The organism is Brevibacterium oceani, from assembly GCF_013623835.1.
GTDB lineage: Bacteria > Actinomycetota > Actinomycetes > Actinomycetales > Brevibacteriaceae > Brevibacterium > Brevibacterium oceani.
Genome location: NZ_JABKDE010000004.1, coordinates 57,672 through 519,044, shown reverse-complemented (window position 1 = coordinate 519,044; position 461,373 = coordinate 57,672). Strand labels below are relative to the sequence as shown.

Below are 461,373 nucleotides of genomic sequence, written 5' to 3'. Positions count from 1 at the left end.
CAGATCCTAACGTGAAAACACAAGGATCGGTGCCGAACCGGCCGAGTTGGACTCAACTGGATGAGGAGCTGCGACATGGATGACGACAATTTCGCACGCGAACAGCGGGCTTATCAGATGGCCCGCACATCGGGCCTGCTGGCCGGTGCCATCGCGGCCTTCATCGCCTTCTGTGCCTTCGAACTGGCCGGTGCCGAGATCTCCGAGACCGCAACATGGATGTTCGCTCTCGCCCTGATGACGGCATCGGGCACATTCACGGCCGTCTACTTCGTCGGCAAGGCCTCATTGAAGAAGCAGTCGCTGACGACCTGATCGGCGCGAGCCGATCGGCCTCTCCCCTCAGGCGGCCGACGGAGGCACAGGCGTGACTCCGAAGGGCGCCAACCCGGACGCTCCCCCATCCTCGGCGGTGAGCACCCACACTCCCCCGTCGTGGCGAGCCACGCTGTGCTCCCAATGGCTCGCGCGTGAGCCGTCGGCGGTCACGACGGTCCAGTCGTCGGATAAGGTCACGGTCTCGGAACTGCCGTTGGTGAGCATGGGCTCGATCGCCAGGCACATCCCCGGACGGATCTTCGGTCCGTTCGACCTGGCCCGGTAGTTGAGCACATCGGGAGCCATATGCATGGCGGTGCCGATGCCGTGACCGGTGAACTCTTCGACGAGTCCGAGCTGCGGGTGCGCCTCGGTGACGTAGTCGTCGATGGCGTCCCCGATGTCGCTGACCTTCATTCCGGTGGCAAAGGCGGCGATTCCTGCCCACATGGCCGCCTCGGTGGCTGCGGACAGGTCCCGGTCGGCGGTCGTACCCGCCTCATCGCCGCCGACGATCATCGTGAACGCGGAGTCCCCGTGGAATCCCTCGACGATCGCGCCGCCGTCGATGGAGACGAGATCGCCGGTCCGAAGCACCTTCGAACCGGGGATGCCGTGGACGATCTCTTCGTTCACGGAGATGCACACGACAGCGGGAAATCCCTGGTAGCCCTTGAAATTCGACTGAGCCCCGGCCGCGTCGATGACGGCCTCGGCAGCGGCATCCACCTCGGCGGTGGTGGCTCCGGGAACAGCCGCGGACCGGGCAGCTGACAGCACTCGGAGTGTCAGCTGCCCGGCCCGATCCATGAGCTGGAGCTCCGCAGGAGACTTCAGCTCGATCCGTGGTCCGAAGATCATCGAATGGCGGAGAGGATGCGCTCAGTGATGGCGTCGACCTCGCCGAGGCCGTCGACCTGGCGCAGCAGTCCGCGGTCCCGATAGATATCGGTCAGGGGCTGCGTCTGCTCCGCATAGACGTCGAGGCGGTGACGGATGACGTCTTCGCTATCGTCGCTGCGACCTTCTGTCTGAGCGCGGGCGAGCAGACGGGCGACGACCTCGTCGGTATCGGCGGTGAGTTCGACGACGTGCTCGATCGCTTTGTCCTCTGTGGCGAGGATCCGGTCGAGTTCGTCGACCTGGGCGCTGGTGCGCGGGTATCCGTCGAGGAGGAAGCCCTCTGCCGCGTCTGCCTGGGACAGACGGTCGGCCACCATCGAGTTCGTGACCTCGTCGGGCACGTATTCGCCGGCATCCATGTAGCGCTTGGCCAGCTTGCCGAGCTCCGTCTCACCCTTGACGTTCGCGCGGAAGATGTCTCCGGTCGAGATGGCGGGAACACCGAGTGCCTCGGACAGGCGTGCGGCCTGTGTTCCCTTGCCGGCGCCGGGAGGGCCGATCAGAATGATGCGTGAACTCATAAGGTGTCCTTCCAATGGTTGTCCGCTGAACGTCAGCGTCCGGTCGTGATCAGCGCAGCAGTCCCTCATAGTGTCGCTGCTGCATCTGCGCGTCGATCTGCTTGACGGTCTCGAGTCCGACACCCACGACGATGAGCAGCGAGGTGCCGCCGAACGGGAAGTTCTGGTTGGCGTTGATGAGCACCAGAGCGATCAGCGGGATCAGAGCGACGAAGGCCAGGTAGAGCGAGCCGGGGAAGTTGATGCGGCTGAGCACGAAGCTCAGGTAGTCGGCGGTCGGTCGTCCCGCGCGGATGCCGGGAATGAAGCCGCCGTACTTCTTCATGTTGTCCGCGACCTCTTCGGGGTTGAAGGTGATCGCGACGTAGAAGTAGGCGAAGAAGATCGTCAGCAGCGCGTAGATGGTGATGTAGAGAGGATGGTCGCCCCGGGTCAGGTACGTGTTGATCCACTCGACCGCCTTCGACTCCGGGTCGAAGAACTGCGAGACGAGGCTCGGCAGGTAGAGGACCGAAGAGGCGAAGATGACCGGGATGACGCCGGCCATGTTCACCTTGATCGGAATGTAGGTCGAGGTGCCACCGAACATGCGACGGCCCACCATGCGCTTGGCGTACTGCACCGGGATTCGCCGCTGCGACTGTTCGACGAAGACGACGAGGGCGACGAGGACGAGACCGACGGCGAGGACGATGAGGAAGATGTCCACGCCCTGCTCGCGGAAGATCGCACCGAGCGAGGATGGGAAGGCCGCGGCAACCGAGGTGAAGATCAGCAGCGACATGCCGTTGCCGACACCGTGCTCGGTGATCTGCTCGCCCAGCCACATGATGAGGCCGGTGCCAGCGGTGAGGGTGACCACGAGGACCGCGATCCCCCACCAGGTGTCGTTGGCGATGAGGTCCTGGCAGCCTTCGACCTGTCCGAACAGCGCGCCGGAGCGGACAGTGGCGACGAGCGTCGTTGCGTTGAGGATCGCGAGACCGATGGTGAGGTAGCGCGTGTACTGGGTGAGCTTGGCCTGACCGGAGGCACCTTCCTTGTGCAGCGACTCGAAGCGCGGGATGACCACGCGCAGCAGCTGCACGATGATGCTCGCAGTGATGTAGGGCATGATGCCGAGGGCGAAGATCGACAGCTGCAGCAGAGCGCCGCCGCTGAAGAGGTTGATCATCGCGAATCCGCCCTCATTGAGCTGAGGCGAAGCCACGCACTGCTGCACTTGCTTGTAGTCGATGCCCGGGGAGGGAATGAACGAGCCGAGTCGGAAGATGACAAGAATGCCCAGGGTGAAGAGGAGCTTCTTCCTCAAGTCGGGCGTTCTGAAAGCCCTCCGGATTGCGCCGATCAAGCGTCCTCCTCGTTGGCGGATGAAAAGTCAGAGTCGTGGTCGCGACCTGGCGAATGGGAACAAATACCTGCAAAAGACTACCAGGATATGAGCGTCAGGCCGAAACCGACGACGGGTGGACGAAGGGTGCGCAGAGGGCTGTGCGTGGGCATGTGAGACGCCTGTGACGGTGCCTATGACGATGTCTGTGCCCCGCCTCGGTGCCGCTGCCGGAGCTGGCATGCAGAAGGGGGCGGTCACCTTTCGGTGACCGCCCCCTTGACCCGTTGCCCGGGACCCGCGCAGCGGGACCCGATCAGGCTACGGTGGTGCTTCCGCCTGCAGCAGTGATCTTCTCGGCTGCGGAGCCGGAGAACTTGTCTGCAGTGATGTTCAGGGCCACGGTGATCTCACCGGTACCGAGAACCTTGACGGGCTGCTTCGGACGCACAGCACCCTTGGCCACGAGGTCGGCGACGGTGACGTCTCCGCCCTCGGGGAACAGTGCCGACAGCTTGTCGAGATTGACAACCTGGAACGTCACCTTGGCGGGGTTCTTGAAACCACGCAGCTTCGGCAGACGCATGTGCATCGGGGTCTGGCCGCCCTCGAAGCCGGCAGGAACCTGGTAGCGGGCCTTCGTGCCCTTGGTTCCGCGACCGGCGGTCTTGCCCTTCGAACCCTCACCGCGACCCACGCGGGTCTTCGCGGTCTTGGCTCCCGGGGCCGGACGGAGATCGTGCAGCTTCAGCGAGTCGTTGTTCGACATATCAATCGACCTCTTCCACAGTCACGAGGTGACGCACGGTATTGATCATTCCCCGGATTTCGGGGCGATCTTCCTGCACCACGACGTCGTTGATCCGCTTGAGACCGAGCGAACGCAGCGTGTCGCGCTGGTTCTGACGGCCACCGATGGCGGACTTGCGCTGAGTAACCTTGAGCTTTGCCATCAGGACTTCGCCCCACTTTCAGCAGCTGCTCGCAGCAATGCGTGCGGAGCGACCTCGTCGACGGGGAGGCCACGGCGAGCCGCAACTTCCTCGGGACGTTCGAGGTTCTTCAGCGCAGTGATCGCAGCGTGCACGATGTTGATTGCGTTCGACGAACCCAGCGACTTCGACAGGATGTCCTGGACACCTGCGGCGTCGAGGACCGCACGGACGGGTCCGCCGGCGATGACACCGGTGCCGGGAGCAGCCGGACGCAGCAGGACGACTCCTGCGGCTTCCTCGCCCTGGACCGGGTGCGGGATGGTCTTCTGGATGCGCGGGACGCGGAAGAAGTTCTTCTTCGCCTCCTCGACACCCTTGGCGATGGCGGCAGGAACTTCCTTCGCCTTGCCGTATCCCATGCCGACCATGCCGTCGCCGTCTCCGACCACGACGAGAGCCGTGAACGAGAAACGACGTCCGCCCTTGACGACCTTGGACACGCGGTTGATCGTCACGACATGTTCGATGAACTGGTTCTTGTCGTCACGGTCATTGCGACCGCCGCGTCCACGGCCTTCACCGCGTCCACGACCCTGGCCGCCCTGTCCACCCTGGCCGCGGCCGCGGGAGGAACGGTCACCGCTGTTGTCATTGCGGGTCTCAGCAGTCGCCTGCTGATCCTTGTTCTCTTCAGTGCTCATAGGGCCAATCCTCCTTCACGGGCACCTTCGGCGATTGCCTGCACACGGCCGTGGTAGGCGTTGCCTCCACGGTCGAAGACGACGGCTTCGATACCGGCGTCCTTGGCGCGCTGGGCCACCAGCTCGCCCACCTTGCGGGCCTTGCCGGTCTTGTCGCCTTCGAATGTCCGCAGGTCGGCTTCCATAGTGGAGGCCGAGACCAGGGTCTTGCCGACGGTGTCGTCGATGACCTGGACGAAGACGTGGCGCGTGGAACGAGTCACTGAGAGGCGAGGGCGCTCGGCCGTTCCATTCACCTGCTTGCGCAGACGAACGTGACGACGCTTGCGGGCAGCAGCCCTGCCCTTGCCGTAGCTTTCCTTCTTGCCAAAGGCCATCTTTACTTACCAGCCTTTCCGACCTTGCGACGGACGTTTTCGCCGGCGTAGCGCACGCCCTTGCCCTTGTAGGGTTCAGGCTTGCGCAGCTTCCGGATGTTGGCAGCGGTCTCGCCGACCAGCTGCTTGTCGATTCCGTGGACAGCGACCTTCGTCTGGCCGTCGACGCTGAAGGAGATTCCCTCCGGCGGCTCGACGACGATGGGGTGGCTGTAGCCGAGGGCGAACTCGAGGTTCGATCCCTTGGCCAGGACACGGTAACCGGTTCCGACGATCTCGAGGCCCTTCGAGTAGCCTTCGGTCACACCGACGATCATGTTGTTGATGAGCGTGCGGGACAGTCCGTGCAGCGAACGCGATTCGCGCTCTTCGTCCGGACGGGCCACGGTGATGACACCGTCGTCGAGCGATACGGTGATCGGATCGGCGATGGTGACGGACAGCTCGCCCTTCGGTCCCTTGACGGCGACGTTCTGGCCGTCGACGTTGACCTCGACGCCGCTGGGAACGGAGATCGGGTTCTTGCCAATACGTGACATCTTCTTCTCTCCTTCCTTACCAGACGTAGGCGAGGACTTCCCCACCCACACCCTTCTTGGCGGCCTGTCGGTCCGTCAGGAGACCTGACGAAGTCGACAGAATGGCGATGCCGAGGCCACCGAGAACCTTGGGCAGGTTCGTGGACTTCGCGTAGACGCGCAGTCCCGGCTTCGACACACGGCGCAGACCGGCGATGGAACGTTCCCGGTTGGGTCCGAACTTGAGGTCCAGCATGAGGGTCTTTCCGACCTCGGCGTCTTCGACGCTCCAGTCGGTGATGTAACCCTCGGCCTTCAGGATCTCGGCGATGTTCGACTTGAGCTTCGAGAACGGCATGCTGACGTCCTCGTGGTAAGCCGAGTTGGCGTTGCGCAGACGCGTAAGCATGTCTGCGACTGGATCAGTCATTGTCATTTGGGCACTTGCCCTTCCTCGTTACGGTTTCCGCCCACATGTGCGTGCTTGGACCTGCAACGTAGAGATTATTTTGTCTTGAACGGGAACCCGAGGTGACGCAGCAGTGCACGTCCCTCATCGTCGGTCGTCGCCGTGGTCACCACGGTGATGTCCATGCCGCGGACACGGTCGATCTTGTCCTGATCGATCTCGTGGAACATCGACTGCTCGGTGAGACCGAAGGTGTAGTTGCCGTTTCCGTCGAACTGGCGGTCCGAGAGTCCGCGGAAGTCGCGGATACGCGGCAGAGCCAGGGTGATGACGCGGTCGATGAACTCCCACATCCGGGCTCCGCGCATGGTCACGTGGGCACCGATGGGCTGACCCTCGCGCAGCTTGAACTGAGCGATGGACTTGCGAGCCCGGGTCACGACCGGCTTCTGACCGGTGATCAGAGTGAGGTCGTTGATGGCACCTTCGATGAGCTTGGAGTCACGCGCGGCGTCACCCACACCCATGTTCACGACGACCTTGGTCAGTCCGGGAACCTGCATGGGGTTGGCGTAGCCGAATTCATCCTGCAGCTTCGCAACGATCTCTTCGCGGTAAACCTGCTTGAGACGCGGTGCGGGACGGCTGGTGGTTGTTTCCGTCATCAGATCTCCTCCCCGGTGCGACGCGAGTAGCGAACCCGAACGGTCTTGGTGCGACCGTCACGCTCGACGCTCTCCTCGCGGTATCCGACGCGGGTGGGCTTGTTGTCCTTGGGGTCAACGAGCGCCACGTTGGACACGTGGATGGGGGCTTCGTGAGTCTCACGGCCGCCGGCGGTGCCGCCGGCCTGAGTCTGCGTAGCCTTCTTGTGCTTGATCACGCGGTTGACGCCCTCAACGAGGACGCGGTTGCGTTCGGGGTAGACGGCAAGGACCTTGCCCTGCTTCCCGCGATCGCCGCCGCGTGAGGCCCGAGCGCCTGCGATCACCTGGACGAGGTCGCCCTTCTTGATCTTGAGCTTGTTCGCCATGTTCACAACACCTCCGGTGCCAGGGAGACGATCTTCATGAACTTCTTGTCGCGGAGTTCGCGTCCCACGGGTCCGAAGATACGGGTTCCGCGCGGCTCCCCTTCGTTCTTGAGGATGACAGCTGCATTCTCGTCGAACTTGATGTAGGAGCCGTCGGGACGACGGCGTTCCTTGGCGGTGCGGACGATGACGGCCTTGACCACATCGCCCTTCTTCACGTTTCCGCCGGGGATTGCGTCCTTGACGGTTGCCACGATGGTGTCACCGATCGAGGCGTAGCGCCGACCGGAGCCACCCAGGATCCTGATGGCCAGGATCTGCTTGGCGCCAGTGTTGTCGGCGACTTTGAGTCGCGACTCTTGCTGAATCACTATTTTCTCCTGTCGTCGCGCTGGTTCTCACACGCATGCATGAGCCTTGCGGAACGGATTCATTGACATTTCACCCCGTTCCCGGTAGCCGCCCGCGGCCTGCATCAGGCCGCGGGCGGGACCGGGTGGGAGGGGCGGCGTTGGCTACTTGGCGCGCTCGATGATCTCGGCGAGCCGCCAACGCTTCGCGGCCGAAAGGGGCCGCGTCTCGGCCACGAGGACGAAATCGCCGATTCCGGCGGTGTTCTCCTCATCGTGGACCTTGTACTTGACCGACTTGCGCATGACCTTGCCGTAGAGGCGGTGCTTCATGCGCTCCTCGACCTCGACGACGATGGTCTTGTCCATCTTGTCGGATACAACGTAGCCACGTGCGGTCTTGCGGGTGTTGCGCTCCGCAGCATTGGCCTCAGTGTTCGTGGTCTCCGCCATCACTTGCCCTCTTCCTTAGCATCAGCGGGGTTCGGCCGGATGTCCAGCTCCCGCTCGTTGAGCACGGTGTAGATACGAGCGATGTCGCGACGCACGGCCTTGAGGCGACCGTGGCTCTCCAGCTGACCGGTGGCCGACTGGAAACGCAGGTTGAACAGCTCGGCCTTGGCCTTCTTGAGCTCTTCGAGCAGACGCTCGTTGTCGAAACCGTCCAGTGCGTCGATGGAAAGGTTCTTCGAACCGATTGCCATTCTCACTCACCACCTTCGCGGGCCACGATGCGGGCCTTCAGCGGAAGCTTGTGGATCGCCAGGCGCAGGGCCTCACGAGCAACTTCCTCGGACACACCGGCGAGTTCGAACATAACCCGACCCGGCTTGACATTGGCAACCCACCACTCGGGCGAACCCTTACCGGAACCCATGCGGGTCTCGGCAGGCTTCTTCGTCAGGGGGTTGTCGGGGTAGATGTTGATCCACACCTTGCCGCCGCGCTTGATGTAGCGGGTCATGGCAATACGTGCGGCCTCGATCTGCCGGTTGGTGACGTAGGCGGGCTCGAGAGCCTGGATGCCGTAGTCACCGAAGGACACCGTCGTGCCTCCCTTGGCGGCGCCGCCCCGACGGGGGTGGTGCTGCTTGCGGAATTTCACTCGACGAGGGATCAACATGTCTCAGCCCTCCGATCCGGCCTCAGCCGCGGGGGCTTCGGCGTTGTTCTCTGTGGTACGGGCCTGGTCGCCGCGGCGCGGAGCGCCTTCCTGACCACGTCCGCGGCCGCCACGTCCGCGCCCACGGCCACGCGGGCCACGAGCAGCAGGAGCCTTGGCCTGCTCGGCGGCAAGCTCCTTGTCGGTCATGTCGCCCTTGTAGATCCACACCTTGACGCCGATGCGTCCGAAGGTGGTGTGGGCTTCGTGGAAACCGAAATCGATGTTCGCACGCAGGGTGTGCAGGGGCACACGTCCTTCGCGGTAGAACTCGGAACGGCTCATCTCAGCACCGCCGAGGCGGCCCGAGCACTGCACGCGGATGCCCTTGGCACCTGCACGCTGAGCGCTCTGGATCGCCTTGCGCATCGCGCGGCGGAAGGCCACGCGGCTGGCGAGCTGCTCGGCAACACCCTGCGCGACGAGCTGTGCGTCGACCTCGGGGTTCTTCACCTCAAGGATGTTGAGCTGAATCTGCTTGCCGGTGAGCTTCTCGAGCTGACCGCGGATGCGATCGGCTTCGGCTCCGCGACGTCCGATGACGATGCCCGGACGAGCGGTGTGGATGTCGACACGGACACGGTCACGCGTGCGCTCGATGTTGATCTTCGAGATGCCGGCCCGTTCGAGGCCGGTGTTCATCATCTGGCGGATCTTGACATCTTCGAGCACGTAGTCCTTGTAGCGCTGCCCCGGCTTGGTCGAGTCAGCGAACCACTTCGACTTGTGGTCCGTGGTGATTCCGAGTCGGAATCCGTTCGGATTGATCTTCTGGCCCATTAGCGGTTCCCCTTCCGGCTCTTGCGCTGAGGCAGGTCGTCACCGCTGGCCAGGACCACGGTCACGTGGCTGGTGCGCTTCTCAATGCGAAACGCACGACCCTGGGCACGCGGACGGAACCGCTTCATGGTCGGCCCCTCGTCCACGAATGCTTCGGAGATGACCAGTTCGTTCTCGTCGAACGCAACGCCTTCCTCGTCGGCCCGGACACGCGCATTGGCGATGCCGGAGGCCACGAGCTTGTAAATCGGATCTGATGCCGACTGTTCTGCAAACTTCAACACTGCAAGTGCTTCGGTCGCCTGCTGACCACGAATGAGGTCGACGACGCGCCGAGCCTTGCGAGGCGTAACGCGCAGGTAACGCGCCTTAGCCTTGGCTTCCATCGCTTCCTTCTCTCTTATCTAGGATCGTAAGGGTGCCCCGCCTCAGCGGCGGCGACCCTTGCGATCGTCCTTTTCGTGGCCACGGAACGTCCGTGTCGGTGCGAACTCGCCGAGCTTGTGTCCGACCATCGACTCAGTGATGAAGACGGGGACATGCTTGCGTCCGTCATGTACTGCGATGGTGTGTCCCAGGAAGTCCGGGATGATCATCGAGCGACGAGACCAGGTTTTGATGACATTTTTGGTGTTCTTCTCGTTCTGACGAGCGACCTTCTGGTACAGGTGTTCGTCGACGAAAGGACCCTTTTTGAGGCTACGAGGCATAAGTCAGTACTCCAATCAGCGCTTCTTGCCGGTCCGGCGACGGCGCACGATGTACTTGTCGCTCTCTTTGTTCGGCCGGCGTGTGCGGCCCTCTGGCTGACCCCACGGGCTGACCGGGTGACGACCACCCGAAGTACGGCCCTCGCCACCGCCGTGCGGGTGGTCGATCGGGTTCATCACGACACCGCGGACGGTCGGGCGCTTGCCCTTCCAACGCATGCGGCCTGCCTTGCCCCAGCTGATGTTCGACTGCTCGGCGTTGCCGACCTCGCCGACGGTTGCACGGCAGCGCGCGTCGACGTTGCGGATCTCGCCCGAAGGCATCCGCAGCTGCGCGAACCGACCGTACTTGGCCACCAGCTGCACGGAGGATCCGGCGGAGCGGGCGATCTTGGCACCGCCGCCGGGACGCATCTCGACAGCGTGCACAACGGTACCGACTGGGATGTTGCGCAGGGCAAGGTTGTTGCCCGGCTTGATGTCTGCACCCGGTCCGGCCTCGACCTGCGCACCCTGCTTGAGGTTGTGCGGGGCGATGATGTAGCGCTTCTCTCCGTCTGCGTAGTGCAGCAGAGCGATGCGAGCCGTGCGGTTCGGGTCATATTCGATGTGCGCGACCTTCGCCGGAACGCCATCTTTGTCATGGCGGCGGAAGTCGATGACACGGTACTGACGCTTGTGACCGCCACCCTGGTGGCGAGTGGTCACGCGTCCCTGACTGTTGCGTCCGCCGCGCTTGGGCAGCGGGCGCAGAAGCGACTTCTCCGGTGTAGACCGGGTCACTTCGACGAAGTCGGCGACCGACGAGCCACGGCGGCCCGGGGTCGTCGGCTTGTGCTTACGGATTCCCATGAGTCTTTTCCTTCTTTGACGAAGGATCGCTTAGAGCGATCCACCGAAGATGTCGATCGATCCGTCCTTGAGGGCGACGATGGCACGCTTGGTGTCCTTGCGCTTCCCCCAACCGGTGCGGGTGCGTCGGCGCTTGCCCTGACGGTTCAGGGTGTTGACCTTGGCGACCTGCACATCGAAGATCGATTCAATGGCGTGCTTGATCTCGGTTTTGTTCGAGTTCTGATCGACGAGGAAGGTGTATTTGCCCTCGTCCATCAGGCTGTAGGTCTTCTCCGAGACGACCGGAGCGACGATGATGTCGCGCGGGTCCTTGAAGTTCAGACTCATGATGCGTCCTCCGATTTGCGGTTGCCGCTCAGGAACGACTGCAGAGCTGCCTCGGTGAACACGATGTCATCGGCGAGCAGCACATCGTAGGTGTTGAGCTGATCGGAGGTGAGCACGTGGACGTGGGGCAGGTTGCGCACGCTCAGGTAGGTGAGCTCGTCGTCGCGGTCGAGCACCACGAGGGTGTTCTTGCGGTCGGACAGGCCGGCCAGTGCGGCCTTCGCCTGCTTGGTCGACGGCGTGTCGCCGGTGACCAGGTTCTTCATCACGAAGACCTGATCCAGACGTGCACGATCAGACAGAGCACCGCGCAGAGCAGCGGCCTTCATCTTCTTGGGGGTCCGCTGCGAGTAGTCGCGCGGGACCGGTCCGTGCACGATTCCGCCGCCGTTGTACTGGGGAGCGCGGATCGAACCCTGACGGGCGTTGCCGGTTCCCTTCTGGCGGTAGGGCTTGCGACCGCCGCCGCGAACCTCGGAGCGGGTCTTCGTCTTGTGCGTACCCTGACGGGCCGCAGCCAGCTGCGCAACGACGACCTGGTGGATCAGCGGCACGTTGGCGGGCACGCCGAAGATCTCGGCGGGCAGGTCAACGGAACCGGCCTTGGCACCGGCGGCGTCGATGACGTCGACTGTCTTGACATCAGTCATTTCGTTCAGGCCTCCTTCACGGCCGAGCGAACGAGGACGACTCCACCCTTGGGGCCGGGAACGGCGCCCTTGATGAGCAGGAAGTTGTTCTCGCTGTCCACGGCGTGGATCGTGAGGTTCTGGGTCGTGTGCTTGACAGCGCCCATACGGCCGGCCATGCGCATGCCCTTGAACACGCGGCCCGGGGTCGCGGCTCCGCCGATCGACCCTGGCTTGCGGTGGTTGCGGTGCTGACCGTGGGAGGCACCGACACCGGAGAAGCCGTGACGCTTCATAACACCCGCGGTTCCCTTACCCTTGGTCTTCGCGGTCACATCGACCTTGATTCCGGCGTCGAACGTGTCGACTCCGAGTTCCTGGCCGAGCGCGTAGTCAGCAGCGTCTGCAGTGCGCAGCTCGACGAGGTGACGGCGCGGGGTCACGCCGGCCTTCTCGAAGTGGCCTGCGGTCGGCTTGTTGACCTTGCGAGGATCGATCTCGCCGAACGCGATCTGCACAGCGGGGTAACCATCGGTTTCCTCGTTGCGGATCTGCGTGACGACATTGTTTCCGGTGGCCACAACGGTCACCGGCACGAGGTTGTTCTGCTCATCCCAGACCTGGGTCATGCCCAGCTTGGTTCCCAGAAGGCCCTTGACCTTGCGGGTGGTCGGGAGAGCGGATGAACGAGTGTTCGCCATTGCTGCCTCCCTTAGAGCTTGATCTCGATGTTGACGTCGTCGGCGAGGTCGAGTCGCATGAGCGAATCGACGGCCTTCGGCGTCGGATCGACGATGTCGATCAGACGCTTGTGCGTGCGCATTTCGAAATGCTCACGGCTGTCTTTGTACTTGTGCGGCGAACGGATGACGCAGTACACGTTCTTCTCCGTCGGCAACGGCACGGGGCCCACAACAGTCGCGCCAGCGCGAGTGACGGTGTCCACGATCTTGCGTGCGGCACTGTCGATCACAGCGTGGTCGTACGACTTGAGCCGGATGCGGATCTTCTGTCCCGCCATGGCGTCGTCTCTTTCTTCAGTAACTTCCGGCCATCAACCTGCAGGGCATCTGGGATGTCTGCGGTCTGTGCCGGCTGACCATGACCGACCCCCGAGGTCGGGCGTGTCGGCTGATCCTGGCGGAGAAATTCTCACTTCTCACCTGAACGCCGACGGCGCTTCTACTCATTGGCTGCTCGGTCCGAACCCGCTTGATGCAGATTCATCGATCCGATAGTGTTCCGGGCTGTTCGCGGTATCGCTACCGCAGTGCAGGGGTCAACGCCCAAAACGCAACTTCACCATCTTGTCATATAGCACTTCACGCGCGCAATTCCAGGACTGTCTCCTGTGAGCGATCTCTCAGACCCACGCGCAGGCGCCACTCCCCCGGACATCGCGCGGCACACCTCCCCTGATTCTCATGTCACTGTCTATTGAAAATGCACGCGTGCTGATTTTCATCACCCCGCGTGCATTTTCAATAGACAGTGGGCGCGCCAGCCTCCGGCAGGCATACCTCCGGGCGGGCACCTCCCCGAAATACACCGAGGGCCGCAACCCTCGAAAGGATTGCGGCCCTCGGTTCTGGTACTCAGTGAGTCAGATCAGGCAACGATCTTGGTGACTCGACCGGCGCCGACGGTGCGGCCGCCCTCGCGGATAGCGAAGCGGAGGCCGTCCTCCATGGCGATCGGCTGGATGAGCTCGACCGACATGTCGGTGTTGTCGCCGGGCATGACCATCTCGGTGCCCTCGGGCAGCGTGATGACGCCGGTGACGTCCGTGGTCCGGAAGTAGAACTGCGGACGGTAGTTCGAGTAGAACGGGTTGTGACGTCCGCCCTCGTCCTTGCTCAGGATGTAGACCTGGGCTTCGAACTTGGTGTGCGGGGTGATCGAACCCGGCTTCACGATGACCTGACCGCGCTCCACGTCTTCGCGCTTGGTGCCGCGAAGAAGCAGACCGACGTTCTCACCTGCACGGGCATCCGGCAGGGTCTTGCGGAACATCTCGATGGCGGTGACGGTCGTCTTGGACGACTTCTCCTTGATGCCGACAATCTCGATTTCGTCGTTCGGCAGCAGGACGCCGCGCTCGACACGACCGGTGACGACGGTTCCACGACCGGTGATCGTGAAGACGTCCTCGACGGGCATGAGGAACGGCTTGTCGACATCGCGCTCCGGCTCCGGAACGTTGTCGTCGACGGCGGCCATGAGTTCCTGGACGCTCTTGACCCACTTCTCGTCGCCTTCGAGGGCCTTGAGAGCGGACACCTGGACGACGGGAGCGTTGTCGCCGTCGAACTCCTGGCTCGAGAGCAGGTCGCGGACCTCGAATTCGACGAGCTCGAGGAGCTCTTCGTCTTCGACCATGTCGGACTTGTTCAGAGCCACGACGATGTAGGGGACGCCGACCTGACGAGCGAGCAGCACGTGCTCACGGGTCTGAGGCATCGGACCATCGGTGGCGGCAACGACGAGGATGGCGCCGTCCATCTGTGCAGCACCGGTGATCATGTTCTTCACGTAGTCGGCGTGACCCGGGGCATCGACGTGAGCGTAGTGACGCTTCTCCGTCTGGTACTCAACGTGCGAGACGTTGATGGTGATGCCGCGCTCCTTCTCCTCAGGTGCGTTGTCCACCTGGTCGAAGGCGCGAGCCTCGTTGAGATCCGGGTACTGATCCGCCAGGACCTTGGTGATCGCGGCGGTCAGGGTGGTCTTTCCGTGGTCAACGTGGCCGATGGTGCCGATGTTGACGTGCGGCTTAGTCCGTTCGAAACTAGCCTTTGCCACTGGGTTCCTCCTCGTGGTTGTCAAAAGATATGCGGTACATATCTTAGACCTTCTGTTGGTTATCTTTCATTCCGGTGAACATGTTCTTGATCACCGGGGCGACCGGATTCCGGAGATTACTCTCCGCCGCGCACCTTCTGGATGATCTCCTCGGCAACAGCCTTCGGGACCTCCGCATAGCTGGAGAAAGTCATCGAGTACACCGCACGGCCCTGGGTCTTCGACCGCAGATCACCGATGTAACCGAACATCTCCGACAGCGGGACCACAGCCTTGACGACCTTCACACCGGAAGCATCGTCCATCGACTGAATCTGGCCACGCCGGGAATTCAGGTCGCCGATGACGTCACCCATGTATTCCTCAGGGGTGCGCACCTCGACGTCCATGACCGGTTCGAGAAGAACCGGGTTCGCCTTCCTGACGGCCTCCTTGAGGACCATCGATCCGGCGATCTTGAATGCCATCTCCGAAGAGTCGACATCGTGGTAGGCACCGTCGACCAGTGTGGCCTTGATGCCGACCAGCGGGTAGCCGGCGAGGACACCGAGCTGCATGGCGTCCTGGATGCCGGCGTCGACGCTCGGAATGTACTCGCGCGGAACGCGTCCGCCGGTGATGGCATTCTCGAACTCATAAATCGTATCGCCTTCGACCTCGAGGGGTTCGAAGGTGACCTGGACCTTCGCGAACTGTCCCGATCCACCCGTCTGCTTCTTGTGGGTGTAGTCGTACTTCTCGACAGTGCGGCGAATGGTCTCGCGGTAGGCAACCTGCGGCTTGCCCACGTTCGCCTCGACCTTGAACTCGCGACGCATGCGGTCGACGAGGATGTCGAGGTGGAGTTCGCCCATGCCGCGGATGACGGTCTGACCGGTCTCCGCGTCGAGCTCGACCTGGTAGGTCGGGTCCTCCTTGACGAACTTCTGGATGGCCGAGGACAGCTTCTCCTGGTCGCTCTTCGTCTTCGGCTCGATGGCCACGGAGATCACAGGCTCCGGGAAGGTCATCGATTCCAGCGCAATCGGGTTGGCAGGATCGCAGAGGGTGTCACCGGTGGTGGTGTCCTTGAGACCGATGAAGGCGTAGATGTGGCCGGCGAAGGCCTCTTCCACCGGGTTCTCCTTGTTGGAGTGCATCTGGAAGAGCTTGCCGACGCGTTCCTTCTTGCCCGAGGTGGTGTTGAGCACCTGCTCACCGGACTTGACCTGGCCGGAGTAGACACGCACGTAGGTGAGCGCACCGAAGAACGGGTGCGATGCGACCTTGAACGCGAGAGCCGAGAACGGCTCGTCCTTGGCAGGCTTGCGGGTGAGCTCCTCTTCCTCGTTGCTCGGGTTGTGCCCGATCATCGGGGGAACGTCGAGCGGCGAGGGCAGGTAGTCGATGACCGCGTCGAGCATGGGCTGGACGCCCTTGTTCTTGTACGCGGAACCGCACATCACCGGGAAGGCCTCGGACTTGATGACGAGTTCGCGGATGCCCGACTTGATCTCGGCCACCGTGAGCTCTTCGCCGTCGAGGTACTTCTCCATGAGCGCCTCCGTGCTCTCGGCGACGTCTTCGACGAGCTGCGCACGGTACTCTTCGGCCTTGGCCTGCAGATCCGCGGGGATCTCGACCTCGGTCATGTCCTGACCCATCTTCGACTCGTCGGGCCAGGTGTAGGCCTTCATCTCGAGCAGGTCGACGACACCGGCGAATTCGCTCTCAGCGCCGATCGGCAGCTGGATGACCAGCGGCTTGGCACCGAGGCGGTCCTTGATGGTCTGCACGGTGAAGTAGAAGTCAGCACCGAGCTTGTCCATCTTGTTGACGAAGCAGACGCGCGGGACGTCGTACTTGTCGGCCTGACGCCAGACCGTCTCCGACTGCGGCTCCACGCCCTCCTTGCCGTCGAACACTGCGACGGCGCCGTCGAGGACGCGCAGCGAGCGCTCGACCTCGACGGTGAAGTCGACGTGGCCGGGGGTGTCGATGATGTTGATCTGGTTGTCGTGCCAGTAGCAGGTCGTCGCGGCCGACGTGATCGTGATGCCGCGTTCCTTCTCCTGGTCCATCCAGTCCATCGTGCCGGCGCCGTCGTGGGTCTCGCCCATCTTGTAGTTCACACCGGTGTAGAAGAGGATGCGTTCGGTCGTAGTGGTCTTACCGGCATCGATATGGGCCATGATGCCGATGTTGCGGACCTTGTTCAGGTCGGTGAGCACGTCAAGTGCCACGGTGTCTCTCTCTCAATCGATGATCTGATCGACTCCCCCAAACTGCCGGCCGGCAGATGTCGCGGACGATGTCCGCCGACCGAACAGCAGGGAAGACGATTACCAGCGGTAGTGGGCGAAGGCCTTGTTGGACTCGGCCATCTTGTGAGTGTCCTCGCGGCGCTTGACTGCGGCGCCGAGGCCGTTGCCGGCATCGAGGATCTCATTCATGAGTCGTTCGGTCATGGTCTTCTCACGACGCTGACGGGCGTAGCCCACCAGCCAGCGGAGGGCCAGGGTGGTCGAACGAGTCGGGCGAACATCCACCGGCACCTGGTAGGTCGCTCCGCCGACGCGGCGGGAGCGGACCTCGAGGGACGGACGAATGTTGTCGAGAGCCTTCTTCAGGTTGACAACGGGGTCGTTGCCGTTCTTCTCGCGGGTGCCTTCGAGGGCACCGTAGACGATCCGCTCTGCGGTCGAGCGCTTGCCGTCGAGCAGGATCTTGTTGATCAGCTGCGTGACGAGCGGTGAGCTGAAGACCGGGTCAACGACGATCGGTCGCTTGGGTGCAGGACCTTTGCGTGGCATTACTTCTTCTCCCTCTTCGCACCGTACTTGCTGCGGGCCTGCTGACGGCCCTTGACGCCCTGGGTGTCGAGCGAACCGCGGACGATCCGGTAGCGAACACCGGGCAGATCCTTGACGCGGCCACCGCGCACGAGCACGATCGAGTGCTCCTGCAGGTTGTGTCCCTCGCCCGGGATGTAGGCGGTCACCTCGATCTGGCTCGAAAGCTTGACACGAGCGACCTTGCGAAGAGCCGAGTTCGGCTTCTTGGGGGTAGTGGTGTACACACGGGTGCACACTCCGCGACGCTGCGGGCTGCCCTTGAGGGCAGGAGCGTCGGATCCTGCTGATTTCACATGCCGTCCCTTGCGGACGAGCTGCTGGATTGTCGGCACTAAGCGTTCTCCATTTGCTTCTCGATAGACCTAATTCCCAATTCCGGCCACGACCGTGGTCGCGTCTGTGAACCGTGGGACATATCCGACTGAACATCGGGTGAAGCTCGGCTCCCGATGCCAGTAACCGCGCGGTCTCTCATACCCTGCGCTCGGGTGTGTCGCGTGGACACGTCCCGACAGAGCCGATTTTCCGGCGGCCCGCATCGTCAAATTCTCACAGGGGTCCGAGCTTCACAGAATGCCCGGCAGGATCATCCGACGACGCAGATAACACAATCAGTCGCTTAACAGAATATCTCTCTTGCGCGCGTCTGGTCAAAATCGCCGGCGAACAACCCTACCCCATCGAGCGCACTCACCCACACGCTCGACCGAACACACGCCCGCCCTCGCGGTCCGCAGCGGATTCCACCTCGGCGATCACCTGGGCGAACTTGGCCGCACCCACCCCGGGGGCCGCCTCGGCGGAGGTCATCGCTCTTTCCTTGACTGATTCAAAAGAAGCAGGCATCCTTAAGGTGTGAACGGGACGAATCATGGACATGCAGAGGATCCTGCCGCAGCCCTGCGGCAGACCTCTCTGCGTGTGACGAAACAGCGGGTTGCCGTGCTCGAGGCCGTGCGGGATCATCCTCACGCGGACACCGAGTCCGTCATCCGCTCCGTCCGCGGGTCGTTGCCGACGGTCTCTCATCAGGCCGTCTACGACTCGCTCCACACTCTCACCGAGGTCGGGCTGCTGCGCTGCATCCAGCCGTCGGGCTCGGTGGCCCGGTATGAGCGGCGAATCGGGGACAACCATCACCACCTCGTCTGTCGGTCCTGCGGTCTCATCGTCGATGTCGACTGCACGGTCGGGCACGCACCGTGTCTGGTTCCCTCTCATGATGCCGGCTTCCGCGTCGAGGCGGCCGAGGTGACCTTCTGGGGCCTGTGCCCCGACTGCGCGGACTCCGGTTCCGCAGCGGACACCGACCGCCTTGCCTCGTCCGTGTGAGACCAGTGCTTCGTTCATGCCCATCCCTCTCCTCGCGGTGAGACACCTGTGTCCTCTCTGCGAGGTCAGCCTTCGTCGTCAAACGGGTCACTGAAGTCGACCCGACTGTGAAAGGAACACGATGACCGACACGACCACCGGCGGCTGCCCAGTCGTCCACACGAGCTCGGAGCCGACGCAGGCTTCGGACTCGGACAACCTGGTCAACCCCACCCAGGGCGATTCCAACGCCCAGTGGTGGCCCAACCGTCTCAACCTCAAGATCCTCGCGAAGGGTCAGCCGGCGCGCGATCCCATGGATCCCGAATTCGACTACGACGCCGAATTCAACAGCCTCGACTACTACCAGCTCAAGGCCGACATCGAAGAGCTGCAGAAGACCAACTCCGACTGGTGGTCGGCGGATTTCGGGCACTACGGCCCCTTCATGATCCGCATGGCCTGGCACTCGGCCGGCACGTACCGCGTGCAGGACGGTCGCGGCGGCGGCGGTGAGGGGCAGCAGCGCTTCGCTCCGCTGAACTCCTGGCCGGACAACGTCTCGCTCGACAAGGCCCGCCGTCTGCTGTGGCCGGTGAAGAAGAAGTACGGCAAGAAGATCTCCTGGGCCGACCTCTTCATCCTCGCCGGAAACGTCGCCCTCGAATCGATGGGCTTCAAGACCTTCGGCTTCGCCGGCGGACGCAAGGACGTCTGGGAGCCCGACAATGACGTGTACTGGGGCTCGGAGACCGAATGGCTCGGCACCGACAAGCGCTACGTCGGCAACCGCGAGCTGCAGAAGCCGCTGGCCGCGACGACCATGGGACTCATCTACGTCAACCCGGAGGGCCCCGAGGGCGAGCCGGACCCGCTCAAGGCCGCGATCGACATCCGCGAGACCTTCGGTCGGATGGCGATGAACGACGAGGAGACCGTCGCCCTCATCGCCGGCGGACACACCTTCGGCAAGACCCACGGCGCCGGACCCGAATCGCACAAGGGCTCCGATCCCGAGGCCGCACCGCTCGAGGAGCAGGGGCTCGGCTGGAAGTCCGACTTCGGCACCGGACAGGGCAATGACTCGATCGGTTCGGGCATCGAGGTCACCTGGACCTATCACCCGACCCGGTGGGACAACGAGTTCTTCCACATCCTCTTCGCCTACGAGTGGGAGGTCTTCGAGAATGAAGGCGGACACCTGCAATGGCGTCCGAAGGACGGCGGCGGCGACGACATGGTGCCGATGGCCCAGGGCGACGGACGCCGCGAGCCGCGCATGCTCACCACCGACCTGTCCCTGCGCTTCGACCCGATCTACGAGAAGATCTCCCGGAAGTTCAAGGACGATCAGAAGGCCTTCGAAGACGCCTTCGCTCGTGCGTGGTTCAAGCTCACCCACCGTGACATGGGACCGGCCACCCGCTACCTCGGCCCCGAGGTTCCCACCGAGGAGCTCATCTGGCAGGATCCGGTCCCGGCCGGCACCCAGCTCGACGATGCACAGCTTGACGCCGTGAAGGCCGCGGTCCGGGACTCCGGGCTCACCGTCTCCCAGCTGGTCTCGACCACCTGGGCGGCCGCGTCCTCGCACCGCGTCTCCGACATGCGCGGCGGCGTCAACGGCGGTCGCCTTCGTCTCGAACCGCAGCGCAGCTGGGAGGCCAATGAGCCGACCAAGCTCGCCGAGGTGCTTCCGGTGCTCGAGGGCATCGCCGAGGCGACCGGTGCTTCCTTCGCCGATGTGGTCGCCATCGCCGGTGCCGTCGGCATCGAGACCGCTGCGGCTGCCGCCGGTCACGCGATCACCGTGCCCGTGTCCACGGGTCGCGGCGACGCGACCCAGGAGCAGACCGACGTCGAGTCGTTCAACTACCTGGAGCCGACTCACGACGGTTTCCGCAACTACCTCACCGAGGGTCTGCCGCTCAAGGCCGAATACCTGCTGCTCGACAAGGCCAGCCTGCTCGGTCTCACTCCTCCGGAGCTCACCGTCCTCATCGGCGGTCTGCGCGTGCTCGGTGCGAACTTCGAGGACTCCGACCTCGGCGTGTTCACCGACCGTCCCGGCGAGCTGACGAACGACTTCTTCGTCAACCTCCTCGAGCTCGGCAATATCTGGAAGCCGATTGGTGACTCGGAGACGGCGAACGTCTACGAGTGCTTCTCCCCCGAGGGTGAGAAGCTGTGGTCCGGCAGCCGCGTCGACCTGCTCTTCGGTGCGAACTCCGAACTGCGGGCCATCGCCGAGGTCTACGGCTCCGATGATGCCGGCGAGAAGTTCGTCGCCGACTTCGTCAAGGCCTGGACCAAGGTCGTCGAGGCCGATCGATTCGATCTCCACCGCTGAACCGCATGATGATCTCTGAGAGCTGAGAGGCTCTCGGGTTCACAGGTCCACAGGTTCACAGCACGATGCCCCCACCGATTGCGGTGGGGGCATCGTCGTATTCGCGAGGCACGTGAGGACGGCGACCATCTGGTGGGAACAGCACCGACCTCACGTCACCGCGGTCCTTCCGCGTGCAGGAAGTTCACTCGTCCCGGTTGAGGACGGCGAATCCGGTGAAGATCTGCTCGAAGTGGGTGACTGCGACGTTGTCGACCGTCGTGTCACCGCTGCTCGCCGAGGTGGTGTCTGCGGTCGAATCCGACCCGTCGGAGTCCGAGCCGGAGCCGGTGTCCGAGTTTGTGCCGGAGTCCGAGCCGGTGCCGTCTTGTGCGGTGTCGTCGGTTCCGGCTCCGTTCGAATTCGTCCCGTCCGACGAGCTTCCGTCCGACGAGCTTCCGTTCGAGCCGGACCCGTTCTGATTCCCCGGCATGCCGTTGGATTGGCCACCGGGCATGCCGCCGCCGTCCGACTGACCGCCCGGCATGCCTCCGCCGTCCTGTTGCCCGCCGTTCTGTTGCCCGCCCATTCCGCCGGGCCCGTTCTGGCCCCCGGGGCCCTGGCTCGTCCCCGAATCGTTCGACGCGATAGCCGCCGAGGCACCGATCGCTCCCCCGGCGAGTCCGCCGACGACGAACAGTGCCGAACCGGCCAGCACCGCGGGGACCAGTGGGACGCGGCGCTTCTGCTTACGCGGGCCCGCGGTACTTCCGAAGTGTGCGGTCTGGGCAGGCACACCATAAGGATTCACCCAGGGCCGCGATCCTGCCGAGCCGTCGGAGCGTGGATCGGGCGCGGACCGGGAGACGCGGTCGGAATTCCGGGTGCCGGTCTCGCCGGGGTTCTGGTCAGCGTTCCGTCCGGCATTTTGGCCAGCATTTTGGCCGGCATTCTGGTCAGGGTGCTGATTCGGGTTCTGGCCAGAGTTCTGGTCGGCGTTCTGATTCGGGTTGGGACTCTGGTCGGGGTTCTGGTTCTCGGTCATGGAATCTCCTCTGGTTATCGGTGATTCCACTTTCGGACCCCGCGCTGTAGCCCTTCCCAGTCGTACCTGTGGTCAGCCTGTGCGATTCGGGTCAGCCTGTGCGATTCGGCTCAGGCGGCGGGCAGTCGCAGTTCGAAAGTCGTTCCTGCGTCCGAGCTCGACATCGCGATGCTGCCGTGCATGAGGTCGACGAGGCCGGCTGCGATCGCGAGCCCCAGCCCCGAGGATCCGCCCTCGGCTCCGTCCTGCCGTGCCCGTGAGGGATCCCCCCGGACGAAGCGATCGAAGACCCTGTCCCGGATCTTAGGCGGAATGCCCTGCCCGTCGTCACTGATGCGGATCGCCACGACGTCGCTGGGCAGCTGCCCCGAGACCGGCTTGTGCGCCGCCTGCGCCTCGATGTGCACTCTGGTGCCCGGAGGGGTGTGCACGCAGGCGTTCGTGAGCACGATCGACACGACCCGGCGCACCTGGTCGACCTCGCCGCGCACTTCGAGAGCCTCGGGCGGGACGTCGAGTGAGATCGAATGATCGGGGTTGACGACATGGGCGTCCTCGACGAGCTCGATGAGCAGGGACGAGACGTCGACGGTGTCCTCACTCGTCGGCTGGCGGCCTGCTTCGAGACGCGCAAGGAGCAGGAGGTCATCGACCAAGGAGGACATCCGCATCGCTCCGGAATCGATCCTGGCCAAGGAGGTGGCCACCTCGGCGGGCAGATCGTCGCGGTACGGGCGGGTGAGGTCGGCCCAGCCGCGTATCGTCGCGATCGGGGTGCGCAGCTCATGGGAGGCGTCGGCGACGAACCGGCGCATCTGCTCCGTGCCCCGATAGCGCTCCTCGAGGGCGGAACCGACATGGTCGAGCATCCGGTTGACCGAGGCACCCACGTCGCCGACCTCCGTGCCCGGCACCGCGAGGTCGGCGGGGACCCTGAGCGCAAGCTCGGGTTCGCCGGCGCTGAGTTCGAGGTCGGTGACCTCCCGCGCGGTGCGGGCGACCTCCCGCAGATCGCGCAGCTGCCGGTGGATGATCACGGCCATGAGTGCGGCCGTGGCGATGACGCCGATGAGGACGACGAACGCAGTCGTCCAGGCGGTGCGTTCGAGCGCACCGTCGACGCTGCCCTGGGGAACCCCGTACACAGTGGTGGTTCCGCCGTCGTCGAAGGCCACGACACGGTAGGCGCCGAATCCGGGCACTCGCACGGACTCGTGAGCGGAAGCGCTGCCGCCGGAGGCACTGCTGTCGGACGCGCCCCTGCCGGGTTCGACGTCGAGCAGGGCATCGATCGCCGCCGCGGACAGGGCCCGCGGGCGGCTCAGCCCCGCTTCGGCGATGAGCCCCTCTCCCCCGTCGCCGGAGTCGACGACGACGAGAGCACCGTCGCCGACGCCGGGCTGGAAGAGATAGCGCAGAGCCGAATCGACCGCCGCCGACGATCCGTCACCCCCACCCGAGGTTCCCGGATTCCCGGTCGCCCCGGGTCCCGAGCCGGGACCGTCGCCCGAACGCGCATGCGACGTCATCGACGTCAGCTGTGCGTCGAGGTCGGACATGAGCGAGCCGCGCACGCTCAACCAGGAGGCGGTTCCGATCCCGGCCCCGACGAGCAGGAGGACGAGGCCGGCGAGGACGATGAGCCTCGTCTGCAGCCGCCATCGACGCAGGGTCACTGCTCCGCCCGCAGGATGTATCCGGCTCCGCGCTTGGTGTGGAAGAGATTCGGCAGGTCCGGGAACGGAGAGTCGATCTTCTTCCGCAGGTAGGAGACGTAGAGTTCGACGATGTTGCCGTTGCCCCCGAAGTCGTAGTCCCACACCCGGTCGAGGATCTGGGCCTTTGAGAGCACCGCCCGCGGGTTGCGCATGAACAGCAGCAGCACCTCGTATTCGCGAGCGGTGAGTTCAATCGGCTGACCGGCGCGGGTGACCTCATGGGAGCGCTCGTCGAGTTCGAGGTCGCCCACGCGCAGAACATCGTCCTCGTCGACCGGGCCGGCCGAGGCTCCACGGCGCAGGCGCACCTCGATGCGGGCGATGACCTCATCGAGGTTGAACGGCTTCGTCACGTAGTCGTCCCCGCCCAACCGCAGGCCCGTCAGCCGGTCGTCGACCTCGTCGCGGGCGGAGAGGAAGACGACCGGGGTGTCGATTCCCTCCCCGCGGATCTTCTCGATCACGGCGAACCCGTCGAGGTCGGGCAGCATGACGTCGAGGACGATGGCGTCGAAGCGTTCGCTCCTGGCCAGCGCCACGGCCTCACGGCCGGTGCCGACCCCTTCGGCTTCCCATCCCCTGACTTGGCAGGCCATGACGAGGAGCTCGGAGAGGTTCGCTTCGTCGTCGACGATGAGGATGCGCGCCGGCGGATTCGCTGTCGGGTTCATAGGTCGATTATCCCCTCATCCGGCGCTGAGATCGTAGAGCGAAACGGAGTCGACGGTGGTCGCCTCGTAGTTCGCCTCGACCCAGGCCGCGATCTGAGACGAGGACGAATCCGAGTCGCCGCCGCCGGGACCCTGGCCGCTCGAGCCCGATCCGATGTAGTAGTGGATCTTGCCCTCGGCCACGAGCTGTTTGAACTCTGCGAGGCTCGGCGAGGGATCGGTGCCGTTGAACCCGCCGATCGCCATGACGGGCTCGCCCAGCGCGAGCTGGTATCCCGCGGCCTGGTTCGCCCCGGTCGCCGCAGCCACCCACGTGTAGTCCGAGGCGTCCTGTTCGAGCAGATCAGTGAGCTCGTCCGAGGGTTCCGAGCCGTTGAGCAGACCGCCCATTCCGCCTCCTCCGCCGCCGGGAGCTCCCCCACCGGGGCCACCGGTGCCGGTCTCCGACTTGCCTGCCCCACCGGTCGTTCCGGTGGTTCCTCCGCCGGTGCCGCCGGTGGGGGCTCCGCCGTCGGCACCACCGTCGCGGGCTCCTCCCCCGCCGGGCATTCCTCCGCCGCCGGGTCCGCCGCCCATGCCCGAGCTCGTACCGGCGATCGTCACGATCGATCCCTGCGTCGTGCCGGCGATCGTGCGCACGGCCAGCTGAGCCGGAATCGCAGCGCTGCCGAGGACGGCCAGTGCCACGAGCACCGAGGCGAGCGCCGCACCGAATCTGCGATGCGCGGTGGCGATGAGGGCCAATGCACCGAGTATCGAGACGATGAGCACCGCCCAGCGCAGGATGCCGGGGATCCCGGTCATATCGGAGCTGAGGATGAACTGCCATGCTCCGGTCAGGGCCCACGCGATCGCCAGCAGCAGTCGTGGAAGGAATCCGGACCGCTCGAGCAGCACGGCGATGCCGAGGCCGATGACGACCGCGATCGCGGGAATGAGTGCGACCGTGTAGTACTCGTGGACGATTCCGTTCATATTCGACAGTACGAGCCAGGTGATGACGAGCCAGGCACCCCACATGAGCAGGCCCGCGCCGAGGCTGCCCCTTCCGGAGGAGTCGGCCTTGCCGGAGGAGCCAGCCGTCCCTGAGGTTCCGGACGCGGGCACCGCGCGGTCACCGCCCGTGACGGTGGGGACACCGCGACGGCGGGCCGCCTCGGCGTGGATGAGAAGGGCGATCGTGACGACGAGGAGGAACAGGGCGGTGGGCAGGAACCACGACACCTGCTGGCCGAAGCTGCCGGTGAACAGGCGGGTGATGCCTGTTTCGCCCCATCCGCCGCCTTGGCCTCCGCCTCCTCCGCCGACGGATCCCGTCTCATTGCCGGTGAGGCGTCCGAAGCCGTTGTAGCCGAAGGTGAGTTCGAGGAACGAGTTCGACTGAGAGCCGCCGACGTAGGGCCTCGAGTCGGCCGGCGTGAGTTCGACGAGGGCGATCCACCAGCCGGCGCTGACGATCATCGATCCGAGCGGGACGAGCAGCCACAGCAGGCGGCGCGGCCAGGAGGTGCGGGCGAAGAGCACCCACGCCAGGGCGAGGCCGGGAACGATGAGCAGAACCTGGAACTGCTTGGTCAGGAATCCGAGGCCAAGGCAGACTCCGGCGAGGACGAGCCAGCCGGCGATGCGGCGTGCGGACCGGCGCCGTTCGGATTCGGTGAGGATGCGGAGTGCATGCTGCGTCGCGACGACCGCGCCGATCATCAGGGTCACGAGCAGGGCGTCCGGGTTGTTGAACCGGAACATCAGCGCCACCACCGGGGACACGGCGACGATCCCGCCGGCCCCCAGTGCCGCAGCCTTCTCGAGGCCTGATCCGACGTGGGACCGCAGGCTCAGCCGCACTGAATGGACGATGAGCAGCACGCTCACTCCGGCCAGGAGGACCTGGGGCAGAAGCATCGAGAACGACGAGAACCCGAAGACGCGGGCGCTCAGGGCCATCAGCCACAGGGCGGCCGGGGGTTTGTCGACGGTGATCGCGTTCGCCGAGTCGAGGGATCCGAAGAGGAACGCCTCCCAGTTCTCCGAGCCGGCCTGCACGGCCGCCGCGTAGAAGGAGTTCGCCCAGCCGTTGGCGCTGAGGTTGGCGAGGAAGGCGGCGATCGTGCCGAGGGTCAGCATGGTCAGCAGCGCCGGGTACCAGTGCCTGCGCATGCCACGGGTACTGGCAGGATTGGTGTGAGACTCAGACATGGTCGATGTCCTTCCCGTCGTTGTGGGTCCGATCGACTGCGGTCGCCGAGGCGGGGTGGGAGCGGCCGTGAGAGCCGCGGGCGAAGACCCAGGTGCGCATGAGCACGAAGCGGACCACGGTGGCGGCGAGGTTCGCCAGCGTCAGCACCGCGAGCGTGCCGACGCTCGCCCACGGCCCGGTGAACCCGTCGGCGACAGCCAACCCCGCCGAAGTGAAGGCCAGGCACAGTCCGAAGGCCGCCAAGCCTTTGAGCTGGGAGGTCAGTCGGTGGTGTGGAGATCGCACCCCGAAGGTGTGACCGCGGTTGAGTGCGGTGTTCGCGATCGTCGACAGGAGCAGTGCGATGATGTTCGCCGCGGAGTCCGAGACGAACTGGACCCCGAGGAGGAACAGCACGGCGTAGAGCACGGTGCTGATGATTCCGACGTCGATGAAGTGGAGGATCTGCGCACCGGTGTTCGGTGCGGGGACCTCGTGCTGAACCCGGGTCCGTCCGCCTGTGCGCAGTCGGACGATGCCTTTGATGTCCTTCCACGCCGTGTTGATCACGTCGACGGACGAATCGGGGTCGTCCGTCCAGTCCGTGCCGAACTCATGGATGCGGAGGCCGGCCCACTCTGCGCGAGCGAGCAGCTCCGTGTCGAAGAACCACTCGGTGTCCTCGACCTGAGGCAGCAGTTCCTTCGCCGCCCGCGCCGACAGTGCTTTGAACCCGCACTGAGCATCGCTGAATCCGACGCCGAGGCTGACCTTGAGCAGACGGTTGTAGCAGCGGGAGATGATCTCGCGCTTGATGCCGCGATCGACCGCGAGTCCCGGCTGCAGGCGGGAGGCGATGGCGACATCGGCCAGGCCTGACCGGATGACCTCGACCATCGGGTCGAGGACGCGGATGTCCGTGGCGAGGTCGACGTCCGTATAGGCGACGACGTCGGCCGTCGATGCCTGCCACACGCGGCTCAGGGCACGGCCGCGCCCCTTCTGCTCGAGGCGGACGTATTCGACCTGCGCATGTCTGGCCGCGAGTGTCGAGGCGATGTCGGGGGTGGCATCGGTGCTCGCGTTGTCGGCGATGATGATCGTGACCTCAGTGCCGAGGGAGGGCTCGACGGCGAGGAGGGTCTCGATCGAGGCGGCCAGCGAGGCCTCCTCGTTGTACACCGGGACGACGAGGTCGACGGTGGTGGTCGGGCGGGTGGCCGTGTCTGCTGTCTGCGTCTGCGACTGCTGCCAGGCGCTGCTCTCATCTCTCATGGACTCCACATTCCAGGGGTCGGATAGGCCCAGCATTGGTCGAACCTGTGGCCCTGCTGTGGAGTCCTCACCACGTCAGTCCGCCCTGCTGCCACGTGTGAATACCGCTACACTGGGCACCATGGCCGACGACGACACCCCTCCTCCCCAGCGGCGCATCCGCGCCTCCGACCAGGACCGCGATGATGTCCTGTCCGTGATCACCGAGGCTGTGACGAACGGTCGCCTCGATCCCGAGGAGACGACGCAGCGGCAGGATGAGGCCATCGGTGCGAAGTTCCTCGACGAGCTCATCCCGCTCATCGACGATCTTCCCGAAGGCGACAGCCTCCACCGCAAGCTCGCCCGTCAGACCGGGCAGGCTCCCGGACCCGCAGGTCCGGGATCGGAGCTGGCTCGGCGCGGACCGACCGAACTCTCCCCCGCTGCGGAACCTGGGTCGGCCACACCGATGAACTCCGTGGCCATCATGTCCGGGCGCCAGCTCGACGTCCCGCCCGGCACCGCCGAGGTCACCACCTACGCCCTGATGGGCGGGGACGACATCGACCTGTGCGACGTCATGGGCCCCGGGGTGACGGTCGAACTGAACTCGTATGCGATGTGGGCCGGCAACGACGTCTACGTGCCGCCGGGAGTGCGCATCCGCGACGAGACCATCAACATCATGGGCGGCAACGACATCCATGGGCCCGCGCAGGGTGACGGTTCGAACGGAACCGTCATCCTCAAGGGCGTCTCACTCATGGCCGGGCACGATGTCCGGCTCGCCAAAGGCTATCGAGCAAAGGATCAGGGTCAGCTGGAATGAAGATCGGTGTACTCACCTCGGGCGGCGACTGCCCGGGCCTCAACGCTGTCATCCGCGGCATCGTCCGCAAGGGCATCCGCGCCTACGACGCCGAGTTCGTCGGCATCCGCGACGGCTGGCGAGGCCTCCTCGAGGACGACATGTTCGACATGACGATGCTCGATGTGCGAGGCCTGTCCGGACGCGGCGGCACCATCCTCGGCACCTCACGCACCCACCCCTACGAGGACGGCGGACCCGAGCGGATGCGCGAGGTCATGGCCGCCCACGGCATCGACTCTCTCATCGCCATCGGCGGCGAAGGCACCCTGGCAGGGGCCTCCCGACTCGTTCGTGAAGAGGGCATCCACATCGTCGGAGTGCCCAAGACCATCGACAACGACCTCGGCAACACCGACTACACCTTCGGATTCGACACCGCCCAGTCCATCGCCACCGAGGCCATCGACCGACTGCGCACCACGGCCGAATCCCACCACCGGTGCATGGTCATCGAAGTCATGGGACGCAACGTCGGCTGGATCGCGCTGCATGCCGGGATGGCCGCCGGCGCCCACGCGATCCTCATGCCGGAGTTCCCCGTCTCCTTCGATCAGATCTCCGCATGGGTCCGCTCGGCCCGGGACCGCGGACGTGCCCCCATCGTCGTCGTCGCCGAAGGATTCATCCCCGAAGGATTCGACTCCCAGGTCGCCGACCATGGGGTCGACAACAAGGGGCGGGTCCGCCTCGGCGGGATTGCGAACTACCTGGCCCCGAAGATCGAGGAGATCACCGGGATCGAATCCCGAGCGACGATCCTCGGCCACCTGCAACGAGGCGGCTCCCCCACCGCCTACGACAGGGTCCTGTCGACCCGGCTGGGGATGGCAGCCGCCGATCTCGCCCAGCACGGCCATTGGGGCAAGATGGCCAGTCTCAAGGGCACCGACATCGTCTCGGTCGAGATGTCTTCGGCCGTCGACAGCCTCAAGTCGGTGCCGCTGCACCGCTGGGAAGAAGCACAGGTCCTCTTCGGCTAGGACAAGCCCCACCGAGACAACGGCGGAGCACCGAGACACCTGTGCACACACAGTGATCTCGGCGCTCCGCCGTTGTCTCGACGTCCCGAACCCGGTTCCGTACAGAAGGGGCACCCACCATGCGGTGGGTGCCCCTAGTGCAGTCAGCTCTTCAGCCGCTCAGCCTCAGCTGAACGCGCCGTAGTCGTAATCCTCCAGCGGGATGGCAGAGCCGGAATCGGCTCCGATGCCCGCGTAGAAGTCGCCGTAGCTGTTGGTGAACATCTCGGCCTTGGCCTCTTCGGTCGGCTCCACCACGAGGTTGCGGTGCGACTGCAGGCCGGTGCCTGCAGGGATGAGCTTACCGAGGATGACGTTCTCCTTCAGCCCCATGAGCGTATCCGACTTGCCTTCCATCGCCGCCTCGGTGAGGACGCGGGTGGTCTCCTGGAAGGATGCGGCCGACAGCCACGACTCGGTGGCCAGCGAGGCCTTCGTGATGCCCATCAGCTCGTCACGAGCCGATGCGGGCTGGCCGCCTTCGGCGACCACACGACGGTTCTCCGCCTGGTAGCGGCCGCGGTCGACGAGCTCGCCGGGCAGCAGGTTCGTGTCGCCGGACTCGATCACGGTCACGCGACGCAGCATCTGCCGCACGATGACCTCGATGTGCTTGTCGTGGATGCCCACACCCTGCGACCGGTAGACCTTCTGGACCTCCTCGACGAGGAAGCGCTCGGCTTCACGGCGACCGCGGATGCGCAGCACCTGCTTCGGATCGACAGCACCGACGATGAGCTGCTCACCGGCCTTGACGTGCTGTCCGTCCTCGACCATCAGGCGGGCACGCTTGGAGACCGCGTGCTCGATCTCCTCGCTGCCGTCGTCCGGGGTGATGATGACGAAGCGCGTCTTGCGGCTGTCGTCGATCTTCGCCCGGCCGGTCGCCTCGGCGATGGGGGCGAAGCCCTTCGGGGTACGAGCCTCGAAGAGCTCGGTCACACGCGGCAGACCCTGCGTGATGTCACCGGTCGACGCTGCGGCACCACCGGTGTGGAAGGTACGCATCGTCAGCTGGGTGCCGGGCTCGCCGATCGACTGGGCCGCGACGGTGCCGATGGCCTCGCCGATGTCGACGAGCTTGCCGGTCGCCATCGAGCGACCGTAGTGCTCGGCGGAGATCTGCGCATCGGAATCCGCGGTCAGCACCGAGTGGACCTTGAGCTCCTCGATGCCGGCGGCCACGAGGGTGTCCACGGTTGCGGCGGTGACATCGGACTTCGCCGGGACGATGACATTGCCATCGGCGTCGGTGACGTCGTTGACGGTGAGTCGACCGTACACGCTCGTCTCGGCGTACTCGTGCGGCACGAGGTTGCCCTCGTGATCGCGTTCGGCCACCGGCAGGGTGATGCCCTTGTTCGAACCGGCGTCCGCGGTGCGGATGATGACGTCCTGGGACACGTCGACGAGTCGACGGGTCAGGTAACCGGAGTCAGCGGTACGCAGAGCGGTGTCGGCCAGGCCCTTACGAGCACCGTGTGAGGCGATGAAGTACTCGAGCACCGCCAGGCCCTCACGGTAGTTCGACACGATCGGACGCGGGATGATCTCACCCTTCGGGTTCGTCACCAGTCCACGCATACCGGCCAGCTGGCGGACCTGCATCCAGTTACCGGAGGCACCGGACTCGACCAGGCGCAGCACCGAGTTCTGCTCGGGGAAGTTCGTGCGCATGACCTGGTCGACCTTCTCGGTCGTCTCGGTCCACAGTTTGACGAGCTCGTTGCGGCGCTCGTCGTCGGTGAGCGCACCGAGTTCGTACTGCTGCTGCACCTTCGTGTCGATGGCCTCTGCCTCGGCGAGGATCTCCGTCTTCGCCTCGGGCGAGACGACATCCGACATCGCGACGGTGATGCCCGAACGCGTGGCCCAGTAGAAGCCCCCGGACTTGAAGTTGTCCAGCGTGTGGGCAACCTCGACCTTCGGGTACTCCTCGGCGAGGTGGTTGACGATCCGGCTCAGAGCCTTCTTGTCGATCGTCGAGTTCACGAACGAGTAGTCGGCAGGCAGGTACTCGTTGAACGTCGCGCGACCCAAGGTCGTGGCCACGTCCAGCGGATCACCGGCCGTCCAGCCCTCGGGTACGTCGATGTCGACACCGGGAACAACGTTCTCCAGGCGGATCGTGATCGGCGAGCCGAGGTCGAGCTCTCCGCGGTCGAAGGCCATGAGGGCCTCGCCCATTCCGGAGAATGCGCGTCCTTCGCCGGGGAGACCCTTGCGCTCGGAGGTGAGGTGGTAGAGACCGATGATCATGTCCTGCGAAGGCATGGTCACGGGCTTGCCGTCCGAGGGCTTGAGGATGTTGTTGGCCGAGAGCATGAGGATGCGGGCCTCGGCCTGCGCCTCGGGGCTCAGCGGCAGGTGAACGGCCATCTGGTCACCGTCGAAGTCGGCGTTGAACGCCGAGCACACGAGCGGGTGCAGCTGGATGGCCTTACCCTCGATGAGCTGAGGCTCGAACGCCTGGATGCCCAGACGGTGCAGGGTCGGTGCACGGTTGAGCAGCACGGGGTGTTCGGTGATGACCTCTTCGAGGACGTCCCACACCTGCGGGTGCTGACGTTCGACCATGCGCTTGGCGGACTTGATGTTCTGCGCGTGGTTGAGATCGACCAGGCGCTTCATCACGAACGGCTTGAACAGTTCGAGGGCCATGGTCTTGGGCAGACCGCACTGGTGCAGGTGCAGCTGCGGACCGACGACGATGACCGAACGGCCCGAGTAGTCCACACGCTTGCCGAGCAGGTTCTGACGGAACCGGCCCTGCTTGCCCTTGAGCATGTCCGACAGCGACTTGAGCGGGCGGTTGCCCGGTCCGGTCACCGGACGTCCGCGACGACCGTTGTCGAACAGCGAATCCACGGCTTCCTGCAGCATCCGCTTCTCGTTGTTGACGATGATCTCGGGAGCACCGAGGTCGAGCAGGCGCTTGAGGCGGTTGTTGCGGTTGATCACGCGACGGTAGAGGTCGTTGAGATCCGAGGTCGCAAAGCGACCGCCGTCGAGCTGAACCATCGGACGCAGCTCAGGCGGAATCACCGGAACGACGTCGAGGACCATGCCCTCGGGGTTGTTGTCGGTGGTCAGGAACGCGTTGACGACCTTGAGGCGCTTGAGCGCGCGAGTCTTGCGCTGGCCCTTGCCGGTGGCGATGAGCTCACGCAGCTTCTCGGCTTCGCCCTCGAGGTCGAAGTCGAGCAGGCGCTTCTGGATCGCCTCGGCACCCATGGCACCGGTGAAGTAGAGACCGAAGCGGTGGAACATCTCGCGGTAGAGGCTCTCGTCACCTTCGAGGTCGTTGACCTTGAGGTTCTTGAAGCGGTCCCACACCTGCTCGATACGGTCGACCTCACGGTCGGCGTTCTTGCGCAGCTTATCCATTTCCTTCTCGGCGGTGTCACGCAGCTTCTTCTTGGCCTGGGCGGTGCCGCCCTCGGCCTCGAGCGCTGCGAGATCCTCTTCGAGCTTCTTGGCACGACGGTCGATGTCGGCGTCACGGCGGGTGCCGATCTGCTGCTTTTCGATGTCGATCTTGTTCTGCAGGCTGGGCAGATCGCGGTGACGGGAGTCCTCGTCGACCGAGGTGATCATGTAGGCGGCGAAGTAGATGACCTTCTCGAGGTCCTTCGGAGCCAGATCCAGCAGGTATCCCAGACGGGAGGGAACACCCTTGAAGTACCAGATGTGGGTCACGGGAGCGGCGAGCTCGATGTGGCCCATGCGCTCACGGCGCACCTTGGCACGGGTCACCTCGACGCCGCAGCGTTCGCAGATGATGCCCTTGAAGCGGACGCGTTTGTACTTTCCGCAGGCGCACTCCCAGTCGCGGGTGGGTCCGAAGATCTTCTCGCAGAAGAGTCCGTCCTTCTCCGGCTTCAGGGTGCGGTAGTTGATGGTCTCAGGCTTTTTCACCTCACCGTGTGACCAGCCGCGGATGTTCTCCGCGGTGGCAAGACCGATGCGCAGTTCATCAAAGAAATTGACGTCAGGCACGTAAATCCTCTTTCCTGGCGATGAACGAATCGTTCATCAAAAAGTTGTGTCGGTTGAAGTGGAAGTCCTCAGACTTCTTCTACGGTCTGTGCTTCGCGGCGGGAGAGGTCGATGCCGAGCTCTTCGGCGGCACGGTAGACCTCGTCCTCCGACTCGCCCATCTCGACCTGGCCGCCGTCGGAAGAGAGAACTTCGACGTTGAGGCACAGGGACTGCATCTCCTTGATGAGGACCTTGAACGATTCGGGGATTCCCGGATCGGGCAGGTTCTCGCCCTTGACGATGGCTTCGTAGACCTTCACACGGCCTGGGATGTCATCGGACTTGATCGTCAGAAGCTCCTGCAGAGTGTAGGCGGCGCCGTAGGCCTCGAGGGCCCAGACTTCCATCTCACCGAAGCGCTGACCACCGAACTGCGCCTTACCACCCAGCGGCTGCTGAGTGATCATCGAGTACGGCCCGGTCGAACGTGCGTGGATCTTGTCGTCGACGAGGTGGTGGAGCTTGAGCATGTACATGTAGCCGACGGAGATCGGGTACGGGAACGGCTCACCGGAGCGGCCGTCGAACAGCTGCGCCTTGCCCGAATTGTCGATGAGGCGGTCCCCATCGCGGTTCGGGGTCGTCGAATCCAGCAGTCCGCGCAGCTCCTGCTCGTGCGCACCGTCGAAGACCGGGGTGGCCAGGTTCGTGCCGGCCTCGGCTTCGCGAGCGGCCTGCGGCAGCTCGGCGGCCCACTCGGGGTTGCCCTCGATCTTCCAGCCCTGCTTCGAGATCCACCCGAGGTGGATTTCGAAGACCTGACCGATGTTCATACGACGCGGCACGCCGTGCGGGTTGAGGATGACGTCGACGGGGGTTCCGTCGGCGAGGAACGGCATGTCCTCGACCGGCAGGATCGTCGAGATGACGCCCTTGTTGCCGTGACGGCCGGCCATCTTGTCGCCGATGGTGATCTTGCGGCGCTGAGCCACGTAGACGCGGACCATCTGGTTGACGCCGGGCGAGAGCTCGTCGTCGTCCTCACGGTCGAAGACGCGGACACCGATGACGGTGCCGATCTCGCCGTGGGGAACGCGCAGCGAGGTGTCGCGGACCTCACGGGACTTCTCACCGAAGATCGCACGGAGCAGACGCTCCTCCGGGGTCAGCTCGGTCTCACCCTTCGGGGTGACCTTGCCGACGAGGATGTCGCCGTCGGTGACCTCGGCGCCGATGCGGATGATGCCGCGGTCGTCGAGGTCGGCCAGTGCGTCGGGCGAGATGTTCGGGATGTCCCGCGTGATCTCCTCGGCGCCGAGCTTCGTGTCGCGAGCATCGACTTCATGCTCCTCGATGTGGATCGAGGAGAGCACATCGTCCTGAACGAGGCGCTGGGAGAGGATGATCGCATCCTCGTAGTTGTAGCCTTCCCAGGACATGAACGCCACGAGGAGGTTCTTGCCCAGAGCCATCTCACCGTTCTCGGTGGACGGTCCGTCGGCGAGGACGGCGCCGGTCTCGACGCGGTCTCCCTCGTCGACGAGGATGCGCTGGTTGTACGAGGTGCCGTGGTTCGAACGCTTGAACTTCGAAGCCTTGTAGGTCAGCTGCGTTCCGTCGTCGGCGAGGACGGTGACGTAGTCGGCAGAGACCTCGGTGACGACACCGGACTTCTCAGCGACGATGACGTCACCGGCGTCGACGGCGGCACGGTATTCCATGCCGGTGCCCACGACGGGAGACTCGGCCATCACCAGCGGCACGGCCTGACGCTGCATGTTCGCACCCATGAGGGCGCGGTTGGCGTCGTCGTGCTCGAGGAACGGAATCAGAGCCGAAGCCACAGACACCATCTGACGTGCTGAGACGTCCATGAAGTCGATCTGGTCGTACTGGACCAGCTCGGCCTCACCGCCGCCGCCCTTCGGACGGGCCAGGACCTCGACCTCGGCGAAGCGCTGCTCGTCGGTCAGCGGCGCGTTGGCCTGCGCGATGTTGAACTCGAGCTCGTCATCGGCGGTCAGGTACTGCGTCTGGTCGGTCACCACTCCGTCGATGACCTTGCGGTACGGGGTCTCGATGAAGCCGAACGGGTTGATGCGCGCATAGGAGGCCAACGAACCGATGAGGCCGATGTTCGGACCCTCAGGGGTCTCGATCGGGCACATGCGGCCGTAGTGCGAGGGGTGCACGTCACGGACTTCCATGGCGGCGCGGTCGCGGGAGAGACCGCCCGGCCCCAGAGCCGAGAGGCGACGCTTGTGGGTCAGACCCGCCAGCGGGTTGTTCTGATCCATGAACTGCGAGAGCTGCGAAGTGCCGAAGAACTCCTTGATCGCAGCCACCACGGGGCGGATGTTGATCAGGGTCTGCGGGGTGATCGCCTCGACGTCCTGGGTGGTCATGCGCTCACGCACGACGCGCTCCATGCGGGACAGACCCGTGCGGATCTGGTTCTCGATGAGCTCACCGACGGCGCGGATGCGACGGTTGCCGAAGTGGTCGATGTCGTCGAGCTTGACGGACAGGTCGACCTCTTCGCCGTCGCGCGTGCCCTTGGCAGTCTCCACACCGGCGTGCAGGGAGACGAGGTAGCGGATGGTGGCCACGATGTCCTCGGTGGAGAGCACCGAATCGGACAGCGGTGCTTCGACGCCGAGCTTGCGGTTGACCTTGTAGCGGCCGACCTTCGCCAGGTCGTAGCGCTTCGGGTTGAAGTACAGGTTGTTGAGCAGGTTGCGGGCGGCCTCGGCGGTCGCCGGCTCTGCCGGGCGCAGCTTCTTGTAGATGTCGAGCAGCGCTTCATCCTGCGTGTTGACGGTGTCCTTGGCCATCGTCTCGCGGATGGATTCGAACTCGCCGAACTCCTCGAGGATCTTCGCTTCGGTCCAGCCGAGGGCCTTGAGCAGAACGGTCACGGACTGCTTGCGCTTGCGGTCGAGGCGGACGCCGACCTGATCGCGCTTGTCGACCTCGAACTCGAGCCAGGCACCACGGGAGGGGATGATCTTCGCGGAGAAGATGTCCTTGTCCGTGGTCTTGTCGACGCTGGATTCGAAGTAGGCGCCGGGCGAACGGACGAGCTGCGAGACGACGACGCGCTCGGTGCCGTTGACGATGAACGTGCCCTTGTCGGTCATGAGCGGGAAGTCACCCATGAACACGGTCTGGCTCTTGATCTCGCCCGTGTTGTTGTTCATGAACTCGGCGGTGACGTAGAGCGGTGCCGAGTAGGTCATGTCGCGCTCTTTGCACTCGTCGATCGAGTACTTGGGAGCTTCGAACCGATGCTCGCGGAACGACAGCGACATGGATCCGCCGAAGTCTTCGATCGGCGAGATCTCTTCGAAGATGTCCTCGAGTCCCGAGGTCGTCGCGACGGAGTCATCTCCGATCTCAATGGCCTCGGCGACGCGGTCCTGCCACGCCTCCGATCCGATCAGCCAGTCGAAGCTGTCCGTCTGCAGACCGAGCAGATCGGGAACCTCGAGAGGTTCGCGAATCTTCGCGAAGGAAATTCTCTTGGGGGGATTAGCGGTCCTGGTGTTGTCGTTGGCGGCGGCCAATTGGTTCCTTCCGAGTGCTTCACCATCTGATACTTCGTCTGCCCACTCGTCTTCGCTTCGCCGAGCCGAAGGTGTGTCGGATTTCGACTCCCGGCATCGACGTGGTTCACTTGAGTGGAAATGACGTGCCCCCCGCTATATGAAGGCACACCACAGGCAGAACGATGCAAATATCAAGCTTATAGCATCTGGTCAAGTCTCGCAAGATCGTGTCAGTCAAGGATCTTCTTCCACAGACCGACCCAGCCCACGGCCGCGAATCCCGCTCGATCGTTGATCGCGAGCATCCACGAATTCTCTGCCGCATTCCAGGTGTAGACGCGCTCGATCGGCGAATCCCGACGGAGCGCGGCATGGTTGGCGATCTTCAGCCTCGCCCCGAGTCCGTGCCCGCGATGTTCGCTCCTGACGAGGGTGGCGCCCTGATAGGCCACATTCGGCCGCCCCGCATAGCTGACCACCTCGGTGAAGCCCACCCCCTCACCGTCGAGCAGCGCCAACGCCGTCTGAGTCCGCCCACCCGCGAACTCGCGATCGGCTTCGAGCGCGCGCACACGGTCTCCGTCCCACTTCGACTCGTCATAGAGTTCGGCGGCGCCGGGAACATCGGTCGACATCTTCTGCCGCAGCAGCGCGATCGCCTCGACGTGCTCGACCGGGGTCGGTCCCGCCCACGTGCGGATGGTGTAGTCGTCACCGGCCGCTGTACCGTCGGGTGCCTCGGAGGTCGTCTCGTCGCCGGTCGCAGAGCTCATCTCAGGCACGGGCACACCTGCTTCGCCTTCGATCGCAGCGCCCTGGATGCGGGCGGCCGAGCATCGCTCGATCTGCTGGAGGCGGTACCCGCTGTGCAGTGCGAAGGCGACCTCGCCGTGGTCGGCGGGCAGGCTCCCGGTGCCGGCGGCAGCGGCGATCCGAGGCCGGCGAGGGTCGGCGGAGAAGTCCAGTGCGGGCATCTCGCACCACGCGTTCATCCTCGTCCTGCCGTCCTCTCTCAGTTGCGTCTCCATAACCGTGAGCAGCTGGGTGCCCAGACCGTGACGCCGCGCCTCGGGCAGGACACCGGTGTAGACATCGGCGACGTCGGTGTTGTCGCTCAGGCTGAGATAGGCACCGGACTTGGCGACGAGGCGGCCTTCGATGCGCCCCAGCCAGATCTCGTGGGAGGTGAAGGCGTCACTGCGCACGAGTTTGCCGCGCACCGACCCGGGCAGCGGATCGAAGTCGGAGCCGAACCCGAGGGCGCGATTGATCGCCCGGTCGAATTCGACGATCTCGGCCAGCAGCTCGTCGACTTCAGGATCGGCGAGATCACCGGCCCGTATCCGTGTGATCTCCATGCGTGCACTCCGCAACTTCCGCGTCTCCGAGGCATCTGCGCCCCCTCGGGCTGACAGCCGATGACAGACATTCTAGACTCCGACCATGACGCGAGTGAATGTCCTCACCTTCTCCCCCGCCGAGGTCAACTGCGGGATCATCGCCGGCCGTGATCGCATCCTCCTCGTCGATGCCGGACCCGGCCCCACGGCCGCGGCACGCATGGTGGACAGTGCGGGCCGCCTCGGCGAGGAGATCGACGGCGGCGGGCAGGAACTCGACCTCGTGATCACCCACGATCATTGGGATCATTTCTTCGGCGCCGCCCCCGCCGTCGCCGCGGGGGTGAGCACCGTCCACGCATCCTCAGCGTTCTCCGCCGATCAGGAGGCCACCTCGTGGATCGCTCTCGACGCGGTGCGCGGCGGTGAGGCGCCGGCGGACTATCGCAGCGAGCTGCCGAGCGATCCGGCCGAACTCGTCGTCGACGTCTCCCCCGTCGACGGCGACGACGGAGCGATGGGCCATCTCGATCTCGGCGGCTGCCCGGTCGAATTCCACGTCCTCGGCGGGCATTCCACCGCCGATCTCGTCGTCCGTCTGCCGGAGCTCGGGATCGTCTTCACCGGCGACCTCGTCGAGGAAGCCGACCCGCCTCAGGCGGGCGCCGATTCCTCACTGAGCGAGTGGGCCGCCAGCCTGCGGATCCTGCTGTCCTTCACCGAGGCGAAAGTCCTCGTCCCCGGTCACGGAGTTCCGGTCGATCGGGACTTCGTGGCCCGGCAGCTCGACGATATCGAGGGGCTGAGAGCCGATCAGGGCGACACCGAGGTGGCCCTGCCCGCCCGGGCCATGCCCGGTGATCCGGACCGCGCGGTTCCCCGGGAGATACGACTCGCCTGAGACCCGTCCCGGGCACGGGCGTCGGCCGTCGGGTGCCGGGGTCAGTCCAGGTCTGAGCGATGCCGGTGCAGCTCGCTGACGAGGTCGCCGCCGATCGCCCCGAAGAGCGTGTCGGACCATACGCTCGCAACCTCGACATAGGGCCGGTCCCCGTCATAGATCCACTGCAGTTCTCTGCGGCCCCGCAGATCATCGAGGCAGGCCTGGCACACGGGCACGCGCACGGTGCGGCCGGCCTCGGCGTCGGCGATGACCCGCTCGGCGGCTGCGGCCTCACCGTGGAGCGGATTGATCGTGCACAGGCTCTGCGCCAGAACGCCCCCGTTGCCGGCTCGGGCACCGCGGGACCCGAGCCCTCGTCGGGACCCGAGCTTCGCCTCGGCGATCTCCCGTCCTGCCTGCCGCAACAGGACCATCGCTCCGGCGAGATCGATGCGCTCTGCCTCCTCATCGTCGACGATTCGGCGGGCGATCCGGTAGGCATCGAGCCCGCGTTCGACGCGAGCGGAGTCAGCGGCGGCAAGGCTGCGGGTCTGCAGGTCCTCGATCTCGGCGGCGAGCTGCAGGGTCTCGGAATCGATGGTCTCGCGCAGGGATCGGCGCTGCAAGGTATCGACGCGGTCGAGCAGCCGCCCGGGAAGCTGGAACTGCTGCTGGGTCCGGCGGGCAAGCACGCGCCGACGACGGCTGCGGAAGAACCAGACCCCGGCGATGACGACCGCGAGGACAAACACCGCGACACCGAGGAACAGGCTGGCGAACGAACCCGAACCGTCGACGGTCGTCACTTCGCTCGACTGCCCCTCCTGCACGGTCGACGTGTCACCGTTCGGGGCGGACTGGGGATCGGCGTAGAGGTCGAGCAGCGTATTCAGCTTCGTCGTCGACGGCGAACTCACGTTCCAGTCGCTGCGGGCGATCGTCAGCTGCTCCATGACCTGCATCTGCAGTTCGTGCTGGTCCTCGAAATGGATGTCGACGGCGATGTCGGAGCCTCCGTTGATCATGACGTACGACCCCTGACCGCCGTGGTGGACCTTGATCTGTTCGAGCAGGTCGGTATCGACGTGGTCCGTGTCGACGGCGATGACGTAGACGTCGAAATCGGCCTTCTGCGCGGTCGCCTCGGCTTTGTCGATCAGTGTCGGGTTGAGATCTCCGGCCACGGAATCCTCGACGTAGAAGGGATCGGTCTGCAGCGCCTCGGCGATCTGCTGTGCATCGATGCTCACGACTTCGTCTCTCCCCTCTTCACTCTTCTCCAGATCAGCATTCCCGCGGCGCCGACTGCCCCGCCGACGATGATGCCGAAGACGATGCCGGCCGCGGTGGAGCCGTACCCGTAGCGGAGGTCCCGCGGATCATTCGTCCGCTCTTCGGCGGCGACGATCGGATTCCCCTCACGGTCGAGGGACCGCGAGTATGCGTCCTCTGGGGGCACCGCCTCGGCGGCGGCGAGTGCACGCACATAGGCAAGCGCCTCGGTCGAGGCATTGTCGTCGATATCGGTCGCCGGCCTCTCATCGAGCTTGCGGACGGCACCCTTGTCACCGATTCCTTCGACGGTGTTGCCGATGACGAGCACTGTCGCCCGGTCGTCGGGCAGCTCCGCTGCGATCCGTGCCGCGAGGATGTCACCGTCTCCGTCGGCGTCATCGAGGTCGGAGGTCGAGAGGAATGCCACATAGATCGGGATGTCGAGGGCGTCGAGCTCGGAGCGGATGGCGTCGAGGTCGGCATCGTCGACGTCGAAGGCCTGATAGCCGTCGATGTGGATCGGGTCGGCGGCGAAGGAGTCGACGATCGCTTCGTACCGGGAACGGTCGTAGTCGGCGTCGTGTCGACCTTCGATGCGGTCGGTGTAGATCGAGTCGACGGAGATTTCGTCGCTCTCCTCAGCGGCGATGCGCGCACCCCGTGCCTCGTCGAACTTCGAGACGCTGAACATCGTCGCCGCAATGCTCACGAGCGCGAGGATGACTAGCGCGATTCCCCATTCCCACCATCTCGTGCTCAGCACCTTCATCGTCGCCCCCTGCTCATATTCGTTCTGAGGGTGTGCGCAGTGGGTGGGACGTCCGTGGTCGAAGTGTCCGGACATCCCGACTCGAGGAGCACGTCTTCGAGTGGTTGGAAGCTGCCGAAACCGGAATGGGCATAAGCGTCGTCGCGGAGATAGTAGGGCACGGGCCGTTTCGATCCCGGGCGCTTGGGCACCATGAGCCGAGCAGGTTCGTGCCCGGCCTCGACCTCGGTGCGACAGTCGGCACACAGGTCCACCGTGAGGTTCGTCCCCTGCTGGCGGAGGACGAATTCTTCGATGCCTTTCGTGTGGTGAGGGAACAGGAAGCAGAAGCCGGGCGGTTCGGTGCGCGTCCGCTGCCGCGAACGCAGTTGTGCGCGGACCCAACGATCGGTGCTGATCAGGGTGTTGACAGCGTGACGGTGGGCGAAGTCGGGACTGTCCGCCCAATCCGGGTGGTTGTCGATGAGGAGGGTGAGCGCATCCTGGACTCGTCGACCGCGGTCGTAGACGTCCCAGATTTCGGTGACCGCCTCGGCGGGTTCGGGAAGGGGTTCGAGTACCGCGTCGGCACGATCGGTCAGGGCCCGGGAGCGGACGAGTTCCGGCTGGGTCGTCAGCGCGGTCTTCCAGGAATACCGTTCGCGTCGGCGCATCAGCCAGGCGCCCAGGCCGAGGGCGGTCACAGCGACAGCGCCGAAGACGAGAGCGTCGGGGTTGCCGAGGGTGAGTCCGGTGGCGGAGATGTAGTCTTCGTGACGGTCGCCGGTCTCGCGGGTGTCGAAGTCGGGAGCGGCTGGGGCGTCGGTGCCCTCTGCAGCGGCGACGAGGGTCTTCAGCTGGTGCGGCACGGCCAGCTCGACGGGCAGGAAATCGTCGCTGGCCGATCGGGTGAGCTGTCGGGATTCCGGCGGGATCGCCGGCCCATTGTCATCGACGAGGTAGGCCTGCGTCTTCGCGCCGCCGCCGGCTTGGGAGAAGAGGACGAGCGTCTGTTCCGCGCCGCGTTCCTCATGCATCGTGTAGGCGAGGTCCGAGGAGAATCGCATCCAGTCGTCATCGGAGCCGATCGGAACCTCCGAGACGATGGCGATGAAATGGGGCAGACCGGTCTGCGCGGTCTCCGCTGAAGCTCGTTCGATCGCGCTCACCTGGCGGTCGGTGAGGCCGGGGGCGATGATCTCATCGATATAGATTCGATCCCCGGCCCAGGCGTCGAGGATTCTCGATCGCAGCTCCTGCAGCGCCGAGGCGGCGGTCGTCTTCTCTGTCACAGTTCAAGGATATGGTGCCGACGGCGGCTTCTCCGACTGTGTGCGTACCGGATCTGCAACACCGGCTCGATGTTCGTGACGGTTCGCCGCTGACGACGGCGCGACCTCCATGACGGTTCGACACTCAAGAGATGCGAAGAACCCCACAGTGCAGGACTGTGGGGTTCTTCGTCGTCAGGCGGCGATCGATGATGCCGCCTGCGGAATCACTTGAGGGTGACGGTGGCGCCGGCAGCCTCGAGGGTTTCCTTGGCCTTCTCGGCGTCTTCCTTCGAAGCGCCTTCGAGGACGGCCTTGGGGGCTCCGTCGACGAGGTCCTTGGCTTCCTTGAGTCCGAGGGAGGTGAGTCCGCGAACTTCCTTGATGACGGGAACCTTCTTCTCGCCGGCCGATTCGAGGATGACGTCGAATTCGGTCTGCTCTTCGGCGGGAGCGGCGTCTCCGCCACCGGCTGCGGGAGCGGCGGCAACGGCGGCCGGGGCGGCAGCCTCAACGTCGAATTCCTCTTCGAACTTCTTGACGAACTCGGAGAGTTCGATGAGGGTGAGCTCCTTGAAAGCTTCGATGAGCTCGTCGGTGGTGAGCTTAGCCATGGTGGCTAGTCCTTCCTGTTTTGGTCACCTCAGGTGACCGGGTTTGGTTGGGGGTGATGCTCAGGCGTCGGAAGCAGGAGCGTCGTCCTGCTTCTCGCGGAGGGCATCGACAGTGCGCGCGGCCTTGACCAGCGGAGCGGTGAAGAGGTAAGCCGCCTGGTGGAGGCTTGCCTTCATGGCACCTGCTGCCTTTGCAAGCAGCACTTCGCGGGATTCGAGGTCGGCGAGCTGGTTGACCTGCTCGGGGCTGAGTGCGGCTCCATCGAAGTAGCCGCCCTTCACCACAAGCTTGTCGTTCGCCTTGGCAAAGTTACGCAGAGCCTTGGCAGCCTCGGGGGGTTCGCCGTTGACGAACGCGATCGCGGTGGGCCCGTTGAGGTGCTCATCGAGACCGGTGATCCCGGCTTCCTTGGCTGCAATCTTGGTCAGCGTGTTCTTTACCACGGCGTAGCTGACGTTCTCACCGAGAGAAACGCGCAGTTCTTTCATCTGCGCGACGGTGAGACCGCGGTACTCGGTCAGCAACACAGCGTCGGAGTTCTCAAACTGCTGTTTGATCTCCTCGACTGCGGCTGCCTTGTCTGGCCTCGCCATGGTGTTCCTTTCATAAGTCGTCCGGTCTTCCCCGACAACGCAAAAAGCGCTCCACGCAGGAAGGCGTGAAACGCTTGATCGATGAGAGCGTGGCACTCATCGAGAAGAATCTCGAGCTCACCTGCGCGGGTCACTCACTGGGAGTCTTCGTCTGCGGGCATCGAGATTCGATGGCGAATTCCGATGGATCCACAGAGACCGACGGTCTTGGGTGGTTTGAGTCTATCGAAACTCCCCGCAACAAGTCCAATCCGCCCATTTGCTACCTGACGGCGGCCCAGCACCCTCGCGCGAGGTTGCTGGGCCGCCGTCGGGTAGTTCTGGGATGCGGTGGTCGGTTGCGGTCAGTATTCGATGACGACGCGGCCGTCGATCTTGCCGTGCTCCATCTCGTCGAAGATCGCATTGATGTCCTCAAGCGGACGCTTCGAGAACGTCGGGTGGATCTTGCCGGCGGCGTAGAACTCGAGCGCTTCGACCATGTCCTGGCGGGTGCCGACGATCGATCCGCGGATCGTCAGTCCCTTGAGAACGATGTCGAAGATCGGAGCCGGGAAATCACCGGGCGGCAGTCCGTTGAAGACGATGGTGCCGCCTCGGCGGGTCATGCCGATCGCCTGCCCGAACGCCGCCGGGTGCACGGCGGTGACAAGGACGCCGTGGGATCCGCCGATCTTCTCCTGGATGATCTCGGCCGGGTCCTCGGCGAAGGCGTTGACGGTGATCTCCGCGCCGTGCTTCTTCGCCAGGGCGAGCTTGTCGTCGGCGACGTCGACGGCGACGACGCGCATGCCCATCGCAACGGCATACTGCACGGCGATATGGCCGAGTCCGCCGATTCCGGAGATGACGACCCACTGTCCCGGCTGCACCTCGGTGCGCTTGAGGCCCTTGTACACGGTGACGCCGGCGCAGAGGACCGGGGCGATCTCATAGGGGTCGGCGCCGTCGGGGATCGCGGCGGCGAACTTCGTGTCGACGAGCATGTACTCGCCGAACGATCCGTCGACACCATAACCGCCGTTGACCTGGGATTCACACAGCGTCTCCCAGCCCTGGCGGCAGTGCTCGCACGTTCCGCAGGCCGTCCACAGCCAGGCGTTGCCGACCATCTGTCCAACCTTGACATCGGTGACGCCCTCGCCTACCTTCTCAACGGTGCCGACACCTTCGTGCCCGGGGATGAGCGGGACCTTCGGTTTGACCGGCCAGTCACCGTGGGCGGCGTGCAGATCGGTGTGGCAGACTCCCGAGGCGATGAGTTTGACGAGGGCCTGACCTGGGCCGGGTTCCGGGATCGCGTTGTCTCCGACAGTGAGGTCCTTGCCGAAGTCCTCGACGACTGCTGCTTTCATTCCTGACATCATTCGCTCCTTTGAGACGATGGTGGATTTCGTGATCACACGGGGTTTGAGAATGTGGCCGACACACCCGACGGCGGCCCAGCAACGTGGCGCCAGGTAGCTGGGCCGCCGTCGGGTAGCAATTGGGTCAGAAGAAGCCCTGAGCGTTGTCGGAGTAGCTGACGAGCAGGTTCTTCGTCTGCTGGTAGTGGTCGAGCATCATCAGGTGGTTCTCACGTCCGATGCCCGAGGCTTTGTACCCGCCGAAGGCCGCGTGGGCCGGGTAGGCGTGGTAGTTGTTCACCCACACACGCCCCGCCTGGATGTCCCGGCCGGCACGGTAGGCGGTGTTTCCATTGCGGGTCCAGACTCCGGCGCCGAGGCCGTAGAGCGTGTCATTGGCCGTGGCCAGAGCATCGTCGTAGCCGGAGAATGTCGCCACCGAGACGACAGGGCCGAAGATCTCCTCCTGGAAGATGCGCATCGTGTTCGAGCCCTTGAAGATCGTCGGCTGCACGTAGAAGCCCCCGGCAAGATCACCGTCGAGCTCGGCCTTCGCTCCGCCGGTGAGCACCTCGGCACCTTCCTGACGGCCGATGTCGAGGTAGGACATGATCTTCTCGAACTGGTCGTTCGAGGCCTGTGCGCCCATCATCGTGTCGGTGTCGAGCGGGTTGCCCTGGACGATCTTCTGGGTCCTGGCCACGACCTTCTCGAGGAAGGGGTCGGCGATCGAGTCCTGAATGAGTGCGCGGGACGGGCAGGTGCAGACCTCACCCTGGTTGAGGGCGAACATCGTGAAGCCCTCCTGGGCCTTGTCCGCGAACGCATCGTCCCGATCCAGCACATCTTCGAAGAAGATGTTCGGGGACTTGCCGCCGAGTTCCAAGGTCACCGGGATGATGTTCTGTGAGGCGTACTGCATGATCAGACGGCCCGTGGTCGTCTCACCCGTGAACGCGATCTTCGAGATCCGCTTGTTCGACGCCAGCGGCTTGCCGGCCTCGAGACCGAAACCGTTGACGACGTTGAGCACACCTTCGGGCAGCAGATCAGCGATGAGCTCGACGAGGACGAGGATCGAAGCCGGGGTCTGTTCGGCGGGCTTGAGGACGATTGCGTTGCCTGCGGCCAGCGCCGGGGCGATTTTCCACACGCCCATGAGGATCGGGAAGTTCCACGGGATGATCTGTCCCACGACGCCCAGGGGCTCGTGGAAGTGATAGGCCACGGTATCCTCGTCGATCTGTGACAGTCCGCCCTCCTGCGCACGGATGGCGCCGGCGAAGTAGCGGAAGTGGTCGACGGCCAGAGGCAGATCGGCATTGAGCGGCTCGCGGATCGCCTTCCCGTTGTCCCAGGTCTCGGCGACGGCGATCATCTCGAGGTTCTCCTCGATGCGATCGGCGATCTTGTTGAGGATGTTCGCGCGCTCGGCCACCGAGGTCTTTCCCCAGGACGGAGCTGCCTTGTGTGCCGCGTCGAGGGCGAGTTCGATGTCCTCGGCGGTGCTGGCCGGAATCTCGGTGAACACCTGACCGGTGACCGGGCTGGGATTCTCAAAGTAGTTCCCATTGACCGGGGGCACCCACTGTCCGCCGATGAAGTTCTCGTAGCGGGGCTTGAAGGTGACGAGCGATCCGTCCTGACCTGGCTGTGCGTAGACAGTCATTGCAACTCCTTTGATGCGTCTGCTTTCACCGGATGATCTCCGTGTGACCACGACGCTACAGAGGGCAACGTTGCATGTGCGTTGCATCACATGCTGCAGGGCCCGTTGGGGTTCAGCAGCCGAGTGCCTCCAGCCGCACAACGGCGGCGTTGCGCTCCGCCGCCTCGGGTGGGGCCAGACGCAGCACGGCCATCAGCACCTCGGCGTCATCGCGGAAGTCGGGCAGGCTCGCATAACGCCACAGCTGCTGCCAGGTGCCGTCCTGAAGCAGAGTCTCGCGCACGAGCGCATCGACCTCATCACCGATCTCACGCACCCCCGGGGCATCGGAGTCAGGCAGAACGGGTCCGCGGTAGTGCCCCAGGGCAGTGTCGACATCCCCGCGAGCCAGAGCCGCACAGGTGCGGTCGAGGTCGGAATCGAGGTCGCCGAGCAGTCGGTACGGACGCGCATCGATCCGCAACCCACCGAGGCCGTCGATGGCCTTCCGCAGTCGAGTGATCTCGGCGCGGACGGTGACTTCGCTGCCGCCGACCGGCCACAGCCGATCGACGAGACCTGAGCCGCTGATCCCGTCGGGGAAACGATGGAGAAGCAGCAGGATCTCAGCATGACGACCTGTCAGCGAGACCTTTGCCCCCTCCGGAGCCTGCAGGGTGGGGGCCGAACCGAAGACGCTGAGCTCGCTGCGGACCTCCTCGGCGCCGGAGCGATCCATGTGTTTCGGCCGATACAGCTGGGAGAGTTCGGCTCCGGCCGCCTTCGCCGTCGAGGCGAGCAGCGGCAACACGATCGATGACACCGCGTCGTCTCCCCCGGTGACGTCGATGATGCCGATGACCTGCCCGGTCAGCGGATGCGTCACGGGAACGGCGCTGCAGCTCCAGGAGTGGACGTCCGGGGCGAAGTGCTCGGCCTGACTGATCTGCACCGGTGACCCCGATCGCAGCGCCAGGCCCGGCGCCGAGGTGCCCATGACCTCCTCCGACCAGTCCGTTCCCGCCAGGAACCCCATGGCTTCGGCTCGATCACGAACAGCACGTTCCCCTTCGACCCACAGCAGGCGGCCCTGCTCGTCCCCGAGGGCGGCGAGCAGCCCGGCGTCTTTCGCCGGTTCGATGAGGTGCGAACGCAGCAGAGGCATGATCGAGTGGAATGGGTGACGGCGCCTGACCTCGGCGAGCTGGTCGGTTTCGTAGGCCACACGCACCCGTGCACCTGCGGGGTCGTGCAGGCGATCGATTGAGCGGTTCCATGATTCCAACACCGAAGAGCGCACTCCGCCGGGTCGCGAATCGCTGCCGTCCACCGAAGCTCCAAGACGCGACGAGGACGGTTGCAGTCGGTCGTGTGCCAGGCGCACGGTGGCCTGATAGTCGTCCTCGAGCAGCAGCGTCGAATGCATGGCTGACGGTCCACCTCCATCGGCGGTGTCGGAAAAAGAGCCTCGATTGTTCATAATCTAACCGCGAACCATCCCCCGAGCAAGACCAGTCTGACCCCCAAGACGCTCCCTTTTGCTACCTGACGGCGGCCCCGCAACCTCGCGCGAGGTTGCTGGGCCGCCGTCAGGTAGCAAAAGGGAAGGGCGGGGAGTGATCTCTCACTCCCCGCCCTTCCCTCGAGGCGACGCCTGTCTGCGTATCAGCAGATCACACGCGCAGTGCCGAGGCGTCGACCGGAACGGCGGGGCCGTTCGAGGTCGTCACGGTGGCCTTGCTGATGTAGCGGCCCTTCGACGAAGCCGGCTTCAGACGCAGGACCTCTTCGATCGCGGCGTCGAAGTTCTCCTGCAGAGCGTTCTCGGAGAAGGAGACCTTTCCGATGATGAAGTGCAGGTTCGAGTGCTTGTCGACGCGGAATTCGATCTTTCCGCCCTTGATGTCCGACACGGCCTTGGCGACGTCCATGGTCACAGTACCGGTCTTCGGGTTCGGCATCAGTCCGCGGGGACCGAGCACCTTACCGAGTCGACCGACCTTGCCCATCATGTCGGGGGTCGCAACGGCGGCATCGAAGTCGGTGAACCCATCGGCCACCTTCTCCAGCAGGTCATCGGAGCCGACGTAGTCAGCACCTGCTTCGCGGGCAGCTTCTGCACGGTCGCCGGCAGCGAACACCAGGACCCGGGCGGTCTTACCGGTACCATGCGGAAGGTTGACGGTGCCGCGCACCATCTGGTCCGCCTTGCGGGGATCGACCCCGAGGCGGAGGGCGACCTCGACGGTGGCGTCGTACTTCGCCACGGTGGTCTCCTTGGCCAGGGCGATCGCCTGACCCGGTTCATAGTTCACATCTGCGGCGATCTTCTCAGCCGCGGCCTGGTAGGCCTTCGAACGCTTTGCCATCTGCTTTACTCCTTGCAGTCGTGGTGTGGGCTGCGTGGGCCCTGCCACTGTGTGGGGTGAGGTCTCAGACCTCGATGTCGGTGGTGATGCCCATGGAACGCGCGGTTCCGGCAACGATGCGGTCGGCCTGATCCAGGGTGTTGGCGTTCAGGTCGGGCATCTTCGTGGTGGCGATCTCACGCACCTGATCGGCGCTCAGGTGAGCGACCTTGACGGTGTGCGGCGTAGCCGAACCCGACTTCACTCCGGCGGCCTTCTTGATGAGTTCCGCGGCCGGCGGGGTCTTGAGAACGAAGGTGAACGAACGGTCTTCGTACACGGTGATCTCAACGGGGACGATGTTTCCGCGCTGGGATTCTGTGGCGGCGTTGTAAGCCTTGCAGAATTCCATGATGTTGACGCCGTGCTGGGCAAGCGCCGGACCGATCGGAGGAGCCGGGTTAGCGGCACCTGCCTGGATCTGGAGCTTGACGAGGCCGGCTACCTTTTTCTTGGGAGGCATGTACGGTCCTTAATCTTGGAGTTTCGATGTGCCAGACAGATACGGCACATCGTCCGATGACGGCCTCGGATGCAGGCCGCAATCAAACCACACCAGTATTCCATGCGCGCGGGCTCGTGAGCAAATGCTCGTGAGCCACCTCACCCGGCCCACCGTCGGTTCAAGCGCAGGCTCGGATATCGACCTGAGGAAGGCTCGAAATCCGGGCGCAGCCTTGAACGGGGGAATACCGTCGCCGAGGCGGCTTCCCAGACAACAGCGGAGGGGCCCGGATTCCTCCGGGCCCCTCCGCTGCCGATCGCGAATGCGATCAGTTGATCAGTGCAGCATCACAGCTTCGACACCTGGTCGAAGCCGAGTTCGACGGGAACATCGCGTTCGAAGATCGAGAGCAGAACGGTGAGCTTCTGCGACTCCGGGCGGATCTCCTGGATGGTGGCGGGGTGGCCCTCGAACGAACCCTCCTTGACGAGGACGGACTCGCCGACTTCGAACTCCACCTCGGTGACCGGAGCCGACTTCGCAGCCGCCTCGGCGGCCGGGCCCTCGGCAGCGGCGGCTTCGGCCTGACGCTCCTCGAAGATCGGGGCGAGCATCGAGAAGACCTCATCGATGGACAGCGGGGTCGGATCGTAGGCGTTGCCGACGAACCCGGTCACACCCGGGGTGTGGCGGACCGCGCCCCAGGACTCATCGGTCAGCTCCATGCGGACGAGCACGTAGCCGGGGATGCGGACACGACGGACCTGCTTGCGCTGTCCGTTCTTGATCTCGACGACGTCTTCCATCGGAACCTGGGCCTCGAAGATGAACTCTTCGAGGTTGAGGCTCACGGTGCGGTTCTCGAGATTCTGCTTCACCCGGTTCTCGTAGCCGGCGTAGGAGTGGATGACGTACCAGTCACCTTCCTGCATGCGCAGTTCGGACTTGAACTCCTCGGCAGGGTCGAGCTCATCGCCGGCCTCCGCAGGCGAATCGCCTTCAGCCGCGTCGCCCTCGGCGACGCTGTCGTCGGCACCGGTCGCTGCGTCAGAATCCTCGGCGGCGGCCTCATCTGCAGAGTCAGCGGTTTCGTCGGTCGACTCTGCGGTGTCCGCAACGGTCTCGACGTCCGCATCATCGGCCACGACAGCCTCGGCGTCGGCGGACGGAGTTTCGGTTTCGGGCACCACAGCGGCACCCGACTCCTCGGGGGTGACGTCCTGGGTCTCAGGGGTCTCCTGCTCAGGTGAATTGGTATCCGACACCGATCAATTCCTCGCTTCGCGTGTTGTGATTCCCGTTTGGGAGTGAAGATTCAGCTTTAAGTGTGCCACTGGGAAGAGCGTGTCACCACAGAGGCCAGAGCGGCGTTCCGCCGAAGACGAAACCGACGAGCTTGCCGAACACCAGGTCGAGGACCGTGACGAGGAGCATCATGAACAGGATGAAGCCCAGCACCACCAGGGTGTAGTTGACCAGCTGCTTCCGCGTCGGGGTGACGACCTTCTTCAGCTCCGCCACAACCTCGCGGAAGAACTGCAGGATTCGTCCGAAGAATCCGAGCTTCTTGGGACTGGAGGCACTGCTGGGTGCGCTGCCAGTCTTCTTTGCCGGTGTGTCGCTCACACATCCTCACTCGGTCGGTTTCAGTCAGGGCTTCACAATTGTTCGTGCCAGTCGAGGACGGCGCCTAGCCGATGAGACTTCGGCAGAGTCAACTGCGCAGGGGTGACAGGACTCGAACCTGCAACCTACGGTTTTGGAGACCGTTGCGCTACCAATTGCGCCACACCCCTTCGATCAGACGACCGAACCTTGACGATCCGGTTGGTGTCCAACCACGAGAAACGAGCATACCGTGCCCGACCGCCGTTCGTCGAACCGGCGGCGCGACCGGGTCCGTGAGCGTGTCGGCGCTCACTCATTCGCCTGCCTCGTCCTCCGGAGGCTGGGCCGCCAGCGGCAGGGGTGCGGGGAAGCGCGCCCACGGGTCGATGATGATTTTCTGGTCGGGCGTGACCGTGATGATCTGCACGTCGATCGGGCGTTTTGTGGCGTTGTCGACGCGGATGATGCTCAGCTCAGCGTTCATCTTCAGCGGTCCCGGGGTCAGCGCATTCGCAAGCGCCCCGCCGGTCGTCGAACTGAGGTAGCGGACTCCCGATCCGAATGTCTCGGGACCGATCCGGCGGTGCCAGTGTCCGCTGAGGGCGTAGTCGACGCAGCCGGTGCGCAGGGACGGCGCACCGACCGCGGCATCGTGGATGAGCATGATGTCGAAGTCCGCGTCGCAGGCTTCCTCGGCCAATCGCTTCGCGTACTGGTCGGCGGTGAGATCGGTCTCGAGCTGCGGTCCGGAGCCGAAGACGGTGCGCCTGGGATCCGCTGCGCCGAAGAAGGTCACCCCGGCCATCTCCTCGCTCGAATCCTCGAGGACCTTCCACCCGCGCGTCTTCGCATGTCCGGTCGTCTCCATCGAGTCGTGGTTGCCTTTGACCATCATGCGCGGCAGCTTCTCCGGCAGTTCGTCGTCGAGGACGTCGAGGCAGTAGTTCTCCGCCGAGGTGCCCGTCATGGTGATATCGCCGCCGTCGATATAGGCATCGGCCCCGCTCATCTCGGCCACGGCTCCGACGACTCGGGCCATGCCGATGTTGCAGTGGATGTCGGATCCGAAGACGAACGTCGACACGCCGTCATTCGAATCATCGTCCTGGCCGCCGATCCCCGCAGGCGGGACCATCCCGCGGTCGTTCCAGTTGCCCGTGATCGGCCGTTGGTTCCACTGCGACCTCAGCGTGGTCAGCACCCGGTCGTAGAAGGCGTCATTGTCGTCGGCGAAGTCCTTCACCGCGGCGAACGCGGTGTCGATGATCCCGCCGAGGCGGCCGGTGACCTGCGCGCCTGCCAGCGGGGTGCCGTCGAAGGCCGGGTCCGGTGCGATGGGCTTCGGTCTCTGGGCCACGACGGTGCCGAGACCGGCGAGGACGAGCGCGACCACGACGGTGATGCCGATGAGCTCCTTGCCCGCGACGGCGCGCACGACGGTCTCCAGGCGCTGGGGGCCGAGCACGGCGGCAAGGCCGACCAGCCCACCGGTGATGAGACAGACGGCCAAGGCCCAACGGATGAGGATCTCCTGTAGGAGTCCGGCGACGACCTGATCGACCTGCGCCTGCGGGGCCGAGAACAGTGCCGCATAGGAGGCGACGTCTCCGCCGAGCGCGTCGACGGCTCCCCCGCCGGTCTCGCCACTCCCACCGTCGTCAACCCGATCCGGGTCCGCTGCCGGCCGGTCGTCGTCCCGGTCCTCTCCGGACACGGGGATCTCCCCGATGTCGACGTGCAGTCCGAGCCCGAGTGGAATGTAGTCCTCGGCCGGCACGAGGAGCGTGCCCAAGGGACCGAAGTCGACGGTCAGCCGGGAGTCAGCGGTGATCCGGTACTGCGCCTCATGTGGGCCGAAGGTGAGATCGGCCCGGGAGGTGAACACCGCCCACGGCAACGTCAGGAGAGCGACCGCCGCGAGGGCGATGAGGAGGCCGATGGTTCTGCGACGTGGTGACACTCCCCCAGTCTAAGGAAGTGCTCAGTTCGACAGGGAACAGCCCACGAAGGTCGGTTCCGGTTCGAGGGTGATGGCGAAGGCGTCCTCGACACCGGAGACGATGGTGCGTGCAAGATCGATCACGTCGACCGTCCTCGCGTGTCCCCGGTTCGTCAGCGCCAGAGTGTGCTTGCTCGACAGCGCCGCATTCCCCTCGCCGATGCTGAAGCCCTTGGTAAAGCCGGCGTGTTCGATCAGCCAGGCCGCGCTGGTCTTGGTCTTCCCCTCGATCTTCGCCCCGCTGAGCGGATCGGTCACCGGGTACCGTGGAGCCTCGGCCGGCAGCGCGGCGGCGTCGTCGACGATGGGGTTGGTGAAGAAGGATCCTGCCGACCACGAGTCGTGGTCGGCTGGGTCGATGACCATCCCTTTGGACCGGCGCAGCGCGATGACGTTCTCGCGCACGCGTGCGGCCGGGACGCGGGTGCCGATCTCGACGTCGAGCGTGGACGCGAGTTGGGCGTAGCGGACCGGCAGCGACTCTTCGCTGTGCTGGAGGTCGAAGGTCACCGAGAGCACGACGAACTGGGGGCTTCCCGTCGCGATCTGCGCACGCTTGAGCGCCGAGGTGCGGTAGCCGAATTCGAGTTCGACGGCGCTGAGGCGACGGACCTGGCCGACGACGCGGTCGAAGACTTCGACGGAGGTGATGAGTTCGCCGACCTCGGTGCCGTAGGCGCCGACGTTCTGGATCGGCGTCGCCCCGACGGAGCCGGGGATGCCGGAGAGGGCCTCGAGCCCGGAGAGACCGAGGTCGAGCGTGTGGGCGACGAATTCGTCCCAGTTCTCCCCCGCCTCGGCGGTCACCTGGGTGTCGGTGGTCGAGGTCTCGACGGTGCTCACTCCGGTGGTGCGCACGACGCACACGGTGCCGTCGAATCCTTCGTCGGCGATGAGCAGGTTCGACCCGCCCCCGATGAAGAGCACATCGGAGGCGTCCTCAGCCTCTGGCCCCAGCTGGTGGGCTGCGCAGAAGTCGAGAAGCTCAGCGCGGGTCTCGGCCACCTTCACCTGCTGGGCTGGGCCGCCGAGACGGAAGGTCGTGAATGTCGACAGGTCCTCACTCACGGCAGCGGTCACCTGGAGATCCGCACCTGGGTCCGGCTGAGGACATCGGTCTCGCCGGTCTTCACGGTGACGTCGATGCGGGCGGTGCCCACGGCGGCGTCGACCGCTCCGACGGTGGCGGTGAGCGCCAGCGACGTCGTCGGGGTCGCTGGTGTTCCGGACTCGGCATCAGGGACGAGGACGGGAGCGGAGAATCGGGTCCGGTAGTCGCTGATCGCGCCGGGATCGCCGAGCCATTCGACGATCGGAGCGATGACCGCGGCCATCGAGAGCATGCCGTGGGCGATGACGCCGTCGAGGCCGACCTCCCGGGCGAAGCGCTCGTTCCAGTGGATCGGATTGTGGTCGCCCGAGGCTGCCGCGTAGTCGATCAGGGAGGCACGCGAGAGGGGGATCTCGGCTTCGACGACGGTGTCTCCGATGGTCAGCTGGGAGAAGTCGATGGGGCTCATTCTCCGTCTCCTCTCACGACGATGGTCGAAGTCACGGTGACGACCGGCTGCTCGGCGGCGTCGGTGAGTTCGGTGCGGGTGGTGATCATGGCGTTGTCGCCTGCGGCGCGGACTCCGTCGACGTGGGTCACGGCCGACAGCACGTCGCCGGCGACGATGGGGCGGGTGAAGGAGAACTGCTCGGAGCCGTGGACGACCTTCGAGAAGTCGATGCCCGATTCGGGGTCGGTGATGTAGGCGGCCTCGGACTTCTGCGCGATGATCACGGCGAAGGTGGTCGGGGCGACGACGTCGCGATAGCCCAGCGCGGTGGCCGCCTCGGCGTCGAAATGGTAGTCGGCCTTCGCCCCGGTGGCGAGCGCGAACTCCGCGATCGCCTCCCGTGAGACCTCGTAGGGCTGAGGCAGGGCGAACGAGGCTCCCTGCTTCTCGGTATTCACCGGCATATCCGCTCTCTTTTCCGCTGTGGTCAGTATCGTTCCCAGCCTAAGGCACGGCCCCGATGCGATGCCCACCGGTGAAGAATTGACCGGTCGTTCGTGTCCGGTTCACACAATTCCTGCACCATCGGGCTCAAGACTTCAAAACTGGTATATGTTGTCCACATCACATTTGCTAAGGAGTAGTGCGATGACGAATGAACCCCGAAGTGCAGGCCCTGCGAGCCCCGATCTGCAGGAGGCGAAACCCGCGCCCGCGGCTCGCGAGGATGCCCCTGCCGAGGTCGAAGTGGCCGTCGCCACCGATGCGGCATACACCGGCGAAGAGGCCGAGCGTGTGCAGATCAGACGTCCTCTGCGCAACGTCTCCGAGGTGCGCCACTTCTTCCGGACGAATCAGACCCCGATCTTCTTCGTCGGCGCCACCCCGTTCAACCTGCTCGGCATCGACCGGTGGGTGCGCAACTTCTCCTACGTCACCTACTACGACGGGTGGGACGGCGCGCACCCGCGAGTATTCTCACCGCGGTACAAACCGTATGTGGAGTTCGATTCGGGTGAGGCCATCAACAATTGGCTTCTGCTCAATGCCGAGGTGCGGGCGCATATGACGCGCAATGTCCCCCACGGTGAGCGGGTGAAGGTGGCGATGGTGTTCTTCGATGAGGAGACGGAGAGGATCTGCCGGGAGCTCGGTTACGATCTCATCCTGCCCTCGGCCGCGCTGCGCAATCAGCTGGATTCGAAGATCGAGACGACGAAGCTCGGCAATGAGGCCGGAGCATTCTCCGTACCCAATGTGCTCACCACCGCCGATACGTACGCCGAACTGGGTGAGCGGGCCGCCGAGGCCGGGCTCGGTGACGATCTGGTCGTACAGACCCCGTACGGAGATTCGGGGAAGACGACGTTCTTCATCTCCGAGGCTGCCGATTGGGAGACGCACAAGGATGACATCATCGGCGAGCAGCTGAAGGTGATGAAGCGGATCAACAACACCCCGGTCGCCGTCGAGGCGGTCATCACCTCAAGCGGCGTCGTCGTCGGCCCGTATCTGACCGAACTCGCCGGCTTCGCGGAGCTCACCCCGTACAAGGGAGGCTGGTGCGGCAATGAGATGAAGCCCGATGTCCTCAACGCCGAGCAGCGGGCGCAGACCCGTGAGCTCGTGCGAAAGATGGGTGAGGGTCTGCGCCGACGCGGCTACCGAGGTTTCTTCGAGGTCGATGTCCTCGTCGATCTCGACAACGACGACTGCTACCTCGGTGAGCTCAATCCGCGCATTTCAGGGGCATCGGCGATCACGAACGTCACCGCAGGCGCCTATGCCGATGTGCCGCTGTTCCTGTTCCATCTGCTCGAATACCTCGATGTCGAGTTCGATCTCGACGTCAATGAGATCAACGAGCGGTGGGAGGAGCTCTCCGGCGCCGACGAGTGGAGCCAGATGATCATCAAGGAGACGGCTCCGATCACCGAGTACATCACGCATTCGCCGCTGACGGGTCAGTACTATCTCGACCAGTACGGGACGCTGACGTACAAGCGCGCTGCGCTCGACTGGCACCCGCTGCAGAACGGCAGCGAGGTGTTCTTCCTGCGCATCTTCGGCGCCGGGGACTACCGGTGGAAGGGTGCCGACCTCGGCGTGCTGGTGACGAAGAATCCGCTGCAGACCAATGTCGGCGGGCCCGATGCGCTGAGCATCAGGGCCAAGCATTTCATCGATTCGATCCGTGCGATGTACGCCGGGGTCCCGGTCGTGGCCGAGGATCCGGCTCCCGCCCTCGGCGGTCCGGGAGCCAAGGGCGACTGAGTCCGGGCCCGGTCGTGGGCCGGCCCAGACCCCGATAGCAGTGCACGATGGCACTGCACGATGGCACTGCCTATCACACGGTAGGTGGGGCCGCCTCGGTGATACTCTCATCACGACCCGAGGCGGTTCTGCACTGCCTCCCGCGCGGCCGATCCGCGCGGGCGTGACCGACCAGAGAACACGAGGTGAAGCGTGACCGAACCGTCACCGGAGCAGACTGTGCCCACTCCCCCGGCCGAGGCGGTCGCACCCGCCGATCCGTCGGCGGGGATCGACCGCGACAATTGGCAGGATCCCGGCAATGTCCGATGGTCGTTTCAGAACGTCATGCAGGTGCTGCCGACGACGCCGATCTCGCGTGGGACCGGCCCGGTGGCCGAACTGCCGGTCGATCTGCAGGACCTCGGTGAGGTCGAGATCCCGGCGACGGAGTTCTCGGAGGCGCGCAGCGTCCGCAGCGTCATCGAATCGACCGACACGGATGCGTGGATGCTGTTGCACAAAGGAACCGTGCTCACCGAGGAGTACTTCGGTGCGATGACGCCCGGCACCGAACATCTGCTGATGTCGGTGTCGAAGTCCCTCGTCGGCACCGTCGCCGGTGTGCTGGTGGGTTCGAGCGACCTCGACCCGAACCGTCTGATCACCGACTATGTGCCCGAACTCGCAGACTCCGGCTATGCCGGGGCCACGGTGAGGCATATCCTCGACATGCGCTCGGGCATCCGCTTCTCCGAGGACTATCTCGACCCGAAGTCCGAGGTCAGGCAGATCGAGGAGTCGATTGGCTGGTCCGAGGCGAAGCGGGAGAGCCCGGGCATCGGAATGTACGAGTTCCTCACCACGCTCGAGGCGAAGTCCGCGCACGGAGGGGTCTTCGAATACCGCTCGTGCGAGACGGATGTGCTCGGCTGGGTGTGCGAGAAGATCGCCGGCGAATCCATGCAGACGCTCATGTCACGGGTGCTGTGGTCGCGGATCGGCGCGGAGCAGGATGCGCTCATCGCCACCGACCAGTACGGGGTCGGAATGTTCGACGGCGGCATCAACACCACGCTGCGCGATCTGGCCCGCTTCGGCTACGTCTACGCCAACCGCGGCCAGTCGCTGACCGGCCAGCAGGTCGCCCCGACGACATGGATCGGCGATACCCTGACGACCACCGAGGATGTTCGGCAGGCCTTCGCCGACGGACCCGGGGACAATCGGATGCCCGGCGGGGCGTATCACAACCAGTTCTGGTTCCCCTTCCCCGATTCGCACGCCTTCCTCGCCCTGGGCATCCACGGCCAGATGATCTACATCAACCCCGGGGCGAACCTCGTCGGGGTCAAGCTCTCCAGCTGGGGCCTGCCGCAGGACGCCGCGAAGCTCTTCCCGACGATCCGGGCGTTCGAAGCGCTCGCCAAGGCCGTCAACTCGCCTGCCGCAGAGTAACCGGGAACCGGCGGTCGGCACGGGCGCGAACCTGTGTTCGATCCGCCACATGTGTCCCCAGATCCGCACACGGCCCGACATTCGTGGGCAGTGGGCCATGGCAGAATCGTGGTGTATCGACAACGTTTGTGATCGCAGAAGTGCGAAGGAGTAAGACGATGACACCGGTTCGCCACTCAAATTGGATGCCCCGCCTGATGACTGTGGCAGCGGGCACCGCCCTGGCCCTGTCGCTTTCGGCCTGCGGTGGGGGTGACAAGCCCGCCGAGGGGCAGAAGTCGGAAGCCGCTCAGGCCACCGAGGACTCTTCGGACGGCGGTGGATTCGGCGGAGGTGCCGCGACCACGCCCGCGGCTTCAGAGCCCGCCGAGGCTGAGCCGACCGACACGAAATCGACCGATCCGTTTGCCGACGCCGCCAGAACGACGAACTGGGCCAGTGACGATGGCATGAAGTTCGACAAGAAGGGCAACGGCACGGTGCCGGCCAGATCCATCGAAGCCGACCTCGTCGACCTGTTCGAGAACAAGGTCGGCATGAAGGTCAAGAAGGCCGAATGTGCCGACGATATGGAGCTCAAGGAGTGGTACGGCTTCGAGAGCTGTGATGTCACGGTCAAGGACAAGGATCGGGTCAAGGGTGAGTGGACGTACTACGGGACCGTGAAGATCGTCGATCACAAGGACAAGATGGTCAAGTACGAGCTCGTGTTCCCTGGCATCGATCAGAAGGACTTCGACTTCAAGGACTGATCACCGAGGCTGCCCATCCGCACCCTCCTCGTCGCCCGCACGGCTCTCGGTCGTGGGGGCGACGAATCGTCTCCGGGGGTGTCCGGACGAACCGGTGATGACGTATCGGCCGGCCGCCTCGGCGATGGATTCCTCTGAGTCCGAGACACGAGCCGTCTTCTCCTCCGCGGTCGGAGTTGTCGGTTCCGGCTCGGTCAGAGCCTCGCGGACGATCCGGCGCGGATCGTACTGACGGGGATCGAGTGCCTGCCAGTCTTCGACACCCATCGAGTCGACGGCCCGGGTCCGAGCACTGTCGATCTGCGCCCGGAGCAGGCGAACCGCTTCGCCGAGCTTGTGCGCATAGGCGGGCAGCCGGCGCGGGCCGATGACGATCGCGGCGATGATGCCGATGAGGACGAACTTCTCGAAGCTCAGGCCGAACACGTCCGGCTCCCTTCCGTGGTCGAGGTCGGATCTGCAGTCGAGCTCGGATCTATGGTCGAGCTCGGAGCCGTAGTGACGGTTCCTTCTGTGGTCGAGGACCGTGATCGGTCGATCCGCGGCGCCTCGCGCCGTGACCGATCGATCGGCGAGGAATCGTCGTAACCGCGCGACCGGTCGTGCACCCAGGCGATGGCGAGCGCCGCGAGGAAGAGCAGGGCCATCGGGGCGGCGACGAAGAACATCGAGAGCACATCGGCGGCGGGGGTGACCAGGGCTGCGAAGACGACGATTCCGACGATGCTCACCCGCCACGCCTTCGCGATCGTCCGCGCCGGCAGCACTCCGATGAAGTTGAGGACGACGAGGAACACCGGGAGGACGAAAGCGATGCCGGTGGCGATGACGATCTTGAACACGAAGTCGAAATAGTACGACGCCTGCAGGATCGTGCTGTCCTCGGATGAGGCGAACGAGGTGAGCACTTCGACCATCCGCGGGAAGACGTAGAGGCCGGTGAGGCAGCCGGCGACGAAGAGGGGAAGTGCCGCGCCGAGGAAGCCGAACGTGTACTTCTTCTCCTTCGCCGTCAGCCCTGGGGTGAGGAACCCGAAGATCTCCCCCAGCCACACCGGGCTGGAGAGGATGATGCCTGAGTACACGGCGATGCGCAGCTGGAGGTCGAAGGCGCCGGTGACGCTGTCGTAGTTGAGCGAGGCGCTGCGGGAAGCGGCGAGCTCGGTGATCGGTGCACGGAGGACATCCATGACCAGGTCCGAGGTGAGATAGCCGATGACGGTGCCGATGAGGAGCGCCACCGCCGCGCGCACCGCCCGTTTCCGGGCCTCCCGCAGGTGCGCGGACAGCGGCATCTTCTCGGCGGTGGCGGTGCTCATGAGCGGGCTCGAACGGCCGATGCGTCGGCGGAGTCACCGAGGTTGGGATCAACGTTCGGCTCGACGCTCGCCTCGGCGGAGGTGCGGATCGGAGTCCCGGGCGGAGTGCCGGCCACCGGATCCGTGACGATCGGGTCGGTCACCGCCTCGTGGCCCTGAGAGGAGGAGTCGTTCTTGCGCGTCTCGGTCGTCTCGTCCTTGAGGATGCGCACGGACTGTCCGAGGCTCTTGGCGAGTGCGGGCAGCTTGGCGGCCCCGAAGACGAGGATGATGATGGCGAGGATGACGAGGGCGTGCCAGCCCGTGAGGTTGTGCAACATGATGTTCTCTCTTTCAGATCTGCGTGTAGGGGTGGATCACTCTTCGGTGTCTTCGGAGCTCTCCTGATCCGGAGAAGTACCGCCGGGCGCTTCCCCGTCGGGAGGCGTCTGGCCTTCTCCGCCCTCTGGAGGTGTGCCGCCGTCTTGTCCTTCGGGGGCCTCGCCACCACCGCCACCACCACCGGTGTTCGACTCGGTTGAGGTGTCAATGGCTACGTTGAGGCTGGCAACGTATCCGGAGTCGACGTCCCCGCTGAGGGTTGCCATCTGGTTCACGCCGGAGTCGTCACCGAAGACGTTGTCATCGTCGAGCGTGACTCCCGAGAGGTTCTTGGCCGAACCGTCGTAGGCATCAAGAGCGTAGACGTCATTGCAGGCCTCTTCCGGGAGGGCCATCTGCGACGTGCAGATGCAGTTTTCGGAGTCGGTGATCGAATCGACGTCCGGATAGACCTCGAAATGGATGTGGGGCCAGCGACCGGTGTAGCAGCCGGGGAAGATCGAGATGAAGGTGACTTCACCGTTTTCGTCTGCGACTTGCACTCCGCGTAGCCAGGTATCGTCCTCGACTCCTTCGGAGTACATCGAGTACAGTCCTTGGGCGTCACATTGCCAGGCATAGACCGCAGCCCCTTCGAAGGCTTTGTTGTCGTTGACCATGTCGGTGACCTTGAGTGTGAAGTTCAGTGCCACACCCTCGACCGCGTCTCCTCCGTCGAGGTTCGTCCGGATGTCCTGTCGAACGATTCCTGACTCCTCGAGGATGTCTGGTCCGTTTGTTCCATCGGCCGGGTAGGGCCCATTGGTCTCGTCCGGGATCTCGGTGACATCGGAGCTCGTGGTCGATCCCGATTCGCTCGACGAGTTCGACGATCCGCATGCGGCAAGAGCCACAGTCCCGACGCCGGCACCGACGAGACCGATCACGCCGCGACGGCTGAAGAGAGTGCGGATGTCGAAGGAGACGCCCTGGTCGACGACCTCGTCTTCGGGACGGTCGAGGACGCGACCTTCGTAGGTCGGTCCGTTCTCGGTCTGCTCCGGTTCGGGTACGCGAGCCATGTTGTGTCCTTCCATTGATGATGTGATGACACCATCGTGCGGATCGGCTCTGGCCCGAGGCTGTGGCGTTCCTATGTTGGCGCTGAGGATGCTCAGGCGGGTGGTGTTCCGTCCCACCAGTCGAGGACCCGCCGGGCCTGCAGCGTCACCCATTTCGAGGGTTCACCCGGCGGCACATCGACGTGGAACCACACATCACCGTCGAGGCGGTGGTCCTGATTCCAGGTGCCGTCAGCGGATCGTCGTGTGCGGATCAACTCCACAGCCTCCGCCATCCGCGGATCCGGTGCGAGACCGTCGATCAACCGCGCCTCGCGGAAATGATCGAGTGCCGGAAGGATGCCGTAGAACCACCGCCGGGGATGGAACAGCGCCAGGGCACGACCGTCGAAGGGTTCACCGGTGCCTCGGCGGCGGAACAGGTCACGGGAGAGGAGGTACTCCTCTCCCCCTGCCCTCGCGTGCTGAACGCGGGCCCTGTCTCCGGTGACCTTCTCATAATCGAGGAGGGCGACGAGAGCGTTGAGGGTGGAGTGGAAGGACGCAACCTCCGACCCTTCGACCCATTCGCAGTTCCACCCGCCGTCGGGCAGCTGATGGTCGAGGAACCAGTCGACGAGGCCGTCGACGTCGGCACCCAGCCACAGGCCGTTCGACAGCGTCCACGAATTGATGCACACGTCGACCTCGCCGCCCCAGTAGGGCAGATCCTCGTATTCCCATCGTGCCGACTGAAGCTTCTCCGCCGTTCCCTCCAGCGCCGAGGCGGCCACTCCCCATTCGCGCAGATCCTTGAGCGCCCACGTCGTCGCAGTCCAAGGCTGCGGTCGGTCATCGTCGAAGGCGAAGTCCGCAGGGAAGAACGCTCCGCCGGCCCATTGTCCGTCGGCGTCCTGACGGGCGAGCAGGTCGGCCCCGAATCCCTCGAGGACGACTCTCGCTCGGGTGGCCTGCCAGGTCGCCTCGTCGGCGCCGAGCAGGTCGCGTTCGACCTGCCATCTCAGCGCCGGATCGGAGTCAAGCAGCCAGTCTGACAGTTGTGTATCGATCATCGTTGATCCCCCACCCTGGTCGAACGGTTCCTTCGAGGATAGGTGCCGAGGCGGCCCTTGACTACGTTTCGAACACAGGGTCTTCCATGGCGATCTGTGCGCTCTTCGCCGTCGGCGGAAGGATGAGCGCTCCGCTCAGTCGCGCAGTGACCGCTCCCAGGCCAGGGTCGCCAGCGCCGCTGCCTGGTCGGGGAGGTGAGCATCATCGAACTGGACTTCCGGCGAGTGATTCGTCGCAGCGGTCGCCGGATCGATGCCTTCCGGTGACACGAAGAAGAAGACAAAGGCTCCCGGCACCTGTTCGAGCACGTACGAGAAGTCTTCGGATCCCATGACCGGGTTCGGTGCTTCGACGACGCGTTCGGCGCCGAAGCGTTCGGTCAGGGTCGTCAGCGCGAACTCGGCTTCGTGACCGTCGTTGATCGTCACTGGGTACTGTTCGTTCCAGACCACCTCGGCGGTGCAGCCGTGGGCGGCGGCAATCGACTCGGCCAGTCGGGTCGCACGTTCCGGGAACTTCCGCGTCGTCTCCGCAGAGAGCGTGCGCACCGAAGCGCCGAGCTTCGCCGAGGCGGGAATGACGTTGACGGCGTCTCCTGCCTCCAACTGAGTCACCTCGGCGACGATGGGGTCGAAGACGCTGAACGATCCCGTGATCATCGAATACAGCGCCTGCCCGAACTCGAGAATCGGACGGACGGGGTCGACGGAGTCCTCCGGTCGAGAGCTGTGACCGCCCTTGCCGTGCATCGTCACATGCAGAGTGTTCGCTCCGGCCATGACCGTGCCCGGTCGGGTGACGAACGTTCCCGGCGCTCCGGGGGCGACGTGGATCGCGTAGGCCGCATCGGGAGTCTGGCCGATGGCTTCGAACATCCCCTCGTCGAGCATGATCTTCGCTCCGCCCATACCTTCCTCTCCTGGCTGGAACATGAAGGCCACGGTCCCGCGCAGCTCGGCCTGATGGGCGGCGAGCAGCTTCGCGGCACCGACCAGTCCGGAGACATGGAGGTCGTGTCCGCAGGCGTGCATGTTGCCGTTGGCCGAGGCGAAGTCGAGTCCGGTGCTCTCGACCACAGGGAGGGCATCCATGTCCCCGCGCAGCAGAACCGTTGGTCCGGGTCGTTCTCCGCGCAGGACCGCGACGATCGAACTGAGGTCTTTGCCGAGGGTGATGTCGAGCGGCAGTCCCTCGAGGGCTGCGAGGATCCGCTTCTGCGTGTACGGCAGTTCGAGCCCGATCTCAGGGTTGCGGTGGAGGTCGCGGCGCAGTTCGCGCAGTTCTGTGCTCAGGCTCGCGGACTCTGCGGTGAAGTCGATCGTCATGGTGGTGTCCTTCTGTCGTTGGTGTTCGTCGACCGAGTCGGTCGCGGAGGTTGTACGTGCCGTCCGAGCGACGGCGTTCATGGTGTCGGGAACAGCATCTCGACGAGGTGGCCGAGCATCACCCTATCTGCGAGAGACAGGGGTATGCCGAGTCCTGTGAGCTGCGGTGGAAGGTCGGGTGCACTCGCGTCCTCGTCGACGCCCGCGTCGGGGTCGGGTATCGGAGGCAGCGAACTGGCCAGATCCGGGTTCGGCCTGCGCAGATGATGATCGGTGTGCGACTGGAAGAGCTCGCCGACCGACAGAACAAGATCTTCTCCTCTCGGGCACGTCGTTCCCGAGGCTGTCGGTCGTGCGCCGGACCCGACTAATTGCAGCGACAACGGCAGACCCAGTGAGTCGAAGCCCATCGGGACGGCGAGTGCCGGATTTCCGGTGGCGCAGAAGGCCGCGGTCAGGTTCCAGTCGTCCTGAGGGGTTCCGCCTTTGAACACGTAGGGCGGTGCGGACGACGGCCACGTCGGCAGCGCCAGGACGGCACCCCTGTCGAGGAGACTCTCGAGTCGCCCGCGCAGCTCTGCGGCTGAACGAAGTGCCGCAGCGTAGGCTCTGTCGGACACCAGTGCACCGGCGAGCGCGAGGCGACGGAAGGACCGACCGTAGTCGTTCCAGTGCGAGACCAGCCGCTCACGGTGGACGTCGTACATCTCGCGGAGCATGATCGTCAGAGTCGCCGTAATGAGGTCGTCGAGGTAGGGCAGGTCCGCTGATCCGACGTCGAGTCCCAGCGTCCAGCGTGTACGCAGCCCGTCGTCGAAGGCGGCGGCCACCTCGGCGGAGATCCGCGGTGAGCCGATGACGTGCCTCGGAACGAGCACCCGTGTCGGCAGTTCCCGCGGTGAAGACCCGACAGGCACTCCGCGCATCACTTCGAGCAGCAGACGGCAGTCCTCGGCGCTTCTGGCCATCGGACCGACGATGTCGAGGCTCGGGGCCGCGGGCATGATGCCCTTCATCGGCAGCGAGCCGGCCGTCGGCCGCAGTCCCGTGACTCCGCAGTAGGCGGCGGGTATTCGGCAGCTGCCGGAGGTGTCGGTACCCAGTCCGGCCGAGATGATTCCGAGACTGATCGCGATCGCGGTTCCGCAGCTCGATCCCCCAGGCCAACGGGTCAGATCCCAAGGGTTGCGGGGAAGCGGGAATCCGAGCGCAGGATCCGGCCGGCCGGCAGCGTGTTCGACCATCGTCGTCGTACACGCAATCACTCCCCCGGCCTCACGCAGTCGGGCGACGACCTCGGCGTCACGGCCTCGGTGGAAATCTCGATCGAAGACTCGACTCTGGGAGCTCGGGACCGCCTCGGCGACGGCGATGTTCGCTTTGATCCCCAGCGGCATACCGGAGAGAGGTCCGCTGCTGTCCCCGCACGGGTCGATCGCCGATTCGTCGAAGCGTTCGAGGATGGCGCCGAATCTGTCGTTCACTGTGCCAGCAGAGGCCGGACGGGTGCCGAGTCGAACCACGCTGCTGTGTCCTTGACCACTGCACCGCCTTGCACAACGGCCTTGACGTTGTCCGGTGTCGCCTGCGGAGTGATGTCCTCGAGCGGGTCGAAGTCAATGATGATGAGGTCCGCGAGCTTGCCCTCTTCCAGGGTTCCCAGATCGGAGTCGAGGCGGAGCAGTTCGGCGGCGTTCTTCGTTCCTGCGACGATCGCCTGCATCGGGCTCAATCCGAGCTCGACCGCGTGGACGGGCTCGCGCAGGTTCTCACCGTGCGGGCACACCCCGGAGTCGGTGCCGAGCGCGACCTTGACCCCGGCCGCCAGTGCGGCGGCGACGCGTTCACGGGCAATGGCCGACCACTTCACCTTCTTCTCGTACAGGTAGCCGGGAACCGCTGCCGGGTCGGGGACGCGCAGGGCGCTGCTGAGAGTCGGGACGAGGAAGGTGCCGTGCTCGAGCATCAGCTCGATGCCCTCGTCGTCGATGCCGTAGCCGTGTTCGACCGACCTCACTCCGCCGCGGATGGCGGCTTTGATGCCTTCGGCGCCCTGCGCATGTGCGGCGACCGGCTGGCCGGCACGTTTTGCGGTTTCGGCGACGATGAGCCGCACGTGTTCTTCGGGGACACCGATGTCGTCTGGTGTGTCAGAAGGACTGGACACTCCTCCGGTCGTGCAGACCTTGATGACGTCGGCAGCGCCGCGAATGAGGAGGCGGATCGTCCGCCGCACATCGTCGTCGGTGTCGATGATCGGATTGACCGGCATGTGCATCGGCACTGCACGCCCGTTGGGCATCGTGAAATCCGTGTGCCCACCGGTCGGTGACAGTGGTGCGAGTGCGAGATGGGTGCGCGGGCCCTGGATGAGTCCGGCCGCGATCGCGTCGCGGTAGCCGCGGTCGATTCCGCCGAGGTCGCGGGCTGTGGTCACTCCTGCCATGAGCGTCTTCCGGGCGTTGAGCGCTGACCTGAAGGTGCGTTCCGACTCGAAGCGGGCCGCGTCGGCGGGCTGGTCCTCGATCGACATGCCCAAGTGGACATGGGCGTCGATGAACCCGGGCAGAATTGTTCTGCCTTCCAGCGCAACGAGCGTGGCGTCGGCTGGAGCGGTCTCACGTGCCGGTCCCGCATAGGTCACGCGGCCATCCCTGACCTCGACCTCGGCATCGGTGATCGGAGCTTTGCCGGTGCCGTCGATGAGGGTGGCTCCGCGCAGCAACAGGTGATCTGCGCCGGGAATGGTGGAGGGAAGCTGTGCAGTGGACATGGGGTTCCTTTCGCGGTGGGCAATGGGCAGATCGGTCAGGGACCGACGGGATCTGATGGCTCTTCAGACGCCTTCGCGCGTCTGGTCTGCCGCGGTGTCGGTGGCGGAGGCGGGTCCCTCCGTGTTGTTCTCGGGACGGATCAGCGCGAGAAGCACCGGGCAGAGACCGGTAGTTGCGGCGCAGATCACCCAGATGGAGATGTATCCTCCTACGCTGGAGGCTCCGGCCTCGGGAATGACGAACATCCCGAGGATGAGCGCGAACACGGCTCCGGCCAGTGCGCCGCCGAGTGTCTTCACGGAGTTGTACACACCGGTGGCGATACCTGTCTCGTCGGCGGGCGAGGCCTCGGTGGTCGCGGCGGGAAGGCCGCCGAGCAGGAGCCCGGATCCGAAGCCGGCGAGCGCGATGCCGATGACGACCAGCGGCAGCGAACCATGGCCGACGATGAGGAGCAGCTGGGAGATCGCCACGGTCGCCGAACCGAGAACGAGAACACCTTTGAGCGAGATGCCTTTTGCGATGTAGGCGTAGACCGCGGCACCGACTGCGGCGAGGAGCATGTTCGTGCCATTGGTCAGGGAGATGGTTCCGGCACTGAGGTCGAATCCATATCCGACCACCTCAGGTCGGCCCGCAAGGAAGGTCGTCGTGATGCTCTGAGTTCCGAAGAGCACCATTCCGAAGAGGAACGAGGTGACATACACGGGCCAGAGTCGGTTCGAGGTGAGTACACGCAGATTGAGCGCGGGAGTACTGGTGCGCAGCTCCCACCAGACGAAGACGCCGATGAGGACGATCGCAACGGCGATGAAAGCGAAGCCGAGGCCCGCCTGGGAGGTGACGGCCTTGATGCCCGTCAGAAGTGCCGGCATGAAGAGAGCCAGCAGGATGAAGCCGAGCCAGTCGATGACCGGTGCGGTCCTCGAGGTCGATTCCGGGACGAGGGTGAAGACGAAGACGGTCGAGACGGCGACCATCACCACCGGAACCATGAGCTGCCCAGCTGTGGACGACAGCAGGGAGGAGAACAGTCCGGCTGCGAGTGATCCGATCAGGGCTCCGATCGTCAGTGCGGAGATGAGCATGCCGATCGCGCGACGCGCCGTCTCGCCTTGGATCTGATTATGCACGATCGCCAGTTCCAGCGGCAGCCAGACGGCAATCGGTCCGGTCAGCACCCGGCCCAGCAGGACCAGCGGATAGCTGGGGGCGAGTGCGACGAGCACGGTGCCGATGAGAACGGTGACGATGCCGATACGCAGGATGCGCCGGTGTCCGAAGATGTCGCCCAGTTTCGAGAGGATCGGGACACAGACGCCCGCCGTGAGTGTCTGCACGGTGATGAACCAAGCGATCGAAGCGTCGGAGACGCCGAGGTGGTCGCGCACGGAGTCGAGCAGTGGCAGGTAGTAGCCCTGCAGGAATCCACTGGAGAATTCGACGAAGACGAGAAAGCCGACGACGGCGAGGATTCTCTTGTTCGATCTGGTGTCGAGTGTCGGATCGGGGATGGTCATTGAGGTCCTTTCACGGGGTATCGGGTCGGTGCGGCGACGACCTCGTCGCAACAGCACCGGATCTCATCAGCCGGTCGTCGACGAGCGGTCGACGAGCGGTCGACGAGCGAACACACGAGACTGCGGTAGGTGTCCCTGAGCGCGGCATCGTCGGTGCGACTGGCGTCGGGCTTGAGAGTGATGCGGAAGAGGGTGAAACCGGCGAGAGTGTCGATGATGAGGTCGTGATCGAGTTCGTCACTCATCTGGCCGCGGTCGACGGCCCTGGAGAGGATCTCTCGTCCCATGGCATGGCGATCCTTCATGAATGACTCCGAGATGATCGGAATGACGTCCATGTTGAACATAGCCAACAGCAATCCGTTGTTCTTCGCGTCGTCCTTCGACCGGCGAAAATTCTCAAGATTCTGCCACGCGTGCTCGACGAGGTCGTCCACCACGTCACCGGTGTCCGGCAGTTCACCGAGTGTGAGTCCATCGACGAGGGCCGCCGCGACGAGTTCGGGTTTCGTCGGCCACCGTCGGTAGATCGTCGTCTTGCCGCACCCCACGGCCGAGGCGATCTTCTCGATGTTGAGATTCACGAATCCGTGTTCCTCGAGCTGAGATCGCACGGCCGCGAGAACACGTCGGGTCAGAACATCATCGAGGGGCCGACCCTTCATTGTGCTCTCGGTCATATTCAGAGCATTGCATACGTCACATCTATTACGCAACACAACGTATCGTTTCGTAATTCGTCCCGTGAAACCGAAGATGTGCACATGGGCCTCAAGGCGGCCGAAGGTGTGCGTACTGGCCGCAAAGGAGCATCAAAGCGCGCTGACTGCGCAGCCGAAGACGAGACGAGGCCACCCAGAACTCGGTCACTCCCCAGGGCGCCGGGCACGGACACCCGGTACCTGTCGATCAAGCAGCAGCGCGCCTGACGACCCGCGCACCATTCGATATGCGCGCGCCCGCTTGATCGAGGTCGGAGTCCGGTTCTTGGGCATGAAAATAGCCCCTCACCGAGATCGAATCTCAGGTGAGGGGCCTGTCGGTAGCGGGAGGGGGACTCGATCCCCCGACCTCACGATTATGAGTCGTGCGCTCTAACCAGCTGAGCTACCCCGCCCCAGCGCCGCATTTGAGGCGGCACGAGAGCCCCGAAAGGGAATCGAACCCTTGACCTTCTCCTTACCATGGAGATGCTCTGCCGACTGAGCTATCGGGGCAACAGGTAAGAATTTACACGGGTTTGCGCGGCCGGGGCAAATCGGGATTCGGTGACCTCACTCACAAGCACCGAAATCGGCAGGATCGGTCGGCGACGATGCCCACATCACCCGTTGCCGCGCAGTACATCCGCCCTACTTCACCCGGTCGAATCGTCCCGCCAGGAACCCCTGCAGGCGGCCCGGATGATTGGTGATGATCCCATCGACCTCAGCATCGAGGAGTTCCCGCCATTCGTTCATCTCATCCGCGGTCCAGACGAACACGCCGAGGTCGTTGTCCCGGATCTCCGTGACCACGGACTTTCGCACCGAGAATCCCTTGTACGACGGGTTGATCGCCACCGCTCCGAGCTCGCGGGCGACCTCGATGTCCTCGGGCTTGGGCACCATCCGCAGCAGGAAGCGGGCGACCATCGGAAGCATGTCACGGCAGGTCTCCAACGTGACGGTGTTGAAGGACTGCACCACCATCCGATCCGCGATTCCTGTCTCGACGACCAGTTCGGAGATTCTGGCCACCGCACCCGATGACCACTCCCCCTTGAGTTCGAGGAGGAGTTCACCACCTCGGTGCTGGATCGAACGCATCACTGCCGACAGGGTCGGAACACGCACACCGGTGAACCCGGGCCCCATCCACGACCCGGCATCGACGAAGGAGAGCTCCTCGGCGGTGAGGTTGACGACCGGCCCTTTGCGATTCGTCGTCCGGTCGAGATCGGGGTCGTGGAGGATCACCGGCACCCCGTCGGCACTCGTCGAGGTGTCGACCTCGATGAAGTCGACCCCGAGCGCACGGGCGGCATCGACAGCGGCGAGGCTGTTCTCCGGCACCACCGCCGAATAGCCTCGGTGAGCGATCACCAGGGGTCGACTGCCCGAACCAGGGCGTTCGACCATGCCGCGTTCGTGGAGGAACTGCATGAAACTCATGCCTCCACCCTATGCCCTGACCTCGATGAGCGCCGCCCCGATGGGAGGGGTCGGGTCCCACCTATCAGGAAATCTCACCGAAACCTCCAAGCACGGCTCCTGGCGTAGTATCTTGTGATCCGGTTCACTTTCCAAATTTAAGGACCATCCATGGAAGCCATCTTCGCCGCCGCCATCGTTCTCGCCTTCATCGCCCTGGGCGAATTGATCTCGATCTGGTCGAAAGCCCGCATACCCAGCCTGCTCGTGGCGATGCTCGGCATCTTCGTCTTCGCGAAGATCGGCATCGTCCCCGACTCCGTCGTCGACGACTCGATGCTCGTGCAGATCTACACGATCCTCGTCGCCCCGCTGCTGTTCCATATGGGCACGCTCATCCCGCTGCGCGTGATGCTCAAACAGTGGCGCTCGGTGATCATCGCGGTGTCCGGCATGCTCGTGGCCGTCCTGCTCATCCTCGCGGTCGTCGCCCCGCTCTTCGGATTCGAGACCTTCGTCGCCGGTTCCGGCCCACTGGCCGGAGGCATCGTCGCCACCAGCCTGACGACCGAGGGGCTGACGGCCCACGGAGCCGCCTCGTCGATCATCGTGCTCCCGGCACTCGTGCTCATGCTCCAGTCCCTGCCGTCGATGCCGATGACGAACTTCCTGCTCCGCCGGTACGCCACGAAGCTGCGCGACAGCGGCGAACTCAACGATCTCGCCGCCGCTCACCATGAAGACGAGGCCGAGGCCGCGCAGAAGAAGAAGCTCATCACCCTGCCGTCCTTCCTCATCGACAACCAGCTGTTCATGCTCTTCCTCATCCTCGTCGGCGGATCGATCGCCACCCTCATCGAGATCCCCACGCACATCCCATCCTCGATCGTCGCTCTCCTCCTCGGTATTCTCGCCACAGCGATCGGCCTCTCACCGGATAAGGCGATGGAGAGGTCGAACTCGTTCGGCATCGCCATGGCCGGCGTCATCGCCATCGTCATGGCCCCGCTCGTCACCGCCTCGGTGCAGGACGTCATCAACGCCTTCCTGCCGACCATCTCGATCCTCATCGTCGGCGGCGCCGGCATCGTCATCGGCGGTTTCGTCGCCACGAAGCTGCTGCGGTGGAAGGCACCGCTGGGCATGTCGGTGGCGCTGACGGCAATGTACGGCTTCCCCGCCGACTATCTGCTCACCAACGAGGTGGCCCGTTCCATCGCCCGTGACGACGAGGAGAAGGAAGCCCTGCTCAACGTCATGCTTCCGCCGATGCTCGTCGGCGGCTTCACCTCGGTGTCGGCCGGATCCGTCGTCATCGCCAGCGTCCTCGTGAGCCTGCTGTGAGCGCGGCGCACAGCGGCACCCGGGACCTCCTCGCCGAGGGCGGAGCCCTGCTGTCTGAACTCCAGGATCTGCGGCGTGCACTCCACACGATGCCGGAGATCGGCCTCGACCTGCCCCGGACCCAGGCTGCCGTCCTCGAGGCCCTGGCCGGTCTCGATCTCGAGGTGACCACGGGCGAGAGCACCACCTCGGTGGTCGCCGTCCTGCGCGGCTCGCATCCGAACAGGCCCGTCGATGCTCCCGCCGTGCTCCTGCGCGGAGACATGGACGCGCTGCCCGTGGCGGAGGAGACGGACGAGCCGTTCGCCTCGACGAACGGAAACATGCACGCCTGCGGCCACGACCTGCACACCGCAGGTCTCGTCGGAGCCGCACGGCTCCTCCACAGCCACCGGCATGAGCTGGCCGGGGATGTCGTCTTCATGTTCCAGCCCGGGGAGGAGGGTTACAACGGCGCGTCGGTGATGATCGACGAAGGTGTGCTCGATTCCACCGGTACGCGGGCGATCGCCGCGTTCGGAGTCCACGTGCTTCCGCGCGCTCGCGGGGTCGTCGCGACCCGCCCCGGAACTCTGCAGGCGGGTTCGAACACGCTGCGGGTGACCATCCACGGACGCGGCGGACACGGGTCTCAGCCGCAGACCGCCGTCGACCCGGTGCCGGCTCTGGCCGAACTCGTCACGGCGCTGCAGAACATGGTCAGCCGCCGCATCGACGTCTTCGACCCCATCGCGATGTCGGTGACCCAGTTGCGCGCCTCGGACGCGATCAACGTCATCCCCGCCTCGGCGAGCCTGGGGGCGACCGTCCGCACGCTCTCCGACGAATCCCTCGACATCGTCCGCACCCGGTCGAAGCAGCTCGCCGACGGCATCGCCGCGGCCCACGGCTGCACCGCCGAGGTGGATTTCGACGTCCAATACCCCGTCACCGTCAACGACATCGACGAGACCGGGTGGGCGGTCGACGAACTCCGGGGCCTCCTCGGCGAGGACCGGGTGGACCTTCTGGAGCAGCCGATCATGCCGAGTGAGGACTTCTCGTTCGTCCTCCGCGAGGTGCCGGGCACGTATCTCATGCTCGGGGCCGAGCGCACGGACGTTCCCGCCGACCGACAGGGCAACAACCACTCCCCCTTCGTCATCTTCGACGATTCGGTGCTCGGCGATCAGGCGGCTCTCCTGGCACACCTTGCTATCGAGAGACTGGCGCAGGAGTCGCTGACGTCGTAGCGCCGAGGCGGTGGCCGCGGTCATGTGCCTCACGTCGCGGTCGCCTACCGGAAGCTCCCTCTCACCCTCACATCGAACCATCCGTCACCGCCTCACCTGCGGAAGAAGTGCCACCACCGCCGAGGTGACCCACCGGACCCAGCGTCACCGTCGGCCGCTCCCGGGCTACCGTCCGTCGCTTCCGGGCCACCGTCCGTGGGCGGTCGGCCTCTCAAGGGCGGGGCAACCTCGGCGCCGTCGGTCTTCGTGGTTCGGAGGCTGCGTCGCAGCCGCCACGCGCTGACTTCCTTCTCCACGTCTCGCGGAGGGGTGAAGACGGGCGGGCCCTCGCGCAGATCCATCACCGCTTCGCGGACACGGGCGTTGAACCCTGCGAGGTAGTCGCGAACGTCGGATTCGCTGGTGAAGGCGTCGATGGTGTCTTCGAGGACGGCGTTCTCCTTGCGCAGTTGGAATGCGGCAGGAGCGACGCCGTTGACGCCTTCGTTGTCCATCTTCTGCTTGATCCACCAGTCGGGATCGGAGGACCCGTGCAGGCCGGTCAGCGGCTTGCCGAGGCCGGGCAGATCGTCGAAATCTCCGCGCTTGATGGCCTTGTCGAGGGCGGATTCGACCACGGCGTTGCGGTCCTCGAGCGAATTCAGACGCCGAGGCGACCCTTCGTCAGTCGGTTCCTCACTCATCGTCTCGCCTCTCCTCACACCCGCGCACCGCGCGATGTCCCTCAACGCTAGGGGTCCGGTTCGGTCGTGGCAACCGCGGGCCGCGAGAATCCTGGGCTCCGCAACCGTGCTCAACACAACTGTCCGTCGAATGTGCATACGTCCCTGCATTTGTGCGCAACGCCCGCATTTCCGATGCACAGTCGCGAATGTCCGCGGCTGAAGAGAGCCTGGAGCAAGCACGGGGTACAAGAGAAGCTCCGTGACCGATCGGTCACGGAGCTTCTCCGTTCTGCGTGGCAGATATAGGATTCGAACCTATGAAGGCAATGCCGGCTGATTTACAGTCAGCTCCCTTTGGCCGCTCGGGCAATCTGCCGCAGTCAGCGCTCGATGAGCACCTGAAAAGAATACAAGGATCGGGACCGAATCACCAACTCGATTGACGCACATCACATCCGGGGCCCTCCACTAGACTTGCGGTGAGAGTCCCGCCCGCCGAGCCCGGGCACGATGCCCACGAGAACTAGGAGCACCCATGGCCAGCGAATCCTCATTCGACGTCGTCAGCAAGGTCGACCGCCAGGAGGCAGACAACGCGCTGAACCAAGCGGCGAAGGAGATCAACTCCCGCTACGACTTCCGCGGCACCGACGCCTCGATCGCCTGGAGCGGCGAGGCCGTGCAGATGAAGGCCAACAGCGAAGACCGGGTCAAGGCCATCCTCGATGTCTTCCAGTCGAAGCTGGTCAAGCGCGGCATCTCGTTGAAGTCCCTCGAGGACGGCGACCCCTACCCCTCGGGCAAGGAGTACCGCATCGACGCCTCGATCAAGGAGGGTATCGACAAGGACAACGCGAAGAAGATCTCGAAGATCATCCGCGACGAGGGCCCCAAGGGCGTCAAGGCGCAGATCCAGGGCGACGAGCTGCGCGTGAGCTCGAAGAAGCGCGATGACCTGCAGGAGGTCATCTCCCTGCTCAAGAGTCAGGACCTCGACGTCGACCTTCAGTTCACGAACTACCGCTGAGGCCGGCGCCGCTCATTCACTTCGCACTCTCTCGGCGACATCGAGCAGCTCGGCCGTGACGGTCGAGTTCATCTGTTCATCGTCGATGTGGGGCGAACCGTCGCCTTTCTGCGCACCGTAGTCGCCGAAGCTCGAATGGCTGGCTCCCTGAATCTCGATCATCGTCGCCGAGGCGGGGAGCTTCTCACGAGCGTCCGCGACTTTCTGCGGTGTGGAGAGTCCGTCCTCGCTGCCGGAGAGGCTGAGCACCGGAAGCTGATCGCCGGAGAGATCGGCGGCGCAATAGGAGCCGAAGAGCACCAGCGCGTCGGCTTCGTCGGCGGCGGAGCAGGCACGGACCCCGCCCATGGAATGCCCGCCGACCATCCACGACTCGGTCCCAGGCGAATAGTCCGTGAAGGTGGACAGACCGCGCGGGTCGACGATGGCCAGGCGCAGCCACGGTCTGACGATGACGACCGCGGCAGAGCCTTCGGCCACGATCCCGCTCAGACGCCGAGCGTAGGCTTCAGCGTCGACCTTCGCTCCGGGGTAGAAGACGAGACCGATAGATGTCCTCGTCTCCTCGGCCGGGCGCAGCACGACAGCGTCCGCATGCTCTTCGACGGTGATCGTCGGGTCGGTGAGAACGGATTCCCAGGCCCCCGCTTCGGCGTGCATCACTCCCGATTTCGCCCAGATCGCCAGCGTGAGAACGGCGAGGACACAGAGCGCCAGTACACCGGCCAGCACTCGGAGCGCCCAGCGGCGTACTGCTCGAATGGAAGTCACCCATGGAGTCTACGCGTGAGATTCCACGGGCACTCCCCCATACCCCAACCGGCCCCCGGCTGCTCGACTATGACGAACTGAGTCGCCTTCTGACCGAACCGTACGTTCCTTGACCCTCACGTGACGGGCTGTGACGCCGATCATCGGCTCGGCTCGCACGCATCCGCCGCCGCTGTGAGGATGGCGGCATGTCCACCACACTGACCACGCCGCGGATCTCCGCCTCGGCTCCGGCTTCCGCGATCGAATCGCAGCCGGCAGCCCGGCACCGCCTGCGCCGGGCACTGTCCTTCGAGGTCATCCCACCCCGGTCCGAGAAGCAGGCCACACGTCTGCCCGAGCTGTTGGCCTTCCTCGACTCGCTGAGCCCCGACTACCTCGCCGTGACCTCCTCGGCCAACAGCGGCTGGCTGCAGGGCACCGCGGACTTCATCGCCGACATCACCGCCACCACCTCCCTACGGCCACTGGCTCATCTGGCCTGCACGGCCGGCACCGAGGCGGAGCTGCTGCCCTGGATCGACCACCTCCTCGGCGTCGGAGTCCGTGGATTCCTCGCCATCCGCGGCGATCTTCCCGCCGGAGAATCGCACCTGCCGCCCGGACATCTCGCCCACGCCGATGCCCTCGTCCAGCTTCTGCGCACCGTCGAGACCGACAACGTCGCTCGGCTGGCCGCCGGACGTCTCGGCATCGGCGTCGCCGCCTATCCTTCCGGGCACCCCGAGTCCACGGGGCCGGAAGAGGACCTCGACGTACTGGCAGCCAAACAGCGCAACGGCGCCGACTTCGCGATCACGCAGCTCTTCTTCGACCCGAACGCCTATGCCAGGCTGCGCCGTCGCGCCGAGCATGCCGGCATCACCATTCCGATGATCCCCGGCATCCTGCCGATCACCGATCTCAAGCGACTGCACACGATGGGGCGCCTCTCCGGACTCCCCGTCCCCGACCGCCTCATCGCCCGCTTCGATCATGTCGGAGATGCCGCCGCCGCTCGACGCATCGGGCTCGCGATCACCGCCGAGCACACCGCCGCGATCCTCGACCAGGGAGCCGACGGCCTCCACTTCTACACCTTCAACGACCTGACTACCACCGAAGAGCTGCTCACCGCACTCGATGGCAAAGGAGTATCCGTGTCCTCATTCCCACCCCCGCCGCCACCTCGGCGGTGGCCGCCGACGACCGACAGCGAAACCACAACACAGAAGGAAGCACATTCATGACCACCGAATTCCCACAGGCAACGATCACCGGCTACCCGCGCATCGGACCGCGACGCGAACAGAAGAAGGCCCTCGAATCCTATTGGTCCGGCCGCATCGACGCCGCTGAATTCGCCCAGGCCGTGCACACCCTGCGCATCGACACCTACCATCGGCTGCATGCGCTCGGTCTCACCGAGGACTACGCGATCCCCGTGTCCTACAGTCACTACGATCACGTCCTCGACACCGCACTGAGCGTCGGTCTCATCCCCTCAGAGACGACCGGCACCGATTTCGACCTCGACGAATACTTCGCCCTCGCCCGCGGAACCGATCAGCGTTCCCCACTCGAGATGACGAAATGGTTCGACACAAACTACCACTACCTCGTGCCCGAACTCGAGGACTCGACGACGTTCAGGGCCCACCCGCAGCATCTGCTCTCCCTCGTCTCCGAAGCCAGGACCGCCGGCCACCTCGTCCGTCCCGTACTCGTCGGGCCGGTCACCCTGCTCACCCTGGCGAAGACAGCGCCGGGCACCACCACCTCGCCGCTGGATCGGCTCGAGGAACTCACGGCCGTCTACCTCGACGTCATCTCCATCCTCGCCGCCGCCGGCGTCGAGTGGGTCCAGCTCGATGAGCCGGCGCTGGTCACCGACGTCCCCGGCCTCTCCGATGAGCAGCTCGCCGAGGCGGCCGGTCGTGCCTATGCCGTCCTGTCCGGGGCGAGCACGCATCCGAAGATCTTCGTCACCGCCCCGTACGGGACCCTGCGGTCCGGACTCTCGGCACTGGCGACCTCGGGCATCGATGCCCTCGGCGTCGACATCTCCGCGGCCACCCGCAGCATCGACCCGGGGTACCTCGACCGCGTGGCCGCCGAGGTGCCCGAGTCGACCCACCTTGTCGCCGGCATCGTCGACGGACGCAACGTGTGGGCAGCTGACCTGGAAGAGAGCCTCGGCGTGCTCACCGGTCTGGGACGCGAATCGCTGAGCGTCTCGACCTCGACCTCCCTCCTCCACGTGCCCTACACCGTGGCCAACGAGTCCGCCCTCCCGGTCGACGTCGCCTCCTGGCTGTCCTTCGCCGAGGAGAAGGTCACCGAGATCGAAGCACTGTCGACCGCCCTGTCCTCCGGGGCCGAGGCCCGCACCGAGGCATTCAACCGTTCGGATCGTGCCCGCCGCACCCGGGCCGAGTCGGCGCGGGTCCACAACGCCGAGGTGGCTGCCCGCACCGCAGCCCTGGCCGATGATGACGGCTTCCGCACCGACTATGCGACGAGGCGGGAGGCACAGGCCGCCCTTGAGATCCCGTCTCTGCCGACGACGACCATCGGATCGTTCCCGCAGACGGCCGAGGTGCGTCGGGCGCGTGCCGATCATCGGGCGTCGCGGATCGATGACACCGCGTACGAAGCGGCGATGAAGGCGGAGATCGATCGGGTCGTGGCGCTGCAGGAGGACCTCGGACTCGATGTCATCGTCCACGGCGAGCCCGAACGCAATGATATGGTCCAGTACTTCGCAGAGAACCTCGACGGGTTCGCTACCACGGACAACGGCTGGGTGCAGTCCTACGGCTCGCGCTGCACCCGGCCGCCGATCCTCTTCGGTGATGTCTCTCGGCCGGCGCCGATCACCGTCGAGTGGTCGACGTACACCGCGACGCAGACCCGGCGACTCGTCAAGGGCATGCTCACCGGCCCGGTGACGATCCTCGCATGGTCCTTCGTCCGCGATGACGTGTCCTTGGCCGAATCGGCCGATCAGATCGCCCTGGCGCTCTCGGACGAGGTCGCCGACCTCGAAGCGGCCGGCATCGGCATCGTCCAGGTCGATGAGCCGGCCCTGCGAGAGCTCCTGCCGCTGCGGGAGGCCGACCGGGCGGCGTACCTCGACTGGTCGGTCCGCTCGTTCCGACTCGTCAATTCCCGAGTCGCTGCAGGAACGCAGATCCACACCCATCTGTGCTATTCGGAGTTCGGGGAGATCATCGACGCGATCAACGCCCTCGACGCCGATGTCACGAGCATCGAGGCGGCCCGGTCACGGATGGAGGTGCTCGACGACATCGCCGATTTCGACTTCGTGCGCGGGATCGGGCCCGGCGTCTACGACATCCATTCGCCGAGGGTGCCTTCGGTACCCGAGCTCACCGAGCTCATCGATGCCGCATTGGCGAAGGTTCCGGCCGAGCGGCTGTGGATCAACCCCGACTGCGGGCTCAAGACCCGCGGCTACTCAGAGGTCCGCGCCTCGCTGGCCAACCTCGTCGCCGCCCGTGATGCCGTCCTCTCGCGGAAGACGGAAACGGTCACGGTCTGATTCGGACGAAGAGTGAGGCAGCACTCGGCGCCGGGACGAAGGACGAGCCCCCGCGCCGTGAGGAGAGGCAACGCCGCTGAGCCGGGCGGGAGGACGAACCTCCCGCCCGGCTGTCGTCTCAGCCTCGGGGCAGTTCGAGGGGAATGTAGTACAGGCCTTTCGAGTCCTCCTCCACACTGACTCGCAGGCGATCGTCGACGGCGATGAAGTCGTTGACCTTGATGGTGCCCTTGACCTCGCTGAGTTTGCGCACGGCGAAGGCCGGGATGAGGCCCTGGCGGCCCGAACCGTCGACCGCCAGTGCGTATTTGGGTCCGGTGGCCCGCACTCTGACGTCGATGGCGCTCTGCTGCTCGCGCAGCGCCACGGGGTCGAGTTCGTGTTCGGGGTCGGTCAGCACGGTGAGCTCGACGGCCAGGGTGTCGGCCATGTCATCGACCGTGGCCAGCATGTTCGCCATCGCCCGGGCGAATTCCCCGTGCAGCTTGCTCGGCTTCATCGCCGCACCCGGTTTGTACATGTCCTCATGGGTCAGTTCGCTCCAGGCATCCTGGAGTCGGGTCTTGACCTGGATTTCGGCGAAGACCGGCTGCCCCTGGTCAGAGGGGATGCGGAGAATGACGTGGCAGGCTCGGTAGCCGCTCGCCTTCGGAGGATTCGTGTAGTCCCGCGACTCGATGAGGTCGAAGGAGCCGAGCTGTTCGGGGTCGCGCAGGGCCGCGAACATCATCTTCTGATCGCGCGGGGACTTGCACAGCACCTTGACGCCGACGATGTCGCGGATCTGGTCCTCGACATCGTCGGTGTCGCGGACCTCCAGCAGCGGATCCTCATCGAACTTCTCGGTCAGCTTGGCCAGGGTCCTCGCGGCGTCCTTGATCCGATGCCCGTCGACGTCGAGGCGGGAGATGTCCTTGTCCTTGAGCAGGCCCTTCTGCTGTTCTTTGAGCCAATGCTTGATCCGCACGGCCGCCGTCTGCCAGGCGTCGAGGCGTTCGACATAGGCGCGTTCGACGACCGTTCTCAGCTCCGATTCTTGGCTCACGGGGCCTCCCTGCCTGTTTTCGGCGCGCACACCGGTGCGCAGTGGACGTTTCCGACTCTACGCGTCGGGACCATCCCACACCGGCAACGACTCGTCACCCCGGTGCACCGGGTGGAGATGACGCTGCCGGTGCCGGATGGCGGTCGGAGTGTAGGACGTGCCGCCCCCGGTGCGGTGTGACGGAAACGGTGCGGGATGGCCCGGACTGCCCGAAAACCCGGTGGCGGACACAGCGACCGGTGGCGGACGCAGTGACCGGTGGCTGACACAGCGACCGATGACGGACGCAGTGACCGGTGGCGAACGCAGCGACAGAATCAGTGACCGGAGGCAGACTGGCCGACTGACTCGGAGGTGACATGTCCGCGTGCCTCAATGAGCATCGCCTCGCGGGTGGCGAGCTTGATCCGTTCGCGGCCCTCGGCCTCGCCGGCGGCCTTCTCGGCGGCCTCTACGCGGTGGTAGCCCTCCCAGTCGACGTAGTCGATGCCCTTGGACTCGAGGAGGTCGACGATCGCCGACTCGTCGGGGTACACCGGTTCGGTGAGCGCCCCGGCCTCACGGTCGGCGAAGACATGTCCGATCGTCTCGAGCGCATCACCCTTCGTGTGGCCGATGAGCCCGACGGGTCCGCGCTTGATCCACCCGGTGGCGTAGACGCCCTGGACGACATCGGCCCCGGCGGCCTGTGTCTGATCGTCGGCGTCGACGACCCGCCCCTCGTGGTTGGGGATCACTCGTCTGCGGTCATCGAAGGGCAGCTGCGGCAGCTGCGTGCCGGCATAGCCGACCGCGCGGTAGACCGCGTCGAGCTCCCAGTCGTGGAAGGCTCCGGTCCCGTTGACTCCGCCGGACCCGTCGAGCTCCATGCGCTCGGTGCGCAGACCGGTCACCCGGTCCTCGCCGAGGATGGCCACCGGTGCGTGGAGGAAGTGCAGGTGGAGGCGACGCTTCGCTCCCGTCTCCTCACGCATCGTGAAGTCAGTGAGGGTCTTCGCCACCTGCTTGACCTGATTGCTCGACTCGATGGCCTCCATGGAGCCCTCGTCGAACTCGAAGTCTTCGGGGTAGACGATGATGTCGACGTCCTTGACATGTCCGAGCTCCCGCAGCTCCAATGGGGTGAACTTCGCCTGCGCCGGCCCGCGACGGCCGAACACGTGGACGTCGGTGACCTGCGAGGACTTCAGGCCCTCGTAGACGTGATCGGGGATCTCCGTGGTGTGCATGTCATCAGCCTGCTTCGCCAGCACACGCGCCACGTCGAGGGCGACATTGCCGTTGCCGATGACCGCGACCCGCTCGGCATCCAGCGGCCAGGTCTGGCCTACGTCGGGATGGGAGTCGTACCAGTTGACGAAGTCCGCGGCCCCATAGGAGCCGGGCAGATCGATGCCGGGCAGATCGAGGGCGGCATCGACGAAGCAGCCGGTGGAGAAGATGACGGCGTCATAGCGGTCGGTGAGCTCTTCGAGATGGAGGTCGACGCCGTATTCGACGTTCGTGAACAGCCGGATGTCACCACGGTCGAGGACCTTGATGAGCGCGTTGATGATGCCCTTGATCCGCGGATGGTCGGGGGCAACTCCGTAGCGGACGAGGCCGAAGGGAGTCGGCAGACGATCGAAGAGATCGATACTCAGATCGAAGTCGCGTTCGGCCTTCGCCATGAGATCAGCAGCGTAGATCCCGGCAGGACCGGCGCCTACGATTGCCACCCGGAAGGGACGAGTCATTCTCACACCTCTCTAGTCAGTCGACCCCGAGTCTATCGCCAATGTAGGCAATCCTTACAACGACGTGACCAAACTCGCACTCCACCCTCGGCCCATACCAGCTGTCGGAACGACTCGCGAGAAGTCTGGGAGTTCCCTAGACTCACTCTGTGATCGCCTCTGCACCTGATGAGTCCGCGTTCCGGCGCGTCGGACTGGGATATGGAACCTCTGCCTACATCATCTGGGGGCTCATCCCCCTCCTCTTCGCTGCGGCCGCCCCGACCGGCGCGTTCGAGATCGTCGCCCATCGCATCATCTGGTCGCTGATCTTCTGCGCCGTCCTCCTCTTCTTCGCCAGGGGCTTCGTCCGCACATGGAAGATCGTGCGCTCGGGACGGACATTCGGCCTGCTCGCACTGGCGTCAGTCCTCATCGCGATCAACTGGACGACGTACGTCTACGGGATCGAGTCCGGCCACCTCGTCGAGATCTCTCTGGGGTACTACCTCAATCCGCTCATCTCGATCGGCCTCGGCGTGATCCTGCTCAAGGAGAAGCTGCGCCCACTCCAGTGGGCCGCGGTGGGCGTCGGTGCCGTCGCCGTCATCGTCGTCGGACTCGGCCTCGGCCGATTCCCCTACCTCGCCCTCACCGTCGCACTCTCCTTCGGCCTCTACGGCCTCGTGAAGAACAAGGTCGGCGGGACCGTCGGTGCACTCGAGGGCATGACGGTCGAGACCGCCGTGCTCACCATCCCGAGTATCGGCTTCCTGCTCTACCTCGCTTCCCAGGGTGTCGGCACCTTCACCGGCTTCGGTGCATGGCACGTGGTCATCCTCCTGGCCACCGGCCCCCTCACGGCAATTCCCCTCATCCTCTTCGGTGCCGCCGCGCGCAGGATCCCCCTGTCGTGGGTGGGCATGCTGCAGTACATAGCCCCGACGATGCAGTTCATCCTCGGTGTCGCCGTCTTCGGTGAGACGATGTCGACGACGAGGTGGATCGGCTTCCTCATCATCTGGATCGCCGTCATCCTGCTGTGCACAGACATGATCCGCCAGTCGCGCAGGCATCCTCGCATCGGCTGAGGCACCGGCCGACGGTCGACCGCGCCAGCGGGCATCGAATCCGACCGGGGCGCGCCCCGGCTCGGTCCGCCGAAACCGCAGCCAACCTCGCCGAGGCGGCCGACACCGACCGTGGATCAGCTCAGCACCGCCAGCACTCCTCCGGCGAGCATCGCGACCACCGCTACGGCGGCACCCATCGCCGCGGTCGTCTTCCATCCCATCGCCTTGCCGACCATGACCATCGACGGAATGCTCAGGGCCGGCAGGGCGATGAGCAGGACACCGGTGACGCCGGCACCGACCCCCAGCGGCAGGAAGGTGAGGATGATCGGGATCTCTCCCCCGGTCGGGATGACGAGCAGCGTCGCCACGATCGCCGCCACGAGCACCGCGCCGGCACCCAGCTGCGCTTCGAGTCCGTAGACTCCGGTCAGCCACGGAGCGAGCAGCCCGACGAGGAAGACGAGTGCGAGGTGCTCGGGCACGAGGATGAGTGTGAACCGGCCCAGCGACCGAAGGTAGCGCACGGGCAGGGAGGGCAGCCTCGGCGAGGTGGGGCTCGGGTCGGGCGCAGCCTCGGCGCCTCCCGTGATCCACCGTCCGATGAGCGCGCTGGCGCCGACGGCGATGAGGAGGGCGAAGACGATGCGCACGGCCACGTACTGCCAGGGCAGGACGAGGGCCAAGAAGATGAGCACGGCCGGATTGAGCAGCGGATTGCCGACCCAGTACGCCAGCGCCGCGGATCGTCTCACCCCGGTGTCGCGCAGACCCGCGGCGACGGGTGCCGCACAGCAGGTGCACATCATGCTCGGCGTGGACAGGGCGGCTCCGACGAGGGCCTGGCCCGTGTGGCTGCGACGGTTGAGCAGCCGGGCCAGCCAACCGCGAGGCACGAGGGCATCGATGGCCGCGGCGACGAGCAGTGCCACGAGCAGCGCCTTCCACACGGCGGTGAAGTACACGAGCGTGAAGTCCCAGGCCCCGGCGAACGAGATCGTGTCGCCGGCCGCGTCGAAGAGCGGGCCTCCGTCCCACATCGAGGTCTGGCTCATCGTCCGGGCCTTATCCCAGTAGGGCAGCCATTTCGACCAGCTCAGCCCCACCACGAGGACTGCGACGAGGACGCCCAGGCCGATCCAATCGGCGGGAGCCAGTCGTCGTGAGGAGTGTGAGGGCACCGGTGCCGTGGGGCTGGTCATCGCTGTTCGTCCTTGCTTCGGCCGCGGTGATGCGGAACGGAGAATTCAGCCAGAGAAGTTCAGGAGGTGCGGGCGACGACGGAGTCGGCGAACGCGAACAGGGAGTCTTTCACCTGTCCTGCCGGCAGCGGTGCGAGGGCGACCTTCGCCTCATCGGCCCAGCGCAGAGCCTCGGCGCGGGCACGTTCGGTCACGGGGTGCGCGGCCAGGGCGGCCCGAGCGGTCTCCAAGGCGACGTCGGAGCTCAAATCCTCATCGAGGAGGCGCACCACCTCTGCGGCGGAATCATCACCGTCGGCGGCAGCGGCCCGCACGTAGAGCACGGGCAGGGTCGGAACGCGTTCGCGCAGGTCCGTGCCCGGGGTCTTGCCGGACTCGGAGCTCGTCGTGGTGAGGTCGATGATGTCGTCGGCGAGCTGGAAGGCCACGCCCACACGCTCACCGAAGGTGCGCACGGGCTCGGCCAGCGCCGGATCCGCGCCGGAGAACATGACCCCGAACTGCGCCGAAGTGGCGATGAGCGAGCCCGTCTTGTCCGCGAGCACCTGGATGTAGTGATCAATGACGTCGGCGCCCTCGGGCGGTCCGGCGAATTCGTTGAGCTGACCGAGGACGAGGCGTTCGAAGGTCTCGGCCTGGATGCGCACGGCCTCGGGACCGAGCTTCGCCGTCACCCCGGAGGCCTTTGAGAATAGCAGGTCGCCGGTGAGGATGGCCACCGAGTTGCCCCACACCTCGTGGGCGGCCGGTGCCCCGCGGCGCACGGGAGCGTCATCCATGACGTCGTCGTGGTAGAGCGAGGCGAGGTGGATGAGCTCGACGGCCACGGCCGCGTCGATGATGTCCTCGGTGTCGGCCTGACCCAGGCGGGCGGTGAGCAGCACGAGGTTCGGGCGGGCGCGTTTGCCGCCGGCGGCCAGCAGATGCTTCGAGGTCTCGTCGGGCAGCCGACGCATCTGCGCGGTCACCTCATAGAGCCTGGCCTCGACGGCGTCCAACTGAGTCGAGATCTCCGCCGCGAGCTGGGCGTCGTCACCGGTGAAGGTGGCCTGAGAGGCTGGGTGGCTCATGTCCTCGTCATTCGTCGTAGTCGGTGTCTGTCCTCGCCCGAGTGCTCAGCCGTTGCTGGTGGCCGGGACGATTCGGGTCAGGGCGTCGATCACCCTGTCGATGAGATCGGCGTGGGAGACCTTCGGGTCGCGGTAGAGGTTCGCCAACAATTTGACGACGAACTCCATCACAACGTCAACACCCATACCGTACTTGATTCCGAACTGCATGAGCGCAGGGTGGCCGATGATCGAGGCGAAAACCCGTCCGAGGGTGAAGTAGCCGCCCAGGGAGTTCCCGAGCAGTTCGGGGTATTCGGCCAGTCGTGCACGCAGCACGTGCTGCGGGTAGCGGGAGTAGGTGGAGATCACCTCGGCGGCGATGCGCGCCGATTCCAGCGCGTAGTCGATGCCCTCCCCGTTGAACGGGTTGACCATTCCGCCGGAGTCGCCGACGAGCAGCAGCCCGCGGTGGAAGTGAGGGGTGCGGTTGAACGCCATCGGCAGGGCCGCGGACTTGATCGGTCCCAGCTCGGTAGTCTCATCGATGCCCCATTCGTGGCCCATGTCCGCAATCCACTGCCCCATCACCGAGCGCAGGTCGACGGATCTGAACTGCGGCGAGGAGTCGAGCAGGCCGGCGCCGATGTTCACGGTGCCGTCGCCGAGAGGGAAGATCCACCCGTATCCGGGCAGGGTCTCGGATTCGCCGTTCGCGTTGCTCGAGCGCATCTCGACCCAGGACTCGATGTAGTCGTCGGCGTGCCGAGGTGTCGTGTGATACGAGCGGGCGGCGATGCCCATGGGGCGGTCGTCGCGCTTCTCCAGGCCCATGGCCACGGCCAGGCGGGAGGAGACTCCGTCGGCGGCGATGACGATGGGGGCGCGGAAGTGGGCTTCGGGTCCGACACGGCGACCGCGGTGGTCGGTGCCCGAGGCGTGCACCCCGCGGATCCATCCGTCCTCGCCGATGTCCGGGGAGATCGCCTTGACCTGTTCGAAGAGGCGGGCACCGCTGCGTTGGGCATGCCGGGCGAAGGCTTCGTCCATGCTCATGCGGGGGCGGGTCAGTCCGTAGTTCGGGGTGCCGTCGATGTCGGGCCAGTCGAGTTCGAGGCGGTGGCCGCCTCCGATGAGTCGCAGTCCCCGGTTCGGGTGCCAGCCGTCGGATGCCTCGAGCTCCATGCCGAGGAACCCGGCTTCCTTGACTGCGCGTGGGGTCAGGGCGTCGCCGCAGATCTTGTCGCGGGGGAAGCCTGACTTCTCGAGGATGATCACCTCGTGTCCGGCCTGGGCGAGGTAGGCGCCGATCGCCGATCCGGCCGGGCCGGCACCGACGATGACGACCTCGGCGTCGAACTCGTTCACGGTTTGAGAGCGTGATGGACGGCGACGATTCCGCCGGTGAGGTTGCGGTACTTCACCTGGTCGAACCCGGCGTCGAGGATCTGGTGGGCGAACGCGTCCTGGTTCGGCCAGGCGCGGATCGACTCGGCCAGGTAGACGTAGGCCTCGGGGTTCGAGGACACGGCGCGGGCAACGGCGGGCAGTGCCCGCATGAGGTATTCCTTGTACACGAGGCTGAAGGCGTCGAGGGTCGGGGTGGAGAACTCGCAGATGACGAGCCGTCCGCCGGGTTTGAGCACACGCAGCATCTCGGCAAGGGCCGTGTCGACGTCGTGGACGTTGCGGATGCCGAAGGAGATCGTGACGACGTCGAAGCTGTCGTCGGAGAAGGGCAGATCCATCGCATCGGCGTAGATGAAGTCGATCTGCGGGTGACGACGGCGGCCTTCGGAGAGCATGCCCGACGAGATGTCCCCGGCGACCACCTCGGCGCCGTGATGGGTGAACGTCATCGACGAGGTGCCGGTTCCCGCCGCCAGATCGAGCACGCGTTCGCCGGGTCCGGCGGCCACGGAATGGGCGACGGTGCGCCGCCAGGTGCGGGCGAGACCGAAGGTGAGGACGTCGTTCGTGAGGTCGTAGCGGGAGGCGACATCATCGAACATCGAGGCGACGTCGTCGGGCTGCTTGTCCAGCTGGGCACGATTCATGCTCTCATTGTCTCAACACCACCGCGCAGACGGCGAATCCGGATCCCCGCTCTCACGCGGGCGCGGATGTGGAGATAGCCACATTCGCCGTTCCCACCATCACCGAGGCGGCGGATCGACAGCGGGTCCTCGTCTAGAATCGAAGCGACATGACTACGACATACGGCACCTCCGACATCCTCGCCGCTCCCCCGCGTCTGAACGTAGCCTCCCGCTTCGTCGACGACGTCGATCCGGGTCCGGGCTTCCCGTTCGAGTCCGGTCTGCCGACCACTGTCGAGCAGACCCTCGAGCTGCTCCCGACGACGGCGTTCTCGTGCTGGGTCCGCGACACCTCCGGGCTGATCGGCTTCGGACGGACGATGCGCATCAGCGCGCGCGGTCCCGAACGGTTCACCGAACTCTCGCGTGCCTGGTCGGCGATCGCCGAGGCGGCCAGTGTCGAGGACGAGGTCGACCTGCTCGGGTCGGGTCTGATGTGCTTCGCCACGGTCGCGTATTCCGGGGAGTCGAGCGTCGACTCGATCCTCCACATCCCCGAATTCGTGCTCGGCCGCCGCGGGGGCCGCGTATGGCTGACATCGATCACGACGTCCGACGAGCATCCCGTGCCGCCGGTGCTCCACCCCGAACCGCTGCGCCGCATCGAGTCGGCGACGTCCGAGCCGGGTGAACTCGATCCGAGCAGGTGGGCGCGGCTGGTCGAACAGGTTTCGGCGATGCTCACCCCCATCGACACCACCGCCGAGGTGGACGCGTTCACCGACGATCCGACGCTGCGCAAGATCGTCCTCGCCCGCGACGAGGTGGTCACCACCGAGAACGACATCGACGTGCGTGCCGTGCTCGGGGCGCTCAACCGCAGCTATCCGAGCTGCTGGACCTTCGACGTCGCCGGGCTGATCGGGTCGACCCCGGAGCTGCTCATCGGGGTCGAGAACGGTCGGGTGACCTCCCGCGTCCTCGCCGGTACTTATCGGGTGGAGAAGAACCCGATGGAGGAGATGCCGCAGGCGAGGAAGCTGCTGAGCGCACACAAGGACAGCACCGAACACGCTTTCGCCATCGCGTCGCTGCAGCGCAGCCTGGGTTCGGTCGCCGAGGACGTCACCGTCGATGAGCGCCCGCACCTGCTGCCGTTGGCCAATGTCATCCATTCGGCTTCGGATGCGCAGGCGACGCTGGCGGCAGGCTCCGACCTCAACGCCCTCGACATCGCCGCCGCCGTCCACCCCACCGCAGCAGTTGGCGGGTACCCGCAGGCGAGCGCCGTCGCCCACGTCGATGAACTCGAACCGCTCGACCGCGGCCGCTATTCTGGCCCCGTCGGGTGGATGGACGGGCGGGGCAACGGCCAGTTCGGCATCGCCCTGCGCTGTGGTCAGCTTGAGGACCGCAACCGGATCCGCCTCTACGCCGGTGCCGGGATCATGCCCGATTCGGATCCCGCCACCGAGGTGGCCGAGACGAATGCGAAGTTCGCCCCGATGCGTCGGGCGCTGGGTCTGGACTGAAGGTCCGGGTCAGACCAACCGGGCTGCCTCCCCGGCCACTCTGCCTCCCCGGCCACTCTGCCCGCCCGGGCCGCTCACACCATCTCGGCGCTCACACCGCCTGGGCCGCTCACTCACCGGTTCGGTTGAAGAACGCGTCCTGCACGGCGTGTTCTTCGAGGCAAACGATCAGTGAGCCGGATCAGCGCGGGATGGCGACCTCGATGATGCGGCGACTTCCGGCAACGCCGGTGCCGGAGACGTCAGCAGCGTTCGCACCGGAGGCGTCGGCGCTGCCTTCACCGGCGAAGGCGCGTTCGAACGCTGCCGCGCTCGTCACCTGCGCATAGTCCCACCCGTATCCTGCAGCGAGGTCGGCGAATCCGCGGCCGTGCGGGACGGTGAAGTACCGCTCCAGATATCCTGCGAGGTGGTCCTGGGAGTGTTCGAGTCCGGAGAAGATCGCTCCCCCGTCGTCGTTGAGCACCACGATCGTCACGTCGCCGATGGCCTCGGCGCTGGGGGTGAGCAGCCCGCCGATGTCGTGGAGCATCGCGATGTCCCCGATGAGCAGAACGACCGGCTCACCCAACCCGAGGGACAGCCCCGTGGCAGTGGAGACGAGTCCGTCGATGCCCGCCAGTCCCCGCGAGGCATGGATGCGGGCACGGATGTCGGCGGCATCGCTGAGATAGCGCACCGAGTTCGAACTCGCGACGAAGAGTGTGGTGTCCTGCCCGGCGAGGTATTCGGTGATCGCGCGTGCAGTCGACTGGAAATCCCCCGCCGAGGCGGCGCCTGCAGACCCGGTCGACTCCGCGTGCGAGGACCTGGTCGACTCCGCTGCCGCGGAACGTTCGTTCCGAGCGGCTGCGACAAAGCCCTCCCCCGCATCGATCCAGTCACGCACCCACACAGCGCCCGCAGCGGCATCGCCGTCTGCGACATCGGTCTTGACTGTGTCATCCGCGATAGTCGCTTCGTCCGCAACGATCGCCCCGCCCGTCACGGTCACCTCGTCCGTCACGGTCAGGGTCAGCGCATCGATATCGTCGGGCACGCGCTGCACGGTCACCCTTTCGTCGGCGAGCAGCGCGGCCACGGGTCGTGTCAGCGTCGGCTTGCCGTGGACGATGACTGTCCGGATCGCATCCCGCAGGTCTGTCCGCTCGTCGAGGACCCGCGCGTGGGAGGGCACGAAAGTCGAGGACTCTTCTGTTGCCCGCGCCAGCGGACTCGAGGGTTCGGCGAGCACCGGCAAGTGGTGAGCGGCGGCGAGCGAACGCAGCGATTCGGCCGGGTGACCACCCGCGTCGCCGGCGACGATGACGGTGCCGGAGGTGATCGTCACGGTGGCTCCGGAGCGTGCTCCCTCCGCCGGCCCGGCTTGGGCGACCCTCTCGGACGGTGCGGCGGTCATGGCCTGCCCGACTGTCGTCGCCGAAGGCTCGGACTCGGCCATCCCCTCGACCTCATCGGTCCACGTCCTCAGTTCGTCCGGGGTCGGAACCAGCGGGGTGTCGAACTGCACGTTGAACTGGACCGGTCCGGCCACCTCGGCGCCGGTTCCGCCGACCTGACCCACCGACACCGACACCGCAGTGGTCACCGCGCAATCAACGATCTCCGCGTCCTCACCTGCGGCAGTGTCAAAGCGGGCGCGGACATCGCTGAGCACTTGGGACTGATCGTCGATGGTCTGGTTGGCGCCGGTCGCCCGCAGTCGGGCGGGTCGGTCGGCGCTGAGCACAAGCAACGGCAGATGCCCGTAGGAAGCCTCGAGGACGGCAGGGTGAAGATTGGCCACGGCCGATCCGGAGGTCGTCACGACCGCCACGGCAGACTGCCGTTCGCGCGCACGCAGGCCGCGGGCCAGGCCGAGGGCGAGGAACCCGGCGTCGCGCTCGTCGATGCGCACATGCGTGCGGAGCAGCCCCGCCTCGTTCAGCGGTGCCAGGGCGTAGACCAAGGGAGCGGACCGGGAACCGGGGGCGATGACCACATCGGTCACCCGCGATCGGACCAGGCTCCGGGCTATCTGCTGCGCCACCGCGCTCGAATTCGACATCACCTGATATTCAACCACTTGCCCACCTGCGGTTCATCTCGACCCTCTAGCCTCGAGAAATGCGCCGCTCGTTGATCATCGCGATGGGAGCACGTGCCATCCGCACGCTGACCGCGGCTCGCGCACAGCGCGGACGGTACCCTGCCCTCGAACAGAACAGTGCCTTCCTCGGGCCCGAACCCCGCGGCAAGGATGCCCAGACGTGGCATATCCGTGACAAACGCAAACTCTCGCCGAGGCTGCGCGAATTCTTCATCTACTCCCCCGCACTCGGCCGCACCGTCGGTGTCCGCGTGCTCCTGCCCGGCATCCCCGCCGAGGTCAGCCCCGTCATTCACCTCTTCCACGGCGGCGGAGACGACTTCCGTTCGTGGACGGACTTCGGATCCGCCGAGGAGCTCACGCTCGAGACCCCCTACCTCGTCGTCATGCCCGACGGTGGGGCGGGGACCTATTCCCGGTTGGCGGTCGGCAGCGAGGTCCACGACTGGCCGCGCTTCCACACCGAGGAGATCCCCGCCTTTCTCAAAGCGAACTTCTCCGTCGATTGGGCACCGGCCAACCAGCTGCTCGCGGGACTGTCGATGGGCGGATACGGGACGATGAAATACGCCGCCTGGCACCCGGACCGCTTCGGCGCCGCGGCCGCGTTCTCCTCACCCCTGGACCCACTGTCGACGGTGCCGGCCTTCGATATCATCGCGATGCGCGAAGGGGCGAGATCGATGACGCTCTTCGGCGACCCGGTGGCCGACCGCAGCGAATGGCTGGCGAACTCCCCGTACGCGCTGGCCGAGAACCTCTTCGGCCTCGACCTGTGGTTCAGCGCCGGGTCCGGCAGCCTCGAGGAGTCGAAGGACCGCGATCTGCTCGAGTCGATGATCAACAGCCAGGGTGAGCGCTTCTCCGCCCGCCTCAACGGACTGGGCATCCGGCACTCGTGGTTTCCCCGCACCAGCGGTCTGCACAACTGGAGCAGCTGGGAGCGCGAGCTCGGCGCGTGGCTGACAACGCTGGGTCGCCGCCGGAACTATGCGAGTTCGGACCGTCGAGGGCCCGGCGTCGCCGACGGCAGTGAGTTCTCTTATCTCACCGGGCATGCCCTCTTCGACATCCACGGCTGGAGGGTGGAGATCTCCCGGCGTCGGGCTCAGATCGTGCGCTTCGACGCCGTCAGCGCCGCCGGCTTCTCCCTGTCCGGGACGGGCAGCTTCCGGGTGCGCACCCCGGGCCTGTTCGAGCCCAAGCGCCGCTATGACATCACGGTCTCCGGACCCAGCGGCGACAATGCCTATCAGCAGCGGGCGGACAAGAAGGGGCGACTGACTTTCACGGGGCGACTGGCCGCGGCCATGCACGACCCGATCATCCCCGGCAGACGCACTCAGCACTTCACCACGCTGGGACAGGATGAGGTGACGACGGTCCGAATCGCCTCGGCGCCGGTCGATGCGGACACGGGTGTGGGCGCGGACGGCGACCATGCCTCAGCGGTCGATGTTTCAGATCCGGCACAGCCTGAGTCCGCGGATGACGTGCTGGGCGCATATATTGAGAGCGGTCGTGATGCTGCGGCCGCCGATTCTCCTACGGAACGCTGACTCGAGAGGTCTATCATGAAACGCATACTCCCAGCCATCGCGCTCATCGCCGGTCTGACCCTTGTGGGCTGCTCGGGCGGCCAAGACGGCGGCGACAAGGCGCAGGAAGACGGCGGCGGCGCTGCGGCTCAGACCGAGGAGGCACCGCAGGCGACTCAGCTCGACGAGGCGCAGCTGAAGAAGATCCTCGAATCCACCGATGCGGACGGCCTGTCGTTCAAGACCATCGACACCACCGCGGCCTCCGGCAGCCAAGCTCTCAAGGCGCTCGAACAGGCCGAGTACGAACCCAGCGAGTGCAAGGACCTGTCGATGGCGGCGCTCAACGCCGCGAAGGCCAGTGACACCACCACGGTCACCGGTGTCTCGAGCGACAACACCATGTCCGTCGGACTCGTCAGCCTCGCCGACGATGAAGCCGCAGCGTCTCAGCTGAAGACCTCGAGCGCGGTGACGGAGAAGTGCAGCGACGTGAGCATCAAGTCCCAGGGCATCGAGATGAAGATGAAGTTCGAGTCCTTCGACGCCACCGTCTCAGGTGCCGACGAAACGGTCGGGGTCAAGGCGACGATCGATGCCGGCGGTCAGACGGTCCTCAACACGAGTTCCATCTCCGCTCGTGTCGGCAACAACGTCGTCACCGCGGCCAATGTCGCTGACATCGACGAGTCGACCGTGTCGACGACCGCCGAGACCTTCGTCGACGCCGTCAAGAACGCCGGCTGAGTTCGGGCCAGCTCGGTCGAGACCAGGCCCGGCTGGGTCGAGGTCGGCTCAGCTGAGTTCGAGTCCGGCTCAGCCGGGTTCGGGCTCGCGTCGCAGAAGCGACCAGCATTGCTGGAGTCGCTCTGCCCACCAGTCGTATCGCCCCGGATCCACCGCCAGCGTCTGCAGGCGGTCAGGGTCCGGGGCGATGCGCGTGACAGGGACGTATCCGTCGACCGGCCGCATCCCGGCGTTCGGGTTCGTGACGTCGTCGGCGAAGAGACGCACGGTGCCCAGTCCGCAGGCCGGATCATCACCGAGGAGTCTGCGACTGATCTCGGTGCGGGGCAGTCCGGCGGCCAGTGTCGCACCTGCGGCCAGACCGACTGATGATTCGAGCGCCGAGGACACCACGGCCGGCAGGCCGCAGTCGTCGATGACTGCACGTGCTGATCCGATGCCGCCCAGCGGCTGGACCTTGACGATGATGACCTCGGCAGCACCGAGTTCGGCCACCCGCAGCGGGTCCTCGGCTTTGCGAATGGATTCGTCGGCGGCGAGCACGACCGGCAGTCTGCGACGGTCGAGTTCGGCACGGAGCCGCGCCATGTCCTCGACCGCCGCGACGGGCTGTTCGAAGTACTGGAGACCGAAGTCGGCGAACTGCGCCGAGGCGGTCAGCGCCTCATCGAGCGAATAGCCGGCGTTGGCATCGAGGCGCAGAGTGGCCTGCGGGAAGAGTCGGCGGAACTCGCGCAGTCGTTCGAGGTCCTCAGCCAGAGAATCGAGTCCATGCTCGGCGACCTTGGCTTTGACGGTGCCGACGCGGCCGTAGCGGGCGAGGATGGTTTCGACCTCGCCGGGCGAACAGGCCGGCAGCGTGCCGTTGACCGCCACTTTTTCACGGTGCGGTTCGGCCGCCTCGGCGGGCGCTGATTCCGTGTCCGCCGAGCAGGCGTCCACCGACCGGACGGACGAGGCCGGGTGAAGACCGGTCGGCGACGTGATGAGGCCGGCGAATTCGAGGGCGGCCTGCAGCCAGCGGCTCGCCTCCTCGGTGCGGTATTCGACGAACGGGGAGAACTCGGCCCAGCCGGCGGGACCGGAGAAGAGCGCGACTTCGCGTTCGGTGATGCTGCGGAACCGGGTGACCATGGGCAGCCGCAGCACATGCAGATCGTCGATGACCTCGTCGAACCGTTCGGGGAGATCGGAGAGAGTGCACGCGTGGTCGGCCATGCCCTCAGACTATCCCTCGTCGTTGGGGCACGACAGCGTGCAGGGGCCGGTACCAGCCTGTGCTCAGAAACGCCGGTCCGAGCCTTGCGTTCAGAGGTCCTCGCTCTCAGAGGCCCTGCAGGAACGCATGCACCCGCGATCGCACCAGCCCGGCAGCATCGGCGTCGAACGCTTCGAGCGAGGAATCCGTGAAGAGATGCGCGTTGCCGGGGTAGACGAACAATTCGGCCGAGGGCGTCGATTCGGCGAGCTCACGTGCTGCCGTCAGATCCTCGTCGAAGAACTCGTCGCCGTCCATCCCGTGGATCTGTACCGGGAGCCCGTCGGGCCACGACTGCCCGAATTCGGAGACCGGGGCGCACGAATGCAGGAACAGGGCACCTCGGGCACCCGGTCGGGTCTGGGCCAGCTGCTGGGCGGTCATCACTCCGTAGGAGAAGCCTGCATAGACGAGCTCGGGCCCCAACCAATCGGCTGCTGCCAGGCCCTTGTCGCGGAGCGCATCGAAGCCGATCTCCTGGGCAAAGGCGAGGCCGTCGTCGATCGAGGCGAAGGTCTGTCCGTCGAACAGGTCGGGGGTGTGCACGGTGTGGCCCTGCTGCCGCAGATCCTCGGCGAAGGCGCTGACCCCGTCGGTGAGGCCCTGGATATGGTGATAGAGCAGAACTTCGGCCATCTTCAGTCTCCCATTGACTGTTATTTCGGTGCGCTCGTGGTTCCGGTCCGCCTCAATGATGTTCGACTCTAGACCTGCGTTGCCTGCCGCACAAGGTGCACAGGGCCAAGCGCTAGGCTGGGGACCATGACGGTTTCAGCAATCTTCGATCCTTCCCTGTGGCGTGAGGTCTCCGGTTTCGACTTCACCGACATCACCTACCATCGTGCGATCGACCCGGCGACCGGCAGCGACCTCGGTTGCGTGCGGATCGCCTTCGACCGCCCCGAGGTCCGCAATGCCTTCCGCCCGCACACCGTCGACGAGCTCTACCGCGCCCTCGACCATGCTCGCCAGACCTCCGACGTCGGAGCGGTCCTGCTCACCGGCAACGGTCCGAGCGAGAAGGACGGCGGCTGGGCATTCTGCTCCGGTGGAGACCAGCGGATCCGCGGTCGTTCCGGCTACCAGTATGCCTCGGGCGAGACTCGTGAAAGCGTCGATCCGGCTCAGGCCGGACGCCTCCACATCCTCGAGGTCCAGCGACTGATCCGGACTATGCCCAAGGTCGTCATCGCCGTCGTCCCCGGCTGGGCTGCCGGCGGCGGCCACAGTCTCCACGTCGTGTGCGATATGACCATCGCCTCCCGCGAACACGCGAAGTTCAAGCAGACCGATGCCGACGTCGGCTCCTATGACGCCGGCTACGGTTCGGCGTACCTGGCGAAGATGGTCGGGCAGAAGAAGGCCCGCGAGATCTTCTTCCTCGGCCGCACGTATTCGGCCCAGGAGATGGCCGACATGGGTGCCGTCAACGAGGTCGTCGACCACGCCGAACTCGAAACCGCCGCTTTGACCATGGCGCGTGAGATCCTCGGCAAGTCCCCGAACGCGCAGCGGATGCTCAAGTTCGCCTTCAACCTCGTCGACGACGGCCTCATGGGCCAGCAGGTCTTCGCCGGTGAGGCCACGCGTCTGGGCTATATGACCGACGAAGCCGTCGAGGGCCGCGATGCCTTCCTGGAAAAGCGCGATCCCGACTGGTCGCCCTTCCCCTGGTACTACTGACGGCTCGGTCTCAGATCACCGTGGACACCCGCGAACTGCGCACCGATGAGCTGCCCGAGGCCATCGACCGGGCTCTCGACGGACGCTCGATCCTCATCCTGCCGTCCTCCCGGACGGGCACCGTCACCGAGGCGGCTCCCCGTTCGTGGACGGGCCCGGGCCCCTGCCCGGCCCTCATCCTCCACACCTCCGGGTCGACGGGGACGGCGAAGGCCGTGGCGCTCTCCCCCGAAGCCCTGACCGCCTCGGCGCAGGCGACCGAGGACTCTCTGTCCGGGCCCGGTGATTGGCACATGTGCCTGCCGGTCAACCACATCGCCGGGTTCCAGGTGGAGCTGCGCGCCCGCCTGGCAGGGCGCCCACCGGTGCGGGCCACCTCGGCGAGGTTCTCCCCCATATCTTTCGCCTCAGCGGTCGACGAGCTGCTGGAACGGGCGGGCGAACGCCCGACGTACACGTCTCTCGTGCCCACCCAGCTCCACCGGATCCTCGAAGACGATCATGCGACCGACCTCGCGGCAAGCATCTCGCACATCCTCCTCGGCGGGTCGGCGATCTCACCGGCCCTGCTCGAACGCGCGGATGCCGCGGGACTGTCGATCGTGCGCACTTATGGGATGAGCGAGACCGCCGGCGGCTGCGTGTACGACGGTGTGCCCTTCGACGGGGTCGAGGTCACCATCACCGAGGCGGGAACGATCGACCTGACCGGCCCCGTCGTCGCCGACGGCTACGTCGAGATCTCGCCCGACGGCACCATCGCACCGGCGGAGTCGATGGCGCTGACCGTCGACGATGCCGGTCGGCGGATCATGCACACGAGCGATCTCGGCCGCCTCGATCACGGGGTGCTCACGGTCCTCGGTCGGGTCGATGACATCATCATCTCCGGCGGGACGAATGTCTCCCCGCACGCTCTGGAGACGGGTCTGCTCCCGCGCTGGCAGAAGGAGGGCATCGCCGAGGTGCTCGTGACGTGGGTGCCCGACGAGGAGTGGGGCAGACAGATCGTCGCGCTGGTCAGGTTCGCCGGCAGGGACGCCGCGGAGGCCGGGTCGGGGCTCGACGGTCGCTCCCCTCGCGAACTGGCTCGGCATCTCAACGGCCTCGATCATGGGATGGAGGGGCACCTGCTGCCGCACCTCGTGTTTCCCGTCGACGAGATCCCGAATCGGTCGATCGGCAAACCCGACCGTCGGGCCGCCGCCGAGCTTGCCGCGCGCCTTGCGGCGGACTGCGCCGAATACCCTTGCCGGTGAACAATCGGTAATATGAGACGGTTCGACGACATAAGAGGAAGGTGACCTGGGACTATGGCTGATGCCGCCCAGTGGATTTCGGGAGCTCGACTGCGAACTCTCCCCCTGGCTCTCGCACCCGTCCTCATCGGCACCGGCGCCGCGATCGGGTCGCTCGGCGGGTTCACCGCCTTCATCCTCGACGACATCTCGGGCGGGGACGACCACGTCAGCCTTGGACAGATCCTGTTCCGCGGGTTTCTCGCCCTGCTCGTCTCCCTCTGTCTGCAGATCGGTTCGAACTACGCCAACGACTACTCCGACGGCATTCGCGGCACTGACGACGAACGCGTCGGGCCGGTGCGTCTGACAGCGACCGGCCTCGCCGAGGCGCGCGAGGTCAAACGTGCCGCATTCCTGTTCTTCGGCATCGCCGGGGTCGTCGGGATCGTGCTCATCCTCGTCTCTCAGGCCTGGTGGTTCCTCATCGTCGGGGCCGCCGCGGTGGCCGCAGCATGGTTGTACACCGGCGGGAAGAAGCCCTACGGGTACATGGGCCTGGGTGAGGTGTTCGTCTTCGTCTTCTTCGGACTCGTGGCCACCCTGGGAACGATGTGGATGCAGGTCGGGCACCTCAGCCTCAGCGGCTGGGCCGGTGCCGTGGCGATCGGTTCGCTTGCGTCCGCCGTGCTCATGGTCAACAACCTCCGCGACATCCCCACCGACATCGAGGCCGGCAAGATCACGCTCGCGGTGCGTCTGGGCGACAATTCCGCCCGCATCGCCTATGCGGTGCTCGTGCTGCTGCCGTTCGCGCTCCTGGCCCTGGCCATCCTCGACGGGCATCCGGCAGCGGCGTTGGCGATCCTCGCCCTGGTGCCGGCGCTCAACCCGCTCAAGACGGTGCTCAGCGGTACGACGGGACCCGGGCTCATCCCGCCGATCAAATCGACCGGCCTGACCGGCCTGGCATTCGCTGCACTGATGGGGCTCGGCCTGGCGCTCTGAGCCCGTGGGTTTTGCGCCAGTGGGTTCTGAGCCAGTGCGTTCTGAGTCTCAGCTCTGATTGGCAGGGCACTGAGCGTGTCAGCTCTGGGCGGCAGACGGCCGGGGTCTATTTCTCTCGGCCGTTGCCGTCGGAGAGGTTCTCTTCGTCGGCAATCCGCTTCTCGTCGGCTGCGTGTTCCTCTTCGGTGAGGCGCTCTTCTTCGGTGAGGCGATCGTCGACGATCTGGTCCTCAGCCGCTTCGTCGGCACTCTTGCGCTTGGGTTTGGAAGCACGAGCGGCAAGACGGGCCTCGATGTCAGTGGCCACTCGAGCGCGCATGTTCCCGAGGAACAGGTAGCTCAGCAGCGCGCCGATGACGATGGCCGCGACCGCCATCAGCAGGTTGAGCCCGAGGAACGGGAAGAGGATGAGTCCGACGCCGACGATGATGCCGAGTCGAGCGAGAGTGTAGAGCCAGAAGGTGCGCATTGAGCCTATTTTAGCCCTCCATCGTGATCGTCTCGTCACCGACTGCCTGAGTCGGTGTTCAGGATCGTGGACTATCCTTGGTGCATGGCTCGTTTTCTCATTGCCGCGATCGTCCTAGCGGCAGCGGTGACACTGTATGGACTCTTCGATTGCCTGTTGCGCGATCGGGGTCTGATTCGAGTCCTGCCCAAACCCGCATGGGCCCTCATCATCCTTTTCATCCCGGTCCTCGGATTCGTCCTCTGGTTCCTCTTCGGTCGTGGCTCCGAAGCCAAACCGTCGGCGGCGCAGCGTCCCCGCGGGCAGGTCGCCCCGGATGATGACGATGACTACCTGCGACAGGTCGACCGGGACGTCAAGCTCGGCAAGCACGCTCCCCCGGCACATGAGAACGATGAGCCGAAGACCGAGAGCGATGACGCCTCCGAGTCCGACGATGACGACGATTCTGCAGCGGACTCTTCGGCAGACACCGATGATCGCGGTACCAAGGGCGAAGGCCGCGGCCGCTCCAACTGAGTCCCGTCGCATCGACCTCGTCGCATCGACGCCATCCGGCAGTTACAAGTTCGGCCCCATCTGCGCCGAGCAGCCCACGTTGAGAACTGGGCTGTCCAGCCTCAAGTGGGCCGAAAAGCCACCCTCGAGAGGCTGCAAAGGCCTCTCACAGGTCGTTCAAGGCGAAGCGCATCTGTGGAGCCGTGCAACGATCGACTACCGCGCTCGGGCTTGAACGAGGCTGTTCTCGCCGCACTCCGGCCTGAACGACATGTCGTGTCCGCCCAAGCGCCGGCACGAAGACGCCCCTCACCCGACTGGCGGTTTCTAGGGGCGTTTCGCCGCCGTCGGGTAGACGTCAGTCGAGGCCGGAGTAGGAATGCAGGCCGTTGAAGTAGACGTTGACGACGGTGAAGTTGAAGATCACCGAGGCGATGCCGATGATGTTGAGCACCGCAACCTTCGTCTTGCTCCAGCCGCGGGTCGCGCGAGCGTGCAGGTAGGCGGCGTAGATGACCCACACGACGAAGGTCCAGATCTCCTTGGTGTCCCAGCCCCAATAGCGGCTCCAGGCCACCTCGGCCCAGATCGCACCCGCGATGAGGGTGAAGGTCCAGGTGATGAAGCCGACGGCCGCGATCGTGTAGGAGGAGCGCTCGAGGTCGTCGCTCGCAGGCAGACGGTGCATGAACCGCAGCCACTTCGGGTTCTTCGTCTCGTAGACGCTCTTGAGGATCTGGAACACCGCGAGGATCGCTGAGATGTAGAGCAGCGACGTCGAGAGGATCGCGATCGGCACGTGGATGGCGATCCAGTACGAGTCCAGGGCCGGGATGAGCTTGGCTGCCGGGGTGTAGAACACGGTGATCGCCAGGCCCAGGCACAGCAGCACTCCCCCGGACACGAACGTGCCCAGGTAGCGCACGTCCTTCTTCGTCAGCACCACGAGGTAGACGATGACGGTGATCGTCGTCGCCGTGAGCACGTACTCCATCATGTTGCCCCACGGCACACGGGACACGGACAGGGCGCGGGTGAGCACGGCGGAGGCGTGCAGCAGGACGGCGAGCACCAGCAGCGATGTGCCGATGCGGGCTCCGCGTCGTCTGTTCCCGCGGCTCTTCTCCACCGGTGCTTCCGACTCATCATCGCCGGGCCGGTCGAGGACAGCAGTGGTCGCGGTCTTCCGGTTCGTCCGCCGCACAGCACTCGCCTTCGCGGGGCTGGCGACCTCTGTCTTGGCTGTCTTGAGTTCGCGCGATCCGAACAGGTCGAACGCATAGAAGATCATCGCGAAGGCATAGACGATCATCGCCGAGATGATCAGCTGGTTCGACCACATTGCGAGGTCAGTGTTGACGTCCATTCATCCTCCGCACCGTCAGGTGCTCTCATATCGCTCATTGTCGGCGTGCCCGTGTCCGAGCCCGCCGCCCTGTCGGGTGCGGTCTGAAACTCCGACACTCCGCGGCTATTCTACTCCGCGTAGTACCAGAGTCTCATCTTTCGACGTCGCCCTCGTCCTGACCCTCAGCGGGGTCGGGGTCGCGCAGGTCCTTCACGAGGTCGGAAACGGCGCGCCCGACCATCGGATCCTCACCGCGGGCGAGGGCGGCCACCTCGGCGTTCCCGTCCTTGATCCTCACCCACACGCGGCGGCGGGGAATGAACAGCGACAGCCCCAGGCCGGCGAGCACGAGGATCGCACTGATGAGCATGAGCGCCTGCGTCGGATCCTGCGAGATGTCGACGGCGATGTACTTCTTCACTCCGTCGAAGGTCACGGATCCGCCGCCGGGCAGGTCCTGAGTCTCACCCTCGGCGAGCTGGATGATCAGCGGATTGCCCGAGTCATCGGTCATTTCGGTCATCTTATCGGCATCGAGGGAGTACACCGACTGCGGGACTCCGTCGTCGAGGCCGAGGTCGCCGGTGTAACCGCTCATCACGAGGTAGGGGTTGCGCAGCTCGGCGAAGCTCGAGACGAGCTCGCCCTTGTCGTTCTGCGTTGCGGTCGGCAGGAAGACCCCGACGAAGCCCATCTGTGTGCCGGCCGAATCCGGGACCTTGATGACGCCCTCCGAGGTGTAGCCCCCGTCGCCGCCGTCGGGGATGAAGACCTGCGGCCCGGACTGGACGACGTTGCCCTGAGCGTCACGGACGGTCACCTCGGGGGCGTAGCCGTTGCCCGTGAGGTAGACGCCGACGCCGTTGATGCGCACGGGCTTGTTGACCTCGAGTGTGTGCGATTCGGTCTTGCCCTCGGAGTTCGTCGTGACCTTCGCATCGAAGCTGCGCGGCTGCCCGAACTGATTGCCCGCCGCCTGATCGTCGAAGCTCGAGGAGAAGCTGTCGAGCTTGAGCCGGAAGTCCGGCAGGTTGTCCGCATCGTAGTAGGACCCGGGGGTGAAGGAATCGTAGGAGACCAGGGAGTTCGAGAACGTCTCCCCCTCGACGAGGATGCGCTGACCTTCGTAGCCGAAGAGCGAACCGATAGCCATCGTCAGGGTGGCCATGAGCAGGGCGACGTGGAAGACGAGGTTGCCCGTCTCCCGCAGATATCCGCGCTCGGCCGCCACATGGTCATCCCGCCGATTGATCCGGTACCCGGACTTCTTCAGCCGGGCCTCGGCACGGTCGAGGAAGACCTGGTCGGCGTCCTCTCGAGTGTCGGCCTCCCCCGTAGCCGAGGTGAAGGCGGCGTAGCCGGGCATCCGGCCCAGCCGCCTCGGCGCCTTGGGAGGGGCCGAGCGCATCGCCTTCCAGTGCTGTTTCGTCCGCGGGATGATGCAGCCGACGAGTGAGATCATCAGCAGCAGGTAGATGGCGGAGAACCACACGGATGAGTAGACGTCGAACATCTGGATGGTGTCGAGGAACGTACCCCACGCACCGTTGTTCTCCAGGAACGTGTTCACCCGTCCCGGGTCCTGGATGCGCTGAGGCAGGAGGGAGCCGGGGATCGCTGCGAGCGCGAGGACGAGCAGCAGGATGAGCGCCACGCGCATCGTCGTCAGCTGCGTCCACGCCCACCGGCACATGCCGAAGAAGCCCAGCTGAGGTTGCGTCACCTGAGGCTTCTGGCTCGCCGACTTCGTCTTCTCCGCCACTAGATCACCACTTCGAATCCATTGATCAGACCTTGCAGAGAGGTCATCCACATATTCCATACGCCGCTGGCCATGAGCACACCGAGGATGATCAGCATGATGCCTCCGGCGCGCACGATCGCGGTCTGGTGTCTGCGCACCCATTCGAGTCGTCCCGCGCCCTTGTGGATCGCCACCGCCAGGATGATGAACGGGATTCCCAGTCCCAGGCAGTAGACGAATGCGAGCAGGGCGCCGCGCCAGATCATGCCGTCGCCGCCGAAGCTCACCGACATGCTCAGCACCGCCGACAGCGTCGGTCCCACACACGGCGCCCAGCCGAGCGCGAAGGTGGCACCGAGGACCGGTGCACCCCACAGACCCGCCTTCGGCCGCGCTCGGATCCGATGTTCGTTCTGCAGCAGACCGAACCCGCCCATGAACACGAAACCGGCGATGATGACGACGACGCCGAGGATGCGCATGATCACCGACTGCCATTGCGAGAACAGCGCCCCGAGGGCGGAAAAGCTGGTCCCCAGCAGCACGAAGACGATTGTGAAGCCGAGGACGAAGAGGCTGATGCCCACGACGACCCGCCATGTCTGCTTGTCGCGCAGCGAGGTTCCCGAGAGCCCGGTGACGTATCCGACGTAGCCGGGGACGAGCGGGAGCACGCACGGTGAGACGAAGGAGACGAGTCCTGCCAGTGCTGCGGCACCGGCGGCCAGCAGCAGCGGGCCGGAGAGAACCGTCTGGGCGAATTCCGCCCCGAGCCCGCTCACTCCGCCAGCACGTCCTCGACGAGTCCCTTGAGCGTCGAAGCGTCGACCTCGCCGACGACTCGGGCAGCGGCCCGGCCCTTCGCATCGAGCACGACCGTCGACGGGGTCGCCTGCGGGGGCAGGACACCGGAGAGGAGGGAGACCATCTCTCCGCTCGAGTCGAGCATGTTCGGGTACGGGACCTGGTAGTTGTTGATGAATGCGTTCGCCGCGGCGGCCTGATCTCGGACGTTGACGCCGATGAACTGCGCCTTGTCGCCGAATCCGTCGGCTACGGACTTGAGATCCGGTGCCTCCTTCCGGCACGGCGGGCAGGCCGCGTACCAGAGGTTGATGACCACGGGGGTCGGGCGCAGATCGGCCAGGGACATCGTCTTCCCTTCGAGGGTCTCGAAGCTCAGATCCAAGGGCTCACCGCGCTTGTCGACGGCCACCTGCGAGACGACTCCCGAACCGGAGACGTAGCCCTGGTCGGATCCGGCCTGATCGGCCAGTTCGTCGTTCTCACTGCAGGCGCTGACCAGAACGGCTGTGCCGGCGGCGAGGGCCGAGGCGAACAGGGTGCGGCGGTTCAGTGGGCTGCGGCCGAAACTCATGCTCCTGCCACCGGGGTTCCGGGCTGCAGATCGGCACAGATGCTCTCATAACTCACGGACACCAGTGTGGACGAGTCGAATGTGAAACTGGTGATAGAAGCCAGGTCACATTCGCGTCGGCGGGGGTCGTGGAAGAGGGAACGCCCCTCCCCCGACAGCCGCGTCATCCAGATCGGCAGCTGGTGAGAGACGATGACGCCTTCGGCCTCGGGACCGTGGCCGTCGAGCTTCGCACGCAGGCTGGCCATTGCCGCGCGCATGCGCAGCACGATCTGCTTGTACGGTTCGCCCCACGACGGGGTCAGCGGGTTGTACAGACGCAGCAGGTTCTTCGGTTCGGCCAGGCGCCGGGCGTCGACCTTCTGACCTTCGAACGAGTTCGCCGCTTCGATGACCCGGTCGTCGGTGAATACCGGCAGATCGAGGGTGCTCGCCAGCGGGGCGATCGTCTGTTGGGTCCGCAGCAGCGGGGAGGCGACGAGTTCGACCGGGGTCGTCGCCGCGGCGTCGAAGTGCTCGGCGACCCGAGCGGCCATCTCATGACCGCGCTCGGTCAGTCCGAAGTGCGGCAGGCGGCCGTAGAGGATCTTCTCCGGGTTGTCGACCTCACCGTGCCTGACCAGATGGATCGTGGTCATGCCTGTCCTTTCCCGGACTCCGGCACGGCGGCCGCGGCCTTCGCCGCCGCCGGCAGTGCGGAGATGATCCGATCGAGGATCTCATCGGTGTGGGCGTAGGAGAGGAACCAGGCTTCGAAGGCACTCGGCGGCATGTGGATGCCCTGATCGAGCATGGCGTTGAAGAACGCGGTGTAGCGGTCGACGTTCTGCGCGCGTGCCTCGTCGTAGTTCGTCACGGCACCATCGGTGAAGAACACGGAGAACATCGAGTTCGCGGACTGGATGACGTGGGCAACACCTTCGGCTTCGAGCGCTGAGGCGACGGCCGGGCGCAGAATGTCCGCGGCGCGGCCGATGTGCGAGTAGACATCGAGTTCGGTCGTGAGCTTGAGTGTGGCGAGTCCGGCGGCGGTGGCCACGGGGTTCCCCGACAGGGTTCCCGCCTGGTAGACGGGTCCGGCCGGTGCCAGATGCGCCATGATCTCGGCGCGACCGCCGAAGGCCGCCGCGGGGAATCCGCCGCCCATGACCTTGCCGAAGGTGAACAGGTCGGCCGGTCCTTCGGGGTAGCCGAGGGCCTGCGATTCGTAGCCGTACCAGCCGGCCGCGGAGACGCGGAAGCCGGTCATCACCTCGTCGCTGATCATCAGCGCACCGTGGGCCTTCGTCAGCCGACGGATGGTGTTGGTGAAGCCGTCGACCGGGGGCACGATGCCCATGTTGCCGGGGCTGGCCTCGGTGATCACGCAGGCGATGTCCTCGCCGTGTTCGGCGAAGACGGCTTCGAGTCCTGCGGCGTCGTTGTAGCCGACGACGATGGTGTCCTGGGCCTGCGCGCCCGTGACTCCCGGGGTGTCGGGCAGGGAGAAGGTGGCCAGGCCGGATCCGGCCTGGGCGAGCAGGGAGTCGACGTGGCCGTGGTAGCAGCCGGCGAACTTCACGACCTTGGACCGTCCTGTGTAGCCGCGGGCAAGACGGATCGCGGACATCGTCGCCTCGGTGCCCGAGGACACGAGCCGCACCTGCTCGACGGGGTCGACGCGGGAGACGATCTCCTCGGCGAGTTCGACCTCACCGGTCGACGGTGTGCCGAAGGAGAAGCCCTTGACCGCGGCCTCCTGCACGGCGGCGACGACCTCGGGGCGGGAATGACCCATGATCATCGGCCCCCACGAGCCGATGAGGTCGATGTAGTCGTTGCCGTCGGCATCGCGCAGCCACGCACCCGTGGCCTCGGTGATGAAGCGGGGCGTGCCGCCGACGGCCTTGAACGCCCGCACCGGGGAGTTGACTCCGCCGGGGATGACCGCCTCGGCACGGGTGAAGAGTGCTGCTGACTGGTCGGTGACGTGAGCGTTCGTCTCTGCTGTCGTCATGGGGTCTCCTCTGAATCGTCGCGGGTCGTTGTCGTCGCGGGATCGTGCTCGGGTGCGGGGCGCCTTAAGTGCCGTCGATGTCGCGCATATGATCGTAGACCTTCGTGAAGATGCGACCCAAGGTCGCCATCTCCTCGGGTTCGAGCAGGTCGACGAGGTGGGTCCGCACACCTCTGACATGGTCGGGTGCTGCGGCCTGGAGCAGCTGCCATCCGGCCTCGGTCATCACGCAGTTCACGCCGCGTCCGTCCTCGGGGATGGCGGAGCGTTCGAGCAGTCCGCGCTTCTCCATCCGTGCCACGCTGTGGGTCAGTCGGGACCGGGACATCGTGGTGTCTGTGGCCAGCAGGGCCATGCGCATGGTCCGGTCCTCGTGCTCGGACAGACGCACGAGGATCTCGTATTCGGGCAGGCCGATGCCGTGCGTGTCGCGCAGCTCCTTGTCGAGTTCGGCTGCGAGCAGCTGCGAGCCGTTGAGGTAGCTGCGCCACGACTTCTGGTCGACCGCGCTCAGCCAGCGGGGTTCGGTCATCACCGGCCCCCGGCTGTGTGGTTCTCGGCGGACTGGTTCCCGGTGAGGGTGCCTGCGGCTGCGGCTCGGAGGCGCTGGGCGACCTCGGTGGCCCAGTAGGTGAGGATCGCATCGGAGCCGGCGCGTTTGAAGGCGACGAGGGACTCCTCGATCGCCCGTTCCCGGTCGATGGCGCCAGCCTGAGCGGCGAACTCGATCATCGCGTACTCGCCGGAGACCTGATAGGTCCACACGGGCACGATGGACTCGGCTGCCACCTCGGCGAGGACGTCGAGGTAGGGCAGCCCGGGTTTGACCATGACGACGTCAGCGCCTTCGGCGAGGTCGAGGCCGAGTTCCCGCAGTGCCTCGCGGCCGTTCGCGGGATCCTGCTGGTAGGTCTTCCGGTCCCCCTGGAGTTCGGAGTCGACTGCTTCGCGGAAGGGCCCATAGAAGGCTGAGGCGTACTTCGCGGTGTAGCCCATGACGACGGTGTCGGTGAAGCCGGCGGCGTCGAGGGCCTCGCGGCAGTAGGCGACCTGCCCGTCCATCATGCCGGAGAGTCCGAGCACCTGTGCGCCCGCGCGAGCCTGGGCCAGTGCCATCGAGGCGTAGCGGTCGAGCGTGGCATCGTTGTCGACTCCCCCGGCGGAGTCGAGGACCCCGCAGTGACCGTGGGAGGTGAATTCGTCGAGGCAGAGATCGGCCATGACGACCGTGTCCTCGCCGAGGTCGTCGGCCAGGAGCCGCAGCGCGCGGTTGAGGATGCCCTCGGGGTCATCGGCCTGGGAGCCGATCTCGTCCCTGTGCTCGGGAATGCCGAAGAGCATGAGCCCTCCGACCCCGGCGGCGACGGCCTCTCGGGCGGCGGCCAGCAGCGAGTCAAGGGTGTGCTGGACGACGCCTGGCATCCCCGTCAGCGGCACGGGCTCGGTCAATCCCTCTTTGACGAACATCGGCAGGATGAGGTCGGCCGGGTGCAGCCGCACCTCGGAGACGAGCCGGCGCAGGGCGGCGGTCGAGCGGAGACGACGGGGGCGAACGGTTCCGGGAACCAGTGTCATGTCAGGCCTTCCTTCTGCGGCGTTTCTGGCTCGGACGCTGCGGGGAGATTCCGGCGTCCACGTCAGCGGCCCGCTGGGTGAGTGCGTATTCGACGAGTCCGTCGATGAGCGAGGTGAGGTTGGCTTCCTCGGCGAGGACGTCGACACGCAGTCCGTGCTCGGCCGCGGTGTTCGCGGTGGCCGGGCCGATGCAGCAGATCACCGAGGTGGCTGCGGGCTTGCCGGCGATGCCGACGAGGTTGCGCACCGTCGACGAGGAGGTGAAGAGGAACGCATCGAAGTCGCCGGCCTTGATCGACTCGCGGATCGGTGCCGGCGGCGGGGAGGCCCGGACTGTGCGGTAGGCGGTGACGTCGTCGGGGTCCCAGCCCTTCTCCAACAGGCCGGAGACGAGCACCTCGGTGGCGATGTCGGCCCGGGGCAGCAGGACGGTGTTCATCGGGTCGATGTCGTCGACGAAGTCCGGCCAGGCTGCGGCCAGCCCGCGGGCGGAGTGTTCGCCGTCGGGGACGAGGTCGGGGGTGATGCCCCAGTCGATCAGTGCCGCAGCCGTGCGGCCGCCGACGGCCGCGACCTTGACTCCGGCCATCGACCTCGAGTCGAGCCCGAAGTCCTCGAACCACATGCGCACGGCGCGGACCGCGTTGACCGAGGTGAAGCCGACCCATTCGTAGGAACCGTCGACGAGGCCGCGGATGGCCTTCTCCATCTGCGTCGGAGTGCGTGGGGGCTGGACGGCGATCGTGGGCACGACGGTGCCGACGGCACCGAGCTCGGCCAGTGCCTCGGCGGTGGAGGTTCCCTGTTCCTTGGTCCGTGGGATGAGCACCTGCCAGCCGAAGAGCGGTTTGGATTCGAACCAGCTGAGTTCGCCTCGCGACTCGACTCCCTGTCCCATGATCACCACCATACGATCCGAACCTGTCTGCGCCATGGACAGCGCCTGTTTCAGGGTCGTCTCCACGCTCGTCTGCTCGATCGTGGAGATCCCCCAGCCCAGCAGCACCTTCGTGTCCTCGTCCCAGCCGTCGGCGAGCAGGGCGCTGATGGCCTGCTCGTGAGCGGCGGCGGTGCCCGTGAGCACATGGGAGGTGTTGCGGTGGCGGGAGACGTCGACATGGGTCTGGGGTCCTGCCTCGATGAAGCGCACGGACCGGACCCGGCTCGTCGTCAGGGCGGTGCCTGTGTAGGCGGCAGTCGACGCGGACAACCCGACTCCGGGGACGATCTCGACCTCGACGTCGGCCTTGCGGCACACGGCCGCCTCGGCGGTGGTGTTCGTGAAGATCAGACCATCGTCGGAACACAGCCGCACGACGGTGTTGTCGGGGCGGGCCAGGTCGGCGAGCTTGCGACCGCGGGTCGACGCGGCGGCACCGAGGTCGGCGGCGTCGATGAGCTTCGCGGCCTGAGGCACGTAGGCGGTGACGATCTCCGAATGGACATCGGCATCATAGACGACGGTCTCGGCGGTGGCGAGGATCTCGGCTCCGCGCATGGTCATCAGGCCCGATTCTCCGGGTCCGCTGCCGATGAAGACCACCCGAGGAGCGGCCGGCAGAAGTCGGCGCGGTTGGACCTGACCGCTCAGAGGTGTGCTGTTCATCCCTGCTCCTGTGCCTTGACGGGGGTAAGGTGATCGGCGCTGGCGGCCGGGTCGATGCCGAGCCGATCGAGGAGGTCTTCGGCCGCGGCGGTGCCGAGTTCATCGGCGACGCGGGCGAGTTCCTTCGCGGTGACGCTCAGCTGCTGGGCCGTGTCGGTCGACCAGTCGGCGTCGGGGACGACGGGCAGGTGGGTGCTCTGCCGGGTGCGGGCCAGGTGCCCGTCATCATCGGCCATCACGGCGTCGACGACGAACCGGTCGCCGTCGATCTTCGCCAGTGCCCCGATGGGTGCCGAACATCCAGCCTCGGCGCGGGAGAGGATGGCGCGTTCGCAGGTCACGGCCAGGTCCGTGGACTGGTCGTGGAGACGCATGAGGGCGGCGCGCACCTCGGCGTCGGCGTTGAGGATGTCCTCGGAACCGGCGTGCGAGCTGTCGGCGCTGCGGGTCTCCACTGCCAGGGCTCCCTGGCCGGGCGCCGGCAGCATGACGTCGAAGTCGAGGATGTCGGTGGCCTCGGCCAGGCGGCCGATGCGGCGGACCCCGGCGGCGGCGAGCACGACGGCGTCGAGGCGGCCGTCGCGGACGTGCCCGATGCGGGTGTCGACGTTGCCGCGCACACCCCTGACCTCGATGTCCGGACGAGCGGCCTGCAGCTGCACGGCCCGCCTGGGCGAACCGGTGCCGATGACCGACCCGGCGGGCAGTTCGGCCAGGCTCAGACCGTCACGGCCGATGAGCACATCGGCGGGGTCGACGCGGGGTGGAATGGCCGCCATCTGGATGCCGGCCTCGGGAGTGGTGGGCAGGTCCTTGAGCGAGTGGACGGCGAGGTCGATCTTGCCCTGGTGCAGTGCCTGGCGGACGGCGGAGACGAAGACTCCGGTGCCGCCGAAGCCGGCGAGCGGGGACATGTTGACGTCGCCTTCGGTGACGACCTCGACGATCTCGACGCGCCACCCGGTCAGGGCGGCGAGTTGGTGGGCGATCGCCGTGGACTGGGACCGGGCCAGCTGGGACCGGCGGGTGCCCAGGCGCACGGTGCGTCCGCTGAAGTGTTCGGGTTCGACGATGTCGAGGGTGTGGTCGGCCACGGGACGGATGCCGTCGGCCTCGACGTGGTGGGCGCTGGCGGCCTTCGCGACCTTCGTCTCCGCGGGTGTCATCGCATGGGCGACCTTGTTCACGGGCAGGTCGAAGAGCTGCATGAGCGCCTGCGCATAGTCGACCTCGGATTCGCTCACGGCCAGTTCCTTGACCTTCACGGTCGGGGTGTGGATGAGCTTCTCGGCCACGCGGTGAAGGGACTTGCGGATCTCGGCGAAGGACTTCTCGTCGACGTTGGCGCCGAGCTTCTTCTCCAACCGCTCGGTCTCGGTGGCGAGCACGTCCTTGGCGTGGGAGCGCAGCGCGGTCACGGTCGGAGCCACGGCGCGCTCCTTGTTGCCGGTGGCGATGTTCTCCAGCTCAGCGGAGATGATCGCACGAACCTCTTCGACGGTGTGCACGACCTTCGCATCGCGTTCCTTGTCGGAGCCTCTGAGCAGGTCTCGGATCTCGCCGAGGCCGAACAGGGCGACGTGTTCGAACTCGCGGACGCTGGGGTCGATGTCGTGCGGCAGCGCGAGGTCGATGAACGCCTTGTTCGCCGCGCCCTTCGGGTTCTGGGACAGACCGGCGACGATGTCGTCACGGGTGACGACGACACCGCGCGCACCGGTGCACGAGACGATGAGGTCGGCGTCGGCGATCTCCTCGGCCATCACACGGGGGTTGAGTTCGCGGGCGCGTCCGCCCACCTCGGCGACGAGGCGTTCGGCCTTGTCCACCGTGCGGTTGAGCACGGTGATGCGGCCCACGCCCTCTCTGTGGAGTCCCGAGACGACGAGACCGGACATGGCACCGGCCCCGATGACCAGGGTGCTGGCCGCCCGCAGGGAGCCGATGTGCGCCGCCGATGCTTCGAGCGCCGCGCCGAAGAGCGACCGGGCGACCTCGCCGAGGTCGGTCTCCGAATGGGCGCGCTTGCCCACCCGCAGCGCCTGCTGGAGGGCATGGGAGAGTTCGGAGGTCAGCGCTTTGTCCGTCTGCGAATCGGTGAACGACGAGCGCAGCTGGCCGAGGATCTGGGCCTCACCGATCGCCATCGAATCGAGTCCGCAGGCGACCTTGAGCAGATGCTCCATGGCCTGATGGTCGTAGTGGGCATAGAAGTGCCCGGCGATGTCGGACCATTCCTTGTCGATCGAGGACACCAGGGCGTTGCCCAGGTCGGCCAGTCCCCCGTGGAAGGCGGTGACGTCGGCGATGAGCTCGAGGCGGTTGCACGTCGAGAGCACGGCGAGGCCGTCGACGTTCTCACCGGCCAGGGCGTCCCTGCGCAGGGATCCGACCTCGCCGGCACCGAAGGCCATCCGATCGAGCATGTCGATGGGAGCCGACTGATGCGAAATGCCGAGAACCAAGAGAGTCAATTCCTGTGCTCCTCAAAACCAGGGTTGAGCGGTGCCGTGTCCAGCGCCGAATAGTATGCGAGTACTTGCAGCTCACTGGCCAGATCGACTTGGTGGACACGCACGCTGTCCGGTGCGTCGAGCACGGTGGGTGAGAAGTTGAGAATGCCGCGCACTCCCGCCTCGACGGCGGTGCGGCCAGCGGCCGGCGCCGCAGCGGCGGGAACGGCCATGACCACGAGGTCGATGTGTTCGGGCCAGCTGGTCAGTTCGTCGATAGAGGAGACCATCAGCGATCCGATGGTGGTGCCGATCTTTTCCTCGTCGATGTCGAACACGGCAGTCAGCCGCAGGCCGCGCCGACGGAACCCGGCATAGTCGGCGAGCGCGGAGCCGAGACGACCGGCCCCGATGATGGCGACGCTGCGGTCGCGATCGAGGCCGAGGAAGCTGCGCAGCGTCGCTGACAGTTCCGGGCAGGAGTAGCCGACCCCGCGAGTGCCCGACCGCCCCAGCTGGGAGAGGTCTTTGCGCAGGATCGACGGGGACACACCGCTGCGCGCGGCGAGGTCCTCCGATGACACGGTCTCCTGACCGGTCGCGGCGATGGTCTCGACGGTCTGCAGGTAGATCGGGAGTCGGGAGATCACGCGTTCGGGTACGTCCTTGCGAACGACACCCTCAATCCTGTTGGCGGACAGAATCTCGCCCACGAATCCGCCTCACTCCTTCAATCGATCTCATGCGCCCAGAGCGCTCAGGGCCCTGGACAGCCGATCCTTCTCGACTCTGTGAAAACTGTGCTGGCGCCCGTTGAGGAGCACGACGGGAACATCCCAGCCGTACTGTCCGGCCAGGTCCTCGTCGGTGTCGATGTCAATCTCTCTCACGTCCACATCTCTGCCGGCCGCCACCTCGGTGACGGTTTCGCGCGCGAGCGCGCAGAGGTGGCAGTCGACGCGCGTGAGGAAGGTCAGTTCGACCATGGCTCACTCCTCATCGGGTGCAACAAACCCCGCCGAGAAATCACTCGAGCGGGGGCGTAGGACCGTTGGGTCTTACTTCTTGTTGCGACGCTGGTGACGTGTCTTGCGAAGCTGCTTGCGGTGCTTCTTCTTCGACATACGCTTGCGGCGCTTCTTGATGACTGAGCCCACGCGGGTACCCCTTGTGCTTGTCGGTGGAGGGTGAACATCACGTGCCCACCCATTGAACTAACCGTGCAATTCTATCGCTTGGCCGCCTGCTTTCCCAAAACTGTGTCGAGATCCACAGCGGTTCGACCGGTCATCCGCGCAGGCTCGCGGGTCAGTCGAAGTACGGGTCGAGGGCGAAGAACGGGAAGAGGTTCTTCCGGGTGCCCATCACAGCCCGGTCGAGCTCGGCCTCCGGGTCGAATCCCTTCGACCACGGTTCGAACTCACCGTCGAATCCGTCGGTCATCGACAGCGGCGCCTCGCGCCCGGTCTTCGTCTGCGCGTAGTCGGCCCACCGGCCGGGGATCCTCGTTGCCGGGTCGATGTCGCGGCCCGCGGAGATGGCCAGCAGGTTCGTCCAGGCCCGCGGCACGACATCGATGATCGCGTAGCCGCCGCCTCCGACGGACAGCCACTTCCCGTCGGCATGGTCCTCGGCCAGACGGCGGACCCGCTCGGCGGCGATGCGCATCGCGTCCACGCTCAGTCGCATGTGCGTGAGCGGGTCCTCGCGGTGGCCGTCGCAGCCGTGCTGGGAGACGATGACCTGCGGTTCGAAGGCCGCGACGACCGGCGGGACCGTGGCGTCGAAGGCCCGCAGCCAGTCCGCGTCGCCGGTGCGCGGAGGCAGGGCGACATTCATCGCCGAGGCGGCCGCCTTCAGTCCCCCGATCTCGGCGGGGAACCCGGTGCCGGGGAAGAGGTACTTCCCCGATTCGTGGATCGAGATCGTGAGCACCCGCGGGTCGTCCCAGAAGAACTTCTCCACTCCGTCGCCGTGGTGGGCGTCGAGGTCGAGATAGACGATGCGCTCCATGCCGGAGTCGAGGAATTCGGTGATCGCCCCCGCTGCGTCGTTGTACACGCAGAAGCCGCTGGCTCGGTCCGGCATCGCATGGTGCATTCCGCCGCAGAAGTTCACAGCGCGCCTGTAGCCGCCGGAGATGATCGCATTCGCCGCCTCGATGCTGCCTTGGAACAGCAGCGCCGAGGCGGTGTGCATATTCTCGAACCCGGGCACATCCTCGGTGCCGATCCCGTACCTGTGCGCATCCTGCTCGTTCAGGCCCTCTGCGGTCCCTGCCTGCCGGACGGCGGCGATGTAGTCGGGGTCGTGGAGCCGGGCGAGCTTGGCTTCGCCGATCTCGCCGATCGGGTGCACGTGGACATTATCGGCGTCGAAGAGGTCGAAGTCCATGGCGAGCTTCGCCGTGAGGTCGAGCCTGAGCGGGTGCATGGGGTGGCTGGGGCCGAAGTTGTAACCGGTCACCGCGTCGTCCCATGCGACATACACATCATTTTCGGCCATGGGCACCATGCTATATGGCGCACCTCACTTGCACCGATTCCGGGGCGGGCGGATCTACCATGGTGCTTGTGCCCAAGAATTCCACACAGCGCCTCGACCGGCTGCTGCGACCCGGCAGGTGGGTTCGCGACTTCGTCGACGACCTCGCCGTCGCCTCCCCCGCCCGGTTGGCGATCGGTTCGTTCGTCGGGGTCGTCGCGTGCTTCGCGATCCTGCTGATGCTGCCGGCGAGCATGCGTCATCCGGGTTCGGTGGACCTGGCCACGCACATCGCGAACTCCGTGTTCGTCGCCGTTTCGGCCGTCTGCGTCACGGGTCTGACACCGGTGGTCACTGAGGAGTACTGGTCGGACTTCGGAATCTCCGTCATCACCGCCGGCATCCAAGTCGGCGGACTCGGGATCCTCACCCTCGCCTCGGTGCTGGGGATGGCGGTCTCACGCCGGCTGGGAGTCCGGCAGCGCCTCATCGCCCAGCAGGCCACCTCGGCGCTCAATCTGGGTCAGGTCGGCACCCTCCTCAAGACGGTCGTCATCACCATCGTCACCGCCGAGGCGATCCTCGCGCTGCTGATGTTCCCGCGCTTCCTCATCCGGGGGGAATCGCTCGGCGATGCCACCTGGTATTCGGTCTTCTACTCGATTTCGGCGTTCAACAACGCCGGCTTCACCATCCATCCCGGCGGCGGGGCGTACTTCGCCTCGGATCCCTGGATCCTGTCCCTGCTGATGTTGGGAGTCTTCGTCGGTGCGCTGGGCTTCCCGGTCGTGCTCATGATCGCGATGTTCTGGAATCGGCCGTCGAAATGGGATCTGCACACGAAGCTGACCCTGACGACCACGACGACGGTGCTCGCGATCGGGCTGCTGCTGTTGGCGCTCTTCGAGTCGGCGAATCCGGCGACCCTCGGCGACAAGAACGCCGGTCACACGTTCGTCGAGGTCCTATTCATGGCCGTGATGCCGCGGTCGGGCGGATTCTCGACGATGGAGATCGCGGACATGAGCCAGGCCTCACACCTGCTCATGGACCTGATGATGTTCATCGGCGGCGGGTCGTCGTCGACGGCCGGAGGCATCAAGGTCACCACGGTGGCGGTGCTCGTCCTGGCGGCCTTCGCCGAGGCCAGGGGCCTGCAGGACGTGCATGTGTTCGGTCGGCGGCTGACTGCCTCGACGATCAAGCTCTCGATCTCGATCCTGCTCACCGGTGCCCTCATCGTCTTCGTCGGCACACTCGCGATGCTCCAGATCAGTGCGGAGCCGCTCGATCGGGTGCTGTTCGAGGTGATCTCGGCCTTCGGCACGGTCGGTCTGAGTTCCGGGGTGTCGGCGGCCGCGCCGAATTCGGGGCTGTACGTGCTGTCGGTGATCATGCTCATCGGCCGACTCGGTACGATTACACTTGCGGCGGCGCTGTCCATGCAGGACTCCGCCCGCCTGTACCGCTATCCCGAGGAAAGGCCCGTCGTTGGCTAACGAACACACCTCCATCCTGGTCGTCGGTCTCGGACGCTTCGGATCCTCGACGGCGGCCACGCTGGCCAAACTGGGCCGCGAGGTGATGGCGATCGAGCACAATCCGGAGCTCGTCAAGGACTGGAGCGGCAAGCTCACCCACGTCGTCGAGGCGGATTCGACGAACATCGACGCGCTGCGGCAGGTCGGAGCCGGAGACTTCTCGACCGCGGTGGTCGGGATCGGCACCTCGATCGAGGACAGTGTGCTCACCACGGCCAATCTCGTTGACCTCGGTGTCGGGCAGGTGTGGGCGAAGGCGATCTCGCCCGCGCATGGCAAGATCCTCCACCGCATCGGCGCCCACCACGTCCTCTACCCCGAATCGGATGCGGGTCGGCGCGTGGCTCACCTGGTCAGCTCGCGGATGATGGAGTACATCGAGTTCGACGAGGGGCATTTTGCTGTGGTCAAGATGCGCCCGCCGCGGGAGATCCAGGGCTTCACTCTCAGCGAGTCCGGCGTCCGCGACAAGTACGGTGTGACGATCGTGGGCATCAAGAGTCCCGGCCGCGACTTCACCTACGCCGACCCCACGACGCGGGTCGGCAAGCAGGACCTCCTCATAGTCGCCGGCCACGTCGAACTGCTGGGACGCTTCGCCGGCCGCCCGTAAGGTTGGGCGACTGCTCGTGCGGGGCTCGGCGGGGCCGGTTCGGGCAGAGCGGATTCGGGCACAAAGAGAGCGGGCGACGGGAATCGAACCCGCGTCATCGGCTTGGGAAGCCGAAGCTTTACCATTAAGCTACGCCCGCATGTCGCCACTATCCAGTCGGCAAACGCCCAGGTGAAACCCGGCGCGTTCCCGCCGTGTGCAGCGACTCGGACCAGTCTACAGCCTTGCTGCGGTTTCGCATCCGTCCGAACTTCCCGGAGGTATTGCGATGAGGCCTCGGGCCGCCGACCCGTCCGAAGCCGCACGCTCTGCCCAGCCCCGTTCGCCACGAGGGGTCTGATTTCTGCCTCAAGGCGCTCATCGGCAGCGAGTGTCCATTGAAAGTGCTGGCGTAGTGCATACATTCACTACGCGTGCACTTCGACTAGACAGTTGCTCAAGCATGGGCGTCTGTGGCGACTCGATCGGTCACCCGACCACCGCGGGCTGGCCACTACCTGGTCATCCGTGGCCCACTGGAGTCGCTGTTTTCGAGGATTTCGTACGTCTGCGCGACACATATGCCCGCAGTTGAGGCGCCTGACGAAAGAGCTTGGTCAACGTCTCTTCCAGATTTGTCACCTCGCTGAAGTTCAAACGGACTATGCGATACCCCAAATCGAGAAGACGATTGTATTGCTTGGCTTCCTTCTGCATGAGTCGGAATCCGTCGTCCGCATATTTCGTGACTCCGTCGATGAAGACAATCGTCTTCGACTCCTCATGTGCGAAGTCGACCCGAGCAATGACCCTGTTTCCGTCCGAGATACTCACCTGCTGTCTGAACCCGTTCAACTTCAGCTGCTTGAGGGTGTAGACGAATCGGCTCTCCGCATAGCTCTCGGACAGAGCACCGACCGCCGATAGGAGTCGTTCAGCACGACGCCTCCCCTTGGCTAGGCGATTGAGCACTGGCACGAACTCTTCCGCGATTCGCTGTTCGGCCATCATCATCGTGTCGGGTGGGTATCCGAAGCGAGCCGCCTCATCTGCTGCGGCAACTGAGCCGAACACTGATGTCCTCAGACACGATTCGAGGGCGGCGAATCCTTCCGCTTCACCGAGCTGGCCGATGAGGTCGAAGGCCGTACGTATCGGCGTCGTCAGGGTCATCTTGCCGATGCGCACGACGTCTTCGCCTGGGATCGAAATCTGCGATCTCTTGATGTCGCTGCTGGTGCCTCGCACGCTTGGATGCGCGATGTGCACCTTGCCTCGCGGGGGCCGATAGAGCGGAAGCTCGTGAATATATGCGGCGGAGGCCGACCAGACGACGTCGTCGACGCGATAGTAGGGATACGACGATGCACGCAGCTTCTCAATGGTGTCGAGAAGCGTGAATTGCTCTCTGCCCGTGTGTTCGTCGGTCTGCTCGATCACCTGAGCAAGCCACGATTCGTCCGTGATGAAGGCGGCTATCGCCGCGTGGCGTGGGTGAGAACACCGCCTGATGATCGAATACATCCCGCTGGTGAGCCTCAGCAGGCAGCAGCCGATCGCATCCTTGATGGTTCGGCTCAGCACTCCGTGGGCGTTGAGTTCGCAGGTACGGACGACGTTGTACATGCGGCAAATCTCTCCTTGTCGCCGTCATCGGCACAAGGACAGGCCGCCTACCTGTGGATACTCGTGTCGGATCCACAGGGCTCGGACGCTCGAGTCGGCCGACCGTCCACAACGTTCGGCGACCGACTGAAGCACAGAGCGAGTCACCATCTCCCTAAGGAAACCGGCCCTGCGCTGACTCCTCGGCATCCGCGTCGACGAAAACGGTACGTCGACCGGAGATGGCATTGCAGGCAGCCTCGTTGATTCGTCCACAACTGTACGGTCGAAGTGCAGGCGTAGTGCATACATTCAGGCCGCGTGCACGTTCGATAGACAGTCATTGGTTCAAGCGCTGATTTCGCGCTGGAGAGTCCCCTGCACACCACGAGGGAGCGGCCGAAGCCGCCCCCTCGTACGATGCCGACGAATCCGTGCCGACGAGCCCGTCCCGGCGGAGACCAAGACCCAGCGTAGTGAGAACTCGATCCCCGCCAGGCTTACCACACGGTCGGGTCACGGACGAATCAGTGCTCGACGGCCTCCTCGGCGCCGAACCCGGTGTGGGCGCGGACGTCCATCTCGGCGGCGAGCTCGGGGCTCTCCACCGTCCGGTCGGTGATCGAGGCGATCCACCCGAGGACGAAGCCGAGCGGGATCGAGATGATTCCCGGGTTCGACAGGGGGAAGATCGCGAAGTCGGCACCCGGGATCATCGCGGTCTCGGAGCCGGAGACGACCGGCGAGAACGCGATGAGCACCATCGCCGAGATCAGCCCGCCGTAGATCGACCACACAGCACCGCGGGTGGTGAAGCGCTTCCAGAACAGCGAGTAGACGATCGTCGGCAGGTTCGCACTCGCCGCCACCGCGAAGGCCAGGGCGACGAGGAACGCGATGTTCTGCCCCTGCACGCCGATGCCGCCGATGATCGCCACGGCACCGATGACGATGACCGTCCGGCGGGCGATCTTGACCTCCGCCTCGGAGTCTTCGACCTTGCCTTTCTTGATGACGTTCGCGTAGATGTCGTGGGCGAACGAGGCCGCGGCAGTGATCGCCAGCCCTGCGACGACCGCGAGGATCGTCGCGAAGGCGACCGCGGAGATGAAGCCCATGAGGATCGGCCCGCCGAGGCGGAGCGCCAGCAGCGGTGCCGCCGAGTTCACTCCCCCCGGTGCCGCAGCGATCTCATCGGCTCCCACGAGGGCCGCCGCGCCGTAGCCGAGCACGAGAGTGAAGAGGTAGAACGCACCGATGAGCCAGATCGCCCACACCACGGACCGGCGCGCCTCCTTGGCCGTGGGCACCGTGTAGAAGCGCATGAGCACGTGCGGCAGTCCCGCGGTGCCCAGAACGAGCGCCAATGCCAGGGAGATGAAGTCGAGCGGGTTCTCCCCGTACTGCAGGCCGGGATTGAGGACTCCCTCGCCGACTCCTTCGGCTGCGTTGTCGACCGCGGACGCCAGCAGAGTCGAGAGATTGAAGCCGTTGAGCGCGAGCACCCAGATGGTCATCGCAAAGGCGCCTGCGATGAGCAGGATCGCCTTGACGATCTGCACCCAGGTGGTGCCCTTCATCCCACCGACGAGGACGTAGATGATCATCAGCGCGCCGACGACGGCGATGACGAGCGACTGGCCGACCTTGCCGTCGATGCCCATGAGCAGGGACACGAGGCCGCCGGCTCCGGCCATCTGCGCAAGCAGGTAGAAGAAACAGACCGCCAAGGTCGACAGCGCCGCGGCCATTCGCACGGGGCGCTGCTTGAGGCGGAACGAGAGCACATCGGCCATCGTGAACTTGCCCGTGTTGCGCATGAGTTCGGCGACGATGAGCAGGGCGACGAGCCATGCGACGAGGAAGCCGATCGAATAGAGGAAACCGTCGTAGCCGTTGACGGCGATCGCACCGCAGATGCCGAGGAACGATGCCGCCGAGAGGTAGTCTCCGGAGATCGCGAAGCCGTTCTGCGGTCCGGTGAAGGACCTTCCGCCGGCGTAGTAGTCGGATGCGGACTTGTTGTTGCGGCTGGCCCGCAGGACGATGAACATCGTCACCGCCACGAAGGCGGCGAAGATCGTGATGTTGAGGACGGGGTTGTTCTCGACCTCGGTCGTGGCAGCGCTGAGGAAGTCCACTCCCGAGGCGACGATGTCACTGATTGCCGGTGCGCTCATGAGGGACGTCCCTCCGATTCGGCCTGCAGACGCTCACGGATCGCTTCCGCCGGCGGGTCGAGCTTCCTATTGGCGAACGAGACGTAGAACATCGTGATCGCGAACGTCGTGACGAACTGCAGCAGTCCGAAGACGAGCCCGATGTTGATCTCCCCAACGACCTTAGTGGACATGAAGTCGTGGGCATACGTGCTGAGGATGACGTAGAGGAAGTACCAGACGAGGAAGGCGATGGACAGCGGTATCACCACCGAGAACCTCTTGCGTTTGAGAGCTTTGAACTCAGGGCTCTCCTCCTCGGCGAGGAAGTCAACCCCGGTGTTGACAGAGTCAGTCATTCTTTCTCCTTTGAATGGACAGAACTTCAGTGTCCTGAATCACATGACCCAAAGGTAACGTTCAGCATGCGCTAGGGAATACCACCGAAAGTTGGTAGCTTGTTCACATGAATGCGAACGCCAGGAAAACGCGGGCACTCAGGGCCGAGACCCGCCGCCTGTTCGTCGAGGCCGTCGATTCGCTGCATCGAGGCGGCACGGGCGACGTCATCTTCGGAGGCACGGTCGATGAGGGCTCAGTGGCCGTCGAGGCCGTGGCCGGTGCCGGTCAGGATCTGCTCTCCTCTCTCATCGTCTCCACCGGACGAGGGCTCGGCGGTCGAGCGATGACCGAAGGAACGCCCCAGCTGACCCGCGACTACGAGGTCGACCCCTATATCACCCATCACTACGACGAGGAGGTGCTCGGAGAGGGCATCCGCGTCCTCGTCGCCGTCCCCACGCTGCGCGGCGGAGAGGTCACGGGGATGGTCTACTGCGGGCATCGCTCGGACTACGATGCCGCGGCCCCGCAGACGGGAGATCTCGTCCGACGCGTACGGCAGCTCTCGGTCGACCTCGCCCGGCTCGATCACCGGCGGGTGGCCCGAGAAGACGGCCGCGGCAACGGCGAACAGCTCTATTCCGACCTCGACGCCTCGGGCAGGGAGGCTCTTCGCCATACGTATGCGGAGCTGCGGGCGATCCGTGCGAGCATCCTCGACGATGAGGCCAGGGAGAGGCTCAGCGGAGTCGAGAACCGGCTGGCCGACATCCTCTCCGGGCACAATCCCGAGAACTGTCCGTCGCCGGTCCCAGCCGTGCGTCTGTCCCCACGGGAGACCGATATCCTCTCCCACGTGGCGCTGGGCTGGTCGAATGCCCGCATCGCCGAAGCCCTGAGCCTGCGTGAGTCGACGGTGAAGTCCTATCTCAACACCGCCATGGTCAAGCTATCGGCGCGGACCCGCCACGAGGCCGTGTCCATCGCCCGATCCTCGAACGTCCTCCCCTGACCGACCCATGGTCAGGGACAACGGCACTCAGCCGCTGATGACTCTCAGCCGTTGATGACCTCGGAATTCTCCCGCTCCATCTCCAGGGAACGGTCCGCTGCCGCCTGCGCGGCCGCCTCGGCGATATCGAAGATCCCGGCATCGATGAACTCCTGGAGTCCGGCCAAGGTCGTTCCGCCCTTGCTGCTCACGGCCTTGCGCTGAGCGGCCGGGTCGGGTTTGCGGGTGAGCAGGCGTCCAGCACCGTCGGCGGTGGCCACGACCATCTGTCGGGCTGCGTCCTCGCTCAGTCCCTGCTTGACGCCGGCGGCGATCATCGCCTCGGCCAGGAGGAAGAAGTACGCGACGCCGGACCCGGAGATCCCGGTCATCGCGGGGATCTGGGATTCGTCGAGATCGACGACGAGCCCGGCCCCGGAGAGCAGGGACCGCAGGGTTTCGACGCTGTCGGCGGCCACCTCGGCGTCGGGGGCCAGGGCGATGACTCCGTGGCCGATCGAGCTCGGCGTATTGGGCATGATGCGCACGATCGGGTTCTGCGGGGCGAGCTGTGCGAGGTCAGCGGAGGCGACCCCCGCGGCCATGGAAACGAGCACCGTGGTCGGCTCGAGGGCGGGGGCGAGAGCGCGCAGCGCATCGGCCATCATCCACGGTTTGACGCCGAGGAAGACGAAGTCGGCGCCGGTCGCGGCCGTGGCATTGGCGTCTGCGTCCTCCTCCACCGAGGTGACCGTCGCCTGGGGCATCTCACCAGCCAGGCGCTTCGCCGAGGCGGCCGAATTCGTCGTCGCTCGGACTGTGATGTTCTCGTCGGCGCTGAGGATTCCCTGGATCAGCGCGGTGCCCATGTTTCCGGTTCCGATGGAGGCGATCGTGGTCAAATCTGGCCAGCCTTTCGTCGTGGTGGTGTGATTACGGTGCGATGTCGCTGTGGTCGGCAGTCTGGAGACGAAGGCCGGACGGAGGAGGTCATCGCCTCCGATCGCCCCGGCCTTCGAGATGAGGCTCAGTCGGGGCTGGTGTCGGCGGAAGTCGCGGACCGGCCCTCCGAAGTGCGGGTGTGGCTGCGGGCGTTGCGCCGTGGAGCGCGGTCGCCCAGTCCGAGGTGTTCGCGGGCGAAGGCGATCGAGTCGGCGAGCATCTTCTCGCGTGTCGACTGTCTGCGGACGAATCGGGTGTTGACCTCGACGACGACGTCGCCGGCCCAGTTGTGTTTTGCGAGGTACTGCAGGGTCTCGGCCACGGGCATGGTGCCGACACCGGGCACGAGATGTTCGTCCTTGAGGGAGCCGGCGCCGTCGGTGAGGTGGACGTGGCGGAGTCGGTCGAATACCTCGGCGACGGTTTCGAGTGCGTTCATGCCAGCCGTCGAAGCGTGGGAGAAGTCGAAGGTGAGGTCGTCGTAGTCTTCGTCCAGCGGATTCCAGTCGGGGTAGTAGACGAGGATCTCGCGGAGTCCGGCTCTCCAGGGGTACATATTCTCGACGGCCAGTCGCACTCCGGTCTCCTGCGAGACCTGCCGCACGCCGTCGACGAAACCGAGCGCGTACTCGCCCTGCCAGCGGAAGGGCGGATGGAGGACGACGGTTTCGGCGCCGACTTCCTTGGCGAGATTCGCGGTGATGCGCAGCTTCTCCCAATGGTCTTTGTGCAGTACGCGCGGGAGGAACAGCAGGGTCGGGGCATGGAGCGAGATCACGTCGAGACCGGTGTCGGCAGCGAGTCCGTTGATGAGGTCGACGTCGCGGGTCTCCGCGTTGTGGGTGACCATGATCTCGACGCCGTCGTAGCCGTGTTTGGCAGCTTGGACGAAGGTCTCCTCCACCGTCATCGGTGACACGGAGGAGCTGGAGAGGCCGAGGCGGATTCGGTGGTCGGAGACGTGATGGGCATCGTGTTCGTAGACTTCGTGGCTGTCGAAGTACTGCCGGTGGCGCTTCGAATTCGAGCGCGCAGAATTCTTGGTGGTCAGCACCTTCCGCTGGGACTTCGACTTCTTGCTCATCACATCCAGTTTAACGCGGCCCCCGCCCCTCCTTGCTACCTGACGGCGGCCCAGCAACCTTGCGCGTGGTTGCTGGGCCGCCGTCAGGTAGTAATTGTCAGCCGTAGAGTTCTTCTGTGTCCTCGTCGACCCAATCCTTCGAACGTTCGACCGCCTTGTTCCACAGGCGGTACAGGCGGTCGATCCTCTCATCGTCCATCGACGGGTTCCAGCGCTCGTCCTCGCGCCAATTGTTGCGCACGTCCTCTTCGCCGTTCCAGAACTTCACGGCGATGCCGGCCGCATAGGCCGCACCCAGTGCCGTGGTCTCGACGACCTCTGGCCGGATGACGGGCACGCCGAGGAGGTCGGCCTGGAACTGCATGAGTGTCTCGTTGGCGACCATGCCGCCGTCGACCTTGAGCTCGGTGAGTTCGACGCCGGAGTCGAGGTTCATCGCGTCGAGGACCTCGCGCGACTGGAACGCCACGGACTCGAGGGCCGCCCGCGCGATGTGGTTCTTGTTCACGTATCGGGTCAGGCCCACGATCACACCCCGGGCGTCGGACTCCCAGTGGGGTGCGAAGAGACCGGAGAACGCCGGCACGATATAGCAGCCTCCGTTGTCGTCGACCTGCTTGGCCAGGGTCTCGACCTCAGGAGCATCGTTGATGATCCCGAAATTGTCGCGCAGCCACTGCACGAGCGAACCGGTCACGGCCACCGAACCCTCGAGTGCGTAGACGGCCTCGTCCTCACCGATCTTGTAGGCCACGGTCGTGAGCAGGCCGTTCTTGCTCGCCACCGGTTCGTTGCCGGTGTTGATGAGCATGAAGTTGCCGGTGCCGTAGGTGTTCTTCGCCTGCCCCTTCTCGAAGCAGGCCTGCCCGAAGGTCGCCGCCTGCTGATCTCCGAGGATGCCGCAGATCGGAGTGTCGATGATCAAGCCATTCTTCGCCCCGTAGCCGTAGATCTCGGAGCAGGACTTGATCTCCGGCAGCATCTCCACCGGGATGCCCATGTCCGCGGCGATGTCGGCATTCCAGTCGAGGGTGTCGATGTTCATCAGCATCGTGCGTGAGGCGTTCGTGACGTCGGTGACGTGGATTCCGCCGTTGGTGCCTCCGGTGAGGTTCCAGATCACCCAGGTGTCCATGGTGCCGAAGAGGAGGTCTCCGGCCGCGGCTGCTTCCTTGACCCCGTCGACGTTGTCGAAGATCCATTTGGCCTTCGGGCCTGCGAAGTACGTGGCCAAAGGCAGCCCCACCCGGTCCTTGTACTTGTCCGGGCCGTCGTCTCCGGCGAGTTCGTCACAGACCTTCTGGGTCCGTGCGTCCTGCCACACGATTGCGTTGTAGACGGGCTCCCCGGTGTTCTTGTTCCAGATCACCGTGGTCTCACGCTGGTTCGTGATGCCCACGCCCTCGAGCTGGTGCCGGTTGATGTTCGCCCGAGCCAGCGCCTGCCCGATCGCTTCGTTGGTGTTCTTGATGATCTCGGCCGGATCGTGTTCGACCCAGCCGGCGCGGGGGAAGATCTGTTCGTGTTCGAGCTGACCGGAGGACACGATCTGTCCGTCATGGTCGAAGACGATCGCCCGCGACGAGGTGGTGCCCTGGTCGATGGCGAGGATGAACTTTTCCTGACTCATTCTGACTCCTGTGTCGATGTGCTTGGACGTGATCGTACTCAGATGAAGACCCGGGAGGCCAGGCCGGCGATGATCCCTCCGGCCAGGGGGCCGAACACCGGAACCCAGGAATACGCCCAATCGGAGCCGCCCTTGTTCGGGATCGGCAGCAGTGCGTGGACGATGCGGGGTCCGAGGTCACGGGCCGGGTTGATGGAGTAGCCGGTGGGGCCGCCCAGCGAGGCGCCGACAGCAACGACGATGAGGGCCACGGCCAGCGGGCCGAGCTTGTCCGGTGTCCCGCCGAAGACGAGGATGACGAAGACGAGCACGAAGGTCGCGATGATCTCGGTGATGAAGTTCCAGCCGTAGGAGCGGATCTCCGGACCGGTGGAGAACGTGCCGAGGATGTTCCCCGCGTCCTTCTCCTCGTCGTAGTGCTTCTTGTACACGGCCCAAGCCAACAGCGCACCGATCATTGCGCCGATCATCTCCGCCGCGAGGTAGGCGATGGTGTTGCCGAAGGTGACGGCGATGCCCGGAGCGTACTCATCAGCCCCACTCGTCAGGATCCCGATGGTCACCGCCGGGTTGAGATGCGCTCCGGTCTTATAAGCGACGAAGACGCCGGCGAAGACCGCGAGGCCCCAGCCGAAGGAGATCAGCAGCCAACCGCCGCCGTTGCCTTTGGTCTTGCCGAGCACGACGTTGGCGACGACGCCGACGCCGAGCAGGATGAGCATCGCCGTACCGGCGATCTCGTAGAGAAAGATGGTGCCCATATCTCACAAACTCCTCATTGTTCGTGTGTTCTCACTCGCCACTGTCGGCACTGACAGACGGTGACGCTGGTGCGGATGCACCCGGGTGTTCCGGTGTCGCAGGTGGTGCGGTGGTGCGGATGGTACAGGTACTGATGGTGCGCGTACAGATCGTGCAGTATCGCGGGAGGTGCGGGTGCCGGGACAGCGATCGATTCGCTGCCCCGGCACCCGAATCGGCTTATGCCGGGGCCTCCCCCACCAAAGCCGCCGCCGAGGCGTCGTCCTCCGTTCCCTCGGCCGCGACCTGAGCCTCGACGTGAGCCTGGAAGTCCGCGACCTCGGCAGCCTCCCGCTCGGCGTCCCATCCGAGGACCGGGGCGACGATAGCGGCGACCGCCTCGGCGGCATCCCTCCCCCGGTCCCGGGTCTCGTAGTTCAGCCGCATCCGACGCTCGAGGACATCACCGAGGTGGACGGCCCCCTCGGCGGCCGCAGCGTAGTGCGCTTCGACGCGCAGATAGCGTTCGGCGCCGGGCAGGGGCTGACCGAGCTCGGGATCGTCATCGACGAGGTCGAGCAGGTCTTCGATCAGTGTGCCGTAGCGGCGGATGAGACGCTTGACGCGCGCCTCGTCCCATCCGTACTTCTCGGCGATCCCGGCCAGTCCGCGGCGCAGGGCACCGACACCCTGGGCACCGAGCAGCGGCACGGATTCGGTCAGCGACCGACGGTCCTTCGCATCGTCTCCGAGGACGAAGTCGACGGCGTCCTCGGCCATCACCCGGTAGGTGGTGAACTTTCCGCCGGCGATCGCCGCCAGGCCCGGTTCGACCTCCATCACCGTGTGTTCGCGCGAGACCTTCGTCGAGGCCTGACCCTCCTTGACCACCGGCTGGAGCAGGGGCCGCAGACCGGAGTAGACGCCGATGACGTCGTCGCGGGTGAGCTTGTCGGCGAGGATCGCGTTCGCGTGCTCGAGCAGGTAGTCGATGTCCTTCGACGTCGCCACCGGGGCATCGACGTCCTCGGTCCACGGGGTGTCCGTGGTGCCGATGACCCAGTACCCCTCCCACGGGATGACGAAGAGGACGGACTTCTCCGTCTTCGAGATGATGCCTGTGTCCGGGTCGGCCTTGATCTTGTCCTGGTCGACGGTGATGTGCACGCCCTTGGAGGCCAGCACCTTGAGTCCGGCATCGGCCTTCGCCAGGTCCTGCTGCTCTTCGGTCCAGACACCGCCGGCGAGAATGGTGCGGCGGGCGTGGACGTCGAATTCGTCTCCGGTCAGCTCGTCCCGGGCACGCACCCCTGACACCTGGTCACCATCATGGAGGTAGCCGATGACGGAGACGTGGTTGGCAGCGGCGGCACCGTATCCGACGGCCGACCGGATGAGGGTCATGACGAAGCGGGCGTCGTCGACCTTCGCGTCGTAGTATTCGAGCGCACCCACGGCCGCGTCGTCGGCCAGGCCCGGGAAGTGCGAGCTCAGCGCCTTCTTGCTCAGGTGACGGTGCATCGGCACGGCACGTTTGCGACCGGGCCGGGTGGCCATCGTGTCATAGAGGAGCACACCGGATCCGATGAAGGCCCGATCGATGAGGCGATGTTCGAAGGGGAACACGAAGGCGACGGGTTCGACGAGGTGGGGCGCCGTGTGCTGGAGCAGCAGGTCGCGTTCCTTCAGCGCCTCGGCAACGAGTTTGAAGTCGAGCATTTCGAGGTAGCGCAGACCTCCGTGCATGAGCTTCGACGACCGTGAGGAGGTGCCCGAGGCCCAGTCCTTCGCGTCGACGACGCCGACCTTGAGTCCGCGAGTGGCCGCGTCGAAGGCGGATCCTGCCCCTGTCACACCTCCTCCGACGACGAAGACGTCCAGGGGTTCGGCTGCGCTGGTCTTCTTCAGGGTCTCCAGCGCCTGTTCGCGCAGTTGTGGGGACAGCTCGCCATTTCGCATCGGCAGTTCTGTGCTTTCTTTCAGACGTTCGGGGTCACGTCGGCATCGTCACCTGCAGTTGGTGACCACAGGATTCGGTGCGGCGAATACTCACAAGCTAGCAGGCGAACCTTAATCGCGATACTGACCGGTTCTGATCGGTGCTGATTTCGTGTTCCTGCAGATGCTCAATCGCAGGCACAATTCCCGCACCCGCAGGTGCTCAAGCGAGGAGGCAACCCCGATGCCCGCAGGTCTTCAGTCGAGCGCTGCGACCTGCTCGACGCGCATCGCCGAGGACTGCTCCGAGGAGTCCAACAGGTCGAGTTTGCGCATGATGATGCCCTCGCGCAGCGCCCAGGGTGAGATGTTCATAACACTGATGTCGAAGATCGTGAAGGCCGCCTCGGCAACGATGGCTCCGGCGAGCACCTGTCCTGCGCGGGCCTCGGAGACTCCGGGCAGGGTCGCCCGCTCCTCCGGAGTGCGCGAGGCCAGGGTATCGATGATCCCTGAGAGGTCGCGTCGGAAGAGTTTGCGCGGCGCGTAGATCCCGTCCCCGCTCGGCGCGGCACCGGCGATGCGGGCCAGGGAACGGAAGGTCTTCGAGGAGCCGACGACTTGGTCGGGTGCACCCACCCGGTTGATCTTGCCGGCGATCTTGCCGATCTGGGCGCGAGCATGTTTGCGCAGATTGTGGAGGTTCTCGGCCGAGGGGATGGGGTCGGGCAGGAAGTCCGCATACGTCCGTCCTGCCCCTAGCGGAACAGACACCGCCGCCTGCGGGTACTCGTCCTGACCGGCAGCGATCTCCAAGGATCCGCCGCCGATGTCGAGCAGCAGGATCTTCCCCGCCGACCACCCGAACCAACGCCTGGCCGCGAGGAAGGTCACGCGGGCTTCGTCCTTGCCCGACATCACGTTGAGCGTCACGCCAAGCTGGGAATTGATCGAATCGATGAGCTCTGCGCCGTTGGGGGCGTCGCGCACCGCCGAGGTGGCGAACGCGAGGATCTGCTCGGCACCCTGATCCTCGGCGATCTCAACGGCGTCGGCGATGAATTGGTGGAGGCGCTGCTGCCCCTCCGTGCCGATCATTCCGTCCTCGCAGAGGTACTCGGCAAGGCGCAGCACCTCCTTATGCGAGGTGGCCGGCAGGGGCGGGGCTCCGACGTGAGCGTCGACGACGAGGAGGTGGACGCTGTTGGAGCCGATATCGAGGACAGCAAGACGCATTCGCTCAGTTTATCCCGTCAGCGGACTCCATCGCCTCAGCCCTGCCAGGCGGATTTGGCGAAGCCGAAAGCGGGCGGTCGCTTGGCGAAGAAGGCCTCCTGACCGCGTGCGATCTCCGCCCGGTAGGCGGCATCGAGCCATTCGGGCGGGGCCCCGTCGGCAGTGCCGCCGGCATCGTCGGCACCATCACCGGCCGCGGTATCGGCGGAGACATCCAGACCCGCCGAGGTGGCCCCGCCGGGGGCGTGTCCGCCCAGGATCGCTGTGGCCCCGATCTGGCTGAGCCGGGACAGACCGGCGATCCGCTCCCCCAGCGCCTGTGCCGCCTCGGCCGGGGTGCCGGAGACCTCGTGGAAGAAGCCGAGTCGCTCCATCGTTTCGAATCCCATGATCGAGGCGGTGATCAGCAGGTAGCGGGCCCACGCGTCCCCGAGGACTCGTGCCAGCCGCTGGGTCGGTCCGGGCGGGTAGACGAGCCCGAGCTTCGCTGCGGTGACGCCGAAGACTGATCCGGGGGCGGCGATGCGGATGTCGCAGGCCGCGGCGATCTCCGTGCCTCCGCCCACGCAGTTGCCCTCGATGGCCGCGATCGTCGGAGTCCTCGCATCGGCCACGGCCGCCTCGGCGGTGGAATTGAGCTCCCAGAAGTCTGCGATCGGCACGTCGAGGTCGGCGATGTCCGATCCCGCGGAGAAGTGTCCGCCGGCCCCGGTGATGACGAGCGCCCCGATCGAATCGTCGGCATCGACTGAGGCGATGATCTCCGGCAGAGCACGCCACATCGCACGCGAGATCGCATTGCGCTTGTCGGTCCGGTTGATGACGAGGGTTCCGACTCCACCGGTGAAGGTGAAGTCGAAACCCTCGAGATCGACCGGACGGTACAGACCGTCAGGTTCCATATTCAGATTGCCTTTCGAACGTGTCAGCTGCGGGCGTCGGGAACCTCGCGCTGGTCCTCACCGTCATAGGCGCTCAGGGGCCGGATGAGGGCGTTGTTGGCCTGCTGCTCGAAGATGTGTGCTGTCCATCCCGTGATGCGGGCCATGACGAAGATCGGAGTGAACTGCTCGGTGTCGAAGCCCATCAGGTGGTAGGCCGGACCCGAGGGGTAGTCGAGGTTCGGGTAGATGCCCTTGCGCCCGACGAAGTCCTCCTCGAAGGCGTTGTAGAGGTCAAGCAGATCGGTCGCGCCCTTGACCTCGACCATGTCTTCGAAGGCCTTGCGCATGGTCGGCACCCGCGAGTCACCGTTCTTGTACACGCGGTGGCCGAAGCCCATGATCTTCGCCTTCTTGGCCAAAGCGTCGTCGATCCATGCCGATGCCTTGTCGGCGGTGCCGACCTCTTCGAGCATCGCCATGACGGCCTCGTTGGCACCGCCGTGCAGGGGTCCCTTGAGCGCCCCGACGGCACCGGCGACGGCCGAATACAGGTCGGAGGTCGTCGAGGTGATGACGCGGCCGGTGAAGGTGGAGGCGTTGAAGGAGTGCTCGGCGTAGAGGATCATCGACACGTCGAAGCAGCGCACGACCTCCTCGGCGGGAACCTCGTCGAAGACCATCTTGAAGAAGTTCGCGGCGTAGCCGAGGTCCTTCGTCGGGGCGATGGGATCGAGGCCGTGACGGCGACGGTGGTCGATGGCCACGATCGTCGGCAGCTGCGCGTAGAGACGCTCCGCTTTGGCGAGGTTCGCCTCGGCACCCTCGACGTCGGCTTCGGGATCGACGGCGCCGAGGTAGGCCACCGCCGTCTGCACGACGTGCATAGGGTGGCAGTCCTTGGGCAGGTCGAGGATGAGCTGGACGAGCTTGTCGTCGACCTCGCGCTGGGCGTGCTCACGGGACTTGAACTCCTCGAGCTGCGCCTCGGTCGGCAGTTCGCCGTTCCAGATGAGGTAGGCGACGTCCTCGAAGCTGCGCTTGGCGGCAAGTTCTTGGACGGGGTAGCCGCGGTAGGTCAGCGAGTTGGTCTCCTGGACCACTTTGGACACGGCCGTGGTGTCGACGACGACGCCGGCGAGGCCCTTTTTGATTTCTTCGGTCACTGGTGACCCTCCTGTGAGAAGTTGAATACTGCGGCGTCGAACTCGTTGTACGCCGAGTAGTCGATGGTGTCGTACAGGTCCGCACGGGTCTGCATACCGTCGAGCAGGTCCACCTGAGTGCCCTTGTCCCGAATGGTCTGCAGGCCCGATTTGATCGCACCCATGGCGATGCGCAGAGTCGTGACCGGGTAGATCACGAGCTTGACTCCGACATTCGCCAACTGTTCGGTGGTGAACAGTTCGCTCTTTCCGAATTCCGTCATGTTCGCCAGGATCGGCACATCGACGGCCGAGGCGAACTTCTCGAACTCGCCGAGGTCGCGCATAGCCTCGGGGAAGATCATGTCCGCACCAGCATCGATGTAGGCCTTCGCCCGGTCGATCGCTGCGTCGAGTCCCTCACCGGCACGGGAGTCCGTGCGGGCGCAGATGACGAAGTTCTCATCCCGGCGCCCCTTGACGGCCGCGGCGATGCGCTTGTTCATCTCGGCCGCGGTCACGACCTCCTTGCCGTCGAGGTGGCCACAGCGCTTCGGGTTGACCTGGTCTTCCAAGTGCATGCCCGAGATGCCGGCGTCCTCGAACTCCTGGACGGTGCGGGCCACGTTCATGGCCTCGCCCCAGCCGGTGTCGGCGTCGATGAAGGTCGGCAGGTTCGTCACGCGAGCGATGTTGCGTCCGTGATCGGCCACCTCGGTGAGCGTGGTCAGTCCGATGTCGGGCAGACCCATGGCCGCGGAGAACGCTCCGCCGGAGATGTAGACGCCTTCGAACCCGGTCTGCTCGATGAGCTGCGCGTTGATCGGGTTGATGGCGCCGGGGAACTGGACGATGTCGTCGCCGGCCAGCAGCTCGCGGAACTTCGCGCGACGCTCGGCGGGTGTTGCCTGTGCGCCCAGCATCAGAAGATGCCCTTCGATCCGCTGTGCTCGAGTCCGTCGACTGTGAAGGACAGTTCGGCCACACCCTTGGCGTCGAGGTTCTCGAGGTTCTCGGCGAGGTCGATGAAGCGGTTCTGCTCGGACTCGGAGACGATGCCCTCGGCCAGGGTCCTGAACTTCTCGATGTAGTTCGCGCGGGCGAAGGGACGGGCACCGAAGGGGTGCGCGTCGGCCACGGCGATTTCGTCGGTCAGCGTCGAGCCGTCCTCGAATTCGATCTCCACACGGCCGCCGAAGGCCTTCTCATTCGGGTCGATCGAGTGGTAGCGGCGAGTCCACTCGGGATCCTCGGTGGTCTCGATCTTGTGCCACAGCTCGACGGTGTCGGGTCGGGCGGCACGCTCGGGAGCGTACGAGTGCTCGTGGTGCCAGCCCTGATCCTGCATGGCCACGGCGAAGATGTACATGATCGAGTGGTCGAGCGTCTCACGGCTGGCCCTCGGATCCATCTTCTGCGGATCGTTGGCACCGGTGCCGATGACGTTGTGGGTGTGGTGCGAGGTGTGGATGACGATGCGCTTGATCTTCGACAGATCCTCGATCTCACCGCCGAGTCTGCGGGCGAGGTCGATGAGTGCCTGCGCCTGGTACTCGGCCGAGTGCTCCTTGGTGTAGGTGTCGAGGATAGCGCGCTTGGCCTCCCCCTGACCCGGCAGCGGGATGGTGTAGCGGGCCTCGGGACCGGAGAGGATCCAGGCGATGAAGCCGTCCTCACCTTCGTAGATCGGGTTCGGTGCGCCCTCTCCGCGCATCGCCCGGTCGACGGCCTCGACGGCCATCTTGCCGGCGAAGGCAGGAGCGTGGGCCTTCCAGGACGAGATCTCGCCCTTGCGCGACTGGCGGGTCGCGGTCGTCACGTGCAGGGCCTGCTGGATGGCCTGGAAGGTGACCTCGGTGGGCAGGTGCAGCATGGCGCCGATGCCGGCAGCGGCCGAGGGGCCGAGGTGGGCGACGTGATCGATCTTGTGCTCGTGCAGGCACATGCCCTTGACCAGGTCGACCTGGATCTCATAGCCCGTGGCCACACCGTTGATGAGGTCCTTGCCCGAGATGCCCTTGTGCTGGGCGACGGCGAGGACCGGAGGGATGTTGTCGCCGGGGTGGGAGTATTCGGCGGCGAGGAACGTGTCATGGAAGTCGAGCTCGCGCACGGCGACGCCGTTGGCCCAGGCCGCCCATTCCGGGGAGAAGCGATCGGTCAGCGGCAGACCGAAGATGGCAGCACCCGGGGTGAAAGGGTGGGTCTGCGCCTGCTCGCGGGCGTGCATCGGGGCTGAACGACGCACCGAGGCGGCTGCGACGGACGCGTTGTCGATGACCCGGTTGATCACCATCTCGGTGACATCGGCGTCCACGGGAGTCGGATCGGAGGCGACTTCTGCGATCTTCCAGGCGAGCTGATCAACGCGCGCCAGGTTCTCTGAGCTCTTATGAGTGCGGACTTCATGATTGATCATGGATACCCCTTCATAGTCCTTGACCGGTTCTGGTCGGAAAGTGCTGACACAACTGTAGGCCACGTCACGTGGGCGGGTCCCTGCCGGTCGGAAATTTATCTCGACATCAAGATATTTTACCCGACGTGTGCGCTGGTTCACCAACATGGGTCGTGCGGCACTTCTGCCCGCGCCCACGATGTGGGACGATGACTGCATGACTCGCACTGCCCTGGACTTCGACGAGAACTGGTTCGACGACGAGGAGTTCGCCCGCGTGCGCAGACGCATGCCGATCCCCTATGTCAATGCGATTCCCGTGCGGGTGGGCGAATCGGGCAACGTCGAGCGCATCGGCCTGCTGCTGCGCAGCCTCGACGACGGGACGCTCGGCAGGGAGGTCGTCGGTGGACGCATCCGCTTCCACGAGACGATCCGCTCGGCTCTCATGCGTCACGCGGAGAACGACCTCGGCCCGATGGCGCTGCCGGTCATCCCGCCGGCGATCTCGCCGTTCCACATCGCCGAGTACTTCCCCACCGAAGGCTCGTCCCTGCTGCACGATCCGAGGCAGCACGCGATCTCCATGTGCTTCATCCTCGAGGTCCGCGGCGAATGCACACCGCGCGCCGATGCGCTCAGCCTTGACTGGCTGACCCCCGAGGAGACCCTGCGCGCCGACATCACGAGCGAGCTGTGCTACGGCCAGGAGTTCATCCTCAAGGCCGCACTCACCCATCTCGGCTTCCCGATCTGAGACGCAGGGTTCCACCTCCACAGTTTTTTCTACAATGCGTAGAATTGCGTTGGTAGACTGGAGGTGACGCGGACGATACCGCATGTCGGGGCCGTCGTCGGCGTTCAGGGTTGGCCAGGCCCCGATCGAGAGGTTTGCGATGTCTCCCCAGTCCCGCCAGACCGAAGCGCGTCCCACCGAAACACATCCGGGCGAAGCCCGTCCGAGCGAGTCCGGACTCAACCGCGAGCTCGGGGTCCTCGTCGGATTCGACGGCTCCGAACTCGCTGCCCAGGCCGTCCGCGTCGGCGCCGCCGAAGCACACCGCCGGTCCATCCCACTGACCATCGTCACCGCGTATGCGCTGCCGACGATGATCTATCCGAACATGGCCTCCATCCCCAGCGAACCCGAAGACGAGCGAGCGAAGAGGGCTGCGGAGGAGATCCTCGCCGAGGCGGTCGAACTCGTCCGTGATCACCCGGGTGAGAAGAGCTTCCGCACGGCTCCCGGCGATGCTGCCGGGGTGCTCGTCACGCTCAGCTCGTCGGCCGAGATCGCCGTCGTCGGCGCGCGCGGTCGCGGCGGCTTCATGGGGCGCGTCCTCGGTTCGGTGTCCACCGCCCTTCCCGCGCATGCACACTGCCCGACCATCGTCGTCCCGCACCACGCCACGGCCATCGATGCTGCCGACGGGCCCGTGGTCGTCGCCGTCGACGGCTCGGACACCGGGCGGGTCGCGATGGTCACCGCAGCCGCAGAGGCTGCCGTCCGTGGGGCCGCCCTCGAGGTCGTCGCAGTGCTGCCCGCGGGAGAGGAATGGCTCTACTGGTACCCCGAGCTCGAACTCAGCTCGGAGGTCACGGGACGGCGACAGAGGGAAGTCGCGGCCGGGCTGGAGAAGGAGGCGGCCGGCCTCGGTGAGCAGTTCCCGGACCTGCCGGTGACCACCTCGGTGCCGGTGGGCGATCCCAAAGAGGTACTCGCCTCTGCCAGCGGACGCGCACAATTGCTTGTCCTGGGCACTCGCGGTCGCGGTCGCATCAAGAGCGCACTGCTCGGTTCGGTCTCGCGCGGAGTCCTCGATCACGCCGAGGGGCCGGTGATGGTGGTTCCCAGCTGATCGAGAGTCGGCACCTCCGCTTGGGCGCTCCCCTGTTGTACAGTGGTGGCTACGACAGGGGAGCGCCGTCAGGGGCGCTGAGAGTGCAGAAGATGCTGCAGACCCTCGAACCTGATGCGGTTAGCACCGCCGAAGGAAGTCGAGACTCTTCACCCCTCCTTGCATGAGGAGGCGCAATGCCGAAAACCACCACGCCCGAATCCACGACGTCCACGGCGCCGGTCCACACACTGGCCCCGAAGACGAAGTCGTGGCGGGTCGTCGACTACGTCACCACCGCCGTGCTCGGCATCGCCGTCGGGTTGGTGTTCTGGGTGCTGGCGCTGAGCTGGAAAGTCCTCGAGCTCGCATTCCAGGCGTTCCCGCCTTCGATCGGCCTCATCGCCGGACTGTGGGTCCTCGCCGGTCCTCTGGCCGGGGCGATCATCCGCAAACCCGGCGCCGCACTGCTGTGCGAGCTCATCGCCGCCATCGTCGAGGCCGTCCTCGGCTCCCACTTCGGAGCCACCGTGCTGCTGTCGGGATTCCTGCAGGGCCTCGGCGCCGAACTCGTCTTCGCCGCCTTCGGCTACAAGCGGTTCACCCTGTGGGTCACCTCGCTGTCGGGGGTGCTGGCGGCGGCGTTCATGGCGGTGAGCGAGAACATCATGTACAACGCCGAATGGCAGTTCGGCTTCCAGGCCGCCTACGCGGTGTGCGCGATCGTCTCCGGTCTCGTCATCTCCGGCATCGGTGCCTGGTACGCCTATCGGGCGATCGCGAAGACCGGGGCGCTGAGTTCGTTCGCCTCCGGCCGTCTGCGCTGATGGCGCTGCCGATCACGGCGCGCGGATATTCGTGGACGCATGCCGACCGTGACGCTCCCGCTGTCGGTCCCCTCGATGTCGACATTCCCGCTGGTTCGACGGTGCTGCTCCTCGGACCGTCCGGAGCCGGGAAGACGACCCTGCTCCACGCGATCGCCGGGGTCCTGCCGAGCGAATCCGGTGAGGCCACGGGCGAACTCCTCATCGGCGGCCGTTCCACTGACCCTCGCCGAGGCGACACCGGGCTCGTGCTCCAGGATCCCGATTCTCAGGTGATCTTCTCCCGGGTGGGCGACGATGTCGCGTTCGGGATGGAGAACCTCGGCGTTCCTGTCGACGACATCGAGGCTCGGATTCCGGCCTCGCTGTCGGCCCTCGGCCTCGACCTCCGTGAGGATCATCCCACCGCGGCCCTGTCCGGCGGGCAGAAGCAGCGCCTCGCCCTGGCCGGCATCCATGCGATGTCGCCCGAGGTCATCGTCCTCGACGAACCGACGGCGAACATCGATCCGGACTCCGCCCCGGGCGTGAGGGATGCGATCCTCGCCGTCAGGGCCGCCACCTCGGCGACGATGATCGTCGTCGAACACCGCGTCGGACTGTGGCTCGAGCATGTCGACACTGTCATCGTCCTCGGGCGCGAGGGCGTGGTGGCGCAGGGGGCACCCGGCGAGGTCTTCGGGGATCCGGAGCTCGCCGAGGTGCTGCGCGAGTGCGGTATCTGGGTGCCCGAGGATCCCGAGGCCGCTGAGTTGCGCAGCGCCGGTAGGGCGCCCCGCCCCGACTCCCCTGCTCACTCGGTTTCCGAATCCGGGCCAGATGCGGGCGTGCGGAACGACGCACAGACGGGCCCACGGATGCAGGGCGAGGTGCTGCTGAGGGCGCGCAGCCTCGGCGTGGCCCGACCGGGAGCGAGCGCGCCGGCGGCCACGGGCATCGATTTCGACATCCGCACCGGCGGGGCCATCGGAATCGTCGGCCCCAACGGGGCGGGGAAGTCGACGACCGCGCTCACGCTTGCCGGCCTCATCCCTGAGTTCACCGGTGAGGTCCTCGCCGAGGCGGGGCTGCGGGATGGGGCGAAGCATGCCCGCCCGTACCGGTGGCCCTCCGCCTTCCTTGCTCCGCGGATCGGGATGGTCTTCCAGGAGCCCGCGCATCAGTTCCTCACCGCGAGCGTGGCCGCCGAACTCGCGCTCGGACCCAGGCTGGCCGGTTGGTCGACCGAGTCCGTCGAGTCCCGGGTGGCCGAACTGCTCGAGGTCCTCGGCCTCGGCGACCTCGCCGAAGCGCATCCGCAGAGCCTCTCCGGTGGGGAGAAGCGTCGGCTCTCGGTCGCGGCGATGCTCGCTCCTCGACCGGCAGTTCTCATCGTCGACGAACCGACCTTCGGCCAGGACGCGCTGACCTGGGCAGGCCTCGTCGAACTCTTCCTCGACGCGCTTGCCGGTGGGTCTGCGGTGGTCGCGGTCAGCCACGATCACGGTTTTCTCGACGCGATCGGAGCCCGCCGGTTCGCCCTCGGTGGGTCCGAGGGGGCACCTGCGGGGGCGTCGGCCGATCGGTCTGCTCGTCGGCCCGACGCGCACGACGAGGTGCGAGGTGAGCGCGTTGAGTGACAGAAACGCCACCGCCGAGGCGGCCGCCCCTGTCCACGATCCCGGTCAGCTCATTCCCGTGGTGAGGTCGACGGCGCTGGTGCGGTGCAATCCGCTGACGAAGATCGCCGTGGCTCTCGTGCTCATGATCGGGGCGTTGCTGAGCATCGATCTCGTCTCTGCCGGTGTCGTCCTCGCGTTCACGTTCCTCGGTCTTCCCGCTTCGGGGCTCGACCTGCGGGCAGCGCTGCGGCGGCTGTGGTTCCTGCCTGCCGGTGCTCTGCTCGCGGCGTGGGGCACGGCGATCCTCGCGGAGAAGACCGGTGCCGTCGTCGTCGACCTCGGTCCGATCCTCATGACGACCGGGTCGTTGGAGGCGGCCGCGGCGATCTTCGTCCGTGCTCTGGCCTTGGCGACTCCGCTCATCGTGCTCGCCTCGACGATCGATCCGCGCGATCTTGCCGATGCTCTCATCCAGCACGTGCGGCTGCCCGAGGTCGTCGTCATCTCCGTGCTCGCTGCCGGCCGGCTGCTCGGTCTGCTCGTCAGCGAGTGGCAGGTGCTGTCGATGGCCAGACGGGCCCGCGGCGTCGCCGGTGGGTCACTGGCCAGGCGCACAGCAAGCCTGTTCGGCGGTGTGTTCGTCCTCCTCGTCGTGTCCATCCGGCGGGCGACGACGCTGGCGATGGCGATGGAGGGCCGAGCGTTCGGACGCCCAGGCAGGATGTGGCGCAGGCGTTCGACGTTCGGCGCCCGTGATCTCGTGGTCGTGGCCTCGGCGGTGGCCGTGTGCGTGCTCGCGATCGTCTCCGCTCACGCTCTGGGCACGTGGAATCCGATCATCGGCAGCAACTGACAGGACCGGGCAGGCGCGGACCTCGGACATGCTCAGATATCAGGCACGCTCAGATCCGCTAGAGGAAGCCCTTGAGGAAGACCCGCCAGTCCTCGAGCGCTTCGGGACTCGGCAGCTTCGAGGCGGTGATGACGACGAGTGACTTGTCTTCGGACTTCGTTTCGGCCGCGATCTCGATCTTCGTTCCTTCATCGAGGTTCGTTCTCCAGAATGAGCGCTTCGCCGTCTCCGAGGTGCGGGGCTCAGCCTTGAGCGCGACCCCGTTGAGGGTGCCGTCGACGTGGGAGGCGAGCGCGGCGACGAGGTCGCTGCGTTGACCGGCGATCGTGCGGGACACGGCGACGTCGAATGTGCCGTCGGCTCGCTGCCCGGGTACGCGCCTGCCGATCTCCTGTTCATAGGCCACGACCGCACCTTGGACCCACCAGCCGTGTTTGTCGACGACGCCCTCGAACTGCGGGTAGAGGGCATCGGCGAGTTCCTTATGGCTCGCCGATGCCCCACCTGCATCCTCGAGGCGCTGTCGTGTCGTGGCCCACGGTTCGCCGAACGCTTTCTCGATGGACTCGATGTTCACTGCCTTCGTCGCCATGGCAGAAGTCTATTCGCTCGGATGACCGCGGTCGACGGATCAGACGATCTTCAGTTCGCCCATCTCGTCCCAGCCTTCGCCGTCGATCTTGCGGGAGATGATCTTCGGGGTCGAGACCAGGTGCGGGCGCATGGCCTCGAGGCCGGCGGCGAAGTGGTCGCTATTGACGTGCGGCTCGGCGCCTTCATCGGTGAATGCCTCGACGAGGACGTACTCATTCGGGTTCTCCAGGCTCTTCGACCATTCGAACCACAGGTTGCCCGGTTCGGCACGGGTCGCCTCGGTGAAGGCGCGCACCGCCGCGGGGAACTGCTCGACGCTTTCGGGCTTCACGTCATACTTCACGACGATGAAGATCATGATGGATTCTCCTCAGCTCAGTGATGGATCATTCGACTTCAGCCTAATCCGAGCCGCTGCCCGCTTCGAACGTACGACGCCAGCTCACAGCCGCTGGGCGATGAGCACGAGGAAGTCACTGCCCGGCTCGAACGGGTGGAGCTCCCAAGTGGAGAACTTCTGGTCGATGAACATGCCGGTGGACTTGATGTCCTCGGCGAAGTCGTCGAAGTCGTAGCCGCGTCCGGCACCGAATCCGGAGACGAGACGTCCCCCGTGTCTGAGCGTGGATTTGAGGTTGCCCAGGGTCTGTCGGCGAGAGGCGGGGTCGAGGAAGGAGAGGACATTGCCCGCACAGAATGCCACGTCGATCTCGTTGATCCCGGCCGCGGCGAAGTCGAACTCGGCAAGATCGCCGGTGTGCCATTCACCGCTCGGGAAGTCCTCCTCGGCGACGGAGATGAGGAATTCGTCGAGGTCGACACCGTAGACGGTATGGCCCTCGTCGATGAGCAGGCCGCCTGCCCGACCGGTCCCACAGCCGGCGTCGAGGATGCGGGCACCGCGCGGTGCCATCGCATTGACGAAGCGGGCCTCTCCCCCGATGTCGTGACCAGCGGCAACGCGTTTGCGCCACATCTGCGCGTAGTTCGCCGAATGTTCGGGGTTTGCCCTGCGTACCTGGTTCCACTTGTGATCGAAGCTCATGTCCTCATACTAGGACGAGATCATCCGCAGTCGAGCAGGCGTTCATGCGAAGACGTCCGCGACCACCTCGGCGACGGCTCGCACCGGTTCGCTCGGGTCCGGGGAGGTCAGGACGATGATCTCTCGGCCGCCCGCCTCGGCGACGGGATGGAGGTCGACATCACGCCCGCCCAAGGACATCATGATCGGCGTCGCCAGCGTCAGCCCCAGCCCGGTCCCGGCCAGGGCGAGCGCGACCGCGGTGTCGGTGACGATGTGCGTCTCCTTCGCATTGATCCCCATCGCCGAGGTCGCCAGGCGCATCGCTCGGCCGAAGAGCTCCTCGGCCGGTGGGAGGATCCAGTCGGCCTCGGCGAGATCGGCCGCGGACGGGCGGGGACGACCGGCGGGCACGACGATGCCGAAGTCCTCCGCGGCCACGGCCTGCCAGCGCAGCCCCCGCATCGGCGGCAGCGGCACGGCCGGATAATTGATCCCGATGCCGAGGTCGATGACGCCGTCGATGACCGACGCGGACATCGTCTCGACGTCGATCTCTCGGGCCCGCACCTCGATGTCGGGGTGGCGCCGTTTGAGCCTGGCCACCACCTGCGGCAGCGCCGTCATCGATGCCGAGCCGAAGACGCCGAGCGTGACGATGGCTTCGCTCCGGAAGTCGCGTCCGAGCATCGCCATCTCCGCCTGCTGCTGTGCGGCGAGGATGTTGCGTGCTCGCGGCAGCAGTGTGCGTCCGGCCTCGGCGAGGACGAGTCCGCGGCCCCGACGCACGAACAGGTCGGAGTCGACGACCTTGCGCAGGGCGGTGATGTGCTGCGACACGGCTCCGACGCTGTAGCCGAGGTGGTCGGCAGCACGCGTCATGGAGCCGAGTTCGGCCACGGAGACGAACGTGCGCAGCTGTCCGAGTGTCCAGGTCATGGAGGCATCGTATCTATCTTTAGGAATGCTGAACAGAGCGTTCACAAACTCTCCCTTGTCCTTAACTGTGAGCACCAGCACAATGGAGACACGTCACAGTTCGCCGACACCGCTGTCGGCATCCTCCGCGGCCGTGGCGGCCGTTGATGGTCGCCGCAGCAGCAGAAAGCGAGGTGCCTCATGGAAACCCCGTCAACCCCGAGCACTGCCGAAGACACATTCCCCACCACCGCCTCGGTCGTCATCATCGGTGCCGGCGTGATGGGTGCGTCCATCGCCTTTCACCTGGCCGAGCGCGGCATCGAGGATATCGTCATCGTCGAACGCGACTCCCCTGGCTCCGGCTCGACGTCGAAGGCCGCCGGCGGAGTGCGCTGCCAGTTCTCCGATGAGGTCAACATCGCCTTAGCCGCCCGCGGGCTCGAGGTTCTCTCGACCTTCGAGGGCGACTTCGGCATCGACATCGGCCTCGTGCGCAACGGCTACCTCTTCCTCCTCGATTCCGACGAATCCGCCGAAGCGTTCGCCGCCAATGTCGCTCTGCAGCAGCGGATGGGGCTCGATTCACGGATGCTCACCGTCGCCGAGGTCGCCGAACTGGCCCCGTATGTGAATACCGATGGCCTCGTGGCCGGGGCTTTCAACCCCGGTGACGGTCACTGCACCCCCGAGGCCGTCGTGTCCGGATACATCAGCGCCGCCCGTCGGCTCGGTGTGCGGGTGCTCAAGTCCTGCGAGGTCACCGGGTTCGAGACCGGGGAAAACACCAGGAGTGGGGATAGCACCGATCGGCGGGTCACCTCGGTGATCACCGACCGCGGCACCATCGCCTGCTCGCAGGTCGTGGCCGCGGCCGGGGCCTGGTCCGGACTCATCGGCGAACTGGCCGGAGTCGACCTTCCCGTCCGACCGCTTCGGCGGGAGATCATGGTCTCCGAACCCGTCGACTTCGACACGACGCGGATGCCCTTCACCATCGACTTCACGACCAGCTACTACGTCCATCCGGAAGGCTCCGGACTGCTCTTCGGCTGTCCCGATGAGGCAGACGACTGGTCCTTCAACGACAAACGGGATCCGAACTGGCTGGCCACCCTGGCCGAACACATCGAGGCCCGTACCCCGGAACTCGGTGATGTGGAGGCGAAGCGCGGCTGGGCCGGTCTGTACGAGATGACTCCGGACCACAATGCGCTCATCGGCGAGGCCGAGGAACTGCCCGGGTTCTTCTACGCCTGCGGCTTCTCCGGTCACGGCTTCCTCATGGGCCCGGCCGTCGGGGAGGTCGTCGCCGACCTCATGACCGGCCGCGAACCCTTCGTCGATGTGAGCCCGATGGACAAGCGCCGCTTCGCGACCACCGGTCTGCGCAAGGAGCTCAACGTGGTCTGACCCGCACGCACTCACCCTCGCCAACCCGACGCCCCACCAACACGACAGATCACCACCGACCGGCCGAACAGCCGATCCGCACAACAGACGACGAAAGGATCACCATGACCGCACTGCCCACCGACCAGACCATCACCGACCTCCTCACCGAGGGACTCAGCGCGTGCGGGGTCAGCGCTGACGCGCTCAAGGAATCGGCCGCCTCGGCCAACCTTCCTGCCCGCTCCCCCATCACCGGACAGGACCTCGGCACGATCGCCGCGGACACTCCGGATTCCGCAGCGGACAAGATCGCCGCCGCACAACAGGCCTTCGAGGCCTGGCGCGACGTGCCGGCCCCCGTGCGCGGTCAGCTGGTCCAGCGCTGGGGTCAACTGCTCGGCGAGCACAAGGAGGAGCTGGCGAAGATCATCACCGTCGAGGCCGGCAAGACTCCATCGGAGGCCGCGGGCGAGGTGCAGGAGATGATCGATATCTGCGAGTTCGCGCTCGGTCAGTCACGGCAGTTGTGGGGCAAGACGATGCCCAGTGAACGTCCTGGTCACCGGCTGATGGAGACGTGGCATCCGCTCGGCGTCGTCGGGGTGATCTCGGCGTTCAACTTCCCCGTGGCCGTGTATTCGTGGAACACCGCGCTGGCGCTCGTCGCCGGTGACGCGGTGGTGTGGAAGCCATCGGAGAACGCGGTGCTCGCCGCTCTCGGGGCGCAGTCCCTGCTCGCCCGGGCCGCCGCCGAGGTGGGGGCACCGGAGAATCTCGCGCCTGTCCTCATCGGGGGTCGGGACATCGGTGACGTCATGGTCCGCGATGGGCGCGTGGCTTTGGTCTCGGCGACCGGTTCCGTGCGGATGGGCCGCGAGGTCGGACCGGTCGTGGCCGCACGGTTCGGGCGGATCCTGCTCGAACTCGGCGGCAACAATGCCGCGATCGTGACTCCGAGCGCGGACATCGATCTGGCCCTGCGCGGTGTGGTCTTCGCGGCCGCCGGCACCGCCGGTCAGAGGTGCACGACGCTGCGGCGGCTCATCGTGCACGAGTCAATCGCCGATGACTTCGTCGACAAGGTCGTCGCGGCCTACCGGACGCTGAGCATCGGGTCGCCGACCGATGACGGCGTGCTCGTGGGACCGCTCATCAACGAGGGATCGTACGAGGCGATGCAGTCAGCACTCAAGCAGGCCGAGTCCGAGGGTGGCAAGGTGCGGTGCGGCGGCGGACGCGTGCTGGCCGATGAGCGGCCGGACGCGCACTACGTCGAACCGGCAGTGGTGCGCATGCCCGGGCAGACGGCGGTGATGAAGGACGAGACCTTCGCTCCGATCCTCTACGTCGTGACCTATTCGGACCTCGACGAGGCGCTCGAGATCCACAACGACGTGCCGCAGGGACTGTCCTCGGCGATCTTCACCTCGGAGCTGGCTGAGTCCGAGAGGTTCCTGGCCCGATCGGACTGCGGCATTGCCAACGTCAACATCGGCACCTCAGGGGCGGAGATCGGCGGAGCCTTCGGTGGAGAGAAGGAGACCGGCGGTGGTCGTGAGTCGGGCACCGATTCGTGGAAGGCCTACATGCGGCAGGCCACGAACACGATCAACTACTCGGGCGAGCTGCCGCTGGCCCAGGGCGTCGAGTTCCTCTGAGGAAGCGGTTTCCGCATCTTCTCCCTCCTCGTTCAAGGGTGAGCACGTCTATCGATCCGTGCACCTATCGAAAATTGCGCCAACTCTTGAACGAGCGTTGGGAGCCTCTGACCGGCTCCCGCGAACCCCGGCCGAGCGCGCGTCTGTCTGGTTCGTCACGCACAGGCCCCTGACCACAGCGTCAGCGGCGACAGCAACTAGAATCGACAGTGAATCGCGCGCAGTGGACACCCCGCGCACCGCAGAAACAGCGCGCACCCGTGCACTCCCGCACGCCGCAGAAGCCCCGCGCACCGTCGAAGGAGAACCCCTGTGATCGAGCTGAAGACACCCGCCGAGATCGACAAGATGGCGGTGACCGGCCGTTTCGTCGCCAAGACTCTGGCCGAACTGTCTGAGATCGCGGAACCCGGCATGGACATCATGCACCTGGAGAAGCGTGCCCGAAAGCTCATCGAGGACGCCGGAGCCAAGTCCTGCTATTGGGACTACGCCCCGTCTTTCGGCGAAGGCCCGTTCCGCAACGTCATCTGCCTGTCGGTCAATGACGGAGTCCTCCACGGCAAACCGCACAGCTATGTCCTCAAGGACGGCGACCTGCTCACGCTCGACTTCGCCGTGTCCATCGACGGCTGGGTCGCCGACGCGGCACGTTCCGTCGTCGTCGGAAACGGCAGCGACGAGGACCAGCGACTCATCGACTCCACCTGGAACGGGCTGGAGGCCGGCATCAACGCCGCCCAGGCCGGGAACCGCCTCGGCGACATTTCGAAGGCCATCGGAGACGTTGCCGACGAACAGCGCATCCCGGTCAACCTCGACTTCGGCGGCCACGGACTCGGCCACACGATGCACGAGGATCCGCACGTGGCCAATCGCGGCAAGGGCGGTCGTGGGCTCGTCCTCAAGCCGGGCCTGACTCTGGCCATCGAGCCCTGGTGGTCCTTCACCTCGAAGAAGCTCACCGTCGACAAGGACGGCTGGACCCTGCGCCTGGCCGACGGATCGAACGGCGCACATTCGGAAAACACCATCGCCATCACCGAGGACGGGCCCCGAATCCTCACCACGCTCGACTGAGCAGGCTTCCGCACCCCCGTCCGAAAGGGCATCCGACGATGCGATCGTCGGGTGCCCTTTCGCATTTCCGCTCCTCGTGTCAGCTCCTCGTGCCAGAATTGCGGTATGTCATTCACCTGCACCGAATGCGGCTATTCGACCGTCAAATGGCTCGGGCGCTGCCCCGAATGCCAGGCTTGGGGCACCCTCGAGGAGAAGGGCGCGAACGCTTCGAAGGTGAAGACCAAGGTCAAGAAGTCCTCGGGCGCGAAATCGATCAATGAAGTCGACTCCTCCCAAGCCCAGGCACGGTCGACCTTCGTCAGTGAGTTCGACAGGGTGCTCGGCGGCGGAATCGTACCCGGTGCCGTCGTCCTCCTCTCCGGCGAACCGGGCGTGGGCAAATCGACGCTGCTGCTCGATGTTGCCGCCCGCATCGCGAAGTTCGGCACCAAGGTCCTCTACGTCACCGGTGAGGAATCCGCCGGTCAGGTCCGACTCCGTGCCGAGAGGATCAACGCCCTCGAAGACTCGCTGCTGCTCGCTGCGGAAACCGATCTCGGTTCGGTGCTGGGCATGATCGAGGCCGAGGCGCCGGAACTGCTCATCGTCGATTCCATCCAGACGCTCGCATCCTCAGAGGTCGAAGGAGTCCCCGGCGGCGTCACCCAGGTCCGGGAGGTCGCCGCGGCACTCATCAGGGAAGCCAAGGCCAAGTCCCTGCCCACAGTGCTCGTCGGCCACATCACGAAGGACGGCACGATCGCCGGTCCCCGCCTCCTCGAGCACCTCGTCGACGTAGTGTGCACCTTCGAAGGCGAGAAGCATTCACGTCTGCGCATGCTCAGGGCAGTCAAGAACCGCTTCGGACCCACCGACGACGTCGGCTGCTTCGACATGGAGGAGAACGGGATCAAGAGCCTCGAAGACCCGTCAGGACTCTTCCTCTCCCGCAGCGGATCGAATCCGCCGGGAACCTGCCTGACCGTCACTCAGGAAGGCAAGCGTCCTCTGCTCGTCGAAGTGCAGTCGCTCATCACCGAGTCCTCCGGGGGTCAGTCACGGCGATCCGTCTCCGGTGTCGACTCCTCGCGAGTGGCGATGATGTTGGCCGTGCTCAGTCAGAACATCCCTGGTGTCCAGTTGGCGAAGTCCGATGTCTTCGCCGCCACCGTCGGCGGGGCGAAGCTGTCCGAACCGGCCAGCGATCTGGCGATCTGCCTGTCCCTGGCATCGGCAGCGCTGGGCAGGCCGTTGTGGACGAAGTTCGTCGGCATCGGCGAGATCAGCCTGTCCGGTGAGGTCCGCAACGTCCCCAACCTCGGGCAGCGTCTCAACGAGGCCAGACGCTTAGGGATCACACATGCCATCGTCGCCAAGGAAGCCATGCGCAATGTCCCGGCACCGGACAATATGAAGATCAAGGAATGCGAGCACATCGCCGAAGCGGTGCAGGTTCTGCTCAAGACCTCCTGATTCGGGCGCCGGGTGCAGGGCCGGGCGCAGGCCATGTGCGAGAAAGTTCGGGACTTTCCCGCCTGAATGGAGCATCCTGGAGGTATGACCACGACAGTCTTTCCGGCGCTGAGGACCTCGGATGCGAACGCCACGATCGCTCTGCTGCTCACGCTCGGGTTCACTGAGCGTCTGATCGTCCGCAACGAATCGGACCCGGCGGTCGTCGACCATGGCGAATTCGCGCTCGGCGACACGGGCGGAATCATGATCGGCTCCGTCCGCAATGACGGATCGGCGCTCGACGCCGTGGGCGGCAGTTCGATCTATGTCGTCGTCGATACCGAACGTGAAGTCGACCGCCTCTACCAGGAGATCGTCGACATGGGACACGCCATCGTCAGACCAGTGGCGACGCAGGAGCACGGCGGCCGCGAATTCGACTTCCGCGACCACGACGGAAATTCGTGGGGAGTCGGGTCCTACCGCGGAGCGTGAGGTTCACCCCTCACCGTCATCGGACGTCTCGTCCGCACCCGACTTCTTGTCCTCGTCGGCTTTCTTCTTGTCCTCGTCGGCCTTCTTCTCGTCGGCCTCTTTCTTCTCTTTCGCCTTCTCGGCGGCGCTCTTCTCGAGTTCGAACTTCGCCGGCTTGCTCTGCTTGTCATCGAGTTTGACGACGAGTTCGTAGTCCCCGGACGCGAAGTCCTTGTTCGTCTTGTTGCAGTTCTTGTCGACCTGGATCCGATTCCACTTGAGCTTCGCGGTCTTCTCCGACTGCGGCGCGAACTCGGTCGAGACCTCTGCGTTCTCATCCTTCGATGCAGCACAGTACTTCGACGACCAGACCACGTCGCCGTCCTTCTTGACGATGAATTCCTGCTTCTTCGTACCGACCTCGATGAGGCAGGTCGCGTCATGGTCGTTCGCGATGACCATCCCGAACTCGGGTTCGTCGCCGTCCTTGACTGATTCCGGGTCGACCTTCGCCTTGAGCGAGATCTTGCCCTCGGGACACTTCCCGCTCGCAGCCTTCTCATCCGGCACAGGCGCCGCCGTCGTCGTCTCCTGTTCTGATGGTTCGGCCGTGACTTCGCCGTCGTCTCCCCCGCTGCTGCCGATCGCTTTGACGATGCCGACGATGCCCAACACCAGCAGTCCGAGGACGACGAGACTGAACACCGCCAGCGTGATGCGGCGTCTGCGGTACACGTGGGCAGGCAGCTTCCCGCTAGACTGACGGGGCTGGCCAGCAGCTCGCTGCGGCTGCGAACCACGATTGGAAGGAGTCATCGCTTTGAGCCTAGGCAATTGCGAATGAGCATCCAAATGACACACCGAGTCACTCCCGAATCGACTTCGTCAGCGCCGGATTCGTCCTTCCCCGAGGTTGCCGAACCGGTACTCAGACGTGTGCAGTCCACGATCATCTCCTGGTTCGAATCGGCCGCCCGAGACCTCCCGTGGAGGCACCCCGAGACCAGCGCCTGGGCCGTCCTCGTCAGCGAGATCATGTCGCAGCAGACCCCGGTGTCACGAGTCGAACCGCGCTGGCGAGAGTGGATGTCGGTCTGGCCGACACCGGCCGACCTTGCTGCGGCCCCCACCGCCGAGGTGCTCCAGCGCTGGGACCGCCTGGGCTATCCGCGGCGGGCGCTGAGACTTCAGGAAGCCGCACGCGTCATCGCCGAGCAGAAGGACAACACCGTTCCCGACACCGCCGAGGAGCTCGAGGAGCTGCCGGGGATCGGATCCTACACGGCGGCCGCCGTCGCCTCCTTCGCCCACGGTCGTAGAACGACCGTTCTGGACACGAACGTGCGGCGCGTCCTCATCCGCCTCTTCGGCGGACGGGAACGCCCCACCACCTCGCCGAGCCGGAACGAGACTGCCTGGGCTTCCGGATTCGTCCCCGAGCACGACCATGTGCAATGGAACGCAGGCGTGATGGAGTTCGGGGCACTCGTGTGCACGGCGCGCAATCCCGACTGCGCCGCCTGTCCGCTTCAGGACATCTGCATGTGGAATCAGTTGGGCAGGCCAGCCTCGGCGACGAAGCCGAAGACTCAGAAGTGGGCGGGCACCGACCGGCAGCTGCGCGGGGCGATCATGGATGTGCTCAAGACCGGTCACGCCGCCGGTGCGGATCAGTCGGGCGTCGACATCGATCTGTTCACGACCTCGGTGACCGCGCTCGACCCGGATCTCCTCGACTCGCTCGATGAGCCGACGGCAGCAGCGTTGGCTCGCGTGCGCGAGCTGAGCACCGACGCGGAGAGGATCTCCCGCCTCATCGGCGACCTCATCACCGATGGTCTGGCGCAGAAGGACGACCGCGCGCTGACATTGCCGGGATGAGTCAGAGGTACTTGATCATCCGCGAATTGCCCAAGGTGTTCGGCTTGACCCGGGCCAGGTCGAGGAACTCCGCCACACCTTCGTCGGTGGAGTGGAGGAGTTCGACGTAGACCTCGGGAGAGACGGGGATGCCCTTGATCGGTTCGAAGCCGAGGGAGCCGAAGAACCCGGTTTCGAAGGTCAGGCAGAAGACCCGGTCGACGCCGATCTCACGGGCATCGGTCAGCAGCTGGCGGATGATCGCCTTGCCCACTCCCCTGCCCCGATAGTCGGGAGAGGTCGCAACCGTGCGTGCCTCGGCGAGGTCGGACCAGATGATGTGCAGGGCTCCGCATCCGGCCAGGATCTCGGAGCCGTCGGGCCGAGGATCGACAACCAGCCAGAACTCCTGCAGCGATTCGAAATAGGTCACCGTATCCTTGGCCAGCAGGATCCGTTCGGACGCCAGTGGAGCTACGAGTGCTTCGATGCCCTTGACGTCGCCCGTCCTGGCGCGACGCAGATACAGACCGCTGGGGAGTTCATGCTTGTGATGATGGTCTGTGGAGATCTGTTCGTGATCGAAGCCGGCGCCTGAAGAGCTCATGTCCTCATTCAACACCATCCGCCGACGCACGGGCGAAAGTCCGACTACCCTGCAGAGCCGAAACAACCGACTCTGCCGCGGACACGAAAGAGTCTGACTCCCTCGCGGACACGAAGGAGCCCGGGGCGACGGCCTCTGCCGTCTCCCCGGGCTCCTTTCGACTCAGTCGATCAGGCGGAGGTCTCCGACGATCCGCCGGAGCTTGACGAACCCGCGCCCGCGAGTTCGTTCTCCTCACCCTGATCGGGTGTGAGGCTCTCGGTCTCGGTGCCTTCGAAGGTGAACTCCGCGTCCTTGCCTTCGCCCTTGACGTCGACCTTGATGGTCTGCCCGCGGCCGATCTCCTTGAACAGGATCTTCTCGGACAGGGTGTCCTCGATCTCGAGCTGGATGGTCCGACGCAGAGGTCGGGCACCCAGGACGGGATCGTAGCCGCGTTCGGCGAGCAGGGTCTTCGCCTCGTCCGAGACCTCGACCTTCATGCCCTGATCGGCAAGACGGGTGTCGAGGCGTTCGAGGAAGAGGTCGACGATCTTGATGATCTCTTCCTTGCTCAGCTGCGGGAACACGATCGTGTCATCGACACGGTTGAGGAACTCGGGGCGGAAGTGCTGCTTGAGCTCTTCGTTGACCCGCTGTTTCATCCGGTCATAGTTCGTCTTCGTATCACCCTCGACCTGGAATCCGAGCTGGAGTCCGCTCGAGACGTCGCGCGTACCGAGGTTGGTCGTCATGATGATGATCGTGTTCTTGAAGTCGACCTCACGGCCCTGGGAGTCGGTGAGACGACCGTCTTCGAGGATCTGCAGCAGCGAGTTGAAGATATCCGAGTGGGCCTTCTCCACCTCGTCGAAGAGGACGACGGAGAACGGTTTGCGACGCACCTTCTCCGTGAGCTGACCGCCCTCTTCGTAGCCGACGTATCCCGGAGGCGAACCGAACAGCCGCGACACGGTGTGCTTCTCGGAGTACTCCGACATATCGAGGCTGATGAGCGAGTCCTCGTCACCGAAGAGGAACTCGGCCAGAGCCTTGGCCAGCTCGGTCTTGCCCACGCCGGTGGGACCGGCGAAGATGAACGATCCGGACGGCCGCTTCGGGTCCTTGAGACCGGCTCGGGTGCGACGGATCGCCCGCGAGATCGACTTCACCGCATCGTTCTGACCGATGACGCGCTTGTGCAGCTCGTCTTCCATCCGCAGCAGACGCGAGGACTCTTCCTCGGTGAGCTTGAAGATCGGGATGCCGGTGGCAGAGGCGAGCACCTCGGCGATGAGATCGGCGTCGACGACCTTCGAGGTGTCGGTGCCGGACTTGCGCCAGGCTTCGGTCTGCTCTTCCTTCTCCTTGACCAGCTTCATCTCGGAATCGCGCTCAGAGGCGGCGAGTTCGAAGTCCTGCGCGTCGATCGCGGCCTCCTTGCGGTGCCGAGCCTCGAGGATCTTCTCCTCCAGGTCACGCACCTCCTGAGGTACGGACAGACGTGAGATGCGCAGTTTGGCACCGGCTTCGTCGATGAGGTCGATCGCCTTGTCCGGCAGGTACCGGTCGTTGATGTAGCGATCGGACATGTTCACCGCCGCCGCGAGGGCACCGTCGGTGACGGTGACCTTGTGGTGCGCTTCGTACTTGTCGCGCAGACCCTTGAGGATCTCGATCGAATGCGCCAGCGACGGCTCGGGAACCTGGATCGGCTGGAAACGACGCTCGAGGGCGGCATCCTTCTCGATGTGCTTGCGGTACTCGTCGAGAGTGGTCGCACCGATGGTCTGCAGCTCTCCGCGAGCCAGCATGGGCTTGAGGATCGATGCGGCATCGATTGCGCCTTCGGCGGCACCCGCCCCGACGAGGGTGTGGATCTCGTCGATGAAGAGGATGATGTCGCCGCGGGTGCGGATCTCCTTGAGCACCTTCTTCAGGCGTTCCTCGAAATCACCGCGGTAGCGCGAGCCGGCGACCAGCGAACCGAGGTCGAGTGTGTAGAGCTGCTTGTCCGTGAGGATCTCTGGCACATCGCCGTTGACGATGGCCTGAGCCAGCCCCTCGACCACAGCCGTCTTGCCGACACCGGGTTCGCCGATGAGCACAGGGTTGTTCTTGGTCCGGCGCGAGAGGACTTGCATCACGCGCTGCATCTGCTCATGTCGTCCGATGACCGGGTCGAGCTTCGCCTCGCGGGCCGCTGCGGTGAGGTTGGTGCCGAACTGGTCGAGCACGAGCGAACCCGACGGAGCTCCCTCTTCGCGCCCGCCCGCGGAAACAGGTTCCTTGCCCTGGTAGCCGGAGAGCAGCTTGATGACTTCCTGGCGGACCCGTCCGAGGTCGGCTCCGAGCTTGACGAGCACCTGAGCAGCGACTCCTTCACCCTCACGGATGAGGCCGAGCAGGATGTGTTCGGTGCCGATGTAGCTGTGGCCCAGCTGCAGGGCCTCACGCAGGCTGAGTTCGAGGACTTTCTTCGCCCGTGGTGTGAAGGGGATGTGGCCGCTGGGGGCCTGCTGTCCCTGGCCGATGATCTCCTGGACCTGGTCCCGCACCTGTTCGAGGGAGATGTCCATGCCCTCGAGAGCCTTTGCCGCCAGGCCCTCACCCTCATGGATGAGGCCGAGCAGAATGTGCTCGGTTCCGATGTAGTTGTGTTTGAGAAGTTTCGCTTCTTCCTGCGCGAGCACCACGACGCGTCGTGCTCGGTCGGTGAACCGCTCGAACATATTCATCCTCCTCGGTCTTCTGATTCTTCTGAGCCTAACGACCATCGGCGCGGTTCTATTGCACGTTTCGCCATGAGCCGAAACCGTTTGGCTGTGGGCGAAATTCCCTAGACTCGAGGGATATGCAATCTGGTCAGAAGGGCCGTTTCTATGCCCGCCGATCGTTCGACAATCCGGGAATACGCTCTCGATCACGGTCTCGACCTCGTTGCCGAGTCCATCATGATCAACGAACTCGGCCTCGATTTCCAGCTCGCCATCGGCGAGGCCGTCGACGGCCGATCCTGGGTGCTCCGGATACCTCGCGCCCGGACGTCGCCGCCCGCGCCGCCGTCGAGGGGCGTTTCCTGAGGAATATCGCACCGCAGCTGAGCATCGCAGTCCCTGACTGGCAGATTCACACAGAGGAACTCATCGCCTACCCGCTTCTGCCGGGCACTCCCGGGTTGACGCTCGGCGATGACGGGCAGCCGCGGTGGCATGTCGATGTCGAGTCCCCCGAATACGCCGAATCGCTCGGTGGTGTGCTCGCCGAGCTGCACACCGTCGATCCGGATGCCGTTCGGGGCTCGGGCATCCCGATCCTCTCCCCCGCCGAGGTGCGGCAGCGCAAGCGCGATGACGTCGCACGAGTCGACGCCGAGTTCGACGTGGCGCCGAGCCTGCGTCGGAGATGGAGAGAGTGGCTCGACGACGACAGCTTCTGGCCGACGTTCACGGCTGTCACCCACGGCGAGGTGTATCCGGCTCATCAGCTCATGGATGGCCCGATCAACGTGGGCATCCTCGACTGGACGACCGCTGCCGTCAGCGATCCGGCACGGGACTTCGTGTTCCACCGCGCCAGCGTCTCTGCGGCTGCCTTCGAGATGACGATCGCGCGGTATGTCGAAGCAGGCGGTCGCGTCTGGCCGAGGTTCGCCGAACACTGCGATGAGCTCTACTCCGCCACGCCCGTGGAATTGGGACTCTTGGCACTGCAGACCGGCGAGCCGGAGCATCTGCAGGCTGCACGGACCCAGCTGAATGAACCCGCGTAGCGGCTCCGCCTGGATATCGGATATCCGCGTCGTTCATGCACCACAGGCTCCCTTGATGCGGCCCGGAATTCGCTGTCGTATTTGACTGCCCCTTCGCCCTCATGTCTTTCAAATTCTTAATTCCTGGCAATTGGCTGAGTTTGCGTATCCGCGAGGTTCTGCCCACGTACCTTGCCGTGGAACCCGCGGAATGCTCGTGATCTCAACACGAAAAAGTCCTGAGGGACCAGCGATGGAATTCGCTGGTCCCTCAGGACTGTCTTCGGAGTTCGCGGCTGCGAGCCGAGCCTCTTATTTCTCCGCGGCCTCGTAGGCCTCGACGATCTCAAGAGGAATCCGGCCGCGGTCACCGAGCTGGTAACCGTTGTTCTGGGCCCATTCGCGGATCTTGGCGGTGTCCCGCTTCGGGCCGGCGGGGCCGCCGCGACGGGCACGACCGCCGGTATTGGCTACGCGACGTGCTTTGGCGATGAATGGGGCGAAAGTCTCACGAAGCTTATCGGCATTCTCTGTTGAGAGCTCGAGTTCGTACGTTGCCTGGTCCAAGCTGAAGCGCACGGTTTCTGCCGCTTCGGTTCCGTCGAAATCATCCGTGAGAACGAGGCGCATTTCCCTTGCCATGTTCACTCTTTTCGTAATCAGAGGTTTTTGTCGCATTCATCCTAACATCTGATTCCGAATTGTTGTCGACTTCGTTAGCGTCAATCTCCGAATAGTATTTATCGACCTGTTCGCGCTCATTGCGATCGGCGCGGAGGATGTTCCTAATCACATACCAGAACAGCAGTCCGACGCAGATCGAGGGAAGCAGCGCTTTGAGGATTTCCATCATGTCGATCAGCCCTCCTCGACTGTGTCCTCGTGAGAAGCCGCCAAGGGCTTCGTGAATGGGAAGAGAATGGTTTCGCGGATTCCCAATCCGGTCAGCGCCATGAGCAGACGGTCGAGGCCCATACCCATGCCTCCGGTCGGCGGCATTCCGTGCTCCATCGCCATGAGGAAGTCCTCGTCGAGGCCCATGGCCTCATCGTCGCCGCGGGCGGCGTCGGCGGCCTGGGCTTCGAAGCGCTGACGCTGGATGACCGGGTCGACGAGCTCGGAGTAGCCGGTGGCCAGTTCGAATCCGCGCACGTAGAGGTCCCACTTCTCCACGACGCCCTTCTTCTCCCGGTGCTCGCGCACCAGCGGTGAGGTGTCGACGGGGAAGTCGGTGACGAAGGTCGGCTCCCACAGCCTGTCCTGGTAGAAGTGCTCCCACAGCTCCTCGACGTACTTGCCGTGCGAGCGGAACACTCCGTTGAGATCGACGTCGTGATCCGCTGCGATCGCATCGAGCACGTCGAGCCCTGTCTCGGGGGTGACTTCGACGCCGGACTCCTCTGACAGCGATTCGTACATGCTCACAACCGCCCAGTCGCCGCCGAAATCGTACTCCGAGCCGTCGTCGAGGGTGACGACGAGCGAACCGGTGGCGTTCTGCGCCGCGTTCTGGATCAGCGTCTTCGTCAGGTCCGCGATCGAATGGTAGTCGCCGTAGGACTGGTAGGCCTCGAGCATCGCGAACTCCGGGGAATGAGTGGAGTCAGCGCCCTCGTTGCGGAAGTTGCGGTTGATCTCGAAGACGTTCTCGATGCCGCCGACGATGGCCCTCTTGAGGAACAGCTCGGGCGCGATGCGCAGATACATGTCGATGTCGTAGGCGTTCATGTGCGTCTTGAAGGGACGCGCCGAGGCACCGCCGTGCATGGTCTGCAGCATCGGGGTCTCGATCTCGACGAAGTCCTGCTCGGCGAAGGTCTCCCGCAGCGAGGACATCACCTTCGCGCGGGTGAGCATCGTCTCGCGAGCCTGTTCGCGGGTGATGAGGTCGAGGTAGCGCTGGCGCACGCGGGTGTCCTCGGCGAGTTCGGTGTGCAGGCCCGGCAGCGGGCGCAGCGCCTTCGAGGCCAGCGTCCAGGCGTCGGCGAGCACCGAGAGCTCGCCGCGCTTGGACTTGATGACACGACCGTGCAGGAACAGGAAGTCGCCGAGGTCGACATCGGTCTTGAAGTCATCGAGGCGCTCCTGACCGACCTCACGCAGCGAGAGCATTCCCTGCAGGCGGGTGCCGTCGCCGGACTGGAGGGTGACGAAGCACAGCTTGCCGGTCGTACGGACGAAGACGACACGACCGATGACGCCGACGATGTCCTCGGTCTCGTCTCCGGCCTCGAGCCAGTCATGGGCGGCGTGGACCTCTGCCAGCGTATGGGTGCGCGGCACCTCGACAGGGTAGGCCTCGGTTCCGTCGTCGAGGAGACGCTGACGCTTTTCCTTTCGGATCCGGATCTGCTCCGGATCGAGATGCTCGGGTGAAAGGTCTGCGTTCTCAGTGGTCTTCGACTCGGTATTCGCCATGCTTCAAGGCTACCGTGCACCCGCCGCACGGGGGAATTCGGATGCCCTCGCTCACACCCGCCGGAATCGGTCGAGCAGCACCGCTGGGGTCGACTCAGGACTCGAGCAGGGCCTGATCGAGGACGCCGAGGATCTCCTGCGCGGCCGCTTCGGTGATGCGTCCCATCGCCAGCGCCTTCGCCGTCGTCGACCGCGCCAGTGCGATGTAGCTGTTGCGGGCCGCAGGGTTCGACCGACTCAGGCTGTATTCGCTCAGCGCCGCCAGGTGCGCCTCGACCGTGCCGACGTCACCGCGGCTGACGGGCCCCGTCAGCGCCTTCGCGCCGCTCTGCAGGGTGTTCGCGGTGCTCGCGTCGATGAGGGCGTGGAGCACGTGAGACGGATCCTCGACCCCCGCCTCGGCGAGCATCTCCATCGCTTCGGCGATGATCGTGATCGAATGGTTCGACGCATGCGTGATGGCCGCGTGGTAGAGCGGGCGGTCGGCCTCGGCGATCGCGATCGGTTCGGCGCCGAGTTCGACCACGAGTGCCTCCCCCACCGGTCGGATCGGCGCGGCGGCCGTGACGGCGATCGTCGCCTGCCGCAGCCGGGTGAGGTCGACGTCGGTGCCCGTGAACGTCAGGGACGGGTGCAGGGCGATGGGCAGGGCGCCGAGGCGGGTCCCGGCTTCGAGCACATCCGTTCCGTACCTGCCCGAGCAGTGGATGAGGATCTGCCCGGAATGGATCCGACCGAGGTTCGCCAACCCCGTGGCCAGGGGCGCGATCTCATCGTCCGGTACGGCCAGCAGCACGAGTTCGGCGCGTTCTGTGATGGCGTCGGGATCGAGGATCGGCACACCGGGCAGCATGTCCGCGGCGCGTTCGCGACTGGCCGCCGAGGTGGCGCTGACTCCGATGATCGCGTGGCCTGCCTGCCGCCAGGCTGCTCCGATGCTGGCTCCGACCCGACCGCAGCCGATGACTCCGATGCCCAGCCGTGGAGCCTCGTCCTGACTCATCGTTCATCCTCTCTGCCGCCCGGGGCGGTCTTGGCCGCGGCGTCGAAGCGCTGACGAGCGATGCGGGTGCGTTCGGCGTGTTCGATGAAGAACCGCTTGGCGTCCTCATCGCTCTGGTGGGTCACGGTCGGGTGGATGGGCCCGGCGGTCGAGTGCACCGACACCGTGCCGAGTCCGCGGGCGCGCATGAGCGGGCCCTGGTGGTATCGCAGGGACTGCACGCGCACATGCGGGACGAAGTCGACGCGGCGGTCGAGTGCGCCGAGGCGCAGGACGAGCAGCGAACCGGTCAGCGCGTAGGCCCGCCGCCTCCACACCAGCGGGTCGAGGATCCGGGAGGAGCGGGGTTGGCCGTGGAAGAGGGCTTCGGCGTCGGCCGCCTGCGGATGCGTGGACTTGCGGTCGTACATCGCCGAGCGGACGAGGGTGTCGGCGGCGACCCCCTCAGGCAGCTGCGGGTCGGGCAGTGCGAGGCCGACCATGAGCAGGGCCTGGTCGACATCGCCGACGGGCAGCAGCAGGTTCGAGTCCTTGTCGCTGCTGTCGCTGGCGATGTTGTATTCGGCCTGCCACCATCCGGCCCACCGCCACAGCAGCGGCTGGTGCAGGCAGACCGCTTGGATCCGATCGAGGGGGATGACCTTGCGGGAGGTGGAGAACAGTCCGTGGTTGACCGCGAGCCCGGATTCGCCGAGGCGGACGACGAAGTTCGCGTTGTCGAGGTTCTTCCGGAACACGGAGAAGGCCGCGAAGACACCGGGCAGGACACCGACGAGGATCGGGATGAAGGCTTCCTTGATCCCGAGCGCCAGCATCACGATGGCGGCGGTGATGACGGCCAGCACGACGATGACGGAGATGAGGGTTTCGGTCTTGAGCAGCGAGGCGACGACGACGCGGTGGACGGGCACCCGGATGATCTCACCCTCCTCCCCGATGCTCGGCGCGAGGTGGTACGGGGCGAGCAGATCGCCGAGGCTGCCTTCGGCTTCGGACGAGACGCCGTCGGCCATGGCACCGAGTCGTTTGGTCAGGCGCACACCGAGGCTGTCGTCGCCGCGTTCGGGAACGGACCGGTCGACGCCCGACTCCGGTTCGTCTCCGAGGCCGCCGGCTGCCGGTGCGACTGGCGTCCCGGGCGTCTCGGCCGTCGGGCTCGCAGCCGCCGGTCCCCTCGCCGCCTGCGCAGAGGCCGCAGACCCGCCCTCCGGAGCGGGGGCGTGCGTGTGGGCTTCCGCACCCTGCTGCTTCTTCGTCCTGACGGTGCGCAGGAGTTCGTCGCGCAGTTCTTCGGCGCGCTTCTTCGACAGGTACTTCAGGGAGATGTTCGAGTCGGTGCCGCCGGCGACGTCGAAGACGAGTTCGGCCATGCCGAGCATCCGCGGCAGCAGCTTCTGCTGCAGGTCGATCGACTGCACCCGGTCCAGGCGAGCCTTGCGCAGCTTCTTCGACAGCAGTCCACGCCGGTAGTAGATCGCCTCGTCATCGACGCGGTATCCCATCACCCTCCACGCCAACCAGCTGAAGAAGGCGGTGAGCAGGAGGATGAGGATGATTCCGCCGACGACTGCGAGGATCACGAGCGGATGCGTACGCAGCCAGCCGGCGAAGGTGAGGTCGACGGACTTTCCGTTGGCCAGGTCCTCGACGGCCGACTGGAAGAAGTTCTGCAGGCTGTACGCAGCGGCGATGACGATGCCGACGAGGACGCCGATGCTCTCGAGGATCGGCGTCAGCGGATGGACACGATGCCAGACTTCGGGGGCGGCCGCCTCGGCGACGGCACCCCCGGTTCCCGCATCCGCTGAGGCACGGGTCTGCTCTGCTGAGGCACGGGTCTCCTCGGTGGGCTTCGGTTCCTCGCTCATCGTCACAGTCCCGCCAGGTTGGCCTGGCCGAGTCCGGCGAGGCTGTCGCGCAGCCGGTCGGCCTCGGCGCGGGGCAGTCCGGGGATCGTCGCATCCGTGGCCGCCGAGGCGGTGTGGAGTTTGACGGTGGCCAGGCCGAACATGCGGTCGATGGGGCCGGCGTCGACATCGACGAACTGGAGGCGACCGTAGGGCACGACGGTGGCCTTGTGGAACATGATGCCGCGGCGGATGAGCAGGTCGTCCTCGCGTTCGGCGTAGCCGATGGCCCGCGCCTGACGGAGGATGATGATGGTGGAGATGATCCCGTAGACGAGGATGGCCGCCCAGATGAGGTGGAGCCAAGGCACATCGGCGGTGAAGATGATGGCGAAGACCAGGGCGACGATGAGCATCGGGATGAGCAGGGTCAGTGAGGCGAGGACCTCTTTGAGGCCGTACTTCGGGCTGACGCGGTTGAAGGGCACATCGGCTCCGATGGAGAACGAGAGGTCACGGTTCATGCTGTTTCAGCTCCAGGCGGGTCTTGGGGCGGGATCTCGCAGAATCCCTCGACGATGATGCCGACGATCATGAGTGCCGCGGCGGAGATCATCGCGACAAGCATACCTGCCGCGAGGTCGTTGCGGATGCCCGGGGCCGACAGGAAGTAGTAGCCCGCGTTGCCGAGGTACCAGCCGGCCAGGCCCGCCCCGGTCAGGGCGCTGGCCTTGGCCATGACGGCGACCCGGGCGGCTTGGAGCGGGTCGATCTCCTTGGTCCGGTCCCCGTCGTTCCACTTCTTGATCGGCCAGCCGAGGACGAGCAGGACTGCGGCGAGGACGAGCATGCCGATGATCGCGAACCACGGCAGGCCGGGCAGTGCGAAGCCCTGGCTTTCGAGCACCACGTCGACCACGATCGCGAGCACCGTGCCGATCACGGCCCAGACGGCGAGGGTGGACGAGGAGGTTCTCTGCATGGAATCCAGTCTCTCAGATCGCGGTCGGTCTCGGTCAGGTGATCCGGGTGACTTCTTGGTCGTCGAGGTCGTCGAGCAGCTCGCCGATCGGGCGTCTGCCCTGCGGGGTCAGCACGGTCACACCTGCGTCGAGCTCGGCCCAGGGGGCGAGCACGAAGGCCCGTTCATGGGCGCGCGGGTGCGGCAGCGTGAGACGATCCGTGTCGCTGACCAGTTCGTCGTCGCCCGCGCCGAAGCGGATGAGGTCGATGTCGAGTGTGCGCGGCCCCCAGCGCAGCTCCCGGGTGCGCCCGCAGGCGACTTCGATGCCCTGGGCGACCGCCAGCAGCTCGGCGGCGTTCAGGGTGGTGTTGACGATGAGCCCGAGGTTGAGGAAGTCGTTCTGGTCGACCCCTCCCCAGGGCGCCGTCCGATAGAGCGAGGAGCGTTTCTCGACGCTGATCTCAGGGTGCCGCTCGAGCGCCTCGACGGCCTGGTCGAGGGTGTCGCGGGCATCACCGAGGTTGGCCCCGAGGTTGAGGTGGGCCTCGCTGCGTCCGGCCGACCGATCAGTTCCGTTCGCTGCTGCGCGGCGGCGTTCGACACTGACGCTGACGTCGTTGAAGGTCCGTCGGATCGGTGCGGAGGGTTTGTGGACGACGACCTCGACGTGATCGCACAGGTTCAGGCAGTGATCCGCGATGGTCTCGGCCAGGGTCTCGATGAGGTCGAAGGTGGTGTTCTCGACGATGCCGGCGACGTCTTCGGCGAGTTCGCCGTAGTGGATGGTCTCGGTGAGGTCGTCGGTCGCCGCCGCCCGGGCCACGGAGGTGTGCAGGGTGACGTCGATGACGAAGTCCTGGCCTTCGCGCTTCTCGAATTCGAAGACGCCGTGGTTGCCGTGGACGCGCAGTCCGCGCAGCTCGATCCGGTCCGGCGCCGTGGCTGCCGCACTCTCGCTCATACCGCTCCCCCGCTCTGCGCCGGCCCGGCAGAACCGTCAGTCCCGGCTGAACCGCCGGTCCCGACGTGCGCCGGGGCGTGGTCGACGACGGCGTCGACGACTCGGCAGGCGATCGCCGAGGTGGCCGGATCGTGGACGCGGACCGCCCAGGCGCCGGCCTGTGCGGAGATGGCCGAGATCGTGGCCGTCGCCTGATCCTTGGCCGCCTGTTCGGCGAGCTTCGGGTCCTCAGGGCTGATGAGGCTGGAGATGAAGCGTTTGCGGCTGGCGGCGACGAGGAGTCGGTGGTCGAGGACGGAGAACGCGTCGAGGGCGGCGAGGATCTGCCAGTTGTGTTCGGCGTTCTTCGAGAATCCGAGCCCTGGGTCGACGATGATGTTCGCAGGGTCGACCCCGACGGCGATGGCTTCGTCGATGCGGGCGCGCAGCTCGTCGATCACCTCGGCGACGACATCGTCGTAGTGGAAGGTCGCTGATGCCTGATCGAGGTAGCCGCGCCAGTGCATGAGCACGACGGGTGCGGCGGACTCGGCGGCGAGCGCGAGCATGCTGGGGTCGGACTGACCGGCGGAGACGTCGTTGATGATGTGGGCACCGGCGGACAGGGAGTCCCGGGCGACGCGGGCGCGCATCGTGTCGACGCTGATCACAGCGCCGGCGGCGGCGAGTTCACGGACGACGGGGATGACGCGACGCAGCTCTTCGTCTTCGTCGACGCGCACGGAGCCGGGCCTCGTCGACTCCCCTCCGACGTCGATGATGTCGGCGCCGGCGGCCATGAGTTCGAGCCCGTGGGCGACCGCCTTCTCGTGATCGAACCAGAGTCCTCCGTCGGAGAACGAGTCCGGGGTGACATTGAGGACGCCCATGATCTTCGTGCGTTCGCGCCGTCCGGGAACGTGCATCGCTGCCTCCTGCTTCGCAGACATGTCCATCGTCGGTTCTCTCACGTCCGAGTCTCTAGCGGCCGAGGATCAGGCTCATCGCTTCGGCGCGGGAGGCGCTTTCGCGCAGCTGCCCGCGCACGGCCGAGGTGATCGTCGAGGCTCCGGGCTTGCGGACCCCGCGCATCGTCATGCACAGGTGCTCGGCTTCGACGACGACGATGACGCCCTGAGGTTCGAGGTGTTCGACGAGGGCGTCGGCGATCTGCGAGGTCAGGCGCTCCTGAACCTGCGGACGGCGGGCGTAGATCTCGACGAGGCGGGCGAGCTTCGACAGGCCGGTGACCTTGCCCTGCTTGCTGGGAATGTAGCCGATGTGGGCGACGCCGTGGAAGGGCACGAGGTGGTGTTCGCACGTCGAGTACAGGTCGATGTCGCGGACGAGCACGAGCTCTTCGTGGCTGATGTCGAAAGTGACGCCGAGGACCTCGGAGGGCTCGCGGTGGAGTCCGGCGAAGATCTCCTCATACGCCCGCGCGACACGGCCAGGGGTCTCGACGAGTCCTTCCCGGTCGGGGTCCTCGCCGACGGCGATGAGGATCTCACGTACGGCAGCGGCGATTCGGCCCTGGTCGACCTTGTTCTCGTGCCCTGCCGGAGGCTCGCCGAGACCGGCGACTGCCCCTTCGATGTCGGCCATCAGATGCTGTTCCCTCTGTCATCGTTCGGGTTCTGGGATCCCTGTGTGCCCGGATCGTTCGGGTTCTGGGGTCCCGGCGGATTGTGCGGCACGTTCGGTCCGCTCACACCCGAAGGTCCGGCGCCGGGGATGTCGGTCGTGTCCACCTCGGCGTCGGTCGAACCCTCACCTGAGGTCCGGCCGTTCTGCGGGGCGGGCGGATCGATGGGTCCGCGTTCGGACACCGGGCGGTCGTCGTGGGCCAGCCACACGTCGCGGACGGGGCGCTTGACGACGGCGGCGAAGATCGCCTCGAGAGCCGCCTGGTCGAGGGTCTCGCGTTCGAGCAGCTGGTAGGCGAGATTGTCGAGGACGTCGCGGTTGTGCGTCAGCGCCCAGTAGGCGTCGGCGTGGGCGGAGTCGATGAGTCCGCGGACCTCGACATCGATCGAGGACAAGGTCGAGTCGCCGTATTCGTCGCCGCCGCCGTAACCGCGTCCGGCGAAGGGCTCGGACTGATCGTCGCCGATCTTGACCATGCCCAGCTTCTCGCTCATGCCGTACTGGGTGACCATCTTCCGGGCGATGTTCGTCGCCTTCTCGATGTCATTGCTCGCTCCGGTCGTCGGATCGTGGAAGACGATCTCCTCGGCCACGCGTCCGCCCATCGCGTAGGCGAGCTGGTCGAGCAGCTCGTTGCGGGTGGTGGAGTACTTGTCCTCGCTCGGCAGCACCATAGTGTAGCCCAAAGCCCGACCGCGCGGGAGGATCGTGACCTTCGTGACCGGGTCGGTCTGGTTCATGGCCGCGGCCACCAGAGCGTGTCCGCCCTCGTGGTAGGCGGTGACGAGGCGTTCCTTGTCGTTCATCAGACGGGTCCGCTTCTGCGGGCCGGCGATGACCCGGTCGATGGCTTCGTCGAGGATCCGGTTGTCGATGACCTTCGCACCTTCGCGGGCGGTGAGCAGGGCCGCCTCGTTGAGGACGTTGGCGAGATCCGCGCCGGAGAACCCGGGGGTGCGCTTGGCCACCTGGCCGAGGTCGACCTCGTCGGCCAGCGGCTTGTCGGCGGCGTGGACCTCGAGGATGTGCTGGCGGCCCTTCATATCCGGGGCTTCGACGGGGATCTGCCGGTCGAAGCGGCCGGGACGCAGCAGCGCCGGGTCGAGGACGTCGGGACGGTTCGTCGCGGCGATGAGGATGACGTTGGTCTTGACGTCGAAGCCGTCCATCTCGACGAGGAGCTGGTTGAGCGTCTGCTCCCGCTCATCGTGACCGCCGCCCATGCCGGCGCCGCGCTGGCGGCCGACGGCGTCGATCTCGTCGATGAAGATGATGCACGGGGCGTTGGACTTCGCCTGTTCGAAGAGGTCGCGGACGCGCGAGGCACCGACGCCGACGTACATCTCGACGAAGTCCGAACCGGAGATCGAGTAGAACGGCACACCGGCCTCACCGGCGACGGCCTTCGCCAGCAGGGTCTTACCGGTGCCGGGCTGGCCGTAGAGGAGCACGCCCTTGGGGATCTTCGCGCCGACGGCCTTGAACTTCTCGGGTTCGGCGAGGAACTCCTTGATCTCTTCGAGTTCTTCGAGGGCTTCGTCCACGCCGGCGACGTCCTTGAATGTGACGTCCGGGTTCTCCTTGTTGACGAGCTTGGCCTTCGATTTGCCGAAGCTCATCATCTTCCCGCCCGACATCTGGGAGATGAGGAACCAGAAGACGATGAAGATGATGACGAACGGGATGAGGGTGCCCAGCAGCGACATCAGCCAGGACTGTTTGGGCACCTCGTCGGTGAACCCCTTGTCCGGCTTCGCGGTGTCGACGGCCTTGACGACCTGGTCGCCGCGCTGTTCGATGTAGAAGAACTGGACCTTCTTGCCGAAGTCCTTGCCGTCGACCTTGTAGTCGTCCTTGAGGGTGAGGTCGACGCGCTGATCCTTGTCGACGATCTTCGCCTGTTCGACCTTGTCGTCTCCCAGCAGCTCCAGACCCTGTTCTGTGTCGATCTGGCTGAAACCGGTCTGGCTGAAGAGCAGAGCGCCGATCGAGACCACGAGCAGCGCCATGACGATCCAGACCAGTGGGCCCCTCGTCGCCTTGTTCAGCAGCGGGCGACGTTTCTTCGACTCGGCCATAAGTCCTCTCAGGAAAAAGATGTGGGCAACCGTTTCAGGCTACCTAGGCTGCCTGGGAACATCCCCCACAGCCTAGTACTTCGCACCGGCACAGCCCGAATCGACGGGCCCTGCGATGCCGATGCACCGCGACCGCGAGTCACCGCGATGCCGACGCACCGCGATGACAGTGCACCGGCATAGCCCGAATCCGAGCGGATCTATTCCGCCGCGGACAGTGGGAGACAGGCCGGTTCGCCGCGAGCGTAAAACAGACTCAGCTGTAGACGTGCTGAGCCAGCGTCGCCACGAAGGGCACGTTGCGGTACTTCTCGGCATAGTCGAGGCCGTAGCCGATGACGAATTCGTTGGGCACGTCGAAGCCGACGTACTTGACGTCGATGTCGACCTTGACGGCCTCGGGCTTGCGCAGCATCGTGCAGATCTCCACGGTCGCGGCACCGCGGGTGCGCAGGTTCTGGACCAGCCAGGACAGGGTCAGACCGGAGTCGATGATGTCCTCGACGATGAGGACGTGACGATCAGTGAGGTCGGTGTCGAGGTCCTTGAGGATGCGCACGACGCCGGAGGACTTCGTCCCCGATCCGTAGGAGGACACGGCCATCCAGTCCATCGTCACCGGTGAGTGCAGGGCGCGGGCGAGGTCGGCCATGACCATGACGGCACCCTTGAGCACGCCGACGAGGAGGATGTCCTTGTCTCTGTAGTCGTCATCGATGGCGGCTGCCAGTTCAACGAGTCGTGCGGCTATCTGCTCTTCCGAGACGAGTACTTTGTCGATGTCATTGCCGAGATCGTTGATGTCCACGAGTGTCGATTCTCCTCAGATGGGGTCCTGGTGCTTCCATTATGGGTCAGTCTCTCGCCCCTGTGCCACCGGGACCGCCGTGTGGTTCGAGTTCGTCGTCGACGCTGCCGGGCCCCGCCGAGGCCCAGCCGGTGATTCCCATGAGAGCGGAGACTGCGACCATGAACATCAGCGGCACGCTCCAGCCTCCGCTCCAGCCGAGCAGACCGCCGACCACCAGCGGTCCGACCGCGGCGAGGACGTAGCCGGTCGACTGCACGAACGCCGAGGTGGAGGCCGTGACGGACACGTTCCTGGTCCGAGAGGTGATGAGGGCGAGCGCTGCGGGGAACGCGAATCCTCCATAGGCGAGGAAGACCGCCCACAGCGCGGGCAGGGTATCGGGAGCCAGCAGCAGGCCGAGGTAGCCGGCGACGGCGCTGACGGCGAAGGAGACGAGGAAGGCGCGCGGGGCGATGTTGCGGACGATGATCTGCGGGGCGAGGAATCCGCCGGGCAGCCCGCCGAAGCTGACGATGGTGAGCATGATCCCGGCGAGGAACGGGTCGAGGCCGGCGTCGCGGTAGATCTGCGGGACCCAGCCGAACTGGACGTAGGCGTTGGCCGATTGGAGCCCGAAGAACATCGCCATGTACCGGGCCTTCGGAGAGGTGAAGACGGATCGCCGAGGCGGCGCGTCCTGCGACTCCTCACCCGCCTCGGTGCGCTTCCGCCCTGGGTCGGGGACGGAGCCCAGCAGCCTCAGGGCGGTCCAGGTGATGAGGGCCGAGGCAGGGATGAGAAGCCAGAAGCCGAGGCCGAAGCGCCAGCTGCCGAATGCCTCGACGATGGGGGCGGTGAACAGCGAGGGCAGCATCGAGCCGAGCCCGAGGGAGACGGTGAAGGTCGTGGCTCCGAGCGTGGGCCGGTGCGGGAATCGGGTCTTGACGTAGACGGGCAGGATGACGTTGCCGATCGACATCCCGGCCAGCGCGAGGACCGTGAGCAGAGCGAAGAACGTCCATTCGCCGACGACCGCGCGCAGCCCGACGCCGAGGACGATGAGGGAGCAGCTGAGCGCCAGGCTCGCAAACAGCCCGAGCCTCTTCAGCAGGGGTACGGCGATGATGCCGCAGATCGCGAAGACGAGGCCGGGCAGGGCCGTGAGCAGACCAGTCTGCCATTCCGCGAGCGAGAACCCGTCGCTGACCTCGGCGAGCACGGGTCCCAGCGACGAGGCGGCCGGTCGCAGAGAGGCGGCGATGAGGACGAGGCAGGCCAGTGCCAGCACATCGAGTCCGCGCGAGCGGCGGAACCCGAGCTCGGGCGAAGTCGTCATGAGCTCATCCTTTCAGACGCCTGTCATCGTTAGGCGGCGGGGACCGCGACAGGCCCACGCCGCCTCCGATGGTATACCGTTTTCTCGGCTTAGGCTGAACCCATGACGACTGTGAAGAATGTGCGACTGTTTCCGCGTGTGCCCGAGGCCCCGGCGGTCGATGTCGAGATCTCAGAAGGCCGGTTCTCCGGCTTCTCCCCTGCCGCCGGTGCTCCGACCGCGGGGGCCGACTCGGCAGACCAGCACAGCTTGGGACCTGATTCGGTCACCGGCCCCGAGGTCATCGACGGGGCGGGGCGGATCCTGCTGCCCAGCCTCGGCGATGTCCATGCGCACCTGGATTCGAATCGGATGGGTCAGACCTTCCGGCCGCACACCGCCGACGGCACCCTGCACGGATACATCATGAACGATCGGGAGAACTGGCGGTCCGGGGAACGCAGCGTCGCCGCCCAGGCCGCCTACGCGATCGAGACGATCATCGCTTCGGGTGGGACCCGCATCCGCTCGCACGCCCAGGTTGATGCCGACTGCGGGCTCGAGCGGTTCCACGGGGTCAAGGAGGCTCTGGCTGCGCATGCCGATGTCCTCGACTTCCAGATCGTGGCGTTCCCGCAGGCCGGGATCGTTGCCGAGCAGGGTGTGCGGGAGCTGCTCGATGCGGCACTGTCCGAGGGCGCCGATCTCGTCGGGGGTCTCGATCCGCTGCTGTACGACCGGGATCCGGTCTCCCACCTTGACGTCGTCTTCGATCTGGCCGAGAAGCACGGCAAGGGCATCGACATCCATCTCCACGAGGCGGGGACGGCGGGGCTGTTCTCGCTCGAGGAGATCGCGGCCCGCACCCGGGCGGCGGGCATGGACGGGCAGGTCACGGTCTCTCATGCCTTTGCGCTGAATACGAACCCGGAGTCCGAGGTCGGACGGATCCTCGATGTCCTCGCCGATGCCGGAGTGTCCCTGACGACGGTGGCACCGGCCAAGGGGGCGCTGCCGCAGGCGCTGATCGCTGAGCGTTCCATCGCCCTCGGCCTCGGTGAGGACGGTCAGCGCGACTACTGGGGTCCCTACGGTGATGGTGACCTGCTGCGCCGGACCTGGCAGCTGGCGTTCACGAACGGCTTCCGGCGTGATGCCGATATCGAAGGCTGCCTCGACATCGCCTCCCGCGGAGGTGCCCGGGTGATGGCCGGAGCCCGCCCGGACGGTACGGAGCTGCTCGATGACGACCGCTTCGGTCTGGCTCCAGGCGCCCCGGCCGACTTCGTTCTCCTCGATGCCGACACGGTGACCTCGGCGATCATGGACTGCCCGACGGAACGCGACGTGTTCAAGGCGGGAAGGCTCATCGCCTCGGGTGGGCGGCTGCTCGACGGAACCCGGCTGAGCTGATCACGCCCGGCCGGTCACGGTCGGTGACGAGCCGCCCGGGCCGGTCGGTGACGAGCCGCCCGGGCCGGTCGGTGTCAGCCGGGACCGGTCAGGTGTCCGTGCGCGCCTTGGCCGCCGCCTGGAACACGATCAGGCCGCGATCGATGACGACCTCGGTATCGCCGGGCAGCGACAGTCGGCCGCGGTTCCGGCTGCGGATGAGGGTCATCAGTTCGGCCACCCGGGCGGCGCCGAGGTTCTGCGCACTCACCCCGAGGGAGAGCACCCAATCGCGGACGACGCGGCCGAGCACCGCGTCGTCGAGGGCTGTGAAGGAGTCCACCGGCACCGAGGCGACGCCGAGGAATCGTGCCCCCGCCTCTTCCGCGCGGTCGTCGAGGAAATCCGCATCGGCGCGACACAGGTCGGCGGTGCGGGCGAGGTTCGCGGTGATCGGCTGTCCGAGGTCGGTCTCGAGACCGGCGAGCAGTCGCCGGGTGCGGACCCGGGCGAAGGAATCGTCGTCGTTCATCGGGTCGTTCCAGACCTCGATGCCCTGTGCCGAGCAGGAGGATTCGGTCTGCTCCCGGTCGAGGCCGAGCAGGGGGCGCAGCACTCGGCCGGTGCGCGGGCTCATCCCGGCCAGGGAGCGGGTTCCCGAACCGCGCATGAGTCCGAGGAGCACGGTCTCGGCCTGGTCGCTGCGGGTGTGGGCGGTGAGAATCCATTCGGCGTCGGCGTCGATCCGTGCGTCGTCGAGCGCGGTGTAGCGGGCGTCGCGGGCGGCGGCTTCGAGCCCTTCCTGTCCGGCGGTGATGGTCACGGTGCGGATCTCGGCGGGCACCCCCCAGGACTCAGCGGCGGCGACGACACGGCGGGCCACCTCGGCGGACCGGGACTGGAGTCCGTGGTCGACGGTCACGGCCCGGGCGCAGACCTCCCCGCGCCGGTGCAGGAAGGCGGCCGCGTGGAGCAGCGCCATCGAATCCGCTCCCCCGGACACCGCGACGATGGCACTCGGGACGGCACCAGAACCCGACCTCGCGGTGCCCGCCTCACCAGCGTTCGGGCCTGCGCCGACGGCGTCAGCCTCGGCCAGCCCGGCCCGCACGGCGTTGCGGACGGCTCCGCTGGCCGGGTCGAGGGTCGGCCGCCTCGGCGAAGGGGAATCAGCCATGGACACGGTCGAGCCAGAGCTGCGGCTGATGGATCTCGTTCGTCGACGGCAGATTCGCAGGTTCGGCGTAGATGCGGGAGAAGCCCTTCTGCCCGACCTCGCGGCGCACGGCCCGGACGAACTTCGCGCCGTCGCGGTATTGGGCGAGTTTGAGATCCATGCCCAGCAGATTCGACAGGAACCCGCCCTGTCCGGCGTCCCGGCGGGCCTCGAACTTCCGCCGCAGGCGACGCACGCTGGGGATCGCCCCGGCCCCGACCTCGTCCATGACGACGTCGGCATGCCCTTCGAGGAGGGAGAGGATCGCGGTGGCCTCGTCGAGGGCGGCGCGCATGTCATCGTCGCGGATGAGGTCGACGAGGCTGGCCTCACCCTTGACGATGCGTCCGAGTGTCGCGAAGAGGTCGACGATTCCGCCGACGCCGGGCATCGTCACCCGTGTGGACACTACCCCGGAGAGGAGGGTGCGCATGTGGTCGCGCAGCCATGGAGCGGTCGCGAACTGGACCTGGTGGGTGGCTTCGTGGAGGGCCACCCACATGCGGAAGTCGCGCGGGTCCACCCCCATCGCCTCCTCGGCGACGAGCACGGCAGGGGCGACGAACATCAGCCTGCCGGTCTCGACGGCGAAGGGGTCGAACTGTCCGAGCACCCGCGTCGAGAGCAGGGACAGGACACCCGCGACCTCGACGGCTGCCCCCTTGGCGGTGGCCGGGGTCACCGGCGCCAGCAGGGCCGCATCGTCGACCACGCCGTTGATCGACTGGGCGTTGGCCTTGACCCAGCTGACCTGGTCGAGGACGAGCACGGTGCCGGCGGCCAAGCGGGTGCGCACCGCATCGGCGTGGTCGGCCTCGAGCAGGAACGAGTCGAGGACGAGGTCCTGGGCGGTGAGCGCGTTGTCCTTCATCCCGGTCACGAGCGCATCGAGATCGTCTGAGTCGGGGACCTTCTTCGCGGCGACGAGCTCACGGGCGGTGCGGGCGGCGAACTTCTCATCGACGATCATCGGCAGCCGCAATCCGCAAGGGAGGTGACGATGTCGTCCACGGTCGTTCTGGCTTCCAAAATCTTGTCCTTGTCCACGTCGTCGATCTGGATGGAGAACACGAGGTAGCGGCCCTCGGCGTCGAGCACGCCTCCGGCCAGTGAGGTCACGGTTGAGAGCGTGCCGGTCTTCGCGTGCACGATCCCCGAGGCGTTCTTCTCATCGAGGAACCGATCGTGCAGGGTGCCGGTCAGCCCGCCGACGGGGAAGTAGCTGATGAGGCCGGCGAGGGAATCATCGGCGACGACCGAGGCCTGCAGGACGGTGGTGAGATCGTGCGGGGCGATCCGGTTGTCATAGGACAGCCCCGAGGTGTCCACGAGGTCCGTGCGACCGAGGTCGACGGTCTCGCCGAGTGCGGAGAGCACCGCCTTCGGCCCTTCGGTGAGGCTGCCGTCCTGGCCCTCGGCGATGGCGACTTCGTTGCCGAGCACCTCGGCGACGACGTTGTCGCTGTGGACGAGGGCGTACTGAACGATCTCGGAGATCGTCGCCGACTCCACCCGGGCGAGTTCGGCGCCGTTGGTGTTGTCGGTGCCGTCGGCGTTGTCGGTGCCGTTCGCACCGCCAGCGAAGTCGCCTCCGGAGTCGCTTGCGGAATCCTTGTCCCCGCCGCCGTCCCCGCCGGTCACGTCGATGCCGGCCTTCTTCAGTTCCTTCGCGAATGCGGCGAGCGCATCCTTGGCCGGGTGTTCGCTGCGGGCGCGCCATTCGCGGTCCTTCGACCCGATGTAGCCGGTGTCGATCATGAGCGGTTGGATGGGGGTGATGACTCCCTTGGCGATGTCCGCCCGCTCCCACCCGGAGGCGAAGTCCTCGCCCGTGTAGCGGCTCGTGTCCAGGTTCAGCGTCACCTCGGCGACGTCGTCGTCCTTGAGTGCCGCAGCGGTGTCCTCGGCCAGAGTCCGCAGCCCGCCGTGTCCGTTGACCGAGGCCGGATCGGAGTCGCCGGCCGAGAGCAGCGGGTCGCCTCCCCCGGTCAGGGTCAGGGTGTTCGTGGACTCGTCGAAGTTCGTCGTCGTGGCCAGGCGGGTCTGCCCGCCGATGGATTTCAGTGCCGCGGCCGCGGTGAACACCTTCGTCACCGAGGCGGGTGTGCGCGGCGTCGTCTCGTCCTTCGCGTACAGCACGTCATCGGAAAGCCCGTCGCGGACCTCGAGGCCGAATCCCTTGACCTTCGAATCTTTGAGGATGGCGTCGACCGTCTTCGCAACCGTCGTCGGCACGGGGGCGGAGTCGTCCACCGCCGAGGCGGGGGCGGGCACGTCCTTCGCCTCCGCCTGCGGAGTGGGAACGGTCTGGACCTCGATCTGCGGAGCCGTGGTGAGGAAACCGGGCAGGTCGGGGACGAGGTCGTAGGCGTCGACGGCGGCGTACCCGCCGAGGATGAGGACGAGGACTCCCGCGGTAATGCCCGCGGCCTTGCCCCGCCTGCGTCGGCGTGTCCGCTGCGTGCGTTCTGCGCGTGGGGATTCGGGGTCCGTCGACTTCGGCGCCTCCGGCTCATCGGGGCTGTCGTTCAAACGCGTTCTCATTCCTCGGCGACCGCGATCCGGCCGCCGTCGGTGGACGTGACGGGGACTTGTACCATCTATTCTAGTGATGCACCCCAACCGTGAAGGAGCACTATGGAACTGTTGGCCACAATCGAGATCCCCCGCGGATCCCGCAACAAGTACGAGGTCGATCACGAGACCGGTCGGGTGAAGCTCGACCGCTACCTCTACACCTCGATGCAGTACCCCGCCGACTACGGCTTCATCGAAGACACCCTCGGCAACGACGGCGACCCGCTCGACGTGCTCGTGCTGCTGCCCGAGCCCCTGTTCCCTGGTGTGCTCGTCGACGTCCGCCCCATCGGCATGTTCCAGATGGAGGACGAGGCCGGCGGCGATGACAAGGTCCTCGCCGTGCCCGCCGGTGACCCCCGCTGGGACTCGTACACCGACATCTCGGACGTCGACAAGTTCACCCTCGACTCGATCGAGCACTTCTTCTCCCGGTACAAGGATCTCGAGCCCGGCAAGTACGTCAAGGGTTCGAGCTGGGTCGGCCGCGAGGCCGCCGAGGCCGAGGTCAACGCCTCGATCGAACGCTTCAAGGCAGAGGGCCACTGAGCCTGCGCGACTGATGCATCCGGCCGACGGACAATCCGGCGACCGAGTGACGATGCCCCCGCCCGTTTCGGGTGGGGGCATCGTCGTCTCTGCGGACGACATCGTCGACTCAGACCGGCATTTCGTCGACTGCAGCGACGATGGCATCGGGGCGATCGAGCATGACGAGGTGCCCGGAATCGTCGAGCATTGTCGGCTCGTGTAAGCCCAGATGGACTGCGAGCAGACGGAGGTGCCGCCGTGAGGGTCCGGGCTGGGCGAAGATCGCCGAAGTGGGAGCCGTGACCGCGCCCGTCCTGGTCCTCAGTGCGCGCAGCTGCGCTCCCTGAAGCCGGTAGCTCAGCCACTCAGCGAGAGCCGACCGCAGCACCTCGGGCCGGGCGTAGGGGTCGCGGAAGATGTCGGGGTCCAGCCGGCCCGGGGAGACCATCTGCTCACGGAAACCGCGGTGCGCGGCTCGTGCTGCGAGGCGGCGCAGCCGTGCGTGTTCGAGCAGCGACAGCGTCGCATTCAGTCCGCGGGCCCGGGCCAGGCGGGCGGCTGTCCCGGGATCTCGGTAGTCCTCGAGTGAGGGGTCGACGAGCACGAGGCCGACCACGAGGTCCGGGCGCAGTCGGGCGAGCGCTTCGGCGCGGAAGGCCGCCATCGAATGGGCGACGAGGACTGCCGGCCGGCCTCGACCCGGCCCGTCGATGACCCGCTGGACCGCCGCGACCTCGGACGTGAGGTCGGGCATGCGCCCGTCCCAGGCGGTGCCCGCGAAGCCCGGTCGGTCGATCGCGAGGATCTCCCGGTCGGGCAGCGCTTCGATGACCGGCAGCCATCCGGCTGCGGGCAGGGCACATCCGTTGAGCAGCAGCACCGGTGGCCGCCCACCGTTCGCGCTGCCGCGGAAGGCGGCGCCTTCGGCCCCCTGCCCGGGACTGTCCCCGGGCCGGAGGTAGTGGGTGAAGCCATCGACTGCCTCGACGGCGCAGTGCCGCAGCGGATCGACCGGCTCCGGCGGGTTCGCACGGGTGTTCATCGATCTCTGTCCTCTCCGCGCCGGGACACGGCGACAGGTTCAGCTGCAGGCATCCCGTCGCGGAGCATGAGACTCAGGCGCGCAGCCCACAGGGACACGAGAAGGACCTGGATCGCTTGGACGTATCCCTCCCCCGTCCCAACCGTCGTCTCGACGACCCAGGAGCCGAGTGTGAGGACGAGCACGATCCCGCCGAGCGTGAGGTATCGGCGAGGTCGTCCGCTGCCCCAGGCGGCGCAGACGAAACTCGCGAGGAAGCCGAGGCTCACCATCGTCGAGGTCAGGGTGTGGAGGGTGAAGCCGGGTCCCGAAGGCGCCTGTGGAAAGAGCAGTCGGCAGCTGGCATCGAGCGTCGGAGCGCAGGGCATATGGACGATCGTGTCGGCGAGGGTTCCGAGTCCCGCTGTGGCCACTGCGAGCGCCAACCACGGTGAGGCGCGCCCGAAACGTCGTCCCCAGCGGCGGCTGCCGAGGACCGCGACCGCGATGAAGAGCACACCCGCGAGGATGTCTCCGGAGCGGAAGAGCCAGTGATAGGGCTGACCTGCGGCGGCGAGCTCGGAGAGGTAGCCCGACAGCGAGGCAGGATGCGGGTTGACGAACGCGAACAGCCACGAGTTGTAGCAGACGACGATGACGACGGCCGCGACCAGCGGCCAGTGCGGGCGGACACTCGATGCCTCCGACACCTCAGTATCCCTTCGGTTTAGCCAGCGGGAACGTGATCGTCGACCGGATCGACTGGTTCGTCAGCAGCATGACCAGCCGGTCCAGTCCCATGCCCATGCCTCCGGCCGGAGGCATCCCGTGTTCGAGGGCGAGGAGGAAGTCCTCGTCGAGAGCCATCGCCTCCGGGTCGCCGCCGGCGGCCTCGAGGGACTGGGCGGTCAGGCGCTGGCGTTGGATGACGGGATCGACGAGTTCGGAATAGGCGGTGGCGAGCTCGGAGCCGAAGATGATGAGGTCCCATTTCTCGGCCAGCATCGGATCCCTTCGATGCTGACGGGTCAGCGGCGAGGTCTCGGCCGGGAAGTCGGTGTAGAAGGTCGGGGCGATGGTACGGGCCTCCGCGACCTCCTCGTAGATCTCCTGGAGCAGGGTGCCCCAGCCCCAGCGCGGTCGCGGGTCGATCCCCACGGCGCGGGCGTGGGCGCGCATGGTCTCAAGATCCGTCGCCGTGGTCACCTCGACGCCGAGGCGCTCGGAGACGGCCTCGGTCAGCGAAATCGTCATCCACTCCTCGGCGAGGTCGATCTCGTGGACGACCCCGTCGACTGTTCCGCGGATGACCGTGGTGCCCAGGGCCGCCTCGGCGGCGGAGATGACGAGGCTGCGGGTCAGCGTACGCATCGTCGCGTAGTCACCGCCGGCCTGGTAGGCCTCGAGCATCGAGAACTCCGGGTTGTGAGTGGCGTCGACGCCTTCGTTGCGGAAGTTGCGGCCGATCTCGAAGACCCGCTCGAAACCGCCGACGAGAAGCCGTTTGAGGTAGAGCTCGGGGGAGATGCGCAGGAAGAGGTCGAGGTGGTAGGCGTTGATATGGGTGTGGAACGGCCGGGCGTTGGCTCCCCCGTGGACGGTCTGGAGGATCGGGGTCTCGACCTCGAGGAAGTCACGGTCCTGCAGGGTCTCACGGACGGCCCGGACGGCTCGGGCCCGCGAGATCATGGTCGACCGCGACGAGAGATCGAGTGTGAAGTCGAGGTAGCGTCTGCGGATCTTCGTCTCGGGATCTCGGATGCCCTCGCGCGGACTCGGCCACGGGCGCAGCGACTTCGCCGCCATCGACCAGGACGTGACGAGAACACAGGCGGTCCCGTTGCGTGACGTTCCCGGGGTTCCTGTGACATCGATGCGGTCGCCTCGGGCGACCCACCGGCGCAGGTGCCGGAAGGATTCGGAATCGAGTGCGCGGCGTTCGACGAGCAGCTGGACGTCGCGGCCCTCACCGCGCAGATCGACGAAGACCACTCCTCCATGGTCGCGGACCGCGAGGACACGTCCGCTCACCGTCTCTCCCCTGGCCTCGGCGGGATAGGGCTCGGCACCGGAGTCGAGCATCGCTTCGCGCACCTGAAGACGGTGCCTGACCTGCGCAGGCACGCGTGGAGCGGAGGCGACAGGTGCCGCGACAGGTGCGGCGGGAAGGAGGTCGGCCGCCTCGGCGGCGGTGTAGATCGGTTGGCTCTCGGCACGAGTGCCGAGCATGGACGGCGCGGTGAGGAAGCCCTCGGCGATGCTCACGGCCAGGCCGATGCGGGCGAGATCCGAACTGTCGGAGTAGCAGAGCATCCGCGGCACCCATTCGGGATGGTACTTCTCGTTCGAACGGTAGAGGGATTCGAGCTGCCAGAACCGGGAGGCGAAGAGGAGGATGTTGCGCCACAGCTTCTTGATCGGACCTGCTCCGAGTTCCTTCCCCTGTTCGAAGGCGGAGCGGAAGACGGCGAAGTTGAGCGACGCCGAGGCGATCCCGAGCTCCGGGGCCTCCTCCATGAGGCCGGCGACCATGAACTCGGTGACGCCGTTCTCCGCCAGGGGATGACGGCGCATGAGATCGAGCGAAACTCCATGCGTGCCCCAGGGAACGAAGCTGAGCAGACCCGCGGTGGAGCGGGCGTGCGGGGCCTCGCTGTCGGGGAAGAGTGCTTCGACGACGAGGCATTGGCCGTCGGCGCCGTCGCCGAAGCGCCCCAGCGCCATGGAGAAACCCCGTTCGGTGTCCCCTTCGCGCCAGTCATCGGCGAATCGGGCCAGGGCTCTCAGTTCGGTCTGCGGGATCTCGACCTGGCGGCGGATGCGCAGGGCGTAGCCCTGAGCCCGGAGTTTGGCCACAGAGCGGTGGACCCCTGGCAGTGTCTGGAGGGAGAAGTCATGGCTGTGGAGCACCGCTTCGTCTCCGACGAGGAGGACCTTGAGGCCGGCTGTGTGATAGGCCTGCGCTCCCTGCCGGGAGGCTGCGAGCACGGCCGGAACCCAACCGTATGACTGGGCGTGGGAGACGAAGGCGCGTGCCGCGTCATTCCATTGGGAGTGCGGACCGATCGGGTCTCCGGCGACGAGGCAGACACCCTTCTCCACACGATAGGTCACGGCGCAGTCACCGGTGAAGAGCGCTGAACGGTCACGGCGAGTGGCGAAGTAGCCGAGGGAGTCTGAGGCTTCGGAGGACAGCAGCCGGCGAATCGTCCGCTCTTCGTCGAAACCGATGCGTTCGGCATGGCGCTGCGAGCGCAGCAGCGTCCAGAAGGCGACGATGATGGTCGCTCCCGAGCAGAATCCGAACAGAGTGAGCATCCAGCTCGATTCGGTTTCCGTGGCCAGACCGAAGAGCTCGGCGAGGATCTGCCGGGCGTGGATGAGCGTGAGACCGCCCATGAAGTACTGAAGAGCGAGCACGAGGACGCTCGAGAGGACGAGGCCGATGATGAGGACGGTGATCGACTTGAGGAAACCGCGTGGCTGGGTCTTGGCGGTGTAGTGCCGACGGTGTCGGAGCAGCTCGATGAGAGTGACCACCGGCAGGATCGAGCCGGTGGCGAAGTCCCAGGTCAGCAGCTTCGGGTCGTACATCGCGTAGAGCAGCGCGATGAGGGCGATGACGACGATGATGAGCACGATGAGGATGAGGAAGTTCCACCATGCGGCGCGTTTGCGGATCGCCAGTGCGGCAGCGAGCATGATGAGGATCACCGAGGACACGAAGTCGACCGGAGCCATCGGCACCACCCATGTCCACAGCCAGGTGAAGCCCGTGTCTACCCAGCTGCCTTCCGGCACCACGAGGTAGGCGAGCATGAGCAGCGCGAGACCAGTGAGCAGGCGGGGCAGCCACCGAACGAAGGCAGGGGACGACGTCGACGGCGAGACCGGGGAGGTAGTCGGCGGAGTCGCGGAGGGAGCTGCGGTTCGATTCGGGCTGCGGTTGGTGGGGACCATGTGCGGATTGTGCCATGGGCACCTGATCTCGACCTTCAGATTCTCGACCCCTCGGACCGGTGAGACTTAGGTCACCCTAAGGAGCGGTGTGAGCCAGGTTATGCCATCGTCGAGTCATGAAACTCGATCATGTGTCATACGCCAGTGAACCTGACGGCTATCGTGCAACGGCCGAGCGGATCTCGGAGAAGCTCGGAGTGGTTCCCTACGACGGCGGTGTGCATCCTCGATTCGGCACCAGAAATCTCATCTTCCCCCTCGCGAACGGCCACTACCTCGAAGTCGTCGAAGCCTTGGAGCACCCGGCCGCTCTCTCCACCCCGTTCGGCCAGGCCGTGCGCGCTCGTTCCGAGCTCGGCGGCGGCTGGATGGGCTGGTGCGTCTCGGTCGATGATCTCGCCGAAGTCGAAGCCCGCCTCGAGCGCAAGGCCGTCGACGGCAACCGCACACCGGAGTCCGGTCTGGAACTCAGGTGGCTGCAGATCGGAGTCAAGGGGCTCATCGCCGATCCCCAGCTCCCGTTCTTCATCAAGTGGTCCGCCGATTCCTCTCAGCATCCGTCGACCTACAAGACCAACAGCGAAGTCGCCATCGACACCCTGCAGATCGCCGGGGATCGTGACCGTCTGCGCGACTGGCTGGGCACCGAGGATGCCAAGCCGATCCCGGAGATCCACATCGACTGGTCCGCGCCCCATGGGACGCCGGGCATCATGTCTGTGAGCTTCGAGACGAAGAACGGTCCCACCACCATCTGAGGCCCGACTCTCTTCAGCGCCGAGACAACGCCGGAGCGCCGAAACCCCTGTGTGCGCACAGTGGTCTCGGCGCTCCGGCGTTGTCTCGATCTCCGTGAGCCGCCTCGGCGGGACTCAGTCGCCGCTGATCTCCTCTTCCGGCGCGGCCTCCGCCTCGGCACCAGCGCCGTTCTTGCGGCGCAGATGAGCTGCCGTGGCCATCGCGCCGCCGACGGCGAGCAGCCCGGCGCCGCCGCCGAGCAGCGGCAGAGTGCTGTCCGTGCCCGTCCAGGGCAGGTCTCCGCCGTCAGCACCCGACCCTCCGGAGCCGGAGCCGCCCGAGCTGGAACTCCCGGACCCCGAGCCGCTGCCTCCGGAACCTGAGCCCCCGGTCCCTGTCCCTCCGTCGGCAGCGGCGCTGGACGCGACGCCCGCGGCGGCTGCGTCCTTCGCTCCGTCCTGCGACCCGGCGGTCGAGCCGGAGCTGTCGGCGTCCGTTCCGGTTGTGTTCCCGCTGGAGTCGGCGTTCTCACCGCCGCCATTGGCATCGTCGCCGTCGGAGCCGCCGCCGGAGTCTCCTCCGTCGGCGTCGGCGTCTTGGTCCTTCGGAGGTTCCGTCGGGTCGGGAGCCGAACCGCCGTCGCCCTTGATCACCTGGACGACGGTCGGTCGCGGCAGGGCGGCCACGCCGGTGTCGACATCGGTCGCGTCCACGTAGTCGGGGAACTGCGAGTGCTGATCGGACCATTCACCGTCCTCACCCGGGTGCTGGACGGCGACGAAGGCCGAATCGTACTCATCGTGGACGAGCGGGCCGCAGACTTCGGCCTCACGAGGCACGGACAGGAACTGTTCGACGCGTCCGCGGTCATCGCCGTCGATGGTGACCTTGAACAGGCCGTCGCAGTAGCCGATGCCGTCGGGGGCACCGTCGGTGGAGATCCACAGGTTCCCGGCGGTGTCGAAGGCGACATTGTCGGGGCAGGAGATCGGTGAGACCTGGTCGGCCGGGAAGCCCGAGAAGTAGGTGGCGTCACCCTGCTTCGGGTCGCCGCAGACGATGAGCAGCGTCCAGTCGAACTCGACTCCGGTGTGGTCGCCGGAGCGTTCGGTGATCTCGACGATATGCCCGTCGCGGTTCTCGGTGCGCGGGTTGGCTTCGTCGGCGCCGGCCTTGCCGTCGGTGCCGCGATCGGAGTTGTTCGTGCAGGCGACGTAGATCCGACCGTTGACCGGGTTCGGTTCGACGTCTTCGCAGCGGTCCATCTTCGTCGGCCCCACCTTGTCCGCGGCCAGACGGGTGTTGACGAGGACCTCCTCGACGGAGAAGCCGGAGACCCGCGACTTGCCGTCCTTGATCAGCGGCAGCCACTGGCCGCTGCCGTCGAATTCGCCGTCGGAGGGCACGTCTCCGCTGCCGTCGATCTCGGCCTTCGGCGAGTTGCCGGTGAACTTCGCGACATAGAGATCACCCGCAGTCAGCAGGGTCTTGTCGTGCTCGCGATCGCCCTCGACATAGGTGTCCTTCGACACGAATTTGTACAGGTAGTCGAACTTCTCGTCATCGCCCATGTACGCCACCGCATGGCCCGAATCGGAGATCGTGATGTTCGCACCTTCGTGCTTGAATCGGCCCATGTTCGTGTGCTTGACCGGGGTGGAGTTCGGGTCCCAGGGGTCGACCTCGACGATCCAGCCGAAGCGGTTCGTCTCGTTGCCGTAGCCGGCATTGTTCGTGTCGAAGCGGTCGACGTCTGATTCCCATCCGTTGGCCGATTCCTCATTGCTCAGCCCGTAGCGCTTGTCCGCCGCCGAGGTGCCCGGAGATCTGAAATACGAGTTGAAGTTCTCCTCCCCGGAGACCAGGGTTCCCCACGGGGTGAGTCCTCCCGAACAGTTGCCCAGCGTGCCCTGCACCTTGTCGCCGCCGGGATAGTCCTTCGTCCGCAGCAGGTCGGATCCTGCCGCAGGACCGGTGAATGCGTATTCGGTGTCGATGAGGAAACGACGGTTCCTCCGCCCGTTGACGTCGACCTTCCACGCGGACTTCTCGTCCTTGCGCATGAGTTCCGCCACGGTCAGTCCGTGGGCTTCGCGGCTGATCGCCCGCTGGTCCGCCGGGTCCATGTCGGTGGGGTACATGATGGCGTCGTTCGTGTACTCCTGGTTCGAAAACAGCAGGGCCCGGTTCGGGTCGCCGTCGTCGACCTGGATCGAGAGGAAGTCGTTGTTGTAGCCGAACTGTCGACGCTGGGATTCGGGGCTCTGGTTCTCCGGATCGAATTTCGGCGAGTCGGGGAACAGCGGGTCGCCCCAGCGCACGATCGGATGCCACGAATACCCTTCGGGGACGATGAACTCGTCGATCTCGTGCTGGACCGGGTCGATGGCGTCGAAGGCGAGGGTGCCAGCGGTGGCGGCCGCCGCGCTGCGGGCGGTCGGGCTCGGGGCCGAGGTCACGGCGATCGCGAGAGCTCCGGCGGCTGAGGCGCCGAGGACCGCACGGCGGCTGAGCTTCGCACCGACGATGTCGCGGAAGTACCCGTTCGACGAGGTGTTGCAGGTGGCCTTGAGGCAGGCATTGTCGCATTTCAGGGCGCAGGTCACGGGACTGCGTTTGCCTCGCACGTGGTCGGCCATCGGCAGCAGGGTTCTCATCGGGTCTCTCCTCGTCTCGGGTTGTTCCACCCGGCGCCTGCAGCGAATGAGGCTCGACGCCGGTCGGCTCACCCGATCGACCCTCCCACCGGCACTTGTCCCGGACCCTACCCGGCAATGAACGCAGGGTGAATGCCCGCGCGGTCAGCCGAAGTCGACGAGACTGAGGACCCCTGGGGCGAGGAATCCGACCGCATCGATGATGAAGTGCGCCCACACCAACGGCATCAGTCGGCCCTTGCGCAGGAAATACCAGCCGAAGATGAGGCCCATGGCGACGTTGCCGAGGAACGGGCCGATGCCCTGGTAGAGGTGGTAGCTCGCGCGGAAGAGTGCGAGACCGATGATGATCGTCCACGGCCCATACCCCAGCTGGCGCAGCCGCTGCGCTCCGAAGCCGAAGATGAGCACCTCTTCGAGGATGCCGTTCTTCGCGGCGGCGAGGATGAGCACCGGGATGGTCCACCAATGGTCGCCGAGGTTGGCCGGCTGCACCTCGGCGGTGATCCCGAGTGCCCTGCCGCCCGCGTACACGCCCAGCGTGCCGATGCCGATGATGAGGAAGATGAGGGTCCCGTGCCCGAGGTCTCTCGCACGGTGCCCGTCGACGCCGAGACGCGCGCTCAGGCGGGGCTGATCGCGGTCACGGGTGAGCAGGTAGAGAGCCAGCAGCACCGGCACGAGGGTGAACGCGATGTCGAGGAGCTGGTAGACGAGGTCGAATCCGGGACGCGGTGACAGTGAGGTGTTCAGCTTCGCCTGGGCCTCGCCGATCGGGCCGCGAGTGACGATGTCGGCCAGCCGCACGATCGCGTAGATCGCGGACTGGCCCAGCGACAGGGCGGCAACGAGTCCGAGCTCGAACCACAGGCGCTTCTTCTCCTGCGGTCCGAGCTCGGTCGTCATGGACTCAACTGTAACCGGGTCGGCTCAGTGTTTGGGTTCGCTGCCCCCGTCAGTGTCGCGGGGCGGCGAGCTGCGCAGCGTGAAGTCGGTGTCCGACTCGGGCCCAGTGGCCGACGAGCTCTCGGAGGGTCGCTCGGTCGCAGCCGCCTCGGCGGATCCGTCCGACCTCACCGAGGTGGCCGTGCCCGTGGATCCGGTCGCCGTCGCCGTGGAGGCCGTCCCATCGGACCCGACACCGGATCGTGCAGCGCCGGACCGGACACTCGATGGGCTCTCCGTGGCCCGCGCTTCGGCGGCGTCGAGGACCTCTCCGCGGGCCATGTTCTTCACGTGCTTCTTCTCTGCCCGGCGCTCCTTGACCCCTTCGAGCAGGAGGTAGAGCACGGGCACGAGGATGAGCGTGAGCAGCGTCGAGCTGACGAGCCCGCCGATGACGACGATCGCCAGCGGCTTCGAGATGAACACTCCCCCGCCGGTCAGGCCCAGGGCCATCGGCAGCAGCGCGAAGATCGTCGCCGCCGCGGTCATGAGGATCGGGCGGTAACGCAGCCTGGCGCCGTGGACGACGGCGGTGCGCAGATCGACACCGCGCAGTCGGAAGTGGTTGATCAGGTCGATGAGCACGATCGCGTTCGTGACCACGATGCCGATGAGCATGAGCAGACCGATCATCGACGTCAGCCCCAGCGGGGTGTCGGTGATGAGCGAGAGCGCAATCGATCCGGTGGCCGCGAACGGGATCGAGACCAGCAGGATCAGCGGCTGCAGCAGCGACTTGAACGTGGCGACCATGATGACGAAGACGATGAGGATCGCCGCGAGCATCGCCAGTCCCAGCTGCGAGAACGCTTCGTTCTGCTCCTGGGTAGCACCGCCGGTGTCGACGGACACCGAATCGGGCAGGTCCACCTCGTCGAGGGCGGACTGCACGTCGGTCGACACCGCACCGAGGTCATCGCCTTCCGGAGTCACCGACACGGTGGTCGAGCGCTGCGAATCCGTGTGGCGGATCGTCGGGGCGGTCTTGACCTCCTTGACGTCGGCGACGTCGTCGAGCTTGATGAACCGCGGCTCCGAGGTCACGGGCGCACCGGCGTTCGGGTCACCGGCTGCACCGGCACCCCCGGCTGCGCCCGCGCCACCGGCAGCACCGCCGCCGGCCGCACCTGCGTCGCCTCCGCCAGCGCCACCGCCAGCGCTACCGGCTGCGCCGGCGTCACCAGCCGCACCGCCCGCGCCGACGGCCGCACCTGCGTCCCCGGTCGCACCGCCTGCTCCGCCGGCTCCTCCGGCTGCACCCGCACCACCCGCGGCAGCAGTCTCCTTCGGTTTGCCGGGAATCTTGAGATCCCGCAGCTTCTTCACGGTGTCGGCATTGCGGTCGAAGAGCAGCACCGAATGGGAGACATCGTCGATGACGACCTCGCCGATCTGCTGACCGTGCATGGCACGCTGAACGTACTGGCCGATGGCGGCCTCGGTGAGGTTCTCCTCGGCGGCCTTCTTGTGATCGACCTTGACCTCGATGACGGGCTGGACCGCCTCGATGTCGCTCGTCACCGACTGTGTACCGGAGACGCCGTCGAGTTTGTCGGTGACCGTCTTCGTCGCGTCCTCGAGCTCCTTCGGATCCGAGGCTGTGAGGGTGACATCGATCGTCTGCGCACCGGGGGTCGAGCTCTGGCTCGCCACCTCGACGTCGCCGGCGCCCTCGAGGTCGTCGAACTGCTTCTGCAGGTTGGCCGAGATCGACTGCGCCGAGACTCCGGACTTCGTGTTGACGATGTAGGTGCCGGTGAGCGAGGAGTCGTCGGTGAACCCGAAGGTCGTCCCGCCCAGCGACAGCTGATAGTTCTCGACATCGGACTCGTCGGCGAGGATGTCCTCGACCTTCTCCGCCTGCTTCGAGGCCTCATCGAGATCCGTTCCGGGATCGAAGGTCTGCGAGACCTGCAGGGAATCCTGTCCGGTGTCACCGAACAGTTCGGTCTTCAGCTGCGGGATCATCGCACCTGTACCGGCCAGCACGAGCACGGCGATGAGGATCATGACGATCGGATGCTTCGTCGAGAACGCGATCGCCGGCATATATGTCTTCTGCAGACGGGTCACCGGCGAATGCATTCCGGCGAGTTCGTCGACGGCTTCCGTCTCATCCTCCGACTCGCCGTAGCGCGGACCGTCGGCGGCCACTCCCGCCGTACGGGCTCCCCCGGCACCGGTGCCCACAGCACGAACGCCGTCGCGACCCGTCGTGTCTTCGGCCTCGGCACCGGCGGCGACGATGTCGCGTCTCTTCTCCGCCTTCTTCGCGGTCTTCTTCTCCGACCTCCACGTCGAGAGCATCGACCTGCGGTTGGCTCGGATCTCCTTCTTCTCAGCACGGGTGAGCTTGACCTTGGCCTCACGCTGCCTCAGGAACCAGTAGGCGAGGACCGGGACGATCGTCAGCGCCACGAACAGCGAGGACAGCAGCGCGATCGTCGCGGTCAGGGCGAAGGGTCGGAACATCTCTCCGGTCTGCCCGGTGACGAACGCCAGCGGCAGGAACACCGCCACCGTCGTCAGGGTCGATGCGGTGATCGCACCGGCTACCTCGGATACGGCGGCGAGGATATTGGAGAACTTGTCGCCTCCCGAGGCGTGTCTGCGTCTGATCGCCTCGATGACGACGATGGAGTCGTCGACGACGCGGCCGACGGAGATCGTCAGCGCCCCGAGGGTGAGCATGTTGAGCGTCTCTCCACCCATCCACAGGCCGACGAGCGCAATGAGGAGGGACAGCGGAATCGAGATCGCTGTGATGATCGTCGCGCGCACCGAGAGCAGGAAGACGAGGATGACGAGCACGGCGAAGAGCAGACCGAGCCCGCCTTCGTTGAGCAGATCGTGGATGGACTGTTCGATGAAGGGCGCCTGGTCGAATGCGGAGACGAATTCCGTGTTGTCCCCGACCATCTTCTCCAGCTCGGGCAGCTTGTCGGCCACCGCGTGCGAGACGTCGACGGTGTTCGCGTCGGATTCCTTCATCACCGACACCGACAGCGACGGCTGTCCGTTGGTGCGGGAGATCGACTCGATGGGTTCATCGACGAGCTTGACGTCGGCGACGTCCGAGAGAGTGATCGGGTCGTCCTTGCCGCTGATGACGAGGTCCTTGATCGCGTCGACCGAGCGGATTCGGGTGCCGACCTCGACCGGGGCGGATCCGTCGTCTCCCTTGAGTTCACCCGCCGAGGTGGGAACGCCGTTGGACTGGAGGATTCCGGCCACCTCGTCGAGGTTCGCACCCTCGTCCTCGAGATCGTCGCGGCGGATATTGATCTCGACCTGCTTCGTCTTCGCACCGGAGATCTGGACCTGGGAGACGCCGTCGATCTTCTTCAGCTCGGGTTCGACGATGTCGTCGAGGTTCGCGGCGAGTTTGTCCTCGTCGGCATCGGAGGTCACCGACAGCGCAAGCACCGGGATATCGTCGGTGCCCATCATCATGACATTGGGTTCGACCCCGTCGGGCAGGGACGGCTGCACCTGGGACACGGCCCGCTGCAGGGCCTTGACGATATCGTCCGAGTCGTCGCCGTACTTCGTGCTCACCGTGATCTGCGCGCTGCCCGCCGAGGACGTCGAGGTCATATCCTCGACCTCGGGCAAAGCGGTCAGCGCGCCTTCGAGCGGGTCGACGACCTCGGATTCGACCGCCTCGGGGGTGGCTCCCTCGTAGGAGGCGGTGACCGTGGCCTGGGGATTCTCCAGAGAGGGGAACAGTTCTTGCTTGAGAGCTCCGGCCCCGATGACACCGAAGATGACGGCGACGACGGAGATGAGCGCGATGAGCGCCCGGTTCTTCAGGCTCAGGCGGGTCAGGAAACTCACACGGGGACTTTCTCTTCGGGGCACATGGCGGCAGAGACACCGCCAGGCCCATCCTAGTGAGTGTCCCGTCAACGCGACATGAGGATAACCTGAATTCGCAGAATCCGACCCGCCGGCAGCAGGTCGCTTCGATCACCAGCTTGGTCCCTGCACCGAGCTGGTGCAGGTTCACCGAGCCGAAGCGTGAGCGCGGGGCGTCATCCAGCCGATTTCACTGCTCGGGGCCGGGTCTCGCGGCCGAAGAGCCACAGTCCCGCGGCGATGATGCCGAGGACGCCGGTGAGCAGGAACGCCCACGAGTAGTCGAAGTGGTCGACGACGGCTCCGGCGATGACGGGACCGAGGATGGCGCCGCCGTCGAGTGCCATCTGGTAGCGGGCGAGCACCCGTCCGCCCTTCCGGTCGCGGCCGATGACGTCGGCGACGGTGGCCTGCTGGGCGGGATTGGCCAGCCCGGAGCCGATGCCGGCGATGACGGAGAAGACGAAGAACAGCCAGATGGCGTCGGTGAACGCCAGGGCCGCGGTGGTCACTCCGAGGACGAACAGACCCCATTGGATGAAGGGCTTGCGGCCGACAGTGTCCGCGAAGCGTCCGACGACGGTCACGGCCGAGGCATTGCCGATGGCGAACATCGTCAGCGCCAGACCCGCGACGGCGGTATCGGCCTTGAGGGCCTGGATCGCGAACAGCGGGTAGATCGCCACGCGGATGCCCATCGCCGACCAGCCTTGGACGAAGGCGGAGATGAGCGCCGAGCGGTAGGCGGAGTCCTTCCAGGCTTCGCGGAAGGACATGACTTCCTGCTGCTTCTCGTTCTTCTCCGCCTCCAGACGGGCGCGTCCGGACTTCGTCGAGGATCCGAAGGACGCGGTCGAGGCGAGGAAGATCCGCACGACGACGGCGGCGACCAGGAGGCCGACGGCGTAGATGATGAAGGGGATGCGCATCCCCCACCCGGCCATAGCACCGCCGAGCACGGGGCCGGCGATGTTGCCGACGAGGAACGCGGTGGCGTACGTCGACGACGCCTTCGCGCGGGCATCGACGGGTGCGAGGCGGACGATGAGCGCCATCGCGGAGACGCTGAACATCGTCGATCCGATGCCGCCGAGGCCGCGGAAGATCAGCAGCTGCCAGTAATCCTGGGCGAAGGCCACGGCCGCCGTGGAGGCGGCGACGATGAGGAGACCGGTGATATAGATGCGGCGTTCGCCGAAGGCATCGACGAGGCGGCCCGATGAGGGAGAGAAGACGAACCGGAAGAACGCGAAGGAGGAGACGACGATGGTCGCTGCGGTGACCCCGAAGTCGAAGCTCGCCGCGAACTGCGGGAGGACGGGGGCGATGATTCCGTAGCCGAGTGCGACGATGAACGCCGCGGCGACGAGGACGTAGATCTCCTTCGGCAGACGCCGAGTTTCCGCCTGCGCGGCAGCATCCGCCGAGCCGGCGTCGCCGGGTGGGGTCACGGCCGCCTCGTCGTGGGTGCCGTCGTTCTCGTGCGCGGTCACAGGGTGTCGAGGAACTGTTCGGGCTTCGGCAGCGGTCGGGTGCTCGTGGCCAGACGTTGACGGTACCGTTCGGGCACGGCACCGATGTAGAACCAGCCCATGAGGAGTTCGTTCTCCTCCAGCCGGTGGAGGTCGCGCACGGGCTGCGCGTTCGTCAGGGTGCCCGAGCGCCACATCACTCCCCAACCGGCCTGCCACAGGGCGAGTTCGAGGAGGTTCCCGGCACCGGCGGCGGTGGCGTGCTGCTCCCATTCGGGAACCTTGTCGTGCTCGACGGGTGAGGCGACGAGGGCGAGGAGGAGTTCGGCCCGCAGGGGTTTCGTGTTGGTCTCACCAGGTTTACGGACCACTCCGGCGGCTTCGTCGAGGGCGGCGCCGAGGCGAATCCGGTTATCGCCGCGGAGGATGAGGAAGCGCCACGGACGCAGTCCCTTGTGGTCGGCGACCGAGGAGACCGCGCGGATGATCTCGAGCAGGTCGGAGTCGTTCGGGGTCTCCGGTTCGACCTTCGAGATCGACCGGCGGGTGCTCATGGCGTAGAGGACGGGATCGGCGACGATGTCGATCGACGCCGGAACCGAGTAGTCCGGACCGCGGCGAGGCGGCTCGCTCCCAGCGGGGCGCTCGTTCCCAACGGCCGCCTCGGCGGATTGCGGCTTCGCCGAGTCTGCGACGGGACGGGCGTTCTTCATGTCCTCGGCGGCGAGATTCTTGGCCCACGGGCCGGTGTTGCCGTCGAGGAAATGGGCGCGGACACGATCCTTCGTCACCTGACAGGCGTCTTCCTCCTTGCCGCCGGCTTTTCGGCACTTTTTGGACTTGTGCTTTTTGTCCTTGTGCTTCTTGTCCTTCTTATCGCCGCCCATCAGCTCAGCCAATCGGCGAATTCGGTGCGGGCGCGGCGCAGCTTCGGATCGATGATGACACGGCAGTAGCCGTTGTCGGGGTTCGCAGTGTAGAAGTCCTGGTGGACAGCCTCGGCGGGATAGAACGTACCGAGGGGTTCGAGCGTGGTCACGATCGGTGAGTCGAAGAGGGTCTGCGCGGATTCGACGGCGGCGGCGAAGCAGGCCTTCTCCTCTTCGTTGCGGTAGAACATCGCGGACCGGTACTGGGTGCCGACGTCGTAACCCTGCCGGTTGAGGCTCGTGGGGTCGTGCCCGGTGAAGAAGAGTCCGAGGATGATCTCTTCGGGCACGATCTCGGCGTCGAAGGTCACCTGCAGTGCTTCGGCATGACCGGTGGTCCCGGAGCAGACTTCCCGATATCCGGGGTTGTCGGTGTGGCCACCTGTGTATCCGGAGATGACTTCGGTGACTCCGGTGGTCCGCTGGTAGACGGCGTCGAGGCACCAGAAGCAGCCGGCACCGAGGGTGAGAGTACGCAGATCGCTCATAACTCGTATAACGATGACGGATTCAAGTTATTCCCGCAACGAGGTGGCCCCACCCACCCGGCGAAGCTCACATCACCATGCCGCTGGGCAGGGAGAAGCCGAGTTCGGCTGCGGCCTTCTGCGTCGAGGGCTGATGCCAGAACTTCGCCACCGAGGTATTCGTCGCCAAGGAACGCATCTCGGCCTTGTCGAGGAACAGCACCCCGGACAGGTGGTCGGTCTCATGGGCGACGATGCGGGCGGACCAGCCGGTGACCACCTCGGCGATGGGGGCACCCTGGAGGTCGGTGCCGGTGAGTTCGATCTCGCGAGGACGAGCGACGACGGCCTGGTAGCCGGGAATCGACAGGCAGCCTTCATAGAAGGCGACGTCATCCGCACTTGCCCGGGAATAGGCGGCGTTGAGGACGACGCGCAACGGCATGGGCTCGCGCTGCCGCACCGCGGCGACCTCGGGGTCGCGGGCGCCGGGGTCCTCGGCGACGAACATCGACAGGCTCACCCCCACCTGCGGTCCGGCCAGGCCGACTCCGGGGGCGGCGAGCATGGTCGCGCGCATCACCTCGGCGAGCTTCTCAAGCTCCGCATCGTCGACCTGTCCGTCGAAGGGTCGGGTCTCGGCGCGCAGCACCGGGTCTCCGGCCTCGACGATGGGTGCGGTCCCATCCCCCGACTCGGCGGCGGTGAGGACAGCGCGGATCTGGGCGGCGATGGTCGCGTCGGCCTCGTGCAACTTCGAAGTCCCTCCGTGGTTCAGTTCGCGCGGGCGACGATGAGTTCGGCGTGCTTGAGCAGTGGTGCGTCGATCATCTTGCCCTCAAACGCGAAGGCGCCCTTCTCGGTCTTCGCGAGTTCGAGCACGGACTTCGCCCAGGTCAGCTGTTCGTCGCTGGGGCGGAAGGCGTCGCGGATGACGGGGACGTGGTTGGGGTGGATCGAGACCTTGCCGGAGAACCCGGACTGCACGGCGTCCTCGGCCTCGAGCGCGAGTCCTTCGAGGTTCGGGATGTCGGCCCAGATCGAGTCGAGGGCGAACTTGCCGTGGGCGCGGGCGGCGAGCAGGGTCTGGCTGCGCACGTGCTTGGCGACGTCGCGGTAGTCGCCGTCGGCATTGCGTGAGGACCCTCCGCCGAGGTCGGCGATGAGGTCCTCGGATCCCCACATGAGGGCGTAGGCATTGGGTGCGGCGGCGATCTCGGCGACGTTGAGGGCACCCAGTCCGGTCTCGATGAGGGCGATGACCTGGTAGCCGGCGAGGATCGTCAGGTCGGACGCGCGCTGCGACTTCGGCAGCATCACGGCCGTGTAGTCGGTCTTCGCGAGCATTGTGAGATCCTCGCCGAGGTGCTCTGAGTCCCTGGCATTGACACGCACGACGGTGCGAGCAGGGTCGAGCGGGTAGTCGATGATCGCCTCGCGGGCGGTGTCTTTGTCCGCGTCGTTGACCGCGTCCTCGAGGTCGAGGATGACGATGTCGGAGCGTTCGGCGGCTTTCGTGTACCGGTCGGGACGATCGCCGGGGCAGAAGAGCCAGGCGGGTTTGAACTCGAGGGCCATGGGAGTACTCACTTTCCTGATTCGGGCCGGTCGTCCGCGGCGGCCGTCGCGTCGTTCGCAGCCGCGATCGCGTCGTTCGTCGCCGCCGTCGCGTCTTTAGCGTGGCTCGAGTCGAACATCATGGTCTGGCGCACGGCCTTGGCCACGAGGGTGCCGTGCTGGTTGTAGCCGCGGTGTTCGAGGGTGACGATGCCCTGACCGGGGCGGGACTTCGAGTTGCGCTTGTCGAGGATCGTCGTCTCCGCGTAGAGGGTGTCGCCGTGGAACAGGGGCGCCGGGAAGCTGACCTCGGAGAAGCCGAGGTTGCCGACGATCGTACCCTGGGTCAGCTGAGTGACCGAGAGTCCGATGAGCGTGGCCAGGGTGAACATCGAGTTCACGAGCCGCTGGCCGAAGGGTTCGGTCTCGGCGAAGGCCGCGTCGAGGTGGAGGGCCTGGGTATTCATGGTCACGGCCGTGAACCACGTGTTGTCCGCCTCGGTGATGGTGCGTCCCGGCGCGTGCTTGTAGGTCGCGCCGACTTCCATCTCATCCAGCCACAGACCTCGTTGTTCGATGACCTTCTCACCCATGTGTCACTCCTCACTCGTCGTACTGTGAGCTTATCGTCTGGCGTGGTCACCGAGGTAGCCGGGGGCGGTCTTCGTGTCGGGTAGCCTCGGGTTCACTATGGCCCTCACCCGCACGCTCTACGTCGTCACCCACCCCGAGTCCCGCCACCATGTCGAGGGCCGCGTGGGCGGATGGTTCGACTCGCCCCTGACCGAGCGCGGACGGTCCCAAGCCCGGTCCATCGCCACCGAGCTCCGCAGACGGATCCCGGCCGATGCCTCGGCGGAGGTGGTCACCTCCGATCTGGCCCGGACCCGGTCGACCGCCGAGGTGGTCGCCGAGGCCCTCGGCACCCGCGCCCAGGTGGCGGCGGGCCTGCGGGAGAAGTCGTACGGGATCGCGGAGGGCCGGGAGCAGTCCTGGCTCGACGAGCGTTTCGTCTTTCCGCCGAAGCCCGAAGATGTGGCGGGCAGCGAGCACATGCTCGATCATCAGGCTCGCCTCGATCACGACGAAGGCATCGAGGGTGCTGAGACGAGGCGCGAGCTCGGCACTCGGGTCTATGCGGCGATGGATGAGATCCTCGCGCGCCCCGCGACTCATCAGGTCGTCGTCACTCACGGGTTCGCGCATACCTTCGTCATCGGTCGGTGGCTCGAGGTGCCGCTCGACGCGATGGGGTGGGCGGCGTTCGCGGCTCGCTCGGGCTGCATCACGGAGCTGACCGAGGATGCCGCGTTCGGCAATCGCACTCTGCGCAGGCTGGCAGACGTGGGCCACCTCGGCGAAAGCTGAACCGGGCTGCTTCGATCAGAACTGAGCCGGGCCACCTCGGCGATTACTGAGGTGACCCGGCACCAGGTCAGGGATACAGCCAAACGGTCAGCCGATGATCTCGGCGTCGAAGACGTTGAACGCGGAGTTCCAGCCGTCGTAGGCGCTGGCGTCGGATCCGGAGTCGTTGGGGAGTCCGACGACGGTGAAGGTCATCCGCGTGGTGGCGGGGTCGATTTCGTCGAGGATGACGCTGACGAGCGGGGCGTCGTCGATGGCATCGGGGCTGCCCCACGTGAAGTCGAGTCGGCGCGGTTCCTCGATGCGGCGGTAGCGCCCGGCTGTCGGGAACTCCTGCCCGGTGTCGGGGATGCGCATCGTGTAGGTGTATTCGCCGCCGACGCGGAGGTCGACGGTGACGGATTCGCGCGGGGTGATCAGGGTTTCGGGGTGAAACCACCGGGCCATGGTGTCCGGGTTCGTCCACGCATCCCAGACCTGGGCACGGGGTGCGGCGAAGTCCCTGACGATGGTGAAGCTCGGCTGGTCGGTGGCCTCGGTGCTGGTGTTGGTGGTGTTCATGATGGTTCTCCTCCTTGAGTCGATCATGGTTCTGTTCAGTTCGTGCGCTGGTCCTCAGGGTGGCGGGCGGACTTCGGAGCATCCTCGGCGAGGATGTCATCGAGGTTGTCGAAGCGCTGCTGCCATTCCTCGTGTGCCGCCAGCAGCCACTCGGTGGCGCCCGAGAGCTTGTCGGCATTGAGCGAGACGATGCGTCTCTGCGCGCTCTTCGACCGGGTGATGAGCCCGGCGACTTCGAGCACCTTGAGGTGCTGTGAGACGGCGGGTCGGCTGATCGGCAGCGGCTCCGCCAGGTCACCGGAGCTCAGATCACCGGCGCGGAGACGCTCGATGATCGCCCGCCGTGTCGGATCGGCAAGAGCGCCGAAGACCAGATCCAAATTCATTGAAGTCCTTCCTTAATTAAGTAGCCCCTACAATACAGTTCATAGCTCCGGTGTCAAGGGTCGATGACGATGAATTCGCCATTCGGCTCCCCCACGGACACGGCGGGTTCGGCTCCCGGGTCCGCATCGGCGGCCGGGCCGACTAGGCTGGGGGTGTGCCGCTTCGGCCCACCCGCTGACTCGAGGAGAGACATGGATCGCGATTCCATCGAATGCTGGCTGACCGATATGGACGGCGTCCTGGTCAAGGAGAGCAATCCCTTGCCCGGCGCCGCCGAGCTGCTCGCCCAGTGGCGGCAGGCTGACATCCCCTACCTGGTGCTGACGAACAACTCGATCTACACCGCCCGTGACCTCTCGGCGCGACTGCGGTCGAACGGTCTCGACGTTCCCGAGTCGAACATCTGGACCTCGGCGATGGCGACCGCCGATTTCCTCTCCAACCAGGTCGAGCACGGCACGGCCTACGTCGTCGGCGAGGCGGGCCTGACCACGGCCATCCACGAGGCCGGGTTCGTCATGACCGAGAAGGATCCCGAATTCGTCGTCGTCGGTGAGACGCACTCCTACTCGTTCGAAGCGATCACCAAAGCCATCCGACTCATCGAGGGTGGGGCGCGCTTCATAGTCACGAACCCGGATGCCACCGGCCCGAGCCCCGAGGGCATTCTGCCTGCCACCGGTGCGATCGCAGCGCTGATCACGAAGGCCACGAACCGTGAGCCCTATGTCGTCGGCAAACCGAACCCGATGATGTTCCGCTCGGCGCTGAACAAGATCGGTGCGCACTCGATGAGCACTGCGATGATCGGCGACCGCATGGACACCGACATCATCGCCGGGATGGAGGCGGGGATGCACACCGTGCTCGTCCTCTCCGGGATCTCGACCGCCGAGGATGTCCGCGCCTTCCCGTTCCGACCGAACGAGATCGTCGCCGGCGTCCACGAACTCCTTGATGTCCCGCTCGAGCAGCAGAGCGATCTCGGCCCCGACGTCACCGGTTCCGCCTGAGCCTCGATTTCCCGTCTGCATCCGATCCGTCGGCCGCGGAGGCGATGCACCCAAAAATTTAGGTCACTATCGGATACTTCTGACCGCGGAAAAGAATCCGATAGTGACCTGAATTTTTGGCGAAAGTGTCCGATAGTGACCACAAGTCCGCGCCAGGAAGTGCGGGGACCGCTCACTGCAGGGCGGAGGTCAGCCTCATCGCGGATTCGAGGTAGCGGCGGATGAGCGGTCGCTTCTCCCACTCCTCGAGAGTGAGTTCGTGGCTGGCTTCCTGGTAGTCGGAGATGACCCCGTCGATGTCACCGACGAGATCCCCGCCGGTCGTGAGCAGGCTGATCTCGTAGTTGAGGCCGAAGGAGCGCATGTCCATGTTCGATGACCCCATCACCGCGTATCGGTCGTCGACGACGAAGCACTTCGTGTGGAGCACCTGCGGTTTGGGGTATTGGAAGATCCGCACCCCGGCTTCGAGCAGGGACCGGTAGTACGAGGACTGTGCGTAGTCGACCATGAACTGGTCGGCCTGTTCGCTGACGTAGAGTTCGACGTCGACGCCGCGCCGGGCGGCAGTGCTCACCGCAGCCAGCAGCGATTCGTCGGGCACGAAGTACGGGCTGACGATGGCCAGGCGCTCCTGCGCCAGATACATCAGCGAGGTGAAGACCTTGAGGTTGGGTTCGGTGGTGAATCCGGGCCCGGAGGGCACGAGCTGCATCGCGCTCGTCTGCCCACCGACCTCGGGCTCGACCTCATCGCCTTCATAGGGTCGGATGCCCAAGGAATCCCCGCACTCGGTGTACCAGTCGGTGGCGAACACCGCCTCGACGGTGGCGACGATCGGACCACTGAGCTCGACCATGATGTCGTGCCAGTGCCGGCCGATCGTCACGTTCTTCTTCTTGAGGTAGCTCGAGTCGATCATGTTCTGCGAACCCATCATCGCCTTCCTCCCGTCGACGACGAGGAGTTTGCGGTGATTGCGCAGGTCGATGCGCCGCAGCTTCCCGCGCCACGGGATGAACGGGAGCATGAGGTGCCATTCCATGCCGGCCCGGCTCAGGCGTTTGCCGAGGCGGTGGAAACCGGGGTACTTGCGGGAGCCGATGTGGTCGAAGAGGACCTTGACCTTGACTCCGCGCGCGCTTGCTCGCTCGAGCGCTTGGAAGAAGACATCGGTCGTGGCATCCCAGGCCATGATGTAGATCTCGACGTGGGCGTATTCCTCGGCCGAGTCGACGAGTTCGGCCATCCGAGCGATGCTCGCCTCGTAGTCGGAGATCACGCCGTGACTGTCACCGGTGACCATCGGCAGCGCGGTCAGCGCCCGCCCCAGCTGGGCGACGGAGACGAACTCCCGTGGTGCGCCCAGGGAGGGAGGCACATCGGGTAAGTCATCGGCGCCTTCGTGCATGAGCTCATTGGCCTGGGCCTGGATTCTCGCCCGCCGCTGATTGATGTATGGGCTGCCGAGCATGAGGAAGAGCGGGATGCCGACGATCGGCACGAAGAGGATGAGCAGCAGCCATGCCGATGACGATGAGGGGCGACGGTTCTCCGGGACCACACCGATCGCAACGATCTTCGCGATGTACTCGAGGACGATCCAGCTGATGGACAGCACGGACGGAATCGAGCCCAGCTCGAAATCGAAATTCAGCCGCATGTCCCCCGCTCCTGCTCGTCCGTGGTCGCCGGCGGTCATCTGCCGGTCCGCTCACCCCACCTTAGCGGGTGCCGCATGGCGTAGTTCGGCACGCACCGAGGTTCGCCGCACGCCGGAGTTCGGAACACGCGGGTCCTGCATACGGCACCGCCCGCCGTCTCCTGATTCGGATGACGGCGGGCGGATGTGTGAGGGTCCCCGCGCCGAGGCGGCCCCGCGCACCGGATCGCCTGCCCGGCTCAGCGGGTGTGCCCCCTCAGATGGCCGGACTCAGATCCCGAGTTCGCGGGCGATGAGCATGAGCTGGACCTCGGTGGTTCCCTCCCCGACCTCGAGGATCTTCGAGTCCCGGTAGTGGCGGGCGACGAGGTATTCGTTCATGAAGCCGTAGCCGCCGTGGATCTGTGTGGCGTCGCGGGCGTTGTCCATGGCCGCCTCACCGGCGATCATCTTCGCGATCGCCGCTTCCTTCTTGAACGGCAGTCCGGCGAGCATCCTCGAGGCGGCGAGGTAGTACGCCGAGCGGGCGGCGACGACGCGAGCCTCCATGCGGGCGATCTTGAACGAGATGCCCTGGAAGTCGGCGATGGGGTGGCCGAAGGCCTGCCGTTCCTTCGCGTACTTCACCGACTCGTCCACGCAGCCCTGAGCGGCACCGACGGAGAGTGCACCGACGGCGATGCGGCCCTCGTCGAGGATGCGCAGGAAGTTCGCGTAGCCGCGCCCGCGTTCGCCGAGCAGGTTCTCTTCGGGCACCTGCACATTGTCGAAGCTCAGCGGGTGCGTGTCCGAGGAGTTCCAGCCGACCTTGTCATAAGCCGGTTCGGCGGTGAAGCCGGGAGTGCCGGTGGGGATCATGATCGTCGAGATCTCGGGGACCTCGCGACCGGACTTCGAGGTCCGGGTTCCGGTCACGGCGGTGGCGGTGACGAGTCGGGTGATGTCGGTGCCCGAGTTCGTGATGAAGCACTTGGAGCCGTTGATCGTCCACGTGCCGTTCTCGAGCGTGGCCTTCGTCTTCGTCCCGCCGGCATCGGAGCCGGCTTCGGGTTCGGTCAGCCCGAAGGCGGCCAGACCGGAGGCGTCGGTGAGCTTGGGCAGCCATTCATTCTTCTGTTCCTCGGTGCCGAACCGGTAGATCGGCATCGCACCGAGCGAGGCTCCCGCCTCGAGCGTGATCGCCAGGGACTGGTTGACCCGGGCGATCTCCTCGATGGCCAGGCACAGGGCGAAGTAGTCCCCGCCCATGCCGCCGTACTCCTCGTCGAAGGGCAGTCCGAACAGGCCCATCTGCCCCATCTTCGCGACGAGGTCGTAGGGGAATTCGTGCTTGGCATCGAGCTCGGCGCTGACGGGAGCGACCTCCTCGTCGGCGAACTTCGCGACTCCCTGGCGCAGATCTTCGTATTCTTCGGGAAGCATCCCCGGAACAAAGGTTTCCATTGTCTCTTCTCCCGCTTGTGGCGTGGTTGTCGGTGCAGTCGTGTTGCTGATGTGTCAGTTGGCTGGTTGCGAGGTCGCGGCAGATTCCTCGGCAGCGGCCCCTTCGGCCGCTCCTTCGTCGACGACTGTGGCGAGCACTTCGTCGAGTCCGACCTGCCCGCCCGGCACGGCGGTGACGGTGACGATTCCGGCCGCCGGTGCGGTGAGCACATGTTCCATCTTCATCGCCTCGACGACGACGAGCGGATCGCCTTGCTCGACCCGGTCTCCGGTTTCGACCTTGACGGCGACGACGGAGCCGGGCATCGGGGCAAGCACCTCAGCGCCCTCGAGTCCGGGCGTGAGCGAGGAGTCGGCCAGCGGTCGGGTGAAGACGTGGACGCCTTCATGTGTGCTCACCCAGATACTGCGATCACCGGAGTCGGAGAAGATCCGCGCCGTGTGCTGGATCCCGTCGATGGCGACGTGCCATACGTCGTCCTCGTCGATAGTCACGGAGTCTGCCCGTGCGATCACCTCGACTCCGGGTGCGAACTCGGTTGTCGGTGCCGGACCGAATTCGACTTCGGCAGCGTCGTCGACGGTGATCTCGCCGGCTCCGACGAAGTCGAGGCGCACGGTGGGTTGGAAATCGGGGCGAGATGCCCGGAAGGCTGTCGGCCTCCCCCACGCCGAGGCGGTCCCGCCGACTGCGTCCGCTTGGTCCCGAGCCGTGACGGCCCCGGTGATCTGTGTTCCTGCACGGCCGAGTGTCTCGAAAACCGCTGTCGCGGCGAGCTGAGCATGGGTGTCGGTGGCCGGGTGCACCAGCTGCTCCTCATCGAGATTGTCGATGATCGAGGTGTCGAGGTCACCGGACACGACCTCGGGCAGGGCGAGCAGGGTGCGGAGGAAGTCGATGTTCGTCACGATCCCCGGCACCGCCGAGGCGGCGAGCGCACCATCGAGGCGGGCGATGGCCTGGGCCCGGTCGTCGGCGTGGACGATGAGCTTGGCGATCATCGGGTCGTAGTCGGAGACGATCCGCTGCCCGGCATCCAGGCCGGCATCGACGCGGATTCCCTCACCTTCGGGGAAGACGACGTCGAGGGCGCGCCCACCGGTGGGCAGGAACCCGCGCGAGGGATCCTCGGCGTAGATGCGAGCCTCGATCGAGTGCCCGGTCAAGGTGATGTCATCCTGGGTCAGCGGCAGTTCCTCACCGGCACCGACGCGCAGCTGGAGTTCGACGAGATCGACTCCGGTGACCTCCTCGGTGACGGGGTGTTCGACCTGCAGGCGAGTGTTCATCTCCATGAAGAAGAACTCGTCGGGACGGTCGGCGCCGACGATGAACTCCACGGTGCCGGCACCAACGTAGCCCACGGACTTCGCAGTCTCGCAGGCCGCCTGCCCGATCCGGGCCCGGGTCGCCTCATCGAGCAGGGCCGAGGGAGCCTCCTCGATGACCTTCTGGTGACGGCGCTGCAGAGAGCATTCCCGTTCGCCGAAGTGGATGACATTGCCATGCGAATCGGCCATGATCTGGACCTCGATGTGCCGCGGGGTGGCGACGAGGCGTTCGAGGAAGAGTGTGTCGTCACCGAAGGAGCTCGCGGCCTCCCGGCGGGCGGTCTCCAGTGCCGAAGGAAGTTCGGCGGCATCGAACACGGCGTGCATGCCCTTGCCGCCGCCACCGGCCGAGGGCTTGATGAGGACGGGGAAGCCGATGTCGCTCGAGGCGGCGATGAGGTCGTCGTCGCTCATGTCGGCATCCTTCGTGCCGGGCACGAGCGGGACTCCGCGGGAGGACACGGCCTGCTTGGCGGTGATCTTGTCACCCATGGTCCTGATCGCGTCGGGACCCGGCCCGAGGAAGACGATTCCGGCGGCGTCGCAGGCGGCGGAGAAGTCGGCATTCTCGGACAGGAATCCGTAGCCGGGGTGGATGGCCTCGGCACCGGTCGCCTCGGCGGCGGCAATGACCTTGTCGATGCGCAGATACGATTCGGACGCTGCGGCCGGGCCGAGGTGAACGGCGGCGTCGGCGGCTTTGACGTGCGCGGCCTGGGCGTCGGCGTCGGAGTAGACGGACACGGTGCGGATGCCGAGCCTGCGGCAGGTGCGGATGACGCGCAGGGCGATCTCTCCGCGATTGGCGATGAGTACGGTTTTGAACATTGGTCTGCTCACATTCTGAAGACGCCGTAGCCGCTGGCACCCAGCGGGCGTTCCATCGGTCCGAAGCGGGCGAGTTCGAGGGCCATGGCCAGCACCTGCCGGGTGTCGCCGGGTTCGATGATGCCGTCGTCCCACAGCCGGGCGGTCGAGTAGTAGGGGTTGCCCTGGGTTTCGTACTGGTCGCGGACGGGCTGTTTGAACTCGTCTTCGGCCTCGGCGGACCAGGTCTGTCCGCGTCCCTCGATCTGGTCGCGCTTGACGGTTGAGAGGACGCTGGCGGCCTGTTCGCCGCCCATCACGGAGATGCGGGCGTTGGGCCACATCCACAGGAACCTGGGCGAATAGGCGCGGCCGCACATCGAATAGTTGCCGGCACCGAAGGAGCCGCCGATGACGACGGTGAACTTCGGCACTCGGGCGGTGGCGACGGCGTTAACCATCTTCGCTCCGTGCTTGGCGATGCCGCCGGCCTCGTAGTCGCGGCCGACCATGAACCCGGAGATGTTCTGGAGGAAGATGAGCGGGGTGCTGCGCTGGTCGCAGAGTTCGATGAAGTGGGCGCCTTTGACGGCGGACTCGCCGAAGAGGATGCCGTTGTTCGCGACGATCCCCACCGGGTGCCCGTCGAGGTGGGCGAAGCCGGTGACGAGGCTCGTGCCGTATTCGGCCTTGAACTCGTGGAACTCGGAACCGTCGACGAGGCGGGCGATGACCTCGCGTACGTCATACGGGGTGCGGGAGTCCACGGGCACGACCGAGGTCAGTTCGGCCGGGGCATGGGCCGGTTCCCGGGAGTCGACGACGTCCCAGTTGGCCGCCCCCTTGGGCCCGAGCGTGGAGACGATGTCGCGCATGATCTCGAGTGCGTGGGAGTCGTTCGCAGCCAGATGGTCGGTGACTCCGGAGACGCGTGAGTGCAGTGCTCCGCCGCCGAGCTCTTCGGCGGTGACTTCCTCGCCGGTGGCGGCCTTGACCAGGGGTGGGCCGCCGAGGAAGATCGTGCCCTGTTCGGAGACGATGATCGATTCGTCGGCCATCGCCGGGACGTAGGCTCCGCCGGCGGTGCAGGAGCCGAGGACGGCGGCCAGCTGCGGGATGCCTGCGGCCGACAGGGTGGCCTGGTTGTAGAAGATCCGGCCGAAGTGTTCGCGGTCGGGGAAGACGTCGTCTTGGTTGGGCAAGTTCGCACCACCCGAGTCGACGAGGTAGATGCACGGAAGGTTGTTCTCCTTCGCCACTTCCTGGGCCCGCAGGTGCTTCTTCACCGTCACCGGGTAGTAGGTGCCGCCCTTGACGGTCGCGTCATTGGCGACGATGACGCATTCGCGTCCGGCAACCCGGCCGATTCCGGTGATGATGCCGGCCCCGGGGCTCGCGTCCTCGTACATGCCGTTGGCCGCGAGCGGTGAGAGTTCGAGGAAGGGCGTGCCCGGGTCGAGCAGATGCTCGACACGGTCGCGCGGCAGCAGTTTGCCGCGGTCGACGTGACGCTGTCTGGACTTCTCCGATCCGCCGCGGGCAGTGACCTGCACGCGCTCCCGGAGTTCGGCGATGAGCTCGGCATGGGCGTCGGCGTTGACCTGCCCCGTTGCCGGACTGACCGCAGTTCCCACTGCTCTCATTCCCACCCTCATTTCAGTTAATAGTTCTTAACTGACTGCTATGATACTGCTCACAGGCGAAAGTGACAATGCGCGAGCCCTGCTGCACACGGATCACCGGACACAGGCTCAGAGCGAGGGAAGGAAGTCGGACATGTCGACCGACGACACGGTCAAGCCGACGGCACGCGCGGCCGCCAAGGCGGCCAGGCGTGAGCAGCTGTTGGCCGTGGCGAAGAACCTCTATGCCCGGCACGGATTCCACGGCGTCCGCCTCGATGACCTGGGCAAAGGCGCGGGGATCTCGGCACCGGCGGTCTACCGGCACTTCTCATCGAAGGAAGCCGTGCTCGAAGAGCTGCTCGTCGGGATCTCGGAGTATCTGCACACCGGCGGTGGCGAGATCGTCGCCTCCGCCGATCTCCCCGCACAGCCCGGTTCGGATACCGGCACCGAGGCGGCCGCCACGGCTCATACGGACGCGCAGTCGGTGCTGCGCCGCCTCATCGACTTCCATGTCGACTTCGCGATGAGCGAGCCCGAGCTCATCCGCATCCAGGACCGCGACCTCGCGGCTCTGCCCGATGAGTCGCGCCGGACGGTGCGCCGGCTGCAGCGCTCCTATGTCAGTCGGTGGGCCGAGGTCGTCGCGCAGTCCCAGCCGGAGTGGACCCTGGAGGCCGCGACGGTGCGCGTCCACGCGGTGTTCGGGATGATGAATTCGACCCCGTACCAGGCCCGACGCTCAAGCGCCGAGGTGGTCGGGGTCGAATTGCGCGCCGCCGCAGCCGCGGCGCTGGGCATTGACTGAGGCTCACGCCTCAGGGGACGATGACGAGCTTTCCGCGGGTGTGTCCTTCGGCGTTGTCGCGGAAGGCCTGCGGCACTTCGTCGAGGCCGTAGGTTCCGGCCACCTCGACGGTGACCCGGCCTTCGTCGACGAGCTGGCCGAGTCGGGCGGTCTCCGATCCGTCGGGGCGGACCCAGATGTAGCGGCCACTATGCTCGGTCACACCCGGATCGGCGACCGAGGCGTGAGCTCCGCCCTCGGCGAGAACGGCCAGAGTCGTCTCGAGCTGTTCGCCGACGAAGTCGACGACTCCGTCGACCTTGCCGCCGGCCGCCTCGAGGATGCGCTCGACCACGCCGTCGCCGTAGGTGACAGGATCAGCGCCGAGTTCCCGCAGATAATCGTGGTTGCGTTCGGACGCGGTGCCGATGACGCGGGCACCGTAGGCGACGGCGATCTGCACGGCGAAGCTGCCCACTCCCCCGGCCGCACCGTGGACGAGGACGGTCTTCCCGTCGATCTCACCGAGCGACTCGAGAGTGCGCAGGGCGGTTCCGCCGGCCAGCGGCAGTCCGCCGGCCTGTTCCCAGCTCAGGCTCTTCGGCTTGCGCGCCACGGCACGGACGGGGACGGCGACCTTCTCGGCGAACGTGCCGGTGGAGAGCACGTCCTTGCGCGCGTAGGCGACGACCTCGTCGCCGATGGAGAATTCGGGGGTGTCGAAACCGAGGCCGACGACGACGCCGGCGACGTCCCAGCCGGGTGTGACCGGGAACTGGGTCGGCATGAAGGCATCGAGGTGACCGCCGACGAGCTTCCAATCCACCGGGTTGACCCCGGCGGCCCTGACCTCGATGAGCACAGATGCCGGGGGAAGTTTGGGATCGGGCAGGTCCCTGACGGTGATGTCGTCGAAGTTCTCGGTGTAGGCGTCGTAGACGGCGGCGCGCATAGCAATGGCCTTCCGGTAGCTGTCAGTGCGGCTGAACTCAGCGTCAGCGTGACTGGACAACGCCGGAAGGCCATCAGGCTATTCCTGCGAAGAAGCTGGGGTTACCAGGCTCTCATTCGTAGGTCTCGCCGGTCTTCGCGCGCTCGACGAGCGAGGCCGGCGGGGTGAAGCGATCTCCGTAGGTCGCGGCGAGTTCCTTCGCCCGCGCGACGAACCCGGACAGGCCGCCCTCGTACTGGTTGACGTACTGGAGCACACCACCCGTCCAGGCCGGGAAGCCGATGCCGAAGATCGAACCGATGTTCGCATCCGGCACCGAGGTGAGCACACCCTCGTCGAGGCACTTGATCGTCTCGATCGCCTCGGCGAAGAGCATCCGTTCCTGCAGGTCGGCGAAGGGTTCGGTCGTCGACCCGGATTCGAAGTGCTCTCGCACACCGGACCACAGTTTCGTCCGCTTGCCGTTCTCGTCGTAGTCGTAGAAGCCCGCACCGTCCTTGCGCCCGGTCCGACCCTGCTCGACCATCCAGTCGACGACGGCCTCGGAGGGGTGCGCCTCCCAGGTGCCGCCCTCGGCCTCGACGGCCGTCCGGGTCTCCTGACGGATCTTCTGCGACAGCGTGAGCGTGAGCTCATCGGTCAGCTGCAGCGCACCGGTCGGGTAACCGGCCTGGAGGGCCGCCTGCTCCACCGTCGCCGGCTCCACACCCTCACCGACGGCGGCGACCGCCTCGGCGATGAAGGTGCCGATGACACGGGAGGTGAAGAATCCGCGGGAGTCGGTGACGACGATCGGGGTCTTCTTGATCTGCTGGACGAGGTCGAACGTCCGGGCCAGGGTCTCATCCGAGGTGTTCGCTCCGCGGATGATCTCGACCAGGGGCATCTTGTCGGCCGGTGAGAAGAAGTGGATGCCGATGAAGTCGGCGTCGCGGTCGACGCCCTTCGCCAACTGAGTGATCGGCAGCGTCGAAGTGTTCGATCCGAGGACCGCATCGGGTTCGACGATGCTTTCGATCTCGCCGAACACCTTGTGCTTGACGGACACGGACTCGAAGACCGCTTCGATGACGAAGTCGACGCCGGCAAGGTCCTCGGCCGAGGCGCTCGGAGTGATCCGATCGAGCACGGCCTGCGACTTCTCTTCGGTCGTCTTGCCCTTCGACAGCGCGGATTCCTCACGCTTGGCGGCGTAGGCCTTGCCCTTCTCGGCGGCGGCGAGCTCGACGTCCTTGAGCACGACCTCGATGCCGGCCTTCGCCGCGGTGTAGGCGATGGCCGCACCCATCATGCCGGCGCCGAGCACGCCGAGCTTCTTCACCTGTCGGGGCTCGTATCCGTCGGGGCGTGAGCCGCCGGAGTTGATGTGGCCGAGGTCGAAGAAGAAGGCCTTGATCATGCTCTTCGCCACCGGGGTGTGGGTGAGGTGGACGAAGTAGCGGGATTCGACGCTGAGCGCGGTGTCGATGTCGACCTGGGCGCCTTCGACGGCGGCGGCGAGGACCGCACGCGGGGCCGGCATCGGTGCACCCTTGGTCTGTCGGCGCAGCAGGGCGGGCATGGCCGGGAGCATCGCGCCGAGCTTCGGCGATGAGGGTGACCCGCCGGGGATCCTGAAGCCCTCGGTGTCCCAGGGCTGGGCCGCTTCGGGGTTGTCCTTGATCCATGCCTTCGCCTGAGTCTCGAGTTCGGCGGTCGGGGCGAGTTCGTCGACGAGGCCGAGCTTCTGAGCATCGGCGGCCTTGAACTTCGTCGAGGGCAGGATGACCTTCTGCAGTGCGGTCTGGAGACCGAGCAGACGGACCGTGCGGGCGACTCCGCCTCCTCCGGGCAGGAGTCCCAGGGAGACTTCGGGGAAGCCGAAGCGGGCCGCGGGGTTGTCGTCGGCCGCGATCCGGTGGTGGGCGGCCAGGGCGATTTCGAGTCCGCCGCCGAGAGCCGCGCCGCCGAGGGCGGCGACGACGGGACGACCGAGTGTCTCGAGGCGGCGCAGGACGGCCTTGACGCCTTCGACCGCGGCGAATTCCTCGTCGGACTTCGCGGGGTCGGCGGCGCGGATCTTGTTGAGGTTGCCGCCGGCGAAGAAGGTCTTCTTCGCCGAGGTGAGCACGACGCCGGTGATGTCCTCGACGTTGGCTTCGAGCCACTCCACGGTCGCCTCCATGGCGGCCGAGTAGTAGTCGTTCATGGTGTTGACCTTGGCGCCCGGTTCGTCGATGACGACGGTGACGATGCCGTCGGCATCGGTCTCGTGGCTGTATGCGGTGGCTGTCGTTGTCGTCATGTCAGACCCTTTCGATGATCGTCGCGATGCCCATGCCTGCACCGATGCACAGGGTGACGAGTCCGCGCTTGAGGTCGCGGCGTTCGAGTTCGTCGAGGACGGTGCCCAGAATCATGGCACCGGTGGCGCCCAGCGGGTGGCCCATGGCGATCGCCCCGCCGTTGACGTTGACCTTCTCGTGCGGGATGTCGAGGTCCTTCATCCACTTGAGCACGACGGCTGCGAAGGCTTCGTTGAGCTCGAAGAGGTCGATGTCGTCGACGGTCAGTCCGGCCTTGTCGAGGGCCTTCTGCGTCGCCGGTGTGGGTCCGGTGAGCATGATGGTGGGTTCGGAGCCGGTGACGGCGGTGGAGACGATGCGCGCACGCGGCTTCATCCCCATCGTCTGGCCGACCTCTTCGTCACCGAGGATGACGAGGCTGGCCCCGTCGACGATGCCCGAGGAGTTCGCGGCGGTGTGGACGTGGTCGATGGCTTCGACCCAGTGGTACTTCTGCAGGGCCACCTCGTCGAACCCGGTCTGGGCGGCGAGCTTGGCGAAGGCCGAGGGAAGCTTCGCCAGCGACTCGGCGGTCGATCCGGGCCGCATGCGCTCATCGCGGTCGAGCAGGGTGATGCCGTTGATGTCCTTGACGGGCACGATCGACTTGTCGAAGCGTCCCTCGTCCCAGGCCGCGGCGGCGCGCTTCTGCGATTCGGCGGCGAACGCGTCGACGTCGGCGCGGGTGAAGCCCTCGGTGGTGGCGATGAGGTCGGCACCGATGCCCTGGGGGACGAAGTAGGTGTCGAAGTTCGTCGTCGGGTCCTGGGCCCAGGCGCCGCCGTCGGAGCCCAGCGGCACGCGCGACATCGACTCGACGCCGCCGGCGAGGACGAGGTTCTCGAAGCCGGAGCCGACCTTCTGGGCGGCGATGTTGACGGCTTCGAGGCCGGAGGCGCAGAACCGGTTGACCTGGACGCCGGCCACGGATTCGTCGAGGCCGGCGGCGATCGCGGCGACACGGGCGATGTCGCTGCCCTGTTCGCCGACCGGAGAGACGACGCCGAGGACGATGTCGTCGATCTGGGAGTCGTCGAGGTCCGGGTTGCGCTCGCGCACGGCGTCGATGAGGCCGGTGACGAGATCGATGGGCTTGACGCTGTGCAGCGCCCCGCCGCGGTTCTTGCCGCGTGGGGTGCGCACTGCGTCATAGATGAACGCTTCGCTCATGTGTTCCTCACAGTCTGGATGGAAGACCGACCACAAGATCTGATCGATCGTTCAGTAACATTCGCACCCCCATTGTGTCCCAGTTTCGGGTGACGGGCAACACACGCACGAGCGCCGACGCAAGCAGAGTGAATTCGACCGTAAACCCGCACTTCCGCGACTTCCTCAGTTGTCGAATACCTGGCGTTTCCTTTCGACGACAGAGGTGATTATGATAAGTCGACACATCAGCTCGGAATCCCTTGGAGAATCATGTCCTTGACCGCCCCTGCCCGCACGAAAGCGGGCTCGAAGCTCTTGGCACTCACTCTGGCTGCCGGCCTCCTCGTCGGCCCCATCGCCCTCGATGCCCAGCCTGCCGAAGCGGCAACGAAGAAGTGCTCGGCGAAGATGTCGATCTCGAAGCCTCGCCAGTACTCGTACACCAACGTCAACGTCTCGAAGGTCGGGTCCAAGGCAAAGGTGACGACGACCGCCCATTACAAGACCACGACGACAAAGAAGAAGGCCACGGCTTCGAAGAAGGGCAAGGCGTCACTGAAGTACTACATTTCCAGAGCCACACCGGGAAAGAAGGTTTCCGTGACCATCACCGCGAAGAAGGGCAAGACGACCTGGAAGTGCTCCACGTCGTTCAAGCCGAAGAAGCGGTAATGCTCCCGCCGCGCCTTCGGGCACACTGACGACGGGCATCCTCGTCCGAATACCCTCTGGTCGGAGCCGGTCCCCAACCTACAGCTCGTCACCAACAGCGCCGTTGTCGTGACCACCCTCGGGCCGAGCGTCGAGGATCAGCGGAGTTCAGATCCTCGAGCGAAGCCCGGGTCAGCCGCTTCCGACCACTATGATGCAGGTCGGCGACCGGAGATTGGTTGACCTGAGTGAGCACAAAGCGTAGCGTCCGGAATCAGATACCCCTGGGTGGTATCCGCAAAGGAGGTGCTCGATGAACAGCCACATGCAAAGCGGACACGACGATGCTCCCGACGCCCACATCGGTCACGCGACAGGCCAGGCGCATGACATGTCGGGGATGGCGGTCGGGGCGACGCTGCACTGCCTGACAGGGTGCGCGATCGGCGAAATCATCGGGCTGTTAGTCGGGACCGCCGCCGGGTGGTCGAATCTGCCCACCACAATCCTGTCGATCGGTCTGGCCTTCGTCTTCGGCTATTCCCTCTCAGCACTGCCGCTGGTGCGCGGAGGCATCGCACTGTCCGCCGCACTGAGCCTCGTCCTCGTCGCCGACACTCTGTCCATTGCGACCATGGAGATCGTTGACAACCTGGTGATGTTGGTGATTCCCGGTGCGATGAACGCCGGTCTGCTCAATCCCATCTTCTGGGTGTCTATGGCGATCTCTCTCACGGTGGCCTTCTTCGCCGCTTGGCCCGTCAATCGTGCTCTGCTGAGGCGCGGAAAGGGCCACGCCGTCACCCACCGCGCTCTCGGCGACGCTGCAAACATGGACAATCGGCCGCTGGTCATCGGCATCAGCGCATTTCTGGTCGGGGGCCTGGTCGCTTCGCTCGGTTCGCTGCTGGGCTGATCTGAAGAATCTGCCCGCTTTCGGACGGAATCACTCGCGTACACTCTGGTCGACGAACTGACCGGGCCGCGAAATTCTGGCAACAGGAGCACCTGCCTGAGGAAGGCAAGGAGCGATGACACCGCGTCATCACCGAACCTGTTGAGCACTCGTGCACGAAGAAGCCCCTCGCCATCCAGACGCATCTTCTGGTGGGAGGGGCGTTGCCGAGCCGCCTGCGGGAATCGAACCCGCGACCTATTCATTATCCGGAGATTCATCACCTCGACGCAGGCCACGACCAGTGTTTCAGCAGGTCATTAGGGGGTTCTTGAAGTCCACAGAGGTCACAGAAGGCGATAGAAGGAGACACACGGGGACGACTGCGTGTCCAGTTTTGTGTCCAGGTTCAAGCGTCCGTTCACACGGCTCGCAGGCGGCGCACGGAGTCAGCCAGCGGGGTCATGTCCCGCAGATCGGTGTAGCTGCTCCGGTTGACGGCGGCCGTGTGCCCTAGGTGCGCCACCCTGACTGCCTCGGGAACACCATCGGCGGCGGCGAGCGAGTTCAGCGTCGCCCTCCACACATGCGTCCTCTCGACCCGAAGCTCGGGGATATCGAGGGCCTCAGCCAGCTCGTCGTAGAGCTTCGCCGTGTGCATGGTCCGATTGCGCTTGTTCCAGATCGCCTCAGGCTTCGCCGGTGATCCGATGATCGGCCAGTCAACACCCGCGTCGCCGCGCCGGGAGAGGAGCCGGTCGCTCACAGCACGGTCGGGGATGCGAACGTCCCGGCCTCGCTTGGTCTTTGTCACTTCCGGGGACAGACTCAGCACCATCATCCCGTCGTCGTCCGTGCCGACCATCGCCCAGGTGGCACTGCTGGCCTCACCGACTCGCAGGCCCGTGACCGCCTGCATGAGGGCGAGGTCGATGCTGTTGCGCCGCACGGCGATCTTGTCTGCCAAGGAGTACATGCCCTGCTTCGGATTCGTGACGCCCTCGGCGGGATCGAGGTCGAGGAGGTAGTCGAGGACCGCGTTCCACTGCTCCGCCGACAGGGCCACGCCACCGCGGGCGGGCGCTCGGTCCTTCCCACCGGATAGGTCGACCCTCCTGCCCTTGAGGGGGTTGGTCTCGATCAGCTCGTCGATCTCGAGCTGATCGAGGACGTAATGACCGAGAACGATCCGGGCGTGATGGGCCGAGCCGGGCCCGTGCTCGTCGGCGATCTCTTCGAGGCATTCGATGAGCGTACGCCTGCGGACCGCCGCACGGATGGAACCGTCCAGCGCCTTCGAGTGCTGATGAGCTTCGTTCGAGCACTCGCCGACGAGGAAGCGAAGTACCGCCTTGTAGCGGTCGCGGGAGACTTCGGAGAGCTTTGCCTTTTCGACGGCCGGCCGCGCTACTTTCTCAACGTACTCGGTGATGGCGTCGCCGAGTCTCCACTCACTCGCCGACCGAGCTTCGTTGAGCTTGGTCAGCTTGTCGCGAGCACGCTGGAGTGCTTCGCCCCGGGTCGGGCCCTGGTTGGTGAAGCGCTTCAGTCTGGCGTCCGGCTCATCCGGCAGGTATGACCACTTGACAGTCCATGTGCTGCCGACCTTCTTCGGCTTCGCCCGGTTGATGGTGTCCTCGCCTGGGGCAAGTTTGCTGTTGGATGCTCGTGTGGCGGTCATGATTTTGAGTCTAGGAGTTACAGAGGTTCGATTCAAGCTGCAGCTATCGCCCTTGATCAGCGCTGATCGCCTCGGGTAAACTCGACCTCAAGCTGTTCGCTGCGCGGATAAGAGCCCCGAGTCTTCGGGCGCAAACGTACAGATGCAAGCAGCCGAGGGCACGAGGCCAAGAGTCCGTTTTCATACCTGAGCACTAAAGAAGGTGCTAGTGTCCTGCTCCGTTAATTCGTTTCAGGTACCGGGCGATGGATTCCAGGATCTCTTCAGCCGTCTTCGTCCAGATGAAGGGCTTCGGATCTTCATTCCAGGCCTTGACCCACTCACGTAGGTCTTTCTCCAGCGCTTGGACACTGCGATGATCCGACCGTTGCAACAAATCCCTGGTGACCTCGGCGAAGAGCCGCTCGACCTGGTTGATCCACGATGAATAGGTGGGTGTGAAGTGCATGTGGAACCGCGGTCGTTTGGCCAACCAGTTCCGGATCGTCGGGTGTTTGTGCGTCGAGTAGTTATCGCACACCACATGAACGTCCAGATGTGCGGGCACGGTCTTGTCGATCTTGATCAGAAACTTCTTGAACTCTACAGCCCGATGCCGCCGGTGGACCGACGAGATCACCGTACCGTCTGAGACATTGAGGGCAGCGAACAGACTCGTTGTCCCGTGGCGGACATAGTCATGGCTGCGACGCTCCGGAGTCCCGACGGTCATCGGGAAAGCCGGCTGCGACCGGGTCAGGGCTTGGACCTGGGACTTCTCATCGACCGAGAGCACGACCGCCGATTCCGGTGGGTTCAGATACAGGCCCACGATGTCGTAGACCTTCTCGGTGAACAGCGGGTCGTTCGAGAGTTTGAATCCTTCTTCCAGATGGGGTTTGAGTCCGAATGCTTTCCAGATCCGACCGACAGTCGACTTCGACAGTCCCGATTTCTCGGCCATCGTTGATCGGGACCAGTGTGTGGCGTTCTTCGGTGTCGATTCAAGAGTGTCGACGACGACCTGCTCGACTTTGTCGACGCTGATCGTGGCCGGCCGGCCAGGCCGCGGTTCGTCGACCAATCCGTCGAGTCTGTGCTCGAGGAACCGATTGCGCCACTTGCGCACCGTCGGCAACGACACGCCAACCTGGCCAGCAACTTTCGAGTTCGATGCTCCGGTGGCGCACTCGAGGACGATCCGTGAGCGCTGAGCCAGGTCTTGTGCTGACTTCCTGCGTCGGATCCATCGCTGTAATTGTTCGAGTTCCTCTGCTGAGAGTGTCAGCTCGGTCAGTCTCGGTCCTCGTTGCGACATACTTCATCATATCAAAAACTAGAAACGAATTAACGGCGCAACAGACTAGGTGATCGATTCGTCACGCAATCTGTATAGTAGCGACCATGACACTTACCACAGTCTCAGCCGCCAGACGGTTCCTAGTGTCTTCCATCGCCAGCATCGCACTCATTGCCTCCGGGGCGGTCGCGTCACCGGCCGCAGCCGATGACAGCAACGATTGGTCAGCTGACTCCAGTACTGATGATATTGTCCGCTACGTAGAGGCCGATTCCCCTGCTGAAGCACTGGAGACCCAGGAGAAGCTTGATAAGGGGCTCTCGGCACAAGCAGCCGGAGTCAAATTCGGACCATGCACGCTCAACATGAGCAATGTGTGGAAACGCAAGTCGACCGGCGGAGTCGGCTCGAAGCCTTACACCGTCTGCACGCAGAACGTCACCTCGATCAAGCACAAATCGCAGCTCGCACAACGCACCGCGCTCCTATGGTGGAAAGTAAAGGCAACTCGCGGGGGCGGCAATAAAGGCGTCAAGCGATACGAGCAGAAGAACTTGTCCGCCGCTTGCAAGAGCAACAAGAAGTCAGTGTGGAGAGCATCGACCACCGGGACAATCGTGTACAAGGGCAAGACCTACTACGCGACAAACATGACCGCAAGCTACAAACTGCCCTGCCGGGCCTGACCACAACGGACGATATGAAGAAGAAGCCCACAGCAACGATGTACTTGGTCTGGCGCAGAGTTTCAGGGGATACCAGCGAACTGATCGGCCTATTTGATACAGAATCGGCGATGAACGACTACTACGAGTTGGCTATGAAGCGAGTTGATCCGAAGGAGCTCCACTGGACTGAGGTCCCAGTGGGCTGGTCGTACTACTCGTAGCGCCGCATTTCGGCCCGTGCGCTATGCGCATCATCTGCCGACTTAGAGGACGCTCTCAGGAGTTTCTTGGGTATAGACGGTAGTAAGCCCCCGCGATCACAATGATCGCGGGGGCTCTTCGTCAGGCCACGAAACGCTACTCTTGCCCTTGGCGACGCCGAGAACCTGCAGGGAGGGTAGGGCATCCCAGCCAAAAGGTGCCTCGCAGTGTGAGCGTCGCGGGACACTCTGCCCTGCCCGAAGCCTAGGGAGGTCCTATTTGTTCTCTTGGCCGTCGCCGTATGCCCATCGCCTTCCCAGTGGTTCCCGCGCACAGATCCGCTTTCTGAGCGAGTCTGACAAGTCCTCGAAGCAGGGATGGCGCTCGATCAATGGCCAGAGATCTTGCCGCTCGTGTGCCAGTTTCGCAAGCAATATCGGATCCATAGGGTGCGGTAACTGCTCTTCACTCTGTGATGCGTGGTTCATGGCGGGGCCACCTTTGGACGACTGCTGCCGCGGTCTCGGCAGACAACTCTGAACCGAATCTAGCATTCAAATAGGCGCTTTTACGCTACTGTTCGATCGGCGCGTTTAGGTGACTGTTGAGTGCATGACTGCTCCGACTGCTGACCTGCGCGCGCTTGGAATAGAGGTTGCTCGTCGTCGCCAAGGGCAAGGTATGTCCGATCGACAAGCTCGCTGAGGCCGCTGAGGTCCATCGGAAGTCGATTATTCAGATCGAGGCTGGCAGGGTGGCCGCGCGAATAAGCACACTCCATTCCATTGCCCACGCCCTCGATGTGCCTCTAACCGAGCTCGTCGCGCCGGTGTGCGTCAGGCATCCCGAGTAGCGGGTAGGCCCACCGAGCGCACACTCATGGCCGCCGGAGTCCAGCCTAAGCCGCTTACTCGTGGTCATGAGCCTGGTCCGCACCGTCGCGCCCAGCCCCCCGTATACCCGCCACCCGGCGGCAGCGAGCAGCCTCGGCGCGGACACGGCTCGTCAGCTCGATCCGCCGGGCGCGACCGCCTCCCTCGCCCTCCAGGCCGCAGGCCTGGCCCACGTCCGGCGTCTTTCGCGCGATTCGTGTGTCCAGTTTTGTGTCCAGGTCGGCCGGTCTCGGGATAAAAGAAAGTCTCTGAACTGGAAATAATCCCAGTTCAGAGACCTTGTTGCCGAGCCGCCTGCGGGAATCGAACCCGCGACCTATTCATTACGAGTGAATCGCTCTGCCGACTGAGCTAAGGCGGCAACCGACCCAACTTTAGCCAACCTGAGTGCCGGTGGTCAAAACGAGCGACGAACCGCTCCGACGTCCCCGCGGGGACGTCGCGGACAGCACATCCGTTCCGCTCGGGAACCGAGCATTCAGGCGTCGTGGCGGACCACCTCGGTGCCGTCGGACTCTGTCGGAGCGGCGGGTGAAGGCGTGAAGTCAGAGCACGCTAACCTGGACAGGACAGACGATCAGCGAGCACAGAAGGTGGCATCCGTGGCAGAGTTCGACTCCGACGACTTCATGAGTGACTTCCAGGCGCTCATCGAATGTGAGTCGTTCTCCAACGACCCCGAATCGCTGGCCCGCAGCGCCCAGCTGGTCTCCCGCATCGGCACCGGGCTGCTCGGCGCCGCGCCGCGCATCATCGAAACCGATGGTCACCCGCATGTGCTCTGGCGCTTCGGCACCGGTCCCCGCACGGTCGTGCTCATCGGACACCACGACACCGTCTGGCCGACCGGAACAATCGAGAGCTTCCCCTACTCGGTCAAGGACGGCGTCGTCCGCGGACCCGGTGCCGACGACATGAAAGGCGGACTTCTCATCGCCCTCTACGCGCTGGCGAAGGTCCGTGCCGAACAGGGCAGCCTCGACGGAGTCAGCCTGCTGATCACCGCCGACGAAGAACTCGGCTCCCCCGGCTCCCGACCGCTCATCGAGGAGGAAGCTCGCGGCGCGAAGGCTGCGCTCGTCTTCGAAAGCGGAGCAGCCGACGGTGCGGTGAAGATCGCCCGCAAGGGAGTCGCGATCTACCAACTCGAAGTCACCGGCCTCGCCGCCCATGCCGGAGTCGAACCGGAGAAAGGCATCAATGCCACCATCGAGGTGGCCAATCAGGTCGTCGACATCGCGAAGTTGCACAAGCCCTCCGCCGGCACCTCGGTGGTGCCGACGGTGATGTCGAGCGGATCGACGACGAACACGGTGCCAGCCAAGGCCGTCGTCGGGATCGACTCAAGAGCCGCCTCGGCGAGTGAACAGGTGCGCATCGACGACGCCCTGCGCACGCTGGCCCCCACAGTCGCCGGCGCGAAGATCGAGCTCAAGGGCGGAATCAACCGGGCCCCGCTCGAAGAGGACATGGCCATGGGGCTCTACGCCCGGGCCCAGCGCCTGGCCGGGAAACTCGGGCACCCTCCGCTGCGATCCGTCGCCGTCGGCGGCGGTTCGGACGGGAACTTCACCGCCGGAGTCGGCACGCCGACCTTGGACGGTCTGGGCACCGTCGGCGGGGGCTCCCATGCGCGCACCGAGCACGCTCTGCAGATCTGGATTCCCCGCCGCATCGAACTCACCGCTGCCCTCGTGGCAGAACTCCTCTCAGAAGCCTGAGACAAGGCCCACTCCCCCGCAGTCGCGACCGAGCAGGTCGGCACCTACGCGGCCGCAAACGAGCGGATCAGTACCTGATCGGCCTCGACCGAGCGGGTCAGCGTCAAATCGCTCCGGTCCGGTCGTCCTGCAGCCACGGATTCGACAGCAGCACGAACGCGGATTCGACGACGAGGACCGGTGACATGTTCGTCTGCAGTCGCCGCCTGGCTTCGGTGATCGCGTCGATGCGCAGGAGAGTCGTGTCCGGCCCGTCACGGTTCGCCTGTTCGGCGATGAGGTCGACTTCGCCGGCGTTGATCCAGCCGTCGCGGATGCCCAGCTGATACATGAGGATGTCGCGGTAGAGGCTCATCAGTTCGAGGAAGATCCGGTCGAGCTCGTCGTTGCGCGCCCGCACGGACCGCCTCTTCTGCTCTTCCTCGAGCTTCCTGATCTGAGCCCTGGCCGAGGGCGGGATGGTCTTCTCCCCCTCGATGCCCAAGGTGGTCATCAGTTCGCTGCGTTCGGCGGCGTTGCGCTCCTCGACACGCGACTTCGCCGTCTCTGCGGCTTCGTCGACGATACGCCCGGCCAACCGGATCGTCGCCCCCACCGAGGTGAGTTTGCCCGGGATCGCGAGGATCTGCTTGCGTTCAGCGTCGGCTGATTCGTTCAAGGCCAGGTACTTCGCCCGCCCGATGTGGTTCTGAGCCACGGCCGCGGCCCACTGCGCCCGTTCCTCGCTGACATCGTCACGCTGCATGAGCAGCTGAGCCACGGCCTCGCGCGACGGGATCCGCAGACGCACCGGTCGACACCGCGATCTGATGGTGGTGAGCACATCGATCGGGCTGGGGGCGCACAGCAGCCACACCGTCGCCGGCGGCGGCTCTTCGATGGCTTTGAGCAGCACGTTCGCAGTGCGCTCCATCATTCGGTCGGCATCTTCGATGATGACGACGCGCCACTGCGAGTTCACCGGCGCCGACTGCGCCTTCGCCACGAGCTCCCTGACTTCGTCGATCGCAATGACCGACTTCTGGGTCGACATGATCGTCAGCGATTCGTGGTGTCCCGAGAGCACCCGGGACGTCACATCGTTGGACTCCGTCCCGCCTGAGATCAGGGCGGCCGCGAACGCTCTGGCCGCGTTCGATCGCCCCGAACCGGGTGGGCCGGTGAACAGCCATGCGTGGGTCATCGCGGCAGGATCGTCCAAAGCGTAGCCGAGCTGAGTGACCACGTCATCCTGGCCGACGAGTTCGTCGAAGACGCTCACCTCAGGATCCCTCCGGGTTGTTGAAGCGGCGGTTGTTGCGTTCGCGCTGTCTGCGCAGCCGTTCCCTGGCCTGGCGTTCGATCTCGGCCTGTGCCTGCAGGCGTTCGCGGCTCATATCGCGGGCGCTGCGGACCGGCAGAACCGTGGTCTCGGCATCGTCGGTCGAGTCGACGTGGTCGCCGTCATCGGGCGAATCGCCCGGGTCGACCTGCTGGTCACGGCTGGAGCGTTCGACGACCCGTGTCTCCGCTTCCTCCGGGTCGACCTGCTTGACCACACGGGTTTCGGCCTCGTCGGGATCGACGTAGGTGACGACCCGGGTCTCGGCCTCCTCAGCGCTGTAGGTCTCGATGCGGTTCGTCGGCACGCTGTCCTCGTCATCGGTGTCATCGATGAGTGCATCGGTGGTGCGTCCTCGTGCGGGCAGCACCGTCGTGGCGTCATCCTCGCCGGTCGGAGACGCCTTGGATGGTTCGGGTGACGATTCCGTCGAATCGTTCGCCGAGGCGGCCGCATCGTCACGCAGATCGGCACCGAGATCGACCCGTTCGGTGGGAACGGCTCCGGATTGTGCGACCTCGTCGTCGGTGATGGCGCTGGGGGTGAACCGATCGTTGGTCACCGGCACGAAGCGCGGCCCCCGCTCATGCCAGGAACCGGCATCGGGATGGGCGGTCGGATCCTCGTTCGGCTCCGCCGCCGACTCAGCATCCGCAGACTCTTCGGGCACCGCACCGTCGTCTGCGCTTGAGTCCGACTCCGCGGAACGGTCGCGACCGTCTGGCTCGGATCCGCCGTCCGATTCGGACTGCGTGCCCGACGCGGACTGCTCGCCGGAATCGGACTTCGCCTCCGAATCAGACGGGACATGCCCTGACTCCGCCCCCACCTCGGCGACGGCGGAATCACTGCCGGAAGCGCTGTCACGGGTGACGAGTGCCTGCGGAAGCCGGTCACGGATCGCCTGCAGGATATACCCGGTGAGCTCATCGGCTCCGACCGCGGCGTCGAGGACGACGTAACGGTCGGGTTCCTTGTGGGCACGCGAGAGGTAGGTCTGGCGGACGCGCTGGTGGAACTGCTGGTTCTCCGCGTCGAGGTAGTTGCTCTCGCCGCGCTTGCCCATCCGCTCGGCCGCGACCTCGGGTTCGATGTCGAGCACGATCGTCAGATGCGGGACGAGTCCCTGGGTCGCCCACCGGCTCAACGCGAGAATCGTCTTCTCGTCGAAGCTGCGTCCGGCTGCCTGGTAGGCGATCGTCGAATCGATGTACCGGTCGGTGATGACGATGGCGCCCTCGTCCAGGCTGGGATCGACCAGGGACGCCACATGGTGGGCACGGTCGGCGGCGAAGAGCAGCGCCTCGGCGCGGGTGCTCGGCGGTTCGGCATCGAAGAGGACGGAGCGGATCTTCGTGCCCAGTTCGGTTCCGCCGGGTTCGCGAGTGGACTCCACGTGGTAGCCGTCATCGGCGAGAGCTCGGGAGATCCGCTTGATCTGGGTGGTCTTGCCGGATCCGTCCCCACCCTCGATGGCGATGAAGAACCCGGCCCCGAGGCGTTCGGCCGGATTGCTCAGACCGCCGGCCGAGCTCTCGGCCTGATTGGGCGGACGGAAGCCGTGGACGATGTCGACGGACAGACCCTGCAGCTTGTGCGGATCGAAGGTGAAGAGGCCGATGACACCGGCGACGAGCGAGGCGACGCCGAAGACGAGGAAGGCGACATCGCTGGGAGCGAGCACCCAATCCGGACTCGAACCGACGTCGACGGTGCCGCCGAGATCGAGCGCATTGATGACCATCGCCAGGCCCGCACCGCCGACGGCCCCGTACCGGCGGGAGAAGTCGTAGGGCTGGGCGCGCACGCCGATGCCGACGAGGAAGGCGATCGCCGCAGACAGCACGACCTTGCCGGAGAGTTCACCGATGGCTCCGGTCGCCAGCAGCAGAACGCCGGAGACGAGGAGAGCGAAGGTCGACACCCGGGGACGCGACATGCCGGGAGCGAAGGTCGGTCCCATCTCGAAGCCGATCGCCCACCCGACGAGGCAGCACGCGATGATGAGCGCGAAACCGGCCTGACCGTAGCCGTGGCTGACCGCCGTGGGCTGAGCGAGGATGAAGGTCGCGCCGAGAACGGCGAAGAGTCCGACGCACACCCAGGGGTTCGCGATCGCCTCGGGCGGCCTGGCCACGCGAGCCTTGAGCTCCGGGAAGGAACCGGTCGTCGCTGTCTCCGCGTGCAGGACGCGTTCGGGCGTGAGGAAGATGATGATGGCGCCGATGGCCATGCCGATGCCCACCAACAGGCTCATCCACCCCAGCGCCTGCGTGCCTGCGGCCGAACCGCCGAGGATCTGGAACGCACAGGAGACGAAGACGAGGACCGCCGCGGGAATGCCCACACGCCGCCACGGCTTCTCGTTCGTGAACGGGTTGATGCTCATGAGCAGTCCGACCACGGCTCCGAGGAACAGACCGGCGACCCAGGTCAGCCAGGCGCTCGGCGCGAGGCTGAGGATGACGAGCAGGGCCGCCTCGACGATGGCGGAGATGCTCAGAGCAGTCTTGCGCACGGCGGGCGGTCGTTTGGCGAAGACCTTGGTGGGGATGAAGAGACCGGCGCAGGAGAGGACGAAGACGATGAGCAGCGACAGACTGCCCATGCGGTTGTCGAACCCGCCTGCGCTGATGGAATCGGCAATCGTGGTGAACGCGCGTCCGCCCACCGTGGCCGTCAGTCCGCTGGTGCCGGCAACCACATAGCTGATCGCGACCAGAGCGATCAGGGCACCCCAGGCGGCGGTCTCGGTGACCAAGCGGCCGGGGGCTCCGGGCAGTCGGTGTCCTGTAGTCGTCAACATGCTCACGGCTCTACACTATCTGCCCGAACTGACATATCTCTTGGAACCCGGTGCGATCTCGGACAACCTGCACACCGAGGACAGGACAACCAGTGCCCCGACGACCAGCACCGATCCTCTACTCTTGATCTCGTGCACACAGACAAGACCGCGATGACCACGGTGGCCGCCGAAGGCCTGGGCCCCGTCGAGGAACTCGCCTTCGCCCGCGTCCTCCTCGATTCGGTCAAAGCCGGCAGGCGTGGTGCGACGCTGCGGATGTATCGGCCCGCTCCCACCCTGGCCTTCGGTGCCCGCGATCGGTTCCTGCCCGGGTTCGCCGCCGCCATCGAGGCGGCTCGGGACCACGGTTTCACGCCTGCGCTGCGCAGCCTCGGCGGGCGTGCTGCTGCCTACCATCCGGGGTCGCTCGTCATCGATCACATCGAACCGAGTGATGCGTTCATCACGAACACGAACGCGCGGTTCACCGGTTTCGGTCTCGACTACGTCGAGGTGCTGCGCGGAATCGGCATCGATGCCCGCCTCGGCGAGATACCCGGCGAGTACTGCCCCGGCGAGCACAGCGTCAACGTCGCCGGACGGATCAAGGCCATCGGCACCGCTCAGCGCGTCGTCTCCGGTGCGTGGCTGTTCTCCTCCTCCGTCGTCGTCGAGGATCCGGATCCGATCCGGGCGGTCCTCACCGATGTCGAGGCCGCGCTCGGAGTCGAGTGGGATCCTGCGACGGGCGGGTCGATCAGTGAGATCCATCGCGAGGTGACGACCGATGCCGTCGCCGAGGCGTTCGCCGCCTACTATGACTCCGCCGCCCCGCAGTCGCCCCAGTCCCCCACCGCCGCGGAGCTGGCCGAGTTGGCCGGGTACGTGAACAAGCACGTGCTGTGAGGCCCCGGCAACCCACCACATCAGAATCTCAGAACTCCAGAATCCCAGAGGAGCATCGATGACCGTCACCGTCCGTGAAGCCACGCCTGAGGATCTGCCCGATATTCTCCGGCTCGTCCATGGGCTGGCCGAGTACGAGAAGGAACCGGACGCGGTGGAGGCCACGGAGGCGGACTTCGCTGCGGTGATGTTCCCCGCCGACGGTCACCCGAACACCTTCGGGCTCGTCGCCGAGGCGGACGGGCAGATCATCGGCATCGCGATCTGGTTCCACACGTTCTCCACCTGGACCGGTAAGAACGGCATCTGGCTCGAGGACCTGTTCGTCTCCCCAGAGCTTCGCGGATCCGGTGCCGGCACGGCGCTGCTCGGTCGGCTCGCCCAGATCTGCCGGGAGCGAGGATACACCCGCCTCGAGTGGTGCGTCCTCAAATGGAACACCCCCTCGATCGGGTTCTACGAATCGCTCGGTGCGAAGGCACAGGACGAGTGGGAGACCTACCGCCTCGACAGGGAGGCGCTTAAGGAGTTCGCTGACTCAGTGAGCAGCTGACGCGGAAGCTGCAGCTCTGGTGGCCTCTATGCCAAGGTAAGTCTCGAGAAACCGCCGTTGTTTGGTCATTCCAACGTGTTTTCAGCGTCGAAAACACGTTGGAATGACCAAACAACGACGTGCACACGGCGGTCAGCGGCTCAGGGAGTCTTCGGTGAGTTTGAGTTCGATTTCCTCGAGGCGCTCGACCGGTCGGAACCCCATCTTTCTGTTGATCGCCAGCATGTGCCCATTCGTCTCAGCGTTGTAGGTGATGATCGCTCGTGCCGACAGTCCAGACTCATTGAGCAGTCGAGCAGTTGCCGCCTTGACCGCCATACCTAGTCGGTGCCCACGAGCCTCAGCCTTCACCAGCGTTCCCCATTGATACACCATGGACTCTGCTGAGGAATGCACGAGCTGGCTGTAGGCGACGATCTGACGATCAGCGTTGAGGGCAACGGCGCCGAAACTGGTCCTGCCCTGTGCGCGGAATTGATCTTCCTGCTCCCGGACATCGGTCGCAGTCGACGCTCCCGGTTCGATCTCGAGATCGCCGGTCGGCGCTTCGGTTTCGACGAGGCCCTCCATCAGCGCCCACCCATCGACGAATTCATCGGGAACAGGTCCCTGCCAGCAACGGATCTCATAACCAGCAGAGCGTTCATGCGCTTCTGCGGACATGCTGTCCACGACCGCGCTATTGAGGGGCAGAGGACATTCGCTTCGCAGATCGCCGAGTGCGAACACCGCGCTCTGCCGTCGCGCGAATTCGATCCCCGGCACGCCTTTCTCGCCGCATCGTTCTGACGAATCGCTGCTCGTAGAGTAACCGCCTGAGTCGTCGCGTTCGAGCGGGCAGCAGATTTCGGACGCGATGACCCTTCGCTGACGTTCCCGGGCACGTCGCGTTACGAATTCCAAGAGTTCGGTGCCGAGGCCCTGACGCCGCTTTTCAGGAACGACGAAAAGCTCGACTTCGACGCGATGAAGGTTGTCCTTAAGCGGGAATTTCAGGCGAGCGCCGCCGATCGCCTCACCCTCGCCGAACGAAGCGAGATAAAGCTCTGTCGACGTGGATTCCGTGTCCGTCCGAAGAGCGACCCTGAGTTCTTCTTCGGTCCACCGCGGTGCCTCGGGACCGCGGTCGAACGATTCGACGGCATCACGAATTGCGAACCATCGTGAGAACTCTTCTTCACCGGTTCGATCGATCTGGGAGATCGACAGCTTCGAGATGACTGACCTCGGGCTCAGGGAGTCTTCGGCTTCGCCGAGCTCGTCTTCTTCGCCGCAGTGGTCTTGCTCGCCGTAGTCTTGCTCGCCGTAGTCTTCTTCGCGGCAGTGCTCTTCGCCGCAGTTGACTTCGCGGTCGTCGACTTCTTCGCAGCCGTCGACTTGGAAGCCGTCGACTTCGAGGCTGTCGTCTTCGCCGCGGTCGTTTTCTTCGCAGGAGCCTTCTTCGCCGCGGTCTTCTTGGCCGGTGCCTTCTTCTTCGCCGGTCCCTTGGCTCGCTTCTCGGCCAGCAGGGTCGCGGCGCGTTCGAGGGTCACGGCTTCGACGGAGTCGTCCTTGCGCAGGGTCGCGTTCGTCTCCCCGTCGGTGACGTAGGGGCCGAAGCGGCCGTCCTTGACGACGACGGGCTTCTTCGTCTCCGGGTCCTCGCCGAGTTCCTTCAGCGGTGCCGCGGCACGGCGACCGCCGCGCTGCTTGGGTTCGGCGTAGATCTTCAGCGCCTCGTCGAGGGTGATGGTGAAGATCTGCTCCTCCTCGGTCAGCGACCGGGAGTCCGTGCCCTTCTTCAGGTACGGGCCGTAGCGACCGTTCTGCGCGGTGATGTCCGTGCCCTCTTCGTCCTGGCCGACGACGCGCGGCAAGCTGAGCAGCTTGAGCGCGGTCTCGAGGTCGATCGTGTCGAGATCCATCGACTTGAACAGAGAACCGGTGCGCGGCTTCGGCTTCTTGGCACCACGCTTCGGCTTCTCCTCGGACTCGGGAAGCACCTCGGAGACATAGGGACCGAAGCGGCCGTTCTTCGCCACGATGGTGTGTCCGGTCTCCGGGTCCACGCCGAGTTGGCGGTCCTCGCCGCCCTGGGTCTCGATGAGCTCGGCCGCCTTCGCCGCCGTCAGCTCATCGGGGGCGAGATCCTCGGGCACGGAGACCCGCTTCGGGTCTTCGCCCTCGGCTCCCGAGACCACCTCGAGGTAGGGGCCGTAGCGGCCCACGCGCAGGTTCACACCCTCGCTGATGGCCACGGTGTTGACCTCGCGGGCGTCGATGTCGCCGAGGTCGTCGACGATCGCCTTGAGACCTTCCCGGTCCTGCGTCTGGTCGCCGAAATAGAACCCGGCCAACCAATCGTTGCGGTCCTCTTCGCCCATCGCGATGCGGTCGAGTTCGGACTCGAGATCGGCGGTGAACGCATAGTCGACGAGCCCGGTGAAGTGCTCTTCGAGCAGGCGGACGACGGAGAACGCCAACCAGCTGGGCACCAGGGCGTTGCCGCGCGTGGTCACGTAGCCGCGGTCCTGGATGACCGAGATCGTCGCCGCGTACGTCGAGGGACGGCCGATGCCGAGCTCTTCGAGCTGCTTGACGAGGCTGGCCTCGGTGAAGCGCGGCGGCGGTGCGGTCGTGTGCCCGTCGGCTTCGGCCTTGACGACCGACAGCGACTGGCCCTCTTCGACCTGCGGCAGCCGCGACTCGCCGGACTTCGTGTCGTAGCGGGACGCATCCTGGCCCTCTTCATAGGCGGCGAGGAATCCGCGGAAGGTGATGACGGTGCCGCTGGCGCTGAATCCGGCCTCATGCCCGTCAGCGAGTGCGGCATTGACCTTGATGGTCGCGGTCTTGCCCTTCGCATCGGCCATCTGGCTGGCGACGGTGCGCTTCCAGATGAGGTCGTAGAGACGGAATTCGTCCCCATTGAGCTGCTTGGACACCTGTGCCGGGGTGCGGAAGGAGTCACCGGCGGGACGGATCGCCTCGTGGGCCTCCTGCGCCGACTTCTGCTTGCTCGCGTACTGACGCGGCGACTGCGGCACGAATTCGGGGCCGTAGAGTTCGGTCACCTGCTTCCGGGCGGCCACGATGGCTTGACCGGACAGCGCCGAGGAGTCCGTACGCATATACGTGATGTAGCCGTGTTCGTACAGCGACTGCGCGGTGCGCATCGCCTGGCGGGCGCTCATGCGCAGTTTGCGGCCGGCCTCCTGCTGCAGCGTCGAGGTGGTGAACGGTGCGGCCGGGCGGCGGGAGTAGGGCTTCGACTCCACCGCGGTCACGGTCAGCGCGTCCTTCGCGGTACCGTTAAGTTCCGTGGCCAGCGCTTCCGCACGGGCCTGGTCGACGACCGTCGCCGAGGTGGTCTTCAGTTGGCCCTTGTCGTTGAAGTCCCTGCCGGCGGCGACCCGTGACCCGTCGAGGGTGGTGAGGTTCGCGGCGAACGGGTTCGTCCCGTCGGGTAGTCCGAGGTCGATGTCGAGGTCCCAGTAGTCGGCCGGCACGAACGCCATGCGTTCGCGTTCGCGTTCGACGACGAGGCGGGTCGCCACGGACTGCACTCGTCCGGCGGAGAGGCCCGCTCGGATCTTGCGCCACAGCACAGGTGAGACCTCATAGCCGTAGAGACGGTCGAGGATGCGCCGGGTCTCCTGCGCGTCGACGAGTGAGGTGTCGATGTCGCGGGTGTTCTCAAGTGCCCGTTCGATCGCTTCGGGGGTGATCTCGTGGAAGACCATGCGCTTGACGGGGATCTTCGGCTTGAGCACCTCGAGCAGGTGCCACGCGATGGCCTCTCCCTCGCGGTCCTCATCCGTTGCCAGATAGAGTTCGTCGGCGTCCTTGAGCAGGCGCTTGAGTTCGGTGACCTTCTTCTTCTTGCCCGGGTCGACCCGGTAGTAGGGGTCGAAGCCGTTGTCGACGTCGACCGCGAACTTCCCGTACGGCCCCTTCTTCATATCCGCGGGCAGTTCCGAGGGGGTGGGCAGGTCGCGGATGTGGCCGACTGAGGCCTCGACGTCATAACCGTCGCCGAGGTATCCCACGATCGTTCGCGCCTTCGTCGGAGACTCGACGATGACGAGGCGACGGGGCTTCTTCTCGGTTGTGGTCACGCTTTCACATTCCTCTCACGGCACCTGCTGCTTCATGCAACGGACGATCCGGCCCAATGTAACACTGTTGTTCGGGCCTGCTCCGCATCGGGCCGACCAGGCCGGACACCGACCGGACCAGGTCCGGACACGGCGTCAACGGTTTTCGATCCTATCCCTATTCCTCGACCGGTCGAGTCACTCTTCCTCATCCCGCCACGTCGCTCAGCCGTCCTCGGGGCCGCTTCCGGGCAGCAGGGCACCTGCCGCGGCCAGGGCTCTGACCTGGGCGATCAGCTGGTCTTCCAAGGCAGTGGCATCCACCTCGAGCAGCTGCGCAAGGGCACCTGCCGTCTGCCGCAGCGTCAGCGATCCGTCGGCCACGGACACGAACCCGGCCAGTGCCGTGTCGAGGTCGAAGACCTGCCCGAGCCCGATCCCCTGTTCCAGGGTGATCGAACTCGGTTCCGACTCACCGGGCACGAAGTGGCGGTGTTCGACGAGGTCCGGTGACCGGGTGAAGGTGGTCTGAGCGATCTCCTCGGGCCCGGCCCCGGCCAACCAGGTGCGGATGGCGATGACCGTGGTGAGGAATTCGGCGAGTCCGTGCGGATTGTTCGCCGGCGCCGAGGTGATCCGCACACTGGTCCTGAATGTGCCGGTGTCAATCGTTGGCACATCGTTATCGGCCCGGACCATGAGCACGTACCCGAAGACGATCTCCTCCACAGCTCGAGCGTCGAAGTCGTCGAGCCAGTCGGTCACGGCGGTGTTCCAGGAGTCGCTGGCTCGCGGGATGCCGCCGTCACGGACCCAGGTCTCGGCGTAGGCGACGGGGTCGAGGGCTTCGCGTTCGATGACGAACACGGAGGTGTCATTCTCGCTCACCCAGGTCTCCGGCCCGCCCCCGCTGCCCGAGGTGGTCTCCCAGTTGCCGAGGCAGACGCTGCGTCCGCCGGGGGCGAGGACGGTGGGGATTCGGGCGAAGAGGGCCCGGACGAGGGCGTCGCCGGTCATTCCGCCGTCGCGGTATTCGAAGGTGGTGTCAGTGCTGCGCGGGGTGATGACGAAGGGAGGGTTGGACACGAGGAGGTCGACCCTCTCATGCAGCGGTTCGAGCAGGGATCCGTGGCGGAAGTCGATGGTGTCCACCCCGTTGATCTGCGCCGACAGGGACGCCAGGTGCAGGGCGCGGTGGGAGATGTCGGTGGCGATGACCTTCTGGCTGTGGCGGGCCAGCAGCAGGGCCTGGATGCCGCAGCCGGTGCCGATGTCGGCGGCCAGTTCGACCGGTTCACGCGGGGTGATGGACACGAGGGTGCGCCCGGCCCCGCCGAGTCCGAGGACGAACTCCCCGTCGAGGACGTCGGGGTTGGTCAGGGTGCCGTGGTCGGCCACGAGGTAGAGATTCTCATCGCCTGGCCTGAAGCCTCGCGGGACGCCGACGGGGAGGTCATAGGGGGTCAGCGCGAACGGGGCGCAGACCTCGGCGTCGGTGATCTCGATCAGCCCCGCCTCGGCGGCGGTGTCGAAGGACTCCCCCAGCACGGTGCGGATCGTCTCGATCTCGACGCTGCGGTGGAGGTGGAAGAGCAGCGCCAGGCCGGCCAGCCCCCGGTCGGCGGATGCGGTCGCGTCATCTGCGAGCAGACGTGAGCAGGCGCGGATGGCAGGTGCGGCGTCGTTGCGCAGCAGCGCCTCCGAGGTCGGCCCACCCCAGAGCTGTCGCAGTCGCGGTTCGGTGTAGCCGGCACGGTAGAGGGTCTCGCCCAGGCGGGTCAGCGGTAGATCGGTCACAGAAGAATCCTAACGACTGCGCCATAATTGACCCATGGCCTCCTCTGCTCTCCTCGACATCGTCACCGGTTTCGGTGCCCGGGATGAGCGCATCGTCCACGTCCGCGACGTCCCGCAGCGCTTCGAGTCCGATGCCGCCTGGCCGGACTGGATCGACGAGGAGCTCAAGCACGCCTGCCACGCGATCGGCGTCGACGCGCTGTGGCAGCACCAGTTGGAGGCGGCGAGCACGGCCAGGGACGGATCCGATGTCGTCATCGCCACCCCCACCGCCTCGGGCAAGTCCCTGGGGTTCTGGCTGCCGGTGCTCGAATCGATCCAGGCGACGAGGGACAAGCTGCGCACCGCCTCGGCGATCTACATCGCTCCGACGAAGGCACTGGCCGCCGATCAGCTGGCGAAGTTGGAGCGCTTCATCGTCCAGGGCATGCGACCGGCCGCCTATGACGGGGACACCTCGCAGGCGTCGAAGGACTGGGCCCGGCGGCATGCGAACATCATCTTCACCAACCCGGACATGCTCCACCGGTCGATCCTGCCCCAGCACGAACGCTTCACCCGCATGTTCAAGAACCTGCGCTTCATCGTCATCGACGAAGCCCACCGGTACCGCGGGGTGTTCGGATCTCATGTCGCATTGATCCTGCGGCGTCTGCTGCGCATCGCCGCCCATTATGGTGCCTCTCCTGTCGTCATCGGCGCCTCGGCGACGATGGCCGACCCGGATGCGGCGTTCGCGAAGCTCACCGGCCGGCCCGCGCATGCGGTGACCGAGGATTCCTCGCCGCGAGCCGCCGGCAGCTTCGCCCTGTGGGAGCCTCCGGTCTCGCCCGGCGGGGACCGGCGCAGCGGGCTGGTCGAGGCTGCCGACATCATCACCGATGCGATGTGCGCAGGCTACCGGTCGATCACGTTCATCGCCTCCCGCCGCGGCACCGAGGCGCTGGCGCAGACCGTCCGTGACCAGGTCGGAGCGGTCGATGACTCACTGACCGGGAAGGTCGCCGCCTACCGGGGCGGGTACCTGGCCGAGGAGCGTCGAATGCTCGAGACCGCTCTGCGGTCGGGACAGCTGCTGGCGGTGGCCTCGACGAACGCCCTGGAGTTGGGCATCGACATCTCCGGTCTCGACCTCGTCATCATCTCCGGCTGGCCGGGCACCCTGGCCTCCCTGTGGCAGCAGGCGGGGCGCGCCGGGCGAGCAGGGCAGCGGTGGATGGCCGTGTTCATCGCCCGCGACGACCCTCTGGACACCTACGTCGTCCACCACCCCGAGGTCATCTTCGACTCCCCCGTCGACGCCGGGGTCATCCACCCGGGCAATCCGCATGTGCTCTCCGGGCATCTGTGCGCGGCCGCCGCCGAGGTGCCTCTGAAGGCAGGCGATCTCATGCACTTCCCGGACAATGCGCGTGAGGTCATCGACGACCTCGTCGAGCGGAAGATGCTGCGGGCACGGCCCACCGGATGGTTCTGGGCCAAGGACGAACCGGCGACGGATCTCTCCGACATCCGCGGGGCCGGGGGTGGACAGTTCCGCCTCGTCGAGTCGAGCACGGGCACACTGTTGGGCACCGTCGACGAGTCTGGGGCGCACACCGGCGCCCATCCGGGTGCGGTGTATACGCATCAGGGCGTCGACTTCACCGTCCTCGATCTCGACCTCGACGAACGCATCGTCTTGGTCGAACGCAGCGAGGTCGATTACACGACGCAGCCACGTTCGGCCACGGAGATCGAGATCGTCGACACCGACGCGCAGCGGGTGCTGCCCTCTGGAGTGGCAGTGTGCAGCGGGACCGTCGACGTCAAGGACCAGGTCGTGGCCTACCGGATGCGAGCGAAGCGCGGTGGGGCGATCATCGCCGAGCACGAACTCGACCTGCCCGAACGCACCCTGCAGACGAAGGCCGTGTGGTGGACGATCCCGCAGACGGTCCTCGATGAGGCCGAGGTCGCCTCCGGTGACCTGCCCGGAGCCGTCCATGCCGCCGAGCACGCCTCGATCGGGCTGCTGCCCCTCTTCGCCGGCTGCGACCGGTGGGACATCGGCGGGGTGTCGACGGCGCTGCATGCCGATACCGGCCTGGCGACCGTGTTCGTCTACGACGGGTTGGCCGGAGGTGCCGGTTTCGCCGAACGCGGCAGCGAGGTCATCGAAGACTGGCTGGCCGCAACTCGGGATGCCATCGCGGCGTGTGAGTGCATCGACGGCTGCCCCTCCTGCGTGCAGTCACCGAAATGCGGCAACGGCAATGAACCCTTGGAGAAGGACGCCGCGCTGCGCCTGCTGCGCACCGTGCTGCAGTGACGGCTCTACTTGCCCGCCACAGCCTTCTCCCTGACCTTCGGCAGCGGTCCCGGGATGTCGACCTCGACGACGACGTAGGCGGACTGTTCGCTCATCGACGCCCGACAGTCGCCGAGCCTACCGCCGTTGCGCTCAGCCACCTCCTTCGCGATCTCACAGGGCTCGCCGGTCGCGAGTCCGCGCACGGCATCGGCGGCGGCCAGCGCCGCCAGGTCGGCGGCACTCTGGGCTCGACTGTGAGCGACGAACGCCTGCCCGAGACTGCCGATCGCGGTGACGAGGACGAGGATGATCGAGCACAGTCCTACGACGATGTTCGTCATGACGTTCCTCCTCGGTCCCCTTCGTATCTGGCGGTGGCGGCGGCATCGACGGTGTCGAGGAAGAAGATCGCGGCCGGCAGACGGATGGTCACGGTGACGACGGAATAGCCGCCGTCGGCACGGACGGTGACCGATGAGGCCTCCCCTGCGTGCTTCTTCGCTTCGGCGACGACGGCCGCCTGCGACTCGCCGCGGGCGATCTCACGGGCCGCCGAGCGTGCCGCGTCGAAGGCTCGCAGCTGGGAGAAGCCGACCGCGGCGGCTCCCGTGAGCAGAACGATGAGCAGGACGATGGCGGGCATGACGACGGCGAATTCGGCCGTCGCCGTGCCCGCGTCACGGCCCTGCCTGTCGTCGACAGCACGGGAGCCTCGCCGGTTCATCTCGGTTCAGCTTCCCAGTCCGAGCGCGGTCTGGATGACCCCGGTGACGAGTTCCTTGATCGGTTCGGATTTGAGAATCACGACGAGCAGGGCTGCGAATCCGCAGGCGGCAAGCGTGGTGATCGCGTATTCGGCGGTGGTCGCTCCGGTGTCGTCTCCCCAGAACTCGTCGATGCCGAGATTCTCAGGGGCCGATTCGATCTGCTCGTCCGGTGGGTCGGCGATCTCCGGGGGCGGTGACGTGGTGCTCATGTTCTCCTCCTTGGCTGCGGATCCGCTCGCGCTCTGCAAGCGGACCTTCAGCCTGGGAGGCAGGAGGCGGGGCTGTCCAGGGTCGGAGTTGAGCCTGTGGATACCGTTTCGTCGTCCACAGGCAGATCACGTTCGAGTCGCGGCGGTGTCCACAGTCATCGGCGTGTGAGTGACCGCCTGATCGGCGGGATCGGTCCGAAGCCGACGGATGGTGCGGCTGCCGAGGCCGACTGTTGCCGCGGCCGCTGAGCCCGACTCCTGGGCGGCTCAGGTGTTTCCGGCCCAGTCATCTCGGAGAATGGCCATGATCACCTCGTCGTGGCGGCGTCCGTTGAAGAACACGGCCTCGCGTCGACGTCCTTCCTCGACGAATCCGGCCTTCGTGTATGAGGCGATTCCGCGGGTGTTGAACGCCCACGTCTGCAGCTCGATGCGGTTGAGTCCCAACTGGAGGAACCCGTACTTCACAGCCAACCGGACCGCATCGGAGCCGTACCCGCGACCGTGGAACTCCGGACCCAGGACGATCGCCAGGGTCGCGGACTGGTTGATCGGATTGCGTCCGTAGAGGGTGACGTGACCGACGAACTCCTCGGTCTCGATCAGTTCGATGCTCAAGCCCACGGCCTCGCTCGAGGTGTTCGCGCTCCACTGGGAGAACTGTTCGGAGACCCCGCCTTCGGGCCGCGGCAGAATCGTGTGGTTCTGCAGGACGACGATCGAGGGATCGAACCACCACTGTTCGAGGTAGGGCAGGTCCTCCTCACGCAGAGGACGCAGTCGCACGGTTCGGCCGACGAAGAGGTTTTCGGCGTAGTCTTCGGCCTGTTCGACATCGGACAGCTGATTGAAGGGTGTTACCTGTGCCATACGCCGACCCTACCGGCCGAATCTGAAAACCGGTTCCATACCACCGCCGTGCAGGGCTCGGGGGAAGCGTGCAGGGCTCGGAAGAACCAGTCAGGTCCCAGAAGCATCGGTCAGGGTTCAGAGGAAGACCGTAGTGAGATCCGAGAGAAGGGAGATGACGACGGGCACGACCGACAGCAGCAGGAACGCCGGCAGGATGCACACGCCCAGGGGCAGCACCAGCCTCACTCCGAGTGCCGCGGCGGCCTCCTGACGCCGTCTGCGGGAGGAGTCACGCAGCTCCTTGGCCACGGATTCGATGAGCGGTGCCGGGCCGACTCCGGTGTGTTCGGAGAACTCGAAGACTTCGAGCACGGGCAGCAGCCGGTCGTCCTCGGCGAGCTTCTTCCCACCGATCGTCATCGCCCGTCCGATGCGCTGCAGACCAGAACGGTCTCCCGTGGCGTCGGCCGTCAGCGTCAGTGCCACAGGGATCGGCAGTCCCGAGGTCAGGCAGATCGCCACGAGGTCGAGATCGAAGGCCAGCTGATCATCGGCCACGGCCGCAGGAGTGCCGGCGCGAACAGCTCCAGATTCGTCCTTACCGGCATCCTCGCGGGTTCCGACGTCACCGGCACCGCCACTGCTGCGAGCCCTGTCCCCAGCACCGGCAATGCTCCCGCCCGCACCGCTGCCGATTCTCCCAGCACCGAGCAGGCCCTGCAGTCGACCGCCGGTCGAGCCCGACCACAGCAGCACTGCGAGGGCGACGAGGATGCCGATGAACACAGGTCCCATGACGCTCACCGCTGTGCCCGCAGCATCATGGTCCGCATCCACCAGCGACCGAGCACGTAGAGGACGATTCCTCCGCCGATGCTCAGCTGACCGGGCAGACCGGAGACCAATTCGACCGGTCTGACGCCGATGAGCAGTCCCAGGCCGATGCCGATGAGCGGCAGCCAGCTGAGCACCCGCACTGTCGATTTCGGCCCGGCCATGGCGATCTGACGTTCCCGCTCCGCATCCAGGGCATCGCGTTGGGCGGCGGCATACCGCAGAATCATCTCGGCCGCCGGTGCCCCGGAACGTTCGGAGACCGTCCACACCGCAGCCATGCCGGCGAGAACCTCGGCGGCGGACGCCGGCAGTCCGACGCTGCGGGTGGCAATCGCCCGGCCCGGCTCCTCGCCCAGCGAGATGGCCCGCGATATCGGTGACAGGGCATCGTTCTGCCGACTCAAGGTCGCCATCACCGCCTGCGGGGTCATCCCGACCTTGAGCAGGTGGGCGCAGTTCTCGACCGCGGCGATCGCCCACAGTCTCTCGCTCTGCGCGTCCTCGACACTGCCGCCTCGGCGCAGGAGTCGAAGAGGGGACCATCGAGTAGATTCCTCGCGGCCGCCTCGGCGAAGGAGTTCGCGCAGACGGGCGCCCGGGTCCGGTGGGGCGGTGAGGATGACCCCGACGGCCACGAGGACGGCGGTGAGAACGATCATCCGGCGGACTTCTGTTCGAGCACGGCTTCGAACCGGGCCAGGGCACGACGGTTGACAGTGCCCGGCGACGACGGCGAAGGTCTGCCCCACACGGGTTCCATCACCACCCCATCGGTGCTCGTCCGCGTCGGAATCGCCAGTTCGGTGACCCCACGGTCGGACCCTGACCTGCGCAGATGGACGACGAGATCGATTGCGGTGGAGAACTGCGAATACACCGCCTCGGGGCTCATGTGCGCCAGCGCACCCAGGGCGGCCACACGGCTGGGCACAGCATCGGCGGTGTTCGCGTGGATCGTCGCGCACCCGCCCTCGTGGCCGGTGTTGAGCGCGGTGAGCATGTCCCTGACCTCGGCCCCGCGGCACTCGCCGACGACGAGGCGGTCCGGGCGCATCCGCAGGGCATTGCGGACGAGATCGGTCAGGGTCACCTCGCCGCCGCCTTCGACATTGGCCTGGCGGGCGGCGAGCTGGACGACGTGGGGATGGGCGACGATGAGCTCACGGGAGTCCTCGACGATGACGATGCGCTGGATGTCCTCGACGAGGGTGAGCAGGGCACCGAGGAGGACCGTCTTGCCCGTGCCCGTGCCGCCAGAGATGAGGATGTTCGCCCGTGCGGTGACCGCCTCGGCGATGAGCGGGCTGATCTCGTCGGGGATGAAGCCGTCGGCGCAGAGCACCGCGAAGGGGAATCCGGAGCGTTTGGGCACGCGGAAGGAGATCGTCGTGGTCTCGCCGGAGATCGGCGGGACGATCGCGTTCATCCGCACCCCGTCGGGCAGACGCACATCGACATAGGGACTCGAATCGTCGAGGCGGCGCCCACCGAGCGCGGCCAGCCGCACCGCCAGGGACCGCACCTCGTCCTCGGAACCGAGCGAGAGGTCGAGCAGGCGGGGACCGTCGCCGGTGTCGGCGAAGATCTCCCGCGGTCCGTTGACGAACACGTCGGTGGTGCCGGGGACCTCGAGCACGGACTGCAGGGGCCCGGCCCCGGACAGCTGCGCGGAGAGGCGGGTGACCAATTCGAGCAGGGCGGCCGACCCGAGGACCCGGCCGGTGCGTTGGACCGCCTCGGCGACGGCGGCGGTGGTCACCGGTCCCGGTTTGTCGAGCAGGGTCTTGCGGACGTCGGCGACGAGGGAGGCGTCGAGCCATTCGCTCATTCCACCCACTCCCCCAGCAGTCGGTCGACGAGGCGGCCGAGGTGGGCGCCTCCGGGGATGCCCTCCCCACGGTCGACGGCGGCGGACAGGCCGCGGTCGTCGCGGATGCTTCCGGCCAGGCTCAGCCCGATGGAGTCGGCGAGGAGTTCGGCGTCGAGTCCGCCGGCGCCGGTCTCGCGGACGACGAGGCGGACATCCGGGTGGGCTTGGGAAAGGCGTTTGGCGACCTGGGAGGCGGCGACTGCCGATCGGACCCGTGCCGGGGACACGAGCAGGACGTGGTGGCAGCGCCGGGTCCATTGGGGTGGGGCGTGGCGGGGCAGGTCGACGATGACGAGGTCGAAGGCCTGACCGGCGGCGGCGAGGAAGTCGTCGAAGACGTCCGGGTCGAGGTCGACGGTGTCGTCGCGTCCCCAGGACAGGAGGGCGAGCCCGTCGTGGCGGGGCAGGGCATCGGCCAGGGTCGAGGGGCGCAGCTGACCGCGGGAAGCGCTGAGGTCGGTCCACCGGGGTCCGGGCACCTGTTCGGCTCCGAGGACGAGGTCGAGTCCGCCGCCCAACGGGTCGGCGTCGACGAGGACGGCGCTGCTGTCGGCGGCGGCCCGGCGGGCGAGCGCGCAGGCCAGCACCGAGGCTCCGGCTCCGCCGCATCCGGCGACGACGCCGACCGTGGTCCCCGGGGCGACCGGGGGTTCGATGGCGGCGATCATCCGCCCGCTCAGCCATTCGGCCGCCGCCGGCAGCACGGCGAGCTGATCGACGCCGAGGTGGCTCGCCCTCGCCCAGGTCGAGCCGGGTTCGTCGCCGTCGAGGACGACGAGGATCCGGTCGGCTCGGTCCGTGGCGGGGGCTTCCTTCACATCCTCGCCGAGGAGGATGAGGGAGGCCGACTGCCAGCCTCCGGAGTCGGGCGGCAGGACGGTGAGGGTGACGCCGATGCTTTCGGCGACGCGGGCGCATTCTTCGGTGATTGCGCCGAGGTCGGTGATGAGGGCTACCTGCATGGCATGAAGCCTGTCGGCGGCTGGGTGTGCCGGGCCAGGTCGGAGTCGGTGCCTGTGGACGAGGACAACGAAGGGGCGCCTCCTGTGAGTTCGAGTCACAGGAGACGCCCCTTCGGTGCGTTGCGGACCTTCGGCCCTGGTCAGCGACGGTATCGGTCGCTGCGGCTCAGCTGGTGTGAGCCGGCTGGGGGCCGTTCGGTGCGAGCTGCGTCCACAGTTGAGGCGTCCGAGTCGGCCCCGGCACGATCAGCCGCGCTGGATACCGTCGATGTTGCGCAGGACGCCTTCGCGGCCGTCGGTGTCACGGACCTTGAACCAGGAACCGTTGTCCTCGAGGCTGAGGTACCAGTCGCCGGGATAGATCGTGAACACCGGCATCCCGGTCGTCGGGTCGACGGCCTCGCGCGGTTCGGGCACCGCGAACCAGAACGCCTGGATGATGGTGCGTCCACCGTCCTGGTTGTTCGGGTTGTTCTGGACAGCGTCGGTTCGGCCCTGACCGCCGACGGCGGGGCCCTGTCCGGCATCGGCCGGAACGGGCTCGCTGTCGATGGCCGTCTGCGCCACGGTGTCCTCGTCCGAGGAGCCCGACACCGCAGGCGCCTGGTTCTCGGTTTCGGGCCGGTCGTTCTCGGTTTCGGGCCGGTTGCGGTAGTTGGCGACGGGAACGTACTGTGTCGGTTCCTCGCTCTCGGGCGCTTCGATCCTCTCGCCCCGAGACGACGGCTGGTCCCCGGATTCCCCGGCCACGACGTTCTCGCCTGCCGGCCTGCTGACGACCGTCGCCTCTGTGGAGCGGATGTTGGCGTTGTCGCCCGAGTCCTCTGACGAGGTGCCCCCATCCGTTGACGAGCTCTCACCGACTGACGAGCTCTCACCGACTGACGAGTCGTCGGTCTGGCGCTCACCGGAGACGGGCTGCGCCGGGGAGTCGGCCTTCCCTGCCTCGTCGGCCCGCCCTACCTTGTCGGTCGAGGCCGCCGTCTCGGTGTCCCCACCGCCGATGGCCACTCCCTCGGAGGCAGGTGTGCTCGTGTCCGAGGACTTCGAGTTGACCTTCGAGACGAGGTCGCTGCTTTCAGCGGGCGAGACGACCGTCGGGGTCTCCTCGTCGGCGCGTGATTCCGCTTCCTTCGCCGAGGCGGTGGTGACGGAGTCCGAGCCCGTCGCCGCGTCGGCCGGGGCAGAATCCGAACCCGTGGTCGAGGCCGTTGAGCCGTCGCTCGGGCGTGCCGCAGAATCGGCGGTCTCGTCGGAATCCGATTCGGGGGCGGCGTGGCGTCCGCGGCGGCGCTCAAAGTCCGCATTGGCCGCGGCGGTTCCAGCGGCCACAGCTCCGGCGCCGGCACCGACCGCACCGACGCTCGCGGCGGCTGCCGCGGCACCGGAATCCGAATCGCTGTGCTCCGAGACCTGCTGGCCGGAATCACCCTGCGGCTGGTCGGTGCGGGAGCCGGTCTGATTGTGGCCCGCTCCGACGCCGAAGGCCTGAGTCGGTTCGCTCTGCGAGTGCTGCGGAGCCTCCGAATCCCGACGACCGAGGTAGGTCTGTCCGTCACCGGTGCTGTGCACAGCGCCGTCAGCGGAGTCGTCCGCTGACGTTCCCACATCGGCCGAATGAGCACCGGCGGCACTCCCGTGCGTGGAGTCGACAGCAGAATCGGCGCCAGAATCAGGGGAATTCTCAGCCGGCGCGGCGAAGGCATTCGCTGAGCCCACGGGCTCCTGCTGCTGAGGCGGAGCATAGGGGTTCGGCTGCTGTCCCTGCTCGGGAGCACCGAACTGGTTCTGGTTCTGTGCGAACTGATCGGAGCCGGACTGTCCCTGACCGCTGGTGGGGTCCTGCTGACCCGGCTGACCGGGCGCTGCGAACTGTGCCGATCCCGACTGGCCGGAATCATCAGGCTGACCGGGCTGACCCGGCTGTCCGAATCCCCCGAATTCGTCCTGACCGGCCTGACCCGGCTGACCACCCTGACCTGGCTGGCCGAACTGACCAGGCTGAGCCTGCCCTGGCTGTCCGGGCTGCCCCTGACCAAACTGAGCACCCTGAGCGGCACCGGCCGGAGCCGAACCGTACGGGACGAAGCCGGGAGCTCCGGCGTTGCCGCCGGGGACGTTCGCCACGGGGGCCGGATGCGGGGTGTGCTTCGCTACCGGGCGAGCCTTGGGATGAGTCTCGATGGCCTCGCGACCGTCGAATTCCTTCGCGAAGAAGGGAATCATCGTGAACACGCCGGCGAAGAACGCGATGAGAGCCGCGAAGAACGTCAGGTAGGAGCCCACATGCCAGTAGACGGCCGAGGTGAGCAGGTCGACGAAGACATAGGTGAACGCGATCGCCGAGAGCACCGAGATGAACTGGTCGAGTCCGAGCGATCCGACCCGCATCCGACCGCTGCCGAGCTTGTTGACCAGCACGGTCGCGACGATGAGCAGAATCGTGAGCACGGCGAAGACGAGTGCGCCCATATCGGCGACGTTCCAGTGCCACAGGGTCGTCGACTCCCACGAGTAGGCGCGGTAGGGCACGAACAGAGCGATGAGTGCCAGCAGACCGGCGAACAGCAGGAACAGGTCACGCAGCGTCAGCGGTCCGATGAGGCCCGGCCCCGTCTTCTGCTTGGGCGCGGGCGCTCCGCCGAACTGTCCGGGTGCCGAACCGTACGGACCAGGCGCCGAACCGTAGGGTCCGGGTCCCGAGCCGTATTGGGCGGGTCCCGAGCCGTATTGGACCGGTCCGGACCCGTACGGTCCGGGAGCAGACCCGTACTGCGCGGGCCCCGACCCATACGGTCCCGGCGCAGAGGCGTTCTGCCCGGGCGCTGCACCGTAGGGTCCCGGTCCCGATCCGTAACCCCCGGGCGCACCGCCTGGCTGCTGCTGATTCTGACCGGGGTACTGCGGGGGCTGATCCTGCCACGGCTGTGGCCCGGACCCGGTTGGATGCTGCGGCGAACTCATCGCTTACTCCACTCGATCTCGGGGAAAGGTAACAGTACTACTGTGCCTGCGCAGGTGGTTTCCCGACAGGTTCTGACCCCCATCCTTGCAGAACACAGGGCACCTGTGCACTCGTTCGCACATTCTGAACCGTTCGAATCGCCCTGCCTTCCCTTCGCCGAGGCGGGTCTCCGTGACCGTGGGTCCCCACCGTCTCCCTGTGACCCATAGCACGTCGATTCCGTTGTGGCTACCCCCGATCACACCGTTCATCCGGTGAAACACAGCGTCTCGTCCCGAGGCTGCGGGTATACAGTTCAAGAGGAATTTTCGATCCACCAAAGAAGTCGGAGGGAAGAATGACTGAGACCAGTGCCGAGCAGACCGAGACCTTTGCTCCACCCGAGCAGTTCGCGGCAGCCGCCAACGTCAAGGCCGACGAATACGAACGCGCCGATGCCGACTACCTCGGCTTCTGGGCCGAGCAGTCGCGTGATCTCGTCGATTGGAACGAGGACTTCGGTGAGGTCCTCGACTGGACGAACCCGCCGTTCGCGAAGTGGTTCGTCGGCGGCAAACTCAATGTCGCGTACAACTGCCTCGACCGCCACGTCGAGGCCGGCAACGGCGACCGCGTTGCGATCAACTTCGAGGGCGAGCCGGGCGATTCCCGCGTCTTCACCTACGCCGAACTCCTCGCCGAAGTGTCGAAGGCGGCCAACACGCTCACCGATCTCGGCGTCAAGGCCGGCGACCGCGTCGCCATCTACCTGCCGATGATCCCCGAGGCGATGATCTCGATGCTCGCCTGCGCCCGCCTCGGCGCCGCCCACTCGGTCGTCTTCGGCGGATTCTCCGCCGACGCGCTGCGCTCGCGCATCATCGATGCCGAGGCACGCGTGGTCATCACCGCTGATGGCAGCTACCGCCGAGGCAAGCCCACCAGCCTCAAACCGGCCGTCGACGAGGCACTGTCGGCCGGTGACACGCCCGTCGACCACGTCATCGTCGTCAACCGCACCGGTCAGGACGTCGATTGGGTCGACGGCCGCGACAAATGGTGGTCCGACACGGTGGACAAAGCCAGCGATCAGCACGAATGCGAGTTCTTCGACTCGGAGAACCCGCTGTTCATCCTCTACACCTCCGGCACGACGGGGAAACCCAAGGGCATCCTCCACACCACCGGCGGCTACCTCACGCAGGTGCTGTACTCGATGAAGGCCGTCTTCGACGCGAAGCCGGAGACCGATGTCTTCTGGTGCACCGCCGACGTCGGCTGGGTCACCGGACACTCCTATGTCGCCTATGGTCCCCTGGCCGCGGGGATGACGCAGGTCGTCTACGAGGGCACCCCCGACACTCCGCACCAGGGCCGCTGGTGGGAGATCGTCGAGAAGTACAAGGTGACGACCCTCTACGCCGCCCCGACGGCGATCCGCACCTGCATGAAGTGGGGCGAGGAGATCCCGGGCAAGTACGATCTGTCCAGCCTGCGCCTGCTCGGCAGCGTCGGCGAACCGATCAACCCCGAGGCCTGGCGCTGGTACCACCGCGTCATCGGCGGCGAACGCTGCCCGATCGTCGACACCTGGTGGCAGACGGAGACCGGTGCGCACATGATCGCTCCCCTGCCCGGAGTGATGTCGACGAAGCCCGGTTCCTCGCAGCGCCCGATCCCCGGCATCTCCGTCGATGTCGTCGACGACACCGGGAAGAATCCGGCCGGACCGGAGGGCGGTCTGCTCGTCATCCGTCAGCCCTGGCCGTCGATGCTGCGCGGCATCTGGAAAGATCCGGAGCGTTTCAAGGAGACCTACTGGTCACGGTTCGAGGACACGTACTTCGCCGGTGACGGTGCCCGCCGCGACGAGGACGGAGACATCTGGTTCCTGGGTCGCGTCGACGATGTGATGAACGTGTCCGGCCACCGTCTGTCGACCGCGGAGATCGAGTCCTCCCTCGTCGCCCATTCCAAGGTCGCCGAGGCGGCTGTGGTCGGTGCCGCCGACGAAACCTCCGGTCAGGCGGTCATCGCCTTCGTCATCGTCGTGGGCGGCGTCGAGGACTCCCCGGAGACCGCCGAGGAGCTGCGTCAGCACGTGGGCAAGGACATCGGTCCGATCGCTAAGCCGAAGAAGGTCCACATCGTCACCGATCTGCCGAAGACCCGGTCGGGCAAGATCATGCGTCGACTGCTCAAGGACGTCGCGGAGAACCGAGAGGTCGGCAATACGATGACGCTGGCCGATGCCTCGGTGATGGAGGGCATCGAGAAGTCGGTCGCCGAATCCTGAGTCGAAGCCCCTCGGCGGCGACACGGTCCGTTCGCTGAGGACGACCCGCCGGTGACGGACGGCTGCAGCGCAGCTGCGCGGTCCGGATCCGGCGGGTTTTCTCAGTTTTCGCCCGGTTCGCCTTTGGCCGCAGGGCGCCTTCAGACTACTCTTTAGTTAGATTGTCCTCTCGTTCTCGATTTAGGAGCACTCATGGCCGAACGGTCGATCAGCGAACTGATCAAAGGCATCAGCGACGATTCCAAAGCGATCGCCGAAGAAGAGATTGCGCTGGCCAAGGCCGAGGCCACTGCCGGAGCCAAGAACCTGGGCATCGGCGCCGGTCTCGCCATCGTCGCCCTCTTCCTGCTCTTCCTCTCCTCCTTCATGGTGATCTTCGCCGGCGCGGCCGCCTTCCACGAGGGCCTCGACTGGCCGTGGTGGGGCAGCTTCCTCATCGTCTTCGGCATCCTCGCCGTCATCGCGATCATCCTCGTCCTCGTCGCCCTGCCGCTGTTCAAGAAGGGCAACCCGGTGCCGGGCACGGCGATCGGCTCGGCGAAGTCGCTGGTCGCTTCGGTCAAGCGCGCGGTCAAGAACCCCTCAGGCCCGAGGTACTGAACACGCTTCGCACCTGAGAGCCACCGCCAGAGAACCCCCGAGACACACAGGAGGCGCCGGACATCACGTCCGGCGCCTCCTTGCGTATTCACTATGCACCGATAAAGAAGCGCAAACTGTGCGAAAGCGTGTACTGGCAGAGCGTGCCCGCTCAGTCGCCTGTCCGCTCAGAAGTCGATGGCGATGGGAGCCTGCTTGTCCCAGCCCCCCGCCCAGCCGAGGTGGTCGAGGGCGAAGTCGAGGATGCCGGCGGTGAAGCCCCACACCTTGAGCACACCGACGTCGAAGGCCGGGGTCGTGAGCCCCAGATCCGGGCGGGCGAAGGTGCCGCGGTTGGCCGGGGCGACGAGGTCGGCGATGGCCACACGGTAGACGGAATAGGACTCGCGGTGGTCCATCACCTGCACCGCTCCGGGTGTCCTCCAGTAGCCGATCACCGGGGTGACCTCGAACTTCGAGACCGGAATATAGAGCGGATCCATCTCCCCGAGCACTTCGACGGTGTCAGGTTGGATTCCGGCCTCCTCTTCGGCCTCACGCAGCGCCGCCGCGGACATCGATGCGTCCTCGGGGTCGCGTCCGCCGCCGGGGAAGGCGACCTGTCCGGGGTGGTGCCGCAGCGTCGCCGCGCGCTGGAGAAGGACGATGTCGACGTCGGCGACGCCGAGGTCCGACAGGCGACTGGCCTCGGCCCGTCCGGCATCGGTTCGCGGCGCTCCCCCACGCCCGAAGAGCATGAGCACCGCGGCGTCCCGCGCCTGGTCCTCCGCCGAGTCCTTCTGCCGCCGCAGCCACAGCGGCGAACCGTGTGAGGTCGCGAGCTCCTCGAGCTGGCCCCTCAGCGCTCCGTCCGCGATCGTCGCGGACTCGGGTGGCAAGTCGGGGATCCCGGTGCTCACTTCTCGGCCTCGGGAGCGTCAGCGGTGGTCACGGCCGTCATGTCGGCGGCGGCTGCCTCGGCGGGGGTGGCCAATGGGGCCATTTCGAATCTGAGCATGGCGCGGGCGTTGTCCGGGTCGAGTTCCCCGATCCCGAAGGACGGGCACAGATCCGTCAGCGGGCAGGCTCCGCAGGCTGGCCTGCGGGAGTGGCAGATGCGGCGGCCGTGGAAGATCACCCGATGCGAGAGCAGGGTGAGGTCCTTCTTCGGGAACAGGGCGGCGATGTCGTGTTCGGCCTTGACCGGGTCGGTCTCCTCCGTCCATCCGAACCGGCGGGCCAGCCTGCCCATGTGCGTGTCGACGGTCAGACCAGGGGTGTCGAAGGCGTTGCCGAGGACGACATTCGCGGTTTTGCGACCGACACCGGCGAGCTTGACGAGCTTGTCCATCCGGTCCGGCACGACTCCGTCGTAGTCATCGACGAGTTCGTTCGCGAGCTTGACGATGTTGCGGGCCTTCGCGCGGTAGAAGCCTGTGGAGCGGATGAGCTCCTCGACCTCGATGAGGTTGGCCACGGCCAGGGAATGCGCATCGGGGAAGGCGGCGAAGAGGCCCGGGGTGACGGCGTTGACGCGGATGTCGGTGGTCTGCGCGGACAGGACGGTGGCGATGAGCAGCTGGAACGGGGTGTCGAAGTCGAGTTCGCACTTCGCGTTCGGATACACCTCAGCGAGGATGCGATGGATCTTCCGGGCCCGTCGCGTCCGCCCCAGCGGGGTCTCCTTCGCGAACTTCCGTGCGCTCTTCTCTGCCACCGTCAACACGACTCACCATCCTAATCCGTGCCTCCACAATCCGCAGTTAGGCCGCTCACATCAGGTGGTCAGGTGCCCGGAGGAGTAGAGTGGCGCGGGCTGTGACGTCGGCTCGGCGGTGATGTGAGGGTCGCGGGCAGGGCGGGTTTTCATACTCATGGGCCACACTCCCGCGTCTTTGCTGGTATCGATGCTGTTGACCAGGTAGATTTATGTGTGATTATCACGACAAGGAGGAACCAGTGGATATTGAAGTGGTGCGGGGCGCGACGCTCTTCGCAGGTCTGGACGATGAAGCCACCAGTGCATTGATGAAGTTCATGAACCCGCGGAGTCTCCGTCGGGGAACCGTGCTCTTCCATGAAGGCGATGCCGGCGATGAGCTCTACATCGTCTCCAGCGGCAAGCTCAAGATCGGCCGGGAGTCCTCCGACGGTCGCGAGAACCTGCTTTCCGTGGTCGGCCCCGGCGAGATCATCGGTGAGCTCAGCCTCTTCGATCCGGGCCCACGCTCGACCTCCGTCACCGCTGTCTCCCAGTCCGAGTTGCTCAGCCTCAAGCACGAGGACCTCACCACCTGGCTCCATGAGCGCCCGCAGGCCGCGATGAACCTGCTCAAGGCTCTCGCGCAGCGTCTGCGTCGGACGAATGAGACCGTCGGCGACCTCGTGTTCTCCGATGTGCCCGGACGTGTCGCCAAGGCGCTGCTCGACCTGGCCGCCCGGTTCTCGAAGCCGGCCCCGGACGGTGTCCTCGTCGCCCACGACCTCACCCAGGAAGAGCTCGCGCAGCTCGTCGGTGCCTCCCGTGAGACCGTGAACAAGGCTCTGGCCGACTTCGCCGCCCGCGGCTTCATCCGCCTCGAGGCCCGCTCGGTCGTCATCCTCGACATGGACCGGATGCGCAACCGCGCCCGCTGATCCTCCCGCGGCCCCGATGCCGCACGCGTGACGAACGCCCCAGCCGATCGGCTGGGGCGTTCGTCATGTCCGGGATCAGAGTGGCGGTGGAGTCCTGGCCGCCGCTCAGACGAAGGTGTTTCAGGCGTCGTCGGTCTCTCAGGCGTCGTCGGCGACGGGAAGGGCGTCGAGGTAGGCCAGCTGGGCCTTGACGATCTGCTCGGCGGCCGGTCGCACGCTCGCATCGACGTCATGGTAGACGATGTCGCACACCTCGGCGGCGGTCGTCGCCCCCTGCGTCAGAGCGGACCTGACCTGCTCGATGCGCTCCAGGCGGTGGGTGCGGTAGTAGTCGATCACCTTGGCGGGGTCATCGATGCGCGGGCCGTGGGCGGGTTCGATGATCGCGAACTCGCCCTCGTCGAGCAGCGTCCTGAGGCGTCCGAGGGAGTCGAGGTAGTCGCGCAGCGACCCTTCGGGGTGGGTGACGATCGTCGTCCCCTCCCCCAGGATCGTGTCGCCGCTGTAGAGGGCTCCGGCGTGGATGAGGCTGATGCTGTCGCTGGTGTGGCCGGGGGTGGCCACGACGCGCAGGACGTCGGCCGGGGTGTCGCCGAAAGCGATCTCGTCCCCGTCAGCCACGGGATCGGTGTGCCGGGCGAAGCGCTCGAGCACGGCATAGACGGGCACCTCGGGGGCCCACTGGTCGATGCTGCCGAGAATCTCCGAATGGTCGGCGTGCTGGTGGGTGAGCACGATCGCGCGCAGATCCCGGTCGGCCACCTCGGCGAGGAAGGCCTCACGATGATCGGCCATCTCCGGGCCGGGATCGATGACGACCGCCGAGGTATCGTCCTGGCTGGTGAGCACGTACGTGTTAGTTCCGGTCAGGGTCATCGGGCCGGGGTTGTTCGCGCGGATTCTCATGAGTCCTCGCTCTCCTCGTCTGTTCGGTCGTCTTCGTCGTCATCGCCGCTGAAGGTCAGGAAGCCAGGGTTCTGGTCGTTGTCGTTCTCACCGACGGCAATCGCCCGGTCGCGCAGCGATCCCTTCCCGTGCGGGTCCTTGCCGGCTTGGATGACGACCTTCCACTCGCCGTCGACGCTGATGACCTCGGGGCGCAGAGGATGGACGTTGCGCACCTGTGCCATGGCTGCTCCGACGGTGGCGACCTCGGCGAGGCTTTCGACGATGAGTCGGGCGCTGGCACCGATGCTGTTGGGGTCGCCTCCGGCTTCGGCAAGGATCTGACCGGGGCGTTTCCACCCGCCGGAGGTCTCGTTCGGTGACAGGAAGTCGACCTCCTGTCCGAAGGGTACGGTCGCGATGAAGAAGGTGGTGTCGAAGCGGTGCAGCTGGGTGGGCGTGTTGATCCAGCGCAGCCACGGTTTGCACAGGTCGGGGCGCAGGCGCAGGTCACGGTCACGCAGGATCTGCGACCAGGAGACTTCGTTGGTGAACAGCCGGGATCGGGTGCCTCGCCAATCTGTCTGCGGGGCGGCGACGATCTCACGGTCGACGTCTTCGGCGAGCAGAACGCCGGTGGCGGCGAAAGCGATGCGTGCGGCTGCGGAGAAGTGGTGGAGGGCGCGGGATCTGTTCTCGATGCTCAGTGCCCGTGCGCAGCGGGCGGAGTTCCACCCGGCCAGCGGCAGTTTGCGCACATCGCCCGGGCGCAGGCTGGTGGTGGGAAATGCCCACCGATTGCGGTCCTCGACGCCCCGGGCGTCGAGCTGTCGGGTGATGAAGACTTCAAGACCGTCGACAGCGTCCCTGATCAGCACGATCGCCGAGGTGGGGCGTGGGGCCTCAGGGACGGGCCACCGTCCGTCGGACTGCCACTGGTCGAGCAGCCAGCGCAGTTCCGACGAGACGGGAAGGGTGCGTCCGCTAAGCGGCATCGCCTGCAACCTCGACGACGACCTCGACCTCGACCGGGGTGCCCAGGGGCAGGGTGTTCACGCCGACGGCGCTGCGGGCGTGCTGACCGCGGTCGCCGAAGATCTCGCCGTAGAGTTCGGAGACGCCGTTGATCACGGCCGGCTGCTGGGTGAAGTCATCGGCGGAGTTGACGAAGCCGGTGACCTTGACGACGCGCACGATCTGATCCAGGTCGCCGATGACGCCGGCGATCGCGGCCAGGGCGTTGAGTCCGGCGGTGCGGGCCAGCTGGTAGCCGGTGTCGAGATCGACGTCGGAGCCGATGTGGCCGGTGGCCGGCAGTTTGCCGTCGACGACAGGCAGCTGGCCGGAGGTGTAGACGTAGTCACCGGTGCGCAGTGCGGGAACGTAGGCACCGGCAGGAGCGGCGATCTCGGGCAGCTCGAGGCCGAGTTCGGTGAGGCGGTCAAGAGTTTTCGACATGGTTGCTCTTTCGACGTTGGTGGTGTGAACGATGACGGCGGACCCGGGAGGGCTGGCAGCTACCTCGGCGCCGGGGTTTCGCCTATTCCTTCGGGCGCTTGAGGTAGGCGACGAGGCCGTTGTTGTCCGGACCGGGGACGACTTGGACGAGTTCGTAACCGTCCTCGCCCCACTGATCGAGGATCTGCTTCGTCGCATGGACGATGAGCGGCACGGTGACGTATTCCCACTTGGTCATGATTCTCCTCGGTTGTCTCTTCAACATTGGCAGGTGCCAATCCCAACACTATCCGAGAAGACCTTTTTCAGTGAGGCCGTTGCGTCAAGTGGGGAGACACGGCGGCGGCGCTCTTGATAGCTCGCTGAACGCCGTCGGTCAGTCGATGAAGGAGGCGGCCGTGAACCAGGCGGCGGTCCCGACGGGGCCGGCGCAGAGTACGCCGGTTGAATCAGAGGAGGCGCGGTGGTCGTGGTGACCACCGCGCCTCACACGATCAGCGGGCCCGATCGACCGGACGCCGGGATGACGACGCGGACGTCTCAGTTGCCGCCGAGACCTGGTGCCTCGTCGCCGCCATCTCCTCCGCCGTCGCCGCCATCTCCTCCGCCGTTGCCACCGCCACCGCCGCCGGTGCCTCCACCGCCGCCGTTCGACGAGCCGCCGCCGGTGCCTCCACCGCCGCCGTTCGACGAGCCGCCACCGCCGGTACCGCCACCACCGCCGCCGCTGCGGCCGTTGGTCGACGATCCGCCGCCGCCTCCGGAGCCGCCGCCCTGGAAGTACTTGCCGCTGGGCTTGGGGAAGCCGGTATTGCCCTTGGTCTCCTTGACCGCCTGGCTCATGTAGGCCTGCCAGGTCTTACCGGAGATCGTGGCACCGTAGATGTGTCCGCGCACGGCACCGGCGCCGTTGGTACGCCAGTCGCGGGTTCCGCTGGGGTCACCTGTCCAGACCGCAGTTGCCAGGGTCTTCGTGAACCCGAGCAGCCAGGTGTGGCCGACGTCGAAGTTCGTCGTACCGGTCTTCGCACCGGCAGGCACGCCGATTCCGAGACCGGTGGTCGTACCACCGTTGAAGGTCTGCGTCAGCGCATACGCGACGCCCTTGGCCACGTCCTTGTCGAGGACTCGTTTGCAGCCTTCGCCCGGAACATCGACCTTTTTCCCGTTGCGGTCCTTGATCTCGGTGATCGGCTTGGGGCCGCAGAACTCTCCTTCGTTCGCGAAGGTCGCGAATGCCGCGGCCATGGCGATCGGGGTGGTCTCGGTCGTACCGAGGATGGATGAGGGCGACAGGGCCTGGATGAAGCCCTGCTTGTTCTTGTAGTCGAGGGTCTCGCCGCTGCCGTAGCGGATGCCCAGATCCATCGCAGTGTCCATGATGTCGCACATGTTGAGCTGATTGCCCATAGCGGCGTAGCCCGTGTTGACGGACTTCTTCGTCGCTTCGAGCGCGGTCATCGAGCCTTTTCCCTCGCCGTCGCCGGCGTTGTTCGGATCCCAGTCGCCGCCCATGTTCGGGCAGCCGCTGTACTTCCAAGAGCTCGCTGGGAAGTTGCGCTTCGTGGCGTTGACTGTGGTGTTGAGGCTCTTGCCTTCCTTCAGCCATGTGGCCAGCACGAAGGGCTTCCATGTCGAACCGACCTGGAATCCGCCACCGCCGTTGTGCTTCTTGTCGACGGTGTAGTTGATCGAGGTCTTCTTGTTCTTGTCCTTCTTCTTGACCTCTCCGGCGGTGTACTCACGGTTCTCGGCCATGGCGATGACCTCACCGGTGCCGGGTTCGATCGTCACCAGCGCGTGACCGGCACCGGAGGGGTCACCGACGGGCACACGCTTCTTAACCTCTTTGTCCGCGATCTTCTGGATATCGGGATTGAGGCTGGTCTTGATCGTCAGGCCGCCACGCTGGAGGAAGGCGAGTCGCTTATCGACTGTGTCGCCGAAGGTGTCATCATTCATGATGACGTTCTGGACGTAGTTGCAGAAGAACTCTGACTTGCTCTTGGCCGCCGAGCAGCCGTTCGGCGTCTCATGCAGATCGAGGTCGAGGTCGGTCTTGACCGCCTTGTCGTATTCCTTCTGCGTGATGTGCTTGTACTTGAGCATCTGCCCGAGCACAGTATTGCGGCGTTTGAGTACCTGGTCGGGGAACCGCTGCGGGTTGAACGCGGAAGGGTTCTGCACGATTCCGGCGAGCATCGCCGACTGCTGGATGTTGAGATCCTTCGCGTGGATGCCCCAGTACCGGTAGGCGGCGGCTTCGACGCCGTAGACGTTCGGAGATCCCGAGTAGTTGTTGATGTTCATGTAGCGGTTGAGGATTTCTTTCTTGTCATACTTCTTCTCAACCGCAACAGCGAGCTTGGCCTCACGCAGCTTACGCGCGTAGCCGGCGGTGCCTTCGGACTCCTTCGCCGCTGCGACGCCTTCTTCGTTCTCCTCGGCGTGGGCGTTCTCGGCGAGCACGTTCTTCACGTACTGCTGGGTCAGTGTCGATCCGCCCTGCGTCGTCGAGGACACCATATTGTGCACCGCTGCACGGGCGATGCCCTCGATATCGACGCCGCCGTGTTCGAAGTACCGATAGTCCTCGACGGCGATCGTCGCATTCTGCATGTTGTCCGAGATTTCGTCCAGCGGCACCTCTTGGCGGTTCTGCCAGTAAAAGTCCGCGAGCTTGGACCCATCGGAGGCGAGCATCGTCGACTTCTCGCCGAGATCCTTGATCTCCAAGGTGGCGGGAAGCGAATCGAAGATCTCGACCGCGCTGTTCGCGCTGGCTGTGGCTACGCCGACTCCGGGGATGGCAAGACCGGCGGCGACGATGCCCGCCACCGCGCTGACGGCGACGAACTGCATGAACGCGCCCATCTTGGTCGGAGTGGGGTTTGACTCAGGAGACACCATGAAAACAAGTTTAGCGAATTCGCCTTGTGCAAATCTTCAGAAACCGCTGAACGAGTCAGACCCGGGCGACGAGTTCGAGGACGCTGACTTCCGGTCGGCAGGCGAAACGCACAGGTGAGTACGGTGAGAAGCCGAGGCCGGCGGAGATCTCGACGAGGCTGCCACGATAGGAAAAGACGCCTCTCGCGCGTGTCCGATCCAGATCGCAGTTCGTCACCGGTGCTCCCCAGAAGGGCACCCGGATCTGTCCGCCGTGCGTGTGCCCGGCCATGATGAGATCCGCCCCCGCCGAGGCGAACGCCTCCAAGGTCCGCGAATACGGGGCATGCGTCACGCCCACCTTGAGACCGGCCTCCGGGTCGAAGCGCGGATGCTCGAGCACGCCGTCTCCCGCCGCTTCCCCACTCCACCGGATGCGGTCACGGTCGATGTGAGCATCACCGAGACCGGAGAAATCGATGCGGGTGCCCTTGATTGTCAGGGCCGCCTCGGCGTTGTCGAGGAAATGCCAACCGGCCCCGCCCGTCGCGGATTCGCCTTCGAACCCGCGAACAAGGGCCTTGACGTCGAGGTCGGGGTCGACACGGTGCTTGACCTCCGAGGGGGAACGCAGATACTTCGCCGGATTCTTCGCCTGCGGAGAGAAGAAGTCGTTCGACCCGAGGACGAAGACGCCGGGAACGTCGAGCAGGCCCGAGAAGACGTCGAGGACCTCGGGCACGATGTCGGCGGAGAGGTTGTCGCCGGTGTTGACGACGAGATCCGGCTGCAGCCGGGTGAGCGCCTTGACCCAGGAGGCGCGGTGCTTCTGCCACGGTGCCAGGTGCAGGTCGGCGACGTGGAGGACGCGGATGCTCTGCGCCCCGGCCGGCAGGATCGGCAGGGTATGTCGACGGATGGCGAAGAGATGCGGTTCGATGACCGCACCCCAGATGCCGGCGGCCGCGGGGACGGCGAGAGCACCGGCGAGGAGAGCGCGCTTCTTCATTTCCCCAACTCTATCCCCTCCCCTTGCTACCTGACGGCGGCCCAGCAACCTCGCGCCACGTTGCTGCGCCGCCGTCAGGTAGCAATTAAGGGGTGGCGGGCTGGGATGTGTTGTGGTCTTTGGCCGCACGAGCGGCGCGGCGTCGGTGCAGGGACTTCATCCGGCGTCCCCCGACGAGGCGGCAGACGACGTAGATGAGGAACGAGATCGTCGTGACGAACGGGCTGATCGGTACCACGGGAGAACCCAGGGCGATGAGGATGCCGCCCACCGAGGCTGTCACCGCGAAGATCACACTGAGCACCGGCACCCACACTGGGGAGGCGGAGAGCTGCGTGGCCGCGGCCGCCGGGGTGATGAGCAGGGCGAGGACGAGGAGGACGCCGACGACCTGCACGCTCAGCGCCACCGCCAGTCCGAGGGTGAGCATGAAGACGATCGTCAGCAACGAGACCGGCACTCCCTTGGCCCGGGCCACCTCGGGATCGAGGCTGGAGAACAGCAGCGGGCGCCACACGATCACAAGCACCACCAGAACCGCGAGGGCACAGATGATCAGGGTGAGGATCTGGCTCGGGGTGATCGCGACGATCTGCCCGGTCAGCAGCCCGAACTTGTTGGCTGCGCGCCCGTCATAGAGGGCGAGGAAGAGGATCGCCAACCCCAGACCGAACGGCATGAGCACACCGATGATGGCGTTCTTCTCCGAGGCCTTGGCTCCGCCGACTCCGATGATCAGTGCCGCCACGATCGATCCGACGATCGATCCGGCGACGACGTCGAAGCCGATGAGCAGGGCGAAGGCGGCTCCCGCGAAGGAGAGTTCGGAGACTCCGTGGACGGCGAAGGGAATGTCGCGGGCCATGACGAAGACGCTGATGAGACCCCCGACGACGCCGAGGAGTGCGGCAGCGATGAGGGAATTGGCCAGCAGACCGACGAGTTCGCCGTAGTCTTCGAAGGTGAAGAGGTTGCCGAAGATCTCTGTGATACTCATCGGTTCACCGCCGCGTCCAGATCGAATTCCTCATCGGGCATGTGATGGTGGTCCACGCACTCCTCTTCGCCGCCGACGACGACGAGGCGTCCACCGACCTGCACGACCTCGACCGGGGAGCCGTAGAGGCGGGACAGCGACTCGGTGGTCATCACCTCGGCGGGGGTGCCGACGAGGAAGTGTCCGCCGACGATGTAGAGGATCCGGTCGACGTAGGGCAGGATCGGGTTGATCTCGTGGGTGACGAAGACAACCGCGGTGTCAGGTTCGACCCGCTGCTCATTCAGCAGTGCCGCGACGACCTTCTGGTGATGCATATCGAGAGAGAGCAGCGGTTCGTCGCACAGGAGCACGGAGGGATCGTTGGCCAGGGACTGGGCCACTCGCAGTCGCTGCAGCTCACCGCCGGAGACGGTGCCCGCGGGCGCATCGGCGTAGTCGGTGGCACCGACAGCGGCGAGCAGCTCGTCGACCTTCTTCTTCCGGCCTCGCGAGAGCAGGCCCATCCCCCATTTGTGACCGTCGATGCCCATCCGCACGAGGTCGCGCCCGCGCATCGGGGTGTGCGGGTCGATTCCGCGCTGCTGGGGTATGTAGCCGATGGCCGGGTTGCCCGAATGGACCTGCCTGCCGCCGACCTCAGCAGTGCCGGCGGACAGCGTGTTCTGCCCGAGTAATACCTTGAGCAGCGAGGTCTTGCCGGTGCCGTTGGGGCCGAGGACCGCCACGAACTCCCCCGGCGCGACGTCGAGGTCGAGATCATGCCAGAGCACGCGGGGACCGAACCGCAGTTCGGCCCCGCGCAGGCGAATCACCGGCTCCCGGAGTGACGTCGGTGCGGAAGCGTCGGATTCTTTTGCCATTGTCAGTGTTTGTGTCCTTCGAGAGCTGTCGAGATGTCGGAGACGTAGCCGCCGATCCAGTCAGTGTAGTGCTCACCTTCCGGCATGGTCTCGGCGAGGTCGACGACCGGAACATCGGAGTCCTCAGCCGTGGACTTGAGCTCTTCCGCCTGCGGACCTGCCGCCTGAGTATTGTAACCAAGAACCACGGCTTCCCCGTCGGAGATCTGCTTCTTCGCGGCCTTGAGCACCAGAGGCGGCACATCATTGCCTTCTTCGACGGCCTCGAGGAACTCATCAGAGGTGATGTTCTCCAGACCCATATCGTCAAACAGCCACAGCGGCACAGGTTCGGTCGCCGCGGCCTTCTCGCCGCCGTGCTCCTTCTTCACCGCATCGATATCGTCCTGCAGCCCCCCGAGTTCACTCTTGTAGTCCTTCGCATTCGCAGCGAAGTCGTCCTTGTGCTCCGGCAGAGCCTCGCCGAGGTGGTCGGCCACTTCGTCGACGAGCTTCGTCATCGTCGGCACCGAGTACCAGACATGTTCGTTGAACTCGCCGTGATCGTGGCCCTCGTGGTCATGTCCTTCGTGCTCTTCCTCGGAGTGCTCATCGCCCTCGTCGGAGTGCTCGTGCTCGTCACCCTCTTCGTGGGTGTGACCGCCACCGTGGGCCTCTTCCTCATCATCACCGTGTTCGTGCCCGTGGTCGTGAGGTTCGTTGCCGAGGCCCTCGGAACCGGGAAGACCGGAGATCGAGACAGCATCGATCGTCTCCACATCAGCATCCGAGGCTTCGAGCATCGTGGTCATGAAGGCGTCGTAGCCGCCGCCGTTCTCCACGACGAGGTCGGCCTTCGACAGCTTGAGACGGTCCTGTGTGGTCGCCTCGTAGGAGTGCGGGTCCTGGTTCGGGTCATCGATGATCGGGGTCACTTCCGCGAAGTCTCCGGCAACCTGGGAGACGATGTCGGCGTAGACGTTCGTCGAGGTGACGACCTTCAGATCCCCCGAACCGGAGTCAGAGCCGGAAGCGGCAGATCCTCCTCCGCAACCGCTGAGGACCAAGGCCGTCGAGGCGGCGATGGCTCCGGTGGTGAGAGCGATGCGGGAAGATGTCATGGTGGGCCTTTCAAAACTGAGTTCAACGTGGTCAACATCGACGACGATACTCAGATCAGCGGCTCGCCACTAATATAAATATTTATATATAGCAACGCTTTTATGTGTTGCGGCGCGCTCGCCGCACCTCCGGCCCTCAGGTAGCGCAAAACTCGAAAAGCACGTCGCTGACGACGCGTCTTTCGAGTTTCGCGTTACCCGAGCGGCCAAGCGATGCTCCCGCGAGACGACGAACCGCCCGGGAGAATCCTCCCGGGCGGTTCATGGTCTCAGCTGCCGCGCTGCCCCCAGCCTTTCGGGGGCCGATCGCGACGATCACCTCACCGAGGCGGCTGCGATCAGGCGGCCTGTGCCTCGAGCTTCGCGGCCAGCAGGCCGGCGATCTGCACGGTGTTGAGTGCCGCACCCTTGCGCAGGTTGTCGTTGGATACGAAGAGGACGAGTCCCTTGCCGGCTGGTGCCGACTGGTCCGCGCGGATGCGTCCCACGAAGCTGGGGTTCTTCCCTGCGGCCTTGAGAGGGGTCGGAACCTCGTCGAGGACGACTCCGGGAGCCTGACCGAGCACCTCTGTGGCCTTCTCGGGGCTGATCTCCGAGTCGAACTCGGCGTGGATGCTCAGGCTGTGGCCGGTGAAGACGGGCACGCGCACGCAGGTGCCGGCGACCAGGAGCTCGGGCAGGCCGAGGATCTTCCGGCTCTCGTTGCGCAGCTTCTTCTCTTCGTCGGTCTCGTTCTGACCATCGTCGACGACCGATCCGGCCATCGGCAGAACGTTGAACGCGATCGGTTCGACGTAGTTCTCCGGTGCCGGCAGGTTCACAGCGTTTCCGTCCGTGGTGAGCTTCCGGGCATCGGGGATGCCGGCCTCGAGCTGGCTGGCGAGTTCCTCGACTCCAGACAGGCCCGAACCGGACACCGCCTGGTAGGTCGCGACGATGAGGCGGGACAGTCCCGCCTCGGCGTGGAGAGCCTTGAGCACGGGCATGGCGGCCATGGTCGTGCAGTTGGGGTTCGCGATGATGCCCTTGGACACCGCGTCGAGAGCCTCGGGGTTGACCTCGCTGACGACGAGCGGAACCTCTGGGTCCGAGCGCCAAGCCGAGGAGTTGTCGACGACGATGACCCCGGCGGCGGCGAAACGCTCTGCCTGGGCACGCGAGGTCGTTCCGCCGGCGGAGAACAGGGCGATGTCGAGTCCGGACGGATCCGCCTCGGCGGTGTCTTCGACGGTGATGGACTGGCCCTTGAAGTCAACGGTCTTCCCGGCCGAACGGGCCGAGGCGAACAGGCGCAGGGTCCCGATCTCGAACCCGGGATCGTCGGCCAGGAGGTCGAGCATGACGCCTCCGACTTGGCCGGTTGCTCCGACTACTCCGATATTCACACTCATCGTCCGGTACCTCCGTACACCACTGCTTCGTTGTCTTCGCTGTCGAGTCCGTAGGCGGCGTGCGCGGCCCGGACGGCGTCGTCGAGCAGGTCTGCTCGGGTGACGACGCTGATGCGGATCTCCGAGGTGGAGATCATGTCGATGTTGACCTGGGCGTCGCTGAGCGCCTCGAACAGGGTCGCGGTTACGCCCGGGTGGGAGCGCATACCGGCGCCGACGACAGAGAGCTTTCCGATCTGGTCGTCGTAGCGGACCTGGTCGAAGCCGATCTCGGCCTTGACCGCGTCGAGAGCTTCGAGCGCCTTGGCTCCGTCGTCCATGGGCAGGGTGAAGGAGATGTCCGTCTTGCCCGGCTCACGGGTGGAGATGTTCTGGACGATCATGTCGATGTTCGCCTCTTGCTTGGCCAGGGTCTTGAAGATCTCGGCCGCCTTGCCCGGGACATCGGGAACGCCGACGATCGTGACCTTGGCCTCCGACCGGTCATGGGCGACGCCAGAGATGATTGCCTGTTCCATGGTGGACTCCGTTTCTGATTCCGCTTCCGGGGTCGATGGTCCCCGTCCCTGTCGGAAGGCTTCTGGGATGGGTGAATCGGTCACCCAGGTTCCTTGGTTGCGAGAGAATGAGGACCGCACATGCACGGGCACGTTGTAGCGGCGGGCGTATTCGACGCAGCGGAGCATGAGGACCTTGGCGCCCGAGGCGGCCATCTCCATCATCTCCTCATACCCGATCTCATCGATCTTGCGTGCCGTGGGCACGATGCGCGGATCGGCGGTGAAGACGCCGTCGACATCGGTGTAGATCTCACACACATCGGCATCGAGGGAGGCAGCCAGCGCCACGGCCGTGGTGTCGGAGCCGCCGCGGCCGAGTGTGGTGATGTTCTTCGCAGTCTGGCTGACTCCCTGGAATCCGGCGACGATGGCGACGTATCCCTCGTCGAGGGAGGAGCGGATGCGGCCGGGGGTGACGTCGATGATGCGGGCCTTGCCGAACTGCTCATCGGTGATGACGCCGGCCTGAGAACCGGTGAATGACTGGGCTTCGAAGCCGAGGTTGGCGATCGCCATGGCCAGGACCGCCATCGAGATGCGCTCACCGGCGGTCAGCAGCATGTCGAGTTCGCGGGCGGGGGGCATGGGAGAGACCTGTTGGGCCAAGTCGATGAGATCGTCGGTACTGTCTCCCATGGCCGACACCACGACGACTACCTCGTGGCCGGCTTGACGGTACTCGACAATTCGTTTGGCCACCCGCTTGACCGATTCTGCATCGGCTACCGAGGACCCACCGAACTTCTGGACGACTATGCTCACTGAAGTATCTTCCTTATCGCTGATAAGTTCCGTGCCAGGCGATCGATTCCATGGTTCCAAACATGGAGATCTCGTGCTCCATCGATCAGGATTTCAGCCGTGTCGGGCTCCCGGCACCTCGACCATTGTATGAGGTAGGTCATTTCGGTTCACCTTCGACCGCCATTCAGACAGCCTCTGACCGGGCCGGATGCCGACCATCGGCGCCCCCTCCGTTCGCTGTCCTGATAGGCGAGACGCGGGTCGGTCGCAGGCCGTTCAGCCCCTGCTCAGAAATCGTTATATTGCAGGCATTGCGAGCCGCCGAGACCTCGACCGCTCACCTCGGTCGGCGTTCGACCGTGAAGAGGTCTCCGGGCTGGCAGTCGAGGACCTCGCACAAAGCGATGAGGGTGGAGTAGCGCACGGCCTTCGCCCTGTTGTTCTTGAGCACGGAGAGGTTCGCCAGGGAGACGCCGACGCGCTTGGACAATTCGGTGAGGCTGAGATCCCTCTGTGTGAGCAGCGCATCGAGGTGGCACATGACGCGTGATGAGTCGAACTCTTCGACCATCACACAAGCCCTTCGAGTTCTTCTTGGGCCTTCCGGCCCGAACGGAAGCAGCGGCGCAGCAGCTCGGCCCCGCCGAGGATTCCGAGAACCAGCCACGACTGCATCACGGTGATGCCCGGTCCGACTCCGTCACCGATGCCGATATCGGCGGCGATCCAGTTGCTGCCGAGCATCATGGTGATGAAGTAGATGATCCATCCGATTACCACGATCCAGGTGAGCACGCTGAAGGCGCGGGACGCCCGGGACGTGAAAGGGGTGCCTGCGGCGATGTCACGGATGACCGGCACAAGGGAGATCGCAGCGCCGAGAACGGTGAGGATGAGAGCGATCTTCGCGATGATCACGAAGACCACTGCCCCCGCGGAGACATCGCCGGTAGCCACGGAGATCTCGGTGAGTCCGCGCAACGAGGCGGTGCCGTTCGGGACGTCGAGCGCGGACACCGCGTCATCTTCGAAGTCCACCGACAGCGAGACCTCGGAATGGACGAGTCCGGTGATGAGATCGGTGACTGCGTAGACGACGTAGAGCCCCACCGCCAGACCGATCCAGAGTTCGTAACCGGTGCCGAAGGCCTTGCGCTTCTGTGGATCATCGTGCGGCTTCTGTTCGGACGTCGGTGACATGACAGTGCCTTTCCGCCTGGACGGGCGATCGACCGAGCACTCGGTCCTCGTCCCGCCGTTGTCGAACGCTTATCGTTTCTCGATATATCGATAAACAATATATTTCACGATTATCGATATGGTGTCAAGGGTGCGAATGACCGCGGTTCAGTTCAGGACAAGCCGACTGGGCGAAGGCCGGGACGGCGTTCAGTCGATCTCGCGGCGGCCGGAGAATGCCCGGCCGAGAGTGACCTCATCGGCATATTCGAGGTCACCGCCGACGGGCAGGCCCGAGGCCAGGCGAGTCACGGTCACACCGAGCGAACCGAGCAGCCTGACGAGGTAGGTGGCGGTTGCTTCGCCTTCGAGGTTCGGGTCGGTCGCGATGACGGTCTCCTTGACCTCACCGTCCTGCAGGCGGGTCATGAGTTCCTTGATCCGCAGGTTGTCCGGACCGACGCCGGCCATCGGATCGATCGCTCCCCCGAGGACGTGATAGAGACCCCGGTATTCGCGGGTGCGTTCGATCGCGACGACGTCCTTGGGCTCTTCGACCACGCAGATCATCGACCGGTCGCGACGCGGGTCCTGGCAGACCGTGCATTCGGCCTCTTCGGACACGTTGCCGCAGATTTCGCAGAACCGCACACGTTTCTTCACGTCGGTGAGCGCCTGCGCGAGCGCGTTGACGTCGCTGGAGTCGGTCTGGAGGATGTGGAAGGCGAGTCGCTGCGCCGATTTCGGCCCGATGCCCGGAAGCTTGCCGAACTCTTCGACGAGATCCTGGAGGGCACCTTCGTAGACAGCGCTCATACTTCTCTTTCGTCAATGATTTCGCCGCCGAGGACGCGTGCGATCACGTCGACCCCGATCTGGGGTGCCTCGGAGACGTCGAGGTCCGTTTCCGGATCATACTCGTCCTCGTCCGATCCCGTGGCCTGCGGGTAGGGGTCGGACCCCGGCGCCGAGGCGGCGCTGGGCTGGGTGCTGGCCCCGGCGTTGGTCTGTGGGGCAGATCCGAAATCAGTTCCACCGGGCGGAGTCGTGTGGACACCGTGCTTCTCCGCGAGGGCGGCGAAGCGGGACTTGAAGGGTTTGGATTCGTTTGCGCGGTTCGGCGGCGGGGTGTGGGCGAGGGACGATGTCTGCACGGCCGATGCCGCGGCCTCTCCCCCGAAGTCACCGGTGTCACTGAGGTCGGGGTAGTCGAGGTCGTCGTCGGGTGGAGGCACGACCACGGCTCCGACATCGACCGCACCGCTGCCTGCGCTCGTCGTATCGACATCGGCGGAAGCGGTGGCCGTCGGACCGGTGTCGGGTCCATCGTGCCAGTTCGGCTCGTCCCACCGCGGCTGGACGTATTCCATCGTTGAGTTGTCGTCATCGTGCGACAGACCCGGTTCATCGGATGGCTGCGACTGCGCATCCGGGGAATGCGCGTGCCCTTCATCGGCCGGTGTCTCGCCCTCGGGATGTGCCGACCGACTGTCGGATCGCCAGTCCTGGTCGCCAGAATCTGCGCCGCTGCCACCGACACCTTCGGGCGCCTGGTCGACGGGAGCTCCGAAGAAGTCATCGTCGGAGAGATCGGGCACGACGATCTCCGGGGCATCGGCTTCGGCGCCATGTTCGTCGGCAACGGTGGCGGGCTCGACCGGTGTGTCCGATTCGTCCGGGTGCGCCTGTGTGGCGGCACCTTCGTTCGCAGCGTGGTCGTCGACAAGGTCGGCGATGCCAGACTCGGGGGCGCCGAACTCTGGCTTGTCCGGATTCGCCGGAGCCTGTTCGGACTCGCCCTCGTCGTCGGGGCGGTTGTTCTCAGGAGTCGGTTCGCTGGGTGGCCCCGGCTGTTCTCCCTCCTCGTCGTCGGAGGACCAGGGGCCTTGAGTCGGTCCGCTGGGCTCCCAGAACTTCTCGTGATCGACCCGTGGTTTGTCGACTTCGCGGGTGCCGACGACCGCGGCGACTTCCTGCGGGCTCGGGCGGCGCTGGCTGGGCGCCGGGCCGTGATTGCCCCCGGCGTCGTTCATAGGCGGGGCCGAAGCTCCCTTGCCCTGATGTCCGCCGGATGCGTTTCCGCCTCCGATCCGGCCGACATCGCCGACGTCGATGCGCGCCTGGATGCCGAGCACGTCGTTGATGGCGGCGGCCAGTTTGGCGCCATGGTCGCGCTGTTGGAAGCCCTGGACGGATCCGGGATTGTTGAAGCCGAGGTAGACGACCCCGTCGGAGAATGACTGCGGAATCGCGTTGGCCGCGATGATCGCGCGGGTGAGGCGGCTGCGCTTCTCGACGGCGGCGAGAATGCTCGGCCAGGCGCGACGGATCGCTTCGATCTCTCCGCCGATATCTCCCGATCCCGCCACCGAGGTGGCTTCGGGTGCCGCTGCCTGCTCAGTCTGCGAGGTCTCCCCCTGCCCGGAGGGCGACGACGAGTCCGGTGCCGACACTGGCCCCTGTTCGGAAGCGGTCGGTTCGGGCACCTGACGCTGTGGTTCGGCCGGTGGCGCGGCCGGTTCGGGCCGCTGGTTCTCGGGCTGCTGGTTCCCCGGCTCCGGCGCGGATGCTGATTCGCGGCGAGGATCCTGCGCTCGTTCGTCGCTACGCGGAGATGCTGATGCGGCCGCAGATTCCGACGGGTGAGTGGGCCGCTCCGGCTGTGCGGACCGATCGGTCTGTGCAGATCGGTCAGTCTGAGCGGATCGGTCATGCTGCGCGGGCCGGTCGGACTGGACCGGTCGATCCTGCTGGGCCTGCTGCGGCCGCTGAGACTCCTGAGACTGCTCCGGCCGCTGCACCGGCTGCGCCCCCTCCGGCTGAGACTGACCCGGCTGGACCGGTCGATCCCGCTGGGCCGGCTGCGCCTGAGACTCCTGGAACTGATCAGGCTGAGCCGGTGTATTGGGCTCGTTGAGCATCGATTCTGCGGCGACGGCCATGGCGGCGATGTCATCGAAGTCGTCGTGATCGGCAGTCCGGGGCTGTCCCGCAGGTGCGTTTGCCGCCTGCGCTCCGTCGCCTCGTCCGGCAACGCCCGTCGGCTCCAGCCCGGCGGGGCGCCCCTGACCCGACGCCTGACCAGGCGCTTGGCCCTGCGTCTGGCCAGCAACCTGCCCCGACCCCGGAGCCTGACCCTGGTCCGGTGCCTGCGCCGGGGGCAGATTCGCTGCCACACCGGTGGCCGACATGCCGATCCGACGCTCCATCCGCTCCATGCGGCTGAGCACGGCGTCGCGGCTGCGACCGGAACCAGGCAGCAGAATGCGCGCGCAGATGAGTTCGAGCTGCAGCCTCGGCGAGGTCGCCCCCGACATCTCGGTCAATCCCTCATTGAGCAGATCCGCGGCGCGGGAGAGCTCCCCCTGGCCGAAGCCGGCGGCCTGCAGGGTGAGCCGTTCCAACCGGTCCGGCGGCACCTCGGGCAGGAAGGCATGGGCCGCCTCGGGGGCAGCATTGATGACGATGAGATCGCGGAAGCGCTCGAGCAGGTCCTCGACGAAGCGCCTGGGGTCCTGACCGGATTCGATGACGCGTTCGACGGCACGGTAGACCCCTCCACCATCACCGGCGGAGAAGGCATCGACGATGTCGGAGAGCAGCGAGTCCGGGGTGTAGCCGAGCAGCGCGATGGCCCGGCCGTAGTCGACTCCGTCGGGCCCCGAACCGGCGATGAGCTGATCGAGCACGGACAGGGTGTCGCGCACGGAACCGCCGCCGGCACGCACGACCAGGGGCAGCACGCCCTTGGCGACGTTGACATCCTCCCGACCGCACAGATCCTCGAGGTAGTTCGTCAGCGCCTCGGGCGGGACCAGCCGGAAGGGATAGTGGTGGGTTCGCGAACGGATCGTGCCGATGACCTTCTCCGGCTCGGTGGTCGCGAAGACGAACTTGATGTGCGGCGGCGGTTCCTCGACGATCTTGAGCAGGGCGTTGAATCCCTGCGATGTGACCATATGCGCCTCATCGAGGATGAACACCTTGTACCGGTCGCGGGCAGGCGCATAGATCGCCCTCTCCCGCAGGTCACGGGCATCGTCGACACCGTTGTGGCTGGCCGCGTCGATCTCGACGACGTCGAGGGAACCGGGGCCGCCGTTGGCCAGGTCCCGACAGCTCGGGCATTCACCGCAGGGCACCGGTGTCGGCCCCTTCTCACAGTTGAGGCACCGGGCGAGGATCCGCGCCGAGGTGGTCTTTCCGCACCCGCGCGGCCCGGAGAACAGATAGGCATGGTTGATGCGGCCGCGGTCGATCGCGGCCTTCAGCGGATCGGTCACATGCTCTTGACCGATGACCTCGTCGAAGGTCTCTGGGCGGTATCTTCTGTACAGTGCGGTGGACACGTCCCCTAGCCTAATGCCAACGACTGACACGAGACACGGCCCCTGCGCCCTCCCCCGATCTCTCAGCTCCCTACCCCGTCACGGCCCCCGAGACTCCCGCCGTTGTCGCTCACCGCACGATCAGGCACGATAGAGATCATGACCCAGCCCAACCTCTCCGGTCCCGCCGACAACGACCCCGCGAAGACCTTCCGCATCGGCCACAAGGAACGTGACGAGGCGATCGAAGTCCTCCGCGAAGCCGCCGGGGACGGACGGATCACGGTCGATGAGCTCGACGAACGGATGGAGAAGGTCCACGCCGCGAAGTTCCCCATCGACCTCGACGAGGTGCTCGCCGACCTCACCACCGAACTTCCCTCCGATCGCTTCCGCCCCACCTCGGCGATCGCGCCCGCCGCTGACCGCGGGCAGGCGATCCAGGGACACAACCTCCTCGATCCGCTCGTCATCAAGGCCGGCTGGGAGTCCGAGGTCCGCCGCGCACGCTGGGCCGTGCCGCCTTACATCCGCTGCGAACCCTCGATGTCGAACATCGAGCTGAACTTCCTCGAGGTCGACACGGATCTGCAGACCATCGACGTCGAGATCGTCGCCGGCATGGGTTCGGTCACGGTCGTCATCCCCGATGACTGGGCTGTCAATGTCGACGAACTCTCGAAGTCCTGGGGCAGCGTGAAATCCGTGGTCAACGCCGTCCCCACCGGTCGCAAGCCGATCGTGCGGGTGGGCGGTTCGATCGGCATGGGCTCGTTCAAGGCCCGCTTCGCGAACTACTTCGACCGTCGACGAATGGCCAAATGATGGAACCCGGTCTCGGTGCGGTCATCTTCCTCACCTTCGCCATCATCATCGTCTTCAGCCTCGGCGCGTGGCTCGTCTACCGGGTGATGACCAAACCCGGCGCGCACATCGGCTCCCGCCTGCCCAAGCACGACCCCCACGCCGAGGCGGACCCCACCGATCCGTCCCACCTGGGCCCGGGTGACAGCCCCGATGACGGCTCCGACGAGCCTCGGTGAACCGGCTCCAGCGACCCCGATGTGCTTGAAAACACCTTCGGGCCGTGGTCGACTCATCTCATGTCTGAGATTCGGATCACCCGCATCGATCACACGGATGAGGACGCGCTGGTCGCATGGAACGACCTCATGCGCATCGCCTACACCGACGATCGCACTGCGGCCTGGTGGCGCAGCCCCGAAACGACGGTGACCCAGTTCGCCCATCCGCGCACGGACAAGACGGACATCGCATTGGTCGCCCACCTCGGTGAGGAGGCCGTCGGCGGAGCCGAGATCAACCTCACGGACGAATCGCCGGCGTATGCCGAGCTCGGGGTCATCCCGCCCCACCGTCGCCACGGTGTCGGCACTGCCCTCGCCGAGGCGGTCGAGCAGATCCTCGCCGACGTCGACAGACCGTCGGTGATCGTCCAGACCGAGACCTACTGCCCGGCCGGGGTCGCGTTCGCCGAGACACGGGGCATGAGTGTGGGCAATGAGGAGCACCGGCTGCTGCTCGATCTGCCCGCGTATCTGCGCGCCGATGCCGACCGGTACAAGGACTCTGGGGCCTCGACGACCGTGCCCGTGCTCAAGACGGAGCCGGACTTCTCGGTCACCTCGTGGATCGGTGCATGCCCGGAAGAGGTCCTCGAGTCCTGGACCAGGCTGCGGGAGCAGATGGATGAGGACGTACCCGTCGGTGACCTCACCCGACCGGTCACTCACGCGAGCACCGCCGCAATCCGCAGCCATGAGGAGCGGATGGACGATCAGGGGTGGGTCCTGGTCAGTTCGATGGCCCATGTGGGAGATCTCGCCGTCGGGTATACGGAGATCATGGTCTCGGTCCATGCCCCGGAGATCGTCATCCAGGAGGACACGCTCGTCGACCGCGCCTATCGGGGGCGGGGAATCGGTCGGGCGCTCAAGGTCGCGAATCTGCGTCAGCTGCCGGCGGTGCCGGCGACCGCCTCGGCGAAATGGGTGCAGACGTACACGGCGACGAACAACGGACCGATGCTCGCACTCAACCGGGATCTCGGCTTCAGCGTCGCGGACACGATGACGGCCCTCGAGTGTTCCGTCGGACACAGCGAAGCGGCGCCTCGCCCTCAGAAGTGAGGATGCGAGACGCCGCCGACCGGGGACCGTGGGCACTGCCGAGAGGCGGCCAGGTGGCCGAGCCGGACTCAGCCTGCCATGAGACCGGCGAGTCCGCTGACGATGCCGAACGAGATGCCGAGCACCCAGCCGAGGACGAGCAGTCCGAGGAAGACGTAGCCGAGGATGAGTCCCCACTTGCCCATCTCGTTGTCGGCGCGACCGTCCTCACGCGAGCGCCTGCGAGCGATGTGACCGGTGATGATGCCGACGACGGGGCCGATGAAGTTGAATCCGAGGAAGGTCGAGAGCGTAGCGACCAGTGAGATGATGCCGAGCACCTTGCCCGGGTCCTCCTCGGTGCGCTGATGCTGATAGCTGCCGGCGGCCTGGTAGCTCTGCGGGGCGTCCGGGTAGCCCAGCGGCGAATGGGGCGGCAGGGCCGGGCCGGTGCTCTGGGGCTGGTCGAACTGTCCGGGGGTCGGTGCGGGTGCTGCGTTCATGATGTGTGAGTCTCCTCTGCGATGGCTGATGAGACCAGCCTAGGAAGCCGCAGCCGCCTCGCGACAGGGACCAATCCCCCGATCCGGTGGAGGAAATCCCGACCTTCAGCGCACGTCGACGAGGGCGTGGTCCTGCCTGCCCATGAGGTAGAGGAGGAGCTCGAGCGGTGCACCGGTGATCGTGACGCCGTCGCCTTCGCGCTTCTTGCCGGCGGAGCGGGTGCCGAAGCCCGGTGCCTCGATCGTCACGGGGCCGTCGGCGTTCGCGGCAAAGGGAAGGAGTGCGACCTTCGTCTGCGCCCAGACGGTCGCGGTCTCCGACTGTGAGAGCCGGCGCGGGATCCACTCGATGGCTGCGCGGCGGATGTCCTCGTGGTGAACGAGGAATTCGGTCGTGTTCATCGCGGACTCGACGCCGGGCAGAGCACCCGGAGTCCACTTCGGCGGGGAGGCGACGAGGCCGAGCAGCTGAGCATAGGGCATCGACGCGTAGTCGTTCTCCTTCGCCCGTCTGCGGTCGTCGAACTTCGAGACGAAGATGCCCAGAGCCGCCGAGGGGTGGCGTTCGCGGATGATGAGGTGGGTGGCCAGGTCCCTGGTCGTCCACCCTTCGCATAATGTGGGGGCGTCCTCGCCCGCACGGCGGGCGGTGTCGACGAGTCGCAGTCGTTCGGCGCGAGCCAGATTGTCTCTCATGATTCTCAGTCTTTCATCCTCGGCTTGGACTCACCTGGACGTGGGCGAACCGCCTGACCTGCAGGCACGCCTCCACGGATGCGGGCCGCCTCGGCGGTAGTCTCACCTCGCTGCCCACCGGGTGACGAAATCGGCGACCCGGGAGATCGACCGATAGTCGGCGAGGTCGTCGCCGCGGGTGGGACCGTCGGTGACGATGACGACGGGCTTGCCGTCCTTCGCTGCGGCACGGACGAAGCGCAGGCCCGAAAGCACGGCGAGAGAGGACCCGAGCACGACGAGCCCGCGCGCGTCATCGCAGATCCGGTTCGCCTTCTGCAGCCGGGCCGGCGGCACCGAGTCGCCGAAGTAGACGACATCGGGTTTGAGCAGTCCCCCGCATTCGGGGCAATCGAGGACGACGAATCCCGCGGTGTCTTTGAGTTCGACGTCACCGTCGGGAGCGGTCTCGACGTCGATGGGGTCGATGCCGACCTCATGGGCGAAGTCCGGGTTGAGTTCGCTCAGTCTCCGCTGCACCCAATCGCGAGCGAACAGGTGCCCGTTCTTCAGGCAGATGACCCGGTCGAGGCTGCCGTGGAGGTCGATGACGGGACTGGGCGCGAGATCCGCGCCGCGGTCGGCACGGTCGGCGGCGACCGCCTCGGCGGCGGCCTGATGGAGTCCGTCGACGTTCTGGGTGACGATCCCGGCCACGGGCAGCCCAGCCAGCGCAAGGTGCCCGGCGTTCGGTCGGGCGCCGCGCATCCGGGGCCAGCCGACCCAGGAGCGCGCCCAGTACCGTGCTCGCTGATCCGGGTGGGAGAGGAATGTCTGGATGGTCATCGGGTTGCGCGGGGTCGCGTCGGGTCCCCGATAGTCGGGGACGCCGGAGTCCGTGCTCATCCCCGCGCCGGTGAGCACCGCCCAGTCCGCGCTCGCATAGTCGCCGGTGAGGACGTCGACGATCTCATCGTCGGGGTGGCTGGCTGCCGGACGGGTGCGTCCGCGCATCGGATCGAAGATGACGGCCATGGCACCACCTTATGCGCGGGGGCTGACCCGAGTCATTACCGGAGCTAGGGTGGGGACATGGTCAGCGTGCTGCTCGTTCATCACTCACCGTCCGATGCCACTTCGCAGATCGCCGAGGCGGCCCTGTCCGGGCTGCGCCTGCCCGAGCTCGGCGACATCGAGGTCACCGTCCGGCCGGCTTTGGAAGCCAGCGCCGAGGATGTGCTGGCCGCCGATGCGTATGTGCTCGGCACGACGGCGAACTTCGGCTACATCTCCGGTGCCCTCAAGCACTTCTTCGACACCACCTATGACGCCGTGCGCGAACCCACAGCGGGCCGGCCGTTCTCCTACTGGATCCACGGCGGCTACGACACCACCGGGGCCGAGACCGCAATGAAGCAGATCACGACCGGCCTGGGGTGGACGCTCGCCTTCGATCCGTTGATCTTCACGGGCGAGGTCACCGAGGACCACCTCGAGAAGGCCACAGAGCTCGCCGCCACGGTTGCCGCCTCGGCGCTCTGACGCACATCTCACCTCAGCACTCTGAGGCACCGGCCACCGCCGTTGAAATCCTTTTCGCGAAACTACTTTCCATATTGGAAAGTAGTTGGTACTGTGAAACTACTTCCACAGATCGCATCGGACTTCCGACCGATGCCCGAGCAGAGGATCCGACGTGAACACCACCCCCACCCCGGAACAGGCCAACGAACTCCTCGCCCAGGCCGAGGCCAGTCAGACACAGGCCCGCACAAACGACGCCTGGCCGCTGGTGACGCTGTTCTTCGTGCTCTCGGCCGGACTCTCGGTCGGGCTCGTCGCAGTCGGTCTCATCGAGGACAACACCACTCAGCTCATCGCCCTCGGGGCCGGACTCGCCTGGCTCGTGCCTGCCATGATCGTCTACCTCATCAAGGCTCTGAGCTGGAGCCGCCGCTCAACTGCCGTACTCATCATCTGGCTTGCCGTCATCTTCATCGGCTTCATCGGCGGCGTCATGGCCGACTCCCTCGCCACCTCGACACCGATCCCGTTCATCGCCGCCGGACTCCTCTGGGTCGCGGCTCCCATCTTCTCCCTGCTGGCCCTGCGCCGCTGAGGCAGCACTGAAGCGACGCGAACCGAGCGCAATACACCGATTGTTCGGTCGATCCACTGCGTTTCGAAGCACGATTTCGAGGCGGATCGACCGAACAATTTCGCCACCGCAGTCAGCAAACGGCACCTCGGCCAGTGGCCGGAACAACTCGACGAATTCATTGAAGGAGCACCCACGATGACGGCGAAACAGAACTCCACGACAGACCCCGACGACCCGCATGCAGCCGACGACGCACACGCGGCGGAGGAAAACGAGGTGATCCCCAACCTCGGCGATTCGATCGCACAGCTCGAACCGGACCTCAACAACCCCACTCGGCTGGGCATCGTCTCGAGCCTGAAGAACCGGGAGCGGGCGGAGTTCAAGCTGCTGCGCGACAGCCTCGGCGTCTCCGACTCCGTCCTCTCGCGCCACATCACCGCCCTGGAGAAGGTCGGACTGATCGACGTGAAGAAGGGGTATGTGGGCAAGCGGCCGCGCACCTGGGTCTCAATCAGCACCGAGGGACGGGGACGACTGGAGTCCCACATCCGTGCACTGCGCGAGCTCGCCGGCGGGTGAACCTACCGCACGCTGAGGCCGCGTATTCTGAGGCCGTGACCACGATCAAACCGTTCCACTCCCGGGACTCGGCCTCGGAGCACGTGACCGAGCGCCGCCTACCCCGCTATTCCGCGGGGCAGGTGCGTCTGCCGATGCAGATCCTCGGCTCCGCGGAGACGATGGACCGTGAGACCTACTGGGCGGAGCACTCGCATCCGACCCATGAGCTGCTGTGGCGGGACAGCGGTGTGGGAACGGTGACGATCGGCGCCCGGACGTGGACGATCACACCACCCTTGGGGATGTGGATTCCGGCCGGCGTTCCGCACTCCGGGTGGACGCCCGCCGGTGTGGTGGTCAATGCGGCCCAGTTCGACGTCGACGAACCCCCGATCAGCGATGTGCCGACGGCGGTGAGAATCTACCCACTGCTGCGCCTGCTGCTCGCCAGACTGCAGACCCTGGAGCCGCAGACCGAGTCCTATGTGCTGACCGAGGCGATGATCCTCGATGTCATGTCACCGGCCGAGCACGAGGTCCTCCTCCACCGTCCGACCGCCGAGCTGCTGGCACCGATCATCGACGCCGTGCTCACCGACCCGAGCGATCCCACGACCCTGCAGGAATGGGCAACGCGCCTAGGCACGAGTGCCCGCACCATCACGCGCGCCTTCGCTGCCGAGACGGGCCTGAGTTTCAACCGGTGGGTCACGACCGCCCGCATCCAACATGCGATCACCCTCATCGGTCTCGGCCATGAGATCCAGGACGCCGCCGTCGATGTCGGCTACGCCTCGGCGAGCGCCTTCACCACAGCATTCAAACGGATCACCGGGACCACCCCGGCCCAATTCAGAGCCGAGCCTCCCATCATCGTGTCCGATTGACGAAACCGACTGTCGGAATTGCTCGATTGCGCCAACCCTTTCCCTCGGATAATTTGATGAGGCACACCTAATTAATTCTTCTTTCCAGGTGTGTCTCAAGCATCTTGCGAAAGGCAGCAATGACCCGTTCAGTCCGCGCCCTGGCCATCTCCGCCGCCATGGCCACCGCCCTCGTCCTCTCGGCCTGCTCGTCACCGGACTCCTCCGCCGATGCCGATTCCGGTGACGGCTCCTGGGAGCCGGTGACGATCGAACACGCCCTCGGCACGACGAAGATCGAGAACAAGCCCGAACGGGTCGCCACCGTCAATTGGGCCAACCACGAGGTGCCGCTGGCCCTCGGCGTCGTCCCCGTCGGTATGGCCAGTGCCGACTTCGGCGACGACGACGGCAATGGTGTCCTGCCCTGGGTCGAGGACAAGCTCGAGGAGCTCGATGCGGAGACCCCGACCCTGTTCGACGAGACCGACGGCATCGACTTCGAGGCCGTCGCGGACACGAAGCCCGATGTCATCCTCGCCGGCTATTCGGGTCTGAGCCAGGAGGACTACGACACTCTGTCGGAGATCGCGCCGGTCGTCGCCTACCCGGAGACGGCGTGGGGCACGCCGTGGCGGGAGATGATCGAGATCAACAGCGAAGCCATCGGCATGAAGGACGAGGGCGAGAAGCTCATCGGCGACCTCGAATCCGAGATCGATGAGAAGGTCGCCGACCACCCGGTGATCAAGGACAAGTCGACGATGTTCCTCACCCACGTCGACCCCTCCGACCTCTCCGAGGTCAACTTCTACACCACACATGACACCAGGGCGATGTTCTTCGACGACCTCGGAATGAAGGCACCTGAGAGCATCGCGAAAGCCTCGGAGGAGACCGACCAGTTCTCCTCGAAGGTCAGCGCCGAGCAGGCCGATGTCTTCGACGACGTCGACATCATCGTCACCTACGGCGATGACAAACTCGTCAAGACCCTCGAAGACGACGAACTGCTCTCGCAGATGCCCGCGGTGAAGAACGACGCGATCGTCAACCTGCCCGGCGATCAGCCCCTGGGCACCGCGGCGAACCCGACTCCGCTGTCGATCTCGTTCATCCTCGACGACTATCTCGACGAGCTCGACGCGGCCGCGTCGAACGGCGAGTAGGACGCACCGACCTCGATGACCGTTCCCACCACCGTCGAGTCGACCGCCGCCCGGCTGCGGCGGTCGACTCACGTCCGCCTCCTGTGGATGTGTGCCGCCCTCGTCCTCGTCGTCGCCCTCATGATCGCCTCGATCATGATCGGCTCCCGCAGCGTCGACCTCGGCGATGTGCTCGCCGCACTCGGCGGATCCGCCACGGGCTTCGACCAGGCCGCCGTGGCCAAACGCATCCCGCGGACCCTGCTGGCCGTCTGCGTCGGCGCCGCCCTCGGCGTCTCCGGCGCCGTGATGCAGGGAGTGACCCGCAACCCTCTGGCCGATCCCGGCATCCTCGGCGTCAACACCGGCGCCTCCCTGGCCGTGGTCATCGGCATCGCGAGCTTCGGCCTCACCAGCGCGTCCGGCTACATCTGGTTCGCCATCGGCGGTGCCGCCATCACCTCGGTGTTCGTCTACGCCGTCGGCTCGCTGGGCCGGCAGGGAGCGACCCCGCTCAAGCTCGCCTTGGCCGGTGCCGCCACCGCTGCCGCCCTGTCCTCGTTCATCTCCGCCGTCGTCCTCCCCCGCGGTGACATCGCCGACCTCGCCCGCGACTGGCAGATCGGCGGAGTCGGCGGAGTGACGATGGACTCGGTCGAACTCATCCTGCCCTTCCTCGCAGGCGGCTTCCTCCTCAGCATCTACTGCGCGCCGGGGCTCAATGCCCTGGCCCTCGGCGACGAACTTGCCGCCGGCCTCGGTCAGCACGTGGGCCTGACCCGAGCCCTGTCCGCCGCCGGCGCCGTCGTCCTCTGCGGTGCCGCCACCGCCGTGGCCGGGCCCATCGGCTTCCTCGGACTCGTCATCCCCCACGCCTGCCGGCTGCTCATCGGCGTCGATCACCGGTGGCTGCTGCCGTTCTCCGCGGTCACCGGCGCCGGCCTGCTCACCGCCTCGGACAGCCTCGGACGCATCGTCGCCCGCCCCGCCGAACTCGACGTCGGCATCCTCACCGCGCTCATCGGCGCACCGCTCTTCATCGTGATCGTCCGCCGTCAGAAGGTGAGGTCGCTGTGAGTCCGACCCCCACCCGTTCGCTGATTCCGTCCACCACCGCCGAGGCGGTCGCCGGGCTCCGTCGTGCCCGCACCCGACGGTGGGCGTCGGTCGTGACCGTCCTGTCCGTGCTCGTCATCGCCGTCTTCGTCGCCAGTCTGATGATCGGACAGACCTTCTACCCCATCGACGAGGTGGCCCGTGTCGTCGCCGGCCAGCAGGTGCCCGGGGCCTCGTTCACCGTCGGTCGCCTCCGCCTGCCCCGAGCGGTCCTGGCGGTGCTCGTCGGACTGTGCTTCGGCCTCGGCGGAGTGACCTTCCAGACGATGCTGCGCAACCCCCTGGCCAGCCCCGACATCATCGGCATCAGCTCCGGAGCCTCTGCCGCCGCGGTGTTCGGCATCGTCACCCTCGGCCTCGGCAGCACGGGCGTCTCGGTCCTCGCGATCGTCGCGGGCCTCGGAGTCGCCCTGCTCATCTACGCCCTCGCGTTCAAGAACGGGGCCGCCGGAATCCGCCTCATCCTCGTGGGCATCGGCATCTCCTCGATGCTCACGGCACTGATCAATTGGGAGCTGACCCGCGCCGCGCAATGGGATCTGCAAGAGGCGCTGCGGTGGCTGGCCGGCAGTCTCAACGGAGCGAACTGGGATGCGGTGATCCCGGTGCTCATCGCGCTCGTGATCCTCTCCCCGCTGCTGATCGGCCAGTCGAAGAGCCTCTCGATCACCCAGCTCGGGGACGACACCGCCGAGGCGCTCGGCGTCGGGGTCTCCCGGACCCGGCTGTTCGTCATCGTCACCGCCGTCGGACTCATCGCCTTCGCGACCGCGGCGGCCGGGCCCGTCGCGTTCGTTGCGTTCCTGTCCGGTCCGATCGCCGCCCGGCTCACCGGTCCCGGCCCTTCCCCGCTCATTCCCGCCGGACTCGTCGGGGCGCTGCTGGTGCTCACCGCAGACCTCGTCGGCCAGTTCGCTCTGGGCACCCGATATCCGGTCGGCGTCGTCACGGGCATCCTCGGTGCCCCGTACCTTCTCTACCTCATCATCAGGATCAATCGTTCGGGAGGCTCCCTGTGACCACGGATCATTCGCTCTCAGCTGAGGATCTGCACCTGTCCTACGGAGACGCCGACATCATCTCCGGCCTGAGCCTGGAACTGCCGGCCGGGGACATCACCGGCATCGTCGGTGCCAATGCCTGCGGCAAGTCGACCCTGCTGAAGTCGATGTCGCGCCTGCTCACCCCGCGCCAGGGGCGGGTGATCCTCGACGGGCGTCAGGTGCATTCGATGCCGGCCAAGCAGCTGGCCCGGACCTTGGGCCTGCTCCCGCAGACGCCGATCGCCCCGGAGGGCATCACCGTGGCCGATCTCGTCGGGCGCGGCAGGCATCCGCATCAGGGGGCGTTCTCCCGGTGGAGTGCCGCCGATGATCTCGCCGTCGCCGAGGCGCTCGATGTCACCGGGACCGCCGACCTCGCCGATCGGTCCGTCGACGAGCTCTCCGGCGGTCAGCGGCAACGGGTGTGGATCGCGATGGCCCTGGCTCAGCAGACCGACATCCTGCTGCTCGATGAGCCCACGACGTTCCTCGACGTCAACCATCAGGTCGAGGTGCTCGACCTGCTCACCGAACTCAATGCACGCTCCGGGGTCACGATCGTCATGGTCCTCCACGACCTCAACCTCGCCGCCCGCTACTGTGATCGGCTGGTCATGCTCGCCGGAGGTGGAATCCACGCCGCAGGCACCCCCGCCGAGGTGCTCACCGAGGACAACGTCGAAGAGGTGTTCGGTCTGGCGAACCGGATCATCGACGACCCCGTGTCCGGTCAGCCGCTGATGCTGCCGATCGGCCGCCACCGGACCCTCTGCTGAACCTCAGCCCTCCGTGCCCCGACGCACCATCTCCCTGATCCAGATGGGGGCGAAGGGCGAGGTGCATCCCGGGGACGTCGGGTAGTCACGGAGCACACCGAGGCGCTCGCCGATGTCGATGGCCCGGTCACGCAGCCCCGGGTTCTCGATGCCGATGGCGGCAAGGGTCTCATTCATCGCCCACTGCAGTCGTTCGGGCGCATCGGCCATCTCGGCCTCGATCACATCCAGCAGGCCGGGCAGGTCGAGCCCCTGGGGACGACGGTTGACCCGTTCTGCGGTCAGCGCCCAACCGGCAGAGGCCACCACCGGGTCGGAGTGATCCATCCAGGACCGCCGGAGTGCTTCGACGTGTGGAGACTTCTTGACGATGTAGCTGACCAGCCAGCCATGGACCTTCGGAACCCGGGAATCGCGAAGCATCGCCTCGAGCTGTTCCCGACTCCACGATTTGGGGCGCATGATGAGGATCGCGACGAGACGGGCCGCAGTGTCACCGGTCTCCCACAGCTCAGCGGCGAGTTCGTCGTTCTTCTTCAGGTCTTTCGCCACGGCGCGCAGCTTCGTGAGGTTGACTGCGTGATCGTCGCCGTGACGCTGATTGACCGCGCGGATCTTCTCGTCCTCAAGTGAGGCCAGGGTGGAGAGCACCTCGGTGCTGGTGGTCATCGTTGCCTCCCGGATCTGGTCGGACGGTGTGAGCCGATGATAGCGAAGAAGCGGCCCGACCGCCGCAGGTCGCTCTCAGCGGTCCACTCAGTCGTCATCATCGGAATGCGGAGACGCCGCGATCTCGGCCGCACGCTTCCTCTCCCGACTGAACCCGAGGAGGACGACGACGAGTCCGACCAGGACGCCGATGACGGTTTCGATGGCCCGTGAGGTCAGCAGTTCCGCCACCGGCTGCGGGTGGCCGAGCTGCGTCATCAGCAGCGCCAGCGGGGTGATGAAGAGCAGCGCCACCGAATAGTTGCGCAGCACGAAGATCTCGGCGAAGAACTGCAGCAGAATGACCCAGACGACGAGCTGCCAGTCTGCGGTGGGGAAGGACAGCAGGAAGGCGGTGACGACGACACCGCCGAGGGTGCCCACCACTCTGTGCAGGCCGCGTTTGAGCCTGGCCGAACGCCCCGGCGGGGTGATCGGGGCGACGGCGGCGACCATCGCCCAGTAGCTGTGGGAGAGGATCGGCAGCACGTCGATGAGCAGGGTGCCGAGGATCCCGGCGACGAGCGGGGCGATCGTGAAGCGGGTGGCGTGGGCGGCGAGGTCGGCCTTGCCCACCGGGGAGAGTCCGACCCGGACATAGGACTGCTTCTCCGGCGGCATCCGTTCCCCGACGAGGTGGGCGAGTGCTCCCAGGCCGATGCTCACCAGCGCCGAGGCGGCCGCCACCCCGATCGCGATCGGCACCGGCGATCCGTGCGGGATCGACCCGACGGCTCCGGTGGCGAAGATGAAGAAGATCGACCCGCCCGGTTTGAGGCGAAAGCGCAGGGCCAGGGCCGCGCCGAGTCCCGAGACCAGTGAGGTCACGACGATGAGCACCCAGATCGAGGCGTGCGCGGTGGACAGCGTGGCACCGATGCCGACGCAGACGACGAGGATGATCGCCGCGATCGACTGCCGCCGGGTGCGTGAACGTGGGGCTTCGAACCGGGCGTAGATGCCGGTGAATGCTCCGAACGCGGCGTAGACGGCGAGGTCGAGGCGGTCGATTCCGAGCAGCACGAGCAGCGGGATGGCGACTCCCAAGGCGATGCGGAACGCGGGGATGTGGTCGCGTTCGCCCGGTGGGATGCGGAAGAACTCCTGCACGTGACTCAAACGGATTCGGCCTCTTTCGGATTCGGGAACGGAACCCGGTGACGGGTTCGCTGATTGGGAGGATGAGCTGGACGCTCCGTTCGATCGTAGTCGGCCATCGGCGCAGGTGACCGGTTTCTGCCGGTAGGAGTGACCAACCTCGCTCGCCGAGGCAGCTCATCAAGACCGTGATCACCTGGGCTCTCGCCCCGACCGTGTGCGTGCCGCCTGCCGGTTGAGGTGGTCGCGTTCGGCGAGGCTGGCGGCCCGTTCGGCGGCCCGGGCGTAGAGGCGGGCGGCCGTCTCGAGGTCTCCCGAGCGTTCGCGCAGGTGCGCTTCGACGGCGAAGTAGCGAGGCAGATCCTCATCGAGTCCGCGCAGTTCGGCCAGTCCTGCCGCCGGCCCATCGGCCTCGCCGACGGCCACGGCCCGGTTGAGGCGCACGATCGGGGTGTCTCGCAACCTCAGGAGTTCGTCGTACCACTGGGCGATCTGCACCCAGTCGGTGTCGTCGACGTGCTGGGCGTCGGCGTGCAGTGCTGCGATCGCCGCCTGCGCCTGGTATTCGCCGAGGTGGTCGCGGGCGAGCGCGGCTTGGAGGATCCCGATGCCTTCGCCGATGAGTCGGCGATCCCACACCTTGCGATCCTGATCGGCCAGGGCGATGAGCCGGCCGGCAGAGTCGAAGCGGGCGGCCCGGCGCGCATGGTGGAGGAGCATGAGGGCGAGCAGTCCGTCGACCTCGGCGGAGTCGGTCATCGTGCCGAGCCTCCGAGTCAGGCGGATCGCCTCGGCGACGAGGTCGGTCTCCCCGGAGTGGCCCTCGTTGAACACGAGGTAGAGGGTGGTGAGCACCGAGGACAGGTCGCCGGGCCGGTCGAGGCGGCGGCCGGCGATCGTGGCCTTCGCGCGGCTGATGCGTTGGGCCATCGTCGCCTCGGGCACCATATAGGCCTCGGCGATCTGCTTCGTCGTCAGTCCGCCGACGGCCCGCAGGGTCAGGGCGACCGCCGAGGCGGGGCGCAACCGCGGGTGGGCGCAGAGGAAGTAGAGGTCGAGGGTGTCATCGGCGTTCCGGGCACCATGGGCCCCGGGCTCCGCCGAGGTCACGGGTGCGGCGAGGGCGGCGGCCACGACTCTCTCCTCGCGTCTGGTCCGCGAGTCTTCGGCGCGGATGATATCGAGGAACTTCCGCCAGGCTACGGTCACGAGCCATCCGCGCCGGTCCCGGGGCGGGTCCTCGGGCCACGTGCGCAGGGCCTCGATGAGCGCGTCCTGAACGGCATCCTCGGCGGTCGCGAAGTCTGCACCACGGCCGACGAGGACGCCGATCACGGCGGGGACGAGCTCACGCAGCTCGACCTCGGCGAGGGGATCCGCATCGATCATCGCGGGCTCCGTTCGCGTCCCTGCTCACTCGTCCACGCACGGGGCGTGATCGAGGAAGGGCCGCAGTTCGAGCCATTCGTTGATCGGTTCCCCGTCTTTGCCCGGTGCCGCCGAGAGCTCCGCGGCGAGTTCGAGGGCGCGGTCGTAGTTCTCGACGTCGATGACCATCCACCCTGCGATGAGGTCCTTCGTCTCGGGGAACGGTCCGTCGGTGACCGGCGGCCGGCCCGCCCCTCCGGATCGGACGAAGGTGCCGTCGGGCTGCAGCGCCTGGGAGTCGACGAACTCGCCGGAGTCTTTGAGACGGTCGGCGAAAGCGTTCATGTACGCGATGTGCGCATCGACCTCCTCGGGTGTCCACTGGTCCATCGGCGTGTAGTCCATGTACTGCTCGGGCATCCGGTAGTGCTTGAGCATGAGGTACTTGGCCATGATCGTCTCCTTGTCTCGTGCCGCTCGCACCGGTTGTGCTTGCTGACACCTCTGGGACGAAGCCGCGAGTCGGTTCTCGACATCGTCGCCGGGAAATCCTTACCAGGATAGGCCGATGTGTCCGACCTGGAACACGAGTCACCGGATGCGAACACGAATCAGCCCCGGTGAGAAGCCCGCGCTGAGAAGCTGAGCAGGTAAGCAACACCGACAGCCACTTGCTTGATCGCACATGAGACCAGGAGCAGACCATGAAGACCAACATCCTTCTCAAGACCATCACCGTCGCCGGAGCCGTGGCCGCGACCCTGTCGCTCTCGGCCTGCGATATGCACATCTCCTTCGGCCAGGACCGCCAGGGACAGGAGCAGACCCAGGAACATGGCCCGGAACAGGAGCAGGATTCCGACGATGCCGGCGCTCCCGCTGCCGAGGAGACCGCCCCCGATTCGGACGCCGGGCAGGGCTCGACCACGGGCAGCGATTCCACCACATCGAACGATTCGGTCACCGACGGCACCACGTCGAACGGAAGCACGAGCAGCGGCGGATCCACGGATTCGGGAAGCGCCACCTCGGCGAGCGATTCCGGATCGTCGTCGAGCGGCTCTTCATCGAGCGGGTCGAGCGGTTCGACCGAGAACGAGGGCTACTCGGGCCCTCGCATCGGTGAGGACGGAGTCGAACTCGACTAGGACGGCTATGGGAAGATTCCCGCCGAAGTCTTGGAAAAGGACATCACGAACGCCTACGCGAAGCGGGGCACCACGGTCGACACGGTCGACTGCTACGCGGATCTGCGGATCATGGCCCACCGCGGTTCGCAGAGCTGCACCGTCACCGCCGCCGGCAAGAAGCACTACGGCACGGTGAAGGTCACCTCGGCGTCGCAGTCGGGCATCGGCTACAGCATCGAGTTCCCGAACATCTGAGCCGGCCCCCTCGGCCGCTCCCCTCGAGCATCCCGCGATCCGCTCGCCTCGAGCGACTCGCATCCCCACCGCACTCCCCTGGTCATCTCGACCCGGGGAGTGCGGTCATTTCTGGCATCGAACACCTCGAGATGGAACAAGTTCGCCTCCGTCATCGTTGTCCCTGCTGTGGGCATCGGCGCAGGCCGTGACCCCGCCCTCGTCAACCGATCAGGAGACAAGATGGCACGACGCGTCCAGTACACCTCCAACGGCGACATCGATCAGCTCCACCTCGCCGAGGCGGCCACCCCCGAGGTCGGCCCCGGCCAGGTCCTCGTCACCGTCCTCTACGCCGGGCTCAACCCCCTGGACTGGAAGATGCTCCAGGGCGGTCGCTTCGGCACCGTCGACGGCAGTTCGGGCAACGGTGTCGACTTCTCCGGTGTCGTCGCGTCAGTCGGTGCCGGAGTCGAGGACTTTGCGCCCGGCGACCTCGTCTACGGCGGGTTGCCGAAGCAGGCGCAGACCGAACAGCTGCTCATCGAGGACCCCGCGGACCGTCTCGATCGGATCCCCCGCGGACTCGGAATCGACACCGCCGGCGGTCTCTACATCACCGGGCGCACCGCGATGTCCGGGATCCGGGCCTTGAATCTGAGCGAGGGCGAGACGCTCTTCGTCTCCGGGGCCTCCGGAGGAGTCGGCATCATCGTCGCTCAGCTCGCGCGCAACCTCGGCGCCCGGGTCATCGGCAGCGCCAGCGAGGGCAACCACGAATTGTTGAGAAGCCTCGGCATCGAACCGGTCACCTATGGTCAGGGCCTGTGGGAGCGGGTCCGCGAGGCCGCCCCGGACGGGATCCAGGCCGCGTATTCGACCCAGGGTGAGGACGAGGTCGAAGCGATGATCGGTGCCGGCGTCCCGGCCGAGCGCATCGTCTCGATCGGTGCCGGACCCGCCGTGGCGGAGAAGCACGGGGTGAGCACCGCCGGAGAGTCCGCCGCTCGCCGGGAGGACATGGTCTGGCTCGGTCAGGCGATCGCCTACGGCCATATCCATGTGCCCATCAACCGAGTCTTCGACGTCGACGAGGTCCAGGACGCCTACCGGCACCTGCTCAACGCCCATCCGGCCGGGAAGGTCCTGCTGCGCTTTCCCGCGAAGCCGCTGACCGATGAGCAGCGGGCTCACCTGCGCTGACAGCAACGACGACAATCACGACCGATCACAATCCACCACAGATAGATCCACCACAGAAAAGGAGCACCATCATGGCCATCTCCGATAAGAAGATCGCATTCCTGCTCACCCGCGGCGTCGAGCAGGTCGAACTGACCAGCCCCCGTGCGGCGCTCGACGAGGCGGGCGCCACCACCGTCATCGTCTCCCCGTCCGAGGGAACGCTGCAGGCGATGGAAGGCGATTGGGAGCATGCGCAGACCTTCGATGTCGACGTTCCCGTCGCCGATGCCTCGGTCGATGACTTCGACGCTCTCGTCCTGCCAGGCGGAACCCTCAACGCCGACGCACTGCGGCTGGATGAGGACGCCGTCGACCTCGTCAAGGCGTTCTTCGCCGCAGACAAGCCCGTCGCCGCGATCTGCCACGCGCCGTGGATCCTCGCTGAGGCGGGCGTGGCGAAGGGACGGAAGCTCACGTCGTTCATCTCGACGAAGACCGACCTCATCAACGCCGGTGCCGACTGGACCGACGCCGAGGTCGTCGTCGACGGCAACCTCATCACCTCCCGCAACCCCGGCGACCTCGACGCGTTCAACAAGGCGATCGCCGACAAGCTGAGCTGAGCAGGGACGACGCATCCCTCGCCGAGGTGGGGCCACCTCGGCGAGAGATCATTCGTCCGGGCCCGGCAGGGCCGCAGAAGAACTCCCCGAAACGATCGTTTCGGGGAGTTCTTCCCTAGGCACAGGTCACGCACTAGTTGCCTCTGTAGCAAGTGAGGCTATGGATCACTCATAGCAACATTGCTACAATTGATCTCCAAGCAGGAGGAACACCATGTCCGCTGAGGCGTACGAGCCCATCCAGATCAGAACCGCCGGCAACCACGTCGAGATCGACGGTCTCAACCAGGCTGACGTCTCGGCCGCCATCGACCTGTATCAGGCCGTGGTCCAGCGCCAGGTTGAGGCGCGCGCTGACTTGTCAGCTCAAGTCAACAAGGCCTTCGCGGAACAGAACCTGGACCTGATCTCCGGGGAGTCACAGAAACAGGTGATCCAGAATGTCGCCCTCCGCGAACGACTCCTCAAAGAGGAAGGGTTCCTCACCTACGCCTCACTCGCCGAGCTGCGGGACTCCACCGAGAAGGCAGCACGCACCTGGGTAGCCCGCCAACGTGACAGGAAAGAACTGTTCACGGTCGAGATCAGAGGCCGAACACTGATTCCGCAAGTTCAGCTGACCTCAGCAGGCGACGTTGATCCATCGATCGCAGAGCTGACTCGACCATTGCTGACCTCCGGTCTTGGTGGTTGGAGCCTCTGGGCGTGGTTGACCAACCCGACGGGTCGGTTGAGTGGCGAGGTCCCTGCGAAGCTGGTCCGCACCGACATGGCCAGAACGCACCGGGCTGCTCAACGGTACGCGTCGGAACTTCGCCTGGCGCAGGGCGCGGACTCCTGATCGTGCCAACCCCACCCGAAGATCTGGTCTGCCCCGATCCTTCAGGGTGCCCCGTCGCTGTCGACGAACTGTCGGATCTCGCAGCGGCGGGAAACCTCCCCCAAGCAGACATGGATGCCGACCACGACTGGTTCAGGGTCTACGACGCTCGAGACGGGTACGCGGAACCGAACCCCGGCTTCGGGGACACCCGGTTCGCGCCCTTCGACGACGCCGACGGCGTTCGCGTCCCCACCTTCTATGCGGCAGACTCTCTGGCTGCGGCGCTGTTGGAAACCAGTCTGCATGACGTGACCGGGATGAAGCCTCGACTTGTGTCTGAGCATGCTCTGCTCGGGAAGCACCATGCCCGTTTGGTTCCACCGGAACCTCTTCGTTTGGCGGATCTGCGTGACTCGTCTCTGCAGACGCTGAACATCCCACGACAGGCTGCCGTCACAAGTTCTCAAGAGCACTACCCTTGCACACGTCGGGTGGCAAAAGCGATGCACTCCGGCCCCCAGCAGGCGGCCGGAATCATGTGGCACTCCCGTCAGGCCGAGCTCAACGGCCAGCCAGCCGCGGTGACTGCCGTCCTGTTCTGCGACCGAGTGCCTGCCCACCGCGGCGCCTGGACCTTGGCGCAACAGCCGGGGGCCTCCGGTTCACTGCTGGAGGGGCACGGACGCCTCATTCTGGACAAACTCGCCGTCGAGCTGGGCGTCACCATCGTGGACGAGGGGCTCTAGCGGGCAGGCGTCACGTGAGATCTTGACAGCCCAGCATATGATCTGATCATGCCAGCTTCCCCGTTCGTCAAGGCGACGACTCCTGCCCTCGCGGCTCTGCTCATCGGGCTCCTGCTCACACTCTTCGCTACTCCGCCCCCTGCCCATGCCGCGTACCCCACATCCGGGGCGATCGGGTCCCTGCACAAGACGCTCGGAGGGAACGCGGGCAAGCTCGGCCCGGCCACCGGTCCGCAGCGGTGCACGCTGATCCAGAAGGGCTGCTATCAGTCGTTCAAGAACGGCAGCATCCATTGGACGAAGGCGACCGGTGCGCATGCCACCTGGGGCGCGGTCCGCACCGCGTGGAAGAAGTCCGGCTGGGAGCGCGGGCCGCTCGGATACCCGACGAGCAATGAGTACCGGTCCGGGTCCGAGATCAGGCAGAAGTTCCAGCACGGTCGCATCGCCTGGACGGCGAAGTCCGGCGCGAAGATCACGCCCACAAAGACGGCGAAGGCGGCGGCCCCTTCGTCGTTCACGGTGACGGGATCGGGCTTCGGCCACGGTGTCGGTATGAGCCAGTACGGGGCACGCGGAATGGCTGCCGCCGGGAAGTCCTCGACGCAGATCCTCGAGCACTACTACCACTCGGCGAAGGTGACGACGACGTCGAAGAACGCCGATGACAGCCTCAGGGTGCAGCTGCTGACCGGGAAGAAGTCGGTGACGGTGACACCGCGATCCGGGCACCTGCGCGTCAAGGCCGGGTCGAAGACCATCGAATCGGGGGCGAAGGTCACCATCGAACGCACCTCGTCCGGCACCGTTCAGGCGAAGATCGGATCGAAGAGCTATGCGGGCGCGAAGCTCGTCGTCGAATGGCAGGGCACCCGGTATTGGAAGGGCTCAGCGGCGACGACAGTGTCGGTCAGTGGGGCGCAGAACGGGGCGAGCGGCACCTACCGGCACGGTCGACTCGAGATCGGGCAGCTGAACAAGACGCTCAACGTCATCAATGTCCTGAAGCTCAACAAGGAGTATCTGCCTGGGATCGCCGAGATGCCGGCCTCCTGGCAGTCCGAGGCGCTGCGCTCCCAGGCGATCGCCTCCCGCACCTACGCCTACCGCAACCTCGGTGCGCCGAAGGCCGCGTGCGGGTGCAATGTCTACGATGAGGTGGCCTCGCAGCGCTTCCTCGGGTGGAACAATGAGAACGCGAAGGATTCGGGTCCGTGGCGCAAGGCCGTGGCAGCGACCCAGACGGCGAGTGGGTCGACCGTGAAGGCGGCCCGCGTCATCACGTACAAGGGCAGCCTCATCGACGCCGTCTACTCCTCTTCGGCAGGCGGCAAAACGCATTCGGCCGCCGAGGTGTGGGGGTCGCCCGTTCCCTACCTCGTCTCCGTCGATGACTCTCCGTCGAAGTATGCCTCGGCGAAGAACCCGAATGCCTCGTGGACGGTGACGGTCAAACAGGCCGCTATGGCCAAGGCGTTCGGTCTGAGGGACGTCCGTTCCCTGTCGGTGTCGAAGACCGGGTCGGGCCTGGTGAAGACGGTCAAGGCCACCTCGATGGCAGGGAAGACTGCCAGCCTCACCGGCGCTCAGCTGCGGACGAAGCTGACGCTGAAGTCCCCGTCGTTCAGTGTGAAATGACGAATTGCGCCCCGGCACCCGCGGAGGGTGTCGGGGCGCGATCACGATCAGGCGTCAGTTCGCACACTTTGGTGTTTCACACCGATTCGAGTCAGACTCCTGCGGGGGTGAGCAGACCTTTGTTGACGAGTTCGGCTTCTTTCTCCCGCACGATCGGGATGACGGTCTTGCCGAACGCCTCGAGTTCTTCCTGGAAGTGGAGGAACGCGGTGAGGACGAGGTCGACGCCGAGCTTCTTGTATTCGATGATCCGGTCGGCGACCTGTTCGGGGGTGCCGATAAGCTGGGTGCGGAAGCCGTCGTTGTACTGCACGAGGTCTTCGAAGCTCGAATCGGCCCACATGCCCTTCTTGTCCGAGGTCGAGGCACCCGCCTCCTGGACGGACTCGCGAAAGCCGTTGACCGATCCTTCGTCGGCGTGGGCGATGATCTCGCGCAGCTGTTCGCGGGCCTCTGCCTCGGTGTCGCGGACGATGGCGAAACCGTGGAGTCCGAAACGGACCTTCCTGTTGTTCGCCTCGGCGACCTTCGTGACATCGGCATACTGCTCGCGGAAGCCGTCGAAGTCCTTGCCGTTGGAGAAGTACCAGTCGGCGTGACGGCCGCCGTTGTCGCGGGCGGCCGTGGAGTTCCCGCCCTGGAAGATCTCCGGGTAGGGCCGGCCCTCGACAGGGTAGGGACCGGGCCGGAGGGTGAAGTCGTTGACGGTGTAGAAGTCGCCGCGGAACTGCACGTTCTCCTCGGTGAAGAGTTTGCGGACGACCTCGATGAACTCGGCGGAGCGTCGGTAACGTTCGTTGTGGTCGAGCCAGGGCAGGCCGAGCTTCGTGTATTCGTCCTTGAACCAGCCGGAGACGACATTGATCGCTGCGCGGCCCTTCGAGAACTGGTCAGCAGTGAGGATGTACTTCGCGAGCACCATCGGCTCCCAGATGCCGGGGTGGATGGCGGCGATGACCTTGAGCCGCTCGGTAGCGAGGAGCAGTGCCAGGGAGATCGAGGTCGACTCGTGCTGCTGGGCCGCTCCGTAGCTCGAGAGGTATCGGACCTGACTGAGTGCGTATTCGAAGCCGACGTTCTCGGCGGTCTGGGCGAGCTTGACGTTGTAGTCATACCCCCAGTCGGTGCGCTGCTCGACGTTCGAGACCACCAGGCCGCCGGAGACGTTGGGCACCCAGTAGGCGAACTTGAGGTCTTCGGGCTGCCCCGTGTAGATCGGGTTGGCGGAGATGAATGGCTGCGTGCTAGCTTCGGTCATGGCGTTTCGCCCCTTTCCGCCACTGTCGGCGGTCGCAGGTGATTGACTCAGCCAGCGTAGTGAGACTCACATCACACCGTGCACCGGGACTTCGCACGCCGACGCACGCTGTCACAATGACGCACTTCGCCATACACCGTCATCTGACTTGCGCAACGCCTGAGCCATCCGGACCCGCCGCAGCACCAAACGCCCATAAACGAAGTCCCGGCCCGCAGCATCTGCGAGACCGGGACTTCCGTGGCGGAGGATAGGGGATTCGAACCCCTGAGGGCGTTAACCCAACCCGCGTTCCAGGCGAGCGCCATAGGCCACTAGGCGAATCCTCCGCGGATCAGCTTATCCGAGTCGTGACGACAATGCGAAATCGCAGTGGCCGAGTGTGAACCATCACACGATCCGCAGGTGAACGGGTGCCTCGTCGACCGCACCGGCGACTGCTCCGTCGTCCGTTCCAGCGAGCACCTCGGCGCGTCTGCGCTCGATGCTGCCGTCGTTGATCCACCCGTGCAGGGTCTCCAACCGCGACCGGGTGAGCGAGTCCACGGGCTGGTAGACCGAGAGCGTCAGCCGTTGGTTCTCCTGCGCGATCATCGTCGTCATCGTCATCTTGAGTGTGCCGACGTACGGGTTCTCGATGCTCTTGACCCGACCGGCCGAGCGTCCCACCGCGCCCGAATCCCAGAATCGGCAGAACTCCTCATGCCGACGCAGACGGCTCAGCAGCGGCGACCATTCCGGGTCGTCGATCGACTCCGCGTACGAGGCCCGCAGCTTCGCGACCAGGTGCGGCCGGTGCCCGTCGTCGCTGCGGAAGGCTCGCGCCCATTCGGGATTCTCGAACGTCTGGATGGCACAGTTGCGCTCCCCCGCCGCGAACTCCTCGAGGTCGGAGGCGAGGTACCGCTGCACCGTGTTGTGCGCGAGCACCGTGTTCCGCGGGTCCGTGACCATCGCCGGCAGCGGCAGCATCTCGTCGAGCAGGGTCCGCATCGCCTCCCCCACCGCGGAGTCGCCGGGGTTCGCCACCCGGTCGGGATACCCACCGAGCAGGAAGAGATGGGCACGCTCCTCACGGTCGAGCAGGAGCGCCTCGGCGATGGATTCGAGCACCGATTCCGAGGGTTGGACGTCGCGTCCCTGCTCGAGCCACGTGTACCAGCTGGTGCCGATGTTCGCGAGCACCGCGACTTCTTCGCGGCGCAGCCCCGGCACCCGACGGCGTCCGCCTGTCGCCAGGCCCACGTCGCAGGGGCGCACCCGGTTGCGTCTCGAGCGGAGGAAGAATCCGAGCTCCTCGTTTCTCACTTGTGCCATGCCTCCATTGTCCGCCCGAACCGCCCCACCTAACCAGGTGGTGCGACCAACACCATCCACACGCCCTCCCGGAATCGGCTGGCGGACTCGACACTGGAGACATGAGAAACCTCCCCGAGCACACGACCGCCGACGGCACGGCGCCCACCGACACCATCACCGAGGCGGCTCCCCGCCCCGATCCTGCCGACGTACCGGCCCCGACCCTTTGGCCGCTCCACCTCGGCGCATTCCTCGCCACGTTCATGTTCTCCGTGTCCAACGTCGCCATCCCCGCGGTGAAGACGAACCTCGGCGCCGGGGAGTCGACCTCGGCGCTCGTCGTCGGCCTCTTCTCCGCGGCCTTCGCCGCCGGCCTCATCCTCTGCGGCCGGATCGGCGACCGCTTCGGTCGTCGCCGCCTGTTCACCATCGGCACAGGCGCCCTCGTCCTCGTCTCCCTCGCCGTGGGACTCGCCCCGGACTCACTGACACTGCTCGTCGCTCGCACCGCACAGGGACTGGCCGCGGCGGTGATGATGCCGCAGATCCTCGCAAGCTTCCAACACGCGCTGGCCGGGTCCGCCCGGCTGAGGGCGCTCAGCCTCTTCGGCGCCTTCTCCGGCGTCGGCACCGTCGGCGGCCAGGTCCTCGGCGGGGGTCTGATCTCGGCCTTCGGCGGCACCTGGGGCTGGCGCGCGGCCTTCCTCAGCTGCGGAGTCGTCGCCCTCGCCGCCTTCCTCGGCTCGCTCAAGCTCACCGAGTCCCGCAGCGCGCACCCGGCACCCCTCGACGTGCCCGGCGCCGTTCTGCTGGGCATCGGCATGGTCAGCCTCGTCATCGGCCTCGCACTCGGACCCGTCACCGGATGGCTGCCGCTGCCGACGATCCTGCTGGCCGCCTGCGCGTCCGCCCTCATCGCATTCGCACTCTGGCAGAACCGCGCCGAGGTGACCGGACGCGACCCGCTCATCCCACCGCAGGTGGTGCGCGTGCCCGCCGCCTGGATCGGGATGGTCATGGCCCTGCTGTTCTTCGCCGGTTTCGGCACCTTCCTCTATAACTTCGCGCTCACCTCACAGACCGGCCACGGGGACCCCGCCGCGGTCTCCGGACTCACCCTCGGCCTCTTCGCCGCGGCCTTCCTCATCGTCTCGCTCCTCGTCCCCCGCGTCGTCGGTCGCCTCGGCGGGCCCGGCACGATGATCCTCGGCACCGCCCTGCAGGTGATCAGCCTCCTCGGCGTCGCATGGGCCTCGGCCGAAGCACCGGCCACGGAGTGGAATCTCTGGTTCCAGCTGCCGGGCATCGTCCTCGGCGCCGCTCAGGCACTCCAGTTCGGGCCCCTCGTCGGCACCGTCGTCGGAGCGGTCCCCGACCGGGTCGCGGGCTTAAGCGGCGGACTGATCTCGACGATGCAGCAGGCGGGCATCGCCGTCGGCGTGGCCCTGCTCGGGGCGCTCTTCCACGTCTTCACGCTCAGCCTCGGGTACGACTCGGCGTTCGCCCTCGCCTGCCTCGTCCAGGTCGGGCTGAGCCTGGCCTTCGGTGCGGGTGCGCTGGTTCTGCTGCGTCTGAATCGGCAGTCACGGGACCACGAGACGACCATCGTTTTGTGTGCCGAGGATGCTCTCGACTAGACTGGTCGCTGGCTCCCCGTGCGGCGCCATCTTGTGAACTCCCCCAGGGCCGGAAGGCAGCAAGGGTAAGCGAGCTCTGGCGGGTGCACGGGGAGTCCTCTTTCCCCGAAGATCACAATTCCACAACTCCCCTTATCCTCCGTCGGCCCAGGTCAGCACCGACCTCTCCCGCCTGCGAGCGCTCGATCCGGGGAAGATATGCGGATTCTTTAATACTTTCGTGATTTCACTTCACTACCATTGCTCGAAGTTCTCATCCCTGTGCTCGAACGAGGTTTCCCTGTTGTCCACGAAGATCCATGGGGCCGTTGCCGCCCTTTCGGCGTTGGCCCTGCTCACGGCGTGCACGCCGTCGAGCTCCGACCCTGATGCGACCCGCAATGATGCGAAGACCGCCGAGGCGGCCGACGAACCCGTCTTCCGTGTCGGAACGGTCACCGACGAGGACGCCGAGGCCGGGGCGACGTCCGCTCCGACGTCGACGGCCCAGCCCAGCGGGGACCCGACCTCCTCGGCTTCAGCGAGTGGCGATGCGACCTCTCCTGCCGGGATCCCCACCGGCGAGGAGTTCGGCGAGGCCGTCGAGACCGGCGACAAGCTGACCTTCGACCCCGGGAACCGGGTCGGCATCTCCGTCGAGAACGCCACCCTCACCGACATCACCCTCACCGAGGAAGACCACCCACGCATCTCCGCCGACTCCGGGAAGTTCTTCGACACCGACGGCCAGGCCCTCAAGGCAGATGAGGACGCACAGGCCGGATCGTCGACACCGAGTGAGACCGAGTCCGAATCGACGAAGGATGCGAAGAAGGACGCCGAGGCGGTCGAGGCCCCCGATGATTCCGCGGCATGGGTCTCGACCTACGACCTCGTCGCCGAAAGCAGTTACACGCTCACGGCCACCGCGACCACACCTGATGGCGACGAGGTCGATGTCACCACCGACGTCACCGTCGGTTCCTCCGATGCCTCGCCGATGTCGGTGCGCACGACCCTCGCCGATGATCAGACCGTCGGTGTGGCGGCTCCGATCATCCTCACTTTCGGCTCCACCGTGTCCAAGGAATTCCGGGACGATGTCGAACACCGCCTGTCTGTCAAGGTCACCGACAAGGACGGCAAGAAGCACAAGGTCGAAGGGTCGTGGGCCTGGCTGCCAGATGACCCGCAGTCCCGCCTGCATTTCCGGCCCAAGGAGTTCTGGCCCGCACATTCGAAGGTCTCCGTCGATGTGCCGCTGAAGAACGTGCCCACATCGGAGAACAGTGTGGGGCAGAACGACCTCACCCTCGATTTCGACATCGGACGCAAACAGGTCGTCGAGGCCAGCGCGAAGACCCACCGGATGACCGTCACCCGCGACGGCAAGGAAGTGATGAACTTCCCGGCCTCGCTCGGCGCCCCGAAGTCACCGTCGTACAACGGCACCCACGTGGTGATGGCGAAGGCCGCCGACTATACGATGACGTCGGAGCAGTGGGACTACGAAACCGACGTGCAGTGGGCCGTGCGCATCCACAACAACGGCGAATTCATCCACGCCGCACCCTGGTCGGCCGGCGTGCAGGGTTCGCAGAACGTCTCCCACGGCTGCATCAACCTCACCACCGAACGCGCCAAGCAGTACTACGACTCCGCGATCTTCGGCGATCCCGTCGAGATCACCGGTTCGGACGTCAGCCTGTCGACCGAAGACAGCGACATCTCCGACTGGGTCTACAGCTGGGACGAGTGGAAGAAGCTCAGCGCCCTGAACTGACCGGCGCTGCTACTTGTCGAGCTTCTTCACGGCCTCATCGATCATCGGCACGTAGCGCTTGAGCGTCCACGGCACGGTGAGCGGATTGATGATCGAGGAGCCGGTGACGAACGGCTGATCGTCCGGCGCCACGACGGCTCCGGCCTTGACCGCGGGAATGTTCGCGTACAGGCCCTGCCCTTCGACTTCCTTCCGATTCTTCTCGTCCGAGTAGAAGGTGAAGAGAAGGTCGGAGTCGTTGAGCTTGTCGGCGTTCTCCAGACCGATGAGCGCCGAGTCCGTGCCCGGCTCGTCATAGTCCTTCTTCAGCTCATCGATGACCGGGTCCGGGGTCAGCCCGAGGGCCGAGACCATGGCCACACGCTGTTCGGTGGGGTAGAAGACACCGAGCGTGCCTGGGCCGTCGTTGTAGACGAAGGAGAAGGTGAGGTCCTTGTACTCATCGCGCTTGGCGTCCTTGAGCTGCTTCTTGACGTCCTCGACGAGGCCTTCGGATTCCTCTTCGTGACCGAGCGCCTTGCCGATCGTCGTGATCTGATCGTCCCATTCGATCGTCCACGGCTGCTTCGGATACGCCACGGTCGGAGCGATGTCCGTGAGCTTGTCGTACTGCTTCTGAGTGATGCCCGACCACGGGGCGAGGATGACGTCGGGGTCGAGTTCGGCGATGGCTTCGACATCGAGCTCGGTGTCCCCCTGGACCTGCTTCGGCAGCTCGTCACCCTTCTTATCGATGGCTTCCTTGATCCACGGCATGTAGCCGGAATCATCGCTGCCCCACGCGTACTCCTCCATCCCGACCGGGGTCTTGCCCAGCGCGATCGCGGTCTCGGTCGAGCCCTGCCCGAGGGTGACGACCCGTTCGGGTTCGGATTCGATGACGGCCGTGCCCAGCGCATGCTTGATCTTCACCGTCTCGAAGTCTCCGGAGCCGGACCCCTCGGCGGCCTCCGACCCTTGGCCGCACGCGGTTGCGGTGAGCGAGAGGGCGACGAGTGCCCCGGCGATGACAGCACGACGGCTGCGAGGAACTGACATTCCTGTCCTTTCGACAGTGGATGGGGCCTCAACAGCCCCAGAGCATTGGCATAGGACAGCCTAACCTGACTCACCACGGTCACCGCAAGGCATGTGAGTCACTTCACGTCACACCGTCAGCTCGCCTTGCCTACTCACCTCGTCTGCTCAGAGCAGAAACCCTCGCCGAGGCGGCCCTGCGAATCGTAGGATCGCCCCATGACCGCTCCCTCGCCTTCCACCCCGACGCCGCCGCTGTGGCGTGAGGCGCTCGGCCGTGCCCTGCGTCTGCGCCGCACCGACCTCGGCCTGACCTTGGCTCAGGTCTCACGTCGCTCCGGGGTCTCCACGCAGTTCCTCTCCGAGGTCGAGCGCGGGCTCAAGGACCCGTCGTCCGAGGTCATCGAGGCCGTCGCCGTCGTCCTCGGACTCGAGCTGCCGCAGGTCCTCGTGCTCGCTGCCGGCGTCATGGATGCGAGACGCTTCGCTTCGGCAACCCTCACGTCGATCCGCTCGACTCAGGCCGCACCCGGTCCCCCGACAGCGGGCCAGGCACAGCTCTCCTTGGCCGCCTGAGTACTCTGGCTGCCTGAGCTCCCTGACCGCCTCGCTGGGAGGACAGCGGCCCGGCGGTCAGACGATGGCGTCGATGAGCCCGAACTCCTGTGCTGCCCGAGCGTCGAGGACGAGGTCCCGGTCGAGGTCGTGGTGGATCTGTTCCTCCGTCCGCCCGGTGCTGGCAGCGAGCATTCCTTCGACTTCGCGACGCTGCCGGACGATCTCGTCGGCGGCGACGATGAGGTCGGGGATCGTCCCCCTGGCGCCTTCGGCATGAGGCTGACGGAGGACGGCGCGGGCGTGTTCGAGCATGGTCCGCTGTCCCGGCTCCCCGGCGGCGAGCAGCACCGCGGCATCGGCGGCGGCCTGGCCCACGCAGGTGGTGGCTACCGGGGAGCCGATGTGGTGCATGGCGTCATAGATCGCGGTCATCGCTGTCAGCGATCCGCCCGGAGAGTTGATGTAGAGACTGATCGGCAGCTCCCGACTGCTCGCGTCGAGGTGAAGCAGCTGCGCGATGATCGTGTTCGCCACCCCGTCGTCGATTCCGACACCGAGGTAGATGATCCGCTTGCCGAGCAGGTGGGAGTAGACGTCGACGATCTTCTCGCTGCCGCCGGAGCGGTCGACGACATTGGGGATGGTGTACTGGCTCATCGGCTCGCTCCGATCGTTCCGCGCAGATCCGACGGGGACTCGAGGATCCGGTCGATGAGTCCGTACTCGCGGGCCGCCTCGGCGGTGAACCATTTGTCACGAAGGGAATCGGCGAAGATCGTGTCATAGGTCTGCCCCGCAGCCTCGGCGAGTCGGCTGAGGACGGAATCGCGGACGTCGCGCAGGTCGCTGCCCTGGAGTTCGATGTCAGCGGCGGCACCGCCGATTCCCGACGATCCCTGGTGGAGGAGGATGCGGGCGTGGGGCAGCGCGAGGCGTCTGCCCGGGGTGCCGAGGCTGAGGACGAACTGCCCCGCCGAGGCGGCCCACCCGAACGCGATCGTGACGACGTCGTTCGGCAGGGTTGCGATCGTGTCGGCGATCGCGTGCATCATCGGCACGGACCCGCCCGGTGAGTTGATCCACAGGTGGATGTCGGACTCGGGGTCTTCGGCGGAGAGGAGGACGAGGCGGGAGATGATCTCCATGCCGTTCTCGTCTCTCAGCTCCCCGTTGAAGACGACGGAGCGGTAGGCGTAGAGCATCCGCTGGGATTCGGGGATCGCGGTCATCGCCGGAGACTCGTCCGCTTCGGAGAACTCCAATGGGCTGGTTGCGGTTCGTGTGTGCATGTCTCAACTCTGCGACCCAGCGACGGCGAACCGAACACGGATCCGCTGGAAGCGGGACCGTGCCGCTGTGAGCAGATGGGCACCGGCATCTGAGGCTCCGGCGACCCTTGACTCTTCGACTGGGCGCGGACTTAGGATCGACGGCATGAGCACACAGCGAGATCGGGCCGGTCACCTCATCGAGGCGCACGGTCGCACATTCGCCGCGGAAGCCGCGATCACGCTCCGGGACAAACCGGCCCCGCTGTGGCAGCTGCTCGTCCTCAGCCTGCTCCTGTCCACGCGCATCAGCTCCGACATCGCCCTCGCGAGCGCGCGCGAGCTGTTCTCGGCGAAGTGGAGAACGCCGCAGCGTCTGCGCACGAGCACATGGCAGCAGCGCGTCGTTGCACTCGGACGCGGCGGGTATCGCCGCTATGACGAGAGCACCGCCACCCGTCTGGCCGAGGCCGCCGATCTGCTCATCGACCGATGGGACGGGGACCTGCGGAAGCTGCGCGACGAGGCCGAGGGGAAGCCTCATCGGATTTCGCGGCTCCTGCAGGAATTCACCGGGATCGGTCCGACCGGGGCGTCCATCTTCCTCCGAGAGGTCCAGCAGGTCTGGCCGTCGGTGAGGCCTGCCTTCGACCCTCTCGTTCGCAAGGGCGCGAAGACGGCGGGGCTGCCGGAGCAGGACGAGAAGCTGGCCGCGTTGGTCGACGACGAGGACCTCGCAGGACTCGCGGCCGCGCTCGTGCGTCTCGCCCGAGATCCGGACCTCGCCGCCGACGCGCAGGACTGAGACCTCCGCACAGGCTCGCGTGCTAGCATCGGGGCATCCGGAAAGGGGATGAGATGCTGGCGAATCTGTGGCTGACTCTGCAGCTGCTCGTCGTCGTGCTCTCCGCCGACCTCGACTCGGTCGTCCCCCAGTCCCCCACTCACCTCATCGTCCTCGCTCTCCTCGGCGCAGCCCTGCTGACGCCGATCGCCGCGTGGGCGAGCATGGCGCTGCTGCGCGTGCTGTCGCTGTCGGTGCGACCTCCGTCTCTGCCGGACGCGCGCCGAAGCATCCGCGAATTCCGCATGCCCGAAGAACCGGGCACCCCGGGTACGGCTCTCGCCAGAGCACCCTCATCCGTCGCTCGCCTCATCGGCTGAGCGACGTCTCCGCGCCTCCTCGGCGCTCCTCTGCCTCCGCAGGTCCTCTGACCCGCCAGGCTCCAGGGTCCTCCGCACTGTCACCGTGCCCGTGAGTCCCGATGTCGCAGTCATGTCGATGATCGCTCTGCCCCCATCGACCTCTGTGCCGAAACGCCCGACCGAGTGCGTGGCACACCACCTCTGCGAAGGACATCTATGAACATCTACGAATTCCTGCCCATCCGCCTGCTCGTCGAAGCCGCCTATACGGTGGTGACGACGATCAGCTCGTTCCTCGAACCCCTGACCGGCGGCTTCAGCGCGGCCCTGGCCGTCATCGTGCTCACGATCCTCGTCCGGGCCGTTCTCATCCCCGTCGGAGTCTCCCAAGTCAAGGCCGGAATCACCCGCAAACGACTGGCCCCGAAGATCAGCGCGCTGCAGACGAAGTACAAGAAGCAGCCCGAACTCATGCAGCAGAAGCTCATGGAGCTGTACAAGGAGGAGAACGCCTCCCCCTTCGCCGGATGCCTGCCGGTGCTCGCTCAGACACCCGTGCTCATGGCCGTCTACGGTCTGTTCATCCACTCGACGATCAGCGGTCACGCCAACGAGCTGCTCGGACACACGCTCTTCGGACTGCCCCTGAACACGAGCTTTTTCAAACTGCTCGGCGCCGGGGACCTGACCGGGACCGCGATCACGGTCTACCTCGCCCTCGTCGTGCTCATCGCCGTCGTCGCCGGATTCTCCCGCCGCCTGCTCACCCCGGCCGCGCCGGAGAAGACGCCAGCCGCGACTCCGTCTGCCACACGGTCAGGGTCGGACGCACCGACCATGCCCGATCTCTCGGGAGTGATGAAGACTCTGAGCTTCATGCCCTTCCTCACTGCGATCTTCGCTCTCTTCGTGCCCTTGGCCGCCGCGCTCTACCTGGCGACGACGACCACGTGGACACTCTGCGAACGACTTGTCCTCAACCGGGTTCTGGGCGCGAACGAGCCGCAGCCGGCGACGAACACCCGCGTCGCCGGCTGAACCAGGCGAAAGACGTCTGAGTCATGAATATGAACGAGCCCGGGGCGAAGGATCGGAATCCTTCGCCCCGGGCTCTGATTCAGTGACCGATGCGTGACCGGTGCACGACCGCCTCGGCGATCAGGCGTCGACGATCTCCGGTCGGGCCACGGCCTCGACCGAGAGTTCCCCGTCGACGACGGCGGCGCGGATGCGTCCGCCCTCATCGACCGCCTCGGTGACGAGGAGTTCGGCGATCCGGTCATCGAGCTCACGCTGGATCACCCGACGCAGCGGACGGGCGCCGAACTCGGGTTCGTAGCCCTTCTCGGCGAGCCAGTCGAGGGCGTCGGAGTCGACGTCGAGGGAGATCCCCTGCGCCTCGACCCGTGCCCGGCTGGCGGCCAGCTGCTGCTCCACGATGGACCGCAGCTGCTCACGGTCGAGCCGGGAGAACATCACGGTGTCATCGATGCGGTTGATGAATTCGGGGCGCATGAACTCCTTGAGTCGGCCCATGACCTTCGCCTTGAGGTCCTTCTCCGCATCCACAGCGGCACCGGAGCTGAAGCCCAGCGGGTTGCCGGACATGAACTCCGAACCGAGGTTCGACGTCATGATGATGACGGTGTTGCGGAAATCGACCGTGTGGCCCTGACCATCGGTCAGGCGTCCGTCGTCGAGGACCTGCAGCAGCAGGTTGAACGCATCCGGGTGCGCCTTCTCGACCTCGTCGAGGAGGATGACCGAATACGGGCGCCGACGGACCTGCTCGGTCAGCTGCCCGGCCTCGTCATAGCCGACGTAGCCGGGAGGAGCACCGACGAGGCGCGAGACCGTGTGGCGTTCGCCGAATTCGCTCATATCGAACCGAATCATGGCGGACTCGTCGTCGAACAGGGTCTGTGCCAGCGCCTTGGCCAGTTCGGTCTTGCCGACGCCGGTCGGTCCGAGGAAGAGGAAGCTTCCGATCGGCCGGTCGGGGTCGGCCATTCCGGTCTGGCTGCGGCGGATGGCACGCGAGACCGCGGTCACGGCCCCGTCCTGGCCGACTACCCGGTCGTGGAGGACGTCTTCCATCGTCGCCAGACGAGCCTTCTGGCTCTGCGTCATCCGCGCCGCCGGGATTCCGGTGGCCCGGGAGACGACCTGAGCGATCTCCTGTTCGCCGATGACCGCCTCCGCGGCGGTTGTCGCCGACTCGACCGTCTCAGGGTTCTCTGCGGATTCGATCCGGGTGCTCAGCTCGGTGATCTCGTCGCGCAGACCGCCCGCACGCTCGTAGTCCTCGACCTCGATGGCCGACTTCTTCTCGGCTTCGAGCTCGGAGAGCTTGAGCTTGAGGGCCTCGACGTCGACGCCGGGTCCGCGCGAGAGCGACATCCGAGCACCGGCCTGGTCGACGAGGTCGATGGCCTTGTCCGGCAGGAACCGGTCGGTGATGTAGCGGTTCGACAGTTCCACCGCGGCCCGGATCGCCTCGGGCGTGTAGCTGACCCCGTGGAATTCGGCGTAGCGGTCCGACAGCCCTTCGAGGATCGTCACGGCATCCTCGACGCTGGGCTCACCCACGGTCACCGGCTGGAACCGACGCTCGAGGGCGGAGTCCTTCTCGATCGTCCGGTACTCCTTGAGGGTGGTCGCGCCGATCATGTGCAGATCGCCGCGCGCGAGCCTCGGCTTGAGGATGTTGCCGGCATCCATCGAGTTCGACTCGCCGTTGCCTCCCGCGCCGACGAGGGTGTGGAGTTCGTCGACGAAGACGATCATGTTCCCGTCCTCGGCGATCTCATTGAGCGCCCCGGTCAGCCTCTCCTCGAAGTCACCGCGGTAGCGGGTTCCTGCGAGCATGCCCGGCATGTCGAGGGAGACGATGCGCTTGCCCTGCAGCTGCCTGGGCACCTCGCCGGAGTGGATGGCCTGGGCCAGACCTTCGGCGATCGCGGTCTTGCCGACACCGGCCTCGCCGAGGAGGACGGGATTGTTCTTCGTCCGGCGGGCGAGGATCTCGATGGTCTGTTCGATCTCGTCTGCGCGTCCGATGACGGGGTCGAGGCGACCCTCGGCCGCGAGCGCGGTGAGATCGGTGCCGTATTTCTGAAGCACCGTCTCCTGACCCTCGTCACCCTCGGCGCCCTGCCCGGGCTGCACGCCCTGGGCTTCGGCGGCCTCGGCTCCCGCCTGCAGGGCGGCCTGGGTGACACCGGCCTGGGCGAGGATGCGCCCGGCAGGCATCTCCTGGTTGAGCACGAAGGCGAAGAAGATGTGCTCGGGGTCGATGTAGGTCGAGCCGAAGGCACGCGCGACCTGGTAGGAATCGAGCAGCGCCCGCTGGGCCGAACCGGTCAGCGACGGAGAGGACTCCGCCTCGGCGTCGGTGGTCGCCGGCAGGCGCTCCTCGATGCTGTGAGCGATCGCCTCGGGATCGGCACTCGCCTGACGCACGGCCGAGTTACCAGGTTCGGAGTCGACCATGACGCGCAGGATGTGGAGGGCATCGATCTCGGACTGACCGTGCCGGCCGGCGAACTCCGCGGCGGCCTCGATGACCTCGTGGCTGCGCTTGCTCAGCAGCCGATTGATGTCGACGGAGCGTCCTCGACGGGCTCCGTGCTGACCCTGGAGGAAGCGCGCGAGGAACTCGTCGAACGAGTCGCCGCCCGACCCTGCGGATCCATAGAACGTGGCCAAAGCTGACCTCCTCTTTCAAAGTTGAGCGTATACGACTCAATCAACAGGGGGTGGGGCACGGATATTCCCGCGCACTTCCCGCCATCCAGTGACGTGTGAACAACATCACGGCCGATAAATGCATCGAATGCACTTCTGCACTTGATGCAATTTTGCAAGAGGTGCATAATCTTCAGGTGACTTCCGAACCGACCGAATCCCTGCGTGAGCGTCAGACTCGTGAACGCCGTGCGTCCATCCACGCTGCGGCCGTCGAGCTCGTCTTCGAGCATGGGCTCGACGAGGTGACCGTGGCTCGGATCGCAGAAGCCGCGGAGGTCTCCGCCCGCACGTTCTTCAACTATTTCCCCACCAAGGAGATGGCGATCGTCGGACTGACGATCTCCGACGACGTCGCCGCCGATCTGCAGCGGTTCATCGAGGAATTCGAGCCCAGGCGCGAGCGTCTGGTGGAGGATCTCTCCTTCACCATCCGCGCCGCCTTCGAGTTCCTGTTGCCGCGCTCGGCGAACAAGCAGAAGCTGCGTGCGATCCAGGCTCGGCATCCGCAGCTCGGCATGCTCAGCATGGAGACGAAGCGGCATTACTCCGAGCAGATCATCACCGGCATCCGCCGGCGGGTCGAGCGTCGCGGAGTCGTCTTTCCCGACGACGAGACTGCGGCTCGAGGCACGCGGATGCTCGCGCAGCTGTGCAGCATCCCGCTCGAGCATGCTTTCGCTTCCGCGAGATTCGACTCCGAACACGAATTGGACGACGAGCGTGTGGACCAGGCGTTCACCTCCTCGGTCGAGCTGTTCCTGACCCTCTTAGAAAGGCTGAAATGACCACCACCACCGAATCTGCTGCCGCGAAGCAGCACGGCGCTGAGGAGGAGGCCGAGATCGAGACCCCCTCGGTGATCCTGCTGTTCGTCGGCCTGATGCTGGCAATGTTCATGTTCTCGCTCAACCAGACCATGCTGGCCACCGCCCTGCCGACCATCGTCGGCGACCTCGACGGCGTCGACCAGATGCTCTGGGTCTCGACGGCCTTCATGCTGGCGTCGACGATCATGATGCCGATCTACGGCAAACTGGGAGACTCGTTCAACCGCAAGAAGATCTTCATCTTCGCCATCTGCATGTTCATCCTCGGATCGATCGTCGGATTCCTCGCCCACAATATGGCCGTCCTCATCACCGCACGCGTCATTCAGGGGCTCGGCGGCGGCGGCCTCATCATCCTCGCTCAATCCCTCATCGCAGCGGTCGTCCCTGCCCGCAAGCGCGGCCCGTACATGGGCATCATGGGGGCGAACTTCGCGGTCACCTCGGTGGCGGGACCACTGATCGGCGGCTGGATCACCGAGGGTCCCGGCTGGCGCTGGACGTTCGCGCTCAACCTGCCCTTCGGCGTGCTCGCACTCATCGCCGCGGCACTCTTCCTCAAGGTCCCGAAGTCGGACCGGTCGGTCAAGCGCCATGTCGATGTCGCCGGCATGATCCTCATCGCCGAATTCACCTCGGCGCTCATCCTCACCACCTCGTGGGGCGGACATCAGTACGACTGGGACGATCCGATCATCATCGGCCTCATCGCCATCGCGTTCATCAGTGCCGTCGTCTTCGTCTTCGTCGAGAAGGCCGTGGCCGAACCCGTCATCCCGATGTTCGTCTTCCAGGACAAGAACTTCGTCCTCTGTACGATCGCGGGCATGTGCATCGCCATCGGCATGTTCGGCGTCCTGTCCTACATGCCCACGTTCCTGCAGATGGCCCACGGCATCGAGGCGACGAAGGCCGGACTGCTCATGGTGCCCATGATGGCCGTGATGCTCCCGAGCTCCGTCATCGTCGGCTTCATCGTCTCGAAGACGGGACGTTACAAGTGGTACCCGGTGCTCGGCAGCGCGATCGTCGGCGTCGCCCTCTTCCTCATGGGCACCTTCGTCACAGCCGATCAGAACGTGCTCGTCGTCATCGGCTGCCTGTGTGTGCTCGGACTCGGTCTGGGGCTGTCGATGCAGATGCTCGTGCTCATCGTCCAGAACTCGTTCCCGGTGGCGATGGTCGGCACGGCGACGGCGTCGAACAACTTCTTCCGCCAGATCGGCGGCACGCTGGGTATGTCACTGATCGGTTCGCTCTTCACCTCGCGGCTGGCGTCCAACCTCGAGGACGGCATCAAGTCGCTGGGCCCCCAGGGTGCCCAGGCGATGAAGGGCACGGGGTCGAATTCGCTCACCCCCGAGGTGGTCAAGTCACTGCCGGATCCGATCCACTCGATCATCGTCAATGCCTACAGCGATGCGCTGGTGCCGATCTTCCTGTGGGTCTGCCCGCTGGGGATCATCGCCGCCGTCATCCTCATGTTCGTGCGTGAGAAGGCTCTGGCGACGAAGGTCGATGCCGGTGCCCCGGCCGACCACAACCGTGAGGTCGTGGCCACCGACAGCATCGCGATCGTCGAGCAGCCAGGTTCGCTGACTCCCTCGGGCACGAGCTCGGTCACCGATGAGGTCGAGTACGAGCATGCGACGCAGGGGGCCGGAGAATACTCCTTGAAGCCCTCTCGCTCACCCAAGCACTGATGAGCGCACTCGAGCGCTGATCCGCGCATCCCAGTAGAGACAGCGCAGGCCCCGCAATCGCGGGGCCTGCGCTGTCTCTGCGGAGAACTGTCCGCGACCGCCGAAACTAGCCCTTTGAGGGCCAGCCGTTGGGCTTGCAGCCCTGCAGGCCCTTAGTCTGCTGCTGCATGAGCGGAGCGGTCTTGCCCTGACCGGGGCAGGATTCGTGGCCGTGGCCGAGCGCGTGGCCGACCTCGTGGTTGATCAGATACTGCCGGTACTGGACGATGTCGTCGAACTCATCGGTCGCCGAGACCCAGCGTTTGGCATTGAGGATGACGTTGTTCCCGTTGCGGCAGGACAATTCGCCCAGGGTCCGCAGGGGCAGGCACATCTCGTCGACGGTGTCGGGACTGGCGATCGAGATCATCGCATCCTGGTCCTCGTCGACGAGTTCGATGGACACATCGTCGAGGTCCTGCCAGCCTCGTTCGTCCTGCAGGGTGCTGATGATGAAGTCCCCCGCCTCGTCGACGTCGATGGGCAGATTGTCTTCGACGCGCAGGGCGACCTTGAATGTCTTACCCTCATCGCGATTGGGGCCCGTCTCCTCCTTCGGGCGGTCCCACTTGCCGCTGCCGTGCATGTCGATGTCGTCTTCGCTGACCCCGGCGGCTCCCGCATCGTCGATGTTCGCAGTCTCCGTCGGCGAGGGCGATTCCGTCGGTTCGTCCGACGAGGCGGGGGCGGTGGAAGCGTCGCCGATCGTCTCCGCCGCATGCGGCGTCGGCCGAGTCTCCTCATCGCCGGCGGGTGCGCAGGCGCTCAGCCCGAGAAGCAGGGTCGCCGCAGCGATCGTGGGGACGAGACGGGAGCGAAGACGGAGACGAGTGACCACGTCTGCGAGTCTAGCCGCATTGTCAGAACTCGAGGAGACCTCCGGGTCCGCGCAGCTTCGCGCGCAGCCGGCATTCGCTGCCTTCGACGACCTCAGCGTCGCCCGCACCGAGCACCTCGAGCACTTCCCTCGCCGCGTCGGGCTGCGGAGATTCCACTCGGAATTCGAGCAGTTCGAGGGTGGGCAGGGCCGCCTCGGCGGGGTGCGTCGATTCTCCCCAGTCGATGAGGAACGGCTGCGCTCCCTCGTGCGGCAGCGGGGATCGGCTGGTCAGCCGCCATTCGAGCAGCTCCCCCTCGGCGGTTTCCCGGGACATGTCCCTGACCTCGCCGAAGTCGATGCCGGCGGTGTTCGCGGCCGCGATCTTCGCGAGGAACGCCGCCGGATGGATGGCCCACGTCTGCAGTGTCAGACCCTCTGCGAGGTGGGCGTCGAGTGGGAGCGTCCCGCCGACCGGCGCCTCCTGCTGCGGATCAGGGCCGAGGATCTCGAGGTAGGTGTGCGCGCCGTCGGCCCAACCGGTCGGTGCCAGCCCGAGCAGCGCATTCGCGGTCCCCAGGCCGGGGTGGCGACCGCCGGGGACGGCGCGGACGCCGGTGGCGGCTTCGACGGCGGCGATTCCCTCCTCGAGGTCGGGCACGGTGATGATGAGATGGTCGAGTTCGGCGGGAATGTTCAGAGCGTCCATGATCCACCCGGACCTTTCAGTATGGCGTGCAGGGAATCGGTGGCCCCTGCCTCGACTTCGAGGGTAGCGTCCAAGAATCGCAGAACACTGCGAGTCCTGTCGACCTCCGAGGTTTCGGCCCACAGCCGTTCAAGCTCGACGCTCGGCATGTCCTGCTCGGCCGGGTGCGGCGAATCCTTCCAGTCGATGAGGAACGGTTGGATCCCGCCGAGGGCGAGCGGAGTCCGCCTGGTCAGTCTCCATTCGAGCAGGCCTCCGTCCGGTGTCCGGCGCGTCATATCGTGAACCTCGCCGAGGTCGACCCTGCCTTCAGCCGCGGCCTTCGCGACGAGGCCGTCGAAATCGCGCGGACGGATCGCCCACCGCTGCACTGTCGGTGTGGTGATGCCGCTCAGCCGCGCGGCGGCGAGGCTCGGATCCTGGTCGGGGTCGGGGCCGAGGATCTCGAGATAGGAAAGAGCACCGGGGCCGAGAGTCGGGACCTCGAGCCCGAGCAGCGCATTGGCCGTCCCGAGCCCCGGATGTGCTCCACCGGGAATGGGTCGCACTTCGAGAGCGTTGTGGCATTGCTCAACAGAATCGGCAAGATTCGGTACGGCGATGACCAGATGATCGAAATCGGCAGATGGCGACATGTCTCAATGTTAAGCCGAAATTGACGCTCCCCGCACCGATCGGCTTAACTCGACTCATGCGCACGAACGGAGCAGATTGTTGAACCATACGACCACGACTCGCCGTGGCATGCTCGGCCTCGGACTCGGGATCGGATCGATCGCTCTCTTCAGCGCCTGCACTCCCACGGACACCTCACCCCTGGCCGACGGCAAACCGGAACAGGGTGGAGTGCTCACGTACTTCGAGCCGCAGACCTGGACTCTGCTCTACCCGCCGTCGGTCGGCTTCTACCCCAACGGCGGGATCATGAACAACATCTCTGCCCGTCTGCTGTGGCAGGATCCGAAGACCCTGGAGCTTCATCCATGGCTGGCGACCGAGCTGCCCGAGACCAACGCCGATGCCACGACCTACACGTTCACTCTGCGTCACGGAGTCACCTACTCCGACGGGACTCCGCTGACGCCTGCGAACGTGGCGAAGAACTTCGACCTGTACGGCAAGGGCGACGAAGCCCGCACCCTGCCGGTGTCCGAGCAGATCTCGAACTATGAGCGCAGCGAGGTCCTCGACGACCGCCGTGTGCGCTTTCACTTCTCCGCGCCCTCCCCCGGGTTCGCGCAAGCGACCTCGACGATGAACGCCGGTCTCCTCTCCGATTCGACCCTCGACCTCGATGCCGAGGGCTTCGGTCCCGGCGGAGCAAAGCAGATCCACACCTGCGGGCCCTTCCACATCACGGACGAGACCATCGGCACGAAGCTCTCGGTCCGCGCCCGCGAGGACTACGACTGGGCTCCCCCGCATCTGAAACATCAGGGCCGGGCCCACCTCGACGGCATCGACTATCTGACGAACAACGAATACTCGGTGCGCATCGGAGCCGTGCTCTCCGGCCAGGCCGACGGCGTCCGCGACGTCCAGGCCCCCGACGAATCCCGCGTTACCGAACAAGGCCTGCGCCTCTATGCGAAGGCGACGAACGGGATCAACAACAGCATCAACTTCCGGTTCCGCCACGATCTGCTGGCCGACCTCGACGTCCGCCGGGCCCTCATCGCCGCCGTCGACCGGCAGGAGATCGTCGACAAGCTCTTCACCCCGAACTATCCGCTGGCCACCGGTCTCCTCGCCAAGGGGGCGATGGGGTACAAGGACCAGTCGGGTTCGTGGGTCTACGACCCCGATGAGGCCGACCGACTCCTCGACAAGGCGGGCTGGTCGGAACGCAACTCGGCGGGCTATCGCGTCAAAGACGGGCAGCTCTTGGCGCTGACCGTCAACATCGCCCTCCCCCAGCCCCGCTCGAACGAGGTCCAGACCCTCATCCAGCAGCAGCTGCGCCGCGTCGGCGTGCGCCTGTCGATCAACCCCGGCGACCAGTCGAAGCAGACGCTCGACGCCCTCGAACTCGACACTGTGCAGATCTACCATTCGATGGTCGCCCGCGCCGACTTCGACAACCTGCGCTCGAACTACTCCTCGGTCAACCGCGACGTCTTCCTCAACGGACCCGACCGCACCGATGCCGACGACGACTCCGTCGATCCGAAGGTCGACGAACTCCTCGACGCCCTCGCGGCCGAACCCGATGCGAAGAAGCGCCAGAGGGCTGCGGAGAGAGTCCAGGACTACCTCGTCGACCAGGCCTACGTACTGCCGTTCTTCGAAGAGCCGCAGGTCTTCGCCTTCCGCCGCCGCGTTCATGGCTTCGCCACCGAACCCGTGGGCCGTCCCGACTTCTACAGCACCTGGCTGGCAGGAGAGAAATGATCCTCGACATCCGCTACCTCGCCCTCCGCCTCGGTCAGGCGATCCTCGTCCTCCTGCTGGCGTTCACTGCGGCGTTCATCCTGCTCAGCCTCATTCCCGGCGACGGCGTCACCGCCCGCTTCGCCGATCCCGCGCTGGGCCTCTCCCCCGACCAGATCGCGCAGATCCGGGAGGCGACCGGCGCCGACGACTCGTGGATCACCCGCTACCTCCTCAGCCTCTCAGGCTTCCTCACCGGAGACTTCGGGTACTCGGTGCAGACCGGTGCCGCCGTGTCGACGATCATCGCCGCGGCCCTGCCCTCGACCGCGGTGCTCGCGGCCTCGGGATTCGTCACCGCCGTCGTGCTCGCCGTCATCATCGCCGTCCTCGCCACCTCCGGCCCGGCCGCCGGTCCGCTGTCATGGATCCGCCGGATCCTCGATTCGGTGCCGAGCCTGTTCATCTCGATCCCCGTGTTCTGGCTCGGGATCCTCCTCATCCAGGTCTTCTCCTTCCAGCTCGGATTCGTCTCCGTCGTCAATCCCGGCCCCGCCGAGGCACTCGTCCTGCCGACACTGACCGTGGCGGTGCCGCTCTCGGCCCCGATCGCGCAGGTCCTCATCCGCTCGATCACCGAGGTGCAGGCGTCCGGGTTCGTCAAGGTCACCGCCGCGAAGGGCGCCTCCCAGACATGGCTGCTCGTCCACACCGTCGCCCGCAACGCGGTGCTGCCGGGACTGACGATCATCGGACTGGTGTTCGGCGAACTCGTCGCCGGCGCCGTGGTCACCGAGACCGTATTCGGCCGCAACGGCATCGGGCTCATCACCGCTCAGGCCGTGACGCACCGGGACAATCCGATCCTGCTCGCCGTCGTCGTGATCGCGACCTTCGGCTACGTCATCATCAACCTCGTCGTCGACCTCCTCTACCCCGTCATCGACGTCCGTCTGCGCACGAAACGCAGCGCCGCCTCGGCGAATAAGGCCCTGCGCACCCACGACGAACCCACCCGGCGAGCGCTGACGGCATCCGCGGCCAGCGTCGGGGTCGACCTCGACTGGGCCCAGACGCCTGGGGACACCGAATCGAAGGGCCGCGAATCATGAGCCTCACCGACGTCTTCACCCGCTCCAGGAGCCCACGCCCACAGGGCCGGCGACCCAGGCTGAGCGAATCCGCGATCACCCCGGCCACCGTCGTCTCCGCCCTGATCCTGCTCATCGCGATCGCATGGGCCCTGTTCCCCGGCCTCTTCACGCATTTCGACCCGAACGACGGCGGGGACACCCCGGCCCTGCTGCCGCCGAGCCTCGAGCACTGGTTCGGCACCGATCAGACCGGTCGTGACGCGTTCACCCGCGTCGTCTACGGAGCCTCCCAATCACTGTTGGCCGCGCTCGTGGCCGTCGGGGTCGGGCTCGTCGTCGGCACCGCGATCGGACTCATCGCCGGCACCCGGAAGGGGTGGCTCGACGATGTGCTCATGCGGCTCATCGATGTGCTGCTGTCGATCCCCGCGATCCTGCTCAGCCTCTCGATCGTCGTCGTCCTCGGCTTCGGCACGATCAACGCGGCCATCGCCGTCGGCATCACGGCCATCGCCCAGTTCGCCCGCCTCGCCCGTTCGCAGGCCGTGCAGATCAACACGAGCGACTTCGTGGCCGCGGCCTACGGTTCCGGCGGCACGTTCGGCTCCGTGCTCGTCCGCCACATCCTCCCGAACTCGATCTCGCCCGTGCTCTCACTGGCGGTGCTGCAGATCGGGTCCGCGATCCTCCAGATCTCCACGCTCGGGTTCCTCGGCTACGGCACCCCGCCGCCGACCCCCGAATGGGGCCTCATCATCGCCGAGGGCCGCAACTTCGTCGCCACCGCATGGTGGCTGACCGTGTTCCCCGGCATCGTGGTCATGGCGATCGTGCTCGCCACCCACCAGATCGGCAACACCCTGCGAAAGGTGACATCATGACCGAGTCCCCGCTGCTGCGCATCGACGGGCTCACCGTCGACTACTCCCGCCGAGGCGGCCCCACGGCTCCGGCCGTGAGCGAGCTCGACCTCGTGGTCCGTCCCGGTTCGATGACCGCCGTGGTCGGCGAATCCGGGTCGGGGAAATCGACGACGGCCAACGCCGTCATCGGTCTCCTCCCCTCCGCCGCGCAGGTCACGGCCGGGCGGATCCACCTCGGCGATGTCGACCTCTCGCGCCTCGGCGCCGCCGGCTGGCGCGGGATGCGCGGAGCCCAGATCGGGTACGTCCCGCAGGATCCGGGAGCCTCGCTCAATCCGCTGCAGACCGTCGGGAAGTCCGTGGCCGAAGCGCTGCGCATCCACAGCCGGGCCGGGCGGGTCGAAGCGCGCAGGCAGGTTATCGAACTGCTCGAGCGGGTCGGCATCGACCAGCCGGAGAAGCGGGCCGACCAGTTCCCGCACGAACTCTCCGGAGGCATGCGCCAACGCGTGCTCATCGCCGCCGCCATCGCGCTGCGCCCGCGCCTGCTCATCGCCGACGAACCGACCTCGGCCCTCGATGTGACCGTGCAGAAGCAGGTGCTCGACCTCCTCGACGAACTGCGCGCGGAGACCGGAATGGGCATCCTCTTCATCACCCACGATCTCGCCGTCGCCGGCGAACGCGCCGACGAAGTGCTGGTCATGCAGGCCGGCCGCGTCGTCGAATCGGGGCAGGCCGATCGCATCTTCTCCCGCCCGGAGACCGAGTACACCTCGCGGCTGCTCGCCGACGCTCCGGCGCTGCGGACGAAGGTGTGCAGGCAGACCCCCGCCGAGGCGGCCGGCACCTCCGCGCGCCCGTTCGTGTCCGTCGACTCGCTCACCCAGGTCTTCGACCGCACCGGCGACCAGGTCATCGGCGTCGAGGACGTCACCTTCACCGTCGACCGCGGAACCACGCACGGCATCGTCGGCGAATCGGGGTCGGGCAAGACGACGACGGGCAAGGCGCTGGCCGGTTTCCTCAGCCCCCAGTCGGGTCACCTGCGCATCGGCGACGTCGATGCCGCCGACTTCGGTCGCTCGGGACGGGATCGGGCGCGGCTGCGGCAGTTCCGCCGCACCGTCCAGCTCGTGCACCAGAACCCCTTCTCGGCCCTCGATCCCAAGCATTCGATCCGCTCGACCCTGACCGAGCCCCTGCGCAACTTCCGCATCGGCGACCGCTCGAGCCGGCCCCGCCTCGTCGCCGAGATCATGGACCGGGTAGCGCTGCCGCAGGACTTCCTCGAGCGGCGACCGGCCGAACTCTCCGGCGGACAGCTGCAGCGGGTGGCGATCGCCCGAGCCCTCATCGTCGAACCCGAACTCGTCGTCTTCGACGAAGCGGTGTCGGCCCTCGACGTCACGGTGCAGGCACAGATACTCACCCTCCTCGACCAGCTCCAGCGGGAGTCGGACCTGACGTACGTGTTCATCACCCACGACCTCGCCGTGGTCCGGCAGATCGCTGATACGGTGTCGGTGATGTCGCGCGGACACCTCGTCGAGTCCGGTGGTACCGAGCAGATCTTCGCTCACCCCGCCACCGAGTACACGCGTGCCCTCCTCGATGCGATACCGACCCCGGTCGCGCTCTCGGTCGGCGCACAAGAGACCGGTTCGCGACCCTCATCCCCGACACTGCTGACCACAGCAGCAGAAAGCTGAGACACATGACAGGCTCCACCAGCGACCAGAGAACGACCGGACCGAAGCTCGGGTTCTTCACCCGCCTGCTCGAGGACGCATCGGCAGCCCAGCGCTACCGCTTCGCCCTCGAACAGATCGAGGCGGCCGAACGCGTCGGCTTCCATTCCGCGTGGATCGCCCAGCACCACTTCTCTGCGGCCGAGGGCGGCCTGCCCTCACCCTTGGTCTTCCTCTCCCATGCCGCTGCCCGCACCTCCCGGATCCGATTGGGCACGGCGATCATCACCCTGCCGATGGAGAACGCGGTGCGCGTGGCCGAGGATGCCGCGGTCACCGATATCCTTGCCGGAGGTCGCCTCGAGATCGGTCTCGGTTCGGGCGGGAACCCGAAGTCGTTCCCCGCGTTCGGCACGGCCTTCGAGGACCGCCGCGAGGTCTTCGCCGACAATCTCGACACTCTGCGCACCCTCCTGTCCGGTCAGGCGCTGCCGACCGAGCATCTCCTCTACCCCGGACCGGACTCCGCCCCCGGCGATAGCACCGCCGCGGCGACGGGCCCGGCCGACCGGCTGTGGCAGGCGACGTTCTCCTCACGTGGGGCTGGATCGGCCGGCGCCGCCGGCGATGGACTCATGCTCTCGCGCACCCAGCCCAGGCCGGAGGAGAACACGGGTGCCAGCCTCGATGAGGTGCAGCTGCCCGTCATCGACACCTACCTCTCCCAGCTGCCAGCGGGCACCAAACCGCGGATCCTCGCTTCCCGCACCGCGGTGGTCGCCGATGCTGAGGATCTGCCCAGACTGCGTGAGATCACCGAACCCGCCCTGCGTGCCGAGGCCGACCGCCTCGTCGGCTATGACACCTCGGGTCTGAGCCTCGACGAACTCCTCATCGCCACCGACACATATCTCGGCACCCCCGAACAGGTCATCGACCGACTGTCAGGTGATCGCGTCCTCAACCGGGTCACCGATGTCAGCTTCCAGGTCCATTCGGTGCCCGCGACGAACGAGACCGCCCTGCGGTCGATCGAACTGCTGGCCACCGAGGTCGCCCCCGCACTCGGTCTGAGCGTGGACGCGGAGCGGGTGGTCTGAGATGCCCGACGTCATCAATGCCCTGGCCGGGATCGCGACGGGAGATCCCCTCGATCAGCTCCGCGATCACCGCGCGCAGGCCAAGGAGAATGCCCAGCTGAGCTTCGAAGCTCTTCTCGAACCCGAGGATCCGCGGGGTGTGTCCTACCGGGAGCGTTATGCGGTGGCCGCGTTCACCGCCGGGCTGCTCGGTTCGGACAGTGCCGAGGAGTTCTACCGTGATCTGCTCCGGGATGAGGATGAGGCCGCCTCTTGGTCGGTCGCGGAACTCCTCGACGAGGCGGTGCTCGCGCTCGATTCGCGTGCCGAGGTGCGCGGACCCTATGGGATCTTCGAATCCGCGGCGCTGTCGGCGGAGAATGTGCCCGGTCCGTGGTTCACCGCCGACGCACAGTCACAAGAGACGTTGGGGGCCCGGCTCATCGCGGGACTCGAGTTCGCTCATCTCCTCGCGCTCCATCCGCGGGATTCGCGGCCGGCGCACCTCGCCCTGCTGTTCGAGGCCGGATGGGACGAGGACGGCATCGTCACCCTCGCCCAGCTCGTGTCCTTCCTCAACTTCCAGATCCGCATCAGCACCGGACTGGCGGCACTCGCCCACGCGCCGACGGCGACCGGTGCCCCGGTCCCGGACTCCCCGCCACGGGAACCCGACGATGGGGGCACGGACGGTGCGGCCGCCTCGGCGCGGGGAGCAGATGCCCTGGCCGCTGTCGGGGATCGGGTGAACATGTACCCCGACCTCAAGCGCCCCGAACTCTTCCAGCAGTCCGGGCTCGGGTGGGTGCCGTGGATCGCCCCGGTCGCCGAGGCAGATCTCACGAAGGTTCAGCGGGAGGCGGGGCGGGCGAAGAACCCGTACTTCCGGCTGCTGGCCCGGGATCCGGCGGCCCTGCGGGCGCGGACGCTGACGGATCTCGACATCTTCTTCAACACCACCGACGGCCTCGGACGGGCCGAACGCGAACTCGCGGCGACGGCGGCCTCACGGCTCAACGGGTGCCTGCTCTGCGCCTCGATCCACTCGGATCGGGCGACGGAAGAATCGGGTCGGCGCGACACCGTGCAGGTCCTCCTCGATGAGGGAGTCGCCGGTCGCCTCGGCGATCCTGTGTGGGATGCCGTCGTCGAGGCCTCGGTCGCGCTGACGCTGACTCCGCAGGCGTTCGGACCCGCGCATGTGAGCGCACTGCGGGAGGCCGGTCTCGAGGATGGCGATATCGTCGATGCTCTCAACTGTGCGGCGTTCTTCAACTGGGCGAACCGGCTGATGCTCTCGCTCGGGGAACCGGAACAGCTGACGCCGGGGAAGTGACTTCCCCGGCGCCGGCGGTCCCACGGACGTGCCTCGTTTCAGGCGACGTCCATGAGTGCTGAGCGGATGATGAAGCGGTTGCCCGTCGGCGATTCGACGCTGAAGCCGCTGCCGCGTCCGGGCACCACATCGATGGTCAGATGCGTGTGCTTCCAGTACTCGAACTGCTCGGTCGACATCCAGAAGTCCAGACCGGCCTTCTCGGTGTCGTCGATCGGCAGTTCGAAGTGGCCCAGCAGCACATCGGCCTCCGAGGTGAGGAAGTCGCCCTCGGGGAAGCACATCGGCGACGACCCGTCACAGCAGCCGCCGGACTGGTGGAACATCAGCTGTCCGTGCTTGTCGACGAGGTTGGTCAGCAGGTCGACGGTGGCCTGAGTCATCGCCACCCGCGATTTCTCTTCGCCCTCGATCGTCGGGGTCGACTCGAGTGCGGCTGTTTCGGTGATATCGCTCATCAGAAGAATCCTTGTGCATTTTCGGAGTAGCTGACCAGCAGGTTCTTCGTCTGCTGGTAGTGGTCGAGCATCATCAGGTGGTTCTCACGTCCGATGCCCGAGGACTTGTAGCCGCCGAACGCCGCGTGCGCGGGGTAGGCGTGGTAGTTGTTCACCCAGACGCGACCGGCTTGGATGTCACGGCCGGCACGGTAGGCGGTGTTGCCGTTGCGGGCCCAGACTCCCGCGCCGAGGCCGTAGAGGGTGTCGTTGGCCGTGGAGATCGCATCGTCGTAGTCGGTGAATGAGGTGAGTGCCACGACGGGTCCGAAGATCTCCTCCTGGAAGATGCGCATCGTGTTCGTGCCCTTGAAGATCGTGGGCTGGATGTAATAGCCGCCGGCGAGGTCGCCGTCGAGTTCGGCCTTGTCGCCGCCGATGAGCACTTCGGCGCCTTCGTCCTTGCCGATCTTGAGGTAGGACATGATCTTCTCGTACTGGTCGTTCGAGGCCTGCGCACCGACCTGGGTGTCGGTGTCGAGCGGGTTGCCCTGTTTGACGGCGCGGACGCGTTCGATGCCGGCGGCGACGAAGTCGTCGAAGATCGATTCCTGGACGAGTGCACGGGACGGGCAGGTGCAGACCTCACCCTGGTTGAGGGCGAACATCGCGAAGCCTTCGAGTGCTTTGTCGCGGTAGCTGTCGTCGGCGGCGAGGACGTCGTCGAAGAAGATGTTCGGTGACTTGCCGCCGAGTTCGAGGGTCACGGGGATGATGTTCTGCGAGGCGTACTGCATGATCAGGCGCCCGGTCGTGGTCTCACCGGTGAACGCGATCTTGCGGATGCGCTTGTTCGAGGCCAGCGGTTTGCCCGCTTCGACGCCGAAGCCGTTGATGATGTTGAGGACTCCGGGCGGCAGCAGGTCGCCGATGAGTTCGGCGAGGACGAGGATCGAGGCGGGGGTCTGTTCGGCGGGTTTGAGGACGACGCAGTTGCCGGCGGCGAGCGCCGGGGCGAGTTTCCACGTGGCCATGAGCAGGGGGAAGTTCCAGGGGATGATCTGTCCGACGACGCCGAGGGGTTCGTGGAAGTGGTAGGCGACGGTGTCGTCGTCGATCTGCGAGATGCCGCCTTCCTGCGCCCGGATCGCCGAAGCGAAGTAGCGGAAGTGATCGACGGCCAGCGGCAGGTCGGCAGCCAGGGGTTCGCGGATGCCTTTGCCGTTGTCCCAGGTCTCGGCGACGGCGAGCATCTCGAGGTTGGATTCGATGTGGTCGGCGATCTTGAGCAGAATGTTCGCGCGTTCCGTTGCCGAGGTCTTCCCCCAGGTCGGTGCCGCTGCCCAGGCGGCGTCGAGGGCGGTTTCGACGTCGTCGGCGGTGGAGCTGGGGATCTCGGTGAAGACCTGACCGGTCACGGGAGTGATGTTCTCGAAGTAGTTGCCGTCTTTCGGAGGCACCCACTCCCCGCCGATAAAGTTCTCGTAGCGGGGCTTGAACGTGACGAGCGAACCGTCGGTACCGGGTGCTGAGTAGACTGCCATGACACTCCTTCGTGTGAGTCCATCCACTCCGTCTCACATGCGGTTTGGCACGCTGCGCCGGGTCTCTGACATCGGCGCGAAGCGGATGAGTCCGTGTCCTCTCACCATAGGCCGGAGTGTCGTTGCGGACAATAGTTGTCATCGCTTCGTCACCAAGTTCGCCGGTCCCGTTCGGGTCGGAGTCTAGAGTGAGGTCATGACCGACCGCGTGGATCGTGCCAGACGGATCGCAGCCGAAGTCGACCAGCTCGATGATGCCCAACTGCGAGCTCTCGTGGACAATGCACGGACCGTGGGAGTCGGCATCGGCGGGACGACCAAAGTCGGGACCATCAATGGAGAGCCTGTCTTCATCAAATACTTGCCCGTGCCCCGCAGCGAAGAGAACGATCCCTACTCGACTGTCGATCGTTTGAGCCTTCCGTTCGTCTCGCACTACGGGATCGGAAGTCTGGGGCACGGTGTCGGCCGAGAACTGGCGGCACATCGGATGACGTCTGAGTGGGTTCAGACCGGCAAGGCGGACTTCTTTCCGTTGCTGTTCGGCTCGCGAATCCTCGACCTACACTGCGATATCGATCTCAGCGAGTTCGACGGCGAGGGCCCGCGACGTCAGTGGGGGCCTTATTGGCACCAGCTCACGAAGAACCTCCAGGAGTTGAAATCAGCGACTGCCGGCGTGGTGCTTCTGTTGGAGTATGTGCCGGAGACTCTGGGGGCGCAGCTTCGCCGAAGAATAGGTGATGGCGCGGGCGAGCCAGTCGTCGCAGACGCCGTGCACCAGATTGTTGAAGCTACGGAGTGGATGAACGCTGAAGGGTTCCACCATTTTGACGTTCACCCGGGAAATACTCTGGTCCATGAGGGCAGGTTGCTCTTCACGGACTTCGGGTTGTCCCTTCATCATGAGTTCGAACTCACCGTCGATGAAAAGGCGTCTCTACCCGTGCATGCGGGCTTCGACCGCGACTCCGGCTTGATGCATCTCTTCCACTGGGTGCTCTTCGAACTCGGTTTCACATCAGAGCCAGAACGGATGGCGCTCTTGCGTGCTGCTTCTCAGTCGAATGCACCCGAACTCGAACCTGTTCGAACCGCACTCGGCGAGTCTGCTGATCTGATTTCACACTATGCGGAGGTCGCAGTCGACATGACAGAGATGTTCTCAGTGCTCATGGAGGACGTGTCCGCTGCCAGCTACAGTTACGGCCAGGCCCATTGATTGCTCAGCGGCTCGACGAGAATCCTGCAAGTTTCGAGCAGGCAGTCTTCCACTCAGGTCGTCTGCGTCTACTTCATTTAGCCGGTCAATCGTCGCGTAGTTAGCGGGCGACCTCTGCGCTGAGCAGGCTGAGACTGAAGTCCCATCCGTCGGCGTAGAAGTCATAGGCTCCGCCTCGCCGATGAGCAGGGAGATCCGGGAACGAATGGTGCAGACGGACGCGGGCCCGAGAATCCTGTTCGCCGAGGTTGATGCTGACCTGGTCACTGTCACCGAACCGACCGTTGGTCTTCCGCCGAATCGTCACCCCACGAGGCGGGTCGAGCTCGAGAATGTCACCGTCAATCGCATACGAGTGGGTTCCGTCGTCGTATCGCTCCGAGTAGGCGGCACCCGGGTGGGGGTCGAACGTGATTCGGATTGCCGGCGGAGGGCACCACCACCGGCTCAGCAATCTCGCGTCCCGAATATGAGGCCACACCTCGGTGACCGATGCCCTGATCAGCACCGACTTCTCAATGCCCCACACTTCGCTGCCGTCAGCCATGATCTCATTCTCCAGGCTTGAGAGTGCAGAAACCACTAAACGGGCTTCTAGGTCGCTCCGCACTTGTGGCTCAATCCGAAGTTCAAGGCACCGCCGGGCCAGCGCACTGATGGCTCAGTAGCTCTCGTTCACTCACGAGCACGATGCTGGAACTGGTAGTTTGCACACGTGGACGAGCCGAAGATCCACCTCGAGTTGCTCACAACAATCACCGACGAAGATGCAGATAGCTTGTCGGCCCTACTGAAGCAGCTGTCGTCGACCGCCGCCTTCGACCGGGCTCGGTTCCAAGCCGGACTCGAACACGACGGTGTCGACGTTCTTGCTGCACGCTCAAGAGGCAGGATCGTCGGTATGGCCACATTCGTGGATATTCCGCTGCCGACAGGCAGACGCGGTCATGTCGAAGACGTCGTGGTCCATGAAGAAATGCGTGGGAGGGGTATTGCCAGAATGCTGCTTCAGCGCATGACAATGATGGCTGCGGAACGAGAGATGCGAAGCCTTGACCTCACGTCGCGACCATCGCGAGAATCGGCGATTCGACTCTATGAGTCTATCGGATTCGTTCGGCGAGAGACGAATGTTCTGAGGTTCACTCCTGAGCACTGAGTCGACCTGCTTGACCTAGGCAGCCTGCTTCGAAGCCACATAGACCAGCATCTCTCTGGTCTCGCCATTGAAGATCCGATGGTCGGCTGTCGCTTCGTGCCGCACGTACTTGGCCCGTTCGGCCGTGCGCTGCGACGCGGTATTCCATGGCTCGATATGGAGGACGATTCGGGTGAGGTCTGGCATTGTCCAACCGAAGGCAGTCAGCGCCAGAAGTGCATCCGTGGCGTAGCCGCGCCTCCGCTGTGAGGGGACAATCGCATAACCAGCCGTCGCCAGTCCAGCATCGAGATCGCTCAGCCACAGCCCGCAGTGCCCGACGGCCCGACCACTCGTTCCCGTAGCAATGGCGAATGAAAACCCCACTCCCTCCGGATGCCGGCCCTGCTGCCTGGTGATCCAGGCACGTGCGTCATCAATCGAGGCATTAAACGGCAAGGATCCTGTCTGAGGAACATACGGATCGGTCGAGAGTTCCCGTGCCATTCCTACATCTTCCGGTCCGACTTCGCGAAGGAAGACGGACCCATGCGCAGGTGGTCGGCTCGGCCATGGCGGAAGTGTCATGTCAAAGGTTTGGCCATGATGAGGCAGGGGGTATCGGCACCCCACAGGTCGATCTCCTCGAGCGGAATGAATCCCATCGTCTCGTAGAAGTTCCGAGTGCGCGCGTAATTCGGATCAGGGCACGAGGCTCCGAGAGTCTTCACCATCAGCATGTCGACTCCGCGACGGCGCAGATCATCGACGATCGCGCGAATCAGCTCCGACCCGACGCCCTGACCGTGCGCGCTGCGGTCGACGACCGTGAAGTGGATTTCGCTCGTCTGCGGGAAATGATGAACCACAAGAGTGACTCCGACGACGCGACCGTCATCGTCACGCACCGTCCACGTCTCCATGGTCCGAGCGTCGTCAATGTACTCGGCATTGGATTCGGGACGACCGAACCATTCGGGCGCGGTGACGAGCAGTCGTTCTACGTCCTCGGGTACCGCCTCGTCGCGGTTGGCCACCCAGTCAGCCTCGGTCATGATCTCCACCATAGACTCCGTGCCTGCCTGCCGACACATCATTGTGAGTCTCACCGCCACGAACGATTCAGAACCTTCGATTTCCGGACAGACGATCTACACATCTCAATGATCTCTGTAGATCTCTCGTCTGTGGCCAATGGCCACTACCACGATCAGAAGCTTGCCGTCTTCGATCAGATAGATGATTCTGTAGTTTCCGACTCGGACGCGAAGTCCAGATCGTCCCTTGAGCGCGATAGCCCCCGGCGGCCTTGGGTTCGTCGCCAGCAATGCAATAGCCCCACGAATACGAGCCTGATCCTTGCGATCGATCCGTCGAAGCGCCCGGAGCGCTGCCGGCCGGACCTCGATTTCGTAGGCCACCATCACTGCCACCCAAGGTCGGACTTCACCTGCTCCCAGGGGATATTGTCGCCTTCCTCGGACATCGCTTCGTCAAACGCAGCGACGTCCTCAATCTCCTCCGCCGCTGCCATCAGACGTTCGTATTCGGCAGCACTGATGACGACGACCTGAGGTTCCCCGCGGCGCTCGACGAAGACAGCCTCGGACATAGCAGTCTCGATAACTGAGGCAAACGACTTGCGAGCATCGGAGGCACTGAGCGTAGTCATAACTCAATTGTACATTTCGAGAGGTGAAACGTACATGATTAGTCTGAGCCGCATCTCTGTTGGTCGACGCAGCAGGCGACCATTCAACTTCGAGACCCTCAGTTCCCCCACTACGGCCCGTTGATATGCTCGCTTCCATGAGCGAGACCGACACTCCCATACTGCGGCTGATCCCGTATCTCGCGGCGATCTCTGCCGCGATCTTCGCGGGACTGGCCATGGCCGGAACCGGAGAGAGCAACCTTCTCGTCACTGTGGTCGCAGCAGGGGTCGGGTACTTCGGCGCCTACTACCTCGCGAAGCTCATCATCCACGCGATCGTCACCCGCATTGGCGGCGACGGTCAAGACTGACTCTCTTCCGTCGATATGGCCCGACCGGCCACGGCGACCGCTCCGAAGAGCGCGAGAGCGAACACCGCGTAGGCGACGCTCAGCCCGGTGTCACCATTGACTGATCCGATGGCTCCCCCGACCATCCTGCCCATCAATCCCCCGAAGTCTTCGGCAGTGATGACTGCGACCGCCAGTTCACTCGGGCCGATTCCACTCTTCTCGGGCCTGCTGGCCAGCACATACAACGAGGGGTAGGCCAATCCCACACCCACTCCCGAGAGCGTCCATGCGACGAGAGCCAAGGAATAAGAAGGCCACAGCTCGAGGCCTGCCACCAACGTCATCGCCGACAGTCCTGCTGCTGCCAAGCCCAGCTGAGACAACCGCGGCGAACCGACGCCGCGCACCAGGGAGGTCTGGATCAGACTTGTCACTCCCCACGCCAGCGGTGCCGCGCTGAGGACGATTGCGGCTTTGCCCAAGCTCACTCCGAATCCGTCCGCCAAGAGGATGGTGATGAGACTGTCAGCACCGAAGTAGCCGAAGCCGAACAACAGCATCGCCACCAGTGCCGAGGGCACTCCCCGGCGCAATCGCGCTGTCCCTCGAGGCATCACTGCGCCGATCCCGACCGCCGCGATGACAACCCCGATCACGGACGTGACAATGAGTTCAGAACCGAACATGACGCAGGCGGCACCGATCGGAATCAGCATCATACGCCCGACTGGCCCCTTCGATCTGGGACCCAGTTCGTCATCCTGTACGGCTCTGACGATGAGCAGACGTCCGATCAGGACAATGGGAATCGGCACGAGGAGTGCCCAACGCCACCCGATGAGATGTTCCAGTCCCAGAGTGGCCGCGGGACCGATCAGCGCGGGCAGAATCCACATCGATGCGGAGATCGCAACGACCCGCGCACGCGTCGAATCGTCAAGGTGCTTAATTGCCGCGCTGAACCCGAAGAGTGCCAGCAGACCCCCGGAAGAACCACTGACGAATTGTCCGAGGGCGAACACCAACCCCGTGGGAGCCGCAGCCGATACGCCAAGCCCAGCGAGGTATCCGACGACGCCGACACCTAATACCCCACGCGAGCCCAAGCGGCGAAGCGCGGGCCCGGTCAGCGGAATCGCGACGAACAGACCCAAGCTGGAACCGGCGAGCAACAGCGCGAGCTGACTGCGGGCGTCCAGATCCGGTGCGATCACCGGAAGCAGCGTCGATGCGACGAAGCGCGAGACCGCGGTCGCGAACTCCACCACGACGATGCCCGTGGCGAGTGCGGCGACGCTGCCGCTCCCTCGCGCCCTCTCGGTCATTACGTATACAGCTCGCGGTCGAATCTGTTGATTTGGACCCAAGCGCCGTCGGGGTCGCGAAGCCGCAGCGACCGCCCGAAGTTCTCGTCCACGATCACTCCGGCGTCGAACCCCGCCGCCACCATCCGCGAGGAGATCTGCTCAAGGGGTTCCTCGGCTTCGAACGCCAGTTCGCACTGACCTCTGTCGTCGTTGGTGGCCTGATGGATCGCCAAGACACCTGCTTCGGCCGGCAGCTCGACCCAGGTGCCCGGTCGCGACGAGGTGCCTTCCTGCAGCCCAAGGGCCCGGTAGAACTTCGTTGATGTTTCGACATTGTTGGAATAGCGAATCGGCAGCAGTTTCATTCGGTGCTCCCTTCTTCATCGTTTTCGAGGTTTGAAAGGTGACGCTCCAGGGCTTGTTCGACAAAGACGGACAGCGAGACCTGCTCATCGACCGAAGCGTGTTTGACTCGTTTGACCAGATCCGGCGGCAGCCAGATATTGAACTGCTGTTTCCCTGCAACCATGAACACTAGCGTACTAGAACACTAGTGTTCATGGGACGAGATGGTCACGACGAAGACGAACGATTGACCCCGATCCCGAACGAGTTGCGCCCGCCCTACCTCTTCGCCTGCGCGGGCACGACGACTTTGCGGATGATGATCATCACCGAGGCGGCCACCGGCACCGCGACCACAGCACCGAGCACCCCGCCCAAGGTGCCTCCGGCGATCGCGGCGATGATCACCAGGGCGCCGGGCACATCGACTGCGGCCTTCATGATGCGCGGGCTGAGCAGGTACGCCTCGACCTGCATGTACACGAGGTAGTAGATTCCGGCGGCGATGCCCAGGCCCGGGGAGACCATGAGGCACGAGGCGGTGATGATGATCGCGCCGGTGATCGGGCCGACGAGCGGGATGAGCGAGGCGAGGAACGCCACGAACGCCAGCAGCGCCGGCAGGGGTGCACCGATGATGCTGAGGAAGATCGCCGAGCACACGCCGTTGACGATGCCCAAGGACAGCTGACCGAGGACGTAGCGTCCGATGGATCGGGTGACCTCCTCGGTGACGGATTCGACCGTCGGCCGTGACGAGGCCGCGACGAGGGAGAACATCGCGGATTTGATCGTCGGCATGGTCACGGCGAAGTAGATGGTGAGGATGACGACGATGATGACGCCGGTGAGGAAGCTCAGGATCCCCGCCCCGATGGACACGACTCCCCCGCCGAGCGAGAGCACGTTCTTCGGATCCGAGACCCATTCGCCGATGTTCGCGAAGATCTCATCGACGTCGATGGCGCCGGTGAACTGGCGTTCGAGCTCCATCACCCATCCGGTCGTCGCCAGGTTCGCCACGATCTCGGGCAGGTCGCCGATGAACGTCTGGATCTGGCTGATCACCGCCGGCGCGATGAGCAGCCCGGCACCTGCGACGATGAGGATGAATGCGAGGACCACGAGGATCACCGCCACCGACCGCGGGATCCTGCGTGCCACCAGCCACCGCACGATCGGGTCGAGGCCGAGGGCGAGGAACAGTGCCAACCCGATGTAGATGAGCACCGTCGCCACGGACTGCAGCGCCGTCATCAGTGCGATCGCCAGCCCCACACCCAGCGTGCCGGTGAACCCGACCCTGAATGCGCTGTTGAGTGTGAGGGACTTGCCCTGCCCAGTGCCCATGCACTCCAGTGTAATCAGCGATCATGCGCGGGTCGGCCGACTCACGTTAGGATCAGTGGGAGATCCCAATCATGAAGAAAGTGGTACGTCGAGAATGAACGCAGAACCGAACGACATCGATGTCTGGGAGGCGTTTCTCGACCCGCAGGGCGACTATTCCCTGCCCGACTTCTCCGCGGTGACCCCCGAATCCCTGCTGACCGCGGTGCGCACGGCCACCGATTACGCCCGCGCCGAGGTGGCCGGAATCGTCGCCGACGACGCTGAGTCGACGTTCTTCACCACCACCGTCAGGTTCGAATCGGCGTCCGTGCCGATGACCCGCATCGCCTCCGTGGCAGCAGCCATCGAGTCGAACCATCTGCGCCCGGAACTCACCGACGCCATCGCCGAGGTGTGGGAGGTCCTGTCCGCGACCCGCACCGAGATCCTCCTCGACGTCGACCTCTTCCACCGCATCGAGCAGGTCTCCGTCACCGACCTCAACCCCGAGGACAAGCGCCAGCAGGAGCTGACGATCGAACTCTTCGTCCGGGCGGGAGCCCGCCTCGGCGAGGAGGAGCGGGAGCAGATGGCCACGATCGCGGCCGAGCTGACGACGCTGGAGAACTCCTTCTCCCGCGCCCTGCAGCTCGATACCCGGGAACTGGCCGTCCACCTCGGCGATGCCGAGTCCCTGGCCGGAATGAACGACGATCAGATCGCCGCCGCGCAGAACCGGGCGAGCGAACGCGGCATCGACGGGTACCTGCTGTCGCTGAACAACTTCACCCAGCAGCTCGTGCTCGAGTCCCTCGACACCGCGCAGACCCGCCGACATGTGCTGAATAATTCGATGGCCCGCGGATCCCGCGGCGGCGACGGCGACACTCGCACCCAGGTCGCCGACACCACGGCGCTGCGGGCTCTGCAGGCGAACCTGCTCGGGTACCCCTCCTTCTCCTCCTACGCCATCGACAACCAGACCGCCGGCAACCCCGACGCCGCCGCCGACATCGTGTCCTCCCTGATCAACCCCGCCAAGGCTCAGCTCGACGAAGAACTCGGCCTGGTCCGGGACCGCTACGGCCTCGACGATGTCGCTGCCGAGGACGTCAAGCACTATCTCGCGAAGTACCGGGCCGACGAATTCGGCATCGACCCCGACGAGGTGGCCCAGTACTTCGAGTTCGACACCGTCCTGACCGAGGGCGTCTTCCGCGCAGCCACCGGACTCTACGGCATCACCTTCGCCCCCTATGACGGCGTCACCGCCTGGCATGAGGACGTGCGCGCCTTTGAGGTCACCGACGTCACCGAACGCCCCCTGGGCCTCGTCCTCATCGACCCCTACGCCCGGGATACGAAACGCGGCGGGGCCTGGATGGACCAGCTCGTCCCGGCCTCACGACTGACCGGCCTGCACTCGGTCGTCACGCTCTCGCTTAACCTCGCCAAGCCCGGATCCGGACGGCCGACTCTGCTCAACCCGACCGAACTGACGACCCTGTTCCACGAATTCGGACACGTGCTGCACGGCCTGTTCGCGAACTCGACGTACCCGTCGACCGCGGGCACAGCGGTTCCCCGCGACTACGTCGAATTCCCCTCCCAGCTCAACGAGATGTGGCGCTTCCACCCGCAGGTCCTCCCCCACTTCGCCAAACACGTCGACACGGGTGAGCCGATGCCGACCGAACTCGTCGACGCCCTCATCGCCAGCGAGAAGTTCGGGCAGGGCTTCGACACCATCGAATACCTCGCTGCGGCCATGCTCGACCTGTCCTGGCATTCGCTCGAGGCCGGGGAGCACATCACCGATGTGCTGTCCTTCGAATCCGAGGTCCTCGCCGCCGCCGGCTTCTCACCGCTCGTCCCGCCGCGCTACCGGTCGACCTACTTCGGGCACATCTTCGCCTCCGGCTATGCCGCCGGCTACTATTCCTACCTCTACTCCGAGGTCATCGCCGCCTGGGTGAGCGAATGGTTCGACGCCCAGGGCGGACTCAACCGGGAGGCCGGAGACGCCTTCCGCGAAGCCATCCTCGCCCCCGGCTACTCGCTCGACCCGATGTCGGCGATCGAACGCTTCTTCGGCACCAGCCCCGATGTCGCGCCCCTGCTGCGTCGCCGTGGACTCGCCGAACCCGTGGTCGAGGAGGACGAGGTCGCGGACCCCGCTGACGAGGCGGACCCGACGGCCGCCTCGGCGAGCGATGAGGCGCCCGCTCAGCACCCCAACCATGCGAAGGTCGAAGAGCAGCTGCGGGAGCACGGAATCGACCCGGAGGTCCGCGTGTTCGCCGAGGCCACCCCGACCGCGGCGGCAGCGGCGGAGAAGATCGGAGTCGACGTCGGCGCCATCGCCAACAGCCTCATCTTCTCCTCCGGCGGCGACCCCGTGCTCATCATGACCTCGGGAGCCCACCGCGTCGACACCGACCACGTCGCCGACCAGCTGGGCATCGATGGCCTCGACCGGGCCGACAAAGACCTCGTCCGCGAGGCCACCGGCCAGGTCATCGGCGGAGTCGCCCCGTGCGGGCACCCGGTGCCGATCCCCACCTACGTCGATGTCGCGCTGAAGAGCCACCCGGTCCTGTGGGCCGCGGCCGGCACCCCGAACTCGATGATGCCACTGAGCTACGAGCAGCTGCTGACGATCACGAACGGCAAGGAGATCACCGTTGCCCGCGACGACACCTGACAGCGATCCCGGACGACCGGAGAGCGAGTCTGGACAGCCGGATCGCACCAGCGATTCGGCGCCCTCGAACACCGCAACCCGACTGGCGGCCTTCGCGTCCTCGCGAGGCCGTTACTATGCGGTCTTCCTCGCCGTGTTCTGCGCGGTGCTCATCATCTCGAACATCTCGGCCACGAAGGTCATCGGCTTCGGACCCGTCGTCACCGACGGCGGTGCGTTCCTCTTCCCCATCGCCTACATCCTCGGCGACGTGATCAGCGAGGTGTACGGCTTCAAGGCCGCCCGCAAGGCCGTGATCACCGGGTTCGGCCTGCAGATACTCGCGACCTTCGTCTTCTGGCTCGTGCTCATCTCCCCTCCGGGACCCGGGTATGAGAACCAGGACGCCTTCGCCGCGGTCCTCGGCTTCTACCCGCGCATCGTCGCGGCCTCACTGGCCGGATACTTCGTCGGCCAGCTACTCAACTCGTGGGTGCTCGTGGCCGTGAAGAAGCGGATGGGCGAATCGAAGCTGTGGGTCCGGCTGCTCACCTCGACCGGAGTCGGCGAATTCGTCGACACCCTGCTCTTCTGCATCATCGCGTTCGCCGGGGTCATCCCGGGACTCGACTTCCTCAACTACATCATCGTCGGCTTCGTCTACAAGGTCGCCGTCGAGGTCATCCTCATGCCCGTGACCTACCGGGTGATCACGATCGTCAAACGCCACGAACCCAGCTACGCTCACTGAGCCTGCCACTCAGGTCACGCGAATGTCGAAAAAGTCGTCGCCGGCGGCGGGTCTTTCGAGTTTCGCGTGACCTGAAGCGCTGGCTGGGGCGGCACACCGCAGCTGGGCTAGCGCTGTTTGGCGTAATAGCGGCCGAGCACCTCGGCTTCGAGGTCGGAAAAGCGACCGTCGATCATTGCCTGGCGGATCTCGGCGACCATTGAAACGACGAAGTGTTCGTTGTGGATCGTGCACAGGGTGGAGAACAGCATCTCCTTGGCTTTGTACAGGTGCCGCAGGTAGGCCCGTGAGTAGTTCTGACACGTGTAGCAGTCGCAGTCCGGGTCGAGTGGGCCGAAGTCGCGGCGGTACTTCGCTCCCGTGAGGTTGTACCGACCGTCGCGGGTGTAGATCGCGGCGTTGCGGGCCACGCGGGAGGGTGAGACGCAGTCGAAGGTGTCGGCGCCGGTCTTGATCGCCTCGAAGAGGTCGTCGGGTTCGGAGATGCCGAGGAGGTGCCGCGGCTTGTCCTCGGGCAGCTCTTCGCACACCCAGCGGATGATGATGCCGAGGTTCTCCTTCTCCAGCGCCCCGCCGATGCCGTACCCGTCGAAGTCCATGGCGCCGAGGTCACGGGCGGCCGTGCGCCGCAGGTCCTCGTACTGTGCACCCTGAAGGACGCCGAAGAGTGCCTGGTAGGGCCGATGAGAGCGGGCCTCGGTGAGCCGGAAGTGCTCCTCGATGCAGCGGATCGCCCACAGTCGGGTCCGCTCAACCGATTCCTCCTGGTACCCGCGAGTGTTGACCAGCGTGGTGAGCTCGTCGAAGGCGAACATGATGTCGGCGCCGAGTTCGTGCTGGACGCGCATCGAGATCTCCGGGGTGAACCGGTGCATCGATCCGTCGAGGTGGGACTTGAACGTCACCCCGTCGTCATCGACGTTCGACAGCCGTTCCTTGCCGACGGCGACGAGTCCGTCGTTCTGCTCGCCCGTCGACTCCATCGAGATGACCTTCTTGAACCCGGAGCCGAGGCTCATCACCTGGAATCCGCCTGAGTCGGTGAATGTTGGTCCCGGCCAGTTCATGAAGGCACCGAGCCCGCCGGCCTCGTCGATGAGGTCCGATCCGGGCTGCAGGTAGAGGTGGTAGGCGTTGGCGAGCACGGCCTGTCCGCCGAGTTCGGCGACCTCGTCGGGGCGGACGGCCTTGACCGTGGCCTTCGTGCCGACAGGAATGAACGCCGGTGTCTGGATGTCCCCGTGCGGGGTGTGGATGACGCCGGTGCGTCCGCCCGTGTCCAGGCGGGTGCCGACCTCGAAGCCGAACTGCGTTCGGTCGTTGACGGCGTCGCCCGTCGGCGCAGGGGTCGACGTCTCAGATGATGCGGGGGATTCGATTGAGCTCACCGGTCAAGCTTAACTGGGACCATGACGTTCACGCAGATGCTCGCCTCCGCCGAGGCGGCCCATCCACTCGTCCTCGACGGCGGGCTGGGCACAGCGCTCGAGACCCGCGGCGTCGACCTCAGCCATGAACTGTGGTCGGCCGACCTCATCCGCGAAGACCCCGACACCCTGTTCGCGGTGCACTCCGCCTTCGCCGCCGTCGGCGCCCGGATCCTGACGACCGCGAGCTATCAGGCGACCCCGCTCGGGTTCGCACGAGCCGGCCTGTCCCCCGCGGAGGGACGTGAGCTCATCACCCGCAGCGTGGAGATCGCCCGCTCCGCCGCGGTGTCTGCCCCGTCGTCCGGCACCGGTCCTGGCGCCGGCGATGGTCGCGTCCTTGTCGCGGGCTCCGTCGGCCCGTACGGTGCCGCCCTGGGCGGAGGCGAGGAGTACACGGGTGACTATCGATTGACTTCCGAGGAGTACACCGCCTTCCATCGACCCCGCATCGCCGCCCTCGCCGAGGCGGGAGCGGATCTGCTCGCCGTCGAGACCCAGCCGCGTCTCGACGAGATTCGCGCGATCCTCCTCCTCGCCGAGGAGGTCGGGCTGCCTGTGTGGGTGAGTGTGACCGTACGCGAGGGCACTGACACGCCGGTCGCTCTGCCCGACTGCAGCTACCTGGCCGAACTCGCCGAGGTGGCGTCCACCTCTGCGACGGTGCAGGCGGTCGGGGTCAACTGTGTCCGGCCCTCCCTCGTCACCCCGGCGCTGACCGAGCTCGCCACGCACACCGACCTGCCGCTCATCGCCTACCCGAACTCGGGTGAGACCTACGACGCGGACACCATGGAATGGCGGGATGACGGTGCGGAAGCCGGGGTCGGGTCCTGGCCGGTGGAGACGTGGACCCGCCTCGGCGCGCGGATCATCGGCGGCTGCTGCCGGGTGCGACCCGATGACATCGCCGTGCTCTCGGAGCGGACTCGTCGCTGACGTGCGGCTCAGGCCTCGGCGCCGATGAGGCCCGGATAGTACTTCTCGGCGACGTTCGGGTGCGAGCGCAGCCGGGAGGCGAACGCGTTCTCACCGTAGACGGCGTGGAGGGCGTCGCGTTCGTCCTGAGTGACACCGCGGGCTTCGGCGGCGAGCTCTGTGGGCAGCAAGACCTCGGGCAGGCGGGCGTCGAGGGCAGGATTGCAGAAGAACGGGATCGAGATGCGGTCCTCGCCGGGGCCGGTCGGCAGGACGCGGTGGACGGTGGCCTTGAGGTAGCCGTTCGTGGCGACCTCGAGGAGTTTGCCGATGTTGACGACGAAGGCGTTCTCGATCGGGTCGGCGTCGATCCAGCCGTCATCGGTGCGCACCTGCAGGCCGGTGGTCCCCGGCTGCGGGTAGAGCAGGGTGAGGGTGCCGCCGTCGCGGTGCTCGCCCACACCCTGAGTGACGGTCTCGTCCTCGGCCGCGGGATAGCGAACGATCTTGATGAATGAGGCGGGGTCCTCGGCGAACGCGGACGCGAAGTGGTCGGCGGACTGCCCGAGACTGAGCGCCCATTCGCCAAGCAGCCGGTCGCAGACCTCGCTCAGTCGTGCGTGCCAGGATTCCGTGGCCTCCCGCAGTTCGGGCAGACCTTCCGGGTACTGGTTGGGGCCGGTGAGGTGGTCGAAGTCGTGGACGGGTTCGGCCACGGGTGCGCGTTCGGGGCCGATGTCGATCTGCTCCCGCCAATCCACTCGGCCCTGCGTGCGTTCGCCGCCGGTGCGGGTGTAGCCGCGGAAGTGCGGGGAGTTCGTGTTCTCGATCGCGAGTTTGTCGGCCTCGGGCAGGGCGAAGAAGCGCTGTGCGACGTCGATGATGCGGGAGAACTCGCCGTCCGGGATGCCGTGTCCGACGAGGTAGAAGAAGCCGATCTCGTGAGTGACGCGACGCAGCTCGGCACGGAAGTCTTCGGCAGTCGCAGGATCGTCGGCCCGGCCGAGGTCGAGGATGGGCAGCTGGGTGAGAGTCATGTCCTCACGGTAGGCCGCATCGGACGATCTCCGTGTGAGCGATGTCACGGAATTCCACACTTCGTCATCGTCCTGTCACGAACGCAACCCGCCAGACTCCGTTGTGCACAGTGCGCTCTCCCGGCACACCTGCTTGAATGGGTCGGGTGACCCATTTCTATCGCCCGTCCGAGGGCCACCGCCTGCCGCATGACCCCTTCAACGCCATCGTCGCGCCGCGGCCCATCGGCTGGATCGGCACAGTCGATGCAGAGGGCCGCCGCAATCTCGCCCCCTACTCGTTCTTCAATGCGCTGAACTACTCTCCACCGCTCGTGGGCTTCTCCAGCAACTCCTGGAAGGACACCGTCGCCAACTGCCGGGAGATCGGAGAGTTCACCTGGAACCTCGTCACTCGCACCCTCGCCGAGGCGATGAACGCCTCCTCGACCACTGCGGAAGTCGACGAGTTCTCCGCCGCAGAGTTAGAGGCGGCCGAGTCGGTGGAGATCTCTGCGCCACGCGTGGCAGCATCACCGGCGACCTTCGAATGCCGAGTCACCCAGATCATCGACCTCCGCACCTCGGACGGTGAGAACTCCGGCTCGTGGTTCACCGTGGGCGAAGTGGTCGGTGTCCATCTCGACGAATCCCTCCTCGTCGACGGGATCGTCGACACAGTCGCCGCCGAGCCGGTGCTGCGCGGCGGAGGACCGACCGCGTACTTCGGGATCAGCTCGGATCAGCGCTTCGACATGCGCCGACCGGGCTGATTTCGGTCACCCGAGATCTCAGCCGAGCATCTTGCCGGGGTTGAGGATCCCCAACGGATCGACCGCTGACTTGATCGATGCCTGCAGCGACTGAGCACCGGCATCGAGCTCACGGCCCAGCCAGTCCTTCTTCAGATACCCGACCCCGTGCTCACCGGTGATCGTCCCGCCCAGGTCGAGACCCAACTGCATGATCTCCGCGAACGTCACCTTCGCCTCGGCGACACTCGCCTCATCCGAAGCGTCGAAGAGCACACTCGGATGCATGTTCCCATCCCCGGCATGACCGGCCGTGGCCACTTCCACGGTGTGCGCGGCGGCGATGTCGGCCAATCGAGCGAAGAACTCGCCGAGGCGGGAGCGCGGAACGCACACATCATCGATGAGCTCTCCCCCACCGAGACCGGCGACGTACTGCTCCATCGCCGGTGACACCGCCCGTCGGGCGGCGACGAACATCTCCGAGTCCGCCGGATCGTCGGAGAAGAACACCTCGGCCGCGCCCTGAGCTTCGGCGATCGCCTGGAACGACTCGAGTTCGGCGACACCGGCCTGACCGGGTGCATCGGACTGGACCAACAGCAGTGCCCCGACCTCGTCGGGCAGACCGAAGTCCCCATACGCGTTGATCATTCCCACGGTCGCTCCGTCCATGAGCTCCAACAACGAGGGTGCCGCCCCCGAGGACATGAACTCCGTGACCGTGCGCCCGGCCGATTCCATATTCGGGAAGATCCCGACACCGGTCACCGGGGCCGCCAACAGAGGTCTGAGTCCCAATGTGATCTCCACGATGACGCCCAGCGTGCCTTCGGAGCCGACGAACAGTCCGGCCAGGTCGAGTCCGGCCACACCCTTGGCCGTCTGCCGGCCGAGCTTCGTCACTGTCCCGTCAGGAAGGACGACGGTCATGCCCCGCACATAGTCCTTCGTCACCCCGTACTTCACACAGCACATGCCCCCGGCATTCGTTGCGACGTTGCCGCCGATCGTCGAGATCGCCACCGACCCCGGATCCGGCGGATACGACAGGCCGTGCCCGGCCAGTGTCATCTTGAGATCCTGGTTGATGACTCCGGGCTGGACCCGGCACGTCTGATTCACCTCATCGATGTCGATGATCGCGTTGAGCTTGGCGACATTGAGCAGGATCGCCCCGTCCACGGCGTTCGCCGCCCCTGACAGCCCGGTCCGTGCACCTTGGGTGACCACAGGGATCCGATGCTTCGTGGCAAACCGCATCACCGCGGCCACATCATCGACACCGCCGGCCCGAACCAGAGCCGCGGCCTGCCCGACGGGGCAGAACAGGGCCTTGTCCGACGAGTACGCGTCGATGACGTCGCGGTCGGTGACCAGCGCCTCTGCGCTGAGCTCGGCAGCGAGCTCGCCGAGCAGAGTGTCCGTCACAGCCGCACCCGTCTCAGTCGCGCCCACACTCATGGTCGGGCAGCCGCCGCGACCTTGAGCACGCGGTCGAGAGCCTCGTCGGGTCCGATGCTCACACGCACACCGCCCTGCAGTCGGCGCACCGCCACGGCCTGCTCGGCGCAGGCACCTTCGAAGGCGACAGCCGCTTCGGGGTCAAGCGCGATCCAGACATAGTTGCCCTGCGCATCGGGCACGTCGAATCCGAGCTCCCGCAGATCATGAGCGAACCGGTCGCGCACGGCCGCGACCTCCTTGGCCCGCACGGCCACCTCGTCAATCCGGGCCAGGGATTCCCGAGCCGCGGCCTGAGCGGGCGCGGTGACGGAGAAGGGGGCGATGACCTGGCGCAGGGCCGTGGCGATCTCGACATCGGCCACGCCGTAACCCACCCGCAGACCTGCTAGCCCGTAGGCCTTGGAGAAGGTGCGGGCGAGCACGAGGTTCGCATGCTTCTTCCGCGCGGCCAGACCGTCGGCGGCTTCGGAGGCGAATTCGAGGTAGGCCTCATCGAGGACGACGATGACGTTGTCGGGCACCTCGGCGAGGAAGCCCTCGAGCTCGGCATCGGCGATCGTCGGACCGGTCGGATTGTTCGGCGAGCACAGCAGCACCAGCCGGGTCGTGTCGTCGATCGCGGCGGCGAGCCCGGCGAAGTCGTGACGGCCGTCGGGCAGGAGAGCGACGGGTCGCTTCTCGGCCCCGCGGGCGGAGGCGAGGATCGGGTACATCTCGAACGACGGCCACGGGTAGACCACGGAGGTGCCGGATTCGAGAGTGATGTTCGTCAGTGCGGACAGGATCTCTGAGGCACCGGCGCCGGGGACCACCTCGGCAGGGTCGACATCGAGACGGTCGGCGATGTCGGCCACGAGGGCGGCGGCGGTCGGATCGGGATAGTTCGCGGGAACCGCCGCGGCGGCGGTGAGCGCGTCGAGGACACCCGGCAGCGGCGGCAGGTGATTCTCGTTCGAGGACAGCTTGTACGGGGTCAGACCGGGGGAACTGACGGGAGGCTTGCCGGGAACGTAGGGGGGGAACTCGGCCAGCGCGTCACGGAGGAGGAAACGATTGGACATGTGCCCATGTTTGCACACCTTGTGGCAGGCGACACAGAGTGTCCGCACAAAGTGTCCGAACGGTCGGAAACGGGCAGGCGGGGCGGACGCCCATCCGCTGTGAGAATGCTCCCACGCACGGGTGTTCACCCTGCCCGGGTTACAGGTGAGCCGATGCCGAAGAGTAGTCTGAGTAGCGAATAGAAGCAGTCAGTGACGAGGAATGAGAGTCCAAATGCCCTCACCGCAGGAAAAGGTCGACGTCGTCTTGATCGGCGGCGGCATCATGAGCGCCACCCTCGGTGCCATGTTGACCGAACTTCAGCCCGACTGGGACATCCGTGTCTACGAGAAGCTCGACTATGTGGCCTCCGAGAGTTCGGACCCCTGGAACAATGCGGGCACCGGCCACGCCGCACTCTGCGAACTCAACTACACTCCCGAGGACTCCAACGGTGACATCGACCTGAAGAAGGCCTCGACGATCAACCAGCAGTTCCACCACTCGCGCCAGTACTGGTCGCACCTCGTCGACACCGGTGTGCTCACCGACCCGAAGTCGTTCATCAACCCGATCCCCCACGTCAGCTACGGCCGTGGCGAGAAGGGCCGCGACTACATCAAGCGCCGCTACGAGACGATGGTGCGCAACCCGCTGTTCTCGCAGATGGAGTACTCCGACGACCCGGCGACACAGGCCGAATGGCTGCCGCTGATGTTCGAAGGCCGCGGACCCGGACAGGTCAACGGCATCTCGCGGACCGAGCTGGGCACCGACGTCGACTTCGGTTCCCTGTCTCACCAGCTGCTCAGCTATATCGCCGACAAGGGCGCGACCGTGCGCACCAGCCATCAGGTCAGCGACCTCGAACGCGCCTCCGACGGATGGACGCTGACGGTCAAGGACCTGCTCTCGCACGAGACCCACCGGATCGGCGCGAAGTTCGTCTTCGTCGGCGCCGGCGGCGGGGCCCTTCCCCTGCTCCAGAAGTCCGGGATCCCCGAGGGCCGCGGCTACGGCGGCTTCCCCGTGTCCGGAATCTTCCTGCGCACCTCGAACCCCGATGTCGTCGCCGGCCACCAGGCCAAGGTCTACGGCCAGGCCGCCCAGGGTGCTCCTCCGATGTCGGTGCCGCACCTCGACACGCGTGTCGTCGACGGCAAGGACTACCTGATGTTCGGCCCCTACGCCGGCTTCTCGCCGAAGTTCCTCAAGAAGGGCCGCTTCACCGACCTGCCGTTCTCCGTGCGCGGGAACAACCTCGCCACGATGCTCAACGTCGCCAAGGACAACACCGACCTCGTCACCTACCTGCTCGGTGAGCTGGCGGCGACGAAGAAGGCCCGCTTCGAGGCGATGCACCAGTTCATCCCGAACATCGACCCCTCCGACTGGGAGTTCATCCAGGCCGGTCAGCGCGTGCAGGTGATGAAGAAGGATCCGAAGAAGGGCGGCGTCCTCCAGTTCGGCACCGAGCTCATCTCCTCCGCCGACGGATCGATCGCGGCTCTGCTCGGCGCCTCACCGGGTGCGTCGACGGCAGTGCCGATCATGGTCAACCTGCTCAAGACCTGCTTCCCCCGCCAATACGCGTCCTGGGAGTCCGACGTCAAGGACATGATCCCCTCGCTCGGCCGCGACCTCGTCGAGGACGAGACGCTGCTCAAGGAGCTCTCCGAGTACACCGCGCGGACCCTGCAGCTCATCTGAGCCCGCCACCCTCGAGCGCAGAGACAACCGCGCTGCGAGCGTGACAACAAAGAACGGCGGACCGAATGGTCCGCCGTTCTTGTCATGTCGCCTCAGAGTCCGAGAGGCTCAGAGCCCGAGCGCCTCAGAGCTCGAGCGTCTCAGAGCTCGACCTGACGGTTGACGTCCTTGTACAGCAGGTAGCGGAAGCGCCCGGGACCACCCGCATAACAGGCCTGCGGGCAGAAGGCGCGCATCGAGATGAAGTCGCCCTCCTGCACCTCGACCCAGTCGCCGTTGAGCCGGTAGACGGCCTTGCCTTCGAGCACGTAGAGCCCGTGCTCCATCTCATGCGTCTCCGCGAACGGGATGACCGCACCGGCTTCGAAGGTGACGATGTTGACGTGCATGTCGTAGGCCAGGTTCTCCGGATCGAGCGGCCGGGTGGTCCGCCAGCGTCCGTCGGTGCCGGGCATCGGCGAGGGGTCGACGTCGGTCTCGTTGCCGAACTTCGCCTCGGGCGTCAGCCCCGCCACCGGCTGGTAGCGCTTGCGCACCCAATGGAATCGGGCCGCCTCGGTGCCGGTGGATTTCGCACTCCACGCCTCACCGGCAGGGAGGAACGCGAACCCGCCGGGGGTGAGTTCGTGCGCCGTGCCCTCATGGGTGACCTCGAGGGTGCCGGCCATGACGAAGAGGAATCCCTCGACCTCGGACTGTGGTTCGGGCTTGTCCGACCCGCCGCCGGGGGCGACCTCGAGGATGGTCTGGGAGAACGTCACCGCTCCCCCGGCCACGGGCTTGCTGAGCACCCAGGATCGGGTCCCGGTCCATTCGGGCAGGTTCGAGGTGACGATGTCGCGCAGCACCCCGCGCGGGATGACCGTGTAGGCCTCGGTCACCAGCGCCCGGTCGGTGAGCAGGTCCGACTGCGGCGGATGCCCGCCGGTCGGGGCCCAGTAGGTGTAGGGATCGGTCGTCGTCATGGGTGGGATCTCCTTCGTCAGGTGGTTCAGTTGAGGTGTCCGGTGCGGGCCAGCTGTGCCAGCTCGCCGAGGCTGAGCTCCGTGTGCGTGGTGACGAACTCTTCCGTATGGGCCCCGCACACGAGTCCGCGCTGCAGGTACCGGGCGAGTGCCTTCGCCGTGGCCGGTTCGTCGAGGACCGTCGAGTCCTCCTTGTACACGTAGCTGCGCAGACGATGGGCCGCCGGGGCCCCGCCCTCACGGAAGAATGCGAAGGTCGCTAAGAACCGTGTCGGCAGTTGGTGCGGGTGGAGGTCCCAGCCCTGGTAGATGCCGCGTTTGAGGTGACGGCGGATGAGTCCGGCGTGCAGGGCCCACGCGTGGTGGACCTCCTCGGGTTCGCCGAGCGGGAGGATGTTCGTCGATCCGTCGGAGAGGTGGACGCCGGTGCCGGCGACGGCGAGCATCATCTGGTTCTTCGCGAAGTCCGCGACCGGATGGTCCATCGCCTGGTAGGCCGCGGCCACGCCCATCGACGCCGAATAGTCATACGTGCCGTAGTGCAGGGAGGTCACGCGTCCTTCGCCGGCGTGGATCGCCGGAGCCAGGGGCACCGTCCCGTCGGCGCCGAGGACGAGCTGCGGGGTCTCGACCTGGATCTCGAAGGTCAGGGTCCCCTCGCCGAGGTTGTGCTCCCTCTCCAACGCCCGACACGCGAGCACCATCGCCCTCACCTGGTCCACGGTGCTCACCTTGGGCAGGGTGAGCACGAGGTTGTCCGGGACCTCACCGCCTGCGGCGATGAGCTCGGCGAGGAACAGATCGAGGGTGCGCAGTCCCCGTTCCCGGGTGGCCGCCTCGAGGCACTTGAATCGGATGCCTGCGAAGGCCGGCGCCCCGGTCTCCGAGCGTCCGGTCACCACATCGCGGGCGGCCTTGATCGCCCATTCGTCCTCGACTTCGTCGCCGCGGTCGCCGAAGCCGTCCTCGAAGTCCAGGCGCAGGTCCTCGATGGGCTCGGTCTCGAGCTTCGTCGTGACCGCCTCGGCGAGGAGTTCGGCCTCGCGGGCGACCTGGTGGAGGCTGGGCATCTGCGAAGTCGGAAGGGGACCGGCCTCCTTGCGGGTGGCCGTGATGACCTTCCCGGCGAGCTGGAGCATACCTCCGTGCTCGTCGACGAAATCGAGGGCCTGCCGGCCCCAGCGGCGCGGCAGATCCGGTGTCGTCCTGTCACCGGGCACATAGACGGTGTGGACCGGCTGGCGGACGTCACGCTCGCCGGGGTAGCTTCCGGCCAGGAGCTCATCAGTGTCCCCCAGCAGTGAATCGATGTCGGCCAACGTTGCTTTCTCCACTTTCACATTCACTTTCTCTGCACGGGATTCGACGGCGAGGCGACTGTGCGAAGCCTGGCCTCATTGTCTCTCATTGCACTGCCCTGGGCACGGTGACTCACAGGGCAGACGACAATTGCGTCGCCTACGACGAGACGGCGGTGACCGCCTCGGCGACCTTCTTCGCGACCTCGGGATCGAAGACCGAGGGGATGACGTAGCCGGGATGGAGTTCGACCTCGGGGATGCACGAGGCGATGGCGTCGGCGGCGGCGACCATGATGTTCTCGTCGACGTCGCGGGCCTCGGCGTCGAGCAGGCCGCGGAAGATGCCGGGGAAGGCGAGCACATTGTTGATCTGGTTCGGGTAGTCGCTGCGTCCGGTGGCGACCACGGCCGCGTACTTGAGCGCCTCGGCGGGGTCCACCTCGGGGTCGGGATTGGCCATCGCGAAGACGAGTGCGTCGTCGTTCATCGCCTTGATGTCGTCACCGTCGAGGACATTGGGAGCCGAGACGCCGATGAACACGTCGGCCCCGACGACGGCCTCCTTGAGGGTGCCCTCGAAGCCGTCGGGGTTCGTGTTCGCCTGCAGCCAGCGCTTGTGCTCGGTATCGACGGTCGAGTTCGGTCCGATGGCACCGGACCGTCCGCACGCGATGATGTTCGTCGCACCGGCGACCTGAAGGAGGCGGATGATCGCATTGCCCGCGGCCCCGACGCCGGAGACGACGATGCGCAGGCCCTCGATCCGCTTGCCCACGACCTTGAGCGAGTTCTTCAGCGCGGCCAGGGTGACGACGCCGGTGCCGTGCTGATCGTCGTGGAAGACGGGGATGTCGAGTTCGGCGCGCAGGCGGGCCTCGATCTCGAAGCAGCGCGGGGCGGCGATGTCCTCGAGGTTGATGCCGCCGTAGGCCGGAGCGATGGCCTTGCAGATCGCGATGATCTCCTCGGTGTCCTTCGTGTCCAGGGCCACCGGCCAGGCGTCGACGCCGGCGAACTGCTTGAACAGCACCGCCTTGCCCTCCATCACAGGCATGGCCGCTTCGGGGCCGATGTCTCCGAGGCCGAGGACCGCGGTGCCGTCGGTGACCACGGCGACGGTGTTGCGCTTGATCGTCAGCCGCCTGGCGTCTTCCTTGTTCTCCGCGATCGCCATGCACACTCGGGCGACACCGGGGGTGTAGGCGCGGGAGAGGTCGTCGCGGTTGCGCAGGGGCACCTTCGGAGCGGATTCGAGCTTGCCGCCGAGGTGGAGGAGGAAGGTCCGGTCGGAGACCTTGCGGACGTCGACGCCGGGCAGCGCCTCGAGTGCGTCGGAGACCTCCTGGGCGTGGGCGGTGTCGCGGGTGTCGGCGCTGACGTCGATGGTCACCGAGTTCGGGGTGGATTCGACGACGTCGAGGGCGGTCACTCCCGCACCGGTGGACGCGGCGGCGGCGACGAGATCGGACGTCGACGCCTCACCGACGGTGGTGTCGACGCGCAGGGTGATGGAGTATCCGGGGCTTGTTGCGGCCATGGCAATATCCTCTCTGATATTGGTTTTCCGTATTGCGGATATTTAATTCTGCTTTATGGAAACTATAGAGCCTATTGCCGGATTCGGAAAGTTTCTTCCATTTCGGTCTAGACTGAGCGGAGTTTCACTGCCGAAGCTCCCCACTGAAGAAGGATGATCGATGAGCAGCAAGGACACACCTGCGATCCGCCAGACGAAGGGCGGTGTGCAGTCCGTCGAGCGCGCCTTCGGCCTGCTCGAATGCATCGCGAACTCCTCGGGTTCGGCGACGCTGAGCCACATCGCCGCCGACGTCAGCCTGCCCCTGCCGACGATCCACCGGCTTTTGAATACGCTGGTCAACCTCGGCGTGGTCCGGCAGCTGCCCGACCGCGGCTATGCCCTCGGACCGGGGCTCGTCCGGCTGGGCAACCTCGCCGGCTCCCAGCTCGGCCAGTTCGCTCGCCCGTATCTGCGGGATCTCGTCAGCGAACTCGGTGAGTCGGCGAATGTGGCGACGATGGACGGCGACATGGTCGTCTATGTCGATCAGGTCGCCTCTCAGCGTCAGATGCGCATGTTCACCGAGGTGGGGCGGCGTGCGCACATGCACGACACCGGCGTCGGCAAGGCGATGCTCGCCGGGCTCGACGCCGAGCAGGTGCGTCACATCGTCACGACCGCGGGCATGCCGACGCCCACGGAGTTCAGCATCGGGTCGATCTCCGCACTCGAGGCGGAGCTCGAGCGCATCCGTGAGCGCGGCTATGCCATCGACGAACAGGAGCAGGAGCTGGGGGTGCGCTGCTTCGCCATGGCGATCCCCGATGCCCCCGCTCCCCTGGCGATCTCGGTGTCCGGGCCGGTCAGCCGCGTCGATCAGACCTTCGCCGACCGTGCGATCCCGCTGCTGCGCTCGGCCGCCGCGCAGATCTCGGTCGATATGCGCGGCGGAGCGTAGACTCTCACTTTTCGTCGAGACAACGCCGGAGCGCCGAGACCACTGTGCACACACCGTGGTCTCGGCGCTCCACCGTTGTCTCGGGCAAGCAGCCTCAGGAATCGCCGCCGGCCATCCCCGAGGTCCCCGCGTTGACGTCGTTGAGTTCGTAACGGCGGGCCGCCTCGGCGGGGGTGCCGGGGTCGATCTCACCACGTCGGGCCAACAGCTGAAGGGTCCGCACGACCATCGAGTGGGCATCGATCTTGAAGTGCCTGCGGGCTGCGGCACGGGTGTCGGAGAACCCGAACCCGTCGGCGCCGAGGGTCGCGAACGTCTGGTCGAGGAACGGCCGGACGAGGTCGGGCTGGGTCGAGTCGAAGTCGCTCGTGGCCACGATCGGCCCCGGCTCCTCGCCGAGTCGCTGCCGGACGTAGGGCACACACGGTTCTGCCTCGACGTCACTCAGCAGCTCTGCCTCGCACTCGAGGGCATCCCGGCGCAGCTCCGCCCAGGAGGTCACCGACCACACGGCCGCATCGACACCCCAGTCCGCGGCGAGCAGCTCGCGGGCCTCCAGCGCCCAGGGCACGGCGACCCCGGAGGCGAGCAGCTGGGCCTGCGGACGCGAGCCCTGCCCAGCCTCGGCGGGGGTCTCCGCCTCGGCGATGCGATGGATGCCTTTGAGGATCCCCTCGACGTCGACGTTGTCGGGTTCGGCTGGCTGGACCATCGGCTCGTTGTAGACGGTGAGGTAGTACATGACGTTGCGCTCGTCCTCGCCGAGGTCGTGCTCGCCGTACATACGGTGCAGGCCGTCGCGGACGATGTGGCCGATCTCGTAGCCGTAGGCCGGATCGTACACGCGCACGGCCGGGTTCGTAGCCGCGAGCACCGGGGAATGACCGTCGGCATGCTGCAGGCCCTCACCCGTCAGCGTCGTCCGCCCGGCGGTCGCGCCGATGATGAACCCGCGGGTCATCTGGTCACCGGCTGCCCAGAAGGCATCGCCTGTGCGCTGGAAGCCGAACATCGAGTAGAAGACGTAGATCGGGATCATCGGCTCGCCGTGCGTGGAGTACGCGGTGCCGGCGGCGGTGAACCCGGCCGCGGCTCCGGCCTCGTTGATGCCGACATGGAGCAGCTGACCGGACACAGCCTCCTTGTAGGAGAGGAAGAGCTCGCGGTCGACGGCGAGGTAGTTCTGCCCGTTCGGGTTGTAGATCTTCGCGGTCGGGAAGAACGCGTCGATGCCGAAGGTGCGAGCCTCATCGGGGATGATGGGCACGATCCGCTCCCCCAGACCCTTCTCACGCATGAGGTCCTTGAGCAGGCGGACGAAGGCCATGGTGGTGGCGGCGAGCTGCTTGCCCGAGCCCTTCTTCGACTGCGAGAAAGCCTTGTCGCTGGGCGCCGGCAGAGTCTTCTGATTGTTCTCCGGCTTGCGAGCAGGCAGGAATCCGCCGAGCTGGCGGCGACGATCGAGCATGTACTGGATCGCGTCGTCGTCGGCGCCCGGATGATAGTAGGGCACCGCGTAGGGATCGTCGTCGATGACCTTGTCCGAGATCGGGATGTCCATCCGATCGCGGAAGGCCTTGACGTCGTCGGCGGTAAACTTCTTCATCTGGTGGGTGGCGTTGCGCGATTCGAAGCTCGTGCCCAAACCGTAGCCCTTGACCGTCTGGACGAGGATGACGGTGGGCTTGCCCTTGGTGTTCACGGCCTTCTGATAGGCGGCGAAGACCTTGTGGTAATCGTGGCCGCCGCGCTTGAGGTTCCAGATGTCGTCATCGGACAGATGCTCGACGAGGCCCTTGGTCGTCGGTGATCGACCGAAGAAGTTGTCGCGGATGAATCCGCCGGATTCGGCCTTGAACGTCTGATAGTCCCCGTCGAGGGTCTCGTTCATGATCCGCACGAGCTCGCCGGTGTGGTCGGCCTCGAGCAGGGAGTCCCATTCGCGGCCCCACAGCACCTTGATGACGTCCCAGCCGGCGCCAGTGAAGGTCGCCTCGAGTTCCTGGACGATCTTTCCGTTGCCGCGGACCGGTCCGTCGAGGCGCTGGAGGTTGCAGTTGATGACGAACGTGAGGTTGTCGAGTCCCTCGTTCGCGGCCAGCTGCAGGGCGCCGCGCGATTCGGGTTCGTCCATCTCGCCGTCGCCGAGGAACGCCCATACCCGCTGGTCGCTCGTGTCCTTGACGCCGCGGTTGTGCAGATAGCGGTTCATCTGCGCCTGATAGATCGCGTTGATCGGGCCGAGCCCCATCGACACGGTCGGGAACTGCCAGAACTCGGGCATCAGCCGCGGGTGCGGGTAGGAGCTCAGACCGTGCGGTGCCTTCGAGGCTTCCTGCCGGAATCCGTCGAGGTCGGCCTCGGACAGGCGACCTTCGAGGAACGCGCGGGCGTACATTCCCGGTGAGGCGTGGCCCTGGAAGAACACCTGGTCGCCGCCGCCGGGATGGTCCTGGCCGCGGAAGAAGTTGTTGAAGCCGATCTCATAGAGAGTGGCGGCTCCGGCGTAGGTGGAGATGTGTCCGCCCACGGAGATCTCGGGGCGCTGCGCTCGGTGGACGAGCATGGCCGCGTTCCAGCGCAGCCACCTGCGGTAGCGGCGCTCGACGCTCTCCTCACCGGGATAGATCGGCTCCTGATCGGCGGGGATCGTGTTGACGTAGTCGGTGGTGGTGACCTTGGGCTGGGCGATGGAGTTCGTGGCCGCGCGGCGGCGCAGCGCCTCCATGATCTCGCCGGCGCGCTGGGTGCCGCGCGCGCCTACGAGTCCCTCCCAGGACTCGAGCCATTCATCGACCTCTTCGTCGGTGGTGGTGCTCCTCAGGTTCGCCGAGGTGGTGTCCTGTGTCATTGCGGGGTTTCCTTCTCACGGGGTCCGGACTCCCGGAATCGTATCGCGACCGGGAGTCCGGTGTCGGAACTGTCCGAACTCAGCAGGTGTGCCGGCTCAGCAGAAACCGGCGATCTGTGCCCAGGCGTCCTTGTTCTCGTCGACGCCGTCGCGGGTGAAGGTGGCCTCGATGAGGCCGTAGGGGCGGTCGGCGACGATGAAGACCTCGTTCGGGTTCTCGAGCCCGAAGCGCTCGATGTCGTAGAGGAAGTGGTGCTTGTTCGGGCAGGAGAAGCGGATCTCGTCGATCTGCGGCACGGCCTCGATGACCTTCTCCCCCATCTGGTAGAGCGTGTGCTGCAGCGCGTGGGAGAAGTGGTCAGTGAAGGAATCGAGGATGATCTCCTTGACCTGGGTGTACACGGCCTCGAAGTCGAGGTCGGTGGTGTTGTAGATCCACCGGGTGGCGATGTCGGTGGCGAGGATGCGGTCCTCGGTCTCCGGCAGCGTCGTGTACTTGTCCTTCGGGTAGCCGACGAAGCCCGATTCGGTGGTCTTGAGCACGGTGAGGCCGTTGAAGCCGGAGATCAGCGTGTCCTTGTCTCCGTCGCGGGTGAACACGACGGTGCGGACCTCGGGTGCGGACTTGAAGAACGAGTGGTTGTGGTCGTTGATCCGGTCCCAGCCGTATTCCTGGGCCTCCCACCGGCCGCCGGTGACCCAGTCGAAGCTCGAGGTGAAGTGATCGGCAAGGCCGATGAGGAACTGTTCGGGCGAGCTCACGCCGAGTTCCTTGGCCTTCGCGAAGACCGTGTTCTTCTGCGTATCGGTGGCGACTACGTGGGCGTTGTCGCCTTCGGTGTGGGCGGTCTCGAAGTCGCCCCACAGCTGCGAGGTGACGTTGAGGTCGCGGATCTCGTGACGTTCGGTGTCACGGTAGACCCGCATGAGTCGGTTCTCTGCCTTGCCGTACTGGTTCGATGTCAGTCGGACTGTGCTCATTGCGGTATTCCTCCAGTTCGTCGGCGTGCGCACCTGCGCGCGCCGTGTCCATTCGATTGGCGAGGCCCGCCGGTGGTGAGCACCGGTCGGCTTCGGCGGTTTGTTGAGGACCTGGATCCTGCAGGGGGCCTGCTTCCCCTGATGGTGATTGAGGGTGCGGCTCAGCTGCCGCGGTAGGTGCTGTAGGCGAAGGGGCTGAGCAGCAGTGGGATGTGATAGTGCGCCTGCCCGGCCTGGACGCTGAAGTCGATCGTGACCACCGGGTGGAAATGGTCCATGTTCCGGGCGGCGAAGTAGTCGCCGGTGCCGAAGACGATCCGGTAGTCGCCGGGTTCGAGGTGGTCGGGTCCGAAGTCCGAGACCCTCCCGTTGTCGTCGGTGCGGGCGGAGACGATGACCTCGGCGCCGTCATAGAGAGTGACCTCGAGGCCTGCGGCCGGTGTACCGACGGTCGAGTCGAGTGCGTGGGCGGTGATGAAGCTCATGCGAGGATTCCTTCGAGTCGGAGGGCGGCGATCTGAATCAGCTGGTCTCCGACTTCGGCTTCCTCGTCGGCGGCGGAGTTGTCCATGCGACGGTCGAGTTCGGAGAGGATCTCTTCGGGGCTGCGACCGGCGGCGCGGATGAGGAAGACGCGGTCGAAGCGCTCTTCGTAGGCGGCGTTGCCGGCGGCCAGCCGCGACTGCACATCGGCCTCAAGGGTGCCGAGCCCGGCCTGTTCGCGGCTCGAGTGGGCAGCCTCGGCGCTTTCGCTCTTCGCCTTCTCACCGATCCTCGGATGGTGGGACATTGCGGCTGCGATCTCGTCGCTGCTCAGCGGGGCGGCATCCTCGCGCGCCGAGTTGAGGGCGGAGTCGAGGTCGGTGAACGGCCGTGCGGCGACGACGGCATCGATCCAGCGGTCGACGTCGAGGCAGGGGCGCAGCAGCGTGCGTGCGTCGTCGGCTGGGAGTCGGTTGAACTCGGCCAGGTCCACGATGACCTCCTTGGCTGGCTGTTAAGGCCGTCTCTGATCAGACTGTCACGGTTCGGGATACCATTTCCGAACGATTGGTTCGAGTCTGCTGGCCGCCTGCACCGATGTCAAATTGCTCACACATTTTTGTGGAAACTTTCTTCCGGATCGTGGATAATGGACCATGGATCACCCCGGACAGACGATGAGGTTGAATGAGGCCATGAGTCACGACACAGTGCCACAGTCCACCCCAGCGCCCCAGAGCGCCCCGACGATCGTCTGCGCCCCCGACTCCTTCAAGGGTTCGGCCTCCGCACCCGCGGCCGCGGCCGCCATGGCCCGCGGCGCACGTACCGCCTTCCCCGCAGCCGACGTGATCGAGCTGCCCTTCGCCGACGGCGGAGAGGGCACGCTCGAGACCCTGCTCGCCGTCTGGGGCACCCAGCCGCGCACGGTGGACACGGTCGATGCGCTCGGTCGGGCCACCTCGGCGGCCTTCGGGATCTCCCCCGACGGCACCACCGCCGTCATCGAGGCGGCCCAAGCCAACGGACTGCCGCAGGTCTCGGACGTGCCGCTGCGCCCCGAGCGTGCCGACACCTTCGGGGTCGGACTGATCGCTCGCGCCGTGCTCGAGACCGGCGTCGAGGAGATCCTGCTGTGCATCGGCGGTTCGGCGAGCACCGACGGCGGCGTCGGCATCGCCACGGCCCTCGGCGCGCGATTCACCGATGCCGAGGGCGAACCGATCGCCCCCGGCGGCGGTGGGCTGGTCTCTGTCGCTGCCGTCGATGTCTCAGAGCTCGATCCGCGGGCTACAAATGTGCGCTGGCGCATCGCCGTCGATGTCGACAATCCGCTCACCGGCCCCCGCGGGGCGGCGGCGGTCTTCGGTCCGCAGAAAGGTGCGGACGGGGACTCCGTGACCGTGCTCGACACCGGTCTGGGCCACCTCGCCGAGGTGCTCACCTCCTCAGCGGAGGAGGCCGAGACGCTGTCCGCGACCCCCGGCTTCGGCGCCGCCGGCGGGATTCCGCTGGCATTGACGACGCTGCTCGGCGCCGAGGTGGTGCCGGGATCGCAGATGGTCGCCGAGGCCGTCGGGCTGAGCGCGGCACTCGCCGGGGCCGATCTCGTGCTCACCGGCGAGGGCTCGTTCGACTCGCAGTCCCTGGGCGGGAAGGTCGTCGCGGCCGTGCGGCACCACGCTCCCGCCTCGGCGCGGGTGATCGTCATCGCCGGACGGGTCGGGCTGAGCCCGGCCGAGTGCCGGGAGGCGGGAATCACCGCGGCTCTGTCGATCGCGCCGGGGCCTGCGGACCTGGACACGCTGTCCGAGCGCGCCGCAGCGCTCATCGAGGACTCGGCCGCGCATGCGTGTGCACTCGTGGCCGCTGGAAGCACCATTCCTGGAAGCACCATTCAACGATGAAAGGACCCACCATGACCGTGACGACGACTCAGCTGCGAGCCGGAGACATCGCACCGGACTTCACGCTCACCGACTCAGAGGAACGGACCGTCTCGAAGTCCGACTTCGCCGGCAGGAAGGTCATCCTCTACTTCTACCCCAAGGCGTCGACGCCCGGCTGCACCACCGAGGCCTGCGACTTCCGCGACAACCTCTCCGCGCTGGCGGCAGCCGGCTTCGAGGTCCTCGGCGTCTCGCCCGATGATCCGGAGTCGCTGCGGGCCTTCGCCGCTGACGAGGGCCTGACGTTCTCGCTCCTGTCCGACTACGGCGGGGTCGTCGCCCGGGCCTACGGCAGCTACGGGCAGAAGACGGACGGGGAACACACCTTCCAGGGCACCCTGCGCTCGACGTTCGTCATCGCTGAGGACGGCACCCTCACCCATGCGGAATACAACGTCGATGCCCAGGGCCACGTAGCCCGCCTGAGAACCCACCTCCTCCACCCCTAATTGCTACCCGACGGCGGCCCAGCAACCTGGCGCGAGGTTGCTGGGCCGCCGTCAGGTTCTTTGGGGGCGTTCATTCGGTGCGCAGCCGCGTGGCGAGCACACCGAGGATCCGTTCGAACGGTGCGGCGCGGAAGAGCTCCCCGAAGGTCAAGCGGATGACCTTGTAGCCTCGGGCTTCGAGAGCCGCTTCGCGCGCCTTCTCTGCCGCGATGCTCTCACGAGGAGTCCGCCCGTTCATCGTGTACTTCTCGAGCCCGTCGATCTCGATGATCAGCCGGGCGTCGCGGTGGCAGAAGTCGACGCGGGCGATCACCTCGCCGTGGTCGCCGAAGAATTCGACCTGCGGTTCGAACCCTGCGATCCCGTGCTCGAAGAACCGGACCGCGGCGATCGACTCCGATGGCGCTTCTCGCCTCCCATCGGTCAGGTGCAGCGCACGGAGCACGGCTGCGTCGCCGCGGGATTCGGGACATTCCTCGAGGACCGCCTCGAGCCGGAGCCGACTCGTCCGGCCGCGGCCGATCGCCTCGTCGAGCATCGGCACGGCGATGTCCGGGCTGTAGTCGCGGGCGACGTCGATGAGGGTGCGCTCGAGCGTGGTCACCGCGTAGATGCCGACCATCTTCCGGTGCGCCGAGGGGATCTCCCGGTTGCGGACGTAGAGGTGTCGGTACCTGCGGCTGACGTTGGGACGGAACACCTCGACTCGAGTCTGCGCCGAATAGGCGATCGGCAGTCCGTGGACGAGGGCGGCCGAGAGGTGCGAGAAGACCTCTCGCCCCTTCGTCACCCGCCAGCGCCCCGAGGCGGTGTGGATGCGTTCGGCGCGAGTGCGGATGAGCACGCGCAGAGGTTCGATCTCGTCGCGCATGTCCCCGCGGTGAGCGAACTCCTCGAAGTCCTGCTCGCTCAGCGCCGCCCAGATGGCTTCATGGCGGGCGTCCTCGCAGGATCCGGTCGCGACGTACCGGCCGCGGGCGATGCGCGAGAGGCAGCACTTCTCGCCGCGCCGGACCTCGTCCTTGGAAAAACCCAGCCGGTAGAGCTTCTCGGTCGTCATGCACAGATACATGACACCAAAGTGCACTACTCACTATAAAACGGCAATAGAAAACAGCAATCTGTGGATAACTTCTTCCTCAAACAACCTGACGACGGCCCAGCAACCCCGCGCAAGGTTGCTGGGCCGCCGTCAGGTAGTAATTCAGCGGGCGGTGAGGAGGCGACCGGTCGGGGTCTCGAAGTCCACTGAGGCGCCGCGCAGCACGGTGCGGGACACGCGGCCGCGGACGGTGCGGGCATCGTACGCGCTGATCTGATTGCGGTGATAGAGGTCCGTGGCGCGCACGGTCCACTCCTCATCGGGGGCGAACACGGCGAAGTCCGCGTCGTTGCCCATCGCGATCGCGCCCTTGTTCTCCACCCGCGCCACCGCCGCCGGTGCCGCGGACATCCAGCGGACGACTTCGGCGAGTTCGATGCCGCGCTTGGCCGCCTCGGTCCAGACGAGCGACAGGCCCAGCTGCAGGGATGATATCCCGCCCCATGCGGCACCGAAGTCCCCGGTGTCGAGCAGCTTGAGTTCGGCCGTCGACGGCGAGTGGTCGGAGACGATGCAGTCGATGGTGCCGTCGATGAGTCCCTGCCACAGTGCCTCGCGGTTGGACTCCTCACGGATCGGCGGGCAGCACTTGTGTGTCGTCGCCCCGTCCGGGATCTCCTCGGCGGTGAAGACGAGATAGTGCGGGCAGGTCTCGACGGTGAGCTTGACGCCTTCCGCCTTGGCCGCCGCGATCTGTTCGAGCGAATCGGCTGAGGACAGATGCAGGATGTGGGCACGGGCACCGGTGGCGCGGGCGGCGTCGATGACCCGCGCGATGGCGACGTTCTCGGCCTCACGGGGGCGTGTGGCGAGGAAGTCGGCGAATTTCGGGCCCGAGTTCTTCGGCGCCCCGGTCATCACCTCGTGATCCTCGGCATGGACGATGAGCATCGAGTCAAAGGACGCGATCTCGGCCATGTCGGCCTGCATCTCGGCCGGTTCCAGGGGTGGGAACTCGTCGACCCCTGAGTCCTCGAGGAAGCACTTGAACCCAAAGACACCGGCCTCGTGCAGGGGGCGCAGGTCGGCGGTGTTGCCGGGGATCGCCCCGCCCCAGAAGCCGACGTCGACGAATGCCTTCGGTGCGGCGACCTCGCGTTTGGTCTCGAGCGCGGCGACGTCGACGGTCGGCGGCAGGGAGTTCAGCGGCATGTCGACGATCGTCGTCACTCCCCCGGCCGCGGCCGCGCGGGTGGCGCTGGCGAAGCCCTCCCACTCGGCCCGGCCGGGGTCGTTGACGTGGACATGGGAGTCGACGAGTCCGGGCAGCAGCACCTGATCGGCGCCGACCTCGACGACCTCCGCCCCCGCCGAGGCGGCCGGATCCAGGCCGTTGTCACCGCGGGCGATCTCGGCGATCCTCCCGTCCCTGACGCCGACCGTTGCCGGCTCGATTCCCTCGGGCAGCAGGGCCGCCTCGGCGCGGATGATCAGATCGAAGTTGGCGTCATTGCTCAATGTTCCTCCTCAGTCGTCCGGCCCGGCAGGCCGGCGGCACGTTTTCGGTATACCGTTCTAGCCTACTCGGCCCGGACGATTCGGCACAGGCCTTACCCGGCCTATTTCGCGGCGGCCAGCTCACCCATCGGCGTCAGTGCCGTCGGGGCGTCCGCCGGGGTCTGGGCGAGGGTCTCGAACTCGTTGATCGCATCGAGTGCGGTGCCCATCGAGATGTTCGTGACTCTTTCCAGGATGACCTCGACGACCACGGGCACCTGGTGTTCGTCCATGAGCTCCTTGGCCACGCGCAGTCCCTCGCCGATGAGTTCGGGGTCCTCGACGCGCAGGGCCTTGCAGCCGAGCCCCTGGGCCACGGCCACATGGTCGACCCCGTATCCCGACGATGCGGATCCGGCCGAGTTGATGTTCTCGAACGCCAGCGACACCTCGTAGTCCATCTCGAATCCGCGCTGTGACTGCCGGATGAGCCCCAGGTAGGAGTTGTTGACGACGACATGGACGTAGGGGATCTTGTGCTGCGCGCCGACGGCGAGCTCTTCGATCATGAACTGGAAGTCGTAGTCGCCGGAGAGCGCGACGACAGTCTCGCCCGGCTTGCCCTTGGCCACGCCGAGCGCTGCGGGTCCGGTCCAGCCCAGCGGTCCGGCCTGGCCGGCGTTGATCCAGTGCCGGGGCCGGTAGACGTGGAGCATCTGGGCACCGGCGATCTGGCTCAGACCGATCGTCGAGACGTAGGTGACGTCCTGCCCGAAGGCCTGGTTCATCTCCTGATAGACGCGCTGCGGCTTGATCGGCATCTCGGTGAAGTTCGTCTTCCGATGCTCGGTCGACTTCCGTGCCGTGCACTCATCGGCCCAGGCGGTGAAGTCCGGGAGGCCGCCCGACCGCGATCGCGCGGCGGCGAGCAGGGCGTCGAGGGCTGCGCCGGCATCCGAGGCGACCCCGAAGTCGGGGGCGAAGACGCGGCCGATCTGCGTGGGTTCGATGTCGATGTGGACGAACTTCCGACCCTTGCGATACACGTCGAGGTTGCCGGTGTGGCGGTTGGCCCAGCGGTTGCCGATGCCGATGACGAGGTCGGATTCGAGGAAGGAGGCGTTGCCGTAGCGCACGTGAGTCTGGATGCCGACCATGCCGGCGGCCAGCGGGTGGTCGTCGGGGATCGCACCCCATCCCATCAGGGTCGGCGAGACCGGGATCGAGGTGAGTTCGGCGAATTCGACGAGGCGGTCGGCGGCATCGGCGTTGATGATTCCCCCGCCGGCGATGATGATCGGATGGGCCGCCTCGGCGATGAGGTCGAGGATCTTCTCCGCCTGCGCCGAGGTGGCCGCGGGCTTCGCGGGGGCGAGCGGTTCGTAGGCGTCGATGTCGAAGTCGATCTCGGTCTGCTGCACGTCGATGGGCAGGTCGATGAGCACGGGGCCGGGGCGGGCCGAGCGCATGAGTTGGAAGGCGGTCTGGAAGACTCCGGGCACCTGCCCGGCCTCGAGGACCGTCTTGGCCATCTTCGTCACCGGCGCCGCGATCGAAGCGATGTCGACGGCCTGGAAGTCTTCCTTGTCGAGCACGGCGACGGGTGCTTGGCCGGTGATGCACAGGATCGGCTGGGAGTCGGCGGCGGCGGCATAGAGACCGGTGATCATGTCGGTGCCGGCCGGGCCCGAGGTGCCCAGGCAGACTCCGATGTTGCCCGGGGCCGAACGGGTGTAGCCGTCGGCCATATGGGAGGCTCCCTCGACGTGGCGGGCCAGCGTGTGGCGGATTCCGCCGTGAGCCTTCATCGCCGAGTACAGCGGGTTGATCGCCGCTCCGGGCAGGCCGAAGGTCTCGGTGGCGCCTTCCTTTTCGAGGATGAGCACTGCGGCGTCGACTGCGCGCATACGTGTCATTGTTCGTCCTTTGTTCGTGAGCCGGCGACGACGCTGTCGCCGGCTCGGTTCGTGGTGGGCGGGGCCGTCGGTGTCGTTGGGCCGACGGCCCCGCCCGGCTGGTGGGGCGGTCGTGTCAGTTCTCGGTCTTTCCGGAGAGCTGTTCGATGACGGTGAAGAGACCCGAATGGTCGAGTCCTCCGTTGCCCTGCCGCACTGTTGCAGCGACGAGCTGGGCGACGGTGGCCCCGAGCGGGATGGCCACTCCTGCTTCGCGTGCGGCGGCGGCGACGATGCCCATGTCCTTGTGGTGGAGTTCGAGCCGGAATCCGGGGCCGAACTCACGGTCGAGCATCTTCTGCCCCTTCTGGTCGAGCACCTTGGATCCGGCCAGTCCTCCGCCGAGGACCTGCAGCGCCGCACCTGTTTCGACTCCGTAGGCTTCGAGGAAGACGACGGCCTCGGCGAGCAGTCCGATATTGCCGGCGACCATGAGCTGGTTCGCGGCCTTGACGGTCTGGCCGGCTCCTGAGGGGCCGACGAGGACGATGGTCTTGCCGACGGCTTCGAAGACATCGGACACCGCGTCGAAGTCGGCCTTGTTCCCGCCGACCATGATCGACAGGACACCGTCGATGGCGCCGGGCTCTCCGCCGGAGACGGGTGCGTCGAGGGGCTTGAGTCCGGCCTCGGCGGCCTTGCCGGCCAGCTCCTTGGCCACATCGGGGCGGATGGTGGAGAAGTCGATCCAGGTGGCCCCGGCGGAAGCGTGGGCGAGGATTCCGTCGTCGCCGGTGAGCACGGCTTCGACGTCGGGTGAATCGGGAACCATGGTGATGATGACGTCGGCCCCGGTCACCGCCTCGGCGATGGTCGATGCGGCACTTCCTCCCGCCTCGGCGAGGGCGTCGGCCTTGGCCGGGGTGCGGTTGAAGCCGCGGACGTCGAAGCCGGCATTGACGAGGTTTGTGGCCATGGGCAGGCCCATGATTCCGAGTCCGATGAATGCGATTGTCTTGCTCATGGGGTTTCCTCCGTGAAGGTGAGGGTGGTCAGGCGGTCTGGGTGACGTGGCTCAGCCAGTCGAAGGCGGTGGCGCGGTCCTGTTTGTATTCGAGGGCGACCTGCCCGGTGTAGCCGAGCGCGTAGGCGCGGTCGATCCAGTCGCGCAGCGGCAGCGAGCCGGTGCCCGGTGCTCCGCGGCCCTCGGCGTCGGCGATCTGGATGTGGCCGAAGTTCGCGGCTTCGACCTCGATGACGGCGGCGACGTCGTCGCCGTTGACGGACATATGGAAGAAGTCGGCGAGGACGGCGATGTTCGCGGGGCCTTCCGATCGGACCTTCGCGACCACCTCGGCGGCGTCGGCGTAGCGCTTGAGCGGGTAGCCCTCGGCACCGGAGACGGGTTCGACGAGGACGGTTCCGTCGATCTCGGCGACCGCGCGGGCAGCGAGGTCGAGGTTCGCCGCGGCCGTCGAATCCTGACCGGAGGGGTCCTGGCCTTCGGTGCGCAGGCCGTAGAGGGCGTTGAAGGCGCGGCAGCCGGTGCGGCGGCCGATCTCGACGACGATGGCGACGTTCGCGGCGAAGTCGTCCTCGGCGCCGATGACGGAGACCATTCCGCGATCGCCGCCTGCCATGTTCCCGGCCCAGAAGTTCAGTCCTTTGAGTTCGACTCCGGCGTTTTCGAGTGAGGTGATGAACTCATCGACCTCCGCCGAGGTGGGGGTCGGGTTGCCGTCGAAGGGCCACCAGAACTCGACCTGGTCGAAGCCGGCGTCCTTCGCGGCCTGGGCACGTTCGAGGACGGGCAGTTCGGTGAGCAGCGTCGAGCAGTTGAGGATATAGCTGTCGGGAGCGGTGAAATCGAATGCGTGGACCATGGGCTCTCCTTTGAGTTTCTCGCTGTTTTCGTATCGTGGAAGTTTATTTCCGTTTCACGAAATAAGCATAGACAGCCCGCGACCCGAGAGTCAAGACCTTCCCAATTGCTACATGACGGCGGCCCAGCAACCTGGCGCGAGGTTGCTGGGCCGCCGTCGGGTAGTAATTAGGGTTTGACTGGGGTGCCGTCGATCCAGACTTGTGTGATGTCGGCGGGGGTTCCGAGGGCGAAGATCTTCGCCAGCGCGGCCTCGTCGTCCTCGGCGTGCCTGATGCCCACCTCGAGTGGCTGCCCCGCGGCGGGAGAGACGTATGCGGCGTCGAAGCGCTTGCCCAAGGACAGGTCCCCGACCTCGTCGGCAAGTCCGAGCGCATCGGCACCCGCGGCGGTCGCGAGGTGGAGCAGGTGGGCCGCGGACAGGGGCAGTCCCCCGGCCGGGTCCAGCTGCTGCATGAAGTACGCCTGCACGCCCTCCTTGAGCAGCGAGAATCCGTTGCCCGCACCGACGTCCGAGCCCAACGCCACCCGGACACCGTTCTCGAGGTGTCGGCGCAGCGGGAAGAATCCGCTGGCCAGCGCCGAATTCGAGGTCGGGCAGTGCGCCGAGGCGGCCCCGACCTCGGCCATCCGCGCCAGCTCCCGATCGCTCGGGTGGACGTTGTGCGCGAGGATCGTCCGCCGCCCGAGCAGCCCCGCCCGGTCGTAGGTGTCGAGGTAGTCGATCGCCTCGGGAAACATCTCCGCAACCCCGGCGATCTCGTCGCGGTTCTCGTTCAGATGCGAGGTCACCCACACGTCCGGGTTGGCCTCGAGGAGTTCCCCGCCGGCGGCCATGAGCTCCTGCGAGGCCGAGAACGAGAACCGCGGGGTGACGGCGAATCGCAGTCGACCGTGCCCGTGCCACCGGTCGATGAGCTCCTGGCTCTCGGCGGTCGCCCGCTCGGCGGTCGTGAGCAGCGGTTCGGGCAGGTTCCGATCGCTCGTGACGAGGCCCGTGGTCATCCGCAGCCCCACCTCGGCGGCCCTGGCGAAGAGGATGTCCACCGCGTTGGCGAAATGCGAACCGAAGACCATCGCCGAGGTGGTCCCCGCCGAGGTCAGGCCGGTGAGGAATTCCCCGGCCACCGCCCCGGCGTAGGCCTCGTCGCGAAGCTTCGCCTCTTCGGGCAGGGCACAGTCGTCGAGCCATTCGAGCAGCGGTTTGCCGAGGTAGCCGATGGCGCGCACCTGCGGAAAGTGGACGTGGGTGTCGACGAGGCCGGGGATGAGCACGCCGGCCCGCAGGTCAACCACCTCGGCGTCGGGGTGCGATGCGCGGGCGGAGGCGAAGTCGGTGCGGGCGATGATGAGCCCGTCCTCGACGACGAGGGCTGTGTCGGAGTCGGCGCGCAGCCGCCCTCCGTCGAAGGGGTTGTCCGGCGTATCGAAGACGCGGGCACGGTAGATGACCACAGTGGTTCTCCTTGAGTCAGTGGTGAAGGTCAGTGGTGAAAGCAGTAGTGAAGCGCAGCTTCAGGCGAAGCGGGAGAGCAGGTCCGCGGCGACGCTGACGGCGATGGTCGCCGGCGCCTTTCCCGGCAGGTCGGGCAGTCCGATCGGGCAGCGGATGGTGTCGACGACCTCGGGTTCGAAGCCTTCGGCGGTGAGGTTCTTGCGGAAGCGCTGCCATTTGGCGCTCGAGCCGATGAGCCCGATGGACCCGAGGTCGCCGCGGGTCAGCGCCGCGGAGCACAGGTGCAGGTCCTCGGCATGATCGTGGGTCATGATGAGCACGTGGCTGCCAGCCGGAAGTGCGGTGAGCACTTCCTCCCCCACGACGGCGAATTCGCGGCTGATCTGCGCCACGGGGGCGCCGATTCCGTCGATGGCCTCGAGCTGTTCGGGCCGCGAGTCGGAGACGACGAGGTCGATGTCGTGCCGGGACAGGATCCGGGTGAGTTCGAGTCCGATGTTGCCGATGCCGAAGATCGCCACCGAGGCGGGCACGGGCAGGGGTTCGAGCAGCACCGCGACCTCCCCGCCGCAGCACTGCCTGCCGTACTTCGCCGGCGCCTTGTCGTTGAGTCGCAGGGTGAGCATCTCCGGGGCGCGCACGCCCTCGGCGAGCAGCTCCCGGGCACGGGTGACGGCCGTCATCTCGAGATTGCCCCCGCCGATGGTCCCGAACAGGTCATCGACGGTGGCGATCATCTTCGCTCCGGCTTCGCGCGGGGCGTGCCCGCGCACCGAGGCGAGAGTGACGAGGACGGCCGGCACCCGAGCCCTGCGGAGCTCGGATGCGGTGTCCATCCAGGTCATGACGGAACTCGTTGTCCTTCCGTCGCCGAGGTGGCCGCCCCCGGCTCTGCCCGGCGCACGTCCTCGATCGCCCAGAACACCGCCTCGGGGGTGGCCGGTGAGGCGAGTTCGACCGAGGTTCCGGCCGGCCCGAAGGCGCTCACGGCCTCCCGCAGGGCCTCACGGACGGAGAAGGCGAGCATGAGCGGGGGTTCGCCCACGGCCTTCGACCCGTACACGGCCCCTTCCTCGTGTGCCTTGTCCAGCAGGGAGACGTTGAAGACGTCCGGGGTCTCGGAGAAGCTCGGGATCTTGTACGTGCTCGCCGCCTGGGTGGCCAGGCGGCCCCGGCTGGGTCGATCGGATTCGTCCCAGCGCAGGTCCTCCAGGGTCAGCCAGCCGGCGCCTTGGACGAAGCCGCCTTCGATCTGGCCGACGTCGATGAGCGGGGACAGGGAGTCCCCGACGTCGTGGACGATATCGACCCGACGCAGCCGGTAGGAGCCGTCGAAGCGGTTGACCTCGACCTCGGCGGCAGCTGTGCCGTACGCGAAGTACTTGAATGGTTCGCCGCGCATCTGCGCAAGGTTCCAGTGCAGCCCTTCGGTCCGGTAGAACCCGGAGGCCGAGAGCTGGATGCGCTGGAAGTACGCGGTGTTGATCAGCTCCTCCCAGGTCACGGTCTTCGGCGAGGACAGGGCGGAGACGATGCCGCGGTCGATGCTCACCTCGTGCGCCGGCGCCCCGAGCAGACCGGCGGCGACCTGCCGCAGCCGGTCGAGGATCTGATCGCAGGCGTTCTTCACCGCCCCGCCGTTGAGGTCGGAGCCGGAGCTCGCCGCCGTCGCCGAGGTGTTCGGGACCTTGTCCGTGCGCGTGGGCGCCAGGCGCACCGTCGACAGCGGCACCCCGAGGGTCGTGGCCGCGACCTGCAGCATCTTCTGGTGCAGGCCCTGCCCCATCTCGGTGCCGCCGTGGGTGACGAGGACGGATCCGTCCTTGTACACGAGCACGAGTGCCCCGCCCTGGTTGAAGGCGGTGAGGTTGAACGAGATCCCGAACTTCACCGGGGTGATCGCCAGGCCGCGTTTGATGTGCTCGTGACCGGCGTTGAAGGCCTCGATCTCGAGTTCGCGTGCCTCGAGGTCGGATTCGGAGATGAGCTGGTCCCAGCAGGCATCGATCCGATCGGGGTGGCGCACCGGCTGGTAGTAGGGAGTGTCCTGGCCTTCGGTGTAGAAGTTCCGACGCCGCAGCTCTCGGGCGCTCAGGCCCAGCTGAGGTGCGACGCGGCCGAGGATGTCCTCCATCACGAGCATGCCCTGGGGCCCGCCGAAGCCGCGGAAGGCCGTCTGCGAAGTCTTGTTGCACTTCGCAATGCGACCGGTGACGCGGATGTTCGGCACCCAGTACGCGTTGTCGATGTGGCACATGGCTCGGGTGAGCACCGGTTCGGACAGGTCGAGGCTCCACCCACCGTCGGCGGTGAGCGTCGCGTCGAGGGCGAGGATCTTCCCGTCCTCGGTGAAGCCGATCTTCCATGACGAATGGAAGCCGTGGCGCTTACCGGTCATCGTGATGTCGAGGGTGCGGCTCAACCGCAGGCGCACAGGTCGACCGGTCAGCTTGGCTCCGAGTGCGGCGAGCGCGGCATAGCCGTGGGGCTGCATCTCCTTGCCGCCGAAGCCGCCACCCATGCGCAGGCACTGCACGGTGACCTCGTGGGCGGGGACCCCGAGGACGTGGGAGACGATGTCCTGCGTCTCGGTCGGATGCTGGGTGGAGGACTGGATGAAGATCTGCTCGTTCTCGTCGACGTGGGCCAGGCAGGCCTGCGTCTCGAGGTAGAAGTGCTCCTGGCCGGCGAACTCGAACTCGCCTTCGAATACGTGGGCGGCATCGGCGAACGCGGCGTCCGCTTCGCCCTTGTCGATCGTCAGCTCCTGACCGTGGTAGCTGTTCGCGGCGATCGCGTCGCGCACACTCACGAGCGAGGGCAGCTCGTCGACGTCGGCGACCACGGCGGCGGCACCTTCCTTCGCGGCCTCGAGGTCCTCGGCGAGCACCCAGGCCAGAGGCTGGCCGAAGAACATGATCTCGTCGGTCGGCAGCATCGGTTCGTCGTGTTTGACGCCCTGGTCGTTGACCCCGGGAATGTCGGAGGCGGTGATGACGCGCACGACACCGGGCACTTCGTAGGCGGGGGCCACATCGAGGGAGTTCAGCCGCGCGTGCGCCGTCGTCGACTGCACGGGGTGGGCGTGGAGGACTCCGGTGAGACGTCCGACGAGGTCGTCGGTGTAGAGCGCGGACCCGGTGACGTGGCCGAATGCGCTTTCGTGGTGGTGGCGTTCACCGACGATCGGGTCGGCGGGGCGCTGGGAGAGAGTGCTCATCACTTGACCTCCTGTCCGGTCACGGCCGGCTGGCCGAGCTGTTCGGCGAAGAAGCGTTCGAGGGAGGAGCGCAGCATCGCGGTGCGGTACTTCGCGCTCGCTCGGTGATCATCCATCGGGGTGCCTTCGCCGGCGAGCGTCTCTGCAGCGGCGTGCACGGTCTCGAGACTCCACGGCCGGCCCTCGAGAAGAGCCTCGGTGGCGGTGGCCCGCAGCGGGGTGGCGGCCACACCGCCGAGGCCGATCCGGGCCTTCCTCACCACGCCGTCGGTGACGTCGACGGCGTAGCCGATGGCCACCGATGAGATGTCGTCGAAGCGTCGCTTCGCGATCTTCTGGAACGAGGTCAGCGGCGACAGGGGCAGCGGAATCCGGATGGCGGTGATGAGCTCATCGGTCTCCCGCACGGTCTGCCGGTAGCCGGTGAAGTAGTCGGCGAGTGCGACGACGCGATCTCCGCGCACCGAGCTGAGCACGAGTTCGGCCTCGAGCGCGAGCAGCGCCGGCGGGGTGTCGCCGATGGGTGAGCCGGTGCCGAGGTTGCCGCCGATCGTGGCCCCGTTGCGGATGAGCCGGGAGGCGAACTGCGGGAAGAGCTTGCCCAGCAGCGGGATGTCGCCGGCGAGTTCGCGTTCGAGTTCCGACAGCGTGTGTGCGGCGCCGAGTTCGATGTGGTCTGCGGTGCGGCGGATGCCGCGCATCTCGGGCAGGCGGTCGACGGCGAGGAGGTTCTTCGCGCGTGCGCCCTTGATGTTGACCTCGACTCCCCAGTCGGTGGCCCCGGCCACGACGGTGACGTCGGGGTCGGCGGCGAGGATCTCGACCGCCTCGGCGAGTGTGGCGGGCCGGCGATAGCGGCCGACCTTGCCCGTTGCGGTATCGGCGCGGCGGTAGTCGGTGGCGACGGGGGCAGGGGCCGAGCGGTCGCGGCGGGCAGCCAGAGCATCCTCGGCGCTCGGCTGTCCGAGGGCGAAGGCGGCATCGCGGATGGGGCGGTAGCCGGTGCAGCGGCAGAGGTTGCCGGACAGGGAGTGGAGGTCGAAGCCGTTGGGTCCGCAGTGGTGGTCACCGTCATCGCCCGGCTCGCAGGCGGCTTCGGCCGCGCGTTCGGGACGGTAGTATTCGGCGGCCATCGAGGAGATGAAGCCGGGGGTGCAGTATCCGCACTGGGATCCGCCGCGCACGGCCATCTCTTCCTGGACGGGATGGGCGGTTCCGCCGTCGGCGAGTCCTTCGGCGGTGACGATCTCTCCGCCGTCGAGGGCTGCGGCCGGCAGCAGGCAGGAGTTGATCGAGGTCCAGCGGGTTCCGCCGGACGCATCGGGGCGGGCGACGAGAATCGCACAGGCCCCGCACTCACCTTCGGCGCAGCCTTCCTTCGCTGCGGTCAGTCCCTGACCGCGCAGGAAGTCCAGCGCATTCGTATGAGGCGGACCGTCGAATCGGGTGACGGTCCCGTTGATCGTCACTTCGGCAGTGGCGAGATCCGTTGCTGCGGTCGACATTGCACTTCATACCTCCCACGTCTCATCACTGAGACGCACAGTGCATGGTTGGAACAGTGGCATCGTTCTTCGGAACTTCTGGTTATCCATGCGAACAGCAGCGAAGAACGTCAGGTGATGAGGTCGTCACCTCGAGGTTCATACCCCGTGCGCGATCTGGCCCTTCTGCCAGGCTGTGCTTCCGATCACAACTGTCATCCTCCCAAGATAGCCGAAATCGGTCCGCGAACGAAGTACAGGAGGAATCCGGCCGAAACGACCCACAGGAGCCAGTGGACCTGGCGTGCGCGGCTGCTCATGGCGTGGATGAGCGCCCAGGAGATGAAGCCGACGCCGATGCCGTTGGCGATCGAGTAGGTCAGCGGCATCGTGACCATGGTGAGGAAGACGGGCAGCGAGACGCGGAAGTCGCTCATCTCGATCTCGCGGATCTGCGTGACCATCATCGCGCCGACGACGACGAGCGCGGCGGCACCGGCCTCCATCGGAATGACAGCGATGAGCGGGGAGAAGAAGATCGAGAGCAGGAACAGCACACCGGTGATGCAGGCGGCCAGACCGGTCCTCGCACCTTCGGCGATGCCGGCGGCGGAGTCGACGAAGACGGTGTTCGACGACGCCGAAGCGCCTCCGCCGACGACAGCTCCGAGACCCTCGACGACGAAGGCTCCGCGGATGCGCGGGAACATGCCGTCAGAGGTCTGGACACCGGCCTGGCGGGCCAGACCCGTCATCGATCCCATCGCGTCGAAGAAGTTCGTGAACACGAGGGTGAACACGAGCATCGTGGCCGCGAGGACCCCGATCTGCTGGAAGACGGCGACAGGGTCGAATGCTCCGATGAGAGAGAAGTCCGGCAGCGCCAGGATCTGCTTGGGGATCTCCGGTGCGGAGAGGTTCCAGCCCTTCGGATCCGGGCTGACCGGGTCGCCGACGGTGCCGAGCTTGGCGAAGGCCTGGATGATGATGGCCGCGATGGTGGCCACGATCATCCCGATGAGGATGCCGCCGGGAACCTTCCTGGCCACGAGGATGCCGATGAGCACGAGCGCGAAGACGAACACGAGCGTCGGCAGGGAAGAGATCGATCCGTCCTGGCCCAGCTGCACCGGCGGACCCGAGGGGGTGCGGGTGACGAAGCCGGAGTTGACGAAGCCGATGAAGGCGATGAAGAGTCCGATGCCCACGGTGATCGCGATCTTCAGCGCGTGAGGGACGGCGTTGAAGATCGCCGTCCGGATGCCCGTGGCACCGAGGAGGACGATGATGATGCCGTTGATGACCACCAGGCCCATCGCCGCGGCCCAGGTGACCTCCTGCACGACGGACACGGCGAGGAAGCTGTTCATCCCCAGACCCGCGGCGAGTCCGAACGGGAGCCGGGCGACGACGCCGAAGAGGATCGTGATGAGCCCGGCGGTGAGCCCGGTGACCGCGGTCAGCTGGGCGAAGTCGAGGGCGCCTCCGGCGATGTCCTCGCTGCCTCCGAGGATGAGCGGGTTGAGCACGACGATATAGGCCATCGCGACGAAGGCGACGATGCCGCCGCGGATCTCCTGCTTGACCGTCGAGCCGCGATGGGTGATTTCGAAGAATCTGTCGAGAAGCCCCGGTCTCTCGGTTGCGGTCTGTACCGCTTGATCATTGTCTGCCATTTTCATGGACCACCTCAGGTTGTTCGATTTGGTCAGCCGCCGACATCATCGTCGCCGGCCCTGCGCCTTGAACGTGCGCAATGAAACAGACAAGCCATCGGTGCGACACCGACACCAGAACTTTCACATCCCGGAAAACTTCTTCTATTTCATCGGCCCAGTCTCGCCGTTCGACCAACATGTGTCAATCATCACACTTCTTCACGCGCGCACGCGCACCGCAGTCGAACCTGGTGCCAGACCGCCACCGAACCCGGATTCAGACAGAGAGAACCCCTGGCCGGACGGAGCCGGTCAGGGGTTTTCCTCGGCGGTGGCGGTGGGATTTGAACCCACGGTACGGGGTTACCGTACACAACATTTCGAGTGTTGCACCTTCGGCCGCTCGGACACGCCACCGCCGACAACTGTACAGCGGCGTGGATTCGACCGCCAAATCGGAATCGAGTGAGCTGAGCCACGTCAGCGCCGGCTCGCGAAGAACTCGCGCAACAGCGCCTTCCCCTCGTCAGCCCGAACCCCCGAGACCACCTCGGGGTGATGCAGCGCAGCACGGTCGCGCAGCAGATCCCACATCGACCCCACTGCCCCGGCCTTGTCGTCGAAGGCCCCGTAGACGACGCGGGCGATGCGGGAGCCCACCAGCGCCCCGGCGCACATCGCGCAGGGTTCGAGGGTGACCACAAGGGTACAGTCGTCCAACCGCCACCGGCCGACAGCCTCCGCGGCGGCCGACAGCGCCATCAGCTCGGCGTGGCCGAGCGGATCGGCATCGACTTCCCGACGATTGTGGCCGCGGCCGACCACGGTACCTCCGGAATCGATGACGACGGCCCCGACGGGAACGTCGTCATGAGCGGGGGCCAGGGCAGCCTCGGCGAGGGCGAGACCCATCCAGTCATCGAACCGCGCCGCCTCCGCAGAGGAACGGGTGCCGGCACCAGCGCTCAGCGGGCGGCCTCGAGCTGATCGGCGAATCCGACGGTCTCCCCGATGTGGGCGACGACGCGGGCCGGGTCGGAGCGGTGCGCCTCGACCTGCTCGATGAGCGTGGCGGCGGGCACTCCCCGGTCGGCATAGATGTCGGCGTCCCCGCCCCATTCGGCGTCGGGGTCGAATTCGAGCATTTCGACCTCGTCGCCATCCTCATCGTCGGTGTCATCGGCCTCGACCTCCTCGGCTCCGAAGTCCTCCTCGGGCTCGGCCTCGTAGGCGTCGGGACGGGCGTCGAGGAAGTCGGCGAAGATCTCCGCGAAAGGGCTCGCCTCGACCGCGGCGAGATCGGAGAGGAAGACCTTGACCTCGTTGTTCTCGCACAGGCGCACGAGGCCGAACCATTCGTCCTCGTGTTCGATGACGGCGATCGCCTCCCCGTCCTCCCCCGCGGCCGAACGCATCGTATCGACCAGATCGTCGAGGTCGGATGCGTCGCGGACGTCGACGTCGAGGGCGCGGAAGCCGTCGCCGGAATCGGCCAGGATCTCAGTGAAGTACGACATGCCTCCATTGTGTACGCTCGGACCCGCGTTGACCACTGCCGGATCGGGGAAGTTCTCCCGTACCATTTGGGTATGGATCTTCACGTCGCCGATCACCCGCTCATCGACCACAAACTCACTGCTCTGCGCGATCGGACCACGGATTCCGCTCGATTCCGACAGCTCACGGAAGAGCTCGTCATGCTGCTGGCCTACGAGGCCACACGGTCGGTCGCCGTCGAAGCCAAGGAGATCGAGACCCCGGTCTCGACGTTCACCGGCACCCGCATCGCCGAACCCCGCCCGATCGTCGTCCCGATCCTCCGCGCGGGGCTCGGCATGCTCGACGGGATGCTGCGCATCCTTCCCACCGCCGAGGTGGGCTTCCTCGGCATGGTCCGCGACGAGACGACGTTCGAGCCCAGCGCGTACGCCGACCGTCTGCCCGATGACCTCACCGGACGGCAGATCTTCATCGTCGATCCGATGCTCGCCACCGGCGGCACCCTGGCGATGGCGATCGACTTCCTGCTCGCCCGCGGAGCCCGCGACGTCACTGCGATCTGCCTCGTCTCCGCACCCGAGGGAGTCAAACGCATCGAACGCGACTACAGCGAATCCGCCGAGGTGAAGATCTGCACCGCAGCCCTCGACGAGCGGCTCAACGAGAAGGGCTACATCGTCCCGGGCCTCGGCGACGCTGGGGACCGGATGTACGGAATCGTCGACTGACGCCGCGCGGGCGGCGCGTGCCCGCAGATGACGAAATCGGTCGGCCGCCTCGGCGAGGATGTCGTCATATTTCGTCACAGTCGTCTCATTTTCGGCTTTTCCTTTGCACCGCCGAAGTTTTGTGACAAATAATGAAGCCATGACTTCAGCCACTCACCTGATGCGAATGCCCGCAGCAGCCATGTGTATGCGCTGCGTTCGCGGTCGGTGATCGCCCTCCCGCTGTCCGGCCTCGAACGAGAACACGCACACTCAAGCAGCGGACTCATTCAGTCATATCGACCCGATGGTCGGAGCAAAGGACAGTCATGTCGAATCCAGAACCCGCCTACGTCCACCCACGCAGTGCCGTGGCCACCCGACGCGCAGGAGCCAGGTTGAGCGCAGTGGACCCGCAGAACGCCCCGCACACCTTCGGCCCCGCCGGAGTCGTACCCTCACCGAAGGCCGCTCGCGGCATCATCGTCTACATCGGACTCGACGAGTCCAAGGCCGCCGCCGACGGCACGAACCTCTCCGCCATCGCCGGCGAGCTTCAGGCCTATGCGAAGGAACTGGCCAGCCAGGCCGAGACCCAAGCCGTCATCGCCCTGGCCCCCGAGGGGCGCGGCAGCGACATCGACGCCGTCAGAGCCGTGGCCACCGGCTCCCCCGCTGCGACCGGAGCGCCGGCGGCGACGCATGGACCGGTGCGCTCGAGGATCCCCAACCGCATCCACCCGCCGACGTTGCGGGACGAGGACCAGGCGCCTGCCGCACCGGCACCGCGCGGATTCGGCGGTCGCGCCGGGAACACCTACGCCGATGCCGCCGCCGAGCGGCTGCGCATCGACATTCCGCGCCGCGAGGTCCGCATCGACGGTGAGCTCGTCGACGTCACGACCAAGGAGTTCGATCTCCTCGCCACGCTCGTCACCCACGCCGATGAGACCCTGCCCCGCGAAGACCTCATCAGCGCCGTATGGTCCGGCAGCGAGGTTCCCGATGAGCGCACCGTCGACGTGCACATCCGCCGACTGCGCCGCCGTCTCGGCGAATACTCCCCCGTGGTGCGCACGATGAGGGGTTCGGGCTACCGCTACGACACGCATCCCGACGTCACCGTCTGGAGCGCGACAGCGCGTCGCTGACCTGAACGCGACAGCCCAGACCCGAGCACACGACTTCGTGCAGGATGCCTTGTCCTGCGCCCGGAGGCTGTGAGCCGCATCGCATCGCCCACCCAGCGTGGAGCCAGACTTCGCGGTTAAGATTCTTTAGCGATGAACCAGGCATATTCTCCAGCGCGCAGACGGCACAGCCCCGCAAAGGGCATCACCGCATTGATCTTCGGGATCCTCTATGCGGCGTTCCTGCTTCTCCACGAACTGCTTCCGACGAGGATGGGCTTCGCGCTCGTCGTCGAGACGATCCTGCCGTGGACGGGGATCGTCCTGGCTCTCGTGCTGCTGATGACCCTCATCCGCTTCTCCTGGCTCTCGGCCATCGGGTTCCTCGTTCCTGCTCTCGTGTGGGCGGGCATGTTCGGGCCCGCACTGCTGCCGAACGAGGACTCCGGAGAACCCGACATCACGGTGGCCACCCACAACGTCGGTGCGCGGATGCCGCAGCCCACGGCCGCGGCGCAGAACCTCGTCGACCGCGACCCCGACATCGTCACGATCCAGGAGCTCGAGTCGCTGTCGGGCAAGATCATCCACAAGGAGCTCGACTCCTCGTTCGCCCATTCCCGGGTCCTCGACACCGTCGGGGTGTGGTCGAAGTGGCCGATGACCGAGCCCGAAGAGGTCGACCTCGGCCTGCAGTGGCCGCGCGCCTTCGCCACGACGGTTTCGACCGACCACGGCGACATCCGGTTCTATGCCGTGCACATGCCCTCGGTCCGTCCGGGGCATGAGTCCATGCGCAACGCCGCCCTGCGTCGACTGGCCACGACGGTGGAGACCGACGGGGCCGACCATGTCATCGTCGCCGGCGACTTCAACACCGCATCGACCGACAACAACATGTCCACGCTGGTTCCCCCGCTCACCGATTCGCGGGAACAGGCCCGAGGCGGCTTCGGCTTCACCTGGCCCGCACAGTTCCCCGTGACCCGGCTCGACCACATCCTCTACCGCGGCTTCGACGCCACCAGCGACGAGGTGCTCGACAAGGGATCGAGCGACCACCGTGCCGTGCTCGCCGGGTTGGACCTCAAGTAGGCCTTCAGCTGGTGCACCGGTTCAGCTGGTGCACTGCTTCAATTCGTACACTGTCCCGTCGGCTGCGGGGTGCGGTTGTTCGCCCCGGCTTCGAGTTCATCGGCGATCTCGGCGCGGGTGAGGGCGTAGCCGGTCTCGTCGTCGGTGGCCGAGCGTGCGAACACCATGCCGACGACCCTGCCCTGAGCATCGATGAGCGGGCCGCCCGAGTTGCCTTCGCGGACGATGCCGCGCACCGAATACACCTCACGGACGACCGAGCTCTCGTCGTAGATGTCGAGGCCGCGGGCGTTGATCTTCTCACGCACCCGCGTCGGTGAGATCGTGTAGGGGCCGTTGGCGGGGAACCCGACGACCACGGAGTCATCCCCCGGTCCGAGCCCGTCGCCGAAGTCGAGCGCGGGAGCCTCGAGTTCGGGAACCCGGAGGACGGCCACGTCGGCTTCGGCGTCGAATTCGACCACCTCGGCGGGATAGGGCCGCCCCTTGCCGCCGACCTGGACCGCCAGGTCCGAAGAGCCGGCCACGACGTGGGCGTTGGTGGCGACGAGGCCGTCGCGGTAGACGAAGCCCGAGCCTTCGGAGCCGGTCGGGCAGGTGGTGGCCGTGGTCGTGATCTTGACGACGGAGTCTTCGACGCTGCGGCCGACGTCGACCATGGCTTCGTCGGGTTCGCCGACACCGCGGATCTGTTCGGGTTGGCCCGAGAAGACCTGCGGGAATCCGGTGGCGCTGAGTCCCTTCGCCAGACCGCCGAGGGCCATCTGGGAGGAGTAGGGGATCGTACGGTCGATGGAGGCGATGACGGCGGAGTCCGCGACCCACCGGTTCGGTTCGACCAGCGGGGTGGTGCGGACGAAACCGGCGGCGAGCCACACGACCAGGACGTAGACGATGCCCGCGGTGATGGTGCCCCCGACTGCATCGATGCCCTGCCCGAGATCGGAGTCCATCGAGCGTTTGATCCACGCGCCCACGCCGCTGCCTGCGAATGCGAAGAGGACGCTGAGGACCAGCGGCATCGAGGCGAGCAGCATGAGGACGCCGGGGTTCTCCATCGCGGTCGTGCCCTCGCTCAGCGTTTCGACCAGCGGCGAGAGCAGGCGTCCGAGGATCCATCCGACGACGAATCCTGCGGCGGTTCCGAGCCCGGTGATGAAGCCCTGGCGGAAACCGGCGAAGAGCGCACCGATCCCGAGGACGATGAGGAGGATGTCGAGGACGGTCACTGCTGGTGCTTACCCGGCCGTTCTTCTCGACGCCGCCAGCAGACGCTCGCGGGCATCGGAGAACTGCTTGAGTTCGGCACGTTCGATCTTGCGCTCCTGGTCACCGCCGATGCCGGCGAGGACGCGCATCCGTGTCGTCGAGAGTTTCCCGGAGGTGCGGATCATGGTGCGCATCTCCTCTTTTCCGCCGGGGAACGATTTGGCCCAGTCGCGGCCGTTCTTCCGTCCCTTCCAGGTGCCGAGCATGTCGACCTCGGCGTGGGTGAGCCATCCCGAGTTCGCATAGTCGCCGAGCATGTTCTGCGTGTGCATCCGTTCGCTGCGGCGCAGCATGAGTCCGAGTGTCACCCACGCTCCGGAGAGGATGATGCTGAGGAGGATGAGGCCGATGATCTGTGGGAGCATACCGCCCATGATGTCACGGGTCAGCTGTCCCAAGACCCCGAGGAGCGTCATCGATCCGTTCCAGAAACCGTGGAGGAGGATGCCGACGATGAGGCCCGGCAGCCACATGAGGGCCGTCGCCCACCAGGGCCATTTGCGAGCCGCGAAGCCGATGGACACACCGGCGCAGGTCGAGAAGGCGATGTGCAGCAGCGGCGAGCCCAGGCAGCGCATGGCGAACGTCACGGCCAGTCCCCCGAGCTCACCGTCGTTCCATGACTGGCCGAGATAGAGGATGTTCTCTGTGAAGGCGAAGCCCGCACCGATGAGTGAACCGTAGACGAGTCCGTCGAGAGGTCCCTCGAAGTAGCGACGGGCGGCGAGGACGATGACGACGAGGAGGACGGTCTTCGTCGACTCCTCGACGGGTGGAGCTTGGAAGATGGCGCCGAGAACGTTGGGCACCCCATTGATGCCGACCATGTAGAGCGCGAGATCGGTGAAGAAGGAGAACACAAGGGTGAGGATGACCGCGGCGACAGCACCCCAGAGCAGGCAGATGCCGAGGAGGAGCTTCGGCTGAGGTTTCCACCGATCCAGCCAGAGCACATAGGCGACGATGCCGACGAGCGGAATGGCCGAGAGACCGATGAGCGCGAAGAGACGGACGCCGAAGCTGAATCCTCCGGCGATGGCGAGGAGGATCAGCCCGACGACGAGTACAAAGAGCACAAGGATGGCGGCGACGAGCCGGACGATGTTGCCGGTCGAGTCAGGCTCGGTCGGCGGCTGGTTCTGTCGGACCGCACCGGTCCATGGGGTCTCGGTGACCACCTGTTGGGGTGCCTGCATCCCCGCGCGGATCCGCATCTCCTGGGTCACGGTCGGGGCGAACCTGGGCTGGGCGTAGACGCGCGCCTGCGCCGGCGGCGGTTGCATCGGCGGCTGCATCTGCATCGGGGGCTGGGTCGGCATCGGCTGGCCCGGCATGGGTTGCTGAACGTACGCCTGCGGCTGGCCCTGCATCGGTGGCTGCTGGAACGGCGGCTGTCCCGGTGCTGGCTGCTGCTGCCGCGCCTGCTGGGTGCCCTGAGGCTGCGGCTGCTGGGTACCCTGCGGGCGCGGACGAAACCGATCATTGTTCTGCTGCGGCGGCACCTGCTGCGGCACCCCGTGGGCTGGCGGAGCGCCCTGAGTCCCGGGGCCCTGTACCTGGGGCGGCTGCGGGCGCCGCGGCCCTGGCTGGTTCGGGTCCTGAGGACCGGGACCGTTCTGTGCCGACATAGATCGTCCTTCTCACGTTGGGGGAATGCACCGCTCTCTTCTAAGTTTAGAGTCGAACACCGACATCACGTTGCCGAAGTTGTATCCGTCCAGTAACACTTCAGCGGACTGTCACCGCACGCGAATGCGCGCAGTGGGCCTGATCAGCCCCGCTCCGCGATCACCATCAGCTCCCACTCCGACGTACTCGACTGTGGAAGGAAGGGAAACGGAGCGGCCGCCTCGGCGGGGTCCGGCGTCGTCGAAATCATCAGATCCCCCGTTTCCCGCGGGTGACTCGCCACCTCGGGCCACGCCCACATCGGCGCCACTCGAGCGTGAAATCCTGTGGATGCAGAATCGTGTTTCCACAGGCTCACATTCGACCCTGGTCACCGTCTGTGTCCGCCGTGTCGAATCAAGGCATGACTACTTTCAGACTCGCATCGCTGCGCACCTTCCTGCTTCTCACCATCCTCACCGTGGCCTCCCTCATCGGGCTGGGACCGGCCATGGCCGCGGGTCCGCCGGTCAACCTCGGCGAGGTGCCCGTGCAGACCGCTCCGAACGCATACGGTCCCGGAATCTGGCATCACGCGAAACAGGGGAAGACCTGGTACGGCTCGTATCGGACCTTCCCCGACACTTCGTCTTACTGCATCGACGCCGGGAAGAAGTCCCCGCTGCCGAAGTACTTCGACGATGCGAAGTCCGAGCAGGTCACCACTGCGCAGACTGCGTGGGCACTGCACGAATACGCCGGCTCGACATCGAAGGATGTGCAGGCCGGGCTCAGCGCCATCGCCCGACTCGACACGGCGCTCCCCCACGACCACATGGTGCCGCCGCAGAAGCCTGCCGACTTGGGCAAGAAGTTCGCCGGTGCCGCGAAGAAGCACTCGTCGATCCTCGCGAAGGCGAAGAAGTACGCCGGTCCGTACACCCTCGAAGTCAGCCTCGAACCGGTCCTGCGAATGCCTGTGCTCGAACCCCACACCGCCCCGGAGTCCGCCTCTTCTCCTGACTCCTGGGCATCGGATTCGACCGACTCGGATTCGAGTGGCACAGATGCGAAGGGGCTCGGTTCCGAGGAAAACGGCCCCGGCGACGACAAGGACGACCAGGGCGACGACACAGGCAGGATCCTCGGCACTCCCACCGATGAGGCGACCCTGACGCTCTCGCTGCTCAGCGCCTCCGGGGCACACGTCCCCGACGTCCCAGTCACCCTCAAGGCGAGCGGCGCGAAGAACGCCCCGACGACCCTGACCACCGGGGATGAGGCAGTGACCGCGACGCTGCAGGCGAGCGCACCCGGCACACTCGCCGTGACTGCGAAGGCGAAGGTCGCCCCGCAGACCGTGCGGGTGTTCGAACCGACGTCGGGTACCCGGGTCCAGCGAGTCGTCACCCCGGACACGCCCGCCTCGGTCGCTGGAAAGGCTTCCGTGGACCTGAGTTCTCAGCCGAAGGTGACCACGGAGATCTCGGACCAGACGCCGACGCCCGGCGAGACCGTCACCGACGAGTTCACCGTCTCCGGACTCATCGGCGACCACACAGTCACCGTCGAACACACCCTGTGGCGGACGGCGACGGAGCCGAAGCAGGGAACGAAGAACGACGACGCCCGCGAAATCGGGTCGGTGACCTCGAAGGACATCGGCAACGGCACTCATACCTCCGGTGAGGTCACGGTGCCCGAGGACTTCCGCGGCTGGCTGTACTTCACCGAGACGATCGCCGGGGACAAGGCGACGAAGGAATGGAAGGGCATCCACGGCCAACCTCGAGAGACGGGGTTCGTCCCGTGGACTCCGACCGCCGACACCGAGGCGGTGCTCGAAGGAAAGCAGACCCACGACGAGGTGGCCGTGGCCGGGCTGCGGCCCGATTCCGAGGCTGTGGTCACCGTCACCGCCTACCACGTGGAGAGCGAACCCGAGCAGTCGGAGGAGCCCGAGGGCAAGGAGATCTCCACTCAGGACTTCACTGTCGTCGCCGATGCCGACGGTCGGGCCGAGATCAGCACCGAGGCCATCGACATGCCCGTCGGCTGGGTCACCTACGTCACGGCGATCGAGGGCAGCGACGTCAATGCGGAGTGGACGAGCGACTGGGGCGTTCCCGCCGAGACCGTGCACCGACCACCCGAGGAGAAGCCGAGCACTCCCCCGGCACCGCCGACACCACCGGAGGAACCGAGCTCGCCGCCGGCGCCGCCCGAGCAGCCAACCTCGCCTCCCGAGCAGCCGACCTCGCCTCCCGAACAGCCGGAGACCCCGCCGGTCGCACCGGTCGCCGAGACTCCCGCGGCCCCGGCCCCACCGGCCGAGCTGCCTCGAACCGGCACCACGGGCAACGGCATGCTCATCGGATTGGGCATCGTCCTCGTCGGCCTCGGGTCCACAATCCTGCTGATCTCCGGCAACCGCCGCAGAAAGGACTGAGTCCGGAATGAACACACTTCACCCCCGACCGCACTCAGGCGGACCGGGGGTGAAGCGTTGTCAGTCCTGCACCCATTCCTTCGCCCAGGCACGGGCACCGTTCATCATCAGGCCGACGTCGGCTCCGACGAGGACGAACGAGGCACCGGCCTCCAAGTACTTACGAGCCTGCTCGGGGTCGAAGGCATTGACGCCGACCGGTTTGCCGGCCGCGCGCACCGCCTCGAACGTCCGAGTCACCGCTGCGGTGACGTCCGGATGCGTCTGCTGGCCGAGCAGGCCCATCGAGGCGGCGAGGTCCGAAGGTCCGACGAAGACGCCGTCGATGCCGTCGACCGCGGCTATCTCGGCGGCGTTGGCGACCGCGGTCGCCGATTCGATCTGCACGGTCAGCGAAACGAGTTCCTCGGCTCGGCCGAGATACCCGTCCACGGCATTCCACCGGGAGGCCCTGGCCAGGGCCGATCCGACTCCGCGCACACCTTTCGGCGGGTAGCGGACGGCGGCCACGGCCGCCTCGGCGTCGGTCTTCGTGTCGACCATCGGCACGAGCAGATTCTGCGCACCGAGGTCGAGGAACTGCTTGATGAGCACCCGATCGTTCACCGGCACCCGCACCACGGGAGTGGCCGGATAGCCATTCATCGCGCGCAGCAGACTCGTCGTCGTCTCGAGACCGATCGGGGAATGCTCGGCGTCGATGAGCACCCACTGCATCCCGGAGGCCGCGGCGATCTCGGCGGCCACGGGCGAACCCGAGCACACCCACATCCCGGCCAGGTACTCTCCCTCGCCGAGGCCGGCCACCCGGTCGGCGAAGGTCTGCGGAAGTTCTAGGCGAAACGGCATGTGATGGCTCCCAGCTCTCCGTAGTCGGCGTGGACGGTGTCACCCGGATGGACCCACATGGGGCGGGTGAACGACCCGGCGAGCACGGTCTCTCCGGCACGGAGCACATCACCGTGTTCGGCGAGTTTGTTCGCCAACCACACGATGCCGCGGGCCGGATGGTCGAGTACGGCGGCCGCGACTCCCGAGTCCTCGATCGTCTCGTTGCGGTAGAGCAGCGCGTTCACCCGGCGCAGGTCCACGGCGTCGACGGTGATCGGACGACCGCCGAGGACCATCGCACCCAGCGCCGCGTTGTCGGAGATGGTGTCGACGATCGTGCGGCCCTCCATCTCGATGCGCGAGGACAGCACCTCGAGTGCCGGGACGACGTATTCGGTGGCGCGGAGGACGTCGAAGAGGCTGACATCAGGTCCGGCCAGCTCCTCGCGCAGCACGAAGGCGAGTTCGACCTCGATGCGCACGCCCGAATACTGCGCATGATCGATCACGGACCCGGTGTCGTAGACCTGGTCGGCGAAGATCGCCCCGTAGTCGGGTTCGGTGATGCCCGTGGCCTGCTGCATCGGCTTCGAGGTCAGGCCGATCTTGTGGCCGAACAGCCGACGGCCGGCAGCCTCACCGCGACGGCGCCATTCGTTCTGCACCGCATAGGAGTCCTCGACGGTCATATCCGGGAACTGCGAGGTCAGCCGCGGGATCTTCGTGCGGGTCCGCTCCGCCTCGGCGAGGTCGTCGGCGATCCTGGCGATCGTCGCTTCATCAAGCATGTGGTGTCCTTTCAGCGGTCAGTGCCTTCGAAGGTCAGAGCTGGTTGCCCAGCTTGCCCTCGTTCTCATCCGCGCGGGTGTAGGAGAAGCCGTCTGCACCGATCGTCACTGCCATCTCCGAATCGTCCGTGCGTGCATGCACCGGCTGTGGGTTGCCGTCGAGATCGAGGACGAGGGAGGCATCCGTGTACCAGGACGGCACGACGGGGTTGCCCCACCAGTCGCGGCGCTGATTGTCGTGGACGTCCCAGGTGACGACCGGATTGTCCGGGTCGCCGGTGTAGTAGTCCTGCGTGTACACCTCGACGCGGTGACCGTCGGGGTCACGCAGGTAGAGGTAGAACGCGTTCGAGACGCCGTGGCGGCCGGGACCGCGCTCGATCGAATCGGATCGGCGCAGCGCACCGAGCTTGTCGCAGATGGCGAGGATGTTGTGCTTCTCGTGGGTGGCGAAGCACACATGGTGCATGCGCGGTCCGTCGCCGCCGGTCATCGCCGTGTCATGGACGGAGGGTTTGCGGCGCATCCACGCAGCGTAGACCGTGCCTTCCTCGTCCTGGATGTCCTCCGTGACGCGGAAGCCGAGGTCCTGCATGTACTTCACCGCCCGCGGCACATCCGGGGTGACCTGGTTGAAGTGGTCGAGGCGGACGAGTTCGCCGGGGATGTGCAGGTCATAGCGCCACGACATGCGCTCGACGTGGTCGGACCGGTAGAAGAACTCGTACGGGAAGCCGAGCGGATCGACCACCCGCACGGAGTCGCCCACACCCTTGACGAAGCCGTCCGGGTTGCGGCGGACATCGCAGCCGAGTTCGGTGTAGAAGGCCACGGCCTTGTCGAGCTCTTCCGGGCTGCGGACCCGGTAGGAGAACGCGGCCACAGCTGCGACCTCGCCCTTGCGCAGGACGAGATTGTGGTGGATGAACTCCTCCGTCGAACGCAGGTAGAGCGTGTTCTCGTCCTCCTCGGTGACATAGAGTCCGAGCACGTCGACATAGAACTCCCGCGAGGCGGCGAGGTCGGTGACGACGAGTTCCATATAGGCGCAGCGGAGGATATCGGGCGGACTCGCCTGAGGTGTGGCGATGGGATTGTCCGTGACGATCGGCGCCTCCTGGCTGACGAAGTAGCCGGCCGAGGTCAGTGTCATATCTTCGCGATTGGTCATCTCCGCCTCCCTTACTTCCCGAAGACCGGGTTGTGGACCTCGCCGAGGTTGATGTGCACGGACTGCTGTTCCGTGTAGAAGTCGATCGACCGGTACCCGCCCTCGTGGCCGAGGCCCGAGGCCTTGACCCCGCCGAAGGGGGTGCGCAGGTCGCGGACGTTGTTCGAGTTCAGCCACACCATGCCCGACTCGACGGCCTGCGAGAAGTTATGCGCCCGCTTGAGATCCGAGGTCCAGATGTAGGCGGCGAGACCGTACTTCGTGTTGTTCGCCAGCTCCAGGGCCTCCTCGTCGGAGGAGAACGGGGTGATCGCGACGACGGGACCGAAGATCTCCTCCTGGAAGATCCGGGCCTCAGGGGCGACGTCGGCGAAGACGGTGGGCTGGACGAAGTTACCGGTCTCGAATCCCTCGGGACGTCCGCCGCCGGCGACGAGGCGGGCCTCGGTCTTGCCGATCTCGACGTAGGACATGACCTTCTCGAAGTGTTCGGGGTGGACGAGGGCGGCCACCTCGGTGTCGGGATCCGAGGGCAGACCGACCTTCACGCGCTTGGCCTGGGCGGCGTAGCGTTCGACGAACTCGTCGTAGACCGAGTCCTCGACGAGGATGCGCGAACCGGCGGTGCAGCGTTCCCCGTTGAGGGAGAAGACGCCGAAGATCGTGGCGTTGACGGCGGCTTCGAGGTCCGCGTCGGCGAAGACGACGGCCGGGGACTTGCCGCCGAGCTCCATCGACAGGCCCTTGAGCCAGGGTGCGGCGTTGGCGAAGATCGTCTGTCCCGTGCTCGATTCGCCGGTGAAGGAGATGAGCGGAACGTCCGGGTGCTTGACGAGCGAGTCGCCGGCGAAGCCCTCCTCACCGAAGCCGTTGACCATGTTGAACACGCCCTTCGGCAGTCCCGCCTCTTCGAAGATGCCCGGCCACAGGGAGGCCGAGAGCGGGGTGAACTCGGCGGGTTTGAGCACGACGGTGTTGCCGGTCGCGATCGCCGGTCCCAGCTTCCACGACTCGAGCATGAACGGGGTGTTCCATGGGGTGATGAGTCCGGCTACACCGATGGGCTTGCGGTTGACGTAGTTCGCCTGGCGGCCCGGAACCTTGAAGGCATCGTCGACCTGGGCGACGATGAGGTCGGCGAAGAAGCGGAAGTTCTCCGCGGCACGGGACGCCTGGCCCTTGGCCTGGGTGATCGGCAGACCCGAGTCGAAGGATTCCATCGCGGCGAGTTCGTCCTTGCGGGATTCGACGATGTCGGCGATGCGGTAGAGGATCCGGGCGCGCTCGCGCGGCAGCATCGTCGGCCAGGGGCCCTCGTCGAAGGCCGTCTTCGCCGCGGTCACAGCCGCTTCGATATCGGCTTTCTTCCCCGAGGCGGCGGTGATGTAGGGCTCGTTCGTCACGGGGTTGAGGACGTCGAACTCCTCCCCGTCGATCGAGTCGACGAACTGCCCGCCGATGTAGTGGCGGATCTTCTCCGGCAGTCCGGCCGGGGGTGTGATGGACTCTGTCATGATCTGTCCTTTCGTGAGTCAGTGTGCAGATCCGTGGCTGATTCTGCGGTCGTCTGGGAGTTCTGGAAGCTGTGCAGTGTGGCCGAGCGGTGCTCGCGCACGGCCCGTTCGACCTCCTGCGCCGAGGCGCGGGCACGGATGAGGGCGACGATGCGAGAGTGCTCCTCCACCGACTCCAGTGCCCGTTCGGGGACGAAGGAGAACGTCGAATCCCGCAGGTGGTTGAGTCGGTCCCATTCGAGTTCGACGAGGGTGCACAGCCGCTCGTTCGGGCAGCGCCGGTAGAGCGTTTCGTGGAACTCGTGGTTGAGCCGGGTGAATTCGGCCGGTTCGAAATCGTCGAGCAGTGCGCGCATCCGATCGTTGATCTGCTCCGCGGCATCGAGATCACCGGCACCGAGGTGGCCCTGCGCTTGGGCGACGGCCGCGGCTTCGAGGATCGCGACCGTTTCCATCGACTGGGTGTAGGACCCCTGGTCGACCATGGCCACGCGGGCTCCGACATTGCGCTCGAAGGTCACGAGACCGTCGGCTTCCAACCGGCGGATGGCCTCCCGCACCGGCACGACCGAGGTGTCGAGTTCGAGGGCGATCTGCGCGAGCACGAGCTTGTGCCCGGGCTGGTAGGTCTGATCGGCGACGCGTTCGCGGATCCACCGGTAGGCGGTTTCGGCCTTGCTCAGTGACGGCGGACCGGCCCCGGCAGTGGCTGCTGATTCGGTCTTCACCGGGAGGCCTTCCAGTCTTCGAACTTCGTCTTCCATTCGCCCTTGGGCGGGAAGAGTCCTTCGATCGGGTTGCCGGCGGCGACCTGTTCGGCCACCCAGCCGTCCTCGGTCTCCTTGGCCAGTGCCGCGTCGAGGACTTCTTCGACGAGGTCACGGGGGATGACGATGGCTCCGTCATCATCGGCGACGATGACGTCGCCGGGCAGGACTGTGGCGTTTCCGCAGGCCACGGCCACGTCGGACTCCCACGGCACGTGGCGGCGGCCGAGCACGGCGGGGTTCCTCGCGGTCGCGAACACGGGCAGGATGCCGGCCACCTCGGCGGAGTCACGGACTCCTCCGTCGGTGATGACTCCGGCGGCGCCGAGGGACTTCGCGCGCAGTGCGAGGATGTCGCCGAGTGTGCCGGAGCCCGATTCGCCCCTGGCCTCGATGACGATGACTTCGCCGGGTCGGATCGAATCGAAGGCCTGCTTCTGCGCGTTGTATCCCCCGCCGTGGGACTTGAACAGGTCCTCGCGGTTGGGTACGAAGCGCAGTGTCTTCGCGGTGCCGACGATCTTCGTTCCCGGCTGCAGCGGGGCGACCCCTTCGATGACGACGTTGTTCAGTCCCCGAGAGCGCAGCTGTGCCGACAGGCCCGCGGTCGGGGCGTCGGTGAGCTTGGCGACGAGGTCGGCGCTGAGGGCGTCATCTTCGGCAGGCAGCCCGGCGGCCTCGCGCGATCCCCAGGCGTCGACGGTCAGGGCCTCATCCACGGCGGGCGTGCTGCCGAGTGACTCGTCGAAATCACCGGGGCCTTCGACCACGGTCGTGGTCAGTCGCCCGGAGCTGCGCACTTCCCCGTTCGCCGAGGTAGCTGTGACCTCGACCTCGACAGTGTCCCCGGGGGCGACGACCGAGGAACCGGCGGGGGTGCCGGTGAGGATGACGTCTCCGGGTTCGAGGGTGAGGTGCTGACTGAGGTCGGCGACGATGCGCGGCAGGTTGAAGATCAGCTGCGCGGCACTCGTTCCGTCGTCCTGGACGATCTCGCCGTTGACCCAGGTGCGGATGCGCAGGGACTCAGGGTCCGCCTCGGCGGCGGGGATGAGTTCGGGACCGAGCGGGGTATAGCCGTCACGGGACTTCGAGCGCAGGTTCGACCCCTTGTCGGGGGTCTTGATGTCGTAGAGGCCGAAGTCGTTGGCCGCGGTCACTCCGGCCACATGGGACCAGGCATCGGTCTCGGTGACGCTGCGGGCGGCAGAGCCGATGACGACGGCGATCTCGCCTTCGAAGGCCAGCAGCGAGGTGCCGGCCGGGCGGGCGATCGTCTCCCCTGATCCGGCCACGGAGCTCGCGGCCTTGAGGAAGTAGGACGGCTGGGCGGGCCGCTTTCCGCGCTGCGCGGCCCGGGACTCATACGCCACATGAACGGCGATGATCTTGCCCGGTCGGGCGGGAACACCGGCTGGAGTCGACATCGATCTCACACCTCTTTTCGATTGGCTTCATCACAGATCGTATATGATACGGTTCCAGCAGACAAGTAATCCGGGACACAGCTTCACCGCTGAAACAGCTGTCCCGGATGCAGCATTCGCACGTGAGGACACCGGAGTCATGACAGCACAGCACACCCAGACGAGGGTGGCGTTCGCGACGATCGTCGGCACGAGCATCGAGTGGTACGACTACTTCCTCTATGCGGCGGCCTCGGGACTGATCTTCAATCAGCTCTTCTTCGGCCCGCTCGGTTCGACCATGTCGACTATGGTCGCCTTCGCGACGGTCGGCATCAGCTTCCTCTTCCGCCCTCTGGGAGCCTTCCTCGCCGGTCACTACGGCGACAGGCTCGGTCGGCGGGTTGTCCTCATCATCACCCTCATCGCGATGGGTGCGGCCACGGCCCTCATCGGCTTCCTGCCGACCTATGAATCTGCAGGCGCACTGGCCCCGATCCTGCTCATCGCCCTGCGCATCGTCCAGGGCGTCTCCGCCGGCGGCGAATGGGGCGGGGCGGTGCTGCTGGCCGTCGAGCACGCGGACGAGAAGTCCCGCGGCCTCCGCGGCTCCTTCCCGCAGATCGGCGTCTCGATCGGCCTGCTGCTCTCCTCCGGAGTGCTCGCGCTGATGACGTCGATCGCCCCGGGTGACGCCTTCCTCGAATGGGGCTGGAGGGTGCCCTTCTACCTCTCCGTCGTCCTCGTGGTCGTCGGGTACTGGATCCGCCGCGGCGTCGAGGAGTCCCCGGTCTTCCACGAGATCGCCGAACGCAAGGAGCGGGTGTCGAATCCCCTGGGCCGCCTGTTCAAGAGCCACTGGCTGCTCGTCATCCTCGCCTCCCTGGTGTTCATGGGCAACAATGCCGCCGGGTACATGACCACGGGCGGATACATCCAGAACTTCGCCACGGACCCGGCGGGGCCCATCGGCCTCGAGCGCGGTCCGGTGCTGTGGGCGGTGGCCGCCTCGGCGGTGTCCTGGCTGGTGTTCACGATCATCGCCGGTGCGGTCTCTGACCGGATCGGGCGGCGGAGCACCTACATCCTCGGCTGGATCCTGCTGCTGGTCGGCATCGCCTCGCTGTTCCCGCTCGTCAGCACCGGCAGCATCCGGATGCTGCTGCTCGGCCTCGTCATCCTCACCGTCGGCCTGGGCTTCACCTACGGTCAGCAGCCGGCGATGTACGCCGAACTCTTCCCCTCCAGCGTCCGCTTCTCCGGGGTCTCGGTCTCCTATGCGATCGGGTCGATCCTCGGCGGGGCCTTCGCCCCGACGATCGCGAAGGCCCTCGTCTCCGCGACGGGCACGACCACCTCGGTGGCGGTGTATCTGGGGGTCGTCGCCCTGCTCGCGCTCATCGCCACGCTCATGCTCCGCGATCGCACCGGGATCCCGCTGGGACCCGACCACGAGGCCGAGCAGTCCGTGAGCCCGATCATCGGATTCGGGCGGTCCTCGACGTCGATGCCCACAGAGGCTCCCGACACCGCGGAGAGCTCACGCGGATGACCAGCGACGACGGTGACCGGCACCACCCTGCCGACACCAGATCGTATATGAACTGATAGCATTCAAGTATCACGACGACGTGTCACGAACCGGAGGTTGACATGCATTTCCATCAGAACGGCTACGTCTCTGCTGACCCGCGGATCGAGCAGGCCGCAGGCTTCGGAGTCGATCGCAGCGAGGACCTGCCCGATGAGGTCGATGTCCTCATCGTCGGCAGCGGACCTGCGGGCATGATTGCGGCTGCGCAGCTCTCGCAGTACCCCGACGTCAACGCTCGGATGATCGAGAAGCGTGATTCGCGTCTGGTCATCGGTCAGGCCGACGGCATCCAGGCGCGCTCGGTCGAGACGTTCCAGGCGTTCGGATTCGCCGAGGAGATCATGCGCGAGGGCTACCACATCACGGAGATGTCGTTCTGGAACCCGGATCCGGAGAATCCCGAGCACATCATCCGCACCGGCCGCCCCAAGGACGATGAGCACGGTATCAGCGAGTTCCCGCACCTCATCGTCAACCAGGCGCGCGTGCTCGACTACTTCGCCCAGTTCGCCGCTCAGTCGCCGGGTCGGATCACACCCGACTACGGCATCGAGTTCGTCGATCTCAGCGTCGACACCGGCGTCGACGGGGAAGCCGCGTCGTCGGCGAAAGAACATCCGGTCTCCGTCACCGTCCGCTACACCGCCGGCGAGCGCGCGGGTCAAGAGCGGACGATCCGCGCCGGCTACGTCGTCGGCTGCGATGGGGCCAGGTCGAAGGTGCGGTCGGCAATCGGCCGGACCATGACCGGCGACCAGGCCAATCACGCATGGGGAGTGATGGACGTCCTCGCGAACTCCGACTTCCCCGACATCCGCACCAAGTGCGCGATCTCGTCGAAGCACGGCAACATCCTCCACATCCCCCGCGAGGGCGGTCATCTCTTCCGCATGTATGTCGACCTCGGCGAGGTGCCGGAGGACGATGCGCGCAAGGTGCGGTCAACGAGCATCGACGAGATCATCCATCGGGCGAACGCGATCATCGCCCCGTACAGCATCGATGTGAAGAACGTGGCGTGGCACAGCGTCTACGAGGTCGGGCACCGTCTCACGGATGCCTTCGACGATTCCGATGCGTCGGATCCCGGCTCGCCCTGCCCGCGCGTGTTCATCACCGGCGATGCCTGCCATACGCACTCGGCGAAGGCCGGTCAGGGCATGAACGTATCGATGCAGGACGGGTTCAACATCGCGTGGAAGCTCGGGCAGGTCATTTCGGGTCGGTCGTCGACGGAGCTGCTGCGGACCTATTCGGCGGAGCGTCAGGTGGCGGCGAAGAACCTCATCGACTTCGACAAGGAGTGGTCGACGCTCATGGCGACGCCGCAGGAAGAGCTGCCGGACAAGACCTACCTCGAGGAGTTCTACGTCAAGACCGCAGAGTTCCCGGCCGGATTCATGACCGAGTACACCGAGTCGATGATCACGACGCCGACGAGGCATCAGGAGCTGGCGGCCGGCTTCCCGATCGGCAAGCGGTTCAAGTCGGCGAGGGTCAAGCGCAGCTGCGATGCGAACTTCGTCCACCTCGGCCACGAGGCCCGCGCCGACGGTCGCTGGCGCGTCTACGTCTTCGCCGATCGTGCCGCCCCGAGGGTGAGTGCCGCCCAGACGGTGAGTGCCGGGTCGAAGGTGAACGGATTGGCCTCCTGGCTGGAGTCTGATCCGGCCTCTCCCCTGGTCGCCTACCGGCGTGAGGGTGAGGACATCGATGCCCTGGTCGAGCTCAGTGTGATCTACCAGCAGGAGCACAAGGAGTTCGCGTTCCCCGATGTGCCGCAGGTCTTCCGTCCGCATGTGGGCGCCTTCGACCTCGAATACGTCGAGAGGATCTATGCGACGCTGCCAGACGAGGACATCTTCGACATCCGCGAGATCAGTCGCGACGGTGCCGTCGTCGTGGTCCGCCCCGACCAGTACGTCTCAGGAATCTTCCCCATCGACGCCCATGAGGAGATCGGTGAGTTCTTCGCGGGGGTCTTTGCCCCGGTGCAGTGAGATCGTCGCTCACACGGCCGAGCCATGGTTCTTCCTCATGCAGCGTCTGATCCGATCGCGGCGTTCGCGTGTCCGTCGCGCCTGCGCGATGAGTCCGCAGATTCCGGCTGCGAGGAAGCACAGGCTGCCGGCGATCCAGAAGACGAAGCCCGCTGCCGGGTAAGCGATCTCCATGCCGCCGGTGGGCATGCCGTTCGCGGTCTGTCCGTCCCAGAGCAGGTAGGGCGGATCGACGACCATCTGCAGCATGCGCAGGCCCAGCCCTGTCCCGAGGACGATCGCGGCCACCGACCACCACTTCGAGGCCCGCATGAGCCACGCTGTGACGGCACCGACGATAATGACGACCCACAGCAGAAGATAGACCTCGTCGAGGTCGTTCATGTCGATCGGTGAGAACCCGAGGGACGTGACCCGGATCCGCAGGGAATCGGGTTCACCGCTGTCGAGCACGGGCACGAAGATCGTGATCACCCAGCAGGCGACAGCACCCCACGGCAGTGCCTGGGCCACGAGACCGAGACCCCACCCGATGCCGTCACTCGATCCTGCGTCCGTGGTGCTGTGCTCCCTGCCCATAGGAACGATCCTCGTCTGCGGGGGTGTTCCAGGTGTTCCCGTGATGTTGCAGATCCGCCACGGTCGGGCTGACAGACCGGTCGCGTCCGTCGCATCAGCCACGGTCGATGATCTGCGCGACCAGCTGCCGCTCGACCTGGCTGTCGCTGCGCACCGGCTCCGACCGCATCTGCCGGATGACGGTGCGCCTCCAGGCGTCCCTCTCGGCGCGGGTGCAGTGCCTGCGGGGAAGGCGTTCGGCGAATTCGGCAGGCGGGTCGATGCTCCACCACTCGCCCGAGACCCCGGCGAGCTTCTCGGCCTCTGTCGAGGTGATCGGCAGGAAGGGAAGACCCACATCGACCTCGCGCGGGTCCGCATCGTCGGCGGGCTCGGGCGGATCCGTCCCGTCCGCAGGCACGGGCTCGCCTTCCGCGCCATTCCCACCGGGCTTCTCCGGTTCGAGGAATCGGGAGAAGGCGAGGCGCCAATCGGCTTCGTCCGGTGGGGAGTTCCCCGACCGGGGCACCGCCTCGGCGCGGGGGAACCTCATTCGGCGCGCCAACGCCGGGGTCGTCACCTCGTAGGTGCGGCCGCTCGGGGTGGTGACCTTGAGCCCCTCGGCGGTGGCTTCGTGGAGCCAACCTGGGTGCTCCTTGGCGTAATTGCAGGCCGTGCACAGTCCCGAGCCGTTCTCCCAACTCGTCTGCCCGCCGTCGGCGTAGGACGCGGCATGGTCGGCATGCCGGATGGGCGCATCGCACCACGGAGTCCGGCACACGTCGTCGCGGAAGACGAGCATCTGGCGCAGGCGACCGGTGAATTCGCGGCCCCGCGCCTCCATACCCACCAGTTGCCCGTCCTCTGGGCGGGTGAAGATCCGGTTGATGAACATCTGAGCCTCGTTCGCGGACACGAACTCGCGCGCCGTCTTCGCCGGCAGCGGGCCGAAGCCCGGCAGCCAGGCCGGCACCATTCCGTCCGAGAACAGCGATTCGGCCTCGACCAGCAGATGGATCTCCGCCGGAACCGCGGCCGCCTCCGCCTGTCCGCTCAGTCGTTCGACGAACAGGTCGGCCATCACCTGCTGACGGCCCCGGCCGTCCGCGCCGCCTCCGGCGGTGATCGTCTCGGCCCCGTCACGGAGGCTCTCGAAGGCGGCGACCGCCTGAGGCAGCGGCAGGATCGCCGAGATCCTGCCCATGCCGTCCTCGATCGGGGTCAGGCTCACCCGACGGTTCGCCGCCGCCTTCGCCGCACGCTTCGCGGCCGCCTCGGCGTCCATCTCCGCGCTCAGCGCTCGCGCTTCGGCGCGCAGGCTGCGCACTCCCGCCGGCCCCAGACTGCGCTTCATGCGTGTATCGACTCGGCGACGGTCGGCATCGCCGAGCACGGCAGTCTCCTCGACCATGATCCGCGCCTTGTCCTCGGAGATCTCCCCTGCCGCCAGGGCCTTGAAGGTATTGGGCATGCCGGTCACGACGGTGCGGGAGGTGCTGAGGAACTTCCGTCCCGAACCGGGCGAAACCTTCTTCGCCAGCCCCACCTCGTCGCCGGCCCGGACTCCGCATTCACGGGCGGGCACACGATTGGCCCGGTCGCGCTCGACGCGCAGTGTCTCGAACGCCACGGCCTCTTCTGCCTGCACGGAGACGACGGTGGCCTTGAGCTCCTCGAGCGCGGTGATCCGCGCGAGCGTCTCCGTCTCGGTGTCGCCGACGTCGAAACCGCGCAGGAGGGCACCGAACCGAGCGATCTCGGTCAGTGCTGCGGAATCCTCCATCGGATCCCGGGCGGGGTCGGTGTCCATAGAACTACGGTACGACGCGGCACTGACACGACTTTCGCGATCACCTCGTCAGCGACCATCATTCCCGGTCAGGAGGGGCGTTGCGCCTCAGTCGGCCAGTGGGCAGGCGGCCGGGAAAGGCTCTGCCTCAGCCGACCCCGCGCTGGATCCGGTTGAGGATCATGTCCATCGCGACGATGTTGTGACCGCCCTCGGGGATGATGAGGTCGGCATTGCGCTTCGAGGGCTCGACGTAGAGCTCGTGCATCGGCTTGACCGTGCCCAGATACTGATCCTCCACCGACTGCAGGGTCCGACCGCGATCGACGACGTCGCGTTTGATCCGCCGCAGCAGCCTCACATCGGCGTCGGTGTCGACGAAGAGTTTGATGTCGAGCAGACCGCAGATGCGCGGTTCGGCGAAGATGAGGATGCCCTCGACGATGATCACCGGGGCGGGTTCGACCAGGGTCGTGTCATCGCTGCGGTTGTGGTTCGAGAAGTCATAGACGGGGCTGTCGACCGCCTGCGAGGCCCGCAGCGCGGTGAGGTGGTCGACGAAGAGGTCGTTGTCGAAGGCGTCGAGGTCGTCGTAGTTGACCTGCTCCCGCTCCTCGTACGTCAGCTCGTCGCGCCGCTTGTAGTAGTTGTCGTGGTAGAGCACGGAGGGCAGTCCCGCGCACTTGTCCAACAGCGCCTGAGTCAGCGTCGTCTTTCCGCTGCCGGTGCCGCCAGCCACGCCTACAACCAAAGTCTCCACGCCCCAAATCTATACCACCACCCCCGCCGAGGCGGCTCCCGCCTCCCGTACTCACGCGAGGCTGCGGGTCAGCTGAGTCCACAGCTCCTGGTCGAAGCGGCGCCGCCCGAGCAGGCCCGCCATGTGCCTGACCGCATTGTCGACCTTTCCCCTCCAGACCTCGATCGCGGTCTTCGCGTCCCCGCGGCTCAGGCCCGCGAACATCGCCCGGTCGTCGCTGACGATGCGGTCACTGGCCGGCGAATAGTCGAGCTGGAGCACGGAGATGAACAGCCTCAGCCGCAGCGTCAGGGCCTCGAACGCCCGGGCCGACTCGCGCAGCCCCGAGGCCCTGGCCAACTCCTGCTGGAAGTGCAGGTCGGCGTCCTCGACGTCGATCCCGCTGCGTGTCGGCGCCGACGCTTCGACCTGCCGCAGAGCCAGCTGCACGGGCACGAGGTAGCGCTGCGGGCGCAGGGCGAGGGATCTGAGCACCACCTCGCCGATGGCCATCCGGGCCGCATAGAGATCGAGCACATCGACGGTCGTGATCAGCGGGATCCGCGCACCGCCGCGAGATCCGTCGAGCAGCTTGTCATCCACCATCCTCCGCAGGGCCGCGTCGACCGAAGCCCGGGGCACGCGCATGCGTCGGGAGAGCAGGCGAGGATTGATCCGATCCCCGGGCTCATACGCGGAGTCGATGATCTCCTCCCGCAGGGCGATCGCGAGGTGTTCGGTGATCGACCGCGTCTCCTTCGGCAGCCACGAGGAGATCTCCATTGAGTCAGAACTATTGAAACTTCTCGCAGGCTCGGCGCTGCCCGAATCGCTCCAGAACACACCTTCGAGTCCGTTCCTCACTCGGCCGGAGAGCAGGTCGAGCAGCGAGCCGGGTATGTCCTGACATCCGGCGAGGTCGCTCTTGAGGACCTCGAGGAACTCGGCGAAGTCCCGATGCACCTCCACCCGGGAGCCGGGTCCCTCAGGCACGCCGCCGGCGACCTCACCCAGGGGGTCGAAGACGAGGACATGATCGCTGCCGGCAGAGTCGATGAGTTCGAGCAGTTCCTTCGTCGGCACCTGCCGATGCTCGCTGTCGAAGCGCTGCGCCCATCGCCCCACTCCTGCCGAACGCAGCGCGGCCGCGACCCCTGCGATGCGCCGCTGAATCCGCCGAGGCGGCACCGCAGGTCCGCCGGCACCGCCCTCGCCATCGGGATCGACGGTGCGCACACCGAGGACGAGAAGGGGGAAACCGACGGCGAAGAGGGTGAGATCGCGTCCTCCTCCAGCCTCGGCGAGGGGGACGGTGAGTCCGCGCACGGAGCGCGAGACGATGCTCTGACTCAGCCCCGTCGCCTCGGCCAGCGCCCGTGTGGAATAGTCCCTCCCCGAGATTCGAGCCCCGGCAGTGGCGACGAGCGCCTCGACGACCTGATCGGCAGTCTCCTGAATCGGCGGGCGCCCGCTGCGGGGACGATCGGAGAGATCGGAGCGAGCGACCCAGCGACGCAGACTCGACGGTGACGCACCCGTGTGCGCGGCCACCTCGGCGAGGGTGGAAGTCCTCAGCGCCGCCACGGCCTCACGGCGGAAATCCGGCGAATACATGCCTCAATACTACGACTTCTGACTCAATCACTTCTCATGGTGTATCCAACCTCTTCACCGCCGGATTTCCGCGGCGCATACTGAAGCCGACGACAGCTCCACGGTCAGCGCCGATGCGTGAGAGCACCGCGAAAGACAGAACATCAGGAAAGACAGAGAGGGAAGCACCGTTGCTGCACACCGATACCGATCTCGAAGCGCTCACCGCCCGGTCCATCGATACCGTCCGCCGATGGCTGCGGGTGGCGACGTCGAAGACCTCCGCGAAGAACCCTGCGGCCGAACGGCTCTCCGCGGTCCTCTCCGATCCCAACGGCCTCGACTTCACGGTCGGATTCGTCGACCGCGTGGTGCGCACCGATGACGTCCACGCGGCCGCCGATGCGCTGACCGAGGTCGGCAAGCTCGCCCCCGAGACGATGTCCGCACTCGACCGTGCCCAGATCAAGGCCGGCGCCGCGCTCGGCCGGATCGCCCCGCAGGTCGTCGTGCCCGCCGCCCGCACCCGCCTGCGCCAGATGGTCGGGCACATGGTCGTCGACGCTCGCGACAAGCAGTTCGGCAAGACCGTGGCCACGCTCACCGGAGACGGGCACCGGCTCAACATCAACCTCCTCGGCGAGGCCGTGCTCGGTGACGGCGAAGCCGACAATCACCTGGAGCAGACCCACCGGCTGCTCGCCCGCGACGATGTCGACTACGTGTCGGTGAAGGTCTCCTCCGTGGCCTCGCAGATCTCGATGTGGGCCTTCGACGAGACCGTCGACTATGTCGTCGACCGCCTCCGTCCGCTCTACCAGCAGGCCGCGAAAGCCCCGACCGGCGCGAAGTTCGTCAACCTCGACATGGAGGAGTACCAGGACCTCGAGTTGACGATCGCGGTGTTCACGCGACTGCTCTCCGAACCGGAATTCAAGGATCTCGAGGCCGGAATCGTCATCCAGGCCTACCAGCCCGATGCGCTCGGAGCGGTGCAGCGGCTGAGCGAATTCGCTTCCCGCCGTGTCGAGAACGGCGGAGTCGGGATCAAGGTCCGCCTCGTCAAGGGCGCGAACCTCGCAATGGAGACTGTTCACGCCGAGATCGCCGGCTGGCCGGCGACGACGTGCGATTCGAAGCAGTCCACGGACGCGAACTACAAGCGCGTCCTGCACTGGCTGTTCACGCTTGAGCGGATGAAGGGTCTGCGCATCGGCGTGGCCGGGCACAACCTCTTCGACATCGCCTTCGCCCACCACCTCGCCGATGACCGCGAGGTCACCCACCGCGTGGAATTCGAGATGCTCCAGGGCATGGCCAGCGAACAGGCCGCGGCCGTGACCGAGGACGTCGGCGACCTCCTCCTCTACGTTCCGGCCGTGCACCCGAAGGAGTTCGATGTCGCGATCTCCTACCTCGTGCGCCGCCTCGAGGAGAACTCCGCCTCGGAGAACTTCATGTCCGGCATCTTCGACCTCGCCAACGGCAACGAGGTGTTCAAGCGCGAGGCCGACCGGTTCACCGCCGCCGTCAACCAGCTCGAGGGCATCCTCGAGGCCGAGGGAGAGACCGCACCGAAGCCGAACCGGACCCAGGATCGCGCAGCCGAGGCGGATTCCACGGCCGCCGCGGCCGCCTCGGTGGTCCCCGAGCAGTTCGTCAACGAACCCGACACCGATCCGTCCCTGCCGGCGAACCAGGCCTGGGTGCGAAAGATCATCGCCGAGGCGACCGCACCGGGCTACCTCGACGACCGTCCTCATGCGCCGACCGTCGAATCGACGGACGAACTCGACGAGATGATCGCCCGCGGTCGCGCCGCGGCGAAGGAGTGGCGCGGACTCGGGGCCGCCGGTCGCGCGGAGATCCTCCACAAGGCGGCGGACATCTTCGCTGCCCGCCGTGGTGAGTTCATCGCCGTCGAGGCCGCTGAGGTCGGCAAGATGCCCTCCCAGTCGGACCCCGAGGTCTCAGAGGCCATCGACTTCATCCGCTACTACGCGCTGAATTCTCTCGAACTCGAGAACCTCGAGGGTGCGACGTTCACCCCGGATGAGATGGTCGTCATCACTCCCCCGTGGAACTTCCCCATCGCGATCCCCACCGGCGGCACGGTCGCTGCCCTGGCGGCCGGGTCCGCGGTGATCCACAAACCGTCGAAGCCGACGCCGCACTGCTCGGCGCTCATCATCGACTGCCTGTGGGAGGCCGGCGTGCCGAAGGACGTCCTCCAGCTGTGCGCCCCCGTCGAACGCGAGCTCGGCCAGCACCTCGTCTCGCACCCCGATGTCGACCGGGTCATCCTCACTGGTGCCTCGGAGACCGCGGCTCTGTTCAAGTCCTTCCGCCCCGAACTCCACGTCAATGCGGAGACCTCGGGCAAGAACGCCCTGGTCATCACGCCGGCGGCGGACCGGGATCTGGCGATGGCCGATCTCATGTATTCGGCGTTCGGCCACGCCGGGCAGAAGTGCTCGGCCGCCTCGTTGGGCATCATGGTCGGTTCGACCTACGATTCCGAGCGCTACCGTCGCCAGCTCGTCGATGCCGCCTCGTCGATGGTCGTCGACTGGCCGGCGAACCTCTCGGCCACGATGGGTCCGCTGACCGAGGATCCCTCCGACAAGCTGCGCCGGGCGCTGACCTCGCTCGAGCCGGGCGAGTCCTGGCTGCTCGAGCCCAAACAGCTCGACGACACCGGTCGGCTGTGGAGCCCGGGCATCAAGGACGGGGTCAAGCCGGGGTCGTTCTTCCACCTCACCGAGGTCTTCGGGCCGGTGCTCGGACTCATGCATGCCCGTGATCTCGACGAGGCGATCGAGTTCCAGAACGCCGTGGACTTCGGGCTCACCGGCGGCATCCACTCCCTCGATCCCGAGGAGGTCGCCACCTGGCTCGACCGCGTCGAGGTCGGCAACGCCTACGTCAATCGCGGCATCACCGGGGCGATCGTGCGCCGGCAGTCCTTCGGCGGCTGGAAGCAGTCCTCGGTCGGGCTGGGGTCGAAGGCCGGCGGACCGAACTACCTCATGCTCTTCGGTCACTTCTCCGATGACCCGGCCTCGCTGCCGGGTGCCGGCGAGGACGACAGCCAGCGCTTCGAAGCGGCGAAGGCCGACGATCGCCGCTGGTTCGAGCGCGAATTCGGGGCGGCCAAGGACCTCACGGGGCTCAATGCCGAGGCGAACATCTTCCGCTACCGTCCTCGCCCGGTGACCCTGCGTGTGACCGCCGAGGCGAGCCTGTTCGACTTCGAACGATCGCTGCATGCGGCCGAGACCGTGGGGTCGACGGTGCAGGTCTCCGTCGCCGAGGATGTGTCCGCCGAGGTGAAGCTGGCCATCACGAACGCCAAGATCGCGGCCCGCTCGGAGTCGGCGGCAACCTTCGCCGAGATGGTGGGCGAAGGCAAGTACGACGACACGGTGGGTGCCCGCATCCGCGTCCTCGGCCGTTTCGAGGACGAACTGCTGGCTGCTGCCGCAGTCCGTCCGGAGGTCGCGGTCATCGATGAGCCGGTGACCACCTCGGGGCGGGTGGAGCTGAGGTACTACGTGCAGGAGCAGGCGGTGTCGATGACGCTGCACCGCTTCGGCAACCCCAGCCGCGACTTCCACACCCTCGCCATTACCCTGAAATCCTGAATTACTACCCGACGGCGGCCCAGCAACCTTGCGCGAGGTTGCTGGGCCGCCGTCACGTAGTTCTGGGGAGGGAAGGTGGGTTGGCAGTCAGCGTGTAGGATCGATCACATCCGTGACGTTCAGTGGACTGCCCGAGTGTTCACAAGCTGTTCACATCTTCGCCGTCATCGTCGAAGCGTGGGCCGGTAGGGTGCAATAGTCTGCGCGCGTGGAGCGTCACGTTGTGCACCGCTTCTCAGCCTTGACGAAAGGGCCCCATGAAAGTCACCACCACCCTCTCCACCGCCGCAGCGATCAGTCTCGTCGCGGGACTGACGCTCCCGTCGGCTCCCGCCGGAGCTGCCACCGTCGCGGACGCCGATGCTTCGGTCGGCGGCACCCACATTTCCGAGATCGCCTACACGCTCGACACGGACTTCATCGAGATCGCCGCTGACCCCGGCACCGACGTCTCTGGCTGGACCGTCGGTTCGGTCACTCGCGGTGGCAGTGTGCAGGCGCAGGAGAACACGACCACGGTGCCGGAGGACACGACGGTCGGCGACTCCGGTGCGCTGGCGCTCGAGGTGCCGATCACGAACTCCGTCAAGGCCGGCTCGGCCGCTGACGGCGAATACGGTTCGAGCGCGTACGTCATCGACGAGTCCGGCGCGCTCCTCGACTTCCAGCAGATCGGCGGCACCGTCGGCGGCAAGGGAGTCACCGGCACGAAGAACACCTACACCCCCGCCCCCGTCATCGGCCAGGAGGCCGAACCGACCGGCGCGACCGCCTCGGGCGGAGACTCGATCCAACTCGTCGACGACACCTGGACCTCCGCCTCCCCGACCCCCAACGCCCTCCCCGACGGCGACAATGGAGATGGCGACGGCGGCGATGACACCACCCCCGGTGAGGTCGCCCCGATCGCCGACATCCAGGGCACTGGCGAGGCCAGTCCCCTTCAGGGCAAGACGGTGACCACCCGCGGCCTCGTCACCGCCGCGTATTCCGACGGCGGCCTCGACGGCTACTACATTCAGACACCGGGCTCCGGCGGCTCCGACGATGCGACCCCGGGAGCCTCCGACGGCGTCTTCGTCTACTCCCCCGACACCGTCGCGGACGTGAACATCGACGACCACGTCGAGGTCACCGGCAAAGTGTCCGAACGCTACGGCCAGACCCAGATCTCCGTGTCCACCAGCGGGCTGACCACGCTCGATGAGCCCGCCGAGGCGGTCAAGCCGGTCGAGGACGCCTTCCCCTCCGACGATGCCGAGCGCGAAGCCCTCGAAGGTATGCTCCTCCAGCCCGACGAGGAGCTGACCGTGGCCGACAACTACAACACGAACACCTACGGTGAGGTCGTGCTGGCCACCGGCGAGGGCACGCTGCCGCAGGCCACCGACGTCGAACGCCCCGGCACCCCCGAGGCGACGGCACTCGAGGAGGAGAATCTCGACCGCGAGGTGGTCCTCGACGACGGTGCCACCGTGAACTTCCTCAAGTCCGACACGGACGTGCCGCTGCCTTACCTGAGCAAGGACGCCCCGGTCCGCGTCGGCGCGAAGGCGTCGTTCACCTCGCCGGTGGTGCTCGGTTTTGATCACGAGAAGTGGCGGTTCCAGCCGACCACCCGCCTGACCGGGGACAACGCCGAGGCGGTGCAGCCGACCACGTTCACCGACACTCGCAGCGACGCACCCGAATCCGTGGGCGGGCAGGTCAGCCTCGCAAGCTTCAACGTCCTCAACTACTTCACCACGACCGGCGATCAGCTCGACGGGTGCGAATACTACGACGACCGCGAGGGCAATCACATCACCGTTCGCGGCGGCTGCGATGCCCGCGGCGCCGCGAATGCCGAGAGCCTCAAACGGCAGGGGACGAAGATCGTCACCGCGATCAACAAGCTCGACGCTTCGGTGGTCTCGCTCATGGAGATCGAGAACTCCGCTGCGTTCGGCGATGACCGCGACGATGCCCTGCAGACTCTCGTCGATCGCCTCAACGAGGCGGCCGGGTCCGAGAAGTGGGCGTTCGTCCCCTCCCCCGCCGAGGTTCCCGCCGATGAGGACGTCATCCGGACCGCGCTGATCTATCAGCCCGCCGAGGTGGCTCCGCAGAGCGAATCGACGATCCTTGAGGACGAAGATGCGTTCTCCAACGCCCGCGAACCCTTGTCCCAGGCGTTCGCCCCGAAGGATTCGTCCGGCGCAGTCGAGAAGGACAAGACCTTCGTGACGATCTCGAATCACTTCAAGTCCAAGGGCTCGGGCTCCGGCCCGGGCAATGAGGACAGCGGTGACGGTCAGGGAGCGTCGAACGCCGACCGCGTCAAGCAGGCGAAGTCGCTCGTCGACTTCGCCGGAGACCGGCAGAAGGCCGCGGGCAGCGATTACGTCTACCTCCTCGGCGACTTCAACTCGTACACGCAGGAGGATCCTATGCAGGTCTTCTACGAGGCCGGCTTCAAGGACGTCGCCTCCGAGAAGACTGACAAGTCGACCTACGTCTACGGTTCGCGCACCGGCAGCCTCGACCATGTGCTCGCCCTCGATTCCTCGAGTGCGAACGGACAGAGCACCGGCACCGAGGCGGCCCTGCCTTCCAGCGGATTCGACGCGATCACCGGGGCCGATGTCTGGAACATCAACTCGGTTGAGGCGCTGGCGCTGGAATACAGTCGCTTCAACTACAACATCGCCGATCTGTTCGCACCCGACCAGTTCCGCGCCTCGGACCACGATCCGGTGGTCGTCGGACTCTTCGACGAGGACTCGGATGACGGGGATGACTCGGATGGTGGCTCGGATAGCGGGGATTCCGCTGATTCGGACGGTGCCGACGAAGGTTCCGAAGACACAGACGGTTCGGATGAAGCCGATGGCGGAAGCTCTTCTGCCGAAGGTAGCGACCCCACCGGCGGCGACTCGGACGGAACCGACGCCGACAGGGCGAACGCTGGCTCCGACACCGCCAGCAACGGCAGCTCGTCCGTCGGCTCCGACAGCGCGAGCGGTACCGCGTCAGCCTCGAGCAACGCCAACGAGAGCGATAGCGGCAGCACTGGCAGCGACGCGGGTGGCCATCTTCCCCGGACGGGTACCGATCCGACGGTGATGATGGCGATCGCGGCGGGCCTCATCGTGATCGGCACGAGCGTCGTCCTCCTTGTCCGCCGACGCCGCCTGAGCTGAGACGAGCAGCCGGGGTACGGCTCAATCGCTGACGGCGACCTTCCCGATCATGAGCACCCGTGCGGTGCGGAAGAGGGAGGTCGCCGTCACCGTCTGCGCGTCGTCGTCCCACACCGCCGAGGCGGTCACCACTCCCGAGGGTGTGCCCAGTCGCACCTCGGGCCCGGTCCAGTCGGGATTGTTGCGTTCGATGATTCCGCGGACGAACGAATCACGTTCGGGCAGCAGCGCGGCCGCAGCCAAGCACATCGCAGCGGTTCCTGGGACGGCTTTGTGCGCCTGTCCCATCGAGATGACACGGACGAGGATGTCGACGTCGGCGGCGGGAAGCTCGGTGCCGTCGAGGAGTGTTGTCGACTGCGGATTGCTGACGATCGCGACCTTCGGCACGACCTCGGGTGCCGTCTCCGGCGTCGAACATAGGCCCATGCGCACGGCTGCCGTCCGCCGCAGTTCGTCGATCAGCCGCATCGTCGGAGCGCTGGCGTCGATGGCTCCCGGAGCCTCCGTGCCGCGCAGCATCACCAGCGATGACGGCACGACGACCAAAGGCAGAGTGGCGTCGACGAGAGTCGCCTCGAACCGGCGCCCGTCCACATCGAACTCCTCGCGCGCGACTCCGGTCGGCAGCAGCTCACCGGTCCGACTGCCGGCAGGGTCGGGGTAGATGAGTTCGATCGGGGCACCCGTGCCGCTGACACCCGGCAGAACGAGCTCTCCGTCGACAGCGGCCTGCCCGTCGACCACGCCCAGCCCGACGTCGACGAACTTCTGCGTGTTCGTATTGAACAGGCGGAAGACGTGCCACCCGTCGGAGGCCGTGACCAACCCGGCCGACAGGGCGAAGGGCACGACCCCGGACGACAGATTTCCGCAGTTGCCGGAGTAGTCGACGGCGGCCTCGGCGATGGCGACCTGACCGAACGTGTAGTCGAGGTCGACGCCCTCCCGCGTCGAGGCGGACACGACCATCACCTTCGACAGTGAGGAGATGCCGCCGCCCATTCCGTCGAGCTGGCGACCGAAGGAATCCGGGGATCCCATCGCCGAGGTGAACACGGCGTCCCACGCAGAAGTGTCACCGTCGTCCCCCAGCACGGGCAGCGCATCTTCGCGGAAGAACAGGCCCTTGCTCGTGCCGCCGCGCACAAAGGCGGCCTCGATCCATCGCGTCATGGAGCTAGGCTAGCCGACGGCACCGACGTCACCACCCGGAAGTACCGCCCGGCGGCACCGACAGCCCGCTCACTTCACCGTGCGCGGCACGATGACCATGGAGGCGAAGCCGAGGACCGCGACGGCGGCGAAGAGGTAGAAGCCCCACGGGTAGGCGATGCCCGCGGTGACCAGGGCACCGGTGATGAAGGGTCCGACGATCGCGCCGATGCGCCCGATGCCCGACGCCATGCCGAGCGCCGTGCCGCGCGCCTGCGCGGGATAGATCGCGGAGACGAACGCGTAGACGAGCACCTGGGCGGAGAAGACGAAGACTCCGGTGATGAACACGGCGATGTTGAGCAGCACCTGGCTGGTCATCGGGATCGACAGGGCAGCGAGGAAGATCGCGGCGAGGATGAACCACATCAGCACGATCTTCTTCGTCCCGTGCTTATCGGCCAGCCAGCCGGCCAGGACGAGCCCGACGACGGCGCCGATGTTCATCACGAAGAGCATGACGAGCGAGTCCGAGACCTCGTAGCCGGCGTCGGCCATGATCTTCGGCAGCCACGTGTTGAGTCCGTAGACGAGGAGGAGACCCATGAAGCTCGCCGCCCACACGCCGATCGTCACGAGCGCCAGCTTGCCTTCGAAGAGTCCGGCCAGGCCCGTCTTCGCGTTCGCATCGACGGCGCCGGTCGGGTCGTTCGTTTCCGCTTCGCGCACCGTCGCCGAGGCGGCCGCCGGGTCCCGTTTCGCCTGCGCGGCGACGAGGAACGCCTGGGATTCCGGCAGCTTCCACCACAGCAGGGGAACCATGAGCAGTCCCGCGATGCCGCCGGCAAGGAAGAGCAGGTGCCAATTGTGCGAGTAGGCCACGGCGAGCAGGGAGATCGCGACGGCGCCGGCGTGGTAGCCGGTCATCGTCAGCGTCGTGGCCTTACCGGTGTTGCCGGCCTTCGTGTATTCGCCGATGTAGGCCAGGCAGCTGGGCATCACGGCTCCGAGGAAGAGTCCGGCGATGAAGCGGAACGTCGTGAACAGGGCGACGTTCGGGGCGAAGGCGACGAAGAGAGTGAAGACGCTGAAGCCGATGACGCAGGCGATGATCGCCCACCGGCGTCCGATCCGGTCGACGACCGGCCCGACGGCCACGGCGCCGAGGCCGACTCCCACCAGGCTGAGCGTGGCCACGACGGTGGCCGCCTCGGGGGTGAAGCCGAGCGCCTCGGTGGCGAGCAGCTCGGGGATGACCGCGCCGAGGACGACGAGGTCGAAGCCCTCGAGGGCGACGGCGAGCCAGCAGAGGACGGCCGGCCAGCGCCCGGCCGAAGCAGCAGGGGCGGTGGACGAAGAAGGGGCAGGTGAGGACATCGGTGTCTCCGGAGGGTCAGATATTCGGCTGGTCAGAACGGGTAAGGCGCGATGGACGAGCGCATCGTCACCCATTGGGTTTCGGTGAAGGCTTCGATATTGGCCTCGGCGCCGCCGAAGCGGGAGCCGTTGCCGGAGTCCTTCATTCCGCCGAAGGGGACGTTGGCCTCATCGGAGACGGTCTGTTCGTTGATGTGGACCTTGCCCGTGTCGACGAGGTCGGCGAGCTCCATGGCCATGCCCACATCGCCGAGGATGCCCAGCGACAGACCGTATTCGCTGGCGTTGACCATCTCCGCGGCCTCTTCGAGGGTCGAGAACGTGGCCACGGGGGCGACGGGTCCGAAGATCTCCTGCGTCCATGCCGGGTTCGACGGGCTGAGATCCGTGAGTACGGTCGGCGGGACGAAGGCCCCTTCGCCGGGTCCGCCGGCGACGAGGCGGGCACCGTCGGCGGTTGCCTTGTCGAGGATGTCGCGGACGTGGGTGCGCTGTTTGTCATCGATGATCGGCCCGATCGCGACCTCCTCGGTGGCGGGATCGCCCACCGGCAGGTTCCGGGCACGCTCGGCCAGCTGCTCGACATAGTCGTCGACGATCGATTCGTGGACGAGGTGGCGGCCGGTGGTCATGCAGATCTGCCCCTGATGCATCCACGATCCGAAGGCCCCCGCCGAGGTGGCCGGACCGACCTCGGCACCGGGCAGGACGACGAGCGCATTGTTGCCCCCGAGCTCGAGGTGGCAGCGTTTGAGGAGGCGACCGGCGGCTTCGCCGACCTTCCGTCCCGCCGCGGTCGAGCCGGTGAAGGAGATGACCGAGACCTCGGGGGCTGCGACGACGGCTTCCCCGGCGTCGAGCCCGCCGGGCAGGACCTGCAGCAGCCCCTCGGGCAGTCCCGCCTCGGCGAAGATCCGCGCAATCGACACTCCCGCGCACACGGCGGTGCGGGGGTCGGGTTTGAGCAGCACGGCGTTGCCCAGCGCGAGTGCCGGGGCGACCGAGCGGATGCCGAGGATGAGAGGGAAGTTGAACGGGGCGATGACGGACACGACCCCGGCCGGCACGCGGCGGGCGAAGGACCAGCGGGGTTCGTTCGACGTCAGCACCTGCCCCTTCGGGTGGCTGGGCAGGGCGGAGGATTCAAAGCAGATCTGCTCCGCGGAGCTGAGCTCGAGCGCGGCCTTGGCCGGAATCGAGCCGGCCTCGCGGACGATCCACCCGGAGATCTCCTCGGCGTGTTCGGCCCACAGTGCGCCGGCGCGGCGCAGCACGGCGGCGCGTTCGGCCGGAGTCGTGCGCGCCCATTCCTTCTGTGCGGACGCGGCACGGGTGGCCGCAGCGCTGACGTCATCGGCGCTGGCGGCGCCGAGGCGGCCCAACGTCTGCCCCGTCGCGGGTTCGACGACGTCGTAGGTCTCTCCCGCACCGTCGGTCCAGCTGCCGGTGAAGATCTTCTCGTGCCAGTCGGTTCCTAAGAACGTGGTCTCACTCATCGTCTGCCTCACTTCTTCTCGGGACGGGTCTTCTCGGTGGAAACTTCGATGAGGGTGGGCACTCCGCGGCTGGCACGGTCGGCCGCCTCGGCGAGCAGTCGGTCGAGGTCAGCGGCAGTGTCCGCGTGTTCGGCGGTCATACCGTAGCCGCGCGCGATGGACACGAAGTCGACCTCGCCGAGGTCGAGCCCGGGTGCTTTGTCGACGCCGAGCATGTCCGCGAACCAGTCGAGTGCCCCGTAGGTGCCGTTGCGCAGCAGGACGATGATGACGCCGATGTTCTCCTCGACGGCGGTGCGCAGCGCGGAGATCGAGTAGTGCGCGGAGCCGTCGCCGATGATCGCGACGACCGGGCGGTCGGGGTCGGCCAGGGCGACACCCATGGACGCGGGCAGTCCCCACCCGAGGCCGCCCGAGGCGGGGAAGAAGTAAGAGCCGGGCAGGGTGAGGTCCATCTGCGTCCAGAAGGCGGCGTTCGTCGACGTCGATTCGACGACGAAGCGGGTCACGCGTGGCATCGATTCGCGCAGGCTCGCGAAGACCTCCTCCGGGTGGAGGACCTCATCGATCGCCGAGGTAGCCGGACCGGGAATGGCCCGCGCCGTGGCCGTTGTGGCTCGGTCGGCGGCTGTGGTCGGGGTGACGTCGAGGGCCTCCGCCAATGCGAGGATCGTGTCGACGGGGTCGGCGATGAGGGCATCGCCGAGGGGGGCTCGGGCGGCGGCCGCGGAGTCGTCGTCGATCTGGATGAGTTCAGTGGTCTCGGGCAGGTATTGGCCGGGCTGCCATTGGTGGTAGCGGAAGACGGGGGCGCCGATGACGAGCGCGAGGTCGTGGGCGCCGAGGATCTCACCGATCGGGGCGATGCCGGCGGGCAGGACTCCGCGGAAGTTCGGATGCTGGTTGGGAAACGGCAGGCGCGGCAGCGAGGGCGCGGCCCAGACGGGGAGGTCGAGGGCCTCGGCCAGCGCGATGCATGTGTCCCAGGCACGGTCGTCGTCGACGTCCGGGCCGAGCACGAGCACCGGTGAGGACGCGTCGCGCAGTTTGTCGGCAAGGGTGGTGATGGCGGCAGGGTCGACGGTGCGGGCGGAGGACACGGTCCGGCTCAGTTGGGCGACGACCTCGGCGGGCACCTCGGCGTCCCAGTCGTCGTAGGGCACGGAGAGGTAGACGGGACCGTCTTCGGCGGCGAAGACGGATTGGGAGAAGGCGCGGGGAACATCGGCTGCGCTCAGCGGTTCGAGCGCTTGGTGGACGAGGGGTTCGGCGAGTTTCGTCGCCTGGACGTTGGCGAGCATGACCTCGGGTCCGACCATGTCACGGACCTGCTGGCCGGCGGTGATGACGAGCTTCGACTTCGAGATCGCCGAGTTCGTCAGGGCCCCGAGTCCGTTGCCGGTGCCGGACGCGGCATGGAGGTTGATCAGGGTGGGCCGGTTCGTGATCTGGGAGTAGCCGTCGGCCATCGCCACGACTGTGGCTTCGTGGAGGCCGAGGATGTAGCGAGCGGGCAGATCCTTGAGGAAGGGCAGCTCATTGGAGCCGGGATTTCCGAACATCGTGGTCATCCCGTGGAAGGCCATGAGTTCGTGGACCGCTTGGCGTACCGTGACTGTCGTCATCGACGTGATGCTCCTTGTGATGGTGGATCTGCGGGCACAGTCGATTGCGGACTGTGGTGCATATCTCGCCACATTAGTGACACGGACCACGGGGAGCCATAGTGGTCCCATTGATCGAGAATTTTGGGCGAGAACCGCTAGACTCCGGGGTATGGCGAACTCCCCGTCCGGCGACTCGATGATCGATCGACTCGTCCGCGTGCTCGCGTCCTTCGACCCGGATCATCAGAGCCTGGGCGCCGAGGAGATCGCCGATCGCGCCGACCTGCCGAAGTCGACGGCCTACCGGCTGATCACCGACATGATGCGCCATGATCTGCTGCAGCGCGACCCGACCGGGCGGATTCGCATCGGCGTGGGCATGTGGGAGCTGTCGAATCGGGCCTCGGATGCCGTCGATCTCGCATCGGTGGCCCGCCCGCACATGATGGCCGTGCACGAGTTCGTCGGTGAGAACACCCAGCTGGGCATTCTGCGGGAGCGTGAGGTGCTCATCATCGAGCGGATGTCGGCGCCGAACGCTGTCATCCACCGGTCGAAGACGGCCGGGCGCCTGCCGGCGCATGCCTCTTCGTGTGGGTTGGTGCTGCTGGCCTATGCACCGAAGCATGTGCGGGAGGCGTATCTGCGCGGGCCGTTGGCGGCGATCACGGAGAAGACGACGACGGATCCCGCAGAGCTGCGCAGGATGTTCGCGTCGATCCGTTCGCACCATTTCGCTGAGCTCTCCGGTCATATCGACGAGGGCACGACGGGCATCACGGTCCCGGTCTTCGACGCCGGCGGCCTGGCCATCGCCGGGCTCGGCGTCGTCATCGATTCGGAGCACCGCAAAGGAGTGCCCGCGATCATGCGGGCCTTGAGGACAGCCTCGGCGAGGATCACTCAGGACCTGGCGGCCGAGGATACGGTCTCCACGGGCTGAACCGTCACCGACCGCAGGTGCACCTCATCGATCAGATGGAGAGTCCCAGGACGAGCATCACCACCGCGAGGAAGGGAAAGATGCCCTGTTTGATCGCCGAAGCGACGAGATCGGCGTTCGAGAACAGCAGGACGAAGGCGGCTGCGAGCATCGATCCGACTCCGGTGAGGACGAGGGTATAGCCGACCTCGGCGGCACCGCCGGAGACGCAGAGGATTCCGATGATCACGGCCACTGCGAGGAAGAGGTTGTAGAAGCCTTGGTTGTAGGCCAGGGACTTCGTCGCCTCGGCCTCGTCGGGGGTGGTGCCGAAGGTCGCGCAAGCGCGCGGACTCGTCCAGGCGATGGATTCCATATAGAAGATGAAGACGTGCAGAGCTGCGGCGAGGCCGGCGAGCACGAGGCCGATGATGGTCATGCGCGGGCCTCGTATCTGGCTCGGCGCTTCGCGGCTTCGACCTCGCGATTCTTCGGCGGCGCATTCGTCACCAGGGCATCGAGGAGGTGGCCAGTGATGTGGGCGATCTGCTCGACCGCCTCGTAGAAGGCCTCGGCATTGGCTTGGGAGGGCTTCGTCGTGCCGGCGATCTTGCGCACATACTGCAACGCCGCTGCATGGACCTCTTCCGAGGTCGCCTCCGGTTCGAAGTTATGGAGTGTCCTGATGTTCCTGCACATGATCCAACGGTACGCGGTGGCACTGAACCAGACCAGAGGTCAGGGGCGGGACATCGCATCGGCTCGATAGACTGAGCCCACGATGGAGACAGGAAGAGAGATGAAGACAGTGGTTTCGGCGCTTTCGCCGCGTCAGGTCGAGAGCCTTCGCACGCTGCGCCAGGACTTCTCCCAGATGATCATGCAGCACCGCTTCGTCGTCGAAGAGCTCCTCACGAAGATCTCGATCCTGCGCGAGGAATCCGCGTCTACGCACAGCTACAACCCGCTCGAGCACATCTCCTCACGCGTGAAGTCGCCGCGCAGCCTGCTGGAGAAGGTCTACCGCCGCGGCCTGCCGCTCGACATCGAGACCATCCGAGAGAAGATCACGGACATCGCGGGCATCCGCATCACCTGCAGCTTCGTCGCCGACACATATCATGTGCTCGAGCTGCTGACGGCGCAGGACGATATCCGGGTTGTGGAGATCAAGGACTACATCGCGAACCCGAAGCCGAACGGATACCGCAGCCTCCACGCGATCCTCGAGGTGCCCGTGTTCCTCAGCGGCGGTCCGGTGCCGGTCATCTGCGAGGTGCAGATCCGCACGATCGCGATGGACTTCTGGGCCAGCCTCGAACACAAGATCCACTACAAGTTCGACGGAGATGTCCCCGACCGACTCGTCGATGAGCTCACCGAGGCGGCCGCCGCATCCGATCAGCTCGACCGGCAGATGGAACGACTCCACTCCGAGGTCCGCAACGGTGATCCCGATGTCGACTCCGGGGAGGACTTCGACGAGGAGGCTCTGCGGATCCTGTGGGAGCTGAGTCGGCGCGAGGGCTGAGTCGGCGCGAGAGCTGAGCTCTCAACGGCGCTTCGGACGGTAGGTTCGGCCGAAGCTGCGCCGGTTGGCCTCGTCGATCTCGACGAGCTCCCAGTCGACACGTCTGCCACCGGGAACGTCGAAGATCCGGGTTCCGTCGCCGAGGAAGACCGGGGCGACGTAGACCTGGAGTTCGTCGATGAGGTCGGCCTCGAGCGCCTGCCGGGCGATATCGGCGCTGATGATCTGGATGTCGCGATCGCCGGCGATGGCCTGGGCCCGGTCGACCGCCTCGGTGATTGGGCAGTTGAGCGCCGTCACCGAGGCATCCCCCGCAAGCTCCTCGGGACGATGGGTGAGGATGAACTCCGTCCCCGACCACGCTCCTCCGTACGCTTCCGACGTCAGCTCGTCCCGTTCGTCGGCCTGCGCCGCAGCAGCGTCGTAGCCGCGACGGCCGGAGATGATGACGGCGACCTTTGCGGCCATGTCGTCGGTGAACCCCTCCGCCATCGGCTCCGAGGCCGAGAGCCACGACATGTCGTGGTCGGGCCCGGCGATGAACCCGTCGATCGAGCAGGTGAAACCCCATGCCACTGTTCCCATCGCTCCCCCTCGAGCATCAGTGATTGCAGAATGCAACTGCGGACAGTCAATCACGTCCGACCCGCTCGATCAATGGCTACGAGCTCGATCAATGCCTGGGTGAGCAACGAGACTCACGCACGAGGAATGCCACCTGCGCATCCCCAGTTGAACTGGATACGGGCCGAATGATCCCGGCCCGTCACAGCAGACGAAAGAAGGCAATGGCAATGGCAGACTTCACGAACAAGATCGCACTCGTCACCGGCGGGGGCTCCGGACTCGGTGAAGCCATCAGCAAGGACCTCGCGGCGAAGGGCGCGAAGGTCGTCGTCACCGACATCAACCTCGACGCCGCACAGCGGGTCGCAGGCGAAATCACCGAAGCCGGCGGAACCGCCTCGGCGATCCAGCAGGACACGAGCGTGCGCGAAGACTCCGAGAAGGTCGTCAGGTTCGCCGTCGACACCTACGGCGGACTCAACTATGCGGTGAACAACGCGGGTATAGGCGGCGTCAAGGCTCCTGCAGGAGAGACCGACCTCGACTCGTGGGACAAGGTCATCGACGTCAACCTCAACGGCGTTCTCTATGGGATGCGCCACCAGATCCCGGCCATGCTCAAAGCGGGCGCGACGGACTCCGCAATCGTCAATATGGCCTCGATCCACGGAACGGTCGCGGCGATCAACAACGGCGCCTACACGGCCGCCAAGCACGGCGTCGTCGGCATCACGAAGAACGCCGCCGCAGAATACGGCGCCGAGGGTCTGCGCATCAACGCGGTCGGACCGGGCTACATCACGACGCCCCTGCTGGAGAACAGCCTCGACGCCGAGACCCTCGAAGGCCTCAAAGCCAAGCACCCGCTCGGACGCCTCGGCACCGCCGAGGAGGTCGCCAAGGTCGTGAGCTTCCTGCTCTCCGACGACGCCTCCTTCGTCACCGGCGCCTACTACCTCATCGACGGTGGCTACACCGCGGTGTGAGCCGTTGCGGCGGTAAGTCCGGGATCTCTGACTCGGCGACGTCACTTCATGGCAATATGTCAGGTCGTCGACCAAGCTTGCTGGACTACTGCCGCCGCCTCTGAGGCGCTGACCTTCGGTCGGCATTGGTGAGCCAGCGCGCTTGCCCATTGCTTCTCGGAGGGAACACCGTCGAACGAAACTGCCTCAGGACTCGTCAATGGGCCATGCCGTGAAAACAATCTGACAGCGTCAGCATCGATCATGTCGTGAGTCGCCATTGCCCACATATCGTAGAGATCTCGAGCGGCTCTCCGGTCGTTCCAGGCCGAGAGCTTCGCAGCAGCGAAAGCCGGAGGGGTGAGGACTCTGAGCTGAGCTGGAGGAGCATCGCTGTACCGCTGTTCGATGCGTCGCATCTCCGATGGCCAGGCCGGGTATCCAGTCTGTGACAGAAGCTGTATCTGGATGCGCGTCTCGTCGATTGCCATCACCGAAGGTTCTGGATGACGCGTTTCTACCAGCGCCGGGGTGAACTCGGGGACGCCCACTGTTCGACGCAGGTTCTTGACGATGGCCCGCTGAATGGCAGCCGCCATCGCGCTGCGATGACCCTTCGCGATCAGATCGATGTCTTCGGACAACCTCAGATCCGGAAGATACGTCCGAGTCAACGCCGTACCTCCGAAGAAGACAACGTCGTCCGCTACAGATGCCGCGAGTGCGCCGAGCGCATGAGAGATGACATAGTCACGTCTTACTTGCGATTCGGCGACCTCGAACTTGTTCGCGAAGAAGACTGCCTCGTCCTCGTCAAGCATGACCATGAGGTCCTTCCTGCGATGTGTATTCCACAGGGTTCATGAGGCTCCCCGCCTCGAATCCAAGATACTCCGTACTCGGTCATTCACTCGCGGAGCGGTCGCGACAAGATCTCTGAACTCGGTGACATCTATCTGCGGGAGCAGGTTTCGAGCACCTTCTACCGCAGCCTCGGCGTCGCCGCCCTGTGCCGGACGCATCAGGAGATCGTAGAGGGTCTGTTCTCTTGTTGCGATCAGTCCAGAACCGAGCTCGGTCCGCTGCAGCACTGCCTCAACTCGCTCCAACTCCCGATAAGCGAAATGCACTGTGCCAGTACCGACTTCCAATGGGCGCCTTCCAGCGACCGGGACCGCCACTACCGTAGCCCCCACAGAGCGAGGAATCGCACCCCAGAATCTCGCAGCCCCAAGCCCCATGAGGATGGCATTGCGGCTGCCGTGACGCGCCGTTGCTACGGCGAGTCCGGCGATCTCCAGACTCGGCGACCAGGTCCTGGCGTCTCGGCCATCGGGAGGTGCTGTGTAAATTCCGCGCGCTAAGCGCTTGAGTGCGCCCTGGTCGACGAGTTCATCGAGCACCCGCCATGAGTTGGAGCCGAGGCCGCGAGCATCCTGATAGCGCATCGTGCGCATAGGTGAGCGCGCGACGGCTCTCAAGAAGCTGATTGCTTCAGCCATGACATCACCTCCAACTATGCAAGAATATACCCTATCGGTATATATGTGCATAGTTCGCTGGCCTCGATCGCACTGCAACGTTCAACCCCACGCCATTCCGATTTATTGTCAGTCAACCTCCGTCTCCTCCCACCCAGAATCTTTACGACTCCCAGGACCCTCTCTGCTTTGAGGAGTAGCGTCGAGGCAGAGCCCAAACGGTTTGGACCATGATCGAGATCGAAGGTGATCGGTGATGAGCCGGTACAACGTCAATGGCACTCTGAAGAGTCTGCCGGTCCGCCTCGGGAAGTCAGCAGCGTTCTTCTTCCTCCTCGGAGTCCTCGGCTTCCTCCTCGTCAAGATCGTCGGGCCGATCCTGCAGACCGGACCCGAGTACGTCGTGGAATCCGTCATCTCCGGCGTCCCGCTGCTCCTCGCGGCCGGCTGCGCGATCGCCGCGCTCAGCGTGAAGGCAGTCGCCGGTCTTCGCCACCGACCGGCGTGAGCAGTCGTCCCCTCACCACTGATCGTGGTCGAAGACCTGGCAGAACACACTCGTCATCTGCTCGCTGAAGAGGACGAACTGGATCTCACCGATCGATTCCCAACGCCCACGCGACCGGCCCTCGACGATGACCGAATGAGCCGCCTCGGCGACCTCCCTGGGCGACCATCCATAGACGCCGCCACCGATGGCGGGGAACGCGATCGAGGTGGCACCGACCTCCTCGGCGAGGTTGAGGCTCGATTCGAAGCACGACTCGAGCACCTCGGGATCGGCCTCACCGGCGTTCCGATTCGGCCCGACCGTGTGGATCACCCAGCGGGCGGGCAGGTCACCGGCAACCGTGGCCACCGCCTGCCCCGGCGGCAGACCGCGCACATGAGTGGTGCGCCTGACCTCGCGGCAGGCCTCGAGCAGTGCGGGCCCGGCCGCACGGTGGATGGCTCCGTCGACCCCGCCGCCACCAAGCAGGCCCGAATTCGCCGCGTTGACGATCGCGTCGACGGCCACCTCGGTGATATCGCCTTCGAGAACCGTGATCTTCATGCCTCGAGTCTAGACAGCCCTCCGGACGTTGCCCACCGCCGGGCGTAGCCTGGAGTCACTGTGAAGGAGGCTTCATGTGCAGGCTACTCGGTTTCATCTCCCCTACCCCGACGACCGCCGCGGATCTCATCGGTGCCGATGAGTGCCGGCAGTGGCAGTCCATGGGAAGCCTCCACGATGACGGGTGGGGCACTGCGTGGATCGACACCGGCACCGAGGCGGTCGCGCGGTTCCGTACACCCACCGAGGGTGCCGACGATCCGCGACTGACCCGTGTGCTGAACACGGAGGCCACGGACGGTCGGATCTGCCATCTGCGGATGGCGACGACGGGGCTTGCCGACCTCGAGGAGAACACGCATCCGTTCCTCGCCGATGGCGTGGCGATGGCGCACAACGGTTCGGTCCACCCGATCGAGAGGCTGCGCGAATATGTCAGCCTTGACGAGATCGACGAAGTCGGAGGCACGACGGATTCGGCGATCGTCTTCGCCCTCGTCCTTCGTCGCCTGCGCCAGGGAGAGTCACTGCTCGACGCGGTGACCGGGACCGTGCGGATGCTGCGGGCCGACTTCGATCATCCGGGCATCAATCTGCTCTTGCTCACTCGTGAAGAGATGATCGTCGTCCACGCGACGGCCGGCACCGAGGTGCCCTATCTGCAGGGGCCGCTGCCGCCGGACCATCACGACCACTACTACCGGATGAGCTGGCGACGCTCGGCCGAGAACGCAATGATCGTGTCCTCCTCGGGACTCGAACATCGCGGTTGGAGTCTCATCGAGCAGAACACGATCATGCGGCTGACCGTCTCCGACGGCGCAGAGACGATCGTTCGGCTGTAGCCCGGCTGCGGGTCCAGCTCAGGCCTTCTGGACGGTGATGGTCCAGCTGGCGTCGGTGACGCGGTCGAAGTGAGTGACGGGGTAGCCGTTCTCGGCCGCCCACTGCGGGATCGCCTCAGTGGCCTGCGTGCAGTCGAAATTGATGACAAGTTCGTCACCGGCGTTCAGACCGGTCATGGCCTCCTTCGCTTCGACGAGAGGGAAGGGGCAGACCTGTCCGTCTGTTTCGAGTACTTGCTTCATACCGTCCTGCTTTCCGCCGCGGGCGCTGCGGCCTGCGACTGCTTGGGTTTGATGGTGGCCTTGGCCGCGATTCCGGCTCCCACGATCATGAAGACCACGGACACCCAGCCCTGGTACTGGAACTGTGCGGTCGAGACCATCGCGTTGCCGACGGTGCAGCCGCCGGCGATGGCCGCGCCGACACCCATGCCCATGCCGCCGATGATCGACTTGATGATTGTGGCCTGATCGGGGACGCGGATCCGGAACTCTCCGGAGGCCTTGGCGGCGATGAACGACCCGATGAGGATGCCGATGACGAGCATGACACCCCAGTCGATGAGTTCGGAGTCGCCCGTGCTGAGGTAGCCGACGAGGTTCGCCGAGGGGGTCGTGATGCCCAGCCCGGAGTTGCGTCCCGTCGCTGCCGAGAGCGGCCAGGCGATCGTGGCGATGATGCCGATGACCACGGCGGTGGCGAAGGGATTCCAGCGCTTCTCCGTGAGCAGGTGGGCCAGGCCGGTCTTGCGCGGAGGCAGGGTGGCCATCGGCGCCTTGAGCTTGCGCGCGTGGTGAACGGTCAGCCAGATCGCGATCGCCGAGACGACGATGACGAAGACCCAGGGACTCAGTCCGGTGCTCGCCTGCAGGCTTCCGTTGTCCAGAGTGATCGCGCGGATGCCGTCGGTGAATCCGGCGGCGGGTCCGAGCTTCATGATCGCGGAGAACAGCGCATAGAAGATCAGCGCGAACCAGCTGCCGACGAGCCCTTCACCGGCTCGGTAGTAGGTGCCTGTCGCACAGCCGCCGGCGAAGACCATCGAGAAGCCGAAGATGAGGCCGCCGACGATCGAAGCGAGCCACGGGAACGGTTCCGCTTCGAGGGTGATGACACCGAAGGTGTTGAGCAGGAACAGTCCGATGGAGTGGACGGCGATGAGCACGATGAGCGCGGAGAACCAGCGCGTGTTACCCGTCAGGGTGAGGTCGCGGAACGCCCCGGTGACACAGAAGCGTCCGCGCTGGAAGACGAAGCCGAGAACCAGCCCGACGACGAGTCCGGTGATGATCATAGAACCGCTTTCTCTGTGAGACATGGCCGCAGGCGACCACAACAAAGCCCCATTTTGCTCAACAATCCAGATTTCGTCAACCACAGCCGCAAGCACCGCCACGCAGTGGTCTCGGTGTGACATGGATCTCACCAAAAGTATCTTGACGTCAAGATACTTTTGGGAGCATGCTTAGGAATACCTAACCTAACTAGGAGAGGTCACAATGACAACGACATTCACGCCCCGCACAGCTCAGACAGCGACAGCGGAGGCAACACAGACAGAAGTCCAGTCACTCGCAGAATTCGTCGACCGGGCCTCGCTGGACATGCTCAGCGAGCAGGCTCACGAACAGCTGAAGATCCGCGTCCTCGATACGATCGGCGTCGCCATCGGCGCCCTCGACGCTCCCCCGCTGCAGGAGATCAGAGCCCTCATCGAGGACCTCGATGCCGGGCAGGGAGCCACACTCATCGGCGGCGGCCACGCCAGTCCGGACCATGCCGCGTTCTTCAACTCGGCTCTGAGCAGGTATCTCGATTTCATGGATGCCTACCTCGCGAAGGGCGAGACGAATCACCCCTCGGACAATATGGGCGCGGTCCTCGCCGCTGCCGAGCACGCCGATGCCAGCGGTGAGGACTTCCTCACGGCCTTCGCCGTGGCCTATCAGATCCACGCCCGACTCTCGGATGTCGCTCCGGTCCGAGACCTGGGCTTCGACCATACGACTCAGGGTGCCTTCGCCGCCGGCGCCGCCTCGGCGAAGGCCCTGGGTCTGAACGCGGCGCAGATCGCGAACGCCGCAGCTATGGCCGGCACCGCCAATGTGGCGCTGCGCGTGACCCGGACCGGGGACCTCAGCCACTGGAAGGGGCTGGCGTATCCGCACGTGTCGAAGGAGGGAGTCTTCGACGCCCTGCTCGCCGCACACGGGATCACCGGCCCGGCTGAGGTCTTCGAGGGCAACAAGGGCTTCAAGGCCCTGGCCGGGGACTTCGACCTCGACTGGTCGAGAGAGGACCTCGAGAAGGTCACGGGCACAATCATCAAGAAGCACAATGCGGAGATCCACTCGCAGTCGGCCCTCGACGCCGCGCAGGAGATCCGACGCCAAGAGGGATTCCGCGCCGATGCCATCGCCAGCGTGGAGCTGACGACCTTCGACGTCGCCTATTCGATCATCGGCGGAGGTGAGGAGGGCGACAAGCGCACGATCCGGACGAAGGAGGAGGCGGACCATTCGCTGCCGTGGATGGTCGCGGTCGTCCTCCTCGACGGGGAGCTCAACCCTGCTCAGTACGAGCCGGAGCGCATCGTCGACGACGATGTGCAGGACCTCATGCACAAGGTGACGATCACACCCTCGCAGGAGTTCAGCGACCGCTTCCCCGAACACATGTGTGCCGACCTCGTCGTCACCCTCGGCGACGGGACGACGTTCCGGGCGAGCACCGATGACTACGACGGCTTCACCACGAATCCTCTCGACTGGGAAGGCGCGCGTCGGAAGTTCGACGCCCTGACCTCCCCCTTCGCCGAGGCGGCTCTGCGTGATGAGATCGCCGACCTCGTCCATGACCTCGAGAATCATCCGATCCGTGAGCTGACCCGGGTCCTCGCCCAGGTTCCTCAGACTCGCAGCTGAGGCTGCGTCACCCGCCGGAGATCCCGGCACCCCTGCCGACAGATGATCGGCAGCCCCGCCGATGAATCGTCGGCATCCGAAGAAAGGAATCACCATGTCGAACGCCATCGATTTCGATGTGTCCATGAACTTCGTTCCCCGCGCCTACCGCCCGGCCAAGCCCCGCACCATCGGGATGACCGAGATCCGCGCACCCTACTACTCGACCTTCGGCACCCGGCATCTGCAGGACGTCTTCGACGTCGCCGGTCAGTGGGTCGACGGCATCAAGTGGGCGGGCGGATCGTTCTCGCTCGTCCCGGCCGACCAAGTCAAGGCCTTCAGCGACATCGCTCATGAGAACGGCGCGTATGTGTCCTCGGGCGGCTGGATCGAAACGGTCCTGCGCTACGGAGACGACGCGGTCGACCAGTACCTCAAGGAGGCCAAGGAGGTCGGCTTCGACGTCATCGAGATCTCGACCGGCTTCATCATGTTGCCGACCTCGGGGCTGGAGCGTCTGGTGGAGAAGGTCGTCAAGGCCGGGCTGAAGGCGAAGCCGGAGCTGGGCATCCAGATCGGCTCGGGCGGAGACTCGGGCGAGGCCGAGCTGGCAGCGGAGTCCGCGAAGGACATCGGCGACCTCGTCGACCGCGGCAAGCGTGCTCTGGATGCCGGAGCCTCGATCATCATGATCGAGTCCGAGGGCATCACGGAGAACGTCGACGAGTGGAACACCGCCGCGGCCGCCTCGATCATCAACGGACTCGGGCTCGAGAACGTCATGTTCGAAGCCGCCGACGGACCGGTCTTCGAGTGGTACATCAAGAACTACGGAAACGAATGCAACCTGTTCGTCGACCACTCGCAGATCCTCCAGCTCGAGGGCCTGCGCCAGAACATCTGGGGCAACAAGTCGACCTGGGGACGGGTGATCAACCCGGCTCCGTGAAGATGGTCAGCGGCATAGCTGACATCGAGCTCGGGGTGTCCTTTCACGAGGGCACCCCGAGCTCCTCTCGTCACGTGAGGTTGCGGCAACTTCCACTGAGCCCAGCGATCAGCCCAGCATTGCTCGCTACGGAAGCGGCGTTCGACCGCCACCCACTCGCGTGCCGGGTTTGGAAAGCTATCTCCAGTTCTGTACCGAGACCCAGCAGTCCGCCGAGGAGGTTCGTGGGGACGTCTGTCGTATAAGAACCGTCGCCACTCGAGGTGGTGTTCGACGCGAGGCTGAACCCCGTGATGGGAGCCAGAACGGAGCCGAGTCCACTGGTCGATGCAGTGACGTCGATGTCGCCGAGTTGATAACCTGCCGGTGGCTTCCAATAGACCCGAACGCGAGCGCCGAGTCCGAGGACTGATATGTAGGCGCAGTTCCTGGTCAATACGGGTGTGGGCACAGTTCCGGCCTGAAACGCACCCTCGCTCGAGTCGGCGTCTTTCCACCCGGCGACGGTTCCATTGACCGCCGAAGGCACGAGGACGATCGCCAACAGTGCGACCACAGCGAGAACGACTCGGAGTCGGTTCCAAGAGAACGTTCGAGTCATGACTGCTTCGCCCTCCGCGTCCGCGAGACGACAGCCGATCCCACGACAATGAGCACGAACGCGGCCAGCAGGAACCACTGCCATCCGTCGATGCCGGTCCACGGCAGGTCTCCCGACCCGCCGGGCTCTTCCGCACCAGGATCGTCCGTGCCTGACCCGTCGGAATCGGCGTCGGCTTCGCCCGGATCGTCTGGCCCAGGGTCGCCTGGGCCCACGGAGAGTTCCTCCCCCTGACCCAGCGCGGTGATCCGGACGCTGCTCGTCTCTCCTGCGACCTCTTGCGCATCGGCACCGGGCAGCAGCGAGACAGTCACATCGATACGTCGTTCGTCCTCACTCGGCATTTCGTCGAGCACTCGGTTACCGTCCGGCGCACGTCCCAAGTCAGTCAGTGGCACCCCGCTCAGTAAGCTCCGTGAGCCCTCCGGGCATCCTTCGTCGGCCGAGGTCCGATCGCAGCTGTGCACATCGACGACCAGCGCTGAGGCGAGCGGCTCCGTCACCTGCCCTGCACCGATCTCGAGGTCGACCGTACCGGGATCGGCATCCTCGACCCACACGTCGACGATCCAATTCGCTGATGCACCCGGACTGAGACCGAGCATCTTCTCGTCGTCGCCGAACGCCTTCAACCGCAGATACTGACCGTGAACCTCCGACGAGGACTGGGCTGAGACAGCGCCTGTGCTTCCGCTTGCAGTCGCGTCGACTCCGAAGCCGTCCGCTGCGGCTCCTCCACCGAAGAGCATCGCAACGATGATCGGAGCTGCCACGGCGTGCTTGGGTGAGCGAGCGGGGGCTCGTAACTTGTCGATCTCGGCCCGAGCGGAACTTTCCGATAGCTCTCTGCCATCGCGGGACCCGTCACTCTCGCCCGGATTGTCGGTCTCGTCCGGTTCGTCGCCACGCCGCGGCCAGAAAGCCCAGACGACGAGGAGGCTCGCTGCGATCGTGATACCGCCGAGCAGGAACGGGTTGCGCCACTGTTGGAGAATCGGTGCGACGCCGGGAATCGAGAACATCACCGTGCGCACAGTCATCGCTGTGTAGGGCTCCGGGTCCTTCTCTTCGTTGGCGTCACCGCGCAGTTCGAATGTGACACGTCCTGACTGGGCGTCCTTGTCGAGGACGGAGACCACTCGGTGTGTGACCGGCAGGATCTTCTCCCCACGGTCGACGGTGACCACATCGCCGATCTCCATCTGCGCGGCTGGGGTCTCCCGGACGAGGGCGATCGAACCGGCCGGAATCGTCGGGCTCATCGAACCGGTCTTGAACATCATGATCGAGATGTTGAAGACGACGCTGAGGATGACGAGGACGATGCACACCACTCCGAGAACGGCGAGCACGTTGAGCAAGGCAGCCCCGAGCCATGCCCCCGCTCTGCCTCGCTTGATCTCATGATGCTCCGACATCGTCATCCCGCCACTGATTCGGCGCTCCACGTCCAGGTGTGCGTCGCCGTGCTGCCCTGCGCCGCATTGGGAGTCGTCTCCGGAAGAACGACTTCGAAGCAGTAGGCCTGAACCGACGTCGCCTGCTTACTCAGGGACTGGGTACTGTTTGAGGTGATTGCAGTCTTCAGCGGAATTCGGCTCGCGGTTCCAAGGGCGTATGTGGGACTTCCCGTGAATGAGTTCTCGGTACAGGTCACGCTTCCCATGCCACTGGTCGTCGTCGATTGAGTGACAGCCCGATATGCGAGGCTGGCACCGATCGTGGTTCCCGGATTGGTGATTCCACCCCCGGAGACCTTCACGGTCCCGTTCATCGTCGTCGTCGAGCTTGTTCGGACGAATACTTTCGCATACGACTTCGCCCCGGGGAACATATTGCCTGCGTCGAAGGTCATGGTCGGATTGCTCGTCCAGTTCGTCCCATCGACCGAGACCTCGATGTCGAATCGGCCTGCCGTGAACGAGCCCTCCGCGTTTTCGCTGTCCGTCCACGCCGCGACAGTCGCCGTCGCGCCCACACCGAAGACGAGCCCACCGGCGAGAATCGCTTTGACGCGTCGGTTGCGCAGCCGGCGCCGCTGTCGAACTTGCCGTCGACTCAGCAGGAGGGCACTTGACGGTGCCCTCCTGCCAGAGAAGAGATGGCGCAATCGCGACAATGAAAAGCGCATCGATCAGATCAGCGTCATTCGGCCGAGGTCGCGGTGAACTGCCATTGGGCGGTCGCTTTATCGCCCTCAGAGAGATCGTCACCCGCGGTGACGGTGAAGCACAGTGTCACCTGTGCTCCGGCTTCACCGTCGGCACCGGCAGTGAGGTTGAAGCCCTGTTTACCCGTCGTTGAGCTCAGTGCGGTGCCGGAGGGAACGATCTGTGTGCCTGTCGCGCCGACGGTGCAGGCACCGGCATTGGCGACCTGAACGATCCCGTAGGTCAGGTTGGCAGCGTTGGCTCCCGTTCCGGCCGCGCTGGTGAGGTCGACTGTCGCGTCGTATGTGGTGGCTTCATCGAGACGAAGCACGAACGGAGCAGCCACAGCGTCTCCGGGAGACAGATTGTCACTGGCGGGGAGCTCAAAGTCCAGTGATGCCGCGCCGTCCGCGCTCTCGTGATCGGTGAAGCTGTCGGCCGCTCCCGTCGTGCTGCCCTCAACGTTGAACGAACCGGCGCCGAAGACACCTTCGGCCCATTCGTCGTCGGTCCAGGCGGCCAGGGTTACGGCTGCGCCGACGCCGAGGACAATACCCCCGGCGAGGATGGCTTTGAACTTGCGGGAGCGGGTCTTGGAAGCGGTCACGGAGACTCCTTGTCCAGGGGTGCATGAGCACCGATCACAGTGAAGAGTGGTGGGGAATGATTTCATGATGACTGATGAATTACTTTCAAAGCACCCTTTTCCACCACTTTTGTGATCTGTTATAGAAAAGAGACTTTCAACAGAATCCGTCCCGAGCTCCCCAAGCCTCCTCTCCCATTCATTGAGAACGGCGTCGCCTTGTGTCAGTGACCGGGCGCACACTGAATGGACGAGAGAAGGCAAGGAGGCCACGGTGCCAGAACTTCAGACAGACGTCGCAATCGTCGGCGCAGGTCCCGCGGGACTCATGCTCGCGCACCTGCTGCACAACGCAGGCATCGAATCCGTCGTCATCGACAACCGCAGCCACGACGACATCGCGCACACCCACCGCGCTGGAATCCTCGAAGCAGGATCCGTGCGCATGCTCGAATCCGCCGGCGTCGAATCCCGCGTCCACACCTCAGGTCACCGCCACGACGGCATCGACATCCGCGTCAACGGCGTCTCCCACTCCTTCGACTTCCCCGAACTCGTCGGCGAATCCGTCTGGCTCTACCCGCAGAACGAGATCTTCGTCGACCTCGCCGCCGCCCGCGAACGCACCGGCGAACCGATCTTCTACTCGGTCACGGACACCCGCCTCGGCGATATCGAAACCGAGACCCCCTGGGTCACGGCCACCACCGCCGACGGCGAAGAGCTGCGCATCACCGCCCGCTACATCGTCGGCTCCGACGGCTCCCGCGGCCCCTGCCGCGCGATGATCCCCGAGGGCACCCGACAGCGGTTCTTCCACGAATACCCCTTCGCCTGGTTCGGCATCCTCTGCGAAGCCCCACCCAGCCACGAGGTCCTCATCTACTCCCGCTCCGACCACGGCTTCGCCCTCATCTCCCAGCGCAGCGACGCCGTCCAGCGCATGTACTTCCAGACCTCCCCTGACACCAACGTCGAGGACTGGTCCGATGACCGCATCTGGACCGAACTCCAAGCCCGCGTCGACGGCCCCGACGGCTTCGCACTCAAGACCGGGACGATCATCGACACGACCGTCCTCCCGTTCCGCTCGGCCGTGACCGAACCGATGCAGCACGGTTCGATGTTCCTCGCCGGTGACAGCGCCCACACCGTCCCTCCGACCGGGGCGAAAGGTCTCAACCTCGCGTTCGCCGACGTCTCCGTGCTCGCTCCGGCCCTGATCACAGCCTTCAGAGAATCCGACACCGAGGCGCTTGCCGCCTACTCGCAGACCGCGACCAAGCGGGTCTGGAAGGCACAGAACTTCTCGTACCAGATGACCCGGATGCTCCACACCGACCCCAGTCAGGACGCGTTCGAAACGAAGCGCAGCCTCGGCGAGCTCCATTCCATCCTCGAGTCCGAACACGGCCGCCGCTACCTCGCCGAGTGCTACACCGGCTGGCCCCACGGCTGACCCGCTCCCCCATTCCTCCCCACAGGCACTCCGCACAGATATCAGCACCACAAGAGAGAAAGGTTCGACGATGAGTCAGCATCAGACCTCGGACACCGATGAGGCCTCCGAGGCCTTCGATTCCCCGACCGTCATCAACGAGGCTGTGAAGGGCCCCGATGACGCCGCAGAATCCCAGGCGACCCTGTCGGCGGAGATCGCCGACATCGAATCGCAGTACAAGCAGAACCTCGCCGCCGGGCAGAAGCCCGAGGCCCAGCCGCGCCTGGACTACCGGCCCTACCGGTCCTCGATCCTGCGCCACCCGACGAAGGATCCCCGCCACACCGACCCGGAGACGATCGAGCTCTTCTCCCCCGCCTTCGGCCACCGCGACATCGGCACCCTCGAATCGGACCTGACGATCCAGGCCGACGGCGAACCCATCGGCGAGCGCATCCGCGTCACCGGACGCGTCCTCGACGGTGACGGCCGACCCGTACGCAACCAGCTCGTCGAGATCTGGCAGGCGAACTCGGCCGGCCGCTACATCCACAAACGCGACCAGCACCCGGCGCCGATCGACCCGAACTTCACCGGTGTCGGACGCACCCTGACCGGGCCGAACGGCGAGTATTCGTTCACCACGATCAAGCCGGGCCCCTACCCGTGGAAGAACCACCACAACGCGTGGCGGCCCGCCCACATCCACTTCTCGCTGTTCGGATCCGAGTTCACTCAGCGCATGATCACCCAGATGTACTTCCCAGGCGACCCGCTCTTCGCCCTCGACCCGATCTACCAGTCGATCACCGACCAGAAGGCCCGCGACCGACTGGTCGCAACCTACGACCACAACATCACCGAGCACGAATTCCTCATGGGCTACAACTGGGACATCGTGCTCACCGGAGCCAACCGGACCTGGATGGAAGAAGAGGACGATGACTGATCTCACCGCAACCCCGGACCTCACGCCCACCCCGGGCCAGACCGTCGGCCCGTTCTACGGCTACGCCCTCCCGTACGACCACGACAACGAACTCGTGCCCCCCGGCTCCGCACGCGCCGTGCAGCTGACCGGCGCCGTCTACGACGGGGCGGGCGAACGGGTCCCGGACGCAATCCTCGAGATCTGGCAGCCCGACGAGAACGGCGACGTGCCCCGCGCGACGGGATCGCTGCGCCGCAACGGCTTCACCTTCACCGGCTTCGGCCGCGCCGCCGTCGACCCCGAGGGCGAGTTCAGCTTCTCGACCGTCAACCCCGGCCCCACCGAGGCGGGCAAGGCCCCGTTCATCAGCGTCGTCATCTTCGCCCGCGGCCTGCTCAACCGCCTCTTCACCAGGATCTACCTGCCCGAGGACACCGAGGCCCTGGCTGCCGACCCTTTCCTGTCCTCCCTCGACGAGGCCGACCGCCGACGCCTCATCGCCACCCGAGGGGCTGACGCATCGCTGCACTTCGACATACGGTTGCAGGGTGAGGAGGAAACCCCCTTCCTCCGATTCCCCGGCCACGAGGACTGACGCAATGACCGACACCGCCCACACCCGCTTCCTCTTCGCCCCCGGCGATCTGAGGGGCGCCGAAGCCATCGACGACGCCGCGCTCATCTCCGCGATCGGGCAGGTCGAAACCGCGTGGATCGTCGCCCAGGGACGGGTGGGGCTGGTGTCGTCGGAGACCCGCGCCGAGGTGGCCGCCGCCATCGATGCCACCGTCCGGACGCTGACCGACGATCACACCGAGCTCGAGTCCTTGGGTGAGGCCGCCGAATCCGGCGGCAATCCCGTCATCCCGTTCCTCGGCCTCGTCCGTAAGCGGCTCAGCCCGGAGGCCTCACGGTGTCTGCACCGGGGGCTGACCAGCCAGGACGTCATCGATTCGGCCATCGGTCTGCTCGTCTCCCGCGTGGTGCGCCAGCTCCAGGCCCGGCTCGAAGTCATCGGCGCCTCCCTGGTCGAGCTCTCGAACACTCATACCGAGACGCTGTGTCTGGCACGGACGCTGACCCAACCGGCACTGCCGACGACATTCGGCCTCAAGGCAGCCACGTGGGCCGCCGAGGTCAACGAAGTCCAAGCTCAGGCCCCCTACGTCGACTATGTGCAGGTCGGCGGTGCCGCGGGCACACGGGCCGCCATCCGCTGGTTCGCCGGCGAGTCCACCGATTCGTTGCTGCGCGAATTCCATGTCCAGATGGTCGGCCCCGATGCGGCACTCACCCAGATCCCCGTCCCCTGGCACACGGACCGAGTGCGCATCCTCTCGTGGGGATCCCACCTTGCCCAATGCGTGACCGTGGGTGCCTCGATCGCCCGCGACGTCCTCATCGGCGTCCGCCCGGAGATCGGGGAACTGTCGCTGTCGGCCACCGGCGGATCATCGGCGATGCCGCACAAATCGAACCCCACCTCGGCGGTGCTCCTCCACCGCAACGGCATACGCGTGCCCGGCGCGCTGTCCACCCTGACCACGGCCGCCGCCGAAGCGGTCGAAGAACGCTCCGACGGTGCCTGGCATGCCGAATGGCCGGCCCTGTCCGAACTCATGACCTTGGCGATCTCATCCCTGACCATCCTCGATGACATGATCGCGGGCCTGCACGTCCGCCCCGAGGCCATGCGGGCGAACCTCGATGCCGCCAGTCCCGGGATCTTCGGGGAGAAACTCACCATCGTCTTCGGCGACCGCCTGACCAAGGACCAGATCGCTGACATCATCGCCCCCGGCTCGGACCCCGTCGCTGCGCTGCGCGAAGCGGTCGGCGACGAGGACGGAATCTCCGAGTTCTTCACCCCCGAGTCCTACCTCGGAGAGGCCGAGGACATCCGCCGGACCATCCTTGCCACCATCGACGAATCCGGACCGCAGGAGATCGACCTGCCGTCCTTCGACTGAGACACCCCGACTGAGAAAACACGCTCGAGAAAGTGACATCCATGGAGCTCACCGCATCCGTTCTCGCCGCCCCCACGACCCCGGCCGACGAGGCCCGGGTCCTCGTCGTCCTCCCCTCGCTGGGCACCTCGGTGGCCGCGCTGTGGCAGCAGGCGGCGAGCGCATTCGCGGCGGTGAGTCCGGAGACGACGGTCATCGGCATCGACCTGCCCGGTCACGGCCGTTCGACGCCGATCACCGTTCCCCCAGAGACATCGGTGGCTCCGCGGATCACGATGTCCGACCTCGCCGAGGCGGTCCTGTCGACACTCGACCGCGTCCTTCCCGATGTGGTCGCCCCCGGCACGCCCGTCGACCTCGCCGGCGATTCGATCGGCGGGGCCACCGCCATGCAGCTGGCCCTCGACCACGCCGACCGCTTCGGTCGCATCGCGGTGTTCTGCACCGGCGCGAAGATCGGTGAGGCCACCGCCTGGGAGGAGCGCGCCCAGACCGTGGCCACCTCGGGCACACCGACTCAGATCATCGGTTCGGCACAGCGCTGGTTCGGTGAGGGCTTCATGGACCGCGAGCCGGAAGCCTCGGCCGCGCTGCTGCACTCACTTCAGGATGCCGACCGCTTCTCCTACGCCTCCCTCTGCTATGCGCTGGCCGACTTCGATGTCCGCGAACGCCTGCCCGAGATCACCCGCCCGGTTCTCGCCGTCGCCGGTTCCGAGGACCAGCCGACCCCGGCGACGAAGCTCGCCGAGATCGCGAACGCCGTCCCTGGTGCCCTCCTCGAGGTCATCGAAGGGGCCGCCCATCTGGTGCCCGCCGAGGCGCCCGCCGTGACCGCGGGACTGCTTCATGACTTCTTCGGCGGCAAGGGCCTCGGCGCCGGGGCCGGAGGAACCGCCGCGGCAGGAGGATCCGCCGGCGCCGATGGTGCGGCTGGTGCGGCCGCTCTGCCCACCGCTTCAGGACCGCGGGAGGCCAGCCGCGACGAGGTCCGCGAGGCCGGGATGACCGTGCGCCGCGAAGTCCTCTCCGACGCCCACGTCGATCGGGCGAATGCGAAGGTCGACGACTTCACGAGCGACTTCCAGGACCTCATCACCCGTTATGCGTGGGGTGAGATCTGGACCCGGCCCGGTCTGGACCGTCGCATGCGATCGGCCATCACACTCACCGCCATGATCGCCGGCGGCCACGAAGCCGAACTCGCGATGCACGTCAAGGCGGCGCTGCGCAACGGCCTGACCCGGGACGAGATCAAGGAAGTCCTCCTCCAGTCGGCCATCTACTGCTCGGTGCCGAGCGCGAACACGGCCTTCTCCGTCGCCTCCCAGGCCCTGGCCGAGGTCGACGCGGAGGCGAACGCCGACGATCCATCCGAGTCCTGAGCGTCCGCGCGGACTCGACACTCGCACAGACTCAACCTGCGTACGGGACGATCGGCCGCCTCGGCGAGGGTGTCGGTGACGCCAGGCACGGCACGCAGCCTGTTCGAATCGTCACATTGCGTCCCCCGCACTTTCGAGGAGCCGCGATGGGCAATAGGCTGGTGCGGTCGTCCCACACACCCCTCGTCTCCGAAGGAGTCCTATGAGCGATGCCCCGGTCTCCCGCGGAGTCTACAAGTTCGCCGTCTTCGCCCTGGCGATCGGCGCCTTCGGCATCGGAGTGACCGAATTCGCGACCATGGGACTGCTGCCGATGATCGCCGAGGAGCTCGGCATCACGGTCCCCCAGGCCGGTCACGCGGTGTCGTTCTACGCGATCGGCGTCGTCGTCGGTGCACCCCTGATCACGACCATCGCCGCGCACATGGACCGCAAACTGCTGCTCCTGTGCATGATGGGACTCTTCGCCCTGGGCAACCTCGCCTCGATGCTCGCTCCGACCGCGGCCCTGTTCAACATCGCGCGCTTCGCCTCGGGCCTGCCCCATGGCGCCTATCTGGGAATCGGCGCGGTCGTCGCCGCCTCCCTCGTCCCGGCGAACCGCCGCGGGCGGGCGATGTCGCGAGTCATGCTCGGACTGACGATCGCGAACATCTTCGGTGTGCCCTTCGCCGCGGCACTGGGCAATCTGTTCGGGTGGCGCAGCGCCTACGGTCTCGTCGCGGGGCTGGGCATCCTCACCGTCATCATGGTCGCCATCGCCGTCCCGCGTGTGAGCGTCGGCGCCGGTGAGGTGCCATCGGCGCGCGGGGAGATCAAGGCACTCGGTCGCGTGCAGATCATCCTCACCCTCGTGGCCGGGTCCGTCGGGTTCGGCGGCATGTTCGCCGTCTACACCTACATCACCCCGACCATGACCGACGTCGCCGGCGTTCCCGAGGTCGCGATCCCGTGGGTGCTCGCCGTCTACGGACTCGGCATGACCGCCGGCTCCCTCATCGCCGGACCGCTGGTCGACAAGTCCATCGAACGTTCGGCCACCGGCGGCATGATCCTCTCCGCCCTCGTGCTCGCCGCTTTCGGCGCCTTCACCCACATCGCGGCGATCGCGATCATCGCGCTCTTCCTCATCGGCATCTCCGGATCGATGATCACCACGGCCTTGCAGATGCGCCTGTTCCGCGAATCCCACGACGCCCCGAGCCTGTCCGCAGCCATGAACCACGCCGCGTTCAACCTCGCCAATGCCCTCGGCGCGTGGCTCGGCGGCATCGTCATCACCGCAGGACTCGGCTACCGCGCACCCGCCTGGGTCGGCGTCGGGCTGTGCCTGGCCGGACTCATCGTCATCTCCGTCGCGATCTTCCTCCGCCGAGGCGGCTCCCCCGACAAGAGCACCCGCACCCCGGTCGAAACCTGAGTTCCGAGCAGATCTAGGTCGCTATCGGATACTTTCCAGCGCTGAAAGTATCCGATGGTGACCTATATTTGAGTGCCGATACGATGAAGGCATGGATCACCCCGCGCCCAGTCGCTCTCATGCCCTGACCCGCCGACCGCAGCCAGCCGTTCTGTCGGCCCTGGCCGCGTTCGCGGTCCTCGCACTTCTGCTCCTGACCGGGTGCGGATCGTCCGATTCCGAGGGCGACTCCGGCGGCTCCGCTGAAAGCTCGACCAGCGCGGAGACTTCGACCGAAGCCGCGCCCGGCACCTGCTCCTACCCGAAGGATTCGCAGTCCGGCGCCAAGGACGTCGACACCCCTGATGAGCAGCCGCAGGCGAAGGGCAAGGTCAAGGCCGCCATCGCCACGAACGCCGGCGATCTGACCGTGACCCTCGACGCCGACGGTGCCCCCTGCACCGTCAACAGCTTCCTGTCCCTGGCGAAGCAGAAGTACTTCGCCGACACCGACTGCCACCGCCTGACCACCGAGGGCATCTTCGTCCTCCAGTGCGGCGACCCCACCGGCACCGGTTCGGGCGGACCCGGCTACTCGTTCGCCGATGAGGTCGACGGCTCCGAGACCTACCCGGCAGGCACCCTCGCCATGGCCAACGCCGGCCCCGACACCAACGGCTCCCAGTTCTTCGTCGTCTACGACGACAGTTCTCTGCCGCCGGACTACACCGTCTTCGGCTCCCTCGACAAGGACAGCACGAAGACCGTGTCCGACATCGCCGACAAGGGCACGGACTCCGGTGCCGGCGACGGCGCCCCGAAGGAGAAGGTCACCATCACCGGAGTCTCCGTCTCCGAGTAAGGCGCGACCCGCAGGAGTCGTGCCCGCAGGCGGGCCGAACACGCGTCCCTGCTGGTCACCAGCCCGCGAAAATACTCGGATGACCGAGCAATCTCGTCTTCCGAGACGCGGAGAACGCATTTTGTGAGACGGGCGTAGTGTCTATCCGTCGCCGTCGACGCTGTGCTCGCACAGCATCGGCGGCCCTTTTCCATTGACACGAGCACCACCCGCCCGTGCCTGCACTCACGAAACAGCGGAGCACAACGACACCATGTCCACCGAAACACAACCGGGGAATCCGAACCCCTCACCCGACGACGCCGTCGAGTCCGACGCCATCGCAGCGACTCGGAAGAACAACACCCGCGGCAAGGTCCTGACCGCCTCGATGGTCGGCACCACGATCGAGTTCTTCGACTTCTACGCCTACGCGACCGCCTCGTCGCTGGTCTTCCCGGCGCTCTTCTTCCCCAATCAGACCTCGACGACGCAGCTGCTGAGCTCGTTCGCGATCTTCGGCGTCGCCTTCGTCGCCCGCCCCCTGGGCTCGATCATCTTCGGTCACTTCGGTGACCGGATCGGCCGGAAGAAGACACTCATCGCCTCCCTGCTCATCATGGGCATCGGCACCTTCCTCATCGGGCTGCTCCCGACCGCCTCGGCGCCGGGCTGGGCCGTCCTCGCGCCCGCGATGCTCGTCCTCCTGCGCTTCTGCCAGGGTGTCGGCCTCGGCGGCGAATGGTCGGGTGCTGCCCTGCTGGCAACCGAGAACGCCCCGAAGGGCAAGCGCGCCATCTGGGGCACCTTCCCTCAGCTCGGCGCCCCGGTCGGCTTCATCATCGCCAACCTGCTCTTCGTCGGGCTGAACTCGTGGACCTCCCCCGAGGCTTTCCTTGCGTGGGGCTGGCGCATCCCGTTCCTGCTCTCGGCGATCCTCGTCGCCGTCGGTCTCTGGGTCCGCCTCTCCCTCATGGAGACCCCGGCCTTCCAGCTCGTCGCGCAGAAGCAGCAGATCTCGAAGGCCCCCATCGGCCGCGTCTTCGCCACGAGCTGGAAGCCGCTCATCCTCGGCACCTTCATCATGCTCGCGACCTACGTGATCTTCTACTTCATGACCGCGTTCACCCTGACCTACGGCACCTCACCGGCCACCGTGGAACAGGCACAGACCGTCGCCGAGGCGGCGGGAACCTCCTTCGATCCCGCCGGGTTCGTCGCGGGGCTCGGCTACACGAAGAGCGAATTCCTCACCTACCTCATCATCGGCGTCGTCTTCTTCGGCATCTTCACCGTCGTCTCCGGGCCCCTGGCCGAGAAGCTGGGTCGGCGGAAGATGCTGCTCGGCGTGACCGTGCTCATCGCCGCCTACGGTCTCGTCGTCAACGCCCTGTTCAACGCGGGCACCGCGGGTGTCGTCATCGCTCTCATCGTCGGGTTCATCCTCATGGGACTGACGTTCGGGCCGATGGCCGCCTACCTGCCCGAGCTCTTCCCGGCCAATGTCCGCTACACCGGTTCGGCCGTGTCCTACAATATGGCCAGCGTCATCGGCGCAGGCCCGGCTCCCTTCGCGATGGTCGCGCTGTGGCAGGCCGAGGGTGGCACGATCTTCTACTGCGGCCTCTACATCATCGGCGCCGCGATCCTCACGTTCGCAGCGCTGTGGCTGGCCAAGGACACCAGCGACCTCGACATGGAGGATCAGCTGAGCTGAGCGGCTCCGGCCGAATCAATCTCAGGCAGGGTCCGATCATCGTACGCGATGGTCGGACCCTCTGCCGTTCCCGCACGGCGCCCGCTCGCGAAGCTCGGCCGGCCGGCCTCACAAGGTGGCAAAACTACGATTTCGTCACAACCGCCTCGGCGGTCATCGGTTGCACCGAAGTGTGACCCAGTTCACGGTAGGATTCCTCTCAGACGTTGCTCAGGTACGACCGCCGAGCGACCCGCGATTGCGTGACACACCCGTCACCGACTCACTGGAGGAACCATGAAACGACGCTTGACCCTGGCCACCGTGGCCGTCGGCGCCATGCTCGCCCTGTCCGCCTGCGGCGGAGGCGATTCGGAACCCGCGGCGACGGCAGAAGGCGGTGTCCCCCTCGTCAAGGAGGGCAAGCTGACGACCTGCACGCACCTGTCCTACCAGCCGTTCCAGTTCGAGAAGGACGGTGAGGTCGTCGGCTTCGACGTCGACATCGTCGATGCCGTGGCGAAGAAGCTCGGCGTCGAACAGGAGATCATCAACACCTCCTTCGAGACGATCACCTCGGGCGCCGAGTTCAACCAGAACAAGTGCGATGTCGCGGCCGCCGCCACGACGATCACCCCCGAGCGCGAGGAGGCGACCGACTTCTCCGAACCCTACTTCGACGCGAACCAGGCGATCCTGACCAAGGCAGATAAGACAGCGAAGGACGAGGCGGGGCTGAAGGGCTTCAAGATCGGCGCTCAAGCCGGCACGACTGGCCTCGACTACGCGACGGAGAACTTCAAGGACTCCGAAGTCATCACCTATGAGGACCTGCCCCTGTCACTCGAGGCGCTCAAGACAGGGCAGGTCGACGCCGTCATCAACGACAACGGTGTGCTGTACAACTACAACACCGAGAACAAGGGCTTTGCGGTCGGCTTCGACATCAAGACCGATGAGCACTACGGCATCTCGATGAAGAAGGGCAACACGGCGATGAAGAAGGCCGTGGACGACACGATCACGGAGATCAAGGACAACGGGGAGTACGACGAGATCTACAAGAAGTGGTTCGGCGACGCCCCCAAGTGATCGCACCTGTTTGGGCGGTCGCCCGCGACGACGAGGTCGCGGGCGACCGCCCGTTCGGCTGAGATCGACCGACCTGCCTGAGTCCCATCCGATCTTCACGGCACGTACCCCGGCGGGCACCCCCGCCACAGTTTTCGAAGGACAACCATGTCAGTTCCCACAGCGAGCGAGGACGGCCGCCAGACCGGCCCAGCCGTCCCCACCGCCACTGCAACCCCGAAAGCTAGGATGAGCAAACGCCAGAAGGCGAAGCTCTCCCGCGGCATCCAATACGCGATCCTCATCGTCATCGCGATCCTCATCGCGATCTTCGCCGACTGGCCGAAGCTCATCGACTCCTTCGGTCGCGTCGACATCGCGGCGGGCATGTTTCCCGACGTCATCACGATGGCGCTGAAGAACACCGTGGTCTATACATTCCTCGGCTTCGCTCTCGGGCTGGTCATCGCCCTGTTCGTCGCCCTCATGCGACTGTCCTCGGTCGGCGTCTACCGCTGGCTCGCGACGATCTACATCGAGTTCTTCCGCGGACTGCCAGCCCTCGTCGTCTTCCTCGTCCTCGGCTTCGGCCTGCCCGTCGCCTTCGAGAATTTCAATCTGCCGCAGCTGGTCATCATCATGATCGCCCTCGGCCTCGTGTCCTCGGCTTATATGGCCGAGACGATCCGCGCCGGCATCCAGGCGGTGCCGAAGGGACAGATCGAGGCCGCGCGATCATTGGGAATGTCTTCCTCGCGCGCGATGTTCACGATCGTCCTGCCGCAGGCGATGCGCATCATCCTGCCACCGCTGACGAACGAGCTGATCCTGCTCGCCAAGGACTCCTCCCTGGCCTACATCCTCGGGTCCTCGGTCGACGGCCGCGAGCTCGCGGCACTAGGCAGAGCAGAGATCGTCAACACCGCGAATCTCACGCCTTTCATCGTCATCGCGCTGTGCTATCTCATCATCACGATCCCGCTGTCCTATCTCTCACGGGTCCTCGAGCGCAAGTACGGTTCCGCTGATTCTGGAGTGAAATGATGAACGTTCCCACCACCTCGGCGGCTTCCACCGCCGCCCCTATCATCGCGATTCGAAACCTGCAGAAGAGCTTCGGGACGAACAAGGTCCTCACCGATATCAGCCTCGACGTCGACAAGGGCGAGGTCGTCTGCGTCATCGGGCCCTCGGGCTCGGGCAAGTCGACGATGCTGCGGTGCATCAACACGCTCGAGACTCCGAGCGGCGGCTCGATCGTCGTCGACGGCATGGACATGACCGATCTGGACCTCGACATCGACGCAGCCCGCACCCGCATCGGCATGGTTTTCCAGTCCTTCAACCTCTTCGGCCACCTCACGGTGCGCGAGAACCTCACGATCGCCCAGACGAAGGTGCTGAAGCGGTCGAAGGCCGAGGCGAACAAGGTCGCCGAGGCGAACCTCGCGAAGGTCGGTCTGTCCGAGAAGATGGAGGCCAAGCCGGGATCGCTCTCTGGAGGTCAGCAGCAGAGGGTGGCGATCGCCCGGGCGCTGAGCATGGACCCCGATGTCATGCTCTTCGACGAACCCACCTCGGCGCTCGATCCCGAGACCGTCGGTGACGTCCTCCAGGTCATGCGCAACCTCGCCGAGGCGGGGATGACGATGGTCGTGGTCACCCACGAGATGGAGTTCGCCCGCCAGGTCGCCGACCGCGTGGTCTTCATGGACGGCGGAGTCGTCGTCGAAGCAGGACCGGCGAAGGACGTCATCGGCAATCCGCAGGAGCAGCGGACGAAGGACTTCCTCTCCCGCGTCCTCCACCCCGGGCAGTTGGGGTAGGGCGCCGTCCGCCGACCGCTCACGTTACCGACACTGTATCGCGTTATGCGGCGAGCGGTGGGCGGTAACTTGAGCGGTCGGCGAGGTGGAGCTCCGCCCAAGTTGTGTCAGAGGGTGAAGCCGGCGGGGAACGGGTCGCTGGGGTCGAGCATGAATTGCGAGGTCGCGGTCAGCCACGCGCTCCCCGTGATCGTCGGCACCACCGCCACGTGCTCCCCGACGCTCGTCTCCTCGATCAGTCGTCCGGTGAACGAGGTGCCGATGAAGGACTCGTTGACGAAGTCCGTGTCGAGCGCCAACTGCCCGCGCGCATGCCGGACGGCCATAAGCGCGCTGGTGCCGGTGCCGCCCGGCGAACGGTCGAGCCACCCGGGATGGTTGATGAGGACGTGGCGGGCGTTCGGTGCGGGCTCGTCCGCGTCCGCACCCGTCTCCACGCCCGACTCCGGCGCCAGGAACACGACATGCTCACACCCCCGGTAGCCGGTTTCAGGGTGCACCGGTGACAGCTGCTCGTTCACCGCTGCCATGATCTCGCGTCCGGCGGCGATGAACTCTTCGGAACGGTCCCTCTCGAACGGGATCCCCACCTCGGCGGCGGAGACGAAGGCGTAGAAGTTCCCACCGAAGCCGATGTCACATGGCACCCTTCCGTGGCCTGGCACCTCGACGACCTGGTCAAGGGCGTGCGCATAGGAAGCGACGTTGGTGATGGTGACCGCCTCGGCGCGGCCCTCACGGACAGCCACCTCGGCGGTGATGAGCCCGATCGGGGCATCCAACCGCACCGTCGTCACCGGCTCGGTCACCGGGACCATCCCGGTCTCGACGAGGACAGTGGCCACGGCGATGGTTCCGGCACCGCACATCGGCAGCACCCCGGTGACCTCGATGAAGAGCACTCCCCAGTCGGCATCGGTCCGGGTCGGCGGCTGCAGGATCGCTCCTGAGAGCCAGCCGTGGCCGCGCGGTTCGCACATGAGGAAGGTGCGCAGATCATCGGAATGCTCGATGAACCGCTCCCGCCGCTCGGCCATCGACGAACCGGGGAACGCACCCACTCCCCCGGTGACGACGCGGACGGGCAGCCCCTCGGAGTGGGCCTCGACGGTCTGGATGAGTCGATTCGTACGCATGCGTGATCAGCTCTGCCGTCTCGCTCAGCCTTCGATGGCTTCCGGCAGGATCACCCGGTACCCGAGCCTTGCCTCGTAGCCGTGGATCTCACGAGTGTCGAGCGCGGACATGAAGTCGAGCACCTCGGCGGTGATGACCTGCCCGGGCACGAGTACCGGGAATCCCGGCGGATAGGGGGTGACGAACCCGGCCGAGACCGGCTTCTCCCCTCCATCGATGCGACGGCGCAGTTCGTGCGGGAGCACATGCTCGATGTTCTGTCGGCGCAGACCCGCATAGTAGGCGGTGCGCAGGTCACCGTCGGGCAGCTGCTTCGACGGATCCTCGGCCGGCACCTCGGCGGCGTAGTCGGGTGCGAAGGCGGAGAAGTCCGGCAACGGAGGCATCACCGCGGCCGGCTCGGTCAGCGCATCTTGGGCCTGCAGCTCATGCGGGTCCGTGAACTTCCCGGCGAGCTTGACGAGGACCTCGATGAGGTAGGCCACGGCCGACCGGGAGGTGCCGATGTTCGTCATGAACAGCACCGTGTTCCGGCTCGTCTTGTTCACCTGGATGCCGTAGCGGTCCATGAGATGTTCGTGCTTGAACGTGTCCCCGTCGACGCCGGTGCCGGAGATCTCGACGGTGATGCGGCTGGGATCGACGACGAATTCGTCCTTCACCCACGCGTCCCACATCGTCGCCAGACCATCACGCAGCGGCATCGTCCGCTCGGTGACCCGGTACTCGGCCGGGATGAGGTCGGCGGCGGTGAGGACCTTGAACGTCTTCTTCAGCAGCGGGTGCCGCGCGATCGCCGAGGACAGGCTCATCGCCAGATCGAGCTGCTTCTGCACGAGTGCGAAGCCCTCCATCTCCACCTGTCGGCGGCCCAGGTCGAGGGAGGCGAGGATCTGATAGTTCGGCGAGGTCGAGGTGTGCGTCATGTACGCCTCGTGGAAGGCCTCCTCGGCCCCGGTGGCGAACTCCTGATCGTAGACGTGGATCATCGATCCCTGGCGCAGCGCGGTCAGCGTCTTGTGCGTCGACTGCGTCGCATACACGCGGATCGTCGCATCCGGAGGAGGCAGCAGATCCTCCTCCAGCCACGCCTCATCCGAGGTCGGCTGCCCGGTCTCGGGGTCGAACAGGCGCTCGCGCTGCTCCCGATACGCCGCGGCATGGGCGTCGGTGGACAGGGTCTCCTCGAGGCGTTCGGCCGCGACCATCGCGGTGCGCTTACGGGTGACCGGGTGGAAGCGGGCGAAGGCGAACCAGGCCTCGTCCCAGAGGAAGACGAGGTCGGGTTTGATCGCCAGGCATTCGGACATCACCTTGTACGGGTCGTAGACGATGCCGTCGAAGGTGCAGTTGGTCAGGGTGATCATCCGCACCTCGTCGAGGCGGCCGGCGGCGCGGTAGTCGAGCAGCAGCTGCTTGATCCGGCTCAGCGGCACCGCCCCGTAGAACGCGAAGTCGTTGAGCGGGTAGGCCTCGAGGTACGCGGTCCTGGCGCCGGTGAGCATGAGCGCATGGTGGTGGGACTTGTGACAGTTGCGGTCGACCATGACGACCTCGTCGGGTGAGACCACGGCCTGGTGGACGATCTTGTTCGCCGTCGACGTCCCGTTCGTCACGAAGTAGGTGCGCTTGGCTCCGAAGGCGCGGGCAGCCAGCAGCTGCGCCTTCTTCAGCGTGTTCACCGGAGCCAGCAGCGAGTCCAATTCCCCCGAGGTGGCGCTGGACTCCGCGAGCAGCAGGTTGAGTCCGTAGAAGTCGACGAAGTCCCCGATCCACTTCGACCCGACGACCGATCCGCCGCGGGAGACGGGCAGGGCATGGAAGACACCGGCCGGTCGGCGGGCGTGTTCACGGATCGCGGTGAAGAACGGTGTGTCGTAGAGATGCTGCAGCCGACGCAGCAGCGAAAGGTGGAGCTCGAACTGGTCCTCCCGGCGGAAGACCCGGCGGAACCGGTGGGTCAGGGCCCCGGCGAGGCTTTCGATGTGCGCACCGGCCATGAGGTAGAGGTCGAGTTCGGGGCGCAGATTCGCCAGCGTATCGGCCAGCCGCAGCACCCGTCGCACCGAGTTCAGCGGACTCATCGGGCCGGTGGGCATAGCCTTGGTCGTCTGGTGGGCGAAGGCCACGGCGTCGCGGAGGTCGCGGCTGAGGACCTCACGGGTCTCGTCGGTGAAGCCGGGGCGAATGACGCAGGCGAGCAGGTTCGGGTTCGTCAGGGCCGCGGCGACGGCATCGTCGGCGGTCGGGACGATGACGTAGTCGTAGATGAACTGGTCTGTGGGGTTGCGCAGCTTGAGCAGATCGGAGTGGAGCTCATCGCGACCGCCCTCGGTCGTCTCGTCGACGATGAGGACCTCGAAGCGGGGGCGGGAGTCCTGTCGGTCCTTGAGTTCGGCGCGTTCCTCTTCGGTGAGGTCGTCTTCGCCGACATCGGGCACGGTGGTGCCGCGCAGCCGGTTGACCGCTCGGGTGATCATGTCGTGGGCCCGATCGAATTCGCCGTCCGAGAGCAGATCCGTGATGTCCTCGACGTAGCGTTGCCCGAATCCGCCCCAGTAGAGTTCGATGGTCTTGAGCGAGCGCAGCGATCGCCAGACCTCCCCGTCCTCGGCGATCATCGAGAAGTCCCCGCCGCTGGCGGCCAGACGCTTGATCGCGAACTTCAGGTACTCCCACGCGTCCGAGCGCAGGCGCCAGGTGCTCGCCGGCATCCCCGGGTCCCGTTCGAGCTTGGCCTTGCGCGGCTTCGACTGGAATCCACTCCGCCCGCGCCGACCTGCCACACCGTCGCCGGTGGTGGAGATCGCCGAAGCCGATGGATGGTCGGAGTCGATGCCGGTCATGCGTGAGCCTCCTGGCTGTCAATCGTCATTCGCCGCCTGATCGGCGACGATTCCCTGCCCACGGGCTCAGGCGGCGGGCCGCACTGATTCCGTTGTTGCCCGATCTTACGGCCTTGCACGAGCGAATGCGCCGGGTGGGGACCACATGAGACAAAAGAATGATAAGCATGGAGTATGGACACCTCAGCGTCGCCTTCCGCCGGCCACCTCATCGTCGAGGAGCTCGAAGCGCACGGGGTCCGCCGTGCCTACCTCGTTCCCGGCGAATCCTATCTCGACGTCATCGACGGCCTCCACGACTCCTCCATCTTGCCCGTCGTCTGCCGCCAGGAGGGCGGGGCGTCCTATATGGCCGTGGCCGAGGGCCGGATGACCGGGATCCCCGGCATCGCCATGGTCACCCGCGGGCCCGGTGCCGCCAACGTCAAGGTCGGCATCCACACCGCGTACCAGGATGCGACCCCGCTCGTCGTCTTCGTCGGCCTCATCCCCACCGATCATCGCGACCGGGAGGCCTTCCAGGAGTTCGACCTGCACGGTTGGTTCTCCTCGACCGCGAAGAAGGTGCTCACCCTCGATGACCCCGACAAGGCCGCCGAGGTGGTCGCCGACGCCATGCACACCGCCGTGACCGGTCGGCCGGGTCCCGTCGTCATCGGCCTGCCCGAGGACGTGCTCGTGCGCCCGAGTGCCGGGACCGTGCTCCCGCCGCGAGTGCACAGTTCGGCTTCCCCGTACGCCGGGGACGTCACGGAGTTGCGGGCCCGCATCACCGCCGCCGACCGTCCCGTGCTCATCATCGGCGGCGAGGACTGGTCACCGGGAACCTCCCGACGCATCGCGCAGTGGTCCCGCGACCGCGGGCTCGGCGTGCTCGGGACTTTCCGCGCCTACGACGGCATCGACCACGATTCCCCGAACTTCCTCGGCATCCTCGGCTTCGGTGCCGCCCCGGTGGCCACGCAGACCCTCGCCGAGGCGGACCTGCACATTTTCTTAGGCTGTGTGCGCACCGATGTGGCCACGAACGGATTCAGCATCGGCACCGATCAGCGTACCGTCGTCATCGGCCCCGACCCCGACGCCCACGGCCACTTCGGACGCCTCGACCAGCACATCGTCACCTCGGTGTCCCGCTTCGCCCAGGCGCTGTTCACCGAGGACGGGACCCGGACCTATTCGGTGTCCTCGGACGGGTCGATCGACGAACCGCCGCTCGGCGATGCCCTGTCCGAGGCGGCGGAGGACGCCGTGCCGCTGCCGGATTGGGTCGTCGACGCCCGAGCCGAACTCGACACCTGGCGGCAGCCGCAGGTCCACGCGCCCACGGACGGGTCGGCCGCCTCGGCGGCGTATGTCGACATGGACGAAGCATTCGTCCATGTGAAGGACCTGCTGCCGGATGATGCGATCGTCACCTACGGGGCGGGGAACTTCTCCGGCTGGGCGACGCGGTTCCTGCCCACGCACGGATTCCCCTCGGCGTTGGGTCCGCGGAACGGATCGATGGGATTCGGGCTGCCGGCCGCGGTCGCCGCCGGGCTCGTCCACCCCGAGCGGGCGGTGTTCTGCATCGCCGGGGACGGGGACTTCCTCATGAACGGCCAGGAGATGGCCACCGCCGTCCAGTACGGGGCGAACATCACCGTCGTCGTCAACGACAATGCGGTCTACGGCACGATCCGCGGCCACCAGGACCGCGAATACCCGGGCCGGGCCACGGCCACGGGGCTGGTCAACCCGGACTTCGCCGCCATGGCCACCGCCTTCGGCGGGCTCGGGATCCGGGTCGAGCGGACCGAGGACTTCCGCGACGCGTTCGCTCGCGCCGTCGAGCACGAGGGGCTCTCGCTCGTCCACTGCCTGACCGATCCGGACATCCGCGGCGCCCGCCTGCCGTGAACGTGGACGCTGAGACGAGGACACTGGTCCCGGTCGTGGACGCCAGGCTCGCACGCGTGCGTTCCTGACTAAGGTGGAGCCATGAGAATCGACGCGATCTTCACCGACCTCGACGCCCACACCCTCGACCCGGCCAGGCCGCGTGCGAGGAAGATCGGGGTGCTGAACTCCCGGATCGTCGGCTTCGACGAGGAACTCGACGGCATCAGCGCCGACCGGGTCGAATCACTCGGCGGGGCGAGCGTGCTGCCGGGCTTCCACGACGCCCACTGCCACACCGCCTGGTTCGGACTCACGCTCGCATCGGTCGACGTCACGGCGCTGCCGGGCGGACTGGCCGACGTCTACGCCGAACTCGAGCAGGCCGCGGCGACGACGCCGGCCGGGGAATGGATCAACGCGACAGGGTATGCCCACCGCGACTACGACGGTCAGTACCCGGATCTGGCCCGGCTCGACGAGATCACCGGGGACCGGCCGCTGTTCATGCGGCAGACCTCGGGGCATGCCGCCATCGTCAACACCGAGGCGATGCGGCGGGCGGGCATCCTCGCCGAAGGATTCGAGGAGCCTGTCGGCGGCAAGGTCGTCCGTGATGCGGCCGGGCATCCCACCGGGCTGCTCGAGGAGACGGCGCAGGCGCTGGTGCAGGATCTCATCCGCCCGTATTCGCTCGACACCCTCGTCGAGGCGATCGATCTGGCCACCGCGTACTACGCGAAGGAAGGCATCACCTCGTTCGGTGAGTGCGGCATCGCCTATGGCTGGATCGGGCACTCCCCCATCGAGATCTCCGCGTACCTGCGGGCGCGGGAGGAGGGCAAGCTGCGGGCCCGTGCCCAGCTGATGCCGCAGGCCGACGGTCTCCATCCGATCGCGGCGAACTCGGCCGACGGATTCGGCATCGGTCTCGATGCGGGACTGCGCACCGGCCTCGGCGATGATCTGCTCTCGATCGGTCCGGTCAAGTTCTTCATGGACGGGGCGATGTCCGGGGAGACTGCTGCGATGCGGGAGAACTATGCGGGCAAGGACCATCCCGGGTATCTGCAGGACGATCCCGAGGTGCTGCGTCAGCAGATTCTTCACACCTACGCCTCCGGCTGGTCGGTCGCGGTGCATGCGATCGGCGATGCCGCCGTGGATGCGGCGATTGAGAACATCGTCGACGCGCAGAACCGATACGGTCGGCGGGCCGTGCCCAACAGGATCGAACATGCCGCGATGGTCCACGACGAGCATCTGGCCACCCTGGCCGAGCACGGGATCGTCGTCACCCCGCAGGCCGCGTTCGCCGACGGCATCGGAGACGGAATGAACAGGTCGCTCGGGCCGCAGCGGCGCAGGCTGCTCTATCGCGCGAAGTCGTTCGTCGATGCCGGTGTTCTGCTGGCCGGCAGCTCGGACCGGCCGTGTGCGGACGGGAACGTGCTGCGCGGGATCGAAGCCTTCGTCACCCGCGCCACCCGTGAGGGCGACGTCATGGGATCGGCCGTCGAGTCCTTGAGCGTCGACGAGGCGATCGCGGCCTACACGGTGAACGCCGCAGCCGGTTCGGGACAGGGCCAGGACAAGGGAACGCTGAGCCGAGGCAAGCTCGCGGACTTCGTCGCCTTGGAGACGCACCCAGGCAACGTCGCCCCCGAAGAGATCTCAAAGATCCCGATCCGGGCCACGGTCCTAGGCGGCACCTACACCCACCAACTCCCCTAATTGCTACCCGACGGCGGCCCAGATACCTCGCGCGAGGGTGCTGGGCCGCCGTCAGGTAGTAACTAGCGGGAGAAGTCGAGGTCGGTGAGGACCTTCTCGAAGACGCCGAGGCCGCGTTCGAGGTCCTCTTCGCTGATGTTGATCGGCGGCACCACGTGCAGCCGGTGGTAGTTGTTGAACGGCACGACTCCGTGCTCCTTGAGTGCGCCCACCACCGAGGCGACCTCGGGAGACCCGCCGCCATAGGGGGCCAGCGGTTCCTTGGACTCCTTGTCCCAGACGAGTTCGATCGCCCAGAACGCGCCGGTTCCGCGAACCTCGCCGACGTGTTTCGAGTTCTCCGCGATCTGGGCCAGACGCGGTCCGATGATGGTCTCGCCGATATGCGCAGCATGCTCGATCATGCCTTCATCGGCCATCGCATTCATGGTCGCCACGGCCGCCGCGCAGGCCAGCGGATGGCCTGAGTATGTCAGCCCGCCGGGGTAGACGCGTTCGGCGAAGGTCTCGAAGATGTCGTCGCTGATGACGACCCCGCCGAGCGGCACGTACCCGGAGTTCACACCCTTGGCGAAGGTGATGAGGTCGGGGACGATGTCGAAGTGCTCGAAGGCGAACCACTTGCCCGAGCGACCGAACCCGGCCATCACCTCGTCGGCGATGAGCACGATCCCGAACTCATCGCACAGCGCTCGGACTCCCTGCATGTACTCGGGGCTGGGAATCATGATGCCCGCGGTGCCGGGAATGGATTCGAGGATGATCGCGGCAACGGTTGACGGACCTTCCAGTTCGATGGTCCGCCGCAGGTGGTGCAGCGCCCGCTCGGTCTCCTCCGCCTCGGTGGTCGCGTGGAATTCCGAGCGGTAGAGGAAGGGGCCGAAGAAGTGGACGAACCCCGATTCGCCGGTCTCGTTCTCCCAGCGGCGCGGGTCACCGGTGACGTTGACCGCGGTCTGCGTGCCGCCGTGGTAGGACCGGTACCGGGAGAGGATCTTGCGCCGCCCGGTGTGCAGGCGGGCCATGCGGATGGCGTGTTCGTTCGCATCGGCTCCGCCGTTGGTGAAGAACACGCGGTCGAGCCCGGCCGGGGTGCGCTCGGTGATCAGCCGTGCGGCCTCCGATCGGGCGGCGTTGACGGTGGCCGGGCTGATCGTGCACAACAGGTCCGCCTGTTCCTTGATCGCGGCGACGACCTTCGGGTGCTGGTGGCCGATGTTCGTGTTCACCAGCTGCGAGGAGAAGTCGAGGAGTTCGTTGCCCTCACCGTCGACGATGGTCGACCCGTATGCGCGGGACACGACAGGTGGGTCGATGAGTCGCTGCGCCGACCACGAATGGAAGACGTGCGCGCGGTCGAGCTCGCGGGCTCGGACGGATTCGGTCTTGATCGCTGCGAGTTCATCGTCGCCTGCTTGGTGCACCATTGTCACCCTTTCGCCGGGGAGGGGATTGAGCGCGTGATCCGCGCCCGTGGGCACATCGTAGAACACATTCGACTGCGGTGGACATTCGACTACAGTGACGACCATGTCGTATCGGACGATCGCCCGCAGCGCCGAGGCCGAGATCGAGATCAAGAAGTCCCGATTCCTGGCTTACCTCTCCCCCGCAGCCGATGAATCAGAGGCCCGGGAGACCATCGCCGAGGTGCGCGCCGCCTATCCGAAGGCCCGCCACCACTGCACGGCGTTCGTCCTCGACCCGGACTCGCGGACGCAGCGCTTCAGCGATGACGGGGAGCCGGCCGGGACCGCGGGAGCGCCGATCCTCGATGTCCTCACCGGGCACGATCTCACGTATGTCGTCGCGATCGTCACCCGGTATTTCGGTGGGACCTTACTCGGTGCGGGCGGGCTCGTGCGCGCATACGGTCAGGCCACCTCGGAGGCGGTGGGTGATGCATCGATCATCACACGACATGAGCTGGTCCCGGTGCGCGCGGACGTCGACTATGCCCAGGCGAATGCCCTCGACCGCGCGGCCGCGAACCGGGGGTGGACGACGCGGGCCGATTACGGCGGTCAGGTGGGGCTCGATATTCTCGTCCCCGTCGCCGAGGTGGAGCTGGCGTTGGCGATGTACGCCGACCTCACCGCCGGTCGGGCAGAGCCGTCCGTCGGTGAGGTCGAATGGGTGTGAAGGGCCTCAGTCGAGAGCGGCGATCTTCGCGACCTGCGCATTGGTGAGCATGACGAGATCCTCGGGGCGGATCTCGATCTCGAGGCCGCGGCGGCCGGCGGAGACGAACACGGCGGAGTGGTCGAGTGCGGTGCGATCGATGACGACCGGCACGGCGTGGCGCTGCCCGAACGGGGAGACGCCTCCGACGGGGTAGCCGGTGCGACGTTCGGTCTCGGCGACGCCGGCGAGCTGGGCCTTCTTCGCTCCCCGGGCCGAGGCGAGGCCCTTGAGGTCGAGCTGTCCGGAGACCGGGACGAGCGCGGTCACAGGGGCTCCGTCAACCTGGATCATCAGGGTCTTGAACACCTGGTCGGAGCTGACACCGAGCTTATCGGCGGCTTCCGAACCGTACCGGCGAGTGGCGGGATCGTGATCGAAGCTGCGCAGGCTGTAGTCGATGCCTGCCAGGTTGAGCACTCGTACGGCCGGGGTAGCCGCGCCTGTCGATTTTGATGCAACTGTCATAAGGGGGTAGTGCCTCCTGCCCGCAGAAACGCGGAACACTCGGGCGCTGCCCCGGGTCGGTTCGACCCTGCGTCCACGCGTCGATACGGACGGAAATCGTTGTATCTGTGCTGATGGGTTACCCGCCCACAATAGGCGAAGTGGAGTCGCGAGCGCCAATTGCCGTCATCGGTTGTAACCGATCGGTAGTGTTGTCGCCGGCGGAGCCTCAGCCCCAGCCGAGTTCGTGGAGCCGGTCGTCGTCGATGCCGTAGAAGTGGGCGATCTCGTGGACGATGGTGATAACGATCTCCTCGCGCAGGTGATCGATGTCCTCGGCGAAGTCGACGAGGTTGTCGCGATAGATGAAGATGGTGTCCGGCATCTCCAGCCCCTGGATCCCGCGTTCGCCGATCGGCGTTCCGTCATAGAGGCCGAGCAGGTGACGGTCGCCGTTCTCCGGCCGGTCCTCGACGAAGAGGGCGACGTTGTCGAGCTGTTCGGTCACCCCGACCGGCAGCAGGTCGAGGGCCTCGTCGAGGATCGTCTCGAATTCATCGTCAGTCAGGGCCTCCATACCCTCCACTCTAGTCGTCGGGAGGAGGTCGAATCCCCTCGCCGAGGCGGCCCTCCCAAAGGTTGGAAAACACCGCCTCGGCTCTGTGACCGAGGACACTCGATTTCGTTTTGCATTCCGCGAATCGGGTGGGATAAGCTTAACGTCGTTGCCCACGGGGAATCCGAGAGCAAACTAGGCCCCCATCGTCTAGAGGCCTAGGACACCGCCCTTTCACGGCGGCGACACGGGTTCGAATCCCGTTGGGGGTACGGTGTAGGATTGGAAAGTCCGACACCACAACGGATACACTAGTTACACCAGTTAGGCCCTGTAGCGCAGTTGGTTAGCGCGCCGCCCTGTCACGGCGGAGGTCGCCGGTTCGAGTCCGGTCAGGGTCGCGGAGCACAAGGTTCTTCTTCGGAAGGACCTTTGTTTCTCTCAGTGGACTTCGGTTCACTGACGGTTTGGCTCTGTAGCTCAGTTGGTAGAGCGTTCGACTGAAAATCGAAAGGTCACCGGATCGACGCCGGTCGGAGCCACGAAACCCCCGCTTCGGCGGGGGTTTTCGCTTATCCGGGCATAAGCGGCAATCGGGGGTCCTGGCTGCTTAATTGAGCTTCTCCTTCTCCAGTACGGCGTGAAGTTGTTTGAGCGATTCCAGGTGGAGGTCTGCCAACCGCGCTGAACAACGATCTCGGTGAATGTGGGCCCATGGACCACGGACGATGAGCGCCGTTCGCATGCCAGCCCGATGGGCGGGCTCGATATCGTTATCGATACGATCACCGACATACAGAATTTCGTCGGCCGGGGCACCCGCCTCTTCGACAAGCTTCTCAAACAAGATTGGCGAGGGTTTCGCCACTCCCCACGAAGACGAAGAAGCAATGAAATCGGCGTCGCATCCCAGTGAGGACAACTGCTCCACTACGCCTAATGGCTGATTGCCAGCAATCCCAACTGCGAAGCCTCGAGATCTCGCCTTTTTGAGGCACGGAAGTGCGTCAGCGTAGAAGTCGCCGGCGGTGATTTGCTCGCGGTTCGACGGTGGCTCGACTCCCAACTCCGACCACACTCGCCGATGGTCGAGTCCGCGCTCAATGAGCGACCCGAGCTGAGCCATCAGCACAAACGGTGTCACCCCTGCCTTCAGTGCGTTTGCGGCCCATAGTCGACTCTCGTCAATCAGTGTTTCTCCGACATCGAAGACGATGACGCGAATGCCCTGAATTGCGTGGCTCATGCTGTGTTTGCCCTCGGGCGGATCGCTTGTCGCGGTCTCAGCATGACTAGGCTGGGGGCGTTGTTCGGGGCTTCAGGACCATGACCGATCTCCTTGTAGCCGACAGAACGGTACAACCGTTGCGCGGGAGTATCGATGTCCGTTGTTTGGAGCCATGTCGGTTGGTCTCGCACCGCTTCGAGCCATTCCATGAGGACTCCCCGCCCGAGGCCTCGACGCTGCACAGATGGGTCGCGGGCGAGAAGAAACAGCGCGATGGTGTCGTCGATCGCAGACGCTTGCTCGCCGAGTCGGGTCTTGAGGTTCTCTCCCCACTCGTTGCGTTGTTCTTCCCATGTCCACGGATGCCCGTAAGCGAAAGCGACCAGTCTCCCTTGCTGCCGCGCACAGACACCGACGACATCGTTGCGTGCGAGCGCGGTGGCATAGAGATCGGCGAAGACCTGCGCGGTCTGCGGTGTTTCGTTCAGTGGCGACTCCGTCGCAGCGGTGGCGTAGAGGTCGCGAACTTCCTCTGGCTGAGGCAGGTCGTCCGCAGTCTTCAAAATTGCGTAGTCGATTTCTATTTCAGACACAGATCGGGCTCTTTCTCAGTTATGAAAGTCGGCAGGCTCCGCTGGGATACGTTTCGCCATGAGACAGAACTTATTGTCTTCAGGATCCGCAAGAACGTGCCAGCACCCTGACGGCACAACGTCCGTTGGTTTCGCACCAAGAGAGAGGAGCCGCTCGAGCTCGTCCGCTTGGCTGCGGTCAGTCGGACACAGGTCGAGATGCAAGGCTCCATCTCCAGGATTATCGTCCGAACGCTCAAAGAGAATCGTCGAAGCATTCGCTGCCCCAGAGATCGCGACCCCCGTTTGATCGCGGGCTGAGACTTCGTACCCAAGCGCTGCGCACCAAAAACGGCTCAACCGATCTGGGTCGCGGGTTTTGACCACGAGGTCCCCAATACGACTGGTCATCGACACACCCCTTCTTTCAGACCGAAGCGACCGCGCATAACGGCATATTCGGAGTCTGATCGCGCCACGCGTCGAAACCATCCATGGCCAGGGCCCACCAGACGGCGCTGTTCATCGGACACGTCGGGCAGGTGCGCGGGCTGATAACGCCCCACTGCCCCATGCGAGGCGGGAAGTCCCAACCCTTGAGGAACGCCTCCTCGGAGGACATCACCTCGGTCTTCCCACAGACCTCGCACCAGTGCTCGAAGGTTTCGGTGGATTCAGCCATCGGCAGGTCCAATCGCAGATAGGTGTATCTGATCACAGTACTGCCGTTCTACGATCTGAGGTCATCTGCCCCTGCCATCTGGAGTCAGATGGCGACAACACCTAGGTATGATCAGGCTCACCGTATACGACAAGCAACCTGGCCTGATAGCGTGGCGCGGCGTGACCCATGAACAGACGCCCCAGTCCCCAGATACCCCTACCGATCGGACACAGCCTTCGAGCCCGGCCGACCGCATCGTCTCGATCGACGTCATCCACGGCATCGCCATCGCCGGCATTCTGCTCATCAACATCAGCTATTTCCTCCACCAGGCAGGCAGACAGAGGATCCCGTCGGCACGGATGCGGTGATCTGGCAGATCGTCGGCGATGTCGCCCCGGGAAAATTCCACTTCGTCTTCGCCTTCCTCTTCGGCACCGGCGTCCACATCTTCCTCACGCGACTGCGTGCGAAGGGCAGATCGACGTGGGTCTACGTCCGCCGCATGATCATCCTCGTCATTGCCGGCCTCATCAACTCGGCCCTCGGCGGCATCGACGTGCTCGCCTCCTACGGCGTCCTCGCTCTCCTGCTTCTGCCCCTGAGCCTGCTGCCGAGGTGGTCATTCGTCACTCTCGGCGTCCTGGCCGCGGTCGTCCCGGACGTGCTCCAGCTGCTCACCAGCGTCGGCGGCGTCGACCTCCACCTTCCGTCCCTGCTGTCCCCACTGCTGTCGTTCGCCAGGACCCTCGGCCACATGGTGCTCGGATTCTGGCTGGCGGGCCTCGGCCTGTATTCCGCGACGACGCGTGTGCCCGTCACCGGCCTGTTCATCCTCAGCCTCGTCGGCTCGATTCCCCTCTGGATCTGGACCGGCGCCGCCGGGATCGGGACGACCGATGCACACGAGATCGCCTTCCGCACCGCACTCGTTCCTGGTTTCATGTACGTCACCGGCCTGATCCTTCTGCTCCGCACCGCAGTCGGGAGCGCCTGCCTGTCATTCCTGCGCCTCTACGGGCGGATGGCGTTCTCGAACTATCTGGGTCAGACCGTCATCTGTGTGCTCGTCCTCCCGCTGCTGACCGCGCTCGGATACATCTCCGCCCCGCTGGGACTCGGCATCTGGGCCGTCATCGTCGTCGTCCAATGTGCCTTCTCGACGTTCTGGCTGCGGCACTTCCGCTACGGCCCACTCGAATGGGTGTGGCGCTGCGGCACCTATTGGCAGCTCACCCCGCTGCGCATCGCCGAGACCTCTCGGTCGTGACCCTCCTTCCAGGCTGCCCCCTTGATTTCACCGACAACTGGAGTACGTTGAAATCACGTTCGCATCCGCGGATCACAATGCAGTGAGGCTTCGCGAAAGGAGCAGCCGATGGCCACCAATCCGAGCATCGAAGAGCTGAGCTACGAGGAGCGGACCTTCGATCCGCCTGCCGAATTCGCAGCACAGGCCAATGCCAAGGCCGACGAATACGACAAGGCAGCCGCTGACCGCCTCGGCTACTGGGAGGAACAGGCGAAGCGGATCATCTGGGACACTGCCTTCGACACGGTCCTCGACTGGTCGAACGAGCCCGTGGCCCAGTGGTTCGTCGGCGGCAAGCTCAACGCCGCCTACAACTGCGTCGACCGCCATGTCGAAAACGGTCTCGGCGACCGTGTGGCCTACTACTTCGAAGGCGAACCCGGCGACACCCGCACCATCACCTACTCCGATCTGCTCCGCGAGGTCTCCAAGGCGGCCAACGCACTGACCGAACTGGGAGTCAAGACCGGTGACCGGGTCGCCATCTACATGCCGATGATCCCTGAGACGGTGTTCGCGATGCTCGCCTGCGCCCGCCTCGGCGCACCGCACACCGTCATCTTCGGCGGATTCTCGGCCTCGGCGATCGCCGACCGCGTCAAGGACTGCGGCGTCGAATTCGTCATCACCGCCGACGGCGGCTACCGCAAGGGCAAGCCATCAGGCCTGAAGTCCGTCGTCGATGAGGCCATGGCCGACTGCCCCGAGGTGCGCAACGTCCTCGTCGTCCGCCGCACCGGCCAGGACGTCGACTGGAACGACGAACGCGATCTGTGGTGGCACGAGGTCGTTGATCGGCAGTCGGAGACCCACACGCCGGAGGCCTTCGATTCCGAGCATCCGCTCTACATCATGTACTCCTCGGGAACGACGGGAAAGCCCAAGGGCATCATGCACACCACCGGCGGCTACCTCGTCGGCACCTCGTTCACGCATTGGGCGGTCTTCGACATCAAACCCGACACCGACGTCTATTGGACGGCCGCGGACATCGGCTGGGTGACCGGGCATTCGTACATCGTCTACGGTCCGCTGGCCAACGGGGCCACCTCGGTGCTCTACGAAGGCACTCCCGACACTCCGCATCGCGGCCGCTGGTGGGAGATCGTCGAGAAGTACAAGGTCTCCATCCTCTACTGCGCACCGACGGCGATCCGCTCGTTCATGAAGTGGGGCCGGGACATTCCCGCCGAGCACGACCTGAGCAGTCTGCGGCTGCTCGGCAGCGTGGGCGAACCGATCAACCCCGAGGCCTGGATGTGGTACCGCGAGCACATCGGCGGCCACCGGTGCCCCGTGGTCGACACCTGGTGGCAGACGGAGAACGGCAGCATCCTCATCAGCCCGCTGCCGGGCGTGACCGCGACGAAACCGGGCTCTGCCATGCGGCCCCTGCCCGGGATCGTCGCCGACGTCTACGATGACGAGGGCAACTCGGTCGAACCGGGCACCGGCGGCTACCTCGTCATCAAGGAACCGTGGCCGTCGATGCTGCGGACCCTGTGGGGAGACGAGGAGCGGTTCAATAAGACCTATTGGTCGCAGTACCCCGGCGTCTACTTCGCCGGGGACGGAGCGAAGATCGACCGCGACGGGGACTTCTGGGTCCTCGGTCGCGTCGACGACGTCCTCAACGTCTCCGGCCACCGGATGTCGACCGCGGAGATCGAATCCGCGCTCGTCGCGCATCCGAAGGTCGCCGAGGCGGCTGTGGTCGGGGCGCGCGATGAGCTGACCGGGCAGGCGATCGAGGCCTTCGTCGTCCTCCGGGAGAGCGCCGCAGACGGCGGTGACGACATCGTGGCCGAACTGCGGGGCCATGTGCGGTCCTCGATCGGTGCGATCGCCACCCCGAGATCGATCATGCTCGTACCCGATCTGCCGAAGACCCGGTCGGGCAAGATCATGCGCCGACTCCTCAAGGATGTGGCGGAGAACCGCGAGGTCGGCGACGTCACGACGCTCGCGGACTCCTCGGTGATGGATCTCATCCAGAAGGGCATCTCCGAGAGCTGACCACCCCTGGTGGGATGCCGGAACGAGCGCCCACCCCCTTGCGGTGACCCACGTCACACTGATGTACTGTTGAGTAACTTCTGAGTGGGTCACCGTTTCGGTGTCCGCGTCCGGAAGCCTCTGAACCGACATCGACTGCAAGGATGCACAAGAATGAAGCGTGGAACCGATATCTCCGGCGCACGGGTGCTCATCACCGGAGCCGGCAGCGGAATCGGCCGACTCATGGCCCTCGACGCTGCAGCCCGCGGAGCCGCCGAGATCATCATCTGGGATCTCTCAGCAGACAGCGGAGAGGCCGTGCAGGCCGAGCTCACCGCTCGCGGCACGGCCGCTCGGGCCTTCGCCCTCAACGTCGGCGACGCCGACCAGGTCGAAGCCGCAGCTGCCCCGGTGGGTCCGATCGACGTCCTCATCAACTGCGCAGGGATCGTCACCGGCAAGAAGCTCCTTGAGAACGACGAAGAGGCGATCAGGCGCGTCTTCGAGGTGAACACCTTCGCCCTCTACTGGACGACGAGGGCTTTCCTGCCGGGCATGATCGAACGCGACCGCGGCTCCGTGGTCACCATCGCCAGCGCCGCGGGCCTGACCGGAGTGGCTCGGCAGACCGACTACTCGGCGAGCAAGTGGGCGGCCGTCGGCTTCACCGAATCGCTGCGCGGAGAACTCCGCGCCGACGGCAGCCACGTCAACACCCTCGCCGTATGTCCCTTCTACATCAACACCGGCATGTTCGCGGGCGTGCAGACGAAGTTCCCGCGGCTGCTGCCGATCCTCGAAGAGACCGATGTGAGCACACGCGTCCTCGACGCCGTCGAATCCGGACGTGAACAGCTCGTCATGCCTTCCCTTGTCCGCTGGGTTCCCGGCGCACGGCTGCTGCCGACCCGAGCATTTGACAAGGTCATGGACTTCCTCGGTGTCAATCAGACCATGGATCACTTCACCGGCAGGACCGGTCGCGGGCAGCAGAGGCGTGCACGCGGCTCGGCGGCACGGGCCCGGCAGGTGGCCGGAACTCGCTGACCTGTCCCCGGCTCCCCGCCGCTGCGTCGTCCCGGGTCCACAATGGGTTCAGGGACGATGTACGAGGAGGGGACATGGCCACGACCGATCTCGTCTTGGAAGGCGGAGGGGCGAAGCTGCCCGGCCTCGTCGGAGCAGTCGATGCCTTGGCCGAGGTCGGCTATGCCTTCCATCGCATCGCCGGAGCCTCGGCCGGAGCGATCGTCGGTGCCCTGACCGCGGCGGGGATCGCACCGGCGGAGCTGCGGCAGACGGTGCTCGAGAAGGACTTCTCCGACTTCGAGGACCTCTCCCCCGCGTTCCGTCTCGTTCCGTGGCTCGGCAGGGTCCAAGGGCTGCTCTTCCACAAAGGCATGTACCTCGGTGACGCCCTCCACGACTTCCTCGCCGAGGCTCTGGCGAAACAAGGGGTGCGCACGTGGGGTGACCTGCGACTCCACGATCCCGAGGGAGATCTGCCGCCGGAGCGCAGCTTTCGGCTCGTCGTCATCGTCTCCGATGTCTCCCGCGGTCGCATGCTCCGCCTGCCCTGGGACTATGAGGAGGCCCTCGGCGTCGATGCGGACAGTCAGTCCGTCGCCGAGGCGGTGTGCGCCTCGGCCGCGAGTCCGTTCTTCTTCCGTCCCCGCAGTCTGGCTGCGCGTGCGAGCGTGGCGGGCGGATCGTCGGTGCTCGGTGCCGACGGCGGTCTGCTCTCGAACTTCCCCGTCGACGTCTTCGACCGCAAAGATGCGCGCCCGGCCCGCTGGCCGACCTTCGGCGTCATGCTCTCGGCACGGCGCACCGCCGCGACCGAGTGGCGGCCCAACGCCACCACCTTCCAATTCGCCCGCTCGCTCGTCTCGACGATGCTCAACGCCCACGACCGTCGGCACATCGACGAGCCTTCGGTGACCGAGCGGACGATCTTCGTCGACACCGCCGATCACAGCAGCACGGACTTCGCTCTGACGACTGCCGACAAGCTCGACCTCATCGACTCCGGCACCGAGGCGGCTCTGAATTTGCTCGAAACCTGGGACTGGCAGGAGTGGAAGGACCGCTTCGATCGGCAGTGACCCATGGCCGGGGCAGCGGACTCCGTGTAAGAATGAGGGCCCGAGAAGTTCTCTCAGCCGATGTCGTCGCAAGGAGTGACCATGAGCGAATTCGATACTGACCCGACACAGTGGCAGGATGACGACCTCACCCTCGATGAGCCGACTGCCGACGAACTGGACGACCCGGAGCTCGACGCGGTCGAGGCCGATGCCGAGGATCTCGACTCCGACCTCGAGACCGATCCCGACGGACAGGATGCGCCCTTCGTCGAGCCCGGTGCCGACGGCCCCGAAGGAACCGGTATCGAAGGTGCCGACGATGTGCTCGTCGACGACGCAGGCTGGGAGGACGAGAATGAGGCGCCCGACCTCTCGGACGAGTTCAACACCGATCAGTCTCCGGCAGCGGAGCAGGGAAATCGCGTCGGCGACGAGATGGTCTCCGAAGGCGATGACGACTTCGAGGTCGCCGAACTCGACGGCGACGACCTCGATGTCGACGCGCTGGCCGACGACGGAACCGAAGAGGTCTCGGTCATCGACGGGATGCCCGAAGTCATCGACGATTCCTATGAGGAGGACTGAGCTCGCTTCGGGTTCGCGACGTCCTGATAGCTCAGGACGCTCTTCGTCTCCGCGGGTCGCCCACTGTCCAAAACAGCCAGCGATCGCAGTCCTGCACTCAGGGCCGTGCGGTAGAGGAGTGAGCCGGTGCTGATCCGCGCCACGCCTGCCTCGGCGAGCGTGGACAACGGGAGATCAGGACTCGCCAGAACGTTCACCGGCAGCGGCGAGCAGTCGACGATCGTCCGAATCGCAGCGAGGTCGAGGTTGCCGGGCACGAAGATCCCATCCGCCCCCGCCACGGCGTAGGTCTCGATTCGGGTGAGCACATCGCCGAGGTCGTCGCCGCCGAGCCAGAACGTGTCGATCCTGGCGTTGACGAACAGGTCCGGGAAGGCCGCTTTGATCGCGGCGATCGTCGCGGCCAGCGCCGCTGGTTCGGTCAGGCGGCCGAAGGCGGAGTCCTCGACGTTGATTCCTTCGACGGCCAGGCACGGCGGCGCCCCCTCCGGCATGGCAAGGCTGTTGCCGAGCGTTTCGACCACGGTTTCCGGTCCGTCACCGTACCCGTCTTCGAAATCGCAGGTCAGCAGCCCCTCCGGCAGCACTTCCCGCATCGCCCTGATCAGTCCAGACATCGCTGTGAGCGTCTCGCGATCCTCGTCGGCGGCGCCGATTCCGGCTGCCACACCGAGGCTCGTCGTGCCGATGGCCCGGTGCCCCGCCTCGGCGAAGAATCGGGCCGAGGCGACATCCCAGGCGCACGGCAGGATGAACGGGTCCCCGGGGGTATGCAGCCCACGGAACTCTGCGGCTCTGCGGTCAGCAGCCGTGCTGTCGTGCATGGTCATCGGTGGTTCCTCTCAACAGCAAGCACCCAGTCGAGGCGTTCGCGCCCGGTCGCGGTGATCCGCACCGCTCGACTGCCTCGGCGATGTTCGGGGCCGATTCCGGGAATGTCCTCGTCATGGCTCCATCGTAGGTCGCTGTCACTTCGGGCGGTGGCGAAGCGACTCCACCCCTCTCCCAGCACCAGGTCGCCGTGTGCTAGGACTGGAAAGGAGAGGAGTTGTCCATGTCAACGGGATATCCGCGTCGCCAGTCGACATCCGCCGCAAGCACGAAGTTCGACCTGCCGCACATGGGATCGGGCCGCCCGGTCCACCGCCTCGGCGTCATCGCCACCGTCGCGACCTTCGGCGGTCTGCTCTTCGGCTATGACACCGGGGTCGTCAACGGAGCCCTCGAACCGCTCAGTGAGGACTTCGGACTGACGTCGTTCTCCGAAGGCCTCGTCGTCGCCTCACTCATGGTCGGGGCGGCCTTCGGCGCCGTCTTCGGCGGTCGCGTCGCCGACGCCCAGGGCCGGAAGAAGACGATCCTGCTGCTGGCCTGCGTCTTCATCGCCGGCACTCTCGGCTGCGTCCTCGCCCCCGGCGCCGCGTTCCTCATCGGGGCCCGCTTCGTCCTCGGGATCGCCGTCGGAGGCGCCTCGGCGACAGTGCCCGTCTACCTCGGCGAGGTCGCTCCGTCGGAGAAGCGCGGCAGCTTCGTCACCCGCAATGAGCTGATGATCGTCGGCGGTCAGCTCGCGGCCTTCATCATCAACGCGGTGATCTTCAACTTCTTCGGCCACGTCGATTCGATCTGGCGGTGGATGCTGGTCGTCGCCCTGGCTCCGGCGATCGCCCTGCTCGTGGGCATGCTCTTCCAACCCGAGAGTCCCCGCTGGCTCATCTCCCAGGGCCGCACCGAGGAGGCTCTCGCCGTCCTCAAACTGGTCCGCTCCCCCGAACGCGCCGAGGCCGAGGTCGCCGAGGTCACCCACCTCGCCGCCGAGGATGCGAAGGAATCCACCGGCGGTCTGTCCGACCTCGGCACCCGGTGGGTGATGCGTTTGGTCATCATCGGCGTCGGCATCGGCTTCTTCCAACAGCTCACCGGCATCAACTCCGTGATGTACTACGGCACTCAGCTGCTGACGAACGCCGGCCTCGACTCCGGGGTGGCGATCATCGGCAACATCGCCAACGGTGTGTTCTCCTTAGCCGGGATCTCGCTGGGCATGTACCTGCTCAACAAGCTGCCTCGGCGGGTCATGTTCCTCACCGGATACGCACTCATCGCACTCTTCCATACCCTCGTCGCGCTCACCGCGGTCTTCGTCCCGGCCGGTCCCGGCCAGGCCTGGACCGTGCTCGCCTTCCTCGTCCTCTTCGTCTTCTCCATGCAGGGCACCGTCGGCCCGCTGACCTGGCTGATGCTCTCGGAGATCTTTCCGATGAAGATCCGCAGCTTCGCGATGGGCATCTGCGTGTTCGTCCTGTGGATGATGAACGCCGTCGTCGCCCAGTTCTTCCCGCCGCTCATCCAGGGCATGGGCATGACCGCGACCTTCGGCATGTTCGCCGGCATCGCCGTGATCGCCTTCGTCTTCCTCGCCTGCCTGCTGCCGGAGACGAAGGACAAGGACCTCGCGCAGTTCGAACGGGATTTCAAAGCGAAGTACGGCAGGAAGTAAGGAGTCTCCATGTCAGTCGCCGTCGCCGTCACCGACAGCCCCGAGGGCAGGTTGGCCCTCGAGTCCGCCGTCGCCGAAGCGCAGTCACGCAGCACCGGACTGCTGCTCATCAACCTCACCCTGCACGACTTCGACACCGAGGAGGTCCCACCCGGCCTCGAGGTCACCGTCATCAACCGGTCCGGTCGCGGCGACCGTGACCCCGTGGCCGCGGTCATCGACGAGATCGACGAGCACCCCGAGGTGGATCGGCTCGTCCTCGGCCTCCGCGGACGCTCCCGGGTGGGCAAAGCGGTCCTCGGCTCCGTCGCCCAGCGGCTCATCCTCCGCTCCCCCGTCCCGGTGCTGGCAGTGCGCACCGACCGCACCAGGTCCTGAGGGCCGAGCACCCATGGCATAGGGTGGGTCTCGACCAGCGGACCGACGAGGTGGAGGAGCGCCCATGGAGGAGATGACGACTGATCCGGCGGCGGCCGATCGACTCGAATCCGCTCTCACCGGCAGGATCGATCCGACCGCCCTCGACGAGATCGCCAACCTGGCCCGGCAGGTGCCGCAGGCGAAGATCGCCCGCCTCGTCCACACGTCGACGCCGCTGCAGTCGGCGATGCTCTTTAAGGTGCTGACAAAAGCCGAAGCCCTCGACGTCTTCGAGGACCTTCCGCCGGCCTATCAGGCCGAACTCATCGGCAACCTCCGCGAACCCGAGGTCGCCGACATCGTCGACGGTCTCGATCCCGATGACCGTGCCGAACTCTTCGGCGAACTGCCTGCGAGCGTGGTCAGCCGCCTGATGAAGGGGCTGACCGCCGACGAGCGGGAGATGACCTCGGCGGTGCTCGGCTATCCGAAGTCCGCGATCGGTCGCTACATGTCCCCCGAGGTGCTCGGCCTGCACGAGGATTGGACCGTCGCAGGGGCGATGGACGTCGTCCACGCCCGCATCGACGGACCCGAGACCGTCTACCTTCTGCCCGTCGTCGGCCCTGGTCGGGTGCTGCGCGGGGTGGTGTCCCTGCGCAACCTCCTCGCCGCCGACGGAGAGGAGATCATCGGGGACATGGTCCGCGATTCCATCAGCACGCATGCGCTGACCGACCGAGAGCAGGCTGCCCGTGAGTTCCTCTCCCACCGGCTCATCGCGATGCCGGTGACCGACCAGGAGGACCGCCTCGTCGGGATCCTCACCATGGACGACGTCCTCGACATCATCGACGAGGAGGACGCGGAGGACTTCGCCCGCGGTTCCGGCACCGAGCCGCTCGACCGGTCCTACCTGTCCTCGACGATCCTGCGCGTCGTTCGCAGCCGCATCGTCTGGCTGCTCGTCCTCGCCGTGTCCGCGATCCTCACCGTCCAGGTCCTCGAAGTCTACGAGGATCGGCTGGATCAGGTCGTCGTCCTCGCGCTCTTCATCCCGCTCCTCACCGGCACCGGCGGCAACACCGGCAACCAGGCGGCGACCACGGTCACCCGAGCCCTGGCCGTCGGGGAAGTGCGCATCCGCGACCTCGGGAAGGTGATCTGGCGGGAGCTGCGTGTCGGCGCCGTGCTCGGTGCGGTGCTCGGGACCTTGGGCTTCGTCATCGCCGGTCTCGTCTACGGATGGCCGATCGGCCTGGTCATCGGGCTGACCCTGCTGTCGGTGTGCATGATGGCCGCGACGGTGGGCGGGCTGATGCCGATCATCGCGAAGAAGGTCGGCGCGGATCCGGCCGTGTTCTCCAACCCGTTCATCTCCACGTTCTGCGACGCGACCGGGCTCATCCTCTACTTCACGATCGCGACCACGGTGCTCGGCCTGCGGTGAGGACTGTCGGCCTGCGGTGAGAGTCAGCCTGCCGGCTCAGGCCGACCAGGCCTCCCACAGCTCGGCGTAGCGTCCGCCGGCGGCGACGAGCTCGGCATGAGTGCCGGCCTCGACGACGCGGCCGTGATCCATGACGAGCACCCGATCGGCGGTCTCCGCCTGACTGAGCCGGTGGGCGACGACGAGCGCACCGCGACCGGCCAGGGCAGCCCGCGCGGAGCCTTCGAGGACATGCGCTCCGGCCGACCCCGCCTCGGCGGTGGCCTCGTCGAGGATCGCAAAATCCGGGTCGGCGAGCACCAACCGGGCCAGGGCGATCGTCTGCTCCTGGACCGGGCTCAGCCGCTGCCCGCCGTCCCCGACCGCCGTGTCGAGACCCTGTGGAAGGGTCCGGGCCCAGTCTGCGCCGACCGTGTCAAGGGCCGCGAGAATCGCCTCATCGGGTGCCTCGTCGACGGGCAGGGCGATGTTCTCCCGCAGGGTTCCGACGAAGGTGTGGACCTCCTGCGCGACCATGGCGATGTGTCCGCGGAGCACGGATTCCGGCAACGTGGTCAGCTCCTGCCCCGCCGAGGCGGTCCCCAGCATCGCGCGGCCTCGGCTGGGTGCGGAGAGTCCCGCGGCGATGCGGGCCAGCGTCGACTTGCCCGCGCCCGTGGTACCGACGACGGCGACGACCTCACCGGGGTCGATGCGCAGATCGACGCCGGTGAGCACATGGTTGTCCGAGCTCGGGTCTTCGTCGTAGGTGAACCAGACGTCGTCGATCACGAGGGCCGGCGCCGCGGTCACGGCACGGTCGACGGAAGCCTGCGACCGCCTCGGCGAGTTTGTGGCTTCGTCGATGACGCCGACCATGCGGGTCAGCGATGCCCCGGCGGATTGGACCTGGTCGAAGAGTCCGACGAGCGCGCCGATGGGGTTGAACAGGCGGTGGAAGACCAGTGCTGCGGTGGTCACGGCTCCGGCCGTGGATTCGCCGAACCAGACGAGGGCGAAACCGGCGATGAGCAGCAGGGACAGCACGACCGCCTCGGCGCGGTTGTTGCGGCCGAAGGCGCGGGTGAGGAACCGGAACACGTGGATCGAGAGGTCTCGTGCCTCGCCCGAGGCCGCGTCGATGCGGGTCATCTCCCCGCCCTCGGCGCGGTAGGCGCGCAGGGTCTGCGCCCCTGTCAGTCCGCCGAGGAGGCGGCCGGCACGACGGCCGAACGCGGCGCGCTCTTCCTTGTAGATGGGTTCTGATCTGGGCAGATACCAACGCAGGGTGAACCAGTACATCGGCAGGGCGATGAGGCCGACGAGGCCCAGTCGCCAGTCGATCGCCACCAGCCCGGCGGCGGAGACGAGCACGACGAGGAGGGATTCGACGACGAGCGGCAGCACTTGGGCGGCGGCCTCGCTGATCTTACGGGAGTCATCGGCGACGCGGGAGACGAGGTCGCCGGTCCCCGTCGATTCGATCCGCTGGGACTCCGGCGACATCGCGGCGTCGACGACCTCGGTGCGCAGTTCGGCGACGACCGGCATGGCGATGTGGGCGAGCGCCCACGCCCCGATCCACGTGCCCAGGGCCATGACGATTCCGGCCACGGCCACGGCGATCGCGCAGAACCAGACGACGTCCTCACCGGCCCCGGCGGGAAGCTCGTCGACGAGGCGGCCGATCGCCCAGGGTCCGACGAGTCCGGCTCCCGCGTTGGCGAGTCCGGCGATGACGAGGAGGACGACCCATCCGGCCCTCGCGCGCAGGAGCGGGGCGAGGTGGGAGAAGGATCGACGGCGTGAGGCGATCGTCAGAGTGGTGTGTGCTCTCACCGGGTCACTGCCTGTCGGTAGGCCTCGGCGGTGCCGTCTGCGGCGGCGAGCAGTTCATGGTGGCCGCCGATGAGCGCGGGCCCGGCGGAGGGCACGAAGACGACGGTGTCGGCGGCGGCGAGGAAGGCCGGTGAGCTCGTGAGGATGAGGGTGGCGGTCGCCTCGGCGCCGCGTCGCAGCCGGGTCACGCCCTCGGCGATGCGTGCCTCGGTGACGGCATCGACGGCGGTCGTGGGTTCGTGGAGGACGAGGACGGACGGGTCGGCGTCGAGCGCGCGGGCGAGCGCGACGCGCTGGCGCTGCCCGCCGGAGAGGTTGCCGCCGAGTTCCTGGATCCGGTGGTCGAGTCCGCCGTCGACGAGGCCGAGGAGCTCATCGGTGCCCGACGCGATGAGCACGTCCTCGGTGACGGGGTGGTCGGTGGTGCCGACGATCATCGTGATGTTCGACCGGATCGTGCCTTCGAAGAGGTCGACGGTGTGCGGGGAGACGATCATCCAATCCGGTCCCGTCCCGCGGGCGTGGCCGCCGAGGGCACCGAGGAGGTTCGCCGCGGGTTCGGCCTGTTCGGTGACGATGCAGGTGAGCTCCCCGAAGGCGGTGGTGAAGTCGACGTTGCGGTTCTCGCCGACGTCCCAGTTTCTGACGGAGAGGCCTGAGCCGTCGAGGGTGATGGCCGGCGGTACCGGGCGGCCCGGGCGTTCTGGACGGTCCGTCGCCGATGTGGTGCCTGCGTTGTCGGTGGTGCCTGCGTTGTCGGTGGTGCCTGCGTTGTCGGTGGTGCCTGCACTGTCAGCGGCATCGGCTGTGTCGATGTCGTGAAGGAGGGTGGCGATCCGGGAGGCGGCGCCGTGGGATTGGGCGAACTGTCCGACGATGTCGGCGAGCGCCCGCATGGGTTCGGTGAGGAACGCGGTCATGCCGAGGATGCCGATGAGCGCACCCACGCTCATCTGGCCGTCGATGAGGCGCAGGCCGGCGACGATGAGGACCGCGGCGAGGACGATCGACATGACGAGGGCGCCGAGGCCAGCAAGGCGACCCGTGCGCTCACCGGTGGCGATGCCGGCGACGGCCGCCTCGTCGGAGGTGGTCCGGTATCTCCGGACGGCCCACGGTTCGCCGCCCATCGCCTTGATCACCCGCAGACCGTGCATGAGGTCGGAGGCCGAGCGTCCGGCACGGGCGACGGCCTCGAGCTGGGCGCCGGCCTTGGCCGAGACCGAACGACCGGGCAGGGCGACGATGATCAGTCCGATCGGCACGGCGATGAGGACGACGAGTCCGGTGACCGGGTCGGCGATGAGGAGGAAGACGGCGGCGGTGAGCATGCCGAGCACCGAGGCGATGCCGCGTCCGGCCTGCTGGAAGGACATGGCTGCGGTGTCGGCATCGGCCGAGGCGATCGAGAGGACCTCGCCCGAGGCCCGGTCAGCGGGCAGGTTCGCCGAGGTGAGCGCGGCGTGGGTGATCTCGACGCGCAGTGCGTGTGCTTCGTGTTCGCGGGCGGCGTTGCAGAAGCGGGAGCCGAAGCGGTAGCCGAGGCTGAGCACGGTGAACAGGAGGCCGACGCCGATGATCGAGACGATGAGCATCGGCCACGACAGCGGGATGATCGCCTGGTCGACGACGATGCCGATGGCCACGGGCACGAGTGCTTCACAGACCTGCCACAACGAGAGTGTGACGGCACCCGGGATGAGGAGGGGCAGGCGCCGACGGGCGGCTCTGGACAGAAGGGTCGAACCTGACGAAGGAATGGTCGGCACGAAGGATACCCTAACATCACCAGTATCTTCGAGGACTACACTGCCCATTATGCTGCCCATCCCTGCCGACCTCGAGCACGGTTTTCCGTCCCTCGACGGTCAGACCTTCGTCGTCACCGGCGCCAACAGCGGCCTCGGGCGGGTGAGCGCCGGCGCTCTCGCCGCACCTGGGGCCCACGTCATCCTCGCGGTGCGCAACCGGGAGAAAGGTGAGGCCGCCGCGAAGGCGATGCGCGGGTCGGTCGAGGTCCGCGAACTCGATCTCGCCGATCTCGCCTCGGTCCGAGCCTTCGCCGCAGACCTCGACTCTCCGATAGACGTCCTCATCAACAACGCCGGCATCATGATCCCGCCCTTGGGGTATACCGTCGACGGTTTCGAGTCCCAGTTCGGGACCAACCATCTCGGGCATTTCGCGCTGACGAACCTCCTCCTGCCGCAGATCCGGTCTCGAGTCGTCACCGTCTCCTCGCTCGCCCATAAGCAGGGTGCCATCGACTTCTCCGATCTCAATTGGCAACGCCGTCGGTACCGGGCGATGAGCGCCTATGCCCAGTCGAAGCTTGCGAACCTGCTCTTCACCACCGAGCTCGACCGTCGACTGGCCGAGGCGGGCACCGAGGTGATCGCGACAGCAGCCCATCCCGGACTGGCGGCGACGAACCTCTTCCACTCCAGCGAAGGTTCGCCGCTGCGGCGGGGGCTGGGCAGGGCGTTCACGCGACTGGTCGCGCAGCGAGACACCGCTGGTGCCGCACCGACGCTCAACGCAGCGGTGGCCGACGTGCCGGGCAATTCCTACCTCGGTCCGGGCAGAGCATTCGAGACCCGCGGCGAACCCGTCTTCGCCAGCCGGACGCCGGCCTCGCTCGATCAGGACGTCGCGCGGCGGCTGTGGGAGACATCGGAGGAGCTGACGGGAGTCAGGTTCCCCGAATCGCTTCGCTGATGCTCGACCCATTCGCAGTCGCGGTGAGTATCGTGACGCTATGACAGTTCTGCACAATGTCCGCATCCTCGACCCCGATTCCCCCACCTCGTCGGCCGCGCCCGTCGACGTCGAATTCTCCGATACGATCACGGCGATCCGCCCGGCTGCGGGGCCGGATCCGTCCTCGGCGGCGACCGTGCTTCCTGGTCTCATCGACACTCACGTGCACCTCAAGTCCCGTGACGCTCTGCTGATGGGATTCCCCACCGAATCCGGTGTCACCGGCCCCGATGACGCCGAACGGTTCCTCGACTGGCGCACTGACAACGGCGTCGACCTCATCAAGATCATCATCGAGGACCCCGACGCAACGGAGACGCCCGCCCTCGACATCCCGACGCTGCAGGCGATCGTCGACGGGGCCCGGAAGCGGGGCCTGCTCACCGTCGCCCACGCGGTGACGACCGCGTCCTTCGACCGCGGGCTCGATGCCGGGGTTGACGTCCTCACCCATATCCCCTTCGATCGGCCGCTGTCGGAGGCGACGATCTCAAGGATCGTCGAGTCCGGAACCCTCGTCTCCCCCACCTTGGTGATGATGCGCGCGATCGCTGACACCCGCCTCGGCGAGCATGCCGATGCCGCGATGGAGCTGGCCATCGGCAATGTCTCGGCTCTGCTCGATGGCGGGGCGACGATCGTCGCCGGTACGGACGCGAACGAGACACCGTTCGCGCCCGTGCCGCACGGTCCCTCGCTGCACTCCGAACTCGGATACCTCGTGCAGGCGGGCATGACCGGCGCCGAGGCGATCCGCGCGGCCACCTCGGCGGCTGCGGACGCGTTCGGGCTGAGCGATCGCGGTCGCATCGTCGAAGGGGCCCGCACCGACCTCATCGTCGTCGACGGTGATCCGCTCACTGATCTTTCGGTGGTGAGCTCACCCGCCGAGGTGGTCGTCGGCGGACGTCGGCTCGTCTGAGGGGTCGGATCACCGTTGTCGGATCACGGTTGTCAGATCACCGGAACGCCTGCTGTCCGGTGATGTGGCGGCCGAGGATGAGGGTGTGGACCTCGTCGGTGCCTTCGTAGGTGCGCACGGATTCGAGGTTGTTGGCATGCCGCAGCGGTGAGTATTCGAGGGTGATGCCGTTGCCGCCGAGCATCGCGCGGGCGTCGCGGCAGATCTGGATGGCTTCCCGGCAGTTGTTGAGCTTGCCGACGGAGATCTGCACCGGATCGAGGGTGCCAGCGTCCTTCAGCCGCCCGGTCTGGATTGCGAGCAGGGTGCCCTTCTGAATCTCGAGCGCCATGTTCACCAGCTTCTCCTGCGTGATCTGGTACGCGGTGAGCGGCTTGTCGAACTGCAGACGGTTCTGGGCGTAGTTCAGCGCCACCTCGAAGGAGTCGCGGGCCGCGCCCATCGCACCCCACATGATCCCGTAGCGGGCCTCGTTGAGGCAGGAGAACGGCCCCTTCAGTCCTTTCGCTTCCGGCAGGATAGCGTCGGCCGGGAGGGCCACCTCGTCGAGGGTGATGTCGCACTGGATGGAGGCGCGCATGGAGAGCTTCTGCGCGATCGGGGTGGCGGTGAACCCCTCGGTGTCGGTGGGGACGAGGAATCCGCGGATGCCGTCCTCGGTGGCGGCCCAGATGACGGCGATCTCCGCGATCGAAGCCAGCCCGATCCAGCGTTTGGCGCCATTGAGGGTCCAAGTCCCGTCGGCGTTGCGGGTGGCGGTCGTCGCCATCGAGCCGGGGTCGGAGCCGGCAGTGGGTTCGGTCAGACCGAAGCAGCCGATGATTTCTCCCGCGGCCATCCCCGGCAGGTAGCTGCTCTTCTGCTCTTCGGAGCCGAACTTGTGGATGGCCGACATCGCCAGCGACCCCTGCACGGACACGAAGGTGCGCAGGCCCGAGTCACCCGCCTCGAGTTCGAGGGCGGCGAGGCCGTATTCGACGGCGGAGCGTCCGGGGCAGCCGTAGCCGCTCAGGTGCATGCCGAGCAGACCCTGAGCGCCCATCTCGGGCACGATCTCGGCCGGGAAGACCGCGTTCTCGTACCAGTCGGCGATGTTCGGCCGGATCCGGTCCTCGACGAAGGCCCTGACTCGGTTGCGGAGTTCGAGTTCGGTCTCGGTGAAGAGCCCTGCGAGGTCGAGGAGGTCGGAGGGGTCGGCGGTGGTCGTGGTGGTCATGTCAGGCTCCAGTCGTGGTTGCGGTCAGAGGGGCTGAGTCGCCGAGGATGTCGTGCGTATCGGCGCCGAGTTCCGGTGGCGCCGAACGCACCGGTGGGCGGGTGCCGTTGAAGTTGACGGGGAAGGCGACCTGCCGCATCGGCCCGGCGCTGGGGTGGTCGACGGTCTGGACCATCCCGAGCGCCTCGGTCTGCGGGTCGGCGTAGACCTCGTCGAGGTGCTTGATCGGTGCCGCCGGGATCCCGGTAGCGGAGAACAGAGTGCACCAGTGGTCGACGGTCTGCATGCGCAGGCTCCGACTGAGTTCGGCGTTGACGTACTCGCGGTGTTCGAGCCGTCCGGCATTGACGGAGATGCGTTCGTCTCCCCCGAGGTCGGGCCGGTCGAGGACGGTGCAGAGCTTCTGCCACAGGGAGTCGTTGCCGATGGCGATGACGAAGTAGTCATCACGAGCCGGGTAGGCCTGATAGGGCACGAGATTGGGGTGCCCGGAGCCCAGTGCGTGCGGGCGCTTGCCGTCGGCGAAGTAGTTCGTCGCCCAGTTCACGTGCAGCGCGAGCTGGCCCTCGTAGAGCGAGGTCGTCAGGTACTGCCCCTTGCCGGTGCGGCTGCGTTCGAAGAGCGCGGAGACGATGCCGATGATCCCGAATAGGCCGGCGCCGAGGTCGCCCATCGCGAATCCCGCCTTCATCGGCGGGCCGCCCGGTTCACCGGTCAGGGACATCAGACCCCCGCGCGCCTGAGCGACCATGTCATAGCCGGGTTCGTCGCGCATCGGTCCGTGATCACCATAAGCGGAGATGTGGAGGATGACGAGGTGCGGGAATTTCGCCGACAGCTCCTGATAGTCGAAGATCCTCTGCAGCGAGCTGCCGGGACGGAAGTTCTCGACGAGCACATCGGCGTCGGCGAGGAGGTCGAAGACCTGGGCCTGACCGCGATCGGACTTGAGGTCGATGGTCACGGACTTCTTGCCGTGATTGGCGGCGTGGAAGTAGGTTGCGTCGGCCCCGACCATCGGTGGGCCCCAAGCCCGTGTCGGGTCGCCCCCATCGGGGTGTTCGACCTTGATGACCTCGGCGCCGAGGTCCGCCAGCGACATGGTGGCGTAGGGACCCGCGAGGATCTTCGACAGGTCGATCACGCGCACCCCCTCGAGCGGACCGTGGAAGGTCTCCGCGGCTGTGCCGTTCGTTTCGGTTGTGGGTTCGGGGTCTATGGTTCTCACTGCATGCTCCGGTGTCTCAGCGGTCTTGAGTGTCAGTGGTCTCAGGCCACGGGTGCGGGGGTCGTGGCGAGTGCTTCGCGGGGGATGGTGTTGCCATCGATGATGTCCTCGAAGTGGGCGAGCGCTGACACCACGGCGGTCTCGTCGCCGAGGATGTTTCCCCCGATGAAGGTACGGGCGACGAGGAGTTTGCGCCAGTTTCCGTCACGGGAGGCTTCGACATCGGCCTGCTCGAGCAGGAGGGTGGCCATGATGAGCTGGGCCAGGCTGTCGGCGTAGCCGCCGATGAGCGCCTCGGCTGCATCAGGTTCGGCGGCGAGGATCGCGTCTCCGCGATCGACGATGGCCTCCCACCGGCTGAGCAGCTCACGGACTTCATGACCCGCCTCGGCGTCGGAGATGTCGCCGAGCTTCTCCGTCATCGTCGGCGCGAGGAGGTGGTGGGTGTTCTGTTTGCGCATGCAGCGCAGGACGTCGAGGGCGATGACATTGCTCGAACCCTCCCAGATGGAACCGAGGTGGGAGTCGCGGACGAGGCGGGCATCGGGCCATTCCTCGATGTATCCGCGGCCGCCGCGCACCTCCATCGCCTCACCGGTGACGAAGCGGGCGCGTTTGCAGATGTAATGCTTGGCCAGGGGGGTGAGGACGCGGATCTGAGCGGCTGCGGACTTGTCGCCGGCATCGGCGCGTTGGAGCGTGTCCCCGGCGTGGAAGACCAGACCCAGTGCCGCTTCCGCCTCGGCCTGAAGCGGCAGCAGGGTCATGCGCATCAGTGGTGCGTCGACGAGCGGCCTGCCGAAGACGACGCGTTTCCGGGCATGGGCGAGCGCTTCGTTGATCGATCGGCGCATGAGCGCGGTGGAGCGCATGGCGTTGGACAGGCGGGAGGTGTTGACCATCTCCGCCATCTGCCGGAATCCGCGGTCGAGGTCGCCGATCTGGATGGCGTGGGCGCGGTTGAGGGTGATCTCGCCGCTGGGCATCGACCGGGTGCCGAGCTTGTCCTTGAGCCGGTCGATGACATAGGAGTTCTTCGATCCGTCGGCGAGGTGCTTGGGCAGCATGAACAGGCCGACGCCGCGGGTCGTCTCATCCCCGCCGGGGTAGCGGGCGAGGGTGAGGATGATGTCGGCGTCGGGGTTCGAGGCGAACCATTTGCGGCCCGAGAGCACCCAGTCCTCTCCCTCGCGTTCGGCAACGGTCTCGGTCCGGGCGATGTCGGTGCCGGCCTGGATCTCGGTCATGAACATCGCACCGGTCCACCGCGAATCGGGATCGGTGGAGATGAGACGGTCGACCGCCTCGGCGACCTTGGGGCCCTCACCGAACTTGCGCAGGGTCCGCGCGGCCGCATCGGTCATGGATACGGGGCAGGCGAGGCCGAACTCGGCCTGGACGAAGACGTAGGAGAGGATGTATTTGATCAGGTGCGGGGGCACTTCCTCCCAGCCGTGCAGCCCGCGATGGGACAGCGCCGAGAGCCCGTACTCCTCGTAGGCGGCCTTCTGCAGCTCCTGGTAGCTCGCGTGGTAGTCGATGGTGTCGACGCGGTCGCCTTCCCGGTCGAACTGCGCCAGGGTCGGCGGGTTCTTGTCCGCGACATCGGCCAAGGGCGCCAGCCGCGCGGCGGCATCGGCGCCGAGAGCGGTGAGCACCGGGTTGAGCAGCTCACGGTCGGCCGGGTCGAGGTGGGACTCGATGAGGGGGCGCAGTGCCGGGTCGAGGTCGACGAAATTCATTGTTCCTTCTTCTCTCTGTGCTTCTCTTCGTGGCTGTCGGCGCGGTTCGTGGGGCCGAACTGCCCGGATCAGCGGGTCGTGGTGGGGTTCGTGCCCGACGGTGCGGCGGGGTTCGGTGAGGGAGCGTTCGGTGTGCGGCTCGCCGAGGTGGCTGTCGCCTCGGTGGGGAGCCCCACCTCGGCGGTGTGGCCGGGTTCGCCCTCCCTGTTCGTCCAGGAGGTCCCGCGCAGCAGGAGGGACATGCACACCGCGGAGATGAGGACGTAGCCGAGGCCGAGGGCGACGACGATCCAGATCGAACCGGTGGCGCTGAGCAGGGCCTGGCTGAGGAACGGCGCGGTGCCGGCGAACAGTGCCGTAGAGACCTGGTAGGCCACGGAGATTCCCGTGTAGCGGATGGTGGTCGGGAACAGTTGGGCGAGCACCCCGGCCAGCGCGGCATAGTACATGGCGTGCGGGGCGGTGGCGAGGACCATGCCGAGCATCGCGAGCCCGTAGCTGCCGGTCTGGATGAGGACGAACATCAGCGGCAGCAGCACGAGTTCGGGCAGCAGCATGATGAGGATGGCCTTGCGGGCGTCGATCTTCGAGGCCAGGATCGCGCCGAAGGGCTGGACGATCACCTGGGCGATGAGGGCGACGGTGACGATCTGGAGGAACTCGGTGCGGCCGAAGTCGAGGTCGGTCGTGGCCCAGGACAGCGCGAAGGTGGTCTTGACGTAGGTGATCGCGACACCGGTGACCACGGCACCGATGGCCAGGTAGACGACCTTCCAGTGGTCGCGGAGCAGCTCGACCAGAGGCGTGCGCTTCTGCGGTTCCTTCTGGGTCGCGGCCACCATCTCCGGGGATTCGGTGATCTTCAGTCGGATGTAGAGACCGACGATGATGAGCAGCGCCGAGGCGAGGAACGGGATCCGCCAGCCCCAGGCTCCGAAGTTCTCTGCGCTGAGATAGGTCAGGCCGAGGAAGGCGACCGTGGCCAGGAGGTTTCCGACCGGGGAGCCCTGCTGGGCGAAGGCGCCGAAGAGGATCTTCTTGCCCGGTGGTGCGAACTCGGTGGCGATAAGCACCGCGCCGCCCCATTCGCCGCCCATCGCAACGCCTTGGACGACACGCAGAACCACGAGCAGGATCGGGGCCATGAAGCCGATCTGTTCATAGGTCGGCAGCAGGCCGACGCCGACGGTGGCCAGGCCCATGAGCATGAGGGTGGTGATGACGGTGTTCTTGCGGCCGAACTTATCGCCGAAGTGACCGAAGATGACGCCGCCGAGAGGGCGGGCGATGAAGCCGACGGCGAAGGTTGCGAAGGCCGCCAGCGTGCCCATCGCCGGACTGACGTCGGGGAAGAAGAGATGTCCGAGGACGAGCGCCGAGGCGGTGCCGTAGATGTAGAAGTCGAACCATTCGATGGTGGTGCCGATGAAGGCGGCGACTCCGGCTCGACGACCCTGCTTGGGATCGATGGCCGTAGTCGGCGAGGCGGTCGTCGGCAATTGGATCGACGCTGATCCGTTCGTGCTCATGTCTGTTCTCCTGCGAAAGACGGTCTGTGTCAGCAGTCACTTTTCCACCTGGATTCAAGCAAGTCCAATAGGTAATCTTGACCATATTGAGACTGAATACTTATCAATCGGACGTCAAGAGGGGGGAACGCTCATGGAGCTGCGGCATTTCACGGCATTCATCGCCGTGGCCGAGGAGCTGCATTTCGGGCGCGCGGCGGAGGGTCTGCATATCGCCCAGCCGGCGCTGAGCCAGATGATCCGGTCGCTGGAGCGCGAACTCGGGGTCCCGCTGTTCGAACGCACGACGAGACGAGTGAGACTCACCGCCTCCGGGGAGGCCCTGCTCGAGCCCGCGCGATCGATCGTCCATCAGGTCGAGGGAGCCAAACGGATCGCTCGTGCCGCGCAGGAGGGAATCGTCGGCCGCGTCCAGGTCGGCTTCGGCGGGACCAGCGGCTATTCGATCCTCTCTCTGCTCGCCCGCGAGGTCGCGGAGAGACAGCCGGGCATCGAACTCGCGCTGCGACCCCAGACCTATTCGGGCGAGGCCGCGCTGGCCATCCGTGACGGGCACCTGGATCTGGCGATCATCAGTCCGCCCGCGCCGGCCGGCATCGACGTCCACGTCATCCGACAGGAGCGGGTGATGGTCGCCGTGCCCACCGACCACGAGCTCGCGGTCAGGGACGAGATCAGCATGGGCGAACTCCGTGACCAGCCGTTCATCTCCTATGCTCCTTCCCACGGCTCGCAGGTGAGAGAGGCGATGATGCGCCTGTCCGACGAGGCCGGGTTCCTGCCCCGCATCGTCCAGGAGGCCCCTGATCCGTACAGTCTCTTAGCTCTCGTCGGCGCGCAGGTGGGGATCTCGATCGTCGTCGAGTCCTCCGAACACATCCGCATCGACGGGGTCAGCTATGTGCGGCTGGCCGAGGGCGCGGATGCCTTCACCCTCGCACTCGGGTGGCGGCGGAACAACCCGTCGGAGGCTCTGGCCCGGGTCATCGACATCGTCCGCGACATCCTCCCCTCCCCTGCTACCTGACGGCGGCCCAGCACCCTCGCGCGAGGTATCTGGGCCGCCGTCAGGTAGCAAATGAGGGAGGGTTTGCGCATCATCACATGCGCATATTTTTAGTAGTCAACCCCCGAAACTCGTGTTAGGTTAGCCTCAACTATTGCCTGACTGCGAGGATCCCCTTGTCACTCACCGCCCGCGATCTCATCAGCGTCGGAATCTTCACCGCGCTCTACTTCGCCATCACCTTCATCTTCGCCATGGCCGGATTCCTCGGCCCCTTAGTGATGTTCGCAGGCTTCGGCGTCGGCATCATCCTCAACGGCATCGTCGTCGCCCTCTTCGTCGTGCGCACCCCGAAACTCGGAGCACTCACCCTGCTCGGCGGCATCAACGGCGTCCTCCTCATCCTCTCCGGTCAGACCTGGCTGGTCGTGCCCGCCGGACTGATCTGCGGCTTCCTCGCCGACCTCATCATCACCCGCGGTGATGCCTCCCGTCTGTCCCGCCGCATCCCCTGGGCGTACGCGGTCCTGGCGGTCACGAGCGTCGTTCCGCTCCTGCCGATCGCCTTCGACTCGCAGGCCTACTTCGAGACCACCGCCGAACAGATGGGCCAGGCCTACGCCGACGCCTTCGCAGCCCTCATGCAGGCCTGGGTCCTGCCCGCATGGACGCTCATCAGCTTCGTCCTCGGACTAGTCGGGGGCCACCTCGGCGTGCGGTCCAGCCGCAAGCACTTCGAGAGGGCCGGTCTTGTCTGAGGACATCACCGACCACCCGATCACGACCCCGAACGGCACCACCGCCGAGGCGGCTCTTCCCTCGATCGCCGACGTCGAGGCCGTGTTCCGCTCCCCGGCTCGAGTCCCTGACCCGCGCACGATCCTCACAGTCCTCCTCATCATCAACGCCACCGTGCTCGCCTCGACGGCGCAGATCGTCGCCTACGCCGCGCTCCTGTTGGCCGTGATCTGCCTGTACACCGTCCGTCCCCGCTACGGCCTGATCGCCCTGGCGATCGCCGCACTCGGCACCGGCCTCGCCCTGGCCGGGCAGGCCTGGCCCACTCCCGTACTCGCCTTCCTCGGCGTCATCGGCCATTGGACGGCGCGGTTCACCGCCACGGCCGCGTTCGCGGTCTACGCCCTCACCGCCATTCGGCCCTCAGTTCTCGTCGCATCCCTGCGCGCCGCCCGCTTCCCTCGCTTCGTCATCGTCCCCATTACCGTCATCTTCCGCATGTTCCCCACGATCCTGCGCGAAGCCGGGGCCGTCCGCGATGCCATGACCTTACGCGGCCTCCACCCGGGCCCGCTGCCGTTCGTCGCCCACCCGATCCGCACGGGGGAGCTGCTCATCGTTCCGCTCCTGTCCTCGGTCATCCGCTCCGGTGACGAACTCACGGCCGCCGCTCTCGTCCGCGGCCTCGGTCGCCCCGAACGCCCGACCAGCGTGTTCGCGCTCCGTTTCTCGATCGCCGACGTCATCCTCGGGCTCGCCGGGGCCGGCCTCATCGTCCTCGCTCTGACCACCGGGGAGAGCGTCGCATGAAGGCTGGAGGAATCACCCTCGAAGGTGCCGGGTTCACCTACGGGTCCGTCTCCGCGCTCGCACAGCTGGCAGCCGCAGACACCGCCGCCGAGGCGGGGGCCGACATCGCCGACATCGACCTCGACATCGCCCCCGGGTCCGCGGTGCTGCTGTGCGGCCCCTCGGGCAGCGGGAAGACGATTCTGCTGCGTCTGCTCGGCGGACTCGCCCCGCAGCTGCACCCCGGCACCGTCGCAGGCACGGTCACCGTCAGTGAGCAGGAGATGCCTGGTCTCGACGTCCATCGCGTCGTCGAAGTCGCGGCCATAGTGTTTCAGAACCCGCGGACGCAGTTCTTCACCACCGACGTGGCCGGAGAGCTGGCCTTCGGTCTCGAGAACCAGGGCATGGAACGACCTGAGATCCTCGAGCGGATCCGTTCGGCGATCGCCGTGACCGGGATCGCCGGTCTCCTCGATCGTCGTCTCGACTCGCTTTCGGGAGGTCAGCTCCAACTCGTCGCCTGCACCGCGGCACTGGCCCAACGACCAGGAGTCGTCCTCTTCGACGAACCCAGCGGCAACCTCTCCCCTGCCTCGATCGACCTCCTCGCGACCGTGCTGCGCGGCCTCAAAGACGCCGGACACACCCTCGTCATCGCCGAACACCGGCTGGCCTACCTCGACGGCATCATCGATCGTGCGGTGCTGCTGGCCGACGGCCATGTCAGCGAGGATCTGCCAGCCGATCGGTTCTTCTCCCTCACCGACGAGCAACGGCGGGCCAGAGGTCTGCGGCGCCTGCAGGCTCCAACGGTGGGGCACGTCCGCCCGACCGCCGAGGCGCCGCCTGCGCCAGATGACGGCGACGGCGATGGACTCGTGATCGAGGATCTGACATTCTCTTACGGGCGCACGCTGGTCACCGACATCCCCCACATGGAGTTCCACCGCGGCACGATCACAGCTCTGACCGGGCCCAACGGTGCCGGCAAGTCGACTCTCGCCCGCCTCATCTGCGGACTGGCCAAGCAGGACTCGGGGACGATCCGCCTCGACGGGAAGGTGCTGCGGCCCCGCGCACGCAACCGCGCCTCCTCGATGGTCATGCAGGACGTCGGTCGTCAGCTGTTCGGCGACACAGTCACCGCCGACATCACCATGGGCCTGTCCGCGACCGAACGTGAGGCCCTCGATCTGCCCGCACTGCTCGAGGCCACCGGCCTGACCGGCCTCGATGACCGCCACCCGCAATCCCTGTCCGGCGGGCAGCGGCAACGCGTGGCGATCGCCGCGACCGCGGCCCGACACGCACCGATCTGCCTCTTCGACGAACCCACATCGGGTCTCGGCTTCGCCCACCTTCTGGGCATCGGCGCGCAGATGCGTGCCCTGGCCGACCGGGGTGCAGTGGTCATCGTCATCACCCACGACGACGAACTCATCACCGAGGTCGCCGACGCCGTCATCACACTGACCCCACCCCACCCACGGAAAGGATGACCATGGCTGCCACCGAACAGGCCCCCGAGGTCGTCGACCCGAAGACGAAACGCGCCCAGGAATCAGCGATGCTCACCGAGATGCTCCGCCCCGTTCGCGGACGTCTGTGGCTGGGCCGGATCCTCGGCGCTGCCGCCGGCGTGGCCTCCTTGGCGCCCTATATCGCTCTCGTCCACCTCGGCGATGTGCTCGTGCGTGCTGCCGCGGACGGCACCACCCCGGATGCCGGGGAGGTCACCGGCGCGATCGGCTTCGTCCTCGCCGGAGCCGGAGTGCAGATGTTTCTCACCTTCGTTGCCCTGCTCATCACCCACTTCGCCGATGTCGAGCTTACCCGCACCCTGCGGGCGCGGATCATCGACCGCATCGCCGGGGTCCGCCTGTCCTGGTTCTCTTCGACGTCCTCGGGGCGGATCCGCAAGGCCGTCCAGGACGACACGAAGACCCTCCACCAGCTCGTCGCCCACGCCCCCGTCGAATCGGCGATGGCCATCATCACCCCGCTGGCGCTCCTCGTCTACGCGTTCATCATCGACTGGCGACTAGGACTCCTCACCTTCGCCTCTGTGCCGATCTACCTCATCGTGCAGGCCTGGACGATGCGCGGCATGGGCGAGAAGACCGCGGAGATGGACACCCGGCTCTCCGAGGTCTCGGCCACGGCCGTCGAATTCGCCGACGGCATCGCTGTGATCAAGGCCTTCGGTCGCACCGGGCGCGCGCATTCGCGCTATACGGAGGCCGCGAGCGCCTTCTCCACCTTCTACACAGGCTGGGTCGGGCCGATGCTGCGGGCATCTGCGATCGGCGAGGCACTGGTGAGCGTGCCCGTGCTCATCGTTCTCAATGTCTCCATCGGCTCCCTGCTCGTCTCTGCCACCGAGGTGACTCCCGCCGACCTCATCGTCACCACCCTCATCGCCCTCGTCCTGCCGAACACGATCCAGGTCATCGGCCGGACCATGTGGTCGTATCAGATCGCCGGCAGCTCGGCCAAGCGCCTCGGCGATCTGCTCGCCACCGCGACTATGGACACCGATCCCGGCGCCATGCCCGGGGCGACGGGGACCGGCACCGAGACTGCGGCGATCTCCTTCGACGACGTCAGCTACTCCTACACGGGCACCACTCGTGCCCTCGACCGAGTCAGCCTCGAGGTGCCGACAGGCTCGGTGACCGCGCTCATCGGCCCTTCCGGCTCGGGGAAGTCGACGCTTGCGGTCCTCGCCGCCAGGTTCATGGACCCCGATTCCGGTCGAGTCCTGCTCGGAGGTCGCGATCTGCGCACCTTCGGCACCGTCGAACTCTACGAACGGATCGCCTTCGTCCTGCAGAACCCGCAGCTGCTGCGGATGAGTCTTCGGGAGAACATCCGGCTCGCCCGACCCGACGCCGGTGACGAGGCGATCTGGGCGGCGGCGGAGAAGGCCTTCATCGCCGAGGAGATCCGTGCCCTGCCCGAAGGGCTCGACACCGTCTGGGGAGAGGGCGTCCGGCTCTCCGGCGGGCAGGAGCAGCGCATCGCCATCGCGCGGGCGATCCTCGCCGACGCCCCGATCCTCGTCCTCGACGAAGCCACCGCCGCCACCGATCCCGACTCGGAGGACGAGATCCAACGGGCGCTGTCCGAACTCGTGCAGGGGCGCACCGTGCTCGTCATCGCCCACCGGGCCGAGTCCGTCATCGGTTCCGACCGGGTCGTGCTCATGCGTTCCGGACGCGTCGAAACCGTCCTCGATCACCCGGACGAAGCGCAGCTGCGCACCCTCATGGACGATCAGGGCACGACCAGCACGAACAGGGAGCCCCGCCTCGGCGAGGTCACCGCTGCCGGCACGAAAGGAGACACGAACGATGACTGAGACAGCCACCTCGGCGACACCGGTGAAGGTTCCGCTCATCCGCTCCTACCGAGAGCTGATGTCGGCGGAAGGCAATCGCAGCCTGAGCCAGTCCATGGTCCTCGACGCCGTCACCGGCGTCTTCGAAGGCCTCGCCCTGCTCGCGTTCCTGCCCCTGGCGCAGACGCTCGGCACGGGAGAACCGGCATGGGGGATGTCGACGCCAGGTTGGCTGATCACGCTGGCAGTGCTGGCGGTGCTCGCCTTCGTCGTGCGCTATGCAGAGGCCCGCATCGGCTACCTCGCGGCGGTCGACTTCATCCGCTGCGCCCACCGGGCCATCGGTGATGCCCTGGCCAAACTGCCGTTGGGCTGGTTCAACCGGCGCCGCACCGGCGGGATCTCCAGCCTCGTCTCCCACCAGTTCATGTCCGCAGGCGAAGGCATCGCCCACCTGCTGCCCTCGCTGGTGTCTGGTTCCGCGAGCCTGGTCACCGTCATCGCCGGGCTGTGGGCCTTCGACTGGCACCTCGGGCTCATCATCACGATCCTCGCACCGGTTACCGTCGGACTGCTGTGGACCAGCCAGCGGATCAAACGCGCCATCGATGCCCGCACCCATTCCTCGGCGTCGGAAGTCTCCTCGCGCATCGTCGAATTCGCCTCCTGCCAACCGGCCCTGCGCGCGGCCGGCCGCTCTCACGATTTCGGGCCTTTGGAGGCCGCCGCAGACGAGGACGTGCGCCGGCAGCGCACGAGTCTGTGGATCAGCAGCGCGGCCCTGGCGCTGGGAGCGATCGCAGTGCAGATCCTCGTCACCGTCAGCATCGTCGTCGCCGGTCTCCTCGCCCTCGACGGAACCCTGTCCCCGCTGGTCACGGTCGCATTCATCGGGGTGATGCTGCGGTTCGCCATCACCTTGCAGAACCTGTCGAACTCCGTCGTCGCCGTCGAGCTCGGCCGCGTCCCTTTGTCTCAGGCCCAGGAGATCCTGACCGCCGAGACCCTGCCGGAGATCGCGGAGGCCAGCCCGCTGCCGCGCCCCGGCGAGGTCGAGTTCGACCGGGTGTCATTCGGCTACACTCGCGGGTCCCGTGTGCTCGAGGATTTCAGCATGCGGATCCCGGCGGGCACGATGACTGCGGTGGTCGGTGCTTCGGGGTCGGGCAAGTCCACAGCCGCCTACCTCATCGCACGCTTCTGGGACGTCGATTCCGGAACTGTGCACGTCGGCGGCACGGATATCCGCGACATGCCCGCGACCCAGCTGATGTCGCAGCTGACCATGGTGTTCCAAGACGTGTACCTCTTCGACGACACCCTGTGGTCGAACATTGCGATGAGTGATCCGGACGCGAGCGAGGCCGAGGTGTTCGCCGCCGCCGAGCTCGCCGGAGTCACACAGATCGCCGAGGCTCTTCCCCACGGATGGCAGACCGTCGTCGGCGAGGGCGGTCGGTCCCTGTCAGGAGGTGAACGGCAGCGGGTGTCGATCGCGCGGGCGCTGTTGAAGCGGGCACCGATCGTCCTCTTCGACGAGGCGACGAGTGCTCTCGATGCCGAGAACGAGGCGAATGTGCTCCGCAGCATCGATGAGCTGCGGCAGTCCTCGACGGTTCTTGTCATCGCCCATAAGCTCGAGACCGTCCGTCGTGCCGATCACATCGTCGTCCTAGACGGCACCGGTGGGATCGCCGAGGAGGGCACCCATGCCGAGCTCTTCGAGGCGGGCGGACGGTACCGGGACTTCTGGGACCGCCGCACTGCCGCCCAAGGCTGGCACCTCCGCCCCACCCCGTAGTTGCTACCCGACGGCGGCCCAGATACCTCGCGCCAGGGTGCTGGGCCGCCGTCAGGTAGTAATTAGGGGCAAGTACCGAACGATTCGCTCCACATGCGGACGCGGAATCGAACTATGCCAGACTGATTCCATGGTTGAGGCAGAGAGCCTTCGCGAATATGCCCAGAAGATGCGCAGCCATCACGATTCCGGGACCGACCTCGGTGTCGATGCTCGCTTCGTCGATATGCTCGTCCCACGACGATCACGGATTCTCGATATCGGCTGCGGCATCGGCAGTGCGGTGAACCATCTGCGCAGGAGCGGTCACGAGGCATTCGGAATCGATCCGACTCCAGCGGTCCTCGACATCGCTGCCGACCTCTTCGAGTCACAGTGGTTCCGTCTCATGAGCGCTGGTGACCTGTCGACCGAGGCCCTGCGTGCCCGAGGTCTTCCAGAGAATTACGATGCCGTCCTCATGTCAGGGAACACTCCTGCATTCCTCGACAAGTCGGAGCTGAAGGGGACCTTCTCAGCGGTCGAACGCCTTCTCGACCCTGGTGGGCTGCTCATCGTGGGGACGACGACCGGAGCCCGAGGGGGACCTCAAGATCAAGACTCCTGCGCGACCTCCTCGGCGCTGTCGTTGCAGCACCGGTTCGGCGATTGGCACCTCGGTGAAAATGCGCCGGACTCCCCCTGGTCGGTGAGCGTCTTCCGCGCTCCCGGACATAGAAATGAGCCGGACGGTCCGAACGGCATCTTCGTTCTGCGCTCTCCCAAAGCACCTGACGGCGGCCCTGATACCTCGCGCCAGGGTGCTGGGCCGCCGTCGGGTAGCAAATGGGAGGGTTACCAGCTGATGACGTGGGGGACGCTCACGTGCTTGAGTCCTTCGACTCCGAATTCGAGGCCGAAGCCGGACTTCTTCACTCCACCGAAGGGCACTCGCGGGTCGACAGCGCCGTGCTTGTTGATCCATGTCGACCCGGCCTGCAACCTGGCCGCGACCTTCTTGCACTCCTCGATATCCGTTCCCCACACCGAGGATCCGAGCCCCACCTCGAGTTCGTTGGCCCATTCGATGGCCTGCTCGAGGTCGGTGTACTTGATGATCGGCAGGGCCGGACCGAACTGCTCCTCGGCGACGAGCGGGTTGTCGTTGTCGATGTCAGCCACGAGCGTCGTCGGGTAGAAGTAGCCGGGCTGATCAGCGGCCGGGTCGCCGCCCATGAGCACGCGGGCTCCCCCATTCTTTGCGGCGTCGACGAGTCGAGCGACGATGTCGTACTGCTGCTTGTTCTGCAGCGGGCCGAGGACGTTCTCCTCCTCGAGTCCGACGCCCATCGGGGACTGCCCGGCCACCTCGACGAGGGCTTCGCAGACCTGGTCATAGAGGGATTCCGGGACGTAGAGGCGCTTCATCGCGGCACAGGTCTGGCCGGTGTTGATGAATGCGCCCCAGAACAGGTCACCCGCGATCGCCTTGGGGTCGGCGTCCTCGAGGACGATGCCCGCGTCGTTGCCGCCGAGTTCGAGGGTGATCCGGGCGAGCTTGTCGGCGGCGGTGCGCATGATCGCCTGACCGGTCTTCGTCGAGCCGGTGAACATGATCTTGTCCACACCATCGTGACTGGTCAGTGCGGCGCCGACCGCGCCGTCGCCGGGGACGACGGAGAGCACATCGGCCGGGAGCGCCTGGTTGACGACGGCTACGAGTGCCTGCACGGACAGCGGCGTGTACTCGGAGGGCTTGAGCACGACGGTGTTGCCCATCTTCAGCGAGGGGGCGAACTGCCACACGGAGATCATCATCGGCCAGTTCCAGGGACCGACGGCCCCGACGACGCCGACGGGATCGTAGCGGAGCTCGGCATGGGTCTCCCCATCATCGACGAGGATCTCGGGCTCGAGTTCGAAGGCGGCGTTCGCACGCAGCCACGCCGAGCAGGCACCGACCTCGAATCGGGCGTTCGGCCCGTTGAGCGGCTTGCCCTGCTCGCGGGAGAGCAGTTCGGCCAGCGCTTCGGCCGAGGCTTCGACGGCGTCGGCGGCTTTGTTGAGCAGGTCGCTGCGTTCGGCGATCGGACGAGCGGCCCACGCGGTCTGCGCTTCCCGCGCCGAGGCGACCGCTGAGTCGATGTCGGCGGCGCTGCCTTCGCGGGTGCGGCCGACGACCTCGCCGGTGGCGGGGTCGAGGATCTCGCGTCCGGCGGGATACTCGATGGCGGACAGGAGGCCCGCCGTGGTCGTGAGGTCGGCGGTAGTGGCGTCGGTGGTCATGATGCTCCTTCTTTCGTGGTGACTGAACGGTGTGGTCGGTGGTTTCTCATGCCAGGCGGGTTCTCATCCCAGGGAACCACCGGATCCGATTCCTGCGTAGAGCTGCGGTCTCGACGAGCGCAGCATGATCGCCCAGATCATGCCGATGAGTCCTGGGACGAGCACGATCGCGGGCAGCAGCCAAGACAGCACGGAGGTTCCCTCCAGGCCGATGAGGACGTTGAAGTTGATGACGATGGACACGAACAGCGTGAACAGCCCGATCGCCGAGAGGCCGGGAGCGATCGCCCTTGTCCACAGCGAGTACTCACCCGCCTTGGTGCGGAGGAAACCGATGACGGCGAGGGCGGTGAGCGCCATGAGGAGGACGAGGCCGAAGGCGCCCATGTTCGTCAGCCAGGTGAAGAGCGTGACGACGGGGAACAGCGGGTCGTCGCTGCCGGAACCGACCGCGGCGAAGACGAGGATGACGATGAGCGCGAGCCCCGACTGGGCGAGCGATCCGGCGACCGGCGCACCGGTCCGCTTCGAGGTCCGCGCCAGCACAGAGGGCAGGACCCGGTCGCGGCCGAGCGCGAAGAAGTAGCGAGCGACGATGTTGTGGAAGGCCACGAGGGCGGCGATGAGTGAGGTGAGGAAGAGGAGGTTGGCGAGGTCGACGAACCACACGGGCGCATGCTCACCGAGGAAGACGAACATGAGGTCGGGACCGAACTGCTGGGACCGCCCGATGACCTGCGAAGCCCCTTCGCCGACGACCATCGCCCAGGCGGACAGGGCATAGAAGACGGCGATGATGCTCACCGCGATGACGGTGGCCCGGCCGGCTGTGCGCCTGGGATCCTTGACCTC

Annotated in this window: 418 protein-coding genes, 11 tRNA genes, 1 other RNA gene, 2 pseudogenes and 1 riboswitch (1 of these 433 cut by a window edge); of the genes and pseudogenes, 150 read left to right on the top strand and 282 right to left on the bottom strand. The window is 66.0% G+C overall.

The window, feature by feature from the left end; translation table 11 throughout:
- Positions 1-75: 75 nt before the first annotated feature.
- On the top strand, positions 76-315 hold the full coding sequence (locus HK401_RS11835) for a hypothetical protein (protein WP_181274842.1): 240 nt from the start codon (positions 76-78) through the stop codon (positions 313-315).
- 27 nt (positions 316-342) lie between these two features.
- Here the strand turns inward: HK401_RS11835 and map (HK401_RS11830) are convergent, their stop codons facing one another.
- The 27 genes from map (HK401_RS11830) to rpsL all read right to left on the bottom strand — a co-directional run bounded on the left by map (HK401_RS11830) (position 343) and on the right by rpsL (position 17,826).
- Positions 343-1,179, bottom strand: coding sequence for a type I methionyl aminopeptidase (gene map / locus HK401_RS11830; protein ID WP_181274841.1), 837 nt, complete (start codon positions 1,177-1,179; stop codon positions 343-345).
- Positions 1,176-1,742: an adenylate kinase gene (locus HK401_RS11825; protein WP_181274840.1), complete on the bottom strand. Its 567-nt coding sequence runs from the start codon at positions 1,740-1,742 to the stop codon at positions 1,176-1,178. Before HK401_RS11825 ends, map (HK401_RS11830) begins: the two co-directional genes overlap by 4 nt.
- A gap of 49 nt (positions 1,743-1,791) precedes the next feature.
- Positions 1,792-3,093 carry a preprotein translocase subunit SecY gene (gene secY, locus HK401_RS11820; RefSeq protein ID WP_181274839.1) on the bottom strand — a complete coding sequence of 434 codons (1,302 nt, stop codon included), beginning with the start codon at positions 3,091-3,093 and terminating at the stop codon, positions 1,792-1,794.
- Positions 3,094-3,388: 295 nt separating this feature from the next.
- On the bottom strand, positions 3,389-3,841 hold the full coding sequence (gene rplO, locus HK401_RS11815) for a 50S ribosomal protein L15 (protein WP_210604980.1): 453 nt from the start codon (positions 3,839-3,841) through the stop codon (positions 3,389-3,391).
- A gap of 1 nt (position 3,842) precedes the next feature.
- Positions 3,843-4,025, bottom strand: a complete 183-nt coding sequence (gene rpmD / locus HK401_RS11810; RefSeq protein ID WP_166970667.1) for a 50S ribosomal protein L30 — start codon at positions 4,023-4,025, stop codon at positions 3,843-3,845.
- Positions 4,025-4,708 carry a 30S ribosomal protein S5 gene (gene rpsE / locus HK401_RS11805; protein WP_219921879.1) on the bottom strand — a complete coding sequence of 228 codons (684 nt, stop codon included), beginning with the start codon at positions 4,706-4,708 and terminating at the stop codon, positions 4,025-4,027. Before rpsE ends, rpmD begins: the two co-directional genes overlap by 1 nt.
- Complete coding sequence (gene rplR, locus HK401_RS11800; protein WP_181274838.1) at positions 4,705-5,085, bottom strand: 50S ribosomal protein L18; 381 nt, start codon at positions 5,083-5,085, stop codon at positions 4,705-4,707. Before rplR ends, rpsE begins: the two co-directional genes overlap by 4 nt.
- 2 nt (positions 5,086-5,087) lie before the next feature.
- Positions 5,088-5,624: a 50S ribosomal protein L6 gene (rplF, locus tag HK401_RS11795; protein ID WP_181274837.1), complete on the bottom strand. Its 537-nt coding sequence runs from the start codon at positions 5,622-5,624 to the stop codon at positions 5,088-5,090.
- Between the two features lie 16 nt (positions 5,625-5,640).
- Positions 5,641-6,039: a 30S ribosomal protein S8 gene (gene rpsH / locus HK401_RS11790; protein WP_181274836.1), complete on the bottom strand. Its 399-nt coding sequence runs from the start codon at positions 6,037-6,039 to the stop codon at positions 5,641-5,643.
- A gap of 68 nt (positions 6,040-6,107) precedes the next feature.
- Positions 6,108-6,677 carry a 50S ribosomal protein L5 gene (gene rplE, locus HK401_RS11785; protein WP_166970659.1) on the bottom strand — a complete coding sequence of 190 codons (570 nt, stop codon included), beginning with the start codon at positions 6,675-6,677 and terminating at the stop codon, positions 6,108-6,110.
- Positions 6,677-7,045, bottom strand: coding sequence for a 50S ribosomal protein L24 (gene rplX / locus HK401_RS11780; protein ID WP_166970657.1), 369 nt, complete (start codon positions 7,043-7,045; stop codon positions 6,677-6,679). Before rplX ends, rplE begins: the two co-directional genes overlap by 1 nt.
- A gap of 2 nt (positions 7,046-7,047) precedes the next feature.
- On the bottom strand, positions 7,048-7,416 hold the full coding sequence (gene rplN, locus HK401_RS11775; protein WP_166970655.1) for a 50S ribosomal protein L14: 369 nt from the start codon (positions 7,414-7,416) through the stop codon (positions 7,048-7,050).
- Positions 7,417-7,560: 144 nt separating this feature from the next.
- Positions 7,561-7,848 (bottom strand): 30S ribosomal protein S17, encoded by a 288-nt coding sequence (gene rpsQ, locus HK401_RS11770; protein WP_166970653.1) that lies wholly within the window; start codon positions 7,846-7,848, stop codon positions 7,561-7,563.
- On the bottom strand, positions 7,848-8,099 hold the full coding sequence (gene rpmC / locus HK401_RS11765; RefSeq protein WP_135537474.1) for a 50S ribosomal protein L29: 252 nt from the start codon (positions 8,097-8,099) through the stop codon (positions 7,848-7,850). Before rpmC ends, rpsQ begins: the two co-directional genes overlap by 1 nt.
- Positions 8,100-8,101: 2 nt before the next feature.
- Positions 8,102-8,518, bottom strand: coding sequence for a 50S ribosomal protein L16 (gene rplP / locus HK401_RS11760; RefSeq protein WP_166970651.1), 417 nt, complete (start codon positions 8,516-8,518; stop codon positions 8,102-8,104).
- A 3-nt stretch (positions 8,519-8,521) separates the two neighbouring features.
- Positions 8,522-9,337, bottom strand: coding sequence for a 30S ribosomal protein S3 (gene rpsC, locus HK401_RS11755; protein WP_181274835.1), 816 nt, complete (start codon positions 9,335-9,337; stop codon positions 8,522-8,524).
- Entirely contained in the window at positions 9,337-9,723 is a 387-nt protein-coding gene (rplV, locus tag HK401_RS11750) for a 50S ribosomal protein L22 (RefSeq protein WP_166970647.1), read from the bottom strand. The genes rpsC and rplV overlap by 1 nt, the downstream gene beginning before the upstream one ends.
- Before the next feature lie 42 nt (positions 9,724-9,765).
- On the bottom strand, positions 9,766-10,047 hold the full coding sequence (rpsS, locus tag HK401_RS11745; protein WP_135537125.1) for a 30S ribosomal protein S19: 282 nt from the start codon (positions 10,045-10,047) through the stop codon (positions 9,766-9,768).
- A 15-nt stretch (positions 10,048-10,062) separates the two neighbouring features.
- Complete coding sequence (gene rplB / locus HK401_RS11740; RefSeq protein WP_166970645.1) at positions 10,063-10,899, bottom strand: 50S ribosomal protein L2; 837 nt, start codon at positions 10,897-10,899, stop codon at positions 10,063-10,065.
- A 30-nt stretch (positions 10,900-10,929) separates the two neighbouring features.
- Positions 10,930-11,229, bottom strand: a complete 300-nt coding sequence (gene rplW / locus HK401_RS11735; protein WP_181274834.1) for a 50S ribosomal protein L23 — start codon at positions 11,227-11,229, stop codon at positions 10,930-10,932.
- On the bottom strand, positions 11,226-11,879 hold the full coding sequence (gene rplD, locus HK401_RS11730; RefSeq protein ID WP_166970641.1) for a 50S ribosomal protein L4: 654 nt from the start codon (positions 11,877-11,879) through the stop codon (positions 11,226-11,228). Before rplD ends, rplW begins: the two co-directional genes overlap by 4 nt.
- Before the next feature lie 5 nt (positions 11,880-11,884).
- Positions 11,885-12,559: a 50S ribosomal protein L3 gene (rplC, locus tag HK401_RS11725; protein WP_166970639.1), complete on the bottom strand. Its 675-nt coding sequence runs from the start codon at positions 12,557-12,559 to the stop codon at positions 11,885-11,887.
- A gap of 11 nt (positions 12,560-12,570) precedes the next feature.
- Positions 12,571-12,879, bottom strand: a complete 309-nt coding sequence (gene rpsJ / locus HK401_RS11720; protein WP_009379191.1) for a 30S ribosomal protein S10 — start codon at positions 12,877-12,879, stop codon at positions 12,571-12,573.
- 587 nt (positions 12,880-13,466) lie between these two features.
- The gene (gene tuf / locus HK401_RS11715; protein WP_181274833.1) at positions 13,467-14,660 is read right to left on the bottom strand and encodes an elongation factor Tu; all 1,194 of its coding nucleotides are present in this window, start codon (positions 14,658-14,660) and stop codon (positions 13,467-13,469) included.
- 116 nt (positions 14,661-14,776) lie between these two features.
- Positions 14,777-16,882, bottom strand: coding sequence for an elongation factor G (fusA, locus tag HK401_RS11710; protein ID WP_181274832.1), 2,106 nt, complete (start codon positions 16,880-16,882; stop codon positions 14,777-14,779).
- A gap of 99 nt (positions 16,883-16,981) precedes the next feature.
- Positions 16,982-17,452: a 30S ribosomal protein S7 gene (rpsG, locus tag HK401_RS11705; RefSeq protein WP_166970633.1), complete on the bottom strand. Its 471-nt coding sequence runs from the start codon at positions 17,450-17,452 to the stop codon at positions 16,982-16,984.
- A complete protein-coding gene (gene rpsL / locus HK401_RS11700) occupies positions 17,452-17,826 on the bottom strand; it encodes a 30S ribosomal protein S12 (RefSeq protein ID WP_166970631.1) in 375 nt (124 codons plus the stop codon). The genes rpsG and rpsL overlap by 1 nt, the downstream gene beginning before the upstream one ends.
- A gap of 523 nt (positions 17,827-18,349) precedes the next feature.
- Here rpsL and HK401_RS11695 point away from each other — a divergent pair.
- Entirely contained in the window at positions 18,350-18,826 is a 477-nt protein-coding gene (locus tag HK401_RS11695; RefSeq protein ID WP_181274831.1) for a Fur family transcriptional regulator, read from the top strand.
- Positions 18,827-18,947: 121 nt separating this feature from the next.
- Positions 18,948-21,155: a catalase/peroxidase HPI gene (katG, locus tag HK401_RS11690; RefSeq protein ID WP_181274830.1), complete on the top strand. Its 2,208-nt coding sequence runs from the start codon at positions 18,948-18,950 to the stop codon at positions 21,153-21,155.
- A gap of 184 nt (positions 21,156-21,339) precedes the next feature.
- Here katG and HK401_RS11685 read toward each other — a convergent pair whose 3' ends face one another.
- The 5 genes from HK401_RS11685 to HK401_RS11665 all read right to left on the bottom strand — a co-directional run bounded on the left by HK401_RS11685 (position 21,340) and on the right by HK401_RS11665 (position 28,019).
- The gene (locus HK401_RS11685) at positions 21,340-22,179 is read right to left on the bottom strand and encodes a hypothetical protein (RefSeq protein WP_181274829.1); all 840 of its coding nucleotides are present in this window, start codon (positions 22,177-22,179) and stop codon (positions 21,340-21,342) included.
- Positions 22,180-22,289: 110 nt separating this feature from the next.
- Entirely contained in the window at positions 22,290-23,855 is a 1,566-nt protein-coding gene (locus HK401_RS11680) for a sensor histidine kinase (RefSeq protein ID WP_181274828.1), read from the bottom strand.
- Positions 23,852-24,568: a response regulator transcription factor gene (locus tag HK401_RS11675; RefSeq protein WP_181274827.1), complete on the bottom strand. Its 717-nt coding sequence runs from the start codon at positions 24,566-24,568 to the stop codon at positions 23,852-23,854. Before HK401_RS11675 ends, HK401_RS11680 begins: the two co-directional genes overlap by 4 nt.
- A gap of 15 nt (positions 24,569-24,583) precedes the next feature.
- Entirely contained in the window at positions 24,584-26,764 is a 2,181-nt protein-coding gene (locus HK401_RS11670) for an ArnT family glycosyltransferase (protein ID WP_181274826.1), read from the bottom strand.
- Positions 26,757-28,019: a glycosyltransferase gene (locus HK401_RS11665; RefSeq protein WP_181274825.1), complete on the bottom strand. Its 1,263-nt coding sequence runs from the start codon at positions 28,017-28,019 to the stop codon at positions 26,757-26,759. The genes HK401_RS11670 and HK401_RS11665 overlap by 8 nt, the downstream gene beginning before the upstream one ends.
- Before the next feature lie 121 nt (positions 28,020-28,140).
- On the opposite strand from HK401_RS11665, the gene HK401_RS11660 reads away from it, so the two are divergent.
- Positions 28,141-28,830 (top strand): DUF1707 SHOCT-like domain-containing protein, encoded by a 690-nt coding sequence (locus tag HK401_RS11660; RefSeq protein ID WP_181274824.1) that lies wholly within the window; start codon positions 28,141-28,143, stop codon positions 28,828-28,830.
- Positions 28,827-29,852: an ATP-dependent 6-phosphofructokinase gene (locus tag HK401_RS11655; protein ID WP_181274823.1), complete on the top strand. Its 1,026-nt coding sequence runs from the start codon at positions 28,827-28,829 to the stop codon at positions 29,850-29,852. Before HK401_RS11660 ends, HK401_RS11655 begins: the two co-directional genes overlap by 4 nt.
- Before the next feature lie 165 nt (positions 29,853-30,017).
- On the opposite strand, the gene HK401_RS11650 is transcribed toward HK401_RS11655, so the two are convergent.
- From HK401_RS11650 to HK401_RS11640, 3 genes are all read right to left on the bottom strand, one after another.
- Complete coding sequence (locus HK401_RS11650) at positions 30,018-33,890, bottom strand: DNA-directed RNA polymerase subunit beta' (RefSeq protein WP_181274822.1); 3,873 nt, start codon at positions 33,888-33,890, stop codon at positions 30,018-30,020.
- A 68-nt stretch (positions 33,891-33,958) separates the two neighbouring features.
- Positions 33,959-37,438 (bottom strand): DNA-directed RNA polymerase subunit beta, encoded by a 3,480-nt coding sequence (gene rpoB, locus HK401_RS11645; RefSeq protein WP_181274821.1) that lies wholly within the window; start codon positions 37,436-37,438, stop codon positions 33,959-33,961.
- Between the two features lie 212 nt (positions 37,439-37,650).
- Entirely contained in the window at positions 37,651-38,778 is a 1,128-nt protein-coding gene (locus tag HK401_RS11640) for a GNAT family N-acetyltransferase (RefSeq protein WP_181274820.1), read from the bottom strand.
- A gap of 85 nt (positions 38,779-38,863) precedes the next feature.
- Here HK401_RS11640 and HK401_RS11635 point away from each other — a divergent pair, with 85 nt between their 5' ends.
- Positions 38,864-39,661 (top strand): MBL fold metallo-hydrolase, encoded by a 798-nt coding sequence (locus tag HK401_RS11635; RefSeq protein WP_181274819.1) that lies wholly within the window; start codon positions 38,864-38,866, stop codon positions 39,659-39,661.
- 41 nt (positions 39,662-39,702) lie between these two features.
- Here the strand turns inward: HK401_RS11635 and HK401_RS11630 are convergent, their stop codons facing one another.
- From HK401_RS11630 to HK401_RS11550, 17 genes are all read right to left on the bottom strand, one after another.
- Positions 39,703-40,893, bottom strand: coding sequence for a hypothetical protein (locus HK401_RS11630; RefSeq protein WP_181274818.1), 1,191 nt, complete (start codon positions 40,891-40,893; stop codon positions 39,703-39,705).
- Positions 40,890-41,687: a hypothetical protein gene (locus HK401_RS11625; protein ID WP_181274817.1), complete on the bottom strand. Its 798-nt coding sequence runs from the start codon at positions 41,685-41,687 to the stop codon at positions 40,890-40,892. Before HK401_RS11625 ends, HK401_RS11630 begins: the two co-directional genes overlap by 4 nt.
- Entirely contained in the window at positions 41,684-42,958 is a 1,275-nt protein-coding gene (locus tag HK401_RS11620; protein WP_181274816.1) for a hypothetical protein, read from the bottom strand. The genes HK401_RS11625 and HK401_RS11620 overlap by 4 nt, the downstream gene beginning before the upstream one ends.
- Before the next feature lie 206 nt (positions 42,959-43,164).
- Positions 43,165-43,551 (bottom strand): 50S ribosomal protein L7/L12, encoded by a 387-nt coding sequence (gene rplL / locus HK401_RS11615; RefSeq protein WP_181274815.1) that lies wholly within the window; start codon positions 43,549-43,551, stop codon positions 43,165-43,167.
- Between the two features lie 60 nt (positions 43,552-43,611).
- Positions 43,612-44,145, bottom strand: a complete 534-nt coding sequence (gene rplJ / locus HK401_RS11610; protein ID WP_166970600.1) for a 50S ribosomal protein L10 — start codon at positions 44,143-44,145, stop codon at positions 43,612-43,614.
- 344 nt (positions 44,146-44,489) lie between these two features.
- The gene (gene adhP / locus HK401_RS11605; protein WP_181274814.1) at positions 44,490-45,509 is read right to left on the bottom strand and encodes an alcohol dehydrogenase AdhP; all 1,020 of its coding nucleotides are present in this window, start codon (positions 45,507-45,509) and stop codon (positions 44,490-44,492) included.
- 127 nt (positions 45,510-45,636) lie between these two features.
- Positions 45,637-47,160 carry an acetaldehyde dehydrogenase ExaC gene (gene exaC, locus HK401_RS11600; RefSeq protein ID WP_181274813.1) on the bottom strand — a complete coding sequence of 508 codons (1,524 nt, stop codon included), beginning with the start codon at positions 47,158-47,160 and terminating at the stop codon, positions 45,637-45,639.
- Between the two features lie 112 nt (positions 47,161-47,272).
- Positions 47,273-48,565: a helix-turn-helix domain-containing protein gene (locus tag HK401_RS11595; RefSeq protein ID WP_181274812.1), complete on the bottom strand. Its 1,293-nt coding sequence runs from the start codon at positions 48,563-48,565 to the stop codon at positions 47,273-47,275.
- 247 nt (positions 48,566-48,812) lie between these two features.
- On the bottom strand, positions 48,813-49,508 hold the full coding sequence (gene rplA, locus HK401_RS11590; RefSeq protein WP_181274811.1) for a 50S ribosomal protein L1: 696 nt from the start codon (positions 49,506-49,508) through the stop codon (positions 48,813-48,815).
- 64 nt (positions 49,509-49,572) lie between these two features.
- Positions 49,573-50,010, bottom strand: a complete 438-nt coding sequence (gene rplK, locus HK401_RS11585; protein WP_166970592.1) for a 50S ribosomal protein L11 — start codon at positions 50,008-50,010, stop codon at positions 49,573-49,575.
- Between the two features lie 329 nt (positions 50,011-50,339).
- A complete protein-coding gene (nusG, locus tag HK401_RS11580) occupies positions 50,340-51,257 on the bottom strand; it encodes a transcription termination/antitermination protein NusG (protein WP_181274810.1) in 918 nt (305 codons plus the stop codon).
- An 82-nt stretch (positions 51,258-51,339) separates the two neighbouring features.
- Positions 51,340-51,618: a preprotein translocase subunit SecE gene (gene secE / locus HK401_RS11575; protein ID WP_181274809.1), complete on the bottom strand. Its 279-nt coding sequence runs from the start codon at positions 51,616-51,618 to the stop codon at positions 51,340-51,342.
- A gap of 97 nt (positions 51,619-51,715) precedes the next feature.
- A tRNA-Trp gene (locus HK401_RS11570) sits at positions 51,716-51,788 on the bottom strand.
- Positions 51,789-51,913: 125 nt separating this feature from the next.
- On the bottom strand, positions 51,914-53,560 hold the full coding sequence (locus tag HK401_RS11565; RefSeq protein WP_309135972.1) for a metallophosphoesterase family protein: 1,647 nt from the start codon (positions 53,558-53,560) through the stop codon (positions 51,914-51,916).
- A 21-nt stretch (positions 53,561-53,581) separates the two neighbouring features.
- Positions 53,582-54,667 carry a UDP-N-acetylmuramate dehydrogenase gene (locus HK401_RS11560; RefSeq protein WP_181274808.1) on the bottom strand — a complete coding sequence of 362 codons (1,086 nt, stop codon included), beginning with the start codon at positions 54,665-54,667 and terminating at the stop codon, positions 53,582-53,584.
- Between the two features lie 8 nt (positions 54,668-54,675).
- Entirely contained in the window at positions 54,676-55,119 is a 444-nt protein-coding gene (locus HK401_RS11555; protein WP_181274807.1) for a MaoC/PaaZ C-terminal domain-containing protein, read from the bottom strand.
- Positions 55,116-55,565: an FAS1-like dehydratase domain-containing protein gene (locus HK401_RS11550; RefSeq protein ID WP_181274806.1), complete on the bottom strand. Its 450-nt coding sequence runs from the start codon at positions 55,563-55,565 to the stop codon at positions 55,116-55,118. The genes HK401_RS11555 and HK401_RS11550 overlap by 4 nt, the downstream gene beginning before the upstream one ends.
- Positions 55,566-55,749: 184 nt before the next feature.
- On the opposite strand from HK401_RS11550, the gene HK401_RS11545 reads away from it, so the two are divergent.
- The 3 genes from HK401_RS11545 (at position 55,750) to HK401_RS11535 (ending at position 59,564) form a co-directional block, all read left to right on the top strand.
- Positions 55,750-57,375, top strand: coding sequence for a biotin carboxylase (locus HK401_RS11545; protein ID WP_181274805.1), 1,626 nt, complete (start codon positions 55,750-55,752; stop codon positions 57,373-57,375).
- A 192-nt stretch (positions 57,376-57,567) separates the two neighbouring features.
- Positions 57,568-58,812, top strand: a complete 1,245-nt coding sequence (locus HK401_RS11540; RefSeq protein WP_309135971.1) for a serine hydrolase domain-containing protein — start codon at positions 57,568-57,570, stop codon at positions 58,810-58,812.
- A 197-nt stretch (positions 58,813-59,009) separates the two neighbouring features.
- Positions 59,010-59,564 carry a hypothetical protein gene (locus HK401_RS11535; RefSeq protein ID WP_258234146.1) on the top strand — a complete coding sequence of 185 codons (555 nt, stop codon included), beginning with the start codon at positions 59,010-59,012 and terminating at the stop codon, positions 59,562-59,564.
- Here the strand turns inward: HK401_RS11535 and HK401_RS11530 are convergent, their stop codons facing one another.
- The 13 genes from HK401_RS11530 to HK401_RS11470 all read right to left on the bottom strand — a co-directional run bounded on the left by HK401_RS11530 (position 59,565) and on the right by HK401_RS11470 (position 71,090).
- Positions 59,565-59,990, bottom strand: coding sequence for a twin-arginine translocase TatA/TatE family subunit (locus HK401_RS11530; protein ID WP_181274803.1), 426 nt, complete (start codon positions 59,988-59,990; stop codon positions 59,565-59,567). It abuts the gene before it with no gap.
- A complete protein-coding gene (gene tatC / locus HK401_RS11525) occupies positions 59,978-60,883 on the bottom strand; it encodes a twin-arginine translocase subunit TatC (protein WP_181274802.1) in 906 nt (301 codons plus the stop codon). The genes HK401_RS11530 and tatC overlap by 13 nt, the downstream gene beginning before the upstream one ends.
- A complete protein-coding gene (locus HK401_RS11520; protein WP_181274801.1) occupies positions 60,880-61,203 on the bottom strand; it encodes a twin-arginine translocase TatA/TatE family subunit in 324 nt (107 codons plus the stop codon). Before HK401_RS11520 ends, tatC begins: the two co-directional genes overlap by 4 nt.
- 36 nt (positions 61,204-61,239) lie before the next feature.
- Positions 61,240-62,265, bottom strand: coding sequence for a dioxygenase family protein (locus HK401_RS11515; RefSeq protein WP_181274800.1), 1,026 nt, complete (start codon positions 62,263-62,265; stop codon positions 61,240-61,242).
- Positions 62,266-62,357: 92 nt separating this feature from the next.
- The gene (locus tag HK401_RS11510; protein ID WP_181274798.1) at positions 62,358-63,317 is read right to left on the bottom strand and encodes a squalene cyclase; all 960 of its coding nucleotides are present in this window, start codon (positions 63,315-63,317) and stop codon (positions 62,358-62,360) included.
- Between the two features lie 135 nt (positions 63,318-63,452).
- The gene (locus HK401_RS11505) at positions 63,453-64,643 is read right to left on the bottom strand and encodes a M20 metallopeptidase family protein (protein ID WP_181274796.1); all 1,191 of its coding nucleotides are present in this window, start codon (positions 64,641-64,643) and stop codon (positions 63,453-63,455) included.
- A 77-nt stretch (positions 64,644-64,720) separates the two neighbouring features.
- Positions 64,721-66,127, bottom strand: a complete 1,407-nt coding sequence (locus HK401_RS11500; RefSeq protein WP_181274794.1) for an amidase — start codon at positions 66,125-66,127, stop codon at positions 64,721-64,723.
- Entirely contained in the window at positions 66,124-67,416 is a 1,293-nt protein-coding gene (locus tag HK401_RS11495; protein WP_181274792.1) for a metal-dependent hydrolase family protein, read from the bottom strand. Before HK401_RS11495 ends, HK401_RS11500 begins: the two co-directional genes overlap by 4 nt.
- Positions 67,417-67,479: 63 nt before the next feature.
- Positions 67,480-68,937 (bottom strand): MFS transporter, encoded by a 1,458-nt coding sequence (locus tag HK401_RS11490; protein WP_181274791.1) that lies wholly within the window; start codon positions 68,935-68,937, stop codon positions 67,480-67,482.
- A complete protein-coding gene (locus HK401_RS11485) occupies positions 68,934-69,617 on the bottom strand; it encodes a TetR/AcrR family transcriptional regulator (protein WP_181274789.1) in 684 nt (227 codons plus the stop codon). The genes HK401_RS11490 and HK401_RS11485 overlap by 4 nt, the downstream gene beginning before the upstream one ends.
- Before the next feature lie 363 nt (positions 69,618-69,980).
- A tRNA-Met gene (locus HK401_RS11480) sits at positions 69,981-70,054 on the bottom strand.
- A 27-nt stretch (positions 70,055-70,081) separates the two neighbouring features.
- Positions 70,082-70,154 (bottom strand) — tRNA-Thr (locus HK401_RS11475).
- A 135-nt stretch (positions 70,155-70,289) separates the two neighbouring features.
- Entirely contained in the window at positions 70,290-71,090 is an 801-nt protein-coding gene (locus HK401_RS11470; protein ID WP_181274787.1) for a glycerophosphodiester phosphodiesterase, read from the bottom strand.
- A 150-nt stretch (positions 71,091-71,240) separates the two neighbouring features.
- On the opposite strand from HK401_RS11470, the gene HK401_RS11465 reads away from it, so the two are divergent.
- Positions 71,241-72,413, top strand: a complete 1,173-nt coding sequence (locus HK401_RS11465; RefSeq protein ID WP_181274786.1) for a hypothetical protein — start codon at positions 71,241-71,243, stop codon at positions 72,411-72,413.
- Positions 72,410-73,645, top strand: coding sequence for a M20 metallopeptidase family protein (locus HK401_RS11460; RefSeq protein ID WP_309135970.1), 1,236 nt, complete (start codon positions 72,410-72,412; stop codon positions 73,643-73,645). The genes HK401_RS11465 and HK401_RS11460 overlap by 4 nt, the downstream gene beginning before the upstream one ends.
- A gap of 92 nt (positions 73,646-73,737) precedes the next feature.
- Here HK401_RS11460 and HK401_RS11455 read toward each other — a convergent pair whose 3' ends face one another.
- Entirely contained in the window at positions 73,738-74,328 is a 591-nt protein-coding gene (locus HK401_RS11455) for a DnaJ family domain-containing protein (RefSeq protein ID WP_181274785.1), read from the bottom strand.
- A gap of 276 nt (positions 74,329-74,604) precedes the next feature.
- Positions 74,605-74,686: transfer RNA gene (locus HK401_RS11450), tRNA-Tyr, on the bottom strand.
- Positions 74,687-74,845: 159 nt separating this feature from the next.
- Here HK401_RS11450 and HK401_RS11445 point away from each other — a divergent pair.
- Positions 74,846-75,337 (top strand): YajQ family cyclic di-GMP-binding protein, encoded by a 492-nt coding sequence (locus tag HK401_RS11445; RefSeq protein ID WP_181274783.1) that lies wholly within the window; start codon positions 74,846-74,848, stop codon positions 75,335-75,337.
- Positions 75,338-75,349: 12 nt separating this feature from the next.
- On the opposite strand, the gene HK401_RS11440 is transcribed toward HK401_RS11445, so the two are convergent.
- Positions 75,350-76,108 carry an alpha/beta hydrolase gene (locus tag HK401_RS11440; protein ID WP_309135969.1) on the bottom strand — a complete coding sequence of 253 codons (759 nt, stop codon included), beginning with the start codon at positions 76,106-76,108 and terminating at the stop codon, positions 75,350-75,352.
- 188 nt (positions 76,109-76,296) lie between these two features.
- On the opposite strand from HK401_RS11440, the gene HK401_RS11435 reads away from it, so the two are divergent.
- Positions 76,297-77,337, top strand: a complete 1,041-nt coding sequence (locus tag HK401_RS11435; RefSeq protein ID WP_181274782.1) for a methylenetetrahydrofolate reductase — start codon at positions 76,297-76,299, stop codon at positions 77,335-77,337.
- Positions 77,334-79,652, top strand: coding sequence for a 5-methyltetrahydropteroyltriglutamate--homocysteine S-methyltransferase (gene metE, locus HK401_RS11430; RefSeq protein WP_181274780.1), 2,319 nt, complete (start codon positions 77,334-77,336; stop codon positions 79,650-79,652). The genes HK401_RS11435 and metE overlap by 4 nt, the downstream gene beginning before the upstream one ends.
- A gap of 118 nt (positions 79,653-79,770) precedes the next feature.
- Here the strand turns inward: metE and HK401_RS11425 are convergent, their stop codons facing one another.
- The gene (locus HK401_RS11425; protein WP_181274778.1) at positions 79,771-80,697 is read right to left on the bottom strand and encodes a GTP pyrophosphokinase; all 927 of its coding nucleotides are present in this window, start codon (positions 80,695-80,697) and stop codon (positions 79,771-79,773) included.
- A gap of 317 nt (positions 80,698-81,014) precedes the next feature.
- Positions 81,015-82,433 carry an FAD-dependent oxidoreductase gene (locus tag HK401_RS11420; protein WP_181274777.1) on the bottom strand — a complete coding sequence of 473 codons (1,419 nt, stop codon included), beginning with the start codon at positions 82,431-82,433 and terminating at the stop codon, positions 81,015-81,017.
- 149 nt (positions 82,434-82,582) lie between these two features.
- On the opposite strand from HK401_RS11420, the gene rarD reads away from it, so the two are divergent.
- Complete coding sequence (rarD, locus tag HK401_RS11415; RefSeq protein WP_373563648.1) at positions 82,583-83,503, top strand: EamA family transporter RarD; 921 nt, start codon at positions 82,583-82,585, stop codon at positions 83,501-83,503.
- A gap of 116 nt (positions 83,504-83,619) precedes the next feature.
- Here rarD and HK401_RS11410 read toward each other — a convergent pair whose 3' ends face one another.
- From HK401_RS11410 to HK401_RS11395, 4 genes are read right to left on the bottom strand one after another with little or no spacing between them, the layout of a single operon-like run.
- Positions 83,620-84,687 carry a permease gene (locus HK401_RS11410; RefSeq protein WP_181274776.1) on the bottom strand — a complete coding sequence of 356 codons (1,068 nt, stop codon included), beginning with the start codon at positions 84,685-84,687 and terminating at the stop codon, positions 83,620-83,622.
- 59 nt (positions 84,688-84,746) lie between these two features.
- Positions 84,747-85,757, bottom strand: coding sequence for a polyprenyl synthetase family protein (locus tag HK401_RS11405; protein WP_181274774.1), 1,011 nt, complete (start codon positions 85,755-85,757; stop codon positions 84,747-84,749).
- 45 nt (positions 85,758-85,802) lie between these two features.
- A complete protein-coding gene (locus HK401_RS11400; protein ID WP_181274773.1) occupies positions 85,803-87,104 on the bottom strand; it encodes a geranylgeranyl reductase family protein in 1,302 nt (433 codons plus the stop codon).
- Positions 87,101-87,793 carry a demethylmenaquinone methyltransferase gene (locus HK401_RS11395; protein ID WP_181274772.1) on the bottom strand — a complete coding sequence of 231 codons (693 nt, stop codon included), beginning with the start codon at positions 87,791-87,793 and terminating at the stop codon, positions 87,101-87,103. Before HK401_RS11395 ends, HK401_RS11400 begins: the two co-directional genes overlap by 4 nt.
- A 149-nt stretch (positions 87,794-87,942) precedes the next feature.
- Between HK401_RS11395 and HK401_RS11390 the strand changes: the two genes are divergently transcribed.
- Positions 87,943-89,307, top strand: a complete 1,365-nt coding sequence (locus HK401_RS11390; protein WP_181274770.1) for an isochorismate synthase — start codon at positions 87,943-87,945, stop codon at positions 89,305-89,307.
- A gap of 181 nt (positions 89,308-89,488) precedes the next feature.
- Here HK401_RS11390 and menD read toward each other — a convergent pair whose 3' ends face one another.
- Positions 89,489-91,354, bottom strand: coding sequence for a 2-succinyl-5-enolpyruvyl-6-hydroxy-3-cyclohexene-1-carboxylic-acid synthase (gene menD / locus HK401_RS11385; RefSeq protein ID WP_219921877.1), 1,866 nt, complete (start codon positions 91,352-91,354; stop codon positions 89,489-89,491).
- 59 nt (positions 91,355-91,413) lie between these two features.
- Here menD and HK401_RS11380 point away from each other — a divergent pair, with 59 nt between their 5' ends.
- A complete protein-coding gene (locus HK401_RS11380) occupies positions 91,414-92,955 on the top strand; it encodes an alpha/beta hydrolase (RefSeq protein WP_181274768.1) in 1,542 nt (513 codons plus the stop codon).
- Between the two features lie 15 nt (positions 92,956-92,970).
- Positions 92,971-93,681, top strand: a complete 711-nt coding sequence (locus HK401_RS11375; RefSeq protein WP_181274766.1) for a hypothetical protein — start codon at positions 92,971-92,973, stop codon at positions 93,679-93,681.
- 69 nt (positions 93,682-93,750) lie between these two features.
- On the opposite strand, the gene HK401_RS11370 is transcribed toward HK401_RS11375, so the two are convergent.
- Together HK401_RS11370 and HK401_RS11365 are read right to left on the bottom strand one after the other, a co-directional pair.
- On the bottom strand, positions 93,751-94,899 hold the full coding sequence (locus tag HK401_RS11370) for an o-succinylbenzoate synthase (RefSeq protein ID WP_181274765.1): 1,149 nt from the start codon (positions 94,897-94,899) through the stop codon (positions 93,751-93,753).
- A gap of 106 nt (positions 94,900-95,005) precedes the next feature.
- Complete coding sequence (locus HK401_RS11365) at positions 95,006-95,575, bottom strand: dienelactone hydrolase family protein (protein ID WP_181274763.1); 570 nt, start codon at positions 95,573-95,575, stop codon at positions 95,006-95,008.
- A 126-nt stretch (positions 95,576-95,701) separates the two neighbouring features.
- Between HK401_RS11365 and HK401_RS11360 the strand changes: the two genes are divergently transcribed.
- Genes HK401_RS11360 through HK401_RS11350 form a run of 3 tightly spaced genes read left to right on the top strand, consistent with a single transcriptional unit; the run spans position 95,702 to position 98,868 of the window.
- Entirely contained in the window at positions 95,702-96,622 is a 921-nt protein-coding gene (locus tag HK401_RS11360; RefSeq protein ID WP_181274762.1) for a 1,4-dihydroxy-2-naphthoyl-CoA synthase, read from the top strand.
- Positions 96,623-96,642: 20 nt separating this feature from the next.
- Entirely contained in the window at positions 96,643-97,881 is a 1,239-nt protein-coding gene (locus tag HK401_RS11355; RefSeq protein ID WP_309135968.1) for an AMP-binding protein, read from the top strand.
- Positions 97,882-97,935: 54 nt separating this feature from the next.
- Positions 97,936-98,868, top strand: a complete 933-nt coding sequence (locus tag HK401_RS11350) for a 1,4-dihydroxy-2-naphthoate polyprenyltransferase (RefSeq protein ID WP_181274761.1) — start codon at positions 97,936-97,938, stop codon at positions 98,866-98,868.
- Positions 98,869-98,974: 106 nt separating this feature from the next.
- Here HK401_RS11350 and HK401_RS11345 read toward each other — a convergent pair whose 3' ends face one another.
- Positions 98,975-99,337, bottom strand: a complete 363-nt coding sequence (locus HK401_RS11345; RefSeq protein WP_181274759.1) for a DUF4229 domain-containing protein — start codon at positions 99,335-99,337, stop codon at positions 98,975-98,977.
- Between the two features lie 84 nt (positions 99,338-99,421).
- On the opposite strand from HK401_RS11345, the gene HK401_RS11340 reads away from it, so the two are divergent.
- Complete coding sequence (locus HK401_RS11340; RefSeq protein ID WP_181274758.1) at positions 99,422-99,856, top strand: PLD nuclease N-terminal domain-containing protein; 435 nt, start codon at positions 99,422-99,424, stop codon at positions 99,854-99,856.
- Positions 99,857-100,193: 337 nt separating this feature from the next.
- Here HK401_RS11340 and ccsB read toward each other — a convergent pair whose 3' ends face one another.
- The 14 genes from ccsB to HK401_RS11270 all read right to left on the bottom strand — a co-directional run bounded on the left by ccsB (position 100,194) and on the right by HK401_RS11270 (position 114,440).
- Positions 100,194-101,201 (bottom strand): c-type cytochrome biogenesis protein CcsB, encoded by a 1,008-nt coding sequence (gene ccsB, locus HK401_RS11335; protein ID WP_181274757.1) that lies wholly within the window; start codon positions 101,199-101,201, stop codon positions 100,194-100,196.
- Positions 101,202-101,334: 133 nt separating this feature from the next.
- Positions 101,335-102,906 carry a cytochrome c biogenesis protein ResB gene (gene resB / locus HK401_RS11330; protein WP_309135967.1) on the bottom strand — a complete coding sequence of 524 codons (1,572 nt, stop codon included), beginning with the start codon at positions 102,904-102,906 and terminating at the stop codon, positions 101,335-101,337.
- Positions 102,907-102,944: 38 nt separating this feature from the next.
- A complete protein-coding gene (locus tag HK401_RS11325) occupies positions 102,945-103,709 on the bottom strand; it encodes a cytochrome c biogenesis CcdA family protein (RefSeq protein WP_181274755.1) in 765 nt (254 codons plus the stop codon).
- Entirely contained in the window at positions 103,706-104,305 is a 600-nt protein-coding gene (locus HK401_RS11320) for a TlpA family protein disulfide reductase (RefSeq protein WP_181274754.1), read from the bottom strand. The genes HK401_RS11325 and HK401_RS11320 overlap by 4 nt, the downstream gene beginning before the upstream one ends.
- Positions 104,302-104,943, bottom strand: a complete 642-nt coding sequence (locus tag HK401_RS11315) for a histidine phosphatase family protein (RefSeq protein ID WP_181274753.1) — start codon at positions 104,941-104,943, stop codon at positions 104,302-104,304. The genes HK401_RS11320 and HK401_RS11315 overlap by 4 nt, the downstream gene beginning before the upstream one ends.
- Positions 104,940-106,301, bottom strand: coding sequence for a glutamate-1-semialdehyde 2,1-aminomutase (gene hemL, locus HK401_RS11310; protein WP_181274751.1), 1,362 nt, complete (start codon positions 106,299-106,301; stop codon positions 104,940-104,942). Before hemL ends, HK401_RS11315 begins: the two co-directional genes overlap by 4 nt.
- Positions 106,302-106,365: 64 nt before the next feature.
- Positions 106,366-106,833, bottom strand: a complete 468-nt coding sequence (locus HK401_RS11305; protein WP_181274749.1) for a MarR family winged helix-turn-helix transcriptional regulator — start codon at positions 106,831-106,833, stop codon at positions 106,366-106,368.
- Positions 106,833-107,876, bottom strand: coding sequence for a porphobilinogen synthase (gene hemB / locus HK401_RS11300; protein ID WP_181274746.1), 1,044 nt, complete (start codon positions 107,874-107,876; stop codon positions 106,833-106,835). The genes HK401_RS11305 and hemB overlap by 1 nt, the downstream gene beginning before the upstream one ends.
- Before the next feature lies 1 nt (position 107,877).
- Positions 107,878-109,482, bottom strand: a complete 1,605-nt coding sequence (locus HK401_RS11295; RefSeq protein ID WP_181274745.1) for a bifunctional uroporphyrinogen-III C-methyltransferase/uroporphyrinogen-III synthase — start codon at positions 109,480-109,482, stop codon at positions 107,878-107,880.
- Complete coding sequence (gene hemA / locus HK401_RS11290) at positions 109,479-111,956, bottom strand: glutamyl-tRNA reductase (RefSeq protein ID WP_181274744.1); 2,478 nt, start codon at positions 111,954-111,956, stop codon at positions 109,479-109,481. Before hemA ends, HK401_RS11295 begins: the two co-directional genes overlap by 4 nt.
- Positions 111,953-112,648, bottom strand: coding sequence for a redox-sensing transcriptional repressor Rex (locus HK401_RS11285; protein WP_181274743.1), 696 nt, complete (start codon positions 112,646-112,648; stop codon positions 111,953-111,955). Before HK401_RS11285 ends, hemA begins: the two co-directional genes overlap by 4 nt.
- 27 nt (positions 112,649-112,675) lie before the next feature.
- Positions 112,676-112,921 carry a glutaredoxin family protein gene (locus HK401_RS11280; RefSeq protein ID WP_181274742.1) on the bottom strand — a complete coding sequence of 82 codons (246 nt, stop codon included), beginning with the start codon at positions 112,919-112,921 and terminating at the stop codon, positions 112,676-112,678.
- Positions 112,922-112,993: 72 nt separating this feature from the next.
- Positions 112,994-113,092, bottom strand: a complete 99-nt coding sequence (locus HK401_RS11275) for a 30S ribosomal protein bS22 (RefSeq protein ID WP_009882927.1) — start codon at positions 113,090-113,092, stop codon at positions 112,994-112,996.
- Between the two features lie 151 nt (positions 113,093-113,243).
- Positions 113,244-114,440 (bottom strand): acetoin utilization protein AcuC, encoded by a 1,197-nt coding sequence (locus tag HK401_RS11270; RefSeq protein WP_181274741.1) that lies wholly within the window; start codon positions 114,438-114,440, stop codon positions 113,244-113,246.
- A 59-nt stretch (positions 114,441-114,499) separates the two neighbouring features.
- Between HK401_RS11270 and HK401_RS11265 the strand changes: the two genes are divergently transcribed.
- Both HK401_RS11265 and HK401_RS11260 read left to right on the top strand, forming a co-directional pair.
- Positions 114,500-115,918, top strand: coding sequence for a TrkH family potassium uptake protein (locus HK401_RS11265; protein ID WP_246490631.1), 1,419 nt, complete (start codon positions 114,500-114,502; stop codon positions 115,916-115,918).
- Positions 115,911-116,573, top strand: coding sequence for a potassium channel family protein (locus HK401_RS11260; protein WP_166970480.1), 663 nt, complete (start codon positions 115,911-115,913; stop codon positions 116,571-116,573). Before HK401_RS11265 ends, HK401_RS11260 begins: the two co-directional genes overlap by 8 nt.
- 68 nt (positions 116,574-116,641) lie before the next feature.
- On the opposite strand, the gene HK401_RS11255 is transcribed toward HK401_RS11260, so the two are convergent.
- The 4 genes from HK401_RS11255 to HK401_RS11240 all read right to left on the bottom strand — a co-directional run bounded on the left by HK401_RS11255 (position 116,642) and on the right by HK401_RS11240 (position 120,675).
- Positions 116,642-116,712, bottom strand: a tRNA-Gly gene (locus tag HK401_RS11255).
- 362 nt (positions 116,713-117,074) lie between these two features.
- The gene (locus HK401_RS11250) at positions 117,075-118,178 is read right to left on the bottom strand and encodes a DUF559 domain-containing protein (protein ID WP_181274739.1); all 1,104 of its coding nucleotides are present in this window, start codon (positions 118,176-118,178) and stop codon (positions 117,075-117,077) included.
- A 506-nt stretch (positions 118,179-118,684) separates the two neighbouring features.
- Positions 118,685-120,337: a monocarboxylic acid transporter gene (locus tag HK401_RS11245; protein WP_219921876.1), complete on the bottom strand. Its 1,653-nt coding sequence runs from the start codon at positions 120,335-120,337 to the stop codon at positions 118,685-118,687.
- Positions 120,334-120,675 carry a DUF485 domain-containing protein gene (locus HK401_RS11240; RefSeq protein WP_181274738.1) on the bottom strand — a complete coding sequence of 114 codons (342 nt, stop codon included), beginning with the start codon at positions 120,673-120,675 and terminating at the stop codon, positions 120,334-120,336. Before HK401_RS11240 ends, HK401_RS11245 begins: the two co-directional genes overlap by 4 nt.
- Positions 120,676-120,782: 107 nt before the next feature.
- On the opposite strand from HK401_RS11240, the gene HK401_RS11235 reads away from it, so the two are divergent.
- Entirely contained in the window at positions 120,783-121,670 is an 888-nt protein-coding gene (locus HK401_RS11235; protein WP_181274737.1) for a LuxR C-terminal-related transcriptional regulator, read from the top strand.
- Positions 121,671-121,714: 44 nt separating this feature from the next.
- Here the strand turns inward: HK401_RS11235 and proC are convergent, their stop codons facing one another.
- The 10 genes from proC to HK401_RS11185 form a co-directional block, all read right to left on the bottom strand.
- Entirely contained in the window at positions 121,715-122,551 is an 837-nt protein-coding gene (gene proC, locus HK401_RS11230) for a pyrroline-5-carboxylate reductase (RefSeq protein WP_181274736.1), read from the bottom strand.
- A gap of 125 nt (positions 122,552-122,676) precedes the next feature.
- Positions 122,677-123,675, bottom strand: coding sequence for a sugar phosphate isomerase/epimerase family protein (locus tag HK401_RS11225; RefSeq protein WP_181274735.1), 999 nt, complete (start codon positions 123,673-123,675; stop codon positions 122,677-122,679).
- A 97-nt stretch (positions 123,676-123,772) separates the two neighbouring features.
- Entirely contained in the window at positions 123,773-125,305 is a 1,533-nt protein-coding gene (gene glpK / locus HK401_RS11220; RefSeq protein ID WP_181274734.1) for a glycerol kinase GlpK, read from the bottom strand.
- 38 nt (positions 125,306-125,343) lie between these two features.
- On the bottom strand, positions 125,344-126,066 hold the full coding sequence (locus HK401_RS11215; RefSeq protein WP_181274733.1) for an MIP/aquaporin family protein: 723 nt from the start codon (positions 126,064-126,066) through the stop codon (positions 125,344-125,346).
- Between the two features lie 220 nt (positions 126,067-126,286).
- Entirely contained in the window at positions 126,287-128,005 is a 1,719-nt protein-coding gene (locus HK401_RS11210) for a glycerol-3-phosphate dehydrogenase/oxidase (protein WP_181274732.1), read from the bottom strand.
- A 237-nt stretch (positions 128,006-128,242) separates the two neighbouring features.
- Positions 128,243-129,220 (bottom strand): Ppx/GppA phosphatase family protein, encoded by a 978-nt coding sequence (locus HK401_RS11205; protein WP_181274731.1) that lies wholly within the window; start codon positions 129,218-129,220, stop codon positions 128,243-128,245.
- 35 nt (positions 129,221-129,255) lie between these two features.
- Positions 129,256-130,122, bottom strand: coding sequence for an enoyl-CoA hydratase/isomerase family protein (locus tag HK401_RS11200; RefSeq protein WP_181274730.1), 867 nt, complete (start codon positions 130,120-130,122; stop codon positions 129,256-129,258).
- Positions 130,123-130,145: 23 nt separating this feature from the next.
- On the bottom strand, positions 130,146-131,267 hold the full coding sequence (locus tag HK401_RS11195) for a bifunctional 2-methylcitrate synthase/citrate synthase (protein WP_181274729.1): 1,122 nt from the start codon (positions 131,265-131,267) through the stop codon (positions 130,146-130,148).
- Positions 131,264-132,169: a methylisocitrate lyase gene (gene prpB / locus HK401_RS11190; RefSeq protein WP_181274728.1), complete on the bottom strand. Its 906-nt coding sequence runs from the start codon at positions 132,167-132,169 to the stop codon at positions 131,264-131,266. The genes HK401_RS11195 and prpB overlap by 4 nt, the downstream gene beginning before the upstream one ends.
- Complete coding sequence (locus HK401_RS11185) at positions 132,169-133,665, bottom strand: MmgE/PrpD family protein (RefSeq protein WP_181274727.1); 1,497 nt, start codon at positions 133,663-133,665, stop codon at positions 132,169-132,171. Before HK401_RS11185 ends, prpB begins: the two co-directional genes overlap by 1 nt.
- Positions 133,666-133,861: 196 nt before the next feature.
- Here HK401_RS11185 and HK401_RS11180 point away from each other — a divergent pair, with 196 nt between their 5' ends.
- The 5 genes from HK401_RS11180 to HK401_RS11160 all read left to right on the top strand — a co-directional run bounded on the left by HK401_RS11180 (position 133,862) and on the right by HK401_RS11160 (position 138,763).
- Entirely contained in the window at positions 133,862-134,401 is a 540-nt protein-coding gene (locus HK401_RS11180) for a DUF4916 domain-containing protein (protein WP_181274726.1), read from the top strand.
- A gap of 139 nt (positions 134,402-134,540) precedes the next feature.
- Positions 134,541-135,503: a universal stress protein gene (locus tag HK401_RS11175; protein WP_181274725.1), complete on the top strand. Its 963-nt coding sequence runs from the start codon at positions 134,541-134,543 to the stop codon at positions 135,501-135,503.
- Positions 135,504-135,549: 46 nt separating this feature from the next.
- Positions 135,550-135,658, top strand: a riboswitch (TPP riboswitch).
- A gap of 21 nt (positions 135,659-135,679) precedes the next feature.
- Complete coding sequence (locus tag HK401_RS11170) at positions 135,680-136,309, top strand: ECF transporter S component (protein ID WP_181274724.1); 630 nt, start codon at positions 135,680-135,682, stop codon at positions 136,307-136,309.
- Complete coding sequence (locus HK401_RS11165) at positions 136,309-137,928, top strand: ABC transporter ATP-binding protein (protein WP_181274723.1); 1,620 nt, start codon at positions 136,309-136,311, stop codon at positions 137,926-137,928. Before HK401_RS11170 ends, HK401_RS11165 begins: the two co-directional genes overlap by 1 nt.
- A complete protein-coding gene (locus HK401_RS11160) occupies positions 137,921-138,763 on the top strand; it encodes an energy-coupling factor transporter transmembrane component T family protein (protein ID WP_181274722.1) in 843 nt (280 codons plus the stop codon). The genes HK401_RS11165 and HK401_RS11160 overlap by 8 nt, the downstream gene beginning before the upstream one ends.
- A gap of 58 nt (positions 138,764-138,821) precedes the next feature.
- Here the strand turns inward: HK401_RS11160 and HK401_RS11155 are convergent, their stop codons facing one another.
- From HK401_RS11155 to HK401_RS11140, 4 genes are all read right to left on the bottom strand, one after another.
- Positions 138,822-139,355 (bottom strand): hypothetical protein, encoded by a 534-nt coding sequence (locus HK401_RS11155; RefSeq protein WP_181274721.1) that lies wholly within the window; start codon positions 139,353-139,355, stop codon positions 138,822-138,824.
- A gap of 39 nt (positions 139,356-139,394) precedes the next feature.
- On the bottom strand, positions 139,395-139,715 hold the full coding sequence (locus tag HK401_RS11150; RefSeq protein WP_181274720.1) for a putative quinol monooxygenase: 321 nt from the start codon (positions 139,713-139,715) through the stop codon (positions 139,395-139,397).
- 84 nt (positions 139,716-139,799) lie between these two features.
- Positions 139,800-140,402, bottom strand: a complete 603-nt coding sequence (locus HK401_RS11145; protein ID WP_181274719.1) for a class I SAM-dependent methyltransferase — start codon at positions 140,400-140,402, stop codon at positions 139,800-139,802.
- 42 nt (positions 140,403-140,444) lie between these two features.
- Positions 140,445-141,320 carry a LysR family transcriptional regulator gene (locus tag HK401_RS11140; protein WP_181274718.1) on the bottom strand — a complete coding sequence of 292 codons (876 nt, stop codon included), beginning with the start codon at positions 141,318-141,320 and terminating at the stop codon, positions 140,445-140,447.
- Between the two features lie 180 nt (positions 141,321-141,500).
- Between HK401_RS11140 and HK401_RS11135 the strand changes: the two genes are divergently transcribed.
- The 5 genes from HK401_RS11135 to HK401_RS11115 all read left to right on the top strand — a co-directional run bounded on the left by HK401_RS11135 (position 141,501) and on the right by HK401_RS11115 (position 147,364).
- Positions 141,501-142,712: an NAD(P)/FAD-dependent oxidoreductase gene (locus tag HK401_RS11135; RefSeq protein WP_181274717.1), complete on the top strand. Its 1,212-nt coding sequence runs from the start codon at positions 141,501-141,503 to the stop codon at positions 142,710-142,712.
- Between the two features lie 104 nt (positions 142,713-142,816).
- Positions 142,817-144,352, top strand: a complete 1,536-nt coding sequence (gene amaB / locus HK401_RS11130; RefSeq protein ID WP_181274716.1) for an L-piperidine-6-carboxylate dehydrogenase — start codon at positions 142,817-142,819, stop codon at positions 144,350-144,352.
- Between the two features lie 312 nt (positions 144,353-144,664).
- Entirely contained in the window at positions 144,665-145,432 is a 768-nt protein-coding gene (gene map, locus HK401_RS11125; protein ID WP_166970416.1) for a type I methionyl aminopeptidase, read from the top strand.
- A 105-nt stretch (positions 145,433-145,537) separates the two neighbouring features.
- Complete coding sequence (gene radA / locus HK401_RS11120; RefSeq protein WP_181274715.1) at positions 145,538-146,887, top strand: DNA repair protein RadA; 1,350 nt, start codon at positions 145,538-145,540, stop codon at positions 146,885-146,887.
- An 84-nt stretch (positions 146,888-146,971) separates the two neighbouring features.
- A complete protein-coding gene (locus HK401_RS11115; RefSeq protein ID WP_258234145.1) occupies positions 146,972-147,364 on the top strand; it encodes a VOC family protein in 393 nt (130 codons plus the stop codon).
- A gap of 3 nt (positions 147,365-147,367) precedes the next feature.
- Here the strand turns inward: HK401_RS11115 and HK401_RS11110 are convergent, their stop codons facing one another.
- A complete protein-coding gene (locus HK401_RS11110; RefSeq protein WP_181274714.1) occupies positions 147,368-148,078 on the bottom strand; it encodes a hypothetical protein in 711 nt (236 codons plus the stop codon).
- Positions 148,079-148,195: 117 nt separating this feature from the next.
- On the opposite strand from HK401_RS11110, the gene HK401_RS11105 reads away from it, so the two are divergent.
- Positions 148,196-149,224 (top strand): iron-sulfur binding domain-containing protein, encoded by a 1,029-nt coding sequence (locus tag HK401_RS11105; protein ID WP_181274713.1) that lies wholly within the window; start codon positions 148,196-148,198, stop codon positions 149,222-149,224.
- 1 nt (position 149,225) lies between these two features.
- Here the strand turns inward: HK401_RS11105 and HK401_RS11100 are convergent, their stop codons facing one another.
- Together HK401_RS11100 and HK401_RS11095 are read right to left on the bottom strand one after the other, a co-directional pair.
- Entirely contained in the window at positions 149,226-149,810 is a 585-nt protein-coding gene (locus HK401_RS11100) for an amino-acid N-acetyltransferase (RefSeq protein WP_181274712.1), read from the bottom strand.
- Between the two features lie 170 nt (positions 149,811-149,980).
- Complete coding sequence (locus HK401_RS11095; protein WP_181274711.1) at positions 149,981-152,521, bottom strand: ATP-dependent Clp protease ATP-binding subunit; 2,541 nt, start codon at positions 152,519-152,521, stop codon at positions 149,981-149,983.
- A 150-nt stretch (positions 152,522-152,671) separates the two neighbouring features.
- On the opposite strand from HK401_RS11095, the gene HK401_RS20735 reads away from it, so the two are divergent.
- Positions 152,672-152,872, top strand: coding sequence for a hypothetical protein (locus HK401_RS20735; RefSeq protein ID WP_258234176.1), 201 nt, complete (start codon positions 152,672-152,674; stop codon positions 152,870-152,872).
- Positions 152,803-153,561, top strand: coding sequence for a macrolide 2'-phosphotransferase (locus HK401_RS11090; RefSeq protein ID WP_309135975.1), 759 nt, complete (start codon positions 152,803-152,805; stop codon positions 153,559-153,561). Before HK401_RS20735 ends, HK401_RS11090 begins: the two co-directional genes overlap by 70 nt.
- Before the next feature lie 291 nt (positions 153,562-153,852).
- Here HK401_RS11090 and HK401_RS11085 read toward each other — a convergent pair whose 3' ends face one another.
- The 13 genes from HK401_RS11085 to HK401_RS11025 form a co-directional block, all read right to left on the bottom strand.
- A complete protein-coding gene (locus HK401_RS11085) occupies positions 153,853-154,182 on the bottom strand; it encodes a histone-like nucleoid-structuring protein Lsr2 (RefSeq protein WP_181274710.1) in 330 nt (109 codons plus the stop codon).
- The gene (locus tag HK401_RS11080; RefSeq protein WP_181274906.1) at positions 154,148-154,393 is read right to left on the bottom strand and encodes a hypothetical protein; all 246 of its coding nucleotides are present in this window, start codon (positions 154,391-154,393) and stop codon (positions 154,148-154,150) included. The genes HK401_RS11085 and HK401_RS11080 overlap by 35 nt, the downstream gene beginning before the upstream one ends.
- A 5-nt stretch (positions 154,394-154,398) precedes the next feature.
- Entirely contained in the window at positions 154,399-155,958 is a 1,560-nt protein-coding gene (gene lysS, locus HK401_RS11075) for a lysine--tRNA ligase (protein ID WP_181274709.1), read from the bottom strand.
- 94 nt (positions 155,959-156,052) lie between these two features.
- Positions 156,053-156,961 (bottom strand): Rossmann-like and DUF2520 domain-containing protein, encoded by a 909-nt coding sequence (locus tag HK401_RS11070; protein ID WP_181274708.1) that lies wholly within the window; start codon positions 156,959-156,961, stop codon positions 156,053-156,055.
- Positions 156,958-158,829: a PH domain-containing protein gene (locus HK401_RS11065; RefSeq protein ID WP_181274707.1), complete on the bottom strand. Its 1,872-nt coding sequence runs from the start codon at positions 158,827-158,829 to the stop codon at positions 156,958-156,960. Before HK401_RS11065 ends, HK401_RS11070 begins: the two co-directional genes overlap by 4 nt.
- Before the next feature lie 2 nt (positions 158,830-158,831).
- Complete coding sequence (locus HK401_RS11060) at positions 158,832-159,332, bottom strand: PH domain-containing protein (RefSeq protein ID WP_181274706.1); 501 nt, start codon at positions 159,330-159,332, stop codon at positions 158,832-158,834.
- Positions 159,329-159,790 carry a DUF3180 domain-containing protein gene (locus HK401_RS11055; protein ID WP_181274705.1) on the bottom strand — a complete coding sequence of 154 codons (462 nt, stop codon included), beginning with the start codon at positions 159,788-159,790 and terminating at the stop codon, positions 159,329-159,331. The genes HK401_RS11060 and HK401_RS11055 overlap by 4 nt, the downstream gene beginning before the upstream one ends.
- A 34-nt stretch (positions 159,791-159,824) precedes the next feature.
- A complete protein-coding gene (folK, locus tag HK401_RS11050; protein WP_181274704.1) occupies positions 159,825-160,733 on the bottom strand; it encodes a 2-amino-4-hydroxy-6-hydroxymethyldihydropteridine diphosphokinase in 909 nt (302 codons plus the stop codon).
- Positions 160,730-161,662, bottom strand: coding sequence for a dihydropteroate synthase (folP, locus tag HK401_RS11045; protein WP_373563651.1), 933 nt, complete (start codon positions 161,660-161,662; stop codon positions 160,730-160,732). The genes folK and folP overlap by 4 nt, the downstream gene beginning before the upstream one ends.
- Before the next feature lie 31 nt (positions 161,663-161,693).
- On the bottom strand, positions 161,694-162,317 hold the full coding sequence (folE, locus tag HK401_RS11040) for a GTP cyclohydrolase I FolE (RefSeq protein ID WP_219921875.1): 624 nt from the start codon (positions 162,315-162,317) through the stop codon (positions 161,694-161,696).
- Positions 162,317-164,437 carry an ATP-dependent zinc metalloprotease FtsH gene (gene ftsH, locus HK401_RS11035; protein ID WP_181274703.1) on the bottom strand — a complete coding sequence of 707 codons (2,121 nt, stop codon included), beginning with the start codon at positions 164,435-164,437 and terminating at the stop codon, positions 162,317-162,319. Before ftsH ends, folE begins: the two co-directional genes overlap by 1 nt.
- A gap of 256 nt (positions 164,438-164,693) precedes the next feature.
- Positions 164,694-165,245: a hypoxanthine phosphoribosyltransferase gene (gene hpt / locus HK401_RS11030; protein WP_181274702.1), complete on the bottom strand. Its 552-nt coding sequence runs from the start codon at positions 165,243-165,245 to the stop codon at positions 164,694-164,696.
- 46 nt (positions 165,246-165,291) lie between these two features.
- Positions 165,292-166,563: an MFS transporter gene (locus HK401_RS11025; RefSeq protein ID WP_181274701.1), complete on the bottom strand. Its 1,272-nt coding sequence runs from the start codon at positions 166,561-166,563 to the stop codon at positions 165,292-165,294.
- Positions 166,564-166,665: 102 nt separating this feature from the next.
- Between HK401_RS11025 and HK401_RS11020 the strand changes: the two genes are divergently transcribed.
- Entirely contained in the window at positions 166,666-167,955 is a 1,290-nt protein-coding gene (locus HK401_RS11020) for an amidohydrolase family protein (protein ID WP_181274700.1), read from the top strand.
- 88 nt (positions 167,956-168,043) lie between these two features.
- Here HK401_RS11020 and tilS read toward each other — a convergent pair whose 3' ends face one another.
- The 3 genes from tilS to HK401_RS11005 are packed head-to-tail and all read right to left on the bottom strand — an operon-like array spanning position 168,044 to position 171,682.
- Positions 168,044-169,111, bottom strand: coding sequence for a tRNA lysidine(34) synthetase TilS (tilS, locus tag HK401_RS11015; protein WP_181274699.1), 1,068 nt, complete (start codon positions 169,109-169,111; stop codon positions 168,044-168,046).
- The gene (locus HK401_RS11010; RefSeq protein WP_181274698.1) at positions 169,104-170,120 is read right to left on the bottom strand and encodes an Rv3626c family coenzyme F420 biosynthesis-associated protein; all 1,017 of its coding nucleotides are present in this window, start codon (positions 170,118-170,120) and stop codon (positions 169,104-169,106) included. Before HK401_RS11010 ends, tilS begins: the two co-directional genes overlap by 8 nt.
- A complete protein-coding gene (locus HK401_RS11005) occupies positions 170,117-171,682 on the bottom strand; it encodes a D-alanyl-D-alanine carboxypeptidase/D-alanyl-D-alanine-endopeptidase (protein ID WP_258234144.1) in 1,566 nt (521 codons plus the stop codon). The genes HK401_RS11010 and HK401_RS11005 overlap by 4 nt, the downstream gene beginning before the upstream one ends.
- A 105-nt stretch (positions 171,683-171,787) precedes the next feature.
- Here HK401_RS11005 and HK401_RS11000 point away from each other — a divergent pair, with 105 nt between their 5' ends.
- Positions 171,788-172,276: an inorganic diphosphatase gene (locus HK401_RS11000; protein WP_181274696.1), complete on the top strand. Its 489-nt coding sequence runs from the start codon at positions 171,788-171,790 to the stop codon at positions 172,274-172,276.
- Positions 172,277-172,385: 109 nt separating this feature from the next.
- On the opposite strand, the gene HK401_RS10995 is transcribed toward HK401_RS11000, so the two are convergent.
- Genes HK401_RS10995 through lysX form a run of 3 tightly spaced genes read right to left on the bottom strand, consistent with a single transcriptional unit; the run spans position 172,386 to position 177,239 of the window.
- Positions 172,386-173,300 (bottom strand): alpha/beta fold hydrolase, encoded by a 915-nt coding sequence (locus HK401_RS10995; protein ID WP_181274695.1) that lies wholly within the window; start codon positions 173,298-173,300, stop codon positions 172,386-172,388.
- Positions 173,297-173,989 carry a DUF998 domain-containing protein gene (locus tag HK401_RS10990; protein ID WP_181274694.1) on the bottom strand — a complete coding sequence of 231 codons (693 nt, stop codon included), beginning with the start codon at positions 173,987-173,989 and terminating at the stop codon, positions 173,297-173,299. Before HK401_RS10990 ends, HK401_RS10995 begins: the two co-directional genes overlap by 4 nt.
- A gap of 1 nt (position 173,990) precedes the next feature.
- On the bottom strand, positions 173,991-177,239 hold the full coding sequence (gene lysX / locus HK401_RS10985; protein ID WP_181274693.1) for a bifunctional lysylphosphatidylglycerol synthetase/lysine--tRNA ligase LysX: 3,249 nt from the start codon (positions 177,237-177,239) through the stop codon (positions 173,991-173,993).
- A gap of 116 nt (positions 177,240-177,355) precedes the next feature.
- Between lysX and HK401_RS10980 the strand changes: the two genes are divergently transcribed.
- Complete coding sequence (locus HK401_RS10980; RefSeq protein ID WP_181274692.1) at positions 177,356-177,997, top strand: VOC family protein; 642 nt, start codon at positions 177,356-177,358, stop codon at positions 177,995-177,997.
- Between the two features lie 114 nt (positions 177,998-178,111).
- Here HK401_RS10980 and HK401_RS10975 read toward each other — a convergent pair whose 3' ends face one another.
- The 9 genes from HK401_RS10975 to HK401_RS10935 all read right to left on the bottom strand — a co-directional run bounded on the left by HK401_RS10975 (position 178,112) and on the right by HK401_RS10935 (position 190,455).
- Positions 178,112-180,634: a PhoX family protein gene (locus HK401_RS10975; protein ID WP_181274691.1), complete on the bottom strand. Its 2,523-nt coding sequence runs from the start codon at positions 180,632-180,634 to the stop codon at positions 178,112-178,114.
- Between the two features lie 144 nt (positions 180,635-180,778).
- Positions 180,779-181,540 carry a CPBP family intramembrane glutamic endopeptidase gene (locus HK401_RS10970; RefSeq protein ID WP_181274690.1) on the bottom strand — a complete coding sequence of 254 codons (762 nt, stop codon included), beginning with the start codon at positions 181,538-181,540 and terminating at the stop codon, positions 180,779-180,781.
- A gap of 24 nt (positions 181,541-181,564) precedes the next feature.
- Complete coding sequence (locus HK401_RS10965) at positions 181,565-185,416, bottom strand: efflux RND transporter permease subunit (RefSeq protein ID WP_309135966.1); 3,852 nt, start codon at positions 185,414-185,416, stop codon at positions 181,565-181,567.
- A gap of 197 nt (positions 185,417-185,613) precedes the next feature.
- A complete protein-coding gene (locus tag HK401_RS10960; protein WP_444861039.1) occupies positions 185,614-186,888 on the bottom strand; it encodes an MFS transporter in 1,275 nt (424 codons plus the stop codon).
- Between the two features lie 38 nt (positions 186,889-186,926).
- Positions 186,927-187,808, bottom strand: a complete 882-nt coding sequence (locus tag HK401_RS10955) for a nitroreductase family protein (RefSeq protein WP_258234143.1) — start codon at positions 187,806-187,808, stop codon at positions 186,927-186,929.
- The gene (gene msrA, locus HK401_RS10950; protein ID WP_181274886.1) at positions 187,796-188,317 is read right to left on the bottom strand and encodes a peptide-methionine (S)-S-oxide reductase MsrA; all 522 of its coding nucleotides are present in this window, start codon (positions 188,315-188,317) and stop codon (positions 187,796-187,798) included. Before msrA ends, HK401_RS10955 begins: the two co-directional genes overlap by 13 nt.
- A gap of 76 nt (positions 188,318-188,393) precedes the next feature.
- Positions 188,394-189,059: a peptide deformylase gene (locus HK401_RS10945; protein ID WP_181274689.1), complete on the bottom strand. Its 666-nt coding sequence runs from the start codon at positions 189,057-189,059 to the stop codon at positions 188,394-188,396.
- Positions 189,060-189,079: 20 nt separating this feature from the next.
- The gene (locus HK401_RS10940) at positions 189,080-189,883 is read right to left on the bottom strand and encodes an HpcH/HpaI aldolase/citrate lyase family protein (RefSeq protein WP_181274885.1); all 804 of its coding nucleotides are present in this window, start codon (positions 189,881-189,883) and stop codon (positions 189,080-189,082) included.
- A gap of 8 nt (positions 189,884-189,891) precedes the next feature.
- Positions 189,892-190,455 carry a MaoC family dehydratase gene (locus HK401_RS10935; RefSeq protein WP_258234142.1) on the bottom strand — a complete coding sequence of 188 codons (564 nt, stop codon included), beginning with the start codon at positions 190,453-190,455 and terminating at the stop codon, positions 189,892-189,894.
- Between the two features lie 97 nt (positions 190,456-190,552).
- On the opposite strand from HK401_RS10935, the gene HK401_RS10930 reads away from it, so the two are divergent.
- A complete protein-coding gene (locus HK401_RS10930; RefSeq protein ID WP_181274688.1) occupies positions 190,553-191,230 on the top strand; it encodes a histidine phosphatase family protein in 678 nt (225 codons plus the stop codon).
- Between the two features lie 87 nt (positions 191,231-191,317).
- Here HK401_RS10930 and HK401_RS10925 read toward each other — a convergent pair whose 3' ends face one another.
- The 3 genes from HK401_RS10925 to HK401_RS10915 are packed head-to-tail and all read right to left on the bottom strand — an operon-like array spanning position 191,318 to position 192,371.
- On the bottom strand, positions 191,318-191,791 hold the full coding sequence (locus HK401_RS10925; protein ID WP_181274687.1) for an SRPBCC family protein: 474 nt from the start codon (positions 191,789-191,791) through the stop codon (positions 191,318-191,320).
- Positions 191,792-191,826: 35 nt separating this feature from the next.
- Positions 191,827-192,177 carry an ArsR/SmtB family transcription factor gene (locus HK401_RS10920; RefSeq protein WP_181274686.1) on the bottom strand — a complete coding sequence of 117 codons (351 nt, stop codon included), beginning with the start codon at positions 192,175-192,177 and terminating at the stop codon, positions 191,827-191,829.
- A gap of 53 nt (positions 192,178-192,230) precedes the next feature.
- The gene (locus HK401_RS10915) at positions 192,231-192,371 is read right to left on the bottom strand and encodes a hypothetical protein (protein WP_181274685.1); all 141 of its coding nucleotides are present in this window, start codon (positions 192,369-192,371) and stop codon (positions 192,231-192,233) included.
- On the opposite strand from HK401_RS10915, the gene HK401_RS10910 reads away from it, so the two are divergent.
- Positions 192,370-193,191 (top strand): HAD-IIA family hydrolase, encoded by an 822-nt coding sequence (locus HK401_RS10910; RefSeq protein WP_181274684.1) that lies wholly within the window; start codon positions 192,370-192,372, stop codon positions 193,189-193,191. The genes HK401_RS10915 and HK401_RS10910 overlap by 2 nt on opposite strands.
- Positions 193,192-193,363: 172 nt before the next feature.
- On the opposite strand, the gene cls is transcribed toward HK401_RS10910, so the two are convergent.
- The 4 genes from cls to HK401_RS10890 form a co-directional block, all read right to left on the bottom strand.
- On the bottom strand, positions 193,364-194,854 hold the full coding sequence (gene cls / locus HK401_RS10905) for a cardiolipin synthase (protein WP_181274683.1): 1,491 nt from the start codon (positions 194,852-194,854) through the stop codon (positions 193,364-193,366).
- Between the two features lie 270 nt (positions 194,855-195,124).
- Entirely contained in the window at positions 195,125-196,297 is a 1,173-nt protein-coding gene (locus tag HK401_RS10900) for an acyl-CoA dehydrogenase family protein (protein WP_181274682.1), read from the bottom strand.
- Positions 196,298-196,351: 54 nt separating this feature from the next.
- Positions 196,352-198,457: an acetyl-CoA carboxylase biotin carboxylase subunit gene (locus HK401_RS10895; RefSeq protein WP_181274681.1), complete on the bottom strand. Its 2,106-nt coding sequence runs from the start codon at positions 198,455-198,457 to the stop codon at positions 196,352-196,354.
- 8 nt (positions 198,458-198,465) lie between these two features.
- Positions 198,466-200,079 carry a carboxyl transferase domain-containing protein gene (locus HK401_RS10890; RefSeq protein WP_181274680.1) on the bottom strand — a complete coding sequence of 538 codons (1,614 nt, stop codon included), beginning with the start codon at positions 200,077-200,079 and terminating at the stop codon, positions 198,466-198,468.
- 133 nt (positions 200,080-200,212) lie between these two features.
- Between HK401_RS10890 and HK401_RS10885 the strand changes: the two genes are divergently transcribed.
- Complete coding sequence (locus tag HK401_RS10885) at positions 200,213-200,869, top strand: TetR/AcrR family transcriptional regulator (RefSeq protein ID WP_181274679.1); 657 nt, start codon at positions 200,213-200,215, stop codon at positions 200,867-200,869.
- A 10-nt stretch (positions 200,870-200,879) separates the two neighbouring features.
- Here HK401_RS10885 and HK401_RS10880 read toward each other — a convergent pair whose 3' ends face one another.
- From HK401_RS10880 to HK401_RS10870, 3 genes are all read right to left on the bottom strand, one after another.
- Positions 200,880-201,800 carry an NADP-dependent oxidoreductase gene (locus HK401_RS10880; protein ID WP_181274884.1) on the bottom strand — a complete coding sequence of 307 codons (921 nt, stop codon included), beginning with the start codon at positions 201,798-201,800 and terminating at the stop codon, positions 200,880-200,882.
- A 112-nt stretch (positions 201,801-201,912) separates the two neighbouring features.
- On the bottom strand, positions 201,913-204,084 hold the full coding sequence (locus tag HK401_RS10875) for a 3-hydroxyacyl-CoA dehydrogenase NAD-binding domain-containing protein (protein WP_181274678.1): 2,172 nt from the start codon (positions 204,082-204,084) through the stop codon (positions 201,913-201,915).
- Between the two features lies 1 nt (position 204,085).
- Positions 204,086-205,294 carry an acetyl-CoA C-acetyltransferase gene (locus tag HK401_RS10870; protein ID WP_181274677.1) on the bottom strand — a complete coding sequence of 403 codons (1,209 nt, stop codon included), beginning with the start codon at positions 205,292-205,294 and terminating at the stop codon, positions 204,086-204,088.
- A gap of 252 nt (positions 205,295-205,546) precedes the next feature.
- Here HK401_RS10870 and HK401_RS10865 point away from each other — a divergent pair, with 252 nt between their 5' ends.
- Together HK401_RS10865 and HK401_RS10860 are read left to right on the top strand one after the other, a co-directional pair.
- On the top strand, positions 205,547-205,948 hold the full coding sequence (locus HK401_RS10865) for a hypothetical protein (protein ID WP_181274676.1): 402 nt from the start codon (positions 205,547-205,549) through the stop codon (positions 205,946-205,948).
- 292 nt (positions 205,949-206,240) lie between these two features.
- Positions 206,241-206,843 (top strand): DUF4396 domain-containing protein, encoded by a 603-nt coding sequence (locus HK401_RS10860; RefSeq protein WP_258234141.1) that lies wholly within the window; start codon positions 206,241-206,243, stop codon positions 206,841-206,843.
- Between the two features lie 400 nt (positions 206,844-207,243).
- Here HK401_RS10860 and HK401_RS10855 read toward each other — a convergent pair whose 3' ends face one another.
- Both HK401_RS10855 and HK401_RS10850 read right to left on the bottom strand, forming a co-directional pair.
- Entirely contained in the window at positions 207,244-208,503 is a 1,260-nt protein-coding gene (locus tag HK401_RS10855) for a site-specific integrase (protein ID WP_181274675.1), read from the bottom strand.
- A 205-nt stretch (positions 208,504-208,708) separates the two neighbouring features.
- Positions 208,709-209,800 carry an IS630 family transposase gene (locus tag HK401_RS10850; protein ID WP_181274674.1) on the bottom strand — a complete coding sequence of 364 codons (1,092 nt, stop codon included), beginning with the start codon at positions 209,798-209,800 and terminating at the stop codon, positions 208,709-208,711.
- 86 nt (positions 209,801-209,886) lie between these two features.
- Between HK401_RS10850 and HK401_RS10845 the strand changes: the two genes are divergently transcribed.
- The 3 genes from HK401_RS10845 (at position 209,887) to HK401_RS21180 (ending at position 211,504) form a co-directional block, all read left to right on the top strand.
- Positions 209,887-210,468 (top strand): hypothetical protein, encoded by a 582-nt coding sequence (locus HK401_RS10845; RefSeq protein ID WP_181274673.1) that lies wholly within the window; start codon positions 209,887-209,889, stop codon positions 210,466-210,468.
- A gap of 14 nt (positions 210,469-210,482) precedes the next feature.
- Complete coding sequence (locus HK401_RS10840) at positions 210,483-210,671, top strand: hypothetical protein (protein ID WP_181274672.1); 189 nt, start codon at positions 210,483-210,485, stop codon at positions 210,669-210,671.
- 635 nt (positions 210,672-211,306) lie between these two features.
- Positions 211,307-211,504: a helix-turn-helix transcriptional regulator gene (locus tag HK401_RS21180; RefSeq protein WP_181274671.1), complete on the top strand. Its 198-nt coding sequence runs from the start codon at positions 211,307-211,309 to the stop codon at positions 211,502-211,504.
- A 328-nt stretch (positions 211,505-211,832) separates the two neighbouring features.
- Here the strand turns inward: HK401_RS21180 and HK401_RS10830 are convergent.
- Positions 211,833-211,905: transfer RNA gene (locus HK401_RS10830), tRNA-Thr, on the bottom strand.
- 241 nt (positions 211,906-212,146) lie between these two features.
- On the opposite strand from HK401_RS10830, the gene HK401_RS10825 reads away from it, so the two are divergent.
- Positions 212,147-213,265: a M20/M25/M40 family metallo-hydrolase gene (locus HK401_RS10825; protein WP_181274670.1), complete on the top strand. Its 1,119-nt coding sequence runs from the start codon at positions 212,147-212,149 to the stop codon at positions 213,263-213,265.
- 103 nt (positions 213,266-213,368) lie between these two features.
- Here HK401_RS10825 and HK401_RS10820 read toward each other — a convergent pair whose 3' ends face one another.
- Positions 213,369-214,526, bottom strand: a complete 1,158-nt coding sequence (locus tag HK401_RS10820) for a DNA polymerase III subunit delta' (protein ID WP_181274669.1) — start codon at positions 214,524-214,526, stop codon at positions 213,369-213,371.
- 1 nt (position 214,527) lies between these two features.
- Positions 214,528-217,392, bottom strand: coding sequence for a dTMP kinase (gene tmk, locus HK401_RS10815; protein ID WP_181274882.1), 2,865 nt, complete (start codon positions 217,390-217,392; stop codon positions 214,528-214,530).
- Positions 217,393-217,545: 153 nt separating this feature from the next.
- Here tmk and HK401_RS10810 point away from each other — a divergent pair, with 153 nt between their 5' ends.
- Together HK401_RS10810 and HK401_RS10805 are read left to right on the top strand one after the other, a co-directional pair.
- Positions 217,546-218,280 (top strand): lipoate--protein ligase family protein, encoded by a 735-nt coding sequence (locus tag HK401_RS10810; RefSeq protein WP_258234163.1) that lies wholly within the window; start codon positions 217,546-217,548, stop codon positions 218,278-218,280.
- A 58-nt stretch (positions 218,281-218,338) separates the two neighbouring features.
- Complete coding sequence (locus HK401_RS10805; RefSeq protein WP_181274668.1) at positions 218,339-218,833, top strand: GNAT family N-acetyltransferase; 495 nt, start codon at positions 218,339-218,341, stop codon at positions 218,831-218,833.
- Positions 218,834-218,965: 132 nt separating this feature from the next.
- Here the strand turns inward: HK401_RS10805 and HK401_RS21245 are convergent, their stop codons facing one another.
- The 3 genes from HK401_RS21245 to HK401_RS10790 form a co-directional block, all read right to left on the bottom strand.
- Complete coding sequence (locus HK401_RS21245; RefSeq protein WP_507134198.1) at positions 218,966-219,985, bottom strand: GNAT family N-acetyltransferase; 1,020 nt, start codon at positions 219,983-219,985, stop codon at positions 218,966-218,968.
- An 80-nt stretch (positions 219,986-220,065) separates the two neighbouring features.
- Positions 220,066-222,930 carry a type I DNA topoisomerase gene (topA, locus tag HK401_RS10795; protein ID WP_181274667.1) on the bottom strand — a complete coding sequence of 955 codons (2,865 nt, stop codon included), beginning with the start codon at positions 222,928-222,930 and terminating at the stop codon, positions 220,066-220,068.
- A 204-nt stretch (positions 222,931-223,134) separates the two neighbouring features.
- Positions 223,135-224,706 (bottom strand): DUF7059 domain-containing protein, encoded by a 1,572-nt coding sequence (locus HK401_RS10790; RefSeq protein ID WP_309135963.1) that lies wholly within the window; start codon positions 224,704-224,706, stop codon positions 223,135-223,137.
- Positions 224,707-224,740: 34 nt separating this feature from the next.
- On the opposite strand from HK401_RS10790, the gene sftH reads away from it, so the two are divergent.
- Positions 224,741-227,017 carry a DEAD/DEAH box helicase gene (sftH, locus tag HK401_RS10785; protein ID WP_181274666.1) on the top strand — a complete coding sequence of 759 codons (2,277 nt, stop codon included), beginning with the start codon at positions 224,741-224,743 and terminating at the stop codon, positions 227,015-227,017.
- Between the two features lie 5 nt (positions 227,018-227,022).
- On the opposite strand, the gene HK401_RS10780 is transcribed toward sftH, so the two are convergent.
- The 9 genes from HK401_RS10780 to HK401_RS10740 all read right to left on the bottom strand — a co-directional run bounded on the left by HK401_RS10780 (position 227,023) and on the right by HK401_RS10740 (position 235,460).
- Entirely contained in the window at positions 227,023-227,340 is a 318-nt protein-coding gene (locus tag HK401_RS10780) for an Rv3654c family TadE-like protein (protein WP_181274665.1), read from the bottom strand.
- On the bottom strand, positions 227,337-227,723 hold the full coding sequence (locus HK401_RS10775; RefSeq protein ID WP_181274664.1) for a TadE family protein: 387 nt from the start codon (positions 227,721-227,723) through the stop codon (positions 227,337-227,339). Before HK401_RS10775 ends, HK401_RS10780 begins: the two co-directional genes overlap by 4 nt.
- A gap of 6 nt (positions 227,724-227,729) precedes the next feature.
- Positions 227,730-227,975, bottom strand: a complete 246-nt coding sequence (locus HK401_RS10770) for a DUF4244 domain-containing protein (RefSeq protein ID WP_181274663.1) — start codon at positions 227,973-227,975, stop codon at positions 227,730-227,732.
- Between the two features lie 267 nt (positions 227,976-228,242).
- Complete coding sequence (locus HK401_RS10765; protein ID WP_181274662.1) at positions 228,243-228,845, bottom strand: GNAT family N-acetyltransferase; 603 nt, start codon at positions 228,843-228,845, stop codon at positions 228,243-228,245.
- A gap of 117 nt (positions 228,846-228,962) precedes the next feature.
- A complete protein-coding gene (locus HK401_RS10760) occupies positions 228,963-229,622 on the bottom strand; it encodes a type II secretion system F family protein (RefSeq protein WP_181274661.1) in 660 nt (219 codons plus the stop codon).
- A gap of 5 nt (positions 229,623-229,627) precedes the next feature.
- Complete coding sequence (locus HK401_RS10755; RefSeq protein ID WP_181274660.1) at positions 229,628-230,323, bottom strand: type II secretion system F family protein; 696 nt, start codon at positions 230,321-230,323, stop codon at positions 229,628-229,630.
- Positions 230,320-231,492, bottom strand: a complete 1,173-nt coding sequence (locus HK401_RS10750) for a TadA family conjugal transfer-associated ATPase (RefSeq protein ID WP_181274659.1) — start codon at positions 231,490-231,492, stop codon at positions 230,320-230,322. Before HK401_RS10750 ends, HK401_RS10755 begins: the two co-directional genes overlap by 4 nt.
- Positions 231,489-232,496 carry a septum site-determining protein Ssd gene (gene ssd, locus HK401_RS10745; protein ID WP_181274658.1) on the bottom strand — a complete coding sequence of 336 codons (1,008 nt, stop codon included), beginning with the start codon at positions 232,494-232,496 and terminating at the stop codon, positions 231,489-231,491. The genes HK401_RS10750 and ssd overlap by 4 nt, the downstream gene beginning before the upstream one ends.
- A 246-nt stretch (positions 232,497-232,742) precedes the next feature.
- Positions 232,743-235,460 carry a hypothetical protein gene (locus tag HK401_RS10740; RefSeq protein WP_181274657.1) on the bottom strand — a complete coding sequence of 906 codons (2,718 nt, stop codon included), beginning with the start codon at positions 235,458-235,460 and terminating at the stop codon, positions 232,743-232,745.
- 338 nt (positions 235,461-235,798) lie between these two features.
- Between HK401_RS10740 and acs (HK401_RS10735) the strand changes: the two genes are divergently transcribed.
- Together acs (HK401_RS10735) and HK401_RS10730 are read left to right on the top strand one after the other, a co-directional pair.
- Complete coding sequence (gene acs / locus HK401_RS10735; RefSeq protein WP_181274656.1) at positions 235,799-237,736, top strand: acetate--CoA ligase; 1,938 nt, start codon at positions 235,799-235,801, stop codon at positions 237,734-237,736.
- Between the two features lie 192 nt (positions 237,737-237,928).
- Entirely contained in the window at positions 237,929-238,336 is a 408-nt protein-coding gene (locus HK401_RS10730) for a phage holin family protein (protein ID WP_181274655.1), read from the top strand.
- Between the two features lie 167 nt (positions 238,337-238,503).
- On the opposite strand, the gene HK401_RS10725 is transcribed toward HK401_RS10730, so the two are convergent.
- Both HK401_RS10725 and nth read right to left on the bottom strand, forming a co-directional pair.
- Positions 238,504-239,235, bottom strand: a complete 732-nt coding sequence (locus HK401_RS10725; protein ID WP_181274654.1) for an NUDIX hydrolase — start codon at positions 239,233-239,235, stop codon at positions 238,504-238,506.
- Entirely contained in the window at positions 239,232-240,041 is an 810-nt protein-coding gene (gene nth / locus HK401_RS10720) for an endonuclease III (protein WP_373563647.1), read from the bottom strand. Before nth ends, HK401_RS10725 begins: the two co-directional genes overlap by 4 nt.
- A 233-nt stretch (positions 240,042-240,274) precedes the next feature.
- Between nth and HK401_RS10715 the strand changes: the two genes are divergently transcribed.
- Entirely contained in the window at positions 240,275-240,952 is a 678-nt protein-coding gene (locus tag HK401_RS10715) for a Crp/Fnr family transcriptional regulator (RefSeq protein WP_181274653.1), read from the top strand.
- A gap of 138 nt (positions 240,953-241,090) precedes the next feature.
- Here the strand turns inward: HK401_RS10715 and HK401_RS10710 are convergent, their stop codons facing one another.
- From HK401_RS10710 to HK401_RS10640, 15 genes are all read right to left on the bottom strand, one after another.
- Positions 241,091-241,858, bottom strand: coding sequence for an MBL fold metallo-hydrolase (locus HK401_RS10710; protein WP_181274652.1), 768 nt, complete (start codon positions 241,856-241,858; stop codon positions 241,091-241,093).
- Positions 241,855-242,832: an NUDIX hydrolase gene (locus HK401_RS10705; RefSeq protein ID WP_181274651.1), complete on the bottom strand. Its 978-nt coding sequence runs from the start codon at positions 242,830-242,832 to the stop codon at positions 241,855-241,857. Before HK401_RS10705 ends, HK401_RS10710 begins: the two co-directional genes overlap by 4 nt.
- Positions 242,822-243,295 carry a RidA family protein gene (locus HK401_RS10700; protein WP_181274650.1) on the bottom strand — a complete coding sequence of 158 codons (474 nt, stop codon included), beginning with the start codon at positions 243,293-243,295 and terminating at the stop codon, positions 242,822-242,824. Before HK401_RS10700 ends, HK401_RS10705 begins: the two co-directional genes overlap by 11 nt.
- Positions 243,296-243,377: 82 nt before the next feature.
- Positions 243,378-243,533, bottom strand: a complete 156-nt coding sequence (sp36, locus tag HK401_RS10695; protein WP_009883339.1) for a Sp36 family protein — start codon at positions 243,531-243,533, stop codon at positions 243,378-243,380.
- Between the two features lie 302 nt (positions 243,534-243,835).
- Positions 243,836-246,205: a transglycosylase domain-containing protein gene (locus HK401_RS10690; RefSeq protein ID WP_181274649.1), complete on the bottom strand. Its 2,370-nt coding sequence runs from the start codon at positions 246,203-246,205 to the stop codon at positions 243,836-243,838.
- A gap of 55 nt (positions 246,206-246,260) precedes the next feature.
- Positions 246,261-247,193, bottom strand: coding sequence for a metallophosphoesterase (locus tag HK401_RS10685; RefSeq protein WP_181274648.1), 933 nt, complete (start codon positions 247,191-247,193; stop codon positions 246,261-246,263).
- 85 nt (positions 247,194-247,278) lie between these two features.
- Complete coding sequence (locus tag HK401_RS10680; protein ID WP_181274647.1) at positions 247,279-248,190, bottom strand: metal ABC transporter permease; 912 nt, start codon at positions 248,188-248,190, stop codon at positions 247,279-247,281.
- Positions 248,187-249,053 carry a metal ABC transporter ATP-binding protein gene (locus HK401_RS10675; protein ID WP_181274646.1) on the bottom strand — a complete coding sequence of 289 codons (867 nt, stop codon included), beginning with the start codon at positions 249,051-249,053 and terminating at the stop codon, positions 248,187-248,189. Before HK401_RS10675 ends, HK401_RS10680 begins: the two co-directional genes overlap by 4 nt.
- Before the next feature lie 2 nt (positions 249,054-249,055).
- Positions 249,056-250,153: a metal ABC transporter solute-binding protein, Zn/Mn family gene (locus HK401_RS10670; protein ID WP_181274645.1), complete on the bottom strand. Its 1,098-nt coding sequence runs from the start codon at positions 250,151-250,153 to the stop codon at positions 249,056-249,058.
- Positions 250,154-250,491: 338 nt separating this feature from the next.
- On the bottom strand, positions 250,492-251,544 hold the full coding sequence (locus tag HK401_RS10665) for an aspartate-semialdehyde dehydrogenase (protein WP_181274644.1): 1,053 nt from the start codon (positions 251,542-251,544) through the stop codon (positions 250,492-250,494).
- A complete protein-coding gene (locus HK401_RS10660; protein WP_181274643.1) occupies positions 251,541-252,866 on the bottom strand; it encodes an aspartate kinase in 1,326 nt (441 codons plus the stop codon). The genes HK401_RS10665 and HK401_RS10660 overlap by 4 nt, the downstream gene beginning before the upstream one ends.
- A 319-nt stretch (positions 252,867-253,185) precedes the next feature.
- The gene (locus HK401_RS10655; protein WP_181274642.1) at positions 253,186-253,419 is read right to left on the bottom strand and encodes a helix-turn-helix domain-containing protein; all 234 of its coding nucleotides are present in this window, start codon (positions 253,417-253,419) and stop codon (positions 253,186-253,188) included.
- The gene (locus HK401_RS10650) at positions 253,419-254,048 is read right to left on the bottom strand and encodes a DUF2975 domain-containing protein (RefSeq protein WP_181274641.1); all 630 of its coding nucleotides are present in this window, start codon (positions 254,046-254,048) and stop codon (positions 253,419-253,421) included. The genes HK401_RS10655 and HK401_RS10650 overlap by 1 nt, the downstream gene beginning before the upstream one ends.
- Positions 254,049-254,237: 189 nt before the next feature.
- Positions 254,238-254,843, bottom strand: coding sequence for a recombination mediator RecR (gene recR / locus HK401_RS10645; RefSeq protein ID WP_181274640.1), 606 nt, complete (start codon positions 254,841-254,843; stop codon positions 254,238-254,240).
- A complete protein-coding gene (locus tag HK401_RS10640; RefSeq protein ID WP_181274639.1) occupies positions 254,840-258,376 on the bottom strand; it encodes a DNA polymerase III subunit gamma and tau in 3,537 nt (1,178 codons plus the stop codon). Before HK401_RS10640 ends, recR begins: the two co-directional genes overlap by 4 nt.
- A 138-nt stretch (positions 258,377-258,514) precedes the next feature.
- Here HK401_RS10640 and HK401_RS10635 point away from each other — a divergent pair, with 138 nt between their 5' ends.
- From HK401_RS10635 to HK401_RS10625, 3 genes are read left to right on the top strand one after another with little or no spacing between them, the layout of a single operon-like run.
- Positions 258,515-259,180, top strand: a complete 666-nt coding sequence (locus HK401_RS10635; protein ID WP_181274638.1) for a DUF1707 SHOCT-like domain-containing protein — start codon at positions 258,515-258,517, stop codon at positions 259,178-259,180.
- Complete coding sequence (locus tag HK401_RS10630; RefSeq protein ID WP_181274637.1) at positions 259,177-259,398, top strand: hypothetical protein; 222 nt, start codon at positions 259,177-259,179, stop codon at positions 259,396-259,398. The genes HK401_RS10635 and HK401_RS10630 overlap by 4 nt, the downstream gene beginning before the upstream one ends.
- A 60-nt stretch (positions 259,399-259,458) precedes the next feature.
- Positions 259,459-260,505: a GNAT family N-acetyltransferase gene (locus tag HK401_RS10625; protein WP_181274636.1), complete on the top strand. Its 1,047-nt coding sequence runs from the start codon at positions 259,459-259,461 to the stop codon at positions 260,503-260,505.
- Positions 260,506-260,573: 68 nt separating this feature from the next.
- On the opposite strand, the gene HK401_RS10620 is transcribed toward HK401_RS10625, so the two are convergent.
- The 3 genes from HK401_RS10620 to HK401_RS10610 form a co-directional block, all read right to left on the bottom strand.
- Positions 260,574-260,987: a DUF4190 domain-containing protein gene (locus HK401_RS10620; RefSeq protein WP_181274635.1), complete on the bottom strand. Its 414-nt coding sequence runs from the start codon at positions 260,985-260,987 to the stop codon at positions 260,574-260,576.
- Between the two features lie 105 nt (positions 260,988-261,092).
- Positions 261,093-261,683: a TIGR03085 family metal-binding protein gene (locus tag HK401_RS10615; protein WP_181274634.1), complete on the bottom strand. Its 591-nt coding sequence runs from the start codon at positions 261,681-261,683 to the stop codon at positions 261,093-261,095.
- 102 nt (positions 261,684-261,785) lie between these two features.
- Complete coding sequence (locus HK401_RS10610) at positions 261,786-262,697, bottom strand: Sir2 family NAD-dependent protein deacetylase (protein WP_181274633.1); 912 nt, start codon at positions 262,695-262,697, stop codon at positions 261,786-261,788.
- A gap of 57 nt (positions 262,698-262,754) precedes the next feature.
- Between HK401_RS10610 and HK401_RS10605 the strand changes: the two genes are divergently transcribed.
- From HK401_RS10605 to HK401_RS10570, 8 genes are all read left to right on the top strand, one after another.
- Entirely contained in the window at positions 262,755-263,204 is a 450-nt protein-coding gene (locus HK401_RS10605) for a flavodoxin family protein (RefSeq protein WP_181274632.1), read from the top strand.
- Between the two features lie 154 nt (positions 263,205-263,358).
- Positions 263,359-263,781: a hypothetical protein gene (locus HK401_RS10600; protein WP_181274631.1), complete on the top strand. Its 423-nt coding sequence runs from the start codon at positions 263,359-263,361 to the stop codon at positions 263,779-263,781.
- A gap of 177 nt (positions 263,782-263,958) precedes the next feature.
- A complete protein-coding gene (locus tag HK401_RS10595; RefSeq protein WP_181274630.1) occupies positions 263,959-264,345 on the top strand; it encodes a winged helix-turn-helix domain-containing protein in 387 nt (128 codons plus the stop codon).
- A 35-nt stretch (positions 264,346-264,380) separates the two neighbouring features.
- Entirely contained in the window at positions 264,381-265,214 is an 834-nt protein-coding gene (locus HK401_RS10590) for a helix-turn-helix domain-containing protein (RefSeq protein WP_181274629.1), read from the top strand.
- 119 nt (positions 265,215-265,333) lie between these two features.
- Entirely contained in the window at positions 265,334-266,362 is a 1,029-nt protein-coding gene (locus HK401_RS10585) for an iron-siderophore ABC transporter substrate-binding protein (RefSeq protein ID WP_181274628.1), read from the top strand.
- Positions 266,363-266,377: 15 nt separating this feature from the next.
- Positions 266,378-267,418 (top strand): FecCD family ABC transporter permease, encoded by a 1,041-nt coding sequence (locus HK401_RS10580; protein WP_181274627.1) that lies wholly within the window; start codon positions 266,378-266,380, stop codon positions 267,416-267,418.
- Entirely contained in the window at positions 267,415-268,476 is a 1,062-nt protein-coding gene (locus HK401_RS10575; RefSeq protein WP_309135962.1) for a FecCD family ABC transporter permease, read from the top strand. The genes HK401_RS10580 and HK401_RS10575 overlap by 4 nt, the downstream gene beginning before the upstream one ends.
- On the top strand, positions 268,473-269,276 hold the full coding sequence (locus tag HK401_RS10570) for an ABC transporter ATP-binding protein (RefSeq protein ID WP_181274626.1): 804 nt from the start codon (positions 268,473-268,475) through the stop codon (positions 269,274-269,276). The genes HK401_RS10575 and HK401_RS10570 overlap by 4 nt, the downstream gene beginning before the upstream one ends.
- 3 nt (positions 269,277-269,279) lie before the next feature.
- Here the strand turns inward: HK401_RS10570 and HK401_RS10565 are convergent, their stop codons facing one another.
- The 4 genes from HK401_RS10565 to HK401_RS10550 all read right to left on the bottom strand — a co-directional run bounded on the left by HK401_RS10565 (position 269,280) and on the right by HK401_RS10550 (position 272,903).
- Positions 269,280-269,945, bottom strand: a complete 666-nt coding sequence (locus tag HK401_RS10565; protein WP_181274625.1) for a DNA alkylation repair protein — start codon at positions 269,943-269,945, stop codon at positions 269,280-269,282.
- 87 nt (positions 269,946-270,032) lie between these two features.
- Positions 270,033-271,094, bottom strand: a complete 1,062-nt coding sequence (locus HK401_RS10560) for an FUSC family protein (RefSeq protein ID WP_309135974.1) — start codon at positions 271,092-271,094, stop codon at positions 270,033-270,035.
- A gap of 180 nt (positions 271,095-271,274) precedes the next feature.
- Positions 271,275-272,471 carry an RNA polymerase sigma factor gene (locus tag HK401_RS10555; protein WP_181274623.1) on the bottom strand — a complete coding sequence of 399 codons (1,197 nt, stop codon included), beginning with the start codon at positions 272,469-272,471 and terminating at the stop codon, positions 271,275-271,277.
- A gap of 24 nt (positions 272,472-272,495) precedes the next feature.
- Positions 272,496-272,903 carry a YciI family protein gene (locus HK401_RS10550; RefSeq protein ID WP_181274622.1) on the bottom strand — a complete coding sequence of 136 codons (408 nt, stop codon included), beginning with the start codon at positions 272,901-272,903 and terminating at the stop codon, positions 272,496-272,498.
- A 251-nt stretch (positions 272,904-273,154) separates the two neighbouring features.
- On the opposite strand from HK401_RS10550, the gene HK401_RS10545 reads away from it, so the two are divergent.
- The 7 genes from HK401_RS10545 (at position 273,155) to HK401_RS10515 (ending at position 278,829) form a co-directional block, all read left to right on the top strand.
- Positions 273,155-273,598: a hypothetical protein gene (locus HK401_RS10545; protein WP_181274621.1), complete on the top strand. Its 444-nt coding sequence runs from the start codon at positions 273,155-273,157 to the stop codon at positions 273,596-273,598.
- Between the two features lie 30 nt (positions 273,599-273,628).
- Positions 273,629-273,835, top strand: a complete 207-nt coding sequence (locus tag HK401_RS10540) for a hypothetical protein (RefSeq protein ID WP_181274620.1) — start codon at positions 273,629-273,631, stop codon at positions 273,833-273,835.
- Positions 273,836-274,057: 222 nt separating this feature from the next.
- Positions 274,058-275,017 carry an NADP-dependent oxidoreductase gene (locus HK401_RS10535; protein ID WP_181274619.1) on the top strand — a complete coding sequence of 320 codons (960 nt, stop codon included), beginning with the start codon at positions 274,058-274,060 and terminating at the stop codon, positions 275,015-275,017.
- 71 nt (positions 275,018-275,088) lie between these two features.
- A complete protein-coding gene (locus HK401_RS10530) occupies positions 275,089-275,622 on the top strand; it encodes a type 1 glutamine amidotransferase domain-containing protein (RefSeq protein WP_181274618.1) in 534 nt (177 codons plus the stop codon).
- Between the two features lie 214 nt (positions 275,623-275,836).
- Positions 275,837-276,463 carry a hypothetical protein gene (locus tag HK401_RS10525; protein ID WP_181274617.1) on the top strand — a complete coding sequence of 209 codons (627 nt, stop codon included), beginning with the start codon at positions 275,837-275,839 and terminating at the stop codon, positions 276,461-276,463.
- A gap of 110 nt (positions 276,464-276,573) precedes the next feature.
- The gene (locus tag HK401_RS10520) at positions 276,574-277,191 is read left to right on the top strand and encodes an RES domain-containing protein (protein WP_258234139.1); all 618 of its coding nucleotides are present in this window, start codon (positions 276,574-276,576) and stop codon (positions 277,189-277,191) included.
- A 48-nt stretch (positions 277,192-277,239) separates the two neighbouring features.
- Positions 277,240-278,829, top strand: a complete 1,590-nt coding sequence (locus HK401_RS10515; RefSeq protein WP_181274616.1) for a SpoIID/LytB domain-containing protein — start codon at positions 277,240-277,242, stop codon at positions 278,827-278,829.
- Between the two features lie 91 nt (positions 278,830-278,920).
- Here the strand turns inward: HK401_RS10515 and sfnG are convergent, their stop codons facing one another.
- From sfnG to HK401_RS10500, 3 genes are all read right to left on the bottom strand, one after another.
- Entirely contained in the window at positions 278,921-280,087 is a 1,167-nt protein-coding gene (gene sfnG / locus HK401_RS10510; RefSeq protein WP_181274615.1) for a dimethylsulfone monooxygenase SfnG, read from the bottom strand.
- A gap of 241 nt (positions 280,088-280,328) precedes the next feature.
- A tRNA-Ser gene (locus HK401_RS10505) sits at positions 280,329-280,416 on the bottom strand.
- Between the two features lie 61 nt (positions 280,417-280,477).
- Positions 280,478-281,404 carry a helix-turn-helix transcriptional regulator gene (locus tag HK401_RS10500; protein WP_181274614.1) on the bottom strand — a complete coding sequence of 309 codons (927 nt, stop codon included), beginning with the start codon at positions 281,402-281,404 and terminating at the stop codon, positions 280,478-280,480.
- 101 nt (positions 281,405-281,505) lie between these two features.
- On the opposite strand from HK401_RS10500, the gene HK401_RS10495 reads away from it, so the two are divergent.
- From HK401_RS10495 to HK401_RS10485, 3 genes are all read left to right on the top strand, one after another.
- Complete coding sequence (locus HK401_RS10495; protein WP_181274613.1) at positions 281,506-283,023, top strand: MFS transporter; 1,518 nt, start codon at positions 281,506-281,508, stop codon at positions 283,021-283,023.
- A gap of 7 nt (positions 283,024-283,030) precedes the next feature.
- An RNA gene (ffs, locus tag HK401_RS10490) (signal recognition particle sRNA small type) lies at positions 283,031-283,126 on the top strand.
- A 180-nt stretch (positions 283,127-283,306) separates the two neighbouring features.
- Positions 283,307-284,785 carry an Ig-like domain-containing protein gene (locus HK401_RS10485; RefSeq protein ID WP_258234138.1) on the top strand — a complete coding sequence of 493 codons (1,479 nt, stop codon included), beginning with the start codon at positions 283,307-283,309 and terminating at the stop codon, positions 284,783-284,785.
- A 9-nt stretch (positions 284,786-284,794) separates the two neighbouring features.
- Here HK401_RS10485 and HK401_RS10480 read toward each other — a convergent pair whose 3' ends face one another.
- On the bottom strand, positions 284,795-285,823 hold the full coding sequence (locus HK401_RS10480; protein ID WP_181274612.1) for an iron-siderophore ABC transporter substrate-binding protein: 1,029 nt from the start codon (positions 285,821-285,823) through the stop codon (positions 284,795-284,797).
- A 198-nt stretch (positions 285,824-286,021) separates the two neighbouring features.
- Between HK401_RS10480 and HK401_RS10475 the strand changes: the two genes are divergently transcribed.
- Positions 286,022-286,378 carry a helix-turn-helix domain-containing protein gene (locus HK401_RS10475; RefSeq protein WP_246490618.1) on the top strand — a complete coding sequence of 119 codons (357 nt, stop codon included), beginning with the start codon at positions 286,022-286,024 and terminating at the stop codon, positions 286,376-286,378.
- A 57-nt stretch (positions 286,379-286,435) separates the two neighbouring features.
- Here the strand turns inward: HK401_RS10475 and HK401_RS10470 are convergent, their stop codons facing one another.
- Together HK401_RS10470 and HK401_RS10465 are read right to left on the bottom strand one after the other, a co-directional pair.
- Entirely contained in the window at positions 286,436-287,017 is a 582-nt protein-coding gene (locus HK401_RS10470; protein WP_181274611.1) for a ClpP family protease, read from the bottom strand.
- Complete coding sequence (locus HK401_RS10465; protein ID WP_181274610.1) at positions 287,014-287,649, bottom strand: ClpP family protease; 636 nt, start codon at positions 287,647-287,649, stop codon at positions 287,014-287,016. Before HK401_RS10465 ends, HK401_RS10470 begins: the two co-directional genes overlap by 4 nt.
- 145 nt (positions 287,650-287,794) lie before the next feature.
- Here HK401_RS10465 and HK401_RS10460 point away from each other — a divergent pair, with 145 nt between their 5' ends.
- The 3 genes from HK401_RS10460 to HK401_RS10450 all read left to right on the top strand — a co-directional run bounded on the left by HK401_RS10460 (position 287,795) and on the right by HK401_RS10450 (position 289,812).
- Positions 287,795-288,433, top strand: a complete 639-nt coding sequence (locus tag HK401_RS10460; protein WP_181274609.1) for an endonuclease — start codon at positions 287,795-287,797, stop codon at positions 288,431-288,433.
- Positions 288,434-288,486: 53 nt separating this feature from the next.
- The gene (locus HK401_RS10455) at positions 288,487-288,792 is read left to right on the top strand and encodes a hypothetical protein (protein WP_166970185.1); all 306 of its coding nucleotides are present in this window, start codon (positions 288,487-288,489) and stop codon (positions 288,790-288,792) included.
- 198 nt (positions 288,793-288,990) lie between these two features.
- Entirely contained in the window at positions 288,991-289,812 is an 822-nt protein-coding gene (locus HK401_RS10450; protein WP_181274608.1) for a YidC/Oxa1 family membrane protein insertase, read from the top strand.
- Between the two features lie 120 nt (positions 289,813-289,932).
- On the opposite strand, the gene HK401_RS10445 is transcribed toward HK401_RS10450, so the two are convergent.
- The gene (locus HK401_RS10445; protein ID WP_181274607.1) at positions 289,933-292,482 is read right to left on the bottom strand and encodes an ATP-dependent Clp protease ATP-binding subunit; all 2,550 of its coding nucleotides are present in this window, start codon (positions 292,480-292,482) and stop codon (positions 289,933-289,935) included.
- Between the two features lie 176 nt (positions 292,483-292,658).
- Here HK401_RS10445 and HK401_RS10440 point away from each other — a divergent pair, with 176 nt between their 5' ends.
- Positions 292,659-293,309 (top strand): TetR/AcrR family transcriptional regulator, encoded by a 651-nt coding sequence (locus HK401_RS10440; RefSeq protein ID WP_181274606.1) that lies wholly within the window; start codon positions 292,659-292,661, stop codon positions 293,307-293,309.
- Positions 293,306-295,054, top strand: coding sequence for a DHA2 family efflux MFS transporter permease subunit (locus HK401_RS10435; protein WP_181274605.1), 1,749 nt, complete (start codon positions 293,306-293,308; stop codon positions 295,052-295,054). Before HK401_RS10440 ends, HK401_RS10435 begins: the two co-directional genes overlap by 4 nt.
- A 106-nt stretch (positions 295,055-295,160) precedes the next feature.
- Here HK401_RS10435 and HK401_RS10430 read toward each other — a convergent pair whose 3' ends face one another.
- Genes HK401_RS10430 through HK401_RS10420 form a run of 3 tightly spaced genes read right to left on the bottom strand, consistent with a single transcriptional unit; the run spans position 295,161 to position 297,254 of the window.
- A complete protein-coding gene (locus HK401_RS10430; RefSeq protein ID WP_309135961.1) occupies positions 295,161-295,931 on the bottom strand; it encodes a DUF3152 domain-containing protein in 771 nt (256 codons plus the stop codon).
- A 22-nt stretch (positions 295,932-295,953) separates the two neighbouring features.
- On the bottom strand, positions 295,954-296,619 hold the full coding sequence (locus HK401_RS10425) for a VOC family protein (protein ID WP_181274604.1): 666 nt from the start codon (positions 296,617-296,619) through the stop codon (positions 295,954-295,956).
- A complete protein-coding gene (locus HK401_RS10420; RefSeq protein ID WP_181274603.1) occupies positions 296,607-297,254 on the bottom strand; it encodes a VOC family protein in 648 nt (215 codons plus the stop codon). Before HK401_RS10420 ends, HK401_RS10425 begins: the two co-directional genes overlap by 13 nt.
- Positions 297,255-297,363: 109 nt before the next feature.
- Here HK401_RS10420 and HK401_RS10415 point away from each other — a divergent pair, with 109 nt between their 5' ends.
- The 6 genes from HK401_RS10415 to HK401_RS10390 are packed head-to-tail and all read left to right on the top strand — an operon-like array spanning position 297,364 to position 305,052.
- Complete coding sequence (locus tag HK401_RS10415) at positions 297,364-299,010, top strand: TIGR04028 family ABC transporter substrate-binding protein (protein WP_181274873.1); 1,647 nt, start codon at positions 297,364-297,366, stop codon at positions 299,008-299,010.
- Positions 299,007-300,101, top strand: coding sequence for an ABC transporter permease (locus tag HK401_RS10410; RefSeq protein ID WP_181274602.1), 1,095 nt, complete (start codon positions 299,007-299,009; stop codon positions 300,099-300,101). The genes HK401_RS10415 and HK401_RS10410 overlap by 4 nt, the downstream gene beginning before the upstream one ends.
- Positions 300,098-300,964, top strand: coding sequence for an ABC transporter permease (locus HK401_RS10405; protein ID WP_181274601.1), 867 nt, complete (start codon positions 300,098-300,100; stop codon positions 300,962-300,964). Before HK401_RS10410 ends, HK401_RS10405 begins: the two co-directional genes overlap by 4 nt.
- Positions 300,961-302,658, top strand: a complete 1,698-nt coding sequence (locus tag HK401_RS10400) for a dipeptide ABC transporter ATP-binding protein (protein WP_181274600.1) — start codon at positions 300,961-300,963, stop codon at positions 302,656-302,658. The genes HK401_RS10405 and HK401_RS10400 overlap by 4 nt, the downstream gene beginning before the upstream one ends.
- A gap of 5 nt (positions 302,659-302,663) precedes the next feature.
- Positions 302,664-303,737, top strand: a complete 1,074-nt coding sequence (locus HK401_RS10395; RefSeq protein ID WP_181274599.1) for a putative FMN-dependent luciferase-like monooxygenase — start codon at positions 302,664-302,666, stop codon at positions 303,735-303,737.
- A gap of 1 nt (position 303,738) precedes the next feature.
- On the top strand, positions 303,739-305,052 hold the full coding sequence (locus HK401_RS10390) for an alkylhydroperoxidase domain protein (protein ID WP_181274598.1): 1,314 nt from the start codon (positions 303,739-303,741) through the stop codon (positions 305,050-305,052).
- 38 nt (positions 305,053-305,090) lie between these two features.
- Here HK401_RS10390 and HK401_RS10385 read toward each other — a convergent pair whose 3' ends face one another.
- Both HK401_RS10385 and exaC (HK401_RS10380) read right to left on the bottom strand, forming a co-directional pair.
- Positions 305,091-305,510, bottom strand: a complete 420-nt coding sequence (locus HK401_RS10385) for a DUF779 domain-containing protein (RefSeq protein ID WP_181274597.1) — start codon at positions 305,508-305,510, stop codon at positions 305,091-305,093.
- On the bottom strand, positions 305,510-307,033 hold the full coding sequence (gene exaC / locus HK401_RS10380; RefSeq protein WP_181274596.1) for an acetaldehyde dehydrogenase ExaC: 1,524 nt from the start codon (positions 307,031-307,033) through the stop codon (positions 305,510-305,512). Before exaC (HK401_RS10380) ends, HK401_RS10385 begins: the two co-directional genes overlap by 1 nt.
- A gap of 196 nt (positions 307,034-307,229) precedes the next feature.
- Between exaC (HK401_RS10380) and HK401_RS10375 the strand changes: the two genes are divergently transcribed.
- Positions 307,230-308,255, top strand: a complete 1,026-nt coding sequence (locus HK401_RS10375) for a hypothetical protein (protein WP_181274595.1) — start codon at positions 307,230-307,232, stop codon at positions 308,253-308,255.
- A 100-nt stretch (positions 308,256-308,355) separates the two neighbouring features.
- On the opposite strand, the gene HK401_RS10370 is transcribed toward HK401_RS10375, so the two are convergent.
- A complete protein-coding gene (locus HK401_RS10370; RefSeq protein ID WP_181274594.1) occupies positions 308,356-308,802 on the bottom strand; it encodes an SRPBCC family protein in 447 nt (148 codons plus the stop codon).
- A gap of 168 nt (positions 308,803-308,970) precedes the next feature.
- Between HK401_RS10370 and HK401_RS10365 the strand changes: the two genes are divergently transcribed.
- Complete coding sequence (locus tag HK401_RS10365; RefSeq protein WP_181274593.1) at positions 308,971-309,414, top strand: GNAT family N-acetyltransferase; 444 nt, start codon at positions 308,971-308,973, stop codon at positions 309,412-309,414.
- 15 nt (positions 309,415-309,429) lie between these two features.
- On the opposite strand, the gene HK401_RS10360 is transcribed toward HK401_RS10365, so the two are convergent.
- From HK401_RS10360 to HK401_RS10345, 4 genes are all read right to left on the bottom strand, one after another.
- Positions 309,430-309,981 (bottom strand): GNAT family N-acetyltransferase, encoded by a 552-nt coding sequence (locus tag HK401_RS10360; protein WP_181274592.1) that lies wholly within the window; start codon positions 309,979-309,981, stop codon positions 309,430-309,432.
- Positions 309,978-310,448, bottom strand: coding sequence for a GNAT family N-acetyltransferase (locus HK401_RS10355; RefSeq protein ID WP_181274591.1), 471 nt, complete (start codon positions 310,446-310,448; stop codon positions 309,978-309,980). The genes HK401_RS10360 and HK401_RS10355 overlap by 4 nt, the downstream gene beginning before the upstream one ends.
- 105 nt (positions 310,449-310,553) lie before the next feature.
- On the bottom strand, positions 310,554-310,817 hold the full coding sequence (locus tag HK401_RS10350; protein WP_219921872.1) for a type II toxin-antitoxin system RelE family toxin: 264 nt from the start codon (positions 310,815-310,817) through the stop codon (positions 310,554-310,556).
- Complete coding sequence (locus HK401_RS10345; protein ID WP_181274590.1) at positions 310,817-311,065, bottom strand: type II toxin-antitoxin system Phd/YefM family antitoxin; 249 nt, start codon at positions 311,063-311,065, stop codon at positions 310,817-310,819. The genes HK401_RS10350 and HK401_RS10345 overlap by 1 nt, the downstream gene beginning before the upstream one ends.
- A 137-nt stretch (positions 311,066-311,202) precedes the next feature.
- Here HK401_RS10345 and HK401_RS10340 point away from each other — a divergent pair, with 137 nt between their 5' ends.
- The gene (locus HK401_RS10340) at positions 311,203-311,418 is read left to right on the top strand and encodes a hypothetical protein (RefSeq protein ID WP_181274589.1); all 216 of its coding nucleotides are present in this window, start codon (positions 311,203-311,205) and stop codon (positions 311,416-311,418) included.
- Here HK401_RS10340 and HK401_RS10335 read toward each other — a convergent pair.
- The 4 genes from HK401_RS10335 to HK401_RS10320 form a co-directional block, all read right to left on the bottom strand.
- Positions 311,409-312,725 (bottom strand): MFS transporter, encoded by a 1,317-nt coding sequence (locus HK401_RS10335; protein ID WP_181274588.1) that lies wholly within the window; start codon positions 312,723-312,725, stop codon positions 311,409-311,411. The genes HK401_RS10340 and HK401_RS10335 overlap by 10 nt on opposite strands.
- Entirely contained in the window at positions 312,725-313,072 is a 348-nt protein-coding gene (locus tag HK401_RS10330; RefSeq protein ID WP_181274587.1) for a VOC family protein, read from the bottom strand. The genes HK401_RS10335 and HK401_RS10330 overlap by 1 nt, the downstream gene beginning before the upstream one ends.
- Positions 313,069-313,236, bottom strand: coding sequence for a ribbon-helix-helix domain-containing protein (locus tag HK401_RS10325; protein WP_181274586.1), 168 nt, complete (start codon positions 313,234-313,236; stop codon positions 313,069-313,071). Before HK401_RS10325 ends, HK401_RS10330 begins: the two co-directional genes overlap by 4 nt.
- 95 nt (positions 313,237-313,331) lie before the next feature.
- Positions 313,332-314,402, bottom strand: a complete 1,071-nt coding sequence (locus HK401_RS10320; RefSeq protein WP_181274585.1) for an AI-2E family transporter — start codon at positions 314,400-314,402, stop codon at positions 313,332-313,334.
- Between the two features lie 94 nt (positions 314,403-314,496).
- Between HK401_RS10320 and HK401_RS10315 the strand changes: the two genes are divergently transcribed.
- Both HK401_RS10315 and HK401_RS10310 read left to right on the top strand, forming a co-directional pair.
- The gene (locus HK401_RS10315; protein ID WP_181274584.1) at positions 314,497-317,088 is read left to right on the top strand and encodes a M3 family metallopeptidase; all 2,592 of its coding nucleotides are present in this window, start codon (positions 314,497-314,499) and stop codon (positions 317,086-317,088) included.
- Positions 317,069-317,818: a queuosine precursor transporter gene (locus HK401_RS10310; RefSeq protein WP_373563646.1), complete on the top strand. Its 750-nt coding sequence runs from the start codon at positions 317,069-317,071 to the stop codon at positions 317,816-317,818. Before HK401_RS10315 ends, HK401_RS10310 begins: the two co-directional genes overlap by 20 nt.
- A 107-nt stretch (positions 317,819-317,925) precedes the next feature.
- On the opposite strand, the gene tgt is transcribed toward HK401_RS10310, so the two are convergent.
- Complete coding sequence (gene tgt / locus HK401_RS10305; protein WP_181274583.1) at positions 317,926-319,206, bottom strand: tRNA guanosine(34) transglycosylase Tgt; 1,281 nt, start codon at positions 319,204-319,206, stop codon at positions 317,926-317,928.
- A gap of 21 nt (positions 319,207-319,227) precedes the next feature.
- On the opposite strand from tgt, the gene mmuM reads away from it, so the two are divergent.
- Complete coding sequence (gene mmuM / locus HK401_RS10300; RefSeq protein WP_181274582.1) at positions 319,228-320,184, top strand: homocysteine S-methyltransferase; 957 nt, start codon at positions 319,228-319,230, stop codon at positions 320,182-320,184.
- An 8-nt stretch (positions 320,185-320,192) separates the two neighbouring features.
- On the opposite strand, the gene HK401_RS10295 is transcribed toward mmuM, so the two are convergent.
- Positions 320,193-321,200 (bottom strand): isopenicillin N synthase family dioxygenase, encoded by a 1,008-nt coding sequence (locus tag HK401_RS10295; protein ID WP_181274581.1) that lies wholly within the window; start codon positions 321,198-321,200, stop codon positions 320,193-320,195.
- 146 nt (positions 321,201-321,346) lie between these two features.
- On the opposite strand from HK401_RS10295, the gene HK401_RS10290 reads away from it, so the two are divergent.
- Positions 321,347-321,952 carry a flavin reductase family protein gene (locus HK401_RS10290; RefSeq protein WP_309135960.1) on the top strand — a complete coding sequence of 202 codons (606 nt, stop codon included), beginning with the start codon at positions 321,347-321,349 and terminating at the stop codon, positions 321,950-321,952.
- Between the two features lie 18 nt (positions 321,953-321,970).
- Here the strand turns inward: HK401_RS10290 and HK401_RS10285 are convergent, their stop codons facing one another.
- A complete protein-coding gene (locus tag HK401_RS10285) occupies positions 321,971-323,395 on the bottom strand; it encodes an FAD-binding oxidoreductase (protein WP_181274579.1) in 1,425 nt (474 codons plus the stop codon).
- Positions 323,392-324,459: an aminotransferase class I/II-fold pyridoxal phosphate-dependent enzyme gene (locus tag HK401_RS10280; RefSeq protein ID WP_181274578.1), complete on the bottom strand. Its 1,068-nt coding sequence runs from the start codon at positions 324,457-324,459 to the stop codon at positions 323,392-323,394. Before HK401_RS10280 ends, HK401_RS10285 begins: the two co-directional genes overlap by 4 nt.
- A 214-nt stretch (positions 324,460-324,673) precedes the next feature.
- Between HK401_RS10280 and HK401_RS10275 the strand changes: the two genes are divergently transcribed.
- Positions 324,674-326,149, top strand: a complete 1,476-nt coding sequence (locus tag HK401_RS10275; RefSeq protein WP_181274577.1) for a malate:quinone oxidoreductase — start codon at positions 324,674-324,676, stop codon at positions 326,147-326,149.
- A 140-nt stretch (positions 326,150-326,289) separates the two neighbouring features.
- On the opposite strand, the gene HK401_RS10270 is transcribed toward HK401_RS10275, so the two are convergent.
- From HK401_RS10270 to HK401_RS10260, 3 genes are all read right to left on the bottom strand, one after another.
- Positions 326,290-327,114, bottom strand: a complete 825-nt coding sequence (locus tag HK401_RS10270) for a bifunctional allantoicase/(S)-ureidoglycine aminohydrolase (RefSeq protein WP_181274576.1) — start codon at positions 327,112-327,114, stop codon at positions 326,290-326,292.
- A gap of 26 nt (positions 327,115-327,140) precedes the next feature.
- Positions 327,141-328,448, bottom strand: a complete 1,308-nt coding sequence (locus HK401_RS10265; protein ID WP_309135958.1) for a DUF6986 family protein — start codon at positions 328,446-328,448, stop codon at positions 327,141-327,143.
- 124 nt (positions 328,449-328,572) lie between these two features.
- Entirely contained in the window at positions 328,573-329,952 is a 1,380-nt protein-coding gene (locus HK401_RS10260; RefSeq protein WP_181274574.1) for an NAD-dependent malic enzyme, read from the bottom strand.
- Positions 329,953-330,112: 160 nt separating this feature from the next.
- Between HK401_RS10260 and HK401_RS10255 the strand changes: the two genes are divergently transcribed.
- Positions 330,113-330,892, top strand: coding sequence for an IclR family transcriptional regulator (locus HK401_RS10255; RefSeq protein ID WP_181274573.1), 780 nt, complete (start codon positions 330,113-330,115; stop codon positions 330,890-330,892).
- A gap of 94 nt (positions 330,893-330,986) precedes the next feature.
- Here the strand turns inward: HK401_RS10255 and aceE are convergent, their stop codons facing one another.
- From aceE to uraD, 4 genes are all read right to left on the bottom strand, one after another.
- On the bottom strand, positions 330,987-333,743 hold the full coding sequence (aceE, locus tag HK401_RS10250; protein WP_181274572.1) for a pyruvate dehydrogenase (acetyl-transferring), homodimeric type: 2,757 nt from the start codon (positions 333,741-333,743) through the stop codon (positions 330,987-330,989).
- Positions 333,744-333,839: 96 nt separating this feature from the next.
- The gene (gene pucL / locus HK401_RS10245; RefSeq protein ID WP_181274571.1) at positions 333,840-334,724 is read right to left on the bottom strand and encodes a factor-independent urate hydroxylase; all 885 of its coding nucleotides are present in this window, start codon (positions 334,722-334,724) and stop codon (positions 333,840-333,842) included.
- A 161-nt stretch (positions 334,725-334,885) separates the two neighbouring features.
- Complete coding sequence (uraH, locus tag HK401_RS10240) at positions 334,886-335,209, bottom strand: hydroxyisourate hydrolase (protein WP_181274570.1); 324 nt, start codon at positions 335,207-335,209, stop codon at positions 334,886-334,888.
- The gene (gene uraD / locus HK401_RS10235) at positions 335,206-335,700 is read right to left on the bottom strand and encodes a 2-oxo-4-hydroxy-4-carboxy-5-ureidoimidazoline decarboxylase (RefSeq protein ID WP_181274569.1); all 495 of its coding nucleotides are present in this window, start codon (positions 335,698-335,700) and stop codon (positions 335,206-335,208) included. Before uraD ends, uraH begins: the two co-directional genes overlap by 4 nt.
- A gap of 202 nt (positions 335,701-335,902) precedes the next feature.
- Here uraD and HK401_RS10230 point away from each other — a divergent pair, with 202 nt between their 5' ends.
- Together HK401_RS10230 and bcp are read left to right on the top strand one after the other, a co-directional pair.
- Positions 335,903-337,114 (top strand): glycerate kinase, encoded by a 1,212-nt coding sequence (locus HK401_RS10230; RefSeq protein WP_181274568.1) that lies wholly within the window; start codon positions 335,903-335,905, stop codon positions 337,112-337,114.
- Positions 337,115-337,125: 11 nt separating this feature from the next.
- A complete protein-coding gene (gene bcp / locus HK401_RS10225) occupies positions 337,126-337,605 on the top strand; it encodes a thioredoxin-dependent thiol peroxidase (protein ID WP_181274567.1) in 480 nt (159 codons plus the stop codon).
- Positions 337,606-337,675: 70 nt separating this feature from the next.
- On the opposite strand, the gene HK401_RS10220 is transcribed toward bcp, so the two are convergent.
- The 13 genes and pseudogenes from HK401_RS10220 to HK401_RS10160 form a co-directional block, all read right to left on the bottom strand.
- A complete protein-coding gene (locus HK401_RS10220; RefSeq protein WP_181274566.1) occupies positions 337,676-338,665 on the bottom strand; it encodes a DUF559 domain-containing protein in 990 nt (329 codons plus the stop codon).
- A gap of 144 nt (positions 338,666-338,809) precedes the next feature.
- Positions 338,810-340,165 carry an allantoinase AllB gene (gene allB, locus HK401_RS10215; RefSeq protein ID WP_181274565.1) on the bottom strand — a complete coding sequence of 452 codons (1,356 nt, stop codon included), beginning with the start codon at positions 340,163-340,165 and terminating at the stop codon, positions 338,810-338,812.
- 101 nt (positions 340,166-340,266) lie between these two features.
- Positions 340,267-342,060 carry a glyoxylate carboligase gene (gene gcl / locus HK401_RS10210; protein ID WP_181274564.1) on the bottom strand — a complete coding sequence of 598 codons (1,794 nt, stop codon included), beginning with the start codon at positions 342,058-342,060 and terminating at the stop codon, positions 340,267-340,269.
- A 115-nt stretch (positions 342,061-342,175) separates the two neighbouring features.
- Positions 342,176-343,069: pseudogene (locus HK401_RS10205) on the bottom strand (2-hydroxy-3-oxopropionate reductase); the annotation flags it as partial.
- Positions 343,070-343,091: 22 nt separating this feature from the next.
- Positions 343,092-343,922: a hydroxypyruvate isomerase family protein gene (locus tag HK401_RS10200; RefSeq protein WP_181274562.1), complete on the bottom strand. Its 831-nt coding sequence runs from the start codon at positions 343,920-343,922 to the stop codon at positions 343,092-343,094.
- Positions 343,923-344,089: 167 nt separating this feature from the next.
- Entirely contained in the window at positions 344,090-345,376 is a 1,287-nt protein-coding gene (guaD, locus tag HK401_RS10195; RefSeq protein ID WP_181274561.1) for a guanine deaminase, read from the bottom strand.
- A 60-nt stretch (positions 345,377-345,436) separates the two neighbouring features.
- The gene (xdhC, locus tag HK401_RS10190) at positions 345,437-346,222 is read right to left on the bottom strand and encodes a xanthine dehydrogenase accessory protein XdhC (protein WP_181274560.1); all 786 of its coding nucleotides are present in this window, start codon (positions 346,220-346,222) and stop codon (positions 345,437-345,439) included.
- Positions 346,219-348,597: a xanthine dehydrogenase molybdopterin binding subunit gene (xdhB, locus tag HK401_RS10185; RefSeq protein ID WP_181274559.1), complete on the bottom strand. Its 2,379-nt coding sequence runs from the start codon at positions 348,595-348,597 to the stop codon at positions 346,219-346,221. Before xdhB ends, xdhC begins: the two co-directional genes overlap by 4 nt.
- Positions 348,597-350,102 carry a xanthine dehydrogenase small subunit gene (locus tag HK401_RS10180; RefSeq protein ID WP_181274558.1) on the bottom strand — a complete coding sequence of 502 codons (1,506 nt, stop codon included), beginning with the start codon at positions 350,100-350,102 and terminating at the stop codon, positions 348,597-348,599. Before HK401_RS10180 ends, xdhB begins: the two co-directional genes overlap by 1 nt.
- 194 nt (positions 350,103-350,296) lie before the next feature.
- Positions 350,297-351,757, bottom strand: coding sequence for an NCS2 family permease (locus HK401_RS10175; protein ID WP_181274557.1), 1,461 nt, complete (start codon positions 351,755-351,757; stop codon positions 350,297-350,299).
- A 311-nt stretch (positions 351,758-352,068) separates the two neighbouring features.
- Positions 352,069-352,156: transfer RNA gene (locus HK401_RS10170), tRNA-Ser, on the bottom strand.
- 63 nt (positions 352,157-352,219) lie between these two features.
- Positions 352,220-352,651: a nucleoside deaminase gene (locus HK401_RS10165; RefSeq protein WP_181274556.1), complete on the bottom strand. Its 432-nt coding sequence runs from the start codon at positions 352,649-352,651 to the stop codon at positions 352,220-352,222.
- Between the two features lie 53 nt (positions 352,652-352,704).
- Positions 352,705-353,256, bottom strand: a complete 552-nt coding sequence (locus HK401_RS10160) for a tRNA adenosine deaminase-associated protein (protein ID WP_181274555.1) — start codon at positions 353,254-353,256, stop codon at positions 352,705-352,707.
- A gap of 72 nt (positions 353,257-353,328) precedes the next feature.
- On the opposite strand from HK401_RS10160, the gene upp reads away from it, so the two are divergent.
- The 3 genes from upp (at position 353,329) to HK401_RS10145 (ending at position 356,171) form a co-directional block, all read left to right on the top strand.
- Positions 353,329-353,967 (top strand): uracil phosphoribosyltransferase, encoded by a 639-nt coding sequence (gene upp, locus HK401_RS10155; RefSeq protein ID WP_181274554.1) that lies wholly within the window; start codon positions 353,329-353,331, stop codon positions 353,965-353,967.
- 308 nt (positions 353,968-354,275) lie between these two features.
- Positions 354,276-355,097: a winged helix-turn-helix domain-containing protein gene (locus HK401_RS10150; RefSeq protein ID WP_181274553.1), complete on the top strand. Its 822-nt coding sequence runs from the start codon at positions 354,276-354,278 to the stop codon at positions 355,095-355,097.
- A gap of 132 nt (positions 355,098-355,229) precedes the next feature.
- A complete protein-coding gene (locus tag HK401_RS10145; protein WP_181274552.1) occupies positions 355,230-356,171 on the top strand; it encodes an endonuclease/exonuclease/phosphatase family protein in 942 nt (313 codons plus the stop codon).
- A 38-nt stretch (positions 356,172-356,209) separates the two neighbouring features.
- Here HK401_RS10145 and HK401_RS10140 read toward each other — a convergent pair whose 3' ends face one another.
- Positions 356,210-357,400, bottom strand: coding sequence for a MarP family serine protease (locus HK401_RS10140; RefSeq protein ID WP_181274551.1), 1,191 nt, complete (start codon positions 357,398-357,400; stop codon positions 356,210-356,212).
- Positions 357,401-357,409: 9 nt separating this feature from the next.
- On the bottom strand, positions 357,410-359,068 hold the full coding sequence (locus HK401_RS10135) for a PrsW family intramembrane metalloprotease (RefSeq protein ID WP_258234135.1): 1,659 nt from the start codon (positions 359,066-359,068) through the stop codon (positions 357,410-357,412).
- 404 nt (positions 359,069-359,472) lie between these two features.
- Between HK401_RS10135 and HK401_RS10130 the strand changes: the two genes are divergently transcribed.
- On the top strand, positions 359,473-361,497 hold the full coding sequence (locus HK401_RS10130; RefSeq protein WP_181274550.1) for an Ig-like domain-containing protein: 2,025 nt from the start codon (positions 359,473-359,475) through the stop codon (positions 361,495-361,497).
- 60 nt (positions 361,498-361,557) lie between these two features.
- On the opposite strand, the gene HK401_RS10125 is transcribed toward HK401_RS10130, so the two are convergent.
- From HK401_RS10125 to HK401_RS10100, 6 genes are read right to left on the bottom strand one after another with little or no spacing between them, the layout of a single operon-like run.
- Positions 361,558-362,346 carry an HpcH/HpaI aldolase family protein gene (locus tag HK401_RS10125; protein WP_181274549.1) on the bottom strand — a complete coding sequence of 263 codons (789 nt, stop codon included), beginning with the start codon at positions 362,344-362,346 and terminating at the stop codon, positions 361,558-361,560.
- The gene (locus HK401_RS10120) at positions 362,331-363,116 is read right to left on the bottom strand and encodes a fumarylacetoacetate hydrolase family protein (RefSeq protein ID WP_181274548.1); all 786 of its coding nucleotides are present in this window, start codon (positions 363,114-363,116) and stop codon (positions 362,331-362,333) included. The genes HK401_RS10125 and HK401_RS10120 overlap by 16 nt, the downstream gene beginning before the upstream one ends.
- A gap of 34 nt (positions 363,117-363,150) precedes the next feature.
- A complete protein-coding gene (gene hpaD, locus HK401_RS10115) occupies positions 363,151-364,287 on the bottom strand; it encodes a 3,4-dihydroxyphenylacetate 2,3-dioxygenase (RefSeq protein WP_181274547.1) in 1,137 nt (378 codons plus the stop codon).
- 11 nt (positions 364,288-364,298) lie between these two features.
- On the bottom strand, positions 364,299-365,801 hold the full coding sequence (gene hpaE / locus HK401_RS10110) for a 5-carboxymethyl-2-hydroxymuconate semialdehyde dehydrogenase (RefSeq protein ID WP_181274546.1): 1,503 nt from the start codon (positions 365,799-365,801) through the stop codon (positions 364,299-364,301).
- Positions 365,798-366,529, bottom strand: coding sequence for a GntR family transcriptional regulator (locus HK401_RS10105; protein ID WP_309135957.1), 732 nt, complete (start codon positions 366,527-366,529; stop codon positions 365,798-365,800). The genes hpaE and HK401_RS10105 overlap by 4 nt, the downstream gene beginning before the upstream one ends.
- Positions 366,526-367,995, bottom strand: a complete 1,470-nt coding sequence (locus HK401_RS10100; protein ID WP_181274544.1) for a fumarylacetoacetate hydrolase family protein — start codon at positions 367,993-367,995, stop codon at positions 366,526-366,528. Before HK401_RS10100 ends, HK401_RS10105 begins: the two co-directional genes overlap by 4 nt.
- Positions 367,996-368,134: 139 nt before the next feature.
- On the opposite strand from HK401_RS10100, the gene HK401_RS10095 reads away from it, so the two are divergent.
- Positions 368,135-369,526 carry an MFS transporter gene (locus tag HK401_RS10095; RefSeq protein ID WP_181274543.1) on the top strand — a complete coding sequence of 464 codons (1,392 nt, stop codon included), beginning with the start codon at positions 368,135-368,137 and terminating at the stop codon, positions 369,524-369,526.
- Between the two features lie 101 nt (positions 369,527-369,627).
- Positions 369,628-371,568 carry an FAD-dependent monooxygenase gene (locus HK401_RS10090; RefSeq protein ID WP_181274542.1) on the top strand — a complete coding sequence of 647 codons (1,941 nt, stop codon included), beginning with the start codon at positions 369,628-369,630 and terminating at the stop codon, positions 371,566-371,568.
- A 9-nt stretch (positions 371,569-371,577) separates the two neighbouring features.
- Here the strand turns inward: HK401_RS10090 and HK401_RS10085 are convergent, their stop codons facing one another.
- From HK401_RS10085 to HK401_RS10070, 4 genes are all read right to left on the bottom strand, one after another.
- Complete coding sequence (locus HK401_RS10085) at positions 371,578-372,147, bottom strand: hypothetical protein (protein ID WP_181274541.1); 570 nt, start codon at positions 372,145-372,147, stop codon at positions 371,578-371,580.
- A gap of 94 nt (positions 372,148-372,241) precedes the next feature.
- The gene (locus HK401_RS10080; protein WP_181274540.1) at positions 372,242-373,936 is read right to left on the bottom strand and encodes an HNH endonuclease; all 1,695 of its coding nucleotides are present in this window, start codon (positions 373,934-373,936) and stop codon (positions 372,242-372,244) included.
- A 127-nt stretch (positions 373,937-374,063) separates the two neighbouring features.
- Complete coding sequence (udk, locus tag HK401_RS10075; RefSeq protein ID WP_309135956.1) at positions 374,064-374,675, bottom strand: uridine kinase; 612 nt, start codon at positions 374,673-374,675, stop codon at positions 374,064-374,066.
- A 51-nt stretch (positions 374,676-374,726) separates the two neighbouring features.
- A complete protein-coding gene (locus HK401_RS10070) occupies positions 374,727-376,268 on the bottom strand; it encodes an FCD domain-containing protein (RefSeq protein ID WP_181274539.1) in 1,542 nt (513 codons plus the stop codon).
- A gap of 113 nt (positions 376,269-376,381) precedes the next feature.
- Between HK401_RS10070 and HK401_RS10065 the strand changes: the two genes are divergently transcribed.
- Complete coding sequence (locus HK401_RS10065; protein ID WP_181274538.1) at positions 376,382-379,891, top strand: bifunctional proline dehydrogenase/L-glutamate gamma-semialdehyde dehydrogenase; 3,510 nt, start codon at positions 376,382-376,384, stop codon at positions 379,889-379,891.
- A 257-nt stretch (positions 379,892-380,148) separates the two neighbouring features.
- Positions 380,149-383,073 carry an ExeM/NucH family extracellular endonuclease gene (locus tag HK401_RS10060; protein WP_181274537.1) on the top strand — a complete coding sequence of 975 codons (2,925 nt, stop codon included), beginning with the start codon at positions 380,149-380,151 and terminating at the stop codon, positions 383,071-383,073.
- A 21-nt stretch (positions 383,074-383,094) separates the two neighbouring features.
- Here the strand turns inward: HK401_RS10060 and HK401_RS10055 are convergent, their stop codons facing one another.
- The 4 genes from HK401_RS10055 to mdlC all read right to left on the bottom strand — a co-directional run bounded on the left by HK401_RS10055 (position 383,095) and on the right by mdlC (position 388,726).
- Entirely contained in the window at positions 383,095-384,249 is a 1,155-nt protein-coding gene (locus tag HK401_RS10055) for a PrpF domain-containing protein (RefSeq protein ID WP_181274536.1), read from the bottom strand.
- Positions 384,250-384,318: 69 nt separating this feature from the next.
- On the bottom strand, positions 384,319-385,605 hold the full coding sequence (locus tag HK401_RS10050) for an MFS transporter (protein WP_181274535.1): 1,287 nt from the start codon (positions 385,603-385,605) through the stop codon (positions 384,319-384,321).
- 32 nt (positions 385,606-385,637) lie between these two features.
- Complete coding sequence (locus tag HK401_RS10045; RefSeq protein WP_181274534.1) at positions 385,638-387,101, bottom strand: benzaldehyde dehydrogenase; 1,464 nt, start codon at positions 387,099-387,101, stop codon at positions 385,638-385,640.
- A gap of 8 nt (positions 387,102-387,109) precedes the next feature.
- A complete protein-coding gene (gene mdlC / locus HK401_RS10040) occupies positions 387,110-388,726 on the bottom strand; it encodes a benzoylformate decarboxylase (protein ID WP_181274533.1) in 1,617 nt (538 codons plus the stop codon).
- A 151-nt stretch (positions 388,727-388,877) separates the two neighbouring features.
- Here mdlC and HK401_RS10035 point away from each other — a divergent pair, with 151 nt between their 5' ends.
- Positions 388,878-389,651, top strand: coding sequence for an IclR family transcriptional regulator (locus HK401_RS10035; protein WP_181274532.1), 774 nt, complete (start codon positions 388,878-388,880; stop codon positions 389,649-389,651).
- Between the two features lie 31 nt (positions 389,652-389,682).
- Here HK401_RS10035 and HK401_RS10030 read toward each other — a convergent pair whose 3' ends face one another.
- On the bottom strand, positions 389,683-390,069 hold the full coding sequence (locus HK401_RS10030; RefSeq protein ID WP_181274531.1) for a DUF1304 domain-containing protein: 387 nt from the start codon (positions 390,067-390,069) through the stop codon (positions 389,683-389,685).
- Positions 390,066-390,329 (bottom strand): DUF2277 domain-containing protein, encoded by a 264-nt coding sequence (locus tag HK401_RS10025; protein ID WP_181274530.1) that lies wholly within the window; start codon positions 390,327-390,329, stop codon positions 390,066-390,068. Before HK401_RS10025 ends, HK401_RS10030 begins: the two co-directional genes overlap by 4 nt.
- Positions 390,330-390,429: 100 nt before the next feature.
- On the opposite strand from HK401_RS10025, the gene HK401_RS10020 reads away from it, so the two are divergent.
- Entirely contained in the window at positions 390,430-391,161 is a 732-nt protein-coding gene (locus HK401_RS10020) for a GTP pyrophosphokinase (protein WP_181274529.1), read from the top strand.
- Positions 391,162-391,182: 21 nt separating this feature from the next.
- Here the strand turns inward: HK401_RS10020 and HK401_RS10015 are convergent, their stop codons facing one another.
- Positions 391,183-391,746 (bottom strand): dihydrofolate reductase family protein, encoded by a 564-nt coding sequence (locus tag HK401_RS10015; protein WP_181274528.1) that lies wholly within the window; start codon positions 391,744-391,746, stop codon positions 391,183-391,185.
- A gap of 209 nt (positions 391,747-391,955) precedes the next feature.
- On the opposite strand from HK401_RS10015, the gene HK401_RS10010 reads away from it, so the two are divergent.
- On the top strand, positions 391,956-392,714 hold the full coding sequence (locus HK401_RS10010) for an SDR family NAD(P)-dependent oxidoreductase (RefSeq protein WP_181274527.1): 759 nt from the start codon (positions 391,956-391,958) through the stop codon (positions 392,712-392,714).
- A gap of 59 nt (positions 392,715-392,773) precedes the next feature.
- Here HK401_RS10010 and HK401_RS10005 read toward each other — a convergent pair whose 3' ends face one another.
- Entirely contained in the window at positions 392,774-393,520 is a 747-nt protein-coding gene (locus HK401_RS10005) for a nucleotidyl transferase AbiEii/AbiGii toxin family protein (protein ID WP_181274526.1), read from the bottom strand.
- 33 nt (positions 393,521-393,553) lie between these two features.
- Positions 393,554-394,195, bottom strand: coding sequence for a type IV toxin-antitoxin system AbiEi family antitoxin domain-containing protein (locus HK401_RS10000; RefSeq protein WP_181274525.1), 642 nt, complete (start codon positions 394,193-394,195; stop codon positions 393,554-393,556).
- Positions 394,196-394,430: 235 nt separating this feature from the next.
- On the opposite strand from HK401_RS10000, the gene HK401_RS09995 reads away from it, so the two are divergent.
- Positions 394,431-394,682: a hypothetical protein gene (locus tag HK401_RS09995; protein ID WP_181274524.1), complete on the top strand. Its 252-nt coding sequence runs from the start codon at positions 394,431-394,433 to the stop codon at positions 394,680-394,682.
- Between the two features lie 12 nt (positions 394,683-394,694).
- Here the strand turns inward: HK401_RS09995 and HK401_RS09990 are convergent, their stop codons facing one another.
- On the bottom strand, positions 394,695-395,228 hold the full coding sequence (locus HK401_RS09990) for an O-acetyl-ADP-ribose deacetylase (RefSeq protein WP_181274523.1): 534 nt from the start codon (positions 395,226-395,228) through the stop codon (positions 394,695-394,697).
- Between the two features lie 74 nt (positions 395,229-395,302).
- Here HK401_RS09990 and HK401_RS09985 point away from each other — a divergent pair, with 74 nt between their 5' ends.
- Positions 395,303-396,073, top strand: a complete 771-nt coding sequence (locus HK401_RS09985) for a class II glutamine amidotransferase (protein WP_181274522.1) — start codon at positions 395,303-395,305, stop codon at positions 396,071-396,073.
- Between the two features lie 18 nt (positions 396,074-396,091).
- Here HK401_RS09985 and HK401_RS09980 read toward each other — a convergent pair whose 3' ends face one another.
- On the bottom strand, positions 396,092-396,316 hold the full coding sequence (locus HK401_RS09980) for a sulfurtransferase TusA family protein (protein WP_166970007.1): 225 nt from the start codon (positions 396,314-396,316) through the stop codon (positions 396,092-396,094).
- Positions 396,313-397,368: a YeeE/YedE family protein gene (locus HK401_RS09975; RefSeq protein ID WP_181274521.1), complete on the bottom strand. Its 1,056-nt coding sequence runs from the start codon at positions 397,366-397,368 to the stop codon at positions 396,313-396,315. The genes HK401_RS09980 and HK401_RS09975 overlap by 4 nt, the downstream gene beginning before the upstream one ends.
- Positions 397,369-397,573: 205 nt before the next feature.
- On the opposite strand from HK401_RS09975, the gene HK401_RS09970 reads away from it, so the two are divergent.
- Together HK401_RS09970 and HK401_RS09965 are read left to right on the top strand one after the other, a co-directional pair.
- Positions 397,574-398,998, top strand: coding sequence for an MmgE/PrpD family protein (locus tag HK401_RS09970; RefSeq protein ID WP_181274520.1), 1,425 nt, complete (start codon positions 397,574-397,576; stop codon positions 398,996-398,998).
- 94 nt (positions 398,999-399,092) lie between these two features.
- Positions 399,093-399,929: a phosphosulfolactate synthase gene (locus HK401_RS09965; RefSeq protein ID WP_166970001.1), complete on the top strand. Its 837-nt coding sequence runs from the start codon at positions 399,093-399,095 to the stop codon at positions 399,927-399,929.
- Positions 399,930-400,526: 597 nt separating this feature from the next.
- Here the strand turns inward: HK401_RS09965 and HK401_RS20465 are convergent.
- Genes HK401_RS20465 through HK401_RS09950 form a run of 3 tightly spaced genes read right to left on the bottom strand, consistent with a single transcriptional unit; the run spans position 400,527 to position 403,287 of the window.
- On the bottom strand, positions 400,527-401,948 hold the full coding sequence (locus HK401_RS20465; RefSeq protein ID WP_219921871.1) for a signal peptidase I: 1,422 nt from the start codon (positions 401,946-401,948) through the stop codon (positions 400,527-400,529).
- Positions 401,949-401,950: 2 nt separating this feature from the next.
- Positions 401,951-402,661, bottom strand: a complete 711-nt coding sequence (locus tag HK401_RS09955) for a SipW-dependent-type signal peptide-containing protein (RefSeq protein ID WP_219921870.1) — start codon at positions 402,659-402,661, stop codon at positions 401,951-401,953.
- Between the two features lie 14 nt (positions 402,662-402,675).
- A complete protein-coding gene (locus HK401_RS09950) occupies positions 402,676-403,287 on the bottom strand; it encodes a SipW-dependent-type signal peptide-containing protein (RefSeq protein WP_309135955.1) in 612 nt (203 codons plus the stop codon).
- A 253-nt stretch (positions 403,288-403,540) separates the two neighbouring features.
- Here HK401_RS09950 and HK401_RS09945 point away from each other — a divergent pair, with 253 nt between their 5' ends.
- From HK401_RS09945 to HK401_RS09895, 11 genes are all read left to right on the top strand, one after another.
- Positions 403,541-404,725: a 4-hydroxybenzoate 3-monooxygenase gene (locus tag HK401_RS09945; protein ID WP_181274518.1), complete on the top strand. Its 1,185-nt coding sequence runs from the start codon at positions 403,541-403,543 to the stop codon at positions 404,723-404,725.
- Between the two features lie 70 nt (positions 404,726-404,795).
- Positions 404,796-405,656, top strand: coding sequence for a protocatechuate 3,4-dioxygenase subunit beta (pcaH, locus tag HK401_RS09940; RefSeq protein WP_181274517.1), 861 nt, complete (start codon positions 404,796-404,798; stop codon positions 405,654-405,656).
- Positions 405,649-406,233: a protocatechuate 3,4-dioxygenase subunit alpha gene (gene pcaG / locus HK401_RS09935; protein ID WP_181274516.1), complete on the top strand. Its 585-nt coding sequence runs from the start codon at positions 405,649-405,651 to the stop codon at positions 406,231-406,233. The genes pcaH and pcaG overlap by 8 nt, the downstream gene beginning before the upstream one ends.
- 4 nt (positions 406,234-406,237) lie before the next feature.
- Positions 406,238-407,608, top strand: coding sequence for a lyase family protein (locus HK401_RS09930; protein ID WP_181274515.1), 1,371 nt, complete (start codon positions 406,238-406,240; stop codon positions 407,606-407,608).
- Positions 407,609-407,649: 41 nt separating this feature from the next.
- Positions 407,650-408,993: a bifunctional 3-oxoadipate enol-lactonase/4-carboxymuconolactone decarboxylase PcaDC gene (pcaDC, locus tag HK401_RS21170; RefSeq protein WP_181274514.1), complete on the top strand. Its 1,344-nt coding sequence runs from the start codon at positions 407,650-407,652 to the stop codon at positions 408,991-408,993.
- 202 nt (positions 408,994-409,195) lie between these two features.
- Positions 409,196-410,413 (top strand): MFS transporter, encoded by a 1,218-nt coding sequence (locus HK401_RS09920; RefSeq protein WP_181274513.1) that lies wholly within the window; start codon positions 409,196-409,198, stop codon positions 410,411-410,413.
- A 91-nt stretch (positions 410,414-410,504) separates the two neighbouring features.
- Positions 410,505-411,254 carry a peptidylprolyl isomerase gene (locus tag HK401_RS09915; RefSeq protein WP_181274512.1) on the top strand — a complete coding sequence of 250 codons (750 nt, stop codon included), beginning with the start codon at positions 410,505-410,507 and terminating at the stop codon, positions 411,252-411,254.
- A gap of 253 nt (positions 411,255-411,507) precedes the next feature.
- Entirely contained in the window at positions 411,508-412,950 is a 1,443-nt protein-coding gene (locus HK401_RS09910; RefSeq protein ID WP_181274511.1) for an MFS transporter, read from the top strand.
- 276 nt (positions 412,951-413,226) lie between these two features.
- On the top strand, positions 413,227-414,021 hold the full coding sequence (locus HK401_RS09905) for a transporter substrate-binding domain-containing protein (RefSeq protein ID WP_181274510.1): 795 nt from the start codon (positions 413,227-413,229) through the stop codon (positions 414,019-414,021).
- A gap of 228 nt (positions 414,022-414,249) precedes the next feature.
- Positions 414,250-415,044: an amino acid ABC transporter permease gene (locus tag HK401_RS09900; RefSeq protein ID WP_181274867.1), complete on the top strand. Its 795-nt coding sequence runs from the start codon at positions 414,250-414,252 to the stop codon at positions 415,042-415,044.
- On the top strand, positions 415,044-415,826 hold the full coding sequence (locus tag HK401_RS09895; RefSeq protein ID WP_219921869.1) for an amino acid ABC transporter ATP-binding protein: 783 nt from the start codon (positions 415,044-415,046) through the stop codon (positions 415,824-415,826). Before HK401_RS09900 ends, HK401_RS09895 begins: the two co-directional genes overlap by 1 nt.
- 107 nt (positions 415,827-415,933) lie before the next feature.
- Here HK401_RS09895 and HK401_RS09890 read toward each other — a convergent pair whose 3' ends face one another.
- A complete protein-coding gene (locus HK401_RS09890; RefSeq protein WP_181274509.1) occupies positions 415,934-416,962 on the bottom strand; it encodes a proline racemase family protein in 1,029 nt (342 codons plus the stop codon).
- 24 nt (positions 416,963-416,986) lie between these two features.
- On the bottom strand, positions 416,987-419,809 hold the full coding sequence (locus HK401_RS09885) for an aminotransferase class I/II-fold pyridoxal phosphate-dependent enzyme (RefSeq protein WP_181274508.1): 2,823 nt from the start codon (positions 419,807-419,809) through the stop codon (positions 416,987-416,989).
- A gap of 174 nt (positions 419,810-419,983) precedes the next feature.
- On the opposite strand from HK401_RS09885, the gene HK401_RS09880 reads away from it, so the two are divergent.
- Entirely contained in the window at positions 419,984-421,711 is a 1,728-nt protein-coding gene (locus HK401_RS09880) for a thiamine pyrophosphate-dependent enzyme (RefSeq protein WP_181274507.1), read from the top strand.
- Positions 421,712-421,792: 81 nt separating this feature from the next.
- Positions 421,793-423,424: an amidohydrolase gene (locus HK401_RS09875; RefSeq protein ID WP_181274506.1), complete on the top strand. Its 1,632-nt coding sequence runs from the start codon at positions 421,793-421,795 to the stop codon at positions 423,422-423,424.
- 62 nt (positions 423,425-423,486) lie between these two features.
- On the opposite strand, the gene HK401_RS09870 is transcribed toward HK401_RS09875, so the two are convergent.
- Entirely contained in the window at positions 423,487-424,851 is a 1,365-nt protein-coding gene (locus HK401_RS09870; protein ID WP_181274505.1) for an aspartate aminotransferase family protein, read from the bottom strand.
- 103 nt (positions 424,852-424,954) lie between these two features.
- On the opposite strand from HK401_RS09870, the gene HK401_RS09865 reads away from it, so the two are divergent.
- Positions 424,955-425,566: a YigZ family protein gene (locus HK401_RS09865; protein WP_181274504.1), complete on the top strand. Its 612-nt coding sequence runs from the start codon at positions 424,955-424,957 to the stop codon at positions 425,564-425,566.
- A 6-nt stretch (positions 425,567-425,572) separates the two neighbouring features.
- On the opposite strand, the gene ybaK is transcribed toward HK401_RS09865, so the two are convergent.
- Both ybaK and HK401_RS09855 read right to left on the bottom strand, forming a co-directional pair.
- A complete protein-coding gene (ybaK, locus tag HK401_RS09860; RefSeq protein WP_181274503.1) occupies positions 425,573-426,073 on the bottom strand; it encodes a Cys-tRNA(Pro) deacylase in 501 nt (166 codons plus the stop codon).
- Positions 426,074-426,281: 208 nt separating this feature from the next.
- Complete coding sequence (locus HK401_RS09855) at positions 426,282-426,629, bottom strand: metallopeptidase family protein (protein ID WP_181274502.1); 348 nt, start codon at positions 426,627-426,629, stop codon at positions 426,282-426,284.
- 178 nt (positions 426,630-426,807) lie between these two features.
- Between HK401_RS09855 and HK401_RS09850 the strand changes: the two genes are divergently transcribed.
- The 3 genes from HK401_RS09850 (at position 426,808) to HK401_RS09840 (ending at position 427,150) form a co-directional block, all read left to right on the top strand.
- Positions 426,808-426,880: transfer RNA gene (locus tag HK401_RS09850), tRNA-Glu, on the top strand.
- 55 nt (positions 426,881-426,935) lie between these two features.
- A tRNA-Asp gene (locus HK401_RS09845) sits at positions 426,936-427,009 on the top strand.
- A 68-nt stretch (positions 427,010-427,077) separates the two neighbouring features.
- Positions 427,078-427,150 (top strand) — tRNA-Phe (locus HK401_RS09840).
- 68 nt (positions 427,151-427,218) lie between these two features.
- On the opposite strand, the gene HK401_RS09835 is transcribed toward HK401_RS09840, so the two are convergent.
- From HK401_RS09835 to HK401_RS09820, 4 genes are read right to left on the bottom strand one after another with little or no spacing between them, the layout of a single operon-like run.
- Positions 427,219-427,854 carry an HAD family hydrolase gene (locus tag HK401_RS09835; protein ID WP_181274501.1) on the bottom strand — a complete coding sequence of 212 codons (636 nt, stop codon included), beginning with the start codon at positions 427,852-427,854 and terminating at the stop codon, positions 427,219-427,221.
- Positions 427,851-428,429 carry a GNAT family N-acetyltransferase gene (locus tag HK401_RS09830; RefSeq protein WP_181274500.1) on the bottom strand — a complete coding sequence of 193 codons (579 nt, stop codon included), beginning with the start codon at positions 428,427-428,429 and terminating at the stop codon, positions 427,851-427,853. The genes HK401_RS09835 and HK401_RS09830 overlap by 4 nt, the downstream gene beginning before the upstream one ends.
- 15 nt (positions 428,430-428,444) lie before the next feature.
- The gene (locus tag HK401_RS09825) at positions 428,445-428,819 is read right to left on the bottom strand and encodes a VOC family protein (RefSeq protein ID WP_181274499.1); all 375 of its coding nucleotides are present in this window, start codon (positions 428,817-428,819) and stop codon (positions 428,445-428,447) included.
- Positions 428,820-428,835: 16 nt separating this feature from the next.
- Positions 428,836-429,090 carry a hypothetical protein gene (locus HK401_RS09820; RefSeq protein WP_181274498.1) on the bottom strand — a complete coding sequence of 85 codons (255 nt, stop codon included), beginning with the start codon at positions 429,088-429,090 and terminating at the stop codon, positions 428,836-428,838.
- A gap of 161 nt (positions 429,091-429,251) precedes the next feature.
- Between HK401_RS09820 and HK401_RS09815 the strand changes: the two genes are divergently transcribed.
- The 6 genes from HK401_RS09815 to HK401_RS09790 all read left to right on the top strand — a co-directional run bounded on the left by HK401_RS09815 (position 429,252) and on the right by HK401_RS09790 (position 435,054).
- The gene (locus HK401_RS09815; protein ID WP_181274497.1) at positions 429,252-429,443 is read left to right on the top strand and encodes a hypothetical protein; all 192 of its coding nucleotides are present in this window, start codon (positions 429,252-429,254) and stop codon (positions 429,441-429,443) included.
- A complete protein-coding gene (locus HK401_RS21050) occupies positions 429,440-430,342 on the top strand; it encodes a DUF418 domain-containing protein (protein ID WP_181274496.1) in 903 nt (300 codons plus the stop codon). Before HK401_RS09815 ends, HK401_RS21050 begins: the two co-directional genes overlap by 4 nt.
- 108 nt (positions 430,343-430,450) lie before the next feature.
- A complete protein-coding gene (acs, locus tag HK401_RS09805; RefSeq protein ID WP_181274495.1) occupies positions 430,451-432,400 on the top strand; it encodes an acetate--CoA ligase in 1,950 nt (649 codons plus the stop codon).
- A gap of 153 nt (positions 432,401-432,553) precedes the next feature.
- Positions 432,554-433,429: an SDR family oxidoreductase gene (locus HK401_RS09800; RefSeq protein WP_181274494.1), complete on the top strand. Its 876-nt coding sequence runs from the start codon at positions 432,554-432,556 to the stop codon at positions 433,427-433,429.
- 74 nt (positions 433,430-433,503) lie between these two features.
- On the top strand, positions 433,504-434,487 hold the full coding sequence (locus tag HK401_RS09795) for a patatin-like phospholipase family protein (RefSeq protein WP_181274493.1): 984 nt from the start codon (positions 433,504-433,506) through the stop codon (positions 434,485-434,487).
- A gap of 81 nt (positions 434,488-434,568) precedes the next feature.
- Positions 434,569-435,054 (top strand): hypothetical protein, encoded by a 486-nt coding sequence (locus HK401_RS09790; RefSeq protein WP_181274492.1) that lies wholly within the window; start codon positions 434,569-434,571, stop codon positions 435,052-435,054.
- Here the strand turns inward: HK401_RS09790 and HK401_RS09785 are convergent.
- Positions 435,039-435,884, bottom strand: coding sequence for an isocitrate lyase/PEP mutase family protein (locus HK401_RS09785; RefSeq protein ID WP_181274491.1), 846 nt, complete (start codon positions 435,882-435,884; stop codon positions 435,039-435,041). The genes HK401_RS09790 and HK401_RS09785 overlap by 16 nt on opposite strands.
- A gap of 224 nt (positions 435,885-436,108) precedes the next feature.
- On the opposite strand from HK401_RS09785, the gene HK401_RS09780 reads away from it, so the two are divergent.
- The 3 genes from HK401_RS09780 (at position 436,109) to mgtE (ending at position 439,364) form a co-directional block, all read left to right on the top strand.
- Entirely contained in the window at positions 436,109-437,554 is a 1,446-nt protein-coding gene (locus HK401_RS09780; RefSeq protein WP_181274490.1) for a sugar porter family MFS transporter, read from the top strand.
- Between the two features lie 9 nt (positions 437,555-437,563).
- Complete coding sequence (locus HK401_RS09775) at positions 437,564-437,932, top strand: universal stress protein (RefSeq protein WP_181274489.1); 369 nt, start codon at positions 437,564-437,566, stop codon at positions 437,930-437,932.
- A 73-nt stretch (positions 437,933-438,005) separates the two neighbouring features.
- The gene (gene mgtE, locus HK401_RS09770; RefSeq protein WP_373563650.1) at positions 438,006-439,364 is read left to right on the top strand and encodes a magnesium transporter; all 1,359 of its coding nucleotides are present in this window, start codon (positions 438,006-438,008) and stop codon (positions 439,362-439,364) included.
- Between the two features lie 36 nt (positions 439,365-439,400).
- Here the strand turns inward: mgtE and HK401_RS09765 are convergent, their stop codons facing one another.
- Both HK401_RS09765 and HK401_RS09760 read right to left on the bottom strand, forming a co-directional pair.
- Entirely contained in the window at positions 439,401-441,182 is a 1,782-nt protein-coding gene (locus HK401_RS09765; protein ID WP_181274487.1) for an ABC transporter ATP-binding protein, read from the bottom strand.
- Entirely contained in the window at positions 441,179-442,951 is a 1,773-nt protein-coding gene (locus HK401_RS09760) for an ABC transporter transmembrane domain-containing protein (RefSeq protein ID WP_309135954.1), read from the bottom strand. Before HK401_RS09760 ends, HK401_RS09765 begins: the two co-directional genes overlap by 4 nt.
- Before the next feature lie 49 nt (positions 442,952-443,000).
- Between HK401_RS09760 and HK401_RS09755 the strand changes: the two genes are divergently transcribed.
- Together HK401_RS09755 and HK401_RS09750 are read left to right on the top strand one after the other, a co-directional pair.
- Positions 443,001-443,900, top strand: a complete 900-nt coding sequence (locus tag HK401_RS09755) for an oxidoreductase (protein ID WP_181274485.1) — start codon at positions 443,001-443,003, stop codon at positions 443,898-443,900.
- A gap of 40 nt (positions 443,901-443,940) precedes the next feature.
- A complete protein-coding gene (locus HK401_RS09750; protein ID WP_181274484.1) occupies positions 443,941-444,864 on the top strand; it encodes an amidohydrolase family protein in 924 nt (307 codons plus the stop codon).
- A gap of 37 nt (positions 444,865-444,901) precedes the next feature.
- Here HK401_RS09750 and HK401_RS09745 read toward each other — a convergent pair whose 3' ends face one another.
- The 4 genes from HK401_RS09745 to HK401_RS09730 all read right to left on the bottom strand — a co-directional run bounded on the left by HK401_RS09745 (position 444,902) and on the right by HK401_RS09730 (position 450,579).
- Positions 444,902-446,080, bottom strand: a complete 1,179-nt coding sequence (locus HK401_RS09745; RefSeq protein ID WP_181274483.1) for an acyl-CoA dehydrogenase family protein — start codon at positions 446,078-446,080, stop codon at positions 444,902-444,904.
- 1 nt (position 446,081) lies between these two features.
- On the bottom strand, positions 446,082-447,308 hold the full coding sequence (locus HK401_RS09740) for a CaiB/BaiF CoA transferase family protein (RefSeq protein WP_181274482.1): 1,227 nt from the start codon (positions 447,306-447,308) through the stop codon (positions 446,082-446,084).
- A 41-nt stretch (positions 447,309-447,349) separates the two neighbouring features.
- Positions 447,350-449,050: an acyl-CoA dehydrogenase family protein gene (locus HK401_RS09735; RefSeq protein WP_181274481.1), complete on the bottom strand. Its 1,701-nt coding sequence runs from the start codon at positions 449,048-449,050 to the stop codon at positions 447,350-447,352.
- A gap of 68 nt (positions 449,051-449,118) precedes the next feature.
- Positions 449,119-450,579, bottom strand: a complete 1,461-nt coding sequence (locus tag HK401_RS09730) for an MFS transporter (RefSeq protein WP_181274480.1) — start codon at positions 450,577-450,579, stop codon at positions 449,119-449,121.
- A 133-nt stretch (positions 450,580-450,712) separates the two neighbouring features.
- Here HK401_RS09730 and HK401_RS09725 point away from each other — a divergent pair, with 133 nt between their 5' ends.
- The 7 genes and pseudogenes from HK401_RS09725 to HK401_RS21045 all read left to right on the top strand — a co-directional run.
- The gene (locus HK401_RS09725; RefSeq protein ID WP_181274479.1) at positions 450,713-451,606 is read left to right on the top strand and encodes a LysR family transcriptional regulator; all 894 of its coding nucleotides are present in this window, start codon (positions 450,713-450,715) and stop codon (positions 451,604-451,606) included.
- Between the two features lie 155 nt (positions 451,607-451,761).
- On the top strand, positions 451,762-452,343 hold the full coding sequence (locus HK401_RS09720; RefSeq protein WP_181274478.1) for an MptD family putative ECF transporter S component: 582 nt from the start codon (positions 451,762-451,764) through the stop codon (positions 452,341-452,343).
- A complete protein-coding gene (locus tag HK401_RS09715; RefSeq protein ID WP_181274477.1) occupies positions 452,336-453,133 on the top strand; it encodes an energy-coupling factor transporter transmembrane component T in 798 nt (265 codons plus the stop codon). The genes HK401_RS09720 and HK401_RS09715 overlap by 8 nt, the downstream gene beginning before the upstream one ends.
- Positions 453,130-454,614: an ABC transporter ATP-binding protein gene (locus tag HK401_RS09710; RefSeq protein ID WP_181274476.1), complete on the top strand. Its 1,485-nt coding sequence runs from the start codon at positions 453,130-453,132 to the stop codon at positions 454,612-454,614. The genes HK401_RS09715 and HK401_RS09710 overlap by 4 nt, the downstream gene beginning before the upstream one ends.
- Before the next feature lie 2 nt (positions 454,615-454,616).
- Entirely contained in the window at positions 454,617-456,476 is a 1,860-nt protein-coding gene (locus HK401_RS09705; RefSeq protein ID WP_181274475.1) for an ABC transporter ATP-binding protein, read from the top strand.
- On the top strand, positions 456,469-458,256 hold the full coding sequence (locus tag HK401_RS09700; protein WP_181274474.1) for an ABC transporter ATP-binding protein: 1,788 nt from the start codon (positions 456,469-456,471) through the stop codon (positions 458,254-458,256). The genes HK401_RS09705 and HK401_RS09700 overlap by 8 nt, the downstream gene beginning before the upstream one ends.
- Positions 458,165-458,905, top strand: a pseudogene (locus tag HK401_RS21045) (class I SAM-dependent methyltransferase); the annotation flags it as partial. The gene HK401_RS09700 and the pseudogene HK401_RS21045, both read left to right, overlap by 92 nt.
- A gap of 185 nt (positions 458,906-459,090) precedes the next feature.
- Here the strand turns inward: HK401_RS21045 and HK401_RS09690 are convergent.
- Positions 459,091-460,521, bottom strand: a complete 1,431-nt coding sequence (locus tag HK401_RS09690) for an aldehyde dehydrogenase family protein (RefSeq protein WP_181274473.1) — start codon at positions 460,519-460,521, stop codon at positions 459,091-459,093.
- A 63-nt stretch (positions 460,522-460,584) separates the two neighbouring features.
- A protein-coding gene (locus HK401_RS09685) for an APC family permease (protein ID WP_181274472.1) crosses the window boundary here: on the bottom strand, positions 460,585-461,373 show its 3' portion. The gene runs 744 nt beyond the window's last position; only the last 789 of its 1,533 coding nucleotides appear in the window; its start codon lies beyond the right edge, outside the window; it ends in the stop codon at positions 460,585-460,587.

Bases quoted from the DNA above. Each gene is read 5' to 3' on its own strand.
- HK401_RS11835 (WP_181274842.1), top strand. From the start codon at position 76: ATGGATGACGACAATTTCGCACGCGAACAGCGGGCTTATCAGATGGCC.
- map (WP_181274841.1), bottom strand. From the start codon at position 1,179: ATGATCTTCGGACCACGGATCGAGCTGAAGTCTCCTGCGGAGCTCCAG.
- HK401_RS11825 (WP_181274840.1), bottom strand. From the start codon at position 1,742: ATGAGTTCACGCATCATTCTGATCGGCCCTCCCGGCGCCGGCAAGGGA.
- rplO (WP_210604980.1), bottom strand. From the start codon at position 3,841: ATGTCGAACAACGACTCGCTGAAGCTGCACGATCTCCGTCCGGCCCCG.
- rpmD (WP_166970667.1), bottom strand. From the start codon at position 4,025: ATGGCAAAGCTCAAGGTTACTCAGCGCAAGTCCGCCATCGGTGGCCGT.
- rpsE (WP_219921879.1), bottom strand. From the start codon at position 4,708: ATGAGCACTGAAGAGAACAAGGATCAGCAGGCGACTGCTGAGACCCGC.
- rplR (WP_181274838.1), bottom strand. From the start codon at position 5,085: ATGGCCTTTGGCAAGAAGGAAAGCTACGGCAAGGGCAGGGCTGCTGCC.
- rplF (WP_181274837.1), bottom strand. From the start codon at position 5,624: ATGTCACGTATTGGCAAGAACCCGATCTCCGTTCCCAGCGGCGTCGAG.
- rpsH (WP_181274836.1), bottom strand. From the start codon at position 6,039: ATGACAATGACTGATCCAGTCGCAGACATGCTTACGCGTCTGCGCAAC.
- rplE (WP_166970659.1), bottom strand. From the start codon at position 6,677: ATGACGGAAACAACCACCAGCCGTCCCGCACCGCGTCTCAAGCAGGTT.
- rplX (WP_166970657.1), bottom strand. From the start codon at position 7,045: ATGGCGAACAAGCTCAAGATCAAGAAGGGCGACCTCGTCCAGGTGATC.
- rpsQ (WP_166970653.1), bottom strand. From the start codon at position 7,848: ATGGCGGAGACCACGAACACTGAGGCCAATGCTGCGGAGCGCAACACC.
- rpmC (WP_135537474.1), bottom strand. From the start codon at position 8,099: ATGGCAATCGGTTCGAAGAACCTTTCCATCGACGCACTGGACGGTTTC.
- rplP (WP_166970651.1), bottom strand. From the start codon at position 8,518: ATGTTGATCCCTCGTCGAGTGAAATTCCGCAAGCAGCACCACCCCCGT.
- rpsC (WP_181274835.1), bottom strand. From the start codon at position 9,337: ATGGGCCAGAAGATCAATCCGAACGGATTCCGACTCGGAATCACCACG.
- rplV (WP_166970647.1), bottom strand. From the start codon at position 9,723: ATGGAAGCCAAGGCTAAGGCGCGTTACCTGCGCGTTACGCCTCGCAAG.
- rpsS (WP_135537125.1), bottom strand. From the start codon at position 10,047: ATGCCTCGTAGCCTCAAAAAGGGTCCTTTCGTCGACGAACACCTGTAC.
- rplB (WP_166970645.1), bottom strand. From the start codon at position 10,899: ATGGGAATCCGTAAGCACAAGCCGACGACCCCGGGCCGCCGTGGCTCG.
- rplW (WP_181274834.1), bottom strand. From the start codon at position 11,229: ATGAGTCTGAACTTCAAGGACCCGCGCGACATCATCGTCGCTCCGGTC.
- rplD (WP_166970641.1), bottom strand. From the start codon at position 11,879: ATGACTGATGTCAAGACAGTCGACGTCATCGACGCCGCCGGTGCCAAG.
- rplC (WP_166970639.1), bottom strand. From the start codon at position 12,559: ATGGCGAACACTCGTTCATCCGCTCTCCCGACCACCCGCAAGGTCAAG.
- rpsJ (WP_009379191.1), bottom strand. From the start codon at position 12,879: ATGGCGGGACAGAAGATCCGCATCCGGCTCAAGTCGTACGACCACGCT.
- rpsG (WP_166970633.1), bottom strand. From the start codon at position 17,452: ATGCCACGCAAAGGTCCTGCACCCAAGCGACCGATCGTCGTTGACCCG.
- katG (WP_181274830.1), top strand. From the start codon at position 18,948: ATGACCGACACGACCACCGGCGGCTGCCCAGTCGTCCACACGAGCTCG.
- HK401_RS11685 (WP_181274829.1), bottom strand. From the start codon at position 22,179: ATGACCGAGAACCAGAACCCCGACCAGAGTCCCAACCCGAATCAGAAC.
- HK401_RS11675 (WP_181274827.1), bottom strand. From the start codon at position 24,568: ATGAACCCGACAGCGAATCCGCCGGCGCGCATCCTCATCGTCGACGAC.
- HK401_RS11670 (WP_181274826.1), bottom strand. From the start codon at position 26,764: ATGTCTGAGTCTCACACCAATCCTGCCAGTACCCGTGGCATGCGCAGG.
- HK401_RS11665 (WP_181274825.1), bottom strand. From the start codon at position 28,019: ATGAGAGATGAGAGCAGCGCCTGGCAGCAGTCGCAGACGCAGACAGCA.
- HK401_RS11660 (WP_181274824.1), top strand. From the start codon at position 28,141: ATGGCCGACGACGACACCCCTCCTCCCCAGCGGCGCATCCGCGCCTCC.
- HK401_RS11655 (WP_181274823.1), top strand. From the start codon at position 28,827: ATGAAGATCGGTGTACTCACCTCGGGCGGCGACTGCCCGGGCCTCAAC.
- HK401_RS11640 (WP_181274820.1), bottom strand. From the start codon at position 38,778: ATGGAGATCACACGGATACGGGCCGGTGATCTCGCCGATCCTGAAGTC.
- HK401_RS11635 (WP_181274819.1), top strand. From the start codon at position 38,864: ATGACGCGAGTGAATGTCCTCACCTTCTCCCCCGCCGAGGTCAACTGC.
- HK401_RS11625 (WP_181274817.1), bottom strand. From the start codon at position 41,687: ATGAAGGTGCTGAGCACGAGATGGTGGGAATGGGGAATCGCGCTAGTC.
- rplL (WP_181274815.1), bottom strand. From the start codon at position 43,551: ATGGCTAAGCTCACCACCGACGAGCTCATCGAAGCTTTCAAGGAGCTC.
- rplJ (WP_166970600.1), bottom strand. From the start codon at position 44,145: ATGGCGAGGCCAGACAAGGCAGCCGCAGTCGAGGAGATCAAACAGCAG.
- adhP (WP_181274814.1), bottom strand. From the start codon at position 45,509: ATGTCAGGAATGAAAGCAGCAGTCGTCGAGGACTTCGGCAAGGACCTC.
- exaC (WP_181274813.1), bottom strand. From the start codon at position 47,160: ATGACTGTCTACGCACAGCCAGGTCAGGACGGATCGCTCGTCACCTTC.
- HK401_RS11595 (WP_181274812.1), bottom strand. From the start codon at position 48,565: ATGCATTCGACGCTGCTGCTCGAGGACGACTATCAGGCCACCGTGCGC.
- rplA (WP_181274811.1), bottom strand. From the start codon at position 49,508: ATGGCAAAGCGTTCGAAGGCCTACCAGGCCGCGGCTGAGAAGATCGCC.
- rplK (WP_166970592.1), bottom strand. From the start codon at position 50,010: ATGCCTCCCAAGAAAAAGGTAGCCGGCCTCGTCAAGCTCCAGATCCAG.
- HK401_RS11555 (WP_181274807.1), bottom strand. From the start codon at position 55,119: ATGAGCCCCATCGACTTCTCCCAGCTGACCATCGGAGACACCGTCGTC.
- HK401_RS11550 (WP_181274806.1), bottom strand. From the start codon at position 55,565: ATGCCGGTGAATACCGAGAAGCAGGGAGCCTCGTTCGCCCTGCCTCAG.
- HK401_RS11545 (WP_181274805.1), top strand. From the start codon at position 55,750: ATGACGAATGAACCCCGAAGTGCAGGCCCTGCGAGCCCCGATCTGCAG.
- HK401_RS11535 (WP_258234146.1), top strand. From the start codon at position 59,010: ATGACTGTGGCAGCGGGCACCGCCCTGGCCCTGTCGCTTTCGGCCTGC.
- tatC (WP_181274802.1), bottom strand. From the start codon at position 60,883: ATGAGCACCGCCACCGCCGAGAAGATGCCGCTGTCCGCGCACCTGCGG.
- HK401_RS11520 (WP_181274801.1), bottom strand. From the start codon at position 61,203: ATGTTGCACAACCTCACGGGCTGGCACGCCCTCGTCATCCTCGCCATC.
- HK401_RS11515 (WP_181274800.1), bottom strand. From the start codon at position 62,265: ATGGCTCGCGTACCCGAACCGGAGCAGACCGAGAACGGACCGACCTAC.
- HK401_RS11510 (WP_181274798.1), bottom strand. From the start codon at position 63,317: ATGATCGATACACAACTGTCAGACTGGCTGCTTGACTCCGATCCGGCG.
- HK401_RS11505 (WP_181274796.1), bottom strand. From the start codon at position 64,643: ATGACGATCGACTTCACCGCAGAGTCCGCGAGCCTGAGCACAGAACTG.
- HK401_RS11495 (WP_181274792.1), bottom strand. From the start codon at position 67,416: ATGTCCACTGCACAGCTTCCCTCCACCATTCCCGGCGCAGATCACCTG.
- HK401_RS11490 (WP_181274791.1), bottom strand. From the start codon at position 68,937: ATGACCATCCCCGATCCGACACTCGACACCAGATCGAACAAGAGAATC.
- HK401_RS11485 (WP_181274789.1), bottom strand. From the start codon at position 69,617: ATGACCGAGAGCACAATGAAGGGTCGGCCCCTCGATGATGTTCTGACC.
- HK401_RS11470 (WP_181274787.1), bottom strand. From the start codon at position 71,090: ATGAGTTTCATGCAGTTCCTCCACGAACGCGGCATGGTCGAACGCCCT.
- HK401_RS11465 (WP_181274786.1), top strand. From the start codon at position 71,241: ATGGAAGCCATCTTCGCCGCCGCCATCGTTCTCGCCTTCATCGCCCTG.
- HK401_RS11455 (WP_181274785.1), bottom strand. From the start codon at position 74,328: ATGAGTGAGGAACCGACTGACGAAGGGTCGCCTCGGCGTCTGAATTCG.
- HK401_RS11445 (WP_181274783.1), top strand. From the start codon at position 74,846: ATGGCCAGCGAATCCTCATTCGACGTCGTCAGCAAGGTCGACCGCCAG.
- HK401_RS11435 (WP_181274782.1), top strand. From the start codon at position 76,297: ATGTCCACCACACTGACCACGCCGCGGATCTCCGCCTCGGCTCCGGCT.
- metE (WP_181274780.1), top strand. From the start codon at position 77,334: ATGACCACCGAATTCCCACAGGCAACGATCACCGGCTACCCGCGCATC.
- HK401_RS11420 (WP_181274777.1), bottom strand. From the start codon at position 82,433: ATGACTCGTCCCTTCCGGGTGGCAATCGTAGGCGCCGGTCCTGCCGGG.
- HK401_RS11410 (WP_181274776.1), bottom strand. From the start codon at position 84,687: ATGACCAGCCCCACGGCACCGGTGCCCTCACACTCCTCACGACGACTG.
- HK401_RS11405 (WP_181274774.1), bottom strand. From the start codon at position 85,757: ATGAGCCACCCAGCCTCTCAGGCCACCTTCACCGGTGACGACGCCCAG.
- HK401_RS11395 (WP_181274772.1), bottom strand. From the start codon at position 87,793: ATGAATCGTGCCCAGCTGGACAAGCAGCCCGACGACGTCGCCTCGATG.
- HK401_RS11390 (WP_181274770.1), top strand. From the start codon at position 87,943: ATGACTACGACATACGGCACCTCCGACATCCTCGCCGCTCCCCCGCGT.
- menD (WP_219921877.1), bottom strand. From the start codon at position 91,354: ATGTCGAATTCGAGCGCGGTGGCGCAGCAGATAGCCCGGAGCCTGGTC.
- HK401_RS11380 (WP_181274768.1), top strand. From the start codon at position 91,414: ATGCGCCGCTCGTTGATCATCGCGATGGGAGCACGTGCCATCCGCACG.
- HK401_RS11375 (WP_181274766.1), top strand. From the start codon at position 92,971: ATGAAACGCATACTCCCAGCCATCGCGCTCATCGCCGGTCTGACCCTT.
- HK401_RS11370 (WP_181274765.1), bottom strand. From the start codon at position 94,899: ATGGCCGACCACGCGTGCACTCTCTCCGATCTCCCCGAACGGTTCGAC.
- HK401_RS11365 (WP_181274763.1), bottom strand. From the start codon at position 95,575: ATGGCCGAAGTTCTGCTCTATCACCATATCCAGGGCCTCACCGACGGG.
- HK401_RS11360 (WP_181274762.1), top strand. From the start codon at position 95,702: ATGACGGTTTCAGCAATCTTCGATCCTTCCCTGTGGCGTGAGGTCTCC.
- HK401_RS11350 (WP_181274761.1), top strand. From the start codon at position 97,936: ATGGCTGATGCCGCCCAGTGGATTTCGGGAGCTCGACTGCGAACTCTC.
- HK401_RS11345 (WP_181274759.1), bottom strand. From the start codon at position 99,337: ATGCGCACCTTCTGGCTCTACACTCTCGCTCGACTCGGCATCATCGTC.
- HK401_RS11340 (WP_181274758.1), top strand. From the start codon at position 99,422: ATGGCTCGTTTTCTCATTGCCGCGATCGTCCTAGCGGCAGCGGTGACA.
- ccsB (WP_181274757.1), bottom strand. From the start codon at position 101,201: ATGGACGTCAACACTGACCTCGCAATGTGGTCGAACCAGCTGATCATC.
- HK401_RS11320 (WP_181274754.1), bottom strand. From the start codon at position 104,305: ATGAGTTTCGGCCGCAGCCCACTGAACCGCCGCACCCTGTTCGCCTCG.
- HK401_RS11315 (WP_181274753.1), bottom strand. From the start codon at position 104,943: ATGACCACGATCCATCTGGTCAGGCACGGTGAGGTCGACAACCCGGAG.
- hemL (WP_181274751.1), bottom strand. From the start codon at position 106,301: ATGACGACAGCAGAGACGAACGCTCACGTCACCGACCAGTCAGCAGCA.
- HK401_RS11305 (WP_181274749.1), bottom strand. From the start codon at position 106,833: ATGACCGAACCCCGCTGGCTGAGCGCGGTCGACCAGAAGTCGTGGCGC.
- hemB (WP_181274746.1), bottom strand. From the start codon at position 107,876: ATGACACTGGTTCCCGGAACCGTTCGCCCCCGTCGTCTCCGCTCGACC.
- HK401_RS11295 (WP_181274745.1), bottom strand. From the start codon at position 109,482: ATGAACAGCACACCTCTGAGCGGTCAGGTCCAACCGCGCCGACTTCTG.
- HK401_RS11280 (WP_181274742.1), bottom strand. From the start codon at position 112,921: ATGGTCGAACTGACCTTCCTCACGCGCGTCGACTGCCACCTCTGCGCG.
- HK401_RS11270 (WP_181274741.1), bottom strand. From the start codon at position 114,440: ATGGCCGAAAATGATGTGTATGTCGCATGGGACGACGCGGTGACCGGT.
- HK401_RS11265 (WP_246490631.1), top strand. From the start codon at position 114,500: ATGGTGCTTGTGCCCAAGAATTCCACACAGCGCCTCGACCGGCTGCTG.
- HK401_RS11250 (WP_181274739.1), bottom strand. From the start codon at position 118,178: ATGTACAACGTCGTCCGTACCTGCGAACTCAACGCCCACGGAGTGCTG.
- HK401_RS11245 (WP_219921876.1), bottom strand. From the start codon at position 120,337: ATGAGCGCACCGGCAATCAGTGACATCGTCGCCTCGGGAGTGGACTTC.
- HK401_RS11240 (WP_181274738.1), bottom strand. From the start codon at position 120,675: ATGACTGACTCTGTCAACACCGGGGTTGACTTCCTCGCCGAGGAGGAG.
- HK401_RS11235 (WP_181274737.1), top strand. From the start codon at position 120,783: ATGAATGCGAACGCCAGGAAAACGCGGGCACTCAGGGCCGAGACCCGC.
- HK401_RS11225 (WP_181274735.1), bottom strand. From the start codon at position 123,675: ATGAGCAAGAAGTCGAAGTCCCAGCGGAAGGTGCTGACCACCAAGAAT.
- glpK (WP_181274734.1), bottom strand. From the start codon at position 125,305: ATGAGTCAGGAAAAGTTCATCCTCGCCATCGACCAGGGCACCACCTCG.
- HK401_RS11215 (WP_181274733.1), bottom strand. From the start codon at position 126,066: ATGGGCACCATCTTTCTCTACGAGATCGCCGGTACGGCGATGCTCATC.
- HK401_RS11210 (WP_181274732.1), bottom strand. From the start codon at position 128,005: ATGCGAAATGGCGAGCTGTCCCCACAACTGCGCGAACAGGCGCTGGAG.
- HK401_RS11205 (WP_181274731.1), bottom strand. From the start codon at position 129,220: ATGCGTCTTGCTGTCCTCGATATCGGCTCCAACAGCGTCCACCTCCTC.
- HK401_RS11200 (WP_181274730.1), bottom strand. From the start codon at position 130,122: ATGGAACCTGACGGTCTGTACCGTCCGGTCGATCTCGAGGGTTTCGAC.
- prpB (WP_181274728.1), bottom strand. From the start codon at position 132,169: ATGCTGGGCGCACAGGCAACACCCGCCGAGCGTCGCGCGAAGTTCCGC.
- HK401_RS11185 (WP_181274727.1), bottom strand. From the start codon at position 133,665: ATGATCAATCATGAAGTCCGCACTCATAAGAGCTCAGAGAACCTGGCG.
- HK401_RS11180 (WP_181274726.1), top strand. From the start codon at position 133,862: ATGACTCGCACTGCCCTGGACTTCGACGAGAACTGGTTCGACGACGAG.
- HK401_RS11175 (WP_181274725.1), top strand. From the start codon at position 134,541: ATGTCTCCCCAGTCCCGCCAGACCGAAGCGCGTCCCACCGAAACACAT.
- HK401_RS11170 (WP_181274724.1), top strand. From the start codon at position 135,680: ATGCCGAAAACCACCACGCCCGAATCCACGACGTCCACGGCGCCGGTC.
- HK401_RS11165 (WP_181274723.1), top strand. From the start codon at position 136,309: ATGGCGCTGCCGATCACGGCGCGCGGATATTCGTGGACGCATGCCGAC.
- HK401_RS11155 (WP_181274721.1), bottom strand. From the start codon at position 139,355: ATGGCGACGAAGGCAGTGAACATCGAGTCCATCGAGAAAGCGTTCGGC.
- HK401_RS11150 (WP_181274720.1), bottom strand. From the start codon at position 139,715: ATGATCTTCATCGTCGTGAAGTATGACGTGAAGCCCGAAAGCGTCGAG.
- HK401_RS11145 (WP_181274719.1), bottom strand. From the start codon at position 140,402: ATGAGCTTCGATCACAAGTGGAACCAGGTACGCAGGGCAAACCCCGAA.
- HK401_RS11140 (WP_181274718.1), bottom strand. From the start codon at position 141,320: ATGACCTGGACACTCGGACAGCTGCGCACGTTCGTCTCCGTGGCCGAA.
- HK401_RS11135 (WP_181274717.1), top strand. From the start codon at position 141,501: ATGGAAACCCCGTCAACCCCGAGCACTGCCGAAGACACATTCCCCACC.
- amaB (WP_181274716.1), top strand. From the start codon at position 142,817: ATGACCGCACTGCCCACCGACCAGACCATCACCGACCTCCTCACCGAG.
- radA (WP_181274715.1), top strand. From the start codon at position 145,538: ATGTCATTCACCTGCACCGAATGCGGCTATTCGACCGTCAAATGGCTC.
- HK401_RS11115 (WP_258234145.1), top strand. From the start codon at position 146,972: ATGACCACGACAGTCTTTCCGGCGCTGAGGACCTCGGATGCGAACGCC.
- HK401_RS11105 (WP_181274713.1), top strand. From the start codon at position 148,196: ATGACACACCGAGTCACTCCCGAATCGACTTCGTCAGCGCCGGATTCG.
- HK401_RS11100 (WP_181274712.1), bottom strand. From the start codon at position 149,810: ATGAGCTCTTCAGGCGCCGGCTTCGATCACGAACAGATCTCCACAGAC.
- HK401_RS11095 (WP_181274711.1), bottom strand. From the start codon at position 152,521: ATGTTCGAGCGGTTCACCGACCGAGCACGACGCGTCGTGGTGCTCGCG.
- HK401_RS20735 (WP_258234176.1), top strand. From the start codon at position 152,672: ATGCCCGCCGATCGTTCGACAATCCGGGAATACGCTCTCGATCACGGT.
- HK401_RS11085 (WP_181274710.1), bottom strand. From the start codon at position 154,182: ATGGCAAGGGAAATGCGCCTCGTTCTCACGGATGATTTCGACGGAACC.
- HK401_RS11080 (WP_181274906.1), bottom strand. From the start codon at position 154,393: ATGATGGAAATCCTCAAAGCGCTGCTTCCCTCGATCTGCGTCGGACTG.
- lysS (WP_181274709.1), bottom strand. From the start codon at position 155,958: ATGGCGAATACCGAGTCGAAGACCACTGAGAACGCAGACCTTTCACCC.
- HK401_RS11070 (WP_181274708.1), bottom strand. From the start codon at position 156,961: ATGAGTCAGGACGAGGCTCCACGGCTGGGCATCGGAGTCATCGGCTGC.
- HK401_RS11065 (WP_181274707.1), bottom strand. From the start codon at position 158,829: ATGAGCGAGGAACCGAAGCCCACCGAGGAGACCCGTGCCTCAGCAGAG.
- HK401_RS11060 (WP_181274706.1), bottom strand. From the start codon at position 159,332: ATGAACCGTGACCTCTCGTTCTCCATCGGAGCCGATGTGCCCTTCAAC.
- HK401_RS11055 (WP_181274705.1), bottom strand. From the start codon at position 159,790: ATGCAGAGAACCTCCTCGTCCACCCTCGCCGTCTGGGCCGTGATCGGC.
- folK (WP_181274704.1), bottom strand. From the start codon at position 160,733: ATGAGCGAGAGTGCGGCAGCCACGGCGCCGGACCGGATCGAGCTGCGC.
- folP (WP_373563651.1), bottom strand. From the start codon at position 161,662: ATGTCTGCGAAGCAGGAGGCAGCGATGCACGTTCCCGGACGGCGCGAA.
- folE (WP_219921875.1), bottom strand. From the start codon at position 162,317: ATGGCCGACATCGAAGGGGCAGTCGCCGGTCTCGGCGAGCCTCCGGCA.
- ftsH (WP_181274703.1), bottom strand. From the start codon at position 164,437: ATGGCCGAGTCGAAGAAACGTCGCCCGCTGCTGAACAAGGCGACGAGG.
- HK401_RS11025 (WP_181274701.1), bottom strand. From the start codon at position 166,563: ATGACGACTTCGCCCGAGCTCGGGTTCCGCCGCTCGCGCGGACTCGAT.
- HK401_RS11020 (WP_181274700.1), top strand. From the start codon at position 166,666: ATGACGACTGTGAAGAATGTGCGACTGTTTCCGCGTGTGCCCGAGGCC.
- tilS (WP_181274699.1), bottom strand. From the start codon at position 169,111: ATGGCTGATTCCCCTTCGCCGAGGCGGCCGACCCTCGACCCGGCCAGC.
- HK401_RS11010 (WP_181274698.1), bottom strand. From the start codon at position 170,120: ATGATCGTCGATGAGAAGTTCGCCGCCCGCACCGCCCGTGAGCTCGTC.
- HK401_RS11000 (WP_181274696.1), top strand. From the start codon at position 171,788: ATGGAACTGTTGGCCACAATCGAGATCCCCCGCGGATCCCGCAACAAG.
- HK401_RS10995 (WP_181274695.1), bottom strand. From the start codon at position 173,300: ATGAACACCCGTGCGAACCCGCCGGAGCCGGTCGATCCGCTGCGGCAC.
- lysX (WP_181274693.1), bottom strand. From the start codon at position 177,239: ATGGTCCCCACCAACCGCAGCCCGAATCGAACCGCAGCTCCCTCCGCG.
- HK401_RS10980 (WP_181274692.1), top strand. From the start codon at position 177,356: ATGAAACTCGATCATGTGTCATACGCCAGTGAACCTGACGGCTATCGT.
- HK401_RS10975 (WP_181274691.1), bottom strand. From the start codon at position 180,634: ATGAGAACCCTGCTGCCGATGGCCGACCACGTGCGAGGCAAACGCAGT.
- HK401_RS10970 (WP_181274690.1), bottom strand. From the start codon at position 181,540: ATGACGACCGAGCTCGGACCGCAGGAGAAGAAGCGCCTGTGGTTCGAG.
- HK401_RS10940 (WP_181274885.1), bottom strand. From the start codon at position 189,883: ATGGCCCTCGAGTTCAAACCCGCCTGGCTCTTCTGCCCCGGCGATCGT.
- HK401_RS10935 (WP_258234142.1), bottom strand. From the start codon at position 190,455: ATGGGTGAGAAGGTCATCGAACAACGAGGTCTGTGGCTGGATGAGATG.
- HK401_RS10930 (WP_181274688.1), top strand. From the start codon at position 190,553: ATGGCCCTCACCCGCACGCTCTACGTCGTCACCCACCCCGAGTCCCGC.
- HK401_RS10925 (WP_181274687.1), bottom strand. From the start codon at position 191,791: ATGAACACCACCAACACCAGCACCGAGGCCACCGACCAGCCGAGCTTC.
- HK401_RS10920 (WP_181274686.1), bottom strand. From the start codon at position 192,177: ATGAATTTGGATCTGGTCTTCGGCGCTCTTGCCGATCCGACACGGCGG.
- HK401_RS10910 (WP_181274684.1), top strand. From the start codon at position 192,370: ATGGATCGCGATTCCATCGAATGCTGGCTGACCGATATGGACGGCGTC.
- HK401_RS10915 (WP_181274685.1), bottom strand. From the start codon at position 192,371: ATGTCTCTCCTCGAGTCAGCGGGTGGGCCGAAGCGGCACACCCCCAGC.
- cls (WP_181274683.1), bottom strand. From the start codon at position 194,854: ATGCGGCTGAATTTCGATTTCGAGCTGGGCTCGATTCCGTCCGTGCTG.
- HK401_RS10900 (WP_181274682.1), bottom strand. From the start codon at position 196,297: ATGGAAACCTTTGTTCCGGGGATGCTTCCCGAAGAATACGAAGATCTG.
- HK401_RS10895 (WP_181274681.1), bottom strand. From the start codon at position 198,457: ATGTTCAAAACCGTACTCATCGCCAATCGCGGAGAGATCGCCCTGCGC.
- HK401_RS10890 (WP_181274680.1), bottom strand. From the start codon at position 200,079: ATGAGAGCAGTGGGAACTGCGGTCAGTCCGGCAACGGGGCAGGTCAAC.
- HK401_RS10885 (WP_181274679.1), top strand. From the start codon at position 200,213: ATGTCGACCGACGACACGGTCAAGCCGACGGCACGCGCGGCCGCCAAG.
- HK401_RS10880 (WP_181274884.1), bottom strand. From the start codon at position 201,800: ATGCGCGCCGCCGTCTACGACGCCTACACCGAGAACTTCGACGACATC.
- HK401_RS10875 (WP_181274678.1), bottom strand. From the start codon at position 204,084: ATGACGACAACGACAGCCACCGCATACAGCCACGAGACCGATGCCGAC.
- HK401_RS10870 (WP_181274677.1), bottom strand. From the start codon at position 205,294: ATGAGCGAAGCGTTCATCTATGACGCAGTGCGCACCCCACGCGGCAAG.
- HK401_RS10865 (WP_181274676.1), top strand. From the start codon at position 205,547: ATGTCCTTGACCGCCCCTGCCCGCACGAAAGCGGGCTCGAAGCTCTTG.
- HK401_RS10860 (WP_258234141.1), top strand. From the start codon at position 206,241: ATGAACAGCCACATGCAAAGCGGACACGACGATGCTCCCGACGCCCAC.
- HK401_RS10855 (WP_181274675.1), bottom strand. From the start codon at position 208,503: ATGACCGCCACACGAGCATCCAACAGCAAACTTGCCCCAGGCGAGGAC.
- HK401_RS10850 (WP_181274674.1), bottom strand. From the start codon at position 209,800: ATGTCGCAACGAGGACCGAGACTGACCGAGCTGACACTCTCAGCAGAG.
- HK401_RS10845 (WP_181274673.1), top strand. From the start codon at position 209,887: ATGACACTTACCACAGTCTCAGCCGCCAGACGGTTCCTAGTGTCTTCC.
- HK401_RS10840 (WP_181274672.1), top strand. From the start codon at position 210,483: ATGAAGAAGAAGCCCACAGCAACGATGTACTTGGTCTGGCGCAGAGTT.
- tmk (WP_181274882.1), bottom strand. From the start codon at position 217,392: ATGTTGACGACTACAGGACACCGACTGCCCGGAGCCCCCGGCCGCTTG.
- HK401_RS10810 (WP_258234163.1), top strand. From the start codon at position 217,546: ATGACCACGGTGGCCGCCGAAGGCCTGGGCCCCGTCGAGGAACTCGCC.
- HK401_RS10805 (WP_181274668.1), top strand. From the start codon at position 218,339: ATGACCGTCACCGTCCGTGAAGCCACGCCTGAGGATCTGCCCGATATT.
- sftH (WP_181274666.1), top strand. From the start codon at position 224,741: ATGGCCTCCTCTGCTCTCCTCGACATCGTCACCGGTTTCGGTGCCCGG.
- HK401_RS10780 (WP_181274665.1), bottom strand. From the start codon at position 227,340: ATGACGAACATCGTCGTAGGACTGTGCTCGATCATCCTCGTCCTCGTC.
- HK401_RS10775 (WP_181274664.1), bottom strand. From the start codon at position 227,723: ATGAACCGGCGAGGCTCCCGTGCTGTCGACGACAGGCAGGGCCGTGAC.
- HK401_RS10770 (WP_181274663.1), bottom strand. From the start codon at position 227,975: ATGAGCACCACGTCACCGCCCCCGGAGATCGCCGACCCACCGGACGAG.
- HK401_RS10765 (WP_181274662.1), bottom strand. From the start codon at position 228,845: ATGGCACAGGTAACACCCTTCAATCAGCTGTCCGATGTCGAACAGGCC.
- HK401_RS10760 (WP_181274661.1), bottom strand. From the start codon at position 229,622: ATGGGACCTGTGTTCATCGGCATCCTCGTCGCCCTCGCAGTGCTGCTG.
- HK401_RS10755 (WP_181274660.1), bottom strand. From the start codon at position 230,323: ATGATCGTTCTCACCGCCGTCCTCGTGGCCGTCGGGGTCATCCTCACC.
- HK401_RS10750 (WP_181274659.1), bottom strand. From the start codon at position 231,492: ATGAGCGAATGGCTCGACGCCTCCCTCGTCGCCGACGTCCGCAAGACC.
- ssd (WP_181274658.1), bottom strand. From the start codon at position 232,496: ATGCAGGTAGCCCTCATCACCGACCTCGGCGCAATCACCGAAGAATGC.
- HK401_RS10740 (WP_181274657.1), bottom strand. From the start codon at position 235,460: ATGAGTTCGCCGCAGCATCCAACCGGGTCCGGGCCACAGCCGTGGCAG.
- acs (WP_181274656.1), top strand. From the start codon at position 235,799: ATGACTGAGACCAGTGCCGAGCAGACCGAGACCTTTGCTCCACCCGAG.
- HK401_RS10730 (WP_181274655.1), top strand. From the start codon at position 237,929: ATGGCCGAACGGTCGATCAGCGAACTGATCAAAGGCATCAGCGACGAT.
- HK401_RS10710 (WP_181274652.1), bottom strand. From the start codon at position 241,858: ATGAGAATCCGCGCGAACAACCCCGGCCCGATGACCCTGACCGGAACT.
- HK401_RS10705 (WP_181274651.1), bottom strand. From the start codon at position 242,832: ATGCCGCTTAGCGGACGCACCCTTCCCGTCTCGTCGGAACTGCGCTGG.
- HK401_RS10700 (WP_181274650.1), bottom strand. From the start codon at position 243,295: ATGTCGAAAACTCTTGACCGCCTCACCGAACTCGGCCTCGAGCTGCCC.
- sp36 (WP_009883339.1), bottom strand. From the start codon at position 243,533: ATGACCAAGTGGGAATACGTCACCGTGCCGCTCATCGTCCATGCGACG.
- HK401_RS10690 (WP_181274649.1), bottom strand. From the start codon at position 246,205: ATGGTGTCTCCTGAGTCAAACCCCACTCCGACCAAGATGGGCGCGTTC.
- HK401_RS10685 (WP_181274648.1), bottom strand. From the start codon at position 247,193: ATGAAGAAGCGCGCTCTCCTCGCCGGTGCTCTCGCCGTCCCCGCGGCC.
- HK401_RS10680 (WP_181274647.1), bottom strand. From the start codon at position 248,190: ATGAGTATCACAGAGATCTTCGGCAACCTCTTCACCTTCGAAGACTAC.
- HK401_RS10675 (WP_181274646.1), bottom strand. From the start codon at position 249,053: ATGGCAAAAGAATCCGACGCTTCCGCACCGACGTCACTCCGGGAGCCG.
- HK401_RS10670 (WP_181274645.1), bottom strand. From the start codon at position 250,153: ATGACATCTTCCCGCATCGCTCTCACCACCGGAGCCATCGCCGCCTCG.
- HK401_RS10665 (WP_181274644.1), bottom strand. From the start codon at position 251,544: ATGAGTGTGAATATCGGAGTAGTCGGAGCAACCGGCCAAGTCGGAGGC.
- HK401_RS10655 (WP_181274642.1), bottom strand. From the start codon at position 253,419: ATGGTCGAAGAGTTCGACTCATCACGCGTCATGTGCCACCTCGATGCG.
- HK401_RS10650 (WP_181274641.1), bottom strand. From the start codon at position 254,048: ATGTCACCGACGTCCGAACAGAAGCCGCACGATGATCCACAGAAGCGC.
- recR (WP_181274640.1), bottom strand. From the start codon at position 254,843: ATGAGCGCTGTCTACGAAGGTGCCCTCCAGGATCTCGTCGAAGAGTTC.
- HK401_RS10635 (WP_181274638.1), top strand. From the start codon at position 258,515: ATGACCCAGCCCAACCTCTCCGGTCCCGCCGACAACGACCCCGCGAAG.
- HK401_RS10630 (WP_181274637.1), top strand. From the start codon at position 259,177: ATGATGGAACCCGGTCTCGGTGCGGTCATCTTCCTCACCTTCGCCATC.
- HK401_RS10625 (WP_181274636.1), top strand. From the start codon at position 259,459: ATGTCTGAGATTCGGATCACCCGCATCGATCACACGGATGAGGACGCG.
- HK401_RS10620 (WP_181274635.1), bottom strand. From the start codon at position 260,987: ATGAACGCAGCACCCGCACCGACCCCCGGACAGTTCGACCAGCCCCAG.
- HK401_RS10615 (WP_181274634.1), bottom strand. From the start codon at position 261,683: ATGAGAGACAATCTGGCTCGCGCCGAACGACTGCGACTCGTCGACACC.
- HK401_RS10610 (WP_181274633.1), bottom strand. From the start codon at position 262,697: ATGGCCGTCATCTTCGATCCGATGCGCGGACGCACCCGTCCGGCAGCC.
- HK401_RS10605 (WP_181274632.1), top strand. From the start codon at position 262,755: ATGGTCAGCGTGCTGCTCGTTCATCACTCACCGTCCGATGCCACTTCG.
- HK401_RS10595 (WP_181274630.1), top strand. From the start codon at position 263,959: ATGACGGCGAAACAGAACTCCACGACAGACCCCGACGACCCGCATGCA.
- HK401_RS10585 (WP_181274628.1), top strand. From the start codon at position 265,334: ATGACCCGTTCAGTCCGCGCCCTGGCCATCTCCGCCGCCATGGCCACC.
- HK401_RS10580 (WP_181274627.1), top strand. From the start codon at position 266,378: ATGACCGTTCCCACCACCGTCGAGTCGACCGCCGCCCGGCTGCGGCGG.
- HK401_RS10565 (WP_181274625.1), bottom strand. From the start codon at position 269,945: ATGACCACCAGCACCGAGGTGCTCTCCACCCTGGCCTCACTTGAGGAC.
- HK401_RS10555 (WP_181274623.1), bottom strand. From the start codon at position 272,471: ATGATCGATGCGGATCCCCTCGCCGAGGTCGAGCTGCGTGAGCTCGTC.
- HK401_RS10550 (WP_181274622.1), bottom strand. From the start codon at position 272,903: ATGGCCAAGTACCTCATGCTCAAGCACTACCGGATGCCCGAGCAGTAC.
- HK401_RS10545 (WP_181274621.1), top strand. From the start codon at position 273,155: ATGAAGACCAACATCCTTCTCAAGACCATCACCGTCGCCGGAGCCGTG.
- HK401_RS10535 (WP_181274619.1), top strand. From the start codon at position 274,058: ATGGCACGACGCGTCCAGTACACCTCCAACGGCGACATCGATCAGCTC.
- HK401_RS10530 (WP_181274618.1), top strand. From the start codon at position 275,089: ATGGCCATCTCCGATAAGAAGATCGCATTCCTGCTCACCCGCGGCGTC.
- HK401_RS10525 (WP_181274617.1), top strand. From the start codon at position 275,837: ATGTCCGCTGAGGCGTACGAGCCCATCCAGATCAGAACCGCCGGCAAC.
- HK401_RS10520 (WP_258234139.1), top strand. From the start codon at position 276,574: ATGGATGCCGACCACGACTGGTTCAGGGTCTACGACGCTCGAGACGGG.
- HK401_RS10515 (WP_181274616.1), top strand. From the start codon at position 277,240: ATGCCAGCTTCCCCGTTCGTCAAGGCGACGACTCCTGCCCTCGCGGCT.
- sfnG (WP_181274615.1), bottom strand. From the start codon at position 280,087: ATGACCGAAGCTAGCACGCAGCCATTCATCTCCGCCAACCCGATCTAC.
- HK401_RS10500 (WP_181274614.1), bottom strand. From the start codon at position 281,404: ATGGCACAAGTGAGAAACGAGGAGCTCGGATTCTTCCTCCGCTCGAGA.
- HK401_RS10495 (WP_181274613.1), top strand. From the start codon at position 281,506: ATGAGAAACCTCCCCGAGCACACGACCGCCGACGGCACGGCGCCCACC.
- HK401_RS10480 (WP_181274612.1), bottom strand. From the start codon at position 285,823: ATGTCAGTTCCTCGCAGCCGTCGTGCTGTCATCGCCGGGGCACTCGTC.
- HK401_RS10475 (WP_246490618.1), top strand. From the start codon at position 286,022: ATGACCGCTCCCTCGCCTTCCACCCCGACGCCGCCGCTGTGGCGTGAG.
- HK401_RS10470 (WP_181274611.1), bottom strand. From the start codon at position 287,017: ATGAGCCAGTACACCATCCCCAATGTCGTCGACCGCTCCGGCGGCAGC.
- HK401_RS10465 (WP_181274610.1), bottom strand. From the start codon at position 287,649: ATGCACACACGAACCGCAACCAGCCCATTGGAGTTCTCCGAAGCGGAC.
- HK401_RS10460 (WP_181274609.1), top strand. From the start codon at position 287,795: ATGAGCACACAGCGAGATCGGGCCGGTCACCTCATCGAGGCGCACGGT.
- HK401_RS10455 (WP_166970185.1), top strand. From the start codon at position 288,487: ATGCTGGCGAATCTGTGGCTGACTCTGCAGCTGCTCGTCGTCGTGCTC.
- HK401_RS10450 (WP_181274608.1), top strand. From the start codon at position 288,991: ATGAACATCTACGAATTCCTGCCCATCCGCCTGCTCGTCGAAGCCGCC.
- HK401_RS10435 (WP_181274605.1), top strand. From the start codon at position 293,306: ATGACCACCACCACCGAATCTGCTGCCGCGAAGCAGCACGGCGCTGAG.
- HK401_RS10425 (WP_181274604.1), bottom strand. From the start codon at position 296,619: ATGGACGCTCTGAACATTCCCGCCGAACTCGACCATCTCATCATCACC.
- HK401_RS10420 (WP_181274603.1), bottom strand. From the start codon at position 297,254: ATGTCGCCATCTGCCGATTTCGATCATCTGGTCATCGCCGTACCGAAT.
- HK401_RS10415 (WP_181274873.1), top strand. From the start codon at position 297,364: ATGCTCGGCCTCGGACTCGGGATCGGATCGATCGCTCTCTTCAGCGCC.
- HK401_RS10410 (WP_181274602.1), top strand. From the start codon at position 299,007: ATGATCCTCGACATCCGCTACCTCGCCCTCCGCCTCGGTCAGGCGATC.
- HK401_RS10405 (WP_181274601.1), top strand. From the start codon at position 300,098: ATGAGCCTCACCGACGTCTTCACCCGCTCCAGGAGCCCACGCCCACAG.
- HK401_RS10400 (WP_181274600.1), top strand. From the start codon at position 300,961: ATGACCGAGTCCCCGCTGCTGCGCATCGACGGGCTCACCGTCGACTAC.
- HK401_RS10395 (WP_181274599.1), top strand. From the start codon at position 302,664: ATGACAGGCTCCACCAGCGACCAGAGAACGACCGGACCGAAGCTCGGG.
- HK401_RS10390 (WP_181274598.1), top strand. From the start codon at position 303,739: ATGCCCGACGTCATCAATGCCCTGGCCGGGATCGCGACGGGAGATCCC.
- HK401_RS10385 (WP_181274597.1), bottom strand. From the start codon at position 305,510: ATGAGCGATATCACCGAAACAGCCGCACTCGAGTCGACCCCGACGATC.
- exaC (WP_181274596.1), bottom strand. From the start codon at position 307,033: ATGGCAGTCTACTCAGCACCCGGTACCGACGGTTCGCTCGTCACGTTC.
- HK401_RS10375 (WP_181274595.1), top strand. From the start codon at position 307,230: ATGACCGACCGCGTGGATCGTGCCAGACGGATCGCAGCCGAAGTCGAC.
- HK401_RS10370 (WP_181274594.1), bottom strand. From the start codon at position 308,802: ATGGCTGACGGCAGCGAAGTGTGGGGCATTGAGAAGTCGGTGCTGATC.
- HK401_RS10360 (WP_181274592.1), bottom strand. From the start codon at position 309,981: ATGACACTTCCGCCATGGCCGAGCCGACCACCTGCGCATGGGTCCGTC.
- HK401_RS10355 (WP_181274591.1), bottom strand. From the start codon at position 310,448: ATGACCGAGGCTGACTGGGTGGCCAACCGCGACGAGGCGGTACCCGAG.
- HK401_RS10350 (WP_219921872.1), bottom strand. From the start codon at position 310,817: ATGGTGGCCTACGAAATCGAGGTCCGGCCGGCAGCGCTCCGGGCGCTT.
- HK401_RS10345 (WP_181274590.1), bottom strand. From the start codon at position 311,065: ATGACTACGCTCAGTGCCTCCGATGCTCGCAAGTCGTTTGCCTCAGTT.
- HK401_RS10340 (WP_181274589.1), top strand. From the start codon at position 311,203: ATGAGCGAGACCGACACTCCCATACTGCGGCTGATCCCGTATCTCGCG.
- HK401_RS10335 (WP_181274588.1), bottom strand. From the start codon at position 312,725: ATGACCGAGAGGGCGCGAGGGAGCGGCAGCGTCGCCGCACTCGCCACG.
- HK401_RS10330 (WP_181274587.1), bottom strand. From the start codon at position 313,072: ATGAAACTGCTGCCGATTCGCTATTCCAACAATGTCGAAACATCAACG.
- HK401_RS10325 (WP_181274586.1), bottom strand. From the start codon at position 313,236: ATGGTTGCAGGGAAACAGCAGTTCAATATCTGGCTGCCGCCGGATCTG.
- HK401_RS10320 (WP_181274585.1), bottom strand. From the start codon at position 314,402: ATGGGCACTGGGCAGGGCAAGTCCCTCACACTCAACAGCGCATTCAGG.
- HK401_RS10315 (WP_181274584.1), top strand. From the start codon at position 314,497: ATGAACGCAGAACCGAACGACATCGATGTCTGGGAGGCGTTTCTCGAC.
- mmuM (WP_181274582.1), top strand. From the start codon at position 319,228: ATGACGTTCACGCAGATGCTCGCCTCCGCCGAGGCGGCCCATCCACTC.
- HK401_RS10295 (WP_181274581.1), bottom strand. From the start codon at position 321,200: ATGACTCTCACCCAGCTGCCCATCCTCGACCTCGGCCGGGCCGACGAT.
- HK401_RS10285 (WP_181274579.1), bottom strand. From the start codon at position 323,395: ATGAGTGTGGGCGCGACTGAGACGGGTGCGGCTGTGACGGACACTCTG.
- HK401_RS10280 (WP_181274578.1), bottom strand. From the start codon at position 324,459: ATGTCCAATCGTTTCCTCCTCCGTGACGCGCTGGCCGAGTTCCCCCCC.
- HK401_RS10275 (WP_181274577.1), top strand. From the start codon at position 324,674: ATGCCCTCACCGCAGGAAAAGGTCGACGTCGTCTTGATCGGCGGCGGC.
- HK401_RS10270 (WP_181274576.1), bottom strand. From the start codon at position 327,114: ATGACGACGACCGATCCCTACACCTACTGGGCCCCGACCGGCGGGCAT.
- HK401_RS10260 (WP_181274574.1), bottom strand. From the start codon at position 329,952: ATGGCCGCAACAAGCCCCGGATACTCCATCACCCTGCGCGTCGACACC.
- HK401_RS10255 (WP_181274573.1), top strand. From the start codon at position 330,113: ATGAGCAGCAAGGACACACCTGCGATCCGCCAGACGAAGGGCGGTGTG.
- aceE (WP_181274572.1), bottom strand. From the start codon at position 333,743: ATGACACAGGACACCACCTCGGCGAACCTGAGGAGCACCACCACCGAC.
- pucL (WP_181274571.1), bottom strand. From the start codon at position 334,724: ATGAGCACAGTCCGACTGACATCGAACCAGTACGGCAAGGCAGAGAAC.
- uraH (WP_181274570.1), bottom strand. From the start codon at position 335,209: ATGAGCTTCATCACCGCCCACGCACTCGACTCGACCGTCGGTACACCG.
- HK401_RS10230 (WP_181274568.1), top strand. From the start codon at position 335,903: ATGAGTCACGACACAGTGCCACAGTCCACCCCAGCGCCCCAGAGCGCC.
- bcp (WP_181274567.1), top strand. From the start codon at position 337,126: ATGACCGTGACGACGACTCAGCTGCGAGCCGGAGACATCGCACCGGAC.
- HK401_RS10220 (WP_181274566.1), bottom strand. From the start codon at position 338,665: ATGACGACCGAGAAGCTCTACCGGCTGGGTTTTTCCAAGGACGAGGTC.
- gcl (WP_181274564.1), bottom strand. From the start codon at position 342,060: ATGACACGTATGCGCGCAGTCGACGCCGCAGTGCTCATCCTCGAAAAG.
- HK401_RS10200 (WP_181274562.1), bottom strand. From the start codon at position 343,922: ATGGTCCACGCATTCGATTTCACCGCTCCCGACAGCTATATCCTCAAC.
- xdhC (WP_181274560.1), bottom strand. From the start codon at position 346,222: ATGACCTGGATGGACACCGCATCCGAGCTCCGCAGGGCTCGGGTGCCG.
- xdhB (WP_181274559.1), bottom strand. From the start codon at position 348,597: ATGAGCACTCTCTCCCAGCGCCCCGCCGACCCGATCGTCGGTGAACGC.
- HK401_RS10180 (WP_181274558.1), bottom strand. From the start codon at position 350,102: ATGTCGACCGCAGCAACGGATCTCGCCACTGCCGAAGTGACGATCAAC.
- HK401_RS10175 (WP_181274557.1), bottom strand. From the start codon at position 351,757: ATGGCAGACAATGATCAAGCGGTACAGACCGCAACCGAGAGACCGGGG.
- HK401_RS10165 (WP_181274556.1), bottom strand. From the start codon at position 352,651: ATGGGTCTCGCCCTCGCCGAGGCTGCCCTGGCCCCCGCTCATGACGAC.
- HK401_RS10160 (WP_181274555.1), bottom strand. From the start codon at position 353,256: ATGTCGTACTTCACTGAGATCCTGGCCGATTCCGGCGACGGCTTCCGC.
- upp (WP_181274554.1), top strand. From the start codon at position 353,329: ATGGATCTTCACGTCGCCGATCACCCGCTCATCGACCACAAACTCACT.
- HK401_RS10150 (WP_181274553.1), top strand. From the start codon at position 354,276: ATGTCGAATCCAGAACCCGCCTACGTCCACCCACGCAGTGCCGTGGCC.
- HK401_RS10145 (WP_181274552.1), top strand. From the start codon at position 355,230: ATGAACCAGGCATATTCTCCAGCGCGCAGACGGCACAGCCCCGCAAAG.
- HK401_RS10135 (WP_258234135.1), bottom strand. From the start codon at position 359,068: ATGTCGGCACAGAACGGTCCCGGTCCTCAGGACCCGAACCAGCCAGGG.
- HK401_RS10130 (WP_181274550.1), top strand. From the start codon at position 359,473: ATGACTACTTTCAGACTCGCATCGCTGCGCACCTTCCTGCTTCTCACC.
- HK401_RS10125 (WP_181274549.1), bottom strand. From the start codon at position 362,346: ATGCCGTTTCGCCTAGAACTTCCGCAGACCTTCGCCGACCGGGTGGCC.
- HK401_RS10120 (WP_181274548.1), bottom strand. From the start codon at position 363,116: ATGCTTGATGAAGCGACGATCGCCAGGATCGCCGACGACCTCGCCGAG.
- hpaD (WP_181274547.1), bottom strand. From the start codon at position 364,287: ATGACCAATCGCGAAGATATGACACTGACCTCGGCCGGCTACTTCGTC.
- hpaE (WP_181274546.1), bottom strand. From the start codon at position 365,801: ATGACAGAGTCCATCACACCCCCGGCCGGACTGCCGGAGAAGATCCGC.
- HK401_RS10100 (WP_181274544.1), bottom strand. From the start codon at position 367,995: ATGTCGACTCCAGCCGGTGTTCCCGCCCGACCGGGCAAGATCATCGCC.
- HK401_RS10095 (WP_181274543.1), top strand. From the start codon at position 368,135: ATGACAGCACAGCACACCCAGACGAGGGTGGCGTTCGCGACGATCGTC.
- HK401_RS10090 (WP_181274542.1), top strand. From the start codon at position 369,628: ATGCATTTCCATCAGAACGGCTACGTCTCTGCTGACCCGCGGATCGAG.
- HK401_RS10085 (WP_181274541.1), bottom strand. From the start codon at position 372,147: ATGGGCAGGGAGCACAGCACCACGGACGCAGGATCGAGTGACGGCATC.
- HK401_RS10080 (WP_181274540.1), bottom strand. From the start codon at position 373,936: ATGGACACCGACCCCGCCCGGGATCCGATGGAGGATTCCGCAGCACTG.
- HK401_RS10070 (WP_181274539.1), bottom strand. From the start codon at position 376,268: ATGTATTCGCCGGATTTCCGCCGTGAGGCCGTGGCGGCGCTGAGGACT.
- HK401_RS10065 (WP_181274538.1), top strand. From the start codon at position 376,382: ATGCGTGAGAGCACCGCGAAAGACAGAACATCAGGAAAGACAGAGAGG.
- HK401_RS10060 (WP_181274537.1), top strand. From the start codon at position 380,149: ATGAAAGTCACCACCACCCTCTCCACCGCCGCAGCGATCAGTCTCGTC.
- HK401_RS10055 (WP_181274536.1), bottom strand. From the start codon at position 384,249: ATGACGCGATGGATCGAGGCCGCCTTTGTGCGCGGCGGCACGAGCAAG.
- HK401_RS10050 (WP_181274535.1), bottom strand. From the start codon at position 385,605: ATGTCCTCACCTGCCCCTTCTTCGTCCACCGCCCCTGCTGCTTCGGCC.
- HK401_RS10045 (WP_181274534.1), bottom strand. From the start codon at position 387,101: ATGAGTGAGACCACGTTCTTAGGAACCGACTGGCACGAGAAGATCTTC.
- mdlC (WP_181274533.1), bottom strand. From the start codon at position 388,726: ATGACGACAGTCACGGTACGCCAAGCGGTCCACGAACTCATGGCCTTC.
- HK401_RS10035 (WP_181274532.1), top strand. From the start codon at position 388,878: ATGGCGAACTCCCCGTCCGGCGACTCGATGATCGATCGACTCGTCCGC.
- HK401_RS10030 (WP_181274531.1), bottom strand. From the start codon at position 390,069: ATGACCATCATCGGCCTCGTGCTCGCCGGCCTCGCCGCAGCTCTGCAC.
- HK401_RS10025 (WP_181274530.1), bottom strand. From the start codon at position 390,329: ATGTGCAGGAACATCAGGACACTCCATAACTTCGAACCGGAGGCGACC.
- HK401_RS10020 (WP_181274529.1), top strand. From the start codon at position 390,430: ATGAAGACAGTGGTTTCGGCGCTTTCGCCGCGTCAGGTCGAGAGCCTT.
- HK401_RS10015 (WP_181274528.1), bottom strand. From the start codon at position 391,746: ATGGGAACAGTGGCATGGGGTTTCACCTGCTCGATCGACGGGTTCATC.
- HK401_RS10010 (WP_181274527.1), top strand. From the start codon at position 391,956: ATGGCAGACTTCACGAACAAGATCGCACTCGTCACCGGCGGGGGCTCC.
- HK401_RS10005 (WP_181274526.1), bottom strand. From the start codon at position 393,520: ATGGTCATGCTTGACGAGGACGAGGCAGTCTTCTTCGCGAACAAGTTC.
- HK401_RS10000 (WP_181274525.1), bottom strand. From the start codon at position 394,195: ATGGCTGAAGCAATCAGCTTCTTGAGAGCCGTCGCGCGCTCACCTATG.
- HK401_RS09995 (WP_181274524.1), top strand. From the start codon at position 394,431: ATGAGCCGGTACAACGTCAATGGCACTCTGAAGAGTCTGCCGGTCCGC.
- HK401_RS09990 (WP_181274523.1), bottom strand. From the start codon at position 395,228: ATGAAGATCACGGTTCTCGAAGGCGATATCACCGAGGTGGCCGTCGAC.
- HK401_RS09985 (WP_181274522.1), top strand. From the start codon at position 395,303: ATGTGCAGGCTACTCGGTTTCATCTCCCCTACCCCGACGACCGCCGCG.
- HK401_RS09980 (WP_166970007.1), bottom strand. From the start codon at position 396,316: ATGAAGCAAGTACTCGAAACAGACGGACAGGTCTGCCCCTTCCCTCTC.
- HK401_RS09975 (WP_181274521.1), bottom strand. From the start codon at position 397,368: ATGATCATCACCGGACTCGTCGTCGGGCTGGTTCTCGGCTTCGTCTTC.
- HK401_RS09970 (WP_181274520.1), top strand. From the start codon at position 397,574: ATGACAACGACATTCACGCCCCGCACAGCTCAGACAGCGACAGCGGAG.
- HK401_RS09965 (WP_166970001.1), top strand. From the start codon at position 399,093: ATGTCGAACGCCATCGATTTCGATGTGTCCATGAACTTCGTTCCCCGC.
- HK401_RS20465 (WP_219921871.1), bottom strand. From the start codon at position 401,948: ATGTCGGAGCATCATGAGATCAAGCGAGGCAGAGCGGGGGCATGGCTC.
- HK401_RS09955 (WP_219921870.1), bottom strand. From the start codon at position 402,661: ATGCGCTTTTCATTGTCGCGATTGCGCCATCTCTTCTCTGGCAGGAGG.
- pcaH (WP_181274517.1), top strand. From the start codon at position 404,796: ATGAGTCAGCATCAGACCTCGGACACCGATGAGGCCTCCGAGGCCTTC.
- pcaG (WP_181274516.1), top strand. From the start codon at position 405,649: ATGACTGATCTCACCGCAACCCCGGACCTCACGCCCACCCCGGGCCAG.
- HK401_RS09930 (WP_181274515.1), top strand. From the start codon at position 406,238: ATGACCGACACCGCCCACACCCGCTTCCTCTTCGCCCCCGGCGATCTG.
- pcaDC (WP_181274514.1), top strand. From the start codon at position 407,650: ATGGAGCTCACCGCATCCGTTCTCGCCGCCCCCACGACCCCGGCCGAC.
- HK401_RS09920 (WP_181274513.1), top strand. From the start codon at position 409,196: ATGAGCGATGCCCCGGTCTCCCGCGGAGTCTACAAGTTCGCCGTCTTC.
- HK401_RS09915 (WP_181274512.1), top strand. From the start codon at position 410,505: ATGGATCACCCCGCGCCCAGTCGCTCTCATGCCCTGACCCGCCGACCG.
- HK401_RS09910 (WP_181274511.1), top strand. From the start codon at position 411,508: ATGTCCACCGAAACACAACCGGGGAATCCGAACCCCTCACCCGACGAC.
- HK401_RS09905 (WP_181274510.1), top strand. From the start codon at position 413,227: ATGAAACGACGCTTGACCCTGGCCACCGTGGCCGTCGGCGCCATGCTC.
- HK401_RS09900 (WP_181274867.1), top strand. From the start codon at position 414,250: ATGAGCAAACGCCAGAAGGCGAAGCTCTCCCGCGGCATCCAATACGCG.
- HK401_RS09895 (WP_219921869.1), top strand. From the start codon at position 415,044: ATGAACGTTCCCACCACCTCGGCGGCTTCCACCGCCGCCCCTATCATC.
- HK401_RS09890 (WP_181274509.1), bottom strand. From the start codon at position 416,962: ATGCGTACGAATCGACTCATCCAGACCGTCGAGGCCCACTCCGAGGGG.
- HK401_RS09885 (WP_181274508.1), bottom strand. From the start codon at position 419,809: ATGACCGGCATCGACTCCGACCATCCATCGGCTTCGGCGATCTCCACC.
- HK401_RS09880 (WP_181274507.1), top strand. From the start codon at position 419,984: ATGGACACCTCAGCGTCGCCTTCCGCCGGCCACCTCATCGTCGAGGAG.
- HK401_RS09875 (WP_181274506.1), top strand. From the start codon at position 421,793: ATGAGAATCGACGCGATCTTCACCGACCTCGACGCCCACACCCTCGAC.
- HK401_RS09870 (WP_181274505.1), bottom strand. From the start codon at position 424,851: ATGGTGCACCAAGCAGGCGACGATGAACTCGCAGCGATCAAGACCGAA.
- HK401_RS09865 (WP_181274504.1), top strand. From the start codon at position 424,955: ATGTCGTATCGGACGATCGCCCGCAGCGCCGAGGCCGAGATCGAGATC.
- ybaK (WP_181274503.1), bottom strand. From the start codon at position 426,073: ATGACAGTTGCATCAAAATCGACAGGCGCGGCTACCCCGGCCGTACGA.
- HK401_RS09855 (WP_181274502.1), bottom strand. From the start codon at position 426,629: ATGGAGGCCCTGACTGACGATGAATTCGAGACGATCCTCGACGAGGCC.
- HK401_RS09835 (WP_181274501.1), bottom strand. From the start codon at position 427,854: ATGAGCCACGCAATTCAGGGCATTCGCGTCATCGTCTTCGATGTCGGA.
- HK401_RS09825 (WP_181274499.1), bottom strand. From the start codon at position 428,819: ATGACCAGTCGTATTGGGGACCTCGTGGTCAAAACCCGCGACCCAGAT.
- HK401_RS09820 (WP_181274498.1), bottom strand. From the start codon at position 429,090: ATGGCTGAATCCACCGAAACCTTCGAGCACTGGTGCGAGGTCTGTGGG.
- acs (WP_181274495.1), top strand. From the start codon at position 430,451: ATGGCCACCAATCCGAGCATCGAAGAGCTGAGCTACGAGGAGCGGACC.
- HK401_RS09800 (WP_181274494.1), top strand. From the start codon at position 432,554: ATGAAGCGTGGAACCGATATCTCCGGCGCACGGGTGCTCATCACCGGA.
- HK401_RS09795 (WP_181274493.1), top strand. From the start codon at position 433,504: ATGGCCACGACCGATCTCGTCTTGGAAGGCGGAGGGGCGAAGCTGCCC.
- HK401_RS09790 (WP_181274492.1), top strand. From the start codon at position 434,569: ATGAGCGAATTCGATACTGACCCGACACAGTGGCAGGATGACGACCTC.
- HK401_RS09785 (WP_181274491.1), bottom strand. From the start codon at position 435,884: ATGACCATGCACGACAGCACGGCTGCTGACCGCAGAGCCGCAGAGTTC.
- HK401_RS09780 (WP_181274490.1), top strand. From the start codon at position 436,109: ATGTCAACGGGATATCCGCGTCGCCAGTCGACATCCGCCGCAAGCACG.
- HK401_RS09775 (WP_181274489.1), top strand. From the start codon at position 437,564: ATGTCAGTCGCCGTCGCCGTCACCGACAGCCCCGAGGGCAGGTTGGCC.
- mgtE (WP_373563650.1), top strand. From the start codon at position 438,006: ATGACGACTGATCCGGCGGCGGCCGATCGACTCGAATCCGCTCTCACC.
- HK401_RS09755 (WP_181274485.1), top strand. From the start codon at position 443,001: ATGCTGCCCATCCCTGCCGACCTCGAGCACGGTTTTCCGTCCCTCGAC.
- HK401_RS09750 (WP_181274484.1), top strand. From the start codon at position 443,941: ATGACAGTTCTGCACAATGTCCGCATCCTCGACCCCGATTCCCCCACC.
- HK401_RS09745 (WP_181274483.1), bottom strand. From the start codon at position 446,080: ATGACCACCACGACCACCGCCGACCCCTCCGACCTCCTCGACCTCGCA.
- HK401_RS09735 (WP_181274481.1), bottom strand. From the start codon at position 449,050: ATGAATTTCGTCGACCTCGACCCGGCACTGCGCCCCCTCATCGAGTCC.
- HK401_RS09730 (WP_181274480.1), bottom strand. From the start codon at position 450,579: ATGAGCACGAACGGATCAGCGTCGATCCAATTGCCGACGACCGCCTCG.
- HK401_RS09725 (WP_181274479.1), top strand. From the start codon at position 450,713: ATGGAGCTGCGGCATTTCACGGCATTCATCGCCGTGGCCGAGGAGCTG.
- HK401_RS09710 (WP_181274476.1), top strand. From the start codon at position 453,130: ATGAAGGCTGGAGGAATCACCCTCGAAGGTGCCGGGTTCACCTACGGG.
- HK401_RS09705 (WP_181274475.1), top strand. From the start codon at position 454,617: ATGGCTGCCACCGAACAGGCCCCCGAGGTCGTCGACCCGAAGACGAAA.
- HK401_RS09700 (WP_181274474.1), top strand. From the start codon at position 456,469: ATGACTGAGACAGCCACCTCGGCGACACCGGTGAAGGTTCCGCTCATC.
- HK401_RS09690 (WP_181274473.1), bottom strand. From the start codon at position 460,521: ATGACCACCGACGCCACTACCGCCGACCTCACGACCACGGCGGGCCTC.